We start from the raw sequence: 459,993 nt of genomic DNA, 5'->3' as shown, positions 1-459,993 counted from the left end.
CGCTGTTGCTCGTGATCGGCGGCGCGCTGGCGCTCGCTGGAATCCTTGGCAGCGTCGTCTACCGCCTCGCCGGCGTGCGCGCCCGCCGCCAGTCCGCCGACCGCCACGGACATTGGGGCGATCGGGAGATACAGAACGAAGACGGAAGCCGTGCGCCCTGGCTCGCTTCAACGCCGGCCGACGCCCGGCCGCCGCACCCCATCGACTTCGATGCGGTACGTCCGCAGCCGAAGAAACAAGGGACAAAACTCGCCGCGATCGGTCGCGAGATCGAGCTGATCGACGCGCGCAGGCAACGGGCCGCCGCCCCGGCCGCAGAACCTGTCGAGGTCAAGAGCAACAAGGTCGAGATGAAGGCGGTCGGCAAGACAATCGCGACCGTGGCCGCAGCTCCGCAGCTCGCCGCCAACGAGATCGGCGAGAATCGCGATAGCGCGCCGCAAGGTCATGACACCGACGCGGTCGACATCGACGTCATCACGACGATGCTCGAACAGCTGGCGAAGGAAGGGCCGCGCCTGTCGCGGCCTAACCTTGAAGCTGACCTTGCAAACTTCGCACGAAGCCTACGAGGCCAATCCGCCGCTCGCGCTTGAGGCGTTCGGCCTTCAGGATCGACTGCACCTCGGCGAAGGCCTCGTCGACGTCGTGGTTGATCACGATGTAGTCGTACTCGGCCCAGTGGCTCATCTCGTGGCTGGCGCGGCTCATGCGCTTGCGGATCACCTCGTCGGAATCCTGTGCGCGCGAATGCAGGCGCTTCTCGAGGTCGGCCGCTGACGGCGGCAGGATGAAGACGCTGACGACGTCCTCGCGGGCCTTGTGCTTCAATTGCTGCGTGCCCTGCCAGTCGATGTCGAACAGCACGTCCTGCCCGGCCGACAGCGCCGCCTCGACGGGACCACGCGGCGTGCCGTAGCTGTTGTCGAACACCGTCGCCCATTCCAGCAGCTCGTCGGCCTTCACCATGGCATCGAATGTGGCCTTGTCGACGAACGTATAGTCCTTGCCGTTGACCTCACCCGGGCGCATCGGCCGCGTGGTCGCCGAGACCGACATTTTCAAGCCCGGCATCCGCTCGATCAGCAGACGCGACAGTGTCGTCTTCCCCGCACCCGAGGGCGAGGACAGCACGAACATCAATCCGCGCCGCTCGACACCGTCAGTTCCGTGACCGCCCGTCGTCATCGATCACTCCAGATTCTGGACCTGCTCGCGGAACTGCTCGACCACGTTCTTCATGGCGAGGCCCGTGTTGGTCAGCTCGATGTCGTTCGACTTCGAGCAGCAGGTGTTGACCTCGCGGTGAAACTCCTGCGCCAGGAAGTCGAGCTTGCGCCCGATCGGGCCGCCCTTGCCCATCAGCTCGCGCGCCTGCGCGATGTGGGAGGCGATGCGATCGAGTTCCTCGCGGATATCGGCCCTGGTCGCGATCAGGATCGCCTCCTGCATCAGGCGGTCGGAATCGAACCGGTCGGAGGTGTCGAGCAGGGCTGCAATCTGCTCGGCGAGCTTCGCCTTGATCGCCTCAGGCTTGCGGCCCGGCGCAGCTTCCGCCTTGCTCGCGAGCTGCTCGATCTCGTCGACACGCTGGGTCAGGATCTGCCCGAGCGAAATCCCCTCGCGCCTGCGCATCTCGACGAGGTCGGCGAGCGCCTTGTCGAAGGCTTCGGCCGCAGCGGCACGCGCGGCCTTGTCCTCCTCTTCGTCGCCCTCGGGCTCGGCGATCTCGACCACGCCCTTGATGGCGAGCAGGCCGTCGATGCTCGGCGCCACCGCGTCGACCTTGCCGGAGATCAGCGCGGCGGCCTTGAGGACCGCATTGAGCACGTCCTCGTTGATGCGGACCGTGGCGGCCGCATTGGTGCGCTTGACGTTCAGATTGGCGTAGACCGTTCCGCGCGACAGAAGCTCGCCGGCGCGCTTCTTGGCATGGGCCTCCAGTTCCTCGAAGCCCTGCGGCAGCCGCACCCTGAGGTCAAACCCCTTGGCGTTGACCGACTTCAATTCCCATTCGAACGTGTACGGCCCGCTCGCGCCGTGGCTTCGGGCAAAGCCGGTCATGGACGACAGCGCCATCGGTTCAGATTCTCCAGGAACACGGGATTCGCGAGGCTATCAAGCCACGCGAATCTTAAGACTATTTTGCCGGAAAGTGGAATCCGCAATGTCCGCAGGCAAGCTCCGCAAGCCTAAAGCATGATCTTTTCGGAAAACCGCTGCGCACTTTTCCGGATCATGCTTTAGCGCTGGACCACCGGCGGCGCGGACTGCACCGCGCCCTGCCGGGCCGGCGCGGGATTGGCGGGGCGGGTGGCCGGCGGTTTTTTCTGCTGGCTCGGCCGCGCCGGCGTGGTCGCGGTCGGCGTATCGGCGGCAGCCGGCGCGCTGCCCGCCGGCGGCTGCGCCTCCTCGGCCGGCTCGACCGTGTCGTTCTGGATCTGCTTCTCCATGGCGCGGAGCTTCGCGACGTTCTTCTGATGCGCGTCGTAGGTCTCGGTGAAGGCATGCCCGCCGGTGCCGTCCGCGACGAAATAGAGGTCACGGGTGCGGGCCGGATTGGCGGCGGCCTCGAGCGAGGCCCGGCCCGGATTGGAGATCGGGCCCGGCGGCAGGCCCTCGATCACATAGGTGTTGTAGGGCGAGGGCTGCGTGATCTCGCTGCGCTTGATCGGACGGCCCAGCGTGCCCTTGCCGCCGACGAGGCCATAGATGATCGTCGGATCGGACTGCAGCTTGATCCTCTGCTTCAGTCGGTTGACGAACACCGCGGCGACGCGGCTGCGCTCGTCGGGCTTGCCGGTTTCCTTTTCGACGATGGACGCCAGCGTGACCAGCTGCTCCGGCGTCTTGACCGGAATGTCCGGATTGCGGCGCTCCCAGATCTCGGCCAGCACGCGCTTGTGCGCCTGCTGCATGCGCTGGACCACCTGCTCGCGCGGTGTGCCGCGCGGGAATTTGTAGGTCTCCGGCAACAGCGTGCCTTCGCGCGGCAGCTCGCGCACGCTGCCGGTGAAGATGTCGTTGTCGGACAGCCGCGCCACGATCTGCTCGGAGGTCAGGCCTTCCGGAATCGTGACGGCATGCTGCACCACCTTGCCCTCGACGATGGTGGCGATGACGTCGCGCAGCGACGCGTTCTTCTGGAACGAATACTCACCCGGCTTGAGGTCCGAGCTCGCCTTCAACGCGGCGACGCTGGCGATGAACACCCAGGGGTTGACGTCGGTCACGCCTTCCCTGTTCAGCGTCTCGGCGATGTCACGCTTGCCCGCGCGCTGCGGGATGTTGACGATCTTGTCGTCCTTCAGCGGTCCCGGCGCCTCGAGCATCTGCCGTCCGTAATAGTAGACGCCGCCGGCACCGAGCATGGTAATCAGTAGAAGGGTGATGATGGCGTTGCCGACGATGACGAGCGGGTTGCGCGCGCGGTCCGATCGCTTGGGCGGCGGCGGGAGTTGCTCGGGCTCGAGCGCTGCCCGCGGACTCCGGGGTGAAATGGGCGGCCTTTCACTCATCGAAACAACCTGAATCCTGCCGGTTCAAACGCGGCCGACAATCGCTTGCCCTGCCAAAATGCACGCGCCCACGTCCATGACTATCGCCGAATGCGGCAAAACGGTGGTTTCGTCTCAAACGCAAACTAACTGGCCAAGCGCCGGAAGATCACCGACGCATTGGTACCGCCAAAACCAAAAGAGTTCGATAACGCGACGTTGACCTCACGCTCCTTCGCCTTGTGCGGCACGAGATCAATCGCAGTCTCGACCGACGGATTGTCGAGGTTAATCGTTGGCGGCACGACGTTGTCGCGAATCGCGAGAATCGCGAAGATCGCTTCGATCGCACCCGCCGCGCCGAGGAGATGGCCGGTCGACGACTTGGTCGAGGACATCGCGACCTTGGAGGCGGCATTGCCGAGCAGACGCTCGACCGCGCCGAGCTCGATCTCGTCGCCGAGTGGCGTCGAGGTGCCGTGCGCGTTGATGTAGTCGAGATCGGACGGCGTGAGGCCGGCGCGCTTCAGCGCCGCCAACATGCTGCGGAAGCCGCCATCGCCGTCGGGCGACGGCGATGTGATGTGATAGGCGTCGCCCGAGAGGCCATAGCCGATCACCTCGGCGTAGATCCTGGCGCCGCGGCGCCTGGCGTGATCGAGCTCTTCCAGCACGAGGACGCCGGCGCCCTCGCCCATCACGAAGCCATCGCGGTCCTTGTCGTAGGGACGCGAGGCCTTCTCGGGTGTCTCGTTGAAACCGGTCGAGAGCGCGCGCGCGGCGTTGAAGCCGGCAATGCCGATGCGGCTGATCGGCGACTCGGCGCCGCCCGCGACCATCACATCGGCATCGCCGAGTGCGATCAGGCGGGCAGCATCGCCGACCGCATGTGCGCCGGTCGAGCAGGCCGTGACCACGGCATGGTTCGGCCCTTTCAACCCGTGCGCGATCGAGACGTAGCCGGAGGCGAGATTGATCAGGCGGCCCGGGATGAAGAACGGCGACACCCGGCGCGGTCCGCGCTCCTTCAGGAGGATGGCGGTTTCGGCGATGCCGTTGAGCCCGCCGATACCGGACCCGATCATGGTGCCGGTCGCGCATTTGTCCTCTTCAGTCGCGGGATGCCAGTTGGCGTCGTCGAGCGCCTGGCCGGCCGCGGCCATGCCGAAGATGATGAAGTCGTCGACCTTGCGCTGGTCCTTCGGCTCCATCCACTTGTCGGGATTGAAGCTGCCGTTGGTCCCGTCACCGCGCACGACCGTGCAGGCGATCTTGGTCTGAAGATCGGAGACATCGAAGCTCTCGATCCTGCGCGCACCGCTTTCGCCGTTGAGGATGCGCTTCCAGGTCGGTTCGACGCCACAGCTGAGTGGCGAGACCATGCCGAGGCCCGTGACGACAACCCGCCTCATATCCGAAAACTCCGCATCGAAAGACTCACGGCCAATAACAAGAAACCGGCTGACCGCTGCGAAGCGGCCCGTCCGGTTTCAATGTTGTCCCCGCGAAAATGAAGAGCTTAGCTCTTCGCGTTCTTCTCGAGAAACTTCGTGGCGTCGCCGACGGTGAGAATCGTTTCCGCAGCGTCGTCCGGAATCTCGCAACCGAATTCCTCCTCGAACGCCATCACCAGCTCGACGGTATCCAGACTGTCGGCGCCGAGGTCGTCGATGAAGCTCGCGTTGTCGACAACCTTCTCGGGCTCAACACCAAGGTGTTCGACCACGATCTTCTTAACCCGTTCGCCAATGTCACTCATTGCTTAACCTCGTGTTGTTCCCTGTAGACCCGACCCCCCGGGACGATACGAGCCGTCGTGGTCGTTTGACTGCCTTCGCTTACGAACTTGATTTGGCCCATCCTAACCGATGCAGGCCCCGGCGAACGACGGCCAAAGGCTCCGCATCGCCAATATACAGGGTTTCAAAAACCTGCAATGGCGTTCTTTGCCCATCCGTTGAAGGTCCGGTTATCATACTTCAATTGCCTTGACTACAAGCCTCATTTCGCTCCGGAAACGGCCGTTTGCCGCATCCGGCATCCGGCACCGCCTTGACGGCAGTGCGGCACGAGGCGTCAGATCATGGCCATGCCGCCGTTGACGTGGATGGTCTGCCCGGTGACATAGGACGCTTCGTTCGAACTCAGGTAGACCGCGGCTGCCGCAATGTCTTCGGGCGTCCCCAAGCGGGCGGCCGGAACCTTGCTTAGAATCGTTTCACGCTGCTTGTCGTTGAGCGCATCCGTCATCGGCGTCTTGATGAAACCGGGCGCGATGCAGTTCGCGGTGACGCCACGCTTGGCGTACTCGGCACCCAGCGTCTTGATCATGCCGATCAGGCCTGCCTTCGACGCAGTATAATTGCCCTGCCCCGGATTGCCGGTGACACCGACCACCGAGGTGATGGCGATGATGCGGCCGAAGCGCTTGCGCATCATCAGCTTGGTCGCGGCGCGCGCCAGGCGGAAGGTCGCGGTCAGATTGACGTTGATGACCTCGTCCCAGTCCTCGTCACGAAGTTGCACGAAGAGGTTGTCGCGCGTGATGCCCGCGTTGGCGACGAGAATGTCGACCTGGCCCATCGCAGCTTCCGCAGCCGGCACCAGCGCCTCGACCTCGTCGGCCTTGGAAAGATTGCAGGGCAGCACATGGGCGCGCTCGCCGAGCTTGCCCGCAAGCTCGTCCAGCACTTCCTTCCGCGTCCCCGATATCGCGACGGTGGCGCCCTGCGCGTGCAGCGCCTGCGCGATCGCGCCGCCGATGCCGCCGGTCGCGCCGGTGACGAGCGCCTTTCGGCCAGTCAGATCGAACATCGATAACTCCTCCAAAGCACGACCCGGAAAAATGCGCAGCGATTTTCCGGAAAGATCGTGCGTCAACTCGAGAACTCAAGCGCGACGACCATTCGTCGCGCTTCAAGCCTGCTTCGCGGCGGCCAATGCATCCCTGGCGGCGGCAATATCGTTCGGACCGCCGACCGCAACGCCCACGGCACCGTCCGCGATGCGCTTGACGAGACCTGTCAGCACCTTGCCGGCGCCGATCTCGAAGAAGCGGGTGACGCCCTGCCCGGCCATGTAAGCGACCGACTCGCGCCAGCGCACCGTGCCGGTGACCTGCTCGACCAGGCGGCGGCGGATCTCGTCGGGATCGGTGATGGCGCTCGCCAGCACGTTCGACACCAGCGGCGCGGCCGGCGCCTTGATCGTGACCTTGGCCAGCGCGTCCGCCATGGCGTCCGCAGCCGGCTGCATCAGCTTGCAATGGAACGGCGCGGACACCGGCAGCAGCATCGCGCGCTTGGCGCCCTTGGCCTTGGCGATCTCGACGGCGCGATCGACCGCGGCCTTGTCGCCCGAGACCACCACCTGCCCGCCGCCATTGTCGTTGGCGGCCTGGCAGACCTGGCCCTGCGCCGCCTCGTTGGCGACCTCCATGGCGGCTTCGTAGTCGAGACCGAGCAGCGCGGCCATCGCGCCGGCGCCGACCGGGACCGCCTTTTGCATTGCGAGACCGCGCGTGCGAAGCAGACGGGCGGTATCCGAAACCGTCAGGCTGCCGGCCGCGGCCAGCGCCGAATATTCACCAAGCGAATGACCGGCGACGAACGCCGCATCTCGTCCCACGGAAAAACCAGCCTCGGCCTCCAGGACACGCAGCGTGGCGACGGAGACCGCCATCAGCGCCGGCTGGGCGTTCTCGGTGAGCTGGAGGGTTTCGGCCGGACCTTCCCAGATGGTGGCCGTCAGCTTCTCGCCAAGCGCGGCATCGACCTCGTCGAACACGGCGCGCGCCACCGGAAAGGCGTCGGCCAGGGCCTTGCCCATGCCGACTGCCTGGGAACCCTGCCCAGGAAATGTGAATGCGGCCGTCATCGGCGCTCCCTGCTTGTCGGGCATGGTCCCTGCGAGAACCGGCAGCCGATGTGGCACGGCCTTAGGCCATGGTTCCGGATCATGCTCCAAAGGGGGCCGTAGACACCGTCCGGGGCTGCACTGTCAAGCTGAGATGGGAGCTTCGGCCGGCATTCAACCGGGAATGCGCCCCCTCAAAACCCGCCGGCGGTCTGGTTGGCATCGACTTCCGCCCCGGCCTGCGCGCGGCGCGCACTGTTGACAAGTTGCCCCGGCCGATCCTCGCGGTTCGGCTTGGCCGTCGCCAGCCGCAGCACCGCCGCGTAATTCGGCTGCACTTCCATGCGGCCGGCATACCGGCTCGCACTCAGGAGACAATGCACCTTCGGCAGATTGTAGCAGGGCACGTAGAACAAGAGATGATGCTCGAGGTGATAATTCACGTAGTACGGCGCAATGAACAGGCGCTCGAGAAAATTGGCATGCGTGGTGCGGGTGTTGCGCAGGGGATCGCTGCTATCGGGGACGACGGCGTGCTCTGCGATGTTGCGAATGCGGGTGATGACCATCATCCAGGTCAGGAGCGGCACCAGCCATAGCAGCGGATAGGCCCACCACACGCCAGCCGCAGCGAGCGCCGCAAACATGATCGCGTTGACGACACATTGCGGGCCAAGCTTCTCCCAGAAATGCGCCACGCGCTGCCGCCACGGCCAGTCCTTTGGCCCAAGCGCGTTGAGTAGTTGCGCCTTGCGCTGCTGGTAGCCGGTCTGGCCGGTGATGTCGCGAACGAACTTGCGGCGATAGCTGAGCTTGGTGATCGGAAACGGCGCCGACAGCACGAGATCGGGATCGTCCTCCTGCTGGGTGCGCGCATGATGCTGCAGGTGATAGCGCCGGTAGCTGCGCGTCTCCGCAAACAGCGGATAGGCGCAGAACCACTGGCTCAGCGCCAGATTGGTCTTCTCGTCGGCGGACAGGCAGCCATGAGCACCGTCATGCATCAGGATCGCAAGGCCGAGCTGGCGCGAGCCGATGATGGCGACGGCGAGGACGTAGGTGATCGGATTGGGCCACCACGCGACCAAGGCGATCGCTCCTGATATCAGCGCCCAGGCGTGCGCGATCAGCGCAACACCTTTCCATGTGACGCGCTGGCGCACGTCGGCCAATTGATCGTCGGTCAGGAAATCGCGGGCACGCATGCGAAGCGCGGTCATGGCCTACCCTCTCCATTCGAATCGCTGGACGCGCCGGCCTCCTCGACGAGACGCAGGCGCCCGGTGTCGCCGGTGGATTTCGCCTGCTCGCCCAGCACGCGCAGCATCTCGGCGCAGAGCTCCTCGGGCGAACGGCCCATGGCGTAGCCTTCGAGAATGACGCCGATGGCGACGGCCCAGAACCGCCGAGAGCTTTCGTCGGGCGCGCGCAGGGAGCGCCAGCCGTGCCGCGCCACCTGGCTGGCATAGGCGCGCGCGCCTTCGCCGTGCAGGCGCTCGATGGTCCGCTCGACCAGCGGTGCGAGATCCTGGCGACGGCGCGTCAATGTCAGCGCTTCCGCGAAGAAAGCGACCGAATCGCTCGCCGTGACCGTCTCGGCCAGCGCGTGGGTATATTCCCGCGGCGTGCGCGCCCTCAGCGCCGCCTGCTCGGTCGCACGCGCCAGATACAGCAGATCGCGGCAGGCGCATTCGACGAACAGCGCCTCCTTGGTGCGGAAGTAATAGGTGATCTGGCTCGGGAACGCGTCCGCGGCGGCCGCGATGTCGGTGATTGCCGTGCCGGACAGCCCCCGCTCCCGAAACAGCGGGCTCGCGGCATCCAAGAGTAACGACCGCATTTTTCGGCCGGCCGAGCGCGTCGCGCGCGCGGCGTGCTTGGGATCGCCTGCCGCCTCGAGCGGCCCGCGGGCCGAGGTTTCTGCCATGGAGGTCCTCTCCGTCGATTTATTTGTATGACATACAAACAAACGGGTCAAGCGGATATGGTATGGGAGGGTGGTCCAGTTTCACCGGCGCGGGATCCGGGCCGACAACCTGCCCCCAACCTTGCAAAGCCGGCCAAAATCCGTATAAGGCGCGCATCCGCAGACCCCGGCCGGGAGCTGAACGGACGGTCTCAGCAAATCATTCGTGATTTTGGTGTGGCAGGGCCAGTCGGCCCGTCGTCCCGTGTTTCCGCCTTCTGAGCTTCATCCCAGAGTCCTTTCCGAAGGTCTCTCAAGGGCTTGACGCCGGGCGATGCGCCAACATGAGGAAAGGACGTCCATGGCTCTTTACGAGCATGTTTTTCTCGCGCGTCAGGACGCGAGCCCGCAGCAGGTCGAAGAGCTGACTGCGCAGATGACCGGTATCGTCGAGGGTCTCGGCGGCAAGGTCACCAAGACCGAGAATTGGGGCGTGCGCTCCCTCACCTATCGCATGAACAAGAACCGCAAGGCGCATTTCGTGCTGCTCAACATCGACGCGCCGTCCGCGGCGATCGCCGAGATCGAGCGCCAGGAGCGCATCAGCGAAGACGTGATCCGCTATCTCAGCGTCCGCGTCGAGGAGCTCGAGGAAGGCCCGTCCGCGATGATGCGCAAGGCCGACCGCGATCGCGAGCGTGACGATCGTGGCGGCGGCTTCCGCGGCGAGCGCGAAGGCGGCTTCCGGGGCGACCGCGAGGGCGGTTTCCGCGGCGATCGCGGTCCGCGCCGTCCGCGCGACGAAGCTGAAACCACGGATGGGGAGTAAGAACAATGGCTGAAGCTGGTGCACGTCGCCCGTTTTTCCGTCGTCGCAAGAGCTGCCCGTTCACGGGCGCCAATGCGCCGAAGATCGACTACAAGGACTCCAAGCTGCTGATGCGTTACGTCTCCGAGCGCGGCAAGATCGTGCCGAGCCGCATCACCGCGGTGTCCGCAAAGAAGCAGCGTGAACTCGCCCGCGCCATCAAGCGCGCGCGCTTCCTGGGCCTCCTGCCCTACGTCATTCGCTGATACGACCAATTCGACCGGCGGCCGCTGGGCCGCCGGTCGTGACTTTCTGAACTCATAAGGCTTCCGGGTCGTCCGGTCGCCGATGGTTGGGGCAAACGACGCCTCTAACCGCTCGAAGGGAGCGGGACAGCTGATGATGGCATTTGTACTCATTGCCCTGATCGCCGGCGCAGCGTCGGCCCTGATGTTCGCCTCGATCATCTCGGGCGCGATGATCTCGCTCGTCCTGTTCTATCTCGCACCGCTGCCGCTGATGGTCGCCGCGATCGGCTGGGGACCGCTTTGCGCGAGCCTCGGCGGCATTGCCGCCGCGATCGGCCTCGGCGCCCTGTTCGGCCTGCCCTACTGCATCGCCTTCGCCGTCACCGTCGCGTTGCCGGCCTGGTGGCTTGGTCATCTCGCCCTGCTCGGCCGGCCGGTGGGCAGCCTCGCGCCGGACGCCGGCGGCGAACCACCGGCCAAGCCCGAGATCGAGTGGTATCCGGTCGGCCGCCTCCTGCTCTGGATCGCAGGCTTCGCCACGCTGACCACGATCGCCGCCCTGCTCACGCTCGGCAGCGACGCCGAGACCATCACCGGTACGCTGCGGCGCGGGCTGATGCGCCTCCTCCGCACCACCGACCCGCAGACCTCGGGCGAAGCCGGCCAGTTCGTCGACGCGCTGGTGCGCATGGTACCGGCCGGCGCCACGATCATCGCGATGATGACGCTGACTCTCAACCTCTGGCTCAGCGCCAAGGTGACCGCGACGTCGGGCCGGCTGCGCCGTCCCTGGCCGGATCTGATGGCGGCCGAGCTGCCGCCGATGACCCTGGTGGCGCTCTGCATCGCGCTCGCCTTCTGCTTCACCGGCGGGCTGCTTGCCATCGTCGCGCAGATCGCCACGGCCGCGCTGATGATGGCCTATGCGCTGACCGGTTTCGCCGTGCTGCATACGCTGACACTCGCGCTGAAGAGCCGCACATTCTGGCTCGGCTCGACCTACGCCGTCGTCGTCGTGTTCGGATGGCCAGTGATCGCCATGGTCATCCTCGGTCTAGCGGATGCCGTGTTCGGCTTTCGCGAGCGCTTCCTGCGCAGCCGGCAGCCGCCCCCACTGCCAACCCCTTAAGTCACCCCGAAACTGAAACCTACAGAGCACTTCAAGAGGAGAACGAATATGGAAGTCATTTTGCTGGAACGCGTCAACAAGCTCGGCCAGATGGGCGAAGTCGTGAAGGTTCGCGACGGCTACGCTCGCAATTTCCTGCTCAAGCGCGGCAAGGCGCTGCGCGCCACCGCCGACAACCGGGCCAAGTATGACGGCATGAAGGCCGAGCTCGAGGCCCGCAACCTCGCCTCAAAGGCCGAGGCGTCCAAGGTCGCCGAGAAGATCGAAGGCAAGAACATCATCGTGATCCGCCAGGCGTCGGAAGCCGGCCAGCTGTTCGGCTCGGTCAACGTGCGTGACATCGTCATCGCGTTCGAAGCCGATGGCGTTTCGCTGGCTCGCCCGCAGATTCAGCTCGATGCGCCGATCAAGACCATCGGCAAGCACACGATCACCGTCGCCGTTCATCCCGAGGTCGAGGTCGAGATCACCGTGACGGTCGCGCGCAGCCAGGACGAGGCCGAGCGCATCAACCGCGGCGAGGATATCTCGACCCGCAACGAGGACCGCGATGCGGCGGCCGAGGCGATCGCCGCCGCCGGCGAGTTCTTCGATCCGGACGCCCAGCACGACGAAGTCGAGCCGGCCCCGGCTGCGGAAGAGAAGTAAGCCACAAGCCGTCATTCCGGGATAGTCCGAAGGACCAGACCTCAGGTGCGCAATTGCGCACCAGAGTTCTCGCTTCGCGAGCCCCGGAATGACGGCAGTAGAGATCAGCCCGGTCGCCTCAGGCGGCCGGGCTTTTCGTTCTGCCGGCGACGTCCTCGCTCAGCATCGCGATCGAGGCCAGCGCAGTTGCCGTATGCTTCTCGACTCCGTCGCTGACGCAGAACACATCGGCCGCAACCACAGCGACCTGTCGGCCCGGCTTGATCACCTTTGCCCGGCAGATCAGCTTTTCACCGACCGCTGGCGACAACAAATTGAGCTTGTATTCGGCCGTCAGCGCCGGCTGGCCGCGCGAGGTCGCGGCAGCGATCGTCGTGGCGTTGTCGACCAGGAACGCGGTAACGCCACCATGGAAGAAGCCGTGCTGCTGAAGCAGCTCCGGCCGGCGCTCCACGGCGATGGTGCAGGTGCCGCGCGACAATTCGGAGAGCTCGGCGCCCACCAGGTTCATGAAACCCTGCCGGCCGACATTGGCGTGGATGCGTTCGGCAATTGGCGCGAATTCCGGATCAGCTTCGGCCCGCATGCGGTCTCTCCCTATTGCTTGTTGATGCGATCGAGTGGCCTCAGCGCACGAATGGCGCAAGCGATCAGCGTGTCGGCCTCAATGCGCGGATCGGTGCGATCGCGCCCCGACAGAAAGGCACGGCAGAAGATCTGCGCCGGACCGATGAGCTGGCTGACGAACATCACCGGCGTCATCGGCAAAAGCTCGCCGCCTGCAACCAGCGGCGCCCGCCAGCGCTCGATGCCTTCGGCAAGCCGCGCGTTCTGCGCGCGCTGGGCATCGCGCACGTCCTCGCCCCATTCGCTGCGTGAGATCTCGAAGAGGTAGCGCGCCTCGCGCCGGCTGGTCACGACCCAGTCGAGATGAGCCCGGATCAGGCGATCGATGCCCTGCTCCGCATCGGGCACGGGATCGAGCGCGGCCAGCACCGCGGCGTGATAGTGCCGCAAGACCTCCAGGAACAGCGCACCGGCAAGCTCCTTCTTCGATCCGAAGACATGAAAGAAGCTGCCGTTGGAGGCGCGGGCCCGGGTGCGGATCGCGGCCACCGTCGCGGCTTCGAAGCCGACGCGGTCGAACACCAGCAGCCCGGCTGCCAACAGATCGTCTCGCACGCTCGCCGCCATCGACGTCTCCTAGAGCATCACTCTAGAGCAACACTCTAGCCGTGGTCAATGCGATGCGGAGGCCGCATTGAAAGCGGCCTCCGCATGTCAGGCTGAGAACGTAGCGGATTTAGCGCGAGATCGGCGGTGCCGGCGGGCCGGACGACTGCGCTGGCGGGGCTGCAGCGGTTGCGGGCGGCGTCTGCTCCTGCTGCGGCTTGGCCGCCGGTTCGGCGCTGGCTGCAGGCGCGGCCGGCTTGGAAGCGGCCTCGTCCGCCGGCTTGGACGACGCCGGTTCGGCGGGCTTTGCCGCGGCAGGTGCAGCCGGCGTCACCTGCGGGACCGGGTCGGATCGCAGTGCCGGAGCTTCGCTGCCGCGCGTCTCGACCTTTGAGCTATCCGGCCTGGGCTCAACGGGCTTCTCGGATGCCTTGCCGCTGTCGGGCTCGGCCTTGGCGCTGTCGGGCTTGGCGCTGTCGGGCTTGACGGCCTCAGGCTTTGGCTCGCTCTTCTTGTCCTCGGTCGCCGGGGCGGCAGCATCGACCTTCGGGGCTTCCTCAGTGCCCGGCTTGGCGCGCCGCTTGCCTTTGCGCGGCTCGGGCGCGGCCTGTCCCTCCGGCTTCGCACTTTCCTCGGCGGGTCGCGCCGCGCGCTTCTGACGCGCGCCCTCGGGGGCCGGAGCAGCACCCTCGCCCTCCGGCCTGGCGGCCTCTTGCGAGCGGTGGCGGCGGCCCTGATGCTCAGGCGACTGGCCCGGAGCGGAGTTGGCTTCCTTCTCCTTGGCGCCGTCCTTCTTGCCGTCCTTGGCCTGGTAGCGGGTGTCGGTGGCACCGTTGGAGACCAGGTAGGAGGCGAGGACGCCCGCCATGTCCGAGCTCGTGGTGTAGTGCTGGCGCAGGAATCCCGGCAACGACCCCGGCGTGACGGACTTCAAGAGTCCGCGCGGGCTCTTGTGGCAGGCATTGCAGGTCTGCGCGAAAAGCTGGGACGGGGTCTTGCCGGCCTCGAGGTTCGTCGCCTGCGCAAGAACGGTATCGGCCGCGCCGAAGCCGGTCAGAAGCAATACCGTCGCGAGGCTGAGCGCTCGGCTCGACATTCCCATCGTCTCCATTGAATTCCGCGAATGCAGCCGGCCTCCGGCGCGGCGGCGGTCACCTTTTAACCGATTGAGCCGCGAATGGAAGCAGGCTCCACGCGCAAGGATGTGATTAAGCCATTTTCGAATATCGGCTTTGAATACAGCGCAATAGCGCGGCCGGAACCGCCTCGCTAGATTTGGATGCAAACGCATAGGAACCGCTGCGGCGCCTGGGCGTCAGATGTGAAAGCCGGGTTAGTCGCATCTTTCGGGTTCGCTCGAGAGGAAATGTCGATGGACCGTTTGTTGCGTAAATTCCTGTCTCAATTCATCCGGCGCGGGTCGATGACGGTGACCAGCGCAAGCGGATCGAAGTTCACGGTCGGCGACGGCTCCGGCGAGCCGGTCGCGGTGCGCTTCGTCACCGCGGACGCGGAGCGGAAGAGCCTCATCAATCCCGAGCTCGGGCTCGGCGAGGCCTACATGGACGGCGAGTTCGTGGTCGAGCGCGGCACCATAGCTGATGCCCTCGCGATCCTGCTCGATCAACCCGACCTATTGCCGCACTGGGCCAAACCGTGGTGGCACCTGCGCTACCTGACGCGGCACCTGAAGCAGTTCAATCCCCGCACCCGCTCCCGCCACAACGTCGCCCATCACTACGATCTCGACGGCCGGCTCTATTCGCTCTTTCTCGATGCCGACAAGCAATATAGCTGCGCCTATTTCGAAACGCCCGAGATGCCGCTCGACGACGCACAGCTTGCCAAAAAACGGCACATTGCAGCGAAGCTTCTCATCAAGGACGGCCAGCGCGTGCTCGACATCGGCTCCGGCTGGGGCGGCCTCGGGCTCTATCTCGCCGAGATCGCGGGCGCCGATCTCACCGGCATCACGCTGTCGACCGAGCAGTTGCAGGTCGCCAATGCGCGCGCTGCCGAAAAGGGCCTGACGGACTCGGCCAGATTCCAGCTCCAGGACTATCGCGACATTGACGGTACGTTCGACCGCATCGTCTCGGTCGGCATGTTCGAACATGTCGGGGCAAGGTTCTACGACGCCTACTTTCAGCGCTGCGCCGAATTGCTGAGCGAGGACGGCGTCATGCTGCTGCACGCGATCGGCCGTTCGCAGGGCCCGGACTCGACCAATCCCTGGATCGCCAAGTACATCTTCCCCGGCGGCTACATCCCCGCCCTCTCGGAGGTGCTGCCGGCGATCGAGCGAGCGGGCCTCCTGGTCTGCGACATCGAGATTCTGCGCCTGCACTACGCCGAGACGCTGAAGGCCTGGCGAGAGCGCTTCATGGCGCGGCGCGAGGAGGCGGTGCAGCTCTACGACGAGCGCTTCGCCCTGATGTGGGAGTTCTATCTGGCGGCCTGCGAGATGACGTTCCGCAAGCAGGCCATGATGAACTTCCAGATCCAGCTGACCCGTCGCCAGGGTGTGGTGCCGATAACCCGCGACTACATCCAGCGGGAGGAAGCCCGGCTGCGGGCGCGTGAGGGCTCGGCCATGCCCAGGCTCAAGCTGGCTGGTGAATAGACCCTGGTCCTAAAGCGCGATGCGATTAGGATGAATCGTCATCGCGCTTTAGGTTGTTGTTTAAGCATGATCTTTTCGGAAAACCGCTGCGCACTTTTCCGGATCATGCTTTAGTGACGCAAGGTCGACATCAGGGAGGTCCGGAAAGAGGCCGTTAGCGCCAGTTGCGCGCGCACCTGCAGCAGGATCTCGGGTGCGACCGGCTGGCGACGGACGTCAGGCCGTTCCGCGTGCTCCATGGCCGCGATCAACCCGGACAGCCAAAGCCGGCTGCCAGCCTCGCTTCGCCAGTTCTGGTGCTGCCGTTCTGGCTGCATCGCTCGCCTCATGTCTCTGTTGGCGCGGAAATGGACAATCCCCGGCCGGCCTGGCTGTTCCGCATGATCCCCGAAAGAATCCGGGGAGATGTGATCTGCTTCACATAAGTCTGGTCGGGGCTGTCTTAGACCGTCACCATGAGCAAAGAGACCCGAACCTCATTGGACGTGCCGGACGACCTCCGTACCGATTATGCCCTGATCGTCACCGGCGTCGGGGCCGCCTTGGTTGCGCTGGTCTACCTCCTGCTGGTCTGAACCGAGCCGGCCGCGGCCAGCGTGCGTCATTTCGCGCGCTCTCCATACGTCTGCGCGCCCGTCGATAGGGTTCATGGGTTCCGGTATTTTTCGATGGCGCGGCCGCTTCCGCCACGCGAGGTCCGCGGAAATCCGTCAAGCGCGGCGCATGCTGCGACCGCTAATCATCCACCATTTTAACTGAGCGGTTGATAGCGGTCAGCTTTTGCTTCCGCTTTCGCCTGCGGCGGCGCTTTATCCCGGCCCCGCATCTGCCCAAGAAGATTGCTAAGCACGTCCGACCATGGCCCTGACTGATTCGAACGTTCTCAAACTCGCGCCCGATGCCGGGACTCCCGCCTATCGGAGCGCGCCGCATAATATCGAGGCGGAACAGAGCCTTCTGGGCGCGATCCTGGTCAACAACGACGCCTTCTACCGCGTCTCCGACTTCCTGGAGGCGAAGCATTTCTTCGAGCCGCTACACCAGACGATCTTCGAGACCGCCGGCAGCCTGATCCGGATGGGCAAGATCGCGACGCCCGTCACGCTGAAGACGTTCCTGCCCGCCGATACCGATGTCGGCGGCATGACCATCGGACAATATCTGGCGCGGCTCGCCGCCGAAGCCACCACCATCATCAACGCCCAGGACTATGGCCGCACCGTCTACGACCTGTCGTTGCGGCGCGACCTGATCGGCATCGGCGAGGACATGGTCAACGTCGCCTACGACGCACCGGTCGACTTCCAGCCACGGGCGCAGATCGAGGACGCCGAGCGCAAGCTTTATGAACTCGCCGAATCCGGCCGCTATGACGGCGGCTTCCAGAAATTCTCGCAGGCGCTGACGGTCGCGGTCGATCTCGCGGCAAAGGCGTTCCAGCGCGACGGAAAGCTGTCGGGCATCTCGACGGGCCTGCGCGACCTCGACACCAAGATGGGCGGCCTGCAGCACTCCGACCTCATCATCGTCGCCGGACGTCCCGGCATGGGCAAGACCTCGCTGGCGACCAACATCGCCTACAACGTCGCGCAAGCCTATGTTCCGGAGCTGCAGGCCGACGGCACCATGAAGGCCGCCAATGGCGGCGTGATCGGCTTCTTCTCCTGCGAAATGTCGGCCGACCAGCTCGCCACGCGTATCGTGGCCGAGCGCACCGGCATTCCCTCCTCCCACATCCGGCGCGGCGGCATCTCGGAAGCCGATTTCGAGAAGATCCGACAGGTCTCGATCGAGCTGCAGTCGCTGCCCTTCTACGTCGACGCCACCGGCGGCCTCTCGATCGCGCAGCTGATGGCGCGCGCGCGCCGGCTCAAGCGCCAGAAGGGCCTCGACCTCCTCGTGATCGACTACATCCAGCTTCTGTCCGGCTCCAGCAAGCGCGCCAACGACAGCCGCGTGCAGGAAATCACGGAGATCACGACCAGCCTCAAGGCGCTGGCCAAGGAGCTCAACGTCCCCGTCATCGCGCTGTCGCAGCTCTCGCGTCAGGTCGAATCGCGCGACGACAAGCGGCCACAGCTCTCGGACCTGCGCGAATCCGGTTCGATCGAGCAGGACGCCGACGTCGTGCTGTTCGTGTTCCGCGAGGAATATTACCTCGCCATGAAGGAGCCGCGTCCCGGTACCGAGGAACACGCCAAATGGCAGGCCGACATGGAACGCACGGTGGGCCGGGCCGAAGTCATCATCGGCAAGCAGCGCCACGGCCCGACCGGCACGGTCGAGCTGCACTTCGATTCCTCGGTCACGCGCTTCGGCGACCTCGCGCATGACGGCCAGCTGCCGGATCGCAGCGACTACTAGATTGTTCCCTGGGTTGAACCGGACCTGCCTCTTGCGTAAAACGGCGCCATGACAATGGCGTCCGACCCGAAAACGATCCCGCAATCCGGTCTTCCCTCCGCAGAGGCCAATCAGGCTGCCGCGCTCGCGGCCTATGGCGGCGTGCTGACCGTCGATCTCGATGCCATCATCGCCAATTGGCGCAAGCTCGAGAAGACGGCGGTGCCGGCCGAATGCTCGGCGGTGATCAAGGCCGACGCCTATGGCTGCGGCGCCGAGCAGGTGTCACGGGCGCTGAGCAAAGCGGGCTGCAGGACCTTCTTCGTCGCCACCCTCGAGGAGGCGCGCAAGGTGCGCGCGGCCGTTCCGGAGCCCACGATCTACGTGCTGGGCGGCTATTTCCAGAACACCGGCGAGCACTACGCCAAGATCAATTGCCGTCCGGTGATCGGCGATCTGAACGAGCTCGCCGAATGGGACGTATTCTGCCGCCGCAGCGGCTGGACCGGGGGCGCGGCTGTTCACATCGACACCGGCATGAACCGGCTCGGCCTGACGCTTGCGGACGCGCAGGCCATCATCCCCCGCATCAACGCCGGCGATCACGGCATCACGCTGGTGATGAGCCATCTGGTCTCGGCCGAGCAGCTCAACAGCCCCATGAATGCCAAACAGCTCGCGACCTTCCGCAGCATTGCCAGTGAGTTCTCGGGCGTCCCGGCGGCCCTCGCCAATTCCTCCGGCATCTTCCTCGGCGCGCCATTCCAGCTCGACCTGGTCCGACCGGGGGCTGCGCTCTACGGCGTCAACCCGACGCCGGAGGCCGACAATCCGATGCAGCCGGTGGTCGAGCTCAAGGCGCGCATCGTGCAGATCCGCAATGTCGAGCGCGGCGAGAGCGTCGGCTATGGCGGCACCTGGACTGCGCGGCGGCCGACGAAACTTGCGATCATCGCGGTCGGCTATGCCGACGGCTATTTGCGTGCCGCCAGCTCCAATGACGGCACCCGCGGCGCCGACGTCATCGTGGCCGGCAAGCGCTGCCCGATCGCAGGCCGCATCTCGATGGACCTCATCGCCATCGACATCACCGACCTGCCGCCGAACGCGGCGCGGCGCGGTCACATGGTGACGCTGCTCGGCGACGGCATCACCGTCGACGAGCTCGCGCACCATTTCGGCACGATCGGCTACGAGGTGCTCACCAGCCTCGGCCACCGCTATGCCCGCGTCTACAAAGGCGGCGATGTGGTGGAGCCGCTGGAACGGCCGGCGCTGCCGACGGGAGCCGAGCAGCCGCTCCCACCGCCGCCAATCGAGCAGCCCGCAAGCCCACCGCCCCTGCCGACCTGATCGACGCCGCTTCTCGCTTTCCGGGCCTGGCTCTGCGCCGCATCGCTTTCGCGCCGCGGCTTGTCCGCGACGCGAGATTAGCTGCCCTGCTTACTTCTTCCGACTGTCCAGCGCCGCCTTGCAGGTGTCGCTGAGCTGGTCGCGCTTGCCGTTGAGGCAGGCGACGACCCGGCCGCCACCCGGCGCGATGCCGGCGCAGAATTTGTCGTAGTCCGCCTTGCACGCACCGCGCGGATCGGACGATTGTGCCGATGCGCCTCCGGAGAACGCGACGACGAGTGCGATGGCAACAAAGCTCGATTTGGACATTGTATCTCCGGTGACGGAAGGCAGGAGCCGATAGCTCTACATGAAGATCGCGACATTCAACATCAACAACATCAACCGCCGCCTGCCCAATCTGTTGGCATGGATGCGCGTCGCAAAGCCCGATGTCGTCGCGCTTCAAGAGTTGAAGGCAAGTGATGGCGAATTTCCGGCGGCAGCGATCGAAAAGGCCGGCTACGGTGCGGTCTGGTGTGGACAGAAGACATGGAACGGCGTCGCCATCCTGGCCCGCAATGCCGAGACCATTCTCACCCGCGACCGCTTGCCGGGAAGGCCTGACGATCTCGAAGCCCGCTACATCGAAGCCGCCGTGCGCGGCATCATCGTCACCAGCATCTACCTGCCCAACGGCAATCCGCAGCCGGGGCCGAAATTCGACTACAAGCTCGACTGGTTCGCGCGGCTCAAGCGCCACGCCAAGACGTTCATCAAGCAGGATCTGCCCGTCGTGCTCGCCGGCGACTACAACGTGGCGCCAACCGAGATCGACATCTACCCGACGCGCTCGTGGGACAAGGATGCGCTGATCCAGCCGAAGAGCCGCGCGGCCTTTGCATCGCTGGTCGAACAAGGCTGGTGCGACGCGATCCGCGAGCTACACCCGGGCGAGCGCATCTACACGTTCTGGGACTACAAGCGAAACCGCTGGCCGCGCGACGCAGGGCTGCGGCTCGATCATCTCCTGCTCAGCCCTGCCCTCGCCCCGCGCCTGGCAAAAGCCGGCGTCGACAGGAAGATCCGCGCCGAGGATGGCGCGAGCGATCACGCGCCGGCATGGGTGGTGCTGCGGTGACCCTCACCACAACTTCCTGCCGTCGATGACGTTCACAGGCACCGCATCCAGATCGAAATCGTCGAGCAAGCACGCATTGACGGCGTCGCCGGCAGCGAGAGCTCTTCAGACTGCCCCCTCATCCGGAATGTTGAGAAGAGTTCCACAGGCCTTGCAATGCACCGCATCGGCGTCATGCCTCTGGAGCCCGCAAGCCGGACACGGAAATCGCACCTTGTTGGGACTGAGGAGCGCGCGGGCGAGATTGAAGAACAGCGTTACGCCGAAGATCATGATCACGACGGTTATCAAACGACCGACCGTGCCCGACAGGGTAATGTCGCCAAAGCCGGTCGTCGTCAGTGCCGTGACGGTGAAATACAGGGCATCGGCATAGTTCCGGATCTCGTCGTTGCGAAACTTCTGAGTCTCGTAAACGATCCCGGTCATGACGAATATGAAGACTGCCAGGTTCGTGACGGCGAAGATGACGTCTTCGTTGCGACGAAAGAACGGAGAATCGATGCGCAATCTCACCAGCATCTGGTAGTCACGTAGCAGCCCCAAGGTTCGCAGGATCCGGAGAAAACCGCCCGCCTCGCCGGCAAGCGGCGCCAGGAAGGATACGATCGCAACCATGTCGGCCCACGTTGCGATTTCGGTGAATTTTCGAAACGGATGCCGATCGACGAGGAGCCGAGCCGAGAAGTCGGCAAGCAGCATGACGCCGAACAGGACATCGAGCGTTTCAATGATCTCACTTGGCTGCAGGAATGAGGTTGCGATGATGAACAGCACCGTCACGATGTCGAAGGCGAGCAGCGCATAGCGGAAGCGCACGCCGCTGGACGTTGCGCCCTCGTAAAGGCGGCGGACGCTGCTTCTGAGAGACGTGAGGGTCACGGCATCATGATCACGGTTTGCATGGATGATGGCAACTCGCACGGCGCGCCGCAAGATCAGACCGAAATTCAGCCACTCCGTGGCCAAAGAGAGCGAAATTGATCTCCATGCTCCGTGACGGCGTGTCGCCGCGACGCACGATTGTCGCTGCGAAGCCGCTTGCACCGAACGCCTCAGAGACGGAGCTCAGACCGGCATGCGCACGCGCAGCACAGGTTCCCTCGCCTGGCGCGGATCGCCGGTATCGCTGCCAGGGGCTAAACTCTCCCGATTCGTGGAGACTGTCTTGGCCTTTCTCTTCGTCCTCAGCGTCGGCCTCGTCGCCGGCACCATCTCAGGCATCGTCGGCACCGGCTCGTCGATCATGCTGATGCCGGTGCTGGTCTATGCCTATGGGCCGAAGGAGGCCGTGCCGATCATGGCCGTCGCCTCCGTGATGGCGAACTTCTCGCGGATCCTGGCCTGGTGGCGTGAGGTCGATTGGCGGGCCTGCGCGGCCTATTCGGTCACGGGCATTCCGGCTGCAGCGCTCGGTGCGCGGACCTTGCTGGCGCTGCCCTCGCACGTCGTCGATCTCACCATCGGTATCTTCCTGATCGCGATGGTGCCGGTGCGGCACTGGCTGGCGCGGCATGAGCTCAAGGCCAATCTCTGGCATCTGGCCGTCGGCGGCGCGATCATCGGCTATCTCACCGGCATCGTGGTCTCGACCGGCCCGCTCAGCGTGCCGCTGTTCCTGTTCTACGGCCTCAGCAAGGGCGCCTTCCTCGCCACCGAAGCGGCCTCATCGCTCGGCCTCTACTTCGCGAAATCAGTGACATTCGAGCGTTTCGGCGCGCTGACGGGCGACGTGTTCATGAAGGGCCTGATCGCCGGCTCCTCGCTGATGTCAGGTGCCTTCATCGCAAAGCGCTTCGTGCTGCATCTGAGGCCGGACGTGTTCCGCCTGGTGATGGACGCGATCATGATCGCAGCCGGCCTCTCGATGCTCTGGAGCGCGGCTCAACCGTGACACGGCGGCGCTCAGGCGGCGAATTCCGGCGCGATCGATGGGCTCTCGGTGATGCCGCGTCTCGGCGCCGCCGGCTGCGTGTGGAGCCATTGCAACAGGGCCTCGAGCGGCTGCGGCCGCTGATAGAGGAAGCCCTGCCCGAACCTCACGCCCATGTCACGCATGGCCTCGGCCTGCTCGGCGTGCTCGATGCCTTCTGCGACCAGGGTCAGCCCCAACGTGTCGGCGAGCGATGCGATCACGCCGACGATGGCCTTGTCCTCCGCGCTGTCGGGAATCTCCCGGATGAATGCCTTGTCGATCTTGACCTTGTCGAGCGGGAAGCGCCTGAGATGGGCGAGCGAGCTGTAGCCGGTGCCGAAATCGTCGAGCGCGATCGTGGCGCCGAGGCGCCGAGGCGCCGCAGGCGATGCAGCGTTTCGGAGGCGCTGGCGATGTTGTTGATCAGCGATCCCTCGGTGATCTCGAGCTCGAGAGATGAGGCCGCAACATCGAAGCGCGCGCAGGTCGCGCGCAGCTCGGCGGCGAGCGAGTGGTCGGCAAGTTCGGACGGCGGCAAATTGATCGCGATCCGGATCTGCGGCCTGCCGGCGGCGGCCAATCGTTGCAACGCCCGGCAGGCATCGGTCAGCACATAGCGGGTCAGCCGCGCATTGTTGCCGCTGCGCTCGATCAGCGGCAGAAATTCGCCGGGACCGATCACGCCATGCTCAGGATGCCGCCAGCGGATCAGCGCTTCCAGACCGACAACCTCGTGAGTCTCGAGATCGACCTGGCTCTGGTACCAAACCTCGAACTGCCCCTCGGCGAATCCGGTGGGAATGGCGAGCTCGAGGTCCCTGCGGCGGCGATAGTCGCGCTGAAGCGCCTCGTCCAGCACGGCGACCGTGCCGGGCGCCTTGCTCTTGGCATGATAGAGCGCGATGTCGGCGAGCGTCGGTAGATGCGACAGCTCCGGATCGTCGGCGCGGCGCACGGCAAGACCGATGCTCGCGCGCGGCACCACTAGCTTGTCGTGGAGGCGGATGGGCTCGGAGATGGCGTCCAGCACCTGCTGAGCGAATGCGTGCGCTGCCTGTTCGTGGCTCACCTCGGGACGAATGACGACGAACTCGTCGCCGCCGAGCCGTGCAACCCAGTCCTCCGCTTCGACCGCGCTACGAAGACGCTCCGAAATCTGAACCAGGAACTTGTCGCCAGCGTCGTGACCGAAGGTGTCGTTGATGCCCTTGAAGTCGTCTAGATCGATGAAGCAAAACGCGACCAGCGTATCCGGCGAGCCTCCGTCCCGGCTTGCCACGGCCAGGCGCTCGGTCAGGGAGCGCCGGTTCGGCAGCCCCGTGAGCGGATCGTGCGTCGCCATGTGCCCGAGCCGATCCAGCGCGCCTGACGTCGTGTGCTGCATGGCGTTGAAGGCGCGCGCGAGCTGGCCGAATTCGTTCGAGGACGTGACGTCCGCCGGATAGGCCCGGCCATCCTGCTTGCTGCGCTGTATCGCCGACATCATCGCCGCCAGCGGCCGGCCGATGAAGATGTTGGCGGAGATCCGCATGGCGATCAGGGTCGCAAACGTTGCGAGCAGGCCGACCACCAGCAGCAGCACCAGGCGGCTGCCCGCATCCGCGTACAGCGTCGCACGCGAATAAGCGATGGCGATGCGACCGGCCTGAACGGCCATGTTGCCATTGCTGTAGTGGATCGGGCGCGAGACTTCCGCGACCTGCTGGTCGTCGGGCCGGGCGACCACGCGGGCAATCGCGGCGCCGGTATCGTCATAGACGGCCGCCGCCGCGATGGTCTCGTCGTGCATGATCTCGTTGAGCACGCCCGTGACCTGGTCGTAACGCATCTTCCACAGCGGTTCGGCGATCAGCTCGGCCCGGCTCTCGGCGACCCGGACCATGCGGGCGTCGAGCTGCCTGACCTGCGACCAGAAGCTCGATGCCTCGACGCCGGCAGAGGCCAGCAGTTGCACCAGCAGCAGAACGGGCACGGTAGCCCAGATCATCGCGTGAACGACCGAGCGCAGGCGCGGCGGCGGCGCCTGCTGGTTGCGATCCGGATCGGTCATCGCCTCATCCTTGCGCATCAGTCCGCAACGCCTTCGGGAAGCGACAGTGACGAGATGAGCGCCTCGAGGGAGAAGTCATATTGGCCGCAGCGTCCGGTCTTCGCCCTGAACCGCGCAAAGTCGATCCGGTCGAACGCACGCATCCTGATGAGGTCGCCAACCGAGGCGAGGTTGTCGCGCGTGATCGCCGACGTCTTGACCTCGACGCGGGGGGAAACAGCTGCGAAATCGCAGCCATCGGCATAGTCGCGCAGGAGAACAATCGACCAGCCACCAAGCAGGAAATGCCCGCCGTCGGTCAGGAGCAGACGACCCGCCTTGATCTCGCGCAGCGCGTCCTCCGACCAGTTGAGACCCACCACCTGGATGTTTCGACCGGGCACAAGGCCGGCAGCGATGGCCGCGCGGAGCGCGCCGAGCGCCATCGGATCGTTTCCGGCCCATATGCCGGCGGGCCGGATTCCCTTGCGAGAAGCCCAGCCCAGATAATTCGCAGTGACCCGCTCGGCCTCCGACTGCGTCCAGTTGGCGAACAGCAGCCGGTCCACCACGACGTCGGGCGCGGCATCCACGGCCAGCTTGAGACCGGCGTTACGGGCAATCGAGGCCGGTGTGATCTCGTCGCCGCCGATTCCGAGAATGTGGATCTTGCCGTCGGGGCTCTGCGATTTCTCGGCACGCGCCACCCCGATCAGCGCGTTGGCCATCCGTGCACCCGCGGTCTGGAGATCGGTCGTGATGTCGCCGAGCCAGGTCTTGAGCTTTTCGCGCGGCGGTCCAAGGCGCGCCGCATCCTCGCCGATCAGCGTGTTCGAGAGCAGCAGCGTCTTGACGCCAGCGGCCTCGGCCGCCTCCAGGATCGGGACGGCGGCGGACTCCTCGTTCGACAGGATGAGGAAATCGGGCTTTTCGGGACGTGCCACCACGCCGAAGCCGAGCTCCTGCATGATGCGGTAATTCCGCTCGCTGGTCAGCACCTCGACATGCGCGTCGAGCCTGCGGCCGGCCGCCTGCATGGTCTGCGCGACCATGTCCCAATAGACCTCGCCGGTCTTGCCGGGGTTGACGAAGACGATGTCGAGGGGCTTGGCAAGGCTCCCGCCGGCATACGCGAAAATGCTGCAGGCCATGCCCGCAGCGAGCAATATTCGTCGGAATCCCGGCATTTCCATTCCCACCCCGATCGGTTCCGAGGTTGGACCCGCGTCCGCTAATACTTCGCAAAATCAACCCCGCCACAGCGGCACAGAGCTAATGAACGGTATATCTATCGTGTCGGATTGAGATAATCGAAGCGCCGGCCATCAGGGCCGCCGTTCCGTGCTATCCAGCAGGTTGAAACCTCGACTCATCTGTCCCCCCATGGCCAAGAGCACCCTCTCCTTCGTCTGCCAGAACTGCGGCGCGGCCTATAACCGCTGGCAGGGCAAGTGCGAGTCCTGCGGCGAGTGGAATACACTCGCGGAAGAAGACACGAGCGGCAGCGTGCCGGTGTCGATCCGGTCCAAACGCAAGGGCCGGACGTTTGCGCTGGAGAGCCTTGCCGGGAAAAGCCCGGATGCTCCGCGCCTCTCCTCAGGCATGACCGAGCTCGACCGCGTCACCGGCGGCGGCTTCGTCCGCGGCTCGGTGCTGCTGGTCGGTGGCGATCCCGGGATCGGCAAGTCGACGCTACTGACGCAGGCGACCAGCCTGCTGGCGCGCGCCGGCCACCGCGTGGTCTACATCTCCGGCGAAGAGGCGGTCGCCCAGGTGCGCCTGCGCGCCGAGCGGCTCGGGCTGTCGGACGCGCCGGTCCAGCTCGCCGCCGAGACCTCGGTCGAGGACATCGTCTCGACGCTGTCGGAGGGCGCGGTGCCGCGGCTGATCGTGATCGACTCGATCCAGACCATGTGGACCGACACGGTGGAATCGGCGCCCGGCACGGTGACGCAGGTGCGCGCCTCGGCGCAGGCGCTGATCCGCTTTGCGAAGAAAACGGGGGCGGCCATCATCCTGGTCGGCCATGTCACCAAGGACGGCCAGATCGCAGGTCCCCGCGTGGTCGAGCACATGGTCGACGCGGTGATGTCGTTCGAGGGCGAAGGCTCGCAGCAATTCCGGATCCTGCGCGCCGTGAAGAATCGCTTCGGCCCGACCGACGAGATCGGCGTGTTCGAGATGACGGGCCTCGGGCTGCGCGAGGTTACCAACCCTTCCGAACTGTTCCTGTCCGAGCGCGATCTCGGCACGCCCGGCACCGCAGTTTTTGCGGGCATCGAGGGCACAAGGCCAGTCCTGGTCGAATTGCAGGCGCTGGTGGCCCCGACCTCGCTCGGCACCCCGCGCCGCGCCGTGGTCGGCTGGGACCCGAGCCGGTTGTCGATGGTGCTGGCGGTGCTGGAGGCGCATTGCGGGGTCAAGCTGTCAGGCCATGATGTCTATCTGAACGTCGCCGGCGGCCTGCGCATCCACGAGCCCGCGGCCGACCTCGCCGCCGCTGCGGCGCTGGTGTCGTCGCTGGTTAATGCGCAGTTACCCACCGATGCCGTTTATTTCGGCGAGATCTCGCTCTCAGGCGTGGTCCGCCCGGTGGCCCAGACCCCGGCCCGGCTGAAGGAAGCGGCAAAACTCGGCTTCCAGCGCGCCGTGCTGCCCGAATCGGCACGCGGCGAGACCGGCGGCGATGCCGGATTGTCGCTGAATGCGGTGAACAGCCTGACGACATTGGTGGCCGAGATCGCCGCCCGCGGCTCCCGCCGAGGCGAATCGAACGCCCCGGCAGAGAAAAATGCCACACCGGCAAGATTCCGCCGCGGAGAGGGTTAGGTGGAGGTGACGTCCCCGGCCCCCGCCGCTATACAGCCGTCACAAAAGCAGCATGGGATTGCGTGGTTGCGGCCTTGCCGGGAACGCCGTCTGCCCCTCTTTTAAGGCAGCGGCCAAACACCGATTCGCTGAGCACCTTTGAGAGTACGAGCGGACCAGACCAGCCGATGCCAGTAACACTCCTCGACCTGATCCTGCTCGGTGTGATGCTGATCTCGGGCCTGCTCGCGATGGTCCGCGGCTTCATGCGCGAAATCCTGTCGATTGCGGCCTGGGGCGCGGCGGCGATCGTGACTTTGTACTCGTTCTCGAAACTGCTGCCGACCGCCAAGACCTATTTCAACAACGACACGGTCGCGAGCGTGGTCGTCGTCGCCGGCGTGTTCGTGGGCACCCTCGTCGTGGTCTCCGTGATCACGGTCCGGATCTCCGACATGATCCTGGATTCGCGGATCGGCGCGCTGGACCGCACCCTCGGCTTCCTGTTTGGCCTGGCTCGCGGGCTTTTGATCGTCGTGGTCGCCTTCCTGTTCTTCACCTGGCTGGTTCCGGACAAGCAGCGTCCGGACTGGGTCACGGGGGCCAAGTCCCGCGTGGTGCTCCAGGGAACCGGGGACTGGCTGATGGCCCTCTTGCCTGACGACCCCGAGAACACCATCTTGAAGAGATTCAAGAAAAACAAACCAGATGATGATCAAGCTGAATCCGAGCAGCAGCCTTCGGGCAGTGGCGACGGATACAGTAAACCTGCTCGTGACAGCCTGAAAAAGCTGATCGAGAAACCTGCGGCGCGTTGATTGAGCCCTAGAGAGAGGCGCGGACGAGATGCGACACCCTGACCAGGACGCCCAACTTGATCTCGATCCCAACGCCGGTCCGGGCCCGGCCGCGCTGGAGCTTCAGGACGATCTAGAGGGGGATACGCTGCGCGAGGAGTGCGGCGTGTTCGGCATCTACGGTCACCCTGATGCGGCGGCCATCACCGCGCTCGGCCTTCACGCCCTTCAGCATCGCGGCCAGGAAGCGGCCGGCATCGTCTCCTACGACGGCAGCCGCTTTCACTCGGAACGCCGCCTCGGCCTCGTCGGCGACACCTTCTCCCGCCGCGAGGTGATCGACCGCCTGCCCGGCAATGTCGCGGTCGGCCATGTCCGCTATTCCACCACCGGCGCCACGATCCTGCGCAACGTGCAGCCGCTGTTCGCCGAGCTCAATGCCGGCGGCCTCGCCGTCGCGCATAACGGCAATCTCACCAACGGCCTGACGCTGCGCCGCGAGCTGGTGCGGCACGGCGCGATGATGCAGTCGACCACCGACACCGAGGTGATCCTGCACCTGGTCGCGCGCTCCAAGCGCGCCCGCTTCATCGAGCGCTATATCGACGCGCTGCGCGAGATCGAAGGCGCCTATGCGCTGGTCTCGCTGACCAACAAGAAGCTGGTCGGCGCGCGCGATCCGCGCGGCATCCGCCCGCTGGTGCTCGGCGATCTCGACGGCTGTCCGATCCTGACCTCGGAGACCTGCGCGCTCGACATCATCGGCGCGCGCTTCGTCCGCGACATCGAGCCCGGCGAAGTCATCGTGTTCGACGAGAACGGCCAGGACATCCACAAGCCGTTCCCGCCGATGGCACCGCGTCCCTGCATCTTCGAATACATCTACTTCTCCCGGCCGGACTCCATCGTCCACGGCCGTTCGGTCTACGAAGTGCGCAAGGCCTTCGGTGCGCAGCTCGCGCGCGAGAGCCACGTGCCGATCGATGTCGTCGTTCCGGTGCCGGATTCCGGCGTGCCCGCTGCGGTCGGCTACAGCCAGCATTCCGGCGTTCCGTTCGAGCTCGGCATCATCCGCAACCATTATGTCGGCCGCACCTTCATCCAGCCGACGCAGGCGATCCGCGAATCCGGCGTGCGCATGAAGCATTCGGCCAACCGCGCCGCGATCGAAGGCAAGCGCATCATCCTGATCGACGACTCCCTGGTGCGCGGCACCACCTCGAAGAAGATCGTGCGCATGATGCGCGATGCCGGCGCCAAGGAAGTCCATTTCCGCCTCGCCTCGCCCCCGATCCTCTATCCCGATTATTACGGCATCGACCTGCCCGACCGCGGCGGCCTGCTCGCAGCGACGCATTCGCTGGAGGAGATGCGCGAGATCATCGGCGCCGACTCGCTCGCCTTCCTGTCGATCGACGGCATGTACCGTGCCATGGGCGAGCCCGGCCGCGACCCCGCCAACCCGAAATTCTCGGACCACTGCTTCACCGGCGCCTATCCGACCCATCTCACCGACCAGACCCAGACCGAGCCACAACCACGGCAATTGTCGTTGCTGGCTGAGGCGAGCTGACACCAATGGCGTCATCCCGGGGCGATGCGAAGCATCGAGCCCGGGATCTCGAGATTCCGGGTTCGGTCCTGCGGACCGCGCCGGAATGACGGGATCATGGGGGCTTGTCCCGGCCATCCACGGCTGTAAAACCCCGCCATGACAAAACCCCTCGCTGATCGCATCGCTCTCGTCACCGGCGCCTCGCGCGGCATCGGCTTCGCCACCGCAATTGCGCTGGCGAAGGCCGGCGCGCATATCGTTGCGGTGGCGCGCACGCAGGGCGGGCTGGAAGAGCTCGATGACGAGATCCGAAAAGTCGGCGGCAGCGCCACTTTGGTGCCGCTCAACCTCACCGATTCCGACGGCATCGCGCGGCTGGGCGCTGGCCTGCACGAGCGCTACGGCAAGCTCGACATCCTCGTCGGCAATGCCGGCGTGCTCGGCCCCTCCTCGCCGCTCGGCCATATCGAGCTGAAGGCCTTCAACGACGTGATGGCGGTCAACGTCTCCGCGAACTTCCAGCTGATCCGCTGCATGGAGCCGCTGCTGAGGCAGTCCGACGCCGGCCGCGCCGTGTTCGTCACCTCCGGCGCCGCCAACAAAGCGACCGCCTATGTCGGCCCCTACGCCGCGTCCAAGGCCGCGCTGGAAACGCTGGCCCGCGCCTGGGCGCAGGAGACGGCGAATACGAAGCTGCGCGTCAATCTGTTCAACCCCGGCCCGGTCCGCACGCGCATGCGCGCCACCCTGATGCCGGGCGAGGATCCCGCGACGCTCGACACGCCCGGACAGGTCGCCGAATTCATCGTGCCGATGTGCGCGCCTGACTGGACCGAGACCGGCAAGTTCTACGACTACAAGTCCCGCACCCTGATGAGCTTCCGCGCGCCGGCCTGACTGACACCATGGCGATTGACGCCAAGGGTAACGTCTATACCGCCGAGGCCGATACCGGAAAGCGCATCCGGAAATTCAAGCTGACATCGGCCGCGCTCAAATAGCGCCTCAACGCATCTTGCCCAATAGTTAACCGCCGGATGACGCTAAGACGCAGCGTCATCCGGCTTTAGGTGCATTGCCGCCGGCCGCGGGACAGGTTAGAGCCATCAGCCGGAAACAAGGCTCCGGAAGAGAGCCGTCCGCATATTTGACATTGGAGGAGACCTTTCATGACGACGACGTTCGCACGCCGCTCCGCGGCGCTTCTTGCTTGCGCCGCTTTCGGTTTTGCCACATCCGCCTACGCCCAGGACAAGACCGTCAAGATCGGCGTGCTCAACGACATGTCGAGCCTCTACGCCGACATCGGCGGCCCGAATTCGGTCGCGGCGGTGAAGATGGCGGTCGAAGACTCCGGCCTCAAGGCCAAGGGCTGGACCATCGAGGTCCTCTCCGGCGACCACCAGAACAAGCCCGACATCGGCGTCAACATTGCCCGGCAATGGATCGACGCCGACAAGGTCGACGCCATCGCGGACACGCCGAGCTCCGGCGTTGCGCTCGCGGTGAGCAACCTCGTCAAGGAAAAGAACGCGGTGCTGCTCAATTCGGGCGCGGCCACCGCCGACCTCACCGGCAAGGCCTGCACGCCCAATACCGTCTCGTTCACTTACGATACCTACATGCTCGCCAACGGCACCGGCAAGGCATTGACCAAGGCGGGCGGCGATAGCTGGTTCTTCCTCACCGCGGATTATGCCTTCGGCCATGCGCTGGAGCGTGATACCGGCGCGGTCGTCACCGCCACGGGCGGCAAGGTGCTCGGCGGCGTCAAGCACCCGCTGAACACCGCGGACTTCTCCTCGTTCCTGCTCCAGGCGCAGTCCTCCAAGGCCAAGATCATCGGCCTCGCCAATGCGGGCGGCGACACCACCAACGCGATCAAGCAGGCCGCCGAATTTGGCATTGTCCAGGGCGGTCAGAAGCTCGCCGCCCTGCTGCTGTTCATCAACGACGTACACTCGCTGGGCTTGAAGACCGCGCAGGGCCTGACCTTCACCGAGTCCTTCTATTGGGACCTCAACGACCAGACGCGCGAATGGTCGAAGCGCTTCCAGAAGGTCTCGCCCAAGGGCTCGATGCCCTCGATGACGGTTGCGGGCCTCTATGCCGAGATCCTGCATTACCTGAAGGCGATGGACGCGCTCGGCAGCAATCCGCATGACGGCGCCAAGGTCGTCGCCAAGATGAAGGAGCTGCCGACCGACGATCCGCTGTTCGGCAAGGGACCGCTGCGCGCCGACGGCCGCCGCCTCATCCCGGCCTATCTGTTCGAGGTGAAGAAGCCCGAGGAGTCGAAGGGTCCCTGGGACTATTACAAGCTGGTCGCCACCATCGCGCCTGAAGACGCGGCCAAGCCGCTCAAGGACAGCGACTGCCCGCTGGTGAAGAAGTGACCACGTAGCGGTTACGCGACGTCACACACGTCATGCCCGGGCTCGTCCCGGGCATTGGCGTTTCAGGCAGTCTCCGTCGCCGCGAGCGACCGCACCGCGCCGGACTGGCGCAGCGCCCTGCGCTGTCGCCTCGCCGGAGCCGTCGCTCACGACGGCCGCTTGCGCTTGTGCGCGAAAGGATTGGCCTTCTCGCGAAGAGTTATGCGCACCGGCGTGCCCGGGAGATCGAAGGTCTCGCGCATGGAGTTGGTGAGGTAGCGCAAGTAGGATTGCGGCACCGCGTCCGCACGCGAGCAGAACAGCACGAAGCTCGGCGGGCGCGCCTTGTTCTGCGTGATGTAGTTCAGCTTCAGCCTGCGGCCGGACACCGCCGGCGGCGGATTGGCCTGGATCGCCTGCTCGAACCAGCGATTGAGCGCGGCCGTCGGCACGCGCCTGTTCCAGACCGCGTAGGCGTCCTGGATCGCCTGCATCAGGCGGTCGATGCCCTCGCCCATCAGGCCTGAGACGGCGACGATCGGCACGCCCTTGAGCTGCGGCAGCCAATGGTCGGCATCGCGGCGCAGGCCCGAGATGGCGCCGCCGCCCTTGGTCTCCATCAGGTCCCATTTGTTGACGGCGAGCACGACCGCCCTGCCCTCGCGCTCAATGAGATCGGCGATGCGCAGGTCCTGCTCCTCGAAGCGATTCTGCGTGTCCATCATCAGCACGACGACCTCGGCAAAGCGCACCGCGCGCAACGCGTCCGCGACCGAGAGCTTCTCCAGCTTCTCCTCGATCCGCGAGCGCCGGCGCAGGCCTGCGGTGTCGAAGACGCGAAAATCGCGGCCCTTCCAGTTGATCTCGACCGCGATGGAATCGCGCGTGGTGCCGGCCTCCGGGCTCGTCAGCAGACGCTCCTCGCCGAGGAGATGATTGATCAGCGTCGACTTGCCGGCATTGGGCCGACCGACGATGGCGACCCGGATCGGACGCGTCGCGGCCTCCTCCTCCGAGAGCGGCGTATCGTCCTCGCCCTCGTCGTCCTCGTCGACGGGCTCCGGCATCAGCTTGGCCAGCGCGTCATAGAGCTCGCCCATGCCCTCGCCATGCTCGGCCGAGATCTGGATGGGATCACCGAGGCCGAGTGCAAAGGCCTCCATCGCGCCGGCATCGCCATGCTTGCCCTCGCTCTTGTTGGCGATCAGCAGCACCGGCTTGTTGGCCTTGCGGGCGAAATCGGCGAAGGCGCGATCGGTGGGCGTGAGACCAATGCGGGCATCGATGACGAAGAACAGCGCGTCGGCTTGCACGATCGCGGTTTCGGTCTGCTCCTGCATGCGCGCGGTCAACGAGCCCTTGGCGCCCTCGTCGAGGCCGGCGGTATCGATGATGGTGAACTGGAGATCGCCGAGCCTGGCCTCGCCTTCGCGGCGGTCGCGGGTGACGCCCGGCAGGTCATCGACAAGCGCGAGCTTCTGTCCAACCAGGCGGTTGAACAGCGTCGATTTGCCGACATTGGGCCGGCCGATGATGGCGATTGTGAAGGACATCGGTCATTCGTGCGCTGCCGGGGCTGCGCCTGTCAATGCAATGAGACTATCAAAGCGCGATGCGGCTGGAATGAATCCTCATCACGCTTCAGGTTTGTTGTTTGAGCATGATCTTCTTGGAAAACCGCTTCGCACTTTGCGCTAACGCGGCCCTCCGGGTCCTGATCATGGTCTATCGCGAGAAGCTGCCACTCGGCAGCGGCGCCGGGAAAGCGCTCTGCGATTGCTGCTGGGTGGTCTGGGCAGGTTGCGCCTGCTGGACGGGCTGATCCGGCGGCGGTGCGGTGGTGCGCTTGCGGACGATCTTGTGCTTGGGCGGCGGAGCGGCCGTGGGTGGCGCAGCCTCCGGCTGGGCCTCGCCGTCGATCTCGCCGGCGGGCGCTTCAGCCGGCGTCACTGCGGCTGGCTGCCTCGTCTGCTTCGCCTTGGCCCCCTTCGCTGGCCTGGCGGGTTCAGGCGGGGGCTCCGCGGGCAGAGCCGCGACGGCAGGCGCGTTCGGATCGGGCTGCTGCTGCGTGCCCTTGTACAGCTCCTTCGGCACGCCCTGCTCGAGGCCCGGCACGCCCTCCGGGAAGACCGGCTTGCGGTCGCCCGGCAGCTTCTTCTTGGTGTCGAGGAAGTCGAGCATGTCGCTTGGATCGAAGCTGGAGCAGCCGCCCAGAACGCCCGTGAGGGCGATCAGGACGGCGGCTGCGATCAAGCGTGGCGTGCGGCGCATCTTGTGTCTCGTCTCAAGTCAGAGGGCCGGCATCAGCTCTTGGCGACGGGCGGCAGCAGGGCCTGGAGCGCCTCGGCGCGCGAGCGCAGGCCGGGCGGCGTTTCGCCGTCTCCGTCAATCGCGTCGAGCCATTTGCGGGCTGCGGTCAAGTCGTTGTTACGCCAGGCCGATAGTGCCAGCATCTCACGGGCGCTGTGGCGGAAGGTCGATTTCGGCGCGGCGGAGGGCTCCAGCCGCTGCTGCATGTCGGCGTAGCTGGAGCTGTCGAGCAGCAGGCCGGCGGCGCGGATCTTCGCCAGGTCCTGCCACTCCCCGCCGACGCTGCGATCGGCGGCAATGTCGTCATACATCTTCGCGGCGGCCTTGGGATCGCGGCTGGCGGCCTCGGCGGCAGCACGCAGCCGCGCCAGTGTGCGATAGCCGGATGGAGCCGTGGCGGCGAGCTCGGTGAAGGCCTTCTCGGCGTCGGCGTGCTTGTCCTGCTCGGACAGCTCGACGGCCTTCTCGAAAGCGGCGCCGGCCTCAGCGGCCTTCTTGGCCTCCAGATATTGGTAGCCGCGCCAGCCACCGACGCCGGCCACGACCAGCACCATCAGGGCGATGAAGACAATCGAATACTTGTCCCACAGCTTCTTGAGCTGTTCGCGACGTACTTCCTCGTCGACTTCGTTAAATAATTCAGACACTTATGCTAATCCCATGCCCGTCCGGGTGCGCGCGCCGAAGCGTCCGCGTCAGGAATCCCGTCCCCACTTGGCCGCGAGGTACCCTAACGATATGGCGGTGGCAAGGCAAAGCGAGCCCGATCAAGGCGTTAACCACCCGGGAGAGCCCCGCGTGGCCGCTGCCCGGCTCAAGCCCCCAGGAGCTCCCGCAGCTGCCGCTTCAGCACCTTGCCGTTGGCATTGCGCGGCAACGGGTCTGCCGTGATCGCCATGGTTTCGGGAACCTTGTAGTCCGACAGCCGTTCCGCGCACCAGGCCCGCAACTCGGTGTCCGCGACCGGACTGCGCGTCACCACGACCGCGTGGACGCGCTCGCCCAGCACGGGGCACGCCTTGGCAATGATCGCGCTCTCGACCACGGCGGGATGCCCCGCCAGCACGGATTCGACCTCGGCCGAATAGATCTTCAGGCCGCCACGGTTGATCATGTCCTTTTGCCGGTCGAACACGCGGACAAAACCTTCCGCATCGACGGAGCCGAGATCGCCGGAGTGCCAGAACCCGCTGGTGAAGCTTTCGGCCGTGGCTTTGGGATTGTTCCAATAGCCCTTGATGACGGAGGCGCTCTGGATCCAGAGCTCGCCGATCTCGCCAGGAGGAAGCTCCCGTCCGTCCGATCCCATCGCAATGATGCGCGCGCCGGGACACGGCAGGCCGACGCTGTCGATGTAGCTCGCCGTCAATTCGCCCGGCATGATCGTCGACGGCGACGTCGTCTCGGTCGCGCCGTAGCAGTTCATCAGCTTCAGGCCGGGAATCTTCGTCTTGAGCTTCTCGATGGTCGCGACCGGCATCGGCGCGCCGCCAAAGCCGCCGATGCGCCAGCTCGACAGATCATAGCTGTCGAAATCGGGCTGGAGCAGGCAGAGATTGTACATCGCCGGCACCATCACCGTGTAGGTGACGCGCTCGCGCGCGGCGAGCTTGAGGTAATCGGCCGCCTTGAATTCGGGCATGATGATCAGCGCGCCGCCGCAGCGGATCATCGTCGTGATGTTGGCGACGACGCCGGTGACATGGCCGAGCGGCACCGCCGCGATGGAACGGTCAGCCTCTGTCAATTGCAGACATGAGACGAAGACCATCGAGGAATGAACGATGTTGCAATGGGCCAGCATCGCGCCCTTCGGCTTTCCCGTCGTCCCCGAGGTGTAGAGGATCATCGCGGTGTCCTCCTCGCCCACCTCGACCGGGGCAGACGCCGGCGGGTTGTCGGCGAGCACCGCGAAACGCGACCGACCCGGATCGTCGTCGACGACGATGCGATGGATGACATCGGGCACATCCTGCGCATCCGGCAGCCGCTCGGCGAGCGCCGCTTCGTGGATCAGGATCTTTGCGCCGCAATCGGTCAGCACATAGGCGATTTCCGGCTTCTGTTGGCGCGTGCCGAGCAGCACCGTCACCAGCCCCTCATGCGCGGCGGCGAACAGCAGCAGGGGAAACTCGATGCGGTTGCCGAGCAGGATCGCGACACGATCGCCACGCTGCAATCCGAGCCTGCGAAATCCCGCTGCAATCCGTGCGGCCTGCTCCACGGCCTGCTGCCAGCTCAGGCGGACATTCCCCGCGATCAGCGCTTCACCGTCGGTGTTGCGGGCGCAGGCTTCCGCGATCATCGCCCACAGGCTCGCCGGCCGATCCCGGAAGGCGGGCACGACCCGATCGCCAAAGCGCGCCTCGTACCGCATTGGCGGGATCTGCGAATGCGACCAATCCATCGAAGGGCCCTCGGCTTGTTGCTCTTACTAGCTTCCGCGCATGGACATCGGGGTCTCGTCTTGTGCTGACCGGCTAGACGCCGATGACGGGAACACCGATCACGACCGGATGGAATGCGAACGCCAGCGCCACATAGGCGACGATGCCGACCGCAACTGCGATCAGATCGTTGGTGATGCCGCCGACCGGAATCGGCGGGCCGCCGGCGTCGGTGCGATGCTTGAGCGAAATACGGTCATACACCGCCCAGCCCAGGAACGAGCCGAACAGGATGATCGAGCCGAGATCGCCGTTGGCGAGCAGATGCGCCGCCGCCCACAGCTTGATGCCGGCCAGCATCGGATGCTTCAGCGTCGCATAGATGCGGCCCCGCAGATATGAAGCCACCACCAGGACGACCGCGGGCAGCATCAATGCGAGCGCGATGTGCTTCATGGCCTTCGGCGGATACCAGACGTCGATCCAGCCGGTGGCGCGATAGTGGGCAAAGCCCCAGATGATCAACGCAAGCCCCGCCAGCGAGACCAGCGAATAGAGGATCTTGTAGGACCCCTCGCCCAGCCTCGCGATCGCCTGGGCGCGCATCTCGCGTTTGGTGGTGAACACATGCGCCGCAAAAAACAGCGCAAGCCCCAGGATCATGACCAGCAGACCCACGGCATCCTCCCCTTTTGGCCACAGCCCCCGCCTCTGAGGTATCATCGATTGGCCGCCGCTCGCAACTCGTGTCCCTCATGGTGAGAGCCGCGAAAGTGCCGTGTCGATGAGGGATGGAGGAGTCCTCGCGGTTACTTGCCCAGCTCGCGATTGTCGACATAGCGGATCGCGATCGGCCTGCCCGCCAGCGCGCCGCCAAAGCCGCTGGTGAATTTCAGCGGCAGGCAGGCCTTCAACGATGCGTTGATGGCATTGAGATAGGTCGCGCGGGTGTCGGCGGGGACGCCCGCGGTCGCAAATGTCATGCGCGGCGGGCCGATCAGACCGCCCGATCGGTTGAGGCTGAACCGCACCGACATCTGCATGCCCGCCCGCGCATGGTCAGCGGGGGGAGGTGACCAACACGAACGCAATTCAGCGAAGAGGTCGCCGATCGTATCAAGTTCATGATCGGGCCGCCGGTACTTCGCAATGTCGGCTTGCGATGGAACGCTCTCGACCGTGAGCTGGAGAGTCTCGCCGAATGGAAATGGAATTTCGGTGATGCAAGGTCCCTGAAAAGGCCCGCCGCACGGCTCGTACGAGAACGGCTCCTCTTCGAGAGGGCGGCGCCACGCATCGGCCGATGCCGGCAGGATTGTCACAAGGAGGAGTACAAGGAGAGAGCGCCACATGACCACGAAACCACAGTACCCATCCCGATGGAAAGTGGCACTGGCCGCGCGCGTATCAAGCCTGCGCCCGTTCACATACGCGTTCAAATCCGCTCTTGGATACCCGGGTCAAGCCGGGGCATGACAGCGGAGGGTATGGCTGCACAGCGGAGGGACGTGGCTACCCTACCCCTTCTTCTTGACGTCCTTGACGTTGCTGAACTCGATGCCCTCGGCGCGCTCCCTGGTATAGCCGAGATAGAATTCGTTCCGGGCGAGATACACGGGATCGCCGTCGACGTCGTCGGCGATGCTGGAGGTGTTGGCGGCGATGAAGGTGTCGAGCTTCTTGCGGTCCTCCGAGGAGACCCAGCGCGCCAGCTGAAATTCACTAACCTCGAACTCGACCGGCAGCGAATATTCCGCCTCGAGCCGCGCCTTCAGCACGTCGAGCTGGAGTGCACCGACCACACCGACCAGCGCCGGCGCGCCGTCGCGCGGGCGGAACACCTGCACCACGCCCTCCTCCGACATCTGCTGCAGCGCTTCCTTCAGCTTCTTCGCCTTCATCGCGTCGGTGAGACGGACGCGGCGGACGATTTCAGGAGCGAAGCTCGGTACGCCGACGAAGTTGAAATCCTCCCCTTCCGTCAGCGTGTCGCCGATGCGCAACGTGCCGTGGTTGGGAATGCCGACGACGTCACCCGCGAAGGCCTCATCCGCGACCGAGCGGTCCTGGGCGAAGAAGAATTGCGGGCTCGACAACGGCATGCTCTTGCCGGTGCGCACGAGCTTTGCCTTCATGCCGCGGCTGAGTTTGCCGGAGCACAGCCGCGCGAAGGCGATGCGGTCACGGTGGTTCGGATCCATGTTGGCCTGGATCTTGAACACGAAGGCGCTCATGCGCGGATCGGTGGCCTCGACCTTGCGCTGGTCGCTGTCCTGCGCACGCGGCTCGGGCGCGAACTTGCCGAGGCCTTCCAGGAGGTCGCCGACGCCGAAATTGCGCAGCGCGCTACCGAAATAAACCGGCGTCAGATGACCTTCGCGGAACGCCTCGAGCTCGAACGGCTTTGATGCCGCCGTGACAAGCTCGAGCTCGTCCTTCACGGCAGCGACGTCGAGATTGGCGTTGAGCTTGGCCAGCTCCTCAATCTCGATCTGCTGCGCCGCACCGGTCTTGGCGCCGCCGCCTTCGAGCAGGCGCACGCCGCCATTGACGACGTCATAGGTACCGAGGAAGTCGCGGCCGCGGCCGACCGGCCAGGTCATCGGCGTGGTGTCGAGCGCCAGCGTCTTCTCGATCTCGTCGAGCAGCTCGAAAACGTCGCGGCTCTCGCGGTCCATCTTGTTGATGAAGGTAATGATCGGAATGTCGCGCAGGCGACACACCTCGAACAGCTTCCGGGTGCGCGCCTCGATGCCCTTGGCGGCGTCGATCACCATCACGGCGGAATCGACCGCGGTGAGCGTGCGATAGGTGTCTTCCGAAAAGTCCTCGTGGCCCGGCGTGTCCAGGAGGTTGAACACGAGGCCTTCGAACTCGAAGGTCATCACCGAGGTCACGACCGAGATGCCGCGTTCGCGCTCGATCTTCATCCAGTCGGAACGCGTATTGCGGCGCTCGCCCTTGGCCTTGACCTGGCCAGCGAGATTGATGGCGCCGCCGAACAGCAGCAGCTTCTCGGTCAGAGTGGTCTTGCCGGCGTCAGGGTGGGAGATGATCGCAAAGGTCCGCCGCCGCGCCACTTCAGCGGCAAGCGGGGAACGGGCCGGCGATTCGGCTGTGGTGATGGCGATGTCGGACATGGCGGGAGCGTGTGGCAGGGAAAACGGGCCTGATCAAGCCTCATTTGGTGATTGCGGAGCCATTCGGCCAGCCCCATATCGGCTTTCGGGAAGGACGGCCTTCCGTTTCTCAGCACCTCAGCCGCGGGGACGACCCTGCCTTGAATGGAGGGTCGTCATGGCCTGGAGCATCCTGTTCGTCGCCGGTCTTCTCGAGATCACCTGGGCGATTGGCCTGAAATACACTGAGGGTTTTACCAGGCTTGTGCCGTCGGTGATCACCCTGGCGGCCATGGCCGGCAGCGTCATCCTGCTTGGACTTGCGCTCAAATCGCTCCCGGTCGGAACCGCCTATGCGGTCTGGACCGGCATCGGCGCGGTGGGCACTGCGACGCTCGGCATCGTCCTGTTCGGCGAGCCGGCAACGGCCTTACGCCTTGCCAGCATCGCCCTGATCGTCGCCGGGATTGCCGGACTGAAGCTCGTCACTTGACGAAGATCTCGACCAGCCACCAGGTCAGCGCCGCGACGATGGCCGAGGCCGGGATCGTGATCACCCAGGCATAGACGATCGAGCTTGCGACGTTCCAGCGCACCGCCGAGACGCGGCGGGCAGCGCCGACGCCGACGATGGCACCGGTGATGGTGTGGGTGGTCGAGACGGGAACTCCGAGATAGGTCGCCATGAACAGGGTCGCGGCGCCCCCCGTTTCGGCGCAAAAGCCCTGCATAGGCGTCAATTTCGTGATGCGCAGGCCCATGGTGCGGACGATGCGCCAGCCGCCCATCAGCGTGCCAAGCGCCATCGCCGCCTGGCAGGACAGAACCACCCAGAACGGCACCGAGAACTCGCCGCCGAGATGACCCTGCGAATACAGCAGCACCGCGATGATGCCCATGGTCTTCTGCGCGTCGTTGCCGCCATGGCCGAGCGAGTAGAGCGAGGCGGAGGCGAATTGCAGGATGCGAAAGGCGCGATCGACCGCGAACGGCGTCGAGCGCACCGAGGCCCAGGACACGATCGCCACCAGCATCGTTGCGAGCAGGAAACCGACCAGCGGCGACAGCACGATTGCCAGCACCGTCTTGGACAGGCCGCTCCATACTGCGGCCGAAATCCCCGCCTTGGCCATGCCACCGCCGACGAGGCCGCCGATCAACGCGTGCGACGACGAGGACGGGATGCCGAGCGCCCAGGTCACGAGGTTCCAGACGATCGCGCCGACGAGCGCTGCGAAGATCACCTGGGCGTCGACGACCGCGGGATCGATGATGCCGGTGCCGATGGTCTGCGCGACGTGCAGTCCGAACACCATGAAGGCGATGAAATTGAAGAAGGCGGCCCAGAACACCGCGAATTGCGGCCGCAGCACGCGGGTCGAGACGATGGTCGCGATCGAATTGGCGGCGTCGTGCAGGCCGTTCAGGAAGTCGAACAGCAGCGCGACGGCGATCAAGCCGACCAGGATGGGAAGACCCAACGCGGCATCCACGGCGGCCCTGCCCTACACTTGCTCGATGACGATGCTGTTGATCTCGTTCGCGACGTCGTCGAAGCGATCAGCCACCTTTTCGAGGTGGTCGTAGATCTCGACGCCGACGATGAAGTCCATGGCATTGCCGTCGCGATGCTTCAGGAACAGCTCCTTCATGCCGATGTCGTGGAGATCGTCGACCCGGCCCTCCAGCTTGCCGAGCTCTTCGGTGATGGCGGTCAGCATGGCGACGTTCGGGCCGATCGATTGCATCAGCGGCAGCGCACGCCCGACCAGATTGGCGCATTCGATCAGGAGCCCGCCGATCTCGCGCATGGGAGGCTCGAAAGTGCGGACCTCGAACAGCATGACCGCCTTGGCCGTCTGCTGCATCTGGTCGATGGCATCGTCCAGCGACGTGATGAGGTTCTTGATATCGCCGCGGTCGAACGGGGTGATGAAGGTGCGGCGCACCGCCGTCAGCACCTCACGGGTGATGTTGTCGGCGTCGTTCTCGAACTGGTTGACGCGCTGGCAATAGACCGGCGTCTCCTCGCCCCCATTGAGCATGCCCTGGAGCGCGATCGCGCCCTGGATCACCGTCTGGGCATGCCGGTCGAACAGATCGAAGAACCGTTCTTCCTTGGGCAGGAACGCACGAAACCAACGCATCATGGGAATAGGCTACCGGTTGGAAATGGTCAGGCCCGGAGGGGCTGTCATGAAACTGTCATAGACCATTTTCGATCCGCGCGCGTGTCATCTCACGCCCGCGGAGCCGGATCATCCACCGCTTTCATGCACCAATGAAATTGATGCAAGATCAATCGCTTAGAGTGACCGGCGGAAGTAATGCGCGATTTCACCGATGACGCCGCGGCGGAAGGTGAGCACGCAGATCACGAAGATCGCGCCCTGGATCACCGTCACCCACTGGCCGAAGCCCGCTAGATATTGCTGCATGGCGATGATGACGAAGGCGCCGACCACGGGACCGAAAATGGTCCCGAGACCACCGACCAGCGTCATCAGCACGACCTCGCCCGACATCGACCAGTGCACGTCGGTGAGCGAGGCGTTTTGCGCCACGAACACTTTCAGCGCACCGGCAAAGCCGGCAAGCGTGCCCGACAGGACGAAGGCCAGGAACTTGTACTGGTCGGTGCGGTAGCCGAGCGAGATCGCCCGCGGCTCGTTCTCGCGGATCGCCTTCAGCACCTCGCCGAACGGCGAGTTGATGATGCGGAAGATCAGGAGGAAGCCGGCAAGGAAGCCCACCAGCACGACGTAATAGAGCACCGTCGGCTTGGAGAGATCGAAGATGCCGAACATGTGCCCCTGCGGGATGCCCTGGATACCGTCCTCGCCGTGGGTGAATGGAGCCTGGAGATAGATGAAGTACAGAAGCTGCGACAGCGCCAGCGTGATCATCGAGAAATAGATGCCCTGGCGGCGGATCGAGATGTAGCCGGTGATGATCGAGAGCACGAACGCCGCAGCGATGCCGACGAGGATGCCGAGCTCCGGCGGCAGCGCCCACACCTTCAGCGCATGCGCGCTGCAATAGCCCGCCGTGCCCAGGAACATCGCGTGGCCGAAGGACAGCAGGCCGCCGTAGCCGATCAGCAGATTGAAGGCGCAGGCGAGCAGCGCAAAGCACAGCGCCTGCATCACGAAGAAGGGATAGACGCCGGTGAACGGCACGGCCGCCAGCAGCAGCGCCATCAGCACGAACACGATCATCTCGTCGCGCATCGCGCGAGGGGTCACCGGCAGCGTGTCGTCCGTCAGGGTTGTCATCTCAGGCCGCCCTTCCCGTCAATCCCGTTGGCTTCACCAAGAGCACCAGCACCATCAGCACGAACACGACGGTGTTGGAGGCCTCGGGGTAGAAATACTTGGTCAGGCCCTCGATCACACCGAGCGCGAAGCCGGTGATGATGGAGCCCATGATCGATCCCATGCCGCCGATCACGACCACCGCGAACACCACGATGATGAGGTCGGCGCCCATCAGCGGCCGCACCTGGTTGATCGGCGCCGAGAGCACGCCGGCGAGTGCGGCAAGGCCGACGCCGAGACCGTAGGTCAGCGTGATCATGCGCGGCACGTTGATGCCGAAGGCGCGCACCAGCGTCGGATTTTCGGTGGCGGCGCGCAGGTAGGCGCCGAGCTGCGTCTTCTCGATCAGGAACCAGGTCGCAAGGCACACCACCAGCGAGAACACGACGACCCAGCCGCGATAGACGGGTAAGAACATGAAGCCGAGATTCATGCCGCCCTTGAGCTGATCCGGAATGGCGTAAGGCAGGCCGGAGGAGCCGAAATAGTTCTGGAACACGCCCTGCACGATCAGCGCGATGCCGAAGGTCAGCAGCAGGCCGTAGAGATGATCGAGCCCGGTCAGCCATTGCAGCATGGTCCGTTCCAGGATCATGCCGAAGATGCCGACGATGATGGGCGCGAGCAGCAATGCCCACCAGTAGTTGATCCCGCCGAGGTTCAGCAGGAAATAGGCGACGAAGGCGCCCATCATGTAGAGCGCGCCATGGGCGAAATTGATGATGTTGAGCATGCCGAAGATCACGGCAAGCCCGAGACTGAGCAGCGCGTAGAACGAGCCGTTGATCAGTCCCACCAGTAGCTGAGCGTATAGAGCCTGCATCGATCCCGCACCCGGTCCCTTCGGCGTTCCCTGAAAGTCGCCCGCAGGCCTCGAGGCCTGCGGGCCGTTATCTTACTTCTTCAACAGCGCGCACTTGCTCTCGGACAGCGGCGTGAAAGCCTGGTCGCCCGGCACCGTGCCGACCAGCTTGTAGAAGTCCCATGGCCCCTTGGACTCCGAGGGCTTCTTGACCTCGAACAGATAGGCGTTGTGGATGGTGCGGCCGTTGGGCTGGATCTCGCCCTTACCGAACAGGTCGTCCTCGGTCGGCATCGACTTCATCTTCTCAACGATCTTGACGCCGTCATGAGGATTGCCGCCGAGCGCTTCGAGGGCCTTGAGATAGTGGCGCACGCCGGCATAGACCCCGGCCTGCACCATGGTGGGCGGGGCATTGTTCTTCATCTTCTCGGCGAAGCGCTTGGAGAACGCCCGGGTCTTGTCGTTCATGTCCCAGTAGAACGTCTCGGTGAAATTGAGTCCCTGCGCCGTCTCGAGGCCGATAGCCTTGACGTCGGTGAGGAAGAGCAAGAGCGCCGCGAGCTTCTGGCCGCCCTTGCCGATGCCGAACTCGGCCGCCTGCTTGATCGTGTTGGTGGTGTCGCCGCCGGCATTGGCGAGGCCGATGATCTTGGCCTTGGAGGCCTGCGCCTGGAGCAGGAAGGAGGAGAAGTCCGGCGTGTTGAGCGGGTGCTTGACGCCGCCGAGCACCTTGCCACCGTTGGCCGTGACGACCGCGCTGGTATCTCGCTCGAGCGCCGCACCGAAGGCGTAGTCCGCGGTCAGGAAGAACCAGGTGTCGCCACCGGCCTTCACCAGCGCCTGGCCGGTGGTATGGGCCAGCATGTAGGTGTCGTAGGTCCAATGCACGGTGTTGGGCGAGCACTGCGCGTTGCTGAGGTCGGAGGTCGCCGCACCCGAATTGATGTAGACGCCGTTCTTTTCCTTGATCACGTTGTTGACGGCGAGCGCCACGCCCGAGTTCGGCACGTCGACGATGACGTCGACCTTGTCGACGTCGAACCACTGCCGCGCGATCGCGGTGCCGATATCGGGCTTGTTCTGGTGATCGCCGGAGATCACGTCGATCTTCCAGCCCTTCGCGGCGAGGCCGGAATCCTCGACCGCCATCTGCGCGGCGAGCGTCGAGCCGGGGCCGCCGAGGTCGGCGTAGAGCCCGGACTGATCGGACAGCGCGCCGATCTTGACCGTCTTGTCCTGCGCCAACGCGACGCCTGTTGCGGCGAAGGTGAGCGCGGTGGTCAGCAGCAATGACGCAATCGACCTGGTGTTCATGCAACTTTCCTTTTTGAATTTTCTCGTTGGCAGTTCTTCAACTCGAGCACGGTCTCTTCGGAAAACCGCTACACGCTTTGCGCTGACGCGGCGCTCAGGGTCCCGATCATGCGCTAGACACCCAAATAGGTGTGCAGCTTGTCCATATTAGCGGCAAGCTCCGCGTTGGAGAAACCGTCAATGATCTTGCCGTGCTCGACCACGTAGTAGCGGTCGGCGACGGTGGATGCGAAGCGGAAGTTCTGCTCGACAAGGAGGATCGTGAAGCCCTCCTTCTTGAGCCGCGCAATGGTGTGACCGATCTGCTGGATGATGACGGGCGCGAGGCCCTCGGTCGGCTCGTCCAGCATCAGGAAGCTCGCGCCGGTGCGCAGGATGCGCGCGATCGCGAGCATCTGCTGCTCGCCGCCCGACAGCTTGGTGCCCTGGCTGCCCAGCCGCTCCTTCAGGTTCGGAAACAGATCGAAGATCTGGTCGAGCGGCAGTCCGCCCTCGCGGACGACCGGCGGCAACATCAAGTTCTCCCGCACGTCGAGGCTGGCGAATATGCCCCGCTCTTCCGGGCAGAACGCGATGCCCATCCGCGCGATCCTGTCGGAGGTTGCGCGGATGATCTCCTGGTTGTTGAACTTCACCGAGCCGGAGCGCTTGCCGATGATGCCCATGATCGACTTCAGCGTGGTCGTCTTGCCGGCGCCGTTACGCCCGAGCAAGGTGACGACCTCGCCCGCGTTCACGTCGAAGTTGATCCCGTGCAGGATGTGGGACTCGCCGTACCAGGCTTCGAGGTTGCGGACTTGAAGGATGGGTCCGCCGGTCGCAGCCCTGGCCGGGGCCTCGGCGATCGCAGTGTCAGGCATGACCGGCTCCCAGATAGGCTTCCTTGACGCGCTCGTCCTTGGTGAGCTCGGAGTAATGGCCCTGCGCGAGCACCTGCCCGCGCGTCAGCACGGTGATGATGTCGGAGAGGTTGGCCACGACGCTCAAATTATGCTCGACCATGAGGATGGTGTATTTCGCCGAAATGCGCTTGATCAGCGCCGCGATCTTGTCGATATCCTCGTGGCCCATGCCGGCCATCGGCTCGTCGAGCAGCATCATCTCTGGGTCGAGCGCGAGCGTCGTTGCTATCTCAAGTGCGCGCTTGCGCCCATAGGGCATCTCGACCGCGGGCGTGTTTGCAAACTCGCTGAGGCCGACATCGTTGAGCAACTCGCGCGCGCGATCGTTGAAGCGATTGAGAACGGACTTGGAGCGCCAGAAATCGAACGAAGAGCCGTGCTGGCGCTGAAGCGCGACACGGACATTCTCCAGCGCGGTGAGATGCGGAAATACCGCCGAAATCTGGAACGAACGCACAAGACCCATGCGGGCCACGTCGGCCGGCGCCATCGCCGTGATGTCCTGCCCCTTGTAGAGGATCTTTCCGGCTGACGGTTTGAGGAACTTGGTCAAAAGATTAAAGCAGGTCGTCTTGCCGGCCCCGTTCGGGCCGATCAACGCGTGAATGCTCCCACGGCGAACCTTGAGCGCAACGTCGCGGACGGCGAAGAAGCCCGCAAACTCCTTGGTCAAGCCTTCCGTTTCGAGAATGAACTCATCGGCCAAACAGATTTCCCCCTGCCCGCGCGAGGCGCGTGGCTGTCCTTGTTGCTTCGGCTGTCCGGAGGACTTGGAGCCCACCCGGGGCGCCGCCTCCGGGCGCGGAATATGCCGGAGGTGACGGGGGTTAGGCAAGGCGGAAAGCTGAGCAGATCAGGCCTCCGGCTGGGATACAAATGCTCCCTTAGTCGGAGATGTCTGGATGTCGTGCCTGCCCGGCCTCCCGGTTCGCAAGGCACCGGTCATCAAGCCGTCGTTAACGGTCTTTCGTTCCGCGCGCCAGCCTTCATCGAAAATTTTCCCACAAGCGGGATCATGCGCGCGTCTTCACGTGCGGAGAATATTGCTTTGGATTTTGCCAGCGCCGCTCCCTCCGTCGTCAAATCGATCCGGCAACGCGATCTCCTGAACACGTGGCTGCGACTTTATGCGCGCCAGCAGATCGCGCCGGCGATCTGGGAGTATCAGCCTGCGCGACTCGAGGAGGAGCTCTCGGATCTCATCTACTATACGGTCGAATTTTCGACGCCGACGCCGCGCCTCATCATCCAGAGCGAAGGCACGCGCATCTCGCGTGCCTATGGACATACCGGCAAGGGCGTTCTGCTCGATGATTATGTCGGGCCGCGGCTCGCCCCGTTCGTGATGCCGATATATCATGAATGCGTCGCGCGCGGGCTGCCCGTCTACAGCGTCGCCAATGTCGAGGACATCTACGGGCGCGTCGTCGCCTATGAACGGCTGCTGCTGCCCTTCCAGACCGACGGCAAGGTCTGTCACGTCATCGCATCGATCAAGACGTTCTGCGAGGACGGCGGCTTCGAGATCAAGAACCTGATGCGCGGAAATGACGCGCTGCCGCGTCCAAAGCTACGCGCTGTGATCGATCGGGAGTTGTTTCATCGCGCCCCTGCCCGCATCGCGCCCGCCGAGACGGTCGAGTTCTCCGACCAGCCGGGGCCCGGCATCACCGCCGAGACCATCGAGCTGAACTAGCGGTCAGCGCGCTTTGGCGCCGACCTCCTTGGCATAGATATCCGGCTTGAAGCCGACCAGCAGCTTGCTGCCGATTTCCAGCACCGGTCGCTTGATCATCGATGGTTGCGCTAGCATCAATGCCAACGCCTTTTTCTCGCTCAAGCCTTCCTTGTCGGAGTCCGGGAGCTTCTTGAAGGTCGTCCCGGCGCGATTGAGCAGCGTCTCCCAGCCGACCTTGTCGCTCCACTGCTTGAGCCTGTCCTTCTCCACGCCCGCCGCCTTGTAGTCGTGAAACTCGTAAGGCACGCCGTGAGCATCGAGCCAGGCGCGGGCCTTTTTCATGGTGTCGCAGTTCTTGATGCCGTAGATGATGTTGGGCAAGACGTTTCCTCGCGCATGCGTGATGCTTCGGTTGTGGCGTTGTACGAAACTCCGGTTCGCGCGACAATATTGCGGACCACCCAACTCTCCGAGCGGACATCCCATGCACGTTACCCACGATCCCGCAGCTGCCGCCTCACCGACCATCGACTTCAACAGCTTCCTCGCAGTCGATGTTCGTGTCGGCACCATCGTCGACGCCAAGCCGTTTCCGGAGGCGCGCAAGCCGGCTTGGCGGCTGTGGATCGATTTCGGCCCTGCCATCGGCGTGCGCAAGAGCTCGGCCCAGATCACCGAAAACCACCCGCTCGAGACCCTCGTGGGGCAACAGGTCGCGGCCGTCGTCAATTTCCCGCCGCGCCAGATCGGCCCGGTCGTCTCCGAGGTGCTGACGCTCGGCTTCCCCGATGCAGAGGGCAAGGTCGTGCTGGTGCAGCCGAGCAAGCCTGTGCCGAACGGCGGCCGGCTGTTCTAACGAAGGACTAGGGCCGCTGCGGAATGTTCAGCCCGCGTTGCACCGCCGGACGAGCCAGCCCGCGTTCGAGCCAGCCGCCGACCGCCTTGAACTGGTTGAACGCCACCAGATCGCCGGCGCCGTAGAACCCGATGAGATTCCGCACCCAGCCGAGCATGGAGATGTCGGCGATGGTGTAGTCGTCATCCATGAACCACCGCCGGCCGGAAAGATGCGTCTCCATCACGCCGAGCAGGCGTTTGGACTCATTGACGTAACGCTCCAGCGGCCGCTTGTCCTCGAAATCCTTGCCGGCGAATTTGTGGAAGAAGCCGACCTGGCCGAACATCGGCCCGATGCCGCCCATCTGAAAGTGCACCCACTGGATGGTCTGGTAGCGGCGGGCAGCATCTCGCGGCAGCAGCTTGCCGGTCTTCTCCGCGAGGTATTGCAGGATCGCCCCGGACTCGAACAGCGGCAGCGGCCTGCCCCCGGGACCATTGGGATCAAGGATCGCCGGGATCTTGCCGTTCGGATTGAGCGAGAGAAACTCCGGCGTCTTCTGATCGTCCTTGCCGAAATCGACCAGGTGGACTTCGTAGGGAAGTCCGATCTCCTCCAGCATGATCGAGACCTTGACGCCGTTCGGCGTGGGCAAGGAATAAAGCTGAAGCAGTTCGGGATGTTTTGCCGGCCAACGCTCGGTGATGGGAAAGGCGGACAGATCAGACATCGGGACCCATGATGCATGGATTGAGGCGTGCTCAATCTAGGCGAGGCGCCGTGCGGCGCAAGTCACACTTCGTCCCGACGAACCTGTGCTCATGGCGGCAGCGTTGCCATCGCCACGATCGGGGTCATTGCCTCATGCTGCAGTCGATACTCGATGAACCGATCACCCGTGATCAACAGCAGGGCCGTAAAGGCGATCGCGAGCATCGCGGTCGCCAATTGGCACACGTCGTACATGGCATTTTGTCCCTCAACAGCCTATGGCGTAAAACGTCGGCTCCAGCGCCACGTTCCGAGGCGACATGAAAATGTTGCTATTTTTTCCCGGATCTTGCTGCGAAGACATCGCGCTGTTCCGGCAGCCCGCGGAGGGACCGATGGCTCCCCTCGAACGTTGTCGCTGGATGAACATCGAGAAACGCGCCCTGCTCGATCACGCTGAACGCTGTCGCCGCGTCGCGAACGATCTCGCGCACAGCGAAGCCGCGCAACGGTTGCGAGCGATGGCCGACGAGTACCAAGCGAGAGCAACAAGACTGAACGACGAGGGCGTCTCCTCGAATCCAAGCCGCAATAGTCGCAGTCACTTCGAAAACAATGGCGATCGAGAGGGCTGACTTCAAAAATTGATCTCCATCCGCAATCCGCGCGGATCGATCTCCTCTCCGCCGACACGTTGCGTACTGTCGCGTGCCGCGACCGCGCAGGCGCACGCATCGATGAGATCGTCGCGGCCGATGCCGGTGCCGTGGCGAAGCGTCAGCCATCGTTCGATCCTGGTGAAGCCCCGGTCTCTCAGCAGGGCGATACGCTGCTCGCGACCTCGCAGCGACGTCTTCGGTTCAAGCCGGATCCGGCCTGCGAGATTCCAGAAGATCAATTCCGGATGCGCTTCCCCCACCACCGCCTGCCGCGCCGGCGTCATGACCTCGTCGACCTCTCTGATCTTGTCCCTGATATTCCAGAGCTGCGCCGACACGCCCCTGCCCTTGCCCTCGTGCGTCCAGTAGTGACGATTGGCCGCCGCCATGTCGGGAAAGCCCCAGAGGTCTCTGCGCGCGCCAAGAAACACGGCGGGGCCAATCAGCTCGCGCGCACGCAGATCGCACGCGCGATAGCCGCTCGGCTTCAATCCGATCGGCATGTCGATCATCGCACGCGCATGCGGCAGCGCGAGCAGACGCGTCAGGCCCGGCGAGCAATCGAAGCCATGATCGCCACGCTCATCGATCCAGGCAGCGACCCAGCCGAAGCGAAATCCATCGAGGCCGAGATAATTTGGCACGTCGTTCGCCGACCCCATGCAATTTCACGCGCGCACTTGACATCCGCAGGTTGCGGACGTATGTCCCGCGGCCTCGCGAGCACTTCCATTCGCGACAGACACCATGAACCGAGCAATGCCGTATCGCTACGAAATCCTAGTCTGCACTTCGAATGGCTTCCAGCCAATCGATTGCGCACGCATGGCTCATGGGAGCGATCCTGCCTGACGGCAGATCGACAGTCCGCTTCTCTCACGGACCCTCCCGAGCCTGCCGCTCCGGAGGGTTTTTTGTTGTCCGCGATGCGACCCGTTCGAACATCCCGGCAATGGCCGGAACGGGAGACCCGGATCCGGGACTCGCGCTCGAAAGGCGGCTTCTCCGACGCCGTGGTCGCGTGGATCGCGATCTCGGAAACGGCGTTGAGCCGATGCGCAACGACAACAGCCCCGGACGCAGGGCATCGCGCCCGGGGCCAGCGAAATCTCTGAGATAACCCGCGCGCATCTGCAACGGTGCGCGCGGGAGGTGATGCAGGAACCAAGACCATGCGACGATCCGATCCCTACATGGAACGCGCCCGCGAGCTCTGCCTCGCCGCCGGTGTCGATCCCGACTCGCGCGTCGGCGAAGGACGCGGCCTCCCGGCCTGGTGCCTGTATAAGGACGCCGCGCGCAAGGAGCATCTCACGCGCGAGACCGATGCCGTCGCGGGCGAGATCGCGAACCTGCGCCCGCAGGAGGCCCGCTTCCAGAATGCGCCGCTGAAGGTGTTCGGCCCGCACGAGGACGCGACGATCGCGCAGATGCGCAACTGCATGGCGGTCGGCAACGTCGTGTCAGGCGTGATCTGCGCCGACGGCCATCTCGGCTACGCCCAGCCGGTCGGCGGCGTCATCGCCTATGAGAAGCAGATCAGCATCTCCGGCGTCGGCTTCGACATCGGCTGCGGCAACATGGCGGCAAAGCTCGATACGCGCTTCGACGACATCGCGGGCCTCGTGCCCACGATCATCCGCGACGTCGCCAAGACGATCTCGTTCGGCGTCGGCCGTGCCAACGCCGAACGGGCCGAGCACGATCTGTTCGACGACGGCGATGCCTGGCGCGAGAGCGACATGGAGGCCTACCGTCAGAAGGCGGTGCACCAGCTCGGCACGGTCGGATCGGGCAACCACTATGTCGACCTCATGCGCGACGAGAAAGGCTTCGTCTGGATCGGCGTCCACTTCGGCAGCCGCGGGCTCGGCCACACCTCCGCGACGCGCTACCTCAAGGCCGCCGGCGGCAAGGACGGCATGAACGTCCCGCCCGCCGTGGTCGACGAGGATAGCGAGCTCGGCCGCCGCTACATCGCGGCGATGCAGCTGGCCGGGCGTTACGCCTATGCGGGCCGCGAGTGGGTCGTCGAGCGCGTCCGCCAGATCATCGGCGGCAGCGTGACCGAGACCGTGCACAACCACCACAACTATGCCTGGCGTGAGACCCACGACGGCAAGGATTTGTGGGTGGTGCGCAAGGGCGCGACGCCGGCGTTTCCCGGCCAGAAGGGATTCGTCGGCGGCTCAATGGGCGACGATGCAGTCATCCTCGAGGGCATCGACAGCCCGGAAGCCAGGGCCTCGCTCTACTCGACCGTGCACGGCGCCGGCCGCCTGTTCGGACGAAGGGCGGCGAAGCGGCGCTTCTCGCGCGAGGAGATGGACCGCTGGCTGAACGAGCGCGGCGTCACCTTGATCGGTGCCGACCTCGACGAGAGTCCGATGGCCTATCGCCGCCTGCCGGAGGTGCTTGCCCAGCACGCCGGCACCGTGCGGGTGCTGCACACGCTGCGGCCGTTCGCCGTCGCCATGGCGGGCGAAGTCGAGTTCGACCCGTGGAAGGACTGACGACAGCATCGCTAGCGGGAGGCAACGCCTTCCGCTCGCTTTGCCTTTCGCGGCAGAGCTCGATGACCGGACCGCGTTTCGCGTCAGCCCGCGCCGACCGCCTGATAGGCCAGGCGCTTGAACTCGAAGAAGAACGGATTCCAGAAGCCCATGTAGCGCTGCGTCATCAGCACGCCGGCGGTATTGGCCTCAGGGCAAATCCACCAATGGGTGCCGGCAAGGCCACCCCACTGGAATTCGCCGATCGAGTTCGGAGGATCGAACGGTGTCGGCGCGAAGCTGACGGCGCCGCCGAGACCGAAACCCTTGCCGGGAATCGGGCCGAGATTGGCGAAGCGGATGGTCTGGCCTCCGGGCAGTTGGTTCGTCATCATCTGTCGCAGCGTCTCCGGCTTCAGCAGCTTATCCGAACCGGGCAGCAGCGCGCGGACCAGCGCCAGCATGTCGGGCAAGGTCGAGACCAGGCCGCCGCCGCCCGACAGCCGCGGCAATTGCCGCCGATAGGCTTGCGGATAAGGCAGATGGTCCGCCCGGGTGAGGCCGGGCTTCATGGGATCGAGCACATCAGCGCCATTGTAGAGCGCAACCAGCCTGCCTTGCTGCGCCTCGGGAACGTGGAAGCCCGTATCGGTCATGCCGAGCGGATCGAAGATGCGCAACTTCAGAAAGACATCGAGCGCCTGGCCGGAGACGACCTCCACGACACGGCCGAGCACGTCGGTCGCCACCGAATATTCCCAGGCCGTACCAGGGTGATAGGACAGCGGCAGATCGGCCAGCTGGTCGACCATGTCGGCGAGCGGCGTCAGCGGATTGAGCACGCGCGCCTCGTTGTAGCCTTTGAACAGCACCGTGCCGGGATCGAAGATGCCGTAGCTGAGACCGGAGGTATGGGTCAGGAGCTGGCGGATCGTGATCGGGCTCCTCGCCGGCTCGGCGTCCGACAGACTTGCCGCACCCTGCTTGAGAACCTTGCGATTGCCGAGCTGCGGCAGGAATTTCTCGATCGCATCATCGAGCCCGATGCGGCCTTCCTCCACCAGCAGCATGATCGCGCAGGTGACGAAGATCTTGGTGTTGGAAAACGCGCGGAAGATATGGTCGGGCCGCAGCGTCGTGTTCGCCTCGCGGTCGGCAAAGCCGACGCATTGCTGGTCGACCACCTCTCGCCCGCGCAGAACTACCCAGGATGCGCCCGGAATGATCTCCTGATCGACATAGCGCTGCATCGCCGTCCGCGCGGCGGAAAAATCTGTCGTTCTGGCGTCCATGTGTTTCCCCCAAATTTTGGTTGGGATCGATATAGCGCGAATTCGGCGGATATGAAGCCCCGCCGAGAAACGCTCATCCCTGCTTCATCAGCGCGGTGACATGCAGGCGACGCCGAATCCGCATTCCCTGCCGCTGGTACAACGCAATCGCAGACGTATTGCTCGAAAACACGTGCAGGAACGGAATCTCGCCGCGCGCCTCGATCCGGCGCGCGACCGCCGCGAGCAGCGCCTGTGCATAGCCGCGCCCACGATATTCCGGATGCACGCAGACGGCCGTCATCTCGACGAACTTTCCCGGCTTCATCCGCTCCCCCGTCATCGCAACCAATTCGCCGCCGGAGCGAATGCCGAGGAACGTGCCGAGTTCATGGGTACGCAGCGCGAATGGACCGGGTTTCGTCAGTTCGGTCAGCGCCATCATGGCGGGAACGTCGGCAGCACCCAATGTGACGATCTCGGCATCACGAAGCGAGCTGTCGGCCGGCGAGCCGATCATCTGCTCCCCGGTATCCGCGAGCACCACCTTGAAGCCGGCGGGAACTTCGACCGGCTCCGGCGTGAACAGCGCGGCGACCTGAGTGCCGGATAGCAAATCTCCCAGCGCGGCAAAGCTTGCGGCGGACATGTCGATCATGTCGGCAAAGGGCGTCATGTCCACGGGGTAACGCAGCGCCCGCGGACCACCCTCAGCCAAGTGCTTCTGGCTGGTCGTCAGCGCGCTCCAGATCGGACGATCCAGCAGCGCCTCATCGCTGTCGGACATCGGCCTAGTCCTTGTCGAAGCTGACGATGACGGCGGCATTGGCGATGAGAATGGGGTCGTTGGCCACTTCCGTGGCCGAGGGGATCTCCAGCCCGCCCTTGACCGCAGTCACGGTCACGGTGCCGTAAGGCAGCTCCCTGGCGACGGCTTCCTTGTCCACGCTTTCCGGATTGGGCACGCCGATCGTGACATCGACGAACATGTCGTTAGCGGTCTTGTCGATCATCCGGAAGAAGCCGAGGCTCGAATGCCTGATGGCATCCGACACGGCGCGCTTGGCCGCCTTGGTGGCGTCCCTGCCGTGAACGTCGACGCCCATGCCCATCTCGGTGACACAACGAACGCGGGTCATTTTCTATTCCTGTGGTTGGTTGAGTGACTGGAAGTGTCGGCGATCGGGACGCACGGCACAAGTACGCTTGCTCTCTCGTGTCCCGGCTCTGCAGCGCACCGCCGAAGAGGCGCTGCGCCGCGTCCGGGACACGAGACCGTAGTTTTCACGCCTTCGATTTCTCATGCGCCCGCAGCTCGTCGACGAGCACCCGCACGTTCTCAGAATAGTCGATCGGGATCGAGACGAGGTGCACGCCGCCCTCCTTGAATGCCGCCTCCAGAGTCGGGCCAAAGCCGTCGATGCTCTCGATCCGATGCCCTTTCGCCCCGTAAGCCCTCGCGTAGAGGACGAAGTCGGGATTGCCGAAGGTCATGCCGTAATCGGCGAAATGATCGACGGCCTGCTTCCAGCGGATCATGCCGTAGGCGTTGTCCTCCAGCACCAGCACGACCAGGTTGAGCTTGAGGCGGACCGCGGTCTCCATTTCCTGGCTGTTCATCATGAAGCCGCCGTCGCCGGCGACCGCAAGCACGCGGCGGTCGGGATAGAGCATCGCGGCCATCATCGCCGACGGCAGGCCGGCGCCCATGGTCGCCAGCGCGTTGTCGAGCAGGAGCGTGTTGGCGACGCGGGTGCGGTAGTTGCGCGCGAACCAGATCTTGTACATGCCGTTGTCGAGTGCGACGATGCCGTTCTCCGGGATCACCTGGCGGATGTCGTGCACGATGCGCTGCGGCGTCGGCGGCCAGCGCGCCTCGGTGGCGCGATCGGCGATATGCCCCAGGATCTCTTCGCGCAACGGGAGCAGTGCCGCGGCCTGCGGCAGCTTGCCTTCCAGCCGATCCGCCAGCAGCTCCAGGCTCGGACCAACGTCCCCGACGACCTCGGCATCGGGGAAATAGACTTGCTCGACGCTCGCCGGCGTGTAGCTGACGTGAATGACCTTCGGGCCTGTAGAGCCCATGATGAAAGGCGGCTTCTCGATGGGATCGTGGCCGATGGCGACGATCAGGTCGGCGGCGTCGATCGCGTCGTGAACGTAATCCCGCTCGGACAACGCGGCAGTGCCCATGTAGAGGTTGGTGCCGCCGGGCACGGTCCCCTTGCCCATCTGCGTCGTGAAGAACGGAATGCCGGTGCGCCGCACGAAACTCGCGATGCCATGGGTCGACCGCGGCCGGCTGGTCGCAGCGCCCATCATCACCAGCGGACGCCTTGCGGCGACGATCATCTCGGCGGCGCGGTCGAGCGCTGCGCGATGGGCGACCGGGATCTCGATCGGATGGACGGGGACCACCGGGACATCAGGCACCTCGTCACCCGCGATGTCCTCGGGCAATTCGAGGTGCACCGGTCCAGGACGCTCCTCCATCGCCGCGCGGAAGGCATCGCGCACCACGGTCGGAATGCTGGAGGCACTGACGATCTGCCGCGACAGCTTCGTCAGCGGCTTCATGGTCGCGACCACGTCCACGATCTGGAAACGCGCCTGCCGGCTGCTCATGATCGGTTTCTGGCCGGTGATCAGGATCATCGGCATGGCACCGAGATGCGCATAGGCGGCCCCGGTCGACAGGTTGAGAGCACCGGGGCCGAGCGTCGACAGACAAACGCCGGGCTTGCCGGTCAGCCGCCCATGCGTGGCGGCCATGAAGGCGGCGGCCTGCTCGTGGCGGGTCAGGATCAGCTCGATCCTGGAGGCGCGCAGCGATTCGACCAGATCGAGATTCTCCTCGCCGGGAATGCCGAAGATGCGATCGACACCTTCGTTTTCGAGCGCCGCGACAAACAGGTCCGATCCCTTCACCTTGCGTTCCCGCCCGCTCATGTTGTCTCCGCTTGTTGTAGACCCAAACTCCCCGAGTGGGCGCATGGTAGCGGCTCGCGGCATGGGAACAACTCACAATGAGGCGCGCTACCGCACAACCGCAAGCTCGATCGGCTCTCGCTCGATTGACAGGCCGTGATACCTGACTAAAGTCAGACATTATGCTTGACGCCGTCTCCCGGGTCCGCCGCTTCAACCGCGCCGTCACGTCTGCCGTCGGTGCGCTCGACAATTCGTTCCTCGGGCGCAGCCGGCCGCTTGGGGCGGCGCGGGTGCTCAATGCGGTCGGGCACGGGCGCTCGGACGTGGCGGAAATCCGGGACTATCTCGGTCTCGATTCCGGGTTGATGAGCCGGCTGCTCCGCAGCCTCGAGGACGAAGGGCTGATCGAAACCACCGCGCGCGAAGACGATGCCCGCCGGCGCATGGCAACGCTCACGCGGGCGGGCCGTCGCGAGTTCGCGGCCTATGAGGCGCTGTCGAACGCGCAGGCCGAAGGCTTCCTCGCGCAACATTCGCAGCGCGAGGCGCTGCTGGCGGCGATGGACCTGATCGCCTCCGCACTGACGCGCGAGCGGGTCACGCTGGACGAGATGGATCCGCGATGCGCGGAAGCGCGCTACTGCCTCGGCGAATACTATGCCGAGCTCGGCCGCCGCTTCAGCCAAGGCTTCGACGTCTCGCTGTCGCGCGATCCCGATGCCAGGGACATGCGCCGTCCGCGCGGCACCTTCATCGTCGCGATGTCGGACAGGCTGCCGATCGGCTGCGTCGGCTTGAAGGGAACCGACCACGGCTATGCCGAGATCAAGCGGCTGTGGGTGGCGCCCGCCGCGCGCGGATTGCGGCTCGGCCGCCGCCTGATGGATGTGGCCGAGAGCGCGGCGCGGGAACTCGGCATCACGCTGCTGCGGCTCGACACCAACAGCGCGCTGCCCGAAGCCGGTCAGCTCTATCGCAGCACGGGCTGGCGCGAGATCCCCCGCTTCAACGACGATCCCTATCCGGACCTGTTCTTCGAGAAGCGCCTCTGAGCTGGACCGGTTCGCGATCCTCGTGCGTTGTGATCGAAGCCGCTGGAGCTTCGCCATGACGAGAGACGACCTTGCCGCAATCTACAGAGACTACATCGCCTGCCTGAACCGGCGGGACTGGCCGGCGCTCGGACATTTCGTGCATGAGAAAGTCGTCCACAACGCGCGGCCCCTTGGGCTGGCCGGTTATCGCGCGATGCTGGAGCGGGACGTTCGGGAGATCCCGGATCTGCAGTTCCACGTCGAGATGCTGATCTCCGATCCTCCCCGTATCGCGGCCCGACTGCAGTTTGATTGCACGCCAGCCGGGACATTCCTGGGTCTTGCGGTCAACGGAAAGCGCGTGTCCTTTTGCGAGAACGTGTTCTACGAATTTCGCGACCGAAAGATCCGGCAGGTCTGGTCGGTGATCGACAAGGCCGCGATCGAGGCGCAGCTCTGACGCCGCGCCTCGATCCGGAGCTCACGCGGCCGCCGGTGCCACCTCGCCTTGCGGCTTTGCGAAGGGGCGGAACGTCATCGCCATCAGGAAGGCACCCAGGCCCATTGCCCAGGAGGCGATGTAGAGCCAGGCATAGCTCGAGAAGGCGTCATAGATCAGGCCGCCGGCGAGCGGGCCGGTCGCCATGCCGAGGCTGCCGGCCATCGCGGTGCCGCCGATCACCGTGCCCATCATCTTGAGCGGGAAGTTCTCGCGGATGAGCACGGCGTAGAGCGGCATGGTGCCGGCATAGATGAAGCCGAAGATGGCGCCGACCGCATAGAACGTCGTGAGCTGATGCGCGAAGACATAGGCGAGCGCGCCGAACGCCTGCAGCAGCAGGCCCGAGACCAGCACGCGCTTGGCGCCGAAGCGGTCGCCCATCAGGCCGAAGGCGATGCGTCCGCCGAGGCCGGCAAACCCCTCGATGCTGTAGATCGTCACCGCCGCGACCAGCGGGATGCCGCAGCTCACCGCATAGCTGACGGTGTGGATGATCGGGCCGGAATGGGTCGCGCAGCAGAAGAAGTTGGTGGCAAGCAGAATGAGGAATTGCGGCGAGCGCAACGCTTCGCCCATCGACATCTCGCCTTGCGCAGCGCCCTCGCCCGCAGGTGCGGCCACGGCATGCGCCAGCGCCGGCGGACGGCGCACCAGGAACGAGACCGGGATCATGATGGCGCCGACCACCAGCGCGACGATCTGCATCGAGGTCCGCCAGTCGTGGCCGGAGACGAGCCAGGCTGCCAGCGGCGACATCGTCATCGGCGCAATGCCCATGCCGGCGGAAACCAGCGACACCGCGAGGCTGCGATTTGTGTCGAACCAGCCGGTGACGGTCGCCATCATCGGCGCGAAGATTGCCGCACAGGCAGCGCCGACGAGAAGGCCGAATACGACCTGGAACACGAGAAGCGAGGTCGCGTGGCTCGCCGCGAACAGGCTGAGCGCCAGTACGATCGATCCCGTCAGCACCACCGGCAGCGGCCCGAACCTGTCCGACGCCGTGCCCCAGGCCATGCTGGTGAAAGCCATCGCCAGAAAGCCGATCGTCATTGCGCTGGAGATGCCCGTCACCGACCAGCCGGTGTCCTTTGCGATCGGCTGCAGGAACACCGGCAGCGAAAACATGCCGCCGATCGCGACGCAGCCGAGCAGGCCGCCGGCGGCGACGATCACCCAGCGATAGTTGGAAGAAGTCATTTCGGTCTCCCGTCAGGTCTGTCCGGGTGGAAGACGAAGGAGAACGGCGCGGACCGACAACGCTCACGGCATTTTTGCCGCACGCTCATGTGACCCGCCGACAAAAAGTCGAAAAACAACCCCATGCACAGTAGCCGACCATTGTGGAATCAATGACTTACGGGGTCCGTCATTTGCCATGCTGGATGGCGAGTTGACCTGTCGGGCAAAACACCGGCACAATGTCATCATCCCGCCAATCGACAGCATCGCAGCACAGAGGCCACCGCCGGCCTGCGCTTACCGCATCGCCGCGCTCGGTCAAGCCTCGAACACTGCCTTGACGTCGTCCTCGGTGATCGATCGAGGTCGGCTCGCGCTTGCCCGGCTATCTCACGACATGCTCCGACCCGACATGATCAGCGCGAATTTAGACGGTCGGTTCATGCACAAGCACGATACCCCTGCCCGCGCTCAATCCATCGCCAAGATAACCTTTCCAAATCCTCCGCCGCGCTCCACGCTGCGATGGGCATCGGCGGCGCGTGCCAGCGGAAACACCTGGTCGACCAGCGGTTTCAGCCCACCCGACTCAAACAGCGGCAAAAACCCTTCGGAGAAACGACGGACCATCGCCCGCTTCTCGTCCACGCCTCGCGATTTCATGACGGTGCCCACCAATCGCAAGTGGTTGTGTAGCAGCAGGTTGAGCGGAATCGAGGAGGCGTGCTGGCCGCTCAAAATGCCGACTTGAACCAGGGTCCCGCCAGGCCGAAGGCTGCGAAGGTTGCGCGGCAGGTAATCGCCGCCGACGAAATCGATCACGGCGTCCGCGCCGCGACGATCGGTAAGCCTTGCGACGACGCTTTCGAAATCATCGGCACGATAGTCGATCACAGCGGCGGCGCCGATGCTGCCGACATCCGCCAACCGCGAAGCGCTCGCCGTTGCGTAGACGGTGGCGCCCAGCGCATGGGCGACCTGCACGCAGGCAGAGCCCACTCCGCCAGCGCCACCGTGAACTAGAACGGTTTGACCTTGCCCGACGCCTGCAACATGTGAGACCGCTTCGACGGCTGTCACAAATGATTCCATGATTGCCGCACCCTCGACGAATGAGACATTGCCTGGAATGCTGATCGCCATGCGACGGTCGACCCGGGCGAATTCGGCATACGCCCCCCCGCCGACGATCGCCATCACACGCTGCCCGATCGAGGCTTCGTCGACTTCGCTGCCGACGCCAACGACTTCACCGGCCAGCTCGAGGCCAAGCAGGGCGCTCTCGCCAAAGCTCTGATTGCCGTAGGCGCCGTTTCGCTGGAGAATATCTGCGCGGTTGACGCCTGCCGCCTTCACACGCACCAGCAGATCCTGGGGACGAACCTCCGGTCTCGGCACTTCGGCCAGGCGGAGAACCTCCGCCGGACCGAAGCCATCATAGACGACGCCTTTCATTTTGCCTGCTCCCGTGTATGGGCCTTGGCGCGCCGCGCGATGCTGGCGGCGAACAACGGCGTCTCGCGGCGATTGTGGTCGCTTCCGGCCGCTTGGCGTGCGTTGGCGGCGTCTTCGAAGGAAATGCCGTGCTTGTCCAGGAATGCCATGAAGACGTCGGTCGGGTGTGCCGTGACTCTGTTCGTATAGCGGGTGCGCCCTTCATCGATAGCTTCGGCCTGAAGCTCCCAGATAACATTGACCTGGGTCCGGCCATTTGTCGTAAACACGTCCGAGATCGAATTCATGCGGCAGTAGGTGTTGCTGGCCACTTCCGCCACATAGTGTTGGATGACCAGCCCGGTGCCGATCTGCTCGACGTTGATCATCATGCGGCGCCCGTCGTCTGTGGTGCTGACGCCGGCCGCAATGTGATCAGGCGGGCAGCAGCGCAGATATTCGGCTTCGGAGAGCGTGAACAGCCATTCGGCGATGTCCACTCGGTCGAGCGGTACATCAATTACCGCGGTATAGGCCGATTGCGACAGGATGCGATCGAGAGCCTTCATGATAATCTCCTTTCATTCAAGGGCTTAGGCCGGTAAGGCCCGCCTTCGAGGGAGGAGATACGGCTTTTGAGAGTCAATGATAATGAACCTTAGGCACGAAACCCTTTTGCGAAAGGCGCAAAGATGAAAGACCCGCGGTTTGCGGAACATCTGGCAATCTATGTTGACGTGGTTCGTGGCGGGAGTTTCTCCAGCGCCGCACGTCATCGCGGTGTGACGCCCTCGGCCGTCGTCCGGCAGATCGACGCGCTGGAGCACAGTGTCGGGGTGCCGCTGCTGGTGCGCTCGACCCGCGCGCTCGCGGTGACCGATGCCGGAGAACGACTGTTTGAACGCGCGCAGCGATTGCTCGACGACCTGGCCGACACGCACGCAGAGATCGCCGCTTTCAATGGTGCGGTCGCCGGCGTTCTTCGCCTTGCCTGCTTTCCGACCTTTGGCAAGCGTTACGTGGTCCCTACACTGGAAACGGTCATGCGGAATCATCCCGGCCTCACGGTCGAACTCGATCTCACCGAAAGGCTCGCTGATCCCGTGCTGGAGCGGCTCGATGCCGTGATCCGGATCGGCGAACTTGCCGACAGCACCCTCATCGCGACCAAGCTGGCATCGCAGAACAGAATGCTGGTCGCCACTCCTGCTTATCTCGATCGTCACGGCACACCGACCGAAACGAAAGACCTCACCGGCCATCGGCTGATTGACAAATTGCACGGCGCCGACCTGCTGGGCTGGACGGACGTGCTTGGTCACCCCGCGGGCGTAGCGCCCGGGCCGCAAGCCGTTTTTCGATGCGACGACTTCGAAGCGATGCGGCTCGCGGCACTCGCCGACATCGGCATCGCATTCCTGGCAGACTGGGTCGTCGGGACAGACATACGCGCCGGTTCACTGACACGAATTCCGCTCGACGACGAACGGTGGAATGAGGCGAAGGCCGGCGTCTATCTGTTGCGTGCCCTGGCCCAGCCGTCTGCCAAACTGACGATCCTGACTGCCGCGTTGCGGGATTCCATCGGGTCGCCGCCAGTGTGGGCGTAGTACCGACGCCAATGACATCGTGACCATCCGTGGCCTTGAATTGCAGGAGATCCCTCCATGCCAAAGATCGACATTGCCGTCGTGCCGGCCCGCAAGGGCTCCGGCTACCCCGCGCCCTTCGATGCTCCTTGCACCGATCGAATCCGGCAGCGGCTCGGCGATGCCGGGGGCCTGAAGGATTTCGGGGTCAACCTGATGCGCCTGCCGCCGGGCGGCTGGTCGAGCCAGCGGCACTGGCATTCGCACGAGGACGAGTTCGTCTACATCCTCGAAGGCGAGGTGACGCTGATCGAGGATGGCGGCGAAACCCTGCTGCGCGCAGGCGATTGCGCGGCCTTCCCCAAGGCAAGCGGCAACGGCCATCACATGATCAACAGGTCGAATGCAGCGGCTGTCTATCTCGAGGTCGGCTCGCGCTCGCAAGCCGACCTCATCACCTGCTCCGACATCGACATGATGAGCCCCGCATCCGACGGCCGCTTCCTGCACAAGGACGGCACGCCCTATCCGGACGCGTGAAGCATCTGGAGCAACGCCTCACATGGCCGCGCTGCGGCGCCACGTGCTGACGGTGAGCCAGACCGCCGAGACAAGGAAATAGAGCGCGCCGACCGCGGCATAGCCTGCGACATTCGCGATCGATGGCACCGCAGGCATCGAGGCCTGGAAGATGAAGAAGCCGCCCGCCAGCGCCGACTGGCCACCGCTGAGCACCATGGCCCATTGCGCGCCGAAACGCTTCCAGCGCCGCACGGCCGTGCCGAGCTGAAGCAATCCGGACAGGATTGCCCAGGCCCCGAAGATTCCGAGCACCCAGTTCATGCTCACCTGCAAGGCCAGGATGACCGCGATGGTGGTCGCCAGACTGACCAGCACGTTCAGGCCCTGCGTGCGGTTCTGGTTCAAGCCGCCGCTGGAGAGCGCGTCGAGATAGTTGGCGGCAGCGTCCCAGGCCGGATAGGCGACGAGCAACGCCGCTGCGATCACCGCGGACGTTGGCGCGATCACGAAGGCCGCAATGACCCAGGCGACGGAAAACGCGGCACGCAGGAAGTAGTATTGCTTCAGCCATTGCGCCTGGTCGGCCGCCTCCAAAGCGATCTCACGATCTTTCATTTGCCTTTTCCTTACCTACTAGTTGGTAGTTTACATTCGACGCGGAGACGCCGGGCCGCCCTGAGCGGCACAGGCCTGTGTCGACCTCGTCAGTGCCTGGTGGAAAGCCGGTCCAGCAGCGGCCGGATGATGGTTCCGAACATCTTTGGATCGCCATAAGCGCGCGCCGACAGCATCGCGCCGTGAACGGTCGCCATGAATCCCTCCGCCTCGACCCGTGCCGTGCTGGCGAGATGGAGCCGTCCTTGCCGCTTGCCGCGCTCCATGACCGATGCCAGCCAGGATGCCAGGAAGCGGAAGTGGGCGCGCACTTCGAGCGCCACCTCCTCAGGCAGGATGGGAAGCTCGCTGGCAAGGAGCGCACAGACGCAGAAGGGGGCCGTCGCGTCCTTGATACACGCCTCCCAATACCCCACGTAGTTTCTGAGCTGGTCGGCGGGGTCAGCGACGTTGCGTTCGAGCGCCGACAACCCCGCCTGGGCCTCCTCGCGATAGCGCGACACGAGGGTGCGGACCAGGTCGACCTTGCTGGCGAAATGGTGGTGGATGCTCGGCTTGCGGATGCCCACGACATCGGCGATGTCGGCGTAACTGAAGCCGTTATAGCCGCCGGCGATGATCAGCGTCCGGGCGCAGGCAAGAATGTCGTCGGCGGTCGAGGAAACGGTGCTCATGGCGCTTAGCTACCTTCCAGTAGGTAGGTCGTCAAGCTGGGATGCTTCAATGATCCGTGAGTGGTAGGAGCCTGCATGACCATCCGCCCGATCGTGCGCTATCCCGACCGCCGGCTCGCGCTGCCGGCCCGCCCCGTCATAGCATTCGACGATTCCTTGCGCGACCTCGCGAACGACCTGCTCGAGACCATGCGTGCCGCACCCGGCATCGGCATCACCGCGCCGCATATCGGCGTGCCCTTGCGGGTCGTGGTGCTAGAGCTCGACGCCAAGGACGGCGCGCGGACTTACGTCAATCCGGAGATCACATGGGCCTCGCCCAAGATGATCCTGCACCGAGAGGGCAGTGTCTCGATGCCTGGGGTCAACGACGAGGTCCAGCGCCATGCGCGGGTGCGGATCAGCTATCAGGACCTCGACGGCAACATGCAACACGAGGAGTCGGACGGCTTGCGCGCCGTCTGCCACCAGCACGAGATCGACCAGCTCGACGGCATGTTCTGGATCCAACGTCTGTCGCGGCTGAAGCGCGAGCGACTGGTCAAGAAATTCGAGAAGATATCGCGGGCATAAGCGCCTTCCGCCCGTCGCCACATCCTCAAGCCCTCTTCCCGCTCCGCTTGCTGATCGGAGCGTTGCGACGCTCTCGTTTGCCGCGCGCGATCTCGGTTGCCAGCGCGTCCAGCTTCGGCTCCCAGAAATTCCTGAACTGTCCAATCCACGCATCGACCGCCTGAAGCCCGGCAACGTCGACCGAATAGAGGCGCCTTTGCGCCTCCGCCCGTACGCTTGCAAAGCCGCTCTCTCGCAGCACTTTGAGGTGCTGCGAGACGGCCGCCTGGGTGATGCCGAACTCGGCCCCGATCACTTCGACGACCTCGCCGGACGCCATTTCCTTGAGGCCGAGCAGCTCGAGGATGCGACGGCGCACGGGATCGGCGAGGACTTCGAAGGCGTGCATCAGCTTCCTGTGCCCGGATGCGTGATGTCGGGCGGCATCTCGCCGCGATAGAACGCAATGGTGCGGTCCGAGCGCTCTTTCGCCGCGGCCGGATCGACCCCGCTCGCGACATGCGCAGCACGCCAATATTCGCCGCTCGCCGTCATGAAGTCCTTGCCCTCGGGCGAGACCATCCAGGCCTCTGCCGTTTCATGGTCAACCGAAGCCCCGGTCACAAGATATCGCTCGAGCCCCGCAAGGGCGAGGTCCCAGCCGATGCCCACCGCACCGGGGCCGAACTGATTCCAATGATCCTCAATGATCGCGGTGTGCTCAAGGGTCAGGCGCGCCTGGCTTCGTTCCGCGCTCAGCCTGACGTCGATCCAGCTCAAAGCGCCACCGAATTCCCACGTCGCGGCGAAATGGGTCGGCGGCGTACAGGCCGTGATGGTGCCGCCCGCATTGCCCTTGACCTGGTATCTTCCGCCGAGCTGGAGGTCGCCCTCGACCGGCGCGAACCAGCGCGGGATACGCTCCCTGCTGGTCACGGCGTCCCAGAGATCGTCGACGCCGGTGTCGTAGAGGCGCGTCAGAATCACCGCGCTCGCCGGTTTTCCGTCCTTCTCAAAGCTCCTCACCGAGCGCGTCACAAGCCCCAAGACCCTGGCGACGTCGATCTGCATCGTGCTTCTCCTTGTCGTTTCTTGCACGGAAGAATATCGGCCGACACTAATATAAGTCAATACTTATATGATTCCCGCGCCGCTGCGTCAAACCGCCTCGCGAGGCGATGCGAACAAAACACCTACCCAGGCGTCTATCCGTGCCCACCACCCGCCAGGCCCGCACAAGACGGAATGAATTCATGAAAGTTCGCAAATTCGCCATCTCCGACGCTTCGCTTGAACGCTCGCCGGGACAGGACGGCGATATTTTCGCCGGCAATGTGGTCGACCAGCGCCACGGCGGACCGATCACGATCGGCTTCGGCCGCTACGCGCCCAACCAGAGCCTCGAGGAGAAGCTCGTGGTCGACGATGTCATGGTGGTCCTGGAGGGAAAATTGTCGGTCACGAACGACGGACGCACCGTCACGGCAGGTCCGGGCGAGATCGTCCATATGCCGAAAGGCGAGACCGTCACGATCCGCTCGCACGAGCAAGGCGCCGTCACCGCCTACGTCACCTATCCGCACTGGCAGGAGGCGCATGAGGCGCGAGCTCGTGGCAACCGTTGATGTCGACCTGCCCGCCTGCTGCGACCCGACGGAATGGGCCCGGCCCGGAGACCGCTATTTCAGCGGCAGGAACAGTTCCGCGACCGTCTCATGCTCCGGCACCTCCGGGAAGAAGCTCAGCCGCTGGCAATAGATCGGGAAGTCGCGTGCTTCCTCGCCACTGGCCGGAAGCCAGTCGCGATAGAGGTAGAGCGCGGCGGGCTCCAGATTGTCGGTGTAGCCGACGACACGCAGAACGGCGCAGCGTCCGCCGGGAATCTCGGCGGCTTTGATCGCCTCGCCGTTCGCCGCGATCGGCTGCTCGGTGCCGACGCACAGGTCCACGCTATAATCGGCTGGGCGCGCAGGACGCCGCTCGGAACGCCAGACATTGAAGGTCGGGTTTGTGCTGGGGTGCAGGCCCGCCGCCTTGCGCCAGGAGATGAAGCGCTGGATGGTGGCGGGAAGCGTCGCCGGGTCGCCCCGATGCTCCATGATCGCCACCTTCGTGGTGGGCACATCGCGGATCGTCACGTCGTCAGTCGTGAAAGTTCTCTGCATGAGCTTGCTCCTCGCGATATCGAGAGGCCCGAAGGCCGCAAGCCACGGCTCCCACTCGGGAGAGTTCCGGAACGACGATGGCGATTGCCCGAACCGTTGCCGAAAGGCGCGGGCAAAGGCATCCGGTGCTTCGTAGCCGGCATCCATCGCAATGTCCGTGACGCTTTCGGCGTCGGTGAAGGCGAGTTGATGCGACGCGCGCTTCAGACGGGCCAGCTGGACGTAGCGGTGCACGGATAGCCCGAAGGTCGCCGTGAACTGCCGGTGGAAATGGAATTTCGAGAAGGCCGCAACACCGCTCAAACTTTCCAGGTCCAGATCATCGTCGAGATGCCGGTCGATATGGTCCAGCACCCCCCGCATCCGGGCCTGATAGTTTTGCAGCGCCGCCTTCATCGTCCCTCCTCCGTGGCGGCCTCATATAGGCGCGAACGGCCGTGGCGTGCTCGACGGATCTTGCGGTTTTGGGCGCACTGTCGTTGCCCGGCTCGACCGGGCGACCCAGTACGCCGCGGCCTTTCGATTCAATCACAATGGTCTCTGGAATACTGATCGCCCGGCCAAAAAGCCGGGCGATGACAGCGAGTGCGCGGCGCGAACGGACGACGCGCCCTCACCCGCCCGCCATCAGTGCCTTCGCCAGCGCCATGTAGGCCGGCAGCGTCACGGGGTCGTTGGCGGCGTTGCCCGCCATGGGGTGCGAGGCGTAGCGCGCGATCACCATCTCGGCCCTGGGATCGACGTAGATGCCCTGGCCGTAGACGCCGCGCGCCATGTAGGCGCCGTGGGCGTTGTGCGTGACCCACCATTGGTTGCGATACGACGCGCCGGGCAGCGTGGTGTAGCCGGCCGGCTTGAATTTCTCGGGGTCGCCGCCGCGCGCGATGTCCTCAACGACCTGTGAAGGCACGATCTGGCGGCCGTTGAAGCGGCCGTGATTGCGCATGGTCTCGCCGAAGCGGGCGAGATCGCGCAGCGTGGTGGAGAGACCGCCGCCGCCGCTCTCGGTGCCGATGCGGTCGACGTGATAATATGCGTCCTCCTCCGCACCCATCGGCTGCCAGATGCGCTCGGAGAGCAGATCGGACAGCGTCATACCGCTGGCGCGGCGGCAGATCCAGGCCAGCACGTCGGTGTTGACGGTCTTGTAGGCGACGGCCTTGCCGTGCTCGCCCTGCTTCTTCTGCGCCACGAGAAAATCGAAGATGGTGGTCGGGCCGTCATAGTCAGGCGGAATCGGCGCCATGCCGTTGGCGCGCCGCAGGCCCCACACGTCCGAATTCTTGTCGGTGTAGACCTCGGTGTAGGCAAGCCCCGTGGTCATATCCATGACCTCGTGCACGCGCGCGTCCCCAAACGCGCTCGCCTTCAGCTCCGGCACGTAATCCGTCACCGGCGCCTGCGGATCGATCTTGCCCTCGGCGACCAGAATGCCGGCGAGAACGCCGGTGAACGACTTCGTCACCGACATCCCGATATGCGGCTTGTGCGGCTTCAACGCGCCGAAATAGCGCTCATAGATCAGCCTGCCCCGGTGCAGCACGGCGATGCCGTCGGTGTACGTCTCTTCCAGCATCTTTTCAAACGTCATGGGCCGCCCGTCCATCGTGGTCGAGCCGACCGCGCCGATGTCGTGATCCTCGCGCGGCAGCACCGATGCGGGCCCTGCCCCGCGCCAGACGTTCACCGTCGGCACCAACTGGCGGATGTTGCTCCAGGCCCAGCGCAGTTCGGGGAAGCTGCGGAACGAGCCATCCTGGAAGGTGATGGTGCGGTCGGGTGCCGGCGGGAAGCCGCGCATCCAGCCGAGGGTTTCGGGATCGGTCGAGGTGACGGGCGGCTGAGCGGGGGCGACAGACATGGACACTGGCTCCGGACGGACGATCCAGATGTCGTAGCATCGGATGCGGTGGCAGACATCCAACGTTTGTGCTGGGCACCTGCGCATAAATCAGGACCGCAGTTACAAGTCAGTCTTGCGCAGCTTTGCCTCTCCTTTGACCGAAATTCCGAGGCTCGACGCCGCTGTCATTCCGCGACATCCATAGCCTTGATGCGCCGGTGAAAGCACAGTGTGGAGATCGCCGAGCCCGCCCAGGCCAAGTCGACGGTTCGAGCTCGTGACGATCCTGGCCGAAGAGAGCTCGCTTCGCAGCTCCGTTCGACACGGCGCAAGACGCGTTGGTGAGCTGATTGCCATTCTCCGACGTCATAGCGCGCCAGCAACATCTCTCCTGCCGAAGGTGAAGAAGCTGAGCGCGGCGAGCACCCAGACACCGACGGCGCCATAGAGCATCACGTCTCCGAAACCGCCGGCCAGTGCGGCAGGACCGAGCACCTTCGACACTCCAGTGGCGACCTGATCGAGAGCGGCGCCATTTCCAGCGGCGATCTGTTCGGCGACGTGCCGAAGCTGTGCCGCGTCGAGTGAACCCGGTGCTGCAGTCAGGCGTATCAGAACGCCTTCGACCAAGACGACCCCCATCAGCGCGATGTTGATGGCGAGCGAAATCATCCGGGCACTCATGTCGATGCCGGATGCCATGCCGGCCCTGTCGCTCGATACCGATCCGGTCGTGGTGTTGGTGACCGGTGTGTTGGTCGCGCCGAGGCCGATCCCGGCCAACAACGCGCCGATCAACGTCGTCGGCAAGGCCGCCGAACCGCCGCCTGCTCCGATCTTCATGATGAAAAAGCCGAGACCGATCACGAACAGTCCCGCCGGGATGACTGCGCCTGCGCCAACGCGCAGCGAAAGGCGTTCGGCGAAGGGTGGCACAACGAGCGTCGGCAGGGTGTAGGCGAGAAGTGCCATGCCGGCCATCAGTCCATCGAGCCCTAGCCCCGCCTGAAACCAGATCGGCAGATAGATCATGAACGGCCAGAAGCTGAAATTCATCCCTATCGAGCCGAACAGTGCTCCGGAAAAAGGCGTGATTCGGAACACCGAGAAATCGAACATCGGGTGCGGCGCGATCTGCTCCACGATGATGAAGGCGATGAGGCTGAAGGCGGCCGTGGCGACAATCGCCAGCGCCATCGGGCTGGTGAAACCGAGTCCGCTGCCCTGGGTGATGACGTAGGCAATGCAAAAGACGGCCAGTGACAGAGTCGCGATGCCGGCGAGATCCAGGCGCCCGGCCGCCGGGTCTTTCGATTCCCGGATACCATGCAGAGCCAGAACGACCGTCAGCACGGCGATGAAGGCGTGGATCAGAAACACCCAGGCCCAGCCCATCAGGGCGGCGATACCGCTGCCAATCACCGGACCGAAGCCGAGACCGAGCCCGGAAACGATGCCCCACCAGCCGAAAGCCCGGGCGCGATCGGCCGCCGTGCTGAACTGATGCGAGAGCACGGCGATCTGGCAAATCAGCATGGCGCCGCCGCTCGCGCCTTGGAGCGCACGCCCGACGATGAGGGTCGTCATGTTTGGGGCAAAGCCACACAGAAGGGACGTACCGCCGAAAGCAACAATGGCGACGACGAGGAGACGCTTGCGACCGAAGCGATCCGCCAGTGTGCCGGCGGCCATAAGAACCGTCGCCACGGCTATGGTGTAGGCGTTCATCGTCCACTGGAGCTCTTGAAAATCGGCGTGAAGGACCTTCTCCAGCGTCGGCAGGATCGCAGGTACACTTGATATTTCGAAGCCGAACATGAGAGCCGACAAGCAGATGGCGGCCAAGGCAAGATTGCCTTGTCGCGAGGAAGCAAATGACATGATCAGGCCTTTCAGCGCCGAGATCACTCGGCGTCCCGCGAGCGGCCGTTCACCCACAACGGTTAAGGCTGGGGTGGCGCGGCAGTCTTGCGAACGACTGTTGTTGATGGCCCTGATCGTAGGCGAAACTTGACGATACAAAAATGATATGGCTGATTATTTCAGAGACAGCAAATCTGGATGATCGAAATGGCATCCCTCGATGTCGAGTCGGTCCAGGCTTTCGTGGCCATCGCCGACCTTCAGAGTTTCACGCGGGCAGCCGAGGCTCTTGGCACCACCCAGGGGGCGATCAGCGTCAAGCTGCGGCGCCTCGAAGAGCGGATCGGCCAACGGTTGATCGAGCGCACGCCGCGACACGTCCGTCTGTCCGCAAACGGCGCCGTATTTCTCGACCGGGCTCGCGACTTTCTTGCTGCGCATGAAGCCGCGCTGTCGGCGCTCGCCTCCACGACCCCGCGCCGGTTCGGCCTCGGCATTGCCGCGCATGTTGCCGGGCCGGAGCTTCCGACCCTTCTGGCACAACTCAACGCGCATGATCCCGGTCTGCGTATCGAGGTCCGCCTCGAGAATTCGCGCACGCTGCTCGACGCCTTCGATCGCGGAGAACTGGACGCCTGTATCATTCGTCGCGAAGACGACCGGCGCGATGGCGAGATTCTCGGGCCGGAGCATTTCGGGTGGTTTGCCGCGCCGAATTTCGAGCATCGGCAGGGCGAGCCTCTACGGCTGGCAGCTCTGTCGCCTTCTTGCGGCGTGCGCGATATCGCGACCCGTGCCCTCGACGAGGCTGGCATCGCCTGGACAGAAGTATTCCTCGGTGGCGGCTCGTCGGCGGTGGCGGCAGCCGTCTCCGCCGGGTTGGCCATGGCCATCTTTTCCTGTCGCCTTGCTCCGCCCGGCACCATCGAAGTCGGAGAGCGCTTCAGGCTGCCGCGCCTGCCGTCGTCCGAGATCGTGCTGCACTCGACGCTCACCGATCCCAAATCGCGTGCCGCACTGCGCACGCTCGCCGCCGCCTTTCGGGAGCATCGTGCGATGGCCGGATAGCGGGAGCGATGTCGCACCTAAAGCGCGATGCGATTAGGATGAATCGTCATCGCGCTTTAGGTTGTTGTTTAAGCATGATATTTTCGGAAAACCGCTGCGCACTTTTCCGGATCGTGCTTTAGTCGTGGGCTGACGTATCCGAACCGAGCGACCGTTGCCATTTCTCGCCATCCGCTTCCAATACGACGAGCCCGTAGCGGTTTGGACGGCCGAATCTTTTGGTGCGCTAACGGCGATGCTGAGCAGGGACGGCGAACGCAGGATATGGGTGGCGCCAGCCAACGGGCCACCGCCAAGCATCGCATCACGCTCCGTTCCGGCTGCCTTTCGCAGCAAATCCTCAATCCAGCGTCTCAAACGCGCTGGGCTTCGCTACCCATGCTCACCTCGTATCGACGTGCCGACGCCTTGGCACGCCACCACCGCGACAGCCGCGAGACTCCACAGCGCTGTCGAATAGAGGTTCGTCCCGTCCATCCTGTTAGTCAGTTCGGCAGTCAAATTCGTCATGAAATGAAACAGGATCGCGCCCAGAGTGCTGCGGGACGTATTATTGAAAATCCACGTGAATATGATCGTGACTGGTATCGTCTGCAGGACGAAAAGCCAAAACCACAAGGACCGTATGCCGACGTTGTGCTTCATGCCCTCAAAAAGAACAGCGGAAGATGCCATATCGCCCAGAGCGCACCGAGAACGATGCTCGCGGCCACGGCGCCCAAGCGTGCCTGCAAGTGGTCGAGCGCATATCCGCGCCAGCCCAACTCCTCGGGAATCGGGCCGTTGATCAGTGTGACGAGCAGAAAAGGAGCGATCGTCGACGGGGCGGAGAAGAATGATGTGAGCGTCCTGCTGATTTGCGCCGCTGCATCGCTTCCGCCGGAGGGACGATCGAGCAGCACCGCGATGGTGAAGAGCACCGGCGCAAACAACAGAATAATTGCATACCATCTGGCCGGAATGCGGCCGACGTCGAACACGCGCAGCCAATAGTCGCTCCAATCGCCGGCCGTCCGGGGTACCGTATGTAAATCCAATGCCGCCCAGCATCGGCCCGAGCAAGCCCAGCACGAGAAGCAGCCGCCCCAGACTCGTCTGCACACTGATGCCGGATGCTGCGGCCGGTATCCAGAATGCCCAGGTCCAGCAGAACACAAGCATGAAGAACAGCATGGGACCGGCGAAAGGACGACGGAGTATTTCCTTCATCTGGACAGCTCCGGCGAAATCACGCGAACCCGGATGGCGACGCATTCTCCTGCTGCAGGCTGACCCTAATCCATATTGTGCGGCCCCTGCCGTGGCTGCCCACCCGGCCAATTCCCATGGCGCGCGAATCGCCAAGCTCATCAGGCGGTCTCCCGCCCTCACCCCCCAGCGCGAGGGCCAGCCGGCCCCCGGGAATCGCATTGGCCTCGCTGCGGCGCTGTCGCAGCGAGTGGTGCTCACATCGGCAGACCCAGGAACTTGAATGGCTCAGCCTCCTGGAAATTCGCGGTCGCATCGCCGGCAAAAGTACGCGACTGTTGGGGCCCAAGATCGAGCTTCTTCACTTTTCCCTTTTCAGGCGAGAAATCGATTCCCTTGAGATCCACCCAGAATACATTCGGGGTCAGCACGGATTCGAAGAAGTACAGCTTGCGCTGATGGTCGGCGACGGTGCGCCACCGCGTCGAGGAAATGTTCGGCAGTTCCGACGTTGAAATGCCGAACGGCACGGACACGTTGCGGATCACGCTGAACACGCTGGCCAAGGCGCGGTCGGGATTTTCATCTTTCGGAATCGCATTGACGTAGAAGGACGCACGCGCGAACCGGTCTGCGGCGCGGTTCGTGCCCGGCAACATCACCGTGCCGCCGATCTCCTTCCAATATTCGTTCAGCGCCAGTTGCTGTTCGAAGATCGGGGAATTCGTCATCACCTGGTACTTGCGGTCGTGATGGATGACCGGCCGGCCATTGATGTATTCGACGATCGCGCTGTCACCCGTGGCATCCGAAAGAGACAGGTGAAGCGTGGTGAGCAATTTCTGTCCGGGCACGTTGTCGGTGACGATCGTGAACGGATCCGTCTCGAGTACCGCAACTGCATCCCGAACGGTGGCGAAATTGTCGAGCACGTATTGGGCCCAGGCGGCGATGGACAGGCCGGGCTTGCCGGGATCGAACTTCGGGTATTCGGACTCGGTGAGCCAGAGGACGTTGGCGACCAGTCCCGCCTCGTTCATGCCGTCCGACGTCGAAACGTCGTAAGCGGAGGCAACAACGCTGCCGAATTTGGATTTCCATTTCAGCGAGTTCGGCCCGACCTCCCCGCTGCGCGCCATGCCTCTCGGGAAGATCCAGAGATCGGTCGGCATCTCAAACCGCCAGTCCATCGACCGCGCAGTGACGACCTGATTGTTGGCGCCGAGATAAACCAGCCGCGTACAAGCGAGCGAGAGCGATGGTGCAACGGCGATCACAGCCGCCAGGCTCGCCGAGAAAATGCGCGATAGGGCCCGACTCTTCATTGTCATCGACCTCGCAGCAGCGTTTGAACCGACAGGAGCACGCTACCAGCTTCGAGGATCGTCACAATGACGTAGGTCAAACCGGGAAGGCCTTTCGCAAACAAGCCGTCGCGGAACGGGCAACGAGCAGAACGCCCTCCGACACCAATTCATCCGGCGATACGACCGACTTTCGTCCCCTGCTCCCACTCAATCCAAGTATTGGCAATACATCGATTCAAGAGATAACAGTTCGCTTCTCGGGAATCTCATTCTCAGCGCGCCAGCATCCAGAGGCCAAGCCCGATCAGGACCATGCCGCCAGCCCCGCGGCTCAACGCGGCATAGCGCGTATCAATGACCTTCTGCACGGTGAATGCCGCGAGTCCAAAAATGACGAGATCGTCGAGCATGAAGAACGTTACGTACAATCCGATGTAGGCGTAGTATGCTCCGGTCGAGAGGTCTGCCAGCGCGAGCATATGCGTGTAGATCGCCGGTAGCGCCGCCGAGCACGCGAACTCAATAGCGTTGACGGCAAACGCCAGACCGACGATCAGCAGGAGACTTACCAGGCCGACGGGCGCGGCGACGATGTTGCGGATCCGCTGCATCGTGCGCTGCCGCTGTTCGGCATTACCAACGTCGCAGACGATCACGCCACGTGTTACGGCAAGCTCATAGAGATGATCGATGCCGATCCCGATCGCCACCAGCCCAACGATCTGCGTGAGCGGACGGATATGACCGACGACGAGGAATGTGTTCAGCCACGCCGTCATGAACAGGAAGTAGAGCACGCCTGAAGCGAGCACGAAGGTTCCCACCAGCCACCAGATCTTGCCGTAGTCCTTGATGCCCGCGATCAGCGAGATCAAATAGACGAGGACCCACATGGCGCAGGGATTGAAGCCATCGGCGAGGCCCATCAGAATGCCCAGCGTCGGAAGGGAATAACCGACGGGGTCGATGTCTCCCAGCCACGGCAAGCTTATTGTGCGTGCGGAGCCCTCCGGACGCGCGATCGCGGTCTCATCAGCCACAAGAGCCAGCAGGTCCCTGCCCGTTTTCTCCGCCGACTCGAAGCCGAGCAGGTAGCGCGAGCCGCGCACGAAGAGGGGAACGCCAAGTTCGTTCTCCGGTATGGCGTGCTGACGAGCAATGGCAAGGAACAGGGCTTCGTTGGCCGAATTCGACACATCGTGCAGGACGAAATCGACACGCGGTTGTGTCCTGAGAAACTCGATGGCCCTGTGGCAATGAGGGCAGTCCGGATGAAAGAAGACGTGAAGCCTTCCATCGTGCTGCCAAGCAGATGTGCTTTCAGGCGACGGCGCAACGTTTGCAGCGAGTTGCAGGGCCGCAAAGATCAATCCGAGCACGATGACCAGCGCAATGCGCAGCCGTGTCGAACTCAATGCCGAGAGACGGATCATTCAGGCAGGCTCCGAGAACGCGAACGGCCCGAGCTACCGCGTACCGGTGCCTCTTGAAGTTGATCCTTGTCAAACCACGCCAGTTGGACTCCCGCTACGAGAGAGCACGTGGTGCGGAGCGAAGCCTACTCGATCGGCTTCACGGCCAGTGTGCTTGCGCTGGTCGCGCTCGGTATGGTGATGCACGGGCTTCCCGAGGGGAGTCCTTTCTGCTCGCGTTCCTTGCCGCGGCTTTGACCACGCCAATTGATCGGCAGCTTCTCTACCCCGTCTTCAGTAGCCATCGGATCGGCATCGCGATCGCCAGCAGCGTGATCACACCTGCCGCCCACAGCGCCACGAACCATAACAGCTGCCTCCAGGTTCGCGACACACGCAGCATCAGTGATACCCCTCACCGTGCCGCACCTTGCCGCGAAATATCCAGTAGACGTAGCCCGTATAGACAAGGATCACCGGCACCAGCACCGCCGCGCCGACGAGCAGGAACATCTGGCTGCTGGGATGCGTGGCTGCCTGCCAGATCGTAACGGAGGGCGGCACGATCATCGGCCACATGCTGATGCCAAGCCCGATATAGGACAGCACGAAAAAGCCAAGCGCGCACAGGAACGGCACCACATCTTCGCCCTTGCCGAGCGCGCGGTGAAAGCGCCACGCCAGCAGGGCCAGGAGAACTGGCACAGGCGCTGCATAAAGCATGTTTGGCAGCGTCAGCCATCGCGCGCGGAACGCCGGGCTTTGGATGACCATCATCACGGATATGACCGCGATGAATCCGAGCGTCGCAAAGCCGAGAACGCGTGCATAGTTGCGGCAGCGTGCCTGAAGCGCGCCGTCGGTCTTCCAGATCAGCCAGCACGCGCCAAGCAGGCCATAGCCGACAACCAGGGCAACACCGGTCAGAACGGAGAAAGGCGTCAGCCAGTCCCACCAGCCGCCGGCGTAAGCACGCCCCTCCACGCGAATGCCCTGCACGATGGCGCCAAGGCAGACACCCTGGAGGAATGCGGCGGCAAAGCTGCCCCATGAGAAGGCGCGGTCCCACCATAACTCACCGGCCGATGTCCGCGCTCGAAACCGCATTTCGAAGGCCACCCCGCGAAACACCAATGCGAGCAGCATCAGAATGAGCGGCATGTAAAGCGCGGGAAAAATCGTCGCGTAGGCCAACGGAAACACGGCGAACAATCCGCCGCCACCCAGGACGAGCCAGGTTTCGTTGCCATCCCAGACCGGCGCCACGGAATTGACCATGACATCGCGGTCGGCTCTCGCCACCTCGGCCGGAAACAGGATGCCCACGCCAAGGTCGAAGCCGTCCATCATCACGTAGAGCAACACGGCCGTCGCGATCAGCAGGGCCCAAATCAGTGTGAGGTCGACGCTCATGGCCTGATCCCCGCCGGCCGCGGTTCTGCTCTGTGCGTCTCTGGCGCCAGGTCTATCAAGGCTGGCGCCGGCGTAATGCCGGCCGTGCGCACCGGCTGGCCCTGTGGCGGTCCGTGCTCGCCGGCTTCAGGCGTCTGGCGGAAGAGATGGAACAGATAAGCGATGCCCGCGCCGAACACGACGAAGTACACGACAACGAATGCGGCGAGCGATGCGGCGACGGCTGGCGCGGCGATCGGCGAGACGCTATCGGCGGTCCTCAGGAGTCCATAAACGGTGAAAGGCTGTCGTCCAGCCTCTGTCACCGTCCATCCGGCGGTAACCGCTATCAGCCCGGACGGCCCCATGGCCACGGCAAAGCGGTGGAGCCATGGCGTGTCATAGAGCCTGTTGCGCCGACGCAGCCAAAGCGACGCCACGCCCAGCATGATCATCAAAATCCCCAGACCGACCATGATGCGGAACGCCCAGAAGACGAGTGGGATATTGGTGGGCCATGTATCTTTCGGGAAAGCCTTGAGCCCCTTGACCTCTCCATCAAGGCTATGCGTGAGGTAAAGACTCGCGAAGGCAGGAATGGCAATCTGGCCGCGAGTCACGCCGGCTTCGGCATCCGGCATGCCGAACAGGATGGAAGGCGCGCGGCGCTCGGTTTCGAAGTGACCTTCCATAGCGGCGACCTTGGTGGGCTGGTGGTGGTACGAATTCACGCCATGCAGATCGCCGATCAGGAGCTGCATCGGGGCCACGATCGCGGCCATCCACATCGCCATTGAAAACATGATGCGAGCGCGTTCGTTCATCCTGTCCCGCAGGAGATGCCAAGCGCCCACGGCGCCCACGATCATCGCGGTCGTCAGGTAGGCCGCTGTGACCGTATGGGCGAAACGGTAGGGGAACGACGGATTGAAGATGATCGCGAGCCAGCTGTCGGGAATGAACTGGCCGTCCGGTCCCGTCGCATGTCCCATCGGCGTTTGCATCCAGGAATTCGCTGCCAGGATCCAGAAGGCCGAGAGCAAGGTGCCGCCCGCGACGAAGCACGTCGCGACGAAATGCAGGGGCGGACCAACGCGGCCAAGGCCAAACAGCATGACCCCCAGGAAGCCGGCCTCCAGAAAGAATGCCGTCAGCACTTCGTAGCCAAGGAGCGGTCCGAGCACCGGCGATGTCTTGTCGGCAAACACCGACCAGTTCGTCCCGAACTGGTATGACATGACCAAGCCGGACACGACGCCCATGGCGAAGGCGACTGCGAAAATCTTCAGCCAGTACCGATAGGTATCAAGATAGGCCGTCCGGCCAGTCCACAACCACAAGCCTTCGAGCACGGCAAGATAGCTCGCCAGTCCGATAGTGAAGGCGGGAAACAGGAAATGCCAGACGACCGTAAAGGCAAACTGAAACCGCGCAAGATCCAAGGCACTGGGCAGTAAGTTGGACATAGCTCAGCCCCCGACATCGGTTGCGGCCCGCAGCTAACGCTTTCTACCTGTGCTGGTTCCAGCTGCCTCGGTCACCAGATGTCGAGAGTTTTAAGCATTCTGCGGGCACTGTCCTTGGAGGATATCGTTGGCACACTACGGTCTCAAGACGCCTGAATGTCCTACCCCCCGCGCAAATAACGGCAACCGGAAGGTTTGCCGGCAAGACTGAGCGGATCGACACAGGCGCATTGGTCATGCGCAACCGTCGAACGTCATTGTTGAAGCAGCATGGGCAGCTCCTCCTGCCCGCTTGCTATTGCTTGAAGCAACGCTCGCGGTGCCATTGTAGAAAATGCGGATGAGGCCGATCCGACGATCTTCTTGGCTCGATCGCGCGACCGGACTTGTTGATGACCGATCGAACTCCTTCCAGATCGTTTGTTTGACGCGAGATTAAGATTTCTAAGTCATCGGACAGGCTGATCAAGCCACGATCAAACATCCAATGAGCGGTACCCGACAGAGCGATCCCATTGCTCACGATGTCCGGCCCATTTGCCTCCACAGGCCGAATATGCGCCGCCGCCACTTCTGCGCGCCCCATTCCATTGATGAGCTTCAACCCGGTAATGGCGCAGCGCTCGTCGTAGGCTCGCAAGACGATCCGACGAAAAACGCGGTCACGCAAAACTCTCGATACCGTTAGGCTGACGCGGTCGCGCTGCTGCTCGAGTATGAAAGGCGCCTGTTCTCTTTCGTCGAGTTGAGACAATCGAACATCGGCATCTACTCGGGGTAGTAGCGGCGCACCTTCGGCAAAACCAAGTTCGAGTATTCTATTGAAATCGTCCGCGGAGATCGGCCGGACGGCCGACTGAGCACGTCCCGAAATTCGCCCTTGCTCATTCAGTACACCGCGCTCTACCGGACCAGTTGCCGTGTTGAAAGGGACCGGATTGGCAAAATCGAGATAACTTCCAGGTTCGATCAGAGCGAGGTACATTCCCGAAGTACCGGGATCGGGAATGACCTGCTGAACGCGCGCAATTGCAAAGTAGCCGCGCGTCTCAGCGACCTTGCTTGGCTCGTAGTAAATGATCCAATCGCCGACGCAGGCCTCGACGCGGCGTAGATATTGACTTGGAAATTGGTATTGCTCAGCGGGGCTGTCATCGTAGATCGAGTCCGATCGATGGATGAATACCCCAAATCCCATGATTTATGCCGCGCCGCCTCGCCCAGAAGTAACGATCCAATTCAGTTCCGTTGAACCTTGAGCGGAGTTCGCTACTCCCACTCGATTGTTTCGGACCGCGGTTCGTCTTTGATTTTTAAGCACAAATCTTCGAGACTGACGGAAAAATCCCGACGGCATACCCGCCGCAATTTTTCCGTCTTGAATTCACAGAATAATTTGTGCCGCTCCGAATACTGGAGATTCCGCTACCTATCGGTGTCAATCGACTGAATAGCTCTGCATACGTAGCGCAAATCGCCACAGCCAATCTTGGCGCGACGTAGCTTCATTTACCGTCAGAGATCAGGTAGGCGCTGGTTTGCTCGCCCGATGGTCCCCTAACCGTTGCCTTCCGAAGGCAAGTGTCAAGCCGGCATTCCGCAGCTCAATCAATAGAGCGTCGCCCCCCCCCGAATGCGACAGAACCACGAAAATCTCGCCCCGGGTGTGGCCCATCCATTCAAAAAGATGACACGAGATGCCCCCCGTCCACGGCCAATGTCGCCCCGGTCATCCACGCTGAGGCATCGGAGGCAAGAAGTAGAAACGCGCCGTTGAGGTCGGTCGGACTGCCCAGGCGGCGCATTGGAATCCTGTCAATCATCCTTCGACCGGGCTCACTTGCGAAGAACTCTGCGTTCATGTCCGTCCCGATATAGCCTGGGCAGAGAGCGTTGACGCGGATACCATATCGCGCCCATTCCATGGCGAGCAACTTCGTCATCTGGATTAGACCTGCCTTGGAGATGGAATAAGGAGCCACTCCATTCCCCGGATGAAGGCCCAATACGGACGCGATATTCACAATCGCGCCCGGGCGCTTCGCAGAGAGCCAAGCCCGTGCCGCCGCGTTGGACAGGAGCCACGCACCGCGCAAGTTGGTGTCGATAATGCGATCGAAATCCGACGTAGCCACGGAGATTGCCGGCTGCGAGCTGGCTACGCCCGCATTATTGACAAGTATGTCCAAGGGAGGCGCTCGCCCGCTTTCGACGTGTGAGAGGGCCCGTGACACCGAGTCCTCGTCAGCGACATCAAGGACGACTTCGTAGACGGCAGATGATCCTGCCGCCCGTAGTTCGGCAGCAAGCGCGCCGAGGCGATCTATGCGGCGCGCAGCAATCGAGACAGCCGCTCCATAGCGAGCGAGCAGCCGAGCGAAGTGTTCACCCAACCCACTGGAGGCGCCAGTAACAAGCGCATGTTTTCCAGCGATTGAAGCCCCAAGGTCCATCGTCCGTTCCTATCTAATGCTCTGTGGTAGGACCGCCTCGCCCCATTCATCCTCCGGGCCGAGCGTCAGCGACGCACTCATTGCAGCTGCATTGGGACCGATGCGATATTTCTGGTCCTGCGGCAAATACTCCAATTGACCTATGCGGGTGAGAGTAAGGGTGAGACGAGAGACGGTTGATCGCGGCAAGTCGCAGCGGTCGGCGATTTCGCGATTACCGAGCCGTATTGCAGGGCTCGCGAAACAACGCAGCACGTCGAACGCGCGCGACACGACTTGTATGACATCTGTCCTGTCTGCAAGGAACGGTCCTTGCAATTTTTGAGATCGACGCGCCATCTAACACATCCCTAGTTCAAATACGGACGCGGGCCCAACGCCTATAGCGGCACGATCCCGCCAAGCCCTTTCGATTAACGAAGACTGCACAAAAAGCTCATCGATCCGCGTCCCGGAATTCCTGCTCCAATCCCCCACGAACACCAGACAGAATGCCCGCTTCGTGGCAGTGATCCGGATCGAGTGCAATCGAGCCAGAGTAGTTAAGATTGGATAAGGACCGAAATGACAGGCTCGCTATGCGCCAAAACTTATCCGAGCTCGAGACTGGAGCCCCCCGCCCTTCTGTACGCTGAAGCCCGCTGCAGTACTCCGTCAGGACAATCGTTGTGGATTGAAGACCTCGACCGCGATAAGTCCAAGCACGACTTCGATCAGCGTCCTCGATACGAAGGAATCGACAATCTTCTCCAGACTACGCCAGACCGCGCGATATCCGCCCGCCGCCCTACTCCCACTCAATGATTTAGGAAGACGTTTTCGCGTTGATTTCCAAGCACAAATTCTCAAAGCTGACGGTCTAATGCCGACGGTATACCCGCCCGAATTCTTCGGTCCCTTGAGTTCACAGGAAAATTTCCGAAGCTCTGAGGGTTGGCAGGTTCAGCAAGTATCGGAATCAATCGACGCACTAGACGTACACCAAGTCGGCACGGCCTCCCCTTGGGCTTTCGCCGACTTCCAGCCGATACCGTCAGCGGTCATTCTGCGGGTTCGATTTGCGATGGTCGGAATATCTTGCCGGGATTGAACGAGCCGTCCTCGTCGAGCGCCGCCTTGATCCGGCGCATAAGATCGAGCTCGACTGGATCTCTTTTGCTTTCAAGCAGGCCTACTTTGGCCCGACCGATACCGTGTTCCGCCGAAAACGTCCCACCCAGGGAGAGCACGATATCGTAGATCGCCTGGCTGATCTGCCTGCCCTGCTCCGCGGCTCGTTCGGCGCCGAGCGCCGCGGGCAGGACGACGTTCAGGTGGATGTTGCCGTCTCCGACATGACCGAACGGAACGACCGTCACATCAGGGAAGCCGGCTTCGACGTCGGCGCAGCTTCGGCGCAGAAGCTCGGGCACATTTGCCACCGGCACAGCGACGTCGTGTTTGAAGTCGCGTCCCGCCTTCTTCTGGACCTCGGTCTGGTCTTCACGAAGGCGCCAGATCTGCTTCTGTTGTTCTCCGCTCTGGGCGAGCGCAGCATCGACGATGGTGCCGTCCTCGAGCCTGTCGGCGAGGAACGCTTCCAGTATGTCCTTCAGACCAGCTTCCGGACGGCTCGAAGTCAGTTCGACAAGGACGTAGTGATCCGCCTTCTCGACGGGCGAACGAAGCCCTTCGCGCTTCGCCAGCTCGACGCACGAGCCCGAGAGGTACTCGATGGCACGCACATTCCCGTCCGCGGCCGCGCGCAGCTTCATCCAGAAATCCAGCACCTTGTCCTCGGTCTCGACCGCGCAGAAGGCGACTTCGCGACCAACCGGCAGGGGCGCGAGCTTCATCGCCGCGGCCGTGATGATGCCGAGCGTTCCTTCCGAACCGGCGAAGAGGTGTTTGAGGGCGTAGCCGGTGTTGTCCTTCCGGAGCGTGCGCAGGCCGTTCCAGATCCGTCCGTCGGGAAGTACGACCTCCATTCCGAGCAGAAGATCTCTCGCGCTCCCGTACCGTACGGCAGAAATGCCGCCTGCGTTCGTCGCCAGCGCACCACCGAGCGTGGCGGTGCCTTCCGAGGCGAAGGACAAGGGAAACAGCGCGTTCGCCTCCGCTGCCGCGCTCTGAAGTTCGGCGATCGTCGCGCCCGCTTCCGCGATGACGGACATGTCGACTGTGTCGACGGTCCGGATCTTCTTCATGGCGCCGGTACTGACGACAATCTGGAGGCCGGTTTCGTCCGGCGTCGAGCCTCCCACCAGCCCTGTGTTGCCGCCTTGAGGAACGACGTCGACGCCGGCCTCCTGGCAGATCCGAACGCTGCGCGAGAGCATGCTCGTCGTTCTGGGGCGTAGCACGCACGCTGCGCTACCGCGAAGCAGGCCGCGCCAATCCGAGAGGTATCCGTCCGCCAGCGCCGGGTCGGTGATGCAATCGGAGCCGAGCAGCTCCCGTAACCTAGAGACGACGTCGTTCACAGTTGCTTCCACGTCGAGGTCGCGTGAGCGATCATCTCTCCGGAACCGTCCTGGGCCGCGGACTGCAGGAAGAAGGTCTTGCGTCCCTTCTCCAGAAAGCGAGCACGGCAGGTGACCAGGCCGCTCCGGACCGGGGCGAAATACTGCACCTTCATCTCCAGCGTCGCGCCAGCGCCGAACTGATGCTTGAGGAGGTGCCCCATCGAGATGTCGAGGGCGGTCGCCAGTACGCCGCCGTGGAGCGATCCCTGCGGATTGAACATGTAGGGCTTCACGTCGAGAGAGACGACGCAGGTGTCGGTTTCGTAGGAGACCGCCATCCCGAAAAAGCGCGAGAGGAAAAACGACCCGAATTCGTGGCGGCCGTCGCCCATGGCCGCCACGATCAGCTCCCGAACCTGCGCTTCCTGCATCCGTCCTGCTCCCCTATTCGGCCGACTGCTTCAGCGCGGCATCGCCGAAGGCGCCTTTGGAGGCGAAGTCCAACACTTCCTTCCGCGTCCATCCCAGCCAGTTCTCGAACACCTCGAGGGTGTGCTCGCCCAAGGTCGGCGGCGGCGTGGACGGCGCGGGAGGCTTGTCGTCGAAACGCAGCGGCCGGGCCACGAACTTGACTTCGCCGGCGACTCTGTGCGTCACGGTCTGGACCATGTCGCGCTGAACGAGCTGCGGCGCTTCGCAGACCTCGCCGACCGTCCTGATCGCGCCGCAGGGAATGCCGGCTCCGCCGAAGATCTCGAGCCAACGGTCGCGCGGCTCGGACTTGAAGATCGGGCGCAGAATCCCGGCGAGCGCAGCGCGGTTCGCCGCCCGCTTGGGCGCCGTGTCGAAGCGGGGGTCGGCTTCGAGGTCCTTGCGACCGATGACGGCGCAGAACAGCAACCAGAACTTGTCGTTGGCCACGCCGAGGTTGAACCAGCCGTCGATCGCCTCGAAGGTTTCGTAGGGACTGATGGTGGGGTGAATGTTGCCGCGACGCTTCGGGCTTTCTCCGGATGCGAAGTACATGCCGGCGTTGAACGTCAGCAGCGAGGCCATGGCGTCCAGCATGGAGACGTCGACCCGTCCGCCGACGCCGCTCCTCTCGCGCTTCATGAGCGCTGCGAGCACCGCCTGCGATGCATAGAGCCCGGTGACCAGGTCGGCGATGGAAGTGCCGACCTTCATGGGCGGCCCGTCCGGATCTCCGGTGATGTCCATGACGCCAGACTCGCCCTGCAGGATCAGGTCGTAGCCGGGCCGGCTCGCATCCGGACCGGTCCGACCGAAGCCGGAGATGCTGCACTGGATGAGCTTGGGGTTGTGGGCACTCATCGCAGCGTAGGACAGGCCCCATTTGTCGAGGGTCCCGGGCCGGAAGTTGTCGATCACGACGTCGGCGGCCTTGGCGAGCGCAATCACCGCATTCCGCCCCGCCGGCGACTTCAGGTCGATCGCGCAGCTTCGCTTATTGCGGTTGACCGACAGAAAGTACGAGCTCTCCCCGTTCACGAACGGTGGGCCGTAGCGGCGACTTTCGTCGCCGACACGGGGATCTTCGATCTTCACGACGTCCGCCCCGAGGTCGCCGAGATGCATCGTGGCGAAGGGACCGGAGACGACGCGGCAGAGGTCCAGGACCTTGATGCCGGAGAGAGCTTCCGTACTAGACGATCGCATCCGCCAGATCCTTCATGGTCTCGACCGTGATGTCGGGCTTGTGCGGCGTCTCTTCGAACGGCCGGTTGCGTCGGTTGATCATCGCCGTGCGCATGCCGGCCGACTTGGCGCCGATCACGTCGAAGGCGTGGTTCGCGACGAAGAGGACCTGATCCTTCTTGAGACCGAGGATCTCGGCGGCCTTCGTATAAGTCGCGACGTGTGGCTTGAAGGAGTTCGCCTCGGCGACGGAGATGACGTTGTCGAACGGGACCTTGTGATATTTCTTGGCGGTTTCGAGCATATCGCGGTCGCCGTTCGAGAGCACGACCAGCTTGTACCTGGTTTGCAACTTGGCGAGAGCCGCCGGCACCTCCGGGAAGCATTCGAGCTTCTCGATCTCGCCCACAAGGTACTTCACCTCGTCCTTGGTGTACTTGATGCCGGCCCGGGCCATGACCGCGGAGACTGCACGGTGGCCGATCTCGCGATACGGCGTGTGCTCGCGATGGAGCAGCGCGTCGATCATCGAATTCTCGAAGTGGGTGCGGCGCCACCAGGTGACAAAGGAGTTCGGATTACCGGTCCAGCCCTTCTCCTTGAGGAACGGCGTCGCGATCTTGACGAGGCCGCCCTGCATGTCGACGACCGTGCCGTACTGGTCGAACATGCAGACCTTCACGGTGTCCTTGATCTTCTGGATGTCGGTCATTGCTTCTTCCCTTTGCCCGTTGACTGAGTGGATGATCCGGATTTGACCGCATCCACCGCCATTTTCGAAATGGATTGTTCTTCTGCGCACATTCGCGACGTGAATGTCATGACTATCGTCGCGGCTCTACAGGTTCGGTCACAGCTTCTGCAAACGGCTGGACGGCAAGGAGCCCGAAGCGATTCTTCGGGCCCACTGCTAATTGTGGTCCGTGTCCGCTAGGCTCCGATACCGACGACCTTCTCTCTCGAGGCCGAGGGTTCTGTTCCGGTCGGCGCGCCCGAGACTTCCTCAAGTGCGCGACCTTTGGTCTCGAAGCCGAAGATCATGAAGACCACAGCTTGGAAGAGAAGAATGCCCGCAAGCGTCACCAGCACGCCGACGAGCCCCTTCCATGCGAAGATCGCGATGACGACGAACTGGACCAATGCCGTCGTCACGCGCCCGGCGGTCGCGCAGATTGCCGTGCCACGGAGCCTGTAGCGGGTCGGGAAGAGCTCCGGAACGTGCATGGCGAAGCCGGTAGCCAACATCACATAGATCGCGGTGACGAGAAGGAAGCCGATCACGACGAGCGGAGCGCCGTCCGGCATGAACGGATACGCGAGACCGAAGGCCGCCGCCGCGATCGACGATCCGATGATCGACGGTCTACGACCTATCGCATCGGCCAGCGCCAAGCCGATCAGCGATCCGATCGGGCCGCCCAGAGACATGAAAGTCGTGTAGCCGAGCGACGACACAACGCTGTGGCCACCCTTCACCATGAATGTGGGCAACCAGCCAATGAAGCCGTAGAGGCTGAAGCCGACGACGATGTGCAGGAGACTGCCGAGCAAGGTCCGACCGAGGTAAGGAGGTGCGAACAGGCGCCAGACGGATCCGCCCTCGTCTTCCACACGCTGCGCAGTCGAAACCGGCGGCAGCGGCCCCTTCTTGGCAGCTTCCGCTTCGATGCGAGCGAGGATCGCCTCGGCTTCGTCGCCGCGGCCGTTAGCGGCCAACCACCGAGGCGACTCGGGCATCGACTTCCGGAGGAACCAGACGATCATCGCCAGCACGCCGACGAGGCCGAACATATAGCGCCACCCGAGGCTCGGAATGACCCACAAGCCGACCATCGACGAGACGAAAAGTGAAAAGTTGGTGATAACGGCCAGAATACCGATCCATCGGCCGCGGGACGATGCAGGGACGAATTCGGTCAGCGTTGCGTAACCGACGACAATTTCGGCGCCAAGTCCGATCCCAATGACGAAGCGCGCGGCGATCAGCGCCTGCATGGACGGAGCAAGCGCCGCCGCCAGCGAAGCAAGGCCGAAGATGGCCAGATTGATCTGATAAGAGAAACGGCGACCGTAGCGATCGCCCAGAATGCCCGAGAACCAGGCACCCAGAGTCATGCCGATGAAGGTCGCGGTGACAAACGCCGCGTTGAGTTCGAGTGTCGACCAGCCCTCCTTCAGGACAGCTCCAAGAACGCCGCCGGCGAGGTAGATGTCGAAGGCGTCGAGGAACATCCCGGCGCCGATCAGCGCTAGGATCCGCCAATGAAAGCCGCAAATCGGCAGCCGGTCGAGGCGAGCGCCTGCGTTGACCGATGCCACCTGTACGTCCGAAATCACCTGCATTCATCCCTCCCAAGGGTCGACAGAGATCGACCGAAATTGTTTGGGAGCAGGATGGCGATCGGGATGGCGACGTCTAATCGGAATCCACTATTCCACTATTCGGCAGACTAATAATCCTGCGTTTACCGCAAATTATCGAAAGATGGTCGGTGGAGCGGCTCCGTCTCAGTCGCTGTCGGGGAGAGCTCGCGTGGCATCAACGAAGATCGAACGCAACCAATTCAGGTCCTGACTGCCATCGTGCCTTCGGTGCCAATACATGGACCATTCGAAGGGATCGGACGCGAACGGCAGGTCTCTGATCGCAAGATCTTCCGAGACCATCGCGAAGGCCAAGCGCCGGGGCATGACCGACAACAGATCAGAATTCCGCAGCACATGCGGGACCAGCAGCCAATGGGGAACGTTGACCGCGACCCGGCGGGACAGCCCTTGCCCGGCGAGCACGTCGTCGACGAAACGCAGATCTGTCGGCGACATCGAGACCTTGAGATGCGCCGCCTGCAGAAACGTTTCCATTGTAAGGGGGCGCTGCGCCAGAGGGTGATCTTCGCGCATCACGCACACCATCCGATCCTTCATCAGGACGACCGACTTGATCGAATTCGAATGCGCGAGACCCATCGAGATCGCGAGATCGATTTCGTCCTTCTCCAGGGCCTCTACCGTTTGCGTCGGCGAATAGTGCACGACGTCGAGCTGCGCGAAGGGTGCCGTCGTCTCCAACGTTTTGCCGACGGCGGGAAGAAGAAGACGGCTGAGAAGATCGGACAACCTCACGGAAAAGCTACGTGTCGTGGTGGTCGGATCGAAAGCGGATTCGCTATCCAGAAGGCGCTCCACCTGCCGCAAAAGCCGCTTCACCGGCTCCGCCAGCTCGATCGCACGCGGCGTGGCTTGCATGCCGTTGGCTGTCCGTACAAGAAGCTCGTCCTTGAAGATATGACGCAGCCTGGAGAGCGCATTGCTCATTGCGGGTTGACTGAGGCCAATCCTGTCGGCAGCACGGGTGACGTGAAGGTCCGTGAGAAGAGCGTTCAGAGCGACCAGAAGATTGAGATCGACAGATCTTAGGTTCATGACGCGCCATCATTGATATCACGAATAATGAAGCCTTGAAAATCCACAATACAAATCCCGATCAGTCGGCGTCAATGTCCGCACTCGATGAGATCTAATGCGCACGTTTCAGGACAATCGGCGGCCGTAAGCGCGATGCCAATGGCGGGCGGCCTCAAATGAACGCCTCGGCTCTAGCAGCTCCAGCCCTTCTGCACGCTGTGGTTCGATGAGATACTCCGCCAGCCAAAACGTGCTGGTGCGCCGAGCTCGTTCGAGTTAAGTCGAGACCACCAGCTCTCTTTGCATGTGAGTGAGACCCACAACGCCAAAGCTACGCTAAACCGCGCATAACCAGCCGAATGCCCTACTCCCACTCAATTATCTAGGACGACGTTTCGTCGTTGATCTACAAGCACAAATCTTCAAGTCCGACGGACAAATCCCGACGGTATACCCGCCGGATTTTTTCGGCCCTGAATTCACAGAATAATTTGTGCGGTTCGGAATACTGGCGATTCCGCTACCTATCGGAGTCAATCGACTGAATAGCTCTGCATACGTAGCGAAAATCGCCACTGCTCGTACCGGCATGCCGTAGCTTCATGTACCGTCAGAGACCAGGACGGCGCTAGCTTCGAGCTCCCCCAGCAAACAAGCTCCAACCTCGTCACATCGGCGACCGCGCCCTGCGCACCTCCCGCCTGCGACGCGCGGTTGCGCCCACTCATTGTGAAACTTCTCAGGCCAGGCCGCCGTTCACGTCGATGACCGAACAGGTGATGAATCCGGCGGCGGGTCCTGCCAGGAATACGATCGCTGCAGCCACTCCACCAAATCTGCAAATCGCCTGACATGCGATTCCATCAGGAATGGAGGAAGCCTGTCTCTCGCACCACCGACGACATGTCGGTATCCATGATCCCCGCCTGCAACGACGTTGACGGTGATGTTTCGGCGGCCAAGGTCTGGCGCAGCTCCGTGGCTGTAGCCGACAACTGCCGCCTTGCTCGCCGCATAGTGGGCGGTACCCGGAAAGGCCACTCTCGTTCCGAGCCCGAGCCTACAGTGACGATGCGGGCGCCATCTGGCAGGACCTTGGATGCAGCGCGTCGCGATGACGCCCAAGGTTGTTGATCGACCACTGCCCGGTCCATGGCGGCATTGTCGATTGGCCGTACGCTCATCGTTGTTGAGAACGCACAGAGCTGGCCCCGGTTGTTTGGACAGCGCCCCGCTGGATTTAAGTGGATTCCTGCCGGGTTATGCTGAACGCGGGGCTTTACGATTTTGTCGTTGCGTCGGGAGGGCGTAGCCCGACCAGAGCGACGACAAAATCGTCGGCGACGGTCATGCGGCCATCACCATAGCTTGCGTGCCGAAGTAAGCCTCGTCGGGCGTGCGCCCGTCAAGGCTCGAGTGAGGGCGTCCCTGATTGTAGAAGGCCAGATACTTGGCAATTGACGCTCGCGCCTCGGACACGCTGTCGTAGGCGCGGAGATAAACTTCTTCGTATTTGACCGTGCGCCAGAGCCGCTCGACAAACACGTTGTCGCGCCAGGCGCCCTTGCCATCCATGCTGATGGCGATCTTCGCGTCCAGCAGCACATCGGTGAACTCGAGGCTGGTGAACTGGCTGCCCTGGTCCGTGTTGAAAATCGCGGGCCTGCCGTGCTTCGCCAACGCCTCCTGGACCGCTTCGACGCAGAAGGCCGCCTCCATTGTGATCGAGACGCGATGGGCCAGGACCCGTCGGCTGAACACATCGACGACCGCCGCGAGATAGACGAAGCCACGCCGCATCGGAATGTAGGTGATGTCCATTGCCCACGCATGGTCGGGCCGCTCGATCTTCAATCCGCGCAACAGGTACGGGTAGATCTTGTGACCCGGAGCCGGCTTGCTCGTGTTCGGGCGACGATAGACCGCCTCGATCCCCATGCGCTTCATCAGCGTCGCGATGTGGCGGCGACCGGCGTATACCCCCTCCCGCCGCAGCAACGATCGCAGCATACGCGCTCCCGCGAAGGGATAATCGAGATGCAGCTCATCGAGCCGACGCATCAAGGCAAGGTCCTCGGCCGAAACTGGCCGAGGTTCATAGTAGACCGTGCTGCGAGCCAGCTTCAGGACCTTCGCCTGGCGCACGATAGAAAGATCATGACCGCGGTCGATCATCGCTTTGCGCTCAGCAGGCCCGCCTTGGTGAGCGCGCCGGACAAAAAATCGTTTTCCAACGCCAGCTCGCCGATCTTGGCATGCAACGCCTTCAAATCGACCGGCGTCTCGGCCGATGTCTTGTCATGCCCAAACACGCCGGCGGCGCCTTCCAGGAGCTGGTTTTTCCAGATCGTGATCTGGTTCGGATGAACATCAAACAGTTGCGCCAGCTCCGCCAGTGTCTTGTCTCCTTTGACCGCAGCCAAAGCAACCTTCGCCTTGAATGCCGGAGAATGCGTCCGGCGGCTCTTCTTCGTCATCTTCGCTCCTGATTCGCAGCAAGAATCCTCGCCGCTGTCAGGCAGAAAATCCACTCAAGCTACTGTCCGAATTTGCGGGGCCAGCTCTCACCTCGTATATGGCGGTTGTCGAGGATTGCATGATTTGGCCCATACGCGCGCTGACCGTGGCGATACGGCTCATAGGACAAAACACTTTGCGTGGAGAAAGAAACGGTGTGCGGGAAACGGCAATCTCGTGATCGATAAAACGACCGAGTCCCGGCTCCGCTATCACGTATGTTGGCCGACTGACAGTTCTGAGAGCTCCGAGGAAAGCCGATTGCGCCTTTCACACAAGCTCGACGAAGAGGTTAGTTCGTGCTAAGCATCCTTGCGAGATGAGGTGGGGCGTGTTCATCGAACCTTATGTTCAGTCGTCATTCACTCTGGCTGCGGGGAGTGTCAGAAGTTTTGTGTAAGAGCGTCTCTGTGAGGGGTTTGCGGGGTCAGCGGACTGACCCCATGGGGTCAGTCCGCTGAGCCTGCAAAGCGCTCGCCGAACTGGATGGCAAACTGGCCCATTGCGGCCGTCCATGCAACCGGTCGTCGCCAATGGATGCCGGCATTTCTGATGGCGAGGTAAAGCAGCTTCATCGCCGCCTCGTCGTTGGGGAAGCTGCCGCGTGTTTTGATGATCTTGCGCAGCGAACGGTTCAGCGCCTCGACCGCGTTGGTGGTATAGATCATTTTGCGTATCTCCGGCGCGAAGGCGAAGAACGGAATGACGTGCTCCCACGCCCGGCGCCAGGCCGCCCCGATCGCGGGATAGCGCTTGCCCCACTCGGCTTCGAAGTCCTCGAGCCTGAGCAGAGCGGCGTCGGCATTCTCGGCATGATAGATCGCCTTGATCGAGGGAAGGATCGCCTTGCGATCCTTCCAGGACACGAAGGATAGGCTGTTGCGGATCAAATGCACGATGCAGGTCTGGACCATCGCCTTGGGAAAGACGCTGTTGATCGCCTCGGGAAAGCCCTTCAGACCGTCGACGACGGCGATCAGGATGTCGGCGACGCCGCGGTTCCTCAGATCGTTCATGACCTTGAGCCAGAATTTGGCGCCTTCGGTTTGCTCGATCCAAAGCCCGAGCACGTCTTTCTCGCCCGATGCAGTGATGCCCAGCACGACGTAGACTGCCTTGTTCTTGACCATCCCCTCATCGCGAATCTTGACCCTGAGCGCGTCGAAGAAGACCACCGGATAGATCGCTTCCAGCGGCCGGCTCTGCCATTCGCGGACCTCGTCGAGAATCGCGTCGGTGACCTTGCTGATCAGATCGGAGGACACCTCGGTGCCGTAGAGCTCGGCCAGATGGCCCTGGATCTCCCGTACCGTCATGCCCCGCCCGTAGAGACTGATGATCTTCTCGTCGAAGCCGTCGAAGCGGGTCTGGCCCTTCGCGACGATCACCGGTTCGAACGTGCCGGCGCGGTCGCGCGGCACCTCGATCTCGATCTCGCCGTCGTCCGTCAACAGCGCTTTGCTGCTTGTGCCGTTGCGGCTGTTGCCCGACCCGCGGCCCGCCGGGTCGCCCTTCTCATAGCCAAGGTGGTGGGTCAGCTCCGCACCCAGTGCGCGCTCCAGAAGCGCCTTCTTCAGTCGTCTGAAAAGCCCGTCTTCGCCGGCTAAGTCTTCTGGCTTGAGGCTGCCCCCGGCAAGAAGCTGGTCCAAAATCTCAGGTGAAAAATCCGTAGCCATGTGAGTCTCCTGTCAAAGGTAAACTCACAGAAACCATCTTACACCGAGTTACTGACACCCTCTGGCTGCGCTCTCATTCGAGGGATCCCAACATCAGCTCCCCCACAGATGTTTCGATCGCTGGGTCTACGCCGATCAGTTCGGAGAAGAGCAGCGAATCCCCGCACCCTAGTGGACATGTACCCAACCCCATTGCCGCGGCCGCCATCATCGCAACTTGGAACACAGCACCGACCTCCTTCAAGATGAGGCTATAACTTAAGTCCTCGTAGAGCCGTCGCATCCGTCTGTAGTCGGCGGTGAGCACGAGGAGGATCTGTGGCGGCTCGACAACGTTCGCTGTTCCGGCGGCATCAGCAAGCAACCTCTCGAGCCCAAGTCCAGGCCCACCAACGGCAATGAGCTCGTGAGCGGTCGCATCGTAAGCATAGAGGCCCGGCGCGACACCGCGGCACCGGTTCACCGCCAGGTACGTCTGCAACGGGTAACTAGCGCCGCCACTTGGGTAAGGACGTCGTCCTCCCTGCTCGCAAAGCGTACGGAACAGGAACTCCGAGAGCTGGCCCGAGGTAAGCGCTATAGATCCTTGTCGTCTCACAGATTGACGCCGTGCAGATACAGCCGCGAATGGCGGGTCTGTCGCAAACAAGCTAGACAGGAGAGGCGGCTCAAGGACGAGACGACGGTCGTCGTTTGCTATTGCAGTCGTCCTGAACTGATGATCGGATTTTCCTTCGAGGGTACTCTTGCCAATCAGCGTTCGAGCATAACCTCTGCGGGTGCGGGTGTGAAAGAATAAGTCATGGCCGGACCATGCATCCTGTCCGGATCTTTCGAGAAGCCCGCATTGGCTCATCAAACCAAGTATCGCCAGGATTGTCTGCTCGCAATGCTCCGCTTTAACCTTGGTGATTTCAGCGGCTGGGAGCCCAATCGCCAAATCGTGCAGGAGTGGAAGCAGGCTGCGATCGTGAAGCGACATTTTGACCCAGGAGCCGGGAACCTCGAGGGATATTGCTCCTTGATCGACGCGTGCGAGCGCATTTGGCGAAAGCCGAAGCGTTTCTCCGAGCGAGCATTTCGGCGTAGCCCCGGGCGGCGGCCGCAAGGGAATGCAGGACACAAGCCGCCTGCCCTGACTGCTCAAGCCCCGTATGAGCAGCCCCAGGCGATCCAAGCGAAAGAGCAGCGCTGCACAACGCTTTCGGAGGTTGCCGTCAGGATTGCTTTGGACAGGCTGGTCTCCAAGACGATCATAGATATCTTCCTCGCTGCGGCCCGGTGGCGCAAGAAGTTCGAGCAACTTAAGGTCGGTGGCCTCAACCCTGATCTGAAACGTCGCCGTGTGAACGAAAGCGCCCCCGTCAGTCGGACAGACTTCTACGTCTGGCGCGAGCGCATAACTCCACAATGTTGTACCGGAGGTCATCGGTGGAAGGCCGTGCGAATGGGGAGCGAGCGCTGATGGCGATGACGCCGCCTGGTCCAACGGACCCCGACTCGGGTCGCATCAATTACGAATCCTGGCAAGCCGACATGTTCGCCTTCTTGCGAGGTCTCGCCGAACGCCATGGAGACATTGTCGGATTTCAACTCGGAGGCTCGCCCTGCATCCTGGTCAACGGTGCGCCCGAGGTTCGGAAGCTCTTTTCCGAGCATGAAGCATGCCTCCGCAAGCCCGAATTCGTCAAAGACTCCAATCGCGGCCATTGGGGCGACGGCCTGACGACCCTGGAAGGAGCGGCTTGGCAAGCGCGTCGGCGAGCGCTGCGCCCCTCCTTCCGAGCCGGCCCTTTGACATCTCACATGGCGGCAGTAGCTCGATGCACGACGGACATGTTGAATGCATGGTCTTCCCATTCGGTGGTCCACCTGCTCAGGGAGTTGCGCATCCTCACAGCCCGAATTGCTGCTCGTGTGGTGCTGGACGCAGACATCGAAGGGTACGGCCCAGGAACGGGCCGCTCGGGATTGCTGCCTCTCTCAGAAGCTTATGGAGAGGACTACGCAGGCGCAAGTGGTGGGGATCTGGCCGCCCCTCTCGTCATGATACGTCCCCGTGCATTGCCCCGGATGGACGCAACTGTCCGCATCATCGATCAGCGCATCGCTAGCGGTGAGGACCGAGGCGACGTCCTTTCGAAAATGGTTCTGGCACGGTCCGCGGACGGCGAGAAGCTGACGCGTGAAGAGATCGTGGGTGAAGTCATGCAGATTCTTTACGCCGGACACCTCACAATCCCCTTCACTCTCGTGAATTTCTGGCGTGACGCTGCAGCAGCCAACGAGAGCATCGCGCGAATTGTGACCGAAGCTGACGACCTTTACGTCAATGAAGTCCCAAAGACCGCAAATCTTTTGAACTCCTACTGCATGGCGGCTTTGAAGGAGAGCATGCGGCTGCATCCACCGGCCCCCATTCTCTATCGAGAAGTTGAAAGTCCATTTGAAATCAACGGGTTGGAGTTCTCGCGCAATGTCGCAGTGTGGGTGAGCCCACAATTGCTACACAACGATGCGCGCTATTTTCCGGAGCCGCATCGTTTTGCCCCCGAACGCTTTATGGGCGCAGCAGCCACTCCTGGGTCCATCTATCTTCCGTTCGGCTCCGGTCGCCGCGCCTGCATCGGCAACCAGCTGGCGCTTCATCAAATGACTCTGATTAGCCACCTCGTGGCTCGAGGACTAGGAGCGACCCGCTGGCCCGTTTAATGCTTGGCTTTCAATGGCGCCCGGACAGCGATTTATTGACAGTAGATAATCCAGAGGTTACTTTGGAACCCGGCCTTAATCGTGCGCGGTCCCCTGGCTTATAAGGGGCAGAACTCTGGTGATTGTTCACGGGCGGTCCCGCCCCTGAAGCCAGACGGCAGCCTCCTGAAGGAGTGTCGATCCGTGGCTAACCTAGTGAAGGCGCCTTATCCGACTAATGCGGACTGGGGAGAAATCCATGCGAAGGCGTGGAAAGATCCTAATTTCAGAAAGCTATTAGAGACAGATCCGACCCAGGCCGTGAAGGATTACGGAGCTTCAGTTGGCAAGAGCTTCGATCAGATTGTCATGATCAAACCAGCTCCGAATCCCCAGCAAATACCTGAGCAGTTTTGGCCGTTGCTACACCAAACTCCTCCGGCCTGCTGCTGAGAAGGATGACTTTGTGTGGGGCCGGGCTCAGCCGAACCTCCACGCTTCAAGTCTTGCGTTGAGCCGGTCGTTAGTTCCGACGGCGAGCTTTTCTTACTCTCCGAAGGTGGCAACGCCTGGATTTCCGATCCGATCTACGCGGCCGTCGCCCCCATGCTCGACGGCACACACAACATCGAAAAGATCTTTGCGGTGCTCTGCAAAACCTATTCCGCAGAGCAGGTGTTTGCGGCACTCGACCGCCTCCGAACCAGCGGCTATCTGGCCGAGGACGTCGCCGTTGAAAGTCGCCCCATAACCGCCTTCTGGGAACACGCAGGTGTTCGACCGGGTTTGGCGCGATCGCGGCTTAATACCACGCTCGTGTCCACGATTGCTTTTGGGAACGCTGACGTCGGCCCCCTTACCGATTTGCTGACGCGGCACGGCGTTCAAACTGGCATCAACGGTGACGTCATAGTGGTTGTCACTGACGATTACCTGCGGCCGGAGCTTGCAACATGGAACACCGACGCACTTGGCTCTGGAAGGGCTTGGCTTCTCGTGAAGCCGGTTGGCATCGAACCATGTATTGGCCCAATGATCGTACCGGGACAAACCGCGTGTTGGGACTGTCTCGCGCAACGCCTGCGAGGCCATCGCAGACTTGAAGAATACATCGCGCGGCGCAGCGCTTCAAAAGGGTTGATCGGAGCCGTTCCCGCGTACATTGCGTCGACCCAACATGCCGCTCTCGCGGAAGCAGCTACGGAAGTCATTCGCTTCATCGCGACAGGAGGACAATCGATCCTTCTCAATCGCGTTGTGTCAACGAGTTTACTTACGCTAGAACGAACTCATCACAGTCTTATTCGCCGCCCTCAATGCCGATCATGCGGATCTCAGGGACCGAAGTTCGACTCTCCCCCCGGACCATTAACTCTTCGCTGTCGCCCCAAGATCCCCTCCTTCGACGGAGGGCATCAAGCCCTTGATCAACGGGAAGTGCTCGCGCAACTCGAACGGCATCTAAGTCCGATCACGGGCATTGTAAGCGCGCTCATACCCGGAGACCGAGTGGGTCAAGTAGACGGAGCGTGCCTTGCGACGTTCGCGGCCGATCACAATTTTTCCGACATGTACGACGACCGTTTCTTCCTGAAGGAAGGGATGCGCCGACGATCCGGCGGCAAAGGAAAGAGCATAGATCAGGCGCGCATCAGCGCGCTGGCTGAATCACTCGAGCGTTATTGCGGCGTCTTCGACAGCACCGAGCCGCGCGTAAGAGCTTCGTTTGCAGAGCTTGGACCGACTGCAATTCACCCAAACGCGTGCATGCTGTATAGCGAACGACAATATGCAGAGCGGCAGAAGCACAACTTGAAAGGCCATAAAGCCTGGTGGGTACCCGAGCCCTTTCGACACGATGTCGAGATCGAGTGGTCACCACTCTGGTCGCTGTCCAACCAAACCACGCGCTATTTGCCAACCTCACTTTGCTATTACGGGTATCATAGCTCACCCCCGTTGTTTGCCCGAGCCGATTCCAATGGCTGTGCGGCAGGTTCGGTGTTCGAAGAAGCAGTGCTTCAGGGACTGCTCGAATTGATTGAACGGGATGCTGTCGCTCTTTGGTGGTACAACCGCTTGCGTAGGCGGGCCGTCGACCTTGAAGGCGCCGACGACGCCTATGTCTCGGCAATTATTCGTCGATACGGCGATCTTCAGCGCCATCTTTGGGCGCTCGACGTCACAAGCGACTTTGGAATACCTACTTTCGTTGCGTTATCTAGGCGAGTGGACAAAGCCGAAGAGGACATCATCTACGGCTTCGGCACACATCTCGACCCAAAAGTCGCTCTGATCCGTGCATTGACTGAAATGAATCAATCGTTAGAAGCCGTGCCGGCGGTGACTGGCTCTGGGTCGTCACGGTCCTATCAAGGCAGTGATGATGCCGTGCACTGGTGGCGAACAGTCAGAAGCGCTGACACAACCTACTTGAATCCCGACTCGCAAGCAGAACCACTCCGGCTGGAAGATTTCAGGACTTATGCATCGGATGACCTTTCGCGGGACGTCTCCACATGTGTGAAGCTTGCTGCAAGCAGAGGCATTGAAGTCCTCGTTCTGGATCAGACGCGGCCTGACGTCGGATTTCCGGTCGTGCGTGTCGTTGCACCGGGGCTTCGGCACTTTTGGGCTCGATTCGGACCGGGTCGGCTGTATGATGTGCCCGTTCGGGAAGGCTGGCTTTCCCGATCGCTTGATGAGGGCGAACTAAATCCTTTTGTCATCCAGTTTTGATTTTCATCGCATTGGAGGAAAACAGATGACACCAAATCCTCTTGATAGCATGCCATATGACAACATGGTCGGGATCTGGATTGGGACCTTTGCGATCTTCGACACCGCCGGAGACTGCGTAACAGCCGGCCCCTCTCGTTACATGGTATATTGGAAAGATCGTCCGAATTTGATGCATTTTCGACAGGATGAGGATCTGCGGGCAACGGTCGTCAAATCTCTCATCAAAAGGGTCGAAGACCCCATCTTGAAAAGATTGCTTCAGGTCGACGACGCAGCCGCTCGCATTGGAGACTTAGGCACACCCGACTACGATCTCATAGTTACGGGCAAGTCGGCCACGGGAGTAGGAATGGGACCGGCTGGACGACCTGTTGAGGCGACCGCAGCCGAACTCAGTCCGGACGTGTATCATTTTCAGCTCGCGGAAAAGGGCATCGAAGCTCAATTCCGTTGGTACAACACTCACATCTTCGCGAGCCAAGACGAAAGGCGCACCATTGGCCCCGTCATCGACCTGACCGGTCGCATTGGTTTGATAATGCTCCACACGTACACACGTATTTCTCGATCCGTACCTGAAACCCTGTTTACCACCCTCGGCGAAAAGCTCAGTCCTAGGTTGTGAATTGCGCAAGCATTCGAACGGCCATGTGTTGATCATTGGAGGTGGAGTGGCCGGGTTGCTGGCCGCTCATGCGCTGGCTGATCGTTTCGAACGAGTTACGATTGTTGAGCGTGACCACTACCGTGATCCGAACGATCTCGCGTTAGTTCCGCGTCGCGGCGTCCCTCAAAGCCGCTGCGTTCACCTCTTGATGGCCGCGGGAGCTGCTGCATTCGAGCAATTGATACCCGGCTGGAGTGAGCAGATGGGCGCACACGGCGCCGGTCCGTTCGATGCATCGGCCCACAGCCTCTTGCACTTGTCCACGGGACGGCTGCCACGATCAGAATCAGGCATCACCGCTTATGGCTGCTCTAGAGCCCTGATGGAAAGCGTACTGCGCCGTAGTCTTGCAAAGACGACCACGGTGCAAGTGCGAGAGGGGCAAAAGGTCGTAGGACTTCTCGCTCACGCAGTCGACCGGAGGGTGATCGGTGTTCGCACTACGGGAAGGCAAGCTGTTGGCGAGGTCGAACTCCTAGCCGATCTCGTTGTGGATGCCAGCGGCGCCGGTTCGATATTGCCACGCTGGATCGAGAGCTTACTGAAGAGCAGCGGATCAAGATTGGAGACCACCGTGACCAACTGTCGGATGCAATATGCATCACGCTGGTTCACGATTAACCCGGACAACGCGCCCGACTGGCGCTGCCTTTCTATCGCACCAACAGAGACTTCGAGAGGTCGCGCCGCCATGATGTTGCGCGCCGAGAATGACCGGTGGGGCGTTGTGCTCCTGTCGCCAACCGGCCCTCCGCTTCCCGCTGAAGACGATACATTCCTGAAGTTTACTTCGAATTTGGGAGACGGCGAGCTGCGAGCAGCTTTGGCTGTTGCACGACCCTTGTCTCCGATCCATCGCTACGCACCTACTCCAAATCGAGTGACACATTTCCATTTGCTCCCTGCCTGGCCGGAAGGATTGGTTGCGATCGGGGACGCCGTCTGCACGGTTGATCCATATTTTGGACTGGGCATGACGCTCTCGGCGCGGGGCGCAGCGCTGCTGCGGAACTGCCTGGACCAACAAGGAGATGCCTTTTCTGCCTCCGACTTCCAGAACAAACTGGCCGGATTGAATCTGGCGCCGTGGCGGCTCGCAACCGGCCGAGACTACGATGGACAATCGCTTTCGGGTCGAGCCCCCCTCCCCAGCAGCTTCTACGACAAGGCTCCGGCGCACTCGGAGACCGCACATGCTGTCCTAGCCGTGCAGCATCTGCTCCGCCCGGCCGAAACCCTGAAGGAGGTCGCGCCATGAGAATTGCAGTACTCGGCGGCGGCACCGCAGGCTTTATCGCTGCCGCGCATCTCACACGGTACCTCCCGCAGGCGGAGTTGCTACACATCTTCGATTCGCGCATTCCCATCATCGGAGTTGGGGAAGGCACCACCCCGCGTTTCACGACCTGGTTCGAGGAGATTACGGGACTCGGCTTTTCTCACCTTGCCGAGCATTGCGGCGCGACCCTGAAGAAGGGTAGCCGTTACGAGGGATGGGGCTGCGCCGGAACTGACTTCGTGCACCGCTTCCAGCCGGCGCGGCTGATTGCCTATCATCTCGATGCCGCTGCGGTAGTGCATGTGCTCGCAGAACACGTTCGCGCAACGAGGATCGATGCGCGGGTCGATGAGCTGCGCAATTCCTCTAATGGGATTCACGTGCGGTTGGACAATGGCACGGAGTACCTATGCGACTACATCTTCGATGCACGCGGCTTTCCAAGGGGGGACACAGAAGATGTTATTCGCCTCGATTGGATCCCGACTGGCCGCGCGACCATTCGCCGGCTCAGCCCGCAAGGCTTATCCGGCCTAACCCGCATTGTTGCTCGACCGCATGGGTGGATCTTCCAGATTCCCCTTCGCGATTGGACCTCCTGCGGATACGTCTCTAATCCAAACGTGAGTAGCGACGACGAAGTTGCAGCTGACTTCACTGCGTTTCTGCACGATGATGGGGTTTTTACCTGGGAGCAGCGTGTCGCACCGAGCTTTCCGAATTTCATGCGCCGAAAAGTGTTCGACGGTCGGGCTTTCTGGATCGGAAACGCGGCAAGTTTTATCGAGCCGCTTGAGGCGACGACGATCGGGCATGCAATCGGACAGGTCCGTTCGGCAACGCGTTGGATCTCGGAGCTCGGAAAAGGCAGATGCGCGGACGATGAAGAAATCGGCGCCTTCAACAGCATGACCCTGTCATATATGTGCTGTGATTCGTTATTCGTCGCGTGGCACTATGCCTGCGGCTCTCGATGGGACACAGCGTTCTGGCAGTACGCCCGGCGTGGCATCGAACGCGCCCAACAGAATCCACTCGTTCGGGCGCACTGGCCCCACTTCGAAAAGTACGTGGAAGCCGGTCAAGCATTGCCAGGCCGCGCACTCTCGCGGTGTGAGGACCAAGAAGGCTGGGACCGTGATTTCTTTCCATTGTTGCGTCTTTACCAGCCTTTCGGCAATTTCTCAGAATTCAACTTCGCGCAAATTGGTCACGGGATTGGGTACTATAAGACTGTTCGCGATGTGACGCAGAGCTCCATTGTCGAGGCCGATTCGTAAAGAGAGAGCGCATGTCGTTCATCCAGGGATTTCAGGTCAGAGAACGCCTCTACGAAAGTAAATACTCGATTGTTCTTCGGGCTATCCGAGACCACGACGAACTTCCTGTCGTGATCAAGATTCTCAAAAGCGATTATCCGAGCGCCGCGGAATTGGCGCGTTATCGCTGGGAATTTGAAATCGTCCAGGGCCTGGAGCTCACAGGTGTCATCCGAAGCTACGAACTTCGACGTCACGACAAGACACTATTGATCCTGTTTGAGGACTTCGGCGCTATGTCACTCGCAGATCTTCTGCGCGACAGGCCATTGTCTCTCGATGAATTTATCGAGACTGCCATACAGGTCACGACCGCTCTCGGCCATTTGCACTCCGCTCGTATCATTCACAAAGATATCAATCCCTCTAACCTCGTGATTAACCCCAGCACTGGCGAGGTCAAGATCATCGACTTCGGAATCTCGACGCGATCTTCGAAAGAGCGTCCAGTAACAAAGGCACCGGAAGTCCTTGAAGGAACCTTGCCGTACATGTCGCCCGAGCAGACAGGCCGCATGAACCGGTCATTGGATTACCGGACCGACTTCTACTCGTTAGGCGCCACCTTCTACGAGTTGCTCACCAGAAGCCAGCCCTTTGATGCGGACGACCAGATGCAGCTCGTCCACTATCAAATCGCACGAGAACCAATTCCAGCACATCGACGGAATCCGGACATTCCGCTCGCGTTGTCCAAAATCGTCAGCAAGCTCATGGCAAAGCGGGCCGAGGACCGATATCAAAGCGCGGCTGGCCTGTTAGCAGATCTGGAAACAGTCCGCGCTGGAGGCGGATTGGAGCGGTTTGAAGCGGGCCGCGCCGACTTCTCCGATCGATTCCAAATTCCAGAGCGGCTTTACGGACGCGAGAACGAAGTTGAACGCCTCCTGGAGGCGTTTGAACGTGCCCGGCGCGGCCGCGCCGAAATCATGTTGGTCGCCGGATACTCCGGCGTTGGCAAATCGGCCCTCGTCCAAGAGATTCATAAACCGATTACGCGGAACCGCGGCTATTTCATCTCGGGCAAATTTGATCAGCTCCAGCGCAACGTCCCCTATTTAGGCCTGGTTGCCGCATTCCGCGATCTGGTCCGACAACTTTTGACAGAGAGCGGTGAACGCCTCGCAACGTGGCGTCAGGACTTAAACGAAGCGCTGGCCCCGAACGGCCGAGTGATCCTTGACGCATTGCCCGATCTTGAGCTGATCATTGGCCCGCAGCCACCGGTCACCGAATTGGCAGCAGCTGAGGCCACCAACCGCTTCCACCGTGCCTTCGGCCAACTCTTACGTGCCCTATGTACGAGAGATAGTGTCGTGCTTTTCCTGGATGATCTCCAGTGGGTCGACTCCGCTACGCTCGGCCTTTTGCGCGTCATTTTGACCGATGGTGGATTAAGCCGCCTCTTCCTTATCGGCGCGTATCGAGACAATGAGATCACCGCAGTCCACCCCCTTATGCTTGCGCTGCGCGACATCAAGGAGAGTGGCGGCCAAGCCACGACCCTTACATTGCCGCCTCTAGGCCTAGCCGATGTCGCAAAGCTTCTGGGTGATACCCTGCAAGCCGATGCCGGACAGGTATCTGCCCTGGCTCGTCTTGTCGTTCAGAAAACGCAGGGAAACCCACTGTTTGTTAGACAGTTTCTTTCAGTTCTTCATCATGAAGGCCTGATCAAGCCGTCGCTGCCCTCCTCTCAGGGACGCACACGTTGGAGCTGGGATCTTCAAGCGATCAGATCGGCCGAAATTACAGATAACGTTGTAAATCTGCTCCTGACCAAACTACGACGTCTGCCAGCGGCGACGCAGGAAGTCCTGCGCCTCGCAGCATGCATCGGCAATCGGTTCGACGTCGATACGCTTGCGCTTATCCAGAAGTCGACGCCTGAGCAAACCTTTGAAAGTTTACGTCCCGCAGTAGAAACGGAAATACTGCGGCCACTGTCCGAACTCACCACCAGTGATGCTGAGGATGCTCTCTCACCGCTCCTCGTACAGGAGTTTGGCTTTCAGCACGATCGCATTCAGCAGGCCGCATATGGTTTGATTCAGGAGGATCAAAAGCAATATGTCCATCTGGCAATTGGACGCCGCTTGCAAACCACCCTTCCCCCCGCCTCTCTGAAAGAGAGGCTATTTGAGATCGTAGACCATCTCAACATCGGCCGTGACTTGATTGATCTTGCGGTGGAAAGAACGTCTTTGGCGGAACTAAACCTTGAGGCTGCACGCAAAGCCTCCGACGCGACGGCATATTCCGCAGCGCTGTCTTACGTTGATATTGCGCAAGCTCTCCTGGGCGAGGACGGATGGGACACCAACTACGACCTTACGATCGACGCATTCCGCCAACGCGCTGCACTGGAATATCTGAACCGAAATTTTGATCAATGTACAAAGATAGTCGAAGTCACTCTTCAGCACGCCCGCACTAATCTGGAGAAAGCAGAGGTACATTTTACGCGTATCGCTCAGCACACTTTACTCACGGAATTTGGAGAAGCCTTGACTGCAGGTCGCAATGCATTGGCATTGCTTGGAATTGAACTACCGCTGGACAACCCGCTGGAGCCTGGCCAGCTCGCCATGGGAAAAGTCGCAAGCATGTTGGAGGGACGCGAGGTGGCATCCCTCTTCGAAAATCCGGACTGTGAAGATCAAGAAATGTCGCTGGCACAACGCTGCCTAAGGCATTTGGCCATAGCCGCATTCCTTTCTAACCAGAACCTCTTTCCCCTTATCGTCGGTACTTCCGTCGGCATATCGCTCAAACACGGCAACGCGCCAGAATCAGCCTTATCCTTTGCAAACTATGGTCTGATGCTTGGCGCATTCATGGGACGGTACAAGAAAGGTCTCGAATTTGGCGATCTCGCGTTGCGCCTCTGTGATCGATTTGGCGGCTCAGCACCGACGGCAACCGTCTGTTTGGTCCTCGGCACAGAGCTGATGCCATGGGTTCATCACGTCCGACACGCTGTTCCGATCATCGATCGCGGTTACCGGGAAGGCCTCGATTCCGGCGACATCCTCTGGGCCGGGTATCTCCTGATGTACCGGGTCTTCCTCGATTCCTTTGGTGGGAAAGCTCTGGGTGATTTGCTCGATGGAATGCCCGCACTACTTGAGTTCACGTCGCGAACTCAGAATCCAGGTGCCGCTGCAGGTATTCTCGCTTATCAGATCGTGCTTTCGACATTAGCGGGACGCACAAAGTCGAGTTCGGATTTCTCCGCGGATGGCGTCGATGAAGCGGCTTTTCTCGAATCTTGCGAACGCCACCAGGTAGCCATGGCGATCTGCTTCTACAAGATCTTGAAGGCCCAAGCGCTTTATCTGTTTGGCAGGCCGAAGCTAGCCCTTGAGGCTACCCGTGAAATCGATGGCATGCTCGGTTTCATTGTCAATCATCCCAACCTTGCGGATCATTTGCTCAATCAATCGCTGTCTCTGACTGCGCTATGGAATGATCTTGGAGCCAATGACGGGCCTGCGGCAATGGAGCAGTTGCAGGCAAACCTCTCGCAGCTCAAAATATGGTCGGACAATTGTCCAGACAATTTCATGGCCAAGCGGCTGATGGTCGAAGCTGAAATCGCTCGCATTAGCAACGATGTCGCCGCGGCCGCGGAATTCTACGATCGCGCGATCGACGCCGCGCACAAGGCACAGCTCGCTCAAGACGAGGCTCTCGCGAACGAGTTGGCTGCAAGGTTCTCGATGGAGCGGCGGCCAACGTCCCGAGTGGGCGCAATGTACCTGCGTGATGCTCGCTACGCATATCAATTGTGGGGCGCCTACCGGAAAGTAGAGGAGCTGGAACTCGAATTCCCCCAACTGCTCACTGAATACCGGGACATGCAGGGAGCATCTGGCAAGAGCCCTGCCAACTTGCCTATTGAAACCATACAGTCGTCAACCGCTCGTTCGAGCTCGGCCTTTCTCGATCTGAATACATTGATCAAGGCGGCACAGACGATCTCTGGAGAAGTTGTATTGGGACAACTGCTCGAGAGACTGATCGGCATTCTGATCGAGAACGCCGGCGCGCAACGCGGCCTTCTCTTGCTGTCACGAGACGGGGAACTATTCGTGCAGGCCGAGGGAAGCGTGGCCTCGGACGAAATTGCGGTACTCATGTCGATTCCGATCGACTCACCGGACGGGAGCTCGTTGGTGCCAGCCGGCGTCGTGCATTTCGCCGCCCGGACAAGAGAGGCTGTCGTTGTGGACGACGCTCAGCAAGATGAGCGTTTCATGACAGATCCGTACGTGCAAAAGCGGCAGACGCGGTCGCTGCTTTGCCAACCCATCCTCAATCAAGGCCAGCTAATCGGATTGGTATATCTTGAGAACGATCTCGTAACTGGCGCATTTACGCCGGAACGCAAGCAGCTCCTGGCGCTCCTGTCGGGTCAAATCGCGGTCTCGATCAAGAACGCCGAACTCGTTGAGCATCTCGAGGACAAGGTACGGGAGCGGACAGCCGAGCTGGAGCTCCGCTCGCAGTTTATAGAACAGACGTTTGGCCGCTACATGTCGAATGAAATTGCCGAGAGTCTGCTCAAATCGCCGGAGGCGTTGGATTTCAGCGGCCATAAAAAGACGGTCACGATCCTGATGTCGGACCTCCGCGGCTTCACCGCCTTCTCAGAAACCTTGTCGCCGGAAACCATCGTAAGGATGCTTAACAACTACCTTAGCGAGATGACAACGATCATCCAGAAATATAACGGCACGATCGATTCCTTCATCGGGGACGCGATTCAGGCTTTCTTCGGAGCTCCTCTTCAACGGCCCGACGACGCTGAGCGTGCAGTCGCCTGTGCGCTTGAAATGCAAATGGCGATGCCTCGCGTCAATGCGTGGAATGTCCAACAGAACTTTCCTGAGATCGAAATGGGCATTGGCATCAACACTGGAGAGGTCGTCGTAGGGAATATTGGCTCGCGCAAACGGGCCAAGTATTCAGTCCAGGGAAGCAATGCGAATCTCGCAAGTAGAATAGAGGGGCACACAGTAGGTGGGCAAGTCTTGATAGCGGGAGCCACTCGCGACGCGGTGAAGGCTCCGCTGACAATTGTTAGTGCCATGACAATCGAACCGAAAGGCGTAGCCCGTCCGATCACGATTTACGATGTTGGAGGACTGGGACGTCCCTACGACCTCGCACTGCCGCAGCGCGACATTCGATGGACTGACGTCAGACCCGCATTGCCGTTAACGTTCCGCCTGCTGACCGAAAAGGAAGTTGTTGGCGATGAGCATGATGGCCTGCTCGTTCGCCTATCAGCGCAAAAGGCTGAAATTCAAAGCCGGATGCTGCCGTCAAAATTCTCAGACCTTAAACTGTTGCTCAAACCCTCAGATCTGACTACCGGAATCTACGGGAAGGTTATCGAACTATCGTCGGCAGAGGGTCGTTTTGTGCTCCACTTCACAACTATGCCTCCAGAAGCGAGGAAGTATTTTTCTAGTCTAGGAGCTAGAACTAACACATAGCTTTCGGCCCACCGACAAGCCAGCACCTGATCGAGTTGCGTCTTGGCTCTAACTCTGCTCGTTCCTTCGCTTTGTGCACGTTACCTCACAAACTCTCGACTTGTGAGCGCCCTCACATTCGTCCGAGCCAATTGCAAATAGGCTGCAGGTCTCTTGGCTGATTGCCATCATCATGCGCATTGACGGCCTGCAAGGAACGTCTCATGGCCTATTGCGATCTATCTGGCCGACGACGCCACGCCATTGTCATTGGCGGTGGTCTGGCCGGCTTGCTTGCGGCACGTGTCGTTGCGGATCACTTCGACAAGGTCACCCTGGTAGAGCGTGATGGTGTCGCAACGCAACCGAGGCCTCGTAAAGGGGTGCCGCAGGGCCAGCATGTCCACGGTTTGCTGGCAAAAGGAAAGGAGATTTTGGCCCAGCTCTTTCCTGGTTTGATTGAAGCACTCTTGGCCGGTGGCGCGGTCTCGGGCGACATGGGCCGCGACTTTCGCTGGCATCATTACGGTGTCTGGAAAGCAAGTTTCGACAGTGGTATTGGCTGCATGCTGTTTACGCGCCCCTATCTGGAGAGCCAGATCGCCGAGCGCGTCAGTCGGCTGTCGAACGTGCAGATCGTTCAAGGCGCTGTTGACGGGCTTACTGTCGCGTCGGAACATCATTTGATCACTGGAGTCCGGATGCGAACGCACGCGGGCGAGAGTTCGGTTTTGACAGCAGACTTAATCGTTGATGCCAGTGGGCGCGGCTCGCGCACTCCCCTATGGCTCTCATCTCTCGGATGTGGGACACCTTCCGTGTCGACCGTGATGGTCGATGTGGCGTACGCGTCGAGATTTTATCGTCCAGGACCTGCGATGAGAGATTTGAAGGCCTTGCTAGTTTCGCCTCGCGCTCCCGACAAAAAGACTGCGGCTATCTTTGCGGTGGAGGGTAACCGCTGGCTCGTCACATTAGGTGGTTTGCATGGCGTGCATCCGCCGTCCCACGAGGAAGGATATCTGGAGTTCGCGCGACGCCTCGCTGTGCCAGATGTCTACCAGGCTATCGCAGATGCAGAGCCACTAACGTCGATCACGACGCACCATTTCCATACCAACACCCGCCGTCACTACGATCGTTTGCGGCCATTTCCTGAAGGTCTGCTGGTCATGGGAGACGCTTTTTGCAGCTTCAATCCGATTTACGGACAAGGGATGACGGTGAGCGCACGTGAGGCCCTCGCACTTGACGAAGCATTACGAGAGCGAACCGACCTCTGTCATTTGCCCGCACGCTTTCATAGAAAGATCGCCAGCATCGTCGACAGCGCGTGGGGGCCGACGACAGGAGAAGATTTCCGCTACGAGGAAACCGAGGGCGAGCGTCCGGCCGGGATGGCGCTCATTCATTGGTATACCGGCCGTATTCACGAAAGGTGTGCACACGATACCGGCCTCGCGCTAGCGTTCTATCGCGTCATGCATATGATCGACCCGCCAACCGCATTATTCCGTCCATCGGTGGTGGCACGAGCGCTGCGCAAGTCTGAAAGCCCGGGCAACATCGTCACAACTCATCAGACAATCCCCCTGGTGCACAACCGGCCAAATTCAGCTCGTATTCCGTCTCTTGGAAGGGTTCGTTCATCGAACCCTTAATTTGCTCGGTGCGCTAGTCCCTCCGAACACCGGCACGGGAAGCCAGGCGCCGATTGCGAGCTCGCCAGGCCCTTGTGCACGATAAACAAATTTGGGACCAAACAGAGCCCAAGTCGCACTCTCACTCGTATCGATATCGATGTAAAGCCGAAACAGTCTTTCCAGCGATCCACCATCGACGGGGCTGCTCGCGTACCGCGGCTTTGTTCGCTGCCCTTAGCGAAAAACTGCCTAGACCTTGAGTGACTCGCCAGTATATCCTTGATTGCGCTCCTCTTAATTGCGCCCCTCTTGCCTCGACAGAGCCTCGAGCTAATCTATGGTGTCGCAAAATCGCCATCGCCCCTTCTCTGCCGATCCTGCTCAAATCGCGTTGAAGCCTGCGATTTCGGGGAACGCAATCAACGGCCTTGGAGAAGCAAGACCGCGACAACCAAGCGTGGTCTATTGGGCGCCAGATCCGGATACGATTCCCCATGGAGCCATGCAACGCTGGTTCTACGGCGTTGACCCAGACAATTCGCATCTGAAGCGCGCGCGAGAAGAACGGGCAAAGCAGCTGTCCACCGTCCTGCCCGATGTGATCGGTGAGCCGGTGAGGCGCCGCCCGGAAGAATGGAACGCATCCCTCGCCGAACTTGCCGGGCGCGCGAATTTCGACATGTGGGGTGTAGCCAAGATGAATCCACTCTGGGTGTACAGGGGACAGGAGGTATTTCAGCAAAACATTATCGTGCTTGGGTTCGCACATGACTACGAACAGATCGCCACCGCGCCTGAGGCGACAGCTGGGGCAGAGGTCGTTCGTCAATATGGACGAGCTGCTGCGGCTGCAAAGCTCGTCAGCGGGTGGCTCCGCGAACAGGGCTGGGATGCTGAACCGCTGACTGGCCCAATGACATCAAAGGTCATGATGATTCCGCCCGCAATCGCGGCGGGCTTTGGAGAACTTGGCAAGCACGGATCTTTGATAAACGCCGAACTCGGCTCGTCGTTTCGTCTTTCTGCAGTGTTGACCGACGCGCCGTTTGCACCAACGCCGCAGCGCACCTTTGAGGTCGATTCCTTTTGTTTGAATTGCAGAGTCTGCGAGAATGCGTGTCCGCCCGAAGCTATTTCTGCCGACAAGCAAATGGTCCGCGGTGTCGAGAAATGGTACGTGGACTTTGACAAATGTCTTCCATTTTTCAACCAAACGCACGGTTGTGCAATCTGCATCGCAGTTTGTCCATGGAGCCGACCAGGTGTTGGCTTAGCGTTGGCAGAGAAGCTGTCGCGCCGATCGGTTGGACAACGGCACGATCGATAGAAGCCTCGGCTTCTGTCGCTTGAGTAGAGTCGAGGAGAGGCGCGGTGATGCGCTTGTTGCGCGTTCCGTTTCCTCTCCCCGCTCATCAAACCGGACGTGCGGTTTTCCCGCATCCGGCTTTCCGACAGGTTTCGTCACAAGGCGCACGTCGGCGACACTTTGCGCACGCGGTTCAGCACAAGTACGCCAGGGTTCCCATAGATCTGATCAGAGAACCGTCTGACGCCACGTCCTGGCGTCTTATGTCGTCTGCGCAGAAAGGCGAGCACGCGGTCAAAGACGTGTCGATCAACGGCCTGATGAGCCGTAGCAAGCGAGCCATAGCTGAAGTAAGCGGACCAGCCGCGCAGAAGGCGGTTCAGTCGTGCTTGTACTTCGAGCCAAGCGCCCTTGTTGCCCGGCGTCAGCAGTTCGCTGACCTTCCTCTTGATCCGCAGCACGCTTTTCTTCGACGGAGCCGCGCCAAGATACCACCGCCCCCCATTGCGGAAGTGGCGGGGTCCGAGCGTGTACCCAAGGAAGTCAAAGCTTTCCAATCGGGCATTCTTCACCGAGGTTTTAGTCTCGTTGAGTGTCAGCCCAAGCTTGGTCATCACCGCTTTCGTCCACGTCAATGCGTCTTCCGCGTGGCCGCGGCTGAGAATGACGAAGTCGTCGGCATAGGAGATAATCTGGCCATGGAATGCTTCACACCGACCGCTGAGACGCCAATGCTTCAGGAACCGGTTCATGTAGATGACGGAGAGCAGCGGACTGATGACACCCCCCTGTGGCGTGCCACACTTGTTGCTCTTACCGCCGCTCATGCGCCGTTTCCCGTTGCTATCCCGCTCCTCGACCGGTACTCGCAGCCATAACTTAATCAGCCGCAGCACATTCCGGTCGACGATGCGTCGGGCCACCGATTTGAGGAGGTCCGAGTGCGGTATCGTGTCGAAGTATTTCGACAAATCGGCGTCAACAACATCTGTGTAGCCCCGGCACATAAGCCGGTGCACTTCCTTGACGGCATCGACCGCGTTGCGGCGCGGGCGATATCCATAAGCTCCGTCCTCAAAATCCGCCTCGAAGATCGGTTCCAGCACGATCTTTGCAGCAGCTTGGACGACCCGGTCCCGGATTGTTGGGATACCGAGCGGACGTTCGCCGCCGCCGGGCTTCGGGATCATCACCCGCCGCACCGGATCGGGCCGATAGGTCTTCGTGACGAGTTCATCGCGCAGGCCAGCCAACCATGCTTCGAGTCCCGACGCGTCGATCTGTTCGAAAGTTATTCCGTCCACTCCCGGCGCACCCGCGTTGGCGCGGGCCAGCTTGTAGGCATGGCTCAGAATGTCCTCGCGGCAGATCTTGTCGTACAGCACGTAGAAGCGGAAGGCAGGCTCCGCCTTCGCCTTACAATAAAGCTTTCTCTGAAGGCTCCTGATCTTATCGGGCGTTTCAAGGCTCATCGCCAATCTACCCTTTCCCTCGCCATCTTCAAAAGCGCACCTGAAGTCAGGGTCCTTTCCTCCGCCGGAATTACCCGGTTTCATCGGTACCTTTGACCCTGTCCGACTCCCGTCCGGTCCATCGACTACTCAATGCTGAAGGCGCGACCTTCGACCAAGACGGGTCTCCCCCGATTACCCGTACTACCTTTCCAACGTGCCGTGCCCATTACCCCGGTGAACCAGACAGGTGCGTGCGTCGATTGCTTCCCTGTCCGCACGGCCTTCCCCGCCATACGATCGGGTCGGCATTCACATCGTAACTTTCGAGGCGTGCTCAGGCTTCACTCACGTTACGGCCCGCTGGATTGCTCGGCCGCCTAAAGCGACCTTTGTCACGAGGCTTCGATCCGTCCGATTGCTCGTCCAAACCGCTCGTCAGCTACCAGATCAATCGACAACTCTCTGGGTGGATCCTTCCTCCACTGGTAATACGCGCCGTCGGGGCGCACGTAGAGTCGAGGAGAGGCGCGGTGATGCGCTTGTTGCGCGTTCCGTTTCCTCTCCCCGCTCATCAAACCGGACGTGCGGTTTTCCCGCATCCGGCTTTCCGACAGGTTTCGTCACAAGGCGCACGTCGGCGACACTTTGCGCACGCGGTTCAGCACAAGTACGCCAGGGTTCCCATAGATCTGATCAGAGAACCGTCTGACGCCACGTCCTGGCGTCTTATGTCGTCTGCGCAGAAAGGCGAGCACGCGGTCAAAGACGTGTCGATCAACGGCCTGATGAGCCGTAGCAAGCGAGCCATAGCTGAAGTAAGCGGACCAGCCGCGCAGAAGGCGGTTCAGTCGTGCTTGTACTTCGAGCCAAGCGCCCTTGTTGCCCGGCGTCAGCAGTTCGCTGACCTTCCTCTTGATCCGCAGCACGCTTTTCTTCGACGGAGCCGCGCCAAGATACCACCGCCCCCCATTGCGGAAGTGGCGGGGTCCGAGCGTGTACCCAAGGAAGTCAAAGCTTTCCAATCGGGCATTCTTCACCGAGGTTTTAGTCTCGTTGAGTGTCAGCCCAAGCTTGGTCATCACCGCTTTCGTCCACGTCAATGCGTCTTCCGCGTGGCCGCGGCTGAGAATGACGAAGTCGTCGGCATAGGAGATAATCTGGCCATGGAATGCTTCACACCGACCGCTGAGACGCCAATGCTTCAGGAACCGGTTCATGTAGATGACGGAGAGCAGCGGACTGATGACACCCCCCTGTGGCGTGCCACACTTGTTGCTCTTACCGCCGCTCATGCGCCGTTTCCCGTTGCTATCCCGCTCCTCGACCGGTACTCGCAGCCATAACTTAATCAGCCGCAGCACATTCCGGTCGACGATGCGTCGGGCCACCGATTTGAGGAGGTCCGAGTGCGGTATCGTGTCGAAGTATTTCGACAAATCGGCGTCAACAACATCTGTGTAGCCCCGGCACATAAGCCGGTGCACTTCCTTGACGGCATCGACCGCGTTGCGGCGCGGGCGATATCCATAAGCTCCGTCCTCAAAATCCGCCTCGAAGATCGGTTCCAGCACGATCTTTGCAGCAGCTTGGACGACCCGGTCCCGGATTGTTGGGATACCGAGCGGACGTTCGCCGCCGCCGGGCTTCGGGATCATCACCCGCCGCACCGGATCGGGCCGATAGGTCTTCGTGACGAGTTCATCGCGCAGGCCAGCCAACCATGCTTCGAGTCCCGACGCGTCGATCTGTTCGAAAGTTATTCCGTCCACTCCCGGCGCACCCGCGTTGGCGCGGGCCAGCTTGTAGGCATGGCTCAGAATGTCCTCGCGGCAGATCTTGTCGTACAGCACGTAGAAGCGGAAGGCAGGCTCCGCCTTCGCCTTACAATAAAGCTTTCTCTGAAGGCTCCTGATCTTATCGGGCGTTTCAAGGCTCATCGCCAATCTACCCTTTCCCTCGCCATCTTCAAAAGCGCACCTGAAGTCAGGGTCCTTTCCTCCGCCGGAATTACCCGGTTTCATCGGTACCTTTGACCCTGTCCGACTCCCGTCCGGTCCATCGACTACTCAATGCTGAAGGCGCGACCTTCGACCAAGACGGGTCTCCCCCGATTACCCGTACTACCTTTCCAACGTGCCGTGCCCATTACCCCGGTGAACCAGACAGGTGCGTGCGTCGATTGCTTCCCTGTCCGCACGGCCTTCCCCGCCATACGATCGGGTCGGCATTCACATCGTAACTTTCGAGGCGTGCTCAGGCTTCACTCACGTTACGGCCCGCTGGATTGCTCGGCCGCCTAAAGCGACCTTTGTCACGAGGCTTCGATCCGTCCGATTGCTCGTCCAAACCGCTCGTCAGCTACCAGATCAATCGACAACTCTCTGGGTGGATCCTTCCTCCACTGGTAATACGCGCCGTCGGGGCGCACCGTAAGGCTTCACATAGGCCGGAGGCATCAATCGCACCGCATGTCCTAACGCCTGCAGCTCGCTGCACTAATGGTGCGATGATGCAAAGCCTCGATCCCACCAGGCACGGCGTTAGCTTCTGGAAAAACGCGAGGACGTGGCAGCGCCGATCCTCGATCGTACTCAACGCCTCAGTCGCAACGATCAAAGGGTTTCCGGCCTTTAGCGCCTATGCCTCCAGCCATGTGAGGTACCCAAGGGCAAACCGTAAATCTCTCGCACAGGTCGGCTTTGCGCCAGAACCTGTCGGTGCTCCTAACCAAGTCTTAAGCGCCCGCCCCTTCTGTACGATCGAGCGCGCTGCGGTACTCCATCGGTGAAGACGCATTGGATTTCGGACCTCTGCTGGGGTAAGCCAAGCTCATGCTTTGGACAGAATTCTCAACGCGAAAGAAGCGAGAACAATTCGACCAAACTGCGCTAAACTGCGCGATGCCGACCGGCCGCACTACTCCCCACTCTATCATTTCGAACAACGTTTTGTCGTTGATCTGCCAACACAAATCTTCAAGTCTGACGGACAAATGCCGACGGTATACCCGCCGCGATTTTATGGTCTTGAATTCACAGAATAATTCGAGTCGTTCGCGCTCTCGGCGATTACCCCACCTATCGGAGTCAATCGACTGAACAACGCTGCCTGCGTGGTCAAGACTGCCGTACCACCCTAGTTGGGCATATGTTCAAATACCGTCAGAGATCACGAGCGCGCTGGTCCCGTCGTTCGATGGCCCTCGCGTGCCGTCGCGGTAGCGCGATCGGAACGCGACCAGTTGGTGTGGGCTACCTTCAAGTTTTCGGCTGAGGACCGCAAACCGTGATTTGCAACGTAACTCTAGAATATTCGCTGAGTGTCAGAATTGTCGAGAAACTGAAGATCTTGGCTCTCGTTAGGAGGGCTGTCGGCGGAAGGGGTGTCTTGTCAACCCTGTTGATCTGCAACGGAGCGGACCACTTCTACGGTTAGAACCACGCTGATTGGCGCGCGTCGAGACCGTAGATGGCTCGGTTCATCGCTTTAACGTCTTTGGAGGACACAATGGGGGTCAATAAACCCACCGGCGACCACGCGCGTAAGGGCGCTGTGAAGAAGCGGACGCAACTCAAGAATCCGCTGACGAAGACCTCAACCAAGCGCAACAAGAAGGGCGGGCAGTTCATGGCCGTCAAAAAGAGCGCGAAGAAGTTCAAGGGCGCTCGGAAGGAGAAGTGATGGGCCGGTTTTCATCGGCATCATCCTCCGGGGCATGGCGATAATCCTCGCCATATATTCCACATCCTCACTCTATAGCGCGTCTGGGGTCGGCAAAGGGGAGCCTCTGTCCTCATTGAACATCGCCTGGCCGTCATCATCATGGTGCTCGCTGTAGAGCACGGGCGCGAGCCCGCGCCCGGTTTCAGGCAGCATTATGCTTCACAAGCCATACCGCCTTGATCAGCGATCACCGACTAGTTCATCCGGGCTCCCCGCGCTCACGATATTTGGCTGTTCGACGCGCTTTAGTGCGCCAGAATACTGCCATGTGCGTGGAGGTGGCATGCTGACTTCGCTTGGGTAACGCGAGTCCTTCGCCCTTTCCAGGTGTGAGTTTCTCTGTCGGTGTCGGCCCTGCTGATGTCACTCCTGAGAAAAATCAAGGGATTCACGATTTCGACCCGGTCGACACAGTCGGCAACCAGCTCGAAGCAATGCATGTGGCGCCCGCCACTCGTACAGCTTCGCTGGCTGTCCTCGACAACGACGCCCTGTTGAGCAGGACGGGACCGGGTCGATGTGGATCGCGGGTAGCACCTCGATTGAAGCGTTGAGTTTTTTCACCGCAATGTCTCGACAAAACCGGTTAAGCCTCTGTCCTTCCACTCCTTGTGCCACAGTCGAAAATGAACAACGCTTGCGACAATGGCAGCGGCAAAGAAAATGTAGGCGAGCGCAAAGGCCGTGTAATAGTCCGCGTCAGATAATCCCGGCCACCGATACAGTCGATACAACCAGGCTGCGCTGACTACTGCTCCTATCAAGCAAAGCAGGCTCTTCAATGCTTCTGTTGTGGCCACGCCCAGCGCTCCAAAGAGGATGGTTGCAGGAACCAGAAACATCTGACAGGCCGCGACCAATTTCTCATCCATGGCGGCTTTCTCCCATCTTCATACGAACTCATGAAGCTTACGCCTAAGCATACAACAACGGGACGGGCAGAGGTGCCCCTGGAACAATCACCGTGATGGGCCGCTAGTAGAAAGTCCCTGAGCCCGCGCTTGTGACAAACGTCAGTCTCTTCGACCCTCTGCTCACAAAAAAATCCGGTGAATTCGTTTTCCCGTGAACCGGTTCGGCTTCAGGTCGGTCCCCCCCGGGACTCACCCATTTTGTGAGAAAATTTCCGCTCACAGGTTTGCCCGTTTCAGCCTCCTGTAAAGGAGATGAATCCTCGAACCCGCTTTCGGATGCGGCCCGGTCGCCTTTTGTACTGGGGCGTCTGCCGACATGTCGGCTGCAACCATTGCTCCCGGACTCAAATTGAAGACGACTTAAAATCGGTGTTTCACTGTCTCATGGGCTGACTCGAGTCAGCCAGCGATCCCTCTTGAAAATGCAGCGTCTGCACTGCTCCGAGGTGCGGTGCCTGGCCGGCCAGCGCGCCGCGACAGCTCAGGACCGCGAAAAGTCGGGCTTGGGCGCGGTCGAGCGCGAGGCGGCCATCCGGCTGCGTGCGGATCGTCTTGGCGTCGACGCTCTGGCTGACATTGCCGCCGATAACCCTGAGCGAACCTGGACGGACCTCGGTGACGATGTCGCAATGGGTCGGCCGATTCTGTGGATCGGCAATGTTGTCGTAGGTCGCGCCGCTGTTGGAGCGCGAGGCGCAGACGAGGTCTCCGACCTGCGGGACTACCTCGGTCGCGCGATAAGCCCAAAACGAACTGCTCATCACGCGATTCAGCCGGTTGTGCCGCGCCGCGCGGATGTAGTTCTGGTGCGCCGCCGAGTAGGCAAAGCCGGTGCCGGCGCCGGCCGTGCGCATCACCCAGGAGATGAACACGGCGCTCCACGGATGCGCCTGCTGCCAAGTGGCACTCTGGAGGTCGGCGGCGCTGATGTTCCTGTTTAGCGCTTCGCGATAATATCGCTGGAGGATCGGCACCGCGGCACCGTCGGTTTCGCGCAAATTGCCGCTCGCCGGATGCCAGCGTCGATATTCCTGCTCGGCGATTCGCACAATCGCATTGCACAGCGCCGCGGTCGACGGCGAAGGTGACGGCCGAGCGCTTTGTACTGGCACTGAGGGCACCCCCGCAGGTGGCCGTGGCGCGGACGGCGCTGACACCGAATAGGGAACGTCCGGACGTGGTCTCAGATCCGCAAGTTCGCCCGCACGCGGGTGTTCGCCTGTCACGAACCAGCGCTTGCGTATCCGGACCTTCTGCGCCCAACGCTGGGCAGACGTGGTGCCTAGCACGTCGGCCATCGCGAGCAGGGTCTCGCGTTCCGGGATTTTGCCTTCGCCATACCGAGCGGCGAGTGCTTTCAGGCGCTGTTCTACCAGCCTGTGCCTGTTCTTCTTGTTTGGCCACCACTGGCCGTGGCTTGACACCGCATCGAACAGGAAGGTGAAGGCCTGTTCGCTCCGGAGCTTGTACTCTCGGCAAAAGTGGTCTGCCCGCGACAGGAGCTTGCCGACGTAGCGGAGCTGAATTTTCTGAAACGTCGGATCCTCGGAAAGTCGCTTGAAGTAGCCAAACCAGGGCTCGCGAATTGCCCAAACGGGCTTGCCCTTCCTGATCGAGCAGGAGTTCATCTCCTTGATGGCGAAGCTGTGCTGCTCCTTGACGGCAGCTTTGCCCTGTCGCGAGATGAGCTGACGAAAGCGATCGCTATCCGGCCCAAATACCGCATTCCATCGCTCGGGGTTCTCGGCGGCGAAGTCGCGCAGCAAGGGTTGCAGGCTTCCAGTCCCGATCGTCCAGTTAACCAGCCCGAACGACAGGCCTTGTCCGTCGAAGTTCCCGCTCAGGCCGAAAAAGCCGCCGCGCTTTCCTGTTTCGAAAGTGCTGGTGATCTCGATGGCCTTCCGCTCGGCCGGCGTAAGGCCGCTCGCTGCCAGGCTGATTTCCCCCTCGAGATCAGTCTCGAAGGCGGTCGGTTCGACCAGTGCATCGGCATAGAAGTCCTCACCCTCGGACTCATCGATTTCCCACTCGGTGTCGCGTTCGTCGCCGAATTCGCCGAACCGCTCGTCCTCTTCTTCTTCCTCTTCCTCTCCTTCCTCAAGCCGTTCCGCACTGGTCGCCTGGCCGAAGCCCTCCCCTTCCTCGAAGCCCTCCCCCTCGTCGAACATCTCGATCTCTTCGAACGAGTCCAGCTCTTCGCCGTCAGGCCCCTCGCCCGTCTCGGACTCGAGCTGCTCCGATTCCAGGGCTTCCGGCCCCAAACCTGCGGCCTCGGTCATCGACGGTTCGAATTCTTCCTCCTCCATATACGGCGCCTCTACATCGAGCCAGGCGAGCGCCTCGTTTGCCTCGTAGACCTGCGGCTGGTTGATGCCAATCGCCTCCCCGGCGGCGCTCTCCGAGAAGGCGGATGCCTCCTGCTCTTCGCCAGCTTCGCCCGAAGCACCACCCGTACAGGCGTAGGTCGTTACGCCAGGAAGGTCGGCCGCCGGGTTCGCGAGCAGCAGCCTGCCGAACCGGCGGGGGATCGAGTTGTGGTCCACCAGCGTGCGATCGGCCCGGAAGAATGGGCGCAGCCGCAACGCGACCGCCGCTCCGAGCGGGCGGCACAGGCTGCGCGCGATGGCCTCCGCGTGCGGCTGCGTACCCGGATGCTTCTCCGTGCCTGGCCTGTAGAGGATGCGCATGGCCGGCGGCAAGGCACCCGGCGCGGCTAGCTCGCGGGCAATGCGCTTCTCTGCCCACCGCACGATGTTCGCTCCCGGGCCGTAGGTGCCGTCGAAGATGTGGACCTCGTCAGGGTCGGTGTGAGCAAGAATTGCCGACACCGGAGCGCCTCCGCCGGAATGGCAGGTCAGGATGAGCCGTCCCTGAGTGAGCGTGTATCCGGTCTTCCGACTGAGCCGCGCCAATGAGTCCTGCACCAGCGCCTGGAGCGCCCCCGGTCGTGTCAGAGCTGGAAAATGGTACACATCCCCACGAGTCCCGCCGTGGTAGTGACCGCGCGGCAGGATGCCAAGGGTCGGTCGATCGCGACCCGGTACACCGGGAGTTGCCGGATCTGTGAAGTTGAGGCCGCTGATGGGCTCCTTGTCGATATTGATGCGCATCGCCTCGCCTTGCCCGGCGAAGCCATGGAAGTGGACAACAACATCGACGTTGCCCGACCGCTCGATACGATTCCAGCGCAGGATCAGGTCGGGAGCCGTGCCGCGGTGACTGCGCAGGAGCGGATGACCCGGAACCACGAGCCGGTTGGCGGCGGCCGGGCCGGACCGCGGCGGCGCAGGTTTTGACGCCGTTGGGGTGGGCTGCCTTGACGCCGGCACGGGTATCGGCGCGCGGCTGCGGAGCACGCGCGTGCGATGCCCCTCGACCGCCTCTCTCGCGACTTTGTCGGCGGGGCTACCCTTGGGAAAGTAGGTCCAGAGCACCCACGTTCCGCGGACATCGACATGAATGTAGTCCGCGCCGATACCGAGAGCGAGGTCCGTGCCGGCCGCATCGATCGCGAGCTTGGCGAGTTCGGTGCCGGTCATTCCGGCGACCTTGATGTCGGCGGCCTGCCCCGAGCAGTGGCGGCTGTTCGTGGGTTTCTGCTTGCGTCGAGCGTACACTTGCTTATTACGAGCCCATGAGCGGTAGCCTGAGGTGATTTGTACCGCCTTCCCCACCCGCTCGCGGATCGCCTCCAGCACGCTCACAAGTGCGGACGAGATGCGGGCGACGGGAGAGGCATCGCCGCCGCTGGAGACCAGCGCCCTTACCGTGAAATGCTGCGACAGGCGCTGGCCTTGAACGGAAGGGCCGGTCGCGAGTAGCGGCAGGCCGACGTAGTTCGGATCCCAGTGCTCCTCATCGCGACCGGTCGCGCCTGTCGTTGTCTGCAACACGAGGCCCGAGGAGAAGCCCTCGCTCTCGAACGTGACCAACTCCTCAGCCGAAGTTTCCGACCAGGTGCCCGAGGATTTCAAGGCGGCGTCCGCGAACGGCGTCTCACAGAGCTCGCTCAGCGAAGGTCCTGCGTCGAGGTCTTCCGCGGCCCCAAGACTCTCCGCAAACGGGACCTCCAGTCCGAGTTCGTCGAGCGCACTCCGTGAGGCTTCCATGCCAGGCATCGCGTCACCTTTCGGCTGCCGTTGCGATCCGTCATCTAGCGGTGACAAGCCGAGGTCTGCTCACTTCGATGGGCTTGCCACGCGCCTTGAGATCCTTGCCGGTTGCTGCCGCCCACTCGGTGATAAGGCGTCGGCACTCGACTCCGACCGGCGTGGGCGGTGGCGGTGGCGCAGCCGCCGGCTCCAGGTACAGAACCCAAGCTAGGTTCGGGGCCGATACGACACCTGATTCGATGGTGCGCAGGAAAATTGACAGGTCGGAACACATCGAGAAGAACGCCGCAGACTTGCCATGCGCAGCCAAGCCGACCCGCTCGCCGATGAGCCGCAAGCGATCGGCCGCACTTGTCGCCTGCGCCCGGAGGTCGATGACGACTGGCGTATCCGCACTGAGTGTGAGCTCGACCCAACCGAGAGCCGTCGCCGCGGCCAGCTCTTCGCGGCCCAGCATCTGTAACTGTCGTCGAGATCGAAGCACGAACCGAAGTTCTTCAGCAATGCGGAAGATCCTGTCCTCATCGGAGGCGTTGACGCCCGACCTATTTCGCACGTTTATTATCGCCTGCCAGAGTTCGAACAGTAACTCCTCGAACAAACTTACGAAGCTTGTGTTGGCGGCGCTCGCCTTGTCGTAGGCGAGCGGCCGATTGTCGTCGGTGCCGAATGACAGGGGTAGACCGAAGAGTCGCCAATAGGCGTTTCGACGGACGGCTTCCGAGTCCTGTCGGATGGCGCTCGTAGAGAGCCATGCCGAAATCGGATTCGCCGCACCGAAGAGTAGCGTCTCTGTGGCATCGAGCCATCGCTGAGTGGCGACGGACGGAATCCCGAGACCCTCACCCGAGCGGAATTCACGGACCACTCGACGTAGGATTTGGACCGCTCTAGTCTGCTCGAGTGCCCAGCTGTAGCCGAGGTGATCAAACGCGGGGACGCCAGCGGGCGGGGCAAACGGGCTAAAGGCGCCGATCCCCCAGAGTGACCTGCGAGCAGGCCCGGCTGGTAGGCCATTCGGCGCCCATGGGTCGAAGGCATCCCAGACCTGCTCCATGTGAAGCACCAGATCAAGCGGGTCCGAATCGAGGACAATTGCTGCAGCGGCCTGTTGGGTGGGCGCGGCGCCGGCAAGGAAGATCCGTTGGACGAGTTGCTGAATCATGAGGCATCGCTCCGTGATCGAGTAGGACCAAAGTTCATCACCGACTCAAAAAAGGGCGCAGCCCTGTACCCAGGCCCTTGAATAGCTGGTCGGGGCGAAGGAACGTAATTTCCCCCAATGAATCGAACGGGCTCCTCCCTATTCGACAATGAACCTGCATCGGTCCACCTAGGCCGCTCTAGTGCTTCTCGCAGATTCTCCAATCCTTCAGCCGGCTCACGTTCCACGCGCGTTCGCGGCGTAGTCAAATCCCGCAGTCCCTCGAGTTCTCCCAGCGGACGGAGTTGATCGGAGATCGAAGCCAACCCGTTTGATAAAGTATTGTCGATGTTGCTCACTAGGGCGAGCTGCTCGACAATCGTTGTGAGACTGCCTACCCGCCCCTGAAGCTCCTCGACAATCGCCCCGAGCTTTGCGAGCCCCTCCTGAGGCTCCTCGACAATCATCGTGAGCTTGTCTACCCGCCCCTGAAGCTCCTCGACAATCGCCCCGAGCTTTGCGAGCCCCTCCTGAGGCTCCTCGACAATCATCGTGAGCTTGTCTACCCGTTCCTGAAGCTCCTCGACCATCGTCGTGAGCTTTTCGAGCCCCTCCTGAGGCTTCTCGACAATCGTCGTGAGCCTGTCGATCCGGTCCTGAAGTTCGTCGATTTTCGTGCTCGCCATTGGCCTTCCTTTCCCTTCCGTTATGCAGCTCGTGCTTCGCTCGTTAGCCATGCACGAGCCCGGCTGATCCATACCGATGCCGTCTCGGGACGTTCGGCTTCGCGCAGACCGGCCAGCGCAACTATCCGGATGCCCTCGGTCTGTCGCCAATGCGGAGAGGTCCAGAGTGCCGCGCCCGCGGTGCGTTCGAGTTCCGAGAGCGCGGCCGGGGACACGCGCGCCGGCTCGAGCACGTCAGTCATTGGGCGACCGTTGAAAGCGGGAACTCCCGCCGAGAGACAGGCTTCAGCGATGCGCGGCATCGCGTCCATCGAACGTACTAGCAGTGGCTGCAGGGCGGGATCGGCTGCCGAAATCGGAAAGCGCGTTTCCATGGAGCGCTGAAGCGAGACCCACGGTCCTTCTTCGCCGAAACAGCGCCGCGCGAAGGCGCAGCCCAGTGCCGTGCGCAGCCATCCGACAGGATGGGGATCGCCGATCGGCCAGTGCAGTATCGTCCCGGCATCGCCAACCACGTCGTAGAGTGCGGCGACCGAGGCGTAACCTGAGTGCAGGAAGGCATAGACATCTGCCGCGATCTCACTGGCCCAAGGCATCCACATCGTCCGCAGCTCTCCGTCGTGGCCGAGAGCTCGCGCCAGCGCGGCACCGAGCGAAGTATTCCAGCCGGTCAGGTGGGCGACCTGGTGGCCCGTCTCGTGGAAAAGTGATGTGGGACGATAGAGATTATGTCTGACAATTTTGATTGCGGCACAAGGCATCACCGCACCCGGCGCCCAGAGCCGTACGCCGGCGCGAAGGATCGAAGCGCCAGTGCCCTTGTCTTGGTAGACAAGGACCCGCGGCACGGGTTTGTTCGCCTTCTGCAGAACCGGAACCATGCTGGCGACCGCGAGACGATCGAGCGTCGTCAGAGCGGCACGCAGGACCGGGCTGGTCCGTGTGTTCACGGCGTCGCCAATGAAGTCGAGAGTGACATCGACCTGAAAGTAGCGGCGGCGGAAGCGCTGGACGGCGGCGGCGGCATGGCTCAGTGCCGCAGCATCATATCGCGCCGTAGCGATCAGCTTGGCCGTCGCGTCGCCGAGCGCTATCAATTCCTCGACGACTGCATTCAGCTGCCGACGTAGCGGCGCGCCGACGTCGCGCTCAACCGCCCGCCAAGCCTCGAGCGAAGCGAACTCCTCGGCATCGCGGAAGGTGCGAGCAGCGGCCAGCCAATGGGCAACCTGCCGCTCGAGATCTGCAGCCACGAGGCGTTGGTCCAGGTTCGCCACCTCTGTCATAGCTGGCCCTTACGCTTTTCCCGGCCCCTACCCGGCGTCACGGAGATGCTGATGGAGGGTGTGCCGCGCAGCGTGCTTAGCGCGCCCGCAACGCCGCCCCCCGGGAGGGCTTTCATCCCTTGTCCCAGGAGGTTTAGACCCGGCACGGCTGTGAGCCGCACCCGGACGGTGACGCCGGCATCGGGATGGCCCGCGGCACGAGCGAAAGCCTCTGCGTTGGTCTTCGCCCAATTCGCGAGCGCCGGCAGCACCCAGGCGCGCAGCCGGCGGCGCAGAAACGCAGCGGAAGATGGCGGCAGCAGGCGTCCCGCCAGTTTTCCGAGTGGCAGCACGAGCGCCTCGAGATCCTCACCGTCCTCACCCAGAATCCGGAAGTGCCCGTGAGGACTCGTAGAGCTGTCCATCGCACGATAGGCCGCGATGAGCGCCTGCAGCAACGCTGCGCCGCCAGTGCCCTGCCGAATAGCAGCGGCGATTCTCTGGGCTTCGGCTTCAGATAGGTAGAAGCCAACGGTAATCCGCGACTGCAGCCGATTGACTACCGTCCAAGCCCGGCTCGGCGCCAGCCGCTGAGCGACCTCTCGCGACGCGGCGCTGACGGGGAGCGCGAGCGCGCCGGCCGCGCCGATCGGCTCAAGCACGTAAAAGCGTTGCCCTACCGCTATGCGATGGCGCGAGCGGAGGTAGCCCGGGGGCACCGCCACGCCGAGCTGCGGCTCACGCAGCAGCAATCCAGCCGCCCCAGGCGTCAAGGGATGAACGTTCGAGGCCGTGACATAGCCGCGGCCGCCGCTGGCGGTGGCGCGGTCAACGCGCATCATGCGCGGCAGCGTCGTCCCCGGGGCTGCCTGGTAGATGTGCATGCGTGCCCGGATCGGAAACGTTGCGCCTGCGGCGCGCAGTGCCGCGCCAACATTCGATCCGCCAAAGGTTGGAAGCGCGTCGGCGATCTGCGACGTGACCTCGATCTCCGGGATGCGGCTGTACTTTCGATAGGTCCGCACACTGCGCGGTCGGCGGGCGATAAACGTGCCACCGAGCGAAGGCGCCTGCTGCAGCGCAGGCCGCACGAATTGCGGCGGGAAGTGGGTCGCCACCGCCTGGCTGAATGCCTCCGCGGTCGCGAGCTGCATCAGGTCCTCGTTGTCGTAGATGTAGTCCTCGTTCTCGGCGAGCCTGCGGACCGTATCCTCGACCACGCTGGCAAGAGCAACAGGGCCCGCTTCGTCGGCGCGCCCTCTAGCTGCCTCCCCCAACTCGGCCTCGAGCGAGATCAGGCGCAGGCCCGTGTCGACGATCGCGTTCGAGAGAGGCTCGGAGAGTTGCGGTCCGACCCAGCCGCGGATGAGTTGCCCGACATAGCGGGCCAGAAAGCCCACAACCTTCGGCCGACCCACCAGGTTGATCCCGAGACGCAGCGCGCCCAGCAGGGCCGGGACGAACTGCTCGACGGCCGGAGCGAGATCGTCTTCATCTTGCGCGGTGCGTAGCCGATCGATCAGTTCGCCGCGCGCCAGGGCCAGCCTCTCGAGTTCACGGCCTTCCATGTCATACGCGCCGTCAAGCGTTTCGAAGGACTCCAGCTCACCATCCGCCTCGCTCGTCGCGTCGCCGACTATCGCCTCAGCCAGCGCAGCATCGAACGACTCAGCCAGCGCTTCGACATCGGTGAGATTCGCGGGCGACATCGGCGCCTCGTCGAGGCTCTCCTCCTCTCCCTCGCCGACTTCCGAGGTGAAGCGCGCCGCGAGCGTTCGCGCCGCGGGCTGCAGCGCCGCTGGAAGCCGGCCGATAGCGAAGGACAGCACGCGGCGCAGGAGTGGGTTGATCAGACCGCGCAGCTTCTGAAGGATCGGTCCGAGGGCGGCACCGGCGACCTTGCCAACCACCTTTCCCACGCCCTTGGCGGCGTTGGCCACGAACTTTACGGCGCTCTTGGCCTTGCGCACCAGGCTACCGATGAACTCCTCGCCTGCCGGCGTAAGCTCGCCGAGCTCGGGGTCGAAGCGATCGAGCACCTCGCTGAGCTGCTCCTCGCTCAGCGTTTCGACATCCATGCCGGCGAGGCCGCTTTGCAGGCTTTCCAGGTACTGCAGTGACTCGAAGCGGATCGGCGCGAGCTGTGCGTCAGCATAGCGCTCGCGCTCCTGGGCGGACGAAGGCGCCTCCCCCGTGAAGCGATCCGCAACAGCCTGTTCCGTCTCTTCCGCCAGGAACGCCACCGCCTCGTCGAAGGTTTCGTCACGCAGCTCGGCGAAGGCCTCGGCCAGTATGCGGTCCTGTTCCCGCTCGGCGACAAGTCCGGCCGGCGCTTCGGCGAACGGCGTCGTGGTCTCGCTCCAGGGGGCGAACCCGACGCTCCGCGCCGGCGTGTCCGCGGGCGGCGCCTCGGCAAATGGACTGTTCTGCTCGGACTGGACTGTCCACTCGAGTTCGCGCGAGTCCTCGATGATCGGCATGCCCGACTCCGTGGCTAGGGAACACGCCCAGTCCACCACAGAGGCCGTCCGATCTCGTACCGGCCAGCGCCGCCTCCGCGTGGCCATGATGCCCCCTCATCGTTGCGCAATCGTCGCCCTGGCGTCCCGACAGCGTCCTGATTGAGGGCCACTCCTCAACTCTTCTGTCACACGCAAAGGAGCAAAGCGAAGCACTCCGTCGCGCAACTGGCTTCGGATCTTTCGCTTCGCTCAGGATGACAAAAAGGCTAACGAACCACCAAGCCGATGCCGGCGAGTCGCTTGCTGAGAGAGGGATCCGGCGCGACGCCGAGCTCATCGTGGAGCCGTCGGGTCAACGCCCGGAAGCATTGCGCCGCCTCGTATCGGTTGCGCTGCGCCAGGTGCGCATTGATGAGCGCCTCAGCGGCCGACTCGCGCAATGGCTCCGCTGCGATGGCGGCGGCTCCCGCTTGCGTGGCAAGCGCATGGCTACCGGAGACCGCCATCGTCCGACAGGCCGCCTCCAGGGCTTGCACCCGGAGCAAACGGAATGCCTCTTGCGCCGGCAGGACCCATTCTTCGTGCCACCCGGGCAAGATGTCGTTCGAGAGGAGCGTGATCTCGTCGAGGGTCAACGATTCGCCGTGGAGTGCGCTCGCCGCCACGCGATGCGCGTGCACAAGATCGCTCTCCGCCTCGAGCACAAGCTCGTCCCCGACGGCGCTAACCCAACCGCGCGGCAAGTGCCACAGCGCTCGGCGGAGGTTGGCTCGCCCGATATCGTCCGGCACATCGGGCCAGAGTTCGGCTGACGCTAGTCCCCGCGCCAGAGGCCGCCCCCGGAGCGCCAAGTATGCCAGAATGCGCCGTCCAGGGAGTGACAACCGGACCATCGGGTAAACCCCCAGACGACCGACGATTGCGATTCTGCGCCTCGCATCGACCATGCCTCCACGCCTCCCCTGTTTCGATCACAGCAGAGTGGAGATCGCTCGTAGTCAGAGCAGCTAGTCCGTGGCTGCGATGTACTTCATCGCCACCTTCATTGTTGCAAACATCCTGAACCTAACCATCGGTTTGTGCAAGGCTCAAGCTGCACGTCGCAGTTCCACTATCTTAGTTTGCGAACAATCCCGTGCCTGAGGCGTCAGCTGTTTGCGCTTCTGATCGATGCCGTGCACACGAAGTCTCTTTGCGTTGCTTCAGCGTCACGAAGATCGTTTCCTGTAGGGCGGCAGGCGTCAATTTCGACTACCGTGCCCCGCAGGTCCACCATTCGCTATCAAGAGTCATAGCAGCGACTAGCCTTTGATCACTCAAACTAACTATGGGAGATCGGAGATATGCCACGAGGATTCGATAAATATGATTCCATGACTGCCCTGTATGATGATCGGAACAACGTGGAAGGGATTACATATGGAAAACGATGGCTACGCCATGAGTGGCGTCAAATGATCGAAGAACAAGTCACAGACAACGCGGAAACACAAAAGCTGGTCATGGCCCTCCACGGAGGCGGCATTGAGACCGGCACAAGCGAGATAGCTCTTGCGACAGCCGGCTACCATCCAGCAACGCTGGTTACGACAGTTGATGGTTATGGACTGCATGACCTCTGGCTGTTCGAAGGATTGTTGCCATTCGGCAATGGCGACCTGCATGTGACAGCTTCTCACTACGATGAGCCAATAGCTGCGAAGATCGTTGAAAACGCTCAACGTTGCATCAGCTTGCACGGCTGTACGGATGCCCAAGCGAATGGAAAAATCCAGCTTGGCGGACTGGATGATGAGTTGCGGGATATCGTTTTGGAAGAACTGGACGCTGCGGGAATTCCAGCTGAGATTACCACCAACCCAATGCTTGACGGCAGGCATCCAGACAACATTGCAAACAAGACAAGAACTGGTGGCTGCGCCCAGCTCGAGATGGGGACGAGCTATCGTAGAAGCCTGTTCCAAATCAACACGAGATCACGGCGGAAAAACACAACAAATGCTCAGTTTTGGCTCCTGGTCGAGGCTTTGCGCAAGTCGATGAGCCGCGTATAGGTCGTCCCTTGAGCCATTCATAAGTATCACAAGCGGCGGCGGCGCACGCTCGGTCCCGGGCTTAGCAGACGTCCGGTTCTCGCCTTTTAGCGCGCTCTGGTACGCTGCACTAACCCGCCGGCGAACCATCTGTTGGATATCCGCTTCCACTGAGTTAAGCGGAGTGTGCAAAAGGCCAGATCAACCTACGCCAATCTAGCCAATGGCCGCCGGGTGCCCTATTCCCACTCAATCGTCCCGGGCGGCTTGCTGGTCACGTCGTACACCACCCGGTTCACGCCCTTCACCTCGTTGATGATGCGCGTGGCGGTCTCCCCTAAGAACTTCATGTCGAACTGGTAGAAGTCCGCGGTCATGCCGTCCGTTGACGTTACGGCGCGCAGGCCGACGACGTAGTCGTAGGTGCGGCCGTCGCCCATGACGCCGACGGTCTTGACCGGGAGCAGCACGGCGAAGGCCTGCCAGATCTCGTCGTAGAGGCCGTGCTTCCTGATCTGGTCGATGTAGACGGCATCCGCCTTGCGCAGGATGTCGAGCTTGTCCCTGGTGATCTCGCCGGGGCAGCGGATGGCGAGGCCGGGGCCCGGGAAGGGGTGACGGCCGACGAAGATTTCGGGAAGGCCCAGTTCACGGCCGAGCTTGCGCACCTCGTCCTTGAACAGCTCGCGCAGTGGCTCGACGAGCTTCATGTTCATGCGCTCAGGCAGGCCGCCGACATTGTGGTGCGACTTGATGGTGACGGACGGTCCGCCGGTGAAGGAGACGCTCTCGATCACGTCGGGATAGAGCGTGCCCTGCGCGAGGAAGTCGGCGCCGCCGATCTTCTTGGCTTCAGCCTCGAACACCTCGATGAAGAGGCGGCCGATAGTCTTGCGCTTCTGTTCGGGGTCGGTGACGCCTTCGAGCTCGCCCAAAAATTGCTTGGACGCGTCCACGTGCACGAGCGGGATGTTGTAGTGGTGGCGGAACAGGTCGACGACCTGCTCGGCCTCGTTGAGGCGCATCAATCCGTGATCGACGAAGACGCAGGTGAGCTGGTCGCCGATCGCCTCGTGAATCAGCACGGCCGCGACCGCTGAATCGACGCCGCCGGACAGGCCGCAGATCACCCTGCCCTTGCCGACCTGCGCGCGGATCTTGGCGATCTCCTCCTCGCGGAAAGCGCGCATGGTCCAGTCGCCGGTGAGGCCGGCGATCTTGCGCACGAAGTTACGGATGAGTTTCGCGCCGTCGGGCGTGTGCACCACTTCGGGGTGGAACATCAGTCCGTAATATTTGCGCGTCTCGTCCTGGATGATCGCGAAAGGCGCGTTCGGCGAGGTGCCGGCGACGGAGAAGCCCGGCGGCATCCTGGTGATGCGGTCGCCATGGCTCATCCAGACCTGGTTCTTGCTGCCTGATGACCAGACGTCCTCGAACAGCTTGCTGTCGGCCTTGACCTCGACGTCGGCGCGGCCGAATTCGCGGTGATGGCCGCCCTCGACCTCGCCGCCGAGCTGCGCGGCCATGGTCATCTGGCCGTAGCAGATGCCCATCACGGGCACGCCGGAGGCGAAGATCAATTGCGGCGCGCGGGGCGAGCCGGCCTCGTGCACCGACTCTGGCCCGCCGGAGAGGATCACTGCCTTCGGCTTCATCTCGTTGAAGGCCTCTTCGGCCTTGTTGAACGGGACTATCTCGCAATAGACGCCGTCCTCGCGCACGCGACGCGCGATCAGCTGCGTCACCTGGCTGCCGAAGTCGACGATGAGAATCTTGTCGTGCGCCGAGGCCACCGAGGGCGTCGACGCGGAGCGGTCGTTCTGTGCTGCTGTCATGGCCAGCAGATACGCTGGCGCGGCCCGGGCCGCAACCGCGCACGCTGCGCGCCCACATGCTTCTTTGGGCATGGACAAGCGGATATAGGTCAGTAATATTGACCTATTATTGACCCGCTCTGAAAAGGGTCGATCAGGGAGAATGCCATGTCACAGCACCATCAGCCATCAACGCTCGTCGCGCTCGGCCGGACCTGGGTCGAGGCCTGGAATACTGGCGATCTCGAGCGCGTGCTTGCGCTCTATGACGAGGCGGCCGTGATGACCTCGGACCGCATCCCCGCGATGGGGTTCGACGCCAGCGGGACCGTGCGCGGCAAGGATAGCTTGCGCGCCTATTGGGGCAAGGCGCTGGGGCTGCTGCCGGAGCTGCACTTTTCGCTGATCGATCTGTTCGTCAGCCCGGACAGCGTCGTGGTGTTCTACGAGAACGAGCGGGGGAAGAAGATCTGCGAATACCTGCGGGTGAACGAGGCCGGGCTGATCGTGCAGGGCTCGGCGAATCATCTGCCCCATTGATGCGTCTGCGCCGCGCCATCAGCGCTTGCGCGCGCCGACCTTTCGCACCTTCGTGTCGGACCACGTCAGCGGCCGGCCGGTTCGCGACGGCAGCACCAGCTGCCCAACCGGCTGGCCTGCCTGGTCCACCAGGTCGGAATGCGCCTCGCCGCGCGCATAGAGATGCGCCTCGCCCCATTGGCGCAAACCGACGATGACAGGAAACAAGTCGCGTCCCCGCCTCGTCAGCGCGTATTCCTGATACGCGCTGCCGTCGGCAGCCGGGACCAGTTCGAGCACGTCGAGCTCGACCAGCTTGCGCAGGCGCGTGCTGAGCATGCCCTTGGCAATGCCGAGGTTCTTCTGGAAATCGCCGAACCGGCGCAGCCCGTCGAAAGCATCGCGCACGATCAGGAGCGACCACCAGTCTCCGATTGCGTCGAGCGCGCGCGCCACCGGGCAGTCGGCCTCGGAAAAACCTGTCCGCTTCATGCTCCCGCCTCCAATCTGGTTCTAAAATAAGACTAGACAGCACCGCGCGCAACTGGTCCTATGATGAGACTAAATAGACCGTGCCGGAGATGACGGATGACGAGCCATGACCTCACCAGGGGCAACCCGAAGACTAGTACCGGGCCGGCCGGGCACGGGCTTTCTTCCGCGATGGCGCTGCTGCTCGCGCTGGCTTGCGGCCTCAGCGTCGCCAACATCTACTTCGCCCAGCCACTGCTCGACGCGATGGCCCAGGACCTCGGCATCGCTCCCGCAGCGATCGGCATGGTCGTGACCTTCACGCAGATCGGCTACGCGTTCGGCCTGATCCTGATCGTGCCGCTCGGCGACCTCTGGGATCGCCGACGTCTGATCGCCGGCCAGATTGCCCTCTCAGCGACCGGACTCGTGGTCGTCGGCACCGCATCGCACGCCGCGGTCCTGCTCGCGGGACTGACGCTGGTCGGCGTGCTTGCCGTCGTCGTGCAAATCCTCGTCGCCTTTGCCGCAACGCTCGCGACGCCGGACGGCCGGGGCCGCGCCATCGGGACAGTGACCAGCGGCGTCGTCGGGGGAATCCTGCTCGCGCGTTTCGCCTCGGGCGCGCTGGCCGATATCGGCGGCTGGCGCACGGTCTACCTGGCTTCGGCCGGCCTCATGCTCGCCATGGCCGTCCTGTTGTTGCGCGTCCTGCCCCGCGGTCCGCACGCGGCAATGGCGGGCTCCTCGTATCTGTCGCTGTTGCGCTCGACGGCGGCGCTGTTCGCCGAGGAGCCGATCCTGCGCGAGCGCGCCTTGTTTGCGTTCCTGATCTTTGCCGATCTCAACGTGTTCTGGACCTCGATCGTACTGCCGCTTTCGGCGCCCCCATTCGTGCTGTCGCACACGACGATTGGACTGCTCGGAGTCGCCGGCTTCGCCGGAGCACTCGGCGCGCGCAATGCCGGCCGTCTCGCCGACCTCGGCTGGGCCCAACGCACCACCGGACTGTCGCTGATGCTGATGCTCGCCGCCTGGGGCGCGATCGCCTGCCTGCATGTCTCGCTCTGGTTCGTCGTCGCAGGCGTGATCATGCTGGATCTCGGGCTGCAGGCCGTGCATGTGACCAGCCAGAGCCTGATTGTCGCCGCGCGTCCCGACGCAGCAAGCAGGCTGGTCGGGGGCTACATGGTGTTCTACTCGATCGGCAGCGCGGCTGGCGGAATCGCGGCAACCATGGTGTACGCGATGATGGGCTGGAGCGGCGTTTGCATGCTGGGTTCCGGCATCAGCGCCGCCGCTCTGCTGGTCTGGGTCATCAATGCGAGCAGGATGCAAGAGGCGGCCGGCTGTGCGCTGACGCCCTCGCCGCCCAGGTAACGTGCACGACCCCGGAGATCGGCATAGGCTAATAAGCGATGCACCGCATCAAGGCAGGATCCTTCCCCCATGAAACTCCCCACCTCCCCCTTTACCGTCACCGACTGGAGCCGGATCGAGGCGACCACGCATCCCGGCGAGAGCGGTGAGGCCAAGTGGCGCACGCTCAATATCGGCGATCTCCGGGTGCGGATGGTGGAATATTCGCCGGGCTATCTCGCCGATCATTGGTGCGATCGCGGCCACGTGCTCTACGTGCTGAAGGGCGAGCTCGACTCCGAGCTGCGCGACGGGCGCAAATTCAAGCTGACGGCAGGCATGAGCTACCAGGTCTCGGATTTCGGCGACGCGGCGCACCGGTCCTCGACGGCCACCGGCGCCACGCTCTTCATCGTGGATTGATGCGCCCGGGCGGTTCATTTGCACCGCAAAATAGCAAAGAGGCGCGACATCCCGAGCCACGGGTGGTGCCTTGAAGTAGCCCCAAATTCTCGCTATATTGTGATCATCGATACTTGGCCGAACGACTGGGCCGCTTCGCTTCGTTACAGACGGGCGCGCACGCTTCAGATGACTTCTCCAAAAATCGACTGAATAGGATCATGGGCGCAGCGACGCGTACCGGTCCGCGTGCGTACCATCTCTAACAAAGGAAATTCCCATGGCTATGGGCACCGTGAAGTGGTTCAACACCCAAAAGGGTTATGGTTTCATCCAGCCGGACGACGGCCAGAAGGACGTGTTCGTGCACATCAGCGCGGTCGAGCGCGCCGGCCTTTCGACCCTCAACGAGGGCCAGAAGGTATCGTTCGACATCGTCGCCGACCGCCGCAGCGGCAAGTCCTCGGCTGACAATCTCCGCGTCGGCTAACGCCCGCGCATCGTTCTGACCACGGACGTACCGGCAGAACGCCAGAGTTAGAAAGCCCCGCGACCGGGATCCGGTCCGCGGGGCTTTTGTTTGCCCCGGTCATTCCGGGGCTCGCGAAGCGAGAGCCCGGAATCCATCACACAGCGTTCTCTGCGGCCAAATGGATTCCGGGCTCGCGCTGCGCGCGCCCCGGAATGACGGCCTTGATCAGGCCGTCTTCCGCAGCACCGAGACGAAAAACCCGTCCGTCCCGGTCCGTCGCGGTGTCATCAGCCAGCCTTCCGGCGACCGGAGCGCGGCCTCGCCAAAAGCTTCCGCCCTGTCCCAGAGCACGCTCGCGGTCTGCTCGGGCGGCACCACGCCGAACTCGGGATGGCGCGCGACGAAAGCCCTCACCTGCTCGCCGTTCTCCTCCGCCAGAACCGAGCAGGTGATGTAGGCGATGCGGCCACCTGGCTTCACCAGCGGCACCGCACGCGCGAGCACCTCGGCCTGGTCGCGCAGGCGGATCTCCAGCGCGCCCGGGCGCATGCGCCATTTGGCATCGGGGTTGCGGCGCCAGGTGCCGGTTCCCGTGCAGGGGGCGTCGATCACGACGAGGTCGGCCGAGGCGCGAATGTCTGCCACCGGATCGGCCTCGCCCTTGGGCGTGCGAACGTCGGCATTGTGGACGCCGGCGCGCGACAGCCGCTCATGGATCGGGGCGAGCTGGCGTTTGTCGCTGTCGGTCGCGATCAGCCGTCCCTTGCCCTGCATCATGGCCGCGAGCGCCAGTGTCTTGCCGCCGGCACCGGCGCAGAGATCGATCACCTGCTCGCCGGGTTTTGCCGCGGTAAGCTGGGCCGCCAGCTGCGATCCTTCATCCTGCACTTCAATTGCGCCCTTGATGAAATCCTCTTCCGCCTGGATGCCCGGGTTGCGCGCATCGGCCGAAAGCTCGATGCGCACGCCCGTTGCCGACCACGGCGTCGGTTTCGCATGAAGATGAGCAAGTGCACGCAGCACCTTGTCGCGATTGGACTTTAGCGTGTTGACGCGCAAATCGAGCGGCGCCCGGCTCGCCATCGCGGCGGCTTCCGCCGCGCGGTCCTCACCGAACACTTTTGCCAGATGCGGATCGAGCCATTCGGGATAGTCGCCGGCGACTGCGGCCGGCGCGTCCTTGAGGGAGCGCGAGGCGAGCGCGGCCTGCTCGGCCTCGGTCAGCGGCGCCGGCGCAAACCGGCTGCCGTCGAACAGCGCGGCCATGGTGGCCGTGTCCATATTGCGCTCGAGGCGGAGCATGCCGATCAGCCGGGCCCGCGCGGTATCGGAATCCATCAGGAACGCGCTCGAGGCGTAGCGGCGCAGCACGTCCCAGACGAGACCGGCGATCGCGGCGCGGTCGCCCGAGCCGGCGAAGCGGTGCGCGGTGCCCCACTCCTTCAGTGCCTTGGCCGCGGGCACGCGGTCCCTCTCGATGGTGTCGATCAGTTCGATGGCTGCGGACAGCCGGGCAGCGGGGGTTCATTTAGATCTTTCAGTTTAGCGCATGATCTCATCGGAAAACCGGGATCCACTTTTCCGGATCATGCGCGATCAGATCAGCAGCAAGAGCTTCAGCGCGAAGTACATCCACATCGCCAGCAGCACCAGCACGCCGGCAAGCCAGACGGTGGAGCGCCGGCCCAGATCGTTCGAGGACACGAAGATCCCGGCATGGGCAAAGCGCGCCACGACGAACACCCAGGACATCAGCACGATGAAGAGATCGGCGCGGCGCAAGGGCAATGCCAGTGCGATCAGGACGTAGAACAGCACCGGCAGCTCGAACTGGTTGCGGTAGCAATTGGCGATTTGTGTGGCGCCCTTCGGCCAGTTCGGCTCGCCCAGCGCAATGTCGCGAATCCTGGTTTCGCCGGAGACCAGGGTCTTGCGGCGCGCGACGACCATCCCGATCAAGAGCGCGAAGGTGAGAGCGACCTGCACGAAGACCGGCAGCAAAACCATTTGAACGGACATCGGAACTTTCCCGAGAGGCGAAATGCCGCGTACCGTCATTAGCCGCGACTTTTGCCGCTGACAATGAACGACTTGAACCGGCGTTCCCGGCTTTGCGGCCAACCATCGACAGCTAAAGCGATTTCGGCCCCTGGCATCTCGCCGACCGCATCGCCTCGCCGCTCGCCGGCCCCGTCGCGCCGCGCGGACGGCTACACCATCCGCTACCGCGTGCTTTAAACTTTGTTCGTTGCGATCGATGCCCGCGCCGTCATCGTGCCGACGCGCGACGACGGGTAGGATGATCGCATGCCCGAATTTCGCCTGACCCAGATTTCCGACACCCATCTCGGCCGGCGCTTCCCCGGCCTGATCGCCAACTTCCACCGCATCAGCGAGCACATCGACGCCGACAGGCCCGATCTCGTCGTCAACACCGGCGACGTCTCGTTCGACGGGCCGACCAGCCGCGACGACGCCGAATTCGCGAAAGGCCTGCATGACGCCCTGCCCGTCGCCTGCCGCTACCTGCCCGGCAATCACGACATCGGCGACAATCCGACCGCGATCGGGCCGGCGCCGAAGCCGCCGGTCAGCCCGGCTCACCGCCGGCAATTTTGCGACATCATCGGCGAAGACCATTGGTCGTTCGACACCGCGGGCTGGCGCTTCATCGGCCTCAACTCGCTGGTGATGAATTCAGGGCTTGGCTTCGAGGCCGAGCAGTTCGACTGGCTCGCCTCCGAGCTATCGCACGCGAACGGCAGGCCGGTCGCGCTATTCCTGCACAAGCCGCTGTTTCTCAACCTGCCCGACGACCCAGAGACGCCGGAGACCTCGATCCGCTATGTGCCGCAGCCGGCGCGGGCGCGGCTGATCGAGATGTTCGGGACTGTCGACCTGCGTCTCATCGCCAGCGGTCACGTGCACCAGCGCCGCGACTTCACCTGGCGCCGCACCCGCCACGTCTGGGCGCCGTCGGCCGGTTTCGTCATCAACGATCAGCGCCAGGACCGGATCGCGATCAAGGAAGTCGGGCTCGTCGAATACCGCTTCCAGCCCGACAGTCTCGAGGTTCGTCACGTCCGCGCGGCGGGCCAGGTGGACGTCGACATCGAGGAGTTGCTCCTCCAGATGGGCGGCGAGCATTAGCTCGCGACTGGTTCTCAGGCGACGCTCTTGAGATCCTGCTGGATCGCGGCGAGCAAGGATTGCAGCGCCTCGCTGTTCACTGGCTTGGCCGCCGGACCATTGGCAGGCGGTTGCCCGGTAGTTTGCGCAACCTTGACCGGACGCCTCGGGAATGGCGGTGGCGGCACCGGCATCGCGGCCTGCGCAAAATCCCCCTCTTCGTCGGCGTGGACGAACTTGCCATGGATGACGTCATCGCGGCGGCCCATGACGAACATGGTCGCCCAATAGCCGGCGGCCAGCACAATGACGCACAAAATACCAATCTCTAACATCGCAGCACCTAAAATATCCGCGATGATTCAATGCCTTCGTCGGCCCGTCAATCAACCGGCGCACACACCTGCGGCTTTTGCCAGCAGGTGTGGCCGATCGGTGACTCTTTCTTAACCATTCCCGCCCCCTACGGGGGCCGGAAGCGGCGGCTCAGGCCTTGTCCGGTCCCACCCGCACCAGCTGCTTGCCGAAATTGGCGCCCTTCAGGAGGCCCATGAAGGCGCCGGGCGCACTCTCCAGGCCCTCGGTGACGAATTCCTTGTACTTGACCTTGCCGTCGCGAACCCAGGCGGACATGTCCCGCAGGAAGTCGCCATGGCGTGCGGCGAAGTCGGAAACGATGAAGCCGCGGAAGGTCAGCCGCTTGGTGAGGATGTTGCGCATCATCGCGCCGGCCCATTTCGGCGGCTTGGCCTCGGTGTCGTTGTAATGGGCGATCAGGCCGCAGACGGGCACGCGCGCGAATGGATTGAGCAGCGGGAACACAGCTTCGAACACGGCGCCGCCGACATTCTCGAAATAGACGTCGATCCCCTTCGGGCAGGCCTCCTTGAGCCTGGCGGCGAGATCGGGATCGCGGTGATCGATACAGGCATCGAAGCCGAGCTCCTTGACCACGTAGTCGCACTTGTCCTTGCCGCCGGCGATGCCGACCGCGCGTGCGCCCTTGATCCTGGCGATCTGGCCGACGGCCGAGCCGACCGCGCCAGAGGCACCGGCAACGACGACGGTCTCGCCGGGTTGCGGCTTGCCGATGTCGAGCAGGCCGGTGTAGGCCGTCATGCCCGGCATGCCGAGCACGCCGATCGAGGTCGAGATCGGCCCGAGCTTGGGATCGACCTTGATCAGGCCCTTGCCGTTCGAAATCGCATGCGTCTGCCAACCGGAGCGGATGCGCACGATGTCGCCGACCGCGAAATCGGGATTGTTGGAGGCCGCGACCTCGCTGACCGCCTCGCCTTCCATCACCCCGCCGATCGGCACTGGTGCTGCGTAGGACGGCCCCTCGCTCATGCGCCCGCGCATATAGGGATCGAGCGACAGCCAGATCGTGCGCAGCAGGACTTCACCCGGTCCGGGTGTCGGAACGGCAAATTCCTCCAGGCGAAAATCAGACGGCCTGGGTTCGCCGACCGGACGCGCGGCGAGAACGATGCGTTTGCCTTGGGACATGATGGCTTCCTCCAAATTTGCTTCGGCGCGAACGGAAGCGGAGGGAGCGAAGCGCGTCAATACAAAAGCGATGGCATGGACGGTCGCCGAGCCACGCGACTCTCGTGTCCCGGCTCTGCGGCGCATCACCGAAGAGGTGCTGCGCTGCGTCCGGGGCACGAGACCGAGAACTAACCCCCGCCCGGATAGTTCGGGCTCTCGCGCGTAATCGTCACGTCGTGGACGTGGCTTTCGCGCAGGCCGGCGCCGGTGATGCGGACGAACTGGGCCTTCTCGTGCAGCTCCTTCATGTCGCGTGCCCCGACATAGCCCATCGCAGCGCGCAGGCCGCCGGCAAGCTGGTGCATGACGTGGCCGACCGCACCCTTGTAGGGCACCTGGCCCTCGATGCCTTCGGGCACGAGCTTGAGCGTGTCCTTGATGTCCTGCTGGAAATAGCGGTCGGCCGATCCGCGCGCCATCGCACCGACCGAGCCCATGCCGCGATAGGCCTTGTAGGAACGGCCCTGCCACAAGAACACTTCCCCGGGCGTCTCGTCGGTGCCGGCGAGCAGCGAGCCCACCATGGCGATGTCGGCACCGGCGGCAAGCGCTTTGGCAAGGTCGCCGGAGTATTTGATGCCGCCGTCGGCGATGACCGGGATGTCGGACTTCTTCGCCGCTTCCACCGCATCCATGATCGCGGTGAGCTGGGGCACGCCGACGCCGGCGACGATGCGGGTGGTGCAGATCGAGCCCGGGCCGATGCCGACCTTGATGCAATCCGCGCCTGCGTCGATCAGCGCCTGCGCGCCTTCGGTGGTGGCGACATTGCCGGCGACGACCTGCACCGAGTTGGACAGGCGCTTGATGCGGTTCACTGCGTGCAGCACGTGACGGGAATGGCCATGCGCGGTGTCGACGACGACGAGGTCGACGCCGGCATCGATCAGGCGCTCGGTGCGCTCGAAGCCGGTATCGCCGACGGTGGTAGCCGCAGCGACGCGCAGGCGCCCTTGCGCGTCCTTGCAGGCGAGCGGATGGGCGACCGCCTTCTCCATGTCCTTCACGGTGATGAGACCGACGCAGCGATATTGCTCGTCGACGACGAGCAGCTTCTCGATGCGGTGCTGGTGCAGCATCCGCCGCGCCTCGTCCTGGCTGACATTCTCACGGACCGTGACGAGGTTTTCGTGCGTCATCAGCTCGGAGATTCTTTGCTGGCGATTGGTCGCAAACCGCACGTCACGGTTGGTGAGAATGCCGACCAGCTTGCCGGGCGTGGACTTGCCCGCACCGGTGACGACGGGAATGCCGGAGATGCCGTGATCGCTCATCAGCTTCAGCGCGTCGTCGAGCGTGGCCTCGGGGCTGATGGTGAGCGGGTTCACCACCATGCCGGACTCGTAGCGCTTGACCTGCCGCACCTGGGCAGCCTGCCCTTCGGGATCGAAATTGCGGTGGATGACGCCGAGACCGCCGGCCTGCGCCATGGCGATCGCCATGCGGGCCTCGGTGACCGTGTCCATGGCGGAGGCCATGATCGGAATATTGAGCGGAATGGCGCGGGTGACGCGGGAACGGATGTCGACCTCGCCCGGCATGACGTCGGACAGGCCCGGCTTCAACAGCACGTCGTCGAACGTAAGGGCTTCGCGGATGCCTTGAAGTTGCACCGTGGCCATCTGCCAACTCCTTCCTGCGGCCCTGCCGCAAATGCTTATGGATGAGCGCCGCCCTCGGCGTACCTTGCGGCATCGCCGGAGAATCGGAGCCCATCGGTGGGGTTGACGCGGGTCGATAGCACGGCCGCGTGACGAATCAAAGCAATTCGGGCCGCTGGCCAGCCATGCACAGGGATTTTTAAGTCAATTCGGGGGGATCGCCCGGCGGCGGGCATCCGCCGTCTCGCGCCAGGAGGCGCGCCCGGGAATGACGACGGACGGGAGGCCGCGGGTCACACCGTTGTTACGGCCGATCTGGGTGCCATGCGCCGATCCGAATGGTCCTGAGGGGACGGCGATGATAAGCCGCAACTCCGTCCTTTCTCCCGATTTCATTACCAATCCGTCATGGTCGACAAGCAACGCGTCATTCCGCTGATCGTGGCCACTGCTCTCTTCATGGAGAACATGGACTCGACGGTGATCGCCACCTCGCTGCCGGCGATCGCGGCCGACATCGGCACCAGCCCGCTGACGCTGAAGCTCGCGATCACCTCCTATCTGCTGTCGCTGGCGGTGTTCATTCCGGCGAGCGGCTGGACCGCCGACCGGTTCGGCGCGCGCATGGTGTTCGCGATCGCGGTCGGGGTGTTCATGGTCGGCTCGGTCGGCTGCGCGCTCTCGACCTCGGTCACCGACTTCGTCTTCGCGCGCATCCTGCAAGGCATGGGCGGCGCGATGATGACGCCGGTCGGACGCCTCGTGCTGTTGCGCTCGGTCGACAAGAGTGCGCTGGTCAATGCCATGGCCTGGGTGACGGTCCCTGCCCTCATAGGCCCCGTGATCGGCCCGCCGCTCGGCGGCTTCATCACCACCTACGCGTCCTGGCACTGGATCTTCCTGATCAACATCCCGATCGGGCTGCTCGGCATCTTCATGGCCTTGCGCTTCATCGATCCGATCAAGAGCGAGGAACGCGAGCCGTTCGATCTCTACGGCATGGTGCTCGCTGGGCTGGGACTCGCAGGCATCGCCTTCGGCCTGTCGGTTGCCGGCCTCAATCTGCTGCCGTGGAGCACCGTTGCCGCCTTGATCGCGGGCGGTGCGATCTCGATGACGCTCTACGTCATCCATGCCCGGCGCACGGGATCGCCGGTGCTGGATTTCTCGCTTCTGAAGCTGCCGACGCTGCGCGCGGCCGTGTTCGGCGGCTTCCTGTTCCGCCTCGGCATCGGCGCGCTGCCGTTCCTGCTGCCGCTCCTGATGCAGATCGGCTTCGGGCTGACGCCGTTCCATTCCGGCCTCGTCACCTTCGCCTCCTCGCTCGGCGCGATGGGCATGAAGACGCTGGCCGCGCGCATCATCCGCACCTTCGGCTTCCGCAATCTGATGACGGTGAACGCGATCGTCAGCGCGTTCTTCCTCGGCGTCTGCGCGCTGTTCACGCTGTCGACGCCGCTGCTGATCATCATGGTCATCCTGGTGGTCGGCGGCTTCTTCCGCTCGCTGGAGTTCACCGCGATCAACACGGTCGCCTATGCCGAGGTCGAGACCGCGCAGATGAGCCGTGCCACCACCCTCGTCAGCGTCAACCAGCAGCTCGCGGTCTCGGCCGGCGTCGCCGTCGGCGCGGCCTGTGTCGAGACCACGATGTGGTTCAGCCATGTCAGCGAGCTCAACGCCACCGTATTCGCGCCGGCCTTCGTCGTGGTGGCGCTGACCTCCGCGGCATCGAGCTGGTTCTTCTGGCAGATGCCCGCCGACGCCGGCAACGAGATCTCCGGCCGCAAGGCCGTGGAGATCGCGAGCCGCAAGGGCGCCGGTAAAGGCGCGGCGAAAGCCGCCGTCAAGGCGGCGAGCGAGGATACGCAGGACGTTCGGGACCAGCGGCTGGGGTGATTGGCGACGAATGACCCCACGCATTCAGTGTCGTCCCTGCGAACGCAGGGACCCATAACCACAGGAAGGAGTCGAAGTGCGAGGCTCCCACTCCGAGTTTTCGCCAAACTCCTCCCTGTGGGTATGGGTCCCGGATCGGCGCTCCGCTCCAGGCAACGCTTCGCGTTGCATGGAGTTACGCTTGCCCGGGACGACATCGAGATTGGCTCAGGTCCCGGCCCGAAATCCCGTCGCCAGCACGTAGCGCTCCGAGGAATCCTGCCGGCTCGCAGCCGGTTTCACATGGCGCACCGTCGCAAAGTCGCGCTTGAGCTGGGCCAGCAGCTCGGCGTCGGCGCCGCTCTGGAACGTCTTGGCGAGGAACGTGCCGCCGGGCTTGAGCACGTCGCAGGCAAACGCAGCGGCTGTCTCGACCAGGCCGACGATGCGGAGCTGGTCGGTCTTGCGGTGGCCGGTGGTGTTGGCGGCCATGTCGGACATCACGACGTCCGCCTTGCCGCCGAGCATCGCGGTGAGCTTTTCCGGCGCGTCATTGTCCATGAAGTCGAGCTGCGCGAAATCGACGCCGGGGATCTCGGGCATCTCCAGCAGGTCGATCGCGACGACCCTACCCTTGCCTTCCGCCGAGCCGACGCGCTTGGCGGCGATCTGGCTCCAGCCGCCGGGCGCGGCGCCGAGGTCGACCACGGCCATGCCGGGTTTCAACAGCCGATACTTGTCATCGATCTCCAAAAGCTTGAACGCCGCGCGCGAGCGATAACCTGCCGCCTTGGCCTTCGCGACATAGGGATCGTTGAGCTGCCGCTCCAGCCAGAGCTTGGACGACAATTTGCGCTTGCCGCCGGTCTTGACCTGGACGTGCAAGCGGCCGGTGGTGTCTTTCGCCATCTCACCAGCTCCTGAGCGCGCCGTCCTCGCGCATCATCTCGACCAGCATGCCCTCGCGCAGCCCCCGGTCGGCGACGCGCAGGCGCGGCAGCGGAAAGGCGCGGCGGATGGCATCGAGGATGGCGCAGCCGGCCAGCACGAGGTCGGCGCGCTCGACACTGATGCAGCTGTTGTTCGCGCGCTCCTCGTAGCTCATGCCGAGCAGCCTGCTGATGGTCGCGGTGATGTCCGTATCGTTCATCCAGATGCTGTCGATACGGCGGCGGTCGTAGCGCGGCAGGTTGAGATGGATGCCGGCGAGCGTCGTCACCGTGCCGGACGTGCCGAGCAGGTGCATGTCGGTGAGATCGCGACCGTGCTCCTCCGCGAACGGGGCGACATGGTTTGCGACCTCGCGCTCCATCGCGGCATAGATCGCGGGCGTCACGTCGCGGCCACCGAACTGCTCGGCGAGCGTGACCACACCGTACGGGATCGACATCCAGGCCTTGATGCGCGGCTGCGGATTTGCGGGATCGCGCTCGATGCGCACCAGCTCGGTCGAGCCGCCGCCGATGTCGAACAGGATCGCGCCGCGACCTCTGGGGTCGACCAGCGGCGAGCAGCCGAGCACGGCGAGCGAGGCCTCGGTCTCGCGGTCGATCACCTCGAGCTCGATGCCGGTCTCGGCCGCGACGCGGCTCCGAAAGCCTTCCGCGTTCGAGGCGGCGCGGCAGGCTTCGGTCGCGATCAGCCGCAGCCGCCGCGCCTTCCGCAGATTGATCTTGTCGCGGCAAATGCTGAGCGCCGCGATGGCGCGCTCGATCGCGGCCTCGCTGATGCACCCGGTCGCGGAGACGCCCTCGCCGAGCCGGATGATGCGCGAGAAGGAATCGACCACGCGAAAACCGTCGTGGGTCGGACAGGCGATCAGCAGCCTGCAATTGTTGGTGCCGAGGTCCAGCGCCGCATAGACGCCGGTTCCCGGCGCTCGCGCGCCAACGGCCGGATCAGCGGCCAACGCCACTGCCGCCATCGACCCCTCCAGCTCGCCGTGCGGCCCATGGCCGTCGCGGAGCCGCGTGTGGTCATTCATACAAACTGTCTTTCCGCGGCCGGTCGGGCCGGTCTGGAATTGATTTTTCGCCTGAAACATTAGCAGCGCGGCAGGCCTGCGCAACAACGCATCACATGGGACCATGCCCATTCGTGCGTTGTCGTGAACGGGGTGGTGGGTTATCTGAGGAAAGTCCGGTCCCCCGCTGCCGCGAAAATGCGCAAATGCCGGCTTTTCAGGTCAATTCCATGCAAGAACACACCAAATCGTCCACGCTCGAGAACGCTATTGCACTGCAAAAATATGGCGTCGGGCAACCGGTCCGCCGCAAGGAGGACGACACGCTGGTACGCGGCAAGGGCCGCTACACCGACGATTTCAACCTGCCCGGCCAGGCCTACGCCGTGATCGTCCGCTCCACCCATGCCCATGGCATCATCCGCGGCATCAACAGCGAGGCCGCCAAGGCGATGCCGGGTGTGCTGGGGGTGTGGACCGGCAAGGATCTCGATGCCGCCGGCTATGGCCCCTTCACCTGCGGCCTGCCGCTGAAGAGCCGTGACGGCTCGCCCCTGCTCCAGACCAACCGCCAGCCGCTCGCGACCGACAAGGTCCGCTTCGTCGGCGATCCCGTCGCCTTCGTGGTCGCGGAGACACTGGCGCAGGCGCGCGACGCCGCCGAGGCGGTCGAGCTCGACATCGAGCCGCTGCCCGCGGTGACCGATCCCGAGGAAGCCGCCAAGCCCGGCGCGCCGCAGCTTTACGACCACATCCCTGATAACGTCGCGCTCGACTACCATTATGGCGACATGGACAAGGTCAACGCGGCCTTTGCCAGCGCGGCCCATGTCACAAAGCTCGACATCGAGAACACCCGCGTCGCCGTGGTCTCGATGGAGCCGCGTGTTGGCCTTGCCTCCTACGACAAGAAGACTGAGCGCTACACGCTTCAGGTGCCGACGCAAGGCGTGGCCGGCAACCGCGCCAATCTCGCCAAGAACCTCAACGTGCCGAACGACAAGGTGCGCATCCTCACCGCCAATGTCGGCGGTTCCTTCGGCATGAAGAACATCAACTATCCCGAATACATGTGCATCCTGTATGCGGCCAAGGCGCTGGGACGTCCGGTGAAGTGGCTTGATGAGCGCTCCACCAGCTTCCTCTCCGACAGCCACGGCCGCGCGCAAAGGATCCATGCCGAGCTCGCGCTCGATGCCGAGGGGCATTTCCTCGCGGCGAAGCTTTCCGGTTACGGCAATCTCGGCGCCTACATCACCGGCGTCGCGCCGGGGCCGCTCTCGCTCAACACCGGCAAGAATTTCTCCAGCGTCTATCGCACGCCGCTGATGGCGGTCGACATCAAGACGGTGCTGACCAACACCACGTTGATGGGCGCCTATCGCGGCGCCGGCCGGCCCGAGGCGAACTACTACATGGAGCGGCTGATCGACCGCGCCGCCGACGAGATGGGCATCGACCGGCTGACCTTGCGCAGGCGCAACTTCATCAGGCCGAACCAGATTCCGTTCCCGGCCTCCTCCGGCGTCACCTATGACAGCGGCGACTTCCAGGCCGTGTTCAACAAGGCGCTCGAGATTTCCGACCACGAGAATTTCGCCAAGCGCAAGAAGGAGAGCAAGAAGGCCGGCAAGCTGCGCGGCATCGCGGTCGGCTCCTATCTCGAGGTCACCGCGCCGCCGAGCCCCGAGCTCGGCAAGATCGTGTTCGATCCAGACGGCACCGTGCAGCTCATCACCGGCACGCTCGACTACGGGCAGGGTCATGCGACGCCGTTCGCGCAAGTGCTGTGCCAGCAGCTGGGCGTCCCCTTCGAGAGCGTCAAGCTCGTGCAGGGCGACAGTGACATCGTCCACACCGGCAACGGCACTGGCGGCTCGCGCTCCATCACCGCGAGCGGCATGGCGATCGTGGGCGCCGCCAAGCTCGTGATCGAGAAAGGCAAGCGCGCCGCCGCGCATATGCTGGAGGCCTCCGAAGCCGACATCGAGTTCGCCGATGGCAGCTTCACCATCGCCGGCACCGACCGCAGCATCGACATCATGGAGCTGGCCAAGAAGCTGCACGACGGCAAGGTGCCGGAGGGTGTGCCTGACTCGCTCGACGTCGACCACACCAGCGAGCCGGTGCCGTCAGCCTTCCCGAACGGCTGCCATGTCGCCGAGGTCGAGATCGATCCCGAGACCGGCGTGGTGCAGATCGTGCGCTATAGCGCGGTGAACGATTTCGGCACGGTGATCAACCCGATGCTGGTCGCGGGCCAGCTCCACGGCGGCGTGGTCCAGGGCATCGGCCAGGCGCTGATGGAGCACGTCCGCTACGACGAGAGCGGCCAGCCGATCACGGGCTCGCTGATGGACTACGCCCTGCCCCGCGCCGAGGACGTGCCGAACATGGCGGTCGGCGACCACCCGGTGCCGGCCACGACCAATCCGCTCGGCAGCAAGGGCTGCGGCGAAGCCGGCTGCGCCGGCAGCCTGTCGACCGTGGTGAACGCGGTGATCGATGCTCTCTCCGAGTACGGCATCAAGCACATCGACATGCCGCTGACCCCGGAGCGCGTGTGGCAGGCGATCCAGGAGGCGAAAGCCAAGGCGGCGTAAAGGGCGCAAGAGCCCACACACACTCTCCGCCGTCATGGCCGGGCTTGACCCGGCCATCCATGCCATTGCGTACCAAGAACGTGGATGCCCGGGACAAGCCCGGCCATGACGACGTGGTGACGATGTGCGCCTTTCCTACGCCGCCGCCTGCTCTCGCGGCTGGTAGATCGCTATGTGCTGGCAGTGCGCCAGTGGCGTCGTGCCATTGGCGACGACGAGGGCGTCGAGCTCGACGAAGCGATGGCCTTTCTTCTCGTAGTTGGCGGTGACCTTCGCCCGCGCCGTGATCTCGTCGCCAGCGCGTGCGGCGGACAGCAGCTGCATGCGGCTGCCGACATGAATCCAGGGCCCCAGAATGGTGTTGTCGACGAGGACGCGGTTCATGACACGCTGGATCAGGCCGGGATGGCCAAGCCCCTCACGCGCGAAGATCGGATCGGCCTCCCTGATGTCGGCAAGATAGTCGACCGCATCTTGCCCCACCCATCGGCGCGGCACTGTGCCCAGCCATTTTCCGGTCTCGAAGGTCGCCGGGCTGACCGGCTTTCGCTCGGCAACCGCGGGGACCTCGACATAGTCGCTCAATGACACGACAGGCGCCTTCGCCGGCAGCGAGGCCGTCCCCGTGGCGCAAAGCTCGGTGCGGCTGAACACCTCGATCGTGAGCAGGCCGTTGTGCTCGGTGGCATCGACATCGGCGGTCTCGCCGTCATAGACCGGCTTGATGAAGCGGGCCTCGACCACCCCGCGCGACAGAAAATCGCGACCCCAGCGCGCGATCGGCACGTGCATCATGTAGGCGAACACATCGACGCCGGGGACCAGTCCGCCGGAAAAGCCGAAGCGGCGTGCCACGGTGTCGTCATGCATCTTGTTTTCGGACTGCTTGGCGGTGTTGTAGGCCTCGACGCGGTAGGTCTCGAGACGGTTCGGCATGGGGCATCTTCCCTGTTTTCTTGTTGTTCAGGAGCGATCGTAGGGCCTGAGGAACCGGGGTCAATCCCCTCGCCTTTGGGGCCCGAATGGAGTACCACGCGGCGAATGACTGACACCCCCACCCGCATCTATGTCGACGCCGACGCCTGTCCGGTGAAGGACGAGATCTACCGTGTCGCGCTCCGGCACGGCGTTCCCGTGAGCGTCGTCGCCGGCAATTTCATTCGCGTGCCGCAGGACCCGTTGATCGAGCGCATCGCCGCAGGTGCCGGCATGGACGCTGCGGACGACTGGATCGCGGAGCGCGCCAGGCCCGGCGACGTCGTCGTGACATCGGACATTCCGCTGGCGAGTCGCTGCGTGAAGGCGGGTGCCGACGTGATCGCGCCGAATGGAAAGCCCTTCACGGAAGAATCGATCGGGATGACACTGGCGGTGCGCAATCTGATGACTGACCTGCGATCGGCCGGCGAAGTCACCGGCGGACCGCGATCGTTCGCGCCGCGCGACCGCTCCGCCTTCCTCTCGGCGCTCGACCAGACGCTGCGCCGGATCCAGCGCCGCCGCACGGATGCGGCCGCCACGAGTCAGGGCTGACCATGGCGCCGCCGCTGATCCAGTTGAAAGACATCAGGCTGACCTTCGGCGGCACGCCGCTGCTGTCAGGCGTGGAGCTCAACGTCGCGCCATCCGAGCGCGTCTGCCTGATCGGCCGCAACGGCTCAGGCAAGTCGACGCTGCTCAAGATCGCGGCCGGCCTCGTCGAGCCCGACTCCGGCACGCGCTTCGTGCAGCCGGGCGCCACGGTTCGTTACCTGCCGCAGGAGCCCGACTTTGGCGAGCACAAGACCACGCTCGCCTATGTCGAGTCCGGCCTTGCCCCCGGCGACGATCCTTACCAGGCGCGCTATCTGCTGGAGCAGCTCGGGCTGACCGGCAACGAGAACCCGCACAATCTCTCCGGCGGCGAGGCCCGCCGCGCGGCGCTGGCGTATGTGCTTGCGCCCTCGCCCGACATCCTGCTGCTGGACGAGCCGACCAACCATCTCGATCTCTCCACCATCGAATGGCTGGAAAAGGAGCTCGACAGCCGCCGCAGCGCGCTGGTGATCATCAGCCACGACCGCCGCTTTCTCAGCAATCTCTCGCGCTCCACCGCCTGGCTCGACCGCGGCAGGATCAAGCAGATCGACCGCGGCTTTGCCTCGTTCGAGAGCTGGCGCGACGAAGTGCTGGCGGAAGAAGAGCGCGACCAGCACAAGCTCGACCGCAAGATCGTCGACGAGGAGCACTGGCTGCGCCACGGCGTCTCCGGCCGGCGCAAGCGCAACGTCAAGCGGCTCGCCAATCTGCATGCGCTACGCGACCAGCGCCGCAACTATCGCGGCACCGCCGGCAGCGCCAATCTGGCGGCGGCTGAAGCCGAGCAATCCGGCAAGCTGGTGATCGAGGCGAAATCCATCACCAAGGCCTATGGCGAGCGCAAGATCGTCGAGAACTTTTCCACCCGCATCCAGCGTGGCGACCGGCTCGGCATCATCGGCCCGAACGGCGCCGGCAAGACCACGCTGGTCAACCTGCTCACCGGCGGCATGCAACCTGATTCCGGTACGGTGCGGTTGGGTGCCAATCTGGAGATGGCGACGCTCGACCAGCACCGCGAAAGCCTCGATCCCAAGTCGACGCTGGCGGAAGCGCTGACCGGTGGCCGCGGCGACCAAATCATGGTGGGCGGCAAGCCGAAGCATGTCGTCGGCTACATGAAGGACTTTCTGTTCGCGCAGGAGCAGCGCGGCACGCCGCTCGAAGTGCTCTCGGGCGGCGAACGCGGCCGGCTGATGCTGGCGCGCGCGCTGGCAAAGCCGTCGAACCTCCTGGTGCTGGACGAGCCGACCAACGATCTCGATCTCGAGACGCTCGACGTGCTCGAGGAGATGCTCGGCGACTACGAAGGCACGGTGATCCTGATCAGCCACGACCGCGATTTTCTCGACCGCGTCGTCACCTCCGTGATCGCGCCTGAGGGCAACGGCAAGTGGGTCGAATATGCCGGCGGCTACAGCGACATGCTGGCGCAGCGCGGCGCCGACCTCAAGCGTGAGGCGGCGAAGGCGCAAGCCCCGGCGGAGAAGAAAGAGGAGCGGCCTACTGCTGCCTCATCGGCGCCCAAGCGGAAGCTGAGCTTCAACGAGAAACACGCGCTGGAAACGCTGCCGAAGAAGATGGAGACGTTGCAGGCAGATATTGCAAGATTGCAGCGCGTGCTCGACGATCCCGATCTCTACACCAGGGATCGCAGGAAATTCGACGAAACCTCCGCCGCGATCGCCAAGGCGCATGAAGAATTGTCTGCTGCCGAAGAGCGCTGGCTCGAACTCGAAATGCTCCGCGAAGAGATTGAACAGGCATAGCGCGTATTCCGCAAAAGTGGGTACCGGTTTTGCGATCAGAATACGCGCCAACTGAAGGACCTCCATGACCACGCCCCTCGCCGCCAAGATCGCCCGCGAATACGGCACGCCCTGCGCCGTCATCGACATGGACAGGGTCGAGCGCAACATCGCGCGCATCCAGAAGGCCTGCGATGACGCGGGCATCGCCAACCGTCCGCACATCAAGACGCACAAGAACCCGACGATCGCCAGGATGCAGGTCGCGGCCGGCGCCAAGGGCATCACCTGCCAGAAGCTCGGCGAAGCCGAGATCATGGCCAATGCCGGCATCGACGACATCCTGATCAGCTACAACCTGCTCGGCGAAGAGAAGATGGCGCGGCTCGGCGCGCTGCAGGCGAAGGCAAACATGACGGTGGCCGCCGATAACTCGACCGTCGTCGCCGGGTTGCCCAAGGCAGCCGCAGCATCCGGCCGCCCGCTTTCGGTCGTCGTCGAATGCGACACCGGTCGCAAGCGTGCGGGTGTCGAGACGCCGGCCGAGGCGATTGCGCTGGCGCGTGAGATCGCGGCCTCCAAGGGACTCGAATTCGCGGGATTCATGCTGTATCCGACCGAGACCGGCTGGGCGGAGGCACAGAAGTTTTATGACGAGGCGCTGGCCGGCGTGCGGGCTCACGGGCTCGATGCCAAGATCGTTTCGACCGGCGGCACGCCGAATCTCGTCAATATCGGCAAGCTCAAGGGCGGCACCGAGCATCGCTTCGGCACCTATATCTACAACGATCGCATGCAAGTCGCCGCCGGTGTCGCCAGCTGGGACGATTGCGCCCTGCACATCTATTCGACCGTCGTGAGCCGCGCCGCGCCCGAGCGCGGCATCCTCGATGCCGGCTCTAAGACGCTGACGTCAGATACCGGCGGCCTCGACGGCCACGGCCTGATCCTGGAGCATCCCGAGGCCAAGATCGCGAAATTCGCCGAGGAGCACGGCTTCCTCGACCTCTCCCGCAGCAACACGCGGCCGAATGTCGGCGACGTCGTCCGCATCGTGCCGAACCACGTTTGCGTCGTCGTCAACATGATGGACGAAGTGGTGATGGTGCGCGGCGAGGAGATCATCGGCACGCTGCCGGTGGCCGCGCGGGGGAAGTTGAGGTAGGGAGCGCACTGCCGTAGGGTGGGCAAAGCGAAGCGTGCCCACGACTTTCTCGCCGTGCCTGCGAAAGATGGTGGGCACGGCGCTTCGCGCCTTTGCCCACCCTACGATTTCTGCAGTTGGGCGAGCCAGCCCAGCACGCCCCTGCCCGCCGAAGCCCCGGTCGCGAAGGACGCCTGCAGCAGATAGCCGCCCGTTGGCGCCTCCCAATCCAGCATCTCGCCGGCCGCGAACACGCCGGGCAGCTTGCGCAACATGAAGTGTTCGTCGAGCTCGTCGAAAATGATTCCGCCTGCCGTCGAGATCGCCCGATCGATCGGGGCGACGCCGGTGAGCCGAACCGGAATGGCATTGATCAGGCGCGCGAGCTCGGCCGGTGAGAACGACGCCAGAGGCCGGCCGGATGCGATGGGCGCCTCCTGCATCAGGCCGATACCGACCGGCGACAATTGCGTCGCCTTGCGCAGGAAGTTCGCCAGCGATTGCTTGCCGCGCGTGCCCGACAGGCGCGTTGTCAGGTCGGCGACGGCAAGGTCCGGCCGCAGCGCGATCATCAGCGTCGCCTGCCCGAGACCCAGCACCGCCTCGCGCAGCTCGGCCGACAGCGCGTAGATCGCGCCGCCTTCGATGCCGCCACGCGTAATCATCGCTTCGCCGCGCACCGTGTGTGCGCCGATCGTCAGCGCCACGCCCTTGAGCGGCTGGCCCTCGAAACGGTCGCGGAACACATCGGACCATGCGACCGTGAAGCCGGAATTGGCCGGCCGCAGCTTCGAGACGGCAATGCCCCTTGCGGCGAGAAGACCGGTCCAGCCGCCGTCCGATCCGAGCCGCGGCCAGCTTGCGCCGCCAAGCGCGAGCACCACTGCCCTGGCCTCGATCGACCGTTGGCCGCCGCTGGTGCGAAACAGCAATCGGCCGTGCTCGTCCCAGCCAATCCAGCGATGACGAAACGCAAAGCGCACGCCGGCGGCATCGAGCCGCCGCAGCCACGCGCGCAGCAAGGGCGAGGCCTTGAACGCTTTCGGAAACACCCGCCCGCTGGTGCCGACGAAGGTCGCCTCACCCAGCGCCTCGCTCCAGGCGCGCAGCGCGTCCGGCGGGAACGCCTCGATCGCCGCTTGCAGCTTCGGTGCCGCCTCGCGATAGCGCGTCATGAACTGCGGCAGCGGCTCGCTGTGGGTGAGATTGAGCCCGCCGCGGCCGGCCATCAGGAATTTGCGGCCTGCCGATGGCATGGCGTCGTAGACGGTGACGCGGGCGCCGCCCTGCGCCAGTACCTCCGCCGCCATCAGCCCGGCGGGGCCGGCGCCGACAATGGCGACGTGGGGTTCAGATGAGGTCATGGCGGGAGTTTAGGCCAAGCTGGACACCAAGGAACGGGTCGTCATGGCCGGGCTTGTCCCGGCCATCCACGAAAGCCACGCGCGTGGTGCCAGGAAAGTGGATGGCCGGGACAAGCCCGGCCATGACGGAAGGTACGTTCCGGGGCCAGCCGTTCGCATCGCCCGGGAATGACGGCGTGGCTAGAGCTTGATCCCCGCCCGTGCCGCGGCCTGCGCGACGTATTTCTGCGTCTGCTCGAAGGCGCCTTGCAGCGCTTTCGCCTTCGACATGTCGCTGATCTCTTCGAAATGCGCGGCGACCGCATCGGGCGTCCACTCGCTCTCCGGCAGGTTGATGCCTTCGCTCTCCAGAATCTTGATCACGGCGAAGGAGCCGGCGCCGGCGCCCATGATGGTGCGGGTTGGCGCATCCTCGCTGAGCATATACTCGACCGCCGGCGTGATCGCGTTCGGCTTCATCAGTTGCAGCGCCTGTGGCGGCAGCAGCTCTTCGGTCATGCGGGTCGCCGCCGTCGGCGAGATGATGTTGACGCGGATGTTGTTCTTGCGGCCCTCTTCCGCAAGCACATTCATCAGGCCGACCATGCCGGACTTGGCCGCGCCGTAATTGGCCTGGCCGAAATTACCGTAGAGGCCGGACGACGACGTCGTCAGCACGATGCGGCCGTAATTGCGGTCGCGCATGCCGGCCCAGGCCGCCTTGCAGCAATAGAAGGTGCCGACGAGGTGCACGTCGAGCACCTTCTGGAAATCGGCTACCTCCATCTTGCCGAACGACTTGTCGCGCAAAATGCCGGCATTGGCGCACAGGAGATCGACGCTGCCCCACTCCTTGGTGGCGCGCTCGACCATGGCGGTGACCTGTTCGAAATTCGACACGTCCGCGCCGTCGGCCATCGCGGTGCCGCCGGCTTTGCGGATCTCCTCGACCACAGCTTCGGCCGGTGATAGCGAGCCGCCGCTGCCGTCACGCGCGCCGCCGAAATCGTTGACCACGACCTTGGCGCCGCGGCTGGCCAATCCCAGCGCATGCGCCTTGCCGAGACCATTGCCCGCGCCGGTGACGATGGCGACGCGTCCGTCGAACCTGATTGCCATGTTTGCGTTTCCTGGATGCTAGTTCGTGACGGCCGGGCTTGACCCGGCTATCCATCAAAATCGAAGAGCTTTTGAGCAGCGATGGGTTGCCGGGTCAAGCCCGGCAACGACACGCGGTATCAGGCGAAATAGATCAGGCCGAGCCAATCCGCGACCAGCGCGGGCTTGTCCTCGCCTTCGATCTCGACCGTGACGTTGGTGCGGGACTGCAACTCGTTGGGCTTGCGCAGCTTGGCCTCGGCCAGCACGAAACGGCCGCGGACGCGCTTGCCCGAGCGGACCGGTGAGATGAAGCGCAATTTGTCGAAGCCGTAATTCACCCCCATCGTGGTGCCTGCGATGACGGGCATCACCTCGTACGACATGATCGACAGCAGCGACATCGTCAGGAAGCCGTGCGCGATGGTGCCGCCGAAAGCGGTTTCCTTCCTGGCTCTTTCACGGTCGACGTGGATGAACTGGTGATCCTCGATCACGTCAGCATAGGTGTCGATGCGGGGCTGGTCGATCAGGTGCCACGAGGACACGCCGATCTCCTTGCCGACCATGGCCTGATAGGCCTGAAGCGTAATCGGCGGCTTCTTCCAGACTTCGTTCACTTAGGTCTCGCTCCGTGTCTTTGCCAGCTCCGGAAAATCCTCCTCGCGGAATTCCCGGCCGCGCAGCGGATCGTCGCGATCATTGTCGCGTTCCAGCCGTCGTAGCTGGACGCGACGGATTTTTCCAGAGATCGTCTTCGGCAGCTCGGTGACGATTTCGAGACGACGGATGCGCTTGAATGGCGCGAGGCGCGTGTGGAGATGTTTGAAGATGGAGAACGCTGTCTCGGGTGAACGCTCCGCGCCCGACGTCAGCAGCACGAAGGCCTTGGGAATGGCGAGCCGGATCGGATCCGGGCTCGGCACCACCGCGGCTTCCGCGACCAGCTCATGCTCCAGCAGTACGCTCTCGAGCTCGAACGGACTGATGCGGTAATCCGACGACTTGAACACGTCGTCGGAGCGGCCGACGAAGGTGAGATAGCCCTCGTCGTCTTCGAACACGACATCGCCGCTGCGATAGAGCTCGCCCTCTGCGCCGGACAGTTTGCCGTCATCACTTTGATAGCCCTGCATCAGGCCGGCCGGGCGCTCGGTCCCGAGCACCAGCGCGACCTCGCCTTCCTTCGCCGGGTTCCCATCGGCGTCGCTGATCTGGACGCGATAGCCCGGCAGCGGTCGGCCCATCGAGCCGACCTTGATCTTCTGGCCCGGCGAGTTGCCGGCGAGCGCCGTGGTTTCGGTCTGGCCGTATCCGTCACGGATGGTGAGGCCCCAGGCGGCCCGCACCTGATCGATCACTTCAGGGTTCAGTGGTTCGCCTGCGCCGCAGACCTCGCGCAAGGCCACCTTGAACGATGCAAGGTTCTCCTGAATGAACAGCCGCCAAACGGTCGGCGGCGCACACAGCGTGGTGACGCCGCAGCGGCCGATGGTGGTGAGCAGCGCCTTGGCATCGAAGCGCGGCTGGTTGACCACGAACACGGTCGCGCCCGCGTTCCATGGCGCGAAGAAACAGCTCCAGGCGTGCTTGGCCCAGCCGGGCGACGAGATGTTGAGGTGGATGTCGCCGGGCTTCAGTCCGATCCAGTACATGGTCGAGAGATGGCCGACCGGATAGCTGCGCTGGCTGTGCCGCACCAGCTTTGGTTTTGCCGTCGTGCCCGAGGTGAAATAGAGCAGCATCGGGTCGTCGGCGTTGGTCAGGCCATCCGGCGTGAAGCCCTCCGGCATTTTGGCCGCCTCGTCATAGGCGAGCCAGCCGTTGGAAGCCGCGCCGACCACGATGCGAACGACGTTCTCGGCGCCCAGGCTCGCGAATTTGGCGACCTGATCCTCGGCGGCCACGACCGCCTTCGCCTTGCCGCGATCGAGCCGGTCGCGCAGCTCGTCGGCGGTGAGCAGTGTCGTCGCTGGAATCACGACGACGCCCAGCTTCATCGCCGCCAGCATCGTCTCCCACAACGGAACCACGTTGCCGAGCAGCAGCAAAAGGTGGTCGCCGCGCTTGAGGCCCTGCGCGCGGAGGAAGTTGGCGACCTGGTTGGAGCGCTTCGAGAGCGCCGCGAATGATAATTTTGTCTGCTTGTCCTGTGCGGCATCGACAATCCAGAGCGCGGGACGATCCTTGCTGTCCGCATTCGCCGCCAGCTCGGCGTCGAACCAGTCGAGCGCCCAGTTGAATGCAACCGGATCGGGCCAGCGGAATCCTTTGACCGCCGCCTCGTATTCCGTGCGGTGCTTTAGCAGAAACGCGCGCGCTTCCTGGAATGTCGTCATCAAGCTTTCCCGGCCAGACTCCTAACGTGCTTGATAATTCCGGAAAAATCCACCCCGCCCTGCCCGGCTGCGTCGAAAGACTGATAGATCTCCTGCGCATGCTTGCCGAGCGGCGTGGCGGCGCCCGCAGCCTTCGCCGCGTCCTGCGCCAGCGTCAGATCCTTCACCATCAGGGCCGAGGCGAAGCCCGGCTTGTAGTCGTTGTTCGCCGGCGAGGTCGGCACCGGGCCCGGCACCGGGCAATAGGTCGTCAGCGACCAGCACTGGCCGGACGAGGTCGAAGCAACGTCGAACAGCGCCTGGTGCGAGAGCCCGAGCTTTTCGCCGAGCGCAAACGCTTCGCTCACCGCGATCATGGAAATGCCGAGGATCATGTTATTGCAGATCTTGGCCGCCTGGCCGGCGCCGGCGCCGCCGCAATGCACGATCTTCTTGCCCATGTTTTCGAGGACCGGCTTGGCGGCTGCGAACGCCTTCTCCTCGCCGCCGCACATGAAGGTGAGCGTCGCGCCCTTGGCGCCGCCGGTCCCGCCGGAGACCGGCGCATCGACCGAGAGCACGCCGTGCTTGGCGGCCAGCGCATGCGCCTGCCGTGCGCTTTCGACGTCGATGGTGGAGGAGTCAATGATCAGCGCGCCCCTGGTCATGGCGGGAACGACCTCGTTCCAGACGCCGAGCACGTGCTTGCCTGCGGGGAGCATGGTGACGACGATATCGGCGCCCTTCACCGCGCCCGCGGCGCTGTCGGCGATGCCGGCGCCGTCAGCCTTGGCTTGATTGCGGGAGGCCTCGACGAGGTCGAACGCCACCACCTTGTGGCCGGCCTTGACCAGATTGGCGGCCATCGGGCCGCCCATGTTGCCGAGACCGATGAATGCGATCGTGGCCATTGTCGTTTCCTCCGCTGCAGCGTTGATTAGTTGAACTTCAGTTCGTCGGCGCCGATCTCGGCGAGATACGGCGTAAGCATCTCCGGCGTCACATCCTCGATCCGCGGCGGCGACCAGGCCGGATTGCGGTCCTTGTCGATCACGGCGGCACGCACGCCCTCGCGGAAATCGTCGCTGCGGAAGACCTCCAGCGCGGCGCGGTATTCGCGCACCAGGCACTCTTCCAGGTTCGACGCCTTGCGCGCGAGCCGCAGCAGTTTCAGCGTCACCACCATGCCGCGCGGCGATTTCTCGTTGAGCGTCTTCAGCGTCGCCTGTGCGAATTCGGAGCCGTCACGCTTCAGCGCCGCGACGATGTCCTCCATGCGGTCGAAGCCGAACAGAGCGTCGATGGCCGCCTGCTTTGCGGTCACCGGCCCGGCCGTCTCGCCCGTCGCAAAGCCATTGATGAGCTTGCTGACGTCGGCTGCGGTCGCGCCCTGACGGAGCTTGGTCAGCGCCTCGCGCAGCTCCGGCCATTTGGCTGCCGGCACCACGGCATCCGCGAACTTGGCGTGGATGGCGTCCGGCCCGTTCATCGTCTGCCCGGTCAGGCCGAAATAAGTGCCGATCTCGCCGGGCGAGCGCGACAGCAGCCAGGTGCCGCCGACATCAGGGAAGAAGCCGAGCCCGACTTCGGGCATCGCGAGCTTGGTGCGGTCGGTGACGACGCGGTGGCTGGCATGGCCGGAGAGGCCGACGCCGCCCCCCATGACGAGGCCATCCATGAACGCGACATAGGGCTTCGGAAATTTCGCGATCCGCGCATTCATGACGTATTCCTGGCGCCAGAACCGCGCGCCGAGATCGCCGCCCTCGCGCGAGCTCTCCCAGAGGCCGCGGATGTCGCCGCCGGCGCAGAGGCCGCGCTCGCCGGCGCCTTCCAGGATGATCAACCCGACTTCGGGATCGGTCTCGAACCGGTCCAGCGCCGCATCGATGCCGATGGACATCTCCAACGTCATGGCGTTGATCGCCTTCGGACGGTTGAGCCGGATCACGCCCGCGGCGCCCTCGCGGCGAACGATGAGATCGCCCTCCTCCGCCGAGCTCATCGCGCGCCCTCGATCAGCTTGCGCGCCACGATGAGCCGCATGATTTCGTTGGTGCCTTCGAGGATCTGGTGCACGCGCAGGTCGCGCACGATCTTCTCGATGCCGTACTCGCTGAGGTAGCCGTAGCCGCCGTGAAGCTGGAGCGCGTGGTTGGCGACCTCGAAGCCGACATCGGTGCCGAAGCGCTTGGCCATCGCACACAGCATCGTGGCGTCGGGGTCCTTGCGGTCCAGCGCTGCCGCGGCACGCCACAGGAAGGTGCGCGCGGCCTCAAGCTCGATCGCCATGTCGGCGAGGCGGAATTGCAGCGCCTGGAATTCGTCGAGGCGCTTTCCAAACGCCTTGCGCTCCTTCATGTAGGCGCGCGCCTTGTCGAGCGCGGTCTGCGCGCCACCGAGCGAGCATGCCGTGATGTTGAGGCGGCCGCCGTCGAGACCGGCCATCGCGATCTTGAAACCCACGCCCTCCTCGCCGAGCCGATTGGCAACCGGCACACGGGCGTTCTCGAACATCACCGCGCGGGTCGGCTGCGCGTTCCAGCCCATCTTGCGCTCATTGGCACCGAAGGAGACGCCCGGCGTCTTGCCGTCGATGACGAGGGTTGAGATGCCGCCGGGGCCGTCGCCGCTGGTCCTGACCATCGCGACCAGGAGATCGGTGCCGCCTGCGCCGGAGATGAATTGCTTCTGGCCGTTGAGGACATAGTGGTCGCCGTCGCGTACCGCGCGGGTGCGCAGCGCTGCCGCATCGGAGCCCGCGCCCGGCTCGGTCAGGCAGTAGCTCGCGATCAGCTCCATGGTGCAGAGCTTTGGCAGCCATGTGTGGCGCTGGGTGTCGCTGCCGAAGGCATCGATCATCCAGCTCGCCATGTTGTGGATGGAAATGAAGGCCGAGGTGGTCGGGCAGCCCGTCGCCAACGCTTCAAAAATCAGCGCGGCGTCGAACCGCGTCATGGCGGAACCGCCGACATCGTCGCGGATATAGATGCCGCCCATGCCGAGCGTGGCAGCCTCGCGCATGACGTCGACGGGAAAGTGCTTCTCCTCGTCCCAGCGCAGCGCATGCGGCGCGATCTTTTCCGCCGCAAACGCCAACGCCATGTCGCGAACCGCGATCTGATCCTCGTTCAGAGCGAACTGCATCCCGGCCTCGCTCCTGAGAGGATCACTTCATCAGCGGGATCGAGAACTCCGCACCCTCCTTGACGCCGGACGGCCAGCGCGAGGTCACCGTCTTGGTCTTGGTGTAGAAGCGGATCGAGTCCGGGCCGTGCTGGTTGAGATCGCCGAAGCCGGACTTCTTCCAGCCGCCGAAGGTGTAATAGGCGATCGGCACCGGGATCGGCACGTTGATGCCGACCATGCCGACGTTCACCTTGGCCGCGAAGTCGCGCGCGGCGTCACCGTCGCGGGTGAAGATGGCAACGCCGTTGCCGTAGTCATGGTCCGACGGCAGCGCCAGCGCTTCCTTGTAATCGTGCGCGCGCACCACCGAGAGCACGGGGCCGAAGATCTCTTCCTTGTAGATCCGCATGTCCTTGGTGACGTTGTCGAACAGCGACCCGCCGAGATAGAAGCCGTTCTCGTAGCCCTGCATCTTGAAGCCGCGGCCGTCGACGGCCAGCGTCGCGCCTTCCTTGATGCCGATGTCGATGTAGCCCTTGACCTTCTCGACCGCCTCGCGTGTGACCAGCGGGCCGTAATCGGCCGACGGATCGATCGAGGTGCCGATCTTGAGGCTCTCGACACGCGGGATCAGCTTTTCCATCAGCCGGTCCGCGGTGGACTTGCCGACGGGCACCGCGACGGACACGGCCATGCAGCGTTCGCCGGCCGAGCCGTAGCCTGCGCCGATCAACGCGTCGACGGCCTGGTCCATGTCGGCATCGGGCATGATGATGGCGTGGTTCTTGGCGCCGCCGAAGCACTGGCAGCGCTTGCCGGTCTGCGCGGCGCGCTCGTAGATGTACTGCGCGATCGGAGTCGAGCCGACGAAGCCGATGGCCTTGACGTCGGGATCGTCGAGGATGGCGTCGACCGCCTCCTTGTCGCCGTTGACGACGTTGAGGATGCCGGCCGGCAGGCCCGCTTCCATCATGAGTTCAGCGAGCAGCATCGGCACGCCGGGGTCGCGCTCCGACGGCTTCAGGATGAAGGCGTTGCCGCAGGCGATCGCGGGGGCGAACTTCCACATCGGGATCATTGCCGGGAAGTTGAACGGCGTGATGCCGGCGACGACGCCGAGCGGCTGGCGCATCGAATAGATGTCGATGCCGGGGCCGGCGCCTTCGGTGTACTCGCCCTTCATCAGATGCGGAATGCCGCAGGCGAACTCGGCGACCTCGAGGCCGCGCTGGATGTCGCCCTTGGCGTCGGGCACGGTCTTGCCGTGCTCGCGGGCGAGCAATTCGGCGAGCTTGTCGTAATCGCGCTGCACCAGCTCGACGAACTTCATCATGACGCGGGCGCGGCGCTGCGGGTTGGTCGCGGCCCACTCGGGCTGTGCTGCGCGCGCGTTCTCGACGGCGGCGCGAACCTCGGCCTTGGAGGCCAGCGCCACCTTGGCCTGGACGTCACCGGTCATCGGCTCGAAAACGTCGGCGGTGCGGCCCGAGGTGCCCTTGACCTCCTTGCCACCGATGAAATGTCCGATTGAACGCATGGGATGATCTCCTTAGGCCGAGCGTGGTCGCTTTGACAAATCCTATCGACCTGCATTTTATAGGATTCAAGTCTGAGATATTGCACCATAGATGTGCGAAAATGCTGGATCAAGGCGCTATCGACTGGGACGACTTTCGCTTCGTGCTGGCCATCGTGCGGGGCGGCTCGGTCTCGGCTGCGGCAAAACAGCTCGGCGTCGACCATGCCACGGTAATCCGCCGCGTCGATCGGCTGGAAAAGCACCTTTCGGCCAAGCTGTTTGACCGGCGCAAGACCGGCTATCTCCTCACCGAGGCAGGCCAGCGCGTCGCCGACAGTGCGGAAGCGATGGAATCGACCATCGTCGCCAACCAGGAGCAGGTCGGCGGCTCGGTGGCACGGCTGACCGGCACCGTGCGGATCGGCGCGCCCGACGGGTTCGGCACTGCCTTCCTGGCGCCACGGCTCGCCCCCTTCGCCGACCGCTATCCCGATCTCGATTTGCAACTTGTGGCAACTGCGCGGCTGTTCAGTCTCTCCAAGCGCGAGGCTGATATCGCCATCAGCCTGACCATGCCGAAGGAAGGCCGCATCGTCGGCCGCAAGCTGCTCGACTACCGCCTCGGGCTCTATGCCGCGCCAGCCTATCTCGACCGCTTTCCCAGGATCTCTTCACGGCAAGACCTGCCGCAGCACCGCTTCGTCGGCTACATCGAGGAGCTGCTGTTCACGCCGGAGCTCGACTATCTGCCGCAGGTGTCGCCGCGGATTTCCGCGCGCTTTCGCAGCGCCAATCTGATCGCTCAGCTCAATGCTACGCTCTCGGGCTTCGGCATTGCCGTGCTGCCGCATTTCATGGCGAGCGATCATCCGCAGCTTGTCGCAGTGTTGCCGGACGACATCTCGATCATGCGAACATTCTGGATGCTGATGCACGCCGACAGCAAGGACCTCGCGCGGATCAGGGCGGTGGCGGATTACATCAGCGAGATCGTCGAGCGCGAGCGGGCGCTGTTTGCGGGACGGTGAACGCCACTGCCAAGCTCGGCCTAACTCTGCTTCACCTTCTTCACAGCAGGCACCTTCGGCTCGCGCTTCACACCCCCGAGCGCGCTGTCGCGTCCTGCCTTCAGCACCTCGTCCGACAATTCGTTCGATCCGGCGACGCGCGCCAGCAGCATGGTGCCGACCATCGTCGCGAGTGTCGCGATCGCCTGCTTGCGCGCGGCCTTGCGTGGCATGTTCGGGATATAGTCGGTCATCATCTCGATCATCTGGTCGAGCTTGCCGGCAAAGGCCTTGCGTGTCTTCGGGCTCTCGCGGGCGATCTCGGCGCCCAGAGCGGGGATCGAGCAGCCATGGCCGGGATTGTCGCGATGCAGCGTGGACAGATAGCTTTCCGCGATCAGCGCCAGGCGCTTTTCGGGAGCGGCCTCGCCGGTAAGCTTGCGCCAGTGCTCCATCGAGCGGTCCATGGCATAGCCAAAGGCCTCGATCACCAGCGCCTCGCGGGAATCGAAATGCGCGTAGAAGCCGCCATGGGTCAGGCCCGCCTCCTTCATGAGATCGGCGACGCCGATGCCATGGGCACCCTTCTCGCGCAGCCGCACGGAGGCCTTCTTCACGATGCGGTCGTGGGTTTCCTGCTTGTGTTCCGGGGAATAGCGCATGCGGATCTCATTGGATGTCGAGAGTCATCTCATAACACGCAAATGCCGAAATCGGTGCATTAATTCATGTTAAGTTGCGCCGATCATGGAAAAGGTTGCAGTTGCGTGGACCGCCAGGGCCCCCTTGCCGTCGCGGACAAAGCCCTCGGTGTAGCTGGTCTGGCGTCCCAGCTTGATCACCTTGCCTTCGGCCGAGATCAGCCCGGAGCGAACCGACAGCGGGCGCAAATAGGTCAACTTCAGATCGAGGGTCACCGAGCTTTGCCCGGCCTCGAGCCGGGTCGAGATCGCACATCCCATAGCCGTATCGAGAAGCGCCGCTGCGGTCGCGCCGTGGAGGAGACCGATGGTGTTTTCGAGATCTTCGCGCGGCTCCAGTTCCATGACGATCCGGCCCGACTCGACCAATCCCACCGTGAAACCGATCAGTTTCGCAAAGGGCGGCGGCGGCAGCCGGCCATCGCGAATGCCGAGCATGGCGTCCATGCCCGACAGGCCCATTGCCACTTTCGCGACCGGCGCCGGCACCTGCCAGTCCACCACGCGCTCACGCCGCCGTTCGGGCGAAAACAGATCGAGCTGATCGAGTTGGGTCATGACACGTCCTTTTGTATGATTATAATCATACTATGCCACGGACTTCGCGCTGGCAACTCGGTCGCGTGGGGCCCGCTTGACAAGCCGGCCGTTTCGGCCCGGAAGTGAGCCCGACCAGTGCGCCTCGCACGCGTCCACGAAACCTTCGAGATGCCACGATGGAAATGCTCAACAACCACTGCGGCGTGACGCGCGATGCGCGCGGCGTCGTTCATGTCGCGATCTGCAACGCCGGCCCGCTCAACATTCTCGGCTCACCGGTCACCGAGGCCGTGCGCGAAGGTCTCCAGCAGCTCGCATCCGACCGCAGCATTCGGGTCGTGGTGCTGCGCGGCCAGAGCGAGAAGAGCATGATCGGCGGCGCAGACATCAAGGAGATGGCCAAGCTCGACCAGAAATCCGCCGAAGCCTTCATCAGCCGCCTGCGCGATCTCTGCGAGGCGGTGCGTGCCTTCCCTGCCCCGGTGATCGCACGGATGCCCGGCTGGTGTCTCGGCGGCGGGCTCGAAGTGGCGGCGGCCTGCGACTTCCGCATTGCCGCGCATGATGCGCATTTCGGCATGCCGGAGGTGCGCGTCGGCATCCCCTCGGTGATCCATGCCGCCCTCTTGCCGCGCCTGATCGGCTGGGCCCGCGCGCGCTGGCTGGTGATGACGGCGGAGAACATCGACGCTCCGACCGCGCTGGCCTGGGGACTGATCGACAAGGTCGCGCCGGAAGGCGAGCTCGATGCCGTGATCGAGCATACCGTGAAGGCGCTGCTCGAATGCGGCCCCGAGGCGCTGCGATCGCAGAAGGCACTGCTGCGGCAATGGGAGGAATTGCCGCTGACGGAGTCGGTGAACCTCAGTGTGAAAGTGTTCGGCGAGTCGTTCCTGACCGACGAGCCGACGCGGCTGATGCAGGCATTTGTGAACCGGAAGCGGTAGGCTCCGCTAACCGTGTCATTGCCCCGCGAAGGCGGGGCAATGACAGCCAGGTGTCGGGTGGCCGCTACACAACAAGTTGCCCCATACTCCTCCAATCGAACGACCAAATCTCATCTGAACCACGACATTTTCTCATCCCTGGCGTGGTTGCATTTTTTGCGCCGCATCATATGATGACCATAATCTTACCCGTCATCGCAGGGAGTTCCGCCATGGCCGAAGCCGCCGATCCCGTTGTCATCGTCTCCGCCGCCCGCACCCCACTCGGCCGCTTCATGGGCGAATTGTCGCCGCTCGCCGCCCACAAGCTCGGATCGCACGTGATCGGCGCGGCGCTGGAGCGCGCCAAGCTCGCACCCGAAAAGGTCGACGAGGTCTTCATGGGCTGCGTGCTGCCGGCCGGACAAGGCCAGGCGCCGGCGCGCCAGGCGGCGCGTGGCGCCGGTCTGCCCGATGCCACCGGCGCCACCACGGTGAACAAGGTCTGCGGCTCCGGCATGAAGGCGACCATGTTGGCGCACGACATCATCCGCGCCGGCTCGGCCGAGATCGTCGTCTCCGGCGGCATGGAGAGCATGAGCAACGCGCCTTATCTGCTCGCCAAGGCGCGCGGCGGCTATCGCGTCGGCCATGACCGCATCATCGACCACATGATGATGGACGGGCTCGAGGACGCCTACGAGACCGGCCGCTCCATGGGCGATTTCGGCGAGGCCACGGCTGAAGCCTATCAGTTCACCCGCAAGGACCAGGACGCCTATGCCATGGAGACGCTCAGCCGCGCCCGCAAGGCGGTCGAGGGCGGCGCGTTCAAGGCCGAGATCGCACCGATCACGCTGACCGAGAAAGGCGGCCCGCGCGTCATCGCCAATGACGAGCATCCGCTGAAGGTTGACCCGGCCAAGATTCCCGGATTGAAGCCGGCGTTCCGCGCCAACGGCACCATCACGCCGGCGGCCTCCTCCGCCAATGCCGACGGCGCCGCTGCGCTGGTGCTGACGACGCGCTCGCTCGCCGATCGGGGCGGCCTGCCTGTTCTCGCCGAGATCAAGGGCCACGCCACTCACAGCCAGGAGCCGCAATGGTTCACCACGGCGCCGATTCCGGCGATCCGCAAGCTGCTCGACAAGGTCGGCTGGGCTGCCTCCGATGTCGACCTGTTCGAGATCAACGAGGCGTTCGCCGTGGTCGCGATGGCTGCGCAGCGCGATCTCGGCATTCCCCGCGAAAAGCTCAACATCAACGGCGGCGCCTGCGCACTCGGACACCCGATCGGTGCCACCGGCGCGCGGCTGATCGTGACGCTGCTGCATGCGCTCGAGGCGCAGAACCTCAGACGCGGGATTGCCGCGCTCTGCATCGGCGGCGGCGAAGCCACGGCCATCGCGGTGGAGCGGCCGGCGCACTAGCCGTCCGCAATGGCCGAAACTGAGGGAAGCCTGTCATTTCAGCCTTCCCTCGCCTGTGCCAGAGTGTAACGATGACGCGAGTCTCCCGGGGCTCGCAAACCAAGATTGAGGCCCAATGATCTCGAACTGGCTCGCGGCAGCGCTTTCCCGCCGCAACATTCACTACGGCTGGGTGATGGTCGGCGTGACCTTTCTCGCCGCGCTGATCAGCGCCGGCACGGTCGGCGCGCCCGGTGTGTTCATCGTGCCGCTTCAGAAGGAGTTCGGCTGGAGCACGGCGGAGATCTCCTCCGCGCTGTCGATCCGCTTCATCCTGTTCGGGCTGATGGCGCCGTTTGCGGCCGCCCTGCTCAACCGCTACGGCCTGCGCAACGTGACGCTGGTCGCGCAGCTGATCGTGGTCTCGGCGCTCGTGCTCTCGCTGGGCATGACCGAGGTCTGGCAGCTCATCGCGCTGTGGGGCGTGGTGATCGGGATCGGCACGGGCATGACCGCCCTGGTGCTCGGCGCAACCATTGCCACGCGCTGGTTCGCAGCACGACGTGGCCTCGTCGTCGGCATCATGACCGCGAGCGTCGCCACCGGCCAGCTCGTGTTCCTGCCGCTGCTCGCAAGCCTCACCGAGCGCTACGGCTGGCGCTTGGCGCTTGGCTTCGTCTGCATCATGCTCGGCGTCTCCGCAGTGGCGGTCCTGCTCGCGATGCGTGACCGCCCCAGCGATGTCGGCTTGCGGCCGTTCGGCGACGAGGGCACCGAGCCCCTGCCCGCCCCGCCGGCGAGCCACGGCTCGATCACGGGCGTTGCGCTCGGCACGTTGCGCGATGCCTCGAAATCGACGGCGTTCTGGATCCTGTTCGCGACCTTCTTCGTCTGCGGCGCTTCGACCAACGGCCTCGTCCAGGTGCACCTGATCCCGATGTGCCTCGATTTCGGCATCCCGCAGGTGCAGGCGGCGAGCCTGCTGGCTGCGATGGGCATCTTCGACTTCTTCGGCACCATCATGTCGGGCTGGCTGTCGGACCGCTACGACAATCGCTGGCTCCTGTTCTGGTATTACGGCCTGCGCGGGCTCTCTCTGATCTTCCTGCCCTTCAGCGATTTCTCGTTCTACGGCCTCTCCGTCTTCGCAATGTTCTACGGGCTCGACTGGATCGCCACAGTGCCGCCGACCGTGCGGATCACCGCGCAGAAATTCGGACCGGAGCGCGCCAATCTGGTGTTCGGCTGGATCTTTGCCGGCCATCAGCTCGGTGCCGGCGCCGCCGCCTTCGGCGCCGGCCTGTCTCGCACGGTGTATGAGAGCTACCTGCCTGCGTTCTTCATTGCCGGCGCGCTGTGCGTGTTCGCCGCGCTGATCGTGCTGGCGCTGTCGCGGCAGCCCAAGCCGCAGCCTGCGATGGCGTAGTATCCGATCGTGCTGGTGACGCCGAACACGGCGGCGTCACCAATCCGCTCGAGCCGGTGAAACCTTCGAGCACCCGGCGCACCGAAGCGGAGAGCGATTGCCGTGTATGGAAGATTGTGACGGCACGAGGATCGGCGTCACTTCAAATCCTTGTTCAATTCGATCGCGACCTCCGACATCCAGGACCCCGGCGCCTCCATCAGGAAGGATTGATGATTGCTCTTGGTCTGGATCGTCACCAGCGCGGCCACCGTGTTTCCCTCGATTCGCGCCTCGATCAGGCCGTCCTTGTTCGTGCCGTAGACCTTGCCGCCCTGTCGATATTCGCTCTCGAACCAGTTGCCGGAAAGCTCCGTCCCGCTCTGCTCGATGTTCGCGGACAGGACCATCTTGTACGCATCGCTTGCGCAGCGCAGATCGAGTGTCAACGACCGTCCCGGCCTGGTGACGTTGTATGCCACTTTGCAGCGGACCCTCTCACGCGGACCATCCGAGGGCTTCATCGTACCGATGCCCGACCATGCGCCGGCCAGGCCGTCGAACACCGGCTCTGCGCATAACGGGCTGATGCCGACAAGCACGAGGCAGGCCGCGCCGATGCCCATGCGCGCCGCCGGAAACTTCAATAACATTCTGCCGATCCTGATCCGTAAAGTCTGGGCGCGTCCTACGCCCGAACAGCCGCGGGATGTTGACGAAGTTGTTTAGAAATGTTGCAAAGATTGCCTGAACGTTGCCGGGATCGGCACATCGAGTACACGCCAAGATGTACCCCAGGGGAAACAAAATGCCGGCTCCGTCGTCCGCACCCATCATCCCGACCACGCCTGTGACCGCCGAGATGCGCGATGCGTTGCGCGCGATCGTCGGCGAGAAGGGATTTATCGAGGACGAGCACGGCAAGCAGCCGTTCGTGACGGATTGGCGAGGCTTGCTGGTCGGCGGTGCCGGCGCCGTCGTTCGTCCCGGCAACACCGAGGAAGTGTCAAAAGTGGTCAGGCTTTGCCACGCGCACGGCGTCGCGATCGTGCCGCAGGGCGGCAACACCGGCCTGATGGGTGGGGCCACGCCCTGGCCGGCGCACACCGGCATTGTGCTGTCGCTCGGCCGCATGAATCGCGTGCTGGATGTCGATCCCGTCGGCTATTCGATGACGGTCGAGGCGGGCTGCGTGCTGCAGACGCTGCAGGAGACCGCCAGCAAGCACGACAGGTTCCTGCCGCTCAGCCTCGGCGCCCAGGGCTCGTGCATGATCGGCGGCAACCTCTCGACCAACGCCGGCGGCGTGCAGGTGCTGCGCTACGGCAATGCCCGCAATCTCGTGTTGGGGCTCGAGGTCGTCCTGCCCAATGGCGATGTCTGGGACGGATTGCGAGCGCTCAAGAAGGACAATACGGGCTACGACCTCAAGCACCTGTTCATGGGCGCCGAAGGCACGCTGGGCATCATCACCAAGGCCGTGCTCAAGCTGTGGCCGGCGCCGAAGGACGTCAGCACCGCGTGGCTGGCGATCCGGGATCCACGCGCGGCCCTGGAGATCCTGTCCGAAGCCCATAGCGCCTCCGAGGACAATGTCGGCTCCTGCGAGCTGATGAGCCGCGCCGCCATCGACATGGTGCTGCGCCACATTCCCGGCACCCAGGATCCGCTCAAGGCGGACACGCCATGGTATCTCCTGCTCGAGTGGTCGTCTGCGCGCCCACGCCGGGATGGGACCGAGGGCATGTCCGAGAAGCTGGAGCAGTTCCTTGCCGACCAGCTCGAGGCCGGCCGCGTGCTCGATGCCGCGATCGCTCACACCGTCGGCCAGTCGCGCAACATGTGGCGGATCCGGGAGGGTGTGGCCGAGGCCTCCCGGGCCGAGGGTCCGGGACTGAGCTACGACGTGTCGGTGGCGATCTCCCGGATCCCGGAGTTCATCGACAAGGGGCTCAAGGCCGTGATCGACATCCTCCCGACCATCCGCCCCTACCCCCTGGGACACATCGGCGACGGCAATCTGCACTTCTCGTTCATGGGGCCTGTCGGCATGGATCAGCAGACACTGACCCAATACAAGGGCGCCATGACGCGGGCCGTGAACGACCTCGTCACTTCCATGGGCGGATCGATCTCGGCGGAGCACGGCATCGGCATCGACAAGCTCGACGAGCTCAGCCACTACCGGTCGAAGACCGAGCTCGACATCATGCGCACCATCAAGCGCGCGCTCGATCCGCAAAACATCATGAACCCCGGCAAGGTGCTGCGGCTGTGACTGTCGATCAACAGGTCTTCTTCTGCAAATGCTCGACGCAGGTGCAGGTCTTCGTCGCCGGATATTTCACGTCGTAATAGGGAAAGCTCGAGGTGGCCGGGCTGTTGGTCGAGCAGCGGGGGAACAGATAGTAGCTGTCGGACAGCTTCACGGTTCCGGCGATGGTGAAGCCGAGGTTGGGCGCATAGTCATAGGTCACCTCGCTCAGGACGAGCGAGATGTTGGCGTTGGTGGTACCGCCCGGCCCCGTGAACTTCGACAAGGTCATCGGGTCACCCTTGTTTCTCGCGCCCGTCGAGCTGGTCGACGTGCTCCATTGCACCGTCGCATTGCCGTTGCTGTCGGTCGACACGCCCGAGACCGTGATCGTCATCAAGGAGGTGTTGCCGCTCTTGGTCGGATAGGGTGCCATGATGGCGCTCGCAGCCGCGAGAATGCCGTCCATCTGAGACGAGGTGACGGCCGTGTTCTGCGTGACCATGTCGGCGACACTGTGCGCGGTCGCGCTGACCTTGACGTTCATGGCAAGGCCGTTGCCGAGCTCGACGCCGCCGACATAGAGCACCAGCATGAACGGCAACACCACGGCGAACTCCGTCGCTGCAACGGCGCGGTCGTCGGCCAACAGGTGCCGGGCGCGAGATGACAGGGCGGAGATCATCAGGTAGCTCCTGGCTCGTTCTGGAACGCGGCGGACGACATGATCAGTCGGTTGCCGTTGCTGAGGTTCGAGAGATTGAAACCGAGCGGCCCGAGGACGACCGGCCACTCATACATGACGCGGAGCACGACGATGTCGCCGGCATCGCCGGGGTCGTACTGCCAGGTATTGGTGACCTTGCCCGAGCTGTCGAAGGTCAGGGTCGGCATCCCCGTGTTCGCCGACGTCCACGAGGTCGCCACCTGCATGTCGACCATGAGGCCGCTGCAATTGAACAGGATCACGATCTGCTCGCAGACCTTCTGCTTGAAAACCGCCTGCGTCATCTGCGCGGATTGAACCTGTCCGGTCATGACGAGGCGCGCCGACTGGCGCACGACGGATTCGAGCATCTGCTGGGCAAAGAAAACGAGGAACGTCTGGATCAGCGCGATGATGAGGGCGAGGAACGGCGCAGCGACCAGCGCGAATTCGACGGCCGTGGCACCCCTCTTGTCCTGCGCGAAAGCCGTGCAGCGATTGCGGCGTCTCATGGTTGTTGCATCTCCCGGCCCCGTCATGGCGCTTTCTCTACTGCACGAGGCTGGCTGTGCTGGACGCGACCTTGATGAACAGGTCGGTCAGCGCATCGGAAATGTTCTTGCCGCTCTGAACACTTTTATAGAAACCAGGCGAGGCGCACGCCTGGAGGTTTTGCGCGATCTTGCCGGTTGAGGAAGCCGGCTGGTTATACTTGTGGATCCAGTCCATATACCATTTATCGGTTTTCTGGATGCCGGTATCGGGATCGGCGATGAGCTGTAGATACTCCGTATAGAGGACTGCGATCTTGATGCCGCGGTTCTTGATGGTCGTGCACATCGTCGTGTCGAGCGGCTGCTGGCATCGATTGTTGGAGGCGAAGCTCGCGTTGGGGCAAGTCGTGGAAATCTTGTCTTCGACGCCGTCGGTGACGAGGAACACCACTTGCTGCGGCGTATCTCCCGCCGCGTTGCTCCCAAGCCCGGGCGTGGGCATGATGTCGTTGAGGCTCTTGAGCGCGCCTGCGATGTCCGTGCCATTGTCGGTCTTACAGTTGGTCTTCACAACAACGCAGTTCTGGTACGCGACCGGCATCAGCGAGATGCTGGAAACCTTGGTTCCGGCGAGGGTCGGGGTGGTCAGCGCGGCCAGTGTGTTCAAACTCAAGTCGAACGTGTAGAGCGCGGCCTTGTAGGTGGTGTTGTTCAGCGCGGCCATGCACTGCATGACGCCCCCCGAGATGCCGGACTGCGGGCAGTTCGACCATGAATTGAGCAGCTGATTGACGGCATTTGTCACCAGATCAATCCGCAAAGTGATATTTCTGTTTCGCGCGATCGCGAGGTTATCGTATTTCCCGCCGTCGTGCGCGATATCGGTCTGATGACAAGCGAAGCCGCAATTCTGCGAGGCCGTTGCCGACTGGTACGCGGGGGCGGTGTACTTGATGAGATTGCTGATGTCGCTCGCGGTCGCGCCGATCCCCATCGACGGCGAGTCATCCATCAGCAGATAGAAATTCATGTTGGGCGCGCTGGACGCCCGCGCCGTGGCGGATCCGTTGACCTGCCAGGTCTGCTTGCCGAGAACACCGGGGAAATTGTTGATGGACTGCGCGGTGTAGGACACCGTGATCGTGCGAGCGAGACCGGTATCAGTGACGGTGACCGTCGGCGTCGGGACCGACGACAGGCCAGGAAGATTCGCCTTCGCCGCGAAAACGGCTTCCGCGGTCGCCTTGACCACGGCCGTGTCACTCTGCACCAGCATCGCCGGCCGCACGGCTGCGATCGCGGCGGCGTCGGCGGCGGCGTTCAACTGCTCGCGCTTGCGCAAGGCGAGCGTGTAGTCGAGCGTCATGCCCAAAAGAAAGATGGTCGGAACCATCATGAGCGCGAAGATGATGGCGACGTTGGCCTTCCGATCTCTCGCGAAACAGAGCACTACTCGGCGGAGCATGACATTCATCCTGAATGCCGCCGTTGCGGCAAGAACACTTTCCTGAAATCTCGTGATGGGGAGGCCGCAACATTCTTGCTGCCGATCGCCCGCGCGTCGCAGGCTGGAATATGGATATGGCCTTCTTAATCAACACTTACGGGCAATCCACAAACTTGGACTGCAGCAAAGTGAGATGTGTCGCATCGAGAAAGAATCATTAACGCCGCTTAAACGCGATCGCAGAGATCGACGGTTAACGGATCATGCGCAAGGTCCAGGCGGGTGCACGACGTGCACCGGCAGGCGAAGAGCGCGTCAGACGCGCCTGATGCGGGCGGCGGCTCAAACAAGACCGCCGAAAACGACCCCATGAACGGCTGTCGACGCAAAAAACGCCCTGCTCGCCGGGCTTTCCGGGCCAAGTACCATATTGCCGTTAGACGCGACGGCGCAAACGTCGACAATACCCTAAGCAAATGCCGGCTGCCGGTCCGTCCGAACCCATCATTCCAACCGCTCCGCTGACCGCCCAAATGCGCGATTCACTGCGCGCGATCATCGGCGAGAAGGGCCTGATCGAGGACGAGGGTCGCAAAGATGTTGCGACCCGTCCGAGGGCTTGTCGAGCGTGGTGTTAGCTGTCCTCAAGCCACCGAACCGCCACGGGGATTGACGATCGTATACCCTCGCAATGAACGTGCGTGGATTCGTGTCGCGCGCCCGCCCGAGTTGGCGTCATAGGCCATCCAGACGTCGCCCCCAACGTGCTGCTCCAGGACGAAGACGTGTCCTCGTCGCGCAGCAACCATTCCTGGTGCGGGTGATGTCCGCGGAAAGCGCAGCCAGTTGGCCGCAAGCTTCAATTCCGGCACGATGCGGCCGAACACGCGCAGAGCCGCGCCGCAGCCGCAGAAGGACGAAGGGCAACCGGCCGGACGGCCCCCGACAATGCGAGCGCCGGAGACACCGGAGACGGTCGCCGACGTGGCTGTGCCCCCCGCATCAGTTACCGTCAGTTGCGTCGAGCGGTATGGCCTGCAGCGAGGATCTGGAAACCGGTGAAGATCTGGAAGCTGATAAGGATCGCGAAGTTCGCTCGCGTCGCGTCTGCGAATACGAGAAGTCGCAGGGCATGGTGACATTGCATTCAGGAGCTTGGTGGATGCGATAAGGACGGGCTTCCGAAGCGACAGAACCGAGGACAATGAAGAGGCACGCAGAAAATACTCGCTTGAACATTGCAAGGACTCCAAATGAGAGACCCTGCCCCGGATCATGAGAAACAAATACAGTTTGGCTGAAATGGGACTAAAGGCCGGCTGAAAACCGACTGCATTGCGCGACACGGCCGGCAATCGTCATAGCCTACACGTAGCGACCGAGATGATTAACTCGCGGCGCACGAATGCCCGCTCAGCGGGTCAATCTTGCGGCATGCAATCACGTCAGATTCGCATTTGGCGCGTTGCGAAGGCAAAACCCGCTGCCGCTCACTGCATCATCGCAGCCGCGATCTTCTCCGCCGACATCAGCACCGGAAAATTGGTGTTGGCGCATGGCACCACCGGGAAGATCGAGGCGTCGACGACGCGCAAGCCCTGGATGCCCTTGACCCGCCCCTGATTATCCACCACCGCCATCGGATCGTCGGGGCGACCCATGTGGCATGAGCAGGAGGCGTGCCACACGCCGATGGTTGCCTTGCGCACGAAGGCTTCCAATGCCTCGTCGTCGTTGATCACCTGATCGAAGGTGAAGCCCTCCACCACGAAATTGTCGATCATGTAGTGACGTAGCGCTGCCGGCCCGTCCATCAGCGTCGCGGCGATCTTGGTCAAAATCCTGTTCCTGGTGTTGACCACGCCGATCTTGCGGACCTTGTCGGTGTAGGCAGCCGGGAACGGCTTGTCCGTCACCTCCTTCACGATGTCGCTCATTTGAATGGCCGCCATCTTGCGGAAGCCGCTCATCAGGCGATCGAGATCGCGCCGGTCGGACAGCAGGTTGAACTCGACGATCGGCTCTGCGGCAGGATCGCGCGAGGCCAGCTTGACCTGTCCGGTTTCGGAATAGGTCTTGTTGACGAAGGTCAGGAGCGAGCCGATCTGTTCGCCGACCGCGTGCCAGGCCGACTTGGAGAGCAGGACCACGAACATGTCGCCCTTCGGCACGCCGGCAAGACCCGAGGAGTAGCGCAGGCCGAGCTGCATGTGGCGCCGGGTGTGCTCGTTCATGCGGGCGCCGCGGCGGACGAAGGACGACAGCGAGATCGAGGGATGATCCATCAGGCGCTGGCCGACGCCCGGCAGCCCCATCAGCACGGGAATCCCCAAATCCTTGAGGTGACCGACCGGACCGATGCCGGCGCGAAGCAGATGGGCCGGCGAATGAATGGCTCCGCTGGAGAGGATGATCTCGCGGCCCCGGAATTCCTGCTCGCGTCCGTCGACGATAGCTTTCACGCCGACGCATTGCGTGCCTTCGAACAAAAGCTCGCGCACCTGCGTGTTGGTGGAGATCGTGAGGTTGGCGCGCTTGCGGGTGTCGCGATCCAGATAACCCATGGCGGCCGAGACGCGCTGCTCGGACTGGTTGGAATGTGTCACCGGAAAATAGCCGTCGACGAACTCGCCATTCTGGTCGGGCACGAATTGATGCCCGGCCTGCTGGAAGGCCTCGGCGAAGGCCTGCGAATGCCGCGTCCAGTGCTCCCGCGGGATACGGCGCACCGGGATCCGGCCGTCCCTGCCGTGATACGGTCCATCGAAGTCGAGGTCGCGCTCGACCTTCTTGAAGAAGGGCAGCACGTCGTTCCAGCGCCACCCCTCGGCGCCCCGCGCCTCCCATTCGTCGTAATCGGTCGGCGCGCCGCGATTGGCCATCTGGCCGTTGATCGACGAGCCGCCGCCCAGCACGCGCGCCTGCTCGTATTTGCGCAATGGCGGACGCGCTTCGCTCGGGTTGTTGTGGCTGACGACCTGCGTCGTCACCTTCAGCTCGGTCCAGTGGAAGCGTGGATCGAAATAGGCCGTGCCGGGATAGCTGTCCCTGATCTCGGCCGGCTCGTTGCCGGGCGGCGTGTCCTGTCCGGCCTCGCACAGCAGGACCTTGTTGGCGCTTCTTGCCGAGAGTCGGTGGGCCAGCACGGATCCGGCCGAGCCGCCGCCCACGATGATGAAGTCGTACACGTCTCGCGTTTCCTCTTGTTCTCTTCCTGTGAGTGTCGCGCGTTATTGAGATTCTGGATTGATTCGCGACACTCGCAATGACGGCGGCTGCTACGGCCGGATCGAGAAATTCTCCGGCGGCCCCGGCTTGCGCAAGGGCTCCGCCAGCCGGGCGAACTCGCACAGCAGCGACCGCGTCTTCCTGGGATCGATGATCTCCTCGACCCAGAATTTTTCGGCCGAGCGGAACGGCGAGCGCAGCCTGTTGAGCCGCTCTTCGATCTCCTTCTGCTTCGCGGCCTTGTCTTCCGCCGCGTCGATGTCGGCGCGGTAGGCGGCTTCGATGCCGCCCTCGAGCGGCAACGAGCCCCAATAGGCCGACGGCCAGGCATAGCGGATCGAGAATCGGTCGGCGGGCTGATGCACAACGCCGGCGACGCCGAAGGCGTTGCGCAGGATCACGGTACACCAGGGCACCGTGGTCTGGTTGACCGCGGCCATGACGCGGACGCCGTGCCGGATGGTGGCCGCCTTCTCGGCGTCGAGGCCGATCATGAAGCCGGGGCAGTCCATGAGATAGACGATCGGCAGGTGGAAGGTTTCCGCAAAGTCGACCCAGCGCACCACCTTCTGGCAGGCATCGGCCGTCCAGGAGCCGCCATAGTGAAAGCTGTCGCTGGCCAGCAGCAGCACCGCCCTGCCCTCGAGCCGGGCGAGGCCGACAATGACCGGCTTGCCGAAATTCTTGGCGACTTCGAAGAACGAGCCCTTGTCGACGACGGACTCGATGATCGGCCGCATCTTGTAGACCTGCTTGCGGTTGCGCGGCACCGCATTCATCAGCGCTTCGTCGCCGCGCTCTGGATCGTCGGTGCAGGGCAGTGTCGGCGGCAGCTCGTAGACCGATGACGGCAGATAAGAGAGGAAACGCCGCGTGCAGGCAAAGGCCTCCTCCTCGGTGTCGACGGCGTGATCGACCGCGCCGGCGCGGGTCTGAATGTCGGCGCCGCCGAGCTCCTCCTTCGTGAGGTCCTGCCCCAGCGCCCTCACCACCGGCGGCCCAGCGACGAACATCGCGGATTTCCGGGTCATGATGGAATAGTGGCTGGCGGCAAGACGCGCCGCACCCAGGCCCGCCACCGAGCCGAGGCCGAGCGCGACCACCGGCACGCGCGACAGATTTTCCGTCGTGAAGCGATACCAGCGCGTGCCGCCGATGCCGCCGGGCAGGTTCGCCGCCCCCTTGGTCTCGATGGTCTTGACCGAGCCACCGCCGCCGGAGCCCTCGATGATGCGGACGATGGGCAGACGAAAATCGTGCGCCATCTCTTCCGCCATCAGCGGCTTTGCGGAGATCGACGCATCGGCCGAGCCGCCGCGCACCGTGAAATCGTCGCCGACCACGACGACGGTGCGGCCGTCGACGCGCGCGCGGCCGAACACGCAGTTGGCCGGCGTCAGTTTCTGCAGCTCGCCGCTGGAATCGTACTCACCGATGCCGGAGACGGCACCGATCTCGTGAAAGCTGCCTTTGTCGATCAGCTTGTCGATACGCTCCCGAACAGTCAGCCGGCCCTGGTCATGCTGTCGCTTGACCTTGTCAACGCCGCCCATCTCCCGCGCGAAGGCTTCGCGCCGGGCGAGCTCGTCGAGTTCCGGCTTCCAGTTCATTCACTCCCTCCGAATGGATCGGCTTGTTATTGTTGTGCACGGCCATGGCGACCGGCTTGCGCGAGATACGGTTGTTGAAAGCGTCGCCTTCCGCGCCTTCCATCAGGCTGCCGAGCGAGCGGCCAAGCTGGAGCATCAGCGGCGCGACTTCGTCGTGCAGACGCTGCTCGTCATACATCGCCGACAGGAGACCGATCGTGATGACCACGAAGGTCTGGTACTGCGGCGACCAGATCGGCACCGCGAGGCCGTTGATGTGCGGGCTCCACAGGCCGCAGGCGACGACATAGCCGCGCTCGCGCAGCATCTGCCGGTTGGCCTCGATGCGGGGCTTGAGAACCTTCGCAGCCTCGGGAGCTTCGCGCGCCATGTCGGCGACGAAGGCATCTCCGACTTCCGGCGCGAGCGCCGCGGTGTAGGCCGCGCCCGCGGCGGTCGACGCCATCGAGATGCGGCTGCCGGTGCCCTCGTGCAGGCCGAGTGCGCTCGCCGACCGCGCGAACAGAAGATAGACGAGATGGAAGCGATCGGGGACGACGAAGCCGACGGTGCCCGGCAGTTGCTCGGCCACTTCCTGCAGCCGCTGCCGGATCATGCTGCGCAGCTGTGCGCCCTTCATCATCGAGGCGCTCATCGCCACCGCGCTCGGGCCGATGCGATATTTCTGATCGCGCGGCAGATAGACGAGCTGGCCCATACGGGTCAGCGTGTGCGTGAGCCGCGACACCGTCGAGCGCGGCAGACCGCAGCGGTTTGAAATCTCGAGATTGCCGAGCCTGCTATCGTGGCCCTCGAAGCATCGCAACACGTCGAACGCGCGCGAGACCACCTGGATGACATCTCCCTCACCGGCATCGCCAGCGAGCGCGCCTTGCCTACTCAACCGCTCCGATCGTCGTCCCATGTTCCCTACCACTTGTTCCGCTGTGCGGAATTAAATTCCACTTGCAGACGACGCTACCTCAGGCATTTTGCGACGACAACAAAAAGGCGATGGCATGCCAGAAATTAAGATCGTCACGGAGATCGCGGGACGCGTCTGCGCAACTCCCGTGCAAGTTGGAGGAACCGTCGCGGATGGCGATGACGTTGTAGTTGTCGAAGCAATGAAGATGGAAATTCCGGTGCCCTCGCCCGCGAGCGGCACAATCACATCGCTTCTGGTGAAGCTCGACGACGTCGTTGCCGAGGGACAGGCGATCGCGATCGTCGCGAACTGACTGTATTCTCCGCGGTTTCCGCGACAATCTGTCAGGCTCATTCCCGAATGCACGGTACGGCGTTGCCATCGCTTGATTGCGGTGACATGATCTGTTGCAAACAAAACGTTGTTTCAAACAAAGAAAGAAAATCCTCGCAAGCAAGCGAGGATCATTGGAGGGAAACATGCTTCGTGGGCTGCTCGTGCTCGCGCCTGCCTTGGTGGCGGGCATTTCTTTTGCGTCTACACGCTACTCGTTCGCCGAAGACATCAAGCTGCCGGCGACATTGACCTTCACGGCCTATGACACCGGAACCGCCGGCTTCAACATCGCGGTCGGCGTCGGCAAGATGATGAAGGACAAGTACGGCACCGACGTGCGCGTGCTCCCCGCAGGCAACGACGTCGCCCGCCTCGCACCGTTGCGCGCCAAGCGCGCGGCCTCGGCGGCGATGGGATCGGGCACCTACTTCGCGCAGGAAGGTGTGTTCGAGTTCGGCTCGAAGGAATGGGGACCGCAGGCGCTCCAGATCCTGCTCTCGACGGTCGACTGCAATTGCGGCTCGCTCGGCGTCGCCGCCGACACCGGTGTGAAGGAGTTGAAAGATCTGAAGGGCAAGCGTGTCGGCTTCGTCGTCGGCTCGCCCGCGCTGAATCAGAATTCGCTCGCGGTGCTCGCCTTCGCCGGGCTGACGCAGAAGGACGTCAAGGTCGTCGAGTTCGCCAGCTACGGCGCAATGTGGAAAGGGCTGATCAACAACGATGTCGATGCCGCCTTTGGCACCACCATCACCGGTCCCGCCAAGGAGGCCGAGACCTCGCCGCGCGGACTGATCTGGCCGCCGCTGCCCGCCAAGGACAAGGAAGGCTGGGCGCGGATGCAGAAGGTCGGCTCCTTCTTCTTCCCGCAGCTTGCGACCTGTGGCGCCGGCATCTCGCCGGAGAAACCGGTCGAGCTCGGCAACTATCCCTATCCGATCTTCGTCGCCTACGCTTCGCAACCGGCCGATCAGGTCTATGCGATGACCAAGGCGATGATCGTGAACTACGACGTTTATAAGGACTCCGCACCCGGCGCCGGCGGACTCGCGGCCAACCGCCAGACCAAGAACTGGGTGGTGCCGGTGCATCCCGGTGCGGTGAAGGCGCTGAAGGAAGCCGGGCAATGGAGCGATGCGCAGGAAGCGCACAACAACAAGCTGATCAAGCGCCAGGAGGTGCTGGCAGCCGCGTGGGCCGATTACGGCAAGTCCAATCCAGCGTCGGACGATAAGGCCTTCCTGGATGGCTGGATGAAGGCCCGCGCCGCAGCGCTCGCCAAGGCCGGCATGGCGAACGGGTTCGAGGAGTAGCGTGCTGAGACCGAGCTTGATGCCGAGAAGAAGGTGCGCTCCCTCTCCCGCTTGCGGGAGAGGGTTGGGGAGAGGGTGTCTCCACGGTGGGATTCCCCCAGAGGAAAGAGCCCTCACCCGGCGCTGCGCGCCGACCTCTCCCGCAAGCGGGAGAGGTTGAGCCCGCGGCGCAAGCGATTCAAACAACTGTCATTCGCATAATCTGCGTTCAACTGCCCACGCGCGGGATCGATGATGTCTTCTTCCACCTCCACCGCCCCGCAAGACGGATCCAAGCGGATCGTGTTCGACGATCCGCATGGCGCCGCCGGCAACATGCAGGAGGCGGAGGTGACGCGCGTGCGCGCACTTCGCGGCGCCTGGCGCTGGGCGCTGGTCGCAGCGACCGCGGCGACGATCCTGCTCTGCATCAATCAGCAATTCTCGCTGCGCTTCTTCATCGGCTACACCCAGCTCAACACGGAGTATTTCTACCTCCTGATCGCGTTGATGCTGCCCTTCACCTTCCTGATCTTTCCGGGCACAACGCGCGCGCCGCTCGACCGCATTCCCTGGTACGACCTCGTCTTGTTCGTCGCGACCTTCGCGGCGGCGCTCATGCTGATGTCGAACGTGCGCAAGGCGGCGGAGGCCGGCTGGGAATTCGGCGGCGCGCCGACGGGCGTCATCGCCGCCGGCCTCGTGATGTGGGCGATGCTGATGGAGGCGCTGCGCCGCACCGGCGGCTGGAGCCTGCTGCTGAGCGTCTTGCCCTTCACGGTCTATCCGCTGTTTGCCGAAGCCGGCTGGCTCGGTCCGTTCCGCGGCACTCAATCGACCCTGGAGCAGGCGACCGCCTATCACGTGCTGTCGGGCGAAAGCCTGCTCGGCATTCCCATCCAGGCCTTTGCCGACACCGTCATCGGCTTCCTCGTATTCGGCACCGCGCTGATGATGACCGGGGCCGGAAAATTCTTCATCAACCTCGCCTTCGCGCTGTGCGGCACCTTCCGTGGCGGCGCGGCGAAAGTCTGCATCTTTGCCAGCGGCCTGCTCGGCATGATGTCGGGCTCGATCATCTCCAACGTGCTGACCGCCGGCACCATGACCATCCCCGTGATGAAGAAGAGCGGCTTTCGCGCCTCCTATGCTGCCGCGATCGAGGCCTGCGCCTCCACCGGCGCGGTGCTGGCCCCGCCGGTGATGGGCGCCACCGCCTTCGTGATCGCGCAGTTCCTCAATGTCAGTTACGCCGACGTCGCCATCGCCGCCATCATCCCCGCCGTGCTCTACTATGCCGGCCTGTTCATGCAGGTCGACGCCTATGCGGCCCGCCACAAGCTGCAGGGCATCCCGCGCGCCGAGCTCCCGCGGATCATGGATACGATCAAGGACGGCTGGTACTACGTCTTCGTCATCGCGCTCCTGATCGTGATGCTGCTCTACTTCAAGCGCGAGAGCCATGCGCCGTTCTATGCGACCGCACTGCTCCTGGTTCTCAACCAGCTCTTCTCCAAGGACACGCGCTGGACGTTGGCGACGATTGGCAAATTCCTTGAGGTGAACGGACGCACCTTCGTGGAGCTCGTCGGCATCCTCGCCGGCTGCGGCCTGCTGATCGGCGCCTTCTCGATGACCGGCGTCGTCTCGAGCCTCGCCAACGACCTCTTGCATATCGCCGGCGACAATCCCTTCCTGCTGCTCGGCATGTGCGCCCTCACCAGCCTCATTCTCGGCCTCGGGCTGACGACGACAGCCTGCTACATCTTCCTCGCCATCCTGGTCGCGCCGGCGCTGGAGAAGCTCGGGCTCAACCGCATGGCGGTGCACATGTTCATCTTCTACTGGGGCATGTTGTCGTCGATCACGCCGCCGGTTGCGATCGCCTCCTTCGCGGCCGCGGGCATCGCAGGTTCGCCGGCGATGAAGACGGGCTGGGAATCGATGTGGGTCGGCAGCATCATCTATTTCCTGCCGTTCTTCTTCGTGCTCAATCCGGCGCTGGTGCTGCAAGGGCCGAGCCCCTATCTCGCCGGCCTCGGCCTGATGGGGCTCGCCGCTTTCGGCACGCTGTTCATCTGCGGCGGCATCCAAGGCTACCAGCCCTTCGTCGGCGATCTCCGCGGTGCCGGCGCGCTGGAATGGCCCATTCGCGTGCTGCTCGTGATCGGCGGCTTCGTGGTGGCGACCCCCGGCGGCGGAATCATGCCGCTTTCGCAGATGCAGGTCACGATGCTGGGGCTGGCGATTCTGCTGCCGACGCTTCTGCTTGCCCTGCTGCTGCGGCGGCAGACCATCGTTCCGGACGGGTTGCGCGTGCCCTGATTGCGTTGCACAAGAGAGGCGATGACGCCACATTCGCCTCTCGAAACCGCCTGGACCCGCTCGAAACCGCCTTTGCTGCGGTTTCTAAACAATTGCCTGAGCGAGTTCGCCGCCGAGACCTCAGGCAAGGTCGCCGACTACATTCCCGAGCTCGGCAAGGCCGACCCTGCCTATTTTGGCATCAGCCTGGCGACCCTGGACGGCCATGTCTATGAGGTCGGCGACAGCCGGGTGCCCTTCACCATCCAGTCGATGTCGAAGCCCTTCGTGTTCGCACTGGCGCTGGACCTGCTCGGGGCCGGCACGGTCGAGAGCGCGATCGGGGTCGAGCCCTCAGGCGATCCCTTCAACTCGATCCGGCTCAATTCGGACAACCATCCGTTCAACCCGATGGTCAATGCCGGCGCGATCGCCTGCACCGGGCTGATCTACGACAGCAAGGGCGTGGAGGCCTTCGAGCAGATTCGCACTGCGCTCAGCCGCTTTGCCGGACGCGACCTCGCGCTCGACGAGGCCGTCTATGCCTCCGAAAGCCAGACCGGCGACCGCAACCGCGCCATCGGCTATCTGCTGAAAACCAATGCGGTCATCTCGGACAATGTCGCCGGCGTCCTCGACGTCTATTTCCGGCAATGCGCCGTGCTGGTCACCGCGCGGGACATCGCGGTAATGGCAGCGACGCTCGCCAATCGCGGCGTTAATCCCGTGACGGGCGAGCAGGTGCTGACGCCCTACGCGATCTCGCGCACGCTCTCGGTGATGACGTCGTCGGGCATGTACGACTATGCCGGCGAATGGATCTACCGGATCGGCATTCCCGCCAAGAGCGGGGTCGGCGGCGGCATCTTGGCGGCCCTCCCCGCCCGCCTCGGACTCGGCAGCTATTCGCCGCGCCTCGACAGGCACGGCAACAGCGTGCGCGGCATCAAGGTCTGCGAGGCGCTGTCCTCGCACTACGACCTGCACATGCTCAACCGCAGCGACGATGCGCGCAACGCCGTCATCGCGGACTACGACATCGGCAAGAGCCCGTCGCGCCGCGTGCGCCGCCCGCAGGAGCGCGAGATTTTGGCAGCACACGAACAGGAGGTGCGGATCATCGAGCTGGTCGGCACGCTGTCACTGTCCGCTGTCGATTACGTCTCGCGGCGCCTTGCCGGGCGACCGCGGCCGCAATTCGTGATCTTCGATCTGCACCGCGTGACCTCGACCACGCGCGCCGGCGCGCGGCTGGTCGCCGAAGCGTTCGAGGAGCTTGCGGCGCTGAACGTGACCGTCGTGCTGTCAGGCGTCCGGCGTGCCTCCAAGGAATGGAATACGTTGCGCGAATGGACCGCCGAGCTGAAGAACGTCCGCGATTTCTACCTGCTCGACACCGCGATCGAATGGGCCGAAGACCAGATCGTGTATCGCTACGGCGGCTCAATCGATTTTCACGAGACCACAGAGCTCGCCGAGCAGCCACTGCTGGCAGGGCTGAGCGAGGAAGAGCTCACCGATCTGGCCTCGCTCTGCGCCATCAGGACCTATCAGTCCGGCGCGAAGATTCTCACGACCGGCGATCCTGCGGATGCCCTGTATTTCCTGCGCAGCGGCGCGGTGCACGTCACCTTGCCAGACGGCATACGGCTGGCGACGCTCACCGCCGGCATGGCGTTCGGCGAGATGGCACTGCTGGAGGCAACGCGTTCTGCCGACGTGTTCGCCGACATGGCGGCAACCGCATGCGAGGTGTCGCTGAAGGATTTCGAACGCTTCCGCAGGCAGCATCCACGCGCCAGCGAATGCATCATGCGCAACCTCGCCCAGCTGCTGGCCGACCGCCTGATTGTCGCCAACGCGAAGGTGGATATTCTGACGTCGACGTGAGCGACGGCCCGCTTCACCTCTCGCGTACGGAGAGGTAAACAGCGCTCGCGGCGCATACCCCGCTCAGCGGCTCGCCGCTTCGCTGATACGTCGCTTGATCTTGGCAGCACTGGCATCGAGCAGCGCGGATGGCTGCTGGCCGGTGGCGGCGCACAGGCAGGCCCAGTAGTAGACGACATCGCCGAGCTCTTCGACGAGACCCGCCTTGTCGAGCCAATCGTCGCGCAAGAGCTTCTTGATGTGCTCGGCGACTTCGCCCGCCTCACCGGCAAGGCCAAGACCGAGGTAGGACAACCGCTCGTTGGACGGATGCTCGTCGACTTTGGCAACGCCAGCGGCCCAAGCCGCATATTCATCGATCGTCATCGGCTTCCCTCGCCGCTTCTGTCTGATCAGCCCACCACTTCAGTGACCGGCTGGAGATCGATCTCGAAGGTCTCCAGGAATTTCGAGGTCATGATGTAGAAGCCGACCGAGAGCTGCAATTCGACCAGAGCGGCCGGCGTCAGCTTCGACGCGATCGCCTTGAACGTCGCGTCCGTCGGCTTCTTCAGCTTCACGACCTCGTCGGTAAAGGCGAGCGCGGCGCGCTGCACCTCATTGAAGCAGGACGCCGCCTGCCAGTTCTCGAGCGCCTCGTTCTGCTCGTCGGTGACGCCGACATTCTTGCCGATCCGCTTGTGCGCGACGATCTCATACGGGGCCTCGCACAAGATTCCGGTGCGGGTGATCGCGAGCTCGCGTACGATCGGATCGAGCTCGCCCTTGTGCCTGATAGCGCCCCCCAAGCGGCAGTACTGCTCGAAGTAGCTCGGCGAGTGCGCCATCATGCGGAAGATGTTGGCATGACGGTTCTTGTCGAGGATTTCGCGGGTGCGATCGGATGCCTTGGACGGGTCGCTGTACTGAATACGGGCCATGATTTTCCTGAAGTTTTCCCTGAGCTTTTGATGCTTTTTATCGTTGTGGGGATAAGTTCCCACAGACTCTATTCGCGGGCGGACGCAGGAGCAACATCATCGAGTCAAATTGCCGCCGCATTGCTGATCGACCCTGAGACAGTCGATATTCGCCGCGTGGGGACAGATCGCGGTGAATACTCGAGAAGTGGGGTGTTCCGAGTAAAACAATTGGCCGTCGGGTGCGCTAGCCGCGCAACGATGAGTCACGCCCAAGTCTAGGGAGAGAACGGCATGAAGGAAGCCACCAAGGGGGCGGCCTCGGGAGCGCTTGCGCATATGCTGGCGGTGACGGCGATGCTCGTCATCGCCAGCATCTTGTTCTACGGGCGCTAAAGCGCGACAGCGCTTTAGTTTTTGTTTGCACGATCTCTTCGGAAAACCGCTTCACGCTTTTCCGGATCATGCGTTCAGAGTTTCGTCATTCCGGGGTGGCCCTCGCACAGGCCAGGCCCAGAATACCCGTTCCAGGCTCGGTCCCAGGACCGCCCCCGAATGACGAATCCCACTAAAGCGCGATGAGATGAGGACGAATCGTCATCGCGCTTTAGGTTATTGTTTGAGCATGATCTTTTCGGAAAACCGCTGCGCACTTTTCCGGATCATGCTTTAAGCCCCCTTCGTGAAGAACGGCACGAGCTTTCCCGCAAAAGGCGCGAAGCTCGCGACGACCGAATCGCCGATGGCGAGATCGTTCGCGCCGTGCGCCATCATACGAAAACCCTCGGCGCAGTCGACCAGCAGGATGTTGTAGGGCACGTGGGCGCGCGTTTCGGGTGTGGCAGCGCGGCAGACCAGCGAGGCCGCGTAGACCCTGCCCTTGCCGCTGGCGCGCTGCTCGCGCGGATCGGGTGCGCCGCAGGCCGCGCAGAAGGCGCGGTGGAAATACTGCACATGGCCGCACGCGTCACAGGTCTGAAACGTGATCGCCTCTTCGCCCTTGGTCCAGTCCGCTAGACGCTCGCTCATCGCACCCGCTCCAGGAACATGCTCACGTGGGACGACAGCACGCCGCCGTCGCCGTGCAGCAGCGCAATGGACGCATCCCGCACCTGGCGGCCAGCCGCCCGACCCGTCATCTGCAAATGCGCCTCGACCAGATGCGCCATGGCGCCGCCGACGCCGCAATGGCCGTAGCTGAGCAGACCGCCATGGGTGTTGAGCGGCATGGCACCGTCGCGGCCGAAATGGCCGGCGCGGATGCGCGCGGCCGCCTCGCCTCGGCCGGCAAGGCCGAGATCTTCCAGCAGCATCGCGAGCGTGATGGTGAAGCTATCGTAAATCGCGGCGTAACGCACGTCGGAGATCGCAAGGCCTGTCGCCTGCCTGGCGCGCGCGATGGAGATCTCGGCACCGAGCTCGCTGAGGCCAGGCGCGGCCGTGACATGCTGATGGGTATGCGCCTGGGCGCAGCCGCGGATGCGCACCCCCGCTTTCCCTGTCCGCTCGCGGCTGATGACGAACGCCGCGCCGCCGTCGGAGACCGGGCAGCAGTCGAGCAGCTTGAGCGGCATCGCCACCGGCTTGGAGGCCATGACGTCGGCGACCGTGATGGGATCGTGAAATTGCGCGCCGGGATGGGAGCAGGCGTGGGCACGCATCAACACCGCGAACTCGGCGAGGTCCTCTTCGGTCACGCCATATTCGTGCATGTAGCGGTTCGCGACGAGGCCGTAATAGGCGGGAATGGTCGGGCCGAGCGGGACCTCGTAGTCGGGATGGCCGACCTGCGCCAGCGCCTGGATTGAGGCATCGCGGCTCTGTCCGGTGAGGCGGTTCTCGCCGGCGACGACGAGCACGTGGCGCACGACGCCTGCGTCGACGAGCTGATGCGCGAGCATTGTCATCGCGAGTCCCGTGGCGCCGCCGACCTGCACGGCGTGGGCGTAAGACGGGCGGATGCCGAAATGCTCGGCGAAGACGGTGGCGAGCATGATGTGCGGGGAGACGGTGGAGTAGCCGCAGAGGATGCCGTCGATGTCCGAGCGCTTCAGCCCGGCATCGTCGAGCGCGGCTTGGGCAGCCTTGCTCATCAGGTCTAGCGAGGACAAGCCTTCGTGCTTGCCGAACGGCGTGAGGCCGACGCCGGTGATGAAGCTCATGGTGTCTCCTCCTCGTCATTCCGGGGCGCGCCCACTTGGGGCGCGAGCCCGGAATCCATACTCACGATGGTGGTTATGGATTCCGGGCTCGCGACTTCGTCGCGCCCCGGAATGACGGATGAGAGAGTCGTGGCCATTTTCTCTCTTTACTCCGGCGCTGACCGCGTGACGCCATCACGGACCATGGCGGCGATCTCGTCGGTGGAATAGCCGATCTCGCGCAAAATCTCCGCGCCGTGCTCGTTGAGCTCTGGCGCAAGCCGCACGGGCTCAGCTTCCGTCTCCGACCAGGTCGCCGTCACCTTCATGCTGCGGATCGGCCCTTCGGTCGGATGGTTCACCACGGGAAAGAAATTCGTCGCCTCCAGATGCTCGTCGTGCAGGATCGACGCAAGGTCGTGCATCGGCATGACCGGCACGTCGGCCTTGGTGAGCAGGTCGATCCACTCGGCCGTGGTGCGCGTCTCGAAGATGCGCGCAAGCTCGGCGTAGACAACATCGATGTTGGCCGCGCGGCCGGCGAAAGTCGCGAATTTGGGATCGGCGCGCAGATCGTCGCGCCCCGTGGCCTTGAAGAAATTCTCCCACTGCTTGTCGTTGTAGACGATGACGCTGAGATAGCCGTCCGAGGTCTTGTAGGGCCTGCGGTCGCGCGAGAGGTGGCGGGCATAGCCGCCCTTGTCGAGCGGCGGCTCGAAGGTGAGCCCGCCCATGTGGTCGCCCATGACGAAGCCGGCCATGGTCTCGAACATCGGGATGTCGACGCGCTGGCCGCGGCCGGTACGGTCGCGGTGCACGAGGCTGGCGCAGATCGCCCCGACGGCGGTGAGGCCGACGATGCGATCGACCAGCGCATTCGGCACGTAGCGCGGCACGCCGTCGCCGGTCTGTGCCATCAGCGCCGGCAGCGCGGTGGCGCCCTGGATCAGATCGTCATAGGCAGGTTTCGCGGCATAGGGCCCGTCCTGGCCGAAACCGAACACGCCGGCATAGACCAGGCGCGGGTTGATGGCGGAAACGACATCGTAACCGAGCTGAAGCCGCGCCATGGCCTGCGGGCGGACGTTGTAGACGAGGACATCGGCGTCCTTCAGCAGCCGCAGCACGGCCTCGCGGCCAGCGGGCTTTTTCAGGTCGAGGCAGATCGAGCGCTTGCTGCGGTTGGTGTTGAGAAACACCGGGCCCATGCCGGCGTGTCGCATCGGGCCGATCAGCCGGGTGACGTCGCCGTCCAGCGACTCCACCTTGATGACATCGGCGCCGTAGTCGCCGAGCATCTGGGTCGCATAAGGACCCATCAGCACGGTGGTCATGTCGATGACCTTGATGCCCTTCAGCGGCCCCATCGTTCGCTCCCGATTGCGCGAGGCTCAAGGCGCGGCCCGCGATTTCAGCCCAGCTAACGGCAGTGCCGCCGCTCGCGCAAGGGCGGGCGGCGTATGGCGGCATGCGCAGCGCGGCGGCGATATCGGCCGCTATTTCTTCTGACGGGATTCCCGGATCTTCAGGAGCCGGTCGAGCTCTTCGTTCTGCTGGCTGATCCGGTCGGCGATGCGCGACTCGTTCTGCTCGCCCGAGGCAGCAGCTGCCTGCTCGATGAGTTGGCGGATATTGTCCTCGAGGATCGCGATGCGGTCGTTCAGCGCGTCCATCGACAGCGAGTCTTCGTAGTCATTGCTCATGATGCATTCCCTGCCAATCAATCAGGAGCATTAAAGTGTCCAGATCAGGCCACCATGATCTAGCGCAAAGGCCGTGGTGGTGGGTTACGCCGGCAGACTGCGCTTCGCGCATCCGCCGGCTACCCATCCTACAAGACCTATTTCAGCGGCTCCAACACGGAAACGTAGTTGGCGACGGCCGCACCGCCCATGTTGAAGATGCCGCCGAGCTTGGCATTCTTGAGCTGCATGCCCTCGGGGGCCTGCCCTGCGAGCTGCATCGCGGTCATCACATGCATCGAGACGCCGGTGGCGCCGATCGGATGGCCCTTGGCTTTGAGGCCGCCGGAGGGATTGACCGGCAGCTTGCCGTCCTTGAGCGTCCAGCCTTCCTTGATGGCGCGGGCGCCCTGCCCCTTCGGCGTCAGGCCCATCGCTTCGTACTCGATCAGCTCGGCGACCGTGAAGCAGTCATGGGTCTCGACGAAGGAGAGATCGGACAGCGTCACACCGGCCTTTTCCAGGGCACGCTGCCAGGCGACCGTGCAGCCCTCGAACTGGAGGATGTCGCGCTTGCTCATTGGCAGGAAGTCCTGGGCGTGCGCGGTGGCGCGGAAGCCGATCGACTTGCTCATGCCCTTCGCGGTCTCGGCATCGGCCAGCACCAGCGCCGCAGCGCCATCGGAGACCAGCGAGCAATCGGTGCGCTTCAAGGGGCCCGCGACGTAAGGGTTCTTCTCGCTCTCGGCGCGGCAGAAGTCGAAGCCAAAGTCCTTGCGCATCTGGGCGAAGGGATTGGCGACGCCGTTCTTGTGGTTCTTGGCCGCGATCAGCGCCAGCGCGTCGGACTGGTCGCCGTATTTCTGGAAATAGGAACTGGCGATCTTGCCGAACACGCCGGCAAAGCCGCCGACGGTGTCGCCGTCCTCGGGCAGGTAGGACGCCTTGAGCAGGTTCTTGCCGATCTCGGCGCCAGGGGTACGCGTCATCTGCTCGACGCCGACGACCAGGACGATCTTGGCGGCCCCTGCGGCAATCGCGCGCAGGCCCTGGTGCACGGCGGCGGAGCCGGTGGCGCAGGCGTTCTCGACCCGGGTCGCCGGCTTGAAGCGCAGCTTCGGGTCGGCCTGGAGCACCAGCGAGGCGGTAAAGTCCTGCGGCGAGAAGCCGGCGTTGAAATGGCCAAGCACGATCTCGTCGACGTCGCCAGCCGAAATGCCGGCATCCGCCAGCGCCTCGTTGGCGACCCGCACGACGAGGCTTTCCACGGTTTCGGTGTCGAACTTGCCGAATGGCGTATGCGCCCATCCGACGATGCTGCCGGTCATGATGTTCTCTCCCTGGGGATCTGTTCCTGAGCTAAATCTTAGCCCAGAGATGGCAAGACTTCACGCGGCTTTCAGGGCCTGGACGGTGCGCTGGCAGATGGCAGTTATGCCCGCCCAGTTCCCAGCCCGGATCTCCGCCGTCGGGCACAGCCAGGAGCCGCCGACCGCAACCACGTTGGGCTCCGCCAGCCAGCTCGCCGCATTGGCCTCGCCGACGCCACCGGTGGGGCAGAACCGCACGTTCGGGAACGGCCCGCCGAGAGCGCGCAGGCCCTTGATGCCGCCGGCCTGCTCGGCCGGGAAGAATTTTGCGACGTCGAAGCCGTAGGACAGCGCCATCATGAGCTCGGAGGCCGTGGCAATGCCCGGCGCGAACGGCAAGGAGCTGTCGGTTGCGGCCTTGAGCAGATCGGGTGTCAGGCCCGGGCTGATGCCGAACGCGACGCCGAGCTTCTCGACACGAGTGAAGTCGGCCGGATTGAGAATCGTGCCGATGCCGACGATCGCCTCGGGCACCTCGGCCATCATCGCCCTCGCGGCTTCGATCGCGACGGGGGTGCGCAGGGTCACCTCCAGCGTGCGGACGCCGCCGGCACCCAGCGCACGGGCCAGCGGCACCGCATCCTGGATGCGCTCAATGGTGAGGACGGGAATGACGGTCGCCGCCTTGAACAGCGCGACGAGGTGATTTTGTTGGGCGGTCGTGGTCATAGGTCTCGATTCATTTGGTCGCCTGGCGAGAGGCCGCTGGCCGGTGCCGCTTCTTCGGCGGCATGGCATAGCCCGGAATGATGGCGCCGGGATAGCAGATCACGAGGCTGGCGAGGCGATGTCCGGCCTGGGCGGCCTCGACCGGACCGGAACCGGCGAGCCGCGCCGCGATATAGGCCGCGGCGAAGCTGTCGCCGGCGGCGGTGGTATCGACGACCGGTTTCGTCATCGGTTCGGCGCGAACCTCGCTGGTCCCGCCGGGAAAGCGCAGCAGACTGACGGGCTCGGCGAGCCGGAACACCAGCTCCGGGCTCGGGATACGCGCCATCAGCTGGTCGTGGCCTTCGCTGGGATAGAGCGCGAGCAGGTCCTCGGTCGAGGTCAGCACGATGTCGGCGGCCGCGAAGGCTGCGGCAAAGACCTCGCGGGCGACGTCGCGATCCGGCCAGCCCCGCGCGCGAAAATTGGTATCGAACACGAAGCGGGTACCGAGCAGGCGCGCGCGCTTGATCGCCGCGAACAGGCGCTCGCGTCCGGGAGCATCGTAGATCGAGAGCGTGATCGCGGAGAGATAGACGATGTCGTAGCTCATCAGCGAGTTGAGGATCTCGTCCGTCTCCGGCAGGCTCATCAACTGCCGCGCCGCCGCACTGTCACGCCAGTGGAAGAACTGCCGCTCACCCCTCGCATCCAGCTGGATCATGTAGAGGCCGGGCAGCTTGCCCGCCAGCCGCACGACACGCCGCGTGCCGACGCCCTCCGCATTCCAGGCCGCGATCATCTCATCGCTGAGACCGTCATCGCCGAGCGCGGTGAGATAGTCGACCTTGACGTCGAGCCGCGCCAGATAGACGGCGGTATTGAGGGTATCACCGCCGAAGCCGCGTGAGTACAGGCCGCCTCCCTGCCCGGCGGACGCGCCTCCTTGCGCCTGCCTGAGCTCGACCATGCATTCGCCGATGCAAGCAACGCTCGCCATCACTTGACCCGCTCAGTCAGAGATCAGGCGACGAATTTGCCGCCGAGCTCGTCTTCGATGTGAATACGGATAATGTCGTCGAAAGTCTTCTCGGCCGTGGTGAAGCCGAGCTCGCGCGCACGCTTCGGGTCGAAATTGCGCGGCCAGCCGCCGACGATGCCGACGATGAAAGGATCCGGCTCGCGCTTGATGCGGGCGGCAACCTTCTCGCCGGCGACGCGCTTCAAGGCCGCGATCTGCTCGCCGACCGTCGCCGACAGGCCCGGCATGGTCAGGTTGCGGCGCGGGCCGACGGTGGCAAGATCCATGGTGCCGGCGTGAAGCAGGAAGCCGACGGCCGAGCGCGGCGTGGCGTGCCAGTGGCGGACGTCCTCGGACACCGGCAGGATCGCTTCCTTGCCGGCGAGCGGCTCGCGCAGGATGTTGGAGAAGAAGCCCGATGCCGCCTTGTTGGGCAGGCCCGGCCGGATGCAGATGGTCGGCAGGCGGATGCCGATGCCGTCGAGAAAACCGCGGCGCGAATAGTCGGCGAGCAGGAGTTCGCCGATCGCCTTCTGGGTGCCGTAGCTGAGCAGCGGCGTGTGGAAGAACTCGTCGCCGATCGCATCCGGAAACGGGGCACCGAACACCGCGATCGAGGACGTAAAGACCACGCGCGGCTTGTAGCCACTGCCGACGAGCCTGATCGCATCGAGCAGCATCCGCGTGCCGTCGAGATTGATCCGGTAGCCCTTGTCGAAATCCAGCTCGGCCTCGCCCGAGACGATCGCGGCGAGATGGAAGATCACGTCGGGGCGGCCGGCGATCAGCTTCTCGGCCGCGCCCGGCACGGCGAAATCGCCCGACACGGTCTCGACCGGGAAACCGGCCTTTTCCGGCTTCTTCGGCTCGACCACGTCATGCATGGTCAATCTCGTGATGTCGCTCTTGCCGAGCCGGCCGTCGCGCAACAGCCGTTCACAGAGTTTGCGGCCGACCATGCCGGCGGCGCCCAGAACCACAATGTGCAAGAGCCTACTCCTTCTTATTGGCAGGAGCGCACCGCTCCTGATGCGCCCTCGGCAAGCCCCGCGATCATTCCTTCACGGCGCCGGTCATCGCCGACACATAATGCTCCACGAAGAAGGCGTAAAGGATCACGAGCGGCAGCGAGCCGGCCAGGGCTCCGGCCATCAGCGACCCCCAGCGGTAGATGTCACCGTCCACGAACTCGTTGACGATCGCGACCGGCACCGTCTTGTTGCTGGTCGACTGCAGGAAGGTCAACGCATAGATGAACTCGTTCCAGCATAGCGTGAAGCAGAAGATGAAGGCCGAGATCAGGCCGGGAATCGCGAGCGGCACCACGATCTTGACCAGAATCTGCCAGCGGCTCGCCCCGTCGATCAGCGCGCACTCCTCGAGCTCGAACGGGATGGTCTTGAAATAGCCCATCAAGAGCCAAGTCGAGAACGGGATCAGGATCGTCGGATAGGTCAGGATCAGCGCAAGCGGCGAGTCGAAGAGACCGTACTGATACACGACGGTGGCGAGCGGAATGAACAGGATCGACGGCGGCACGAGATAGGCGAGGAAGATCAGCCCCCCGACGAGATTGGCGCCCTTGTAGCGCAACCGCACGATGGCGTAGGCCGCGAACACTGATGCGACGATCGAGAGCACCGTGGCGCAGATCGCCACGTACATCGTGTTCCAGAGCCAATGCGGATAGTAACTCTCGAACAGCAGCTTGTGGAAGTGCTTGAACGTCGGATTCCAGGTCCAGAACGGATTGTACTTGTCGAGATCGAGCAGCTGCTCGTCGGGCTTCACCGATGTCAGCGCCATCCAGTAGAACGGGAACAGCAGGACGACGACGATGATCGTGAGCGGCAGATAGAGCGTCACGAGCCTGCGTGGCACCGACTGCAGGTAGCTCATGCCCTCGCTGTTGTCGACGCGCGACGGCGCCGATATGACGGCCTTGAGATCGACTTTCGAGGCAGGAAGATCAGTCATTGCTCTCTCCCTGCTGCCACTTGCGGCGCTGCAGGCCGAACCAGGACACCATGATCGCAGCGAGCAGGAACGGAATCATGGCGCTGGAGATCGCCGCGCCCTCGCCGAGCTGCCCGGCGATGATCGCGCGCTGATAGGACAGGGTTGCCATCAAATGGGTGGCGTTGACCGGGCCGCCACGGGTCATCGCCCAGATCAGCTGGAAGTCGGTGAAGGTGAAGAGCACAGAGAAGGTCATCACGACGGCGATGATCGGCGTCAGCAGCGGATAGGTGATGTAGCGGAAATTCTGCCACCGCGTGGCGCCGTCGAGCGTTGCCGCCTCATAGAGCGAGGGCGAGACGGTTTGCAGGCCCGCGAGCAGCGTGATCGCCACGAACGGAACGCCGCGCCAGACATTGGCGAAGATCACGCAGATCCGCGCCCAGGTGGTGTCGCCGAGGAAATTGATGTTCTGGCTGATCAGGCCGAGGTGTTTCAGCGACCAGGAGATGATCGAGAATTGCGAGTCGAAGATCCACCAGAAGGCGAGTGCCGAGAGCACGGTCGGAACGATGAAGGGGATGAGCACCATCGCGCGCAGCATCGCCTTGAAGGGCATGTGCTCGTTGAGCAGCAGCGCGAGATAGAGTCCGATCGCGAATTTGAAGACACTGGCGACGAAGGTGTAGAGCAGCGTGTTGAATACGGACAGCCAGAAGATGGAGTCGTCCCAGAGCCACTCGTAGTTCTCGGTGGCGATGAACTGCCCGACCCTGCCGATGCGCGTGTCCGTGAACGACAGCCAGATGCCGAGCCCGAGCGGATAGGCCAGGAAGAAGATCAGGAACGCCATGGCCGGCACCATGAACCAGAAGCCGAGCCAGTTGCGATTGTATTTGAGCTGGGTCCAGGCGCTCGCCTCGCTCATCTGAGGCTTGGCCCGGGGAATTGCGACATCAGCCATGCCCGATATCCCTGATCGAAATGTTGACGAGCGGGCGGCCGGAAGGCCGCCCGCTCCGTGACCGTCAGCGATAGATGCGCTTCAGCTGGCGCTCGGCATCCGCCATCGCGCCCTTCGTATCCTTGGCGCCGGTGCAGTAGTTGGCGAACATGTCGACGACGATGAAATCGGCGATTGCGGTCGCCGCCTTCTCGCCGACCGTACCGATACCGGACGCCGGCAGCGTGCGCTTGGAGGCCTGCGAGAACACGGCGTTCTTGGGATCCGCCGTCCAGATCGGCGCCGTCTCATAGGCGTTCAAGGTCTGAGTCAGGTATCCCTGCGCGCCATCCAGCCACTTCTCGTAATTCTCCTTCTCCAGCATGAAGGCAATGAAGGCCTTCGCCGCGTTCGGATATTTGGTGAAGTTGAAGGCGAGGATCGGCAGCGCGAGCTGCAGTTCGGTCGGCTTGCCGATCGGACCGACCGGCCAGAGCGCGTGATAGGTGTCCGCGGCAAGCTCTTTCTTGCTCGCGTCGGTTTTGGCGGCGACGTAGATCGATATGCCGTTCGCCGTGCAATAGAGCTCTCCGGCGAGGAATGCCTTGTTGTTGGAGGAGTCGTTCCAGGACGCCGTGCCCGGGATGAAGCTCTCGTACAGCGCCTTGCAGTACTCCAGCGCCTTCGCCGTCTCCGGCGAATTGATGATGATCTTGTCGTTCTGGTCCACCGTGTAGGCGCCGTGCCCCCACAGCACCCAGTGCAGCCAGGAATTGCCGTCGCCCGATGCGTGCCCGAGCGCGAAGCCGGCCGGCGTGTTGTTGGCCTTCAGGGCCTTGCACATTTCGAGGAAGCCGGGGAAATCCTTCGGGAATTCCTTGAAGCCAGCCTTCTCGAGCGCCGACTTGCGGTAGTTCATGTAGCCGCCGTTGGTCGCGACGGGAATGCCGAGCCAGTCGTTGCCCTGCTTGCAGGTCTTGGCGGCCGCATCGGTCCAGCCGCCGTATTTCTGGCCGAGATAATCGGCGACGTCGTTCATCTTCAGCACTTTGGTGGGGAACAGCTGCGGCAGCGTGTGCAGGCCCCAGGCGAGATCGAGCCCGGAGCCGGTATTGGCCGCGACCGAGGCCTTCGGCTGCACGTCCTCGAAGGATTCGCTGAACACGTTCATCTCGGTGCCGGTGGCAGTCTTGAACGCCGCCACCATCGCGTTGAACGCCTCGTCCTCCTGCGGCACGAAGCGCTTCCAGCGCATCACGGTCAGCTTGGCGCCGGGCTCGGCCTTCCAGGGCGCGCTCTGCGCCCAGGCCTTGGCGAAGTCGAACAGTGCCGGCCCGGTCAGCATGCCGGTCGCAGCCAGTGCCGTTCCGCCTTGAAGCAGAGTCCGGCGGGTAAAGTCTTGCATGTTGTCCTCCCTGTGATGCTTTTTTTGTCGTCTTATACTTTGTCGTCTGATGCGCTACGCGTTCATGCGCTTGCCTGTCGCATCGTCGAACAGATGAACCAGTGACGGGTCGGGCTTCAGCCGCACCTTGTCGCCCGGGTTGAACTGGTGACGCTCGCGGAAGACCGCGACGACCTGCTCGCCGCCGACCTTGGCGAACACCTGCGTCTCCGAGCCGGTCGGCTCGACCACGATGATCTCTGCCTCGGCGCCGTCATCGGCGATGGTGAAATGCTCCGGCCGCACGCCGTAGACTGCGGGCCGGCCGTCCGAGCCCGCCGGTGCGGTCTTGAGCGGCAGCTTGACTCCGTTCGGTCCCTCGAAGCTGGCAACGCCGTTGACGCGAACATGACCCTTGAGGAAGTTCATCGCGGGCGAGCCGATGAAACCCGCGACGAACTGGTTGTCGGGCTTGTCGTAGAGCTCGAGCGGCGTGCCCATCTGCTCGACGATGCCGTCATGCATGACGACGATCTTGTCGGCCATGGTCATGGCCTCAATCTGGTCGTGGGTGACGTAGACGGTCGTGGTCTTCAGCCGCTGGTGCAGCTCCTTGATCTCGGTGCGCATGGCGACGCGCAGCTTGGCATCGAGGTTCGACAGCGGCTCGTCGAACAGGAAGACCTGCGGATCGCGCACAATGGCGCGGCCCATGGCGACGCGCTGGCGCTGGCCGCCGGAAAGCTGGCGCGGATAGCGGTCGAGCAGCGGCGACAGCGCGAGGATCTCGGCGGCGCGCTTGACGCGCTTGTTGATCTCGTCCGAGCTGGCATTGCGCAGCTTCAGCGAGAATCCCATGTTCTCGGCCACCGTCATGTGCGGATAGAGCGCGTAGTTCTGGAACACCATCGCAATGTCCCGCTCCTTGGGCTGGACATTGTTCACGACGCGGTCGCCGATCGAGATCGTGCCGGAGGTGATGTTCTCGAGCCCGGCGAGCATGCGCAGAAGCGTAGACTTGCCGCAGCCGGAGGGGCCAACCAGGACGACGAACTGGCCATCCTCGATCGGAATCGTCACGCCGTGCAGGACTTCAAAATTGCCGAACGATTTCCGCACGTCGCGGATTTGCACAGACGACATCTAGCTCCCTCCTCGAAAGTCCACGACGCCTCTCGCGCCGCGACCGTCTTGTTTTTTCAGACTTCACCGAACGAAGCCCGATCTTAGCGGGCGACATTGTCGGTAGTTTGTGCGGTTTTGGCAATTTGTCTTTGGTTAGTCGTTGCTGGTAGCGCTGTCAACGTTCCTTTGTTTGCAGGACTGACTGTGTTAAGAGCAGCAAATGGGTCGAAAACGCACCAAGTCAGGCAAAATCCGGCTGGCCGAAGTCGCCGAGCTCGCCGGCGTCAGCCCGATTACCGCGTCCCGCTTCTTTCGCAATCCGGAGGCCCTGTCGGTCGCCAAGCGGACGCGGGTCGAGAGCGCCGCCAAGGAGCTCGGCTATGTGCCCAACCTTGCCGCACGCGCACTGGCCTCGCAACGCACCGAAGTCATCGGTGTATTGATCCCCTCCCTCACCAATAACGTGTTCTCGGACGTGCTGCGCGGCATCTATGACGCGTCAGAGGGCAGCCGTTACTCGATCCAGTTGTCCAACACGCGCTACAGCATTCTCCAGGAAGAGAAGTTGCTGCGCCTGTTTCTGGCGCAGAAGCCGGCCGGGCTGATCGTCACCGGCATCGACCAGACCGCCGAGTCCCGCGCGATGCTGGAGGCCGCGGACTGCCCGATCGTGCAGATCATGGAGATCGGGCCGGATCCGGTCGACATGATGATCGGCTTTTCGCACTATGATGCAGCCCGCGCGGCGGTTGCGCACCTGTTCGAGCAAGGTCACCGCAAGATCGGCTTCGTCGGTGCGCGCATGGACCCGCGGGTGCAGCGGCGGCTGGACGGATATGTCTCGGCCATGAAGGACGCCGGACTGTTCGAGCAGCGTCTCGTCGTCACGACGGCCACGCCGACTTCGGTGACGCTCGGCGGAGCCCTGTTCACCGATCTCCTGGCGCGGGAGCCCGACATCGATGCGGTGTTCTGCGCCAATGACGACCTCGCGCTCGGCGTGCTGTTCGAATGCCGGCGCCGGGAGATCGCAGTCCCCGGGCAGATCGCGATCGTCGGCTTCAACGACCTCGAATTCATGGCCTCCGCCGTCCCGACCCTCACCAGCATCCGCACCAACCGCTACGAGATGGGAAAGACGGCCGCCACCATGCTGATCAACGCGATCGAAGGGCGGCGCCCGGAGCAGCCGGTGCTCGATCTCGGCTTCAAGGTGATCGAGCGTCAAAGCTCGTTGGCACGACGTTCGGACAGCAGGCCAGCCGTTTCCGGCGCGGGTGCGGTGAACAAAATGATAGCGTTACCAAGTAGCCACGACTAGTATTCGGACTCGTGAGGAAACGACCCGCCAGCCGGGAAGGCAGATCATCGCTCGCGCCGTTGGGCATCGCACATGCCGACACCATGAGACGGACGCCAGTGCGTTTGCATTGCAGGAGAAACCAATGACAAAGAAACCAACCAATGGGCATGCCGCCGGCAGCAACGGTTCTCGCCGCCACCTTCGCTCGCAGGAATGGTTTAACAACCCGCACAATCCGGGCATGACCGCGCTCTACATGGAGCGGTACCTGAATTACGGCCTCACCCGTGCCGAGTTGCAGTCGGGCAAGCCGATCATCGGCATCGCCCAGACCGGCAACGATCTCTCTCCCTGCAACCGCCACCACATCGAGCTCGCCCATCGCGTCCGCGAGGGCATCCGCGAAGCCGGCGGCATCGCGATGGAATTCCCGACCCACCCGATCCAGGAGACCGGCAAGCGCCCGACCGCGGCGCTCGACCGCAACCTCGCCTATCTCGGCCTGGTCGAGGTCCTCTACGGCTATCCGCTCGACGGCGTCGTGCTCACCACCGGCTGCGACAAGACCACGCCGGCCTGCATGATGGCGGCGGCCACCGTGAACCTGCCCGCGATCGTGCTGTCGGGCGGACCGATGCTGAACGGCTGGCACAATGGCGAGCGCACCGGTTCCGGCACCATTGTATGGAAATCGCGCGAGCGGCTCGCGGCCGGCGAGATCGACTATGAAGAGTTCATGGAGATCGTGGCCTCCTCGGCGCCCTCGGTCGGCCATTGCAACACGATGGGCACCGCCTCGACCATGAACGGGCTTGCCGAAGCGCTCGGCTTCTCGCTGCCGGGCTGCGCAGCGATCCCCGCCCCCTATCGCGAGCGCGGCCAGATCGCCTACGAGACCGGAAAACGCATCGTCGAGATGGTCTGGGAGGACCTGAAGCCCTCGGACATCCTGACCCGCAAGGCGTTCGAGAACTGCATCGTGATCAACTCGGCGATCGGCGGCTCGACCAATGCTCCGATCCATATCAACGCGCTGGCCCGCCATATCGGCGTCGAGCTCTCGATCGAGGACTGGCAGAAGGTCGGCCACGACGTGCCGCTGCTCGTCAACATGCAGCCGGCCGGCTTCTATCTCGGCGAGGAATTCCACCGCGCCGGCGGCGTGCCGGCGGTGGTGCGCGAGCTGATGAAGCACAAGCGCATCCATGAGGATGCGGTCACGGTCAACGGCCGCGGCATCGGCGAGAACTGCAGGAATGCGCCGGAGCCCGACAACGACGTGATCTGGGCTTACGACAAGCCGCTGGTGAAGGATGCCGGCTTCCTGGTGCTGAAGGGCAACCTGTTCGATTCCGCGATCATGAAGACCAGCGTGATCTCCAAGGAATTCCGCGACCGCTACCTCAGCAACCCGAAGGACCTCAACGCCTTCGAGGGGCGCGCCATCGTGTTCGAAGGACCTGAGGACTATCACGAGCGGATCGACGATTCCTCGCTCGACATCGACGAGCACTGCGTGCTGTTCATCCGCGGCACCGGTCCGATCGGCTACCCCGGCGGCGCCGAGGTCGTCAACATGCAGCCGCCGGCAGCACTGATCAAACGCGGCATCCTGTCCCTGCCCTGCATCGGCGACGGCCGCCAGTCTGGCACCTCTGGCTCGCCCTCGATCCTCAATGCTTCGCCGGAAGCCGCCGCCAATGGCGGTCTTGCGATCCTGAAGACCGGCGACAAGGTGCGTATCGACCTCAACAAGGGCAGCGCCAACATCATGATCTCGGACGAGGAGCTGAAGAAGCGCCATGCCGAGCTCAAGGCCAATGGCGGCTTCAAGCATCCGCCGAACCAGACGCCGTGGCAGGAGATCTACCGCAACACCGTCGGCCAGCAGTCGACGGGCGCCTGCATGGAGCTTGCCACGCGCTATCAGAACGTCGCCGGCACGTTTGGCGTGGCGCGGGACAATCACTGAGAGCCGCACCGTCATTGCGAGCGAAGCGAAGCAATCCAGAGCTATCTCCGCGGAGACAGTCTGGATTGCTTCGTCGCAAGAGCTCCTCGCAATGACGCTGGGTTCGGATCGGAACGCATAAGGGAGAACAACAAAATGGCAGACCGCCTCAAGGGCAAGCGCGCCGTCGTCACGGCTGCTGCGGCAGGCATCGGGCGCGCATGCGCCATCGCATTCGCGCGCGAAGGCGCAACCGTGATCGCCACCGACATCAACGAGGCCGGAATCGCGAGCCTGACCAAGGAAGGCATCGCCGAGGTCGCCAAGCTCGACGTCCGCAACACCGCCGACGTCAACGCCTTTGCCAAGCGCGTCGGCAGGATCGACATCCTGCTCAACGCGGCGGGCTTCGTGCACCACGGCACCATCCTGGAGTGCTCGGAAGAGGATTTCGACTTTTCGTTCGACCTCAACGTCAAATCGATGCACCGGACCATCAAGGCCTTCCTGCCGGACATGCTGGCGGGCGGCGGCGGCAGCATCGTCAACATCTCGTCCTGCGCGGCGCTGCGTCCGCCGGCCAACCGCTACGTCTACAGCGCGTCGAAAGCGGCGGTGTCGCTGCTGACGCGTGCGGTCGCACTCGACTTCATCACCAAGGGCATCCGCTGCAACTCGATCTGCCCCGGCACCGTCGAGACGCCCTCGATGCTCGACCGCGCCGCCGCGCAAGGACCGCAGGGCAAGGAGATGTTCATCTCCCGCCAGAAGATGGGCCGGCTCGGCACCGCCGAGGAGATCGCGTCCATGGCGGTCTATCTCGGCAGCGACGAGAGCGCCTTCACCACCGGCGTCGACCTCGTGGTCGACGGCGGCTACATGCTCTGACGCTCGAGGACCAAATCTCATGAACAAGATCGATCTCAACGGCCGCGTCGCCATCGTCACGGGCGGCGCGCAGGGCTTTGGCCGTGCGATCACCGAGCGCTTCGTCGCCTCCGGCGCCAAGGTCGCGATCTGGGATTTCGACGCGGCACTGGCCGAGAAGACGGCAAAAGAGATTGGCGGCGAAGCCAAAGTCTTCAAGGTCGACGTCACCGACACCGCGGCCGTCGAGCAGGCGCGCGATGCGACGCTGGCCGGCTTCGGCAGGATCGACATTCTCGTCAACAATGCCGGCATCGCCGGCGTCAACAAGCCGGTCTGGGAGACTGATCTCGAGGAATGGCGCAAGGTGCTGCGCATCAACCTCGACGGTCCCTTCATCTGCTGCAAGGCGATCGTGCCCGCGATGCTCGAGCGGAAATACGGGCGCATCGTGAACATCGCCTCGATCGCCGGCAAGGAAGGCAATCCGAACGCGGCGCACTATTCGGCGTCCAAGGCCGGCCTGATCGCGCTGACGAAGTCGCTCGGCAAGGAGCTCGCCGCGCACGACATTCTCGTCAACGCGGTGACGCCGGCAGCGGCGAAGACCGCGATCTTCGACCAGATGACGCAGCAGCACATCGACTTCATGCTGTCGAAGATCCCGAAGGGGCGCTTCGTGCTGGTGGAGGAGCTCGCCGCGATGGTGGCCTGGCTCGCATCCGAGGATTGCGCGTTCTCGACCGGCGCGGTGTTCGACATCTCCGGTGGACGCGCAACCTATTGAGGAGCGCCATGATCCGGGAAGGTGGCTGCCGGTGCGGCGCGTGCGATTCAAGGCGCAGGACGAGCCGATCAACGTCCGCATCTGCCACTGCGATGAGGAGAGCTTGATGGAGTTCTATTGGGAAGCCAAAGACGACAAGTGGTTCCTGCGGCCCGCCGTCGAGGCGCCAGAGCAGGCTCCTATCACCGTCGAGCAGGAGGACTGGTATTGGCTGGTGAAGATCGGTGGTCGTCCTCTCAATTTCCGCTTCACGGGTCTGATAGGAGCGAGGCAAAGCGCTTGGGAGTACGTCAAGCGCTACAGTCACATGCACTATGGCATCAAGTCGGTCACGCTGCGGTCAATCGAGGAGCCTCAGCGATCAGCTTCATGATGACCATCGAGCTTGTTCATCGCCTGCCTTTGCCCGCGGTCGTCGCGATCCAGATCCCGGCAAACACCGCGACGATGCCCGCCGCCAGATTCCAGCGCAGCGGCTCGTTCAGCAGCCAGGCCCCGACCAGCGATGCCGTGATCGGATTGACCGTCACCGAGATCGCGACGCGCGTCGGCGTCGTCCGCTCCAGCGCGAAGGCCCAGAGATAGAAGGTCAGCGCTGCGCCGAAGGCACCCAAATAGAGGGTTCCCAGCCACTGGGGCATCCCGAAGCCCGCGACGGGCGCAAAACTGCCGCGGATAGACGAGAGCAGGATGAGGCAGGCCGCGCCGGCCGCCATGCTCATGGTCGTAAAGGCGATCGGACTGGAACGCCGGATCAGCGGCTTCGACCAGATGCCGTACAGCGCCATGCATAGCGCAGCCGCCATCATCAGGAGATCGCCGCGCCAGGCGCCGAACGGAGCTAAGGTCAGGTCGGACAGAAGCGCCACCGCAACCCCAAGGGTCGCGATCACGACACCGACCGATTTGCGCCAGGTCAGGGCTTCGGCGCCTAGCGCAGCCCCGATCACGAGCGACAACAAAGGAAGCGTCGACAGAGCCAGCGCGCCGCGCGCGGCGGTCGTGAAGATCAGCGACGCATTGAACAGGATCGGAAACAGCGCGAAGAACAGGATGCCGAGCGCGACGGCGGCAGCCCAGTCCCCTCGCTTCGGCCAGCGATCGCCGCGCAGCAGCGCCAGCGGCAGCAACAGGAGAAAGCCGATACTGAACCGGAACGAGCCGATCGCGAGCGGATCGATGCTCCCCACGAGATAGCGCGTGGCACCGATCGAGGTCCCGCCCAGCGCACTCGACAACACGGCGGCAAAAACGCCAAGAACCTCGCCCACGATTCCTCCCATGGCTTTCTGGCAGCATAGGAGACGCGCCGAAACGGGGAATGGAATTTCCGTCATGCCAGGATTAGGTTTCGTCATGACCGCGCCCGATCTTGACCCCGACCTTCTTGAGGGCCTTCCTCGCCGTTGCCGATCATCGGTCGTTCACGCGCGCGGCCGCGATCCTCAACCGCACCCAATCGGCGGTAAGCGTCCAGATCAGGCGCCTCGAAGAGCGGCTGAGCGTCAGGCTGTTTCACCGCACGAGGTCGGGCGTGGCACTGAGCGCGGCCGGTCACGAGCTGCTCGTCTATGCAAGGCGGCTTCTCGACCTCAATGCAGAAGCGGTCGATGCACTCCGCCCGCGCAAGCGCGATGCCGTGGTCCGCCTCGGCGTGATGGACGACTACGGCACGATCGTCATTCCGCCATTGCTGGCGCACTTTGCCAAAAGCCGTCCGGAGATCCGCGTCGAGATCGAGACGGGGTTGACGGCGACGATGCCGGCCCGGCTCGGCGAAGACTATGACCTCGTCATCGCCATGCATCCGGAAGGAAACGGCAATGGCGAGCTGCTGCGACGCGAGCAGGCCGTCTGGGCCGCAGCCGCGTCATATTCAGCCGGGGCGCAGCGCCCCACGCTGCCCGTCGCACTCTATCCGCCGGGCTGCCTGTTCCGGCAGTGGGCCGCCGACGCCCTCGATGCCGCAGGCAGACCCTGGCGGCTCGCCTTCGTCAGCCGGACACTTGCAGCGGTGGAGGCGATCGCGGCGCAGGGCCTCGCGATCACGGTCGTGAAGGCGGGCATTCTGCCCCCTCGCCTGCGCGTTTTGTCCGAGCGCGACGGCCTGCCGCCGCTGCCAGCGGCGGACATCCGCCTCCACCGCGCGCGCAACCTGTCGCGTCCGGCGGCACTGCTGGCAGATCATTTGCAGCGGGCAATTTCGGAATTGGGCGCCATATAGCGGTAGATCGTAAAGGGTTGTGGCCCTATACGGCTTGCTTTGCAAAGCGCGCGTGCGAACCGGGACGGACGAGCCGTGAACATCTCCTTCTATGATCTTTCCGTCTGGGTGCTGCCGCTGGTGCTCGCAATCACCTTTCATGAGGCCGCGCACGCCTTCGTCGCGGACCGGCTCGGGGACAATACGGCCTCGCAGCTCGGCCGCGTCAGCTTCAACCCGCTTCGGCATATCGACCCGTTCGGCACCCTGATTCTGCCCGCGATGCTGCTATTCGCGCATTCGCCATTCCTGTTCGGCTATGCCAAGCCGGTGCCGGTGAACTTCCGCAAGCTGAACAACCCCAGGCTCGACATGGTCTGGGTGGCGCTGGCCGGGCCCGTCACCAACATCCTGCTGGCGCTGGCCGCGGCCCTCGCCTTCCATGCCCTACCCCTGGTACCCGCGAGCTCGGCGAAATGGGTTGCGGACAACCTCAAGAACGCCCTCGTGATCAACGCGATCCTGGCCGTATTCAACATGATGCCGATCCCGCCGCTCGATGGCGGGCGCGTTGCGGTCGGGCTGTTGCCCCGCCCCCTCGCCACGCCGCTGGCGCGGCTCGAGCCGTTCGGTATGCTGATCCTGATCGGCCTGTTGATCCTGCTGCCGCTTGCGGGTTCGCAGTTCGGTCTAAATCTTGATGTTATTTCAGCAATACTGCGAACGTTGACCGGTTATGTGATTCAGGCTGTTCTGTTCCTGACCGGCAACGTTTAGTTGAACAGAACACTCCCACGCCGAAGGGCCAGAGGCCGACTTGGTCAAAGCTGCCGATATGCTGATCGCGCGACGCGCCGACACCCGTGCCCGCGCCGATTTTGCCACCTGGAACATGATGGCCAAGCTCAACGGGTCGTCCGCACTGCCACCGGAGGCCCAGGAGTTCCTCGCCAGCTACAAGAACCTGCTGACGCAGATGAGCGAGGACGAGGCCAGCGAAGCCACCATCGGCGCGATCTACAAGGCCTATTATGTCGAGATGGGCGGTGCTGGAACGCCGCCCGACGTCCGCGTCCGTCCGCCTGAAGCAGCGGCGGACAATGTTACCGCCTTCCGCCGGCCGGCGCCGAAACCGAAGAAGGCCGCCTCCTTCGGAGCGGCGGCATTCGCTGGAAGCCAGAAACGGCCGCTCCCGGTAGCGCTGATCTTTGCGTGCCTGGTCGTGGTCTATGTCGGGATCCGGCTCTACTGGCGCTGAGCCGTCTTTTTCTTCTTCGCGTCCGGCGGAGTGAAGATGATGTCGACCGTACGTTCGAACCGGTCTTCGGTCAGTCCGGCGGGCGGCTGCGGGATGGGATCGGACTTGCGGACGATCGACACCGCCGCCGCATCGTAGGCCGCATCCCCCGACGACTCCACGACATCCACCGACAGCACGTTGCCCTTCCGGTTGATGGCGAAGCTCACCTTGACCTTCTGGTTATTGGGCACTTTACCGTCCGGATTGACCTTGTGCAGCGCCAGATGCGCGCTGATCTTGCGGTTCCAATCAGCCGTCAGCTTCAGGATGTCCTTGCCGATACCGATGACGGGCGCCAGCGCCTTCTCGGCCTCGCGGGCATCCTCCTCGAGCGTCTGCCGCGCGGTCGCAACCGATTTCGGCGAGGCTTCGGCGGCCGGAGTCTCGACCGCCTGAATCTTCGGATCGTCCTCCGTCGGTTTCTTCGCGTTGTTCTCGGTCACGACGCGGTCGGGATCCTCGACCTCCTGCGACTGATCCTTTGGAAGCTCCGTCTCCTTGGTCTCGGCCTTCTGCTCGGGGAGCGCCTGCTGCTCCTGCATCGCTTCGCTGTCAGGCCCGGGCGGCAGATCGGTTTCGGGCGCCTTGGGCGATGCCATCTCCACGGCGAACTCTGCACCATTGGCACCAAGGCCGTCGCCGTCGTCGTCGGTGCGCAAATGGGCCAGCGCGAGCGCAGCACCACCCAGATGGAGCGCGAGCGCCGCCACTGCCGCCAAGATCCAGAGCCTCCGGGATGGTCTGAGTTCGTCCGACATGACGGGCCTCTAAGGCTGAGCGGCGCCTGGCGCAGGCACCCCCGGCGCGCCTTCCAGCGCGACCAGTTTCACCCGCGTATAGCCGCCTGAGCGCAAGAGCTCCATAACTCCCATCAATTCGCCATACGGCACCGAACGATCGGCGCGCAGGAACACATACTTATCCTTGCTCATGTCGGACAGGCCGTCGAGGGTCCCGATCAACTCGGCCCGGTGAACCGGGTTCTCTCCGATCGCGAGCGTCAGATCAGGCTTGATGCTCAGATAGGTCGGCTTGTCCGGCTTCTTCTGCGGCGTCGCGCTCGACGTCGGCAGATCGATCGGCAGGTCGACCGTGGAGAGCGGCGCTGCGACCATGAAGATGATCAGCAGCACCAGGATGACGTCGATGAACGGCGTGACGTTGATGTCATGCGTTTCCGAGAAATCGTCGTCTTCGCCGTCGTTGTCTGCGAGCGAAACGCCCATGGTTCACTCCGCTGCGCGTGAATGCACGCTGCCGTGGCTGCGGTCGAGATCGCGCGAGAGCAGCCGTCCCGCCGCGCCTGAGGCGCGGCTGACGAGCTCGAGATAGCCCTTCGTCACGCGCGAAAAATGATTGTAGATGATGACGGCGGGAATGGCGGCGACGAGGCCGATCGCGGTGGCGAGCAGCGCTTCGGCGATGCCGGGCGCGACCACGGCGAGGTTCGTGGTCTGCGACTTCGAGATTCCGATGAAGCTGTTCATGATGCCCCAGACCGTGCCGAACAGGCCGACGAAGGGCGAGGTCGAGCCGATGGTCGCAAGCACGCCCATGCCGATCCGGATGCGCCGCTGTTCCGCGCGCACGATCTCCGAAAAGCTGGAGGCCGCACGCTCCTTGATGCCGGCATCGCTGGACAAGCCGGCCGACATCCGCGCCTCACGCAGCGCCGCCGCCAGGAAGGACGGCAGGATGCCCTGCTTGGTGCCGAGGGCCATCTGCGCTTCGGCGAGCGAGCGCGCCTCCGCAATCTTCTTCAGTGCCGAACGAAGTTTCGTGGATGCGACCGACAGTTCGATCGATTTGGCAATGAAGACGGTCCAGGTCACCAGTGAGGCGAAGGCGAGCCCGATCATCACCGCCTTCACGATGACGTCCGCCGACATGAACATCACCCAGGGCGACAATTCCTTCATGGCCGGCGCGACGGCGGCCGCATCGGACTTTGCGGTCACCGAAGCGGCGGCCGCGGGAGGCGCCGCCGGAGCAGCGGGAGCGGTTGCCGTCGAAGCCGAAGGCGCCGGATCTGCAGGCGCGGTGGCTCCTGGTGCCACCGAGGTCGGGCCGGCCGGGGCCGGCTGAGCCACCGATTGCGCCGGTACCGGGGAGCTTTGTGTCTGGGCAGAAACGGGGGATGCGAGCCAGGCGGCCGCCAGCATCAAAGCTGCGGCAAGGCTTGCTTGGAAGGACATGGTCTTCATACTTCAGCCCAGTAGCGAATGAGGTTGTGATAGATACCCGTCAATTTGACCGTTTCGGGATCGTCACGCCCGAGCCGTTCCACCAGCGCCTGTATCGCGGTGTCGAGGTCAAAGATCATGCTCCGAGCTTGATCGTCCCGTATCATGCTCTGAAGCCAGAAGAAAGACGCAACCCGCGTTCCCCTGGTCACGGGGGTGACCAGATGGAGGCTGGTCGAGGGATAGAGCACGCAGTCCCCGGCTGGCAACTTGACCTCGTGTGAACCATAGGTGTCCTCGATCACAAGTTCGCCACCATCGTATTCCTCCGGTTCGGCGAGGAACAGCGTGACCGACAGGTCGGTGCGGATGCGAAGGCCGGTCAGGCGATCGCCGCGGATCGCATTGTCGACGTGCAGGCCGAAATGATGGCCGCTGCTCGCCGCATAGCGGTTGAACAGCGGCGGAAAGATCTGCAGCGGGATCGCCGCCGCGATGAAGCGCGGGTTCGAGGTCAGCGCCGAGATGATGCGGTTGCCGAGCTTGCGCGCGACCTCGCTGTCCGGCGGCAATTGCTCGTTGCGCTTGACCATCGCCGACTGCGCGCCGGCGGTGGAGCGACCGTCCTCCCAGTGGCTGACGTCCATGATGCGGCGGAAATCCGCCACATCATCCTTGCTGAGAACGCCAGGCAGGCACGTCAACATGATCAGAACTTCGCTGTCGTCACGACGTAGAACGCCCGTCCCGGCGCAACCGCCACGAAAGGCACTGCGCTGCGATAGAGCGTATCGTAGTACAGCTTGTTGGTGAGGTTCTGGGCGTAGAGCTTCATGGTCCAGTTCTGGTCGATCTTCTTCTCGACGAACGCGTCGAAGCGCCAGTAGCTCGGCAGCTCGTTGCCGGTGTTGGCCGCGAACGTGCCGCCATAGACCTTCGAGCGGTACACCGCCTGGCCGCCAAGCTCCCAGCCGCCATCGAACTTGTACTTGGTCAGCATGCTGAACGACTGGTGGGCAATATTGGCGAGCTGCAGCCCGAGATTCGAGGCAACGCCACTCTGCGTGACCTTCGACTGCATCAGCACCAGGCCGCCAAAAATGCTCCAACGGTCGGTGATCTTGCCTTCGGCCTCAATGTCGATGCCCTGGATCCTGTAGGCAGCGCCCGAGGTCAGCAGGCCGTTGACGGTCTCGCGCGCGTTGTCCTTTGTCGTCTGGAACAGCGCGGCGCTGACGAGCAGGTGCCGATCCGCCAGCTCCCATTTGGTGCCGAGTTCCGCCGCCTTGTTGCGCTCAGGCCCGAGCAGAATGGTCGAGTTGGCGGGAACGCCGCCGTAGTCAGTGCCGGTGGCGTCGAGCTCCGAACCGAATGGATTGGCCGAGGTGGCATAAGCCGCATAAACGCTGCCGATCGACACCGGCTTGTAGACCACGCCGACGTTGTAGTTGACGAGATCGGCGCTTTGCTTGAGGTAGGCCGTATTGGTGGACGAGCTCTGGCTATAGCCGTCGTAGCGGACGCCGCCATTGACGATCACCGTGTCCTGCCAGTTCGCGGTATCCATCACGTACACGCTGCTGGTGTTGACGCCGTAACGCGTCGGGTTTCCAACCAGCGAGGGCGTGTTGCTGAAGGGAATGTTGGTGTACTGCGGAGAGTACAGATTGACTCCCGTGACGGCCCCGTTGCTCGTCGAACCGCCGCCGAACAGTTCCGACGAGAGGCCGGTGTAGCGGTCGATCGAGATGTTCTCGTTCGAATATTCGACGCCGAACACCGCGGTGTGCTTGACCCCGCCGGTGTCGAGCTTGAACGTGGCCTCGTTCTGGTTGGCCCACACGTCCACGTTCTGGTAGCGGCTCTGCGCGCTCGCCGTCGTGGTCCAGAGCAGCGGATTGGAACTGGTCGTGTTCGGGTTCTGCGGCAGCGTGCCGATGTAGTTGAGCAGCGAGTGCTCACCGCGGACCTTGCTGGTCAGAGTGATGGCCTCGTTGACCTTGTACTCGATCGTGCCGGTGCCGAAATCCTGCCGCGCGGTCTGGAAGTCGCGGTTGAGGAAGCCGTACCAGTTTTCACGCGGAATGCCCGCCGAGGTCACCGGCACGTTGCCCTGCTTGTAATAGGGCACGCCGAAATCGGGATAGCCGCTGAGATCGGTATGGGCGTAGTTCGTCGTGATCTTGATGTCGTTGGTCGGGGTGTACTTGGTCGAGATGAAGCTGCCCCAGCGATTGTCGGTGACGTAGTTGCGCCCGGCGACGTTGGCGTCCTGGAACAGGCCACCCGTGCGCACCGAGAAGGTCGGATCGATGACCTGGTTCACGTCGAGCGTGACGCGCTTGGTCATGTCGGTACCGAACTCGGTGCCCATGCGCTTGAAGTTGACGTCGCCCGCCTGCTTGGTGACGATGTTGATGGCACCGCCGGCGGTGCCTCGGCCGGCATAGGAGGACGCCGGGCCGCGCAGAATCTCGATCTGCTCGGTGAAGAAGTTCTCGCGGATGGAAACGGCGGGATCGCGGATGCCGTCGATGAAGACGTCGTTGCGCGCGTCGAAGCCGCGGATGAAGAAGCGGTCGCCGAACGCGTTGCCGCCCTCGCCCGAGCCGAGCGTCACGCCCGCGGTCGAGCGTCCGATCTCCTTCAGCGTCGTGGCGTTCTTGTCCTCGAGAACTTCCTTGCTGAGCACCGTGATGGTCTTGGGCGTATTCAGCATCTTCTCGGGAAACTTGCCCGAGGCCTGCACGTGATCGACTTTGTAGGGCGCCTCCGGATCGGCATAGGGATTGGCGTCGGCGGGGCCTGACGGTGTAACGGGGGCCGTCTGCTGCGCCTGCTGCCGCTGCGCGGCGCGGCGAAGCGCGTTGCGGGCACGGACCTGCTCAGGCGAGGGCTTCGAGGCAGTCGGACGCGGACGCTCGACCGGAGCATCGACCGTCACCGGCGGCAGATTCGACTGCTGCGCTTGCGCGCCGCCCGACACCGACGCCACCGCGATCAAGCTTGCAACCGCCGAAACCTTCTTGCCAGAAACGCCCGCGAACCTCTCATCCACCGGATCGAATGCTGCGACCGAACGCAACGACTTCGGTGCGACCACCTGCCCCATTACCAAACGCCCCATCTTCCTGTTCGCTCATTCACTTCGACGAACGATGGCTGTTGGTATCGGCCACAAAATAGCGGGTCAATGCGAGGCGCTCGCGAGAACCCTTGAATCAATCCAGATCAAAACGATTCTAAACTGCGGTTTGAAATCGTTCCAAGACGAGATTGGACTCGTTCTAAAGACAGCGCAGATGGACGTTCGTTCTCAGTCGCTGCTCGGCGGCTTCATCAGCGAGAACAATTCGTCGACCGTCTTCTGCGCGACGGCGCGCACGCGATCGGTGTTGTCCATGCCGGCGATGTTGACGCCGTTCACGACAGCTTTGATCTCGTCGCGAAAGTCGGTGAGGAAGCGCAAGGGATCGCGCTGCTCGTTGGCGACACGCGCGATCAATCCCGTGATCAGAATCTGACACGCGATCAGCTTGCCGTTCAACTCGTCCATCCTGCGCTCCATTCATGGCGGCGCCGATATGAACGATGCCGAAATCCCTGACAACCGAAACGGCCTCCCCGCGATTTAGAACCGTTCTCGTGACTGATCCGAACCAGGACTCAGCGCGGCGCCATCCGGCCTGAGCACACCGCTATCGGAGCTGCGCAAGAGGGGGCACGCCGATCGGTCGCGCCCGGAAAAATGCAGCCCTGCACAGCGCGGCGCCAGAGCACTGCCCAGGGGGTGCAAAGCTTTCCAATTGTTTAGGTTTCCGAACCGATAGTGCTGTTTACACTGGAACTTGGCGTGTATTATACAAACCCGCTGGAACCGTATGATTGCCCCATAATTCGTAAGCGTAGGGCACAAGAGCCGACACGAGACGATATGAAAAAGTCCCGGCCGATCCTCTGGATTTTGATCGTCGCGGCCGTGGCCTCCGCAGGTTACTATGGATGGCAGAGGTTCGGCTCGGCCGGACAGACCCAGACAGCCCAGAAAGCGTCGCCCCGCCCGTCCGCTATTCCCGTCAGCGTCGCGCCGGTCCAGAAGACCGATTTCCCGGTCTACCTGACCGGTCTCGGCACGGTTCAGGGCTTCAACACCGTCCAGGTCCGCAGCCGGGTGGATGGTCAGATAAACAAGCTCGCCTTCCGCGAAGGCCAGATCGTCCAGCAGGGCGACCTTCTGGTCTCGATCGATCCCCGGCCCTATCAAGCCGCGCTTGACCAAGCCAAGGCCAAGAAGGCGCAGGACGAGGCAAACCTCGCCAACGCTAATCTAGAGCTCCAGCGCGCCGTGAAGCTCGGCGAATTCGCAACAACACAGCGGGTGGATACCCAGCGCTCCACGGTCGCCCAGCTCACCGCGCAGATCGCCGCCGACGAAGCCGCGATCGCCAACGCCCAGACCCAGCTCGACTACACGCAGATCAAGGCGCCGATCACCGGGGTCGCGGGGCTCCGTCAGGTCGACGTCGGCAATATCGTCAACGCCTCGACCCAGACGGGCATCGTCACGATCTCGCAGGTCGAACCGATCGCCGTGATCTTCACCGCACCGGAAGACCAGCTCCCCTATATCAGCGAAGGCCAGAAGGACGGCGCGCTGAAGGTGATCGCCTTCACGACCGACGGCAAGAAGACGCTGGCCGAGGGCAAGCTCGCGGTCATCAACAACCAGGTCGACACGACCAGCGGAACGATCCGTCTCAAGGCGGTGTTCGACAACAAGGACCACGCGCTGTGGCCGGGCCAGTCGGTTTCGACGCGGCTCCTGGTGCGGACGCTGAAGGATGCGACCGTTGTTCCTGATGATGCGGTCCAGCACTCCACCAACGGCCTCTACGCCTATACGGTCAATCAGGACAACAAGGCCGAGGTTCACAAGGTCAAGGTCAGCTATGGCATCGACGGACGTTCGGTCATCGAGGAAGGCTTGAGCCCGGGCCAGCAGGTGATCGTCGGCGGTCAGTTCAAGGTCCAGCCCGGAAGCCTCGTGTCGACGGCGGTGGCAAGCTCCGATCCGGCCCAGAGCAAGGTACGACAGGAATGACCGAAGGCGGGATTTCGGCACCTTTCATCCGTTATCCCATCGGCACCTCGCTGCTGATGGCCGGCATTCTCTTCGTCGGTCTCGTCGCCTATCCGCTGCTTCCGGTTGCGCCCCTGCCGCAGGTGGACTTTCCGACCATCCAGATCACCGCCAACCTGCCTGGCGGCAGCCCCGAGACGATGGCCTCCTCGGTGGCGCAGCCGCTGGAGAGGCAGTTCGCCCAGATCCCCGGCATCGCTCAGATGACCTCGACGAGCTATCTGGGCACGGCGTCGATCACCATCCAGTTCGACCTCAACCGCAACATCGACGGCGCCGCGAATGACGTGCAGGGCGCCATTAACGCTGCCAGCGGCCAGTTGCCCAAAAACCTGCCTTCGCCACCGACCTACCGCAAGGTCAACCCGGCCGACGCGCCGATCCTGTTATTGTCGGCGACATCAGAGACGCTGCCGCTGACCAGCGTCAGCGACGCAGTCGACGCCCAGCTTGCTCAGCAGATCAGCCAGCTGTCGGGCGTCGCCCAGGTCTTCATCGGCGGCCAGCAGAAACCCTCGATCCGCATCCAGGTCGACCCGGCTAAGCTCGTCGCCAAGGGCCTGTCGCTGGAGGACGTGCGCAGCCAGATTGCGATCACCACGGTCGACAGCCCCAAGGGCAACATCGACGGCGAAAAACGCGCCTACACGATCTACGCCAACGACCAGCTCACCCAGTCGAAGGACTGGAACGACGTCATCATCGCCTATCGCAACGGCGGTCCGTTGCGAATTCGCGACATCGGCCGAGCGGTCAGCGCCGCTGAAGACGCCAAGCAGGCGGCCTGGGCCAATGGCAAGCGTGGCGTCTTCCTGGTGATCTTCAAGCAGCCGGGCGCCAACGTCATCGAGACCGTGGACCGGATCAAGGCGACCCTGCCGCGCCTCGTTGCAGCGATCCCGCCCGCGATCAAGATCGAGCTCATCAGCGACAGAACCACCACCATCCGCGCCGCGGTCGAGGACGTCCAATTCACGCTGCTGCTGACCATCGCGCTCGTGGTCATGGTGATCTTCATTTTTCTGCGCAGCTTCTGGGCGACGGTCATTCCTACCGTCACGGTTCCGCTGGCGCTGCTGGGCGCGTGCGCCCTGATGTGGCCGGCCGGCTATTCGCTCGACAATCTGTCACTGATGGCACTCACCATTGCGGTCGGTTTCGTGGTCGACGACGCCATCGTGATGCTCGAGAACATCACCCGCTACATCGAGGAAGGCGACTCGCCGATGGAGGCCGCCTTCAAGGGCTCCAAGGAAATCGGCTTCACCATCGTCTCGATCAGCATCTCGCTGGTCGCGGTGCTGATCCCGCTGCTCCTGATGGGCGGCATCATCGGGCGCCTGTTCCGCGAATTCGCCGTGGTGCTGGCGATGACCATCTTCGTTTCGATGTTCGTGTCGCTGACCCTGACGCCGATGATGGCCTCGCGCTTCCTGCGCGCCCATGGCGAGGTGCAGCACGGCCGCTTCTATCAATGGAGCGAGCGCGCCTTCGACGCGATGCTGCGCGGCTACGAATATGTGCTCGATCACGCCCTCGCCTGGCGGCGCACCACGCTTGCGATTTTCTTCGTCACGCTCGGACTGTCGATCTACCTGTTCGTCCTGATCCCGAAGGGCTTCTTCCCGCAGCAGGACGTCGGCCTGATCACCGCCACTTCGGAAGCCTCGCAGGACATTTCGTTCAAGGAGATGACCCGGCGCCAGGAGGAGCTCGGCAAGATCATCATGGCCGATCCCGACGTTGCCAGCGTTGCCATGTCGATCGGCGGCAGCGGCCGCGCCGGCAACAACGGCAACCTGTTCATCACGCTGAAACCTCGCGATCAGCGCGAGGCCTCAGCTCAGCAGATCATCGCGCGGCTGCGTCCGCAGTTCGACAAGGTCGAGGGCGCCCGGCTTTACATGCAGGCGGCCCAGGACGTGCGGCTCGGCGGCCGGCCGACGCGCACGCAGTTCGAATTCACGCTGCAGGACGCCAATCTTGACGAGCTCAACGAATGGGCGCCCAAGATCCTCGCCAAAATGCAGACCCTGCCGGAGCTGCGCGACGTCGCGACCGACCAGCAGACGCAGGGCACAACGGTGCAGCTCAAGATCAACCGCGACACCGCCGCCCGCTACGGCATCCAGCCGCAGCTGATCGACGACACGCTCTATGACGCCTTCGGACAGCGGCAAGTCACGCAGTATTTCACCCAGCTCAACACCTACAAGGTCATTCTCGAAATCCTCCCGGAGATGCAGGGCAATCTCGACAGCTTGAACAAGCTCTATCTGAAATCGCCGTTGACCGGCGACCAGGTGCCGCTGTCGACCTTTGCAACCTGGACCACCGACCCGGTCCGCCCGCTCTCGATCAGCCATCAAGGCCAGTTCCCATCGATCACGATCAGCTTCAACCTGGCGCAAGGCGTGGCGCTCGGCCAGGCCACGGAGGCGGTGCAGCGGGCAATGGCCGATCTCGGCGCACCGCCGACGCTGAACTCCAGCTTCCAGGGCACCGCGCAGGCGTTCCAGCAGTCGCTCGGCACCGTGCCGCTCTTGATCCTCGCCGCCCTCGTCGTGGTCTACCTGATCCTCGGCATTCTCTACGAGAGCTACATCCACCCGATCACGATCCTGTCGACGCTGCCCTCGGCCGGCGTCGGCGCGCTCGCAATCCTGATGGCGGCGGGTTTCGACTTCAGCCTGATCGCGCTGATCGGCATCATCCTGCTGATCGGCATCGTGAAGAAGAACGGCATCATGATGGTCGATTTCGCGATCGCCGCCGAGCGCGACGAGCACAAGACGCCGGAGGAATCGATCCGCCAGGCCGCGTTGTTGCGTTTCCGCCCGATCATGATGACGACGATGGCCGCGCTTCTGGGCGGCGTGCCCTTGATGCTCGGTCACGGCACCGGCGCCGAGATCCGTCAGCCGCTCGGTTACGCCATGGTCGGCGGCCTGATCGTCAGCCAGGCGCTGACGCTGTTCACTACGCCGGTGGTTTATCTCTATCTCGACAAGCTCAACAACTGGTTCGCCACCTGGGGCCGTTCGGGCGACGGCGAAGGCGAAGGCGACGAGGCCCCCGAGCACGGCAGCGTCAAGGAAGCCGCCGAGTAAGCTTGCGCTGCGGCTTCCGCGACGCTACAGCGAGGCCCCGTTTCACGCCAACGCGGTTTCGCCATGCTCTTGCAATCCAGACTTGTCGCCCTTGCCGCAGCTGTCTTGTCGTCAATTGGCGCCGCGCATGCCCAGCAGGGCGCCAAGAGGAACACCGCGCCCCCTGCCCCGGCCACACAGCCCGCGCCCGCCCCGACGCAATCACAGGCGGACGGCACTCCTGGGCAGTCCGGCTGGATCGTCCGCTGCAGCAGCGCCGGCCGCGATGCGCCGCTCGAATGCGCGATGGAGCAGAACGCGGTGCTGACCAAGACCGGCCAGACCGTGCTCCTGATCAACATCCGCATCGCGCCCGACACCCGCACGCCGGTGGCGCTGCTGCAATTGCCGCTTGGCCTCAACCTTCCCATCGGCGCCAAGCTCCAGGTCGACGAGGGCAAGACGGTCGATCTCCAGATCCAGACCTGCGAGAACCGCGGCTGCTACGCCTCGACCCCGGTCGCGCCGGACCTGCTCGCCACTTTGCGGTCGGGCAAGCAACTGAAGGTCTCCTTCCAGAACATGGCCAAGGAGACGATCGCGATCCCGATGCCGCTTGGCGATTTTGCGGCGGCCTACGACAAGATCAAGTAACGGGCTTTTTCCGTTATTGCCGCGCCATCTGCGCGTTGCCGACAGCATCGCCATCGAGCTTCTGGTCGTCGTGCATGGTGACCGCGACGCGCAGCAGACGTCCCTCGTACTCGAACGGCGCCTCGTAATCCGACACGGGGCTGCCACGGTCGCGCCCGATGTCGAGCCCGGACCACGAGATCAAGGTGTGGAAGCCGAGCTGGGTCTGGACCGAACCTGCCGGCCCGCCGTCGATCAGCAGCGTGTATTCCGAGACACCCGTGCGCGCGCCCTTCGCGGGCGGCTCCTTGCGCACGAGCCGTTCGACGTGAACGCCGAGACGCCGCGCGCCCGGCGGCACCTTGCGGTCCGAACGCACGATCTGGTGGCTGCCGCCGATGTTGAGATCGTGCACGAGATGCCCGCCCTTGACGTAGAGGCTGTAGCCCGACGTCGCATCGCCGTGTGAGATCAGCACGCCGTCTGCGCCTGTCTCGCCGATCTCGACATGCGCCTCGATCGTGTAGCTGCGGCTGCGCACATCGGGCGCCACGTCCGTCGGCACATGCCCCATCCCGGCGTGGAAGACGAAGTGGCGGCGCGCGCCGTGGAAGCGCGCGGCATTCTCCGCAAAGCGCGGTCCGAAGCGGTCGTCGAGCGGCAGGACCTTGTGCTTCTCGGCTTCCTCCCACCATGCGGCGACCATCCTGGCGAGGCGCTCCGGCTCCCTGGCCGCGAGGTCGTTGGTCTCGGAGAAATCCGCGTCGAGATGGAACAGCTCCCATTTGTCGTTCTCGAACGACGTGCCCGAGGGATGAAAGGCGACGGCCTTCCATCCGCCGTGCCAGAGCCCGCGATGGCCGAACATCTCGAAATATTGCGGCGAGCTCTTCGAGGGTGCCAACGCCTCCGTGATCGAGCGCGCAAAGCTCTCGCCTTCCAGCGGCATTTGTTGGCAGCCCGCGATGGTCGCGGGCGCCTCGATGCCGACCAGTTCCAGCAGCGTCGGCGTGAGATCGCAGGCGTGGACGAACTGATGCCGCAACTCGCCTCGGCCTGCGATCTTCTTCGGCCAGTTGATCACGAAGGGATCGCGGATGCCGCCGCCATGGGTGTTCTGCTTGTAGCGGCGCAGCGGCGTGTTCGAGGCCATCGCCCAGCCATGCGGGAAATTGCTGTGCGTGTCGGGCCCGCCGATGTCGTCGATGCGGCTGAGCTTCTCAGCGACCGGCTCCGGCTTGAAGTTGAACGGTCCCATTGCGTTGACGAAGCCGAGCGGCCCACCCTCCTGGCTCGCGCCATTGTCGGACATCACGATGATCACGGTGTTGTCGCGGATACCGGCCGTCTCCAGGAACGAGACGAGACGGGCAAGATGCCGATCGGAATGGTCGAGCATGCCGGCGAAGGCCGCCTGCAGCCGCGTGAAGACGCGGCGCTCGTCAGCCGAATGCTCCTCCCAGGCCTTGACGCCGTCATTGCGCGCCGGCATCCGCGTTGCCTCCGGCACCAGCCCCATGGCTTTCTGGCGCGCCAGCCGCTGCTCGCGCTCGACGTCCCAGCCGTGCGCGAAGGCCGCGTCGTAGCTCATGATGATCTCGGCCGGCGCCTGATGCGGCGCGTGGCAGGCGCCGAGCGCGACCCACGTGAGCCAGGGGACATCCGGACGGTCGGCATGGTGATCGCCGATGAAGCGGATGGTCTGGTCGATCAGATCCTCGGTCAGATGATAACCATCGGCATAGCTGCCGGGAGGATCGATATGGGTGTTGTCGGAGACGAGTTCCGGCGCATACTGGTCGGTCTCGGCATCGAGGAAGCCGTAGAATCGGTCGAAGCCGCGGCCGAGCGGCCAGCCGTCGAACGGACCGGTGGCGCCGCTCTCGGTCAGCGGCGTGACATGCCATTTGCCGACCATGTAGTTGCGGTAGCCGTGCACGCGCAGCATCTCGGCGAGCGTCCCCGCCTCGCGCGCGATCTTGCCGCGATAACCGGGATAACCGGAATCGAAATTGGCAAGACAGCCGACGCCGACCGAATGATGGTTGCGCCCGGTGAGCAGCGCCGCGCGCGTGGTCGAGCACATGGCCGTGGTGTGGAAGCCGCTGTAACGCAGGCCTTCCGCGGCGAGCTTGTCGATGATCGGCGTCCTGATCGCCGAGCCGTAGCAGCCGAAATCGGAGAAGCCGACATCGTCGAACAACACCACCAGGATGTTCGGCGCGCCCTCGGGCGGCTTCACGGCCTCCGGCCACCAGGGCCGTGAATCCGCTATGGTCTTGCCGACGGTGCCGCGGAACGGCGCGGTGCTGCCTGCGCTCATCTGCTCCTCCCTGTGCGATGCCTGGCGGTCGCGGTTGACCCGCAGCCTGCCCGGGCTTAAAATTATAATCGGAATTATGATTACGAAATGGGGCGGGATGCAGGCACGGATGAGGCCACGTTCGGAGCCCGAGCTTCGCGACTTCGACCTGCCCGGAGTCGCCCCGTCGCGGCAGAAGCGCAGCCGCGAGACGACGCTGGCGCTGCTGCGCGCCGGCGCCGACATGCTGCGGACGCGCAGCCTTGCCGAGCTCTCGATCGAGGCGCTCTGCGCCGAGGTCGGCGCCACCGTCGGCGCCTTCTACAGCCGTTTCGAGAGCAAGGAGGCCTATTTCAACGCCCTGATGGCGCTGGCCGCGCGCGACGGCGAGCAGCGGCTGGGCGAGATCAGGCGCCCGTCACCGGATACGAGCCTCGACCAGCTCTGCCAGATCATCGTCAGCGGCATCGTGGCCTGGATGCGCAGCCACGAGGGCGTGCTGCGCGCCACGCTCCAACATGACGATACCCGCCCGGACAAATGGACGCCGTTCAAGGCGCTCGCCCAGGCGAGCACGACGCGCGCCACCCCTCTCCTGCTGCCGGCCATGGGCAAGGGCCGCAAAGCGGCGAAAACCCGCGCCATCGCCTTCGGCTTCCAGGTCGTGCTGGGCACGCTGGTGAACGCGATCCTCAACGATCCCGGCCCGCTGTCGCTTGCATCGAAAGAGATGGAGACGCGGCTTGCCGGCTGCCTGTCGCTGTTGCTCCAAGCGGAGGTCGGTCAACCTGCCGCGAGATAGGCTTTCCGCCCCTGCTGTCAGCCAACGATGTCGTTCGCCCGGAGCAGCGTCGTGAAGCCGCCATAGATCATGCGCTTGCCGTCGAACGGCATGCCCTCGAACTTCATCCGCGGGTCCTCCATCACCTTCTTGTTGATGGCATCGCGGGTCTCCCGGTCGCGGTAGACGATCCAGGCGAACACCACGACCTCGTCCTCTTTCGCCATCACCGCACGCGGAAACGAGGTGAGCTCTCCGTAGGGAACGTCGTCGCCGATGCATTCGACATAATCGAGCGCGCCGTGCTCCATCCAGAGCGCGCAGGCGGTCTTCGCCAGCACCTTGTAGGCCTCGATCTTGTCCTTCGGCACGGCAAGAATGAAACCATCGACATAGGGCATCAGGGATCTCCTTGGGTTGTACGGCCCAAGGACGATACTGCGCGCGGCGATCCGACCCGGAAACGCGAATGCGAGATGAGGCAAAGCGTCGCGAGCAGCGACCCGGCCGATCAACCTGCGATCCTGCTCGGGGATTGGAACCACACCTTGGGAAGTACTGCGAGCTGGCTGGGGAACCTGGATTCGAACCAAGACAAACAGAGTCAGAGTCTGTTGTGCTACCGTTACACCATTCCCCACCGAAGCGCTTGAAATCGCTAAGCTTTCTTCGGAAGTTTTGCAAGGCTGGCTGAAGTTCTGCAAATCAGCGCTCGCAGGCCGCTCATATAGCCGCGCTGACCTTCGGGGTCCAGTCCTTCTGTGGACATCGTCGCGTGTTCTCGCTGCGTTCACGCCAGAGCGAAACGCGTCTTGCTGCTCCTTTTCGGCCGGTCTCATGACCTCGCGGTCGGCCGATCAGACGACGATACGATCGAAGTCCGCGGCGATCCGGGTACTCGGGAAGATCCTTGCGGCTTCGGCGAGAATCTCCTCGTCTTCGTAGCGTCCCGACAGATGCGTCAGCACGAGCTGCCCGACGTTGTTCGTGGCTGCAAAGGAAGCCGCTTCTGCCGCGGTGAGGTGGCCATAATTCCGCGCGGTCGGCGCGTCGCGATCGAGAAACGTCGCCTCGATCACCAGCATGTCGGCGTCGGCAACGTATTGCGACAGCCCCTCGGTGGTCTCGGTGTCGCCGATCACGACGAGCTTCCTGCCGCCGCTCGGCGGGCCAAGGATATCTTCCGGGTCGACGGTTCGGTCGGCAAGCACGACCGGGCGGCCCGCGGCCAATTCGCCGCGCAAGGGACCGTCGGGGACACCAAGCGCTATGAGCCGATCGGGCCGAAGACGACGGCGCGCGGGGCTCTGGAATACGAAACCAAAACTGTCGGTGTCGCGGTGGCGAACCGGAAAACAGTCGATGGTGAATTCACCGGCATCGATGACCTGTCCTTCGGCCAGCGGCGCGAACGCGACCGGGATCGGCGCCCTGCCCGCGCCCCACAGGCCTGCGAGCATCCGGATGACGATGTCGAGCGTTCCTTCCCCGCCGTGAATTGTCATGACATCGGAGGTCTGCCGCAGGCCCAGCGTCGAGAACAGGCCGGGAATGCCGAGCACGTGATCGAGATGAGCGTGCGTCAGCAGGATGCGGTCGAGCCGGCGAAAGCCGGCGCCGCTGCGCAGCAGCTGGCGCTGTGTGCCCTCGCCGCAATCAATCAGGATGCGCGTGCCCGACGCCTCCACCAAGAGCGCGGGATGGTTGCGCTCCGCTGAGGGAACGCTGGCGGAGGTCCCGAGAAATGTCAGGGCGAACATGGTCGTCACGAGCCCAGAAGGTGGTTGAGGCCGCCCGTCCGGCCGGCCTCACCGTCCCCAATGCCACGCGAGCAGCAGCGCGTACAGGGCCATCGACGCGACGTAGAGCGCGGCAAGCAGTGCGTAGCCCGCGAACTGGCGGCCGAGCGTCGCCGTCGGCCTCACCCACCAGTCGAGCGCCCTGAAGGCGGCGGGCACCAGCCACCAGCCGAGCAGCTGCGTGCTGACGAGATTGCCGACGAAAAGCGACAGCCAGACCGGCACGCCGTTTCTGTCGATCAAGGGCGTGCTGATGAAATAGCCCCAGAGATAGACCACGGGATAGAGCACCAGGAGGACGATCAGGTTGCTCTTCAAGATTAATCCCGGCCCTTGCTCGGGAGCCGGCGTCTTGCCGGTCGGGAACCAGAAATTGAAGCCGTAGCTCGCCCGCTTCACGTTCATGCCGGCATTGAAGCGCTCGCCCTCCTTGAGAAGGGTCTGCCGCAAGGGCGAGTCGAGCCACGCATTGAGATTGGCATCAGAGTCGAACGACAGGATGATGATCCATTCGTCGTGCAGGCCCGGAATCGGCCGCTCGATCTTGTGCCGCAGGAACCCCTTGAACTCGGCCTCCGCCGCCTGGATGCGCTGCTGCCATTTCAGGAACGCATCCTCGAGCCCATCAGGGACATTGAACGAGATGACGGCCGAGACCGCGCTGTCGCGCTGAACGCCGGTGTCGGGCAGGATATGGACGTCCTCCGAACCGACGAAGAAGCGCTGCACTTCCGCGATGAGTCGTGCCCGCACATCGCTCTGGAGCCAGGCGCGTGCAGCGGAGGGGCTGGCGAAACGCAGGATCGTCACCCAGTCCACATGCGCCGGCGGTTGCGGCGGCACCACCTCCTGGCCGAGAAAGCCGGGCCATGCCTTGAGCACCTCGCCGACCTCGCCGTTCCATCGCGCGAACGCGGCAAAGCCGTCGTCGGCGATGCGGCGTTGGATCACGAGGGCGACCGGCTGGTGGGCTGTGTCAGGGGATGCGCTCATGAGCTGCCGTCTCAGCTCTTCTTGTAGAGACGCTTGCCCATCACCCAGGTCTCGTCGACGCAGCGATCGTCGCCGACCATCATGACGGCGAACAGCATGCTCGCGGCCTCATCCATCGTACGCGGGCCGGCGCCGTCGGCGATCAGCGACTGATGCCACGCTTGCGCGGCCTGCCCGCCGTTGGGATCGAGCGCCACGAAATCGGCTTCCTTGCCGGGCTCGAAATTGCCGAGCTTGTCGTCGATGTAGAGACCTTCTGCGCCACCGAGCGTGATCGACCAGAAGCCGCGATAGGGCGAGAGCTTGTTGCGCTCGGCCTCGGCGAGATCCTTCCGCGTGGGATCGATGCTGCCGTCGAGCAGCGTGTTGTTGCACATGCCGACCTTGTAGGCGTCGTCGAGCACGGAGATCATCGAGAAGCGGTTGCCGCCGCCAACGTCGGTGCCGAACGACATCTTGACGCGATGCTCGGGATCGGTGGCGCGACCGAGGCGGAACAGGCCGCTGCCGAGGAACAGGTTCGAGCACGGACAGAACACCACCGCGGCGCCCTTCTTCGACATGCGGCGGAACTCGTTGTTCGAGAGATAGACGCCGTGGCCGCCCGAGAACTTTGGACCGACCAGGTCGAACTTCTCGTAGACGCCGAGATAGTCCTGACAGTCCGGATGCTCGACCAGCACGCCGCTGCATTCGGCCGGGTTCTCGGAGATGTGGGTGTTGACCCAGCAGTCCGGGTGCTCGTGCTTGAGGCGCTGACACGCTCTCAGCAATTCCGGCGAGGCACCGAAGGCGAAGCGCGGCGTGATGGCGTAGAGGTTGCGGCCCTTGTTGTGGTACTGCGCGATCAGCCGTTTGCTGTCGCGATAGAAATTGTCGGGGGTATCGATGAAATCGGCCGGCGCGTTGCGATCGATCCCGGTGAGGCCCGCGATGACGCGCATGTTGCGTCTGCTCGCTTCCTCGAACAGCTCTTCGGTCGAGACCGGCGAGGAGCTGGTGAAGGCTTGGCATGTGGTGGTGCCGGCGGCGAGCAATGCGTCAAGAAAGCGCTTCACGCCCTCGCGCGCGTAGTTGCGATCCCGGTATTTGAGCTCTTCCGGATAGACCCACTTCTGGAGCCACGGCAGCAGCTGCTCGCCATAAGCCCCTAACACGCGGGTCTGCGGCAGATGAATGTGGCCGTCGATGAAGCCCGGGACGATGATGCGGTCCTTGATATGAGTGATCTCGACGCCCGGATGCGCGGCGGCGATCTTGTCATAAGGGCCGAACGCCTTGATCACGCCGTCGGTGACGACCATGAGGCCATCCTGGTGAAAGCGCGCCGCGGCCTGCTCGTCGCCGACGTGCTTCCAGGGATCGTCGACGAAGTCGAAGAACGTGCCGCGAATAGCAGCGGTGGTCATGATTGGTTCCTCCCTTAAGTCTGTGTCGAGTGGCGCGCTGATGGCAGCGAGATCGCGAGCAACGTTCCGGCGACGGCGCAGAGGCCGAGATAGAGCCATCCGATCGGCGCCTGCGTCGCCTCGGGCAACACTGCCGCGACCGCCATGGCACCGCTCACCGCGAGATAGCAGAGCGCGCTGATCAGGCCGCCGATCAGGCCGTGGTCGCGTTCGAACAGGCCGAGCGCCATGCCGTACATCATCGGGCACAGCACGCCGCAGCCGCCGAGCACCAGCGCGCCGCCGATCGTGATTGACATGAAATCCAGACCGAGGGTCATGCCTGTTACGGCCAGGACCGCAGCGCCGGCGAGAAACAGCGCTAAGGCGCCGAAGCCCATCGCGCGGGCCGGCATGAAGCGTGCGAAATGCGCGCAGCCCAGTTCGCCTGCGAGATTGACGCCGCCCAGGCCGAGCGCGACGAGGCCGTAGATGGCCGCCGAATAGCCGAGGCCGGTCTGGTAGAAGAACGGCGCGACGATGCCGAACGCCAGTTGCGCGCTGGCGGCAGCGGCGAAGACCAGCACGAAGGCCAGGAAGCCCCGACGAACGAGCGCCTCGCGCAAGATACGAGCGGTGCGGCGCGGATCGAACGGCGCACGCCGTTCCGCTGGCAACGTCTCAGGCAGAAGAAATACGACGATCGTGGCAACGATCGCCGCGGCGATGGCAATGACCACGAAGACACCGCGCCAGGACGTCAGCTCGACGATGAAGCCGCCGGCTGCCGGCGCAAGCACGGGCGCCAATCCCCACGCGGCTCCTAGCAGTCCCGAAATCGCAGTGAGCTCACGTCCACGAAAACAGTCTGCAGCGACCGCATAGGCGACGACGAGACAAGTGCAGCCGCCGATGCCTTGCAGGAAGCGCAGCGCGAGCAGCAGCGAGGCGCTGGTCGCCAGCGCACAGGCGATGCTCATCGCGATCAGCACCGACAGCCCTGCGAGCAGGACGTTGCGGCGGCCGAGCATATCGGAGGCGATGCCGACCGGCACGAGCGCGAGACTCATGCCAAGCATGTAGGCGGTGACGGTGTTCTGCATCGACGCCGCGTCAGCGGCAAGATCCACCACCATCTGCGGCAGGCCTGGCGTATAGGCATCGAGTGGAATCTGGCTGAACGGCACGACGCACAGCAGGATCGGCACGATCCCGCCCTTCGCGCGACCTGCGTCCGAAGCAAGTGCAGTCATGGCTTACGCCCCCTCGATGCCCGCGGCCCCGTCCTTTCGTGCGCGCAATGAGATGCGCCGATGCGGGGTGCAGGTGTTGACGCGCGCAAAGTGCCAGAACTGTATGTAGAAACCCTTAGGACGTTCCGTATCGATACGGATTCCGGCGGACGACGTTCAGGTCTTCGCTGCAAGCGGGGCGATCAAAACAAAAAACGCGAAAACAACCCCATGCACAGTACAAATCGTTGAGGAATTTCGCGCCGCCTGGTGCGAGCCCTGTCAGCAGGAACGCTTGACACGTCAGGCAAAACAGGCGCGGAATTGCGCGATCCCCGATTTTGGCTTTGCCCTCGCTCCGACGCCAATAACCGCTCGGAAGGCATCTTCAAACGCATGCCCAAACGGCGATCAAAGCAAGAAGCCCTTGAGAGCGCCAAGAAACTGTTGCGGCGATTGCAGCTGTGGCACGTGCGCGCATCCTGGAATGATCTTGAGTTCGGCGCGCGGCAATCCCGCAGCCAGCTCATGCGACATCGGCGGCGGCGTCGCCTCGTCCTGTTCGCCGCACATGACGAGCACCGGCACGTTCACGCCGGCGAGCTCGGCACGAAGATCAAGGCTTGCCAGAGCATCGCACGCGGCGCGGAACACATCGGGGTCTGTCCGCAGAAAGGCTTCACGACGTCCGCGCATCAGGTCGGGGTGCTGCGCCTGAAAGTCGGGTGCGAACAGGCGCCGCATCGCGACGTCACTGATTGCCTCGAGCCCCTTCTCTCGCGATATCTTCGCCATGTTGCGGAACGCTTCGCGGCCCGGCTCGGAGAAAGCTGCGCCGCAATCAGCTAGAATGAGCCGGCTGGCAATTCCCGGATGGCTGATCGCCATCTGCAAGGCGACGAAGCCGCCATAACCATTGCCGAGCACGATCGACGGCGTGCCGCCCGCGGCATCCCGCACAGCCTCTGCCATCCGGTCCGCGACAGCAGCAAGTCCGCCCTCGACCGTGCGCGAACGGCCGAACCCGGGCAACTCCGGCACGATGGTCTGAAACGATCCCGCAAGCTCCGGCACGATCGCATCGAAGCTGGCCCGATCCGATAGCAGCGAATGGAAAAGAAGGAGCGGCGGCCCCTCGCCCGCCTGCGCGGCGTTGACGGTCTCATTGGCAAGAAGCCTGTCCATGTCCGGCCTATCCCAAACTGCATCGATCGGATCACGCGCTCCCGCGTGCCCTGGAAGCTTCGATTGATAAATCAATTGACAGGGAATTCAAGCATTCGGCACTTGACGTGAAATATCACGAGTAGGATATTTGCCGACAGGAGACACCAATTTCCATGCTTTTACGCGAAAATATCTACGATCTTCTCAGAGCTGATATTTTAGCTTGTCGCTTTGCGCCGGGCGATGAAATGCGAGAGCAGGATCTGGCCGAACGCTATTCGGTGAGCCGGCAACCGGTCCGGGACGCGCTTTTGCGGCTCCAGCGCGAGCACCTCGTCACGGTCCAACCCCGTCAGGGTTATCGGGTCACGCCGATCTCGCTCTCGGACGCCCGCGATCTCCTGCGCTTCCGCCTCGCGCTGGAGCCGGCCTGCGTCACCGAGGCGATCGAGAGCGCTCCGGACAGCGTTTTGAAATCGCTCGACGAATTTCGCCGGTTCTCGGGCAGCCACGAGGACTTCATCGCCTACAATCGCGGCTTCCACACTGCGCTGGCCCATGCCTCCGGCAATCGCCGCATGGCGACGGCGCTGTGCGACCTGATCGGCCAGGCCGACCGGCTGGTCCGCGTCAGTATTTCCAACCTGAAGGGCCACGACCCCGCGAAGCTCGTCGCAGAGCACGTCGCACTGATTGACGCCATGCAGCAGCGCGAAACGCGCACCGCGGCGCGCATCATCAAGGCCCACATCGGGGACACCGAAAAACGCGTTCTGCCGGCGCTCAAGCGCAACGCCGTCATCGTCGAAGAGAGGTCATCATGAACGTTCCCTCGAAACCCGCGTCGATCGACGTCGAAACCCACGGCAATTTCATCGATGGACGGGAAGTCGAAGCCGGAGACGGCGCGATGCTGGACGTCCGCAATCCCGCGACCGGCGATGTCATTGCCCGCATTCCCAATTCAACCGCTGAGGATATCGGCCGCGCCATGAAAAGCGCGCGCGCCGCGTTCGACGGCAAGGCCTGGGGCGGCATGGACACGCGGGCCAGGGCCAGGCTGGTCAACAAGTTCGCCGATGCGTTCGAGGCCAATCTCGACAGCCTGTATCGGCTCGAGACTCTCAACAACGGCCGCCCAGTCAACGAGACCCGCGCCCAGCTCTCCCGCCTGCCCGATTTCTTCCGCTACTTCGCAGGCCTCGCTTTGTCGCGCCGTGACTCCGTGATCCCCGTCGAAGGCGCTTATCTGAACTACACGCTCCGCACGCCGATCGGCATCGTCGCCAATTGCACCCCGTTCAATCACCCCTTGATGATCCTGTGCAAGTCGCTCGCCGTGGTGCTGGCGACCGGATGCGTCACCGTGGTGAAGCCGTCCGAATACACGCCGCTCACGACCCTGAAGCTGGCGCAGATCTTCACCGACGCGGGCCTGCCGCCCGGCGTCTTCAATATCGTGCTGGGCCTCGGCCCCAGCGCCGGCAAGATGCTGGCCGAGCATGGCGACATCAACAAGCTGGTCCTGACCGGCGGCACCGAGGCCGGCCGCATCGCCGGCAGCGCGGCCGCAAAGGTGTTCGCGCATCAGACCATGGAACTCGGCGGCAAGACGCCGGTGATGGTGTTCGATGATTTCGACGTGGACCGCGCCGTCAATTATGCCGCGTTCGGCACATTCATCGGCGCCGGACAGACCTGCGTCTGCGCCTCGCGCCACATCGTCCAGGCCTCGATCTACGACGAGTTCGTGGAGAAGCTGCAGGCCAAGACCCGCACGATCCGCGTCGGCGATCCCTTCGATCCCAGCACCCAGATGGGCCCCGTGATCTCGGCCAAGCAGCGCGACCGCGTTCTCACCTATGCAGGCTATGGTCACGCCGACGGCGCGCGTCTCGTCACCGGCGGCGTTGCCGCCAAGGTGCCCGGCCACGACAACGGATATTTCGTCGAGCCGACGGTGTTCGCCGACGTCAAATCCGACATGCGCATCTTCCAGGAGGAAGTGTTCGGTCCCTTCACCTCGGTGACATCGTTCAAGGACGAGGCCGATGCGCTCCGGCTCGCCAACGACTCGCCGTTTGGCCTCGCCGCAGCGATCCGTACCCGCGACGTCGCCCGCGCTCACCGTGTCGCCGCCGCGGTCAAGGCCGGCATCGTCTGGATCAACGATCATCACCGGCTCGATCCGGCCTCGCCCTGGGGCGGCGTCGACGATTCCGGCATCGGCCGCGAATGCGGCGCCGAAAGCTTCAACGACCATTTCAACACCAAGAGCGTGATGGTCGCGACCCACGAGCAGCCGTTCGACTGGTACCGCGACACGGCCAATCAGAAGCGGCTGAACTAGCAGAACTGCACCCGGCCGACCGCCCATAGAAGGCGGGCCGCATCAACCAGAATGGCAGTCAAGGGAGAGCGTCAATGTCGACATCGGTGAACGCAGGCAGCCGTCTCGATCGGCTGCCGATCGGGCCATTCCACCGCCGCATCATGCTGCTGATCGGCATCGGAATGTTCTTCGACGGTTTCGACATCTACATTGCCGGGACCGTGCTCAGCGTCACGCTGAAATCAGGCTTTTCGACGCTCGCTCAGAACGCGGCCTTCATCTCCGCGACGTTCGTCGGCATGATGCTGGGGTCGTTCGGCACCGGCTTCCTCGGCGACCGCCATGGGCGCCGCTTCACCTATCAGTTCAATCTGCTCCTTTTCGGCATCGCTTCCCTTGCCGCGGCATTCGCGCCGAACATGGCCTTCCTGATCGCCTGCCGCTTCGTGATGGGCGTCGGCCTCGGAGCCGAGAACGTCGTCGGCTATTCGACGATGACGGAGTTCGTGCCCGCCCGCACCCGCGGCAAATGGCTCGGCCTCACCGCCGTATGCGTCGTGACGGGCCTGCCAGCGGCACTTTTGATCGCATCCGTGCTCGTTCCGCAGTTCGGCTGGCGCTCGATGTTCGTGCTCGGCGGCATCGGCGCGCTCGTCGTCTGGTACATGCGCAAGTCGCTGCCGGAATCCCCGCGCTGGCTCGAAGCCGTGGGACGCACCGCCGAGGCGGAAGCGTTGATGCAGGCGATCGAGAAGGAAGCGGCGCAAGGACAACCCTTGCCTGCTCCAGCGCCCACGACACCCGCTCCGGTCGCTCCCGATCTCGGCACGTTGTTCACTGCGCCCTTGCTGTCGCGGATGATCGTCGGCGCCATCTGCCTGATCACGATCAACACCCTGCTCTATGGCTTCGTGACCTGGCTGCCCGTGTTCTTCGTCAAGCAGGGCCTGTCGGTCGCGACATCGTTCGGCTATTCGCTGCTGATGGCGCTCGGCGCGCCGATCGGCGCGGCCATCGGTGCATTGACCGCCGACCGCTGGGGACGCAAGCCAACGATCATCGGCGCGTCGCTGATCTCGGTGGCGCTGGGCATGCTCTATCCCATGATCTCGGATCCGGTCCTGCTGCCGGCCGTGGGCTTCGCGCTGACGGTGCCGATTTACGTCCTGGTCGCACTCCTGTTCGGCATCTACATTCCAGAGCTGTTTCCGACCGAGGTCCGGCTGCGTGCGTCGGGCATCGTCAATACGCTGGGGCGCGGCGCCACGATCGTCACGCCGTTCCTGGTCGTGTCGCTGTTCGAGTCGCGCGGCATGGCGGGCGTCATGGCCCTGATGATCGGCTTGCTCGTGGTACAGATCATCACGGTCTGGGTACTCGGCATCGAGCCCCGACATCGCAGCCTCGAGGAACTCAAGGCCGAAGAGACTGCCGCGCCGGTCCTCAAGGAGGCGTCCTGAGGGGCAGCCGGAGGAGCAGGACCTGCAATATTCGAGACGCCCGCTTCGGCGGGCTCCTCACCACGAGGGCCGATCGTGCCGCAAAACGCCACCTCATCCTCAGGACCCTCCGTAGGCGTGCGTCGAGGGATAGGGCCGCAGGCAAGCTTGCGACCCCGACCGATGGGCAGATCTGGTTCCCGTTGCGCCGCCTCCTCATCTCGCGCTCAAAATTGCATTTTCGACGCCTCGAGCGGTTTCGCCGAGACGAAGATGCAATGGAGATCGTGATGACCCCGGCTTCCGCTGACCTGGACTACGGCTCGATCGGCGCACTCCTCGGCGACCTGCACGCGCGCAAGGTGTCTGCTTCGGAGCTGCTCGAACACACGATTGCGCGGATCGAGGCGCTGGACGGCCCGATCAACGCGATCGTCGTTCGCGATTTCGATCGCGCCAGAAACGCCGCCCGCGCCGCCGATGCCGCGCTTGGCCGCGGCGAGCGGCGGCCGCTCCTCGGGATCCCCGTGACCTTGAAAGAACCGTTCAACGTCGCCGGCCTGCCGACCACATGGGGCTTTCCGCATTTCAGGGATTTTCAACCGGCGGAGGATGCCCTTATCGTCTCGCGATTGAAGGCGGCGGGCGCCGTCATCATCGGCAAGACCAACATCCCGATCGGCCTCAGGGACTTCCAGAGCTACAACGAGATCTACGGGACGACGAACAACCCCTGGGACCTCGGCCGGTCGCCCGGCGGCTCCTCCGGCGGATCGGGCGCGGCGCTGGCCGCAGGCTTCGGTCCACTCTCGATCGGCTCCGATATCGGCGGGTCCATCCGGGTGCCTGCGCATTTCTGTGGTGTGTTCGGTCATAAGCCAAGCCTCGGCCTGGTCCCGCTGCGCGGATACAGTCTGCCGCCGGCACCGCCGGTACCCAGCCAAGGCGATCTAGCTGTCGTTGGGCCGATGGCGCGTACCGCCTCCGACCTCGCATTGGCGCTCGACGTGATCGCGGGTCCCGACGAGACGCGCGACGGGGTCGGCTATCGCCTTGCGCTGCCGGCACCGCGACATGAGCAGCTCAGGGACTTCAGGATTCTGGTGATCGACACGCACCCGCTGATGCCGACGGGCGACGCCGTGCGTTCTGCCATCGAACGACTGGCGGAACGGCTCGAACGGTCAGGCGCGCAAGTCGCGCGCTCAAACACGTCGCTGCCCGATCTCGCCGAGTCGGCACGGCTCTACATGAAGCTGTTGAACGCCGCGCGAAGCCCGCGCCTGACACCGGACGCGCTTGCGGAGGCACAAGGCGTTGCCGCGACGCTCTCACCCAGCGATCGCAGCCTGCAGGCCGAGCGCGCCCGCGGCTGGGGCATGATCCATCGCGATTGGCTGGCGGCCGATGCCGCCCGCCTGCAGCTGCAACAGAAATGGCATCAGTTCTTCCGCGAGTTCGACGCGGTGATCTATCCCGCCGCCGCCGTGCCGGCCTTTCCGCATGACCAATCGGAGCCGTTCGACGCACGGCAACTGGACATTGATGGCAAGCTCTACGATTACTCCGATGCGTGCTTCATCTGGGCCGATCCTGCCTCGACCTGCGGATTGCCGGCGACCGCGGCTCCGATCGAGCGCACGCCGTCAGGCTTGCCAATCGGCGTTCAGATCATCGGGCCGTATCTGGAGGACCGCACCACGATTGCGTTGGCCGAACTGATCGAACGCGAGTTCGGCGGCTTCGTCCCGCCGCCATCGCTATCTGCAATGCGATCCGAGAGATAGCTACGTCTTGTCAGTCGATTGCGCTTCCACCGCCTGCACGGCGACGCTCGCGACCTGCCGCAAGGCTTCGCGGTCCGCGCCCGAGGACGCCATCACGCCCATGCCGACCGACACCGCGGAGACATAACGCGCGAGCGCGGCGGGATCGGACGTTGGCTTGAGATCACCTTCGGCCTTGGCGCGAATGAAACGGTCGCGGAGCTGGTCCTCGTTCTGGGCGCGGCGCGTGGCCAATTCGAAGGGGACGTTCTCGGAGCCGGTGCCGCAGGCGATGCCGCCTTGCACCAGCAGGCAGCCGGGCGGATTGGCAGGATCGGTCTGCTTGTCGGCGATGCCCATCAACATCCGCTCGGCGACGGCGCGGGCGGTGGGCGCTGCCACCACCTCCTCCATCCAGATGTTCCGCAGCTTGGTGTAGCGGTCGAGCGCGGCCTTCAGCAGGCCTTCCTTGTTGCCGAAGCAGGCATAGAGACTGGGCGGGTTGATGCCCATGGCCTCGGTGAGCTGGGCAATGGTCGCGCCCTCATAGCCATGGCGCCAAAACACTTCCATCGCCTGGTCCAACGCCATTTCGGCGTCGAATTCGCGGGGGCGTCCCATGCCCATGTGCCTGTCTCCTCGGAATTCGCGTTCTGCAGAAGGCTTAACGTCGAATGCTAACTATTTGTTCTAATTCTACTTTCCTAGGGTCTTCCAATTCTTGCGGTATGCCGCTACAATTTTCTTAGTGAATGGTACATAAGTATCTTGCACTGCGGTATCCAGCTCCACATCTGTAGTGAACACTACATATCTGGAGCGCGCAAATGCCCCCCTCCCAAAACACCTCTCGCACCGGCCGTTTCCGCCGCCTTCTGGGCGGCGTCGCCATCGTGGGCGCCCTCGCCGTGGCCGGCTCGATGGCGACCGGCCGCTACTTTCACGCGGCGCAAGCGACGGCACCGGCCGCCGCGGCCGAACAAGCCGTTTCCGTCACCGTCGCGATGATCGAGCCACGGCAGACCGTGCTGTGGGACGACTTCTCGGGCCGGCTGGAGGCCATCCACCGCGTCGAGCTCCGTCCGCGCGTTGCGGGTGCGATCCTGTCGGCGAACTTCACCGAAGGGGCGCTGGTGAAGGGCCGGCGACGTGCTGTTCAAGATTGACCCCGCCCCTTATGCGGCCGAGGTCGACAAGGCTGCAGCGCAGCTCGAAGCTGCAAAAGCGCGCGTCGTCTTCACCCAGAGCGAGCTCGAGCGCGGTGCGCAGCTCGTCGGCAACGCCGTGGTGACGCGCCGCGACTACGACCAGCGCGACAACGCCAACCGCGAAGCCATTGCCAATGTGAAGGCGGCCGAGGCGACGCTCCAGACCGCAAAGCTCAATCTCGACTACACCGAGGTGCGCGCTCCCGTGGACGGCCGCGTCGGCAAGATCGAGATCACCGTCGGCAATCTCGTCGCCGCCGGCACCGCGTCCCCGGTCTTGACTTCGCTGGTCTCGATCAATCCGATCTACGCCTCGTTCGATGCGGACGAAGAGGTCGTGCTGCGCGCGCTGAACTCGATCGCGGATGCCTCCGGCAGGCGCGGCGAGCTCGACCAGATCCCGGTCGAGATGACCACGTCGGGCGGCCTGTCCGCAAAGGGCCACATCCAGCTCATCGATAACCAGGTCAACGGCCAGAGCGGCACCATCCGTGTCCGCGCCGTATTCCGCAACGAGGACGGGCGCCTCATCCCCGGCCAGTTCGCCCGCGTGCGCATGGGCCAGCCGAAGCAGCAGGCACTGGTGATGATCGACGAGCGCGCGATCGGCACCGACCAGGACAAGAAGTTCGTGATGGCGGTCGGCGACGACAACCGCGCCGTCTACCGGCCAGTCACGCTCGGCGGCACCGTCGATGGGCTTCGTATCGTCACCTCGGGTCTGAAGTCCGGCGACCGCATCGTCGTGAACGGACTACAGCGTGTGCGTCCCGGTGCCCTGCTCAAGACGGAGATCGCGGCAATGGGCGCGCGTCCGCAGCAAGCCGCCTCCAACCACAGCAACCAGGACGTGGTGCAACGCTAAGTCATTCCGGGGCGCGACGCAGTCGTGAACCCGGAATCTCGAGATTACGAAGCTCCGATCATCTCACCTCTGGATTCCGGGTTCGCGCGCGATGCGCGCGCCCCGGAATGACGGTGAAGTGGTCGGAGGTAGGGAAGATATTGCGCAGGGGCAAAGCCAATGAATCTCTCGAAGTTTTTCATCGACCGTCCGATTTTCGCCGGCGTGCTGTCGGTGCTGATCTTCCTGGCGGGCCTGATCTCGCTGTTCGCGATGCCGATCTCGGAATATCCGGACGTGGTGCCGCCCTCAGTCGTGGTGCGAGCGACCTATCCCGGCGCCAATCCCAAGGTGATCGCGGAGACGGTGGCAACCCCGATCGAGGAGCAGATCAACGGCGTCGAGAACATGCTCTACATGTCGAGCCAGGCGACCACCGACGGCGCGATGACGCTGACGGTGACGTTCCGGCTCGGCACCGACCCCGACAAGGCGACGCAGCTGGTGCAGAACCGCGTGCAGCAGGCCGAGCCGCGCCTGCCGGCCGTGGTGCGCCAGCTCGGCATCATCACCAAGAAGTCGTCGCCCGACCTCACCATGGTCGTGCACTTGCTGTCGCCGAACGGCCGCTACGATATGACGTATCTGCGCAACTATGCGGTGCTCAACGTCAAGGACCGGCTGGCGCGGATCGACGGCGTCGGCGACGTCCAGCTTTATGGCGCCGGCGACTATTCGATGCGGGTCTGGGTCGATCCACAGAAGGCGGCCGAGCACGGCCTGACCGCGAGCGACATCGTACGGGCAATTCAGGCGCAGAACGTCGAGGCCGCCGCCGGCGTGGTCGGCTCCTCCCCGAACGTCAGGGGTATCGACCTGCAATTGTCGGTCAATGCGGAAGGCCGGCTCGCGAACGAGGAGCAATTCGGCGACATCGTGGTCAAGACCGGCACGCGCGGCGAGGTCGTACGCTTGCGCGACGTCGCGCGCGTCGAGCTTGGCGCCTCCGAATACGGCCTGCGCTCGCTGCTCGACAACAAGCAGGCGGTGGCGATCCCGATCTTCCAGGCGCCCGGCTCCAACGCGCTGCAGATCTCCGACAACGTTCGCGCCACCATGGCCGAGATCAAGAAGAACATGCCCGAGGGCGTGTCCTACCAGATCGTCTACGACCCCACCCAGTTCGTGCGCTCCTCGATCGAAGCCGTCATCCACACGCTGCTGGAGGCCATCGCCCTTGTCGTGCTGGTGGTGATCCTGTTCCTCCAGACCTGGCGCGCCTCGATCATCCCGCTCCTGGCCGTGCCGGTGTCGATCGTCGGCACGTTCGCGGTGATGCACGTGTTCGGCTTCTCCATCAACGCGCTGAGCCTGTTCGGCCTGGTGCTCGCGATCGGCATCGTGGTCGACGATGCCATCGTCGTCGTCGAGAATGTCGAGCGCAACATCGAGGCGGGCCTGTCGCCGCGCGATGCAACGTACCAGGCGATGCGCGAGGTGTCGGGTCCGATCATCGCAATCGCCATGGTGCTGATCGCGGTGTTCGTCCCGCTCGCCTTCATCTCCGGCCTCACCGGGCAGTTCTACAAGCAGTTCGCGCTGACGATCGCGATCTCGACCGTGATCTCGGCTGTCAACTCGCTGACGCTGTCGCCGGCGCTGTCGGCGCTGCTGCTCAAGGGCCACAACGAGCCGAAGGACAAGCTGACGCTGGTCATGGAAAAGAGCCTCGGCTGGTTCTTCCGCGGCTTCAACAAGGCCTTCACGCGCTCCTCCGAGAACTACAGCGGCAGCGTCGGCAAGGTGATATCGGGAAAGGCCGCCGTGATGGGCCTCTACGTGGTCCTCGTCGGTATCACGGCCCTCTTGTTCCAGCAGGTGCCGAGCGGCTTCGTGCCGGGGCAGGACAAGCAGTACCTCGTCGGCTTCGCCCGCCTGCCCGATGGCGCGACGCTCGACCGGACGGAGGAAGTCATCCGCAAGATGAGCGACATCGCGCTGACCCAGCCTGGTGTCGAGAGCTCGGTGGCATTCCCGGGCCTGTCGATCTCCGGCTTCACCAACTCGTCCAACGCCGGCATCGTGTTCTCGACGCTGAAGCCGTTCGACGAACGCAAGGATCCCTCGCTCAGCGGTCCCGCCATCGCGGCCGAACTGAACAAGAAGTACGCGGGCATCCAGGAAGCCTTCATTGCCATGTTCCCGCCGCCGCCGGTCAACGGCCTCGGTACCATCGGCGGCTTCAAGCTGCAGATCGAGGACCGCGCCGGTCTCGGCTATGACGCCTTGAACGAAGCGACGAACGCATTCATGGCAGCGATGCAGAAGGCGCCGGAGATCGCCGGCGTGTTCTCGAGCTTTCAGGTCAACGTGCCCCAGCTGTTCGCCGACATCGACCGCACCAAGGCGCTTCAGCTTGGCGTACCCGTGACGGAAGTCTTCAACACGCTCCAGATCTACCTGGGCTCCTATTACGTCAACGACTTCAACAAGTTCGGCCGCACCTATTCCGTCCGGGTTCAAGCCGACGCGCCGTTCCGCGCGCGCGCCGACGACATCCGGCAGTTGAAGGTGCGCTCGTCCTCGGGCGACATGGTGCCGTTGTCCGCGCTGCTCACGATCCGCCAGAGCGCGGGTCCGGAGCGCGCGATCCGCTACAACGGCTTCCTGTCCTCGGACATCAACGCAGCAGCCGCGCCGGGTTTCTCATCGGGCCAGGCGCAGGAGGCGGCGACGCGGATTGCCGCGGAGGTGCTGCCGCCGGGCTTTGCCTTCGAATGGACCGACCTGACCTACCAGGAGTTCATCGCCGGCAATTCCGGCATCTGGGTGTTCCCGCTGGCGATCCTGTTGGTGTTCCTGGTGCTGGCCGCTCTCTATGAGAGCCTGACCCTGCCGCTCTCGATCATCATGATCGTGCCGATGGGCCTCCTGGCAGCGATGTTCGGCGTCTGGATCTCCAAGGGCGACAACAACGTCTTCACCCAGATCGGCTTGATTGTGCTGGTCGGCCTCTCCGCCAAGAACGCGATCCTGATCGTCGAATTCGCGCGGGAGCTCGAGTTCGCCGGCCGCACGCCGATCCGGGCCGCGATCGAGGCGAGCCGGCTGCGGCTGCGTCCGATTCTGATGACGTCGATGGCGTTCATCATGGGCGTCTTGCCGCTGGTGCTCTCGACCGGCGCCGGCTCGGAAATGCGGCGAGCCATGGGCGTTGCCGTGTTCTCCGGCATGATCGGCGTCACGGTGTTCGGCCTGTTCCTGACGCCGGTGTTCTACGTGCTGCTGCGGACCGTCACCGGCATGAAGCCGCTGATCCATCACGGCAGCGACATCAGCGCGGCGCCGGTCCAGGGGCCTGCCGAGTGAACCGCGTCCCGCCGCGGCGCGCCCCCGGCGGGACCAACAAGATCGGATCGATTATTTCCGGTTCTCTTCGCAGAATTTCAGCGCCGCCAGCGCCTCGCCGGCACGCGGGATCTGCATCTCGATGCTGTCGTCATCGTCGTCCTCGAAATCGAGCGCGAGGCGCTTGGCCTTGGCGAGCCGATCCATGATCGATTGATCGTAGGCGAAGATGCCGCGCACGGTGGTCTTGTCCATGACCTCCCACTTGGCCTTCTTCATGATGTCGGAGTCATCGGTGCCGAGGTCGGCCCGGAGGACCTCGCCGGCCCTATCCCATTCCCAACCATCGTAGATCATCACGATCACGATCGCCTGCTCGGAATAGGTGATCACGATGACGTAGTCGCGGTTCTCGTCATCCTTGTCCTTGTAGCCGCGGCTCGCATTGCAATGCGTGTCCTGCGCGCGCCTCTCGATGGTCCAGTCGCCGACTTTGGATTGTTGCGCAAGGGAGGGGCCGGCGCTCAAGATGCCTGCAAGCAATGCAGCGCCGCGACTGAATCGACTCATATCGGCCTCCAGCGTCGCTCCCCGTGCTGAGATGACCACCTCTGCCGGCGGCCCGCAAGGATTTCAGTCGCCCGCACGGAACACGCCAGTGCCTAACCCCGGCGCGGCACGATTGCGATCGGAGTAAAGGTGTAAACCTCCTCGCCGTTCTGGTTGAACATGGTCCATTTCACCAGCGCTATACCCTGCGGCTTCGATTTGGACGGCGTCAGGCTCATGACCTCACCGACCAGATGCAGACGGTCGTCGGGGCGCACCGGCATCGTCCAGCGCAGGCCGTCGACACCAGCGCCAATCAGCGGATGCGGGCCGAACGGGCGGGTCTGGATTGCGAGGTTCATGGCGATCGCGGCGGTGTGCCATCCTGAGGCAGCGAGCCCCTTGAACAGGGTCGTCTTGGCGGCCTCGTGATCGAGATGCATCGGCTGCGGATCGAACTCTGCGGCAAAGCGCTTGATGTCGGCCTCGGTGACCACAACTTCGGGGGACTTGAACCGCATTCCGACGGTGAGATCGTCGAACCACTCGACCTGCGCCATGATTTTGCCTCGCAATATGGTGCGCCGCCCCGAAGAGGCGGCCCAAAGGGCTTGGGTAATAGCCGGATATAGCGGCCCGCAGCGCGTAAACCAGCGCAGGGTTCCGCGCGAAACCCCTTTCCCGATGCGACGAAACACGCGTGAAACAGATGGCGGGTTAAGTGGTTGTCAAAATAAGTACAGGGACGGCCACCATGCAATTCATCCTCGACCTGATCTACGAATATTCCTGCTGCCAAAACCTCGTCGCCCAGCCGCTACGGGAGGACGAACTATGATCGAGCTGATCTCAGCCCTGCTCGCCCTTTGCAGCATCGGCGTCTTCGCGGCGCACGCGCTGGACGCCTACCGCTCCACGCATTACTGACGGCCGCGGCCTTCCCGGCGCTAGAAGGGCCGCCGGTAGAAATGCTCGGAATGCGTGGCCGGCGGAAACCGGTTGGCGAGCGCCAGCGCTCCCTTCTCGTCCGTCTCGAGCGCGATCTTCTGCGCCAGCATCACGTCGCCCGGCACCAGGAAGCCTGACGGGACGAAGCACCAGCCCATCGTCGCGCGCCCATCGCCGTCGATCTCGTGCACATTGGCGGCCGTGCCATAGTGGATGCGATAGGTTCTGCCGGTGTCGCAGCCGACAACGTCGAAATACCGGTGCTGCTCGAACTGCGCACGCTGCGCCGGCGACAGCCATTCGGCCAGAAGCCGGCGGCCGCGGGCATCCGGCGTGTTCTCGCCGAAGAAGCGGCGATAGAGTTCGCGCAGCGCATGCAGACGCGCACGCGCCGGCGCGCGGAGCCAAACTGCCGCGATCATGGGCAGCTCAGATCAACCGCCGACCAGGCGGGGATAGAACAGCGTTTCCTGCGCGGTCGGATCGAACGATCGGATCCGGGTAACTTCGCCGGGCCCGGTCCGAAGAGCGGCGGTGAAGCCGGCTCCGGTCAGCTCCCGAAAGCGCCGTTCGGCTCGCGCCAGCGCTTCGGCATTGCCAGGATCAAACTCGTGGCGCGTGTCGCCAGTTTGGTCCATCACGATCTGGGTAGCCATGTTGAGTCTCCTCATGCCCAGCCCTGAACTCGATCAAAGCAAACGTCATGCCGTCAGTTCCAGTTGGCAACAACTTTCTCGCGCCGGCGCATCACTCCTTGCTGAGCAGCCCAAAACGAGACGAGATTGTCATCGCGTTCTAGGCTGTTGTTTAAGCATGATCTTTTCGGAAAACCGCTGCACACTCCTCCGGATCATGCTTTAGCGCGAGGCCGCGGCGCCTCCGCCCTCGTCGATCTGCCGGCCCATCAGCGCGATTGCCTTCTGATAGACGCCTGCAGCATTCCATGCCTCGATCGCGGCAAAATTCGGCTCGCCGGGCTGGTACCCGGCTCCCGCGCGCCAGCCATGGGCCTTGAGGAAATTCGCGGTCGAGCTCAGCGCATTGGCGGCAACTTCGAGGTTGCCGGTGCCGTAGGCCAGAATGCTCTTGGGCATGAACTGGGTCTGACCGACCTCACCATGCATGGAGCCGCGGGTTGATCCCGACAGCGTACCGCGGTCGATCAGCTTCAAGGCAGCATAGAGCTGGTCGGTGAAGAATTCGGGCCGGCGGCAGTCATAGGCAAGCGTCGCGATCGACGACAGCATGTTCTGATTGCCGCGCTGGCTGCCAAAGCCGGTCTCCATGCCCCAGATCGCGATCAAGGGTCCGGGCGGGACGCCATAGCGCTGCTGGATCGAGGCGAACAAGGCGGCTTGCGTCTGCTTGAGCTGCCGTCCCTTGGCAACGATGGTGGTGGCGCCGCGCTTGGCGAGGAACTGGTCGAGCGTCAGCGAAAAGCTGCGCTGGCTGCGGTCGGCCGCGATGGTGGCGCTGGCATAGTTCGTCTGCATCAGGGCCGAGAGTGCGGTGGGGCCGACGCCCTTGCCCTGCGCCTCCGCGCTGAATTCGCGTTTCCAGGCCTCGAAACCCGCCGGCGAGCTGCCGCATTGCGCAGCCTCGGCCGAGGAGGCCAGGCAACCGAGCAGCGTCATTGCGCCAAAAACCGCTCCCGCAACAGCCCTGCCCCTGATCATACCAATCTCCGTCCTGTACCGCTCGGCAGCGCCATCTTAACCGGTGGAACGCGCCGACTCCATGGCCGGATCATAGGACAATTCGAGGCCTTCCAGACCGCCCTCCTTGCGCCATTTGTCGAGCAGCCGCAGGAATGCCATCGGCCCGCGCCAATATTGGCTGTTTCTTGCCGCGATCGGATCGAACACGCCTTCGTTGTTGTAGTAGCCCGGCGTGCATTCGGCGAGATAGGTCTGCCGGCCGAGTGCGGCCCTGACGACCTCGTCGACCCAGGCGTTCTCGGCGGCAAGCGTCGGCTCCAGGGAGCGCGCCTTGCGCTTACGGGCCTCCTTGATGACATGGGCGATGTGCTGCGATTGTTCGTCGATAATGTGCGGAAAATTGGCGCTCTGTCCGGCCTGCACCGTGACGATCAGGAAGCAGTTCGGGAAACCGCGGCTGTAGAAGCCGTGCAGCGTCTTGACGCCGTCGCGCCACCGCTCGGACAGGCTCATGCCGTCGCGGCCATAGACCTCGAAGCCCATGCGGCGCGCGTAATCGGTGCCGACCTCAAAGCCGCTGGCATAGATCAGGCAGTCGAGCTCGTAGGCCTTGCCGTCGACGACGACGGCATTCTCCGTGATGCGCTCGACGCCCTGCCCTTTGGTGTCGACGAGATGCACGTTGGGGCGATTGAAGGTATCGAGATATTCGTCGTGGAAGCACGGCCGCTTGCAGAATGCCTTGTACCAGGGCTTGAGCGCAGCCGCGGTCGTCTCGTCCTCGACCACCGCGTCGACGCGGGCGCGGATCTCCTGCATCTTGCGGTAATCGGCCTGCTCGATCACCTTCAGCGCCTCGTCCATCGAGGTTACCGGCTGGGGCTGACGACGCGGCGCCAGCAGGATCTCGCCGAGCAGGCCGGTCCAGCCGTCCTGCACCAGATCCTGTTCGAACGGCTCGCCTGAAATCACGGCCGTAAAATTGTCCATGCGCTCGCGCTGCCAGCCTGGCTTGAGGCTCTGCGCCCAGGCCTGATCCGTCGGACGGTCGTCGCGAATGCCGATCGCAGACGGCGTGCGCTGGAACACATAGAGCTCCTTCGCCGAACGGCCGAGATGCGGCACACATTGCACCGCGGTGGCGCCAGTGCCGATGATGCCGACGCGCTTGTCGGCGAGACCGGTCAGGCCACCGTCCGCATTGCCACCGGTGTAGCCGTAGTCCCAGCGGCTGGTATGAAAGCTGTGGCCTTTGAACGTCTCGATGCCGGGAATGCCCGGCAGCTTTGGGCGGCTCAGCGGCCCCCCGGCCAAAATGACGAAGCGCGCGCGGATGCGATCGCCCCGATCGGTCTCGACCAGCCAGCGCGCCTCCTGCTCCTGCCATGTCATCCGCGAGATGACGGTCTGAAACAGCGCGCGCTCGTAGAGCCCGAAATGACGGCCGATGCGGCGCGAATGCTCGTAGATCTCGGGCGCCCGCGCGTATTTGCGCACCGGCATGTAGCCGGTCTGTTCCAGGAGCGGCAGATAGATGTAGCTCTCGGTATCGCAGGCGGCGCCGGGATAACGATTCCAGTACCAGGTGCCGCCGAAGTCGGCGGCCTTTTCCACGATACGAAAATCCTCGATGCCGGCGTCGCGCAACCGCGCACCACACAACAGACCGCCGAAGCCGCCACCGACGATGAGCACTTCGGTCGCTTCGCTGACGGCGGCGCGCGCAAATCCGGGATCGGCCCAGGGGTCGTCGAGATAGCGGCCGAATTCGCCCGTGACCTCGACATACTGCGCCTTGCCCTCGGCGCGCAGACGACGGTCACGCTCGTCGCGGTAGCGGACACGGAGCGCGGAAACATCGACCGTAGATGCGCCGGTTGTGCCGGTCTTGTGTCTTTCCGCTGACATTCATCTCCTCCACCGCGAACGCTGCTTCGCCGGCAGCTCACTTCACGTTAGCTCTGAAAAAGTGCCGCATGCAATCATGCTCGCTGTTTTTTGCGTGAACGCCGCGCGGCGTTCCGCTAACCTCGCGCGCAAAATCACAAGCCTGCGCCATGCAACGACGCGGCGATCTGGAGGAGACCATGCAGGGATTGATGATGGACATGCCGCTTCTGATCAGCGGCCTGATCCAATACGCAGCCGACTATCACGGCGAAGCGGAGATCGTCGCGCGCGAGATCGAGGGCGACATCCATCGCTACACCTATGCGGACGCCCATCCCCGCATCAAGCGCATGGCGCTGGCGCTCAAGAGGCTCGGCATGACTCCCGGCGACCGCGTCGGCACGCTGGCCTGGAATACCCATCGCCATTTCGAGATGTTCTACGCGGCGCCGGGCATGGGCTACGTCCTGCACACCGTCAACCCGCGGCTGTTTCCCGAACAGCTCGTCTACATCATCAATCATGCCGAAGACCGTCTGTTGTTCATCGACCGTGCCACGCTGCCGCTCGTCGAGGCGATCGCGCCGCAGCTCAAGACGATCGAGGCCTATGTCGTGATGTCCTCGCGCGAGCGCATGCCCGAGACGAAGCTCGCGAACGTCCATTGTTACGAAGAGCTTCTGGAGAAGGAGAACGAGGCCGGCTTCGCCTGGCCGGAGTTCGACGAGAAGTCCGCCTCGACCATCTGCTACACGTCGGGCACGACGGGTAATCCCAAGGGCGTGATCTACTCGCACCGCGCCGCGATCCTGCAGACGATGACCTGCTGCAATTTCGACTTCCTGCCGGGCCATGTCGAGGGCGTGCGCGAGGTGATGATGCCGATGGCGCCCCTCTTCCACGGCAATGGCTGGAACATGCCGTTCACGGCTCCCTATACCGGCTCGAAGCTGGTGCTGCCCGGCCGCAACTACGAGCCCGACAAGCTCTATGAATTGCTCGAGGGCGAGAAGGTCACGCTCTCGGCGGGCGTGCCCAGCTTCTGGCTGATCCTGCTCGACTGGCTCGGCCGCACCGGCAACAAATTCTCCACGCTGCGCGCAACGTTGTCGTCCGGCTCGGCGCCGCCGCGGGCGATGGTCGAGAAGCTGAAGCGCGAATATGGCATCGACTATATCCAGGCCTGGGGCATGACCGAGGCTTTGGGCTGCTCGATGCCGGGCTTGCGGCCCGGCTCGGAGCACCTCAGCGAGACGGAGAAATTCGACCGACGCCAGGTCTCGGGCCGGGCCTGTTTCGGCACCGCCTTGCGCATCGTCGACGATGCCGGCAACGAGCTGCCGCGCGACGGCAAGACCGTCGGTCATCTGCGCGCCCGTGGCCCCTGGGTCGCTTCCGGCTACATGAAGCTGGAGGAAGGCCTCGATCGCGACGGCTGGCTGATCACCGGCGACATGGCGGTGATCGACCCGCAGGGTCACGTCACGTTGACCGACCGCTCCAAGGATGTGATCAAGTCCGGCGGCGAATGGATCTCGTCGATCCAGCTGGAGGACATTGCCTTGTCTCACCCCGACGTGCTGCAGGCCGCCGTCGTCGCGATTTCGCACGAGAAATGGCAGGAGCGCCCCCTGCTCCTCGTCGTCCGCAAGAAGGGCGCGACCGTCGACGGCAAGACGCTGCTCGACCACATGCGCCCAAAGATCGCGAGCTGGTGGATGCCGGACGCGGTGGAATTCCTGGACGAATTCCCGATGACCGGCACCGGCAAGGTGCTGAAGTCGGCTCTGCGCGAGAAGTTCAGGGAATACCACGTCGCGTGACGCGACGCATCATCGCGCGGAAGTCCGCGCCGCCCTCGATCCAGGAGACGAAAGATGCTCTACCCGATGTCACCCAAAGTCGTCGAGCTCAAGCGCAAGCTCGAAAGCTTCATGGACCGGCACATCTATCCGAACGAGGAGCGCTTCTATCGCGAGGCCGAGGAGCTCGGGCCGTGGAAGGTCTATCCCGTCGTCGAGGAATTGAAGCCGCTGGCGCGCGCCGAGGGGCTCTGGAATCTGTTCCTGCCGGAGTCCGGCCACGGCGCGGGTCTTTCCAATCTCGAATATGCCCCGCTCTGCGAGGTGATGGGGCGCTCGCACCTCGCGCCCGAGGTGTTCAACTGCTCGGCGCCCGACACCGGCAACATGGAGGTGCTGGAGCGCTACGGCACCGAGAAGGACAAGGAGCGTTGGCTGAAGCCGCTGCTTGCAGGCGAGATCCGCTCCTGCTTCGCCATGACCGAGCCCGCGGTCGCCTCGTCGGATGCGACCAACATCGAGAGCTCGATCGTGCGCGACGACGACCATTACGTCATCAACGGCCGCAAATGGTACACGACGAATGCGACCGACCCGCGCTGCAAGATCTGCATCTTCATGGGCAAGACCGATCCCGACAATCCTGACCGCCACAAGCAGCAATCCATGATCCTGGTGCCGATGGACACGCCCGGCATCGAGGTGAAACGTCCCCTGCCCGTGTTCGGCTTCTACGGCGTGCCCGACCGCGCCTCCGAAGTGGTGTTCACCAATGTGCGCGTGCCCAGGGAAAACATGCTGCTCGGCGAGGGCCGCGGTTTCGAGATCGCACAGGGCCGCCTCGGGCCCGGCCGCATCCATCACTGCATGCGCCTGATCGGCCTGGCCGAACGCACGCTGGAGAAGATGTGCCGCCGCGTGCGCAGCCGGGTCGCCTTCGGCAAGCCGGTCTCGGAGCAGACGGTGACGCAGGAGCGCATCGCGGAAGCCCGCATCATGATCGAGCAGGCCCGGCTGCTGACGCTCAATGCCGCCTACGCGATGGACACGGTCGGCAACAAGGTCGCGAAAGCCGAAATCGCCATGATCAAGGTCGCCGTGCCCAACATGGCCTGCCAGATCATCGACTGGGCCATTCAGGCCCATGGCGGCGGCGGGACCTCGAACGATTTCGGACTGACCCAGGCCTACGCCACAGCGCGCTTGCTGCGGCTTGCCGACGGGCCGGACGAGGTTCACCGGAACCAGATCGCACGGTTCGAGCTGAAGAAATATTCGAACGCGTAGCTGGGCATTGTCTGTTTCGCTAACCGGTGGCGGCGACTTTCTTCCTTCTCCCCTTGTGGGAGAAGGTGGCGCGAAGCGCCGGATGAGGGGTATCCATCCGCACGCACGAATTTAGAGTTTCGCGCGCGGAGACATACCCCTCACCCGAGTTAGCTTTTGTCTACGAGCGCAGTTGCCCTCTCCCACAAGGGGAGAGGGCGCAATAATGCGCAGCGTCTCAGCCTCAATTCACCACATACACATCAGGGTCGGCACTCGAGCTCGGCTTCTTGAAGGCGTTGCGCAAGGCCGGAGACATCGGGACGTTGTAATTGAGGCCGTTCGGCGGGGTCGGCGATTGCAGCCACTTCTTGTAGAGCACCTCGATCTCCGGGCTTGCATAGAGCTCCGCTGTTGCGCGGTCGGCAAGCGCCTTGAATGGCGCGTCCTCCCGCCGCAGCATGATGCCATACGGCTCCGGCTTCGAGAACGCCTCCTCGCTGATCATGTAAGCTTGCGGCTCCTTCGACCGCGCGATGGCGACGGCGAGCTGCACGTCGTCGAGCGCGTAGGCCTGGGCGCGGTCGGTCTCCAGCAACAGGAAGGCCTCGGCCTGGTCCTTGGCCGGCATCAGATTGATACCGAGATTGCGCTCGGTGTTGACCTTGGCAAGCTGCGCCAGGTTGACCGATCCCGCCACCGCCGTGACCGCCTTGCCCTTAAGATCGTCGATGGTGTTGATCTTAGCGGCCTTCTTGGCCGCGAACCGCGTCGCGCTCAGGAAATGCGTGTTGGTGAAGGCGACCTGCTTCTGGCGGTCGGCATTGTTGGTGGTCGCCGAGCAATGCAGATCGAGCGTGCCGTTGACCATCAAGGGGATCCGGTTCGACGAGGTCACGGCGAGAGTGTCGACGGCGATGTCGGGCATGCCGAGCTGCTTCTTCACGGCCTCGACGATCTTGAAACAGATGTCCATGGCAAAGCCGACCGGCTTCTGGTTGCCGTCCAGATAACTGAACGGGACCGAGGCCTCCTGGTAGCCCAGCGTGATCTTCTTGCTCTCCTTGACCTTCTGGAGCGTGCCCGTGAGGTCTTCGGCTGACGCTGCGCCCGCAAGACATGTCAGGGCCAGGATAAGGGTGGGTAGACGCATCGGCTGCTCCTGGATGGGTCGTCGACCGGGGTCGAGACGAGATCGCGGAGGTCATAACCGACACATGCAGCGTCCACCAGACGGGACAGCGACTACCAGCTATCGCGCTTTTCGATATGGCCCGAACGGGAGGCGCTTCACTGACATGTCAGCTGCTGTTCGAACCAGCCGCTCAAGCGGTCCGACAGCGGTGGCCAGATCCGCTGGAAGTTCACGAGCTTGCCCACGCCGGTCCGATACAGCGCCCGCAACTCCCGCTCGATGGCCGGCAGGTCAACGCCGGAACAGACTCCGTCCCTCACGATCGTCTTGCCGGCGACGACGACCTCCTTCACCAGGGACGCATTGCCGCGCGCGAACAGCAGCGCCATGGGGTCGACCGGCATGATCCGGTCGCGGTCGAGCCGGTCGAGATCGATCACGACGTAGTCGGCCGGGCTTCCGGTATCGAGCTCGCCGCTCCCGGGCGCGCCGGTGGCGCGACGCCCATTGCGGATGGCCAGCGAAAACATCTCGGCCGGCGTCCACGTCTGCTTGAAGCCGAGGCCGCCATGGGCCATCTGCACTAGCCTCATTTCTCGCAGGATGTCGTCGTCCTCGTCCAGCGCCAGCCCGTCGACGCCGACAGCGATGGCGCAGCCGCATTTGTGCGCGGCGGCAATCGGAGCGAGCCCCGAGCGCAGATGCATGTTCGAGCTGAAATTGGTGACGATGCGCGTACCGGAGGCCGCGATCACCTCCAGCTCATCCGCGCGGGCGTGGATACAGTGCGCCAGCGTCAGCCGCTCTGAGAGGAAGCCAATGTCGCGTAGCCAGCGCACCATGTCCGGAAAATTCTGATCGGCCCAGGCGCGCTGGTACACGGTCTCCAGCAGATGCATGTGGATCCGGCGACCGGTCCGCGCCGAATTCTCCGCCACCGCTTCCAGCAGCGGCTTCGAGCACCATTGGACGCCGGCAGGCCCGAGCTGCACGTCCACCATCGGACCGGCGATGGCCGCGGCAATGGCGTCCGTAAGTTCAATGTACGCCTTTGGCGACATCGGCGCACGGACGAACAGCTCCTCGACGGTCTTGCGATCATGGCCGGAGAGACCCGAGAGCGCCGGCTCGGCATCACCGTAGACGATCGGATTCTGGTCACGCACGGCCATCGCAAACGCGATGCGGATGCCGACGTCGGACGCAGCCTTCGCGATGGCTTTCGCCTCGTCGACCAGGGGCATCGTCCCGCTCGGACGCGTGTAGTGGACCATCATCGCCGCGCAGCCGGCCCTGGCGGAACGCGCCAATGCGGAGGCCGCGGTCAGATAGGGATCAACAGGCGTGCCCAGCGCGGTGCGCAGGATCCAGCTTTCCAGGGGCATGCCGACCGCGCCGAAGGACGATGCGGTGGCACGGGCGTGGTCATGGGCGTTGACGAAGGCCGGGATGACGAAGGAGCGAGGTCCCGGACCCGCTCCTTCCGCGATTTCGGTGATGACGCCGCCATCGTGCCGCAGCACGACGTTGTCGCTGACACCGAGTTCAAGGCCACGAAACAGGCAGCTTGCCGAAATCTCCGTGGCCATGGCCGTCGCTCCAGGATCAGTTGGCCGTATACATCAGCTCCCGCTCCGCGCGGGGCGGCAGGAATTCGCGCGAGAACACCTCCGCCGGCGTCGGCGCACGGGCGAGCTGATAGCCCTCGACCACGATGCCGATGGCGCGTGCCATGCGGTCATCCTTGATGTCGCCGATGCCGATCTCCTTCATCTCCGGCGAGACGATCAGCTTCTCGAAGGAATATTGCAGCCGGCGCTTCTCGACATCGGCGTTGATGAGGTTGTCATAGTTCATCGCCGCCTTCATGCCGGCATTCTGGTCCTTGGCAACCGCGATCGCACCCTTGTTGATGGCGCGAACCAGGCCCGCGACGGCCTTCGGGTTCGAGGCGATCAGCTTGCGGGAGACCATCACACCATTCGAATAGAGATCGAGGCCGTACTCACCGAACGAGAACCATTTGAAATCCTTGTCCGGATCCTGACGATTGAGCACCAGGTTGAAATAGCTGGTGATGTTGAAGACGAGCGCAGCATCGATGTCGCCCTTGATCAGCATCGGCTCCTGCAGGTTCGGCGCCATGTTGGAGATCTTGATCTTCTCGCCGTCGAGACCGTTCTTGCGGGTGAACACCGGCAGGAGGCGCGTCGTCGGCGTGCCCTGCGCGCCGCCCAGCGTGTGGCCTTCGAAATCCTTGATGGTGTTGATGCCGCTGGTCTTCTTGGCGACGATCGCGAACGGCGGCTGGTTCCACATCATGTAGACCATGACGGGCGCCTCCTGCGGCTTGGTCGAGGCGTTCTGGATGATGGCATTGACGTCGCCGAAGCCGGCGTCATAGGCGCCGGACATCACACGCGTGACGGTGGCGCCGGAGCCCTCGCCCTGGTCGATGATGACGTTGAGGCCTTCCTCCTTGAAGAAGCCGTTGTCCTTGGCATAGAAGAACGCGGCGTCGCTGCCCTGGGTCTTCCAGCCCAGCGTGAACTTGATCGTGGTTTCTTCCGCCGTGGCGGCTCCTGCGGACAGCGCCAATCCCACCAGCGCCGCACTTAACTTCCTCAACATCGAGACCTCCTCAGCTTCATTGCATGACGGTTCAGGAATTTCAGGTTGCGATCACGTCGTTCTTGCGCGTGGCCCAGCCGGTGACCCGCCCCTCGATCAGCGAGAACACGACGTAGAGTGCGACGCCGAGCCCGGCGAGCACGAACAGGCCGGCGAAGACCAGCGGCACGTTGAAATTGGAGGACGCGGTCATCATGACGTTGCCGATGCCGCGGTTGGAGGCGACGGTCTCCGACAGCACCGCGCCGACGAAAGCGTAGGAGATCGCGACCTTCAGCGAGGCAAAGAAGAAGGGCATGGTCCTGGGCAGGCCGACGTTCCAGAGGATGTCGAGCTTGCTGGCGCCGAGCGCCTTCAAGACGTCCTCGAGTTCGGGCTCGGTGGTCGCAAGGCCCGTGGCGATATTCACGACGATCGGGAAGAAGCAGATCGACAGCGCGGTCAGCACCGCCGGCACCGTGCCGGAGCCGAACCACAGCACGAAGATCGGCACCACCGCGACCTTGGGGATCGAGGAGAAGCCGATCAAGAGCGGATAGCAGGTGTCATAGGCCGTCTTCGACACGCCGATGATGGCGCCGAGGGCGACGCCGAGCGCGACACCGAGGACGAAGCCGAACATCGTGGTCGCCAGCGTCTGCACGATGTGCGGCCAAAGCACCGGAAAGCGCTGGTACAACGTCAAGAACACCTGCGAAGGCCGCGGCAGCACGAGATCCGACATGCCGGTCATCAGGCAGAACAGCTCCCAGGCGACGAAGAACAACACGATCAGCCCCGCCGACCACGCCTTCTGCCTGACATCGATCCCGAACATCAGCCTGTCCCCTGCTCAGCCGCGCTGCGCGCATCCTCGATGAAGGTCCGCAGCTTCTGGTTCAGCGCGACGAATTCCGGCTCGAAGGTCATGGCGACCGTGCGCGGCCGGGCAAATTCGACGCGGCTGTCGTCGAGGATGCGGCCGGGACGCGCGCTCATCACGCAGATGCGACTGGCGAGAAAGCCGGCCTCGCGCAGATCGTGGGTGACCAGCAGCACAGTCGGCTTGTGCGTCATCCAGAGGTTCTGCAGGATCGCCCACAGCTCTTCGCGGGTGAACTGGTCGAGCGCGCCGAACGGCTCATCCAGCAGCAGCATGCGCGGCTCGTGGATCAGGGCGCGGCAGAGATTGGCGCGCTGGAGCATGCCGCCGGAGAGCTGCCAGGGGTAACGGCTGCCAAAGCCCTTGAGGCCGACCTGCTCCAGCAGCGCGTTGGCCTTGTCGCGGAATTCCGTCCTGCGCAGCTTCCGGAAATTCGAGCGGAACGGCTCGACGATCTTCAGCGGCAGCATGATGTTCCGCTCGATCGTCATCCACGGCAGCATGGTCGGATTCTGGAAGGCCATGCCGACCCGCATCGCGCGCGCCGCGACTTCGCGGCCGCCCACGATGACGACGCCGCTGGTCGGCTGCACGAGGCCGCTGACGAGACGCAGAATGGTCGATTTGCCGCATCCTGATGGGCCCACCAGTGCGACAAACTCGCCGTCGGCGATCTTCAGCGTGGTCTTGGACAGGGCGGGCACGGCGCGGTCGCCGCGCCCAAAGGTCACGGAAGCCTCGGACAGCTCGATGGCCGTGGCGCCTTCGGGAACGGGCTGGCCGTCGAACTGGGCGTTGGGTTGCATGCGCATCACAGCAAAAGTGCATGCAAGCTGGGTGCCAGTCTGCGGTCCCCGCAAATTCAATGATTTGCCAAATGTCCGCGGTGCCCGGCCGGATTCCATTTAAGCAATCTCGGCATCAAACTGCATGCAATTGGAGCGCCGGATCGCTGCAGGACTGTGCTAAAGAGAGGCTTCGACCCACCCCAAGGATTCGCCGATGGCGGCGCGCCACAGCAGCAAGACTTCTGAATCGTCGGACAAGGTCAGCGTGATCTGCCGCGCGCTCAGGCGCGCGATCATCGAGCAGGCGCTGGAGCCCGGCGCAAAGCTGCCGGAGGATGCACTCGGCGAGCGTTTCGGCGTCAGCCGCACCATTGCCCGCCATGCGCTGGGCCAGCTCGCAGCGGAAGGCCTCGTCGAGCTGCGCCGCAACCGGATCGCGGTGGTGGCAACGCCGAGCTGGCAGGAGGCGCGCGATGCCTTCGACATCCGCATCGAGCTCGAACGGCTCGTCGTGCGCCAGCTCGCGGGCAAGCTGACCAAGGCGCAGATCGCCGAGTTGAACGCCCATGTCGACGCCGAGGATCGCGCGCGCGGCGGCACGGATGCGGTCTCGATCCGGCTCGCCACCGAATTCCACATCCTGCTCGCGCACATGACGAACAGTCCGATCCTGGTGCGCTATGTCAGCGAGGTCGCCTATCGCTGCTGCCTGACGCTGTCGCTCTACAGCCGGCCGCATTCCAGCGAATGTGCTATCAACGAGCACCGCGCCATCATCGCCGCGCTCGCCAAGGGCGACGAGGCCAAGGTGATGGAGCTGATGCATCATCACCTGGATTCCGTGGCCAATCGCGCGCTGGTGGCCCCTACCCCCCAGCGCGGCCGGGATCTGCTCGATATCCTCGCCCCCTATGCCGACGAGGTGACCAGCGATCGCGTCGTCAAGCTGCCGAAAATCGCGCGGAGGGGCTAAGCCTCGATGCCGCGCTGAACGAGGATGCGCTCGGCGCTGTCGTTCCACACGTCCATCTTCACGATCTGACCACCCCGGACGACGAAGCGATCGACGTAGCGATTGCCCTCGAATGGCGTGCCATCCATCCACTCGCCGTAGAGCGTGCCGACGCTGTAGACGACGGTCTCGTCCGTACCGGGGCAGACATCGAAGCGGTCCATCTTCTTCTTCACCCAGCGATAGCGCCTGGCGTTGAAGCCGGTCGGCCCGCGCGGATGATCGAACTCGCGCCCGCCGGTAAACGTGATCACCGTGCCCGGCTTCATATAGGCCGCCGCGGCATCGGGATCGGGAATCATCGACGCCGTAAGATAGGCTTCGACGATCTCGGCGTCGGTCATCGGACGTTCGGCTTGTGCGGGGGCGGACATGGCGGGTTCTCCAAGCGGGAGATATCTTACGATCCATGGGCCAAAGTGCATGCATATTTTTTGAACATTCGAGCGGCATAAGTGCACACAATCTGGAGCTGCCTGCTCCTCCAGCTTCGGCTAGCTTGCCAAAGCTGAATTTGACGCCATGACCGCCGAGCCCGCCTTCGACCTGATCTTCCGCAACGCGCTGTTGCGCTCATCCGCCGCACCCGTCGATATCGGCGTGAACGGCGGCCGCATCGCCGCGATCGAGCCGAAGCTGACCTGCGAAGGGCTTGGCTGCGAGGCCGTCGAGGTCGAGGTCGGCGGCCACCTCGCCCTGCCCGGCTTTGTCGATACCCACATCCATCTCGACAAGGCCTGCCTGCTCGGCCGCTGCGGGCACAATCACGGCAGCGTCTCGGATGCGATCCGCGCCGTCGCCGGGATGAAGAAGGATTTCACCGTCGCGGACGTCTACGCGCGCGGCGCAAGAGTGCTCGAACGCGCCATCGTGCACGGCACCACGCGCATGCGCACGCATGTCGAGATTGACCCGCGCATCGGCTTGCGCGGTTTCGAGGCGGTGAAGGCGCTCAAGCGCGACTACGCCTGGGCGATCGATCTCGAACTCTGTGTGTTCCCGCAGGAAGGGCTGACCAACGATCCCGGAGCCGAGGAACTGCTGATCCAGGCGCTGCGCAACGGCGGCGAGGCCATCGGCGGCTGTCCCTACATGGACACCGACCCGAATGCGCATCTCGCGCGCATCTTCGATCTCGCCGAGGAATTCGACGTCGACGTCGATCTCCATCTCGATTTCGACCTCGACCCCTCCTGGTGGCATCTCGACGAGGTCTGCCGCCAGACCGAGCGGCGCAACTACGGGGGACGCGTGGCGATCGGCCACGCTACGAAGCTGGCGGCTTTGCCGCCGGAGCCGCTCAAAGCCGCCACCGCGCAGTTGGCAAAAGCCGGCGTTGCCGTCACCGTGCTACCCGCGACCGATCTCTATCTGATGGGGCGCGAGGCCACCCACAACGCGCCGCGCGGACTGACACTCGCCCACAAGCTTGCGGGCGAGGGCATCGTGTGCTCGGTCGCGACCAACAACGTGCTCAATCCTTTCACCCCGTTCGGCGACGCCTCGCTGCTGCGGATGGCAAATTTCTACGCCAACGTCGCGCACGCCTCGGTGAGCGATTTCGACACCTGCCTCGATCTGGTGACCGAGCTGCCGGCCCGGCTGATGAACCTTGACGATTACGGCATCAAGGTCGGCAATCCCGCCGACCTCATCGTGCTCGATACGCAAGACAGCCGCTTCGCTGTCGCCGAGCTGCCCGATGTCCTGATGGGATTCAAAGGCGGCCGACAGACATTTGCACGGCAACGGCCCACCCTGTTCACTCCCAGGAGCTGAGAGCGGTTCCGCTCATATCCCGAACATCGCGCGATGCCTGCACGCGGGCGTTCCGAGTCGGTCATCACGACGTCGGGACCCCTGCCTGGCCACGGAGTTTTATTTTACCGCCGGATCGAGCCCGCCCGAGACCGGTAGAATCCCGGACCGTAGCCGAACGCGTTGCGAGGCCGGCGACGCCGACCATAACTACGATCCGCCCTGACCATCTGCGTTCAGTGGAGAAGTATCGGTATGTTCAGCTCATTCGGCAGCATCGATGATGAAACGCCCACCGATACGGCGGTGAAGCGGCTCGACGGCATCGGCCACGTTCTTTCGGGTCTCGATATCTCGGCGATCCAGACGCAGGACGACATGAACCGCACGCTCTGGACGCTCGACGCGGCCAGCAAATGCGTTCGCGCCGTGCTGGCGGAGTTCCGCACGCAGCCGGCCACGGAACAGCTGGTCCGCAAATCCAGACATCTGATCGACCTGATCGAACGCGCCCGCGATCAGGTCGTGAGCTTTCAGGAAAGCCGCGCGGTCCTGAGCTGATTACTTGGTGCGGTTGATCTTCGCGAGGATTCGGTCGGCCTCGGTCCGCCAATCCGCGCCGCTGGCGAACTCTTTCGTGCCTCTGGCGCCAAACAACCCTTCATCGGCGAGATCAGCCACCCAGGCCTGACGTTCGGCAGTGCCTTGCGCTGACCATGGCGTCAAACCCGCCTCGCGCACGGTTTCGGCGACCTCACGCACTTCCTCGGCGCGGCGACGGCCGTGCTCGATCACGCGCTGGAAGCAATAGGCGCCCTGTTTCTCCCAGTCGATGCCGGGAAACGTTTCTGCGAGCGAGGCCAGCACCGCGTCCTCGACACCATAGGCGCGCGCGGTGGTGAAGCTTTCGATCACCATCGCTTCCAGGCCCTTGATCATGATGCTGCGGCACATCTTCACCGCAGAGGAAACGCCGAGCTTGTCGCTCGCAACCTTCGCGGCAAAGCCGATCGCGTTCAACAGCGGCTCCAGCTCCCTCGCACCGGGCCCGCCGAGCAGCAGCGGCACCTTGATGCGATAGGGCGGCACCGAGGTCATCACCGCGCCCTCGACATAGCGCCCGGCAGCGCCGTCGATCAGGGCGGCGGCGCGCTGCTTGGCACCCGGAGAAGCCGAGTTGAAATCGAGGAACCAGGTGCCCTGATTGATCGCCGCGGCACAGGCCTTTGCGACCGGAACGGCCTGGCTTGCGGTGACGGCGGAAACAATGAAATCGGATTTCGCGGTCAGCTCGGCGTGCGAATCCGCGAGCGCCACACCGAATTCTGCCGCATGCTCCTTCAGCAACGCGCCCTGCTCGTTTCCGAGCTTCATATCGTAGGCTGACACCTTGATATCTTGCTGGCGCAAGTCCTCGGCCAGAATCCGCCCGACCTCGCCATAGCCGACCAGTCCGATCTGCCAGCGCCTGGGATCACTTGCCATCAGTTCAATCCTCGTGTCGTCTCATCGAAGAGTTCCTCGACCGCATAGCGCTGCGGAATCAGCGCCTGCTGGAATGCGTAGTCGATGATCAGCTCGAGCGGCTTTCTGTTCGCTTCGATCCCGAACGGGATGAGGTCGGGCGTCGCCGCGGGCCCTGCCCGCTCCTTGCTCCGCTTGAGCAGATCATAGACGCCCGCGACCACGTCGGGCCGCGATTTGGCAAGCTGCTCGGTCACGACCACGAGATGGTTGACCGGCACGACGCCGCGACGGGCGTACCATTTGGCGGCCTCGGCGGCGGGATCAGGGAATAGCGGCTTCAGCTTGGGATTGTCAGAAGTCTCGCCGAGCACGGCATCGAGCTCGCCGTCGATCAGCATCTGGAGAATGTTCTTGTCCTTCGGCGCGCGCTCGGTGGTGTCGACATATTCGGCCACGTGCGGATCCTCGAAGGTCACCCAGCGGATCTTGTCGAGATTGACGCCGTAGTCGTTGGCGAGGATACCCCTGATCCAGGCGCCCGTCGTGGTCGTGAAGGAGCGGATACCGACACGCTTGCCTTCGAGATCGGTCGGCCCGAGCGTCCCCCTTTCAGGATTGTAGAGCGCGTAGGCATGCTGGAAGCGCCCGAGCATCGTCGCCGGCAGCAATACCAGCGGCTTGCCGTGCGCTTTCGCCATCAGGTAGGTGACGATCGCCATCTCGCAGACGTCGAAGGCCTGCTCGCGCACCATCGGTTTGAATGCCGTGTTGGTCGGCGTATACGTGATGAAGTCCAAATCGAACAGATCAGAGCGGAGCTCGCCGCTCTTCACCGCCTGGACATGAGGGTGGCTGCCGAGAACGGCTTTCAGCTTGAGACGATCCATCCGCCCGCTCCGCTTTCCGTCGCTTCAGACGTCCTCGGGATTGTCGACATACACCAGTCCGGCCTTCGTCAGCGCCTCGCGCATGCCGTACATGTCGAGACCGAGCTCGCCGGAGGCAAGCCGCTTGCGCTTGCCGCCCTCCTCCGCGTTGCGCTTCCTCGCCCTCTCGGCCACCTCGGCCGCGTAGCGCTTCGGCACCACCACCACGCCGTCGTCATCGGCCACGACGATGTCGCCGGGATCGACATTGACGCCGGCGCAGACCACGGGAACGTTGACCGAGCCGAGCGTGGCCTTCACCGTGCCCTTGGCGGAGACCGCGCGCGACCACACTGGAAAGCGCATCTCGTGCAGCGCTTTGACGTCGCGACAGCCGGCGTCGATGATCAATCCCTGGACGCCCCGCGCCTGCAGCGACGTCGCAAGCAGCTCGCCGAACATGCCGTCGGTGTTGTCGGTGGTGCAGCCGACGACGAGGACGTCGCCCTTCCTGCATTGCTCGACCGCGACATGGATCATCCAGTTGTCGCCGGGCTGCGCCAGCACCGTCACCGCCGGTCCGGCGATCGACGCACCCGCCCAGACCGGACGCAAGTAAGGCTTCATCAGCCCGATGCGGCCATAGGCCTCGTGCACGGTTGAGACACCGTATTCTGCCATCCCGGCGGGATCGGCGCGCTTGATGTTGCAAACGACGACCGGCTTCATGCCAATTCCTCGGCGACGGTCGGAAACAAGCGCTGATAGGCCTCGCCATAGGTCATGGGCACCCCGGTGTTGCGGCTGCCCTGGATGCCGCGGTTGAGCGCGACGCGCTCGTAATAGCCCCATAGATGCTTCTGCGCGGCGAGGATCTGGAACGCCTCGTACTTCTCCTTCCAGACCTCGTCGATCTTGAGGAGGAGGTCCGGCTTGTAGTTGCACTGCTCCGGCTGATGCGGCTCGAAAAGGAACACCGGCGGCGCGGAATATTTGTACTGCGCCCCGGGCTTGTGGCCCATCGCCTGCGCGACCACGCGCGTCTCCTGCGCGAAATGCGCCGCATTCGGATGGTCGAAATTATAGGGATCTTCCAGCGCGTGCGTCAGCACGAAGCTCGGATTGAGCTCGCGGTAGATGTCGACCATGCGGTCGAAATGCGCCTCGGTGAGCTTGAGCGGATAATCACCGCAGTCGAAGAACTCGATCTCGGCACCCAACAGCTTTGCGGCCCGCTCCGCCTCGTCCTTGCGGCCGGCCTTGACCGATTCAAGCGTCGCGCCTTTCTCCTTCCAGGCGAACTGGCTCTCGCCGCGCTCGCCGAACGACAGGCAGACGATCTTCATGCGATAGCCCTTCTTCGCATGCAGCGCGATGGCGCCGCCGGCGCGCCAGACGAAGTCGCCGGGATGCGCGGTGACGACGAGACCTGTCTTCATGGAACGAACTCCCTTCTTTCGTTTGTAGGCATCATATTGATCGGAGCCCTTTCATTGGTCGAAGCCAAACAGGCGCGCGGGATTGTCGACCAGAATCTTCTGCTGAAACTTCGGCTCCGGCGCGAACAGCGGGATCAGATCTACGAGGTCGCCGTCATTCGGCATCACCTTGACGTTGGGATGCGGCCAGTCCGTGCCCCAGATGACGCGATCCGGCGCGGTCTCGACGATCTTTCGCGCGAACGGCACCGCATCCGTGAACGGCGGACCGGCCGAGGACACCCGCTCCGAGCCGCAGATCTTGACCCAGCACTTCTCATCGCGCTGCATCAGCTCGATCAGGATCCTGAACGGCAGCTGATCGAGCCCGTCGGCAGCCTTCACCCGCCCCATATGGTCGATGGTGTAGCTCAGCGGCAACTTTGTCAGCATGTCGGCATATTCCGGCAGGTCGATCGCATCGAAGTGCAGATCGATGTGCCAGCCGAGCGGCGTGACCATCGCGACGATGCGGTCGAACACACGTCTGTCGGGCACGCCGCCGAGATGGCGAACGAAATTGAAGCGGCAGCCGCGGAAGCCGCCGTCATGCAGCACGCGGAGCCCGCGTTCGGTCATGGTGTCGTCGATATTGGCGACGGCACGGTAGGCGCCGCTGCTCTGCGCGATGGCATCCAGCGCGACCGTGTTGTCGGTGCCGTGTACGCTGGCATTGACGATGACGGCGCGCTCGACGCCGAGCTTGGCGTGCAGCGCGCGAAAATCCTCCAGCGGCGCGTCAGGCGGCGTGTAGGAGCGATCCGGCGCGTAAGGATATTTCGCGCCGGGCCCGAAGATGTGGCAATGCGCATCGCAGGACAGCTTCGGCAGCTTGAACTTCGGCGTGCGCGTGTTTGGATCGGGCGGCGGAATGGTCGGCGTGTACATCATCGTCGTCAGGTGAGCCCGCCGAAGCGAGACCGCTTGTTTCAAGACTTGCTGCTGATGACCGGCCGCCGCCGCGCCGGCGCAGCTTGATCGAGCGCGGGTGCCTGCAATGCGGCGACCGTGGCCTGCACCAATTGCTCGATGGCGCCCGCAGCATCGCTGCCGTCGGCCTCGCCGCGCGACAAGCGCGAAACGCGCTCCGGCGTCACCAGCGAATAATAGAGCGCACCGAGCAGAAAGTGGCTGCGCCAGACGATGTCCGTACGCGGAATGTGCGGCAGGCTCTCGTGGATCGCGTCGATGAAGGCGTGGCTGGTGTCGTCGAAGGTCTGCGCGATGATTTTTCGCGCGACCTCGTTGCCCTCCGCCGACATCACCGCGCGAAGCCGCGTGAAGCGCGCCCCGCCGCCAGCGAGATCGCTGCCCGAGGTGAAGGCCGGCACCACATAGGCGCGCACGATCGCCTCCAGTCGGTCCTGGAGATCGCGCACACGCCTAGCAGCGGCAAGCAACTCGGAACGGCGCAGGTTCATCGGCCCGCAATGGCGCCGGTAGATCTCCAGCAGCAACCCGTCCTTGGTCTTGAAATGATAGGTCACGCTACCCGGATTGGCCCCGGCGGCATGCGCGATATCTCGCACCGAGACGGCATTGAAGCCGTTGGTGGCGAACAGCTCCTCGGCCGCGGCGAGGATCGCCTCGCGCATGTTCGGCTTGCGGGCTGTTTCCCTGCTGGTGGGCTTGCGTATCATGTGATTTGTACTATCGTACAAAAGATCAGGTCTCGTCAACAAAAACGATGGCAGGGTTCAGTCGGCCTGGAAAGAGCGCCGCTGGAACGCGAACACCGCCTATGGAGTGCTGGGAATATGTTGGATTTGAACAAGAAGATCGGCCGCCTGCTGCTGGGCGCCACATTGCTGCTGGCAGCGGGCGCAGCTCAAGCCGACAACTATCCGAGCAAGCCGGTCCACATCCTAGTGCCCTATGCAGCGGGCGGAGCAGTCGACGTGCTCGCGCGCACGCTGGGCCAGGCGCTGGCGAAGACCTGGGGGCAGCAGCCCGTGATCGACAATCGTCCCGGCGCGGGCGGCATCGTCGCCTCGCAAACGCTGACCAAGTCCGCGCCTGACGGTTACACGCTGATCCTGGTCGCGAGCGGCCATCCGCTCAACCAGTTCATCTATCCAAGCGTACCTTACGACACCTTCAAGGATTTCACCGCGATCACCGAAGTCGCCTCGTCCCCGCTCGCGATCGTGGTGGCCAAGGACAGCCCTTACAAGACGTTCGGCGATCTCCTTGCCGCCGCCAGGAAGGAGCCGGACAAGCTCTCCTACGGCATGTCGGGCAACGGCACCTCGGCGCATCTTGCGGGCGAGCTGCTGAAATACATGTCCGGCACCAAGATCGTCGCGATCCCCTACAAGGGCGGCGCACCGGCGCTGACAGCCGTGATCGCCGGCGAGATCCCGCTCAGCATCAATCCCCTTGCCGAAGCGATCGGCCAGCTCGAGGGCGGCCCGGTGCGCGCGCTGGCGGTGACCTCCGCCGAACGCTCGAAGGCGCTGCCGGATGTTCCGACCATCGCCGAGGCCGGCGTGCCCGGCTACGACGTCTCGGTCTGGTGGGGCGTTCTTGGACCGGCAAAAATGCCGCCGGAGATCGTGTCCAAGCTCGAAGCCGATCTGAAGGCCGCGCTGCAGGATCCCGGCGTGCTATCGACGCTCAGCAAGATCGGCGCGGCGCCGGTCGGCTCCTCCGCCAAGGAGTTCGACGCCTACATGCACGCCGAGGCGACCAAATGGGAGCCGGTGCTGAAGGCCGCCAACATCCGCGCGCAGTGAGGCTCTGCACGCTTCCAGGTGCATCGCGCGCACCGCCCTGCTTGCATCTTAAGTCATTGCTTCGCTTGCTGCGCCCGCCCGCGCTGACGGCGAAGCAAGGCTCCTGGCGGCGGACAGCAGGCCGGCTTGACCAAGGCAGAACGCGAATAGGTCGCATTCGCTAGATGCTCCACCAGTAGCTGGAAATGTCAGATGACATCCGGCCAGCTTGCCCGCGGTTGCTGTAAATCAACGCAACAACATGGACAAAGCGTCATTTGTCTTCGCCATGCTGCACGAGCACGATCGCAGGATGAAGGAGATGACGAATGAGCAAGCCCGCAATGCTGACTCTGCATCGCTGGATCACCCTGGTTTTCGCGCTGCCCCTGCTTGTCATCATCGTCACCGGCTTGATCCTGTCGTTCGAGCCCATGGTGCAAGTCAGTCGCACCGGCGGTCCGGCGATCGAGTCTTCTCGCGTCATCGGACTGATGAGGCGGTACGATCCCGACAACAAGGCGCGCGGCCTCTCGTTCGATGCATCCCTCCAGCGGATGACGCTGCAAGGCGCAGGCGTGCCGGCGATCGACCTCGCGACCGGCGAAGCTGCTATCAGCGGCTCCGCCCTCTCCGATCTCTTCCTTTGGGCACGCGTCACGCACGAGCGGTTGCTTGGCCAGGGCTGGCTGGTGACGACGTCGACCGTTGCCCTGGTCGTCATCATGCTGCTGGGCATTCTCATGGGACTGCCGCGGCTGCGCAACACGCTCTCCGGATGGCACAAGGGCACCGCATGGTTCGCGCTGCCGCTGATCCTGCTGAGTCCTTTGACGGGCCTGTGCATGGCCTTTGGGCTGACACTGCAGGGCGGAGCCGCTCCGGCGGACGGCAGACGTCCCGTTGGCCTGCCGGAGGCGGTTCGCATGGTCGCAGACCAGCACGACCTCTCGCATGTGATCTCGATCGGTACGCGCGGCGGTCGCGTGATGGCGCGACTCAACGAGGACGGAGAACTGCGCGCTTACGCCGTCAATTCGAGCGGGGTCGCGCCGTTGCCGCGCAACTGGCCACGGCTGATCCATGAGGGAAACTGGTCGGCCCTGATCGCTTCGCCTCTCAACGTCATCACCTCGATCGCCCTTCTGACGCTGCTGTCGACGGGGCTCCTGATCTGGGCCCGGCGGAAGCTGCGCAAGCCGAGCCGGCGCGCGGATCGGCGGGCCGACGCAGCCGTGGTCGGCGCCGGCTGATGGCGGAGTCAATTGCGCCCGCTTGCCCGCATCATCTCCGGCGGCGTGACGCGCCGCACGAAATCAGCATCATCGTCGCCAGACGGGATCAGGATCGCGCGTTCGCGCGGCAGCGCCTCCGGCATCTCGTCCCGGATGAAGGCCACCAGCTTCTCCCTGATCTCGCAGCGGAGGTCCCAGGACTGCGGTGCATTCCTGGCGCTGACCAGCGCCCGAAGCTCGATGGTGCGCGCGTCGGCATCGATCACCTGGAGATTGACCACCTCGCCGTCCCACAGCTTTGACTGCTTTACCGCCTGCTCCAGCCACTTCCTGATGCGTTGGACGTCGGCACGATAGTCGACATGAAGCGCGATCACGCCGATGAGGGATGCGGTGTCGCGCGTCCAGTTCTGGAACGGTTTTTCGATGAAATAGGACAGCGGCACCACCATGCGGCGCCAGTCCCACAGCCGGATCACGACGTAAGTCGAGGCGATGTCCTCGACCCAGCCCCATTCGTTCTCGATGATCACGGCGTCCTCGATGCGGATCGGCTGGGTGATCGCGATCTGCAGGCCCGCGATCAGATTGCTCAGCAGCGGCCGGGCGGCGAGACCGACGATGATACCGGCCGCGCCCGCGGAGGCGAACAGGCTGACGCCGTATTGCCGGACCGAATCGAACGTCATCAGCGCGGCAGAGATCGTGATGACGACGATGATGGTATCGGTGACGCGCTTGAACACGCGCACTTGCGTGACGTGCTTGCGTGCGACGAAATTCTCGGTGACGTCGCGAAAGTTCTGGAGATAGCGTGCAGCACTCATGTCGACGATCCGGATCGAGATCCAGCCGATCAGCGCGATGAAGGCCACGACGAACAGCCGCATCAGCGGCGTGCGGATCGCGTCGTCCAGCGGCGCGAGCGGCAGCACCAGTGCGACGGCGGCGAGACAGAGAGCGAGTTGGGCGGGGCCCGCGGTCCGATCGATGAACACGCTCAGAAGGGGAAAGCGGGTGCCGAATGCGCGGCCAAGCAGCCATATGGCGACCCGATAGACCAGCAAGGCGAGCAGGATCGCGCCGGCAACGAGGCTGAGGCCAATGAACCATTGGGGTATCCAGCCGAACATCCTCTCGATGTCGGCCATGAGGGCCTGCCAATTCATTGCTGTCCCCGTCATTGCATGCGCACCAGCGCGCTCAACGCCTTCCCGGCCGGCTTGGCTCCCCCGTTCAGTGCAACGCAGCATCCCGCTGATGCAACCGTCGCCGAATTGCGCTAGATTGAACCGCATGACTCGACGAACCGGCAGCGCCGATCTCCCTCTTCACACCGGACGGGTTCCGCCGTGGCTGGCAAGTCGCATGTCGTCGCTGGGAGCGATCGTCACCCAGGCGATCGTGCATCATTACGGCCGCGATGCGTTCCTCCAACGGCTGTCGCATCCGTTCTGGTTCCAGTCGTTCGGCGCCGTGATGGGCATGGACTGGCACTCTTCCGGCATCACCACCTCCGTGATCGGCGCGCTGAAGCGCGGGCTCGGACCGCTTCAGGACGAGCTCGGAATTTATGTCTGTGGCGGCCGAGGTCAGCATTCGCGCAAGACGCCGGACGAGTTGTTGCAACTCGGCGACCGCGTCGGATTCGACGGCGCAAAGCTGACGCGCGCCAGCCGCCTGGTGGCCAAGGTCGACAGCGCCGCGGTCCAGGACGGTTTCGACCTCTACCTGCACGGCTTCTTCGTGACGGCCGACGGCAAATGGACGGTGGTGCAGCAGGGCATGAACGGCGACAAGCGGCAGGCGCGACGCTATCACTGGCATTCCGAGGCGCTGAAGAGCTTTGTCGATGCGCCGCACAGCGCAATCGACGGGCCGCAGCAGGGGGAGATCGTCAATCTCACCGATCATCGCGCCGACATTTCTCGGACGGCGCAGCTCGAACTACTCTGCGATCTCGGCCCCGATCGCATCGTCTCCGAATTCGAACGGCTCATCGGGACCGAGTCCACGCCGGCGCAAGGCACGCTGCCGCATCTGATCATGCCCTCCCATCACGACGTCCGTCCCAAGGACGTATTCGCGCGCCGCCTGCACGGTACGCTGGCCGCCGCAGCCGAGCGGGGCCCGGTCGATTTCCCGGAGCTGCTGCTGACGCCGGGCGTCGGCGCGCGCACCGTGCGTTCGCTCGCGATGGTCGCCGAGGTCGTGCACGGCGCACCCTATCGCTTCAGGGATCCCGCGCGTTTCTCGCTCGCCCATGGCGGCAAGGACCGACATCCCTACCCCGTTCCGATCAAGGTTTATGACGAGACCATCCGGGTGCTGAAGGGCGCGATCCAGAACGCGAAGCTCGGACGCGAGGAAGAGATGCATGCGATCAAGCGTCTGGACGACCAGGCGCGGCGGCTGGAGCGGACCGCGCGCGGCCCTTCGGTTGAGGCTTTCATTGCCACCGAGCGCGCGGCCTCCCCGGATCTCGATGGCCGTTCGGTGTTCGGCTGGGAGCGCGATCTTGCGCCCACGAGAAAGCGGACCGGCTGAACACCGGTCCGCAAGTTGGCGGGAGGAACAATCTCAGGTCTCGTCAGCCTCCGGCGTCCCGTCGAGCCGGTTCGCGGCGTGGTCCTGATATTGTTCAGTCTGAATGGACTTTCCGTCCATGCCACGAATGTCCGAATGCTGCTTCTTGTCACGGTTGGACAGCACCATGTTGTCGCCGATCATATCCTTGGGTACGTCGGTCAGTCCGCCGGTGCCGTCGCCCTTGCCATGCATGCCCGATCTGAAATGCGTCTTGCTGCCATGTCCACCTGGCATTTGTCTCTCCTCTTGCAGTGACCTTCCAAAGACTTAGTGCTTCTGTTGCGCCGGCATCGGTTTCGGTTTGTGCCCGCTCTGACCGGGATCGTTGTGCTTGTCGTGATCGCTTTCCCGGCGGCTTCTTAATCCTCCAATGGCGCCTTGGCATTCTCATGCGATGCGCCTGGTCCGCCCTGGCGGATGCTGTTCGGGGTCTCGGCGGATGTCGAATGGAATGTCGCTCTCCTCAACGACCCTGCTGGTAGCCTTGATTGGTCGTGTTCTGCTTGATGTTGCCCTGCTGTCCCTGCTGGTCCGGATTCTCAGCACGTTGCTGGCCGTGTGGCGCCTGATCGGCGGACGGTTGCTTGCTGTCGCCAGTTCCCTTGCGGCTCTGATTGTCCGGCGGAACAGGTGGCATCTTGCTGGTCATGATCTTGTCTCCCGTTAAGACGTCGATCTGCGACAGGCACGGCCAAGAATTCGTAGCCGCGCGTCCAGGAGACAACAGGTCCAGCGGCACACCGTTCCTGACTGATCGCGCGCGGCAAAGATTTTCCGAAGGGACGCGGATCTCAACTCGCCGCGGTGAGGGAACGCCCAAGGCGCGCTCCCGCGCGCTCCGATGTTCCACGGCTCTCAGCCGTGACAGGAAGGTTCGCGATCGCGCGCAAGCCCGGCCGCCTGCGCCAATGGACCTCGGCGGGATCGACGGCAAGACCGAGTTTCGGCCATCGCACGAACAGCGCTTCCAGCGCGCAGGCCGCCTCGATGCGCGCAAGCTGATGGCCGAGGCAAAAATGGATTCCTGTTCCAAAGGAGACGTGTCGATTGGGCTTCCGCTCGAGATCGAGATTCTCGGGACGATCGTGCACCGAGGGATCCATGTTCGCGGCGGCGAGCATCACCATGACGCGATCGCCCTTCTTCAAGCGCACGCCTCCGACCTCGACGTCGCGGCGCACATAGCGAGGCTTGGAGAATTGCACCGGCGACACGAAGCGCAGGAACTCCTCAACCGCAAGCCCGACGCGGCTCCAGTCCTGTTCCAGCCAGTCACGCAAGCCGGGATTCCTGAAAAGCTCATACACCGAACCGCTAATGAGATGAGTGGTCGTCTCGGATCCCGCCGCGAGCAGCAGAAACACCATCGAAACCATCTCGTCCGGCGTGATCTGACCGCCTTCGCGCTCGACCTGGATCAGCTCGGCAATCAGGCCCTCGCCGCCCTTGACGCGCGCGATCTGCAACTGTTGCCTGAGGTAGACTCGCATCTTGCGGAACGCGAACAGCAAGCGGAAGAAGCTGACGACATTCGTCAGCGAGGACATTTCGTTGGCCCAGGCGATGAACTTCGGGCGATCGGCCGGCGGCAGGCCCAGGAGTTCCGAGATCACCGCGAGCGGCAGGATGCGCGCATAGCGCTGGACGAGATCGGCCGGGCTTCCCGCTGCGAACAGCTCGTCCGCAAGCGTGTCGGCGATGGCACGGATGCGCGGCTCCATCGCAACGATCGCGCGGCGGCGAAACGCTTCGTCCACGATGCTGCGCAGCCGCGTGTGATCCGGCTCGTCCATCGTCAGCATGTTGTTGGCGATGGTCCTGACGTATCTCGGCATCCACCAGCGCAGACCCGCGACGTCGCCGTCCTCCTTGCGCAGCGTGAAGGTCGTGCCGTCCTTCAGCACCTGTGCTGTCGCATCATGGGTCGTGGTGATCCAGACATCGCCGACGATTGGGAATCGCGTCGCAACCACCGGGCCGGACATGCGCAACGTCGCGATGGCCTTGGGCGGATCGCGAAAGAAGGCCTCGTTGGTGAAATCGAGGCGTGCTGTCATGGGATCACCGGAGCGATTGGTAGCGTATCACCGAGATGGTGCACGGCGCGGCCGGCGCAAGGGGCGCCTTGTCATCGACCGCACACGTGGGGGAGATGCCCCTATCCGCGCCCGGGCGAACGCTGGCCGGTCTTGCGCTGCTGGGTGTAGGCGTCCCAATGGCTCCAGCTGCCATTGCTGAGGCTCTGCAGGTCGGTTGCGAGCGGACGGCGCGTGCGCTTGTCGTGATCGGCGATCGCGCGCTCCGACTGTGCGATCTTACGCTTGAGTTCCGCGATCGACTTTGGGGTCTGGCCGTCCCGCTTCGATGAGGCGATCTCGCCCATCGTGAAGCGCGCGGTCTCCAGCGCCTTCAACTCAGCGCGGTTCTTCTTCAACTGAACCCGGTGCCAGGCGATGTTGCTGTCGCTGTCCGCAACCATGTGGGAACTCCGCTGATTCGCTCCCACAGTGTATCAAGCGCCGAATCGGCGCCGCAACGGGCCCCACACGGCGAAAATACGGTCTTATTGCGCAGGAATTCCGGGATTACCGCTCAGCGAAGGCCTTTTCGACCACGAACTGCGCCGGCTCGCCGTGATTGCCCTCGGCGAAGCCGCGTTCGCCCAGGAGGACGCGGGTATCCGCGACCAGCGCCGGGCTGCCGCAGATCATGACGCGGTCATGCGCGGCTTCGAGCACCGGCAGGCCGATATCGGTGAACAGCTTGCCTGACGTGATGAGGTCGGTGATGCGGCCACGGTTGCGGAAGGGATCGCGGGTCACGGTCGGGTAGTAGATCAGCTGATTGCGAATGTACTCGCCGAGCAGCTCGTCCTTGGGCAGATGCTCGGTGATCATCTCGCCATAGGCGAGCTCCTTCACGTGCCGGCAACCGTGCAGCAGCACGACCTTCTCGAACCGCTCATAGGTCTCGGGGTCCTTGATCACGCTCAGGAAAGGCGCGAGGCCCGTGCCGGTGCCGATGAGGTAGAGGTTGCGTCCCGCTTCCAGATTGTCGATCACCAGCGTGCCGGTGGCCTTGCGGCTGACGATGATCTCGTCGCCTTCCTTCAAATGCTGGAGGCGCGAGGTCAGCGGGCCGTCCGGGACCTTGATCGAGAAGAACTCCAGCGTGTCCTCGTAATTGGCACTGGCGACGCTGTAGGCCCGCAGCAGCGGCTTCTCGCCGACCTTGAGCCCGATCATGGTGAATTCGCCGTTGCGGAAGCGGAAGGTCGGGCTGCGGGTGGTCTTGAACGAGAACAGCGTGTCGGTCCAGTGGTGGACGCTCAAAACGCTTTCCTGATTGAAATTGCTCATCTCACCCTTCCGTGTCGCTGGCTCGCGGTCCCGAGGCGGTCAGCAATGCGTCGTTTGTACACGATCATTCGTATACTAATGAATAATCCTGCTTGATCCCGCGGTCAAGGCTGCCCAAGATCGAAAGCGTTGCAGTTAGGAATAAGGAGCCCCTTCCATGGCGCATGACGCACCCCAGGCCACCGGACCATCCAAGCTCGTGATCCGGAACATCGGCCTGATCCTGTCCGGCGCTTTGGAAAAGCCGATCCTGGACGGCGACACCATCGTCGCCGAGAACGGCAAGATCACCGCAATCGGCCGCTTCAAGGACTGCAACGTCGAAGGCGCGACCACCATCGTCGATGCCCAGGGCACCACGGTGGCGCCGGGCCTGATCGACAGTCACGTCCACCCCGTCGCCGGCGACTGGACGCCGCGCCAGAACCAGATCAACTGGATCGACAGCTACCTCCATGGCGGCGTCACCACCATGATCTCCGCCGGCGAGGTTCACATGCCCGGCCGGCCCCGCGACGTCGTCGGCCTGAAGGCCATGGCCGTGTTCGCCCAGCGCGCATTCTGGACCTTGCGTCCCGGCGGCGTGAAGGTTCACGCCGGCGCGCCGGTGATCGAATGCGAGATGGTCGAGGAAGATTTCAAGGAGATGGCTGCCAACGGCGTCAAGCTGCTCGGCGAGGTCGGCCTCGGCGGCGTCAAGGACGGCCCGACAGCGCGGAAGATGGTCGGCTGGGCGCGCAAATACGGCATCCAGAGCACGATCCACACCGGTGGTCCCTCGATCCCCGGCTCCGGCCTGATCGACAAGGACGTGGTGCTGGAAGCCGACACCGACGTTGTCGGCCATATCAATGGCGGCCACACCGCCCTGCCCGATGACCAGATCCGTTGCATCTGCGAGGGCTGCAAGCGCGGGCTCGAGCTCGTGCACAACGGCAATGAGCGCTCGGCCTTGTTCACGCTGCGCACCGCGCGCGAGATGGGCGATCTGCATCGCGTCATCCTCGGCACCGATGCGCCCGCCGGCTCCGGTGTACAGCCACTCGGCATTCTGCGCATGGTCTCGATGCTGTCCTCGCTCGGCGATCTGCCGGCCGAACTCGCCTTCTGCCTTGCCACCGGCAACACTGCGCGGATGCGGCAGCTCGATTGCGGCCTGATCGAGGTCGGCCGTTCCGCCGACTTCGTCATCATGGACAAGGCCCAGCACTCGCCCGGCAAGAACATCCTGGAGAGCGTCCAGCTCGGCGACCTCCCCGGCATCGGCATGACCATCATCGACGGCATCGTGCGGACGCAACGCAGCCGCAACACGCCGCCGGCGGGAAAGGTGCCGGAGGTGGTGGCGAAGTAGGATTGGACGAAAGCCAGACCCGTCATTCTGAGGTGCGAGCACGCGGCGCGATGGCGCCGTGTGCGAGCCTCGAAGGATGAACGGCCAAGATGCAGCCGGGCCGTCGCCCTTTGAGGGCCGCTGAAGAAGCGGCCACCTCAGGGTGACGGTGAGAGAGCAGAATTCACCGCTCCTGTAGGGTGGGCAAAGCGAAGCGTGCCCACCATTCTTTCTCCAGCCGCAGAAATGGTGGGCACGGCGCTCGCGCGCCTTTGCCCACCCTACGAGACCGACATCACCGCAGCTTGTTCAATAGCGCCATCAGCGTCTCACGCTCTTTCGCGTCGAGCGGTGCCAGCGTCTCGCGCGTGATCGCCAGCGCATTGGGCGCCAGCTTCTCCGCAAGCTGCTGACCCGCGCGCGTCAGGCTGACCAGGAGCCGCCGCCCGTCATCGGGATCCTGGCTGGTCTCGGTCAGGCCGCGCGCGGTGAGACGATCGATCACGCCCTTGATCGTGGCGACGTCCATCGCCGTCAGCCGCCCGAGCTGGTTCTGCGAGCGCGGCCCGGTCTCGGCCAGTTTCGACAATGCCGCCCATTGTGTCGGCGTCAAATTGGTACCTATGTCGCGAGCGAAGATCGAGCTGTGGCGCTGCCAGACCTGGCGCAGGATGAAACCGACCTGCTCGTCGAGCACGTAAGGCGGCCTGTTAAACGCTTTGGCCGGTTTGACGTTCTTCTTCGCCGTCACGCTTCTCGCCATCCGTTCCCCGCTCTCACAACGACAGATGCGCGTCGCGGATATCAGGACGCGCGTCGAGCTCGGCCATGGTGCCACCGAAGCAGATCCGGCCGCGCTCGATGATGTAGGCGCGGTCGGAGATCAATCGCGCGAAATGCAGGTTCTGCTCGGAAACGACGATGCTGACGCCCTCCTTCTTCATGGTCAGGATGGCATCGACCATCTGCTCCACGATCTTCGGCGACAGGCCCTCCGAAGGCTCGTCGAGCAGCACCAGCGAGGGATTGCCCATCAGCGTGCGCGCGATGGTGAGCATCTGCTGCTCGCCGCCGCTCATGCGGCCGCCGGGACGGTTCTTCATCTCGCCCAGATTTGGAAACAGCGCGAACAGTTTCTCGCGCGTCCAGTGCGGCGCGTTCGGGCGCTTCGGCTGGCGGCCGACTTCGAGGTTTTCCTCGACTGTCAGGTCAGTGAAGATGCGCCGCTCCTCCGGAACGTAGCCGAGCCCCTCGCGCACGATCTCATGTGTCGGCTTCGCCGAGACGTCCTTGCCCTCGAATGTGATGCGGCCGGAGCGCTGCGCGACGAGGCCGACGATCGAGCGGAACGTCGTCGACTTGCCCGCGCCGTTGCGCCCAAGCAATGCCACCACCTCGCCCTCACCGACCTCGAAGCCGATGTCGAACAGGATATGGGCCGGACCGTAATGGCTGTTGAGGTCTTGCACCGTGAGCTTCATGCCGAGGTTCCCTCGCGGTGGCGGGCATCGTAGACGAGGCCCTCGCCGAGATAGACCGCCTGCACCTGCGGATTGCCGCGCACCTCCGCCGGCGAGCCCTCGGCGATCAACGTCCCGCGGTTGAGCACGATGATGCGGTCGGCATGCTCGAACACCACGTCCATGTCGTGCTCGGTGAAGAGCACGCCGATCGACTTCTCCCGCGCGATGCTCGCGGTCAGCCGCATCAGATCGACGCGCTCGCGCGGCGCCATGCCGGCAGTCGGCTCGTCCATCAACAGCAGCTTCGGCTGGTTGGCGAGCGCGACCGCAAGCTCGAGCCGCTTGAGATCCCCATAGGCGAGCTCGCCGCAGGGACGGTCCGCGTAGCCGCCCATGCCGACCAGCTCGAGCAGACGGCCGGCCTCGCCGCGGTCGAACTTCGGCGCCGAGCCCCAGAGGTTGTAGAGCTGCTTCCCATGCGAAATCAGCGCGACTTGGACGTTCTCACGCACGGTCATGGTGGCGAAGGTCGCGGTGATCTGGAACGTGCGCCCGACGCCGAGCCGCCAGACCTCACGCGGCTTCCTGCCCGTGATCTCTTCGCCGAGCAGGCGGACATGGCCGCTATCAGGCTTGTTCTGGCCGTTGAGCATGTCGAAGCAGGTGCTCTTGCCGGCGCCATTCGGGCCGATCAGCGCCAGGATCTCGCCCGCGTGCAGCGAGAACGAGACGCCGCGCACCGCATGGATGCCACCATAGGACTTGGTCAGGCCTTCAACCGCGAGAAGTGGGGGTATGGCGCTCATTCGGCAGACTCGATCGGCTTGGCAAGCAAGGGAGAGCCCGGCGGCGAAGACTTTCGCCGGCGCTGCGCCAGCATCTCGAGCATGCCGACGATGCCCTTCGGGAAGACGACGACGATCAGCATGATGAAGCCGCCGAGCACGAGCTTCGACAGATCGGTCTGGCTCACCAGCCAGATGTTCAAGGCCTTGTAGACGATGGCGCCGATCACCGCGCCGGACACCGTCTCGACACCGCCGAGCAGCACCATGACCAGCGCGTCGACCGACAGCGAGATGCCGAGATTGTCGGGGAACACGCTGCCCTTGAGGTAGGCGAACAGCGCGCCGCCGATGCCGGCGGTCGTGCCGGCGATCACGAAAGCGGTCCACTGGATCCGCTTGGCATCGATGCCGATCGCTTCGCTGCGAAGAAGCGAGTCGCGCGTTGCACGGAGCGCGTAACCGAACGGCGAGAACACCATGGCCCGCAACGCGATGGTCACCAGCGCCGCGACGCCGAGCGCAAGCCAGTAGAAATGCGACGGGCTCGCCGCCCAGCTCGACGGCCAGAGACCGAGAATGCCGTTGTCGCCGCCGGTCACGCTCACCCATTGGAACGCGATCGACCACACGATCTGCGCGAAGGCGAGCGTCAGCATCGCGAAATAGACGCCGGAGAGCTGCACCGCGAAGAAGCCGAACACGGCGGCGCCCATGCAGCCGAGCAGCGGGCCGAGCAACAGACACACGATCATCGGCAGCCCCGCCATCTTGGCGAGGAAGGCGATGCCATAGGCGCCGAGCCCGAAATAGGCGGCATGGCCGAAGGACGCGAGGCCGCCGACCGACATCAGGAAGTGCAGGCTGACAGCGAAGATCACGAAGATCGCGATCTCCGAGCCCACGGTGAGCAGATAATTGCCCGCGAACAGCGGCAGCATCGCTGCGACGACGAGCGCAGCAACCGCCGCCAGCCGTTCGTTCGACGTCAACGGCCGCCAGGGATTGACGGTGAGGCCAGGCGTCTTGCGCGCGGCCGCCTCCGGCTTGCCGAACAGGCCCCAGGGCCGCACGATCAGCACCACCGCCATCACCAGGAAGACCAGAATGATGGAGATCTTCGGGAAGATCAGGATGCCGAAGGCATTCAGCTCCGAGACCAGCACGGCAGCGACGAAGGCACCGACGATGCTGCCGAGGCCGCCAATCACGACCACGACAAACACCTCGACGATGATGCGCAGATCCATGGCGTGATGCACGGCATCGCGCGGGATCTGAAGCGCGCCGCCGAGGGCTGCGAGGAAGACGCCGACCGCGAACACCGATGTGAACAGCCATTTCTGGTTGACGCCGAGCGCCGCGACCATGTCGCGGTCCTGCGTCGCGGCGCGCACCAAGACGCCCCATCGCGTGCGCTGGAACAGCAGCCAGAGAATGCCGAGCACGACGGGTCCCAGCACGATCAGAAACAGATCATAGCTCGGAATGTTCTGGCCGAAGAAATCGATGGCGCCCCTGAAGCCCGGCGCGCGGCGGCCGACGAGATCGTCGGGCCCCCAGATCAGGACCACGAGGTCCTCGACCATCAAGGTCAGGCCGAAGGTCGCGAGCAACTGGAACAATTCGGGCGCGTGATAGATGCGACGGAGCAGCACCATCTCGACGATGACGCCGATCAACGCCACCGCCAGTGCGGCCAGCACGATGCTGCCCCAGAAGCCGAAGGCGCCCGAAAGCCGCTCGGTGAGCGTGAAGGCGATGTACGCGCCGATCATGTAGAAGGCGCCATGCGCGAAATTCACGATCCGCGTCACGCCGAAGATGATCGACAGGCCCGAGGCCACCAGGAACAGCGACGCTGCGCTGGCGAGACCGGTCAGAAACTGTACGACGTAAAAGGCCATCGGCGGTCCGGGTTGGTTGGATCTCAGTGCTGGGCTTCATCCTTCGAGACGGCGCTCCGCGCCTCCTCAGGATGAGGTCCGGGACCCTCATGTTGAGGAGCGCGGCGACGCCGCGCGTCTCGAACCATGGAGGCCCCGGTCTCTCTTGCATCAATCTTTCGGGCGCAGCTTCGCGACTTCGGCGTCGCTCGGCAGATAGTCCGCGCCCTTCTTGTAAGACGAGTCCACCATCACGCCCTTGCCATCCTTCAGCGCGGTCTTGCCGACAAAGGCGCCGAGCGTCGACTGGTGGTCGATCTTGCGGAACGTGATCTCGCCGAACGGCGACGGCATGGACAGCCCTTCCGCCGCGGCAATCAGCTTCTCCGGATCGGTCGAGCCGGCCTTCGCGAGAATGGCGGCGGCCGACTTGATGGTCTGGTAGCCGACGATCGAGCCGAGACGCGGATAGTCGTTGTACTTGGCCTGATAGGCCTTGAGGAACGCGTCGTGCTCGGGCGTCTTGATCGAGTACCAGGGATAGCCGGTGACGATCCAGCCCTCCGGCGTCTCGTCCTTGAGCGGATCGAGATATTCGGGCTCGCCCGTGAGGAACGAGACGACCTCGCGCCCCTTGAACAGGCCGCGGGTGTTGCCTTCGCGCACGAGCTTCACGAGGTCGGCGCCGAAGGTGACGTTGAGGATCGCTTCGGGATTGGCGGCGGCCACCGCCTGCACCACGGGACCTGCGTCGATCTTGCCCTGCGGCGGCCACTGTTCGTCGACCCACTGGATGTCGGGACGCTTCTCCGACATCAGCTTCTTGAACACGGCGACCGCCGACTGGCCGTATTCGTAGTTCGGCGCGATCGTGGCCCAGCGCTTGGCCGGCAGCTTCGCAGCCGCCTCGACCAGCATCGCCGCCTGCATGTAGTTGGAGGGACGCAGGCGGAAGGTGTACTTGTTGCCCTTGGACCAGGTGATGGCGTCCGTCAGCGGCTCGGCCGCGAGGAAGAACACCTTCTTCTGGTTGGCGAAGTCGCTGACCGCGAGGCCGATGTTGGACAGGAAGGTGCCTGCGAGCATCGCAACGCCTTCGCTCGAGACGAGCTCGTTGGCCGCGGTCTGCGCGTCGGCCGGCTTGCCGCCATCATCCTTGGAAATGACGACAAGCTTCTTGCCGTTGATGCCGCCTGCCGCATTGATCTCCTCGACCGCAAGCTGCCAGCCCTTGCGATAGGGCTCGGTGAACGCCGGCAGCAGCGAGTAGCTGTTGATCTCGCCGATCTTGATGTCCTGCGCCAGGGCCGAATGAGCCATGCCGCTCGCCAGAAGCGCGAAGGCCGCGCCGACGATAGTATTTCTTGCTCGCATCCCAACCTCCAGTTTGAAATCTACTTCTTGAGCATGATCTCATCGGAAAACCGGTTTCCACTTTTCCGGATCATGCTCTATCTCAGACCGTCTTCGCCCTTGATCTCCGCGACCGTCAGCCCGCCGACGCGCGGCAGCGGACGGCCGCTGTCGGTGACGGCGACCGCGACCATGATCTCGTTGGCGCGCGGCGCGTCGTTGATCTGCACTTCCATGCCGTCGAAGTGACTGCGCACGAAGGCAGCATCCTTGTGCCCGAGCGGAATGTCCAGCGTCGTGCCCGGGCCGCTACGCTTCTTCGAAGAAGGGATCAGAGCGGCGCCCTTGCCCAGCACTTTACGCACCGGCGCGCCCATCTTGGGGTGGAGGATGGCGGCGGCATGCTCCAACTCGCCGTTCTCGCCGACGGCGGCGGCCTTGCCATAGCTCTGCGCCTTGGCGCCATCGATGCCGAGCGCGGCCACCGCACGCTTCGACAAGAGCTCGCCCAGTTCCTCGCCGATCGCGATCAGCGGCGACAAATCCTCGACGTATTTTCCGGCAAACGGATTCTCGATGACGGCAATCGCAGCCGCGCGCCGGGTCGGCGGCGAGACCTGCCGGCCCATCTCCATTTGCGTCTCTTCGACGACTGTGACGATCTTGCGGATGATCGCGCTCATGATTGCGTCCTCAAGCTCTTCCCTGTTCAGGCATGAACCGCGTTCTCCAGCGTGAGCGGGCGCGCTTCTTGCCGTTCAATATCTTTCGGTCCGATGACAAGCATATCACCACAAAGCTGCAACACGGCACCCTCGATCAGTCGACGATCGAATAAATGCCGTGCACATTCCGCGCCAGATTCGAGCGCGGCGGCGATCTCATCGTGAGACAGTTCGCCGACATCGCGGGTGACGAGGCGCGCGCCCAGATCGCTGTCGGGTTGAAGCTCGTTCGCGGGTCTGCGGATGATGGCGGGATGCCCAGGCAGATCGACGGCATTGGCGATGATCGTCGCTGCCGCGTCGGCTCGCGATGCGGTCGCCGCCAGCACCGTCACCGCGTCGGCGATGCCGAGCGAAAAGCTGCGGCCGTGGCGTCCGCTGGTCGCGACGCCGCGCACCGGGTCATCTGCATCGATCCTCATCGTCCGCATCACGCCGTTGCGGTCGGGCCGATCCATCAGGCCGACCGAAAAATGCGTGCCTTCAGCGAGATGAAGCGCGATGTCGCCACCATTGTTGACGTAAGCCCGGTCAAGCGCCGCAGCGCGCAGCATCGCGTCCAGAATCTCCTCGGCCACGCTGCCGGCAACAGCCGCCATCGGCGTGATGAAGCAATCGGCAGCATAGGGCGCGACAGCGGCATGCATACGACGCGCGACGGCGCCGGTCAGCGAAGTTCTCGTCGCAGCATCCGCACGCAGTTCAGTCAATTCCGCGCATAGCTCGTCGAGAAGCCCGGTGAACCGGCGCGCCGCAGCCTCATAGGCCGCGCGCACCTCGTCCGCACGCCCCCTCGCCTCCACGATCAGATCAATCGGTCCATCCTGCAAATGCAGCCGCCGGCCATCAGACAGCAATGCGATTTGCGGGCGCCTCGTCATGTCCGGCGCCCCGGAATCGGGTGATGCCAGGGCAACTGGCGGACATCGTCGCCGTTCTGCACCTCGGAGAGCGGCTTCACATAATCCATGTGGCCGCCGAGCGCGGCGTAGTCGGACAGCTTCATCGTGAACTCGATCGGCGCGACCAGCGCCGGCGTCGGCACATAACCGAACGCGCCTGACGGCATCTGCGTCACGTCGACCATGTAGGTGATGCCGCCACCGGGCCAGACATAGACCGGCGCGCCGCCGCTGGTGACGCGCGTCAGCGCATCCTTCACCGAACGCGTCAGTCGCACCGGATTGTCGGTGACACCGGCACGCAGCGAGCCGCCGGCGCCGGCCATGAACAGCACGGTGCACAGCGCGGGCTCGCAGTTTTCCTGGATCCGCTCGACCGAGAATCTCAACTCGGCCGGCATCTCGGTCTCGATCGGCTTCAAGGCTTCGTCGAGCACGTAGTACGACGAATGCTCGCCCGTGGTGGAGACCATCAGCATGGTCAGGCCGGGCTTCGCTTCCTTGGCATCGAACGGCCCGAGGATCGACAAGGGATCGGAAATGTTGGTGCCGCCCCAGCCCGTGCCGGGATCGGCGACCTGGAAATAGCGGCCGGGCGTCGAGCGCCGGCCCTTCATCTTGATGCCGGTGTCGGCGATGTCGAGAAGCTTGCCGGCCTGATGCTCCGAGAGCACACCGGTGATGTGGTCGTCGACCACGACGACCTCATCGACCTTGCCGTGCCATTGCTTGGCGAACATGCCGATCGTCGCCGAGCCGCAGCCGACGCGCATGCGCTCTTCCTTCATGCCGTTGACGATCGGCGGCTGGCCGGCCTGCACCACCACGGTGGCGCCACCGTCAATGGTCAGCTCGACCGCCTTGCAATTGGCGAGATCCATCAGCGTGTCGCAGGTGACGCGGCCTTCCTTCTTGGAACCACCGGTGAGATGATGCACGCCGCCGAGCGACAGCATCTGCGAGCCATATTCGCTGGTCGTGACATGGCCAACCGCCTCGCCCTGCGCGCGGACGGTCGCGGCTTCAGGGCCGAGATAGCGATCGGTGTCGATCTTCACCTTGACGCCGCAATAGGAGAAGATGCCCTCGGTGACGACAGTCACCATGTCGACGCCGTCGACTTCCGCGGAAACGATGAACGGCGCCGGCTTGTAGTCGGGATAGGTCGTGCCCGCGCCGATCGCGGTCACGAAGGTCGAGGGTTCGTGGACGATCTTGCCGTCCCAGTCTTCGGTGCGGCTGAATGGGACCAGCTTGCCGCCATGCGAGACCGTGCGCTCCAGGATCACATGCGGATCGACACGGACGAGCTTGCCGTCGTGATTGGCGTAGCGGTCACAGGCACCCGCGGCGCCCGGCTTGATGTAGCACATCACCGGACAAGCATCGCAGCGGATCTTGTCAATGACGGCGCTCGTCGTTTCAATCACCATGTCGGAGCCGGCGGCCACTGCGGTTATCATTCGTACACGAACAATGTTGCGCGCGGTCCCCTGGCGCTGTCAAGCCGCGGTGCAACGCAAAAGATGCGGCTGCCGCATAAAACCTCATTTGCCTATCGGCTCTGTCCACAAAGAAGGCAACCACGCTGCAGTGCGGGATGCACCGCTTGCACGTTTGTGTACAAACGGTATCGTTCGCCACGGTAGAATTACGCGCGCTTGGGAACGAGGATGACGAAGACACCGATCCGCCTCACCGTGAACGGCAGGATCCACGAAGTCACGGCGGAGCGCCAGACGCCGCTGCTCTATGTGTTGCGCAACGAGCTCGCGCTCAATGGCCCAAAATATGGTTGCGGCCTCGGCGAATGCGGCACCTGTACTGTCCTGATCGACGGCGCGGCGGCACGCTCCTGTGTGATTCCGGTGAGCGGCTGCGCCGGCCGCGACATCGTGACGCTCGAAGGACTTGGCACCCGCGACAAGCCTGATGTGGTGCAACAGGCCTTCATCGACGAGCAGGCCGCACAATGCGGCTATTGCCTCAACGGCATGATCATGACCACCAAGGCGCTGCTCGCGATCAATCCGCGGCCGACCGAACAGGAGGCGCTGGCGGCGCTGCGCTACAATCTCTGCCGCTGCGGCACCCATGTCGAGATCCTGCGCGCGGTGATGCGCGCATCCGGCCAGCTCGCCGAGGCCGCGGACTGATGGCCTCCCCTGTTTCGAACGGAGCTGAGCGGCCATCGGGCTCGCTCGTCGTCGCCCGCACCGTGGACGAGGTCACATCCGAGACCTTCGTCCGCATCACCGCGGACGGGGCGGTCACGGCCTATAACGGCCATGTCGATCTCGGCACCGGCATCCGCACCGCCCTCGGCCAGATCGTCGCCGAAGAGCTCGACGTCTCCTTTGCGCGCGTCGTGGTCGTGCTCGGCGACACGTCGGTGGTGCCGAACCAGGGCGCGACGATCGCCAGCGAAACCATCCAGATCACCGCCGTGCCCCTGCGCAAGGCCGCGGCGCAGGCGAGGCACTTCCTGATTGCGCGCGCGGCCGAGCAACTGGAGCTGCCGGCCTCCGAGTTGCGGATCGAGGACGGCCTCGTGCGCGGGCACGACAATCGCAGCGTCAGCTATGGCGAGCTGATCGGCGGCGAAGAGATCCGGCTCGAGCTTGCCGGCGATGTCGCGGTCAAACCTGTCGGCGACTACGCGATCGTCGGCCAGTCGATGCCGCGCGTGGACCTGCTCGCCAAGGCCACGGGCGAGCTGACTTTCGTGCACGACATCCGCGTGCCCGGCATGCTGCACGGCCGCGTGGTGCGGCCGCCCTATGCCGGCGTCGATGCCGGACCGTTCGTCGGCACCAGCCTGCTCGATGTCGATGAATCTTCGGTGGGCGACATTCCCGGCCTCATAGCCGTGGTTCGCATCGGCGATTTTGTCGGCATTGTCGCCGAGCGCGAGGAGAATGCGATCCGCGCGGCAGAGCGGCTCGAGGTGAGCTGGAAGCCGACGCCAACCCTCACCGACCTTGCCGACGTCGAAACCGCGCTGCGCGCCAATCCATCGACGCCGCGCACGCTGATCGACAAGGGCGACGTCGACAAGGCGATATCGGGCGCTGCCAGGCCGATGCAGCGCACTTATGTCTGGCCATATCAGATGCACGCCTCGATCGGCCCGTCCTGTGCCGTCGCCGACTACAGGGACGGCAATATCCGCGTCTGGTCGGGCACGCAGAACCCGCACGTGCTGCGCGGCGATCTTGCGTTCCTGATCGAACGTCCCGAGAGCGAGATCGAGGTGATCCGGCTGGAAGCCGCCGGCTGCTACGGCCGCAACTGTGCCGACGACGTCACCGCCGACGCGCTGCTGCTGTCACGCGCGGTCGGCCGGCCCGTGCGCGTGCAATTGACACGCGAGCAGGAGCACGCCTGGGAACCCAAAGGCACCGCGCAGCTCATCGACGTCAACGGCGGGCTCGATGCCGACGGCGGCATTGCCGGTTACGATCTCGCAACGCGCTATCCCTCGAACGCCGCGCCGACTCTGGCGCTGCTGCTGACCGGCCGCATCTCGCCCGATCCGGCCGTGCTTCAGATGGGCGACCGCACAGCGATCCCGCCCTACGATTACGACCACATGCGTGTCGTCGCCCACGACATGCCGCCGATCGTACGCGCCTCCTGGTTCCGCGGCGTCTCGGCACTGCCGAACACCTTTGCGCATGAATCCTATATCGACGAGGCCGCGACCGAGGCCGGCGTCGATCCGATCGAATATCGGCTGCGCTATCTCAAGGACCAGCGCGCGATCGACCTGGTCAATGCAGTAGCCGAGCGTGCGGGGTGGACGCCGCGGCCGGTCCGTGAGGAGAAAGACGGCGAGGTCGTGCACGGGCGCGGCTTTGCCTACGCGCTTTATGTCCACAGCAAGTTTCCCGGCTATGGCGCGGCGTGGTCGGCCTGGGTCGCCGACGTCGCGGTGAACAAGACGACCGGCGATGTCAGCGTCACGCGCGTCGTCGCGGGCCAGGACTCCGGCCTGATGATCAATCCGGACGGCGTGCGCCACCAGATCCATGGCAACGTCATCCAGTCCACCAGCCGCGCGCTGATGGAGGAGGTTTCGTTCGAGCGCGGCGCGGTGGCGGCGCGGGAATGGGGCGCCTATCCCATCATCCCCTTCCCCGACGTGCCCAGGATCGACGTCCTGATGCTGCCGCGTCAGGATCAGCCGCCGCTCGGCGTCGGCGAATCCGCCTCGGTGCCGAGCGCGGCGGCGATCGCCAACGCGATCTTCGATGCCACCGGCGTGCGCTTTCGCGAGCCGCCGTTCACGCCTGAGCGCATCCTGAAAGGGCTGCACGGCGATGCACCGGCGACACCACAGGCCCTGCCCGCTCCCGCGGCGCCGCAGCCGGCCCGCATCTGGCAAAACCCGTTCGCAAAACGCGCCGGCGTCTTCGCGACCATTGCGGCTCTCTGCACAGCTGCAATCGGCGTCGGCGCGGCGCTGCTGCCCGGACGTGCGATTGCACCCATCGCGCGCCCCGACGCGTCAGTCTATTCCGCGGCGACGATCGCGCGCGGAGAGCTGCTCGCAGCGCTCGGCAATTGCGCGGAGTGCCACACCTCGGCCGGCGGCGCGCTCAACGCGGGCGGCCGCGCGCTTGAAACGCCGTTCGGCACGATCTACGCGACCAACATCACGTCCGACGTCGAGACCGGCATCGGCGCCTGGTCCTATCCCGCCTTCGAGCGCGCCATGCGTGACGGGCTGCACCGTGATGGGCGGCAGCTCTATCCCGCCTTTCCTTACACGCATTTCGCCAAGACCAGCGACGCCGACATGCAGGCCCTGTACGCTTACCTCATGGCCCAGCCTGCGGTGCGCGCGACGGCGCCGGACAACAAACTCGCCTTCCCGTTCAATCTTCGCCCGCTGCTCGCGGGCTGGAACGCGCTGTTCCACCAGACGCGCGAGTTCAAACCCGATCCTGCCAAGTCCGAGCTTTGGAATCGCGGCGCCTATCTGGTCGAGAGCCTCGGCCATTGCAGCGCCTGTCATTCGCCGCGCAACGCGCTCGGCGCCGAGCAGCGCGGAGCCTATCTCGCCGGCGGCTTTGCCGAGGGTTGGGAGGCACCGGCCCTGACCTCGCTCTCCCGCGCACCGATCCCGTGGAGCGAGGACGAGCTTTTCGCTTATCTGCGCACCGGCCATTCGCGCTATCACGGCGTCGCGGCCGGCCCGATGGCACCGATCGTCCGGGACCTCAAGGCCCTGCCCGACCAGGACATCCGTGCGATGGCGGTCTACCTCAACTCGTTCAACCACGCCGCGACCGACCGGCAGGCACAGGAAGCACTCGCCACCAGGCTTGAGAACGCGACACGGGTCACCGTCGCGTCCTCCACCGGCGCGCGCCTCTACCAGGGCGCCTGCGCCGTCTGCCACGAGGTCGGCGGCCTGCCGCTGTTCGGCACTCGCCCCTCGCTCGCGCTGAACAGCAACCTGCACAGCGCGACGGCGGACAATCTGGTCCAGGTGATCCTGCATGGGATCGCCGAACCGGTCACAAGCGATCTCGGCTTCATGCCCGCCTTCAAGAACAGCATGAGCGACACGCAGGTCGAGGAGCTCGTCACGTTCCTCCGTAGGCAGTTTGCACCTGACAAGCCGGCATGGACCAACCTGCGCGAGACGATCGCGCGCGTGCGGGCGCCAGCGCATTGACGATATGGCCGTCATTCCGGGGCCCGAGCGTAGCGAGGGAGCCCGGAATCCATAATCACGAAACGGAGTTATAGATTCCGGGCTCGCCGCTTCGCGTCGCCCCGGAATGACACCGCGTGAGTGGAACGTCAGAAGTGTAACACTAGAGAAGTGTAACACTAGCCGTGCTTCTTCACCTCCACCGGCGGCGTGCCATGGGTGTGGAACGACTCGATCGTCTTCAATCCCCAGGCCTGGCCCTTCTTGCGCTCCTCCTCGGTCCACACGATCGGCTTCCAATCCGGCGCGAGGATGAGGCGCGCGCCGGCATTGGCGACTTCGACGCGATTGCCGCCGGGCTCGTAAACATAGAGAAAGAAAGTCTGCTGGATCGCGTGCTTGTGGGGGCCGGTCTCGATGTGCACGCCGTTCTCCAGGAAGATGTCGGCAGCGCGCAGAATCTCCTCGCGGCTGTCGAGCGCATAGGTGACGTGGTGGAAGCGGCCCGGCACGCCGGAATGGTCGAGCGAATAGGCGAAGTCGTAGCTCTTGTTCGACATCGTCAGCCACATCGCAGCCTCGCGGCCGTCATTGAGCACGATCTGCTCGGTGAGACGGCAACCGAGATAAGTCTCGAAGAACTCGCGATTCGCCTTGATGTCGACGGCGAGGCAGTTGAGATGGTCGAGACGGCGGACATTGACGCCGCGGGCCGGAAAGCGCTGCGCCTGGTTCTTCAGCGCGGGCTTGAGTTCCGGCGGCGCCTGATACCATTCGGTCTCGTAATAGAGCTCGACGATGTGGCCGTCGGGATCGCGGCAGCGGAAGGTCGGCCCCTGCCCCATGTCGCCGTCGATCCAGCCGATGTCGAAGCCGGATCCTTTCAGCGCGGCAACGCGGCGCTCCAGCGCCTGCTGGCTGCGCGCGCGCAGCGCCATGTGACCCATGCCCGAGGTCTTCGACGCCGTGAGCTTGAGCGAATAGCGCTCGTAGTCGTCCCAGCCGCGCAGGTAGACCGACTCGCCTTGTCGTCCGCTGACGGTCATGCCCATGACATCGACGAAGAATTTCAGGCTCTCGTCGGGCTTCGGGGTCAACAGCTCCATGTGGCCAAGATGGGCGAGATCGAGGATTGGTTCGGGCTGCATGATTTCCTCCAGGGACGTCGCTACGATCCGCCTCACCGGACGGCGCGATTGAACGCGGGGCGCAACGACGCCCCGCAAGGCGCCGGTGGCAGCGAATTTATTTGTACTAATGTACAAATGATTAGGTCTCGTCAACAAATCAAGCTACCGCGCCCCCTGCAAATGACGGCCCGGCCGGGACCGGCGGGTCTTCCAAACGGGCGGTCGCCCGCCTGAATGGTAAAGTCTTCCTTAAGGCCGGCCCGACGCATCGGCCCGGAAAAGCAGCAGTTTCCCGGCGATTCCGCCCATAAGTATGCATCAGGACCAAACCCATTGGCCGAATTGCCGCGGATTTAACGGAGCGGGCGCGCCCAGCGTTTAACCCTTTGTCCAGCGACGGCCGCGCATAGTCCGGTGCAAATCCCTTGCTCTTGCCGGGTTCATTCATCGTGACATCCTTTGGACGCGTGATTTCGGTTCGCGGATCGCTCGCCCGGGTCGGGCTATTGGCGGCAAGCCAGATGCCGATCTCGGAGGTTCGGGCCACCGTCGGCCGTTTCGTCAGCATTCGCTGCGCCAGCTCGGTCATCGTTGCGATGATCACCGAGGTCTCCTGCGAGAATCTGTCGAGCTCCGACGGCTACATCGCCATCGCCTCGGTCGACCTGCTCGGCGAGATCCTCAACGCCGCGGACAAAGCCAAATTCCAGCGCGGCGTCACCAATTATCCGACCATCGGCGATGCCGTCGACCTGATCACCAGCCAGGAGCTGCGCACGATCTATGCGCCGACCGGGTCGGATCAGATCAATGTGGGTTTCCTCCAGCAGGACCGCTCCGTCGTCGCCTACGTCGATGTCGAGGAGATGCTGTCCAAGCATTTTGCCGTGCTGGGCTCGACCGGCGTCGGCAAATCGACGGGCGTCTCGCTCCTGCTCAACGAGATCCTGAAAGCGCGGCCGAACCTGCGCATCTTCCTGCTCGACGTGCACAATGAATATGGCCGCTGCTTCGGCGACCGCGCGCTGGTGCTCAACCCCCGAAACCTGAAGCTGCCGTTCTGGCTGTTCAACTTCGAGGAAATCGTCGACGTGCTGTTCGGCGGTCGCGCCGGCGTGCCCGAGGAGCTCGACATCCTCGCCGAGGTGATCCCGCTCGCCAAGGGCGTCTACACCCAGTACCAGAACGCCGACCGCATCGGCCTCAAGCGCATCGATCCCAAGCAGATCGGCTACACGGTCGACACCCCTGTGCCCTATCGCCTGGTCGACCTGTTGTCGCTGATCGACGAGCGCATGGGCAAGCTCGAAAACCGCTCCTCGCGCATCATCTATCACAAGCTGATCTCGCGCATCGAGGCCGTGCGCAACGACCCGCGCTACGCCTTCATGTTCGACAACGCCAATGTCGGCGGCGACACCATGGCCGAGGTGATCAGCCATCTGTTCCGCCTGCCGGCCAACGGCAAGCCGATGACGGTGATGCAACTCGCCGGCTTCCCGGCCGAAGTCATCGATTCCGTCGTCTCGGTGCTGTGCCGCATGGCGTTCGATTTCGGCCTGTGGAGCGACGGCGTCTCGCCGCTGCTGTTCGTCTGCGAGGAAGCGCATCGCTATGCCTCCGCCGACCGCAACGTCGGTTTCGGGCCGACCCGCAAGGCGGTGTCGCGCATCGCCAAGGAAGGTCGCAAATACGGCGTCTATCTCGGCCTCATCACCCAGCGTCCGGCCGAGCTCGACGCCACCATCATCTCCCAGTGCAACACGCTTTTCACGATGCGTCTCGCCAACGACCGCGACCAGGCGCTGCTGCGCGCCGCAGTGTCGGACGCCGCCGCGAACCTGCTCTCCTTCGTGCCGTCGCTCGGCACGCGTGAAGTGCTGGCCTTCGGCGAAGGCGTTGCGCTGCCGACGCGCCTGCGCTTCAAGGAGGTGCCTCCGCACCAATTGCCGCGCGGCGAGGCCACCATCAGCAGCGTGCCGTCCGTCACCTCCGGCCACGACATGCACTTCGTCAGCGCCGTGCTCGAGCGCTGGCGCGGCGCCACCTCGCAGCGCGACGTGCCGAACGACCCGGTGTTCTCGGCGCCGCCGGCAAAGATGATGTCCAGCGTCGATGCCCCGATGCTGCAACCATCGATGGGGCTCGATCCGGACCGCTTCTCGCTGTTGAAGAAGCCGCTGCGGTAAGCTTCGCTCCATCCACATCGCCATTGCGACGGAAGATCTGGCGTCGTTCATGGCTGGCGCTTCCGTCGCGGCCAACTCGGCCCGCCAGATTGAGCCCGCCACCCGCATCGACTATGGTTGCCGGCCCCAAGCCGGAACCATGCCCATGACAAAAGCCGCGCAACGCTTCCCCGCACCCGCCCTCGATACGCTGCCCGACGACATCCGCACGAGGCTTCTCGCCGTGCAGGAGAAGAGCGGCTTCGTGCCGAACGTGTTCCTGACGCTGGCCTATCGTCCCGACGAGTTCCGCGCCTTCTTCGCCTATCACGACGCGCTGATGGAGAGGGACGGCGGCCTCACCAAGGCCGAGCGCGAGATGATCGTGGTGGCGACTTCGGCGGCGAACCAGTGCCAATATTGCGTGATCGCCCACGGTGCGATCCTGCGCATCCGCGCCAAGAACCCGCTGATTGCCGATCAGGTCGCGGTGAACTACCGTAAGGCCGACATCAGCCCGCGGCAGAAGGCGATGCTCGACTTCGCGATGAAGGTCTCGACTGACGCGCAGCGGATTTCCGAGGACGATTTCGCCGTGCTCCAACCGCACGGCTTCAGCGACGACGACGTCTGGGACATCGCCGCGATCGCCGCCTTCTTCGCACTGTCGAACCGGCTGGCGAATTTCACCGGCATGCGCCCGAATGAGGAGTTCTACCTGATGGGACGACTGCCGAAGAGGTGACGGGCAAGACATGACCGAGCTGGACTGGCCCGAAATCCTGCTTCGCCTCGGCGCAGCGACGCTCGCCGGCGGCGCGATCGGCCTCAACCGCGACCTGCACAGCAAGCCGATCGGGCTGAAGACGCTCGGCATCGTCGGGCTCTCCACCGCAACCGTCGTGCTGCTCACAGTCCAGTTCGCCGAGCCCGGCAAGATGACCGACGCGGCGAGCCGTGTGATCCAGGGCATCCTGACCGGCATCGGCTTTCTCGGTGCCGGAGTCATCGTCCACGAGAGCGACCGCTTTCGCGTGCGAGGCCTGACCAGCGCGGCCTGCACCTTTCTCGCCGCCTGTCTCGGCATTGCCTGCGGCGCCGGGCAATGGAAGATCGTCCTGGTCGCGCTGGCTGTCGCCTTCGTGCTGCTCACGATCGGCCGCCGCATCGAGCGCTGGCTGCATCGCGCCCTCGGCGGCAAGGAGGATCCGCACCGGCCGCAGAGCCCGCCGTCTGCGGGTCCCCGCAATAGCGGCTAGCGATCATCAGATCGTCCAGGTGGCCTCGCTCACGTCTTCCGCCGCAGGCTCCAGAGACTTCCAGCGCCCAGAATGGCGGTCACGAGCAGAATCGCAACGAAGGTCTGGATGATCGTGAAGTTCAGGGCATCGCGCGCAACGAACAGCGCGGTGACCGCGCCCGCGATGACGAAGAGGATGCGAAAGATGATGCTCATGGCCATGTCTCCGGTCAGCATGACCTGGAGCCCACCTCGCCCACGACATCGGGACGCAACGCTGCTTCGGCAATCATGCAGGCGGACCATAGCCGCCGGCCGCCGCCGCAATTTTGCGGAAGATCAAGCCTGCCTGGACCGCCAGGCCGCTAGCGCTTTGTCATCAACTCGAGCGCCGGGGCAAAACGCTCGGCAAATGTCAATGTCTTGGCGTGGTGAACTGCGGCAAACGATGCCGAAATCCCTGCTGAGGCGACGGCGAGCAAGGCAATGGCAAGAACCAGACGGCGCATTCCGGTCTCCTGTGTAAGCTCGATACCCCAAAGAGATGGGGTGCCCCTGTTTCAGGACCGCTTCATGGAGACGGGAAAGTGATTTCGCTCAAGCGACCGTGATTGTGGTGCGATTGGTGGTGCCGAAGGGCGCCACGGCCCTAGTCATCGTCCTCCGGACCGCACCAGCCGGGCAGATAGATGGCATTCTTGCTTCTGGCAGCGGCCATCGCCTTCTCGATCGCCCTGTCGAAATCGGACTCCACCACCTTGCGCGAGACCTGTCGGCGCAGGAAATCGGCCCACAGAAATTCTGAGAACGGCGTGGTGTCTTTGGCGAAGCCGCCCATGCGGCGCAATTCGCCGGCAAGGCTGCGAAACGGATCGTCCTTGAGGTCGGCGACCGATTTCGGCAAGTCGCGGAACGATCGCCGCTCGCCCTTGGCGTCGTAGGGGTAGACCCAGCGCTTGTTGTCCATGACGCCCCAGAAGGCCTCGCGCTCGACCATCCTGAGATCGCCGACGATGGTCACCAACACCTCCTTGACGCCTTCATCGTGCAGCGCGCGGCCGAGATGATGATGATCAATCACGTAGTAGCGCGAGTCGGGGCCGCAGACGACGGGGATCATGTGCTTGCCGAGCAGATCAGCCTGCTTCTCCTCGTCGCGCTCGCGCCAGCGCTTGCGCTTCTCCCTGACCTCCCGCATGCCGACCGTCATCTGCGTCGGCCGGAGCGACAGGATCGGGACAGGATGCACTCGCGGCTCGCGCGTATTGGTCATGATCGATAAGTCCTCAGATGGCCCCGGCTTTCCCGCGACTATGCCATGGGCCCCGCAGCGACAAAATGCGTTCGGAAAGGGCGCTGAGATCACAAGTCGGTACTGGCGGGACGAAGGGCCGAGTTCCGTGGCCATTGTGATCCCTGACGTTGCGGCGCAGCCCGCGCACGGCCGCGACGGCCGGCTCCACACCGGCCCATGCAGAAATAGTGCAAATGCACAAATGCACGCGAGCATTGAGAAGATTTTCTGCAACGCGCTCGTCACGTATGCTATCTGAATCGCTGCTCCGGAGTGATCCCCGCCCCATGAACAACCAGCGGCCCATAAGCTCGGATGACGAGCACCGGGTGCTCCAGTTCAGGCCGCGCACCTCGCCGTCCACGGCGGCCCAGCGCGGCAGCGGCACCGTACAACCGTTGCGCGTCGCTCCCGAGCGGCTGGACCTGTCGCGCTACGAGCGGCCCCGGGCCGAACCCGACAATTTCCGCCAGCGCATGCTTGCCAACATCGCGGCGCTGGCCTTCACCATCGCGCTGACCGCGATCGGGATCTGGCTCGCGGTCAGCATCGCCGACCTGCGCCGGACCCAGGATTGCGTGCTGATGGGACGCCGCGACTGCGTCAAGATCACAACGCCGCATATTTAGGGACCGGCCCGCCGCTGGCCGCCCGGCGGAAGGGTCCCGGTGGGCATCCCCAGCCTGTCCCTTTGCGATCCCCTTGGCCTGCCCGGCTCCATTGAACTCAGGGCGGCGCTCCGATATACGGGCTTTCGACCCGGCCAGAGGGGGGTTTGAGGGCGTCATTCGGGGCGCGATGCCCACCCACCGTGCCACTCTGGACAATCTGACAAATACCCGCAATATATCAAAGGCTTAGTGATGTCTTCCACATTCGATCAGGTCGCCACGATCATCGCTGAAACCTGCGACATCCCCCGCGACACGATCACGCCGGATAGCCATGCCATCGATGACCTCGGCATCGACAGCCTCGATTTTCTGGACATCGCGTTCGCGATCGACAAGCAGTTCGGCATCAAGCTGCCGCTGGAGAAGTGGACTCAGGAGGTCAACGACGGCAAGGCGACCACCGAGCAGTATTTCGTGCTGAAGAACCTGTGCGCCCGCATCGACGAACTGGTTGCGGCCAAGGGCGCGAGCGCCTAAGGGCGCAGTCATGCAACTCGAATACTTCCACATGATCGATCGCATCGTCGACCTCAAGGTCGACGAGAAGACGATCGTCGTCGAAGCGCAGGTCCCGAAGGAAAGCACCATCTTCGAGGGGCACTTCCCGGGCTATCCGTTGATGCCCGGCGTGCTTCTGATCGAATCGATGGCGCAGGCCTCGGGCTGGCTTCAACTCGGCGTGTTCAAGTTCGAGCGTATGCCGATCCTGGCCGCCGTGAAGGAGGCCAAGGTCCGCGGCTCGGTCTTCCCCGGCGATCTCATGAGCATCGAGGCGCGCCTGACCCATGAAGGCTCCGGCTATGCGATGACCGAAGCCAAGATCAGAGTCGGCGGCAAGCTGCGCGCCAATTCGGCGCTCACCTTCACGCTGATCCCCTTCCCCAATGCGGATATGCGCTCGCACATGGACGCGATCGCCAAGCGCGTCGGATTTCCGCTACAGGCCGTATCGACATGATTGACACTCCCGCTTCGAAGCCTGGCCAGACCGAGGTCTGGATCACCGGCATTGGGTTGGCCACCTCGCTCGGCGAGGGTCTGGACGCCAACTGGGCCGCGCTTCAGGAGAAGCGAATCAACGTCGACGAGAAGGGCTTTGCGCCCTACATCGTGCATCCGCTGATGCCCGTTGCCTTCGACAGCCAGATCCCGAAGAAGGGCGACCAGCGCCAGATGGAAGCCTGGCAGCGCATCGGCACCTATGCCGCAGGTCTTGCGCTCGATTCCGCCGGCATCAAGGGCAACAAGGACATCCTGTCGAAGATCGACATGGTCGTCGCCGCCGGCGGCGGAGAGCGCGATCTCAACGTCGACAGCGGCGTGCTGACGGCCGAGGCCAAGGGCGCCAACGCGCCCGGCTTCCTCAACGAGCGCTTGATGAGCGATCTCAGGCCGACGCTGTTTTTGGCCCAGCTCTCCAACCTGCTCGCCGGCAACATCGCCATCGTGCACGGCCTGGGGGGCACTTCGCGCACTTTCATGGGCGAAGAGGTCGCCGGCGCCGATGCCGTCCGCATTGCGCTTGCGCGCATCGCCTCGGGCGAGAGCGACATCGCGCTGGTCGGCGGCTCGCACAATGGCGAGCGCAAGGACCTGTTGGTCCTCTACGAATTCGGCGACTTCAACCTCAAGAACAAGTTCGCTCCCGTGTGGGCACGCAAGGACCACGCCGGCTTCGCGCTCGGCTCCGCCGGCGCCTTCCTGGTGCTGGAATCGAAGGCGCATGCGGAAGCACGCGGCGCAAAGCCGTTCGCAAAATTGTCGAGCGTCGTCGCGGACCTCGCCAAACGTAAGCGGCCCGGCGACATGGCCGCGACGCTGGAGAAGCTGTGGGCCAAGCTGCCGAAGCGCGAGGGCAAGGGCGCCATCATCACCGGAGCGACCGGCGCCGAGCCCGCGACCTCGGAAGAGCGCGGCTTCCTGAAGAGCCATGCCGACTTTCCGGTGCGCTCGACCGGCACGGTGTTCGGCCACGCCATGGAGACGCAATTCCCGCTCGGAATTGCGCTCGCCGCGCTGTCGATCTCGCGCAGTGCGCTGTTCCCGCCGAACGATTCGACCGGCACCGAGATTGAAATGCAGGGGGCACCAACCCAGATTGTGGTGGTGGGAGCTGGACACTGGCGCGGCGAAGGCATGGCGCTGGTCGAGGCGGTTTAGTTAGCTCAAGCGGGGATCGACATGAGTGCAGCACGCGACAAATTCGGGCGCCCCGTCGTCGTCGTCACCGGCATGGGCATCTTGACGTCGCTCGGCGCCGGAAAGACCGACAATTGGGCGAAGCTCGTCGCCGGCGAATCCGGCATCCGCACCATCACGCGTTTTCCGATCGACGGCCTGAAGACCACGATGGCGGGCACGGTCGATTTCGTCAGCGTCGATCCGTTCTCCTCCACCGCCCTGTCCGAGCGGATGGCCGAGATCGCGACGCAGGAAGCGCTGGAGCAGGCTGGCATCGGCGCCAAGGCCGATTTCCCGGGCCCCCTTTTTCTTGCCGTTGCGCCGGTCGAGGTCGAATGGCCGCAGCGTCGGGAACTGGGTCGCGCCGTCGGCCAGCTCGACATCAACTATGACGATTTGCTGCGCATTTCCGGCGGCGGCAAGTACAGCGCCTACCATCATCGCTTCATGTTCGGCTCGGTCGCCGCATCTCTCGCCGAGACGTTCGGCACCAAGGGTTCGCCGATCTCGCTGTCCACGGCCTGCGCCTCGGGTGCGACCTCGATCCAGCTCGGCGTCGAGGCGATCCGCCGCGGAGAGACCGATGCCGCGCTGTGCGTCGCCACCGACGGCACCGTGAACCCGGAAGCGCTGGTGCGCTTCTCGCTGCTTTCGGCGCTGTCGACCCAGAACAATCCGCCGCAGGCGGCCTCCCGCCCCTTCTCCAAGAACCGCGATGGTTTTGTGATGGCCGAAGGCGCCGGCGCACTGGTGCTCGAAAGCTACGAGGCGGCGACTGCGCGCGGCGCGAAGATCCTCGGCGTGATTGCCGGATGCGGCGAGCTCACCGATTCCTTCCATCGCACCCGCTCCTCGCCCGACGGCAAGCCGATCATCGGCTGCATGAACAAGACGCTGGCCGATGCCGGCATGACGCCCGACCAGATCGACCACATCAACGCGCACGGCACCTCGACACCCGAAAACGACAAGATGGAGTTCAACACGACATCGGCCGTGTTCGGTGAGCTCGCGCAGAAGATTCCGGTCACCTCCAACAAGTCCATGGTCGGCCACACCATCTCGGCCGCCGGCGGGGTGGAGGCGATCTTCTCGCTGCTGACGCTCGAGCATCAGCGCATTCCGCCAACGATCAACTACGACATTCCTGATCCCGCGATCCTGTTCAACGTCGTCGGCAACAAGGCGCGCGACGCCCGCGTGACCGCGGTGATGTCGAATTCGTTCGGCTTCGGCGGTCAGAACGCCTCGCTGATCCTGACCCGCGAACCGGCCTGACCGGACGCATGTCGCTGCTTCCTGCGAGCATGAAGACCCGCGCGCGGGAGGCTGCCAAATCGCTCGGCGGAAGCCTGATCGGCGCGGCGACGGTCGCGATGCTGCGCACCACGCGCTATTTCGATCCGGTCAAAACCTCGGACTTTTTCGCGCGCGCCGTCAAGCTGATCGGCCCGCGCCTGCGCGAGCACCGCATCGGCCGCGCCAATCTCACCGCCGCCTTTCCGGAGAAATCGCCGGAGGAGATCGAACGGATCCTGATGGGCGTCTGGGAGAATCTCGGCCGCGTCGGCGCCGAATTCGCCCATATGGACCGCGTCTGGGACTACGATCGCGACCATCCGGAGAAGAGCCGGATCGAATTGTCCGAGCGCAGCATCGAGCTGTTCGACCAGATCCGCGATGACGGCAGGCCGGCGCTGATCTTCGCTGCGCATCTGGCCAATTGGGAATTGCCGGCGCTCGCCGCCGTCGCGCATGGACTGGATACCGCGATCCTCTATCGCCGGCCGAACATCGCCTCGGCCGATCGCATCATCCAGGAGATGCGCCAGGTCAACATGGGCACACTGATCCCGGCCGGCCGCGACGCGCCGCTGCGGCTCGCGCAGGCGCTCAAGGACGGCAAGCACGTCGCCATGCTGATCGACCAGTACCTCACCGCCGGCGTCGAGGTCACGTTCTTCGGTCGCAAGACCCGCGCCAATCCGATGCTGGCGCGCCTGCTCCGCCAGGTCGAATGCCCGATCCATGGCGTGCGCATCATCCGCCTGCCCGGCGGCCGCTTCCGCGGCGAGCTGACCGAAGAGATCAAGCCGGTGCGCGATGCGGACGGCAAAATCGACATCCAGGGCACGACGCAGGCGATCACCAGCGTGGTGGAGAGCTGGGTGCGCGAGCATCCGGAGCAGTGGCTGTGGCTGCACCGAAGGTGGCGGTAGCCGGCGCAACTCCTGCCGTCTTGGCCGGGCCCGTCCCGGCCATCCACGCATCGCCACGCGGCAGGAAAGACGTGGATGCCCGGGACAAGCCCGGGCATGACAGCTGAGCAAGGGAGCGTCTGCTCCGTCTCAGCCGCTCAGCGCCCCGTCTTCACCTTGGTCCAGAGCCGGTTGATGATCCGCTGCGTCGCCGGCTCGCGCGCCGTGATGACGAACAGCTTCGAGAGCGTCGCCTCGTCCGGGTAGATGTTCTTGTCGCCAAGGATCTTCGGATCGACCAGCTTCTGGCTGGCGAGGTTGCCATTGGCGTAGGACAGGAAGTCCGAGTTCTTGGCGGCGACATCAGGGCGGTAGAGATAATTGATCAGCGCGTAGGCTTCAGCGACGTTCTTGGCGTCGGCGGGGATCGCGAGATTGTCAAAGAACATCTGCGCGCCCTCTTTGGGAATCGCATAGCCGATCTCGATGCCACTCTTGGCTTCGGCCGCGCGGGCACGGGCCTGCATGATGTCGCCGGACCAGCCGACCACGAAGCAGATCTCGCCGGTGGCGAGCGCGCTCAGGTATTCGGAGGAGTGGAACTTGCGCACGAAGGGACGGACTTTCGCCACGGCATCGGCGGCCTTCTCCAGGTCCGCCTGCTTGGTCGAGTTCGGATCGAGCCCGAGATAGTTCAGCGCCGCCGGAAAGATGTCGTCGGCGGAGTCGAGCATGTGCACGCCGCAGTCTTTGAACTTGGCGAGGTTCTCCGGCTTGAAGACGATGTCCCAGCTGTCGATCTTCGCGTCCGGTCCGAGGATCTGCTTCACCTTGGCGACGTTGTAGCCGATGCCCGTCGTGCCCCACATGTAGTTGGCGGCGTAGACGTTGCCGGGATCGTAGATGCCGAGACGCTGCGTCACCACCGGCCAGGCATTGCTGAGGTTCGGCAGCTTCGACTTGTCGAGCTTCTGGAAGATGTTGGCCTTGATCTGGCGCTGGAGGAAGTACGCCGTGGGCACCACGACGTCGTAGCCGGACTTGCCGGCCATCAGGCGCGTCTCCAGGGTCTCGTTGGCATCGAAGGTGTCGTAGACCACCTTGATGCCGGTCTCCCTGGTGAAAGCCTCAAGGACATCCGGCGCCATGTAGTTGGACCAGTTGTAGAAGTTGACGACGCGCTCCTCGGCCCCTGCCGGGGGCGAAAGCAACGTCAGCGCCGCGGCGATTGCAACACCGAGGCGAAACCCGGAGCGGCTGACGCTCGTCATCTCTCGTCTACCTCTTGCGCCCGCGCACCGCGTCGGACAGCCGCTCCAGCGCGGTGTCGAGCGTCTCGTCCTTCTTGGCGAAGCAGAACCGCACCACCGAGGTTACGGGGTCCTGCTCGTAGAAGGCCGAGACCGGGATCGCCGCAACCTTGTAGTCTTTCACGATGCGCCAGCAGAATTCCGTGTCGCTCTCGTTCAGCCCGAGCGGTGACAGGTCCACGGTGAGGAAGTAGGTGCCTTGCGACTTCAGTACGGGGAACCCGAGGCTCTCCAGCCCCCTGGTCAGGCGGTCCCTGCTCCGCGTCAGATCCTTGCGCATCGACAGGAAGTAGTCGTCGGACTTGCCGAGGCCGTAGGCGACGGCGGCCTGCAGGTTCGGCGCGGTGGTGAAGGTCAGGAACTGGTGCACCTTGGCGGCGACGCGCAGCAAGGGCGGTGCCGCGCAGACGAAGCCGATCTTCCACCCGGTCAGCGAGAAGATCTTGCCGGCCGAGCCGACCTTGATGGTGCGCTCGCGCATGCCGGGAATGGTGATGAGCGGGACGTGCTTGTGCTCGTCGAAGGTGACGTGCTCCCAGACCTCGTCGCAGATCGCGATGACGTCGAACTCCTGGCAGTAGCGCGCCAGCAGCTCGAGGTCCTCGCGCGGATAGACCACCGCGGACGGATTCAAAGGATTGTTGAACAGCACCGCCTTGGTCTTTGAATTGAAGACGCTTTTCAGCATGTCCTCATTCAGCCGCCAGTGCGGCGGCTCGAGACGGACCAGGCGCGGAATGCCGCCCGCCTGGCGGATGATGGGCAGATAGGAATCATAGACCGGCTGGAAGCAGACCACCTCGTCGCCGGGCTGGACCACCGCGAGGATCGCCGAGGTCAGCGCCTCTGTGCCGCCCGAGGTGACCATCACTTCGCTCATCGGATCGAGCGTGAGGCCGTGCCAGTGGCCATAATGGGTCGCGATTGCCTGGCGCAGCTCCGGCAAGCCCATCATCGACGGGTACTGGTTGTAGCCGTTCAGCGAGACCTCGGCCGCGGCGCGGCGGATGTCCTCAGGACCGGGATCGTCGGGAAAGCCCTGGCCGAGATTGATGGCATTGTTGTCGCGGGCGGCCTGCGACATCGCCTCAAAGATGGTGACGGGAAGGTCGGCAAAGACCTTGTTCAAGGAAGAATTGGACATCGAGCCGATCAGCCACCGACCTTGCTGGGGAGCCCCGCCGCCTTCCAGCCCAGCATGCCGCCGGCCAGATGCTTGTTGTAGGGAAGGCCCGCCGCCTGCGCCGCCAGCGAGGCGGTCACGGAGCGTTTTCCCGAGCGGCAGGCGAACACGACCTCCTTGCCGGCGGGATCGGGAATCGCCTTGGGATCGAAGGTCGAGAGCGGCACCACGACGCCGTAGGGATAGGCCTCGGCCTGAACCTCGTTCGGTTCGCGAACGTCGACGAGCAGATAGCGCCCTTCCGCGACACCCTTGGAAACCTCGTCCGGGGTCAGATCCTGTACTTGATTCGCCACATCATCCTCCAACGTCGCAGGCGCATGCCGGGGCGAACCCCGGCGGGCGGCAACCTCGCCTCTCGGGAGGCAAAAATCAAGCGCTGCAAAGGCTTGAGCCGCCCGGCGCAAGTTAAAGCTAAATCGCAGCGACTTGAAGTCCGCTGCGAATCCCCGCCCTAGATGGTCACCTGCGTGCCGACCTCGACCACGCGGCCGGAGGGGATCTGGAAATAGTCGGTGGCGTCGTTGGCGGAGCGGCTGAGCGAGATGAACAGCCGGTCCTGCCACCGCGGCATGCCGGAATGGACGGCGGGCTTCAGCGCCCGGCGCGACAGGAAGAACGAGGTCGACATGATGTCGAACTGCCAGCCCAGCTTGCGGGCGATCGCCAGCGCCTTCGGCACGTTTGGCGATTCCATGAAGCCGAACTTCAGCGTCACCTTGGAGAAGGTCGGTGAGATCTGCTCCAGCCTGACGCGCTCGGACGGATCGATGCGCGGGGTCTGCGCGGTCTCGATGGTGAGAATGACGTTCTTCTCGTGCAGCACCTTGTAGTGCTTCAGGCTATGCATCAGCGCGGTCGGCGCGCTGATTGGGTCCGAGGTGAGGAATACCGCGGTTCCCGGCACCCGCTGCGGCGGCCGCTTCTCCAGCATGGCGACGAGGTCGGCGAGCGGGAACTCGAGCTTGCGCGACTTCTCGAACAAGAGCCGGCTGCCGCGCCGCCACGTGTACATCAGGATAATCATGAGCGCGCCGAGCGCCAGCGGCACCCAGCCGCCCTCGAACACCTTGAGCAGGTTGGCGGAGAGGAAGGTCAGGTCGAGGAACAGGAATGGCGCAATGAGAGCGGCGGCGGCGAATGGCGACCACCGCCAGACCTTCCAGATCACGACAAAGCCCATCATGGCCGTGACCACCATGGTGCCGGTGACCGAGATGCCGTAGGCCGAGGCCAGGGCACTGGAGGAGCGGAACATGAGCACCAGCAGCACCACCGCGACCAGCAGCAACTGGTTGATGCGCGGGATGAAGATCTGGCCGGAATGGGCTTCCGACGTATGGCGAATTTCAAAGCGCGGCAGCAGGCCGAGCTGGATCGCCTGCCGCGTCAGCGAATAGGCGCCGGTGATGACCGCCTGGCTTGCGATGACGGTGGCGGCAGTGGCCAGCACGACCATGCTGCCGCGGATAAGACCTTGCGGGAAGAGCTGGAAGAACGGGCTCACGATCGCGCCGGGATCGCTGAGGACGAGCGCTCCCTGCCCCAGATAGTTCAGCGCCAGCGAGGGCAGCACGATAGAGAGCCAGGCGAACTGGATCGGCCGCTTGCCGAAATGGCCGAGGTCGGCGTACAGCGCCTCGGCGCCGGTGACCGCCAGGAACACCGCGCCCAGCGTCACGAAGCCGATCAGGCCGTGGTTAAGCATGAAGGATACGGCATAGAGCGGGTTCAGCGCGAGCAGCACCTGCGGCTGCATGATGATCGGATGGATCGCGGCGATCGCCAACACGGCGAACCAGACGCACATGATCGGACCGAAGAAGGCAGCAACGCGCGCCGTGCCGCGTGACTGCACCGCGAACAGGCAGACCAGGATCACGACGGTCAGCGGGACGATGTATGGCTCGAACTTGAGGGTGACGTCCTTCATGCCTTCGATCGCCGACAGCACCGAGAGCGCCGGCGTGATCACGGCATCGCCGTAGAACAGGGCACCGGAGATGATGCCGAGCAGGACGATGGCGGACCCGCCGGTGCCCACCGCGCGCTGGGCCAGCGCCATCAGCGCCAGCGTGCCGCCCTCGCCGTTGTTGTCGGCGCGGAGCAGGATCACGACATATTTGAGCGTCACCACGATGATGAGCGCCCACAGGATCAGGGAGAGCACGCCGAGCACGGCCGCAGCCGTCGGCAGGCCCTCGTGCCCGGAAGCCGCCGTCACCGCCTCGCGGAACGCATAGAGCGGGCTGGTGCCGATATCGCCATAGACGACGCCGATGCTGCCGAGCGTCAGCGCACCGAAACCAGCGGTGGTGTGGGCCTCACCATGCCCATTGACCGCCGCCGTTTCCGGGGCGGGAACTACTACGTCACTGGTCATGGAAGAGCCCAATGGCCTCTACAATGCTTCACGGCACAACGGCGGAAGAGCGCGCGGCTTATAGGCCTGCGCTGCCGGCATAGCCTAGGCCGATTCCGGACCATAGCCATGCCAATTTTGCATGGGTTTGCCAGTTGCGTTCAAATAGTGACTTGGGTTCCGACTTCAACCACCCGCCCGGTGGGAATCTGGAAATAGTCGGTGGCGTCATTGGCTGACCGGCTGAGTGCGATGAACAAGTGGTCCTGCCACAGCGGCATGCCCGACTGCGCCGAGGCCTTCAGCGATCTCCGCGACACGAAGAACGACGTCGACATGATGTCGAACTGCCAGCCCTGTTTGCGCGCGATGGCGAGCGCCTTCGGCACGTTCGGCTGCTCCATATAGCCGAAGCGCAGACGCACCTTGGAGAACTTGTCGCTGATCTTCTCCATCCTGAACCGCTCCGACAGATCGACCCGCGGCGTATGCGCGGTCTCGATGGTCAGGATCACGTTGTGCTCATGCAGCACCTTGTTGTGCTTGAGATTGTGCAGCAGCGCGGTCGGCACGAAGGCCGGATCGCTGGTGAGGAACACCGCCGTGCCATTGACGATGTGCGGCGGCCGCTTCTCCAGGCTCCGGATCAGATCGTCCAGCGGCACCTCGATCCGTCGCGTCTTCTGGATCAGGATTGCGGAGCCCTTGCGCCAGGTCCAGATCGTCCCCGCCATGAGGACGCCGAACAGCAGCGGCACCCAGGCGCCTTCGAGCAGCTTGAGCAGGTTGGCGCTGAAGAAGCTCAAATCGACGATGACGAAGGGGACGATCACGGCCGCAGCCGTCGCCGCGCGCCAGTTCCACAATTTCCAGATCACGACGAAGCCCATGATGCCATCGGCGACCATGGTGGTGGAGACCGCAATGCCGTAGGCCGAGGCCAGATTGCTGGGGGTGTGGAACAGCAGCACCAGCAGCATCACACCGATCAGCAATAGGCGGTTCACGCGGGGCAGATAGATCTGGCCCGCGTGGGATTCGGAGGTGTAGCGCACCTCGAAACGCGGCAGAAGCCCGAGTTGTACGGCCTGGTAGACCAGCGAATAGGCGCCGGTGATCACCGCCTGGCTCGCGATCACGGTTGCGGCAGTCGCAAGTCCGACCAGCGGCAGCACCAGGCTCTCGGGCACCATGCGATAGAAGGAGTGCTCGATCGCGCTGGGATCGGACAGCACCAGCGCACCCTGCCCGAAATAGTTGATCAGGAGCGCGGGCAGCACGAAGAACATCCAGGCCGACTGGATCGGCTTGCGGCCGAAATGGCCGAGATCGGCATAAAGCGCCTCGCCGCCCGTGACCGCCAGGAACACGGCGCCGAGCGTCACGAGGCCGATCACGCCGTGCGACAGCACGAACTGCACCGCGTAATAGGGATTGATTGCCGCCAGAACGGTGGGGTCGTCGACGATGTGGACGGCCCCCATCACGGCGATGACGGCGAACCAGACCACCATCACCGGCCCGAAGGCCGAGGCGACCAATGCGGTTCCCTTGCTCTGGACGGCAAACAGCAGCACCAGAATGAGGACGGTGAGCGGCACGACATAGTGCTCGAGCGCGGGCGTCGCGAGCTTGAGGCCCTGGACCGCCGAGAGGACCGAGATCGCCGGCGTGATCATGGAATCGCCGATGAACATGGAGGCGCCGACCACACCGAGCGCGAGCAGGACCCAGCTTCGCCGCCCGAGCGCGCGCTGGCCGAGGGCCATCAGCGAGAGCGTGCCGCCCTCCCCGTTGTTGTCGGCGCGCAGCAGCAGCAGGACGTATTTGGCGGTGACGACGATCAGCAGCGCCCACAGGATCAGCGAGAGCACGCCCAGCACGATGACCCGCGAGACCGGCTCGCCGTGGGCCGCGCCCTTGACGGCCTCGTGAAATGCGTAAAGCGGCGAGGTGCCGATATCCCCGAAGACGACGCCGATGCTCCCGAGCGTAAGGGCCCAAAAGCCTGATGTGACCGGCTGCCCGTCCTGGGTCTCGGTCGATGTGATGCTCGCCGTCATGGGGGTGAGAAACGCTTCGTCCCTGAATTTGATCCGGCGCCTATTGACGCTTCCGTCGCGCCTGTCAATCGGCCCGGCACCATAGCAGGCGCCGGAACAGAAGCTGTGACGCCGCAGCAACGTTCATCGTCAGCGCGACGACATGCCTCAGGTAAAACGGTAGCGCAAGGGGGGCGTTACGGCTTCAGATTCGGCGGCAGCGGCGGATCTTCACGCATCAGGGTGATGGTCACCCGACGGTTGGCCGCGAGCGAGGGATCGTCCGGAAACAGCGGCTGGGTATCCGCCTTGCCCGAGACGGCGAAAATATGCGACGGCGGCAGACCTTCGCGTTCGAGGATCTGGCGCACGGCGTTGGCGCGGTCGGCCGACAGATCGAAGGCGCCGTAGTCGCTGCGGGTCGGTACAAATCCTGCCGCGGTGTGGCCGGCGATAGATACGCGCAGCGGCGTGGCCTTGAGCGGAATCGCAAGCTTCTCGACCAGGCGCCGGGTACGGTCATAGGGCACCTTGGAGCCGTCGGCGAACATCGAGCGGCCGTCCTGGTCGACGATCTCCAGGTTGAGGCCCTGCTTGGTCTCCTCGAACATGATGTGCTTGGACATCTCGGTCAGTTCCGGCATGTCCTGCAACGCTTGGCGCAGCGAGGCCGCGGCCAGCGCGAAATTACGGTCGACCTTGATCTTCGCGCCGGACGTCTTGTCGCGGTCTTCCTGGTCCGGCGTCGGCGTGTTGGAGGCATCCTCGGGCTGGATGTGGTCGACGTTCTTCAGCCGCGGACGGGTCGGCAGGCCGTCGGATTCGACGATTCCGGAGTAGCGCGCTTCGCTCTGAACGCCGAACGCCTCGCGCATCGAGCCCGCGACGATCTTCAGCTTGTTGGCGTCCTGCGTGGAGAACGCAACCAGCATCACGAAAAACGCCAGCAGCAGCGCCATCAGGTCGGCGAAGGTCACGAACCAGCCGTGGCCGCCGCCGTGAGCATTGCCGCGCTTCTTCTTGGCCATCTCTCAAATCCCGGCGGGCGGCCTCACGCCGGCACCGGCTCTCCCTCGGTGTGACGATGCTTCTCCGGCAGATAGGCCAGCAGCATTTCGCGCACGAGCGTCGGGCTCTTGGAATCGCGGATCATCAGGATGCCGTCGATGATCAAGGTGCGGTTCGTTTCTTCGTCGAGCAGCTTGCCATGCAGCTTGTCGGCAATCGGCAAACAGATCAGGTTGGCGACAACCGCGCCATACAGCGTCGCGAGCAGCGCGGTGGCCATGAACGGGCCGAGCTTGGAAGGGTCCGACATGTTGGAGAACATCTGCACCATGCCGAGCAGCGTGCCGATCATGCCGAAGGCCGGGGCGCAGTCGCCGACGGCGCGATAGATCTTGCTGCCTTCGTCGAGATGCATCAGGAAGTTGTCGCGGTCGCGCTCCAGATTGTCGCGAATGAAGTCGAGGTCGTAGCCGTCGGCAACGTAGCGGATGCCCTTGGCAAGGAACGGCTCGTCAGTCTCGACCTTCTCCAGCCCGACCGGACCCTGCTTGCGAGCGATTTCGGCGATGCGGGCGAGTTCGTCGACGAGGTCGTGGGCCGAAAGGCGGCTTAGGGTGAAGGCAAACTTTGCGCCCAGCGGCAAGCCGTGCACCATGGCCGACAATGGAAAGCGGATCATCGTTGCGGCGAACGAGCCGCCGAAGATGACGATCACGGCGTGGATGTCGTAGAACATCCCGAAGCTGCCGCCCATCAAGATCAGCGTCGACACAACAGTGGCGCCCGCGGCAAGGCCGACGAGTGTTGCTATATCCATTATCGACTCCAACGCGTACGCGACAACGGCCGTCCTGGCCGCTGGTGCGGCCCGACCCCGAACCGCGTTGGAAACCCTAGAGGCCCGCCCTTAAAGCCGCGTAAAGGTTAAGTCCGGACAGTACGCCGGGCCGCTGCTGCGAGCCGCGATCCCCTCCAGCGGAACGAATTTCAATCATTCGCTAACCATGACCGGCGCCGCCGGAATGACACTCCAACTGCGGCCCTGCGCCACATCCGCGACAGGGCATCATGCGGTATTCTATGGCCGTGCGGCATGCTCGATCGCGGGAGCCATCGCGATGTTGACGCTGTTCAGTCTTCTCACCGCGCTGCCCGCGGTGCTGGCGCTCCACCTGCTGGAGCCGGAGCTCGTCCTGCCGGCTTTCAGCCTCGTGCTCTTCGCCGAGGCCGCCTTCGCGGTGATGGCAGCGCGCTTGATTCACCTCCCGGACAATGCGGAGGACATCACGCTATGGGACCTTGCCGGCGGCTTCACCCTGATCGGATGCGCCGCCGCAGTGTTCGGCGAGCCGGATCAGGCGGTCCTGTTTCTGACGGAACAAGGCGACCCACGGCCGGCGTCGCGGCCGTAGGTCGTTCGATCGCCGCAGCGGATTTCCGAACAACCTAAAGCGCGATGACGATTCATCCTGATCGCATCGCGCTTTAGTGAATCTCCGCCGAGCGCTTCAGCGCGGCCTTCAGCTTCTCCAGCGAGAAGTCGGGGCTGCGGGCGATCTCCAGGATCGGCGTCTCGCGGCGGCCGCACAGTTCGGCGGCTTCCGGCAGCTTTGCGGCGACGTCGAGCGGGATGACGATGGCACCGTGCCGGTCGGCGTGGATCAGATCATCGGACTTCACGGTCATGCCGGCGACGCGCACTTCGCCGCCAAAGCTTTCCGCATGCACCCAGGCGTGCGACGGGCCGATGGAGCCGGCCAGCGCCTGGAAGCCCGGGGCCCATTGCGGGATGTCGCGGATCGAGCCGTCGGTGATGACGCCGAGGCAGCCGAGCGCCTTGTGCACGTTGCTCTGCACCTCGCCCCAGAATGCGCCGTAGCCGACATCGGGGCCGTCGATGTCCTGGATCACCGAGATGCGCGGGCCATGGCCGGTGCCGACATATTCGTAATAGTCGATGCGACGCCTGGACTGTTCCTCGGCCGGGAGCGATGATTTCAGCACCGAGCGGATCGCAACCGTGCGGGCGTAGCCGACGATCGGCGGCAGGTCGGGAAACGGACAGACCAGCGGCTTGGTGGTGTAGCCGATCAGACGCCGCTCGGGCGCCACGATCTCCATGGCATTGCAGATCGTCGGCGTGTCATAACGGCCCAGCGCCTCGATGACGGAAGCGGGCAGCGGCCCGGTCGCGGAATTGGTCACGGCGTTCTCTCCCAGATGGGCGGCTGTTGATTGCGCGATGCCGCCGGTACATGGGCGATATAGCCGAGATCGGGCCTCGACCCAACTCAGGCAGGCCTCATGGCAGATATCCGCGAGGAGCGCTCAGTGCAGACGTCCGGGCCGGTCGTCATCGTGCGGCGGCTCCGACGGATTCGACAGCGTCGGCGCCGAAGTCGGTGACGAGACCTCGCCTCCCGCCGGCGCGGCGGCTTGCATCGCGCGCGCCTGGTCGCGATAGGATTTGTAGCCGAGCGGCAGGAAGAGCAGATAGAGCACCGTGCCGATCGACAGCACGTGCCAGGGATAGGCGATCAAGAGCGCGATGAAGACGATCACGGCGACGAACGCCGGCAGCACCAGCTCCGGCGGCACGCGCATGCGTTTGGTCTTGCCAGAGAATACCGGCAGGCGCGACACCATCAGAAACGCGATCAGAAGCGTATAGGCCGCCGTCACCGCCGCAGGGGTGCGGCCGAGCTCGAGGAACGCGATGTAGATCGGCAGCAGCACCGTGATGGCGCCGGCGGGCGCCGGCACGCCGGTGAAGAAATTGGCCGCGAAGGCCGGCTTGTTCGGATCATCCATGGTGGCGTTGAAGCGCGCGAGCCGCAGGCCGCCGGAGATCGCGAACACCATCGCGGCGATCCAGCCGGCATTGCCAAGCTCGTGCAGCTGCCAGAAATACAGCATCAGGCCCGGTGCCACCCCGAAATTGACGAAATCGGCGAGGCTGTCGAGCTCGGCACCGAACTTGGACTGGCCCTTGATCATGCGCGCGATGCGGCCGTCGATGCCGTCGAGCGCGGCCGCGAATACGATGGCGTAGACGGCGAGCGTCATCCGCCCCTCGATCGACAGCCGGATCGAGGTCAGGCCGGCGCAGATCGCCAGCAGCGTGATGACGTTGGGCACCAGCATCCGCACCGGGATCGGTCGAAACCGCCGGCGGCGCACATCGGGATCTTTGAAGTCATAGGGCGTCATTGCTCACCTCGAGGCGAGATATAGCAAGCCGCGCCCCCCTCCGCCATTGCGGCGGAAGGCCCACAAGCACGACTATTGGTCAATTGGCGCGGTAGGCGCGGCTCGGGTCCTCGCCGGCAAGGTCGGCCAGGATCGTCTCTCCGGCGATCGCGGTCTGCCCTTCCGAGACCAGCGCCTTGGTGCCCACGGGCAAATAGACGTCGAGGCGGGAGCCGAAGCGGATCAGGCCGAAGCGCTCGCCGGCACCGATCGCCTGCCCTTCCTTGACGAAGCAGACGATGCGCTTGGCGACGAGGCCGGCGATCTGGACCACGCCGATCCGCGCCGTCGGCGTCGTGATGACCAGCGAATTGCGCTCATTGTCCTCGCTCGCCTTGTCGAGCTCGGCGTTGATGAAGAGGCCGGGCCGATAGGCGATGCGATCCACCCTGCCCGCCACGGGCGCGCGGTTCACGTGGCAGTTGAATACGCTCATGAACACCGAGATGCGCGGCAGCGGCCGGTCGCCGAGCCCGAGCTCGGCCGGGGGCAGCGCCATGGTGATCATCGAGACGCGGCCGTCGGCGGGCGACACAACCAGCCCCTCACGCACGGGCGTCACGCGGACGGGGTCACGGAAGAACAGCGCGCACCAGACGGTCAGGATCGTGCCGATCCACCCCAACGGCGACCACAGCCAGAACAGGATCAGGCTTGCCAGCGCAAAACCGCCGATGAAGGGATAGCCCTCCTTGTGGATCGGCGGGATCTGGCGCTGGATCGAATCGAGAATGGACATCGCTATCTGCCGCTGGAGGGGTTGACGGCGCGGGTTGCCCCCGCGCGGTGGAGTTGTTTAGGCCAGAGTTGGGACCGGAGACAAGGTCAGTCGACCGCCGCAGGCGTCGTCAGGACGTCATCGACCGGCGGCGGCTCCCGGTTGGGCGCCGCGCTGGTGTCGGCCATCTTGGCCAGTTTCTCGCGTGCCGCCTCGGCCTCGCGCTGCCTGTTCCACATGCTGGCATAGAGGCCGCCGTGCGCGAGCAGTGTCGCGTGGGTACCGCGCTCGGCGACGCGGCCCTGGTCCAGCACGATGATCTCGTCGGCGCCGACGATGGTCGAAAGCCGGTGCGCGATCACCAGCGAGGTGCGGTTCTTCGCCACGCGGTCGAGCGCACCCTGGATCTCGTGCTCGGTGTGGGTGTCGAGCGCCGAGGTCGCCTCGTCCAGCACCAGGATCGGCGGCGCCTTGAGAACCGTACGCGCGATCGCGACGCGCTGCTTCTCGCCGCCCGACAGCTTCAGGCCGCGCTCGCCGACCTGGGTGTCGTAGCCCTTCGGCGCCATGCGGATGAAGTGGTCGATCTGCGCCAGCCGCGCCGCCTCCTCGACCTCGGTATCAGTCGCGTCCCAGCGGCCATAGCGGATGTTGTAGCGGATGGTGTCGTTGAACAGCACGGTGTCCTGCGGCACCATGCCGATCGATGCACGCAAGCTCGCCTGCGTGACGTCGCGGATGTCCTGGCCGTCGATCAGGATCTTGCCGCCGGAGACGTCATACAGGCGGAACAGCAGCCGCGAGATGGTCGACTTGCCTGCGCCCGACGGGCCGACGATGGCAACGGTCTTGCCGGCCGGCACCTCGAAGCTGATGCCCTTCAGGATCGGGCGCGTCGGCTCATAGGCAAAGCGCACGTCCTCGAAACGCACGATGCCGGCGGAGATGACCAGCGGCTTCGCGCCAGGCGCATCCTTGATCTCGGCCTCGCGGCCCAGCACATTGAACATCTTCTCGATGTCGATGATCGCCTGCTTGATCTCGCGATAGACCATGCCCATGAAGTTCAGGGGCTGGTAGAGCTGGATCATCATGGCGTTGACCAGCACGAAATCGCCGACGGTGTTGGTGCCATTGCGTACGCCGATCGCGCACATCAGCATGGTCGCGGTCAGGCCCAGTGTGAAGATCACGGCCTGCCCGGTGTTGAGCACCGCGAGCGACGTGTAGCTGCGGACGCTCGCCTCCTCGTAGCGCTCCACCGATCTGTCGTAGCGCTGCGCCTCGCGCGCCTCGGCACTGAAATATTTGACGGTCTCGTAATTGAGCAGCGAGTCGATCGCCTTGGTGTTCGCCTCGGTGTCGGAATCGTTCATCTTGCGGCGGATGCCGATCCGCCACTCGGTCGCGATGTAGGTGTAGTACATGTAGAGCGTGACCGTGATCAAGGTAACGACCACGTAACGCCAGTCGAACTGCCAGAGCAGCACCGCCATCAAAAGCGAGACCTCGACGATTGTCGGGATCAGCTGCAGGATCACCATGCGCACGATGACCTCGATGCCCTCGCGGCCGCGCTCGAGCACGCGCGTCAGGCCGCCGGTCTTGCGCTCGAGGTGAAAGCGCAGCGACAGCTCGTGCATGTGAATGAAGGTGATGGTGGCGAGCTTGCGCACCGCATGCATGGCGACGCGGGCGAAGATGCCGTCGCGCCATTGCGTCAGCACCGCCATCAGAATGCGCATCGCGCCGTAGCTCGCGGTGAGCAGCAGCGGCGAGGCGATCACCCAGAGGTGCCAGTTGTCGGCCGCGACCGGCGCGGTGTTGGCGCCGGTCAGTGCATCCGTCGCCCATTTGAAGCTGAACGGCACGGCCAGCGTGATCAGCTTGGCGGCGAGCAGCAGCACCAGGGACCAGACCACCCGCATCTTCAGATCGACGCGATCGCCCGGCCAGATATAGGGCCACAGATGCGCCAGCGTGCCCATCAGCGTGGCCCGCTCCAGCGGTCCTCCGGCGGAAGGATCAGGAACGTCGGCGCCGTCGAGCGATTGAGGTTGGTCCATCAAGAAACCTGAAAGCCCGCCGGATGCGGGCGCAACTGCGATTGACGATTTTCGTCCGTCATATAGAGCCTTCCCGATGTCCGCGCACCCCGCCAGATGGCGAATCTTTGATTGTTTATCGTCATTTACCGGTAGATTTCCGGGAGTATCGAATCACCGATTGGGCTTGACGCCTCTTCGCTGCAATGCATCATGGCACCAATGAGCACGATCAAAACCGTCTGTGTCTATTGCGGCTCCGGCCCTGGAACCAATCCCCGCTTCACCGAAGGCGCCAAGGCGTTTGGCAAGGCGCTCGCCGAGAACAACGTCCGCCTGGTCTATGGCGGCGGATCGCTCGGCCTGATGGGCGCGGTCGCGACCTCCGTGCTCGATCACGGCGGCACCGTCACGGGCATCATCCCCGAATTCCTGCGCAAGCGCGAGAATGCGCTGACGCGCGTGCAGGAGATGATCGTCACCCCCGACATGCACGAGCGCAAGCGCTTGATGTTCGAACGCTCCGACGCCTTCGTGGCGCTGCCGGGCGGCGTCGGCACGCTGGAGGAACTGGTCGAGCAGTTGACCTGGAAACAGCTCGGCCGTCACGCCAAGCCGGTGCTGCTCGCCAATATCGACAATTTCTGGGAGCCGCTGTTCTCGCTGCTGTCGCACATGCGCCAAACGGAGTTCATCCGCGCCGGCCTGTCGGTCGACATCCTCAAGGCCGATCGCGTCGACGAGATCTTGCCGAAGCTGAAGGCCGCGGTGGCCCAGCTCGCCGAGGCTGAAAAGCAGCTCGCCCCGGAAGTCGCGCGCAAGCTCTGACGGTTGGTTCGCTCGATTTGGCCACGGGCTCCGTCACCTCTCCCGCTTGCGCGAGAGGTCGCCGCACAGCGGCGGATGAGGGTTCTCGCCTCGTTGGGAATCTCTCTGCGGAGACACCCTCTCCCCAACCCTCTCCCGCAAGCGGTAGAGGGAGCGTACCTCCTTCGCGGTGACAGTTAGCCAATTCACCGTCACGCTCTATTCCGCCGGAAACGTCACCGCCTCGATCCGGTTGCCGTCGGGATCGGTGACGAAGGCCGCGTAGTAGCGCACGCGGTCGTGCGGGCGGATGCCCGGCGCGCCGTCGGAGGCACCGCCGGCGGACAGCGCGGCGACGTGAAACGCATCGACCTCGCTTGCGGTCTTCGCGCGCAGGCAGATGTGCACGCCGCTCTCCGGGGCCACACGCCGCATGCCTTCGCGCAGATTGATCCAGAATTCCGGATAGGCCTTGCCGAAGCCGACCGTGCGCGGCCGCGCGACGAGACGCGTGAGGCCGAGCGCGGCGAGCGTCGCCTCGTAGAACTTTGCGGCGCGTTCGAGATCGCTGACCCCGACGGAGATGTGGTCGATCATACTTCTGCCCCTCCCCCATTGTCGGTAGCCCGGATGAGCGAAGCGACATCCGGGAAAGTCTATCGGTGCGTCGTATACCGCCCCCGGATATCGCTTCGCTCATCCGGGCTACATCTTGCTTACGCCGGCGCCCCCGATTTCACGAGCTTGTAGATCACCGAATCCATCAATGCCTGGAAGGAGGCGTCGATGATATTCGGGGAGACGCCGACCGTGGTCCAGCGGTCGCCGCTCTCGTCCTCGCTCTCGATCAGAACGCGCGTGACCGCGCCGGTGCCGCCGTTGAGGATACGGACGCGATAGTCGATCAGCGTCAGGCCCTCGATGTATTTCTGGTATTTGCCGAGGTCCTTGCGCAGGGCGACGTCGAGCGCATTGACGGGGCCGTTGCCTTCGGCCGCCGAGATCAGATGCTCGCCGGCGACGTCGACCTTGACCACCGCGAGCGCCACGGTGACCCGCTCGCCCAGCGCGTTGTAGCGCTGCTCGACATTGACGTCGAACTGCTCGACCTCGAAATAATGCGGCACCTTGCCGAGCGTGCGGCGCGCCAGGAGCTCGAACGAAGCATTGGCGGACTCGTAGGCGTAGCCCGCCGCCTCGCGCGCCTTCAACTCCTCGACGAGGCGCGTCAGCTTCGGATCGCTCTTCTCGTAAGGGATGCCGGCGCGATCGAGCTCGGCGATGACATTGGAGCGGCCGGCCTGATCGGACACCAGCACCTTGCGGTGGTTGCCGACCAGCTCCGGCGACACATGCTCGTAAGTCTGCGGATCCTTCAGCACGGCGGAGGCATGGATACCGGTCTTGGTGACGAAGGCGCTCTCGCCGACATAGGCGGCATGCCGGTTCGGCACGCGGTTGAGCATGTCGTCGAGCGTGCGCGAGACCTTGACGAGCGTTGCGAGCTTCTCCGCGGTGACGCCGATCTCGAAGGCGTCGGAAAACTCCTTCTTCAATTTCAGCGTCGGGATCAGCGAGCAGAGATTGGCATTGCCGCAGCGCTCGCCGAGACCGTTCAGCGTGCCCTGGATCTGCCGCGCGCCGGCGCGCACCGCGGCCAGCGAATTGGCCACCGCCTGCTCCGTGTCGTTATGAGCGTGGATGCCGACGTGATCGCCGGGAATGTGCTTCGTCACCTCGGTGACAATAGTCTCGATCTCGTTCGGCATAGTGCCGCCGTTGGTGTCGCACAGCACCACCCAGCGCGCGCCCGCCTCATAGGCCGCCTTGGCGCAGGCCAGCGCGAAGCTCGGGTCTTCCTTGTAGCCGTCAAAGAAGTGTTCGCAGTCGAGCATCACCTCGCGACCGGCGGCCTTCGCGGCGGCGACGCTGTCGCGGATGGAGGCGAGGTTCTCCTCCTTCGTCGTCTCCAGCGCGACGCGCACCTGATAGGCCGAGGATTTTGCCACGAAGCAGATCGCGTCCGCCTTCGCCTCCAGCAGCCCGGCGACGCCAGGATCGTTGGAAACAGAGCGCCCTGCCCGCCGCGTCATGCCGAACGCAGTGAAGCGCGCATGACTGAGCTTCGGCCTGGTCGCGAAGAATTCGCTGTCGAGCGGATTGGCGCCGGGATAGCCGCCCTCGACATAGTCGATGCCGAGATCATCGAGCATCGCCGCGATGACCCTCTTGTCGGTCAAGGTGAAATCGACACCGTTGGTCTGCGCGCCGTCGCGCAGCGTGGTGTCGAACAGATAGAGACGCTGCTTGCTCATTGCGGCGCTCCCAGCGTCTTCTTCATGGTGGTGTTGGCGAGCCATTCGTCGTTGATGGTGACGCTGTTGCGCTGCTGGGCTGTGTAGCCGCGCTTGGCGAAGAAGCCCTGCGCGGTGTCGCTGGCATCGACCGAGAGGCTCTCGGCGCCGCGGCTGCCTGCGAGCTTCTCCAGCGCATCGACCAGCATGGTCGCGATGCCCTGCCCGGCCACGGCCGGATGGACATAGAGCATGCGGATGTGATCGTTGCCGCGCAGCGAGGCGAAGCCGACCGGCGAGCCCTCCAGCGTCGCGATCAGAGTGAGGTCGGAGGCAAGCCGCTTGCCGAACGCTTCGTCTTCGGCCGCCTGAATCCAGGCTTCCTGCTGCGCCTCGCTATAGTCGTCGCCGGTCAGCTCCTCGATGCTGGCAGCGAAGATCGCGGCGAGCACCGGCACGTCTTCAGGCAGGAAGGGCCGCAGGGCGGGCTTTGGCAAACTCTGTCCCATCGTCTTCACCACATCCCATAGAGCTTGAGCACCAGCGCCACAGCGCCGGCGAGCAGCGCGATCTTCAGCGCGATGTAATAGAGCCAGTGCCGCGGGAAAGGCGTATCGGGCCGCTTCATCGCGCGATCTCCCAGGTCGTGCCTTCCTTGGAGTCCTTGATCGCAACGCCCATCGTGGCGAGCAGATCGCGAATGCGGTCGGATTCCCTGAAGTCCTTGCGGCCACGGGCGGCCGTCCGCTCCGCAATCAGGCGCTCGATTTCCGTGGCATCGACGCCGCTCGCCTGCTGCTTGCGCCCTTCCCACTGCGCCGCGCTCTCGGACAGGAATCCGAGCAGCCGCAACGAGCCCGACAATGCAGGGGCATCGCCACGCAGGCCGTGCAGCGCCGCGATCGCCTGCGGCGTGTTGAGGTCATCGAGCAGCGGCTCGATCACGGACGCGGCCGGCTTGCCGGGCGCGACATCGGCGGCGACGCGATACCAGTCATCGAGCGTCTTGGCGCTCTCCTCCAGCGACTTCATGGTCCAGTCGATCGGCGAACGATACTGCGTCTTCAGCATGTTCAGCCGAAGCACCTCGCCGGGCCAGTCCGCCAGCAGCTCATGGATGGTGATGAAGTTGCCGAGGCTCTTCGACATCTTCTCACCCTCGACCTGGAGGAAGCCGTTGTGCATCCAGGTGTTCGCCATGCGCTCGCGGTGGAAGGCGCAGCAGGTCTGCGCCACCTCGTTCTCGTGATGCGGAAACACGAGATCGATGCCGCCGCCATGAATGTCGAAATGCTCGCCGAGATGCTTCCAGGCCATGGCCGAGCACTCGATATGCCAGCCGGGGCGGCCCTGCGCGGCGATGCCGGCCGGCGACGGCCATGAGGGCTCGCCGGGCTTGGACGGCTTCCACAACACGAAGTCGGTGTTGTCCTTCTTGTAGGGCGCGACATCGACGCGGGCGCCGGCGATCATCTCGTCCAGCGAGCGGTTGGACAGCGCGCCGTAGCGCGGCAGCACCGAGTTGGCGGCGTTCATCGCCTGCGGCGAGAACAGCACATGGTCCTCGGCGACGTAGGCAAAGCCACCGGCGACCAGCCTCTCGATGATCTCGCGCATCTCACCGATATGCTCGGTCGCACGCGGCTCGACGGTCGGCCGCAAGCAGCCAAGCGCATCGACGTCGGCATGAAACTGCTTGCCGGTCTGTTCGGTGACCTTGCGAATGGCCTCGTTCAGCGGCAAGCCGGGGAAATCCCGCGCGGCGCGGTCGTTGATCTTGTCGTCGACGTCGGTGATGTTGCGGACATATTTGACATGCGCTTCGCCGTAGAGGTGGCGCAGTAGCCGAAACAGCACGTCGAACACGATCACCGGCCGCGCATTGCCGATATGGGCGAAATCATAGACGGTCGGTCCGCAGACATACATGCGGACGTTGTTCGCATCGAGCGGCACAAAGGTCCGCTTTTCCCGGCTCAGCGTATCGTAAAGACGCAATTCCATGGCAACCCATCCCTGTCGGCCGGGCGTCCAAGGCTCTCAATGCATTTGAGAAAAGACGGCTCCAGCCAGCGAATCGCTAGCTCGTAATCTCGCGGCAAATGGCGCAGATGGCGAGGAGACCGTTCATGAGGCGACATATGGGCTATGAGGCGGCCCCACGTCAAGAGAGCCGCGAAAACGCCGTCTTATCTCCGCAAAGCGCGCGGCTCGCCCTGATGGTTCATGATCCCCTAACCATTTGAGGCCATTCTGGAACCGGCGGTTCCTTCCTTTTTTGCCCTGGTATTTTCATGCGATCTGCACTCGCGCTCATTTTCAGCGCCTCGATCCTCGCGTCATCCAGCGCGCTCGCCGAGACCCGCGTCTTCATTATCGCCAATCAGGCGGATGGCCAGTGCCTGGCCAAGGGCGAGACATGCGGTGCCTCCGTCGCGCGCACCTATTGCCAGTCACGAGATTTTGCCCAGGCATCAAGCTATCGCCGGGTCGATCCCGACGAAATTACCGGCTCTGTCCCCAAAACCGGCGCAAACTGCTCTCATGGCCGTTGCGACGAATATGTCGCAATCACCTGCCAGCGCTGAATTCGCTCGGAGCTGGCGGACCTTAGGCCCAGTCTATGGCCCCTGAAACGACGTGACGATGCCGCAGGAAGCGGCTATTGGAGGGCGCGCTTCGGCCCCCAACGTCACATTGGGCCGTGACCTCGCTAGAATGGCGGATATGCCTGAATTGTTGTCCCTGCCCCGTGCCCGCTTCCCCCTTGCCTGCACCGTGCTCCTGAGCGCGGTCGTGCTTGCCTCCGGCGCTTTCGCGCAGGCCGGACCACCCGGCCCGCCGCCTCAGCCCGGCCAGAACGGGCTGGGACCGAACCCAATGTGCGTGCGGCTGGAAGGCCAGCTCGCCGCGCTCGATCGTGGCGGCGGCGGTGACCCCGCGCGCGAAGAGCAGATCCGCCGCTACCAGGATTCCCAGGCCAAGCAGCAGGCCGAGCTCGACCGCGTCACCATGCAGGCCAAGCGCATGGGCTGCGATTCCTCCGGCTTCTTCTCGCTGTTCAACGGCCAGTCGGCGCAGTGCGGCCCGGTCAACACCCAGATCCAGCAGATGCGCGCCAATCTGGACCAGATCACCGTCAATCTCGAGCGGCTGCGCGGCGGCGGTCCCGGCGGCTCCAGCCCGGAGCGCGACAACCAGCGCCGCTCGGTGCTGATGGCGCTGGCGCAGAACAATTGCGGCCCGCAATATGCCAATGTCGCGCAGTCACAAGGCGGCGGCAACTTCCTGACCAATCTGTTCGGCGGCGGCAACAACCCGAATAATCCGCAAGCCGTGCCGCCCTCCGATCTCGGGCCGCAATCCGGCACCTACCGCACCGTGTGCGTTCGCACTTGCGACGGCGCCTATTTCCCGATCTCGTTTGCGACGGTGCCGGCGCGCTTCCCCGACGACGAGAAGACCTGCAAGGCGCTGTGCCCGGCTGCCGAAGCCGTGCTGTACACTCATCGCAATCCCGGTGAAGACATGAATTCGGCGGTCTCCATCGGCGGCCAGCCCTACACCGCGCTACCGACCGCCTTCAAATTCCGCAGCGAGTTCAACCCGTCCTGCTCCTGCAAGGCGGCGGGCCAGACCTGGGCGGATGCGCTGAAATCGGCCGACGACAAGGCTGCGGCCGAGCAGCAGGGCGACATCATCGTCACCGAAGAGAGCGCCAGGAAGATGCAGCAGCAGCGGCTCAACAGGGGCACGCCTGCGAATGCGAAGAAGGGCGCAGCTCCCGCGCCGACGACGGCGAATGCGCCGGCTGCAACCCCGCCCGCGGATGCGGGCACCGCTGCGAGCTCCGAGAACAAGCCGATCCGCTCGGTCGGCCCGACCTTCCTGCCGCAGCAGCAGAAGTAGCGTAAGGCGCCTGCTCCAATCTCAACTGTCATGCCCCGCGCAGGCGGGGCATCCAGCGGAATGAGTAGCGAGATCGCCTGCCTCGCCCCCGCAAGCATCTTTGAAAGCTCACCCCTCGAACGCGTCGATCGACGCCCGGCTGCCGCGCGAAACCAACGTCTCGTCAGGCGCGGACACCCCCTCGCCCTTGTCGCGAAACCGGTTCGTGATGGGATAGCGGCGGTCGCGGCCGAAGTTCCTCGCCGTCACCTTCACGCCGGGCGCCGCCTGGCGGCGCTTGTATTCGGCGACGTTGAGCAGATGGTCGATGCGGGTGACGATCTCGCGGTCGAAGCCGGCGGCAATGATCTGGTCCAGCGGCTGCTCGCGTTCGACCAGGCGCTCCAGGATGGCGTCGAGCACGTCATAGGGCGGCAGCGTGTCCTGGTCGGTCTGGTTCTCGCGCAGCTCCGCTGTCGGCGGGCGCGTGATGATGTCGGGCGGAATGACCTCGCCCGCAGGGCCGAGCGCGCCTTCCGGCTTCCAGCCGTTGCGCAACGCCGCCAGGCGAAACACCTGCGTCTTGTAGATGTCCTTGATCGGGTTGAAGCCGCCATTCATGTCGCCATAGAGCGTGGCGTAGCCGACCGACATCTCCGACTTGTTGCCTGTGGTCACCACCATCAGGCCGGTCTTGTTGGAGATCGCCATCAGCAGCGTGCCGCGCGTGCGGGCCTGGAGGTTTTCCTCGGTGATGTCGGGCGGCAGGTTCTTGAAGATGCCGGACAGGATGGTCTCGAAGCCGTTCACAGCCTCGGCGATCGGCAAAACCTCGTAGCGGATGCCGAGATGGCCCGCGAGCTCGCCGGCATCGGCGATCGAGTGTGCGGCCGTGTAGCGATAAGGCAGCATCACACCATGCACCTGGTCGGCGCCGAGCGCGTCGACCGCGATCGCCGCGCACAGAGCGGAATCGATGCCGCCGGAAATCCCGAGCAGCACGCCGGGAAAGCCGTTCTTGGTAACATAGTCGCGCAAGCCCAGCACGCAGGCGGCGTAGTCGGCCTTGTCGCCCTCGGGCAATTCGGCGATCGGGCCCGTGCAGCGCCAGTCGTCGCCGTTACGAGTGAAGCGCAGCGTGACGACGCTCTCCTCGAAGGCCGGCAATTGCGCCGCAAGCGAGAGATCGCCGTTGAGCGCGAAGGAGGCGCCGTCGAACACCAGCTCGTCCTGGCCGCAAACCTGATTCAGATAGACCAGCGGCAGTCCGCTCTCGGTCACGCGCGCCACCGCGACCGACAGGCGCACGTCGTTCTTGTCCCGGGCATAAGGCGAGCCGTTCGGCACGAGGATGATCTCGGCGCCGGTCTCCGCCAGCGTCTCGACCACGTTCTCGTAATCCTCGGACTCCTCCAGCCAGATGTCCTCGCAGATCGGAACGCCGATGCGAACGCCACGCACGGTCACCGGCCCTGCGGCAGGGCCGCGCGCAAACAGTCGCTTCTCGTCGAACACGCCGTAGTTCGGCAGGTTGCACTTGTAGCGCAAGCTCGCGATGCGGCCGCCGTCGAGCAGCGCGCAGGCATTGTAGAGCCTGCCCTCCTCGACCCAGGGCGTGCCGACCAGCATGGCCGGACCACCGTCCGCGGTCTCGCGTGCGAGGCTTTCGATCGCGGCGCGGCAGGCGGCCTGGAAGGCCGGCTTCTGCACCAGGTCCTCCGGCGGATAGCCGGCGATGAACAATTCCGGAAACAGCACGAGATCGGCGCCATCGGACTTGGCCTGCGCACGCGCGGCACGCGCCTTGGCGGCATTGCCCTCGATGTCGCCCATGGTCGGGTTGAGCTGGGCGAGCGTGACCGCGAATTCATTGAGACGTTCGGTCATGGCGCTCCCATTCCCAGGCTAGAGGAACCCCAGCCGCTCGATGATGGCGATGATCCAGAACGCGCCGGCCATCAGCAAGGCAACGCCGACCGCGGCCGAGCCCATGTCCTTGACCCGGCCGATCTGCTTGTCGTGATCCATCGTCAGCCGATCGGCGAGCTTCTCGATCGCGGTGTTGAGCAGCTCGACGACCAGAACGAAGGCGACTGAACAGACCAGCTCGACCGCGCGCATCGCGGTCGCGCCGATGAACCAGGCGAGCGGCACCGACAGCAGGAGCGCAAAGATCTCTTCGCGGACGGCCTGCTCCGATCGGAACGCAAAGGCCAGACCGTTCCGGGAATTGATCGTGGCCTTCCAGATCCGCAGCAAGGTCTTAGAGCCCCGCTGCGACCGGAATCGGCTGGGCCTTGCCGGCGCGCTCCTGCTTGAGGAGCTCCGCGATCAGGAAAGCCATGTCGATGGATTGCTCGGCATTGAGACGGGGATCGCAGACCGTGTGGTAGCGGTCGTTGAGGTCCTCGTCCGTGATCGCGCGGGCGCCGCCGAGACACTCGGTGACGTTCTGGCCGGTCATCTCCAGATGCACGCCGCCGGCGTGCGTGCCTTCGGCCGCGTGGATCGCGAAGAACGACTTCACCTCGGACAGGATGCGGTCGAACGGCCGCGTCTTGTAGCCGGACGTGGAGGTGATGGTGTTGCCGTGCATGGGATCGCACGACCAGACCACGACCCGGCCCTCGCGCTTCACGGCGCGGATGATGTTCGGCAGGTGCTCGCCGATCTTGTCCGAGCCGAAGCGTCCGATCAGCGTCAGCCGGCCCGGCTCGTTGTCGGGATTGAGCACGTCGATCAGCTTCAAGAGCTCGTCGGGCTTCAGCGAGGGGCCGCATTTGAGCCCGATCGGGTTCTTGATGCCGCGGAAATATTCGACATGGCCGTGATCGAGCTGACGGGTGCGGTCGCCGATCCAGATCATGTGGCCCGAGGTCGCGTACCAGTCGCCGGTCGTGGAATCGACGCGGGTCATGGCCTGCTCGTAGCCGAGCAGCAGCGCCTCGTGACTGGTGTAGAAATCGGTGGCACGCAGTTCGGGATGGCTTTCGAGATCGAGGCCACAGGCGCGCATGAAGTTGAGCGCGTCCGAGATGCGGTCGGCCAATTCCTTGTAGCGGCGGGACTGCGGCGAGTCCTTGAGGAAGCCGAGCATCCATTGATGCACGCTGCCGAGATTGGCAAAGCCGCCGGTGGCGAAGGCGCGGAGCAGGTTCAGCGTCGCCGCCGACTGGCGATAGGCCATCAGCTGGCGCTGCGGATCCGGCACGCGCGCTTCCCTGGTGAAGGCGATGTCGTTGACGATGTCGCCGCGATAGCTCGGCAGCTCGACGCCGTTCACCTTCTCGGTCGGCGATGACCGCGGTTTTGCGAATTGGCCGGCAATGCGGCCGACCTTCACCACGGGAACGGCGCCGGCATAGGTCAGCACCACCGCCATCTGCAGCAGCACGCGGAAGAAGTCGCGGATGTTGTTGGCGCCGTGCTCGGCGAAGCTCTCGGCACAGTCGCCGCCCTGGAGCAGGAAGGCGTCGCCGGCCGCAACGCGCCCCAGGGCCTTCTTCAGATTGCGCGCCTCGCCGGCGAACACCAGCGGCGGAAAGGTCGCAAGCTGCGCCTCGACGTCGGCCAAGGCCTTGGCGTCGGGATATTCGGGCACCTGTAGCACCGGCTTGCTGCGCCAGGACTCGGGCGTCCACCGCTCAGACATCGCAATCTCTCCGTGAAGCAAAAAGCACAACCTGATCTGTGGGTTGCGAGGGCCGCCTTATACACAGGCTGGCTTCCGGCCGCCAGTTGTAAATCCAGTTCGCATCGCAAACCCTTGCGGCCAAAGCTGAATTCGCATTTGCTTGGGCAGGCACGGAAACTGGCAGGACGCTGACCGCCCATGGACGCGGCACTGGACGACGTTTTCATCGACGAGATCAGCTTCCCCGCGACCGACGGCTATGCGCTGGCCGGCACCCTGTTCCTGCCGCGCGGCGCCAAGCACCATGCCGTCCTGATCAATTCGGCGACCGCCGTGCCGCGCAAGATCTATCGGGCCTTTGCCTCCTACCTCGCCCATCGCGGCTGCGCGGTGCTGACCTACGACTATCGCGGCATCGGCGACTCCCGGCTGCCGGCGATGGTCGGCTACAACCGGCCGAAATCGCTGGTCGGCTTCAAGGCCTCGATGTCCGACTGGGCCGAACTCGACGTCACCGCCGCGGTCAGCTGGATGCGCGAGCGCTACAGCACCCTGCCGCTTGCCTATGTCGGCCATTCCTTCGGCGGCCAGGCGCTCGGACTGATCGCGAACAACGGCGAAATCTCGCGCGCCGCGTTCGTGGCCTCGCAGGCTGCGACGTGGCGATTGATGACCTCCCCGGAGAAATACCGCGTGGTGGCCTTCATGAACCTGATTGGGGTACCGCTGGCCCACGCCCTGGGCTACGCGCCGGGTTGGGCCGGCGTCGGCGAGGATTTGCCCAAGGGGGTCTTCCTGCAATGGGCCGAATGGGTCTCGAGCCCCCGCTACCTCTTCGATTCCAAACTGCCGGCGCTGGAGAATTTCGCCAGGTTCAAGGGCGAGCTGCGCGCGCTGTGCTTCTCCGACGATCCCTGGGCCACGCGGCCTGCGGTCGAGTTGCTCGCGAGCGGATTCACGGCGATCCAGCCGGAGGTGCTCGACGTCAAGCCGTCCGACGTCGGCGCCAAGGCGATCGGCCATTTCGGCTTCTTCCGCCCCGATCACCGCGACACGCTATGGCGCGGCGTCGCCGAATGGATTCAGGGAGAATGAGGCGACGTCAACGGATGATCGTCGTCAGAGACGAGTAGCGCCTGTTCGGCTTGGCTTCGCCCGGCGCGAACTGCGCAAAAGCGTCGCTGACGCGCACCGCCGGCGGCGTGTCACCGGCGAAGCGGAATTCCATCGGCCGCGGCGCGTAGAAGCTGGCGCGGAAATATGCGTCGTCGAAACGAGTCTCGCCGACGCCGAACAATGCGTCGCAGACGAACAGGAGCGCGTAGACTCCCGCGACCGCTGCGATGATCTCCCTGAGAATTGACATGCCGATGCCCTGCCCTTTTGCGGGCAGGATGCAGATCGGTTCCAAAATCGAAGTTTAAGGCTGCGCGGTTCTTGTCCGCTGGGTTTGCCGCCGCTGAACGGATTGCAGACAATTTTATCGATCCGGAGGCCGAACGCCGCTGCAGTCGTCGGCTTTACTGCCGCGCGCTCAGAAGGCAGGCCGCAAGTTCGGTCCGGTTGTGCACGCCGAACCGGCGGCACAGATTGGCGACGTGCTCCTTCACGGTCTGGTCGGATATTCCCATTTCGCGGGCAATCTCCTTGTTGGTCTGGCCGCGGCAAACCCTGATGGCGACATCAGCCGAGCGCGGCGGCAGCGATGCCGACAGCGTCCCGGCCCGACGGCTCGGGCTACGGTGGGTTTCAATCTCGCCCGCATTCATCATGTTGGTCAGCGCCAGCGAGCCGGCGCGGCATAGCATCTCCATGCGCAGTCGTGCGCGCGGCGTATAGGGTGCGCCCGTCTCCGTCGTCGCAGTGAAGAGCACGCCGATGATCTTCTGGCCACACCACAATGGCCCGCCCATATTGTAGGCGAAGCCCCATTCATGCAGCATCTCGAAGGTCGGGCTATGTCGCCATTGCTGCGGGCCGATCACGGTTTCGCCGTCGACCGCGCAGCCGCGGGTCATGATGCAGTCGAGCACCGGGTCGTGCTTCCAGAAGCCGGCCTTGTAATTGTCGAGCAGGCCGTCGGCGACGTAGCGGCTGTAGACCAGGGCAGGCTCGAGCCCGTCGAGCAGGTAGAGGCCGACAGTCGGCGATCCCGTGAGTTCGGTGATTGCTGAGCAACAGGCCACGCCAAGCGCACGCACCGAACGGCTCTCGGCGATCGACATCAAACGATCCGCCAGCCGGCCTTCGGGCAGACCGTCCAACTGCTCCTGCTTGGCCCTCACCGCCACTCCTCGCGCGACGTGCGCCCATTGGGATTTGTTATAGGCTTAAAATTTCTTCTTCGCCTGTTCTCCGGTCAAGCGAAAAGAAGCGGCAGAACCGTGCTTCTCCGGCTCAGCTTTACGGCACAGCAGCAACGGCGATCCCCCCATGATGGGGGATTGCCGGTCTGCCCACTTCATCCCTAGCATTCGGCCATCGTGATCGCGTGACGACATCACGCGGTTCCGACGGGGTCACGTCACCATCGCGAATTGCCTGCTCACCCGCGCGCCAACAGCCTTGGCACGCGACGGCGGAGCCTTGCCCACGGACGCCGTCCCCGCCGGTCCCGATCCTCCCGCCGATCGCACGGCGGAGCAACAGCTTGACGTGGAGATACCGACCATGAGCCTTTCCATGCAACGCGCCGCCAGGCCCTCCACGACGCCATCAGTGGCCGAGTTCCACGCGCGCCTTGACGCCGTGCTGCCACTGGTCGAGTCCCGCGCGGCCGAGGCCGAGGCGCAGGGCTATCTCACCGACGACGTCGTCGCCGCGCTTCGCAAGGCCGGCATCTACACGATGCTGTTTCCCCGCGAGGTCGGTGGCGCCGAACTTCTGCCCTACGACGCCATGACCGTGATCGAGCGCCTTGCCTACACGCATGCGTCCGCCGGATGGTGTGCGATCGGCAACAACATGGAAGGCACAACGCTCGCGATCTACGTCGAGGACGAGGGCATCAAGAAGGTCTTCGCAAAAGGCGCCGACATCACCATCGCCGGCAACGGCGTCCCGCGGGGCTTCGCCCGTCCGGTCGATGGCGGCTACATGATCCGCGGCAACTGGGCCTATGGCAGCGGCATCCAGCATGCCGAATGGGTCCATTCCGGCTGCTTCGTCACCGACGCCTCCGGCAAGGACATGATGTTCGGTCCCAACGGACAGCCCAAGATCGTCGTCACCCACCATCCGCGGGCGACCATCAAGCTGATGGGCAATTGGGACGTGCTCGGCCTGCGCGCCACCGGAAGCTTCGACTACACGCTCAGCGAGGGCGACGAGCTGTTCGTGCCGACACACATGACCTACGATTTCGACATAGGCGCGCCACGTCGCGGCGGCGTGCAGGGCGCGCTGGGGCTCGCGGGCTATAGCGCCTGGGCGCACTCGAGCTGGGCGGTCGGAGTCGGCCGCCGCATGCTCGACGAACTCGTGAAGGTCATCGTCCCGCGCCAGGATCCCTTCGGCAAGTCGTGCGAGAGCGCCAGCTTCAAGTTCCAGTTCGCGCAGGCCGAGGCTCGTTTTCGCGCGGCACGTGCGCTGGTGCACGAAACCTGGAAGGAGGTCTCCGAGACCTGCGCCGGCGGCGAAAGTCCCTCGCTGGCGCAAATGACAATGATCAAGCTGTCGCTGCGGCACATCCACGACGTCCTGTCCGACGTCTCGACCTTCGCGCACCGCGCAGCCCGAGGTGCCTCGTTGCACAACACGCCGATGCAGCGCTTCTATCGCGACATCCACTCAGGCACCCAGCACATCCTGATGGCCGACCAGATCGTCGAGGAATGCGGCCGTGCGCTGCTCGGCCTTCCCGGGCCCGGCGCGCAATGGACGGTGTTCGGGGTGACTGGCTGAGCGCGCAGGAGGTCGGCGTGAACAGATCCCGCATCGTTGGCTTCTGCGGCAACAGCTGGCGCCCGGCAAAGTCGCGCGTGCTTGTTGAAGCCGTTGCGGCCGATCTCCTGGCACAACACGCGCTCAAGACCGACATCCTCGACCTCGTCGATGCCGGCCAGGGCATCGCTGCGTTTACTCGCAACGGGCTCGACGAGCGCGCGCGCGACCTCGTCGAGGCGATCGAGCATGCCGATGGCCTGGTGATCGGTTGCCCGGTGTTCCAGGGCTCGTATCCCGGCCTGTTCAAGCATGTCTTTGACCTGATCAAGCCCGGCGTGCTGCGCAATCGCCCGGTGCTGCTGACAGCGGTCGGCGGCGGGCTGCGCCACTCGCTGGTGGTCGAGCATCAGCTCCGTCCGTTGTTCGGGTTCTTCGAGGCCTGCACGGTGTCGACCGCGATCTATGCGAGCAGCGACGAACTGGCGCCGGGCGCCCCCTTGGCGCCGATGATTGCCGCTCGCCTCGCCAACGCCGTGGAACAATTCGCAGCGCTTGTCGGCGTCCGCCGGGCCAAAGCCGCATGACCCCTCTTCCGCTGCGGTGCCCCGACAGGCTGCCTTCAACCGGAGACATCCATCATGCTTGAGACCGTCAAACCCTCGCCCGACCTCACCGGCTTTGCTCGTGCGGAATACGACATCAACGGCGTGCGCACCGTCGTTCACACCATCGGAAGCGGCCCCCCGCTGGTGTTCCTGCACGGTACCGGAACGTTTACCGGCTTTGAGATGGCGCGCGACTGGGCGAAGCGGCACACCGTCATCATTCCCTATCAGGCCGGTTTCGGCGACTCCGGCGATGCGGTCTGGATCGATACGATCGAGGATCATGTCCTCCAGACCACGGACTTGCTCGACAAGCTGGGACTGGCGACGTTCGATCTTGCCGGATTTTCGCTCGGCGGATGGCTCGCCGCCGAGTTCGCCATCCGCCAGCCGCATCGCGTCCGCAAGCTGGTGCTGGTCGCGCCCGCCGGCCTCGTGGTTGCGAGCGCGCCGGCCCCCGGCCTGTTCGAGATCGCGCCACAGGATTTGCCGGCCTATCTCGCGCACGATCCGTCAAACGCGCTGCGTTACTTTCCCACGGCGCCAGATCCTGCGTTCGACGCCCGCCTCGGGCGCGAGGTGACGGGCTTCGCCAAGCTGATCCGCAGCGATCCGCAGGGCAATCCAAAGCTCGCCCGCTGGCTGCACCGGATCACAATGCCGACGCTGGTCTTGTGGGGCGCCGCGGATCGCCTGCGCCCAACGGCGCAGGCCGAGGCCTGGAAGGCCGGGCTGCCCCACGCGCGCGTGACGCTGGTGCCGGACACGGGACATCTGGTGTTCGAGGAAACGCCCTCCGCCGCGCATCATGTCGCCGATTTTCTAGCCGAGTAGCTCAGACAGAAGGACACTACCATGATCGAGATGCCTCCGGGCGTTACCGCCGCCAAAGAAGGCTTTGACAACATCGTCTGGAGCATTCTGGGCCAGACGTACACGCTGAAGCAGCACTCCGAGGCGTCGATGGCTTGGCATGCCGTGTTTCCCGACGGCACCTTCGTGCCGCCGCACGTTCATCCGACCCAGGACGAATTCGTCTACGTACTGAGCGGCCGTTACGATCTCTGGCTTGACGGGAAGGACCTGGTGGCGACCGCCGGGGACCTCGTGCGCATGCCCAAGGGCATTCCCCACGGCATCTTCAACAAGTCCGGCGAAACCGCGACCAGCTTGTTCTGGGTTGCGCCGACGCGATCGCTCAAGGAGCTGTTCGAGCGCATCCACAACCTGCCCGATCCGCAGGAAGTCGTTCGGCGTGCCGCCGAGCACGAGGTCAATTTCCTACCGCCCCCGGCCTGATGCTCGTCTCCCGCCGAAAGCTCAAACCGCGAGGATCGATCATGACGATCAACTGGACCACCATTTCCGAGAGCGACCGCCGACGGATTGCCGTCTGGCAAAAGTGCATGCTGGCACTCGCCATCTTCTGCGAGATATTCCTCGCGGCCGACTGGTACGCCTTCGCGGCCGTGCTGCCTTTCGTCTCCGAGAGCCTGAAACTCAATCCCGCCGAGGCCGGTCTGGCGCAGGGCATCTTCGCTTTGACCTATGGCATCGGGATGATGGTGTGGTCACCGGTGAGCCGCTCGATGACGGCGCGCAACATGCTGCTGATCGGACTTGCCGGCACCGGTCTCGGGATGATGCTTCAGGTGTTCGTCCAGAACTACACCCAGCTTGTGCTGCTGCGGCTCCTCATCGGCTTCTTCGATGCCGGCATTTTCATCGGCAACATGAAGCTGATCTTCGGCTGGTTTCCGCAGAGCCGGCGCGGGTCGGTGGTCGGAATCATCCTTGCGGCCTACAGCCTCGCCATCACCCTGGATTTCGCACTCGGCATTCCCCTGACCATTGCGACCGGATGGCGGACCTTCTTCGCAGTACTGGCGGTCGGCACCCTGATCGTCGCTGCGATTAACGCGCTCGTCGTTCGCAATAGCCCGAGCGAGATCGGCATCGTCGACTTCACCTGGGGGAACGAGACGCCTCAGAAGCACCTGCCGCTTGGCGAAATCTTCCGCTCGAAATGGATCGCAGTCGGTGGCTTCGGCATCGTGGCCTGTACCTTCGCAATCGCCGGCACGGCAACTTGGGTGGTGCCCGCCTTTATCGCCGTGCAGCACATGCCGCCGGAAGCCGGCGCCGTGATCGGCACCGTGATGGGGCTCTCGCAGGTCCTGTTCCTGGTGATCGGCGGCTACATGTCCGACCGGCTCGGCAAGCCGTTCATGATCAAGCTCACCGCGGGGCTCGCCTTCCTGACCGCACTGATGTTCCTCTGGAGCGTCGTTACGCCGATGCCGTTCGGTGTGCTGGTGCTGTTCGCAGCCCTCAGCGGCGTCGCGCTGCTCGGCGGCGGCGCGATCTTCGCGCTGCTCAGCGAAAAATACTCCGACGCGCTCGCACCGGCGGCGATCGGCTATGCGGAGGTGTTCGGCATCTTGTCGGCTTTCGTGGCGCCCTGGATGATGGGAGCCATCGTCAACGCCTCTTCCGGCGCGTTCACCGGGGCTTTCGTCGCCTTCGCGGTGGTCGAGTTGATCATCGTCGGCCTTCTGCTGATCCTCGCCCGCGAAGACGTCAGGCAGGGTGCGGTCGTCGGCAGTCCAGCGGAATGAATACGCTCTCCACAGAGCGGAGGCGACGGCATCCCGCGAGCTCTGCGGACAGAAACCATGAACGGCCGCCGGCCACCTCCCGTCAGAGGGCTGGATGGTCGTTCAAAGCAGACATCACCCGCTCATCGGCGTCTTGTGATCCCTCGCGAGGAGCTACAAGACGACGTTCGCGAGGCTCCGCCGATACGGTGGCGGGGCCGCCGCCTCAAGGCGCGGCCCCATTCGCAAGGCTCAGCCGTGGCCGGCCTCCTTGCGATGGCCGCTCTCGCTGAGACGGTCGACCCAGGCGATGCCGATCGCCGAGATGATGAAGGTCATGTGGATCAGGACCTGCCACATCACGCCGCTCTCGGTGAAATTGCTGCGGTTGGTGCCGAGATTACCGGCCTCGATGAAGGTCCTGAGCAGCGAGATCGAGGAGATGCCGATGATCGCCATCGCGAGCTTGATCTTGAGCACGCTGGCATTGACGTGACCGAGCCATTCCGGCTCGTCGGGATGGCCGCTGAGGTTCAGCCGGGAAACGAAAGTCTCGTATCCGCCCACGATCACCATGATCAGAAGGTTCGAGATCATGACGACGTCGATCAGCCCGAGCACGACCAGCATGATCTGCTGCTCGCTGGCGTCGAACGAGTGCAGGACCAGGTGCCAGAGCTCCTTCAGGAACAACAGCACATAGACCGCCTGCGCGACGATGAGGCCGACATAGAGCGGCAATTGCAGCCAGCGCGAGCCGAAGATCAGCTTCGGTAGCAGGCCGACCGGCGGCCTTGGCGCGGCCGGCGCCGAAGGTGCCTTGGGTTCAGACGTCATGGATCGCTCCGGATTGCAGACAGGAATGCGCCTCAGAGACTCGCGATGACAGGCGCGAGCTCGAGCGAGCCCCGATAGATCATCTCGAAGGCGACGTAAATGATGATGGCGAGGCCGACATAGGCGATCCAGCGCTGCTTCTGGAGCACGCGGCCGAGCAGATCGGCGGCGACACCCATCATCGCGACGGACAGCAACAGGCCGAAGGCGAGGATGTAGGGATGCTCGCGCGCGGCACCCGCCACCGCGAGCACATTGTCGAGCGACATCGAGACGTCGGCAGCGACGATCTGCACCGCCGCCTGGCCGAAGGTCTTTCGCTGTGCCGGCGCAGCATCCGCGCCGCCGCCATTGCTGAACGCGAGCTGCTCCGAATGCGTGGCCTGCTCGCGCAGCTCGCGCCACATCTTCCAGCAGACCCAGAGCAGCAGCACGCCGCCGGCGAGCAGCAGTCCGATGACCTGCAGGAGCTGGGTCGCAACGCCGGCGAAGGCGATGCGCAGCACGGTGGCGGCGGCGATGCCGACGATGATGGCGCGGCGGCGCTGCTGAGCCGGCAGGCCCGCCGCGGCGAGGCCGATGACGACGGCGTTGTCGCCGGCGAGCACGAGATCGATCAGGACGACTTGAAACAGCGCGGTCAGCGCCTCGGCGGTGATGAATTCAGTCATGTTTGATCATTTTTCGATGTCGACGGATCGAGCCAATGCGGCTTGCGGCGCTCGATCCAGTCGAAGACCTTCGAACGGGAGGAGCGCAGCGCCGCAACGTCCTCGGCGAGCAGCGCGAGGCCGAGCGGCAGCATCCAGACGCCGAGCAGCGGCAGGAAGGAGAGCACGCCGCCGGCGACCAGCAGCGTGCCCGAGGGGATCCTGACCCAGCGGCTGGACGGCTTGAGCAGATAGGTGAAGGTGTCGCCCATGCGCCCCGGCAGGCGGTCGACGAGCTTGGCCAGGCGCGGATCTCCACCGGCGATCTCGCCGGTGGTGCCCACGGCTTCGGTGGTGCGCTCGTCCGAAACTGTGCTCATGCTTACTCCTTCAGGGCGGCCTGGAGCGTGGCGTCCGCTGCACTGGGCACGACCGGTTTCGCGCGCGGCAGCACCAGCGTCAGCAAGCGCAACAACTTGATCGCCTGGACTTCGTGGGGATGGACGTCCTCATCTGCGGCAGCAACGCGCTCCGACAGCTCCATCAAATGGGACGAGAGCGGCAGATTCGAAACCGGCCGCAGCGTGTCGATCACGACGTTGGCAAAATCCGGCTCCTCGAGCCGTTCGGCGAGGTCATCGAACATCGCATAGAGCCGTTCGTCTGAAATGTGCGGCGCCAGCTTGCGGTCCCTGATGAAACGGATCACCTCGTCGCGCTCGACGGGCGAGACGCGCCGGTCGGCAACCGCAACCAGCGCGCCCACGATCACCAACGCGACCGCCGCCTGCTCGTTCAGGCTCGACGGCTCCGTGATCTCGATTTCCATCGGATTTGAAGTTCTGGCGTCAGACATCGTAGCTCCCTTAACTTGCGAAATGGCCGCACGGAGCTGCGATGGGGACGGATAGTCGGAGAGAACGAACAAAGGCCCGACGATCGGCCGATCCATCGCATTCGCGCGGGACAGGTCATCCGACATCACGAGGTTTGCCGACATGGTCGGCGTCCTCGCCAGAGGGGCCCGGATTCTTGTTCTGCTCAGACATAAAGGCGGCTCTGTCGGAATCAAGGCAACATGACTGCGACCAGCCGCCGCATCGGTTCCATAGCGATGAAACCGCGTCCGGGGCGCGCTGCAACGCCCTTCGCGTTGTGGCGCAGAGCCGGGATTCGGAAGGCGATACGCTCCGCCTATCGCGCAAGCGGCGACGACATCGCAACCGTGTCACGATTGATCGCTACATCTACATCTCGGGAACGAGCGTCTGCGCCGCCATAGCGCTCGCGCAAGCTTCGGCAGCGAATATGTCGCCCTTGAATCCGATGAGCGCGGAGAACCGCATGAATCGCACCACATCCTGCACCGGCTGCGGCCATGCGCTCGTCCCGATGCTGACGGCCAAAGGCCGCGTGGAACCGAGCTGCCTCTGGTGTGAAGGCCTCGACGCCCGCGCGCTGGACATGGCGAAGTGGGCGGATAGCCCGTTCGGCAAGCCCGAGCGAAGCGTCCGTCAGTCGTTCGAATGAACGGCTTGAGACACTGAGCCGCCGGGCATTTGCCTGTCGCCGCGAGCTTGCACGGCTGCATGCCCCTGCAGGAGACCTGCCGACAAATTAGACAACATAGGTCGCTCCACCGAACTTACGGACCTGCGCGGAAAGGTCAGGCAGGTTGGCGAACCCGTTGTCTAACCTTCGGTGCAAGCTCGCATTTCTTACGCGCCGCCTGCGGACGGCGAGCCTGCGCGCGCACTGCGCGCCGACTGGCCCAAAATTCGCAAGACAGCATCTGGCCCAATTCCCTGCCCGCCCACGATAGAGAGCGGAAAGTTGCGTGCGCCCCAGCTCCGGGATGGACGGCCCCAGATCGGAGAATGCCATGAACGTGCATGCTGCCGGAGATCTCAAATTCACCGGTCTCACCCATCCGAACGGCGCGCGGCTGCGTCTCAACGACCAGGACTTCGTGGCGATCGATCGCGACCGGGATGCGAAGTTCGAGGCGACGTACCGGCCGCAGGCCCTCTACAACCGCGCCAACGAAGGCTTTCACGCCAACAACGAGACCTTCCTGCTGCATGAGGTCGCGACCAATCTGCCGATCTACCGGCCCGACACCGGCCCCACCGATTTCCATCTTCATCTTCCGCCGGGCGGCTTTCAGCTCGTGCTGGTCACCTCGGGCGCGTTCACCTTCGACTATGACGGGCGCTTCTACAATGTCGGCCCCGGCGCGGTGATGCTGCAAAGCGCGATCGTCCACCGCCAGCTGTTCTACACCTGGTCGGGACTGTCGACCGATGAGAACCTCAAGACGCCGCAGACCGTGGTGCCCGATCCGATCTCGATGGGGTATTCGGGCAAATTCCTCGAAGCCTTCATCACCGATCCGACGACGTTTCCCAACCCGACCATCGTCGGTCCGGACCAGATCAACGAGGCCGAGACGCCGCGCGTGGCGTGGAGCCATCCTCTGCACAACCGGCCGGCCGATGCCGGCTTCTGGCTTCAGGATCCCCTGGCTCTGGATGCGCTGTTCAAGCCGCTCACCGATGGTTCGGTCAAATCGGCCATGCCGGTCCACGTGCGCGATATCGGCATCGAGATTCCGAGCGGCCATCTCGTCACTGGCCACATCATCGCAACCGACCCGCGCGGTCAGTCGCTGCTGCCGAAGAGCACGTCGATCGCCGCCGACGCGAGCTGTTTCGCCAAGGGCGAGGTCGTGATCTATCGTGTCATTCGCGGCACCGCCGAGTTCAAGAGAAAGACCGGCGAGAGCTTCGAACTGTCCGCAGGCGACGTGGTGACGGCGGGCGGGGATTCCATCAGGCTCACGGGTGTCGGCGAAAACACCCAGGTCCTGCGGCTCGGCCTGCTCAAGGGCATGAACGAGCTGCGCAGCTGGACGCCGACGCAGCGTGACGAGATCGACGGCCTCGCCGGTCAGATCATCACGCACAAGGACGTCCGTCCCCTGCGCACCGAAGGCAAGCCGGTCGGGTATCTCTACGGCTGAGCGCCGAGCTTACTCCGCCGCCTGACGCACGTGGCGCGCGGTCGGCGTGCGCATCGTGACGAGCTCTTCGGCCGCGGTCGGATGCAGCGCGATGGTCGCGTCGAAATCCGCCTTGGTCGCCTTCATCTTCACCGCGATTGCGACGGCTTGCGTGATCTCGGCGGCGGCATCGCCGACGATGTGGCAGCCGAGCACGCGATCAGTCGCGCCATCGACGACGAGCTTCATCAGCACGCGGGTATCGCGGCCCGACATCGTCGCCTTGATGGGGCGGAACGTCGTCTTGTAAATGTCGACGTGGCTGAATTGCGCGCGCGCCTCGGTTTCCGTCAGGCCAACCGTGCCGACCTCCGGCTGCGAGAACACGGCCGTCGGGATGTTGGCGTGATCGACCCTGACCTCGCGCTTGCCGAACACGGTGTCGGCAAAGGCATGGCCCTCGCGGATCGCGACCGGCGTCAGGTTGAAGCGGTGGGTGACATCGCCGATCGCATAGATGCTGTCGACCGAGCTCCTGGAGAAATGGTCGACGGCGATGCCGCCATTGTTCGGGTTGATGGCGACGCCGGCCTTCTCCAGCCCGAGATTGGCGATGTTGGGATGGCGGCCGATGGCGAACATCACCTGGTCGGAGCCGATGCTCGATCCGTTCGACAGATGGGTGGTGAAGCTCTCGCCGTGGCGGTCGACCTTGGTCACCGTGCAGCCCGTGAGAATGGTGATGCCCTGCTTCTCCATCTCGCTGCGGACATGGGTCCGGACATCCTCGTCAAAGCCGCGAAGGATGTTGTCGCCGCGATAGATCACGGTGACGTCGGAGCCGAAGCCGGCGAAGATGCCGGCGAATTCCAGCGCGATGTAGCCGCCGCCCTGGATCACGATCCGCTTCGGCAGCTCCTTCAGGTGAAACGCCTCGTTGGAGGAGATCACGTGCTCGATGCCGGGAATCGCGGCGCCATGGTTGGGCGCGCCGCCGGTAGCGATCAGGATGTATTTTGTGGTGATCTTCCTGTCGTTCTCGAGCAGGCGGACGGTGTGCTTGTCCTCGATCACCGCGCGGCTCTTGACGATCTGCGCGCCCGACTTCTCGACGTTCGTCGTGTAGGCCGCCTCCAGCCGCGCGATCTCCTTGTCCTTGTTGGCGATCAGCGTCGGCCAGTCGAAGCTGGCCGGCGGAACGGTCCAGCCGAAACCCGCGGCGTCCTCGATGTCCTGACGAAAATGCGAGCCGATCACGAACAGCTTCTTCGGCACGCAGCCGCGGATCACGCAGGTGCCGCCCATGCGGTACTCTTCCGCGATCATCACGCGGGCGCCGTGCCCGGCCGCGATCCGGGCGGCACGCACGCCGCCCGAACCACCACCGATGACGAAGAGGTCGACGTCGAATTCAGCCATGGTCCACTCCGACCTCTTTCAACAATCTCTGATCAAATAGGATCGATCAGATCTCCTTGCCACGCTTGCGCATCTCGGCACGGAAGGCGCCCATCACGGTCTCGGAGAAGTTCTGGGCCCAGGAGTTCATGAAGGCCATGCTCAGCCCGATGGCGCGCGGCTCGGCCTCGATCAGCTTCTTGCCGAGCGGCGACTTGTAGAAGGTGACGAGATCCTTCAGTTCCTGCTCGGTGAACTCGCTGGCATAGATCTGGGCCATGCCTTCGCCGATCTCGTTCTGGCGGCCGTTGAGCTGCTGGGCCACGATCGGGGCGACCTCGTTGAGCTCCTTCTGGTAGTTGAGGTTCTGCTGGATCAGCGCGATCTTGGTCTTCTCGACGACGCCGGGCACGGCACCGGCATACATCGCGGTGGCGTTCTTGATCTGCAGAATCTCCCTGGCCGCCGCGATCGCGGCCGGCGATGCCTTCGGCTGGGCCGGCGCGGCGGCAGCCTTGGGCTGGGCCGGCTGCTGCGCCACCGCCGGGGCGGCCGAAAGCGCCAATCCCACGGCGAGGGTTGCGGCCGGCAAGAATTTCAACACGTTCTTCATTCCTGGTCTCCTTTCGGCTTGCGCCGTTCAATCACGCGAATTCCTTCGCCGCCCGCCAGAACGGCCGAGCTGGCCAAGCCGATGAACAAACCATGCTCGACCACCCCGGGGATGGCGCTCAACGCCTTGGCGAGACCGGGGGGATTCACAATACGTCCGAGCTGGGCATCGACGATCCAGTGGCCGCCATCGGTGACGAAAACGTGGCCGCCCTTGTCCTTGCGGACCGCCATTTGCCCGGAAACGCCGCATTCGGCAAATGCCTTTTCGATCGCACGGCGCGTCGCTCCGAGCCCGAACGGGATAACCTCGACCGGCAGCGGAAACTTGCCGAGCGTCGGCACCCATTTGGTGTCGTCCGCAATCACGATCATGCGATCCGAGGCGGCGGCCACGATCTTCTCGCGCAGCAGCGCACCGCCGCCGCCCTTCATCAGATTGAGCTCGGGATCGATCTCGTCGGCGCCGTCGACGGTGATGTCGAGATGGTCGATCTCATCCAACGTCGTCAGCGGCACGCCGCAACGTTCCGCATCAGCGCGCGTGGCTTCGGAGGTCGGCACGCCGACCACCTTGAGACCGGCGGCGACGCGCTCGCCGAGCAGCTCGACGAAATGTTTGGCCGTCGAGCCTGTGCCGAGCCCGAGCTGCATGCCATCGCGCACCTCGTCGAGGGCGCGGGCAGCAGCCTGCCGCTTCAACTGGTCCATGTTCACGTGTGCGCCCGCCCTGGATTCGGAGGATGAGCCGCCGATCGCGGCCGCTTTCGGCGGCCTATGTAGCCTCGTTTTCCTCGCGGGAACAGGCCTATAAGGTGATCTTATGGGCCCGCCCCTTGCGCGGATGCGACCGGGCCGGTAGCGCTGGGACCATGACCTCCTTCAAAGGGACTTGCCCTCACACCATCGTCTTCGATCTCGACGGCACGCTTGTGGATACGGCGCCCGACCTGATCACCGCGCTGAACTACGTGCTCGACCGCGAAGGCCTGCCGCCCGTGCCGATGGCCTCCGCCCGCAACATGATCGGCGCCGGTGCCCGCAAGCTGATCGAGCGGGGGCTGGAGGCCGAGGGCCGCACCGTCACCCCCAAAGACATGGACCGGATGACCGCGGATTTCATTGCCTATTACGCCGACCATATCGCGGTCGAATCCCGCCCCTTTGAGGGGCTCGAGGCCGCACTCGACCAGTTCGCGGCGCGAGGCCATCGCCTCGCGGTCTGCACCAACAAGCTGGAATGGCTGTCGAAGCGGCTGCTCGACCAGCTCGACCTCAGCCGCCGTTTCGCGGCGATCTGCGGGGCGGACACTTTTGGTGTCCAGAAGCCCGATCCGACCATTTTCCGCGAGACCGTGGCCCGGGCCGGCGGAGACGTGAAGGCAAGCATCATGGTCGGCGATGCCGGCACCGACGTCGGGGTCGCCCGGCGGGCTGGAGTGCCCGTGATCGGGGTCAGCTTCGGCTACACCGACGTGCCGATCGCCGAGTTGAAGCCGGACCGGCTGATCCATCACATGCGCGACCTGCCGGCGGCCGCCATCAGCCTGATGACGGCTTCACCCGTCGCAACCGACTGATACAACTAGGTTATTCTCGCGACGCCCTGCGTTAACCATCTATTATCTATGCGCCGCGCGCCAATTGCCTGCCCCAAACGACACTCCTAAGGTCGCGCCGGGGATGTGGCGGTTCGTCGCAATAGAAGTGGATGGTTCATGCGTCGTGTCATCGCGATTGCGCTAGCGGGAGCGAGCCTGGGTGGCTGCTCCTCGATGTCCTGGGACATGTTCAAATCAGCACCGCCGACCGTCCAGGTCAGGCTCGAATCCAATCCGCCCGGTGCTGACGCCACCACCTCACTCGGTCAGGTCTGCAAGACCCCCTGCTCGGTCTCGGTTCCCGCGCCCGATGCACCCTTCACGGTCGCTTTCGCCCTGCCCAAGTACCAGCCGGCGAGCGTGCCGGTGAATGTGGTCAAGAATCCCGGCGATTTCACCACACCCGCCTCCGTCACCACCGATCCGAATCCGGTGTTTGCGGAACTCCAGCCGGCGGTGCCGCCGAAACCGGTCCGCAAGCCGCACCGGCCGAAGAAGCCCAAACCAGCCGCGCCCGCCGCAGCACCGGCCGATGCGGCACCCGCAGCGGCCTCGCCGTTCCCCGATCCGAATGCGGGCAAGCGCTGATCTGCCCCATACCACCCGATTGTCCTAGCCGCGTCCGATGCTTAGATTGCTTTCTCAGCACCGCTGAAGCAAAGGTGCGCCCGTCGCCGTAAGTGACAAGGCATTTGGTATGAACGGACTTTCTGCGAGCCCCCGTGCCGCGCTGTCGGGCGCGATGACCGATCCGTTCGGGCGGACCATCAGCTATCTGCGTGTCTCGGTCACCGACCGCTGCGATCTGCGCTGCTTCTACTGCATGTCGGAAGACATGACGTTCCTGCCCAAGGCCGACCTCCTGACGCTGGAGGAACTTGACCGGCTCTGCACGGCCTTCATCGCCAAGGGTGTGAGGAAGCTGCGGCTCACCGGCGGCGAGCCGCTGGTCCGCCGCAACGTGATGACGCTGGTGCGCTCGCTGTCGCGGCATCTTTCGAGCGGCGCATTGAACGAACTGACGCTGACCACCAACGGCACCCAGCTTGCAAAACACGCGCGCGAGCTCGCCGATTGCGGCGTCCGCCGCATCAACGTCTCCCTCGACACGCTCGATCCCAGGAAGTTTCGCGAGATCACCCGCTGGGGCGAGATCGACAAGGTGCTCGAGGGTATCGAGGCCGCGCGCGACGCAGGCCTTGCGGTGAAGATCAACGCCGTCGCCCTGAAGAACCTCAACGAGGACGAGCTGCCCGAACTGATGCGCTGGGCCCACGGCAAGGGCATGGGGCTGACGCTGATCGAGGTCATGCCGATGGGCGAGATCGGATCGGGACGGATCGACCAGTATCTGCCCCTGTCGCTGGTGCGCGCCCGCCTCGCCCAGCAATTCACGCTGACGGATCTGCCCGAGAGCACCGGCGGTCCGGCCCGTTATGTCGGCATCGCCGAGACCGGCGGCAAGCTCGGCTTCATCACGCCGATGACCCATAATTTCTGCGAATCCTGCAACCGGGTGCGCATCACCTGCACGGGAACGCTGCACACCTGCCTCGGCCACGAGGACGCCTCCGATCTGCGCAAACCTCTGCGTGCATCGAGCGATGACCTGCTGCTTGCGGATGCGATTGATTGCGCCATCGGGCTGAAGCCCAAGGGGCACGATTTCATCATCGACCGCCGCCACGACCGCCCCAGCGTGTCCAGGCACATGAGCGTCACTGGCGGCTGACACCGTCGAACTACGGCCTTTTCCCCTTAACTACCAACAAACTTCCAATTGACTGCCGGCACGCCCGCTGGTTTGGTGCCTGCTGCCTCAAGCCGTTGCGGCGAGACAAGCCGCGCGCCGCGTCGGCGTAATCAAGACGGCTGGGGTGAAATCGGGGGAGGACCTATCGTTGCAAGCGCTCCTTAAGCTGAGCCAAGGGATCGACGCGTTCACACGCTGGACGGGCAAACGCCTCGCGTGGTTGATCGTGCTCGCCGTCATCATCTCGGCGGTCAATGCAATCATCCGCAAGACTTTCGATACGTCCTCGAATTCATGGCTCGAGCTGCAATGGGTGCTGTTCAGCGTCGTCTTCCTGCTCTGCTCGCCCTGGACGCTGCTCGACAACGAGCACATCCGCATCGATATCGTGAACAACGCGCTGCCCAAGACCGTCCGCAACTGGATTGACGTGGTCGGTCACCTGTTCTTCCTCATTCCGCTGTGCATCGTGATGATCATCACCGGAGTGCCGTTCTTCCAGCGCTCCTTCCACATCAACGAGCAATCCGGCAATGCCGGCGGTCTGCCGCAATGGCCCGCCAAAGCCCTGATCATGATCGGGTTCGCTTTCCTGCTCGTCCAAGCCATCTCCGAGCTGATCAAGCGAATTGCGGTCATGCGCGGGCTGATCCCCGATCCGCATGAATCCCAGGTGTCGGCGCTCGAGGCGGAAGTCGAGCATCTCGTCGAAGCGATCGAGAAGAAGTAGCCGTTGGCGACGGTGTAGGGGGAATCATGACCGCGTTTATCATCGCCAATATGGCGCCCATCATGTTCGCGTCGCTGGTCGTCGTGCTGCTGCTCGGCTATCCCGCGGCATTCTCGCTCGGCGCCGTCGGGCTGTTCTTTGCCGTGATCGGCGTCGAGCTCGGCCAATTCCACCCCGACTTCCTCCAGGCGCTTCCGGAGCGGGTCTATGGCGTGATGAACAACGACACGCTGCTGGCCATTCCCTTCTTCACCTTCATGGGACTGGTGCTGGAGCGGTCGGGGATGGCCGAGGACCTGCTCGACACCATCGGCCAATTGTTCGGTACCATCCGCGGCGGCCTTGCCTATGCGGTGATCTTCGTCGGCGCGCTGCTCGCGGCGACGACGGGCGTGGTCGCGGCGTCCGTGATCTCGATGGGTCTGATCTCGCTGCCGATCATGCTGCGCTACGGCTACGACCGCCGCGTGGCGAGCGGCGTCATCGCCGCATCCGGCACGCTCGCGCAGATCATTCCGCCCTCGCTCGTCCTGATCGTGATGGCCGACCAGCTCGGCAAGTCGGTCGGCGACATGTACGAAGGCGCCTTCATTCCGGGCCTCGTACTTGCAGGCCTCTACGCCCTCTACGCCTTCCTGGTCAGCATGATCTTCCCGAAGGCCGCGCCGGGCCTGCCGAAGGAGGCCATCGGCTTCCGCGAGGAAGACGGCGGCCGCGGCCTGGTCTCGCTCGGCATGCTGTTCCTCGCGAGCTGCGTGTTCGGATGGTTCATGATGCGCAATTCCGAGACGCATGGCGCCGATTACGTCGTGCTCAGCATGTTCTACGGTATCGTCTTCGCGTTCGCCGTCGCCGTGGTGAACTGGGTCATCGACAAGCTGACCGGTTTCCGTTTCCTGTCCAAGATGGCGCAGCAGACGACCTTCGTCATGGTGCCGCCGCTGTTCCTGATCTTCCTGGTGCTGGGCACGATCTTCATCGGTATCGCGACTCCGACCGAGGGCGGCGCGATGGGTGCCGCCGGCGCCCTCCTCCTCGGCGCCGCGAAGCGGCGGCTGAGCTGGGACCTGATCCGGCAAGCCACGGAATCGACCGCCAAGCTGTCGGCTTTCGTCGTGTTCATCCTGGTCGGCGCCCGCGTGTTCTCGCTCACCTTCTACGGCGTCAACGGGCACGTCTGGGTGGAGCACCTGCTCACCTCCCTGCCCGGCGGCCAGGTCGGCTTCCTGATCTTCGTCAACGCGCTTGTTTTCGTGCTGGCCTTCTTCCTCGACTTCTTCGAGCTGGCCTTCATCGTGATCCCGCTGCTCGGACCTGCCGCCGAGCACCTCGGCATCGACCTGATCTGGTTCGGCGTCATCCTCGGCGTCAACATGCAGACCTCGTTCATGCATCCGCCGTTCGGTTTCGCGCTGTTCTATCTCCGGTCGGTCGCGCCGAAGGAGCGATACACCGATCGCCTCACCGGCAAGCGGATGGATCCCGTCACCACGGGCCAGATCTACTGGGGCGCGGTCCCCTTCGTCGTCATCCAGATCATAATGGTCGGTCTGGTGATCGCATTCCCCGCGATGGTGATGCACTACAAGGGCGTCCAGTCGAACATCGACCCCAGCACGATCAAGATCGAGGTGCCGCAGATCGACCTGCCGCCGCTGGATTTGGGACCGCCGCAGAAGTAGCAAAGGAAGGCGGGCCGCCTCTTCCCCTCCCCCGGAGGGTGATCACGCCACCTTCTCCGCCGGCCGAAATCGCAGCGTGAACTCCGCGCCGCCACCGGGGAGGTTTGCCACCGCAACCGTGGCCGCGTGATCGTCCGCCACCGCGCGCACGATCGAGAGCCCCAGGCCTGCGCCGTCGCTGCGCCGGCGGTCGGCGCGCCAGAAGCGCTGGAAGATCAGTTCGCGCTCGGCCTCCGCGATGCCCGGGCCGCAATCGCGCACGCGCACCGAACCGTCGTCGCGCACGTCGACCTCGACGCAGGTGCCCTTTGCGGTGAACTTGATGGCGTTTTCAGCGAGGTTGAAGATCGCGCGCTGAAGCATCTCCGAATTGCCGTGGACACTGACCGGCGCGTCGGTCCCCTTCAGGGCGATGTCCTTGTGCTGCGCGATCGCGAACGGGGCGATCGAACCGACCACCTCGGCGCAGACCGCGCGCAAATCCGCGGTCTCCCCGGGATCGAGCACCAATGTGTCGAGCTCGGCGATCTCCAGCAACTGGGCGACGAGGCGGCTCATGGCCTCGATGTCGGCAAGCAGCGCCTGCCGTGCGACGCGGTCGTCGAGCGTCTCGATCCGGGTGCGCAGGATCGTGAGCGGTGTGCGCAGCTGATGCGCGGCGTCCGCCGTGAACTGCCGCTGCACGCGAAAGCCGCCCTCGAGGCGATCGAGCGCCTGGTTCACGGCCGTGACCAGCGGCATGATCTCGCGCGGGATCTGCGCCGTCGGCAGGCGGATATCGGTGCGCGCCGGACCGATATTGCTGGCCTCCTCCGAGGCCCTCCACAGCGGCGCAATCGCGCGGCGGAAGATGATGATGTCGGTGGCAAGCAGGACCAGGAGGATCGGGATGGTGATCCACCCCACCCGCCGGAAGAAGTTCGAGACGATGTCGTCGATGATGACGTCGCGATGCGCGAGGTCCTCGGCAACCTGGACACGGACCGTCTTGCCGGCAATGTCGCGGGTGACGCCTGCGCCGGAGATCGTCTGGGAGAAGCGCGATGCGGTCGCAGCGGCCGAGCGCCGGTGCGAGGAGAACAGCAGCCGGCCGTCAGCATCGCGAATGTCGAACTGGTAGCGGCCGTAAGCGTCCGAATAGAGGCCCTTCAGGCTGTCGGGCAGGTTGAAGCTCAACGTGCCGTCCGGCTGCGCGACGATACGCTCCGCCAGCACCTCGGCCTGCGCGCGCATGGCATCTCGATGCAGCTGGTCGATCTCGGAATTGAGCAGCCAGAACAGCACCAGCGGCAGGAAGATCGCGACCACCGCGACCGCGACGATGTGCAGGAACACGATGCGCGAGATCAGCGATTTGAACGTGAGCGATCTGGCATGGCCCCCGGCGGGCACGCTATTTCTCCGCGGTCATGAGATAGCCGACGCCCCGGATGGTGTGGATCACCACCCTGGCGCCGTGTTCGGCCAGCTGCTTGCGCAGCCGCGAGACGTAGACTTCTACCGCGTTGGAGGCGACTTCGCCTTCGAGCCCGAAGATGTGGTCCTCGACGTTCTTCTTCGGCACCACCCGCCCCTGCCGGCGCAGCAGGATCTCGAGCACCGAGCTCTCGCGCGCGGAGATGATCCGCGGCTGGTCGTCGATGAAGATCTGGCGGCTCTCGGTGTCGTAGACGAGGTTGGCGAGGCTGAGCGAGCGGCCGAGCAGCTGGCCGGGCCGGCGCAGGATGGCCTCCAGCCGCGCCACCAGCTCCTCCATCGCAAACGGCTTTGCGAGATAGTCGTCGGCGCCGCTGCGCAGGCCGGTCACGCGGTCCTGCAGGCCGCCGCGGGCTGTCAGCACCAGGACCGGCAGCGGCTCCATCTGCCGGCGAAGCTCGCGCAGCACCGACAGGCCGTCGTCGTCGGGCAGGCCGAGGTCGAGGATCATCGCGGCATAGTTGACGCTGCTCACCGCCTCGCGCGCCTCGGCCGCGCTGCCCACGATGTCGCTCTCATAGCCGGCCGCGGCCAGCCCGCCAGCAACGAGCCGCGACAGCTCGGCATTGTCCTCGACGATCAGAAGGCGCATCGATGTTCCGGTGTCACCGCACGGCTCGCGCCGAAATCTTCGCCGCTCTTTTCCAGCATTCCGGACGGCTGGGCCAGCGAAAAAATGCGCGGTGAGCCGATCGCCCCGATGTCAGGCTCGTGTAAGCCGATCGGCCTCGCACTCACGAGGCCTGGAACGGCGGGCCGGCATCCTGCGCCGGTTCGATCTAAGCACCGACTTCGATGCGCGCAAACGGATTGCCGTACACGGAATAGGCCAGCCAGGTCAGTTCCTTCCGGCTTTTGGCTGCCTCGCGAGCCGTTCGGACGGCTTCCACCAGCACGTTTCCGTCCTTGAGCGAGCGATAGAACGCCTCGGCAAAACTGTAGGCGAGCTTGTCGTCCACCGACCAGAGCGCTCCGACCAGCGCGCCCGCACCGAGTTCGGAATACGGCCGCAGGAATGCATCGACAAAACCGGCGACACCTCCGCCGATACCGCGTCCCGGGCGCCCGGTCTGGCAGGCATTGATGAAAATGGTTGGTCTCGGTCCGCTTTCGGCGAAGCGGGCAAAAGCCTTGACCTGATCCGCCGATAGCGAATCCTGCGCAAAGCTGCCGTCCACCGTGGACCCCGTCATCAACAGGTCGGCCGTCATGACCGCCCGCTGCGCCGCTTCGCCGTGGCAGGCAAAGTGCAGAACGTCGCACTCCCTTGCATTGTGCTGGAGGAAGCCCGTCACCGAGATGCTGTCGGCCGGGACCTCGCGGGGATTGCCGAACAGCTTGGCCAGCATCTCGCGTTCGGCACCGGCGCCTTCGAGCTGCAAGGCGGGATCGAGATAGGCCGGGATCACGTAGTTGACGCGATCGCTGCGCATCGCAAGGTTCGGACCGGGCCATGGCGTGCTGTGCAGCCAGCGGACCAGCCCCCATTCGGCGAGGAATCCCTTGCCGGCCTGTCCGGACTTCCGATCATTGATGTAAAGCAGCTCCCAGGGAATGAACGGCTCCTCCGAGATGACCTGGATCGCGCGGATCGCCTCGCGATGGGTCCACAACGCCTCGCGGACCTTGTCTGGCAACAACTCGTTCGCCATGACAATTCCGTTTGCCTGGAGGCGCGCCAGGAACTGGTCATACAACCGGTTGGTCGCGAGCCAGGAAGTCTCGATGCCCTTGAAGATCTCCGCAACGTAGACGTCGCGAGAGAACCCCCCAGGAAGGGTGCGCGATTCCGAAACTGCGATGTTGGGATCGACGCAGGCAAGGTCGAAGCGCAGCGTCACCTTGCCGCTCTCCACGATCTCATAGATCCTCAGCACCGCCGGCTCGTTCGGGCGTGCCGCCATGGCCAGCCCGACCTGGCTCCGGCGCAAGGTCTTGCTGTCTGCATCGACGAATACGGGAGCCAGGGTGAAGGACGCCAGAATGCGCGGACCCTGCCGCGCTTCGACGAGGATGTCCGCTGCGCCCTCTGCGGTACCTTCCACGACGAACCGCAGCGCCTCCGCCCGTCGTTCCCGCGGCGTGTCGATCTCTGCGCTGGATTCGCCGAGGACCCGGCAGTTTCTGCGCGCGATGACTTCAACGACGATGGCGCGGGACGCATCGATGTTGACCGGGGTATCCGAGGCGCTGGACGTTTGTGTTTCCGCAGCCTGGATCCTCTCGCGCGAAACCGTGACAAACAGCGGGACCGGCTTCCTGGGCGGCGGATGAGACTCGATCTCTGCCGCAAAATAGCAGGCGGCGGTTCTTGGATCAGGTGAAGGTGCCAAGGGCGCCATCTCGGCTGCGACAGACGCCTGGCTCGGCACGGGCGATGCAGCCGCAGGAGCCGCACGCGTTGGCATTCGTCGCAGCGTCGTTGTGTCCGACATCGAGTCGGCTTCGAGGCTCTCCAGATGGGGAGAAGGCAGAACGGCTCCCAGCGAGTGTTCACCGCGGGACGCCGCTCTCCGCGTCGCTCGGCGCGATCCTGCCCGCGCCAGGTCAAATTGCTCGCCGAGGCGAGCTGCGCCAACCCCCAGCCATTCACTCAACTTCAGCGGAACGACGTCCGTCGCAAAGTAAGTGGTGTGAAAGACGTCGTCCGTATTGCCGAAGGCAAAGGTCGCGTCGCTGGCGAGGCGCGAGCCGCGGGTCCCGAACGAGGTCATCGACGAGGTATCCACCACCAGATCGTTGTCGAGCCGGAACAGGCGATTTGTCACGCGATCGGCAATGAACTCGGCGAACTCCCTCGTCACACCCTTGCTGGGTTCGACCTGCGCGACGAAATTCGAAGTGATCGCATAATAGGTCGCGAGCTTGTCGAGAGGACCGGCCGCCCCGTTCAACTCCCTGACGAGGTCGCTCGTGGGCCTCATCGCGGCAAGTCCGGGCACCCTTTGCTCGTCGATGGCGACTTCCGAAAACGCCTGGACGAAGCGACCGACAGTCTTGATCCCCTGCGATACGATGGGGCTCAACGCAGCCCCGCCCGCCAAGTATGAAACCGCACGGACGCCGGCCATGATCCCGTTGGTGTAGAGATCGATCATCGCCGCCCAGTTCTCGGGCTCGGCAAGATGCGTCCCGGCGTTCGTGCAGCCGACAAAGATGGCCTTGCCGAGCCGGATGTCCGGTCGTTGCTCCGCAAGCCGATTTTCCACCACGCGATAGACAAGTCCGCCGCGGCTGTGGACGACCGCGTCGATCGACGACCTCTCCGGGATTCCCAGCGCCTGCAACGCCGCAACAAGAGCGGCTGCATTCTGGCCGGGCGTTGCGGTCAGGGTCTTGTGGTCGAAGCCGAGCACGGCATCGTAGTGCTGATTGGCCCTCGAAAGAAATGCCTGCCCGCTCTCGGAACCGGCAAGCTGCGCGAAGCCACCCGCGGTCGATGAGAACGTGCCGTGCACCATGAGCAGGATCTTGAGCGGGCGACCTTGCGGCAAGCGCGGCCGCTCGGATCGCGACGGGGTCCATGCCGCCGGATCGAGCCCGGTCATCATCACGATCCCCTCCTCCCGGTCTCCCTCGATATAGTCGGTCGCCGCATCGACGGCCGTTCTGGCGACGAACTTCAGCACATAGGCGCGGACCGGATCGATCAGCTTGTCGGAGACCCAGTCGAGAACCGGGCCACGCTTGCCGCGTGCCGTGGAGATTCCACGGGTGCCGCCCGTTTCGGCCGTCAGCGGGAACACCAGAACTTGTCTACCGCCGCGTTGCCACGATGGACGGGCAACCTGCTGCGGGTAGCTCCAGGCATAGACGCCGCCTGCCCCTTCGATCAGCACCATCGCCCGTTCGGACGGGCCGACCTCGACCTCGATCTGCGTCGGCGTCTGCGCGTCCCGTCGCAGGGCGCGCGTACCGGGGCGCGTCGGCGCCATTTCAACTTCGGCCGCGATCGTGAAGTCGGACGCCGACAGCGCCCTCTTGAGTTGATCGGTGCCCCTCATCTGGCTCGTGGAGGCGCGGCGCAATCCCCGGCGGGCAGCGCCATCCTGAACCACCCTGACCTCGACATCGTCGGGACTTTGAACCACGATCCCGTTTGCTATCTCAATTGTAGCCATGTCCTTCCCCCTGTGCAGATGCGTTCTTCGTTACGTCCTTCAAATGCCGCGGGGCGCACGTCGCGCGCCCCTCCGACAGCGCGAGGTCAAGGCTTGACAGTCGACTGCGACGCAGGCGCGGCCCAACCGAGCAGATTGCCATCGAGCGCCGACGACTTCCGGATCAGCTTGTTGGATTCGATGTAGGCTTCCGCCGTCGAGGGCACGAGGTATCCGACCACGAAGCCGAGAACTCCGAAGGACGCGACGATGCCGGCGTACCACGACAACGGGATGGTCGGCATTTCCAGACCAAAGGCCCTGGTCACCAATACGAAGCTGACGAGAAGGCTGAACATCAGCGACGCCATGACCACCGCATGGGCCGCGCCGTCCTTCAGTCTCGCCTCGTGATAATCCAGCCGGTCCGCCCTCAGCCGCACGTCGAGAAGAATGCTCAGGACCAGCGTGTTGACCAAGAAGATCAGGGAGAACAGCGAGCTCGCCGCAAACGGATGATTCTTCGCCAGCCAGCCTTCAGCGATCGGAATCGTGCTGTAAGTCAACCATAGTATGAAGTTGCCCGCCAGATACGAGCACGCCCCGAAGACCACGTAAGAGCTCCAGGGCAACGCGTACAGCGAGGGGCGCGCGAAATTCGTCGAGGCCTTCGGATAGATTGCAAAGAAGATCGAGATCGTCAGCGCGACCGCGTGTGCGAGGGACGAGAGGCCTCCGGCCAGCGAACCAACCGCAAACTTCTTCGGCAGATCGAGGAAGAACAGCGGCGCCACAGAGACCGCGAAGTCGAGGACGAAGATCGTCACCAGGGGTGCAAACGGCAATGGCTGGGGCAGAACGGTCTGATACCCGAAGCTGGATATCAGCTCCGTCCGGGAATCGCGTCTGTCGACGACCGACAAGGTCGCCTCGGCCAGACGACGCTGGTATGCGACCCGCAAATCCTCACACTCTTCCGCGATGAAATCGGAGATCTCGAGCACCAGCTCCCGCTCGTCGACATCCGACACCATGATGTCTTCCGTCAGCAGGAGGGCCCGCGCCGACCGTCGCAGCATTCGCCGATACTGCCTCTCCAGCTCGTCAAACGCGGCTTTCCGCGCGCGGAAGAACCTCTCGAAGCGCGGGTTGCCGCGCAGTTCGACGAAACTGGTGTGAAGCGAAGCAACCTGCATGATCATGGCCGTCGCGCCGACGGCAAGCACTTCGTCATCCTGATTGAGCGCCTTCTCGATCAGCCTCGCGGGAACGCCATATCCTTCGAGCTCGCGCTGCAACTCCGGCTTTGCCCGCTCCGTCACCCGGATGGGCGAACGCGCGATGGCCACGATGACGGTCTCCACGGCCTGCGGGTAGCGCGCCAGCGTCTGCATCATGGTTCTCAGAAGTCCGATCACCCGAGATAGAATCGGCAGGTGCGGCGCCAGCACCATGAATGCGATCGTCGCCGGCACGGCAACGAGCAGGCCGGCGTCCCGTCCGGGATAGAGCTGATTGGTCAGCCAGCGGATTTGGCTGACCATGAACACATAGAAGATCACGGCGATCGTGACGTAGGCGAGGACCGCGAAATAGTAGCGATCGCGCATTACGGCAAAGCGGATCTCCACGGTTTCGAAAGGAGCGTGAAAGTCGATCGCACTGACGATGCAGATCGCGATCGCACCGAGGGCGAGAGCAACGACGGACGGGTCAAGGCCGTACATTGATGAACATCCGCTAAGGTCCAGCTCGGTCCACGAAAATTTCACCGTCGAGGCCGCGCATGTAGAGAACCGGAGAAATCCATTCGGCGAAGTGGCGCGCCTTCAATTCGGCCCTCGTATGCGCCAGAGCGGCCTGAATCGATACGTTGTCGGCGAGATAAGTGTAGAACGTATCGGCGAACGCGAGCCCCATGTTGTCGCTGATCTCGAACTGCATGGCGATCACCGCAGGGACACCGCCCTGAATGAGCTCGGCAGCGGTGCTCGAGAACAGGGGACCGTCGGATTGCGCCCCGCTGCAGGAGTTCAGAACGACGAGGCTCGGCGTTTGGCCGGGCTGGGTAAGGAACACTTTCAACGTGTCGGCATACAGCCGAATCCCGCTCGATCCGCCCTCTTCCTGCACCACGATGAAGCCCATCTGCCGATCCGGATCGTGTCCGCCGTGACCGATGAAGTGAAACAGATCCCACCGTTTGCCATCATCTCCCCTCAGGAAACGACGGTTGAGATCGCGCGCCTTTGCCGAAGGAATCCAGGACAGCTTCAGTCTCTTGCCGTCGTTCAGTTCGTTCAGTGCCCTCTTGATCGCGACCTGCTCGGCGTCGACCTCGATCTCATCCAGCGGGAATCCGTTCAGAACCTTGACCCTCGCCGCCATGCCAAGCACCCGTATCGGCCTTGCCGCGCTCATCCGACGTTCTTCGCCATAGTTGTCGACAGCACGCGTGAACGGTGTGCTCTGGGAGGTCGTCACATAGATGCGGTTCTTCTTGTCGTACATCGTTTCCCAGGGCACGTAGGCGAGCGCGGGATCGCTGACTCGCAAGCGGATCAGGAACGGCTCGTCGTCTCTTCGCGCCGCCTGGAAACATTCCTGATAGAGTTCGAGGATCTTTCGCTGAAAGATGAAGTCGAAGAGTTGCGAACCGATTTCCTGGACAATTCGCTCGTCCGATCCCGATATCAGAGCTCCGGCAGCATCACGGATGGCGGGTCTTGTTTCATTGCCGCCATTTGCCGCGGCCGCATCCGGGTTTCGCGGGCGTAGCGCGGCCTCGGCGCTGCGCGCGGCAGGACTCTGGAGAATCGCTTCCTGCAGCGGTCTCAGGTTCTGGCGAAAACTCGGCTTGAGCTTCTCGACCTCGATCTCGCGGCTCGACGAATTGTATTCCGCAACGATGCGGCAATGGTCTTCGCCACAATCTTCGATGGTCAGATTGAAAACGACCTTCGCCACGACGCAATCCTCAGCCGCGCACTGTCAGCGCAAAAAGGCGCCTTGCAAGAAAGTCCCTGGCGGCCAGCAAGGCCCACGCGGAATATGGAGGGCGTCGTGCCGCGGCATTCCCGCGCTCCGCACCTGAGAAGCGGTGCAGGCCGCAACCTGAAATTTTTGGCAGCTGGCGTTCTGCCCGCCCAGGACGCACACCCGGAGTTCGGGCGGACTTGCTTCTTGGCCTGCGCGGCCCTGCTCGCAGCGGCGCACCGCACGGCATCGGTCGGCGCAATCAAGGAAAGCTCGCTAGCTTCCCGGAATTTCTAGCGAATTTCTCTCGACGTGACTGTGAACCGCTTCACACCTCTCGCATTGGTGATCACTGTGTAGCGGCGCCGGCGCTGCGGTCGCTGCCCGTTTCGGCGCTAACCTGACTTCGTATGATGCTTCTGGAATGCGACTCTCAATTCAGCCAGTTGGTCGCTTGTTGCTCCCAGCTCTGCATCGGTCCGACTTGCAGGTAAATCCATGTAAGCGATCGGCTGATCGAACTGGCTCGCCGTGAAGTCATATCTCCGGCCTTCGATCCGGTTGTAGAAGTGGTCGCCGGCCGACAGAGGCGTCCTCAGCAGGTCGCCGCCGAAAAGTTCGTGAATGAGCAGCGCAGTGACGTTGCACTGCCCGGCCGCGGGATTGTTCGCCGTCCATTGACCGGCCGTCGCCAACGACCATGCCTTGTGCAGCGTTCTTTGAACATCGTCGGGATCGAAGCTCATCGTCGTCTCCAGGCCGGCACCGACGAACTCGATTTCGGATTATTCGATGATTGCTTTCTACTCCTGTTTTGCCCGACAGGTCAAACTGCTCCTGGTCGAGGAGCTGCCGGCCGAAACGATCCATCGATCGACTGGTTCCGGAGTCGACTTCTCCCGCACACCGCAGCATTGGCGCCGCCTTCGCAAAGGCCGCTTGGACCGCCGATTTTTTTCGCGACCTATCAGGCCGTTGGCTACTGTGCATGGGGTTGTTTTCCATGTTTTTGATTCTAGCCCCTCCAAACAGCAACGCCCCGGAGCCTTCGCTCCGGGGCGCTGCCTGCGACGGATAGCGCGATCAGCTCTGCGAGCGCCGCGCCATGAAGATGTCGTAGCCGACCTCGGCGACCTGGAACCAGGCGTAGCCGTCGCTCGTGAACTTGGAGAGCGAGTCGTGCACCTTCTTGAAGTTGGGGTTGGTCGCAGCGACTTCGGCGTGCAGCTCCTTGGCGGCCTTGTAGCAGGCATCCATGATCGAGGGCGAGAAGGCATGCAGCTTGGTGCCGCCCGCGAGCAGCTTCTTCAGCGCCAGCGGATTGGCGTTGTCATAGCGTGCCATCATGTAGTTGTTGGCGTAGTGGCCGGCCTGCTCCAGCACGCTCTGGTAATATTTCGGCAGCGCGTTCCATTTGTCGAGGTTGACGAAGGCCATCAGCATCGGTCCGCCTTCCCACCAGCCGGGATAATAGTAGTGCGGCGCGATCTTGTAGAAGCCGAGCTTCTCGTCGTCATAGGGGCCGACCCATTCGGCGGCATCGATGGTGCCCTTCTCCAGCGCTGGATAGATATCGCCGCCGGCGAGCTGCTGCGGCACCACGCCGAGCTTCTGGAGCACGCGGCCGGTGAAGCCGCCGATGCGGAACTTCATGCCCTTGAGATCCTCGGGCGTGTTGACCTCTTTCCTGAACCAGCCACCCATCTGGCAACCGGTGTTGCCCGCGAGCAGCGAGACGACGTTGTAGCCCTTGTAGAACTCGTTGAGCACGTCGCGGCCGCCGCCGAGCATGTACCAGGCCTGGTTGATGCGCATGTTGGGACCGAACGGCACGGCCGAGCCGAAGGTGAAAGTCGGGTCCTTGCCGAAATAATAGTAGGACGCCGTGTGGCCGATTTCGCAGGTGCCGTTCTGCACGGCGTCGAGCACCTGGAGGCCCGGCACGATCTCGCCGGCCGCGAAGATCTGGATCTGGAATTTGTTGTCGGTCGCCTCCGCGACCATCTTGCACATCATCTCGGCGCCGCCAAACAGCGTGTCGAGCGATTTCGGCCAGCTCGTCGGCATGCGCCATTTGATTTCCGGCATCGACTGCGCGATCGCGGGAGCCGCGAGCGTGGCGGCGCCGGCCGCACCAAGTCCTGTGACCTTGATGAAGTCTCTTCTCTTCATGATTTCCTGCCCTGATGGATCGTGATTGTGGGCCTTCTTGTCGAGGCTTGCCGCCAGCATGGCGCAAGCCGCGGCCGAATTCCATCCCGATCGCACTGCGGCAAAGAAAAAGCCCGGCCTCGCGAGCGAGGCCGGGCGATTTGGTCCTGCGACTTAAGCCGCAGATCAGCCGCGTGTGCGCGAGCGGATCATGAAGCTGTCGTAGGTATATTCGGCGACCTGCCACCACAGATATTCGTCGGAGCGGTAGGCCTGCATGGCATCGATCGACTTCTTGAAGTCGGCGTTCTTGGCCGAGATCTCAGCCCACAGCTCGTTGGTGGACTTGAGGCAGGCTTCCAGCACTTCGTTGGTGAACGGGCGAAGCTGGGTGCCGCCGGCGACCAGGCGCTTCAGCGCGGCCGGGTTCTGCATGTCGTAACGCGCAGCCATCCAGGTGTTGGCGTTGGCCGTCGCGTTGGTGAGGATCGCCTGGTAGTTCTTCGGCAGCGCATTGAACTTTTCCAGGTTGGCGAAGGCATGGACGGTCGGACCGCCCTCCCAGAAGCCCGGATAATAGTAGTACTTGGCGACCTTGGCGAAGCCGAGCTTCTCGTCATCGTAGGGGCCGACCCACTCGGCCGCGTCGATGGTGCCCTTCTCCAGCGCCGGATAAATGTCGCCGCCGGCGAGCTGCTGCGGCACCACGCCGACCTTCTGAAGCACCTGGCCGGCGATGCCGCCGATGCGCATCTTGAGGCCGGACAGGTCGGCAACGGTTTTGATCTCCTTGCGGAACCAGCCGCCCATCTGGGTACCGGTGTTGCCGCAGGGGAAGCCGATCACGTTCGACTTCTTGAAGAACTCGTTGGCGAGTTCGTTGCCGCCGCCCTGATAGAGCCACGAATTCTGCTGGCGCGCATTGAGGCCGAACGGCACCGAGGCGAAGATCGCAAAGGTCGGGTCCTTGCCGACGTAGTAGTAGGAGACGGTGTGGCACATGTCGACCGTGCCGTTCGAGGTCGCGTCGAGCGCCTGGAGGCCGGGGACGATTTCGCCGGCGGCGAACACCTGGATCTGGAACTTGTTGTCAGTCATCTCGGCGACGTACTTCGCCACCTGCTCGGCGCCGCCATAGATGGTGTCGAGCGACTTCGGGAAGCTCGAAGTCAGGCGCCACTTCACCTCGGGCGAGGACTGCGCGATCGCCGGCGAGGCCACTGCGGTCGCCGCCGCGCCTGCTGCCGACACTTTCAGAAAATCACGACGCTTCATATTCAGGTCTCTCCTTGCTGGGGCGTTTCCCCTTGACTTCTCTTATGCCGCCGCTCATTCCGGCGACGCGTCGATGTCGCGTCGAACCGAAGGGGCTTGACTGCCGTGCGCCTTTAACACGGACCGCGCGGTTACGGAACGCGACAATGGCATGACGGGGCTCTACAAAAGTCGCATGTCCCAGGGGGTCCGCGGCCGGCCGGTTCAGGCTGCGGCGATGACGCCCTTCAGCTGGTCCCGAACCTGCCCTGCGATGGCGCGGTAGATCGCCGCATGAGGACCGTCCGGCTCGCTGTCGACGACGGGATTACCGGCGTCCGAAGTGGCACGAATCGCCATGTGCAGGGGGATCTCGCCCAGGAATGGCACCTTGAGCTTTTCGGCCTCGTGCCGTGCCCCGCCGTGGCCGAAAATGTCCGACTTGGTCCCGCAATGCGGGCACTGGAAGTAGCTCATATTCTCGACGATGCCGAGCACGGGCACGTTGACCTTCTTGAACATGGCAAGCCCCCGCCGCGCGTCGATCAGGGACAGGTCCTGCGGGGTCGAGACGATCACGGCGCCCTTGAGCGGCACGTTTTGGGCCAGCGTGAGCTGGGCATCGCCGGTGCCCGGTGGCATGTCGACGACCAGCACGTCGAGCTTGCCCCATTCGACGTCGCGCAGCATCTGCGTCACCGCCGACATCACCATGGGACCGCGCCAGATCATCGCGGTCTCCTCCTCGACCAGGAAGCCGATCGACATGATGGCGAGACCGAAACGCCGAAGCGGAATCATCTTGCGCTCGTCGTTCAGCTCCGGCTTGTCGCGTAGGCCCGTCAGGCGCGGCACCGAGGGGCCGTAGATGTCGGCATCGAGCAGCCCGACCTTGAGGCCGAGGTCGCGCAGGCCCAGCGCCAGATTGAGCGCCGTGGTCGACTTGCCGACGCCCCCCTTGCCTGAGGCGACCGCAATCACGGCGGCAACGCCCGGGATTTCCGATTGCCGCGCCATCGGCGACTGCCCCCCCTGCGGCGGCTTGTGGGCATGGGCCGGCTGCACGCCGGGGGTACCACGGCTCGGCTGCGGCGGTGGCGGCGCGGACCCCGGCTTGCGCTCGGCGGTCAGCGCCACCATGACGGTGGTGGCGCCTGGAATAGCGCGCACCGCGGCCTCCGCTTCGGCCCGGACGGATTCCCAGGCCCTTGCCTCGGCGGCATCGACATTGATCGAGAAGAACACCTTGCCGTCGGACGCGCTGATCGCGCTCAGCACATTGGCATTGGTGAGCGCGACCCCGCGGGGCGACTTGATCCTGGCGAGACTGTCGAGAACCTGTTGCTGCGTCACGCTCAAAGCGCATCTCCTGAATGGAGCATGATCCGGAACAGTGTGGAGCGGTCTTCCGATAGGATCATGCTCAAGGCTTTAGGATGCCCAATTAGAGCGGAAACGCCCAAAAGGCTACTGCCTGCCGATATCGTCAGCCTTTTCCACGGGCGCCGCCCCCTGCTCGCTGGCGGCCTCGTAATTCAGCTCGATCATGACCCCATTGGGGTCGTGGACGAAGATCTGCCAGAGATCGCCGCCGGGCACCTGGCGGGCCTCGAACTTCATCCCCTTGGACGCCAGCCGCTGCTTCATGCCGTCGAAGCCGCGACTGACGAAGGCGACGTGGTGGACGACGCCGGAATCCGGCTTTTGTGGCTCGGCGGTCGCAGAAATGTCGACGAGGTGCACCACCGGTTTGCCCTCGCTGTACATCCAGGCGCCCGGGAAGGCGAAATTCGGCCGTGCGCCTTTTTCCAGGCCCAGCACGTCCGCGTAGAAGCGGACGGTCTCGGCCAGATTCCGGGTCCGGATGTTGAAATGATCGAGGACGCCAACGCTCACGCCGCCCATGCTCTCGCTCCCTTTTTTGAAGTCCTTGGGTCCGCCATCCTAGCACAGGGGGCCGCCAAACGAAGCCGTTGCCCTCTGGCCTCAAGGGTTTATGGTGCGCCTCCAATCCGCCCTCACCGCGGAACCCAGGCGCCCCTCGCCTGGCAAGAACCGTAAAACCCAAACTACGGACAAGGTACCACAGATGGCTAAAGTCGCTTTCCTCGGTCTCGGCGTGATGGGCTTCCCCATGGCCGGACACCTCGTGAAAAAAGGGGGCCATGAGGTCACCGTCTACAACCGCACCGCGGCCAAGGCGAAGGAATGGGCGGACAAATTCGGCGGCAAGACCGCACCGACCCCGAAGGCCGCCGCCGAAGGCCAGGATTTCGTGATGTGCTGCGTCGGCAATGACAACGATCTGCGCGCGGTCACGATCGGCCCCGACGGCGCGTTCGCCGGCATGAAGAAAGGGGCGACCTTCGTCGACCACACCACCGCGTCCGCCGAGGTCGCGCGTGAGCTGGACGCAGCCGCCACCAAGGCTGGCTTCAAATTCGTCGACGCCCCGGTCTCCGGCGGCCAGGCCGGCGCCGAGAACGGCGTGCTGACGGTGATGTGCGGCGGCACGCAGGACGCATATTCGGGCGTCGAGCCGATCATCACAGGCGCCTATGCGCGGATGTGCAAACTGCTCGGGCCCGCCGGCTCCGGCCAGCTGACGAAGATGGTCAACCAGATCTGCATCGCCGGTCTGGTGCAGGGTCTCTCCGAGGGTATCCACTTCGCCAAGAAGAGTGGCCTCGACGTCGCCGCAGTGATCGAGACCATCTCGAAAGGGGCCGCGCAATCCTGGCAGATGGAGAACCGCTACAAGACCATGAACGAGGGCAAGTACGATTTCGGCTTCGCGGTCGAATGGATGCGCAAGGACCTGTCGATCTCGCTGGCTGAGGCCCGCCGAAACGGCGCCAGCCTGCCTGTCACCGCGCTGGTCGACCAGTTCTACGCCGAAGTCGAGAAGATGGGCGGCAAGCGCTGGGATACGTCGAGCCTGCTCGCACGCCTGCAACGCTGAGGCTCTGTGGCGGCCTCTTCTAGGGCCGCGCAGCATCGTACGTCGTCGCGACTCCGGCCGCGACGACGTTCAAAACGTGCTAACCGAAATAAGCATAAACTTCTGGGGGAGCCTTGCTTAGCGTGATCGTCGCCATCCTCGTCGTTGCCTGCGCCGGCGTCGCGTCGGAGCTTCGACCCGGAATCGCCGGGATCGCCGCGGGTAGTGCCTGCCGGCGGGGATCGCGCCTCATTGTTCGCCTGCTCCCGGTCGCGCTCCTGATCCTGGTTGCATTACCTTCGCAGGCACTCGCCGCATCGCTCGACGGGGCGAGCATTCGCCCGCAATGGGCGCTCCCCTTCGCCGGCATGCTGCTGTCGATCGCGATATTTCCACTCGCAGCGCCTCACTTCTGGGAGCACCACCAGGGCAAGATTGCTGCGATTTGGGCCGCCCTGATCGTCCTGCCGCTTGCCATCTGGTACGGCCCGCTTCCAACCATCCAGGCACTCATCCATACCGCGCTGCTCGAATATATCCCCTTCATTCTGCTGCTCCTCGCTCTGTTCACCGTGGCCGGCGGAATCGTGGTGCGCGGCAATCTTCACGGCTCCCCGGTTCTGAATACGCTGCTGCTCGCTCTGGGCACCCTGATTGCGAGCATCATCGGCACGACCGGCGCCTCGATGGTCATGATCCGGCCGGTCATCCGCGCCAATGACGACCGGCGGCACAACGCGCACGTCGTCATCTTCTTCATCTTTCTGGTGTCCAATATCGGCGGCTCGCTCTCGCCCCTGGGAGATCCGCCGTTGTTCTTGGGGTTCTTGCGCGGCGTGGACTTCTTCTGGACGACGACGCACCTGTTCCCCCAGACCACGTTCGTGGCCTGGATTCTGCTCGCCCTGTTCTTTTGCATCGACACTTATCTTTATCGCAAGGAAGGCCGCGTCAAACCGGACCCGACTCCGGACAATCCCTTGCGGATCAGCGGCGGCCTCAACTTCGCTCTGATGGGAGTCATCATTGCTGCGATCCTCTTGAGCGCCAAGCTCGACCTCGGCGGATTTGAGGTTCTCGGCACGCACCTCCAGCTGCAGAATCTTCTGCGCGATGCCGTAATGATCGGCGTCGTGTTTGCATCTCTTGCCGTCACGCCGAAGGAGGACCACGACGCGAACGGCTTCTCTTGGGGCCCCATGATCGAAGTGGCAAAACTGTTCGCCGCCATCTTCGTCACCATCATTCCCGTACTTGCGATCCTCAACGCCGGCAAATCCGGCGCGTTTGCCTCCGTCGTGAACATGGTCACCAACGCCGACGGCACGCCGAACAATGCCGCCTATTTCTGGTTGACCGGCTTGCTCTCATCCTTTCTCGACAATGCGCCGACCTATCTGGTCTTCTTTGAGCTTGCTGGAGGCGACGCCAAGCATCTGATGACGAATGGCGCCATGACCCTGGCCGCGATCTCCGCAGGTGCGGTGTTCATGGGCGCAAACTCTTACATCGGTAACGCGCCCAACTTCATGGTTTACGCGATCGCGCGAGCGAGCGGCGTCGCAATGCCGGGCTTCTTCGGATACATGGCCTGGACCTCCATCCTCCTGCTGCCGGCGTTCGCGTTGGTCACACTCGTTTTCTTCAGGTGAAGGGGCTGCGGGTTCCGCGAGCGAGGTCGGAACCGGGCATTGGATTAACGCCGGGTTAACGTAATTCTTTAGCTCCTTAAGTCAGCTCTTAAGGATTTCTTGCCAGAGATAGACAACGCAGAAGTCCCGCGCCCGGCGTGGGCAGGAATTGTGTTGTTTGATGAGTAACCCCGCTGAAAAGCCCGAGGTTGTGCAGCTGCCGGCCGAGCCGGTGAGCGCGCCATCGGCGAGCAGCCGAAGGGCTGCGGCGCAGCGGGTGCGCGAGGCGCGGGACAGGTTAACGTCGACCAGTGGAACCCGGCCGGCTTTCGACGCCGAGATGCTGCGGCAATACGCCCAGACGCGTCTGTCCGCCTCCTATGTGGTGATGCTGCTGGTGGTGGCCACCGGCGTGCTGTTCGGGCTGTGGATGCAGCCGGTCCCGGCCGCGGCCTGGACCGTCGGCATGCTCTGCATCCACAGCGCCATGATCCGCAGTTGCCGGCGCTTCCTGACCGAACCCGCCTCGCCCGCGGCGACGCGCGCGTGGCGGACGCGCTTCGTCGTGCTCGACCTGCTCTACGGCCTGTGCTGGATGGCGATCCTGATCCATCCCGTGCTCGACATGGTCACGGAAACGCTGATGATGTTCTTGATGCTGCTGGTGATCGCAGTATCGAGCATGCTCGCTGCCAACCTGCCGATCGCAGCCCTTGCCGCCACGGCGCCGGTCGCGGTCGCGATGGCGCTGAGCTTCGCAGTGACCGGTTCGCTGGACAACTACATCCTGGCCGCGCTGGCGCTTGCCGCCGAAGGCTATTTCGTCCTGCTGGCGCACCGCCTCCACTCCTCGACCTTCGCCACGCTGGAAGCGCGCGCAGAGAAGGACGCGCTGATCGGCGAGCTGGAACAGGCCAAGGCGATCTCGGACGAGGCGCGCCACCGTGCCGAAGCCGCCAACGTCGCCAAGTCGCGCTTTCTCGCGCAGATGAGCCACGAGCTGCGCACGCCGCTGAATGCCATCCTCGGCTTCTCCGAGGTGATGAAGAGCGAGATTTTCGGCGCGCACGCGGTGCCGGTCTACAAGGAATATTCCGCCGACATCCATAATTCCGGCGTGCACCTGCTCAACCTCATCAACGAGATCCTCGATCTGTCGCGGATCGAAGCCGGCCGCTACGAACTCAACGAGGAAGCGGTGTCGCTGGTCGGGATCGTCGCCGACTGCCATCATTTGATGAAACTGCGTGCCTCGAGCCGCGGCATCACCATCCACGAAGTGTTCGAGCAGGCCATGCCGCGGCTCTGGGCCGACGAGCGTGCGATCCGGCAGGTCGTGCTCAATCTACTCTCCAACTCGATCAAGTTCACCCCACAGGGCGGCGAGATCTGGCTCAAGGCGGGATGGACCGCCTCGGGCGGACAATATCTCTCGGTGAAGGATACCGGCTCCGGCATCCCCGAGGACGAGATTCCGGTCGTGCTCGCCTCGTTCGGCCAGGGCTCCAATTCGATCAAGTCGGCCGAACAGGGCGCCGGCCTCGGCCTGCCGATCGCCAAGAACCTGATCGACCTGCATGGCGGCACGTTCACGCTGAAATCGAAGCTGCGCATCGGCACCGAGGTGATCGTCACCTTCCCGCCGGAGCGGGTGATGAGCGCGCTCGCCCCGCTGTCGGATGATTCTCCGCCGCTCCAGCCGGAGAGTTCCGGCCTGCCCGACGAGAAACGCCGGCCGCGCCACAAGCCGATCATGAGCGCGGGCACAGGCTCTTAACGAGATGCTTGCAGAGATGTCCGACGATCCCTCACTATGTCCGAATGAGCAAAGAAACACCGTGCGTCGCCGTCTGCATGATCGATCCCAAGACCAAGCTGTGCTTCGGGTGCGGCCGGACCTTGCCCGAGATCGCGCGCTGGCATGCCATGGAAAGCGCGGACCGGCTCGCGATCATGGCTCTCTTGCCGGCGCGCATGACGGCAGCTGGACTTGCGCCGATCGCGGGATCGCCGAAACGCATCTGAGCCGCCCGTGGGCCATCGGAGGCGCGCGATGATCCGCTTCCTGCTCGTTCTGGTCATGCTCGCCGGCACGGCAGGTGCCGTGGTCGCCTATGGCGACGCCGACCAAATCGCGCGGGCCAGCCACAAGGTCTCGCACATTTTCCGCGGACAGACCGCCTCCCCTGCACCGGCCGTACAGGTTCCGCGCGGCCAGGGCGGCGAATTCACGCTGCGCGCGAAGATCAATGGCGTCACCGCGCCGATGGTGATCGATACCGGCGCGACATCGGTGGTGCTGACCTGGGAAACCGCGAAAGCAATCGGACTGCCGCTCGAGATGCTCGAATATGACGTCGACCTGGAAACCGCGGGCGGCCACACCAAGGCGGCGCGGCTCACGCTCGACCGTCTCGCCGTCGGCCATCTCGTCGAGAAGTCGGTGCCGGCCCTCGTCGTGCAGCGCGGCCAGATGAAGACCAATCTGCTCGGCATGAGTTTCCTCGACCGCCTTGAAAGCTGGGGCGTGCGCGCTGACAAGCTGATGCTCACCGGTTATCCGGAACTCCAGCGCAGTCATCGCCGCTCGCGCACGGCCGTCGACTAACTGACTTACGCCGCCTCCGCCGGCGCGCGCGCAGCGACGCGCGCGATCGCATCGCGCAACACCTCGAGACCTGCGCCCGGCTTCACCCCTTGCTCGGCCAGATGACGGCGGAAGGCCCGCGCGCCCGGCACGGCATGGAATGCGCCCACGAAATGCCGCGTGATCGCGTGCAGTCGCGTTCCGCGCGCGAGCTGCTGCTCGATGCAGGGCATCATCACCTCGAGCGCATCCTGCATGGTCGCATGCGGCGCCGCTTCGCCGAAGATCTCCCGATCCACGGACAGGAGCCGCCACGGTTCCTGATAGGCGGCGCGGCCGAGCATCACGCCGTCGACATGTTCGAGATGTGCTTTCGCGTCTTCGATACCGCGAATTCCGCCGTTGATGATGACAGTCACACCAGGCATTGCGCGCTTGAGGCGATAGACGCGGTCATAGTCGAGCGGGGGAACGTCGCGATTCTCCTTCGGGGACAACCCGTTGAGCCAAGCCTTGCGGGCATGCACGATCAGCGCGTCACAGCCGGAGGCGACCACCGCATGTGCAAGCGCATCGAGCGCGACCTCCGGATCCTGCTCATCGATGCCGATGCGGCACTTCACGGTGACGGGAATCGCGACGGTGCGTTTCATCGCGTCGACGCACCTCGCCACCAGATCCGGCTCTGCCATGAGCCAGGCGCCGAAGCGGCCATCCTTTACGCGATCGGACGGACAGCCGACATTGAGATTGATCTCGTCATAACCGAACGCCTCGCCGATCCGCGCAGCCTCGGCCAGTTCGCGCGGATCCGAGCCGCCGAGTTGAAGCGCCACCGGATGCTCGCACCGATCGAACCCGAGCAGCCGCTGCCGATCGCCATGAATGACGGCGCCGGTGGTGAGCATCTCCGTATACAGCAGCGCCCGCCGCGTCAGATGACGGTGGAACACCCGGCAATGCCGGTCCGTCCAATCCATCATGGGCGCCACGGAAAAGCGATAGCTTTGATATTCCAACTACTTATCCTATCATTTCAACGGACTAGAACAGGAACACGTGCACACGTGTGCACTCCAAACTAGCCAAAATTGCACACGTTTGTACCGCATTTGATCTCCCGGTGCACATGTAGCGCACACGAAATCGGGTGGAGTTCACACGCAATGCCGACGTTTACAAAAGTCAGATCGGGAAGCTGGCGCGTTCAGGTTAGGAAGAAAAACGAATACATTGCAAACACGTTCATGCCAGAGCAAGAAGGCCGGGCACACCGATATTAGGCATCGCAGCATCTACCAGCGCGACGTTCGGAACAAGAAGCCGTATTGCCTCGCTGCAGCTTGCTGCATCTCCGCAAGAGGCCAGGATCGTAAGATCACTCTGCGCGGAAAGGACGCTGCGCATCCCTTGCAAGACGATCGGGTGCCGATCCGCGATGACAATTCTGATGCGGCGCATGTTTCCTCAGCCCGAGAATCAAAACCTGCACGGCGCCGCTTTATTCCGGCGATGTCCCTACTGAAACGCGTGACGCACCTTAACCATAAAACCAATACACAACTTCAAAGCGTGGCACCTGCTGCGGCCTTATCAGCCGCGGCAGTGTAACTTGTTTTGGAAATGCATGCAGCACCTCATGAATGCGGGCTTCGCTGGAGAGCGGGACCACGAATTCTTCCGACATTGACAATTTTAAATGGTTGTGTCAAAAAATTTTGGCAGAGATGTATTAGGATCGAAATTCATCTTATCATCACCTCGATTATTGCCGAGGATATATAGCCACAATCGCAATTTAAATCTAACATTCAGCGAAGTTTCGCTGAAGCTCGCTGAGGAGCGTGACGCTTCTCAAGCGTGGGATTTCAATGGAGGTGGCCAACAGAAAGCATCACAATCGACAAAGGCTTCTGTTTCAATTTATGGAACCGTTGAACGCTGATCGGCAAAGCAGATCGGCACCTTCACCGTCCGACGTAGTTTTTTGCCAAGCGGTCAAAAGTGATCTTGTAACGATTAGGTGGTCACATGTATTCTGCGGCTGTTTTGCGTCAAAATCATCAAGCGCTCATCATTCAATTCACTGAATTGCAGAACTTGCGTAGTCGCGTGTTTAGGGCCGAGCAGCGGTTGCTTGCACCCAGACGACGAGCCCGCAGACGGAGGGCGCCTGGGGGGCGCCCCCTCGCTCGAAAGCAAGGGCCCAGCCGGTAAGTCCCACCACCACCACGTTCCGGCGCAGGCGCGCGAGTGGATCGAGCTTGCCGGACCCTGGTTTGACCTGATAATCCCCATTCCGGTTTCGATTCGGAGCTAGTTGGGCGGCTTTCATGGAGAACGAGGACTGGGCATCCGTGTCCACAGCTGAGCTGTGGCAACTCTACGATGAGGTCACGACCGTTCTTGGTCGCAGAATGACCGCGGAAAAGGCCAAGCTCGAAGAGCGACTTCGCAGGATTGAGGGGACGGCCGCTCCGACCGAGAACGAGGCACGTCCTCGCCGCCCCTACCCCCCAGTGCTGCCGAAATACCAGAACCCGAGGGATCCATCCGAAACTTGGTCCGGTCGCGGCAAGCAGCCCCGATGGCTGAAAGCCCAGCTTCGAGCAGGCAAGAAGCTGAATGATCTCCTAATCGACCGCCCATCTCGACAAAAGCGCCGCTGAACGGGCTGAACATCCGACCATATCGTTAGGGCGGCGGCGGTGTTCAGGGCTCGCAGGCGGCACGGCCGTTACGCGCGCGCCGTGACGATGCTTTTTGCAGCGCCGGACTTTCTCAGCGCGGTTCGGGCCGCACGCCCCTAGCGCCGCCTTCGCCCCTGCGGGTCTCGCCGGCCGGCTGTTGCGCTTGGCGCGATCGCCCAGTGCGTGAGCGCACCAAATCCAATGCCAGCCTCCCGACCGCGATCCGGCAAGTCCATCAAGTCAGCAGCGGACGCTACGGCAGTCTCTCGCTCCACGCCGTCTTGCGCAGCCAGGGACGTTGCGCAAACCGTGGTCGGATCGCGGCTGATGCAACGGCATGGCATTCGGGCGATCATGGCGCCGCCTCGTCGGGTCCGCACCACCTACAACCGCCACAATCTGCCGATCGCACCGAACCTGATCGCGCGCGACTTCACGGCTCCCGCCCCGAACCGGGTCTGGCTCGCCGACATCACCGACATTCCGACCGCGGAGGGGCTGGCTGTATCGTAAGTGTCGTTCTCAGGCCACGGCTTTGAGGGCTTGAGCTCGGTAGGCCCAGGGCAGTAGCTGATCGATGTCGCGGTTTGGATGCCCGTTGACGATCCTGGTCAGGACGTCGGCAAGATAGGCGAGCGGATCGACGTCGTTGATCTTGCAAGTCTCGACCAAGGTAGCGACGACGGCCCAATGTTCGGCGCCACCGTCGGATCCGGCAAACAGCGCATTCTTGCGGCTGAGCTTGATGCCACGGATTGATCGTTCGACGGTATTGTTGTCGAGTTCGATGCGCCCGTCGTCGATGAAGCGCGTCAGCCCTTGCCAGCGCGAGAGGGCGTAGCGAATGGCCTCGGCGAGCTTGCCCTTTTGGCTGATGAGAGCGAGCTTGGCGCGCAACCAGGTCTCAAAGGCCTGGGTCAGTGGTCGGCTCTTCTGCTGCCGCACGAGGCGACGTTCCTCGGCGCTGCGGCCGCGGATTTCCTTCTCGATCGCATAGAATGCGGCGATGTGCTTTAGCGCCTCGCTTGCGATCGGTGCGGGGCCGGGTGTCGCGAGTTCATAGAAGTTGCGCCGCATGTGCACCCAGCAAAAGGCGAGCTCGACCTCGCCCCGTTCGGCAAGTTTTGGATAGGCGTTGTAGCCATCGACCTGCAGGACGCCCTTGAAGCCGGCAAGATGGCTGAACAGCCGCTCGGCCTTGCGGTCGGGTGCATAAACATAGGCGATGCCGGGCGGATCGAGGCCACCCCAAGGCCTGTCGTCGGCGGCATAGGCCCAGAGCTGGCCAGTCTTGGTGTGCCCTCGACCGGGATCGAGCACCGGCACTGTCGTCTCGTCGGCGAACAGTTTGCACCTCGCTCGAAGCACCATGAGGAGGCGCTCATGCAGCGGACGCAAATGGAAGGCGGCATGCCCAACCCAGTCCGCCAGTGTCGAGCGGTCGAGTTGGATGCCCTGGCGGGCATAGATCTGGGCCTGCCGGTAGAGCGGCAGATGATCGGCGTATTTGGACACCACAACCTGAGCGACGGTTGCCTCCGTCGGCAGTCCGCCCTCGATCAGCCGGGCCGGAGCCTCGGCCTGCAGGACGCCATCTTCGCAGGCGCGGCAGGCGTATTTGGGACGTCGGGTGACGACAACGTGGAACTGCGCCGGCACCATGTCCAGCCGCTCGCTCTTGTCTTCACCGATCCGGTGCAGCTCGCCCTGGTAGCAGGGGCAGGTCTTGTCGTCGATATCGACGACGACCTCGATCCGCGGCAGATGCCGGCAGTGCGCCGCGATTGTTGCGGCGCTTGCGTGCGCGCTCCGCCCGGCCTTCCGGGGCGGTCTCGTCCTGACAGGCCTCGGTAGAGGCCGCGACCTGCTCGACGTCCTCGAGGCCCAGCAGCATCTGTTCCTCAGGAAGCGACTCTGCCTTCCGGCCAAAGCGATGACGCTGCAATTCCTTGATGATCTGGCGCAGCCGCTCGCTCTCGTGCCGCTCGGCCAGCAGCATCGCCTTCAGCGTCTGAAGATCATCAGGAAGGTTATCGCTCACAGGCAAATCAGAGCATATTCGCGCCCGCCTGACGACGTGCTCGATACCTCTGATTCACTTCGCCGCAGCGCGGCCCACAATTATCCGGCTTGCGTCGGGACGACCGTCTCCCGTGCAGCGTGGACACGCCGCCAATCCAGCCCTTCGAGCAGCGCCGACAATTCCGCCGCCGACAAACGCATCACGCCATCCTCGATCTTCGGCCAGTGGAAGAGGCCTTCCTCGAGCCGCTTGGCGAACAGGCACAAACCCGTACCATCCCAGAAGATCAGCTTGATCCGGTCCGCCCGCTTGGCACGGAACACATAAACAGCTCCCGAGAACGGATCGGCTTTCATGTGCTCGCGTACCAGCATCGCAGGCCCCTCCATTCCTTTGCGGAAGTCGACCGGTATAGCGCGACGATCTGGGTCGGAAGAGCGCGGCGATCAGGATGGCGAGTCAGTGTCGCGGCGCGATGATGATCGCCGCGATGATTGTCGCGCGCAAGAGTTTTGTTTGCTTTGATTGTCGCGGAGCGTCAATCAAGCGAGCGTTTTTTGTGTCGCGTGCTCCGGTGGCCGCCCTGGACCACGCTTTCGCTCGAGGGCAGTCCGCCTGCGATAGCTCTCGACGTTCATCTCGACGATGGTGGCGTGGTGAACAAGGCGATCGATCGCCGCGAGGGTCATAGCTGGGTCCGGAAAGACCTTGTTCCATTCTCCAAAGGGCTGATTGGCGGTGATCAGCAAAGAGCGTCGCTCGTAGCGTGCGCTGATGAGCTCGAACAGCACACTGGTCTCGGCCTGGTCCTTGGTGACATAGGCAAGATCGTCCAAGATGACGAGATCGAAGCGATCGAGGCGGTTGATGGCGCCCTCGAGGTTGAGCTCGCGGCGAGCCACCTGGAGCTTCTGCACGAGATCGGTGGTGCGGGTGAACAGGACGCGCCATCCGTTCTCGATGAGGGCCAAGCCGATTGCTGCCGCCAAGTGGCTCTTGCCTCCACCGGGCGGACCAAACAGCAGCAGATTGGCGCCCTTGCCGAGCCAGCCGTCGCCGGCGGCGAGTGCGGTCATTTGCGCCTTGGAGATCATCGGCACGGCCTCGAAGTCGAAGCTGTCAAAGGTCTTTCCGGTAGGCAGCCGCGCCTCGACGAGATGGCGCTCGATGCGGCGGCGGCCGCGCTCAGCGATCTCGTGCTCGGCAATGGTGGCGAGGAAGCGCGCCGCCGGCCAGCCTTCTATATCGGATTGCTCGGCAAATTGCGGCCACAGCGCCTTGATGGCGGGCAGCCGCAGCTCGTTGAGCAACAGATTGAGGCGCGCGGTGTCGACTACGTTGGTTGTGCTCATGCGGCGCCTCCGATCTCGGCGGTACCGATGAGGCATTCATAGGTGGCGAGCGGTGCGAGGCGTACCACGACGTTCGGCACCTGGGCGGGATCCGGGGCGAAGTGAGTACGTAGCCGGTTGAGGTCGGGCAGCCGGCCGTCGTTCAGGTCAGCCGTGAGCTGATTGGCGAGTTCGGCCTCGCAACCGCGCTCATGGGCGAGTGCGAGGAGATCGACCATGATCCGGCAGGCCTTCTTGTCCGGTAAGCGTTTGCGCAAGACGTCGAAGGCTCGGCGGTAAGCTTCCCGGGGGAACAGCTGGTCGCGGTAGACCAGGTTGAGGAGCGCCATCGGCTTGCGCCGCAAGGAATGGATCACGTGTCGATAATCGACGACCTGATCGTGCTTGCCATTGGGATGCGGCCGCCCGCGCGGCAAGGTGAGGAGATGCGTGCCGCCGACAAACACGTCGAGGTGATCGTCATACAGGCGCACCCGCAGCCGATGGCCGATCAAGCGCGACGGCACCGTGTAGAACACCTTGCGCAAGGTGAAGCCGCCGGACGACGTCACGTGGACGATCACCTCTTCATAGTCCGACGTGCGGCGGTCCGGCAGATCCTGAAGTGCGCTACGTTCACTGTCGATCCGCTTGGCGTTGCGGGCATTGCGGCGGCTGGCGATCTCATCGATGAAGCCACGATAGGCAGCTAGATCGTCGAAGTCGGCGGTGCCACGCAGCAACAGCGCGTCGCCGATCGCTCGCTTGAGATGACCATGCGAACTCTCGATCGCCCCGTTCTCGTGGGCGATGCCACGATTGTTGCGGGAAGGCCGCATGCCGTAATGGGCACAGAGGTCTTCGTATCGCCGCGTCAGATCGTCTTTGGCGTCGCGGTCGAGATTGCAAAAGGCGGCCGACAGGCTGTCGGTGCGATGCTCCCGTGGCGCCCCACCGAGTGACCACAAGGCATTCTGCAGGCCTTCGGCCAGAGCGACGAAGCTCTCACCGCCGAGCACGACATGGGCGTGCTCAAACCCGGAATAGGCCAGCCGGAAGTGATAGAGACGATGGTCGAGCGGTACGCCCGCGATCGTGACACCCAATTCGCCCATGTCGGTGAAGTCGGACAGGCCGCGCTGACCGGGTTCGTGGGTCTGGCGGAAGATGACCTCCTGCTCCTCGCCGTGGATCGCCCGCCAGGCCCGGATCCGGCGCTCCAGCGTGCGACGGATGCCGGCGCCGAGCTCGGGATGGCGTCGGAGCAACTCCTCGAAGATCGTGACCGGCCGCACACCGGGGGCGGCCTTCAGCATCGGCGCGATATCTGTCTCAAATACGCGGGCCAAGGGATCTGGCCGGCGACGGCCGCGGGGAGCCTTCTTCTGCGACGGAAGGCGTCGATCCTTCTCGATCCGGTAAGCGGTCGAGGTGCTGAACGAAGCCTTGGCGGCGGCCACGGGTGGGCTATCGGTCTGACGGTACTTCATGTAGAGCCTCATTTGGTGATCGGTAATGTGTCGGCCTGGCACGCGAGTGATTCCTCTTGGCGGAAGAACCACTTGCATAACCAGCCGGCCGCGATCACCAGTCGGCGCGGTCCGCTGTGGATCGCGCCGACGCCGGGCTCGTAACTCCGGTCGGGCTACGCCCTCCCTGCGTCACGAGCCCGGCGTAGCCCTCTCATCATGGTCGACGCTCCACTTCCATCCTGTTCGCCGCGCGGCAGACCGGCTTGGTTGCCACCACCACCCGGACAGTTCCGGACGGGCCGATCACCGACCTGCCTTCAGCGCATGGACGATGGCCGCAATCATCACCACGTCCGCGCCTCGGCCGACCCGGATCGTAACGCCTTCGGCTTCGATCTCGATGTCCCCAGCGTCGCAACGGCGAGCCCGGACATTCGGCTTGGCTTTGCGTCGCGCTGTCTTGCGCTCATGGCCAACAGCCACCGCCGGCACTGTGGCGTCTACCACCGCCGGTACAAACGGCGGATCGTCAGCCATCGGCGCCGGCGACCGGCGCGCCTGCCGGCGCCAGGTGAAGACTTGCTGCGGGCTCAGCCCGTGTCGACGGGCAATCTCGGAAACGACCGCCCCTGGTGCCAGCGTCTCCTCGACGATCCGGGTCTTGTCGTCCTTGGAGAACCAACGACGGCGTCCCGTCTCCGTGATCACCTCCAGCCGGCGCGCCGTCACGTCCGACTTAAGCGTATGGTCAAGCATAGACACAAGCCGATCCCTTCAAAGAGATCGTGAAGCTCGCCTATCCCATCTTCCGCGAGAAGGTGGGAGCGGAACGACGCTTACGCTGTATCTGGCGGCCGTCATGGATCTATTCAGCCGAAAGATTGCCGGCTGGGCCATGCAAGACCATATGCAGGTCGAACTCGCATCGGCGGCGCTGGCGATAGCCATCAACCAGCAACGTCCGCAGACCAGATTGATCCATCATTCCGACCGCTGTGTGCAGCTCACACGCTTATCGCAGTTCTCACCTGCCGGCATCGTCGCATCGATAAGCCGCAAGGCCGATTACAACGACAACCTCGCTGCCTCGAACTTGAACTCGCGACTGAACTTTCGTCTCTGCATAACCAGTCTGCAGCGTGATGATTCTAAGTGCTAATTTGATTATTTCGAACAAACTGTTGCACGATGGCTTGCAACCAATCTGTACCGGCATTAACCGCATCGTCAGACAGGGTCCGCAGCCATTCCACATGGCTCATGGAGCTTGGCTCTATTGCCAACGGACATGCAATTGAGGGGAGCTGCATAGCAGGCAGAGTGCTGACTCCAAGAAATTGAGCAAGCCTGAACCACCGCTCCGACATACTGCTATCGATGAGATGGATCGCTGCATCCATCGCCATCCCCAAATGAGACTGTCTCTGCTCGCCAGTTAAGCGTGCTTTCCGTACCGCAACATACCAAGCGCGAAGGGCCGCTAGTTGGCCGACGTATTCTAGGTTTCGTTCGACTCTTGGGCCAGAGAGTCCTCTTGCTTCGAAGGTCCAAGGAGCGTCGATTCCGCGCAGCGTTTCGGCATGGATTCGTCTGGCTCCAACATCCGAACGTATGACCTGTCCGGCAACAGTGAAGGTGCCGTAGCCTATGCGGTTAGGGCCGACCATTCCACTGATGCCACCTATAAAAATTCGCTCCTGCCTGAGAAAGACTCCTTGAGGAACGTCCCCAATCAGCGAGGGAGTTGCTTTGTCGCCGGCTTCTCCCCACGGGGTGAAATTGAAATGAATGAACCCGCTACCGATTTCCGTGTGATTGGACCTTGAGCGCCCCCCTGAAATGAAGCAGTCGCAACAATTAATGAGCGAACCCAGCGTTACGAAGCTCGTCAGGATCGTGTGCTTAAGGCCGACCGCATGAGCAGTCGAAGCCTCCTCTTCAAGGAGAGTACCCCCGCGAACGTGCCCGCTCGAGCCTATTCTAGCTTTCGAAAGAAGCACCGAGTCGGTGACAAATCCGCCGGCGATTTCCGCATCTTCTCCAACGATCGAGTTTACAACGGTTGCCGGTCCCTCGGTCCCCAGCTTTGCGCCAGGAGCAACAACGGTTCCATACCCTAGCAAGCGGGTCCCCGGAAACAGTACAGATCCCGGAAAAATGCGATCCAGTTGGACTTCATCGTCGATGAATGTTTGGCGGGGATCAACGAGATTTACGCCCTTCTCAGCAAGGCGCTCAAGTCTGTCGACAAGCGAAAGCTTCTTCATTTGTAGCGCATCTGACTTGTTAAAAGTAGACCTCGGATCCCTTAGGATTGCGAACGATGGATCCTGCCGCGACTTTGTCGGATGAAGCCACAATCGAGCCCGGGCAGATTATAGCCCCAAGACCCAATCTAGCTCCATCGCCGACGAATGCCACCAGATCTGGCGCTTCAGCTGCTGCATCTCCCACGAGACACCCCGCTCTGACCAATACGTCAGACCCGAGAACGCAGTTCTGCACAACGGAGTTCTCGCAAAGAGTACAGCGGTTCATGACTATGCTATCAGAAACGAATGACCCGGCTCGAAGCTGTGATCCTGTCCCAATGAATGACCTGCCAAGAATTCTCGCCCCACATTCAATGACGCAGTCCGGGCCAACTATCAGAGGGCCGCTTAGAACGGCCCCCGATTTGACGTGACTATTCGGACCCAAGTAGACGAGCCCTGACACGATGGCCTGGTCTTCGATGGTCCCTTCGATCTGCTGACGACCGAGCTTGGCGTAAAGCTGATCCCGAGAGGAAAATAGATCTTCGAGCGTCGCAAACTTCGATAGCCATTTCTCGAATTCTTCGTCCATGGGAGAGTGAAACAAGTCACTAGGTCGCATTGGTGTCTCTCAGTTCTCGCGCCAAGGCTCGCACGGCCGGCCCTAAGCGTCTCTACCATGATTTGCGAGGCAATAGATAACCAGAAGGGCTTCGGAGGACTGATCTGGAGCGCCTGATGTCGCGACAGGGCCTCCACAATCCGCCACAGAGCCGCAGATCGCTCCGGAACTGAATGGAAAGCCCTCGAGGGGGGGGCCTGAACCGCCCTCCTGTGCTACTACTGGCAAGGAAAGGATGATTCGCATTTTGCTCGCGCGGTCAGGATTATGTACCTTTGCCGTCGATCGTCGCCCATAGCTGGTGACTGCTCGGCATTTGCACGCGAAACCAGCGATAGGGGACTTCCGACCAGGGCTTGATCTCCAGGGCGAGATTGTCGAGCACGAGATCGCCGCTCAGGGTGCGGACGAGCAGGACCAGATGATGCCGTCCGGAACCAACGATGACCTCGCTCAGTAGCAGGGCCCGCGCCGGCCAGCCACGCCGAAGGAGTTCGTGACGTTTGCTTACGGCGTAGTCATTGCAGTCCCCGCGATCGGGATTGATGCTCCACGCCTCGTCGGCCAGGCCCTGGTCGTTGGGCACCGGCACAATGGCCAGATTGACCATGCGATTGACATCCAAGAGTTCCAACCACCGCTCGCCCGTCAGCCGGACCGGACCGCCCCGGAAGCCTCGCCGCGACCGGCATTCGGCCTCATAGCGCTGGCAGAACATCGTGTACGTCAGAGGCGGAAGCGTGGGCCGTCCGAGTTTGATGCGGACTGGTGCTGCTTGAGGAGTCGTGGCCATCGCCAGGCGCCCTGCGCCCGCCCACGGGGCACCTCCGACCATCACGGCGACCGCTGCAATCAAGACGGAGCCGGAGACTCGATACATCTGCCGATCCCCTTGCAAGCACCATTGAGGATGGGATCCGGCCGCAGCAAAGCCATGGCCAGAACCGTGCGATTAACCATCTTCTCTTATTTAATGATATTAATTTTGATAAAATTATCAACAAAAATAACGGAGCGATTAATTAATCCAGCGCGGACCAAAGGACCCGGCCTGCCAGTGGGCAAGCAAGGTCAACTACACGGCGGCTGCCTCATTCCGGGAGCGCTGCCACTCTCGCGCGGCCCTGGCGTCCGTCGTCGGCAGGAGCGTTCGTGTCGCGAGCATCGCGCTGCGATCGGCCGGGCTCCGACTTCGTCCCCACGGTCCAGCCCACAATCGTAACGGTGACGTTGCACGCCAGGCGAATGGATGCACCGAGTGGACGCATCTCCTGCACAGGGGATCGCCGCACTGGTCCGCGGTCATTCGCCCAATTCTGTGCGCAGGGCAAACGCCTGACCGACGCCTGCGATGGAGCCTACGAGCGGGATTCAATCCGAACGCTCGGATTGGACATTCAGGGCTATTGTGCCGCGGCTCGGTCGCGTTGAGGCCGCCGATCGAACTCGGCCATCGATTCCGGCTGAGCCATCACGACGGCTGCGGCTTTTCCATCGCCTCCGGCATGTTACCGGGGGCCTCTTGATCGGTGGGTAATGCGCTCGCGACGGCCGCAGGGCGTGCGCGGCGGATCTCCCAGGGCCACAAATCCACCGGCTCGCCTGCTCCCGAAGTGGAGATCTTTGCCCGTAGCGCCGGGGCGAGCCGCTCCAAAATCAGGTGCCGCTCCAAACGGATCTCGCGTTCGAGGGCGTCCGAATAGACCGGGAGCGCGTGGATCGTCTCGCGAGGGATTCTGCAGGACACGTGCCCAAACGGGGTCGCTGCCCCGACCACGATCGCCTTGCCATCCCATTCGATTTCGCCGACGAACTCGACGTCTCCGAAGGAATTCAGCGTCATGTTTAAATTCCAATCAGATAATTTCACACCATCAATTCGCAATATTAAATACCACGGTTAAATAAAATACAAGCGCAATTCAATTTCGGAGATTCTGCGAACCGCACTTCGGGGTCGTCAAAATCGACCGCCTCAGGTTCTCGCAATGATCACGCACTCTATTTTTGGCGGGATGACGTCGCGTCACCGGCCAGCAGAGCCGGATTGTCACCGTCCAACACGAAGGCGACTTTGCAGCGAATTCCCCCCGGCAGCGCCAAACGCGGGTTCGGCAAGGCAAGACGCACCCCGAACGTTCCGCTGGCAGCGTCGAGTACACGGTCGACAACGGCGACAGAGGCGATATAGACGCCTCCGATGGGCAGCTCCGGTCGCACCTCGGCTCTGCTGCCGGTACGGATCTGACCAAAATATGCGGTGGGCACGAACACTTCGACCCTCAACGGATCAATCTGTGCGAGGGTGAGGACCGGGCTCTGGTCATTTCGATATTCACCCGGAACGAGAAGCCGCTCGACCACCACGCCGTCGACCGGGCTACGCAGCTCGCGTTGATTCAAAACCTCTTCGGCGTGCGCGACCTCCAAACGAGCGAGTTCCTGGTTAAGTCGCGCCTCCTTGAGCTGCTGCTCGGCAACCTGGACCTCCGCTTCGGCTTCCTGGAGTGAGGCGAGAGGACTGACGGACCGCGCATAAAGCTCTTTCAGACGCTCATGCTTCTGACGCAGGAACAGCACGCGGGCGTCGGCCGATTTCACGGGGGCATCATTGGTTGCGCGCGCCCGCGCGAGCGCCAGCGTTGCGGCCTCGACTCCATCTTCGATCTTGCCAATGATCTGGCCCTGCCGAACGATATCGCCGCGATCAACATCAAGGCGCGCGATCGTACCGACCGCAGAGCTCGCCAACTTGACGGTTTGTTGCGGCTCGATCACGCAGTTGAATTCCCGCTTCCCCGCCGAGATTTCCGTGGTCTCTGCCCTTGCACCGGATCCGGCAAGCAAGCTCGCCGCCGGCAGGTGCAAGCACAACACGATGTAGCTCAGGCACTGAGCTCCGCGGACAATTCTCTCCATCGAACCCACCATGCGAGTTCCCCAATTCCGCTTCCAGGCTCATTGCACATAATATTAATGTACATTTAATGAAATTAAAATAACGCGACATGAAAATAATATGATAAAAGGGTTTGGCTCAAAACGGCCGCCGCCCTCCGACGGGCACCATCAAGTCATTGATCGGCACTTGTCCTGGACAGCACATGCCTGAACCCGACTTGACGGCAAGCGGGGGCCCCGCCCCACAATTGCGGAGGGTGCCCGCAGATAGGACGTCGTCGCCGCACTGGCAAGGATTGCTGAATGCGGAGAACGAAGCGGCATTTGTTGCGGCCTGGCTGGCGCTGCAATGCAGCCGTATTGCCGGCGTGTCAGCGGGCCTGTTGCTCATGCGCCGGGTTAATTCAGCTGCGCCGTTACTATCGGTAACGTGGCCGCCTCGGGATGTCGACGCCAGCGATCTCATGCGCCTGGCCGAGACCGCCTACGCGGAGCGCCGCCTGGTCGTTGCTCCCGGTCGCGTCGGTCCTGATTCACGGCCCGCGCAACCTGTGGTCCTAATAGTTGCTCTGCCGCTGGGCACTGCGAACGAGCCGATTGCGGCTGTGGCCATCGCATTGACGACGACGGCCGCCAGGCCGCTGGTCACCCCGGCCATCGTCGCCGAGCAACTGCGCTGGGGCGCGGGCTGGCTCGAGTCATTGCCCTGGGCTAGGCGCACCAAGGATCTCTCGTCTGACGTATCGCGAGCCGCATCGTGCCTCGACCTCCTCGCCACGGTGAACGCGCAGCCGCGGCTGAGCAGCATGGCAATCGCGGTCGTCAATGAGCTGGCAACCCGCCTGCAGTGCGAGCGCGCGTCGCTGGGTATCGTCGGCCGAAACGGCACAATCAGCCTGCGCGCAGTTTCGTTCTCCGCCAGCTTCAAACGCGAGAGCCGCCTCGTCAATGCGATCGAGAGCGCAATGGAAGAAGCGATCGAGCAGCGTGCATGCGTCGCTTATCCACCATTGCCGAGGATGGGGCGCGTCGTGGCCATCGCCCATCGGGCGCTGGCGGCGGAAGCAAAGGCGCCGGGCTCGTCGGCGATGTCAGCTATACTGGTCGGCCCCGATGGAGAACCGACCGGCGCTCTCACCTTGGAACGTCACCGCGCCGATCCCTTTACGGACGACGCGCTGAAGCTGATAGAGGGGATCGCGGCGCTGCTGGGACCTCAGATCGGATTGCAGCTGCGGGCGAACCGGCTCCTGGGCGGGCGGGCGGTTGACGGTATCGGCGACGGATGCGCGGCACTGTTCGGCCCACGGCGGCCGACCCTCAAGCTCTGCATCGGCAGTGTCATGGTGCTTGCGCTGACCTTGGTCTTTGCGAAAGGCGAGCACCGAGTCACCGCGAAATCGGTGCTTGAGGCCGAAGTGCAGCGCGCAGCTGTGGCTCCGTTCGACGGATTTGTTCGAGCGGCCCCGGCTCGGGCTGGCGACACGGTGCGGCAGGGCGATCTTCTCGCCCTGCTCGACGACCGGGATCTTGTTCTCGATCGGTTGAAGTGGCGAGCCGAACTCGACAAGCTACTTCAGCGCGATCGCGAGGCGCTCGCCAAGCACGATCGCAACGGCCTCGCGGTACTGGAACCGCAGATCCGGCAGGCGGAGGCCCAGTTGGCTCTTGCGGAAGACAAGCTCGCGCGCACCCGGATCCTCGCTCCGTTCGACGGTGTCGTCGTCTCCGGCGACCTGAGCCAGATGCTCGGCTCTCCCGTCGAGAAGGGAAAGACGCTGTTCGAGGTGGCGCCACTCAATTCCTATCGCCTGATCATTCAAGTCGACGAACGTGATGTTCGCTTCGTGGCGGTCGGACAAAGCGGAACCGTCGCGCTCGCAGGCAGGCCCGGCGAACCGGTGCCGATGACCCTTAGCAAGATCACGCCGGTTACGCTCGCCGAGGAAGGACGCAATGCTTTTCGAATTGAGGCTCGCCTCTCGGAACCGGGCCTTGCATTGCGCCCCGGAATGGAAGGCGTTGCAAAGATCAACTCCGGACGACGCTCGATTGCGTGGATCTGGATGCATCCCGTCATCGATTGGCTGCGCCTTGCCGCGTGGAAGTACCTGCCGTGAGAGGGGCAACATGACCGCAGCCCCGTTTCTAAGCTCATCCTGGTATCGCGTCGCGCAACGCAGGCCGAGGCTTCGCGATCATACCTCGGTCTACCGACATCGGTATCGGGGCTGCACTTGGTATGTCGTGCAGGATCACGCGACCGGCCGCATGCACCGCTTGTCGCCCGCCGGCTACATGATCGTGGCCGCGATGGACGGCGCGCGAACGGTCGACCAGATCTGGCACGAGGTCGGATCCACTCTCGCGGAGGAGACGCCGGGCCAGAGCGACGTCATCCAGTTGTTGGCCGAACTCAGCGCTTACGACCTGTTGCAAACCGAAGTCACTCCGGATGCAAGCGCGCTGGTCGCACGTGCTTCGAAAGCCAAACGATCCAGGTGGCTCGGCAACGTGCTCTACCCGCTGGCCCTACGGATTCCGCTCTGGCATCCGGTCAGTTTTTTCGAGCGTACCCGGCCACTTGCAGAATGGCTGTTCGGCTTGCCGGGGGCCGTGCTGTGGCTGCTGGTGGTGTTGCCCGCCCCTCTATTTGCGGCCCAACACTGGCAGGAACTCACATCCGACGCCTCCGACCGAATCCTGGCCACCGATAACCTTCTATTGCTCGCGCTGGTGTATCTCCTGCTCAAGACCCTGCATGAATTTGGGCACGGATTTGCGGTCACGGCGTTCGGGGGAACAGTACCCGAACTCGGAGTAATGATCCTGGTGTTCGCCCCGCTGCCCTATGTTGACGCCTCTGCGGCATCGGCATTCCGCAGCAAGTGGAGGCGCGCTCTTGTCGGCGCGGCCGGAATGATCGTCGAAGTGTTCTTCGCTGCGCTCGCGCTCTACGTATGGCTCACGGTGGAGGCTGGGCTTGTCCGCGCGCTCGCATTCGACGCACTGGCCGTTGCCGGCGTCTCGACCCTGGTCTACAACGGTAATCCACTCCTGCGTTATGATGGCTACTACATTCTCGCGGACCTGCTGGAAATCCCGAACCTGGCGCAGCGTGCTACCCGGTATTCGGCCTCCCTGGTCAATCGTTACGCGTTTGGCGCCGATGAACCGGGGGATTTCGTGGCCACGACCGGCGAACGAACCTGGCTCCTTCTTTACGCACCGGCTGCTTTCCTCTACCGACAGGCCGTGATGCTCGCGATCGCCGTGTTCGTCGCCTCGCAGTATCTCGCCCTCGGCGTCTCGATCGCGGTCTGGAGTCTGCTGACAGGTGTTGTGCTGCCGATCGGCAAGGCACTCTGGTTCGTGCTCGCGAGCCCGAGGCTTCATCGCAATCGCGCCCGCGCAGTAACAGCGAGCTTCGGCATGATCCTGGCCGCCGGGCTGATGGCTTTCCTGGTTCCGGCCCCTTCTTACAGCACGACGGAAGGCGTCGTCTGGTTGCCGGAGAACGCAATCGTGCGCGCGAGAACCGATGGCTTCGCGCGCGCGCTTCTGGTCCGTCCGGGTGCGCACGTCACAGCCGGGGAAGCGCTCGTCGAAAGCGAAGAATCGACACTCAAGGCCCAGCTTGCAATTCTCCGCGCACGGGTCGCCGAGCTCGAGACGAGGCTTGCCATCGAGCGCTTTACCGACCGGGCGAGCGCGGAGATCACCACGACGGAATTGGAGCAAGCGCGCGCCGAGCTCGCGACCGCAACCGATCGCGACGCACGCCTCATCGTGCAGAGCCGCAGCGAGGGCACCTTTTCGGTTATGAAACCACAAGATCTGCCAGGACGCTTCCTGCGCGAAGGGCAACAGATCGGCTACGTACTTACTCCCGGTTCACGAGTCGTGCGCGCAACAATCCGTCAGGACGACATCGACCTCGTTCGTCATCGGCTGCAGAGCGCCGAAGTCAAACTCGCAGAGCGCCCAGATGAGACGCTGCCAATAGAATCCATTCGCGAAATACCGTCAGGCCGTGATGTTCTCCCCAGCAGGGCTCTGGGGGGCTCCGGCGGGGGCGCCTTCACTGTCGACCCCAGCGATCCCGAAGGGCTAAAGACGCTGCAGCGCGTCTTTCAAATTGATCTCGTACTGCCCGAGAATGCACCGGCAGCCACCGCGTTCGGCGGTCGCGCCTACGTCCGCTTCAACTTCAGTTGGGAGCCGCCGGGCCAGCAGATCTGGCGCCGTCTCCGACAATTGCTGCTGTCCCAGCTGCAGGTCTAAGGGCTCGGTATGCTCAAGCGCAAACGCCACCTTGTCGGTTCGGCCCCGGTGGCGGTGGACGCACCCTACGCGGAGCAGGCCGCTCGCCGAGACATTGCACTCGACGCCGCCCTGCTCGACGCTTGGGGCCGGGTGTTGCCCTTCCTGCAGCCGGCCCTCGCGCGTGACCGCCTCGGCCGCTTTGTCCGGCTTGTCGGTGATCTGGAACCGGAGTTCGCTGTCCTGACGAACCGGCGTTTGCGTGAAACCGCGGAGGAGCTGCGCGCATCACTGCTGTCAGCCCCCCTCTACTCGCACCAGATGGCGCGTTCGTTTGCGCTTACGCGCGAGGCGGCGCGACGTCACGTCGGGAAGCGTCTCTTCCCGGTACAATTGCTCGGCGGCACCGCCATGATGGGAGGCGCGGTCGCCGAAATGGAAACCGGTGAAGGCAAGACCTTGACGGCGTTGCTGCCGGCGATCACCGCCGCACTCATGGGACGTCCGGTTCATATCATCACGGTCAACGACTATCTCGCGCGCCGCGACGCCGAACAGCTCGCACCTATCTACAACGCGCTTGATCTCACCGTCGGGCTCGTCGAGCCTGGGCAGTCGCCGCAGGAGCGGCAAAGAGCCTACGCAAGCGACGTCACGTATTGCACCAACAAGGAGCTTGTGTTCGACTATCTCCGCGATCGGCTCGCGCTCGGCCCCCGCCGCGCCCGTTCCCGACTTTCTCTCGACGCGATATTCAACGGCCGACCTGCCGGTCACCATCAATCCCTGCTTCTGCGCGGGCTGCATTTTGCGATCGTGGATGAGGCTGACAGCGTCCTGATCGATGAGGCCCGTGTGCCACTGATCCTCTCCGGAACGCAAGAAGGGCCCGAGAACACCGACGGCCTCTACGAGACCGCACTGGATCTCGCTCGACGCCTGGTGGCCGGCGACGACTTTCATGTGCGTGCAAACGAGAAGTCGGTGCGGCTAACAACCCGCGGCGAGAGCCAGATCGCTCAGTTCGCTGCAGGACAACCGGGCCTATGGGCGATCCGGCGCGCACGTGAAGAACTCGCTCAACACGCGCTTGCCGCCCTTCATCTCTACCGACGCGACGTTCAGTATATCGTCGCTGATGGCAAGGTGCAGATCGTCGACGAATATACCGGGCGCGTCATGCCGGACCGTTCGTGGGAAGGCGGCATTCACCAGCTCATCGAAGCCAAGGAACATTGCACCATCACGGAGCGACGCACGACCCTTGCGCAAATTACATATCAGCGATTCTTTCGGCGCTACATGCATCTTTGCGGCATGTCCGGCACGGCGATCGAGCCGACGGGGGAACTGTACGGCATCTATGGCCTCCGAGTTGCGCGTATCCCGACGAACCGACCATTGCGACGAACGAATGCCGGCACACGCCTGTTTCCGACGGCCAACCTCAAATGGGACGCCGTGGTCGATTCTGTTCACGACATCGTTCGCGAAGGTCGCGCCGTGCTCGTCGGGACCCGCTCGGTTGAAGCCTCTGAGCAAATTGCGCGGCTGCTTAGCAAATCCGGACTCGAATCTGAGGTTCTTAACGCGCGACAGGACCAGGCAGAGGCCGAGATCATTGCGGGCGCGGGTCAACCGGGCCGAATTACCGTCGCCACCAACATGGCCGCGCCGCGGCACCGACATACAGCTGCATCCTGCGGTCCGGAGCCGAGGCGGCCTGCATGTCATCCTAACCGAATATCACGAGTCTCGCCGCATCGACCGCCAACTCTTCGGGCGCGCCGGCCGCCAGGGTGATCCCGGTAGCTACGAAACGATCGTCGCGCTCGATGATGAGCTCTTCAAACGCTTCATGAACCCGAAGCTTCTTCGGTTGCTAGGCAAGCGATCGAAACGGGCGCAGCCGATTTCAGGACCAACAGGACGCGCACTCCGCAGTTATGGCCAACACGCGGCGGAGCGTTTGCACGCGCGCGCCAGACGGGCTGCCCTCAGCGAAGATCTTCGCTTCAACAGAATTCTCAGTTTCGCCGGGACTGAATGACGGCTCGCTTCGCGGAACTCGATTATTATATTCTCCCTAAAAATATTATAAACCAGTGGCGATTGCCATATATTGTGGTATTAATAAAACGACAATTAAATATATTATTATGCAGTAGCGATTTCGCTTCTGGCATTTGGAGACAAGATGTCACGTTCCAGAGGCCTGTTCAGCCATCTGTCGCGACGGATCCTTCACGGCAGCGCGAGGAACGATCGCAAGCGCGATGCCAGCCATTCGCCGCTGATCCTCGAGGTACTCGAGCCACGCATGCTGCTCGCTGCGGATCCCCTCGGCATCACCGCAGGCTACGCCTTCAACGAGGTCTCGGGCACCACGACGGCAGATGCGTCAGGTCACGGCATCATCGGCACGCTCACGAACGGTCCGACCTTCACAGCCGGAAGATACGGTAATGCGGTGGCGCTCGACGGCGTGAACGACTACGTCGATCTCGGGAATCCGAGTGCGCTGCAATTGACTGGCAGCATGACTCTCAGTGCATGGGTTTACGTCCGTTCCTTCCCCGCCGACGATGCGCCCGTTGTGTCCAAGCGCAATTGGGGTGAATCTGGATACCAGCTTGACATCACTGCGGATACCGGACCCCGCACCATCGGATTCAAGCTCACCAACAGTTCGGGCGGACAGATGTTCCGCTACGGCGCGACAGCGCTGCAGTCCGACACCTGGTATCACGTCGCCGGTGTCTATGACGCTGCGAGCCAGACCTTGAACGTCTACCTCAATGGTGTCCTCGACAACGGACAGTTGACCGGCACAGTCACGAGTTCGCAGCAGAATTCAACGGCCAACGTGAATATCGGTAATCGACCGGGCCGTACGGGCTTCGCGTTTCCTGGTCTTATCGATGACGTGCGCATCGCCGATCATGCGCTCACGCCCGATCAGATCCAGACCGATATGGCAACCCCTCTTGCCGGAACGGCAGACACCATTGCCCCAACCGTGTCTCTCACGCCTCCGGGCGCGATCGTGTCCGGCACCGTGAATCTTGCAGCGAGCGCTTCGGACAACATCGGCGTTGCCGGCGTCAAGTTCCTGCTGGACGGCAACACTCTGATCGGCACCGAGGATACCACTTCGCCGTACGGTGTCTCATGGACCACGAGCACGGCATCGAACGGCTCGCATGCGCTGACCGCGCAGGCACGAGATGCTGCCAATAACATAACCACTTCGACGCCGGTCAACATCACCGTCGACAATCAAGCGCCGACCGGTACGGTGACGATCAATGGCGGCGCAGCGGCGACCAACAGCCCATCGGTCACGCTGACGCTCACAGCGACCGATGCGGTGACGTCCGTCACGCAGATGCGCTTCTCCAACAGCGGGAGTTCGTATTCGACGGCGGAAGCCTTCGCCCCGACCAAGTCCTGGACGTTGTCGAGTGCAACGGGAACCAAGACGGTCTATGTCCAGTTCATGGACGCCGCAGGCAACTGGTCTGCGGCGGTGACTGATACCATCGTACTCGACACGACCGCACCGACGATTTCCGGGCAGACAACAACGAGCATTACCGGCAGCACCGCACAAGTCACGTGGACGACCAATGAAGCCGCGACCTCGCGGGTCGAGTATGGGCTGACGACCAGTTACGGGTCCTCGACGATACTTGATGCGACCCTGGTGACGGCACACAGCGCTGCGCTAACCGGCCTTGCTCCCAGCACTACTTACAACTACCGCGTTCGTTCGATCGACGCTGCCGGGAACGAAAGGATCGGCTCAAACGCCACATTCACGACGACCGCCACCCAGGACACCACGCCACCATCGACTCCTACAGGCCTGGTGGCGACCGCGGCTTCGACAACGCAGATCAATCTGTCGTGGAACGCCTCGACCGACAACGTTGCGGTCACCGGCTATCAGGTCTTCCGCAATGGTGCGCAGGTAGGCACCCCGACGACGACCACGTTCAGCGATACCGGCCTATCGCCAGGCACATCCTACACTTATACCGTGCGGGCGAGGGACGCGGCGTCGAACCTCTCCGGACAGTCCACACCGGCCAGTGCCACCACGCTGACGCCCGACACGACACTGCCTACGGCCACGATCACAGTGCCGATGGGATCGGCGACCGTTTCAGGTACGATCACGATCAGTGCCAATGCATCCGACAATGCCGGGGTGGCGGGCGTGACCTTCCTGGTGGACAACATCGCAGTCGGCGGGGGCGAAGACCTGACATCACCCTACAGCGTCAGTTGGGACACGACGACGGTCGCGAATGGCGTCCACACGATCACGGCGCGCGCACGGGACACCTCCGGAAACACCGGCGATTCGCTGCCCGTCAGCATCACTGTGTCAAACACTCAAACACCGGGTCTAGTCGCTGCCTATTCCTTCGATCAAGGATCAGGAACGACCGCGGGCGACTCCTCAGGGCAGTCGAACCTGGCGACACTCAACAACGGCGTTGCTTGGGTAGCCGGCAAGAATGGCCGCGCAGCGAGCTTTGACGGAGTCAACGACTTCATTTCCATTCCAGACTCTGCCTCGACCAACATTTCCGGTAATGCCCTCACACTGTCGATGTGGATCAATCCCCAGCCGCTCGCGAGTGGCGATTCTGTCGTCATCGGCAAGTTCTGGAATACGACAATGTCGTCGCCCTACTACCAGTATGGACTCGAACTGCGCGGCGGCAATCAGACCGATCTCTATATTGGGACATCCAGTGGCACGCGCGTCGCCGCCGGAGGAGCCACTTTGTCATTCAACCAGTGGTCTCACCTCGCCATCACCTTTGATGGTGCGCAGGTCATGACCTATGTCAACGGAACCCTCGTCAACACGCAAGCGCTGTTAGCGACGATCACCGCGCGCGGCAACCCCATGCGCATCGGAGCGGATGCGTCGACCGCCCAATTCTACAAGGGAGCGCTCGACGATCTGCGCATCTACAACCGCGTACTGACCTCTGCGCAAGTGCAATCGGACATGACGACGCCCGTCGGCAACTCGACCGCCGGATCACCGCAGGTCTTGATAGATTCCCCAATCAATGGGGCGCAGGTTAGCGGCATCGTAAATGTGACCGCAGATGCGACCGACGATACCGGCATCGCCAACGTGCAGTTCTATATCGACAACGTGGCAACCGGCTCTCCCGATACGACCGATCCTTACGCGCTTGCGTGGGACACACGTACAGCAAGCAACGGCGCGCACACTATCACCGCGAAGGCGACTGACATAGACGGCCACGCGACATTATCAGCACCGATAGCCGTCAACGTCGCGAATAGCAGCTTCTTCCAGAACGAGATCCTGGCGACGGGCTTCAATCTGCCGACCGCGATCAAATTCCTGCCCGATGGCCGCATGCTGGTGGTGGAGCTCGCCGGCACGATCAAGACGATGTCGCCGCCCTATACCACGCCCGATCCCACCCCTTTCCTGCAACTCACCAACATCGGCTCGGCGGGCGTACAGCAAGGCATCTATGACATAGCGCTCGACCCCAACTTCAGCACAAATCATTACTACTACATCTTCTATACGCTGGGGACGCCGAACGTAGATCGCTTCTCGCGCTTCACGGCGAACGCAACGCTGACGGGTACCGTTCCGGGCAGCGAGTTCGTCATTTATCAGGACACGGAAATTGCCAATGCCGAACACCACGGCGGAGCAATCAACTTCAGCAACGACGGCAAGATCCTTCTCACGACCGGGGAGCATTTCCAGGCCGGCGAAGCGCAGGATCTCACGAAGCCGCGCGGCAAGATCCTGCGATACAACATGGACGGCACCGTTCCCACCGACAATCCGTTCTATGACGGCAACGGACCGAACTACGATGCGGTATGGGCGCTTGGTCTGCGGAATCCCTTCCGCGCCTACTACGACGCGCCCACAGGGCGGCTGATCATTGGCGATGTCGGCGGGAACGTCTATTCGACCGCAATCGAAGAGATCGACATCGGAGCGAAGGGTGCCAATTACGGCTGGCCGAACGTAGAAACTCCGAACGGGAATCCCGCCTACACTGCACCGGCCTATTACTACCCGCACAACGGACGCGACGCCGCAGTCGTCGCCGGGTTTGTCTATCACGGCCCGCAATTCCCAAGCAGCTATCAAGGCAGCTTCTTCTTCGCGGACTACACTCAGAACTGGATCAAGCGCATGACGTTCGACGCCAACGGAAACGTCACCGGCGTCTTCAACTTCGAGCCAGCCGACGGCTCGGTGGATGGCCCTTACGGGGACATTGTCTACTTGACCGAAGGCCGCGATGGCGCGCTTTACTATGTCGACCTCGGCTATTCCGATATCAGCGGTACATTCGGCGTAAGCAAGATCCGCCGCATCGAATTCATTCAATCGGATCTGCCTCCGGTCGCGACGGCTTCGGCATCACCGACGACAGGACCCAGCCCGCTCACCGTCGACTTCTCCAGCAACGGTTCATCTGATCCGGAAGGAAAGCCACTCACCTATTCGTGGAACTTCGGTGACGGCGCGACTTCGACCGCGGCCAATCCATCGCACACATATACGATCTCCGGTCCGTATCAGGCCCGGCTGACGGTCTCCGACGGAGTCAATTCCACGCTATCGACCCCGATCGCGATCAGCGTCGGCAATAGTCCCGTTGTCAGTCTCCTTGCGCCAACCGATGGCGCGACCTTCAGGGCGGGCGACGTGATCACATTCAGCGGCACCGCGACCGACGCCGAAGATGGCACACTCCCCGCAAGTGCATATACCTGGAATATCGACTTCCTCCACGAAGGCCATATTCATCCCGGTACTCCCATCACCGGCGTGACCAGCGGCACGCTCACGATCCCGACCTCCGGGCACGACTTCAGCGGGTTCACGCGGTACCGAATAATGCTGACCGTAACCGATTCCAGCGGGCTGCAATCGAGCCAATCCGTCACGATCTTCCCCGACAAGGTCAATCTCAATTTCAACACGGCGCCTGCCGGATTAACGCTGTATCTGGATGGCATCGCACGCACCACACCGTTCACCTACGACACCTTGATCGGCTTCAATCATGAGATCGAAGCGCGCAACGCGACCGTCGGAAGCACGACCTATAACTTCGTCTCGTGGTCGGATAGCGGCGCTCAAGATCACATCATCACGGTCCCCGTCGGCGGTGCGACCTATACTGCGACTTATGATGCCGTCACGACGCCGGCACCGTTAGCATTCGTCCAAGGCAACTACGCCACCCCGCAAACCAACCAGACTCAGGTATCGGTCGCCTACACGAATGCCCAGACGACAGGGAATACGAACATCCTCGTAGTCGGATGGAACAATACGACATCGAACATCACGTCGGTCACGGACTCGGCCGGCAACGTCTATCAGCTCGCCGTCCCGACGGCTCGAGGCAGCGGTATCAGCCAGGCCATCTACTACGCCCCGAATATCAAGCAAGCCGCCGCCAGCGCGAACACTGTGACGGTGACCTTCAACACTGCGACTCAATACGTGGACATTCGCGCCCTGGAGTACAGTGGTCTCGCTCTCCTCAATCCGTTTGACGTAGGCACCTCGGCGTCAGGCACCACCAGTTCGGCAAACAGTGGAGCCGTTACGACCTCCACCGCGCACGAACTCATTTTTGGTGCCGGAACGACCGTCGGTGGGTTTACGGAGGCAGGCAGTGATTTTACCACGCGTCTCATTACGAGACCCGACCTTGATATTGCTCAGGACCGTTTCGTAACCGCCACGGGTACCTACAATGCGACCGCGCTTCTCCAAGGTTCCGCGGCATGGGTGATGCAAGTCGCGACCTTCAAGGCAGTGGGTTAGTCCGCATGCCGGGATCCCGAGACTCATGCGATGCCGTCGTACGCCACCTCGTGTGTAGCAATGCCCTGAACGGCCAACTTACCCACGCGATCCCAGCCGTTTGGCGGCTGGTCGGTCGAACTGACGCACCGAGGTCTCGGACCGAGCAGGACGACCGCTTGCAAGGAGCCCTTGCATGTACTCGACCGCCGCGGAGGCTCCAGGGATGGAGAGACCTCGGAGAGTTCGAAATGGCGCTCCGGTTGTCGCCTGGGCCTCTCACGATTAGGTTGAAGTGGCACGAGGCATTTACATTATGACTGCTTCGGATGAACCGTTTGTCGGAAGTTACGCATCACCCCTGGTGAAGGATCTAACTCGTGGCGGATACTTCGGAGGATTATTTGCTCTGGGGTGCGCCAGTGGCCTTGCATCCCGTGTCATTCAATCGGTCCACGGTCGTGGATGGCTAGACGCGTTTCTCGACACCTTTGAGATCAGTATAATCGTTTGGATATCGTGTGTCGCCGGAGTTTCCCTCGTTCTTCAAGACCGAACGGTTGGGATTCGTTCTTCAGAATTCGTCTTGGGAGCGGCCTTTGTGCTGCTCGCTATTCTACCGGTAGGTCCCGCCAGCTGGCTGGCGGTAACCGCGCTCAGTCTCTATATCATCAGCACGTCGGATGCCTCTTCGACGCGGCGTGGCACTCTTATTCTTCTTGCCGTTACTGTGCCCATGCTTTGGAGCCGGTTGTTATTTCATTTCTTTGCTGAGCTGATTTTGCGGATCGACGCCGCACTCGTCGGTTGGATATTGCGCACCCCCCGAACCGGGGACGTCGTCGAATTTGCCGACGCTTCCGGCGTTCTCGTCATTCTGCCGGGCTGTTCCTCGCTCGCGAACGTGTCGCTTGCATTTCTCTGCTGGGTGACTGTGAGCCAGTTAGCCGGCCACAAGCGATCTGCTTACGATCTATTCTGGTGTCTGATGGCTTGCTTCTCGGTCGTAGCTGTGAATGTCACTCGTATAAGCTTCATGGGCTTGAGCCAATGGCACTACGCCATGTTTCATAGTTGGTGGGGAGGCGCGGTCGCGAACACAGCCATTTTGGGCCTGACGGTCGGCTTCTGCGTGCTGGGGGTGAGGCGTGAGCTGCTCCGTCCGCTTTAACTGGGTTATCGCCGCCGTGCTGTTGCTAGCCACTGCATGGAAGATTGCGATACCATTCGAGAATCCAGGCCAGCTAAGAGAGGATCTCGTTAGATTTCTCGAACAAAATCACTTCAGCGTCGTAGCGACCAATGAAGTTACGACCGGCACTCTGATCATCCGCGCCACCAGAGCGTCATGTCAATTGCAGGTCGCAAGGCTTACTCCCGACGGCTCCAACAGAAATCTCGTTCGACATCTGGCAACAGGAACCGATCGCTCGTTCGTCGTGTTTCGGGGCGAAGTGTACGCGCAACAGCCGATAGCCTGGACGGTGCTTCATTATCTGTCGTCGAGATTTCTTCGCGAGCTTGGATTCGTTCGACACATCACCCCGGTCATCGACGTGGCGGAGAGCTTGGGCTGCAATGCGGAACGGCTCCCATGGGCTACGATTCAGGATCGCACCGCGTGATTCAGTTTCGACCTTCTCGTGCGACCATCGGGTCTTGATGTCCTGGCGTCAAATCGTCGCGCGCGTATTCTCCATCAAGCTCTATCCGAGATTTATATTGACATCGATTTAATTTTTGATGATTATAATATCGTAAACATTTATTTTATAAACTGCAGGAGAAAAGGCCATGACGTTGCCCGGGTGGGTCCTCGCAATTTTCCTCACGATGGCCGCAGCGGTGCCGGCCGGCGTCTATTTCACGGCTACGCTGTTCTTTCCTCCTGACCAAAGCTACACCTACGTCGGCCAGGGAACAGCACAGGGCGCGCCTGGACCGGTCGCGGGCGCGGGGCTATCCTTCGCCGCGGTTGCCTATGCGGCCTATTGGATAATCAGGCGCCGTCAACGCAAACCGGACTAGGCGCGACTTGATCGAGCTCTGTACCGCGCGAAGTCGAACAATCCTGCTCGGGGCGTATGGCGTGCGAGCAGGGAGGGAACGGCGGCCAGCTTCATGCCCCCTCGCTGTTTGCAAGCCGGGTCCCACCGCCGTCTCGACCGGCAGGCCACAGTTGCGTAAGCGGACGAATGCCGGTTCGGCGCGACGCGGCCCCAGCTACGACTCATGCCGGCGCGCTGTCGTGTTGTGACGGCTGTCGAGACTATCCAGCCAATCGTCGATTGAACCAGCTGTTCACCGAGGCAAGATCTTCAAACAGGCCTTCCTCGGGGAGGACAGATTTAAAATGCCAGGTGAGCTGCTCGTCATTCTGGGGGCCGAAACTATAATACTTGCCTGTGTGGCGGTGATGACCCTGTACGCCAAACGAATGGACGTGCTGAGCGGACGGTCGCTCGAGCGATCGGTAGTTCCACCCAGGAGCAACAGGCATCCGCCACGCTCGATCCGTCGAAAGCCGCGTGCTCTACTGCGGTTGATCGGGAGGTGGGGCAACCTCACCATGTTCGCCCCGCCAGACCTCTTGCGGCGAGCTGACATCACCAGAACGGCGCGGTTGGGTCTTCAAGCCAGGCTGCAGATTCTGTCTCGGCTCGTGACGCTCTTTCGTCGGTCGGGTACGCCCGGTGCTGACGCCGTGCTTTCAGAGGCTGCCCCAACGCCGACGCCCACGTATAGGCGTTGGCCCCGATCGCCCTGAAGTCGAGCGCCGCTAGCTTCCCCGAGGAATCAGCGCTCCTTGAATGCACGCTCGGCCTGATCGTGCAGCGGCTTGAGCAGGTAGGACAGCGCGGTCCGACCTGCCGTCTTGATGAAGACCTCCACCGGCATGCCGGGCAGCAGCTTGGCCGACCCGAGTTTCGCCAGCTCTTCGGGCTTCAGCAGGACGCGCCCGGTATAGTAGCTCGTGCCGGCACGCTGATCCTGCGTAATGTCTGCCGAGACCATGCTGACCTCGCCGTCGATTTCGGGCGTGGTCTTCTGGTTGAATGCCGCGAAGCGCATTGTCGCGGTCTGCCCCACATAGACCTGGTCGATGTCCTTCGGTGCGATCTTGACCTCGACGGCGAGCGAATCCGCGTCAGGCACGATCAGCATGATTTGCTCGCCGGGTGCGATTACACCTCCGACCGTGTGGACGCTGAGTTCGTGGACGCGGCCGGATTGCGGTGCCCTGATGTCGACCCGATTCAATTGATCGACCGCCGCAGTTCTGCGCTCGCTCAGTTCGGAGAGTTTCGAGCGCGTCTCGATCAGGTCTTTACCGACCTCCGTCCGAAGATCCTGGTCGACCTGAATGATCTGGAGTCCGATTTCGGAGATCTTGCCCTTCGACTGAGCAATCATTCCTGCGAGCTGGCTGCGCTCGCCTTCGATGCGGGCCGAGTCGCGCTCGAGGGAATTGAGCCGCGTGATCGGCACCAGATTCTTCTGCCAGAGGCTGCGCACGCCCTCCAGCTCCTGCCGGATGAATTCGACTTCCTTCTGCTTGGCCTCGGTCTGCCCCACATAGCCCTTGATCTCGTTCTCCAGCTGCGTGCTTTTCTCCTGCAGCTGCGCCTTCTGGCCGCTCCTCGCCTGGCGACGCAGGTCAAACAGCTTCCGCTCCGCGGCGATCGCACGGCTCGCTTCCGAGTTGTTCTCCTTGGCTCGGTCGAGCAGCACTTTGGGAAACGTCACCCGCTCGGAACCATCGCGCTCGGCCTCGAGACGCGCCTGCCGCGCGAGCAGCTCATCGATGCTGTTGGTGACGATTGTCGCATTCGCGAGCGTCTGAGTCTCGTCGAGGCGTATCAGAATGTCGCCCGCCTTGACCCGGTCGCCCTGCCGCACGCGCAACTCTCCCACGATCCCGCCGGTGGCGTGCTGAACCTTCTTGACGCTCGAATCCACCACGACCACGCCCTGGGCGATCACCGCGCCCGACAATTGGGTCGTCGTCGCCCAGCCGCCGACCCCAAAGGTCACCAGAGCGAGCATGATCATTCCGACGATCATGTAACGCTGGATGGATTGCAGCGCCGGCGCTACCTGAGCGTTCATCGCCCTCCTCCGTGAGCTTCAGCGACGACCTTGAGCGGCACCGGATTCCGCAACACTTTCTTGAGAACCTCCTCTCGCTTGCCGAAGGACTGAACCCTGCCTTCGCCAAGGCACAGGACATGGTCTACGCCTTCAAGCGCCTTGGGACGATGCGCGACGACGGCGACAATCCCACCGCGGCGGCGCACGTTCAGGATCGCCTCGGTCAGCGCCTCCTCGCCCTCTGCATCGAGATTGGAGGAGGGCTCATCGAGCACGACCAGGAAGGGTTTACCGTAGAAGGCACGCGCGAGACCGATGCGCTGCCGCTGCCCGGCGGACAGCGCCAGTCCTCCCTCGCCGATTTTCGTGCCGTAGCCGTCCGGAAGCGAAAGGACGAGATCGTGCGCACCGGCGGCATGTGCGGCCTCCAGAACAGCGGCAGCCGTCGCCTGCGGATCGAACCGTGCGATGTTCATGGCAATGCTACCGTCGAACAATTCGACGTCCTGGGGCAGATAGCCGATGTGCTTGCCGAGGGCGTCCGAAGACCAGTGATCGAGTGCGGCATTGTCCAGCCGTATCCGGCCGCGAATGCACGGCCATACCCCCACCAGCGCTCGCGCCAGCGTCGATTTGCCGGATCCGCTCGGCCCGATGATTCCGACGGCCTGCCCGCTCCGCAGTTGGAACGACACTTCGCCGAGCGTGGGCTTCTCCGAGTTTGGCGCGCCGATATAGAGATGCTCGACCGTGAGCGTTTCGGCAGGGGGAGGCAATGCCAGCCGCTCCTCCTCGTGAGGCAGCAGCTTCAGCAGATGATCGAGCCGTTGCCCCGACTGCCGCGCGGCGACGAATCCCTTCCAGTTCGCAATAGCCATTTCGACGGGCGCCAGCGCCCGCGCGGTGAGGATCGATCCGGCAATGATGATGCCGGCCGTCGATTCCTGGTTGATGACGAGAACCGCGCCGACGGCAAGAACCAGCGATTGCAGGATCGCTCGAAAGATCTTGGAGGCCCCCCCGAGCCCGTTTGCGACGTCGCTGGCCCGCTCATGGGCCGCGAGGTACTTCGCGTTGACTTCCTGCCAGCGCAACGCCGCCTGCTGCCGCATGCCCATGGCCTGCAGAACCTCGGCATTTCGCCGCCCCTCGAGCGCCAATGCCGTTCGCGAGACCGCAAGACGCGAGGACGCCTTTGCCGGCCCTCGTGTCCGGGTCTCCGTGAGCACCGTAATGCCGACCAGCACCAGCGCGCCCGCCAGCGCAGTGACGCCAATCCAGAAGTGAAAGAGGAAGCAGACGCCAAGATAGATCGGCATCCAGGGCAGATCGAACAGCGCCGTCGGCCCTCCGCTCGACAGGAAGCTGCGGACCTGATCAAGGTCGCGCACCGGCTGCAAGCCGTCGCCATCGGCTCTGGTCTTCAGTGGCAGGCGAACGAGCGCGTCGAATATGCGAACGCCGAGCCTTTCATCGAAATACCGGCCGACCCGGGCGCTGATCCTGCTCCTGACGAGGTCGAGCCCGCCCTGAAACAGGTAAAGCACCGTGGCCAGAACCATCAAGGCGATCAGCGTCGGTATGCTGCGCCCGGGCAGCACCCGATCGTAGACTTGCAGCATGAAGAACGAGCCGGTGAGCATAAGGAGATTGCTCATCCCGCTGAAGGCCGCAAGTGCCCAGAATATCCGGCGGCAAGACCGCAGGAAGCCCGACAACTCCGACCGCGACTCATCATAGTCGTTAGCCGGCCGCGGATGACCGGAGAACAGTCGTTGCCGCAGGACTTCGACGAGGTGCTTTGCCGAGCCGATCGGGCCTCGCGTCCGCAGTTCGGCGTCTTCCACCCACTGTCGTGCGACAGCCCCAAATCTCGCCAGATGCGAAAGTTGGATCCGAAAAAAGCTTGCTGGCAGGGGGATCACCCCCCACCGCTCAAAGTTTGTCATGGCTCCCACCCTTGAACCGTGCCTTATGTGACGATCCCCAAGAAGATCCCGAAGGCAGATTTGAGTTTGATGTCCCTGTCGTCGAGCTAGTTACGCGAAGTAGAAGTCAGGCCAATCTGCGCACCGAGCCTTGTCAACCTGAGCGTGTTGCCTGTCGGCGCTACCGTGAGATGATGGCCATCCTGCCATTTGATCTGCGCTCCCAGTTTCTTCGATCCGTACTCCACGACCAAGCCGTTCGCAGAGCGCGTATCGTGGCGATCCGCATCACCACCTCATGGTTAATCAGCCTGGCCTCACGTGCCGGTCGCCATGGGCTTTTTTGGGACCAGATGGGGGCCGGGCCGAGGTTTTTTTAACCATCACGCCAACTCGCGGCGCCGAAATAATCGCGCATTTTCCCTGATTAAATCGTCGCGCATCTCCTTGATCTCACGCCGGACAGCCAGACTCAACACGCTTTCCGTTGCGGCATGGCCTTAGCCCACAGAAATCGTTTGCTTCAACGCCCCGACGAGACCGTGCGGGGCACGTGACCGGCACTGCATTTAATTCTATTTATTCCCACGTACCCGCAATCGCCCTGACGCGATGAGAGCCGGACAAGACCGTCAAATCGGAGCGACAAAGTGTAGCGGCGCGCGCCTGGTTGCTGGCGGTCCGAGAATGACCGTCGCCAAAGCGCCGGCCGGCCAAGGTTGCGCATAGCGATCCTGTCCGCGCCTTGTATCCCGCCAACACGGCGAAGCTGCTCATGCGTGGAGCACGAGAGGCAGCCGGAATAGAAGAAGGCGGGGGACCATCCCCCGCCTTCCATGATCTGCACCGCAGTCGGGCGGCTACTTCCTGTCGCTGAACTCGTGACTACGCGAAATGGAAGTCATGGCTGTTCAGCTTGTCGAGCTTCGTGTCCTTCAGCGTGAGGGTGTCGCTCCCCGTCGCGATCACGACGTCGTGGCCTGACTGGGCCGCATGGGAGAGAACGCTCGCAAAACTGTCGAACACGCTCTTGCTGAACTCGATCGTGTCGTGAGCCGGTCCGCGGGCAGCGAAGTCCTTGATGACGTCATGGCCGAAGTTCGACGCGAACTGGAACGTATCCGCACCCCATTTGCCAACCATGATGTCGTTGCCCTTGGTACTGGTCAGCGTGTCGCTGCGGCCCGAACCGACGATCGCCTCGCCCGAGCTGGTCCCGACCACGTGGCCTGTGGTGTCGACCTGCTCTGCGGAAAAGGCGTGGCTCTTGCCCGACAGGTCCGAGGTCTTGAAGCTCCACTTGCCGTCGGCTCCCGTGGTGACCGAACCAACCGAGGTCGTGCCGTCAAACAGCTTGATGGCGCTGTTGGGATCGGCCGTGCCCTTGATCGTTGCCGTGTGACCCCAATGGTGCTGCACATTGGTGACTTCCACGGTTGAGGTGCCGCCGCCGCTGTGCGGGCCAATCGGCGGATCAATCGGCTGCGACAAGGCGCTGGTGTTGCCGGCAGCGTCGATGGCCGTCGCGGTGAAGGTGTGGGACCCCTGCTTGAGATTCGGGGTCGTCACGCTCCAGCCGCCGTCACTTGCAACGGTCGCGGTACCGAGCAGGTTCGTGCCCTCATAGAGCTTGATCAAGCTTCCCGCTTCCGCGGTGCCGGATACCGTTGCCCGGTTGTGCGTGGTCGAATCGCTCAACAGAACCGGAGCATCGGGGGCAGCGGTATCCACCGTGACATCCAGCGCAGTCGATGCCTTGCTGGTGACGCCGGAAACCGTGTCGGTCGCGATGAAGCTGTGCTTGCCGTCGGGCAGCGCTGCAGTCGAGTAGTGCCACGCTCCCTTCGCATCCGCCGTGACCGTGCCGAGCTGGGTCTTGCCGTCGAACACCTTGACCGTGCTGTTGGCTGCCGCGGTCCCCGTCAGGGTCAGCGTGTTGTCGCTCGTGATGTGATCACCGGCGACACCGGTGTCTTTCGAAAAAGTGGCGATCTTCGGTGCGGCCGGTGCAGAGGTGCCCGTGCCCGATGTGCCGGTGCCAGAGGTACCCGATCCGGAAGTACCCGAGCCGGAGGTGCCTGTACCCGAGGTACCTGAGCCAGACGTGCCCGAGCCGGAAGTACCTGTACCCGAGGTACCCGAACCGGACGTGCCCGAGCCGGTGGAGCCCGTCGTTCCGGAACCAATGACCGGATCCACAGCCGTCGACGCAGCGCTGACGTTGCCGGCAACGTCCGTCGCCTTGGCCGTCAGCAGGTGCGAACCGGACGACAGCGCAGACGTCGTGACACTCCACGCACCGCTCGAGTTGGTTGTCGCCGTCCCGACCTGCGTCGTTCCGTCATACACCTTGATCGCGCTGTTCGCTTCGGCAGTTCCCGTCACTACCACCTGATTGGCAGAGTTCACGGTGTCGCTCGCGATCGTCGGAGCAGCCGGTGCCTTGCTGTCGATGGTGACAACCGTCGCAGCCGACGCCGCGCTGGTCTGGCCCGACGAGTTGGTCGCAGTCGCGGTGAGCGTATGCTTGGCGTCGGTCAGGACCTTGGTGATGTAGTCCCAGCTACCGGTCGAGCTCGCAGTGGTCGTACCGATTTGCGTCGAACCGTCGTAGATCTTGACCGTGCTGCCGGCAGCGGCAGCGCCTTTGAGCTCGATGGTGGTATCGTTCGTGATACCGTCGCCGGCAACGCCGCTGTCGCCCGAGAAGGAGGCGATCGTCGGGGCGCTCGGCGGTGCCGGGACGCTCGGAGCAGGCGAAGTCGGCTCCGTGTAGGTGGGCCCGGTGTAAGCAGGCGCATTGGCATCCTGCTCGACCTCGCCGGTCACCATGTTCACATTGTGCACGAAGGAGGTCTGGGAATAGGAGTCGTCCGGCCCGGCGGCCGGATAGTTAAAGCCGAAGGCTTTGGTCACATCGAAGTAGTTGTCGTGCGTCGAAAATGCTCCGCTGAGATTGGCGGCATCGGTCCCCGGACCGGAGACGGACATCCAATAGCTGACGCTGCCGATCAGCGTGTTGCCGGCGAACTCACCCGACTTCGTGTTGTCGGCAATGAAGCCCTGGGTCGTACCGCCATCCTGAACCGCCGTGTTGTAAAGGATGTGGGTCGAATCAATGGTCGGACCATAGACTTGGAGATAGTCGCCGTGGGTGCCTGAGCCGCCCATGCCGGCCTGCTGCAGCAGGTTATATTGGATCGTGATGTCGCCGCCGTCTTGACCATGGCGGCCGATCAAGTCGGAGTTGGAATTCTTCAGCCACGAATATTCGATTGTAAGGCCAGGCCCCTCCATTTCGACGAGAAATTCGGCATGCCCGCCGCCGCTCAGACCGTCGATGGTGCAGTTGGAGATATGCAGATTGGAGGACGACGACGTCCCTGTAATAACGGCGTCCTGCGGCCCGGACGGATTGAGACCATTGAAGTTCGAGTTGGTCAGGGTGGTGTTCGCTGCCGAGGTGACGACAGCCCAGCCGCCAAAATCATAACCGTCGAGCGTGACGTTGCTGCCCGTCACCGTGATGCTCTTGTGGGCCGTGTCAACGGACACGCCTGCCATCGAGATCGTTGCCGGATCCTTGAGCGCCAGTCCCGTGGGCACGCCGACGTGATAGTCCACCCCTGCGACTTTCCATGCCGGCCGGTTCGCACCATACGTATCCAGCAGGCTCGAAAGCTGCGCTGATCCAATTGGCGCGTTCGCAGAACCGTCGTTAACTGCCATTACCTGTTCTCCTGATTTGATGTCATCCGCATGTGCTCGACCCCGAAGGGCCTTCCCCGAGCAACATGCCGTTCACTTTGATTATTGGACAAACCACCACGTGATGATCGCCGAGCCGACTATTGGCCGGGCACCGCGGGCTTTTTTGGGACCACAACTAGGCTACGCCGGGGTGATGTTTGGCTCCCACCTGCCACACTCACTCGGATACGAATCAAATTGTGGACGACTGCATTGTGAATCGCCTGCGATTCAAAAACAAAGAGTATTATCGCCGGCTGCGCTCGTTTTCTTTGGAATAGTTGCCGTTGCGCACTGCGGCGCATGACACTTACGGCACTACGCAGAATCCGCAATTTAATATTTTCATTTGGGCACCTTAATTTAATCAGCGGCATGATAAATATTGTGGCAAGGCCCATCTGAATCTTCATCACGTGGCGCGTGGCTCGCCCCGCCGCTGATGCGAGAGGACAGCGAACCGACCAAACTCGATCAACCGCGTCTTGTCCTCATGGAGCGTCGGGCCGAGGCTGGCCAACCGCGCGTTGAGGGCCAAGAGCATTTCCTGCGCATCTGCCTCGCTCTCCAAGCTCATGACGAGGTCGTGCGTACAGCGCACGGTCACAACGCGACCGCGTGCATGGCGACAACGCCATTGGTGGACCCAGAGATCGAGGATGCAATGCAGGAAGATGTTGGCAAGGAGCGGGCTGATGCCTGTGCTCCTTGCAGCGTGCCTTGTCCGTCTCCTGCTTCTCGCCGCTCTCGATGACGCCAGCTCGTAGCCACAGCCCGATGAGCCCCAGGATACGAGGATCGGCGATCCTGTGCGCCACCATCCGCAACAGCCACTCGTGATCGACCGAGTCGAAGAAGCTGCGCATGTCGGCATCGAGCCCAGTTCACATGCTCACCAGGCGACTCCGGCCAGGCGACGAATCATCGGCGACCACCGCAAAGCCAGCACTGGGGGCACGACCAAGCTACGCCCCCCGCGGGACAAACAGAATGCTGGTTGAAGGAGTCATAGTTGGACGAGGTCCGGCGAACCGGCCTTGCCCCATGGCCGATCGTCCGCCGCTTGAGTCCAGAGCTGACCTGTCTTGGGGCGACGCGCGGCCAGCGTCGAGCAACGAATTAATCTTAAGTATAGTATTTCGCAATTTATTTATCGAACGGATTAATGTAACCTAGAAATTAATGGAGTTGCACGCATGGACCGGAATCTCGCAAAGAACCATGCGAGGTCATCTTTGCTTTCGGTCATCCCTGCAGCGGGCACGGGCGCCGTCTGGGATGGACTGTCAAAAAGCACATTTTCCGCGCTAATAATTGCGCTCGCCGCTGCAATCTTCGGATTGCAATTTTCCGCGGCAAGATTCAGCGAGACCGCAAGCGGCATCTGGGATCGGGACCTTCTTCTCAGGCTCAACTCGCTGGCCGCAACTGACTCGCTGCACATCTGGGAGCTCGACAACAATTCCCTGTTCAGGGGATCTCCGATATTCTTCTCCCTGCTCGCATTGTGGTTCGCCGGCGATGACCGAAAGCGGCGCAGCCGGACGCTCGTAGGACTAATTGCGGTTTGCCTTGCGACCGTTATCTCCGTCTGGATACAGTTTCATGTCACCACTCATATGCGCCCGCTTCTCGACCCCGCGCTTCCTTTGAATGTAGCCGATCCACGATGGAGTTTCGGTTGGGATCGCAGAGACTCATTCCCCAGCGACACCTCGACACTATTCTTCGCACTGGCCACACTGATCCTCATAGAGCATCGGTTGGTCGGAATACTTTGCTTTCTCTGGGTCGCCGTCATTGTAGCAGTGCCGCGGGTCATCTTTGGATGGCACTATCCGAGCGATTTGGGCGGCTCCCTGGCCTTAGGGCCGGCATGCGTCTTACTCTTCAACGCAGTTCCATACCCGCAAGCGCTGTGTGAGCGGATGTTGATCCGATTTCAGAACCACATGTATCTTGTCCATGCATTTCTATTCATTTTCTTGAGTGACGCGTCCATGTTGTTCATCAGCCTACAAAAACTCGGAAAAGATCTTGTGCGATTGTTCGGTTAGCCACACTGCGCGCGCGCCGCGCCCCCGCCAACTGACGCCTTGCCGTCATCAAAAGATATGCGATCGCGCGCTTCGCGCAAAAGAAATGATCTCGCCTACGGATCGATCCTCTGAACATCGTCTACATCTTGCCCGACGTTCCAGAAGACATCGGTCCACACGAGCGCCTAGCCAAGCATGTGCAATTGCAGGGATGCGTCCGGCTTTCCAGTCTTTCCCAACACTCCGTCTATCAGTCCCCTGACCGTGATCTTCGCGGCGGTTGGAGCCCCGATGGCGACGTATCTGATCGCGTACAACAAGCCGAAAGCAAAATGGAGGCCCCACCGCCATCCTGCCTCCCGGCGAGCGTAGACAATGCTATTGCGTGCAGACAGATACACAGACAAGTAGGAGCGTTTCCTCGGATCGACGGCAGAGCCGATAGCCGTGCCTCCAACGTGCCGTACGATCGCTCTTTCTGCAAATCCTATCCGATGCTCGCCACGACGACGCCCCCAGTCCAGGTCCTCCATGTAGAGAAAATAGTCCTCAGTCATCAGACCGACCTCTTCAACGAAGTCGCGCGTGACCAGAACGCAAGCACCGCTGATGGCGTCAATCTCGGACATCTCCTCGCGCGATGGAGCCCTCCCCGCCGGAGCGTTTCGGCCAACTGCTACGACACGGCCCGTCGTCGACGACCAATGAAGACCGTAATTGATAATCTTGTCCGGCACGTGATCGAACACCAAGGTCGCACCGACCATGCCAAATCCTGCGGCAGCCTTTGCCACTAGTTCAGACAAGCAATGACTGTCTACTTCGGTGTCAGGATTGAGAACGAGCACCGAATCCCAGCCCGGGCTCTCAAGGACTTGCTCGAGCCAGGCGTTGACACCACCGCCATAGCCGAGATTGTCCACCGCAAGTCCAAGCCGAACGATATTTGCCCGGCTCCGAAATCGACATTTTTCGACGACGGCTAGTCTTCCTCTCGCGTGGTCCAGAATATCCGAGCCGCCGTGCAGTTGCTGGAGCGTTCGGTCTGGACCGGCAACCACCGCAAACAACCGCTCGAACGCCTCCTTCCCTCCGTTCTCACAGACGAAGACCTCGAAATCCTTCCAATCGGAATGCGCCAACGACTTCAAACAGCGATCGACGTCATCCGGATTGCAATAGGAGACGATGAGCACCGCAAGTTTGGCGCGATCAGTTGCCATAGCCTAGACGCCCTATCATTTGCTCGCGGCGCCTGCCAGCGACCGTGGTCCACGTAAAACGCTGCGCATGCTCAAGCGCAGCAGCCGACATTCGTCGTCGAAGTTCAGTATCCTCCGCCAGCCGCCGAATGGCAGCGATCCAACCAGCTGCGTCATACGGATCCAGCACAAGGCCCTCACATTCATTTCGGACGATCCGTCCCGCACCCATGCTGGTCGTTATAACCGGTAGGCCGCAACCGCACGCCTCGTAGGTGACTTGGGGCCCTCCCTCCTCCAAGGATGGGAAGACGAAGATGTCCGCCGATCGATAAAGCGATCCAACATCCTCGACATAGTCGAGCACCGTCACGTCATCCCGCGCGAGCAAGTCGCTGTATTTTTCCTTGATGACTGGCTCCATTCTTCCAGCCAACACAAGCCGGCCCTTCACCCCGCTTTTCGCCCAATAATCAAGGATCAAATGGGCTCCCTTTCGTACCCCGATGATCCCGACGAAGACCGCAGTAAATTCATGATTCGATGGAAGAAGCCGATTCTTTCCCGATAAGCGAACCGGGTCCCAGCCATATGCTGTTTCCAGACATTTGCTCTTCGAAACGCCATTCTCGAGCAACGAACTTTCGACCGGTTGATTCGGGCAGAATATGTAGTCCATCGCCTCCAGACTTTCGGTTTCGCGATCAACTGTCGCGTCGGTGATCCCATGCATAGGCGCTACACCAATCTTGCCGTATGCATCGTCGAGAATGGCCTTGGCGGTCCTGGTATGACAATTGAACTGCTCTCGAAATACCGGGATGTCACGCCGTCTCAACTCCTGGAGCAATTCCATGCTAGCGCTGGGCCAGAGATACGCAGCCACCCTGCGCGATCGAGAGCGATCCAGGTGCGAGAGGAATGCAGCCTCCATGCTTCGGCCAGCGCCGCTCTTCACCCAGCCATAAGGGAAATACCGCTTCCAAGCGGGCAAGGTCTCGATCACTTCAACCAGGGGCAAAGGCCATCGGCTGCGCGGAGTGACGATCGTCACGCCAAAATCCCGATCGGCCATAGCCTCTGCGAGGGAGCCGCAGGTGTAGCCCACTCCTTTGCCTGTAAGCGGCAGTGGCATCAAAACGCCCGTCGAGAAACTCAATGCAGCCTCTGTAGTCTGACAGTCTAGATCGGGTACCATCCCCGGCGCATGGTTCTCCAAAACGCCGACATCCCGCGCCCAGCTCGATTGGATGCTTTCACGTGCGCCTCTGTGAGATACCAAGTGAAGGTTACGGACAGCGGTGCAGTTCCCGGCCTAAAGCATCCCCGATCGTAGACGTGGGGGCGATAGCCGAGATCATCCAGGAATTCGGTAACCGCCGGCGAGGCAAACGCACACATCAATGCGGGTCTCTGCCGCTGCAATGTTCCTTGCGCACCCTTGAGGATATCCAGCTCGGCTCCCTGGGCATGAAGCTTGATCAGAGCCGGAGCTAGATCGAGAGAATCGAGAGCTTTGCACGTAACCCGATGCTCCCGGACAGACAGCTTCCTTTCGTCAAAACGGTACATCCGTCCCGGATTCCTCAACCATTCCGTTGCCCCCTCGTAGGACGTCGCGGCCATTCCGTCGCACTCCCATCGACCGTATCTTGGAAGAAAAAAGTCGATAACCTCGGACCTGCAGCCAAGCGCGCAGTCGAGAATGGTCACGGCGTCGTCTCGGCGATGGCGAAATGCAAGTCGCTTCGCTGACCGCGGTTCGGGCTCGAAGGCCATGATACGGGACTTTGGCGCAAGTTTCTTGAACGCCGCCGTGCTCTGGCCTCGGTTCGCGCCCACGTCCACTATCAAACCGCTTCCGATGCAGAGCAATCCAACTCCACGAAACTCCGGCTTGAAAAGGTACGGTGCAACACCGTCTTTGACAGCAAACCTCACCGCCGCAACGCCAGGAACGTTGGCGTAGAAATAGCGGGCTACTGCCTTCAAATTCATATTGCTCTCGCAATTCTCATTTGGCGATCTTCCAGACAAGCGACTTCTGGCGTTCCTCGCCATCAATGGCTTCTCCGAGCATGATGTACTGCTTCGCCAGATGGTGCTTCAACAGGCCGAACGAAAGACGATGAAGCGTCTTTGCCTTGTAGCCTTGCATTCCGGAAATCAGCCCCTTGGAGACCTTCAGGCCCGCGGAATTCATGAGCCCGATCGCGGTATCCTCGACAAAGAACCTCAGATGGGTGCGGTCCAGAATACCTGCGTCCTGGTAGTCAAACCGGCGCTTGAACAGAAGCGGAACCGCAACACTGAGATGCGCGACATTTGGTACGGACACCACGACATGACCACCAGGCTCGAGCAATCCTCGCACGTTCTGCAGAACGGTTTTCGCATCGACAAGATGCTCGAGGACGTCGAGCAACAGTATGAGATCGTACTTCTTGAGCCGAGGTAGGCATTCATCAATGCTGCCCAAGACCGCCACATCCGCATTGCGGCTCAGTTCCTCTGCGACCGCGTCATTTATCTCGACGCCGGTCGTCACTGCGTCGGGGTAGATCGTTCTGATCCAGCGCAACGTCTGCCCGGAGGCGGCCCCGATCTCGAGGATGCTGGTCGCGGCCTTCGGCAGCAACGGTCGTATCTCGGCGCGCACATGATGAAAGTACCGGCTCATGTCTGCTTCGGGCGCAGGGGCGCGTTGCCTCTTCATATCGCTCAGCGGAGGAGCACGGGGGCTTTCGACCGCTTGTTCGAGGCTCCGCATTTTCCAAACCCTCCAGTTGCTGTATCTATCAAAGCGACCAAATTCTCGCCCGCAGAACTCCAGCCGTTGGCCCAGTGCGCAATGCGTGGCCAGCTTGACCGGTCAATGCAGTTGCGTCGCCCCATCCGCCTGATTCAGCTCGCCCCTCGATAGCGGCTTCGGCAATGCCGCGTCCGCTATCATTCTCGCGAAGTCGCTCGGGTCTACGGAATCCGGGTCAATCACAATACGATCGGCGCGGTATTTTCGCCGGATCTGAGACGATTTGAAGTGATACGAGAGACTTCGAAAAGCGAAAGGACCTATGAACTCATGAAGCACGCGCTTCCACCTTGGAATATTCCGTCTATCCCAGGCGACCCAGCTTCCGGTCGCGAAGCTCGTCCACGTCGCATCGTAGTCTGACTGTTGCACGCTCAAGTCGGAAGCGTTGCGGACCTTTCTCGAAAACACCACCAGCACCGTCTGCTCCTCAAAGGGGATCTGGTTCCTGCGGTTGAGGGCCACTGGCGGCTTGATCAGATGCCACCTCTTCGGGCGGGATGGCCTGACCAGAAAGACACCGGTATCTTCGAAACCATTTCGTTTACTGAAAAGGCTGTAGAAAAACTCCGGCGAGTACTGGTAAAGGCCGTGCGCGGGAAAGCCGTTTGCATTCGTCGCTATGAGGACGTGTCCGCCCGGCCTGACCAGGTTCACTATGTTGTCGACGACCTGCGCAACATCAAAGACGTGCTCGATCGACCCGAAGTCGAGGAACGTATCGAACTTCCCGTGCATATCGCTCGGTATCGGAAGATTGAAATCATGTACAAGCGACGCCCCCTCGAAAGCTGAGGCGTCAACCGAGACGATATTCTCCGCACCAAGCTTGCGGAGGAGGGACTCGCAGTAGAGCCCCACCGCAATCGACTGATCATACGCGAGGCTCGAATTCCTCTGAACCGCTTGAAATTCCTGTTTCCAGAAATGGATCTCATGTCTTCCGAGAGTGACCGTACTCCGAAAATCGAATCCATAGACTCGGTTTGCGAAGCTGAGCGCACGGAGGCCCGTCAGATCGATGCCCACAACTCTCTCCCTCTGGACGCTGGACCGTGACGTGACCCTTCCTGCGAGGTCACGTAATTCCCGTGGCCCGCTGACAATTCTCACACTCCAACTCTGCGCACTGGGTCGACGTCATCGTGCCGGACTCCAGGCTTTGATGAAACCCGACCGGGCATAGTAGACGCGTCTACGCGCACCTCGAACCATTCGCAGACCTTCACGCGCAAGCGAGGACGGAATCGAAGACGGCACGGTGACCGGCCCCTGAGGTTCGAGCCATTCACGGATTTGCGGATGCCCTGGTATGAGCGTCTCGAGAAGCCTGTTCCAGAGCTTCGGCTCCATGGAATCGTGAAAGTGAAGTACACTCACTCCCGTCATCTTTGCCCCGTCATAGTTTCTCGGCAGATAGCTACACAGGGGAAAGTTGCTGGCATCCGGCAGTGCTTGCCAAGCCAGCCCAAGCCGGATCACCGTCAAGCCCAGAACGACTTGATCCATGAAGTGCACTTGCGAGTGTGTGCGGGCCACTTGCCGATCAAGAAATCTCTTGAAATCGGCGAGAAATTCTCTGCCGAACCGCGTGCTGCGCCGGTACACGTAGAGGCCAGCGTTCCAGTAGAACCTGATCCGGTGTCCATCGCCCGTCTGAAGCCACGGAAGGTCGTCAGCAACTCTTCCGATGAGTGCAGCAGACCGCTCCCAGAACGGATCATTTGGATCGGTTACCCCCCTCGACCCGATTACCCCTGCATCCGGAGCACTCGCGAGGAAATCTACCCCAGGCGGCAGTTCAAGACCGTTGGGCTCACGCAGGAATAGGATATCACTATCGATCCAGGCAATCGCCTCTGTCGTGACCATGTTCTCGACAGCAGCAATCGCCTCTGCCTTATTCATATAGTGGTGCCAGACATAAGGATTGTCGGGAAAGACACGCAGATGCTTGATCCCAAGCTCCTTCATTCGGCGATGCGTCTCTCGCGCGAGAGCCGGAGTAGACCGAGGCGTGATGGCAATGACTTCCAGGTTTGCAAAGCGGCCACCGAAGCGCCGAAGGCTCTCCACCATGCGCAGCGTAAGTGGCTCCAGCATCCCTGACTCGATGCAGACCACAATCGTCATCGAAGGCTGCTTGCCGGCAGCATTGTCCTGCACGGCACCGCTCAGGCAATCGGTCAAATTGCATCCTCGCTTGCTTGTGCAAATCCGAGCTCCCTCGCCTTCGCTTCAGGGCACTCGAACTTGGGCTTTAACGTAGGCGCGCTCAGCATGGCCCGGTACCTCAGCCGGAAGCGACGAAGCAGCAACGGCAGGGGATTCCGGCTCAACTGAACGATCACCGTCGGCCAGGGGAGTTGCGCCCTCCACTTCCGGATCATGAAGCGGTAGGCAGCCAGGTAGGAAGGATCGAGACGAAGAGTTGCCTTGCTATTGTGGATAATCGGCAGGTCGATCACATAGGATTTCATGCCGGCCCTCTTTGCCTCGAGCACGATATCCGTTCCGTAGAGGTGGAAGGACGGCAGGCTTGGATCGAACAGGGTGCCCGCGGCCCGGCGCACGATCAAAACGACTTCGTCGAGGCTCGCAGCAAGACGGGGGCGGTCAAATCGCCCGCCGCATACGGTGCTCAGACCGGAATCCCACAAATGGCCGACGAATTCTCCGTCAGGCGTCATGCCGCAAATGCCGGCGACAGCCCAGGACGGATCAATCGAATTCAATCTCTCGCAAGCTGCTCGCAGTGCCATGAACCAGCCTTCGGGAAAATAGACGTCCTGATGAGCGAACACGACGACATCCGACCTGGCCGCGGCGATTGCTTGGGAGTATGCCGCTGATGCAGCCGCGGCCCCCCAGATAACGGAAACCCCAATACGGCCGTCCGCAAGGTCCGGAGATCGCTTCAGATTTCGAGCAAGTGTCGCTTGCTCGTTCGCAACACAACATACCTCTATCGAGCAGGTCATTTCCCACCTTCGGCCGCGCCGCCAACTAAATTAAATATAATCCGTCGCTATTTATTATCAACATATTATTTGGCAGCCGACATTAAATAATATATCTTTATTCCAGTCCAGTTAATGTTTTCGGATCGAGAAGGCACATGTCATCCTACGGCCTCAGTGGGTCCGGCCTAACGGAGAGTGGACCGCCACTCCAGGCCGTCGCGCTCGACGGGAGAACCGCGACAGCTTCAAACGGATGGGCGGCATGGCTGATATTGCTCGGGTGCGCCATGCCCTCCTACATGACGATTTACGTGGGGGGCGCCAAGTTCATTCCGGCGCGGATCGTAATTGTCCTGCTGCTCGTTCCAGCCCTGACCGAATTGTTTCAAAGAAGCCGATGGCTACGCGCGTCGGATTTTTTCGTATGCGCGGCGTCGGCTTGGATGCTGGCAGCGGTACTGGAAACGGATCAGGGGTGGTCTTCCGCGGCCGCTCTCATACTCGAATTTTCCGGCGGCTACTTCGTGGCTCGCTCCTACTTTTTTGGGCGCCGGGGATTGGAGGCTTTTGTCCGAGTGCTCAAGCCCGTTACCGCAGGGATCGTTGCTGTTGCGGTCCTGGAGCATCTTACCCAGCACAACGTCGTCGCAGCCCTTATGGGCTTGCCGAGCACGGGGTATGAATATCGCTATGGCTTGCTGCGGGCAACCTCGACATTTCCTCACGCGATCCTATACGGCTCGTTCTGCGCCGTTGCCGGCGCTGTTTTTCTGTACTCCGAACGCAGCTTTTTTGGTCGAAGCTTGTATTGCGGGCTGTGCCTTTTTGGATGTGTACTGGCGATGTCTTCGGCCCCGCTGATGGCATTCGGGATTGTGCTATCCGTCTATTGTTATGATCAGCTGCTGCTAGGGTGCCGCTGGAGGTGGCACGCCTTGGTGGCCAGCCTCTTCACGCTCCTTGGCGTCGTATTTCTGGTCGCCAACAAACCAATCTCTTGGATCGTCGCAAATCTCACGCTCGACCCAGCTACCGGATATTTCCGTGTTGCGACCTGGGAAAGCGCCGGCTACTACATCGATCTCTCTCCCTATGTGGGGTACGGATTTGGCTCGTACGCCTCCCCTGACGATTTCTTTGGCAACGCCTCAGTCGACAGCGTTTGGCTGACCTTGGCGCTCCGCTTTGGCATCCCATTAGTCGTATTTATTCTTCTGGCGAATATTACGGCATTCCTTCCGTCAAGGCGGACCGCCAGCATTCCGTACTACCAAGATGCTTACATGAGCAACATGCGTACGGCATTCACATTAGGCCTCGCAATGTTCATGTTCGTGGGATTGACAGTTCATTATTGGAACAGCAGCTGGATACTCTGGGGAATATGGATCGGCATCCGCGCATCGCTGAAGGAGGAATCCGTCGCGGCGGTCGAAACCCCCGTACTCTATCGCCAAGGGATGGCTAGCATCGATCGTGACCCCACTGTTGGGCAGGCAACTCGGGGATTCCATGCGTCCAGGTAACGAACCACGCCGGGCAAGGCTCCCGCTTCCGACATGACAGCCCGCTATATTGAACCTCTCTTCGCGCTCATGCTGCCCTGGTCGATAGCCGCCAGTCAGGCGCAAAGCGTCCCATCCGGAGACATGCGGCCGCCAGAGCGCGCCGCAACCGACAAATCAGCCCTCGATGACGGCTCATCCTCCGCGCCCAGTTGTACAATTCAGTATCCGTCCCTCCTGACCAAATACAGAGTCCGTCCGGAGTGGAGGGTCGCGGGTGTGGACTATTGCGTCGGTTATTCGACGAATACTCCCATCAGAGATCCGGCAACGATCTCGATGGAAGGTGTTTCGCTCGACGTGGCTCGGAAGAGCATCACGGTGACAGGCGACGATGTTACGCTCGACGGCTATGATTTCGGCGGCTGGTCCATCGCGACTACGGCAGCGAACACCAATCTGATCAACTCGGAATTCGATGGTCTGAATCCAAGCGGCCCGCAGAATAGTGTCATCAGCGGTGCACCGTCCTCCTCCGATCTACGCATCGCCAATTGCGTCATTGACGGGCTGAGCGGAGGCGGACGTGCCGAATTCCTGATCGAAATGGAAGGACCCGGCCTCACGATCGAATATTCCTGGCTGAAGAATTCCAATTCCGACCTGATCGGCCGCCATGGCCGAGACGGCGGCAACATCGTCATTCGATATAGTGTACTGGAACAGGCCGGAATGCGCGGCCCAGGGACCCACGGCGACTATCTGCAGGTTTACGGCCCGACCGTGGAAGCGATCCGCATTCTCTACAACACGGCGATCCAGAATGGCGGCAGTACTCAGGGGTTCATTGCGGATAACACGAAGTTGGGCGAGTTTGGCGGCAATACCCTGATCGGCAGCGTCACCTACTGGATGTCCGTATCCGGTCCGGGGACCGACGCCGCCAATCTGTCCGGGACATTCTCCACGCACGACAACTATTTTGATGTGACAAGAGCGTTCGGCTTCAACTATCCGGCCGCCGGGCCGAACGACCGCTACGCGAAGACCGTTTTCACAAACAATGTAAACATGGTAACGGGGCGGGTCGTCCAGGATTCTACCAGCCCGAAGCCGAAGCCGTCACGTCCGTGACTTCGCGTATCATCCGATCTCGCCGCTACGCTTTCGACGTGAGCTTCCTCTTGAGGCGGCGGAGCCCGCCGATAATTGGAGCAGGAATAAGCAGCCAGCAGGCCAGGCGCATGACGGTGAACGTGTCCTGAGCCTGCAAGGCCACTAGGTCGCGCCCCCATTGCCTCAACACTGGAAGTAGTTCGCGAAGACGAGTGCCTCTTTTGCGATACGAGGTGATGATCCCGATGACCTCACGGGCCAGGAAATGTCTGGCTCGCGATTGCAGCTGATGGCGCCTTCGTTCATTCCCGATTCTGTGCTCGGCGGTGACCGTTATGAGATCAACCAGCTTCTTGATATCCTCCAGGTGGCTCTCGAGCGCCAGACGAGATGTCTGCGTGGCGTCGTGAAGGGAATAGGAGCCACAGCATTCATTGACAAAGCCCGCCTTGCCCTCCAGCAGCAATGGGAGATGCCGTGCAAGATCACTCGCGAACGGCCATCCTGCCGGGAATCCTCCCCAGGCCCGGAGTCGCTCGGTACGAAGTATCGTGGTGCAGCCCTGCACCAGGATGCGCCGTTTCAGATATTCATCGAGGACATCGACGCCGTCCCAGATTCCAGTTGTCAGAATTTGACTGGCCTGTGGTGGCAGGTTGCGTCCCGACGCGACGACCCGGGCTTCACCCAACGCCATCACGATCGGTACTTCGGGCTCACTTCGGATCAGCGAAATGCATCGCTCCAACAGCCAAGGCGCAATTCTGTCATCATCTGGAACAAATACGATATAGTCACCCCTTGCCTGTGCCACGCAAGCATTCCAGTTCGCGGTCGCCCCTATGTTCTTAGGCTGGCGCACGACGCGTAGTCTTTCGTCCTTGAATTGGCTCAGGACCAGCGCGGTTTCATCGGTCGATGCGTTGTCCGACACCAGCACTTCGAAATGTGGATACGATTGACTCAGCGCCAGGCGAACACAGTCCAGCAACCACTTAGCTCGATTGAACGTAGGAATGGCAATGGTCACTAGAGGGTCGGTCCAGCGCGAGGCTGGATCCGGTCCCGCCATGACGTCTTCCGGCCGCTGCAGACTGACGGGACCGGTCGACTTCTCGATCTGACCTGAAGCTCGCATGGCAAACTCGAAAGCCTGTGCCGTCCCACTGGCCGTCAGTGTCGACGCATCAATGTTCCATCGCCCCTATTTTTTCGGCATCAGAGGCGGCATAGGACCGATCAACTACCTCCAATCGCGATCTCTCCCTTAAACGACCATCAGCCGCGAGTCCGCGCTCTTGCGCTGTGTCAGTAACCCTTTCGAGCCACACTTCGCGCCACCAGGAATAGATGCTCCTCGGGCAGAACATTTTGCAATTGCTGTATCGAGATCTGCACCAAACGTCCTCCAGGATCACAGCGGGCGTCTTGAGTGATCTCATCTTTCCGGTCTTCTCATCGATGAATCTCGATATCTGTGTCTTGACCCTGTAGAGGCCGCCGCAATACGGGACCAGCTCTGCATCAAAAGCCATGCCTCGATTTATGTTTTCAGTATCAACGGTCGCGAGAATGTCCTTGTAACTTTTCACCCTCACCAATTCACCAGGCTGCAGGTTCAGGGTGACGCTGGGAGTCTCATGCCGATGTGGTATTTTTCCCTTCCACCTCGGAAACGGAATGCCGCCCCGCAACTCCTGGAAAAGATCGTAAGCCAGGCGGGACACGTGACCCAGTCGTGCTCTCTTGGCGAGTGCGAGATGCCAGTAGGCCAGGTATACGAATCCGCGTGCGATCCGCCCCAAACCAGCGTTCCCCGAGGTGTAATCCTCCACGTATTGCCTGACATCCCACCATCGAGCCAACGTCGTAAAGCGGGGCAGTTCGGTTGCCTGGCAAGAGTATCGGATCTCTGCATCCACGGCGCTATCGCCGACGCGCGTCCCCCGAAGGACGTCTTCCTCTGTACATCGGCCTCTATCCGCGAACTCTCTGACGCGCTCGCCCCGATGCTCTGGTGGAATCACCACAGCGCCCGCGCTTTCATTGACGGGCCTGAGCCACGCCTCCTTCCAGAAAATGAGGCATGCAGCTTGGCAACCACCATACGCCTCCCCGTCGCATCGCAGATCAAGATGGACACCATTCGGAAGCCATCTTCCACCCGTGTTCGTGACGGTGTCACAAGTCTTGTGGGAGCGCTTGTAGACCTTGAATCGCTTACCACAATACTTGAACATTTGCGGCATGAACGGGAGCCCCTCGAAGCTGCCACTGCTGTCGAGCGTGCTAAGGATCTCCTCCTTGGTCCGCACTTCTACCCAGTCGCCCGCTCGCAGCTTAGTCATCGTGCCCTCCAAATGCGGTGGCCGTCGTCCAATCCCGAACCCAGCCCGCTCGCTTTTCAATGAGTCTTCATGGAAAGTGCGCCTTGCAGTTCTTTGAACAGGCCGAAGTAGACTGTCTTCTGTCCCATGAGAAACAGCAGCATCCAGAGATAGATTGCGGCGATAACGCAGCCTCCAAGAAGGAGCCTCAAAAGATGCGACTCTGAACCACCAAGAAAGGGTTGAAGTCCGAGAGCTACCGCCGCCGCCGCCGCACTTGCGATCAATGGCCGGCCTGCTACGAAAAGTAGATCTCGCAGAGAAATCACCGTTCCATGTAAACACCAGAGAACGTGGGGGATGACCCACAATACCATCGCGGCAGAATACGCGAACGCGACGCCGGTCGGACCATAGGGCAATCCGATGAGGTAGGCCACAATGACCAGCGGAGCGATCACCAGGGCAATCTTCAGACTTCGTACCTGTAGGCCTGCCGAATACAGCAGCCACGCAAGGGGATTGATAATGCCGAATACCAAGATCGTCGGCGTCAACAAGCGGAAAATGACCACTGTATCTCTCCACTTCGGCCCGAGTACCACCTCGACGATGTCATCCACGAATACCGCACAGAAGACCGTAATGGGCAGCGTCATCGACAGGACGATGGTATAGCCCTTCAGGAAGTAACTTTTCAGTCGAGGCAAATCGTTCTGAATCCGCGATAATCCCGAAAACGCGACGCCTCCAATCGCTGCGTTGAGCTCTGCCGTCGGCAGGTTGACAAGCCGATATCCTCGTTCGTAGATTCCAAGAGCATCGGCTCCCCAGTACCGGCCAAGAAGCAACTTCTCAAAGTTGTAGGCAACGTACACCACGAGAGAATTCAGGGTAACTATCCCACCAAAGCTCAACATGCCGCGGACTCCGGCGGTCCGGCGTGGTGGGCCAGGACTCCACCCCGTGGCTACCCATACGCACACGGTGTAAACTACGGTCGAAGTCAGCGTCATTCCCAGGATGGCCCAATATGCCAAGCCGCCGAAGGCCATGACGACTCCGGCAGCAAGGCTCACCATCTGTGAGAGCACTTCAATGACCGTCAACGTCGTATACCGCAGCTGACGCTGAAGCAGCGCTGAATGCTGCACCGCTAACGCGCTCAGGAAAAATCCCAAGCCTGCTACGACGGTCAGCCAGAACAGTCGAGGCTCATGGTACAACGCCACGAGAGCAGGCGCGGTTGCCGCGCAAAGGAGCGCAAGCGTCATTCCGATCGCTACATTGACCCAGAACAATGTCGACATCTGCTCGTTGGTGACGGTCTCTTGCTGAACTGTGGCCGACGACAGTCCTGCCGCTGTGAAGAGTTGAAAAACTCCGCTGACGGCGGTTGTCATCGCAACCAATCCGAAATCCTCCGGGTCCAGTAGACGCGCGAGTGCGGCCATGACACTAAGCCGAAGAGCGAAATTCGCCGCCTGGCCGCCAAGCCGCACCACGCCGCCGCGAATTATCATCCCCTTGAGATTGTCCATTCCAATCCCCGTAGAAGAGAATTCGGCATCGGCTTGCTTCCGGGTACGCATCCTCCAATGGCCTGTCATGACAGTGCGAGTTTATTCGCCAGAAACGCTTCAGCGTATTTTTCCGGCGCCCGACATTCCATGCCCCGCAGCCGCGCCAAACCGCGGAAGACTTCCGGATCGAACCATTGCTTGGAGCGCTGACTTCCAAAATGCGACATCAGCAGGTCGATCTTTCGCTGCAATGCCTGAGCTGAAACGGCCGAATACAGATTTGGTCGACCGACGTCTCCGTCCCACTTGGGAATCTCGTATTCCAGAATCAGATTATCTCTGAATGTATTCCACGTTAGACGTGACACCTGACGATGATCCTGATGGGCATCATCTCCTCGATGCGTCAAGATCAGATCCGGCTCGACGCGCCGCTTCAACGACTCGAACCACTTCTTGATCTCGTCACCCTGTTCTGGAAAGAAGCCGTCTCGAAAGGACATCGCTTCAATTTGAGAACGAGCCGCGTCGGACACGAATTCGGCCGCCGACGCCCTCGCCTCGCTCTCGCGTTCACCCGACGCGCTGAGTACACACCAATGCACGTCGAGCCGGACGCCACGCGCAATCAAATTCAGAATCGTCGCACCAACACCTATTTCGATGTCATCCGAGTGCGCACCGAGACAAAGGATCGAGAGCCGCTCTCCGGACGCGGCGAGTTGAAACGCCTTCATGAAGCCGCCTGCGTGCGCGCTTCGGGAACAACCTTCCAGGGCATTTCGCCCCGCTCGATCATCTCCTCGAGAACCTGCCGGTCCCGCAGCGTATCCATCGCGCGCCAGAAACCTTCGTACTTGTAAGCCATGAGCTTTCCAGCTTCGATCAGGCGATTGAACGGCTCCAGTACGAGTTCCTCGCCCTCACGTATGTAGTCGAAGATCTCCTTCCGGAAGATGAAGTAGCCCCCGTTGATCCAGATCTCGGACTGCTGACTGGAGCGCAGGCGCTTGACGGCGTCTCCGCCGTTGAATTCAGCAAGGTGAAAATTGAACGGCGGATGCACGGCGACGAAGCATCCGACCATCTTGCTCCTCTTGAACCGCTCGATTATTTCGGGCAACGGCGCGTCGGTCAGACCATCACTGTAATTCGCGAGAAAGATGTCCTCGTTCTCGACGAGCGGGCGCACTGCCATCAAGCGCTGACCGATGTTTCGCCAAATGCCGGTGTCGACCAGCGCCACCTGCCAGTCCGGCGGCTGCTCGCCGATGACCTCGACCTTCCTGCCGAAGTTGGAAACGACGCAATCGCTGTGAGCCCAGCGATCCGAGTTCAGGAAATACTCCTTGATCGCATTGGCCTTGTACCCGAGACACAGTACGAAATCGCGGTGACCATACTGACTGTAATATTGCATGACATGCCACAACATCGGGTGTTGGCCGACGGGCACCATGGGCTTCGGAATGCTTTCAGAATATTCCCGGATGCGGGTTCCGAGTCCCCCACAGAACAAGACAACCTTCATGGCCAGCGCTTCCCATCTTTCCGGCCGACCGTTTCGGTCGCCACAGATCGCCTAAAGCGGCTACTACAAGTCTCGCGGTTTAAATACATAAATCAAAATATTCAATAGCGCGCATTTTATATTGCGGGTATTATTAATCAATGATTTTTTTGAAAACCGTTTTGAATTTATTCTCCTGCACGCTATCATTGCTGATATTGCAGCATATTCGAACGCCGGCGGCACGATTATGGAGGAACCCGGGTGATTATAACCGAAACCAGGCTTAAAGGAGCCTACATTATCGATATTGAACGCCGGGAGGATTCGCGCGGCTTTTTTGCGCGAGCTTTTTGCCAGCGAGAGTTCAGGGCCCTCGGCCTCAATCCAGTCATTGCGCAGGCGAATATCGCGTCAAATGTCCGGCGCGGAACCCTGCGCGGCATGCACTTTCAGTTTCCGCCGGCCGCGGAGACGAAGCTGGTTCGTTGCACGCGGGGCGCGATCGTCGACATCATCGTCGACCTGCGACCGGAAAGCCCGACCTACCTGCAACATGTCGCCGTCGAACTGAACGAGACCAATCAGCGGGCACTCTACGTGCCGGAACGTTTTGCTCACGGTTATCAGACTCTCGTCGACAACACCGATACCAGCTACCAGGTGGGTGAGTTCTATGCTCCCGAGGCGGAGAGCGGGCTGATGTACAATGATCCCAAGCTTGGCTTGACCTGGCCGCTTCCGGTTTCCGTGATTTCGGAGAAGGATCAGCACTTCCGCTTGCTCAACGAGGTCGAACCCGAACTGAAAGGGCGGATGGAGCTCGCCGGCATCGAAGGTTGACGCCGACAGCGCGCTGCTCGCAGCCGTTTACCGATCCCCTCCAGTTGAAAGACGCCACGATGATACTTGTCGATCACGCACTGCAAGCCCGTCATGCAGCCGGAAAGCCGATCCGTGTCGGCCTGCTCGGCTCGGGCTTCATGGCTCAAGGGCTCACCAATCAGATCAACAACAGTGTTCCCGGAATGCGGGTGGTGGCTATCTACAGCCGAAAGCCTCGGCGCGGACATGACGTGTTCGGCTATTCCGGCCAGACCGGCGTGGTTGACGCGGACAGCCAGGGGCGGCTCGACAGAGCCATTGCCGCCGGCGTTCCGGCGGTCACCGAGGACGCGTTTCTGATCGCCAGATCGGATCTGATCGACGTGATCGTCGACGTGACCGGATCGGTTGAGCTCGGGGCCCAGGTCGCGCTGGAGGCCTTCAAGCACCAGAAAACTGTCGTACTCATGAACGCGGAGATCGACGCTACGATCGGACCGATCCTGCAAGTCTATGCAAAGAAGTACGGCGGCTCCCTGTCCGCATGCGATGGCGACGAGCCCGGCGTGCAGATGAACCTGGTTCGATGGGTCAAGGGGCTCGGCCTGATCCCGCGCGTTGTCGGCAACATCAAGGGACTGCAGGATCCGTATCGCAACCCCAGCACGCAGAAGGGATTTGCCGAGCAATGGGGACAGAACCCGGCCATGGTGACCAGTTTCGCTGACGGATCCAAGATCAGCTTCGAGCAGACGATCGTGGCCAATGCCACTGGCTTCAAGGTGAGATCACGCGGCATGTCGCGCGGGCTGGAGTATCGCGGCGACGTCATGAAGATCGGCACACTCTACGACATAGACGAGGTCCGCGCCCTGGGCGGAATCATCGACTATCTCGTCGGCACACCGCTGACCAAGGTCTACGTGCTGGCCGAGCACACCGATCCAAAGCAACAGAAGTATTTGAACCTGTACAAAATGGGCGAAGGCCCCCTATATTCGTTCTTCACACCATATCACCTCGTTCATTTCGAAGTGCCGAACTCGATTGCCCGTGCGTTTCTGTTCAAGGATTTGGTCGCCCCTCCGATCGCCGGTCCGGTTGTCGAGGTCTGTGCAGTCGCCAAACGTGATTTGGAGGCGGGCGAGGTGCTCGATGACTATGGAATGTACATGACCTATGGCGAAGCCGTGAACTCCGAGGAAATGAGCCAAATGAAATACCTGCCTGAAGGTCTCGTGGAGGGTTGCAGGTTGCGGCACGCCATCAAGAAGGATGCAGTCCTCACCTACGCGGATGTGGATCTGCCGCCAGGCCGCGTGGCCGACAAGCTGCGTGCAGAACAATACAAGCACTTCAACGGACACACCTGGCTTGAGCAACGGATCACCCGGGACGCCTCGCTCGCTCTCACGGCGTGAACAGCTGGATGACGACCACGTTCGCCGAGCCGTGCCACGCGGGACTGCGTACGCACCGCGAGGAGATCCGCTCGCCCGCCCTACGCGTTGATCCCGAGCGACCGGGTCTCTCCACGAATGTTCATTGCGCCCCCCTCGCCTGACGCGATCGGCGGCTGCATCCAAGCCATTGCGCGTCTTCCCAGCTTGATCCCAGGCAGTTCAATGTGCCGAGCAGGTATGCTCAGGCATGAAAGCGGCAACATCTCTGGAGCAGCTCCGAAGATCGAGCAGGCGCGCGACCCCGAAATATTGGCACCAGGGGATTTGTGAGCGCGCGTCGGTCAGTCGGCCCACAATTCCTGCCATGAAGTAGCCCGTTGCGAGCCGCAGAACTCCGGGGCCCGCCGCGCTTGCCGAAGCTCGGCCCGAATCCGGCCAGCCAGCGCGGCGCCTGCCTCAGCGAAACGCAGAGCTCAACCGCAGCATGAGCGCGCCGATTTCCCGCTCACCGGCTTTTCGCCGCCAGGGAGCCGGCCGCTCACGACACCGCTGCAAGCTGCAGTCTCGATTGGCGCAGGTCGCCACCGAGAATTCTCTCCGCCAGCAGCTTCCGAATATGGCCGATCCGTTGATATCGCGGCCCTTCGAACTCCTCCAATGTCAGCTTTGACGAACGATAGACCCTGTAGAGCTGCTCGGCGCCCATTCGCGCGTCCCAGCGCGGCTGGAATCCCGGCAGCTTGCGCCGGATCTTTTCGAAGCTCACTCGGTAGGATCGCTCATCTGGACTCGCATCCTTCGCAAACTCCACCGTGGAATTCGGCACCACACTCGCGACGATCTCGGCAAGATCCCGAATTCGATAATTGTGAGCAGTCTGGCCGACATTGAATGCCTCATTGAAAACGGATTCGGCTGGCGCCTCCAGTGCGGCAATGAAAGCTCGAGAAATGTCCTCGATGTGGACGATCGGCCGCCAGGGCGAGCCATCCGATTTGAGGTGAATTCGTCCTGTCGTGAACGCCCATGCGACCAGGTTGTTCAGGACAATGTCGAAGCGCAGCCGCGGCGAGACTCCGTATGCCGTCGCCGGCCTCAGATACACCGGGCAAAACCCGCCGCCGGCCAACGCCGAAATATCGCGTTCGGAGGCAACCTTGGATTCTCCGTAGGCCGTCACCGGATTGAGCGGGGCTGTCTCATCGATCATTTCCTCGCCGGCTTTTCCATAGTTGCTGCAGGACGAGGCAAACACGAAGCGACCCACGCCGGCGTGTTTCGCAATCGAGGCCATCCGAACGCTTGCGCGATGATTGATCTCATCCGTCAGTTCCGGCCTCAGATTGCCGAGCGGATCGTTGGAGAGCGCGGCGAGATGCAGCACTGCGTCGAAGCCAACGAGATCCGCCACCTCCGCGTCTCTGACGTCCTTCCGGATGGTCGGGACCTCGAGAATGCTACCGCCGGCGGCGTATGTGCACCGCGAGTAGATATCGCTGTCCATTCCAGTCACCTCGTGACCGGCATTCACCAGCATCGGCGTCAAGACCGTGCCGATGTAGCCAAGATGACCTGTTACAAGAACTCGCATTGCCATTCTCCATCGCACTCAGTTTCATGGACGAAACATTGCCCGGCTTCCGTGTGTCGGCAGCGTCCTCTCGATTCCGGCGCCTCGCCCTATCGAAGGACCGCCTTGAGCACGCAACTCACGGTGCCGGGATGGCTGCTCGTACAGCTTCGGCTTCTTCGCGAGAGCTTGCGGCCCAGAAAGGGACGTCATGAAGCCAGAGCCTGTCGTTGCCGCGTGCTCGCAAGTCCTCGTTCGGAGCGCCACCATTTCACGAACTCCGTCAGTCCGAGCTCGAGCGGCACTGTGGCTTGGAAACCCAGCAGACGTTCCGCTTTGCCTGTCGACGCCACTCGGCGCGGGACAGGGTTGATCGAGTGCTCGGGCGCGATGTGCGGGAGCACGCCGTTGTGACCCATCACTGAAGCCAGGGCCGAAGCGAGCTGCACAAGGCTTGTTTCGATGCCGCTCCCCACGTTGAACACCTCGTCGCTGACCTTTGCCCTCGCGGCAAGGATGGTTGCGCGTGCCGCGTCGCGGACATGAACCAGGTCCAAGGTCTGCTGGTCATGCGCAACTATCACCGGCGGCGTTCCAGCCTCTACTTCCTCCATCCAGCGGATCAACATCTCGGCATATCGATCGTGTACGTCCATTCGGCTGCCATACACGTCAAAGTATCTCAAAGCGATATAATCGAGCCCGTGCATATCGTTATAGGCGCGGAGCAAGCCTTCATTGCAGAGCTTCGCCGTTCCACAGACCGTACGGTTTCCATAGGGGCTCTGATGCTCCGTTGTCGGAAACTCCTCCGCCGCGCCGTAAACCGAAGCCGAAGACGCGGCGACGAACTTCTCGACGTCATACTTCACGCAAAGTTCGAGCAGTTCGAAGGTGCCGTTCACCATGACTTCCATGGCAAGACGCGGTTCGGCCAAACAATGGTCACTGCACGGTGCGGCGTGGTGAAAGATGATGTTGGCTCCCTTTACCAGAGCTTCCACCAACTTGGTGTCGCGCAAGTCGCCGCGAACCAATCGTACCGGTCCTCGGTTGAGCGACTTCCTGAGATTCTCCGGTCGGCCGGTCATCATATTGTCGAGCGCGACGATCTCGATGCAGCCTTCGTCGCACAACAAGTCGACGATATGCGACCCGATGAATCCGGCACCTCCGGTAACGAGAACGCGCTTGCCCTTGAGATCCATCATGACCGCTCTCCCGGTTCTAGGCTAATCGGCCATGTCGAGGCATCACATCCTGAAATACCGCGATCGCAAAGCGTTGCTCGAAAGCGCCTGCTTCGGGCCCCGATGCAGGCTGCTCGTGCCGGATGGCACGCGCGGTCGCAACGTCGATTTGCGATCCCACCGTCTGGGCTTTCGCCTTCAAGTCCAGGAAAGGTATCAAATCGGCAACCTCGCTTCTGGAGGGTCGGCAGCTTCACGTCCGCGCAGGCATATCTTGCCATATACCCCGAGTGTCGATGACGTCGAGATGACGGCGTTCGGCCAGCGGAACCATCTTGAATTCGTCGTGATCGACCAGGAGAAGGGCGATCTCGCACGTGCGCAGCGCCTCGTCTATGTTCAAGAAGCCGGGCCGGTAGTCGGCAAGTTCCGGCGGCAACCGCCGCAGATTCGGCTCGACGAACTTGATACGCTCCCCGTACTTCTTCGCGAGGTGCAGTGCGATCTCCATCGCAGGGCTTTCGCGCAGATCGTCGACATTCGCCTTGAATGTCAGCCCGCAGCAAGCCACGCTGGCGTAAGGATGATCGTCGATCAGGGCCTCGGCGCGTTCAATAATGCTTTCCGTCTTTGCAATGTTGACCTCGCGGCTCGCCCGCATGAGGCGCGCCAGGTCCGGCGCCGAGTCGATAATGAACCACGGATCGACGGCGATGCAATGACCGCCCACACCTGGTCCCGGCCGCAACACGGTCACGCGCGGATGACGGTTGGCGATATCGATGACCTCCCAGACATTGATGTCGAACCTGTCGCAGATCAATGAGAGCTCATTGGCAAATGCAATGTTGGTGTCCCGGAACGCGTTCTCCGTGAGCTTGACCAACTCGGCCGTGCGCGCGGTGGTTGCGACGCAAGCGCCCCGAACGAACATCTTGTAGAAGCGCTGAGCCCGCCGGGTGCAGGCAGGAGTCACTCCCCCGATGCATCGGTCATTGTTGATGAGTTCACTCAAGATCCGCCCGGGCAACACGCGCTCCGGACAATAAGCGACGTAGACGGCACCATCCTCATGACCGTTGACGCCAATTCTCAGATTGGGCCTGTGTTCGCTGATCCGCCTGGCGATTCCTTCAGTGGTTCCGATGGGCGAGGTCGATTCGAGAATGACGAGGTTACCCGGTTGAAGCAGATTCAGTATGGTCTCGACCGCGGCATTCACGTTCGACAGATCCGGACGGTTGCTTTCGTCAATCGGTGTGGGCACCGCGATGATGAAGACGTCGGCGGGTTGCGGTTCACTTGATGTCGTCAACGCCCCGCTCGACACCACTTTGGAAACGAGACCATCGAGGTCTGGCTCTGAGATGTGAATGGCTCCCGAGCCGACCGTCCTGACCACATAGTCCTTTGTGTCTACCCCGACCACCTGGAGGCCGCGGCTGGCTATCAGCGCGGCCGTCGGCAGACCGATGTAGCCAAGTCCGACGACGGTAACTTTCTGGAATTCAGGCATCAAGAAGCACCTTCACGATCCGCTCGCTCGCCCGCCCGTCACCGAAGGGATTGTGGGAGCGAGCCATAGCCGAATAAGTCTCATCGTCGTCAAGAAGACGAAATGTTTCGTGGACGATCCTGTCGTAGTTCGCTCCGACCAGTCGTGCGGTCCCGGCTTCGACGCCCTCTGGACGCTCCGTCGTCTCGCGCATCACGAGGACAGGCTTTCCGAACGTCGGCGCCTCCTCTTGCACGCCTCCCGAGTCAGTCAGCACCAGATATGATAGCGACAGAAGGCTGACGAAATCGGTGTACTCCTGGGGAGAAATGAGTACGACGCGCGGATGATCGGCGAGCCGGCTCGCAAACACGTCGCGAACGTTCGGGTTCGGATGAACCGGAAGTACGACGGCAACGTCCTCCCTGCTCAGGATCGTCTCCAGTGCATTGACGACGTTGAAAACTCCCCCGCCGAAATTCTCGCGGCGATGGCAAGTGACCAGGATGATGCGGCGGTTGCCGTGGCGCTTCTTGATTCCGTCCCATCGGGACGAGAGCTGCGGATCGGCTTCGACCATGGCCTTCGCGAGGATCAGCGCGTCGACGACAGTATTTCCAGTAACATGAATGCGATCCTTGGAGACGTTCTCCGCCCGCAGCGCTCTCGCCGCCCGCTCGGTCGGCGCGAAATGCTGATCGGCGATCGAGCCGACAATCTTGCGGTTCACCTCCTCCGGCCAGGGCGCGAAGATATCTCCACTTCGCAGTCCCGCCTCGACGTGCGAGACCGGGATGCGGTGATAGTACGACGCCAGCGCACCTGCCATGGCCGTCGCAGTGTCACCCTGGACAATCACTCTGGTGGGCTTCACCCTCTCCAGAACTTCTCCGATCTGCGCCAATAGCCGGCCGGTCAGACTATCGAGCGTCTGATTCACCGTCATGACGTCGAGATCGAAATCCGGGACCACCTTGGCCACCTTGAGAACCTGGTCGAGCAGCTCCCTGTGCTGCGCTGTCGCGCAGACCGTGAGGGCGATGTCCTTGTTCGCTTCCGCCTTGAGCCGATTGATCACCGGAAACAGCTTGATCGCTTCAGGCCTGGTTCCCAACAGGATGAGAAAATGCTTTCGCACGTCTCACCCTCCGATCCGGCCTGCCCCGGGGGGCAGCACACTGTACATGCCGGGCGCCCGTCGAAACGCCTGCCGCGCGAAGGCTTGCGTCAAGATTCCCGCAAATAGCGTGTTCGTCCTGGCATACCGCCACCACATCCGTCTGGGCTCCTGATAGATGCGATACAGCCATTCGAGGCCGAATTGCTGCATGTGAATGGGAGCTCGCAGAACCGAGCCCGCGAGAACGTCAAACCCGCCACCCACGCCCATGATGAACGGGACGCCGAGCTCGTCGCGGTGAGCCGCAAGAAAGCGTTCCTTCCGCGGCGTGGGCATGCCGATGAACAGGCAATCGGCGCCACTGGACCGAATATCGCGGACGACCTCGTTCTCCTGCTCGCTGGAAAAATACCCGTCCTTGATCCCGGCAAAGACAAGCGAGGGATGCTCGTCCCGGACACGCTGCGCCGCCTGTTGCACGACGGCGGGTGTGGCTCCAAGAAAATACGGTCGGAGGCCCTCTTGCGCGCACACTTTGAGCAGCTCGCCGAGTAGATCCACGCCGGTCACTCGCGACGTTGCCGGGAGACCGAGCGCTCGCGCTCCCCAAAGGATACCCATGCCGTCGATTCCGACGATGTCGCTGCTGGCGACATCGGCGGCAAGCACCGGATCGGAGCGCATGTTGACGAGCTTCGCGACGTTGAGAGCCACATGCTGCAGACGTTGACGGTTTCGCATGGCCTTGCGCGCGAGGTCGACGGTTTCTGCCATGGTCAAGATATCGATGGGGCACCCTAGAAAGTAGGCACGCATGGGTTCCTCCCCCGGCCGAAATTCGCCTTCAGCGAAATATCGCCTTCCAATTGAACTTAAATAATATCTAGATAATAATGCCCGCGATTTTATTTGCAAGTTATATTGATATTATATTGTGGCTTAAATACCGGGCAAACGGCGCGCGTCGACCGCCGAAGCGCAGCCACCGACGACGGAGAGAATTAAATGACGATTAAACGCAAACGGATCTCGGTCGTTGTTCCACATTTAAATCAACCCGGCGCACTGAAGACTTGCCTGGCGAGTCTCGATGCGCAGAGCATTCCCCGGGATTGGTTCGAGATCGTTGTCGTTGACAACGGCTCCGTAACCTTGCCGACCGACGTCGTCGCTCAATATCCGGGCGTACGACTGTTGTGCGAGGCGCGGCCCGGGCCGGGCCCGGCGCGCAACACCGGAGTTGCTGCCGGGAGCGGCGAGGTGCTCGCCTTCATCGACGCCGATTGCAGGGCACATCCGGATTGGCTGAGCAGCGTATGGCGCTCACTGCATTCGCTCCCGCCGGGGACAGTGCTCGGTGGAGACGTCCGCATCTGGCGGGACGCAAAGCCACACCTGGACGCCATCGCGGCCTACGAGAGCGTCTTCGCCTATCGCTTCAAGCTCTATATCGAGCGCGACGGCTATTGCGGCACCGGCAACATGGCGATGTTTCGTCGGGATTTCCATTCCGTCGGCCCGTTCGCAGGGATCGACGTGGCGGAGGACATGGAGTGGGGACAACGCGCGCAGCGTGCCGGGCTTCGATTTCGGTACATCCCGGAAATGATCGTCTTCCACCCGGCAAGGAACTCTCTCCGGGAGCTATATGTCAAGTGGGACCGGCAGCTCCTGCACTACCGCAACATGGCCGACGGCAAGCCGGCATGGAGATTGCGCTGGATTGCGCAGACCCTGCTTGTCCTGGCTTCGCCCGCTCCGGGCATCATCACGATCTTGGCCAGCGACCGGCTCTCCGGTATCGGAACCCGGACCAAGGCGATTGCGGTCATGTGCGCCGTAAGAATGCATCGGGCTATCACGATGCTGTCGTTGCTGCGCAATCGGCGAGCCGTCGCCTGGAATCGCTAGCACAACATTCGTGCCCGCAGCGTCAGGCCGGTACGGGTATCTTGCCAAAGGCCGCGTTGTGGGTCAGTTCGAGCAGGTCAGCTCGCTGGCCAAACGACCACAATATCCAACCCAGTTCGTAGCTACGGCATTCCAGCCGAAGTCCAACGCCGGAACTTTCGATTAGCACGGCGTCGCGTCCGGAGTAGGCATTCTTGATTGCACGCAACATCCTCGGCACTCTGGTCGTCAGCTCCTGCTTTCGAATCTGAGAGCGGATCGACAGCCCGAGATCGGGCACCAGCATCGAGCGACGAAGCTGGTTCTTGCCCAGGACCCAATTAAATCCCTTGATCAAGGCATTCCGCGCCCCTGGAACTCGATAGCGCTCCGCCCACTCCAGCAGCGCCGGAGCCATGCCGTACTGGTGCACCGAGTAGACTTCATAGAAATCAAGCACGCGGCCCGCGGCCGCATCGAAAAACCAGGGCCACTCGCCGTCGGGCCCTTGAAGCGCAATCAACTTGCGTACGCAGGCGTCCGCGTTGGCGAGCGCCGATGCCTCGCCTGCGAATTCGCCATAGTGATAGCACGCAATTGAGAGATAGATTTGCGTGGCGAACGAAGCGAAGCGCCGCCGAAATCCCGATGCTGCGTCGAAGAACAGCCCTGATCCGCTGTGGAATCGCTCCTCGAGAAAGCGATACAGCGGAGCGGCAAAACGCACCCACTCCTTGTCGCCGGCCCTGGCCCGAGCCACCACGCCCGTCAACAGCATACCCAAATCCTGGGCCCGAAACGACTCCCATCCGGACTGATCGCTCAAGAGCCCCTTCACTTCGCGCCTCACCTGCTCGGGTAGCTCGAACCCGAGTTCTGCGGAAGCCCAAAGTGCCATTCCCAGTGCATATTTTGGTACCGAAAGGGCCGTGAGCTCGACCGCATTCCGATGGAATGTTTCCGATAGATTGATGCCCCCGGGAACGTCCCTGATCCTCGACATTCCGAGCAGAACGTTAAGCGTGTAGAACACATCGCTGCGCCGCAAGGACTCGTTTGGCGAAGCCCGTCCGTCCAGATGGTAGATATGTGACCAGCAGCCGTGTTCAGGTAGCCAGCACCGCTCCAATCCCCTGAGCGCATAGCGCACCAGCGGGGAATTCTGCGAAAAATCGGGCATCAAAGTCCCGCTCTTGATAGGGCTGATGTTCATCGAAGAACCATGAGTTAACTCGTTTCGACGTCTGCGGACGATTCAGCCCGGTCCTCAAGTCACGAGAGACCCGATCTCGCGCAAATACTGACCGTAGCCACTCTTCTCCAACGGCCGCGCCAACTCTTCGATCTGGTCGCGGTCGATGAAGCCCTGCCTCAACGCAATTTCCTCGAGACACGCAACCTTCATCCCCTGACGCTTCTCGAGCGTCTGCACGAACATCGCCGCATCGATGAGCGACTCCACTGTCCCGGTATCCAGCCAGGCGAAACCCCGCCCCATCCGCTCGACATGAAGCGCCTTGGCGGACAGATACCGCATCTGCAGATCGGTGATCTCGAGTTCGCCGCGCGGCGACGGCTCGATGCGCCGCGCATAACGTACGACGTTGTTGTCGAAGAAATAGAGGCCTGTGATCGCCCAGTTCGAGCTCGGCTGCCTCGGCTTTTCCTCGATTCGCAGTGGGCTATCGCGCTCGTCGAACGTGACGACTCCGTACCTCTCCGGGTCTCGTACATGGTAGGCGAAGACGGTTGCACCTTCCTCACGCTCGGCGGCCCTTGCGAGCAGTTCGCTCAGGCCGTCGCCAAAGAAGATGTTGTCTCCGAGCACCATCGCAACGCGATCGTTCCCGATGAAGTCGGCGCCAACAATGAACGCATCCGCAAGACCAGCGGGTCGGGGCTGCTCCGCATAGCTGAGCCTGACCCCCCATTGACAGCCGTCCCCCAGCAAGCGCTCGAACTGACACCGATCGGACGGCGTGGTTATGATCAGAATCTCGCGCACGCCTGCCAACATCAGCGTTGACAGCGGATAGTAGATCATCGGCTTGTCATAGATGGGCAGTAGCTGCTTGCTGACCGCTCTCGTGATTGGATACAGTCGAGTTCCGCTGCCGCCAGCCAGCACTATTCCTTTCAGCATCGATTCCACCTTCCGCGAGTTGGTCGAGACAGGTTTCGAGAGAGCAACGCCATGACGGCAATCGAATGCCCAGGACGCGTTCGGCCCTGGACGAATCGAGGCGCGAATTCCGCGGCCGTCGCGCGGCCGTCTGGTACTGTTCGCTCGTGATTGCCTCGAGCTGCGGCACTCGGAATCCTCGATGAGCGAGCAAGTCGAAAATCGCTTCGGCGAAGCCATGCCAGGTCGTCTCACCTTGTCCAGCAAGATGAAAAATGCCGGCCATGGCTCTACGATCATGGGTCAGCAGCCGTCCCGAGAGCTGAAGGATCGCCGACGCAAGGTCGAGCGCGGATGTTGGATTTCCGTATTGATCCTGGACGACTCTGACGATTGGTTGCGCTTCACGGAGCCGCAGCATCGTCCGAAGGAAGTTGTTGCCATAGGGACTATATACCCAGGACGTGCGAATTACAGTTGCGAGCGGGTGAGCGGCCAGAACGGCAGCCTCGCCGGCCAATTTCGACGCGCCGTACACATTCAATGGCGCAGGAACGTCGCTCTCCTCGTAGGCCTCCGACTTTGTGCCGTCGAAGACATAGTCGGTTGAGATGTGGATGAACGGGATATTCATTTGCCATGCCACATCGGCCAACGCAGCCGCTGCGTCGCGATTGATGTTGAACGCTCTTGCTACTTCCGATTCTGCCAGGTCCACCGCCGTGTAGGCGGCCGCGTTGATGATCACGGACGGTGCGAGCGGATCGATCGTTTGGCGGAGCTCCCCATGAGCCTCCAGATTGAATTCGGCGCGTCCAAGCGCGACCACGGGCATGCTGTGCAGCACCGCGAGGTCATGAAGACACCTTGCCAACTGACCATTGCGACCAGCAATCAAAACGGGCCTTTCGGTCATTTGCAGCCTCAATGTTGTGTAGCAAGGAGCCCCAGACGCGAGCCGTCATAGATCCCGCTGCGGGCATGCTCCCACCACGAGCGGCTCTTGAGATACCATGCGACGGTTTCGGCCAGCCCCTGCTCGAACGTCCTCGTGGGCTGCCAGCCAAGCTCACGACGAGCCTTCGATGCGTCAATCGCGTAGCGGATGTCGTGTCCCGGACGATCTGGCACGAAAGTAATCATCGATCGTCTCGTTGCCGGACCGGGATACAGCCTGTCGACGACGTCGCAGATCTGGGTGACGACGTCGAGGTTGGAGCGTTCGCTATCGCCGCCGAAATTGTACTTTTCGCCGGGCTTGCCTTCCAACAGAAGCGTGATCAGACCTGCCGCATGATCTTCAACATGCAGCCAGTCGCGTACGTTTCGACCGTCGCCGTACACCGGCAGCGGCCTGCGCTCGATCGCATTGAGGATCGTCAAAGGGATGAGTTTTTCCGGAAACTGAAACGGCCCGTAGTTGTTCGAGCAATTCGATACCATTACTGGCAGACCATAGGTCTTGAACCACGCAAGCGCGAGGTGATCTGAGGCTGCCTTGCTTGCCGAGTAGGGCGAGCTCGGCCGGTAGGGCGTTTCCTCCCGGAAGTAGTCGGCGGGCCCGAGTGAACCGTAGACCTCGTCCGTCGAGACGTGAATGAAGCGAAACCGCTTTCGTCGCGGCGGCGAGAGGCCCTCATAGTATTTCCTGGCTGCTTCCAACAGCGTGTAGGTGCCCACGATGTTCGTCGCAATGAAAGCCGCCGGACCGGTGATCGAGCGGTCGACGTGACTCTCGGCTGCGAGGTGAACGACCGCGTCAGGCTGGCAGCTGCTGAACACGAAATCCATGGCTTCGCGATCGCAGATATCCTGCTGCTCGAACAAATAGGACTTTAGCCCCTCGATGGGCGCCAACGAGGCTGGGTTGGCCGCATAGGTCAGCTTATCGACATTGATCACTGTAGCGCCCTTCTGCAGCACCAGGCTGCGGCACACTGCAGAGCCGATAAATCCCGCTCCCCCGGTCACCAGAACGCGCATCCGACCGCTCTCCGTCACTCAAAAACGGCTGCAAGCTGATCCAACCCGGGCAGCGACCTGTCCTTTGGCGACACCTGGGCTTCAACTGTCGTTACCGGCCACTCGATCTCGAGCGCCGGATCGGCCCAATAGAGCCCCGCGTCGTGGCTTGGAGCGTAGACCTGGTCGACCTTGTAGAACACGACGGTCTCGGGTTGCAGCGTGCAGAAACCGTGCGCAAAGCCTTTCGGGACAAGCAGTTGCTCGCCCGTTTGGCTGTCCAGCTTGACGGCTACATGCTTTCCGAAGGTCGCCGACGAACGCCGAAGATCGACTACGACATCGAGAATCGCGCCGCTCAGCACGCGTATGAGCTTGGCCTGGGCGAACGGCGGTCGCTGGAAGTGCAAGCCCCGGACTGTCCCGGCCTTGTCCGAGCTGGATTGATTGTCCTGAACGAAATCGACGAGAATCCCTTTTTCTGCGAACGCGGATCGCCGAAACGTCTCACAGAAATATCCCCTGGCGTCGGAATGTCGATCCGTATGAATCATTTTAATATCCGGGATCTCTAAACACCGTACTTCCAGCATGAAAATGTCCTCCGGTACCACCCAAGCGTTCATCCGTCGTTGAATGATCGGATAGCCCCGGAGCGATTTTCACATTCACCATGAGCTTCGACGGACCACGCATTAATCAAGCAATTCAGACCCACTTTAACTACATCCGGCGGATGCCTTCCGGCGCAGGAACCGCGCCGGCAAGGCTGGCAAAATCACCTTCCCGCATCGATCGTCAAATTAATACTCGAATAACATTTAATTTGGCAATCAGATTTTTCTCATATATATTCAATTAATAAATCGTGAACCAAACGCTCGCGCACGCGGGCGACCAATTCGGCGCGCCCCCCGACCAGACAGGTACCCGATGCTTCAGAGCAATCTACAGACCGACAGAACACGTTTGACTCTGGGCGGCCAGGCCCAGTCGAACCAAATCAACGGCGGGGGAATCGGCGATCTCGTCAAGTTCGTGATCGTCTTCTTGAGGCGCCGATATCTCATGATCATCGTCACCGCGGCTCTCGTATTCGCTGCTGCACTGCTCTACCTGCGGTTCGCGCCCTCCACCTACACCGCTCAGGTACAAATCCTGCTGTCGAATCCCCGGGCTCAATTCGTTCAGCAACAGTCACTTCTTCCGGAGCCCGTCGTCGACGCGGCCCAGATCGAAACGCAGCTGCAAATGATAAGGTCGCGGGGAATTGCAGCGTCAGTCATAACGCAGCTGGATCTCGCCAACGATCCAGATCTCACCGGTTCGCGGTGGTCGTTCAGCTCGCTGCTGCAGCGCATTCGAAACCGTGGCCAGCAGCCAGAGCACGATTCGAAGGCTGACACGCCCAACGAAGGCGCGATTGCCGCGCTGGTGAATCGGCTCACCGCGTACCGGGTCGGATATAGCAAGATCATCGAGGTCAGCTACAGTTCGAGCAATGCGGGTCGCGCGGCGGAGGTCGCCAATGCCGTTGCCAATGCGTACATCAACGACCAGATGAATGCCAAATTCGAGGCGACGCGAACGGCAGCCAGTTGGTTGCAGGAACGTCTCCAGAACCTCAATGAGCAAGCACTGACGGCCGAACGCGCCGTGAGCGCGTATAAGTCCCAGAACAACATCGTATCGACCGGCGGAAAATCGATTGACGAACAGCCCGTCAACGATCTCAACGCCCGATTGGTAGCCGCCCGAACCCAGACCTCCGATGCGCAGGTCAAGTTCAACCGCTACGACGCGATTCTGCGCGCCAACGCAGCCGGCTCATCCACCATCAGCGCTCCTGACGCGGCGAGCGCCGATGTGCTCCAGAGCTCGATCATCACTACGCTGCGCCAGCAGTATCTCGAATTGTCACGTCGCGAGGCCGATTGGTCGACCCGGTTCGGCCGGGATCATTTGGCGGTTGTCAACCTGCGGGCTCGGATCCGTGACATTCGCACATCCATCCTCGAAGAGGTCAGGAGGCTCGCCGAAGCCAGCAAGAACGAATTGGAAGCTGCTCGACAGCGGCAGCAGGAACTCGAGAAGCAGCTTGCCCGGGCCGTCTCACAATCACGTCTGACGAACTCCGCAGAACTGACCATCCGGGACCTGGAAAGCCGAGCGAAGAGTCTGCGCGCCATGCATGAGGCGTTTCTGCAGCACTCGATGGGAGCGACTCAGCAGGAGACATTTCCGATTGCGGAAGCACGGGTGATCTTTCCCGCCTCCCCGCCAGAGCGCAAGAGCAAGCCCAAGGCAAACCTGGTGCTGGGCTTCGGCCTGGCCGCGGGACTTGCACTCGGGATTGGCCTGGCCCTTCTGAGAGACGTTATGGACAGAGTTTTTCGCACCTCTTCACAGGTGGAAACCGCACTGGAGCTGCCGTGCCTGTCGCTCGTCCCCTTGCTGTCGCCGCCCAAGGCGCAGAAGTCGACGGTCCGGTCCCAGCAATCGGAGGAAGATCTGCGATCACGCACGATTTCAAACGTGCCGACTCTTCATAGAGCTGTCGTCGGGATGCCGCTCTCCCGCTTCACGGAAGCGATCCGTTCGATCAAGCTTGCTATTGACCACACCCCCGCGAAGGCCTCCAACCAGGTGATCGGAATCACGTCGGCACTGCCAAATGAGGGCAAGACGACGGTTGCAGCCTCTCTCGCTCACCTCATCGGACATAGCGGAAAACGGGCTATTGTAGTCGATTGCGACCTTAGAAACCCTTCACTCTCCGCGGCCATGGCTCCGAAAGCTGCATTCGGATTGCTCGAGGTGGCGAACGGAAAGCGTTCCCTCGAAGAGGCGCTGTGGCACGATCCCAGAACCAATCTCGCATTCTTGCCGGCCGTCCGGCGTGGACCCCTGCTTCACACGAGCGAGATTCTTTCCGCCCAGAACATAAGCAAGCTGTTCGACAGTTTGCGTCAGACCTATGACTACGTCATCGTGGATTTCCCCCCACTCTCGCCTCTGGTGGATGTGCGGGTCACTGCGCCGCTGATCGACTGCTACGTTCTTGTCGTCGAATGGGGACACACGAAAATCGATGTGGTCCAACATGCCTTGCATACCGCGCCGACCATCTCCGATTCCCTGATCGGCGTCGTCCTCAACAAGACTGATATGAGGTCGATGGCACGGTACGACGCTCACCGAAGTGACTACTACGATGACAGCCACTACATCAGATATGGCTTGTCGGACTCTTAGGATGACTCTCTCTGGCATACGTCGGGCCTAACGATGGAGTCAGCGCCTTCTGCAACATGCTCTCCGTTCTTGGGCGGGTCAGAGTCAGAGATGGTGTAAAATGGTTATCCGGTCCACGATGCTCGCTGTTCCTGCGGCCATTGCTGCGGCTTTCGCCGTGATCGAGGACCTACCGGGTCCAGCGGTGCTATCGGGCGTCCTTGCGGCCGCTATGCTGGCCGTCGGCCTCTTTTCCACATCGTCAACCCTCGCCAGATTCGCCAAGCTTCTACGGCCCCTCTTCATTCTGGCTCTCGCCGCACCGGTGCTTTGGATCGCCTTGCAAGTTGTTCCGGTCCCGCTCCGCGGTTTAGGAAATCAGATCTGGGCGACAGCCTCGGCGGCCCTGGGGCAACCTCTTGCAGAGAGGTTCTCGGTTGACGTACGCGAGACGATACTGGCGCTTTCACATTACAACGTTGTCCTCGCTGCCGCCCTGGTCACCGCAGTCGTTGCTCTGGACAAGCAGCGCGCCGCGCAGGTCCTCTACATCCTCGTATCGATCACCACCACGATCGGCATCTTTTCGATATGGAGAAATGGCGACCAGAGCGGTTCCCCGCCAGCCGAGTACATCTGGACAGGCTCGACCGTGGCGGCACTTGGTGTCCTTCTCTCCACTGCAATGGCTATCCGTGGGATCGACCAGTTATGGCAGCCCAAACGCCCCCCTCGCCTGCCAACGGGGCCGCTCGCCATTCTTACCTGCGCAATTCTATCGTTGATAGTCTCCCTTGCGGCAGTCGCGCTTTGTAGCGGCTCGACCGCGCTGATTGCCGTTCTGCTCGGAGCGACGGCCATCCTCACGGTGGTCGCTATTCGCAGATGGTTCTTTGGCCTATGGGGCAGAGCCGGCGTTTTCGCGACCGCCGCCATGTTGTACGTCGCCAGCTTCGCGTTCATTCCGATCAATCGGAATACCGACCTGACGATCGCCTTGTCGACGCAAGCTGGGGCAGCAACAGAGCGGATGCTGCAGGACACTCACCCGATCGGGACCGGTGCAGGTACGTTTGTTGCGCTGCTGCCGATTTATGGGGACGTTGGCATGCACGCAATGCGCGAACGGCCGACCGCCGCCGCGGAGATCGCGGTCGAAATGGGACGCACGTTCCTCTGCGGCCTGTTGATAGTCGCCATGATCAGCGCCTGCATCCTGTTCGGGCGCGCCTTATCTCGCAAACACGCTTACCTATACCCAGCCCTTGGCGCAGGCGCTTCCGTTTCGTTGACAATACTCGCCTTTGCCGAAAACAGCCTTTTCGATCTGTACGCTTCGCTGCTGATCGCGGCGGTTTACGGCCTTGCTTTTGCTCAAAGCCTGCCCGGTAAAGCGCGCGATGCGGAGTCCACGGAGTTGCGGCAGCTTACGCAAGCAGCCGGCGACCGAGCCACGGCAGCGCAACGAATTCCTTCGACTAGGATCGCTTCGCCATGGCCTCTGCCCCGCGTCGCTCTGACAATGATTGGATTGCTGTTAGCCGCGCAAGCGGCTTGGATGGTCTCGCAAAGCTGGCCTTTTGGTGATCGCCTCTCAATTACGCCGGTTGCCGGTTCGAACGAAGCCTGGACCTCAGCGCTCCGATCCAAGCGCGAGACTGTCAAGACGACCTCCGGACACACTGCAACTAAGTCTGACAAGGTCACAGACCTGCAGACCATGGGCGGGTCCGCGGACTTGGGTGCTCTTGCTGCAGTGCTGAAATACTCCCCCCTTCGAGGCGACGTTTGGCTCGTACTTGCAGCACTGTCGAAGCAGCACAGGGCGACCTATGACACGACAAGCTTACTCAAGATGTCCTACTATACTGCACCAAACGCGCTGAATCTCATTCCGATGCGACTTTCGGTCGCTCTCGGCACAGATACTGCGATCAAGGAACCTGAGCTTCAAGATCTTATCCGGCACGACCTTAAAGTTGCTATTAACAGCCGGATCGCACTCCGGCCAGCCATTGCCGCCGCATACCAGGCGGCATCGGCAGACGGCAGGGCGTTTGCAGAGAGCTCAATTTCGGAGCTAGACCCCGGGTACGTACAGAAACTGCGCTCACGAGTCCCATAGCAGTTTTCGGCAGTACGCCTCCGGCGGCGGTCGCATCCTGATCGACCCGAACTGATGTCGCGGCCACTTTAATATTTTCTCATTAAATACTGATCTCAACGAATTTATTTGACTAGCATGCCTTGGTTTATAGTATATTAATTTAAAGGAGTTCTTCGTAGATTAGCCATGAATTTTATCAATCGGCATATCGGCGACCATGGCAGTGATCTGGCTGCCGTCAACTCACCCTCATCCACTGCGGATGAAGGCATATGGCCCGTCCGGTACGAATCGATCGAATTTGTAGCGATCTGCGCCGATATCGCGACCATTCTATTCGCCGGCTTCCTTTCCACACTTCTTTTTTCACCCGCCGGCCGGGCACCAGCCGGCCTGGCCCAGGCATGCGCCTACGCGGCAGTAGCATCAGTACCCTTCGTCTACATTCTGAAAGGCAGGGGACTATATCGACCAACCGAACTCCTCGTACTCCGAAGCCAGGTTCGCGCCATTTGCCTCACATGGGTTCTTTTGCACGTCCTGGCCGTCGCTGTGGAGATGCTCGACGACAATTCACACTTCTTCCAAGGTGCCGGCCTCCTGTTTGCCGCACTCGGCTTGGCATCCTTGATTGCGCAACGGTGCGTCACCAGAATTCTGCTGATAAGATGCTTCAGTGGCAGGAGGTTCGCTCGGACGAATCTCGTCCTGATCACCGATCAGCCGCCTTCCACTCATGCTGGTCTGTCGGAGACTCTCTCGGTGCTCGGCTATTGCGTTAAGAGCCGCTTTGGCTTGCCTGCGATAGGCTCGGACCCCGACTCCAGAAAACGGCTCAGCTCCCGTGTCATCGAGCACATTCGTAATTCCGAAGTCGACAAAATCGTGCTGGAGGCCAAGCCGGAACGATGGGCCGAGCTTCGTGCCTTTATCTCCGACCTGAGAGTGTTACCATTCCCGATCGTGTTTGTCCCAGTTGGCGCTGCATCCGAACTGCTTCGACATCCGACACGGAGCTTGGGAAGTGCAGCTTGCGTTGAGATCCAGCCCGGCTCCCTCACCGCAATCGAGCGCGCGAGCAAGCGAACACTCGACATAGTCGGTGCAGGACTTACCCTGACGATCTGTGCACCATTGCTCGCGATAGCTGCAGTCGCAATCAGATTGGATTCTGCCGGCCCAATCCTTTTCAAGCAACAGCGATGCGGCTTCAATGGCCGCATATTTTCAATCCGAAAGTTTCGGACGATGCATGTGCTCGAGAATGGACCTGTCGTCGTTCAGGTAACGCCTCTCGACCCCCGCATCACCAGGGTCGGCAGATGGTTGCGCCGAACGAGCCTCGACGAGCTACCGCAGTTGTTGAATGTCCTAGACGGCAGCATGTCGCTGGTAGGCCCACGCCCCCATGCCGTGGCTCACGACGGACAGTTCGACAAGCTCGTCCGGAAGTACGCCTTCCGACGCCGAGTGAAGCCGGGATTGACCGGATGGGCCCAAATTCATGGCTGCCGCGGACCGACGCCTACACCGACCATGGTTGAGAGGCGCGTGGAGTACGATCTCTGGTACATCGACAATTGGAGTCTTCGGCTCGATCTTGAGATCCTGCTCCGGACTCCTCTTGAGGTTTTGCGGGGCCGCAATGCCTGTTGAGTTGCATTCCTACTGGCGGCTCTCCCGCCAATCACTTTTCAGCCGCGCGGAACTGAATCGTGCGATCGGATCAAATCACGCTCGCTGCCGTATCCTCGAATTTGCTTCGCCCAAACGGAACTCCTCGATTTTGCGGCCCGACTTTATAGCTACAACAAGCCAACGTGGCCGTTTTCCACGACCCGACCAGGTTTCGGACGTCTGTGGATTGCGGTATTTCGGGAGCACTCGTGGATATTTGCGTCTGGGCTTTCCGGTAGACGAAATTGCCGGTCCCATCGACGTATTGGCAAAGGCCCCCATACCGACCCCGAGCACCGCCAGCCGTTTCTCAAGTTCTTGCTTTTCAGCCTTGATCCGGGCTGATAAAATCCCGTTAATTTCCTCATGAAGCGACCAAAGATCGTCGAGGGACATCGCTTCTAGTTCAAGCTTCTTAGTCGTCATGCTGGATCCCGTAGTTGCGCCCATATGATACTTCCCCGGTTGATTAATCAAGAACCGAGTGTCAATTTTCCAAAAGAATGTATGGAACCAAAGCGGAATTTCGCGTTCCACTTAACTAAATAATGCGCGCTAATCAAGGCGGAACATAAGCTATCCGCAGAATCTAATTGCGGGAAAGCGAACATTGCACCCATACGCGTCGCCGCTACCGCAAATATACAATTCTAACTCGATTCTAAATAATGCAGGAATGAATTAAGCGGGCCGCAAGACCAATCTGCCACGCCCCGCTCTCATTGAGTGTGCGCGGCGGGCCAGTCGGCCTCCCCGCCTTCTGGGGAAGCTTCTTGTGATGCGCCCCTCCGTTCGTCGCAACTGGAGGCGAATAGCCTCAATGTCGCTGAGCGCACGCCGCCGAAGCTCAATTTGCTCTTTCAGAGCCTGGACGTCCGTTAATGCAGCCGAGGGAACGATAAACCGCCTGATCGAACTCTCGAGACGACTGAGAGGGTAATCGACAATATCCATTTTGCCCTTGTGCCTACCGTCACTTTTGCTCAATTGCCGAGCCAATTAATAAAATAATCCTCGCAATAATTATTAAATAATATACTATTTATTTAGTATCGCGTCAATTGAAAGCGCTGGCTTTGGTCCATCGTTTCATTCATCGCTCGAACAAAGATACTCAAAAAGGTGAGGATGATGCGTCAGGGGTCAGGCAAACGGTGACGAGAATGCTGCATCGGCAAGATCTCGAAGCCATGGACTTTGAAGAACTCTGGCTCCTCCACGAGGAGCTAACAAAGATACTTGCCGAGAAGATCACGGCCGAGAAGCGGGAACTCGAAAAACGCCTTGCGCAGCTCAACCAGCCGGAGCAGTTCGCCGAATCTGAAAGCGGCGCCGCCGCGACGGGATTGGGCCAGCCGCCGCGCCGCAAGTACCCGAAGGTCGTACCGAAATACTTCAACCCACTCAAGCCCACGGAGACTTGGTCTGGACGCGGTAAACAGCCTCGCTGGCTGGTTGCGGCGCTCCAATCGGGGCACACGCTCGAAGAGTTCAGGATTCGCGAGAACGGCGGATCGTCCGATCGGAATGCTGGTGGTCAAGGGCATTCCTAGCTCTGCTCGCCTGCACAGATTTAGGCCGTCCGAAACGTTTTAGCCCTACGGATTCCAGAGCGATATGCCGACTTGGCTGGGTTCCGGACCGCAAACGTGCATGAGATCTGTCGCCAACTCCTCCAAACCTCTCGTCTGACCGTCACTGGATTTAGACCTTTCCTGCACGAACTGCGGTGGCTGCCCTCAACAAGAACTGTAAGGTGTCCGCTCTTGGCATGGATCACAATCCGGGCCGCGCACCCTGGTTTGCGTGTAGCTGGTGATCGCCTCTCCCCGTAATTTCTGAGGTCCAGAACATTCATCGCCAAGAGTGGCACGCGCGTAGCCGGAAAGCGAGATTGCATCAACTGTCGCATGAACTGCAGGCGGGGAATCAGCCGGCAACGTAACGCATGCGGAATCTCGACGCCGAGCAATTCAGCGAGAGCGACCAGCTGGCTTTCAACAGCGTTCTTCATCAATTCGCCCGAGACAAAAGAGGTAAGCTCCCTCCAATCGAGGCCCTCGGCAGAATCGTTTAGATCGCGTAGCTCTACAAGATGTCTCAGGTCGAGATCACCGAGCCAATACCCATAGTCTTGAAACTGATCATGGGTGATCAATACGAGCGCACGGTAGGTAGGGGTGGGGATATATACGCGTGCCCGTGCCAACGACGCAGGGACACAATGGTTCAGCGCATGCCCGAAGTTCTGGTAGAGGTGCGCAGGACCTGGAGCTGCGTGCTGCAGGTCGATGGACCCGACATCCTGCGAGCGATTTAGGTCGACATGCCATCTTCGGCTTGCGGAGGTGGTCCGGTCATGAATATCGCAACCAATTCCACATAGCGCGGCGACTGCCACTCTGGCCTCATCTGGCATGACCGTAATATCCAGATCAGACATTCGCCGGCGGCGTGCTGGTCCGAAGTAAAAAATGGCGAAAGTAACCGCCCCAAAAGGTCCCGATTTGCCGCCCGGACATTTATTCTTTGCCGACCTAGATTCGAGAAGGCGCAATCGATCGTCATTCGCCAATCGACTTCGAGCAACGCTCGATCGATCCAGACGTTGACGAGCTGCCGCGTGAACTGGCGCGCCGTGTGCTCCTCAATCCCTAGCTCCGCAAGCCCCTGATCGATGTATTCCAGAGAGGCGCCTTGCGCCAACTTGCACCAAATAAATCCCTCTACTCGGTCGAGTTCAAAGATCTTCTGCCCTGCTTCGCTAAACAGTAACGATCGACCGTGCAGCAGCGCGAACCCGCATCTGGCGCCGGCTTCAACACCATCTCTGCCGATGTTCTTTCCAGCACGCCTTCAAACCAATATTGAACAAATCCGCCTCGCCCTTTGCCTGAGGCGGCGACAGCGGCTGCGATGCAATTGTCGCGCTTGCATTATCGCCCTAGCCGACAAACGAACAGCCGCCGCCTACGCCATTCAGTCCAGCCAGGCCCTGGGCGCCGCGTTCCCGTTCAGCCGCCCCCTGGTCCGACTGCTTTCGAAATGACAATCTGGCAGGTCATGCCGCGAGCTGACCGTCCTTGCTCCTTCCTTGCGGAGAAATGTCCAAGACCTGCTCTCCGAGCAAGCTCGCTCTCGTCATCAATCGATAAGCATCCAATAGGTACCGATAAGCTTCGCGAGCCGCACTCCGTTCTCTCAAAATGCGCTCCTTCTCGCCTATGCTTACCAATTCCGCGCGCATTTGAGCCAACTGCGGTGTCTCGGGAGCGGGCTTGTACTCGCTAAGATTTAATTCCCACATCATCTCCTCCAATCGGGAAGCTTAGACGAATTTAGCTTACGTGATTGGCATAAATTAACAACGACATTTATATATATAGCTTACAATCAAAATTTGTCTCACATTTGAAGTTCGCGGACCGAACCGATATCAGTAATGGGATTACCGCAGCGCGTGCGAAGAGGACTGAACTTTCGCGGCAAGGCATCGCAATATATCGCCCGAGAGTCGGAAACCAGACCGACATCCGAGATTTTCGTTTGCACATTAAATGGAAACAAAGAATATTAATGAACTGCAGGCTGGGAGTGAAACAAGTGGTCCAGTTTGGCCGATCTGTCCTTCCAAGATGACATTAATGGTTTATCGCAAGCGGAAGATTTCGCACCAAGTCGCAGCAGTTTCGATATGACCGTCGTTAGAGGCCTCCCAGAAGCTTTGGGTTGAGGTCGGAGCCTCGTTCAGGTTTCCGCGCGAAGCCGGATTCCGAAGAATTCGCCAAGAAGGAATCCGGTCGGATGGAAAAGCGTCCTCGCGAGCAAACTGCCCTTTGCTCGAACAACGACCCAGGCGCGATGCCCCCCAAGTCACCCGGACTGATGAGAGCGCACTACAGCCGGCCGGCGCCCTTTTAGTTGACCAATACGCTTTTCAGGGAGGCGCCTATGGGTATGATCAAGTGTCCACAAACCGGTCACGCGATTCCTACCGGGATCAAATCCGATCCTGAGAACTTCCTGCGGAGCATCGTATTTTTCGGCAATACTCGTTGTCCGCTCTGTCGGGCTAATCACAACTGGTTCGCCCGCGAGGCCTGGGTCGAAGAGCCAGTTGTCCGGACGAAGGTCGATCTCGGCGAGGCCATTGTCGTCGGCCAGCCGACCCCGACCGTATTCCCACATCCTGCATCGGAGCCACCTTCGTTCAAGGCATATCGCGGCTCGGACGAGCCGCGATATGAGGGTTAAGGCCGAAACGGCAGCGTGAAAAGCTGGGCCAGCCTCCCTTCCGATATCGACAGTGTTGATGGGACCTATCGGGCCCGCGGCTCTCCCTAAGGCGCGGCGCGCTTCGTACCTCACGGTGACCGCAGCCCGGGCAACCAGGCCGCCTAAGCGGCGGCCCAGTGGAGAACATCTTGATGACGCAAGCGGCCAAGACCTATCAAGTCGGCGAAGCATCCATCTCGTGGATCGACGAGTTGCGGCTTGCCACATTCAAGTTCGACGCGCTCTATCCGCATGGTGAGGTGCAGGCGCTGGAGCGCTATCGCGACCGCCTGGAGGCGGGCTCATTCGAACCTGGGACCGGCACCTTCATTCAAAGCAATCACAGCTGGCTGGTCAGGACGCCGCACCACACGATCTTGATCGACACGGCCACCGGCAATGACAAGAGCCGGCCGGAGATCCCACCGCTTCACCGGCTCAACGAGCCGTTCCTGACGCGGCTGGCGGCAATGGCTGTCACGCCGGAGCAGGTCGACTACGTGCTGTCACCCACGTGCATGTCGATCATTTCGGCTGAAAAACCCGCCTCGTCGACGAGCGCTGGACCCAAGCCTCCCGAATGCAACCTATGTCTTCTCCGCGATCGAGCAGGCCTATGGCGAGAGTGTCGCGACAGGCACAGAGCCGATCGGACCGGCCCGCCCTGCCTCGGCGCCGCGCCGCGCAAGCCGGCCGACCGTGTCTCTAACGACAGCGTCCGGCCGGCGATCGAAGCCGGACTTGCCGGGCTCATCGTGGTGGACGGGGGCGAGGTCCTCGAGGGCATCTCGTTCGTTCCGACACCCGGCCACGGCGTCATCACGCCTCCATCCGGCTCGTCTCGGGTGGCGAGGAGGCGCTTTTCGCCGGAGACGTGATGCACCATCCGCTCCAGGTGTGTGAGCCCTCGCTCAACTCTTGCTTCTGCGAATTCCCGGAAGCCCCTTTGCGCTGGCGTGCCGTCGTGCTGGAGGACGCAGCCGAGCGGGACGCAACGATCTTCACACCCATTTCGCACAGTCTTCGGTCGGCCGCGTCAGCCGGACCGGAGGACGCTTTACCTGGCAATTCGTCTGAAACGAGAGCGATCATGAACCAGCACACCAGCGCGCGCAGACAGGCCCGAGATCGCGGTCGAGGACCTCATGATTCAGAGCGACATGGCCAGAATTTCGCTCGCTTGCACAACAAGTGATCCGCGGCGCTCAAGACCTTCTCCACCGAGCGAACCGTCCTGATGATGCACGGCGCGACCTATTGATCGGAAAGCCTTTCGACTTTGCGCTCGACGTGCGCGGCTACGGCCAATCGACCGTCCGCCCGAGATGGACGTGCCGCCGGAGCAGTCTGACCGCTTGTGCGCACCGAGGTTGCCGTGCGTTGCCTCGCCAGGGCCGTCGAGCACATCCTAGAGCAACGCAACAGCAGGCGGCTCAGTCTGGTTGGTACGTCCTGGGGCGGCTCGGTGGCCGATGCTTACACGGCGGACAACAACGACAAGGTTGTCAAGCTCGCGCTGGTCGCGCCACTCTGGTTGCTGCAGGGTCCGGCTCCGATCGATGCAGGCGGGTGCCTCGGCGGCTATCGTAAGGTTCCGGTGCTGGACTTCCGGAAGCGCTGGCTTTCGGCTGCGCCGGAAGCGGCACGATCGAGCCTGATCCCCTCGGGCGGCTTCGAGCTCTGGGCAAACATCTCGCTCGCGACCGACCCGCAGGGCAGATCGCAAACGCCTCCAATCATGCGTGCGGTCAACGGCCCGGTCTTCGACATTCGCGAACACTGGGCCGACGGCAAGAAGCTGTATGATGCCGGCGACATTCGCGTCCCTGTGCTCCTGGTCCATGCGGAATGGGATCAGGATTCCCATCACCTGGCGCAGGACTTCTTCCTCTCGCTGAGACATGCGCCATACCGGCGATGGGTCGGGATCGGCGAAGGCATGCACATGGTTCTGCTGGAAAAGAACCGTCTGCAGGCGCTCGACGCGATCAACCAGTTTCTCGCCGAAGACTATAGCTAGCGCGCTCCTCGCCGATCTGATCCAGGAAGAGCACGAGGCAGACTTCCACTTGGGACATTTTTTCGCGGCACGAGCGCCTGCTGCACCGCGAAAACCATCTGCGCCGCAACATTCAAAAATGAGACTGCCAGTCAAACCGAACGGGGCACCGATACGTGCACCGCATTCGACTTCGGCTAGCTTCCCTCTAAAGCCGCGGCCTTCGAGAGCCACGGGCGTCGCGCAGGTCGGCGCGGCAACAAAACGACGACACAGGGGAGGAGCACATGTCGAAATGCAGCATGGGACTGCTCGCGTTGAGCAGCCTGTTTCTTTCGGGCGCGGCGATCGCCCAGGAAAAGATCAAGGTGGGCGTCACCGCAACCCTCGAAGGCACTTACACGGTGCTTGGCGAAGATGGGATGCGCGGCCACCAGACGGCACTCAATGTGCTGGGCAAGAAGATCGGCGACAAGGAACTCGAATTCATCGTCGCCTCGACCGACGCAACGCCGGACTCGGCCGTGCGCGCTGTGCGCAAGCTGATCGAGCAGGACAAGGTCCAGATTCTGCTGTCGCCGCTCTCTGGCGACGAGGGGATCGCGGTGAAGAACTTTGCAAAGACCCATCCCGAGCTGACCTTCATCAATGCGGCCTCCGGCGCGCAGGAAACGACCTATGTCGACCCTGCCCCGAACTTCTTCCGCTACAATATGGACGGCGCCCAGTGGCAGGTCGGCCTCGGCAAATACGCCTATGAGGACAAGAAGTACCGCAAGATCGCAACCGTCGGCGAAGACTATTCCTTCATCTACACCCAGGTGTTCGGACTGGTGCTCGAGTTCTGCGGAATGGGCGGGCAAGTCACCAATCGGCAATGGGTGCCGCTGGGAACGAAGGACTTCGCCTCCGTCATCGCCGCCCTGCCCGACGACGTCGACGCCATCTATCTCGGGCTCGGCGGCGCGGATGCCGTCAACTTCCTCAACCAGTATCAGCAGGCCGGCGGCAAGGCGCATCTGATGGGCGGTTCCATCATGATCGACCAGACCATCCTGTCGTCCAAGGGCAACGCCAAGAACGCCCTCATCGGCACCATTGCGGCGAGCGGCCAGGCCGACACCTGGGAGGATCCGGGCTGGCAGAAGTTCGTGAAGGCCTATCAGGATGCCTTCCCGCCCAACAAGCGTTTCCCAAGCCCTTCGCTGCTGGCCACCAACTACTATGATTCAACCATGGCGCTGATCCTCGCGCTGCGCCAAGTCAATGGCGACCTCTCCAACAACCAGGCGAAATTCAAGGAAGCGCTGGCGAAGATCGAGCTCGATGCGCCGAACGGCAAAATCAAGCTCGACTCCAACCGCCAGGCGATTGGCACCAACTTCGTTACCGAGGTCGTCGACGACGGCAAGGGCGCGCTGTTCAGCAAGGTCGTGAAGGTGATTCCGAACGTGAACCAGACGCTCGGCTACGATCCGGCCGTCTTCTCCAAGATCGGACTGCCGAGCCGCACCGTTCCGGAATGTAAGAAGTACTGACGCATCACCTCGGCGGTCCGCAGACGGGGAGCGACTTGCTGACGCGGTCGCTCTCCGCTCTTGCAATCTCGTCGGCGTTGTTGAACGCTGACCGAAAAGAGAACATTCGGGAGGGGAAGGCATGAGCCGTGCGCTCGCCGTCTTCCATGGCCGGTTCGGCCGGGCGACGGTTTACCAGTTGAACCGCCCTTTCAATATCCACGCCCATCGTGAAGGTCATCTGATCTTTCATGTCGGCGGCATGCCCGCATGCATTGATGTCTCCAACGGGCATTTTGATCTCACCGAATCGTCCGTCGTCGCCGTCAATCCGTGGGAGCCGCACAACTTCCTGCCGGCCGATCTCGATGGCGGCGCCATCTTTTTCGTACTCTACGTCAACGCCGAATGGTTTGCGCCCGATGCTTCGGGCAGCGACCGGCTGCGCTTCGGCCGCACCCAGTTCAGGCGTACTCCTGCACTCGACAAGCATATCAGGCGGACCGCCGCGCTCGTGTGCGGCGCACCATCGCTCTCCAGTCTCGATTCCGAGCTGAGGAGGCTGATCGACATCTGCTATGACGAGAGCTGGCAGCAGGCCGAGATCGCGCGCGATCCGCGCGCAAGCGGCTCCGTCACCGACTTTCGCGTGCGCAAATGCATCAAGATGATGTCGGAAAGCCCCGGTGCCGAGATCGAGCTTGACACCATCGCGCGCGAATCCGGCCTGTCGCGGCCCCACTTCTACCGATTGTTCCGCGTGCAGACCGGCCTCACGCCGAACCTCTATCTCAATACGCTGATCATGGAACAGGCGCTCGAAGCGCTGGTGGCGAGCGAAACGCCGATCGCCGATATCGGCTTCGATCTCGGCTTCTCCTCGCAGAGCGGTTTCACCCGCTTCTTCGCCGCCAATGTGGGGATGGCCCCGACCGATTATCGTCGTGCAGCCAAGGTTTTGCGCGCCTGAGCGCGAGCCACGAAAAGATACTCACGATCAAACGCCGCCCTCGCCGCCCGGGTAGGATGTAGGCAACGCGATCCCGAGATGATCGCGACCGACGGGAGCGCACGTCCATGGCAAGGCCTGCAGCCGCTGCAAGGCTGTTCGACCTGCATTCAGTGAACCTTCGGCCTGTGGCCCGGACAACCGGACGGCGCATATGAGCCGCTTTGTCGAACGCCATCCCGCTTGGGCGCTGATCGTGATCATTGCCATAGCCGTCGCGCTCTGGCTGATCTTCGCGATCTGGCCGCCGGGTCTCGAACAGGCCGTCGGCCGCAAGCGCGTCTTCCTCAACGCCGTCTTCAACGGCATCACGCTCGGGGGCCTCTACTTCCTCGTCGCCAGCGGCTTCACGCTGATCTTCGGCCTGATGCGCAATGTCAATCTCGCCCACGGCTCGCTCTATCTGTTCGGCGGCTATGTCGGCTACGCCGTCAGCGCCTCGACCGGGTCCTGGGTCCTCAGCTTCATCGCCGCCTTCATCCTGACCGCCCTCGTCGGTGTCCTGCTTCAGGTCATCGTATTCCGCCGAATGGAGGGACAGGATCTCAGGCAGACCATGGTGACGATCGGGCTTTCGATCGTGTTCGCCGACCTCATGCTGTGGGCCTGCGGCGGCGACTTCTACCAGATCCAGACCCCGAACTGGCTGATCGGGCCGGTGGAGCTGCCACTGATCACCGCGATCAAATCCTCCGGCGAGCCGGTCTATCTCAGATATCCCTCGGTGCGGCTCGTGATCTTCGTGGCGTCCGTGGTCATCGGCGTGGCGATGTGGCTCGCGCTCAACCGCACCCGGATCGGCATGATCATCCGCGCCGGCGTCGACGATCGCGATATTCTGGCTGCGACCGGCGTGCGCATCCAGCTCGTCTTCGTGCTGGTATTCGCCTTCGGTGCGGGACTTGCCGGCATGGCCGGCGTCGTCGGCGGCACCTTCCAGTCATTGTCGCCGGGAGAAGACATCCGCTTCCTGCTCGCCTCGCTCGTGGTCGTGATCGTCGGCGGCATGGGCTCGATCCCCGGCGCCGCGCTCGGCGCGCTCATCATCGGCCTCGCCGAGCAGCTCGGCTCGGTCTACATCCCGACCTATGCCATCGTCGTGACCTTCCTGATCATGGTGCTGGTGCTGGCCATCCGGCCCCAAGGCCTATTGGCGGGGCGCTGAGATGTCGCTCGCTCACGATGCTCACGTTGCCGTTCGCCCCGCCGCCGTGGCGCAACGCCCGGCGCGGACATGGCCGGAAGTCAACAATCCCGCCGCCTGGATCGTCGCCGTCATTCTCCTGATCATGCCGCTGATCGCCAGCGGCTTCTTCCTGATCGAGATCTTCGCCTCCACCTTGATCCTCGGAACGATCGCGCTGAGCCTGATGTTCCTCGCCGGGTACGGCGGCATGGTCAGCCTGATGCAGCTCACCATCGCCGGCTTCTCGGCCTATATGGTCGCGGTGTTCGGCGTCAGCGGCAACGCCAATATCAGCCTGGGCTGGCCCTGGTGGCTCGCGGTGCCGATGGCGCTGGCGCTGGCGACTGCCTTCGGCACTCTCGGCGGCGCGCTCGCGGTGCGCACCGAAGGCATCTACACCATCATGATCACGCTCGCGATCGGCGCGGCCTTCTACTATTTCACCAACCAGAACTGGGCGATCTTCAACGGCCATACCGGCATCAACACCGTCGCGACGCCGCACTTCTGGGGCGTGAACTGGCGCGCAGACATTCCCTTCTACTATATCGTGCTCGCGGTCGCGGCGCTCTGCTATTTCGCGGTCGAGTATCTCTCGCGCGCGCCCTTCGGCCTTGCCCTTCAGGGCGTACGCGACAATCCGCGGCGCATGGCCGCGCTCGGCTTCAACGTCAATGCCCACCGCGTTGCGGCCTATGCTTTCGCCTCCTTCGTGGCCGCGCTCGCCGGCGTCCTCCAGGTCTGGAACTATCGCCAGATCTCGCCGGGCTCGGTCAGCGTCGGCGCCTGCATCGACGTGCTGATCATCGCGGTCGTCGGAGGCATCACGCGCCCGATCGGCCCCTTCATCGGCGCGCTGATCTTCGTGCTGCTCCGCACCTTCGCGCTCGACTTCCTGGTCCGGCTTGGGCTCGACGGCAACCGCTTCCGCCTGCTGATCGGGCTCGGCTTCCTCGCCATCGTGTTCTGGTCGTCGGATGGCGTCATCGGCCTTTGGCAGCGTTGGCGTCAGAGCCAGCGTCCACGAACGGACCGCCCAGGCGGAGGACGCGACCATGGATAGCGTCGCTCAACGCCTTTCCGCCGTTGGCGCCGGTGCCGCTCTCGAGCTGCGCGGGGTGACACGGCTTTTCGGCGCCCTGGCGGCGCTGACCGACGTCACCATCACCGTGCGTCCGGGCGAGCGGCGCGCCGTGCTCGGCTCGAACGGCGCCGGCAAGACCACGTTGTTCAACTGCATCACCGGCGACTTCCCGCCCTCCTCCGGCACCATCCGCTTCTTCGGCGAGGACGTCACGCACTTCCCGCCCTATGAACGCATCCGCCGCGGGCTGCGCCGGACCTATCAGATCTCGGCGCTGTTCCCCGGCCTCACCGTCCAGGACAACGTCTATCTCGCCTGCCGAGGCGTCTCGCGCGGGCGCTTCTCGTTCCTGCGTCCGGGACAGAACGATGCCCTGATGCATGCGGCCGACAATCTCGTGCAGGCCGTGCATCTCTCCGCGGTGAAGGACCAGCGCGTGGCCGAGCTCGCGCACGGCCAGCAGCGTCAGCTCGAGATCGCGCTCGCGCTCGCCGGCGCCCCGCGCTTCGTTCTGTTCGATGAGCCTGCCGCTGGCCTATCGCCGACCGAGCGGGCCGAGTTGATCGAGATCCTGACCTCGCTGCCGGCGCACATCGGCTACATCATCATCGAGCACGACATGGACGTCGCCTTGCGCGTCGTCGAGAGCGTCACGATGATGCACAACGGCCGCGTCTTCAAGGAGGGCCTGCCGGAGGAGATCCAGTCGGATCCCCAGGTGCAGGAGCTCTATCTCGGAGGCGGCCATGAATGAGGCCCGCCGCAGCAGTGCCGCACTCGAGGTCCGCGGCCTCGACGTCTACTACGGCCACTCGCACGCGCTGCAAGGGGTCGACCTCACGCTGGAAAGCGGCGTGTTCTCCGTCGTCGGCCGCAACGGCATGGGCAAGACCACCCTGTGCAAGGCGATCATGGGCTTGGTGGAGGTAAGCGGCGGCTCGATTCGCGTCCATGGCGAGGACGTCACGCGGAGGCCGCCGGCGCAGATCGCCCGGCTCGGCGTGGGCTATGTGCCGCAGGGCCGCCGGCTGTGGCGCTCGCTTAGCGTCGACGAGCATCTGCGGCTCGCCGGAGGCATGCGCTCCGGCGCCTGGACCGTCGAGCGCATCTACGACACCTTCCCGCGTCTCGCCGAGCGCAAGGATCACGGCGGCGGTCAGCTCTCCGGCGGCGAGCAGCAGATGCTGGCGATCTCGCGTGCGCTGCTCACCAATCCGCATTTGCTGATCATGGACGAGCCGACCGAGGGCCTCGCGCCTGTCATCGTGACTCAAGTCGAGGAGATGCTGCTGCGGCTCGGTGAGGACGGCGACATGTCCGTGCTCGTGATCGAGCAGAACATCGGCGTCGCCACCGCAATCTCGCGCAACGTCGCGATCATGGTCAACGGCCGCATCAACCGCATCATCGACTCCGCGCGCCTTGCCGCGGACCGCGAGCTTCAGCAGCGCCTGCTCGGCGTCGGGCTTCACGCCGAGCTCGAGCCCGATGTCGACATCGCACCGTCCGGCCGTGAAGTAAAACCGGCGCCTGCGCCACGCCGCGACGGGCCGCTCCGCATCTACATCTCCAACCCGACGCTTCCGACGCGATGGTCCCAGCCCGTGCCGATCGCCCGCATCGAGGCCGCCGCCCGCACGGTCTCGACGCAAGTCGCGCGGCTCGACGAGACGGTGCGGCGCAACCGCGAGCCGGTGGCGGCCCAGGCCTCGGGCCCGCCTGTCGTGCTGGTCGTCGGCACGCTCGACACCAAGGGCCCCGAGCTGCGCTACATTCGCGACATCATCTCGGAAAGCGGACTGCGCACGCGGCTAGTCGATGTGTCGACCAGCGGCAAGCATTCGTCGTGCGACGTCTCCGCGCAAGAGATCGCGCTGAATCACGGCCGCGGCGGCTCCGCCGTGTTCGGCCCGGATCGCGGCGCCGCCGTGACGGCGATGGCCGATGCATTCGCCAGCTGGCTGCGGCGCCAGGGCAATGTCGCCGGTGTGATCTCGGCCGGCGGCTCGGGCGCGGCGTCGCTGGTAGCGCCGGCCATGCGCACCCTTCCCGTCGGCGTGCCTAAGCTGATCGTCTCCTCCGTCGCCTCCGGCGATGTCGGGCCCTATGTCGGACCAGCCGACATCACCATGATGTACTCGGTCACCGACGTGCAGGGGCTGAACTCGATCTCGCGGGCGGTGCTGGCCAACGGTGCCAATGCGCTTGCCGGCATGGTGAAGGCGCGGCTCGAGGCGCGCGCCGCAACGGCGCGCGAGCCCCGCGGCCTGCCCTCGGTCGGCATCACCATGTTCGGCGTCACCACACCGGCCGTTCAGAAGATCGCGGCGGAGCTGCGCGATGATTTCGAATATCTCGTGTTCCACGCCACCGGCGTCGGTGGCCGTTCCATGGAGAAGCTCGTCGAGTCCGGTCAACTCGCCGGCGTGATCGACCTCACCACGACCGAGATCTGCGACCTGCTGATGGGCGGCGTGTTTCCGGCGACGGAAGATCGTTTTGGCGCGATTATCCGCAGCCGCCTGCCCTATGTCGGCTCGGTTGGCGCGCTCGACATGGTCAATTTCGGTGCGCCGGACACCATTCCCGAACGATACCGCAGCCGCAAGTTCCACGTTCACAATCCGCAAGTGACGTTGATGCGGACGACCGCCGACGAGAACGAGCGCATGGGCCGCTGGATCGCCGATCGGCTCAACCAGATGGACGGCCCCGTGCGCTTCTTCCTGCCGGAGGGCGGCGTCTCCGCGCTCGATGCGCGAGGCCAGCCGTTCTGGGACCCGGAGGCCGACGCTGCCCTGTTCCGTGCGCTGGAGCGCAACGTGCGGCAGACCGGCAACCGGCAGATCATTCGCGTCCCCAAGAACATCAACGATCCCGACTTCGCCGCCGCCATCGTCGGCGCGTTCCGAACCCTGTTCGGCCGCGCTGGCGCGCGACGGAGACTAGCGAGGTGACCGATGGCCAGATTTGAACGCGCAGCCCTCCTGAAGAAGTTCCGCGACATGGCGAGGCGCGGCGTGCCGATCGTTGGTGGAGGTGCTGGCACCGGGCTGTCGGCCAAATGCGAGGAAGCTGGCGGTGTCGATCTCATCGTCATCTACAATTCCGGCCGCTATCGTATGGCTGGCCGTGGCTCGCTCGCGGGCCTGATGGCCTACGGCGACGCCAATGCCATCGTGCTGGAGATGGCCTGCGAGGTGCTCCCCGTGGTGGGCCAGACCCCGGTGCTCGCGGGCGTCAACGGCACCGATCCATTCCGCGATATGGATGTCTTCCTCGACCAGCTGAAGGCGCTTGGTTTTGCAGGCGTGCAGAACTTCCCGACTGTCGGCCTGATCGACGGCACCTTCCGGGCCAATCTCGAAGAAACCGGCATGTCCTATGCGCTCGAAATCGACATGATCGCGAAGGCACACGACAAGGACATGCTGACCACGCCCTACGTGTTCAGCGAGAAAGAGGCGACCGCCATGGCGATCGCCGGCGCCGACATCATCGTCTGTCACATGGGTCTGACGACCGGCGGCACGATCGGTGCGCAGACGGCACTGAAGCTAAAGGACTGCCCGGCGCAGATCGACACCTGGGCCTCCGCAGCGCTGAGCGTCAATCCGGACATCCTGGTGCTGGCCCATGGCGGTCCGATCGCGGATCCCGCCGACGCCGATTTCATCATGAAGAACACCCGCCATTGCCATGGCTTCTACGGCGCCTCCTCGATGGAGCGACTGCCGGTCGAGCGGGCGCTGACGGAGCAGGTCCGTCAGTTCAAGGCGATCGGCGCGCGGTAACGCCGGAAGGTTCGAGGGAGGGAAAGATGTCAGGGATGTTGGTCGGTGAATTGATCCTCTGGCTGATCGTCGCGATCGTCGTGATCGTGGTTGGCGTCTACATCGTGAACTGGCTCTACCATCGTTCCTCCAAGGAGACGTCGTTCGTCCGGACGGGTTTCCTCGGCGAACGCGTGGTGATCAATGGCGGCGCCTTCGTGCTGCCATTCATCCACGACTACACGCCGGTCAACATGAACGTGCTGCCGATGGGTGTCGTCCGCTCCAGACAGGATGCCGTGATTACCCGCGACCGCATGCGGGTCGACATCGAGGCCGACTTCTACGTCCGGGTGCAGCCAACCCGCGAAGCGGTCTCGATCGCCGCGGCGACGCTCGGCCGCCGCACCATGGCGCCGGAGCAACTTCATGCGCTGCTCGCCGGAAAATTCATCTCCGCGATCCGCTCGGTCGCCTCCGAGATGACCATGGAAGAGATGCACGAGCGGCGCGGCGACTATGTCGCGCGCGTCAAGACCGAAGCGGCGGAAGCCCTCGCCCAGAACGGCCTCGAACTGGAATCGGTCGCCATCACCGATCTCGACCAGACCGATCTCGAATTCTTCAACCCCTCGAACCGGTTCGACGCCGAAGGTCTGACCCAGCTGATGCAGGACATCGAGGCCAAGCGGAAGCTGCGCAACGACATCGAGCAGGACTCGATGATCAAGATCCGCGCCCGCAATCTGGAGGCCGAGCGGCAGGCGCTCGAGATCGAGCGCGAGAGCGAGACCGCGCGCCTGGAGCAGGAGCGCGACATCGAGATGCGCCGCGCGCTCCAACGGACGGAAGTCGCCCGCGAACGGGCACTCCGCGAGACCGAGGCCGAACAGGCGCAGATCTCTGCCCGCGAGACCATCGAGCGCGCCCGCATCGCCAATGACCAGGCGATCGCCGAGGCCCGCATCGCCTCGGAGCGCGAGACCCGCCAGAAGGAGATCGAACGGACCCGCACCATCGAGGAGAAGGAACTGCTGGCGCGCGAGGAGATCGAGAAGACCCGGATCGCCAACCAGCGCGCGATCGACACCACCCGCATTGCCTCCGAACGCGAGGTGCGCCAGCGCGAGATCGAGCGGATGCGCACGGTCGAGGAAGCCGAGATTGCGGCCCGCGAAGCCATCGAGAAGGCGCGGATTCAGCAGGACCGCGTCGTCACCGATGCGCGGATCGCCAACGAGGAAGAGACGAGGCGCCGCGAGATCGAGCGCACCCGCGCCGTCGACGAAGCCGAAATCGCCGCGCGCGAGGCGACCGAAAAGGCCCGCATTGCCCAGACGATGACCGTCAATGTCGAGCGCATCTCCTCCGACGAGCGTACCCGCGCGCTGGAGATCCAGCAGGTGCGCATCATCCAGGAGGCCGAAATCGAGGCGCAGCGCGCGGTCGAAGCCGCCCGCATCGCCCGAGAGCGAACGCTCGCCGCCGAGCGTATCGCCGCCGAGCAGAACACACGGCAATTGGAAATCGAGCGAAACCAGGCGCTCGACGTCGCCGGCATCGCCGCACGCGAGGCCACCGAGGCGACGCGTATCGCCCAGGAAGAACGTGTCCGTTCGCTGGAGATCGCCCGCAACCGCGCCGTCGAGGAGGCCGATATCGCCTCGCGCGAGGCGATCGAGGCGGCCCGCATTGCCCAGGAGAAGGCGGTTGCGGCCGAACGCATCCAGGCCGAGCGCGCAACCCGCGCACTGGAGATCGAACGGACCGGCGTATTGGAGGCGGCCGAGTTGAAGCGTCGCGACGCGATCGAGCGCCAGCGTATCACGGTCGACCTGGCGCTCGAGGCCGAGCGTATCAATTCCTCGAGGCAACGCGAGGTGCTCAACATCGAGCAGAAGAAGGCGATCGAGATTGCCGACGAGGACCGCGTCATCGCCCTCTCGACCAAGCGCTCGGAACGGATCGATGCCGACCGCCAGGTAAAGCAGGCCGAGATCGTCGCCCGCAAGGAGGTCGAGACCACCGATGTCTCCCGCGAGCAGGCGCTGGAGGCGGCGCGCATCGAGCGGCGACGCGCCATCGAACAGCTCGAGGTCGCCCGCGTCCAGTCGCTGCAGGAAGCCGAAATCGGCGCGCGCGAGGAGGTCGAGCGTGCCCGCATCGCCTCCGACCGCGGTCTCGACGAAGCCCGCATCGGCCGCGAGCGCGAGCTGCGCAAGCTCGAGGTCAATCGCGAGAAGGAGGTCGAGACCGTCCTGATGGAGAAGGCGATTGCGATCCATCTGAAGTCCCTGGAGGAATCTGCGGCCAAGGCGTCGGCCGAGGAAGCGCGCATGCGCGCGACGGAAGCTACCGAGCGCGTCGTCACGGCGCGGGAGAGCGAGATCGCCAAGCGGCGCAAGACCGTCGAAATCCTGCTCGCCGAGAAGCAGGCCGAGGAGACGCGCATCGCGGCCGAAGCCGAGCGCGTGCGCTCGGCGGTCGAGGCCGAGGCGCAGCGGATGCTCAACGAGGCCGAGAACGTGCTCACCGACCAGGCGCGATACTCGCTGTTCCGGCGCAAGCTGCTCGACCGCATCGAGGGCATCGTGCGCGAGAGCGTCAAGCCGATGGAGAAGATCGAGGGCATCCGCATTCTCCAGGTCGATGGCCTCAACGGCCACGGAAATGGCAATGGCGGCCGCAGCGCCACCGACGAGGTGATCGACTCCGCCCTGCGCTACCGGGTTCAGGCGCCGCTGATCGATTCCATCCTGTCGGACATCGGCGTCGAGGGCGGCAGCCTCTCGAAAATGCCGGGCCTGATCCGAGAGGCCCGCGACATGCAGGGCATCAAGGAGTCCGCACGCAAGAGCGGCGGTGCCGGCGACAAGCCGGTGGCCTCGCCGCCTGCGGTCGAAGGTGGCGAACCGCCGGCCGAGCGCGGGCCAAGGAAGAAGAGCTGAGGTCGCGCCATGGCCCGCGTCTACGTCTCCACCGTCGTCAACGCCCGCAACGACCGCGTCTGGGCACGGGTGCGCGATTTCAACGGCTTGCCGAACTGGCACCCGGCCATCGCCGAAAGCCGGATCGAGGGTGGCGAGCCTTCCGACAAGATCGGCTGCGTCAGGGATTTCCGCCTGCGCAACGGCGACCGCATCCGCGAGAAGCTCTTGGGGCTCTCCGACTACGACATGTTCTGCACCTATTCGATCCTGGAATCCCCGATGGGCGTCGAGAACTACGTTGCGACGCTGCGGCTGACGCCCGTCACCGACGGCGACCAGACCTTCATGGAATGGACCGCGGAATTCGACTGCGCGCCGGAACGGGAGACCGAGCTCGTCAGCAACATCGGCGGCGGTGTGTTCCAGGGCGGCTTCGACGCGCTGAAGCGTGTGTTCGGAGGTTAGCCGTGCCGCATATCGTCAAGAGCACGATCCTGAACGCACCGACCGACGCGGTGTGGGACGTGCTGCGCGATTTCAACGGGCACGACCGCTGGCACCCGGCGGTTGCGACCTCCTCGATCGAACGCGCGCAATCCGCCGACAAGATCGGCTGCGTCAGACGGTTCAAGCTCAAGGACGGCTCGGAGCTGCGTGAGCAGCTGCTGGCGCTGTCCGACCTCGAGCAGACCTTCAGCTATTGTCTGCTCGATACGCCGATCCCGATGTTCAACTATGTCGCCCATGTCCGCCTGCTGCCAGTCACCGATGGTGACCGCACCTTCTGGCATTGGGAATCCCGCTTCACCACCAAGCCCGATGACAGGGACCGCATCACCCACATGGTCGCGGAAGACATCTACCAGGCGGGGTTCGAGGCGATCCGCCGCCATTTGAAGGAGGCCGCCTAGCCATGGCTGTAACCGTAAAGACCTTTGCCAGCGCCAGCGAAGCGGCCGGGGCGATATCCTCAGATCGCAGCGCCCGCTATCTCGGCGGCGGTACGCTGGTGATGCGGGCGCTGAACGAGGGCGACGTCTCGATCTCGACGGTCGTTCGCGCCACCGATCAGGGGCTTGCCCGTATCGATGCGTCCGGCCCGCGCATCATGCTGGGGGCCGGCGTCACCTTCGCGCGCATTCTCGCCGAACGCGACCTCGCCTTCCTACACGCGCCCGCCCGTTCGATCGGAGGCCCTGCCGTGCGTAACATGGGCACGGTCGGCGGCAATCTCTTCGCGCCGAACCCCTACGGCGATTTCACCGTCGCGCTGCTGGCGCTCGACGCCACCGTCGCGGTGCAAGGCGGATTCGGCACCCGCGACATCCCGATTGAAGAGTTTTTGGAGGCGCGCGACCGGCAGGTCGGGACACTGGTGCTGTCGGTCTCCTGTACCCGGCCGGGGAGCACGCACGCCTTTCGTTATCGCAAGATCGCTCGCATCAAGCCCAAGGGCGGCTCGGTCATCACCCTTGCCGCGCATCTGCCGATCAGCGGCGGCCGGATCGCCGGCGCCCGGATCGCGCTGGGATCGATGGCCCCGACGCAGATCCGCGCTCGCGCCGCCGAACGCGCGCTCGAGGGCCGTTCGCTGGATGCCGCGACCATCGCGGCTGCCGTATCCGCAGCGAACGAAGGAACATCGCCATCCGACGACGCGCTCGGCAGCGCCTGGTATCGCCGCGAGATCGTCGGCGTGCATCTTCGCCGTTTGCTGTCGGGACAGGAATAGATCGCCATGTCCAAGATACCCCTGCAATTTCGTCACAACGGCCGCGACGTCGCAATCTTCGTCGATGGCGGCACCAATCTCCTGGTGGCGTTGCGCGAATTGATAGGCGACATGACCCCGAAATTCGGCTGCGGCCAGGGCGGCTGCGGCACCTGCAGCGTGCTGATCGACGGCGAACTTCATCTCTCCTGCCTGACGCTCGCCGAGACGGTCTCGGGTCGCTCGATCGAGACTCTCGACGGCATGAAACAGGGCCCGAACCTGCATCCGCTCCAGCGCGCCTTCGCCGACAATTTTGCCGCCCAGTGCGGCTATTGCACACCGGGCATGCTGATGGCCGCAAAGGCGCTGCTTGACCGCAATCCCTCCCCGAGCCGGGCCGACGTGATCGAGGCGATCTCCGGCAACATCTGCCGCTGCACGGGCTACGAGCCGATCATCAACGCCATCCTCGCCGCCGCCGGCGGCCGGGTCAGCGCCTAGAGGGACGCGACCATGCTGGAACTGCGCAAAGACATCTTCGCCGACGAGCGCGACGACAACCTGAATGAAATCGGCAAGGGCACCCAGCGCCAGGACATGCTCGGCCATGTCACGGGCACGTCCAGCTATTTTGGCGACCACAAGCTGCAAGGCATGCTGCATCTGAAGGTCGTTCGTTCGGCCCATGCGCATGCGAGACTGCGTCGCATCGACACCACGGAAGCGGAGCGCTCGGGGGGCGTACGGCGCATCATCCGCGGCGCCGACGTGCCATGCAATCTCAACACGCTGCTCAGCCTCATCAACTTCGGGAGGGACGACGAGCCGTCGCTTGCGGTCGACAAGGTGCGTTACAAGGGCGAGCCGATCCTTGCCGTCGTCGCCGACAGCGAGCGCGAGGCCTTCGAAGCCATCGCCAAGGTCCGGATCGACTACGAGCCGCTGCCGACCGTTTTCGACGTCGAGGACGCGCTCAAGCCGGGCGCGCCGGTGGTCAACGAAACCTATCCGAAGAACGCATTCATCTATCATGACGTCTACGACCACCAGCGCCTGCGCTTTGGCGATGCGGATGCCGCGCTCGCAACCGCCGACCACGTGCTCGAGCAGCGCTACCAGATGTCGCCGATCGAGCATGCGCCGACCGAGACCAACGGCGCTATCGCCGCGCCCGACACCAACGGCCGCTACGTCGTCTACACCTCGACGCAGGCGCTGTTCTTCTCCGTCGACACCTGCGCCAAAATCCTGGACGTGCCCTCCAACACCTTCCACTTCATCGGCGGCACGGTCGGCGGCGGCTTTGGCGGCAAGGTGGATACGCTGACCGAGCCGCTTGCGATCCTCGGCGCGATGCTGACCGGACGTCCCGTCCGCTACGTATTCGGGCGCGAGGAGGAGATGCAATACGGCCCGCCGCGTGGCGCCGAGCGCATCTACATCAAGGACGGCGTCATGCGCGACGGCCGCATCGTCGCACGCAAGATCCGCGCCTATTTCGACAGCGGCGCCTATACGCGGCTCTCCAGCTATGCCGCCGTGAAATGCGCCGCGCACCTGCCGGGCCCCTACACCATCCCGAACGTCTATGGCGACGTCTATTGCGTCTTCACCAACCGGACGCCGGCGACCGCCATGCGCGGCTTCGGCGTCACCGCGATGGACTTCGCCATCGAATGCCAGATGGACAAGCTGGCAAACCTCGTCGGCATGGACCCGATGGAGTTCCGGATTCTCAACGCCTATCGCGACGGCGACATGAAGGCGCACCGGCGCGAGGCCAAGAACACGGCGCTGATCGAGTGCGTGCAGGTTGCGGCCGAGAAGGCCAAATGGCCGATCCGCGACGAGTTCAGGCGCGCATCCTCGCGCAAGGACGGCGGCGGCAGCCGCGCCGTCATCCCGCCGACACCGACGGAGTCCCGGGCGCGGCCGGCCGCGCCTGCGCAGCAGCGCACGAGCTATGATCGCGCGCCGATGACCGCAACGCGGGAGCCGCCGCGCGAGCCACCGCCGCCGGCGCCGCCACCTCCCCCGCCGCGCCCGGCCGCGCCATCGCATGGCGCGACCCGTTTCTCATCCGTGTTCGGCACCAGGAGGCGCTAGATGACCCGGCATCGCGGACGCGGCATGGCGTCGATCAATTATCCCATCGGCATGAATCTCGGCGGCGATCCGAGCCAGGCGCTGGTGCATTCCAACCCCAGCGGCAAGTTCACCGTGGCGCTGTCGTCGATCGACCTCGGCCAGGGCATGAAGTCGGTGACGCGGCAGATCTGCGCGGAGACGCTGGGCGTGCCGGTCGAGGACGTCTATGTCGACACGGCAGACTCCGACACCGGCCCGCACTGCATGGGCTCGTTCGCCTCGCGCGGCACCCATCGCGTCGGCAACGCCGTGATGGCCGCCGCCCGCGAGGCGCGCGGCGTGATGATGGAGGCGGCGGCCGAGGAGCTCGAAGTCAACGCCGCCGATCTCGAGACCGACGGGCGCGGCAACATCCACGTCAAGGGCGCGCCGCATCGTTCGATCTCGACCAAGGACGTCGCCATCGCCGCGCAGTTCAAGCAGGGCAAGACCATCTCCGGCCGCGGCATCTTCCTCGTGCCGCTGTCGGACGTCGATCCTGAGACCGGCGAGATGTCGCCAGCGACCTGCTATGCCCATGCCTGCCTCGTCGCCGAGGTCGAGGTCGATGATGAGACCGGCGAGGTCGCAATGGTCCGGATGGACTCCGCCTACGAGCTCGGCCGCGCACTCAATCCGCGGCTGGTCGAGCAGCAGCTCGTCGGCGGCGCCTGGATGGGCGTCAGCCACGCACTCTACGAGACGCCGGAGCCATACTATCCCGATCCCGTCCACGGGCCCCGCGACTTCGTCGAATATTTGATGCCCGGTCCCGGCGACATCTGCCCCCACGATATCGCCGTGCTCGAGCGTCCCGCCCCTGACGGTCCGTTCGGAGGAAAAGGCCCCGGCGAGATGTGCGCCAACCCGGTGCTGCCGGCGGTAGCGAACGCGATCTTCAACGCCGTCGGCGTGCGCATCGACGACCTGCCGATCACGCCGGAAAAGGTGCTGCGCGCGATCAAGGCGCAAGGCGGCGCGCAGCCGCAGGCCCGGCGCTAGAGGATCGGGCGTGGCGGTTCGCAGCAACATCGTCGGCATCGACAGCCCGGAGGCGCTGGAGAAGGCGCTTCGGGCAGCCTATTACCTCGCCGACGAGGGCCTTGCGACCGCCGCCTATCTCGGCCTCGCCCTCGGCAAGCCGCTGCTGCTGGAAGGCGCGCCCGGCGTCGGCAAGACGGAGGCGGCAAAGGCAATAGCTGCCGTGCTCGGCCGTCGCCTGATCCGCCTGCAATGCTATGAGGGCATCGACGCGTCTGCCGCGCTCTACGAGTGGAACTATCCGCGCCAGATGCTGGCGATCCGTCAGGCCGGCGATGAGAGCATCGACATCTATGGCGAGACGTTCCTGATCGAGCGGCCGATGCTGGCGGCGCTGCGCGCACCCGATTCCACCGTGCTGCTGATCGACGAAATCGACCGCGCCGACCAGGAGTTCGAGGCCTTCCTGCTCGAATTCCTCTCCGATTTCCAGATCTCCATTCCCGAGCGCGGCACGGTCCGCGCCGCCGAGCGGCCGGTCGTCGTGCTCACCTCGAACCGGACCCGCGATCTGCACGAAGCCTTGCGTCGTCGCTGCGTCTATCACTGGATCGACTATCCCAGCGCCGAGCGGGAGGCGCGCATTATCATGATGCGTGCATCCAGCGTCGCCGAAGCCACGGCCCACGCCGTCGTCGCGGCCGTCGAGAAATTGCGGCGCGAACCGCTGAGCAAGGCGCCCGGCATCGCCGAAGCCGTCGACTGGGCGGAGGCCGCGACCCTCCTCAACAAGGGCGGCGCCCGCTGGCCTGATGCCTTCAAACGTTCGATCGGCGTGGCGCTGAAGGACGAAGAGGATCTGCACTTCATCGCGCCCCGGCTCGATGCCATGCTGGCGGAGGCCACCTCATGAGCACCGAGCTGCAGCTCCCGCGCGCTGTTCGCATCTTCGTTTCCTTCGTCGCGCTGCTGCGCGCCAACGGCTTCGCCGTGGCGCCGGAGCAGACGACCGCATTCCTTACCGCGATCGCCTTGCTGGGGCCACGCATGCTCGAGGACATCAAGCAATCTGCGCTCGCCACCCTCGCCCCGCCGCCCGAGCGCCGCGCCACCTTCGATCGGCTGTTCGACCTTCATTTCCGCGGCAGCGAGGCGATCGCGCACGCCGAAGACGGCGAGGACGACGAGACCGTCCGGCTCCAGGAGGAAGGCCGCGGCGAGGAGGAGCCCCTGCTCTCCGACGAGGCCAACGAGTCCGGCCTCACCGCGGCGCGCACCGAGGCGCTGGTCGAGCGCCGGTTCGCGCAGCTCTCCACGACGGACGCGCTCCGGCGCCTGGCTCGCGAGGCGCCGCGTCGCCTGCCGCGACGGCGTGGCCACCGGCGCATGCGGGCGCGCCGCGGCCCGTTCGCCGATCTCCGCCGCACCTTGCGCGACAGCGTCCGCAGCGACGGCGAGATCCTGCGGCTCGGCCACATGAAGCGGCGACAGCGCCCGCGCAAAGTCTTGCTGCTGATCGACGTCTCCGGCTCGATGAAAAGCCGCACCGAAGAGAATATGAAGCTTGCGCATGCGCTGGTGCAGGCCGCGCCCAATGTCGAGGTCTTCACCTTCGGCACGCGGCTGACCCGGGTCACCCGCGCGCTGCGCCTGAAGCGCCGCGAGCAGGCGCTGAACGCCGCGGCACATCTGGTCAGCGACTGGGACGGCGGCACCCGGATCGGCGACGCGTTGCAGGCGTTCCTGGCGGTCCCCCGGTTCGGCGGCTACGCCCGCGGCGCCGCCGTCGTCATCGTATCTGACGGACTCGAGCGCGGCGAGCCCGACGCCCTTCGCGACGCCGTCGCGAAACTGTCGCGGCGGGGCCTGGCGCCTCAGCTGGCTCACGCCCCTCGCGACAGGCCCCGGCTTCCGCCCGCAGACCGAAGCGCTGGTCTCCATCGAACGCTTCGTCGACGATCTCGTGGACGGCGGATCGAGCGCCTCGATCGTCGCCCATGTACTGGCCCTGGGAAGGAGAGCGGCGTGAACGATATTGTCGACGGCCATCATCACATCTGGCGGCAGGTCGATCTGCCCTGGCTGACCGGCCCCATGCAGCCCCGCATCTTCGGCCCCTACGAGCCGATCCGGCGCGATTATCCGATCCGGGAATATCTCGACGACCTCAAGGGCACCGGCGTCACCCGCTCCGTCTACGTCCAGACCAACTGGGCCAATGACCGTTTCGAGGACGAGGCTGCCTGGGTGCAGCAGACGGCTGATGAGCACGGCTGGCCGCACGCCATCGTCGCCTACGCCAACTTCGCAGCCGACGACGTGCGCCCGCAGCTCGACCGCCTCAGACGCTATCCACTGCTGCGCGGGGTGCGCATGCAGCTGCATTGGCACGAGAACCCGCTCTACCGCTTTGCGGCTCGCTCGGATCTTTGCGCCGACCCCATGATCCGCCGCAACGTCGCGCGTCTCGCCGACTACGGCTGGAGCTTCGATCTGCAGGTGTTCACGCCACAGATGCCGGAGGCCGCGGAGCTGGCCGACGCTTGTCCAGAGGTGACCTTCATCCTCCAGCATGCCGGCATGCTGGAGGACCTCTCACCGTCTGGCCGCGGCGCCTGGCGCGCCGGCATGGCGCGACTTGCGGCCTGTCCGAACGTGGTCTCGAAGCTCTCAGGTCTCGGCACCTTCATCCATCGCAACGATCCCGCGCACATCGCCGCCGTGCTCGCCGACACCGTCGCGATCTTCGGCGCGGAGCGCTGCCTGTTCGGCTCCAATTTCCCGATCGAGAAATTGTGGACCAGCTATCGCGAGCTGGTTGGCGCGTTTCGCGCGGCTGCCGCGCCGCTGAGTCCCGCGCAACACGACGCGATCTTCAGCGCGACCGCGACGCGCGTGTATCGGCTTTGAAAGAAAAGAAGCAAGGCAGGAGGGAACCGAATGGCGCTGGAGATCAAGATCCTGGACTACGGCGATATCGAGCTGGAATCGAGCTTCCTGGTGCTCGGCCGCGACTGCGGCCGCACCCGCCGTGTCCTCACCCTCGGCTTCCTGATCCTCGGCGGCAAATATCCGGTCGTGGTCGACACCGGCTATCGCTCCAACCAGATCATGGAGACGCTGGGCATGCGGGGGCTTCAGTACCACGAGAACATGATCGAAAACCAGCTGGCGCGGCACGGCGTGCGCATGGGCGACGTCCGCTTCGTCTGCCACACACATCTGCACATCGACCATGCCGGCAAGGACGACCTGTTCCCGATGAACACGACCGTCGTGCTCAACCGCAAGGAGCTCGAATATTCCGTGTCCGGCCTGATGCATCCGCAATATCCGGCCCCTGACATCAAGCACCTGATCGACCGCCTGCACACCAAGAGCGCGCTGCGCTTCCTGGACCTCGAGATCACCGGCCCGATCGAGCTGATGCCCGGGGTCTATTGCGACGCCGCCAACGCGCACACCGAGGGCTCGATGAACATCATCGTCGAGACCGCCGACGGCATCGCCACCATCTGCGGCGACGTGATCTACGATTTCAACGACCAGATCGTCACCCCTTTCCATGAAATCCACGATTGGGAGCCGCGCACCACCGGCAACCACGGCACCAGCAAGCGCGCGGAAAAGGCGGCGATCAAGAAGCTGCTGAGCAGCTCGCGCTACCTGCTCCCGGTCCACGACCGCCCCGCCAAGATCGAAGGCGGCAATGTCGTGGGACGTCTGCACGATCAGGTCCCGGGCCCGATCGTGCAGTCACTGCCCGAGCGCAACTGGTTCCCGGCTTGAGGTGTCGAGGATCGATCCATGACGCATGTGACGTTGCGAAGCGAGTTCGAGACCCTGATCGACCCCTATGCGCCGGTCGCACAGATCGGCACCGGATTCGACTTTACGGAGGGACCGATCTGGCATCCGGTCGATCACTATCTGCTGTTCTCGGACATGCCGGGCGACGTGCGTCGGCGCTGGGATCCTCGACGGGGCGTCGTCGAGGTCAAGCGCCCCTCGAACAAATGCAACGGCATGACCTACGACGCCGAGCTCAACCTGATCGTCTGCGAGCACGCGACGTCGTCGCTGGTCCGCGAACGCCCGGACGGACGGCGCGAGGTGCTGGCTTCGCATTTCGGCGGCCAGGAGCTCAACAGCCCGAACGACGTCTGCGTCCATTCGTCCGGCGCGATCTATTTCTCCGATCCCTGGTATGGCCGCATGCCCGTCTATGGCGTCGAGCGGCCGCGCCAGCTCGGCTTCCAGGGCGTCTATCGGGTCGTGCCCGGCGGCGAGCCGAAGCTGGTCGTCGATCGCAACCTGTTCGATCAGCCGAATGGATTGTGCTTCTCGCCGGACGAGAAGCTGCTCTATGTCAACGACACCGTGCAAGCCCTGATCCGAGTATTCGATGTCAACAGCGACGGTTCGCTGTCGAATGCACGGGTGTTTGCGAGCGGCATCAAGTCCGAGCTCGAACCCGGTCTGCCCGACGGCATGAAGTGCGATCAGCACGGCAATGTCTGGGTCACCGCACCCGGCGGCGTCTGGGTCTATTCGCCGCGCGGCGAGCTGCTGGGCAAGGTTCGCGCGCCGGAGCCGGTCGCCAACCTCGCCTGGGGCGGGCCGGATTTCCGCACGCTCTATCTGACCGCGACGCATTCGGTCTATGCGATCCCGACAAAGGCTGGTCCGCGGCACGAGCCGTATATGAGCGGCCGGCGCGCCGGTGGCGGAGCAAGCCCGAGCTCATCGCCAGCCGCGCCCATTCTGACCGAGGGCGAAATGCGGCTCGATCCACAGCGCTGCGCCATGATCATCCAGGATCTGCAGAACGACGTGATCATGGATGGCGGCGCTTTCGCCGAGTCCGGCGCACCCGGTCATGCCAAGCAGCAGCGTGTCGTAGAGAATGTGCGCCGTCTTGCGGAGGCCGCACGCGCGCGCGGCGTCGCCATCATCCACGTCTGGTTCGTGGTCGAGCCCGGCGCGCCCGGGGTCACGCTGAATGCCCCGCTTTTTGAAGGCCTCGTCGACAGCAAGGCGATGGTGCGTGGAAGCTGGGGGGCGGCGCCCGTGTCCGGCCTCGAACCGCGGCCCGGCGACTTCGTCGTCGAGAAAATGCGGATGAGCGCCTGGGAAGGCACGCGGCTGGAAACGATCCTGAAAGCCACCGGCCGCGACATGATCATCAACACCGGAGCCTGGACCAACATGTCGGTCGAGCACACCGCGCGGACCGGCGCCGACAAGGGCTATTTCATGATCGTGCCGGAAGATTGCTGCTCGACCATGAACGCAGACTGGCACAATGCCTCGATCAACTTTGCGATGCAGAACGTTGCGGTGGTGACCAGGGCCGACACCGTCATCAGAGCGCTGGGATGAGCTGTGGCAAAGCTCCTGCACCTAGCCTGCTCGCCGCGCGCCGAGTCTGAGTCGACTGCCGGCGCGCGGGTCTTTCTCGACGGCTTCCGCCAGGCCCGGCCGGACTGGGACGTCGATGTCGTGGACATCTGGCGCGAGCGGATGCCGGAATTTGCAGGTCCCATCGTCGAAGCCAAATACGCACGCATGAAGGCGCAAGCCTTCACCGAGGCGCAGCGTCAGGGCTTCGCCGAGGCCGAGCGAATGGCGCTGCGCTTCTCGCTCGCCGACCGGGTGCTGATCTCGACCCCGATGTGGAACTTCGGCCTTCCCTACAAGCTCAAGCAATGGTTCGACATCATCGTCCAACCCGGGCTCACCTTTCGGTTCGACCCGTCGCACGGATATTTCCCGCTGCTGCAGGATCGACCGACACTGGTGATTATCGCCAGCGGCAGCGATTTTGCCACAGGCATGAACCGCGGCCGCACCGATATGGCAACGCCTTACCTGCGGGAAATCCTGCGCTTCATCGGCATCAGCAATGTCCGCTTCGTTCTGATCGGTCCAACCACCGGACCTCAGCAGCCGATCGATGCTGCCCGTGAAAGAGCCCACCAACGCCTCGCTGCAATGGCCGTGACCTTCTAGAGCGTGATGAGATGAGGCTTGATCGCTGCAACGACGGAGGTGCACTCCCTCTCCCGCTCGCGGGAGAGGGCCGGGGAGAGGGTATTTCCGCAATGGGACAATCCCCAAGAGGAGAAAGCCCTCACCCGGCGCTTCGCGCCGACCTCTCCCGCGAGCGGGAGAGGTGAAGGAGCCGCGGCAATCGATTCAACCTAAAGCCATTCCGCTTTAGAGGCCCGCTTTGACGGCGTGTCGAGGCGGATCAGATCAGGCTCGACTTGCCCCGGCTCAGCACATTGCCTGCCCCCTTGGCGCCGACGATCCGACCCTGGTGATAGACCACTTGGCCGCGGGCGATTGTCGTCACCGGCCATCCCGTGACCTCGAAGCCTTCCCATGGCGTGTAGTCCGAGCCGTGGTGCAGATCGGCCTGCCGGATGGGCTTCTTCAATTTGGGATCCCAGAGAACGATGTCGGCATCAAAGCCGACGCCGATCGAGCCCTTGCGCGGATAGAGGCCGTAGATCCGGGCGTGGTTGGTCGCGGTCAGCTCGACGAACTTTTGCAGGGTGATGCGTCCCTTCGAGACGCCCTCGGAGAACAGGATCGGCAGCCGGGTCTCGACGCCGGGGATGCCGTTCGGTACCCAGCGGAACGAGGTGCGCGCATTCGGGGTCAGCTTGCCTTTGGGATCGTCGTAGCGGAACGGGCAGTGATCGGACGAGAAGGTCTGGAACACGCCAGTCGTGATGCCCTCCCAGATCGCGTGCTGGCTCTCGACATCGCGCGGCGGCGGCGAGCAGACATATTTCGCACCTGATATGTCCATGTTCAGGCCCTTCATGTCGTCGGCCGTCAACGTGATGTATTGCGGGCAGGTCTCGGCATGCACCGGCAATCCTCGCTGCTGGGCCCAGCGCACCTGCTCCATCGCCTCTTGGCCCGAGACGTGCACGATCATGATGGGAACGCCGATCACCTCGGCATGGCTGATGGCACGATGCGTCGCCTCGCGCTCGACGGCCTGGGGCCGCGAGGTGCCGTGATAATAGGGCGCGATATGGCCTTCGCGCTCCAGCTTGCTGGTGAGGAAGCGGATGGCGTCGTAGCCCTCGCAATGGACCATGACCAGCGCCTCCTCGCGGCGCGCCACTTCGAACACTTCGAGCAGCTGCTTGTCGCTGAGCACGAGGTCGTCATAGGTCATGAACACCTTGAACGAGGTGTAGCCGTCCTTGACGAGAGCCGGCAGCTCCTGGCCGAGCACGACCGCAGTCGGATCGGAAATGATGAGATGGACGCCGTGTCGATATAGCACTCGCCTTCGGCAAGCTTGCGGTAGTTCTCGACGCAGGTCCGCAGGGAGGTGCCCTTCTCCTGGAGCGCGAAGGGCAGCACCATGGTGTTGCCGCCGGCAGCAGCCGCGCGCGTCGCCGAGGCAAAGTCGTCGGCCATCACCACATCGGGGCCCGAGGGCTGGGAGATGTGGACGTGGCTGTCGATCCCGCCCGGCAGCGCGAGCAATCCCGTCGCATCGATCTCGCGTGCCGCGCCCTCGATGCTGTCTGCAATGCTGACGATACGGCCGTCACGAATGCCGATATCGGCGCGAAACTCGTCGCTGGCCGTCACGATGGTGCCGCCGCGAATGGCGAGATCGAGCTGCGTCACTGAGGCCTCCGTCACTTGATGGCTGGCATTGTCTGGAAGATCCGGCCCCATTGCGCAAGGGCGCCGATGTCGCCGCCGGCGAGGCCGAGGGATCGCCAAAGCGTCACCGCGACCGAGTCGAGCACGGCGATGTCCAGCTCCCGCTCCAGCGTGGCCGCCAGCGCGGCGCCGTCGAGATTGGTGCAGAGGATGACGATCGCGTCGGCCCCCTCCGCCGCCACGGCCCGGATCATCTTGGCGATCGTCGCAGGTGTGACCTCGCCAAAGGAAAAATTGTCGCGCAAACCGAGATGCCGCTCGGCATGCGGCGCGACTCCCTCCCCGGCCCAGACGTCCACGATGCGTTGCTGCACGTCATCGATGTAGGGCGAGACCAGTCCGACACGTCTGGCGCCGAGCGCGCGAGCGGCGTCAATGCAGGCAAGCGTGGACGTTGTCGCCGGGATACCCGTGCGCGCCGCGATCGCTTCGCACAGGCTTCTGTCGCGGCCGATCCCGAGCCAGCTCGCGGAGGTGCCGTTCCAGGCGATGGCGTCAACCTTGGCATCCGCCAGCAAATCCGCTGCCGGAAGCATCACGGATGCGTCGAACTGGTTCAGCGCGTCGGCGTCGAGCGCAATCTCCGTGACGCGGAAGCGCGAGAAATGCGCAGTGACGCCGGGAGCGCCGGCCAGCATGGCGCTGGTGACGGGCTCGAGCACCGAGTTGGAGGACGGCGTGATCATGCCGAGACGCTTGCGCATGTCGAACCTTACGACGCCTGCGCAAGGCGCGTCGACTCCTCGCGGATCAGGGACAAGATGTGGCGCTTTGCGTCGTTGAACTCGGGGCTGGTGATATCGCGCGGGCGCGGCAGGTCGAAATTGACGGCCTCCCGGATCCGGCCCGGCCGCCTGGTCATCACCACGATCTTGTTGCCGAGCACCAGCGCCTCGTCGACACTGTGGGTGACGAATACGATGGTGCAGCGGCGCTTCTGCCAGATCGCGACCAGTTCCTCCTGCATTTCGAGCTTGGTCTGGGCATCCAGCGCCGCAAACGGCTCGTCCATCAGGATGACGCTCGGATTCATCAACAGTGCGCGGGCGATGCCCACGCGCTGATTCATGCCGCCCGACATTTCGGAGGGATGGTGGTGCTCGAAACCGCGAAGGCCGACGAGATCGATGAACTCCATGGCGCGCTGGTGCCGCTCGGCCTTGGCGACGCCCTTGAGCTTGAGATGAAAGGCGATGTTGTCGATGGCCGTCAGCCACGGCATCAGGGTCGGCTGCTGGAACACCACGCCGCGGTCCGAGCCGGGTCGCTCCACTTGCTTGCCATCCACCAGCGTGCGGCCGGAGGTCGCCTGCTCGAAGCCGGCGATGATGTTCAGGAGGGTCGACTTGCCGCAGCCCGACGGGCCGAGCAGGCAGACGAAATCATTGGCCTCGATGTCGAGATTGATGTTGTCCAGCGTCAGCAGGTCGCGGCCGCGCCGCTTGTCGGAGAACACCTTGACGATGTTGCGAAGCTCGATTGCCGCCATCAGCCCGCCCTGCCCTGCACGGTGGTTGTCTGCTGCCAGCGCAGCGTGCGCGCCATGATGGCCTTGAGGCCGAGGTCGGAGAGATAGCCGAGCAGCCCGATCGATATCATTGCCGCGAGCACGATGTCGTAGCGCAGGAAGTAGTAGGAATCCCAGAGCACGTAGCCGAGGCCGCTCTTCACCGCGACCATCTCGGCCGTGACCGTCAGCATCCAGGCCGAGCCGACCGCGATGCGCAGCCCAGCGAAGATCGAGGGCAGCGCCGCCGGCAGCACGATGTCTGTCAGCATCTGTCGGCCGTTGGCACCCATCATCGCGCCCGCCCGCACGAGATTGTGGTCCACGGTCTTGACGCCATGGATGCTGTTCATCAGCACCGGAAAGAATGCGCCGAGGAACACCAGGAAGATCGCCGGCTTGTCGGCAATCCCGAACCAGATGATCGCGAGCGGAATCCAGGACACCGGCGGAATCGGGCGCAACATCTGCAGTGTCGGCTCCAGCGTCTTCTCGAACAGCCGGGACCAGCCGATCGCAACCCCGGCAAGGATGCCGAGCAGGCTTGCCAATGCAAAGCCGCCAAAGACGCGAAGAGCGCTGGCGAGCGCATCACGCAGCCAGTGCCCGGAATAGGTCTGCGTGGTCTCGTCGAAGCCGAACACCCAGTCGCCGAGCGCATGCAGCACCGCACTCGGCGCCGGCAGCAGCGCGGGCGGAAGCATGCCACTGCGGGCAAAGGCCTCCCAGCCCGCAATCAGCAGCGCGGGTACGATGAGGCGTTCGAGCCCCTGGAACGCCCGCGTCAGCCGGAACGTCGGCCTCGCGGGCGAGACGTCAGTAACCGAGGTCATTCTTGGCCTTTCCCGTGGCCTTTTCCAAGAACGAATAGTCCATGTTCTTCTCCGCTTCCGCGGAGACGTCCTTGGAGATGTACTTGAGGTCGCGCATCATCGCCGCGATCGCCAGAGTCTGCGAACGATGGATCGCAGGATCGGGCGAGGCATTTTTCAGCGCCTCCGTCGCGACCGTCTTGTCGAGACCGGTGAGCTTGTTGATGACGTCGACCCACGGCGCCTTGTCGGCGATCAGCTTGTTGTCGAGTTCGACCACGGCGCTGACAACGCTCTGGACGCCGGCGCGCTGGCCCGCGATCACGTCGGAGCGGGTGACGATCAAATTGGTCAAATTGCCTGCGGCCTGTTCATACGGCAACACGAAGTGCTTGCCGGCACCGGCGAGCCGGATCTGCGATGCGAACGGCTCGACCGAACAGATCATGTCGACCTCGCCGCGCTGGAGTGCTGCGAGATGGTCGGACGGATTGGGAATGTTGATGAACTGGATGTCCTTGTTGGGATCAACGCCCTGCTTGAGGAACGCGCCGCGCATGTGAATGTCCTGCGCGTTGCCGCGGGAGGCCGCAACCTTCAGCGGCTGGCCGTCGCTCTTCGCCTTCGCAACGGTCGCCTTGAACGTGGCCCAGTCCTCGGGCGGCAGGCTCAGCTTCACGGAGGACAGGCATTCCGAGCCGCCATTGATCTGTCCGGACACGGCGACGACATCAAAGCCTTTGTCGAGCGCGGTGATGTAATGGAGATATGTGACCTGCGCGACGTCGATACTCTTCGATATCAAGGCGGTGAGAACGTCATTCCCCGAGTTGAAGCCGGTGGCCTCGACCTCGACGCCCTTGGCCATGCCTGGGATCAGCGACATCGGCAGGCAGTGCGCGCATTTGGCGTAGCCGAGCTTGATCTTCGCCGTCTGCGCCGAGGCGAGATCGCTTCCGCCCAGCATTGCCGCCATTGCCACCAGACCCAGTCGCAAACTCGTCCGCATCGCTTACTCCGCTTCGAAGGCGCGATATTCGCGCGTTCGCACGATCATCCGCCGCCCTTCGCCGCAACGCAATCCACTTTCTGCATGCTGCATACAATTTGCGCGCTATGCCATTGTTTTCAGCTAGATACGTCGATAATTTGGGCAAGCAAAGGAGCCGGAAACGGCTAAGATCAACGTGATAAGCGAGGCACGCGTGCAGCCAAAACCGGAAGCGCCGAAGGGACGAAAGTCGCCCAAACTCAAGCGGATGGGCCTGCACGAGCGTGCCGCGGCGCGGATGCGGACGATGATCATTCGCGGCGAACTGCCGCCGGGTTCGCAGACCCAGGAGACTTGGCTGTCGAAGGAGCTCGGCGTGTCGCGCACCCCCTTGCGTGAGGCCATGAAAGTGCTTGCCGCGGAGGGCTTGATCGAGCTTCGCCCCAACCGCAGCCCGCGCATTGCCGATATCGCGGCGGAGGACA

General features: G+C 63.2%; 404 protein-coding genes, 1 tRNA gene and 8 pseudogenes (2 of these 413 cut by a window edge). 164 read left to right on the top strand and 249 right to left on the bottom strand.

The genetic code is table 11. The features are described 5' to 3' along the window. Nucleotides 1-596, top strand: the 3' end of a protein-coding gene (locus ABIA42_RS11370; protein WP_370113612.1) for a hypothetical protein. The gene continues 625 nt to the left of window position 1, outside the view; the window shows 596 of its 1,221 coding nt (coding positions 626-1,221); the start codon falls outside the window, past its left edge; it ends in the stop codon at nt 594-596. On the opposite strand, the gene gmk is transcribed toward ABIA42_RS11370, so the two are convergent. The 9 genes from gmk to ABIA42_RS11325 form a co-directional block, all read right to left on the bottom strand. After that, nucleotides 529-1,188: a guanylate kinase gene (gmk, locus tag ABIA42_RS11365; protein ID WP_271530385.1), complete on the bottom strand. Its 660-nt coding sequence runs from the start codon at nt 1,186-1,188 to the stop codon at nt 529-531. The two genes, ABIA42_RS11370 and gmk, sit on opposite strands and share 68 nt — an antisense overlap. A gap of 3 nt (nt 1,189-1,191) precedes the next feature. Then, on the bottom strand, nt 1,192-2,079 hold the full coding sequence (locus tag ABIA42_RS11360) for a YicC/YloC family endoribonuclease (RefSeq protein ID WP_271530384.1): 888 nt from the start codon (nt 2,077-2,079) through the stop codon (nt 1,192-1,194). 164 nt (nt 2,080-2,243) lie between these two features. Continuing rightward, complete coding sequence (gene mltG / locus ABIA42_RS11355) at nt 2,244-3,518, bottom strand: endolytic transglycosylase MltG (RefSeq protein ID WP_271530383.1); 1,275 nt, start codon at nt 3,516-3,518, stop codon at nt 2,244-2,246. Nucleotides 3,519-3,643: 125 nt separating this feature from the next. Next, nucleotides 3,644-4,909, bottom strand: a complete 1,266-nt coding sequence (gene fabF, locus ABIA42_RS11350) for a beta-ketoacyl-ACP synthase II (RefSeq protein WP_271530382.1) — start codon at nt 4,907-4,909, stop codon at nt 3,644-3,646. Between the two features lie 107 nt (nt 4,910-5,016). Beyond that, a complete protein-coding gene (locus tag ABIA42_RS11345) occupies nt 5,017-5,256 on the bottom strand; it encodes an acyl carrier protein (protein WP_008551805.1) in 240 nt (79 codons plus the stop codon). Nucleotides 5,257-5,573: 317 nt separating this feature from the next. Next, complete coding sequence (fabG, locus tag ABIA42_RS11340) at nt 5,574-6,311, bottom strand: 3-oxoacyl-[acyl-carrier-protein] reductase (RefSeq protein ID WP_271530381.1); 738 nt, start codon at nt 6,309-6,311, stop codon at nt 5,574-5,576. A gap of 102 nt (nt 6,312-6,413) precedes the next feature. Further along, nucleotides 6,414-7,373, bottom strand: coding sequence for an ACP S-malonyltransferase (gene fabD, locus ABIA42_RS11335; protein ID WP_370113615.1), 960 nt, complete (start codon nt 7,371-7,373; stop codon nt 6,414-6,416). A gap of 173 nt (nt 7,374-7,546) precedes the next feature. Further along, nucleotides 7,547-8,572 carry a fatty acid desaturase family protein gene (locus ABIA42_RS11330; RefSeq protein ID WP_370113617.1) on the bottom strand — a complete coding sequence of 342 codons (1,026 nt, stop codon included), beginning with the start codon at nt 8,570-8,572 and terminating at the stop codon, nt 7,547-7,549. Further along, nucleotides 8,569-9,279, bottom strand: coding sequence for a TetR/AcrR family transcriptional regulator C-terminal domain-containing protein (locus ABIA42_RS11325; protein ID WP_271530378.1), 711 nt, complete (start codon nt 9,277-9,279; stop codon nt 8,569-8,571). Before ABIA42_RS11325 ends, ABIA42_RS11330 begins: the two co-directional genes overlap by 4 nt. A 340-nt stretch (nt 9,280-9,619) precedes the next feature. Between ABIA42_RS11325 and rpsF the strand changes: the two genes are divergently transcribed. The 4 genes from rpsF (at nt 9,620) to rplI (ending at nt 12,091) form a co-directional block, all read left to right on the top strand. Then, on the top strand, nt 9,620-10,087 hold the full coding sequence (gene rpsF, locus ABIA42_RS11320) for a 30S ribosomal protein S6 (protein WP_028180244.1): 468 nt from the start codon (nt 9,620-9,622) through the stop codon (nt 10,085-10,087). A 5-nt stretch (nt 10,088-10,092) separates the two neighbouring features. Continuing rightward, complete coding sequence (gene rpsR / locus ABIA42_RS11315; RefSeq protein WP_007592020.1) at nt 10,093-10,332, top strand: 30S ribosomal protein S18; 240 nt, start codon at nt 10,093-10,095, stop codon at nt 10,330-10,332. 133 nt (nt 10,333-10,465) lie between these two features. After that, complete coding sequence (locus ABIA42_RS11310) at nt 10,466-11,443, top strand: DUF2232 domain-containing protein (RefSeq protein ID WP_271530377.1); 978 nt, start codon at nt 10,466-10,468, stop codon at nt 11,441-11,443. Between the two features lie 48 nt (nt 11,444-11,491). Beyond that, entirely contained in the window at nt 11,492-12,091 is a 600-nt protein-coding gene (gene rplI, locus ABIA42_RS11305; RefSeq protein ID WP_194387725.1) for a 50S ribosomal protein L9, read from the top strand. A 118-nt stretch (nt 12,092-12,209) separates the two neighbouring features. Here the strand turns inward: rplI and ABIA42_RS11300 are convergent, their stop codons facing one another. From ABIA42_RS11300 to ABIA42_RS11290, 3 genes are all read right to left on the bottom strand, one after another. Further along, entirely contained in the window at nt 12,210-12,677 is a 468-nt protein-coding gene (locus tag ABIA42_RS11300) for a PaaI family thioesterase (RefSeq protein ID WP_271530376.1), read from the bottom strand. A gap of 11 nt (nt 12,678-12,688) precedes the next feature. Further along, a complete protein-coding gene (locus ABIA42_RS11295) occupies nt 12,689-13,285 on the bottom strand; it encodes a TetR/AcrR family transcriptional regulator (RefSeq protein ID WP_271530374.1) in 597 nt (198 codons plus the stop codon). Nucleotides 13,286-13,394: 109 nt separating this feature from the next. Continuing rightward, a complete protein-coding gene (locus tag ABIA42_RS11290; protein WP_370143773.1) occupies nt 13,395-14,360 on the bottom strand; it encodes a hypothetical protein in 966 nt (321 codons plus the stop codon). Nucleotides 14,361-14,636: 276 nt separating this feature from the next. On the opposite strand from ABIA42_RS11290, the gene ABIA42_RS11285 reads away from it, so the two are divergent. Next, on the top strand, nt 14,637-15,887 hold the full coding sequence (locus tag ABIA42_RS11285) for a cyclopropane-fatty-acyl-phospholipid synthase family protein (protein ID WP_271530372.1): 1,251 nt from the start codon (nt 14,637-14,639) through the stop codon (nt 15,885-15,887). A 110-nt stretch (nt 15,888-15,997) separates the two neighbouring features. Here the strand turns inward: ABIA42_RS11285 and ABIA42_RS11280 are convergent, their stop codons facing one another. Beyond that, complete coding sequence (locus ABIA42_RS11280; protein WP_370113621.1) at nt 15,998-16,204, bottom strand: transcriptional regulator; 207 nt, start codon at nt 16,202-16,204, stop codon at nt 15,998-16,000. Nucleotides 16,205-16,745: 541 nt separating this feature from the next. Here ABIA42_RS11280 and ABIA42_RS11275 point away from each other — a divergent pair. Then, a complete protein-coding gene (locus ABIA42_RS11275; RefSeq protein WP_028178051.1) occupies nt 16,746-18,251 on the top strand; it encodes a replicative DNA helicase in 1,506 nt (501 codons plus the stop codon). Nucleotides 18,252-18,305: 54 nt separating this feature from the next. Beyond that, on the top strand, nt 18,306-19,583 hold the full coding sequence (gene alr / locus ABIA42_RS11270) for an alanine racemase (RefSeq protein WP_370123524.1): 1,278 nt from the start codon (nt 18,306-18,308) through the stop codon (nt 19,581-19,583). 90 nt (nt 19,584-19,673) lie between these two features. On the opposite strand, the gene ABIA42_RS11265 is transcribed toward alr, so the two are convergent. Further along, entirely contained in the window at nt 19,674-19,892 is a 219-nt protein-coding gene (locus tag ABIA42_RS11265; RefSeq protein ID WP_028178049.1) for a cysteine rich repeat-containing protein, read from the bottom strand. A gap of 40 nt (nt 19,893-19,932) precedes the next feature. Here ABIA42_RS11265 and ABIA42_RS11260 point away from each other — a divergent pair, with 40 nt between their 5' ends. Further along, nucleotides 19,933-20,703, top strand: a complete 771-nt coding sequence (locus tag ABIA42_RS11260) for an exodeoxyribonuclease III (protein ID WP_370113623.1) — start codon at nt 19,933-19,935, stop codon at nt 20,701-20,703. A gap of 105 nt (nt 20,704-20,808) precedes the next feature. Here ABIA42_RS11260 and ABIA42_RS11255 read toward each other — a convergent pair whose 3' ends face one another. Then, the gene (locus ABIA42_RS11255) at nt 20,809-21,585 is read right to left on the bottom strand and encodes a potassium channel family protein (RefSeq protein ID WP_370123527.1); all 777 of its coding nucleotides are present in this window, start codon (nt 21,583-21,585) and stop codon (nt 20,809-20,811) included. A gap of 286 nt (nt 21,586-21,871) precedes the next feature. Between ABIA42_RS11255 and ABIA42_RS11250 the strand changes: the two genes are divergently transcribed. Further along, the gene (locus ABIA42_RS11250) at nt 21,872-22,597 is read left to right on the top strand and encodes a sulfite exporter TauE/SafE family protein (RefSeq protein WP_271530369.1); all 726 of its coding nucleotides are present in this window, start codon (nt 21,872-21,874) and stop codon (nt 22,595-22,597) included. 11 nt (nt 22,598-22,608) lie between these two features. Here the strand turns inward: ABIA42_RS11250 and ABIA42_RS11245 are convergent. Then, nucleotides 22,609-24,686, bottom strand: a pseudogene (locus ABIA42_RS11245) (putative bifunctional diguanylate cyclase/phosphodiesterase). Further along, on the bottom strand, nt 24,686-25,834 hold the full coding sequence (locus tag ABIA42_RS11240; RefSeq protein WP_370113626.1) for an ABC transporter substrate-binding protein: 1,149 nt from the start codon (nt 25,832-25,834) through the stop codon (nt 24,686-24,688). Before ABIA42_RS11240 ends, ABIA42_RS11245 begins: the two are co-directional and overlap by 1 nt. A 196-nt stretch (nt 25,835-26,030) precedes the next feature. On the opposite strand from ABIA42_RS11240, the gene radA reads away from it, so the two are divergent. The 5 genes from radA to ABIA42_RS11215 all read left to right on the top strand — a co-directional run bounded on the left by radA (nt 26,031) and on the right by ABIA42_RS11215 (nt 32,203). Next, nucleotides 26,031-27,476, top strand: a complete 1,446-nt coding sequence (gene radA / locus ABIA42_RS11235; protein WP_028178043.1) for a DNA repair protein RadA — start codon at nt 26,031-26,033, stop codon at nt 27,474-27,476. A gap of 167 nt (nt 27,477-27,643) precedes the next feature. Then, on the top strand, nt 27,644-28,273 hold the full coding sequence (locus tag ABIA42_RS11230; protein ID WP_018317599.1) for a CvpA family protein: 630 nt from the start codon (nt 27,644-27,646) through the stop codon (nt 28,271-28,273). A gap of 28 nt (nt 28,274-28,301) precedes the next feature. Next, the gene (purF, locus tag ABIA42_RS11225) at nt 28,302-29,825 is read left to right on the top strand and encodes an amidophosphoribosyltransferase (RefSeq protein WP_370113628.1); all 1,524 of its coding nucleotides are present in this window, start codon (nt 28,302-28,304) and stop codon (nt 29,823-29,825) included. 138 nt (nt 29,826-29,963) lie between these two features. Continuing rightward, on the top strand, nt 29,964-30,704 hold the full coding sequence (locus ABIA42_RS11220) for an SDR family NAD(P)-dependent oxidoreductase (protein WP_271530366.1): 741 nt from the start codon (nt 29,964-29,966) through the stop codon (nt 30,702-30,704). Nucleotides 30,705-30,976: 272 nt separating this feature from the next. Beyond that, on the top strand, nt 30,977-32,203 hold the full coding sequence (locus ABIA42_RS11215; protein WP_239623216.1) for an ABC transporter substrate-binding protein: 1,227 nt from the start codon (nt 30,977-30,979) through the stop codon (nt 32,201-32,203). Between the two features lie 146 nt (nt 32,204-32,349). Here ABIA42_RS11215 and der read toward each other — a convergent pair whose 3' ends face one another. From der to ABIA42_RS11180, 7 genes are all read right to left on the bottom strand, one after another. Beyond that, complete coding sequence (gene der, locus ABIA42_RS11210; protein WP_370113631.1) at nt 32,350-33,735, bottom strand: ribosome biogenesis GTPase Der; 1,386 nt, start codon at nt 33,733-33,735, stop codon at nt 32,350-32,352. A 172-nt stretch (nt 33,736-33,907) separates the two neighbouring features. Next, nucleotides 33,908-34,453 carry a hypothetical protein gene (locus ABIA42_RS11205; RefSeq protein ID WP_370113633.1) on the bottom strand — a complete coding sequence of 182 codons (546 nt, stop codon included), beginning with the start codon at nt 34,451-34,453 and terminating at the stop codon, nt 33,908-33,910. A gap of 32 nt (nt 34,454-34,485) precedes the next feature. Further along, nucleotides 34,486-35,139, bottom strand: a complete 654-nt coding sequence (locus ABIA42_RS11200) for a tetratricopeptide repeat protein (RefSeq protein ID WP_370113635.1) — start codon at nt 35,137-35,139, stop codon at nt 34,486-34,488. 167 nt (nt 35,140-35,306) lie between these two features. Further along, the gene (locus ABIA42_RS11195) at nt 35,307-36,899 is read right to left on the bottom strand and encodes a class I adenylate-forming enzyme family protein (protein WP_271530362.1); all 1,593 of its coding nucleotides are present in this window, start codon (nt 36,897-36,899) and stop codon (nt 35,307-35,309) included. Between the two features lie 73 nt (nt 36,900-36,972). Next, nucleotides 36,973-37,557 carry an NnrU family protein gene (locus ABIA42_RS11190; protein WP_271530361.1) on the bottom strand — a complete coding sequence of 195 codons (585 nt, stop codon included), beginning with the start codon at nt 37,555-37,557 and terminating at the stop codon, nt 36,973-36,975. 131 nt (nt 37,558-37,688) lie between these two features. Next, the gene (locus ABIA42_RS11185; protein ID WP_271530720.1) at nt 37,689-38,231 is read right to left on the bottom strand and encodes a hypothetical protein; all 543 of its coding nucleotides are present in this window, start codon (nt 38,229-38,231) and stop codon (nt 37,689-37,691) included. A gap of 165 nt (nt 38,232-38,396) precedes the next feature. Next, nucleotides 38,397-40,019 carry a peptide chain release factor 3 gene (locus ABIA42_RS11180; RefSeq protein ID WP_271530359.1) on the bottom strand — a complete coding sequence of 541 codons (1,623 nt, stop codon included), beginning with the start codon at nt 40,017-40,019 and terminating at the stop codon, nt 38,397-38,399. 157 nt (nt 40,020-40,176) lie between these two features. Between ABIA42_RS11180 and sugE the strand changes: the two genes are divergently transcribed. Next, nucleotides 40,177-40,491, top strand: a complete 315-nt coding sequence (sugE, locus tag ABIA42_RS11175) for a quaternary ammonium compound efflux SMR transporter SugE (RefSeq protein ID WP_271530358.1) — start codon at nt 40,177-40,179, stop codon at nt 40,489-40,491. On the opposite strand, the gene ABIA42_RS11170 is transcribed toward sugE, so the two are convergent. The 7 genes from ABIA42_RS11170 to ABIA42_RS11140 all read right to left on the bottom strand — a co-directional run bounded on the left by ABIA42_RS11170 (nt 40,484) and on the right by ABIA42_RS11140 (nt 47,042). Further along, nucleotides 40,484-41,491: an inorganic phosphate transporter gene (locus ABIA42_RS11170; protein ID WP_271530357.1), complete on the bottom strand. Its 1,008-nt coding sequence runs from the start codon at nt 41,489-41,491 to the stop codon at nt 40,484-40,486. The two genes, sugE and ABIA42_RS11170, sit on opposite strands and share 8 nt — an antisense overlap. 12 nt (nt 41,492-41,503) lie before the next feature. Beyond that, nucleotides 41,504-42,148, bottom strand: coding sequence for a DUF47 domain-containing protein (locus ABIA42_RS11165; protein WP_028178030.1), 645 nt, complete (start codon nt 42,146-42,148; stop codon nt 41,504-41,506). Nucleotides 42,149-42,304: 156 nt separating this feature from the next. Then, nucleotides 42,305-43,273 carry a branched-chain amino acid ABC transporter permease gene (locus ABIA42_RS11160; protein WP_370113639.1) on the bottom strand — a complete coding sequence of 323 codons (969 nt, stop codon included), beginning with the start codon at nt 43,271-43,273 and terminating at the stop codon, nt 42,305-42,307. Between the two features lies 1 nt (nt 43,274). Then, nucleotides 43,275-44,138 (bottom strand): branched-chain amino acid ABC transporter permease, encoded by an 864-nt coding sequence (locus ABIA42_RS11155; RefSeq protein WP_028178028.1) that lies wholly within the window; start codon nt 44,136-44,138, stop codon nt 43,275-43,277. Nucleotides 44,139-44,210: 72 nt separating this feature from the next. Continuing rightward, nucleotides 44,211-45,434, bottom strand: coding sequence for an ABC transporter substrate-binding protein (locus ABIA42_RS11150; protein ID WP_370113641.1), 1,224 nt, complete (start codon nt 45,432-45,434; stop codon nt 44,211-44,213). Nucleotides 45,435-45,547: 113 nt separating this feature from the next. Next, nucleotides 45,548-46,294 (bottom strand): ABC transporter ATP-binding protein, encoded by a 747-nt coding sequence (locus ABIA42_RS11145; protein ID WP_370113643.1) that lies wholly within the window; start codon nt 46,292-46,294, stop codon nt 45,548-45,550. Further along, a complete protein-coding gene (locus ABIA42_RS11140) occupies nt 46,287-47,042 on the bottom strand; it encodes an ABC transporter ATP-binding protein (RefSeq protein ID WP_008551999.1) in 756 nt (251 codons plus the stop codon). Before ABIA42_RS11140 ends, ABIA42_RS11145 begins: the two co-directional genes overlap by 8 nt. Nucleotides 47,043-47,351: 309 nt before the next feature. On the opposite strand from ABIA42_RS11140, the gene ABIA42_RS11135 reads away from it, so the two are divergent. Continuing rightward, entirely contained in the window at nt 47,352-48,032 is a 681-nt protein-coding gene (locus tag ABIA42_RS11135; RefSeq protein ID WP_370113645.1) for a hypothetical protein, read from the top strand. 3 nt (nt 48,033-48,035) lie between these two features. Here the strand turns inward: ABIA42_RS11135 and ABIA42_RS11130 are convergent, their stop codons facing one another. Beyond that, nucleotides 48,036-48,395 carry an ArsC family reductase gene (locus tag ABIA42_RS11130; RefSeq protein WP_370113647.1) on the bottom strand — a complete coding sequence of 120 codons (360 nt, stop codon included), beginning with the start codon at nt 48,393-48,395 and terminating at the stop codon, nt 48,036-48,038. Between the two features lie 103 nt (nt 48,396-48,498). On the opposite strand from ABIA42_RS11130, the gene ABIA42_RS11125 reads away from it, so the two are divergent. Then, nucleotides 48,499-48,870 (top strand): tRNA-binding protein, encoded by a 372-nt coding sequence (locus ABIA42_RS11125; protein WP_271530352.1) that lies wholly within the window; start codon nt 48,499-48,501, stop codon nt 48,868-48,870. A gap of 7 nt (nt 48,871-48,877) precedes the next feature. Here the strand turns inward: ABIA42_RS11125 and ABIA42_RS11120 are convergent, their stop codons facing one another. Then, nucleotides 48,878-49,582 carry a glutathione S-transferase family protein gene (locus ABIA42_RS11120; protein WP_370113649.1) on the bottom strand — a complete coding sequence of 235 codons (705 nt, stop codon included), beginning with the start codon at nt 49,580-49,582 and terminating at the stop codon, nt 48,878-48,880. A gap of 89 nt (nt 49,583-49,671) precedes the next feature. After that, nucleotides 49,672-49,818 carry a hypothetical protein gene (locus ABIA42_RS11115; protein WP_370143772.1) on the bottom strand — a complete coding sequence of 49 codons (147 nt, stop codon included), beginning with the start codon at nt 49,816-49,818 and terminating at the stop codon, nt 49,672-49,674. A gap of 65 nt (nt 49,819-49,883) precedes the next feature. On the opposite strand from ABIA42_RS11115, the gene ABIA42_RS11110 reads away from it, so the two are divergent. Next, nucleotides 49,884-50,198 carry a hypothetical protein gene (locus tag ABIA42_RS11110; protein ID WP_370113651.1) on the top strand — a complete coding sequence of 105 codons (315 nt, stop codon included), beginning with the start codon at nt 49,884-49,886 and terminating at the stop codon, nt 50,196-50,198. Nucleotides 50,199-50,200: 2 nt separating this feature from the next. On the opposite strand, the gene ABIA42_RS11105 is transcribed toward ABIA42_RS11110, so the two are convergent. Further along, nucleotides 50,201-50,866, bottom strand: a complete 666-nt coding sequence (locus tag ABIA42_RS11105; RefSeq protein WP_370123532.1) for a DUF429 domain-containing protein — start codon at nt 50,864-50,866, stop codon at nt 50,201-50,203. Nucleotides 50,867-51,394: 528 nt separating this feature from the next. Here ABIA42_RS11105 and ABIA42_RS11100 point away from each other — a divergent pair. Continuing rightward, nucleotides 51,395-52,735: an RtcB family protein gene (locus ABIA42_RS11100; RefSeq protein WP_370113653.1), complete on the top strand. Its 1,341-nt coding sequence runs from the start codon at nt 51,395-51,397 to the stop codon at nt 52,733-52,735. A gap of 83 nt (nt 52,736-52,818) precedes the next feature. Here the strand turns inward: ABIA42_RS11100 and ABIA42_RS11095 are convergent, their stop codons facing one another. The 4 genes from ABIA42_RS11095 to ABIA42_RS11080 form a co-directional block, all read right to left on the bottom strand. Next, nucleotides 52,819-54,006: a serine hydrolase domain-containing protein gene (locus ABIA42_RS11095; protein WP_370113655.1), complete on the bottom strand. Its 1,188-nt coding sequence runs from the start codon at nt 54,004-54,006 to the stop codon at nt 52,819-52,821. Between the two features lie 73 nt (nt 54,007-54,079). Next, nucleotides 54,080-54,772, bottom strand: a complete 693-nt coding sequence (locus ABIA42_RS11090; protein ID WP_370113657.1) for a GNAT family N-acetyltransferase — start codon at nt 54,770-54,772, stop codon at nt 54,080-54,082. 4 nt (nt 54,773-54,776) lie between these two features. Then, nucleotides 54,777-55,124, bottom strand: a complete 348-nt coding sequence (locus ABIA42_RS11085) for a Lin0512 family protein (protein ID WP_271530346.1) — start codon at nt 55,122-55,124, stop codon at nt 54,777-54,779. A 145-nt stretch (nt 55,125-55,269) separates the two neighbouring features. After that, on the bottom strand, nt 55,270-56,934 hold the full coding sequence (locus ABIA42_RS11080) for an acetolactate synthase large subunit (protein ID WP_370113659.1): 1,665 nt from the start codon (nt 56,932-56,934) through the stop codon (nt 55,270-55,272). A gap of 161 nt (nt 56,935-57,095) precedes the next feature. Here ABIA42_RS11080 and ABIA42_RS11075 point away from each other — a divergent pair, with 161 nt between their 5' ends. Together ABIA42_RS11075 and ABIA42_RS11070 are read left to right on the top strand one after the other, a co-directional pair. Further along, on the top strand, nt 57,096-57,968 hold the full coding sequence (locus tag ABIA42_RS11075; protein ID WP_370113661.1) for a GNAT family N-acetyltransferase: 873 nt from the start codon (nt 57,096-57,098) through the stop codon (nt 57,966-57,968). 55 nt (nt 57,969-58,023) lie between these two features. Next, entirely contained in the window at nt 58,024-58,410 is a 387-nt protein-coding gene (locus ABIA42_RS11070; RefSeq protein WP_370113663.1) for an ester cyclase, read from the top strand. 21 nt (nt 58,411-58,431) lie between these two features. Here the strand turns inward: ABIA42_RS11070 and ABIA42_RS11065 are convergent, their stop codons facing one another. From ABIA42_RS11065 to ABIA42_RS11055, 3 genes are all read right to left on the bottom strand, one after another. After that, on the bottom strand, nt 58,432-59,652 hold the full coding sequence (locus tag ABIA42_RS11065; RefSeq protein WP_370113665.1) for an MFS transporter: 1,221 nt from the start codon (nt 59,650-59,652) through the stop codon (nt 58,432-58,434). A 453-nt stretch (nt 59,653-60,105) separates the two neighbouring features. Beyond that, nucleotides 60,106-61,089: an NAD(P)H-quinone oxidoreductase gene (locus ABIA42_RS11060; protein ID WP_370143771.1), complete on the bottom strand. Its 984-nt coding sequence runs from the start codon at nt 61,087-61,089 to the stop codon at nt 60,106-60,108. After that, nucleotides 61,086-61,637: a hypothetical protein gene (locus tag ABIA42_RS11055; protein ID WP_271530340.1), complete on the bottom strand. Its 552-nt coding sequence runs from the start codon at nt 61,635-61,637 to the stop codon at nt 61,086-61,088. Before ABIA42_RS11055 ends, ABIA42_RS11060 begins: the two co-directional genes overlap by 4 nt. Before the next feature lie 123 nt (nt 61,638-61,760). Between ABIA42_RS11055 and ABIA42_RS11050 the strand changes: the two genes are divergently transcribed. Both ABIA42_RS11050 and ABIA42_RS11045 read left to right on the top strand, forming a co-directional pair. Further along, on the top strand, nt 61,761-62,678 hold the full coding sequence (locus tag ABIA42_RS11050; protein ID WP_271530339.1) for a LysR family transcriptional regulator: 918 nt from the start codon (nt 61,761-61,763) through the stop codon (nt 62,676-62,678). 57 nt (nt 62,679-62,735) lie between these two features. Continuing rightward, entirely contained in the window at nt 62,736-63,197 is a 462-nt protein-coding gene (locus ABIA42_RS11045; RefSeq protein ID WP_271530338.1) for a cupin domain-containing protein, read from the top strand. Between the two features lie 18 nt (nt 63,198-63,215). Here the strand turns inward: ABIA42_RS11045 and ABIA42_RS11040 are convergent, their stop codons facing one another. Further along, a complete protein-coding gene (locus ABIA42_RS11040; protein ID WP_028182085.1) occupies nt 63,216-63,794 on the bottom strand; it encodes a DUF308 domain-containing protein in 579 nt (192 codons plus the stop codon). 89 nt (nt 63,795-63,883) lie between these two features. Next, a complete protein-coding gene (locus tag ABIA42_RS11035) occupies nt 63,884-64,468 on the bottom strand; it encodes a TetR/AcrR family transcriptional regulator (protein ID WP_247802506.1) in 585 nt (194 codons plus the stop codon). Nucleotides 64,469-64,543: 75 nt separating this feature from the next. Here ABIA42_RS11035 and ABIA42_RS11030 point away from each other — a divergent pair, with 75 nt between their 5' ends. Beyond that, complete coding sequence (locus ABIA42_RS11030) at nt 64,544-65,041, top strand: peptide deformylase (protein WP_271530337.1); 498 nt, start codon at nt 64,544-64,546, stop codon at nt 65,039-65,041. A gap of 25 nt (nt 65,042-65,066) precedes the next feature. Here the strand turns inward: ABIA42_RS11030 and ABIA42_RS11025 are convergent, their stop codons facing one another. Both ABIA42_RS11025 and ABIA42_RS11020 read right to left on the bottom strand, forming a co-directional pair. Beyond that, on the bottom strand, nt 65,067-65,429 hold the full coding sequence (locus ABIA42_RS11025) for a helix-turn-helix transcriptional regulator (protein WP_271530336.1): 363 nt from the start codon (nt 65,427-65,429) through the stop codon (nt 65,067-65,069). Further along, a complete protein-coding gene (locus ABIA42_RS11020) occupies nt 65,429-66,091 on the bottom strand; it encodes an SRPBCC family protein (RefSeq protein ID WP_370113670.1) in 663 nt (220 codons plus the stop codon). The genes ABIA42_RS11025 and ABIA42_RS11020 overlap by 1 nt, the downstream gene beginning before the upstream one ends. A gap of 182 nt (nt 66,092-66,273) precedes the next feature. Here ABIA42_RS11020 and ABIA42_RS11015 point away from each other — a divergent pair, with 182 nt between their 5' ends. Next, entirely contained in the window at nt 66,274-66,645 is a 372-nt protein-coding gene (locus ABIA42_RS11015) for a cupin domain-containing protein (protein WP_271530334.1), read from the top strand. Nucleotides 66,646-66,699: 54 nt separating this feature from the next. Here the strand turns inward: ABIA42_RS11015 and ABIA42_RS11010 are convergent, their stop codons facing one another. From ABIA42_RS11010 to ABIA42_RS11000, 3 genes are all read right to left on the bottom strand, one after another. Beyond that, a complete protein-coding gene (locus tag ABIA42_RS11010; RefSeq protein WP_370113673.1) occupies nt 66,700-67,581 on the bottom strand; it encodes a GyrI-like domain-containing protein in 882 nt (293 codons plus the stop codon). Between the two features lie 217 nt (nt 67,582-67,798). Then, on the bottom strand, nt 67,799-69,046 hold the full coding sequence (locus tag ABIA42_RS11005) for a serine hydrolase domain-containing protein (RefSeq protein ID WP_370143769.1): 1,248 nt from the start codon (nt 69,044-69,046) through the stop codon (nt 67,799-67,801). A 348-nt stretch (nt 69,047-69,394) separates the two neighbouring features. Next, the gene (locus tag ABIA42_RS11000) at nt 69,395-70,909 is read right to left on the bottom strand and encodes an MFS transporter (RefSeq protein WP_370123535.1); all 1,515 of its coding nucleotides are present in this window, start codon (nt 70,907-70,909) and stop codon (nt 69,395-69,397) included. A gap of 189 nt (nt 70,910-71,098) precedes the next feature. Here ABIA42_RS11000 and ABIA42_RS10995 point away from each other — a divergent pair, with 189 nt between their 5' ends. Next, nucleotides 71,099-71,959: a LysR family transcriptional regulator gene (locus ABIA42_RS10995; RefSeq protein WP_271530717.1), complete on the top strand. Its 861-nt coding sequence runs from the start codon at nt 71,099-71,101 to the stop codon at nt 71,957-71,959. Nucleotides 71,960-72,600: 641 nt separating this feature from the next. Here the strand turns inward: ABIA42_RS10995 and ABIA42_RS10990 are convergent. From ABIA42_RS10990 to ABIA42_RS10905, 18 genes and pseudogenes are all read right to left on the bottom strand, one after another. Beyond that, a complete protein-coding gene (locus ABIA42_RS10990; RefSeq protein ID WP_370113679.1) occupies nt 72,601-72,939 on the bottom strand; it encodes a CPBP family intramembrane glutamic endopeptidase in 339 nt (112 codons plus the stop codon). A gap of 465 nt (nt 72,940-73,404) precedes the next feature. Then, entirely contained in the window at nt 73,405-74,472 is a 1,068-nt protein-coding gene (locus ABIA42_RS10985) for a linear amide C-N hydrolase (RefSeq protein WP_370123538.1), read from the bottom strand. Nucleotides 74,473-74,726: 254 nt separating this feature from the next. After that, complete coding sequence (locus ABIA42_RS10980) at nt 74,727-75,887, bottom strand: glutaredoxin family protein (RefSeq protein ID WP_370113680.1); 1,161 nt, start codon at nt 75,885-75,887, stop codon at nt 74,727-74,729. A 381-nt stretch (nt 75,888-76,268) separates the two neighbouring features. Then, nucleotides 76,269-77,279: a cytochrome d ubiquinol oxidase subunit II gene (gene cydB / locus ABIA42_RS10975; RefSeq protein WP_370113681.1), complete on the bottom strand. Its 1,011-nt coding sequence runs from the start codon at nt 77,277-77,279 to the stop codon at nt 76,269-76,271. Further along, on the bottom strand, nt 77,276-78,724 hold the full coding sequence (locus tag ABIA42_RS10970; protein ID WP_370113682.1) for a cytochrome ubiquinol oxidase subunit I: 1,449 nt from the start codon (nt 78,722-78,724) through the stop codon (nt 77,276-77,278). The genes cydB and ABIA42_RS10970 overlap by 4 nt, the downstream gene beginning before the upstream one ends. A 295-nt stretch (nt 78,725-79,019) precedes the next feature. Then, complete coding sequence (locus ABIA42_RS10965) at nt 79,020-79,922, bottom strand: HNH endonuclease (RefSeq protein WP_370113684.1); 903 nt, start codon at nt 79,920-79,922, stop codon at nt 79,020-79,022. A gap of 481 nt (nt 79,923-80,403) precedes the next feature. Continuing rightward, the gene (locus ABIA42_RS10960) at nt 80,404-81,177 is read right to left on the bottom strand and encodes an SDR family NAD(P)-dependent oxidoreductase (RefSeq protein ID WP_271527507.1); all 774 of its coding nucleotides are present in this window, start codon (nt 81,175-81,177) and stop codon (nt 80,404-80,406) included. A gap of 57 nt (nt 81,178-81,234) precedes the next feature. Further along, nucleotides 81,235-81,516: pseudogene (locus ABIA42_RS10955) on the bottom strand (helix-turn-helix domain-containing protein); the annotation flags it as partial. A gap of 701 nt (nt 81,517-82,217) precedes the next feature. Next, complete coding sequence (locus tag ABIA42_RS10950) at nt 82,218-83,639, bottom strand: FAD-binding oxidoreductase (protein ID WP_271528985.1); 1,422 nt, start codon at nt 83,637-83,639, stop codon at nt 82,218-82,220. After that, nucleotides 83,636-84,052, bottom strand: a complete 417-nt coding sequence (locus ABIA42_RS10945) for a PaaI family thioesterase (protein ID WP_271528986.1) — start codon at nt 84,050-84,052, stop codon at nt 83,636-83,638. The genes ABIA42_RS10950 and ABIA42_RS10945 overlap by 4 nt, the downstream gene beginning before the upstream one ends. Nucleotides 84,053-84,065: 13 nt before the next feature. Then, nucleotides 84,066-85,298: a CaiB/BaiF CoA-transferase family protein gene (locus tag ABIA42_RS10940; protein WP_271528987.1), complete on the bottom strand. Its 1,233-nt coding sequence runs from the start codon at nt 85,296-85,298 to the stop codon at nt 84,066-84,068. Next, the gene (locus ABIA42_RS10935; RefSeq protein WP_271528988.1) at nt 85,285-85,989 is read right to left on the bottom strand and encodes a haloacid dehalogenase type II; all 705 of its coding nucleotides are present in this window, start codon (nt 85,987-85,989) and stop codon (nt 85,285-85,287) included. The genes ABIA42_RS10940 and ABIA42_RS10935 overlap by 14 nt, the downstream gene beginning before the upstream one ends. A gap of 218 nt (nt 85,990-86,207) precedes the next feature. After that, on the bottom strand, nt 86,208-87,620 hold the full coding sequence (locus tag ABIA42_RS10930; RefSeq protein WP_370157136.1) for an MFS transporter: 1,413 nt from the start codon (nt 87,618-87,620) through the stop codon (nt 86,208-86,210). A 165-nt stretch (nt 87,621-87,785) separates the two neighbouring features. Next, complete coding sequence (locus ABIA42_RS10925; RefSeq protein WP_271528990.1) at nt 87,786-88,700, bottom strand: LysR family transcriptional regulator; 915 nt, start codon at nt 88,698-88,700, stop codon at nt 87,786-87,788. A gap of 738 nt (nt 88,701-89,438) precedes the next feature. After that, nucleotides 89,439-89,723 carry an SDR family NAD(P)-dependent oxidoreductase gene (locus ABIA42_RS10920; RefSeq protein WP_370113690.1) on the bottom strand — a complete coding sequence of 95 codons (285 nt, stop codon included), beginning with the start codon at nt 89,721-89,723 and terminating at the stop codon, nt 89,439-89,441. A gap of 306 nt (nt 89,724-90,029) precedes the next feature. Further along, nucleotides 90,030-91,159, bottom strand: a protein-coding gene (locus tag ABIA42_RS10915; protein ID WP_109866565.1) for an IS3-like element ISRj2 family transposase whose coding sequence is annotated in 2 segments (ribosomal slippage) — nt 90,030-90,907 and nt 90,907-91,159 — 1,131 coding nt in all. Because the reading frame shifts where the segments join, the coding sequence is not laid out codon by codon here. A 489-nt stretch (nt 91,160-91,648) separates the two neighbouring features. Beyond that, nucleotides 91,649-92,875 (bottom strand): IS256 family transposase, encoded by a 1,227-nt coding sequence (locus tag ABIA42_RS10910; protein ID WP_370112649.1) that lies wholly within the window; start codon nt 92,873-92,875, stop codon nt 91,649-91,651. A gap of 73 nt (nt 92,876-92,948) precedes the next feature. Further along, nucleotides 92,949-93,731, bottom strand: a complete 783-nt coding sequence (locus ABIA42_RS10905) for a SagB family peptide dehydrogenase (protein WP_370113692.1) — start codon at nt 93,729-93,731, stop codon at nt 92,949-92,951. Between ABIA42_RS10905 and ABIA42_RS10900 the strand changes: the two genes are divergently transcribed. The 10 genes from ABIA42_RS10900 to ABIA42_RS10855 all read left to right on the top strand — a co-directional run bounded on the left by ABIA42_RS10900 (nt 93,678) and on the right by ABIA42_RS10855 (nt 110,026). Further along, complete coding sequence (locus ABIA42_RS10900; RefSeq protein WP_162406437.1) at nt 93,678-94,340, top strand: hypothetical protein; 663 nt, start codon at nt 93,678-93,680, stop codon at nt 94,338-94,340. The two genes, ABIA42_RS10905 and ABIA42_RS10900, sit on opposite strands and share 54 nt — an antisense overlap. After that, entirely contained in the window at nt 94,340-95,587 is a 1,248-nt protein-coding gene (locus ABIA42_RS10895) for a cytochrome P450 (protein WP_370113694.1), read from the top strand. The genes ABIA42_RS10900 and ABIA42_RS10895 overlap by 1 nt, the downstream gene beginning before the upstream one ends. 183 nt (nt 95,588-95,770) lie before the next feature. Continuing rightward, on the top strand, nt 95,771-96,019 hold the full coding sequence (locus ABIA42_RS10890; protein ID WP_370113696.1) for a hypothetical protein: 249 nt from the start codon (nt 95,771-95,773) through the stop codon (nt 96,017-96,019). A 15-nt stretch (nt 96,020-96,034) separates the two neighbouring features. Beyond that, a complete protein-coding gene (locus tag ABIA42_RS10885) occupies nt 96,035-98,305 on the top strand; it encodes a TOMM precursor leader peptide-binding protein (RefSeq protein ID WP_370113698.1) in 2,271 nt (756 codons plus the stop codon). A 25-nt stretch (nt 98,306-98,330) separates the two neighbouring features. Continuing rightward, nucleotides 98,331-98,933: a hypothetical protein gene (locus tag ABIA42_RS10880; RefSeq protein ID WP_370113700.1), complete on the top strand. Its 603-nt coding sequence runs from the start codon at nt 98,331-98,333 to the stop codon at nt 98,931-98,933. Nucleotides 98,934-98,958: 25 nt separating this feature from the next. Further along, nucleotides 98,959-100,233, top strand: a complete 1,275-nt coding sequence (locus ABIA42_RS10875) for an NAD(P)/FAD-dependent oxidoreductase (protein ID WP_370123541.1) — start codon at nt 98,959-98,961, stop codon at nt 100,231-100,233. Then, complete coding sequence (locus ABIA42_RS10870; protein ID WP_370113702.1) at nt 100,230-101,534, top strand: tryptophan 7-halogenase; 1,305 nt, start codon at nt 100,230-100,232, stop codon at nt 101,532-101,534. The genes ABIA42_RS10875 and ABIA42_RS10870 overlap by 4 nt, the downstream gene beginning before the upstream one ends. 11 nt (nt 101,535-101,545) lie before the next feature. Then, a complete protein-coding gene (locus ABIA42_RS10865) occupies nt 101,546-107,077 on the top strand; it encodes an AAA family ATPase (RefSeq protein ID WP_370113703.1) in 5,532 nt (1,843 codons plus the stop codon). 203 nt (nt 107,078-107,280) lie between these two features. Then, nucleotides 107,281-108,717 (top strand): FAD-dependent oxidoreductase, encoded by a 1,437-nt coding sequence (locus ABIA42_RS10860; protein WP_370113705.1) that lies wholly within the window; start codon nt 107,281-107,283, stop codon nt 108,715-108,717. A 319-nt stretch (nt 108,718-109,036) separates the two neighbouring features. Then, nucleotides 109,037-110,026: a 4Fe-4S dicluster domain-containing protein gene (locus tag ABIA42_RS10855; protein ID WP_140479006.1), complete on the top strand. Its 990-nt coding sequence runs from the start codon at nt 109,037-109,039 to the stop codon at nt 110,024-110,026. A 134-nt stretch (nt 110,027-110,160) separates the two neighbouring features. Here ABIA42_RS10855 and ltrA (ABIA42_RS10850) read toward each other — a convergent pair whose 3' ends face one another. The 3 genes and pseudogenes from ltrA (ABIA42_RS10850) to ABIA42_RS10840 all read right to left on the bottom strand — a co-directional run. Then, nucleotides 110,161-111,477: a group II intron reverse transcriptase/maturase gene (ltrA, locus tag ABIA42_RS10850; RefSeq protein WP_370123544.1), complete on the bottom strand. Its 1,317-nt coding sequence runs from the start codon at nt 111,475-111,477 to the stop codon at nt 110,161-110,163. A gap of 602 nt (nt 111,478-112,079) precedes the next feature. Next, nucleotides 112,080-113,396, bottom strand: a complete 1,317-nt coding sequence (gene ltrA / locus ABIA42_RS10845; RefSeq protein WP_370123544.1) for a group II intron reverse transcriptase/maturase — start codon at nt 113,394-113,396, stop codon at nt 112,080-112,082. Between the two features lie 492 nt (nt 113,397-113,888). After that, nucleotides 113,889-114,075: pseudogene (locus ABIA42_RS10840) on the bottom strand (IS110 family transposase); the annotation flags it as partial. 852 nt (nt 114,076-114,927) lie between these two features. On the opposite strand from ABIA42_RS10840, the gene ABIA42_RS10835 reads away from it, so the two are divergent. Beyond that, entirely contained in the window at nt 114,928-115,140 is a 213-nt protein-coding gene (locus ABIA42_RS10835) for a hypothetical protein (protein ID WP_370113707.1), read from the top strand. 602 nt (nt 115,141-115,742) lie between these two features. Here the strand turns inward: ABIA42_RS10835 and ABIA42_RS10830 are convergent. From ABIA42_RS10830 to ABIA42_RS10800, 7 genes are all read right to left on the bottom strand, one after another. Further along, entirely contained in the window at nt 115,743-116,054 is a 312-nt protein-coding gene (locus tag ABIA42_RS10830) for a hypothetical protein (RefSeq protein WP_370124089.1), read from the bottom strand. Nucleotides 116,055-116,470: 416 nt separating this feature from the next. Beyond that, nucleotides 116,471-120,205 carry a DUF2272 domain-containing protein gene (locus ABIA42_RS10825; protein ID WP_370113709.1) on the bottom strand — a complete coding sequence of 1,245 codons (3,735 nt, stop codon included), beginning with the start codon at nt 120,203-120,205 and terminating at the stop codon, nt 116,471-116,473. Between the two features lie 40 nt (nt 120,206-120,245). Next, nucleotides 120,246-121,373, bottom strand: a complete 1,128-nt coding sequence (locus ABIA42_RS10820) for a hypothetical protein (RefSeq protein WP_370113711.1) — start codon at nt 121,371-121,373, stop codon at nt 120,246-120,248. Then, nucleotides 121,370-122,038, bottom strand: a complete 669-nt coding sequence (locus ABIA42_RS10815) for a hypothetical protein (RefSeq protein WP_370143768.1) — start codon at nt 122,036-122,038, stop codon at nt 121,370-121,372. The genes ABIA42_RS10820 and ABIA42_RS10815 overlap by 4 nt, the downstream gene beginning before the upstream one ends. 20 nt (nt 122,039-122,058) lie before the next feature. Beyond that, the gene (locus tag ABIA42_RS10810) at nt 122,059-123,324 is read right to left on the bottom strand and encodes a hypothetical protein (protein WP_370143767.1); all 1,266 of its coding nucleotides are present in this window, start codon (nt 123,322-123,324) and stop codon (nt 122,059-122,061) included. Beyond that, entirely contained in the window at nt 123,321-125,783 is a 2,463-nt protein-coding gene (locus tag ABIA42_RS10805) for a hypothetical protein (protein ID WP_370113715.1), read from the bottom strand. The genes ABIA42_RS10810 and ABIA42_RS10805 overlap by 4 nt, the downstream gene beginning before the upstream one ends. A 248-nt stretch (nt 125,784-126,031) precedes the next feature. After that, nucleotides 126,032-126,469: a BTAD domain-containing putative transcriptional regulator gene (locus ABIA42_RS10800; RefSeq protein ID WP_370113717.1), complete on the bottom strand. Its 438-nt coding sequence runs from the start codon at nt 126,467-126,469 to the stop codon at nt 126,032-126,034. 750 nt (nt 126,470-127,219) lie between these two features. On the opposite strand from ABIA42_RS10800, the gene ABIA42_RS10795 reads away from it, so the two are divergent. Further along, nucleotides 127,220-127,819: a poly-gamma-glutamate hydrolase family protein gene (locus ABIA42_RS10795; protein ID WP_370113719.1), complete on the top strand. Its 600-nt coding sequence runs from the start codon at nt 127,220-127,222 to the stop codon at nt 127,817-127,819. Nucleotides 127,820-128,037: 218 nt separating this feature from the next. Here ABIA42_RS10795 and guaA read toward each other — a convergent pair whose 3' ends face one another. Beyond that, entirely contained in the window at nt 128,038-129,636 is a 1,599-nt protein-coding gene (guaA, locus tag ABIA42_RS10790) for a glutamine-hydrolyzing GMP synthase (protein ID WP_370113721.1), read from the bottom strand. A gap of 147 nt (nt 129,637-129,783) precedes the next feature. Between guaA and ABIA42_RS10785 the strand changes: the two genes are divergently transcribed. Then, the gene (locus ABIA42_RS10785) at nt 129,784-130,155 is read left to right on the top strand and encodes a nuclear transport factor 2 family protein (RefSeq protein WP_271528992.1); all 372 of its coding nucleotides are present in this window, start codon (nt 129,784-129,786) and stop codon (nt 130,153-130,155) included. Between the two features lie 18 nt (nt 130,156-130,173). Here the strand turns inward: ABIA42_RS10785 and ABIA42_RS10780 are convergent, their stop codons facing one another. Further along, the gene (locus tag ABIA42_RS10780) at nt 130,174-130,626 is read right to left on the bottom strand and encodes a helix-turn-helix domain-containing protein (protein WP_271528993.1); all 453 of its coding nucleotides are present in this window, start codon (nt 130,624-130,626) and stop codon (nt 130,174-130,176) included. 96 nt (nt 130,627-130,722) lie between these two features. Between ABIA42_RS10780 and ABIA42_RS10775 the strand changes: the two genes are divergently transcribed. The 3 genes from ABIA42_RS10775 to ABIA42_RS10765 all read left to right on the top strand — a co-directional run bounded on the left by ABIA42_RS10775 (nt 130,723) and on the right by ABIA42_RS10765 (nt 132,856). Further along, complete coding sequence (locus ABIA42_RS10775; RefSeq protein WP_370113723.1) at nt 130,723-131,985, top strand: MFS transporter; 1,263 nt, start codon at nt 130,723-130,725, stop codon at nt 131,983-131,985. Between the two features lie 69 nt (nt 131,986-132,054). Next, nucleotides 132,055-132,387 carry a DHCW motif cupin fold protein gene (locus ABIA42_RS10770; protein ID WP_194387789.1) on the top strand — a complete coding sequence of 111 codons (333 nt, stop codon included), beginning with the start codon at nt 132,055-132,057 and terminating at the stop codon, nt 132,385-132,387. A gap of 259 nt (nt 132,388-132,646) precedes the next feature. After that, the gene (locus tag ABIA42_RS10765; protein WP_015686739.1) at nt 132,647-132,856 is read left to right on the top strand and encodes a cold-shock protein; all 210 of its coding nucleotides are present in this window, start codon (nt 132,647-132,649) and stop codon (nt 132,854-132,856) included. A 207-nt stretch (nt 132,857-133,063) separates the two neighbouring features. Here the strand turns inward: ABIA42_RS10765 and ABIA42_RS10760 are convergent, their stop codons facing one another. Together ABIA42_RS10760 and ABIA42_RS10755 are read right to left on the bottom strand one after the other, a co-directional pair. Next, on the bottom strand, nt 133,064-134,302 hold the full coding sequence (locus tag ABIA42_RS10760; RefSeq protein ID WP_370157135.1) for an RsmB/NOP family class I SAM-dependent RNA methyltransferase: 1,239 nt from the start codon (nt 134,300-134,302) through the stop codon (nt 133,064-133,066). 132 nt (nt 134,303-134,434) lie between these two features. Continuing rightward, the gene (locus tag ABIA42_RS10755; RefSeq protein ID WP_271528995.1) at nt 134,435-134,857 is read right to left on the bottom strand and encodes an MAPEG family protein; all 423 of its coding nucleotides are present in this window, start codon (nt 134,855-134,857) and stop codon (nt 134,435-134,437) included. Nucleotides 134,858-134,979: 122 nt separating this feature from the next. Between ABIA42_RS10755 and ABIA42_RS10750 the strand changes: the two are divergent. Next, nucleotides 134,980-135,076, top strand: a pseudogene (locus ABIA42_RS10750) (acriflavin resistance protein); the annotation flags it as partial. A 69-nt stretch (nt 135,077-135,145) separates the two neighbouring features. Further along, a complete protein-coding gene (locus ABIA42_RS10745) occupies nt 135,146-135,988 on the top strand; it encodes a metallophosphoesterase (protein WP_370113728.1) in 843 nt (280 codons plus the stop codon). 14 nt (nt 135,989-136,002) lie between these two features. On the opposite strand, the gene ABIA42_RS10740 is transcribed toward ABIA42_RS10745, so the two are convergent. From ABIA42_RS10740 to guaB, 3 genes are all read right to left on the bottom strand, one after another. Next, nucleotides 136,003-136,302, bottom strand: a complete 300-nt coding sequence (locus ABIA42_RS10740; protein ID WP_370113730.1) for a hypothetical protein — start codon at nt 136,300-136,302, stop codon at nt 136,003-136,005. A gap of 151 nt (nt 136,303-136,453) precedes the next feature. After that, on the bottom strand, nt 136,454-137,476 hold the full coding sequence (locus ABIA42_RS10735) for an NADP-dependent oxidoreductase (protein WP_370113732.1): 1,023 nt from the start codon (nt 137,474-137,476) through the stop codon (nt 136,454-136,456). A gap of 170 nt (nt 137,477-137,646) precedes the next feature. Then, on the bottom strand, nt 137,647-139,140 hold the full coding sequence (gene guaB, locus ABIA42_RS10730; protein WP_370113734.1) for an IMP dehydrogenase: 1,494 nt from the start codon (nt 139,138-139,140) through the stop codon (nt 137,647-137,649). Between the two features lie 387 nt (nt 139,141-139,527). On the opposite strand from guaB, the gene ABIA42_RS10725 reads away from it, so the two are divergent. Next, a complete protein-coding gene (locus tag ABIA42_RS10725) occupies nt 139,528-141,018 on the top strand; it encodes an MFS transporter (protein ID WP_370113736.1) in 1,491 nt (496 codons plus the stop codon). A 207-nt stretch (nt 141,019-141,225) separates the two neighbouring features. Here the strand turns inward: ABIA42_RS10725 and ABIA42_RS10720 are convergent, their stop codons facing one another. Continuing rightward, nucleotides 141,226-141,906 (bottom strand): RlmE family RNA methyltransferase, encoded by a 681-nt coding sequence (locus ABIA42_RS10720; RefSeq protein ID WP_271528999.1) that lies wholly within the window; start codon nt 141,904-141,906, stop codon nt 141,226-141,228. 1 nt (nt 141,907) lies between these two features. Beyond that, nucleotides 141,908-142,981, bottom strand: coding sequence for a Ppx/GppA phosphatase family protein (locus tag ABIA42_RS10715; protein WP_370113738.1), 1,074 nt, complete (start codon nt 142,979-142,981; stop codon nt 141,908-141,910). A gap of 209 nt (nt 142,982-143,190) precedes the next feature. Here ABIA42_RS10715 and ABIA42_RS10710 point away from each other — a divergent pair, with 209 nt between their 5' ends. Then, nucleotides 143,191-145,563 (top strand): xanthine dehydrogenase family protein molybdopterin-binding subunit, encoded by a 2,373-nt coding sequence (locus ABIA42_RS10710; protein ID WP_370113740.1) that lies wholly within the window; start codon nt 143,191-143,193, stop codon nt 145,561-145,563. 135 nt (nt 145,564-145,698) lie between these two features. On the opposite strand, the gene ABIA42_RS10705 is transcribed toward ABIA42_RS10710, so the two are convergent. Continuing rightward, entirely contained in the window at nt 145,699-146,499 is an 801-nt protein-coding gene (locus ABIA42_RS10705) for a hypothetical protein (protein WP_370113742.1), read from the bottom strand. Nucleotides 146,500-146,604: 105 nt separating this feature from the next. Here ABIA42_RS10705 and ABIA42_RS10700 point away from each other — a divergent pair, with 105 nt between their 5' ends. The 3 genes from ABIA42_RS10700 to ABIA42_RS10690 all read left to right on the top strand — a co-directional run bounded on the left by ABIA42_RS10700 (nt 146,605) and on the right by ABIA42_RS10690 (nt 150,054). Next, entirely contained in the window at nt 146,605-147,096 is a 492-nt protein-coding gene (locus ABIA42_RS10700; RefSeq protein ID WP_271529002.1) for a YaiI/YqxD family protein, read from the top strand. A 2-nt stretch (nt 147,097-147,098) separates the two neighbouring features. Further along, nucleotides 147,099-148,910, top strand: a complete 1,812-nt coding sequence (locus tag ABIA42_RS10695; protein ID WP_370113744.1) for an ABC-F family ATP-binding cassette domain-containing protein — start codon at nt 147,099-147,101, stop codon at nt 148,908-148,910. Nucleotides 148,911-148,974: 64 nt separating this feature from the next. Then, nucleotides 148,975-150,054: a D-TA family PLP-dependent enzyme gene (locus ABIA42_RS10690; RefSeq protein WP_370113746.1), complete on the top strand. Its 1,080-nt coding sequence runs from the start codon at nt 148,975-148,977 to the stop codon at nt 150,052-150,054. Nucleotides 150,055-150,155: 101 nt separating this feature from the next. Here ABIA42_RS10690 and ABIA42_RS10685 read toward each other — a convergent pair whose 3' ends face one another. The 8 genes from ABIA42_RS10685 to ABIA42_RS10650 all read right to left on the bottom strand — a co-directional run bounded on the left by ABIA42_RS10685 (nt 150,156) and on the right by ABIA42_RS10650 (nt 159,458). Continuing rightward, entirely contained in the window at nt 150,156-151,397 is a 1,242-nt protein-coding gene (locus tag ABIA42_RS10685; protein ID WP_370113747.1) for an NAD(P)/FAD-dependent oxidoreductase, read from the bottom strand. 180 nt (nt 151,398-151,577) lie between these two features. After that, entirely contained in the window at nt 151,578-152,495 is a 918-nt protein-coding gene (locus ABIA42_RS10680) for an SDR family NAD(P)-dependent oxidoreductase (protein ID WP_271529006.1), read from the bottom strand. 119 nt (nt 152,496-152,614) lie between these two features. Beyond that, on the bottom strand, nt 152,615-153,094 hold the full coding sequence (locus tag ABIA42_RS10675) for a MaoC family dehydratase (RefSeq protein WP_370113749.1): 480 nt from the start codon (nt 153,092-153,094) through the stop codon (nt 152,615-152,617). Next, nucleotides 153,095-154,813, bottom strand: a complete 1,719-nt coding sequence (locus ABIA42_RS10670; protein ID WP_370113751.1) for an AMP-binding protein — start codon at nt 154,811-154,813, stop codon at nt 153,095-153,097. Continuing rightward, nucleotides 154,813-155,730, bottom strand: a complete 918-nt coding sequence (gene mmsB / locus ABIA42_RS10665; protein ID WP_370123547.1) for a 3-hydroxyisobutyrate dehydrogenase — start codon at nt 155,728-155,730, stop codon at nt 154,813-154,815. Before mmsB ends, ABIA42_RS10670 begins: the two co-directional genes overlap by 1 nt. Further along, nucleotides 155,730-156,797 carry an enoyl-CoA hydratase/isomerase family protein gene (locus ABIA42_RS10660; protein ID WP_370113753.1) on the bottom strand — a complete coding sequence of 356 codons (1,068 nt, stop codon included), beginning with the start codon at nt 156,795-156,797 and terminating at the stop codon, nt 155,730-155,732. The genes mmsB and ABIA42_RS10660 overlap by 1 nt, the downstream gene beginning before the upstream one ends. Next, nucleotides 156,794-157,939: an isobutyryl-CoA dehydrogenase gene (locus ABIA42_RS10655; protein WP_370113755.1), complete on the bottom strand. Its 1,146-nt coding sequence runs from the start codon at nt 157,937-157,939 to the stop codon at nt 156,794-156,796. Before ABIA42_RS10655 ends, ABIA42_RS10660 begins: the two co-directional genes overlap by 4 nt. A 22-nt stretch (nt 157,940-157,961) precedes the next feature. Beyond that, nucleotides 157,962-159,458 (bottom strand): CoA-acylating methylmalonate-semialdehyde dehydrogenase, encoded by a 1,497-nt coding sequence (locus ABIA42_RS10650; RefSeq protein ID WP_271529011.1) that lies wholly within the window; start codon nt 159,456-159,458, stop codon nt 157,962-157,964. A gap of 101 nt (nt 159,459-159,559) precedes the next feature. Here ABIA42_RS10650 and ABIA42_RS10645 point away from each other — a divergent pair, with 101 nt between their 5' ends. After that, nucleotides 159,560-160,468: a LysR family transcriptional regulator gene (locus tag ABIA42_RS10645; protein ID WP_028178430.1), complete on the top strand. Its 909-nt coding sequence runs from the start codon at nt 159,560-159,562 to the stop codon at nt 160,466-160,468. Between the two features lie 20 nt (nt 160,469-160,488). Here the strand turns inward: ABIA42_RS10645 and ABIA42_RS10640 are convergent, their stop codons facing one another. After that, on the bottom strand, nt 160,489-161,109 hold the full coding sequence (locus ABIA42_RS10640; protein ID WP_370113757.1) for a TetR/AcrR family transcriptional regulator: 621 nt from the start codon (nt 161,107-161,109) through the stop codon (nt 160,489-160,491). 69 nt (nt 161,110-161,178) lie between these two features. Next, nucleotides 161,179-161,706 carry a PaaI family thioesterase gene (locus ABIA42_RS10635; protein WP_370113759.1) on the bottom strand — a complete coding sequence of 176 codons (528 nt, stop codon included), beginning with the start codon at nt 161,704-161,706 and terminating at the stop codon, nt 161,179-161,181. Between the two features lie 158 nt (nt 161,707-161,864). On the opposite strand from ABIA42_RS10635, the gene ABIA42_RS10630 reads away from it, so the two are divergent. From ABIA42_RS10630 to ABIA42_RS10620, 3 genes are all read left to right on the top strand, one after another. After that, nucleotides 161,865-162,635: an enoyl-CoA hydratase gene (locus ABIA42_RS10630; RefSeq protein ID WP_370113761.1), complete on the top strand. Its 771-nt coding sequence runs from the start codon at nt 161,865-161,867 to the stop codon at nt 162,633-162,635. Nucleotides 162,636-162,847: 212 nt separating this feature from the next. Beyond that, nucleotides 162,848-164,044, top strand: coding sequence for an acetyl-CoA C-acyltransferase (locus ABIA42_RS10625; protein WP_370113763.1), 1,197 nt, complete (start codon nt 162,848-162,850; stop codon nt 164,042-164,044). A gap of 115 nt (nt 164,045-164,159) precedes the next feature. After that, complete coding sequence (locus ABIA42_RS10620; RefSeq protein ID WP_370143766.1) at nt 164,160-165,449, top strand: MFS transporter; 1,290 nt, start codon at nt 164,160-164,162, stop codon at nt 165,447-165,449. Between the two features lie 137 nt (nt 165,450-165,586). Here ABIA42_RS10620 and ABIA42_RS10615 read toward each other — a convergent pair whose 3' ends face one another. After that, nucleotides 165,587-166,081: a hypothetical protein gene (locus ABIA42_RS10615; RefSeq protein WP_370113765.1), complete on the bottom strand. Its 495-nt coding sequence runs from the start codon at nt 166,079-166,081 to the stop codon at nt 165,587-165,589. 155 nt (nt 166,082-166,236) lie between these two features. Here ABIA42_RS10615 and ABIA42_RS10610 point away from each other — a divergent pair, with 155 nt between their 5' ends. Then, nucleotides 166,237-167,706 carry an FAD-binding oxidoreductase gene (locus ABIA42_RS10610; RefSeq protein WP_370113766.1) on the top strand — a complete coding sequence of 490 codons (1,470 nt, stop codon included), beginning with the start codon at nt 166,237-166,239 and terminating at the stop codon, nt 167,704-167,706. Between the two features lie 7 nt (nt 167,707-167,713). On the opposite strand, the gene ABIA42_RS10605 is transcribed toward ABIA42_RS10610, so the two are convergent. From ABIA42_RS10605 to ABIA42_RS10580, 6 genes are all read right to left on the bottom strand, one after another. Continuing rightward, entirely contained in the window at nt 167,714-168,367 is a 654-nt protein-coding gene (locus ABIA42_RS10605; RefSeq protein ID WP_271529019.1) for a TadE/TadG family type IV pilus assembly protein, read from the bottom strand. Continuing rightward, a complete protein-coding gene (locus tag ABIA42_RS10600; RefSeq protein ID WP_370113768.1) occupies nt 168,367-168,927 on the bottom strand; it encodes a TadE/TadG family type IV pilus assembly protein in 561 nt (186 codons plus the stop codon). Before ABIA42_RS10600 ends, ABIA42_RS10605 begins: the two co-directional genes overlap by 1 nt. Nucleotides 168,928-168,937: 10 nt before the next feature. After that, nucleotides 168,938-170,347, bottom strand: coding sequence for a TadE/TadG family type IV pilus assembly protein (locus tag ABIA42_RS10595; RefSeq protein WP_271529021.1), 1,410 nt, complete (start codon nt 170,345-170,347; stop codon nt 168,938-168,940). A 1,472-nt stretch (nt 170,348-171,819) separates the two neighbouring features. After that, on the bottom strand, nt 171,820-173,517 hold the full coding sequence (locus ABIA42_RS10590) for a GMC family oxidoreductase (RefSeq protein ID WP_370113776.1): 1,698 nt from the start codon (nt 173,515-173,517) through the stop codon (nt 171,820-171,822). 90 nt (nt 173,518-173,607) lie between these two features. After that, nucleotides 173,608-175,167 (bottom strand): acyl-CoA carboxylase subunit beta, encoded by a 1,560-nt coding sequence (locus ABIA42_RS10585; protein WP_370113778.1) that lies wholly within the window; start codon nt 175,165-175,167, stop codon nt 173,608-173,610. Beyond that, nucleotides 175,097-176,071, bottom strand: coding sequence for an IclR family transcriptional regulator (locus tag ABIA42_RS10580; RefSeq protein ID WP_271529025.1), 975 nt, complete (start codon nt 176,069-176,071; stop codon nt 175,097-175,099). Before ABIA42_RS10580 ends, ABIA42_RS10585 begins: the two co-directional genes overlap by 71 nt. Before the next feature lie 94 nt (nt 176,072-176,165). On the opposite strand from ABIA42_RS10580, the gene ABIA42_RS10575 reads away from it, so the two are divergent. From ABIA42_RS10575 to glsA, 4 genes are all read left to right on the top strand, one after another. Next, nucleotides 176,166-176,387, top strand: coding sequence for an acetyl-CoA carboxylase biotin carboxyl carrier protein subunit (locus ABIA42_RS10575; RefSeq protein WP_028181345.1), 222 nt, complete (start codon nt 176,166-176,168; stop codon nt 176,385-176,387). A 166-nt stretch (nt 176,388-176,553) separates the two neighbouring features. Further along, nucleotides 176,554-177,720 (top strand): TAXI family TRAP transporter solute-binding subunit, encoded by a 1,167-nt coding sequence (locus tag ABIA42_RS10570; protein ID WP_370113780.1) that lies wholly within the window; start codon nt 176,554-176,556, stop codon nt 177,718-177,720. A gap of 231 nt (nt 177,721-177,951) precedes the next feature. After that, complete coding sequence (locus ABIA42_RS10565) at nt 177,952-180,024, top strand: TRAP transporter permease (protein ID WP_370113782.1); 2,073 nt, start codon at nt 177,952-177,954, stop codon at nt 180,022-180,024. A gap of 21 nt (nt 180,025-180,045) precedes the next feature. Next, the gene (gene glsA / locus ABIA42_RS10560) at nt 180,046-181,893 is read left to right on the top strand and encodes a glutaminase A (RefSeq protein WP_370113784.1); all 1,848 of its coding nucleotides are present in this window, start codon (nt 180,046-180,048) and stop codon (nt 181,891-181,893) included. A 63-nt stretch (nt 181,894-181,956) separates the two neighbouring features. On the opposite strand, the gene ABIA42_RS10555 is transcribed toward glsA, so the two are convergent. From ABIA42_RS10555 to ABIA42_RS10490, 14 genes are all read right to left on the bottom strand, one after another. Further along, nucleotides 181,957-182,259: a nucleoside triphosphate pyrophosphohydrolase family protein gene (locus tag ABIA42_RS10555; protein WP_271529029.1), complete on the bottom strand. Its 303-nt coding sequence runs from the start codon at nt 182,257-182,259 to the stop codon at nt 181,957-181,959. Nucleotides 182,260-182,285: 26 nt separating this feature from the next. Further along, nucleotides 182,286-182,813, bottom strand: coding sequence for a carboxymuconolactone decarboxylase family protein (locus ABIA42_RS10550; protein WP_131871432.1), 528 nt, complete (start codon nt 182,811-182,813; stop codon nt 182,286-182,288). Between the two features lie 648 nt (nt 182,814-183,461). Beyond that, nucleotides 183,462-183,821 (bottom strand): Zn-ribbon domain-containing OB-fold protein, encoded by a 360-nt coding sequence (locus ABIA42_RS10545; RefSeq protein WP_271529030.1) that lies wholly within the window; start codon nt 183,819-183,821, stop codon nt 183,462-183,464. Further along, a complete protein-coding gene (locus tag ABIA42_RS10540) occupies nt 183,818-184,954 on the bottom strand; it encodes a thiolase family protein (protein WP_370113787.1) in 1,137 nt (378 codons plus the stop codon). The genes ABIA42_RS10545 and ABIA42_RS10540 overlap by 4 nt, the downstream gene beginning before the upstream one ends. Before the next feature lie 146 nt (nt 184,955-185,100). Then, entirely contained in the window at nt 185,101-186,300 is a 1,200-nt protein-coding gene (locus tag ABIA42_RS10535) for a CaiB/BaiF CoA transferase family protein (RefSeq protein ID WP_370113789.1), read from the bottom strand. Between the two features lie 129 nt (nt 186,301-186,429). Continuing rightward, nucleotides 186,430-186,636 carry a hypothetical protein gene (locus ABIA42_RS10530; protein WP_124158772.1) on the bottom strand — a complete coding sequence of 69 codons (207 nt, stop codon included), beginning with the start codon at nt 186,634-186,636 and terminating at the stop codon, nt 186,430-186,432. Between the two features lie 137 nt (nt 186,637-186,773). Next, nucleotides 186,774-187,943 (bottom strand): acetyl-CoA acetyltransferase, encoded by a 1,170-nt coding sequence (locus tag ABIA42_RS10525; RefSeq protein WP_271529033.1) that lies wholly within the window; start codon nt 187,941-187,943, stop codon nt 186,774-186,776. A 60-nt stretch (nt 187,944-188,003) separates the two neighbouring features. Then, on the bottom strand, nt 188,004-188,654 hold the full coding sequence (eda, locus tag ABIA42_RS10520) for a bifunctional 4-hydroxy-2-oxoglutarate aldolase/2-dehydro-3-deoxy-phosphogluconate aldolase (protein ID WP_370143765.1): 651 nt from the start codon (nt 188,652-188,654) through the stop codon (nt 188,004-188,006). Between the two features lie 10 nt (nt 188,655-188,664). Beyond that, nucleotides 188,665-189,633: a sugar kinase gene (locus ABIA42_RS10515; RefSeq protein ID WP_271529035.1), complete on the bottom strand. Its 969-nt coding sequence runs from the start codon at nt 189,631-189,633 to the stop codon at nt 188,665-188,667. Between the two features lie 23 nt (nt 189,634-189,656). Continuing rightward, nucleotides 189,657-190,643 (bottom strand): D-erythronate dehydrogenase, encoded by a 987-nt coding sequence (gene denD / locus ABIA42_RS10510; protein WP_370113792.1) that lies wholly within the window; start codon nt 190,641-190,643, stop codon nt 189,657-189,659. Between the two features lie 64 nt (nt 190,644-190,707). Next, the gene (locus tag ABIA42_RS10505; RefSeq protein WP_028179112.1) at nt 190,708-191,631 is read right to left on the bottom strand and encodes a carbohydrate ABC transporter permease; all 924 of its coding nucleotides are present in this window, start codon (nt 191,629-191,631) and stop codon (nt 190,708-190,710) included. After that, the gene (locus ABIA42_RS10500) at nt 191,624-192,541 is read right to left on the bottom strand and encodes a carbohydrate ABC transporter permease (protein WP_370123550.1); all 918 of its coding nucleotides are present in this window, start codon (nt 192,539-192,541) and stop codon (nt 191,624-191,626) included. Before ABIA42_RS10500 ends, ABIA42_RS10505 begins: the two co-directional genes overlap by 8 nt. Before the next feature lie 100 nt (nt 192,542-192,641). Then, nucleotides 192,642-193,961 (bottom strand): ABC transporter substrate-binding protein, encoded by a 1,320-nt coding sequence (locus ABIA42_RS10495; protein WP_028179110.1) that lies wholly within the window; start codon nt 193,959-193,961, stop codon nt 192,642-192,644. Nucleotides 193,962-194,015: 54 nt separating this feature from the next. Next, on the bottom strand, nt 194,016-195,083 hold the full coding sequence (locus tag ABIA42_RS10490) for an ABC transporter ATP-binding protein (protein WP_370113794.1): 1,068 nt from the start codon (nt 195,081-195,083) through the stop codon (nt 194,016-194,018). A gap of 202 nt (nt 195,084-195,285) precedes the next feature. Between ABIA42_RS10490 and ABIA42_RS10485 the strand changes: the two genes are divergently transcribed. From ABIA42_RS10485 to ABIA42_RS10465, 5 genes are all read left to right on the top strand, one after another. After that, complete coding sequence (locus tag ABIA42_RS10485; RefSeq protein WP_239623118.1) at nt 195,286-196,386, top strand: LacI family DNA-binding transcriptional regulator; 1,101 nt, start codon at nt 195,286-195,288, stop codon at nt 196,384-196,386. A gap of 124 nt (nt 196,387-196,510) precedes the next feature. After that, nucleotides 196,511-198,340: an IlvD/Edd family dehydratase gene (locus ABIA42_RS10480; protein ID WP_370113796.1), complete on the top strand. Its 1,830-nt coding sequence runs from the start codon at nt 196,511-196,513 to the stop codon at nt 198,338-198,340. A 135-nt stretch (nt 198,341-198,475) separates the two neighbouring features. Next, on the top strand, nt 198,476-199,207 hold the full coding sequence (locus ABIA42_RS10475) for an SDR family oxidoreductase (protein WP_271529040.1): 732 nt from the start codon (nt 198,476-198,478) through the stop codon (nt 199,205-199,207). Between the two features lie 19 nt (nt 199,208-199,226). Continuing rightward, complete coding sequence (locus ABIA42_RS10470) at nt 199,227-199,973, top strand: SDR family NAD(P)-dependent oxidoreductase (protein ID WP_370113798.1); 747 nt, start codon at nt 199,227-199,229, stop codon at nt 199,971-199,973. Beyond that, complete coding sequence (locus ABIA42_RS10465) at nt 199,954-200,346, top strand: hypothetical protein (RefSeq protein ID WP_370113800.1); 393 nt, start codon at nt 199,954-199,956, stop codon at nt 200,344-200,346. The genes ABIA42_RS10470 and ABIA42_RS10465 overlap by 20 nt, the downstream gene beginning before the upstream one ends. 16 nt (nt 200,347-200,362) lie before the next feature. On the opposite strand, the gene ABIA42_RS10460 is transcribed toward ABIA42_RS10465, so the two are convergent. After that, the gene (locus ABIA42_RS10460; RefSeq protein ID WP_370113802.1) at nt 200,363-201,244 is read right to left on the bottom strand and encodes a DMT family transporter; all 882 of its coding nucleotides are present in this window, start codon (nt 201,242-201,244) and stop codon (nt 200,363-200,365) included. Between the two features lie 101 nt (nt 201,245-201,345). Between ABIA42_RS10460 and ABIA42_RS10455 the strand changes: the two genes are divergently transcribed. The 3 genes from ABIA42_RS10455 to ABIA42_RS10445 all read left to right on the top strand — a co-directional run bounded on the left by ABIA42_RS10455 (nt 201,346) and on the right by ABIA42_RS10445 (nt 203,434). After that, nucleotides 201,346-202,197 (top strand): LysR substrate-binding domain-containing protein, encoded by an 852-nt coding sequence (locus ABIA42_RS10455; protein WP_370157134.1) that lies wholly within the window; start codon nt 201,346-201,348, stop codon nt 202,195-202,197. Nucleotides 202,198-202,272: 75 nt separating this feature from the next. Beyond that, nucleotides 202,273-202,953, top strand: a complete 681-nt coding sequence (locus ABIA42_RS10450) for a site-2 protease family protein (protein WP_271529045.1) — start codon at nt 202,273-202,275, stop codon at nt 202,951-202,953. Between the two features lie 58 nt (nt 202,954-203,011). Next, entirely contained in the window at nt 203,012-203,434 is a 423-nt protein-coding gene (locus tag ABIA42_RS10445; RefSeq protein ID WP_370123556.1) for a hypothetical protein, read from the top strand. Here ABIA42_RS10445 and ABIA42_RS10440 read toward each other — a convergent pair. The 6 genes from ABIA42_RS10440 to ABIA42_RS10415 form a co-directional block, all read right to left on the bottom strand. Continuing rightward, nucleotides 203,422-204,234 (bottom strand): energy transducer TonB, encoded by an 813-nt coding sequence (locus ABIA42_RS10440; protein WP_370113804.1) that lies wholly within the window; start codon nt 204,232-204,234, stop codon nt 203,422-203,424. The genes ABIA42_RS10445 and ABIA42_RS10440 overlap by 13 nt on opposite strands. Before the next feature lie 9 nt (nt 204,235-204,243). Next, nucleotides 204,244-204,702 (bottom strand): TonB system transport protein ExbD, encoded by a 459-nt coding sequence (gene exbD / locus ABIA42_RS10435; protein WP_271529047.1) that lies wholly within the window; start codon nt 204,700-204,702, stop codon nt 204,244-204,246. 3 nt (nt 204,703-204,705) lie between these two features. After that, complete coding sequence (gene exbB / locus ABIA42_RS10430) at nt 204,706-205,680, bottom strand: tonB-system energizer ExbB (RefSeq protein WP_271529048.1); 975 nt, start codon at nt 205,678-205,680, stop codon at nt 204,706-204,708. Continuing rightward, nucleotides 205,677-206,366: a Fe2+-dependent dioxygenase gene (locus ABIA42_RS10425; protein WP_271529049.1), complete on the bottom strand. Its 690-nt coding sequence runs from the start codon at nt 206,364-206,366 to the stop codon at nt 205,677-205,679. The genes exbB and ABIA42_RS10425 overlap by 4 nt, the downstream gene beginning before the upstream one ends. 2 nt (nt 206,367-206,368) lie before the next feature. Continuing rightward, a complete protein-coding gene (locus ABIA42_RS10420) occupies nt 206,369-208,771 on the bottom strand; it encodes a TonB-dependent receptor (protein ID WP_370123559.1) in 2,403 nt (800 codons plus the stop codon). A 204-nt stretch (nt 208,772-208,975) separates the two neighbouring features. After that, the gene (locus ABIA42_RS10415) at nt 208,976-209,215 is read right to left on the bottom strand and encodes a hypothetical protein (RefSeq protein WP_025035676.1); all 240 of its coding nucleotides are present in this window, start codon (nt 209,213-209,215) and stop codon (nt 208,976-208,978) included. A 378-nt stretch (nt 209,216-209,593) separates the two neighbouring features. On the opposite strand from ABIA42_RS10415, the gene ABIA42_RS10410 reads away from it, so the two are divergent. The 3 genes from ABIA42_RS10410 to ABIA42_RS10400 all read left to right on the top strand — a co-directional run bounded on the left by ABIA42_RS10410 (nt 209,594) and on the right by ABIA42_RS10400 (nt 214,542). Then, entirely contained in the window at nt 209,594-210,760 is a 1,167-nt protein-coding gene (locus ABIA42_RS10410) for an efflux RND transporter periplasmic adaptor subunit (RefSeq protein WP_271529050.1), read from the top strand. Continuing rightward, a complete protein-coding gene (locus ABIA42_RS10405) occupies nt 210,757-213,909 on the top strand; it encodes a multidrug efflux RND transporter permease subunit (protein WP_271529051.1) in 3,153 nt (1,050 codons plus the stop codon). The genes ABIA42_RS10410 and ABIA42_RS10405 overlap by 4 nt, the downstream gene beginning before the upstream one ends. 63 nt (nt 213,910-213,972) lie before the next feature. Beyond that, nucleotides 213,973-214,542 carry an invasion associated locus B family protein gene (locus tag ABIA42_RS10400; RefSeq protein ID WP_271529052.1) on the top strand — a complete coding sequence of 190 codons (570 nt, stop codon included), beginning with the start codon at nt 213,973-213,975 and terminating at the stop codon, nt 214,540-214,542. A gap of 13 nt (nt 214,543-214,555) precedes the next feature. On the opposite strand, the gene ABIA42_RS10395 is transcribed toward ABIA42_RS10400, so the two are convergent. Continuing rightward, nucleotides 214,556-216,844, bottom strand: coding sequence for an arylsulfatase (locus ABIA42_RS10395; protein WP_370113808.1), 2,289 nt, complete (start codon nt 216,842-216,844; stop codon nt 214,556-214,558). Between the two features lie 109 nt (nt 216,845-216,953). On the opposite strand from ABIA42_RS10395, the gene ABIA42_RS10390 reads away from it, so the two are divergent. Then, nucleotides 216,954-217,625, top strand: coding sequence for a TetR/AcrR family transcriptional regulator (locus ABIA42_RS10390; protein WP_370113810.1), 672 nt, complete (start codon nt 216,954-216,956; stop codon nt 217,623-217,625). 17 nt (nt 217,626-217,642) lie between these two features. Here the strand turns inward: ABIA42_RS10390 and ABIA42_RS10385 are convergent, their stop codons facing one another. From ABIA42_RS10385 to ABIA42_RS10355, 7 genes are all read right to left on the bottom strand, one after another. Next, entirely contained in the window at nt 217,643-218,005 is a 363-nt protein-coding gene (locus ABIA42_RS10385; RefSeq protein WP_271529055.1) for a DUF1428 domain-containing protein, read from the bottom strand. A gap of 165 nt (nt 218,006-218,170) precedes the next feature. Next, nucleotides 218,171-218,244 (bottom strand) — tRNA-Gln (locus ABIA42_RS10380). A gap of 217 nt (nt 218,245-218,461) precedes the next feature. Then, nucleotides 218,462-219,364 carry a ribonuclease Z gene (gene rnz, locus ABIA42_RS10375; RefSeq protein WP_271529072.1) on the bottom strand — a complete coding sequence of 301 codons (903 nt, stop codon included), beginning with the start codon at nt 219,362-219,364 and terminating at the stop codon, nt 218,462-218,464. 48 nt (nt 219,365-219,412) lie between these two features. Beyond that, nucleotides 219,413-220,396 carry an antibiotic biosynthesis monooxygenase gene (locus ABIA42_RS10370; RefSeq protein ID WP_271529073.1) on the bottom strand — a complete coding sequence of 328 codons (984 nt, stop codon included), beginning with the start codon at nt 220,394-220,396 and terminating at the stop codon, nt 219,413-219,415. Nucleotides 220,397-220,407: 11 nt separating this feature from the next. Then, nucleotides 220,408-221,805 carry a guanine deaminase gene (gene guaD, locus ABIA42_RS10365; RefSeq protein ID WP_370113813.1) on the bottom strand — a complete coding sequence of 466 codons (1,398 nt, stop codon included), beginning with the start codon at nt 221,803-221,805 and terminating at the stop codon, nt 220,408-220,410. A gap of 14 nt (nt 221,806-221,819) precedes the next feature. Next, a complete protein-coding gene (locus tag ABIA42_RS10360; protein WP_370113814.1) occupies nt 221,820-223,037 on the bottom strand; it encodes a multidrug effflux MFS transporter in 1,218 nt (405 codons plus the stop codon). A 390-nt stretch (nt 223,038-223,427) separates the two neighbouring features. Further along, the gene (locus tag ABIA42_RS10355) at nt 223,428-224,201 is read right to left on the bottom strand and encodes an alpha/beta fold hydrolase (protein WP_370113816.1); all 774 of its coding nucleotides are present in this window, start codon (nt 224,199-224,201) and stop codon (nt 223,428-223,430) included. Between the two features lie 155 nt (nt 224,202-224,356). Between ABIA42_RS10355 and ABIA42_RS10350 the strand changes: the two genes are divergently transcribed. From ABIA42_RS10350 to ABIA42_RS10335, 4 genes are all read left to right on the top strand, one after another. Further along, the gene (locus ABIA42_RS10350) at nt 224,357-225,007 is read left to right on the top strand and encodes a GntR family transcriptional regulator (protein ID WP_061877643.1); all 651 of its coding nucleotides are present in this window, start codon (nt 224,357-224,359) and stop codon (nt 225,005-225,007) included. After that, nucleotides 225,004-226,533 (top strand): aldehyde dehydrogenase, encoded by a 1,530-nt coding sequence (locus tag ABIA42_RS10345; RefSeq protein WP_370113819.1) that lies wholly within the window; start codon nt 225,004-225,006, stop codon nt 226,531-226,533. The genes ABIA42_RS10350 and ABIA42_RS10345 overlap by 4 nt, the downstream gene beginning before the upstream one ends. A gap of 74 nt (nt 226,534-226,607) precedes the next feature. Next, a complete protein-coding gene (locus ABIA42_RS10340; protein ID WP_370113821.1) occupies nt 226,608-227,975 on the top strand; it encodes an MFS transporter in 1,368 nt (455 codons plus the stop codon). 257 nt (nt 227,976-228,232) lie between these two features. Further along, complete coding sequence (locus tag ABIA42_RS10335; RefSeq protein WP_370113823.1) at nt 228,233-229,741, top strand: amidase; 1,509 nt, start codon at nt 228,233-228,235, stop codon at nt 229,739-229,741. Here ABIA42_RS10335 and ABIA42_RS10330 read toward each other — a convergent pair whose 3' ends face one another. Then, the gene (locus ABIA42_RS10330) at nt 229,742-230,347 is read right to left on the bottom strand and encodes a TetR/AcrR family transcriptional regulator (RefSeq protein ID WP_271529082.1); all 606 of its coding nucleotides are present in this window, start codon (nt 230,345-230,347) and stop codon (nt 229,742-229,744) included. It abuts the gene before it with no gap. A gap of 200 nt (nt 230,348-230,547) precedes the next feature. On the opposite strand from ABIA42_RS10330, the pseudogene ABIA42_RS10325 reads away from it, so the two are divergent. After that, nucleotides 230,548-231,793, top strand: a pseudogene (locus ABIA42_RS10325) (efflux RND transporter periplasmic adaptor subunit). A 159-nt stretch (nt 231,794-231,952) separates the two neighbouring features. Further along, nucleotides 231,953-235,141 carry an efflux RND transporter permease subunit gene (locus ABIA42_RS10320; protein WP_271529084.1) on the top strand — a complete coding sequence of 1,063 codons (3,189 nt, stop codon included), beginning with the start codon at nt 231,953-231,955 and terminating at the stop codon, nt 235,139-235,141. A gap of 51 nt (nt 235,142-235,192) precedes the next feature. Here the strand turns inward: ABIA42_RS10320 and ABIA42_RS10315 are convergent, their stop codons facing one another. The 6 genes from ABIA42_RS10315 to ABIA42_RS10290 all read right to left on the bottom strand — a co-directional run bounded on the left by ABIA42_RS10315 (nt 235,193) and on the right by ABIA42_RS10290 (nt 240,183). Then, entirely contained in the window at nt 235,193-235,690 is a 498-nt protein-coding gene (locus ABIA42_RS10315; protein ID WP_271529085.1) for a hypothetical protein, read from the bottom strand. A 92-nt stretch (nt 235,691-235,782) separates the two neighbouring features. Next, nucleotides 235,783-236,229, bottom strand: coding sequence for a MaoC family dehydratase (locus tag ABIA42_RS10310; RefSeq protein WP_239623091.1), 447 nt, complete (start codon nt 236,227-236,229; stop codon nt 235,783-235,785). 387 nt (nt 236,230-236,616) lie between these two features. After that, nucleotides 236,617-237,039: a hypothetical protein gene (locus ABIA42_RS10305; protein WP_370113828.1), complete on the bottom strand. Its 423-nt coding sequence runs from the start codon at nt 237,037-237,039 to the stop codon at nt 236,617-236,619. 12 nt (nt 237,040-237,051) lie between these two features. After that, nucleotides 237,052-237,273 (bottom strand): hypothetical protein, encoded by a 222-nt coding sequence (locus ABIA42_RS10300; RefSeq protein ID WP_007592399.1) that lies wholly within the window; start codon nt 237,271-237,273, stop codon nt 237,052-237,054. Nucleotides 237,274-237,474: 201 nt separating this feature from the next. Then, nucleotides 237,475-238,293, bottom strand: coding sequence for a lytic transglycosylase domain-containing protein (locus tag ABIA42_RS10295; protein WP_370113830.1), 819 nt, complete (start codon nt 238,291-238,293; stop codon nt 237,475-237,477). Between the two features lie 36 nt (nt 238,294-238,329). Then, the gene (locus ABIA42_RS10290; RefSeq protein ID WP_370113831.1) at nt 238,330-240,183 is read right to left on the bottom strand and encodes a flavin-containing monooxygenase; all 1,854 of its coding nucleotides are present in this window, start codon (nt 240,181-240,183) and stop codon (nt 238,330-238,332) included. 179 nt (nt 240,184-240,362) lie between these two features. On the opposite strand from ABIA42_RS10290, the gene ABIA42_RS10285 reads away from it, so the two are divergent. Both ABIA42_RS10285 and ABIA42_RS10280 read left to right on the top strand, forming a co-directional pair. Beyond that, the gene (locus ABIA42_RS10285; RefSeq protein ID WP_370113833.1) at nt 240,363-241,988 is read left to right on the top strand and encodes a long-chain fatty acid--CoA ligase; all 1,626 of its coding nucleotides are present in this window, start codon (nt 240,363-240,365) and stop codon (nt 241,986-241,988) included. A 54-nt stretch (nt 241,989-242,042) separates the two neighbouring features. Then, a complete protein-coding gene (locus ABIA42_RS10280) occupies nt 242,043-243,254 on the top strand; it encodes an acyl-CoA dehydrogenase family protein (protein ID WP_370113834.1) in 1,212 nt (403 codons plus the stop codon). A gap of 223 nt (nt 243,255-243,477) precedes the next feature. Here ABIA42_RS10280 and ABIA42_RS10275 read toward each other — a convergent pair whose 3' ends face one another. The 5 genes from ABIA42_RS10275 to ABIA42_RS10255 form a co-directional block, all read right to left on the bottom strand. Further along, nucleotides 243,478-244,386 (bottom strand): amino acid ABC transporter substrate-binding protein, encoded by a 909-nt coding sequence (locus tag ABIA42_RS10275; protein ID WP_271529091.1) that lies wholly within the window; start codon nt 244,384-244,386, stop codon nt 243,478-243,480. Nucleotides 244,387-244,523: 137 nt separating this feature from the next. After that, complete coding sequence (locus ABIA42_RS10270) at nt 244,524-245,957, bottom strand: amidohydrolase family protein (protein WP_370113835.1); 1,434 nt, start codon at nt 245,955-245,957, stop codon at nt 244,524-244,526. Between the two features lie 16 nt (nt 245,958-245,973). Then, a complete protein-coding gene (locus tag ABIA42_RS10265; protein WP_271529093.1) occupies nt 245,974-246,999 on the bottom strand; it encodes an ABC transporter substrate-binding protein in 1,026 nt (341 codons plus the stop codon). 40 nt (nt 247,000-247,039) lie between these two features. Beyond that, a complete protein-coding gene (locus tag ABIA42_RS10260; RefSeq protein ID WP_271529094.1) occupies nt 247,040-247,816 on the bottom strand; it encodes an ABC transporter permease in 777 nt (258 codons plus the stop codon). Beyond that, entirely contained in the window at nt 247,816-248,673 is an 858-nt protein-coding gene (locus ABIA42_RS10255) for an ABC transporter ATP-binding protein (protein WP_271529095.1), read from the bottom strand. The genes ABIA42_RS10260 and ABIA42_RS10255 overlap by 1 nt, the downstream gene beginning before the upstream one ends. Before the next feature lie 190 nt (nt 248,674-248,863). On the opposite strand from ABIA42_RS10255, the gene ABIA42_RS10250 reads away from it, so the two are divergent. Further along, on the top strand, nt 248,864-249,622 hold the full coding sequence (locus tag ABIA42_RS10250) for a GntR family transcriptional regulator (RefSeq protein WP_271529096.1): 759 nt from the start codon (nt 248,864-248,866) through the stop codon (nt 249,620-249,622). Here ABIA42_RS10250 and ABIA42_RS10245 read toward each other — a convergent pair. Then, complete coding sequence (locus ABIA42_RS10245; protein ID WP_370113838.1) at nt 249,619-250,035, bottom strand: nuclear transport factor 2 family protein; 417 nt, start codon at nt 250,033-250,035, stop codon at nt 249,619-249,621. The genes ABIA42_RS10250 and ABIA42_RS10245 overlap by 4 nt on opposite strands. Before the next feature lie 148 nt (nt 250,036-250,183). Between ABIA42_RS10245 and ABIA42_RS10240 the strand changes: the two genes are divergently transcribed. After that, nucleotides 250,184-251,440, top strand: coding sequence for an amidohydrolase family protein (locus ABIA42_RS10240; RefSeq protein ID WP_370113840.1), 1,257 nt, complete (start codon nt 250,184-250,186; stop codon nt 251,438-251,440). 285 nt (nt 251,441-251,725) lie between these two features. Further along, nucleotides 251,726-251,980: a hypothetical protein gene (locus tag ABIA42_RS10235; protein WP_348522394.1), complete on the top strand. Its 255-nt coding sequence runs from the start codon at nt 251,726-251,728 to the stop codon at nt 251,978-251,980. Here the strand turns inward: ABIA42_RS10235 and ABIA42_RS10230 are convergent, their stop codons facing one another. From ABIA42_RS10230 to ABIA42_RS10205, 6 genes are read right to left on the bottom strand one after another with little or no spacing between them, the layout of a single operon-like run. After that, the gene (locus ABIA42_RS10230; RefSeq protein WP_370113842.1) at nt 251,981-252,904 is read right to left on the bottom strand and encodes a DUF1932 domain-containing protein; all 924 of its coding nucleotides are present in this window, start codon (nt 252,902-252,904) and stop codon (nt 251,981-251,983) included. Beyond that, the gene (locus ABIA42_RS10225) at nt 252,904-253,773 is read right to left on the bottom strand and encodes a hypothetical protein (RefSeq protein WP_370113844.1); all 870 of its coding nucleotides are present in this window, start codon (nt 253,771-253,773) and stop codon (nt 252,904-252,906) included. Before ABIA42_RS10225 ends, ABIA42_RS10230 begins: the two co-directional genes overlap by 1 nt. Before the next feature lie 24 nt (nt 253,774-253,797). Further along, nucleotides 253,798-254,481, bottom strand: coding sequence for a 4-carboxy-4-hydroxy-2-oxoadipate aldolase/oxaloacetate decarboxylase (locus ABIA42_RS10220; protein WP_370113846.1), 684 nt, complete (start codon nt 254,479-254,481; stop codon nt 253,798-253,800). Then, nucleotides 254,478-255,191 (bottom strand): PIG-L deacetylase family protein, encoded by a 714-nt coding sequence (locus tag ABIA42_RS10215; RefSeq protein ID WP_080138122.1) that lies wholly within the window; start codon nt 255,189-255,191, stop codon nt 254,478-254,480. Before ABIA42_RS10215 ends, ABIA42_RS10220 begins: the two co-directional genes overlap by 4 nt. 51 nt (nt 255,192-255,242) lie before the next feature. Next, complete coding sequence (locus ABIA42_RS10210) at nt 255,243-256,121, bottom strand: amidohydrolase (protein WP_370123561.1); 879 nt, start codon at nt 256,119-256,121, stop codon at nt 255,243-255,245. Between the two features lie 38 nt (nt 256,122-256,159). Then, nucleotides 256,160-256,870, bottom strand: a complete 711-nt coding sequence (locus ABIA42_RS10205) for a TetR/AcrR family transcriptional regulator (protein ID WP_370113848.1) — start codon at nt 256,868-256,870, stop codon at nt 256,160-256,162. Between the two features lie 117 nt (nt 256,871-256,987). Here ABIA42_RS10205 and ABIA42_RS10200 point away from each other — a divergent pair, with 117 nt between their 5' ends. Beyond that, nucleotides 256,988-257,965, top strand: coding sequence for a tripartite tricarboxylate transporter substrate binding protein (locus ABIA42_RS10200; RefSeq protein WP_370113850.1), 978 nt, complete (start codon nt 256,988-256,990; stop codon nt 257,963-257,965). A gap of 308 nt (nt 257,966-258,273) precedes the next feature. After that, nucleotides 258,274-259,197: a PepSY domain-containing protein gene (locus ABIA42_RS10195; protein ID WP_370113852.1), complete on the top strand. Its 924-nt coding sequence runs from the start codon at nt 258,274-258,276 to the stop codon at nt 259,195-259,197. A gap of 8 nt (nt 259,198-259,205) precedes the next feature. On the opposite strand, the gene ABIA42_RS10190 is transcribed toward ABIA42_RS10195, so the two are convergent. Further along, nucleotides 259,206-260,348 carry a mechanosensitive ion channel family protein gene (locus ABIA42_RS10190; RefSeq protein ID WP_370113854.1) on the bottom strand — a complete coding sequence of 381 codons (1,143 nt, stop codon included), beginning with the start codon at nt 260,346-260,348 and terminating at the stop codon, nt 259,206-259,208. A gap of 127 nt (nt 260,349-260,475) precedes the next feature. Here ABIA42_RS10190 and ABIA42_RS10185 point away from each other — a divergent pair, with 127 nt between their 5' ends. Then, nucleotides 260,476-261,726: a DUF763 domain-containing protein gene (locus tag ABIA42_RS10185; protein WP_370113856.1), complete on the top strand. Its 1,251-nt coding sequence runs from the start codon at nt 260,476-260,478 to the stop codon at nt 261,724-261,726. A 33-nt stretch (nt 261,727-261,759) separates the two neighbouring features. Here the strand turns inward: ABIA42_RS10185 and ABIA42_RS10180 are convergent, their stop codons facing one another. The 5 genes from ABIA42_RS10180 to ABIA42_RS10160 all read right to left on the bottom strand — a co-directional run bounded on the left by ABIA42_RS10180 (nt 261,760) and on the right by ABIA42_RS10160 (nt 265,127). Further along, nucleotides 261,760-262,002, bottom strand: a complete 243-nt coding sequence (locus ABIA42_RS10180) for a hypothetical protein (RefSeq protein ID WP_271529108.1) — start codon at nt 262,000-262,002, stop codon at nt 261,760-261,762. A 229-nt stretch (nt 262,003-262,231) separates the two neighbouring features. Next, the gene (locus tag ABIA42_RS10175; protein ID WP_271529109.1) at nt 262,232-262,417 is read right to left on the bottom strand and encodes a hypothetical protein; all 186 of its coding nucleotides are present in this window, start codon (nt 262,415-262,417) and stop codon (nt 262,232-262,234) included. Nucleotides 262,418-262,559: 142 nt separating this feature from the next. Continuing rightward, nucleotides 262,560-263,825 (bottom strand): cytochrome P450, encoded by a 1,266-nt coding sequence (locus ABIA42_RS10170; protein ID WP_370113859.1) that lies wholly within the window; start codon nt 263,823-263,825, stop codon nt 262,560-262,562. A 101-nt stretch (nt 263,826-263,926) separates the two neighbouring features. Continuing rightward, nucleotides 263,927-264,247, bottom strand: coding sequence for a hypothetical protein (locus ABIA42_RS10165; RefSeq protein ID WP_028178542.1), 321 nt, complete (start codon nt 264,245-264,247; stop codon nt 263,927-263,929). Between the two features lie 106 nt (nt 264,248-264,353). Beyond that, complete coding sequence (locus tag ABIA42_RS10160) at nt 264,354-265,127, bottom strand: ferredoxin--NADP reductase (RefSeq protein ID WP_271529111.1); 774 nt, start codon at nt 265,125-265,127, stop codon at nt 264,354-264,356. Nucleotides 265,128-265,284: 157 nt separating this feature from the next. On the opposite strand from ABIA42_RS10160, the gene ABIA42_RS10155 reads away from it, so the two are divergent. Beyond that, complete coding sequence (locus ABIA42_RS10155; protein ID WP_271529112.1) at nt 265,285-266,481, top strand: amidohydrolase family protein; 1,197 nt, start codon at nt 265,285-265,287, stop codon at nt 266,479-266,481. A gap of 274 nt (nt 266,482-266,755) precedes the next feature. On the opposite strand, the gene ABIA42_RS10150 is transcribed toward ABIA42_RS10155, so the two are convergent. From ABIA42_RS10150 to ABIA42_RS10115, 8 genes are all read right to left on the bottom strand, one after another. Beyond that, entirely contained in the window at nt 266,756-267,223 is a 468-nt protein-coding gene (locus ABIA42_RS10150; protein WP_370113862.1) for a MarR family winged helix-turn-helix transcriptional regulator, read from the bottom strand. A gap of 13 nt (nt 267,224-267,236) precedes the next feature. After that, nucleotides 267,237-267,941, bottom strand: coding sequence for an ABC transporter ATP-binding protein (locus ABIA42_RS10145; RefSeq protein WP_028178546.1), 705 nt, complete (start codon nt 267,939-267,941; stop codon nt 267,237-267,239). Continuing rightward, nucleotides 267,938-268,729, bottom strand: coding sequence for an ABC transporter ATP-binding protein (locus tag ABIA42_RS10140; RefSeq protein WP_370113864.1), 792 nt, complete (start codon nt 268,727-268,729; stop codon nt 267,938-267,940). Before ABIA42_RS10140 ends, ABIA42_RS10145 begins: the two co-directional genes overlap by 4 nt. After that, entirely contained in the window at nt 268,726-270,615 is a 1,890-nt protein-coding gene (locus ABIA42_RS10135) for an ABC transporter permease (RefSeq protein WP_370113866.1), read from the bottom strand. The genes ABIA42_RS10140 and ABIA42_RS10135 overlap by 4 nt, the downstream gene beginning before the upstream one ends. 150 nt (nt 270,616-270,765) lie before the next feature. Next, the gene (locus tag ABIA42_RS10130; protein WP_271529116.1) at nt 270,766-271,968 is read right to left on the bottom strand and encodes an ABC transporter substrate-binding protein; all 1,203 of its coding nucleotides are present in this window, start codon (nt 271,966-271,968) and stop codon (nt 270,766-270,768) included. Nucleotides 271,969-272,045: 77 nt separating this feature from the next. Next, nucleotides 272,046-272,630, bottom strand: a complete 585-nt coding sequence (locus ABIA42_RS10125) for an amino acid synthesis family protein (RefSeq protein ID WP_024338309.1) — start codon at nt 272,628-272,630, stop codon at nt 272,046-272,048. A 26-nt stretch (nt 272,631-272,656) separates the two neighbouring features. Then, complete coding sequence (locus ABIA42_RS10120; RefSeq protein WP_271529117.1) at nt 272,657-273,553, bottom strand: UPF0280 family protein; 897 nt, start codon at nt 273,551-273,553, stop codon at nt 272,657-272,659. After that, nucleotides 273,550-275,007: a 6-hydroxynicotinate reductase gene (locus tag ABIA42_RS10115; RefSeq protein WP_370123564.1), complete on the bottom strand. Its 1,458-nt coding sequence runs from the start codon at nt 275,005-275,007 to the stop codon at nt 273,550-273,552. The genes ABIA42_RS10120 and ABIA42_RS10115 overlap by 4 nt, the downstream gene beginning before the upstream one ends. 240 nt (nt 275,008-275,247) lie before the next feature. Here ABIA42_RS10115 and ABIA42_RS10110 point away from each other — a divergent pair, with 240 nt between their 5' ends. Both ABIA42_RS10110 and ABIA42_RS10105 read left to right on the top strand, forming a co-directional pair. Further along, nucleotides 275,248-275,730 carry a (2Fe-2S)-binding protein gene (locus tag ABIA42_RS10110; protein WP_370113869.1) on the top strand — a complete coding sequence of 161 codons (483 nt, stop codon included), beginning with the start codon at nt 275,248-275,250 and terminating at the stop codon, nt 275,728-275,730. Then, nucleotides 275,730-279,260 (top strand): molybdopterin cofactor-binding domain-containing protein, encoded by a 3,531-nt coding sequence (locus ABIA42_RS10105; protein ID WP_370143764.1) that lies wholly within the window; start codon nt 275,730-275,732, stop codon nt 279,258-279,260. The genes ABIA42_RS10110 and ABIA42_RS10105 overlap by 1 nt, the downstream gene beginning before the upstream one ends. A 158-nt stretch (nt 279,261-279,418) precedes the next feature. Here the strand turns inward: ABIA42_RS10105 and ABIA42_RS10100 are convergent, their stop codons facing one another. Further along, a complete protein-coding gene (locus ABIA42_RS10100) occupies nt 279,419-280,387 on the bottom strand; it encodes a catechol 2,3-dioxygenase (protein ID WP_271529120.1) in 969 nt (322 codons plus the stop codon). 431 nt (nt 280,388-280,818) lie between these two features. Here ABIA42_RS10100 and ABIA42_RS10095 point away from each other — a divergent pair, with 431 nt between their 5' ends. From ABIA42_RS10095 to ABIA42_RS10085, 3 genes are all read left to right on the top strand, one after another. Next, nucleotides 280,819-282,558 (top strand): ATP-binding protein, encoded by a 1,740-nt coding sequence (locus tag ABIA42_RS10095; protein WP_370113871.1) that lies wholly within the window; start codon nt 280,819-280,821, stop codon nt 282,556-282,558. Between the two features lie 145 nt (nt 282,559-282,703). Next, complete coding sequence (locus tag ABIA42_RS10090) at nt 282,704-283,282, top strand: peroxidase-related enzyme (RefSeq protein WP_370113873.1); 579 nt, start codon at nt 282,704-282,706, stop codon at nt 283,280-283,282. 10 nt (nt 283,283-283,292) lie between these two features. After that, nucleotides 283,293-283,796: an MgtC/SapB family protein gene (locus ABIA42_RS10085; RefSeq protein ID WP_271529123.1), complete on the top strand. Its 504-nt coding sequence runs from the start codon at nt 283,293-283,295 to the stop codon at nt 283,794-283,796. 29 nt (nt 283,797-283,825) lie between these two features. Here ABIA42_RS10085 and ABIA42_RS10080 read toward each other — a convergent pair whose 3' ends face one another. The 3 genes from ABIA42_RS10080 to ABIA42_RS10070 form a co-directional block, all read right to left on the bottom strand. Next, complete coding sequence (locus ABIA42_RS10080) at nt 283,826-283,993, bottom strand: hypothetical protein (protein WP_165936397.1); 168 nt, start codon at nt 283,991-283,993, stop codon at nt 283,826-283,828. 149 nt (nt 283,994-284,142) lie between these two features. Then, complete coding sequence (locus tag ABIA42_RS10075) at nt 284,143-284,286, bottom strand: hypothetical protein (protein ID WP_162832029.1); 144 nt, start codon at nt 284,284-284,286, stop codon at nt 284,143-284,145. Between the two features lie 140 nt (nt 284,287-284,426). Further along, a complete protein-coding gene (locus ABIA42_RS10070) occupies nt 284,427-285,050 on the bottom strand; it encodes a ParB-like protein (RefSeq protein ID WP_271529124.1) in 624 nt (207 codons plus the stop codon). 308 nt (nt 285,051-285,358) lie between these two features. Here ABIA42_RS10070 and ABIA42_RS10065 point away from each other — a divergent pair, with 308 nt between their 5' ends. The 6 genes from ABIA42_RS10065 to ABIA42_RS10040 all read left to right on the top strand — a co-directional run bounded on the left by ABIA42_RS10065 (nt 285,359) and on the right by ABIA42_RS10040 (nt 290,145). Beyond that, nucleotides 285,359-285,700 (top strand): hypothetical protein, encoded by a 342-nt coding sequence (locus tag ABIA42_RS10065; protein WP_271529125.1) that lies wholly within the window; start codon nt 285,359-285,361, stop codon nt 285,698-285,700. A gap of 234 nt (nt 285,701-285,934) precedes the next feature. Continuing rightward, complete coding sequence (locus tag ABIA42_RS10060; protein ID WP_007592476.1) at nt 285,935-286,222, top strand: acyl carrier protein; 288 nt, start codon at nt 285,935-285,937, stop codon at nt 286,220-286,222. 10 nt (nt 286,223-286,232) lie between these two features. After that, nucleotides 286,233-286,703, top strand: coding sequence for a 3-hydroxyacyl-ACP dehydratase FabZ family protein (locus ABIA42_RS10055; RefSeq protein ID WP_370113876.1), 471 nt, complete (start codon nt 286,233-286,235; stop codon nt 286,701-286,703). Continuing rightward, entirely contained in the window at nt 286,700-287,905 is a 1,206-nt protein-coding gene (locus tag ABIA42_RS10050; protein WP_271529127.1) for a beta-ketoacyl-ACP synthase, read from the top strand. Before ABIA42_RS10055 ends, ABIA42_RS10050 begins: the two co-directional genes overlap by 4 nt. A 21-nt stretch (nt 287,906-287,926) precedes the next feature. Next, nucleotides 287,927-289,204, top strand: coding sequence for a beta-ketoacyl-ACP synthase (locus tag ABIA42_RS10045; RefSeq protein WP_271529128.1), 1,278 nt, complete (start codon nt 287,927-287,929; stop codon nt 289,202-289,204). A gap of 8 nt (nt 289,205-289,212) precedes the next feature. Further along, entirely contained in the window at nt 289,213-290,145 is a 933-nt protein-coding gene (locus ABIA42_RS10040; protein WP_370113879.1) for a lipid A biosynthesis lauroyl acyltransferase, read from the top strand. 137 nt (nt 290,146-290,282) lie between these two features. On the opposite strand, the gene ABIA42_RS10035 is transcribed toward ABIA42_RS10040, so the two are convergent. The 7 genes from ABIA42_RS10035 to ABIA42_RS10005 form a co-directional block, all read right to left on the bottom strand. After that, on the bottom strand, nt 290,283-291,395 hold the full coding sequence (locus tag ABIA42_RS10035; RefSeq protein ID WP_271529130.1) for a polyamine ABC transporter substrate-binding protein: 1,113 nt from the start codon (nt 291,393-291,395) through the stop codon (nt 290,283-290,285). Between the two features lie 7 nt (nt 291,396-291,402). Continuing rightward, nucleotides 291,403-292,578: an aminotransferase gene (locus tag ABIA42_RS10030; RefSeq protein ID WP_028178565.1), complete on the bottom strand. Its 1,176-nt coding sequence runs from the start codon at nt 292,576-292,578 to the stop codon at nt 291,403-291,405. An 8-nt stretch (nt 292,579-292,586) separates the two neighbouring features. Next, nucleotides 292,587-292,913 carry a rhodanese-like domain-containing protein gene (locus ABIA42_RS10025; RefSeq protein WP_028178566.1) on the bottom strand — a complete coding sequence of 109 codons (327 nt, stop codon included), beginning with the start codon at nt 292,911-292,913 and terminating at the stop codon, nt 292,587-292,589. A 158-nt stretch (nt 292,914-293,071) separates the two neighbouring features. Next, complete coding sequence (locus ABIA42_RS10020) at nt 293,072-295,000, bottom strand: potassium transporter Kup (RefSeq protein ID WP_271529132.1); 1,929 nt, start codon at nt 294,998-295,000, stop codon at nt 293,072-293,074. A gap of 140 nt (nt 295,001-295,140) precedes the next feature. Further along, nucleotides 295,141-297,042, bottom strand: coding sequence for a potassium transporter Kup (locus tag ABIA42_RS10015; protein WP_370113882.1), 1,902 nt, complete (start codon nt 297,040-297,042; stop codon nt 295,141-295,143). Between the two features lie 176 nt (nt 297,043-297,218). Next, entirely contained in the window at nt 297,219-298,049 is an 831-nt protein-coding gene (locus tag ABIA42_RS10010) for a flagellar motor protein MotB (RefSeq protein ID WP_061877699.1), read from the bottom strand. A 23-nt stretch (nt 298,050-298,072) separates the two neighbouring features. Beyond that, nucleotides 298,073-298,846, bottom strand: a complete 774-nt coding sequence (locus ABIA42_RS10005) for a motility protein A (protein WP_271529134.1) — start codon at nt 298,844-298,846, stop codon at nt 298,073-298,075. 301 nt (nt 298,847-299,147) lie between these two features. On the opposite strand from ABIA42_RS10005, the gene ABIA42_RS10000 reads away from it, so the two are divergent. After that, nucleotides 299,148-299,441, top strand: coding sequence for a hypothetical protein (locus tag ABIA42_RS10000; protein WP_271529135.1), 294 nt, complete (start codon nt 299,148-299,150; stop codon nt 299,439-299,441). Between the two features lie 73 nt (nt 299,442-299,514). On the opposite strand, the gene ABIA42_RS09995 is transcribed toward ABIA42_RS10000, so the two are convergent. The 4 genes from ABIA42_RS09995 to ABIA42_RS09980 form a co-directional block, all read right to left on the bottom strand. Next, nucleotides 299,515-300,234: an RraA family protein gene (locus tag ABIA42_RS09995; protein WP_370113885.1), complete on the bottom strand. Its 720-nt coding sequence runs from the start codon at nt 300,232-300,234 to the stop codon at nt 299,515-299,517. A gap of 123 nt (nt 300,235-300,357) precedes the next feature. Next, nucleotides 300,358-301,239, bottom strand: a complete 882-nt coding sequence (locus ABIA42_RS09990; protein ID WP_271529137.1) for a phosphatidylcholine/phosphatidylserine synthase — start codon at nt 301,237-301,239, stop codon at nt 300,358-300,360. A gap of 79 nt (nt 301,240-301,318) precedes the next feature. After that, nucleotides 301,319-302,023 (bottom strand): phosphatidylserine decarboxylase, encoded by a 705-nt coding sequence (locus ABIA42_RS09985; RefSeq protein ID WP_271529275.1) that lies wholly within the window; start codon nt 302,021-302,023, stop codon nt 301,319-301,321. Between the two features lie 80 nt (nt 302,024-302,103). Next, nucleotides 302,104-304,062: an ABC transporter ATP-binding protein/permease gene (locus tag ABIA42_RS09980; RefSeq protein ID WP_370113887.1), complete on the bottom strand. Its 1,959-nt coding sequence runs from the start codon at nt 304,060-304,062 to the stop codon at nt 302,104-302,106. A 201-nt stretch (nt 304,063-304,263) separates the two neighbouring features. Between ABIA42_RS09980 and ABIA42_RS09975 the strand changes: the two genes are divergently transcribed. After that, on the top strand, nt 304,264-304,869 hold the full coding sequence (locus tag ABIA42_RS09975; RefSeq protein ID WP_271529139.1) for a TIGR00730 family Rossman fold protein: 606 nt from the start codon (nt 304,264-304,266) through the stop codon (nt 304,867-304,869). Nucleotides 304,870-305,067: 198 nt separating this feature from the next. Here ABIA42_RS09975 and ABIA42_RS09970 read toward each other — a convergent pair whose 3' ends face one another. From ABIA42_RS09970 to cysS, 4 genes are all read right to left on the bottom strand, one after another. Next, a complete protein-coding gene (locus ABIA42_RS09970) occupies nt 305,068-305,445 on the bottom strand; it encodes a VOC family protein (protein WP_271529140.1) in 378 nt (125 codons plus the stop codon). A gap of 119 nt (nt 305,446-305,564) precedes the next feature. Continuing rightward, on the bottom strand, nt 305,565-307,163 hold the full coding sequence (gene cimA, locus ABIA42_RS09965; protein WP_370113890.1) for a citramalate synthase: 1,599 nt from the start codon (nt 307,161-307,163) through the stop codon (nt 305,565-305,567). Then, nucleotides 307,160-307,651, bottom strand: coding sequence for a GNAT family N-acetyltransferase (locus tag ABIA42_RS09960; protein ID WP_370113892.1), 492 nt, complete (start codon nt 307,649-307,651; stop codon nt 307,160-307,162). Before ABIA42_RS09960 ends, cimA begins: the two co-directional genes overlap by 4 nt. Before the next feature lie 115 nt (nt 307,652-307,766). Continuing rightward, complete coding sequence (gene cysS, locus ABIA42_RS09955; protein ID WP_370113894.1) at nt 307,767-309,146, bottom strand: cysteine--tRNA ligase; 1,380 nt, start codon at nt 309,144-309,146, stop codon at nt 307,767-307,769. Between the two features lie 290 nt (nt 309,147-309,436). Here cysS and ABIA42_RS09950 point away from each other — a divergent pair, with 290 nt between their 5' ends. Both ABIA42_RS09950 and ABIA42_RS09945 read left to right on the top strand, forming a co-directional pair. Next, complete coding sequence (locus tag ABIA42_RS09950; RefSeq protein ID WP_271529144.1) at nt 309,437-309,730, top strand: hypothetical protein; 294 nt, start codon at nt 309,437-309,439, stop codon at nt 309,728-309,730. A gap of 130 nt (nt 309,731-309,860) precedes the next feature. Then, nucleotides 309,861-311,051 (top strand): DUF2865 domain-containing protein, encoded by a 1,191-nt coding sequence (locus tag ABIA42_RS09945; protein WP_370113896.1) that lies wholly within the window; start codon nt 309,861-309,863, stop codon nt 311,049-311,051. Between the two features lie 108 nt (nt 311,052-311,159). On the opposite strand, the gene ABIA42_RS09940 is transcribed toward ABIA42_RS09945, so the two are convergent. From ABIA42_RS09940 to ABIA42_RS09930, 3 genes are read right to left on the bottom strand one after another with little or no spacing between them, the layout of a single operon-like run. After that, on the bottom strand, nt 311,160-312,917 hold the full coding sequence (locus tag ABIA42_RS09940; RefSeq protein WP_370113898.1) for an NAD+ synthase: 1,758 nt from the start codon (nt 312,915-312,917) through the stop codon (nt 311,160-311,162). 18 nt (nt 312,918-312,935) lie between these two features. Next, nucleotides 312,936-313,289: a diacylglycerol kinase gene (locus tag ABIA42_RS09935; RefSeq protein ID WP_028179961.1), complete on the bottom strand. Its 354-nt coding sequence runs from the start codon at nt 313,287-313,289 to the stop codon at nt 312,936-312,938. A gap of 4 nt (nt 313,290-313,293) precedes the next feature. Further along, the gene (locus tag ABIA42_RS09930) at nt 313,294-314,682 is read right to left on the bottom strand and encodes a class II 3-deoxy-7-phosphoheptulonate synthase (protein ID WP_370113900.1); all 1,389 of its coding nucleotides are present in this window, start codon (nt 314,680-314,682) and stop codon (nt 313,294-313,296) included. A 180-nt stretch (nt 314,683-314,862) separates the two neighbouring features. Here ABIA42_RS09930 and ABIA42_RS09925 point away from each other — a divergent pair, with 180 nt between their 5' ends. After that, nucleotides 314,863-315,759, top strand: a complete 897-nt coding sequence (locus tag ABIA42_RS09925; RefSeq protein WP_370113902.1) for an alpha/beta fold hydrolase — start codon at nt 314,863-314,865, stop codon at nt 315,757-315,759. A gap of 7 nt (nt 315,760-315,766) precedes the next feature. On the opposite strand, the gene ABIA42_RS09920 is transcribed toward ABIA42_RS09925, so the two are convergent. Further along, a complete protein-coding gene (locus ABIA42_RS09920; RefSeq protein WP_370113904.1) occupies nt 315,767-316,030 on the bottom strand; it encodes a hypothetical protein in 264 nt (87 codons plus the stop codon). Between the two features lie 154 nt (nt 316,031-316,184). Next, nucleotides 316,185-316,949 carry a response regulator transcription factor gene (locus ABIA42_RS09915; RefSeq protein ID WP_370113906.1) on the bottom strand — a complete coding sequence of 255 codons (765 nt, stop codon included), beginning with the start codon at nt 316,947-316,949 and terminating at the stop codon, nt 316,185-316,187. A gap of 385 nt (nt 316,950-317,334) precedes the next feature. Here ABIA42_RS09915 and ABIA42_RS09910 point away from each other — a divergent pair, with 385 nt between their 5' ends. Genes ABIA42_RS09910 through ABIA42_RS09890 form a run of 5 tightly spaced genes read left to right on the top strand, consistent with a single transcriptional unit; the run spans nt 317,335 to nt 321,772 of the window. After that, on the top strand, nt 317,335-318,567 hold the full coding sequence (locus ABIA42_RS09910; protein ID WP_370113908.1) for an acyl-CoA dehydrogenase family protein: 1,233 nt from the start codon (nt 317,335-317,337) through the stop codon (nt 318,565-318,567). A 17-nt stretch (nt 318,568-318,584) separates the two neighbouring features. Continuing rightward, on the top strand, nt 318,585-319,133 hold the full coding sequence (locus ABIA42_RS09905; protein ID WP_370113910.1) for an NAD(P)H-dependent oxidoreductase: 549 nt from the start codon (nt 318,585-318,587) through the stop codon (nt 319,131-319,133). Nucleotides 319,134-319,187: 54 nt separating this feature from the next. Continuing rightward, nucleotides 319,188-319,988 (top strand): alpha/beta fold hydrolase, encoded by an 801-nt coding sequence (locus ABIA42_RS09900; protein WP_370113912.1) that lies wholly within the window; start codon nt 319,188-319,190, stop codon nt 319,986-319,988. A 21-nt stretch (nt 319,989-320,009) separates the two neighbouring features. Then, the gene (locus tag ABIA42_RS09895) at nt 320,010-320,453 is read left to right on the top strand and encodes a cupin domain-containing protein (RefSeq protein WP_370113914.1); all 444 of its coding nucleotides are present in this window, start codon (nt 320,010-320,012) and stop codon (nt 320,451-320,453) included. Between the two features lie 41 nt (nt 320,454-320,494). After that, nucleotides 320,495-321,772, top strand: a complete 1,278-nt coding sequence (locus tag ABIA42_RS09890; protein ID WP_370113916.1) for a nitrate/nitrite transporter — start codon at nt 320,495-320,497, stop codon at nt 321,770-321,772. 231 nt (nt 321,773-322,003) lie between these two features. On the opposite strand, the gene ABIA42_RS09885 is transcribed toward ABIA42_RS09890, so the two are convergent. The 4 genes from ABIA42_RS09885 to ABIA42_RS09870 are packed head-to-tail and all read right to left on the bottom strand — an operon-like array spanning nt 322,004 to nt 324,094. Beyond that, nucleotides 322,004-322,588, bottom strand: coding sequence for a TIGR00645 family protein (locus ABIA42_RS09885; RefSeq protein WP_028181518.1), 585 nt, complete (start codon nt 322,586-322,588; stop codon nt 322,004-322,006). A gap of 32 nt (nt 322,589-322,620) precedes the next feature. Continuing rightward, a complete protein-coding gene (locus ABIA42_RS09880) occupies nt 322,621-323,259 on the bottom strand; it encodes a TerC family protein (protein WP_028181517.1) in 639 nt (212 codons plus the stop codon). Beyond that, entirely contained in the window at nt 323,256-323,618 is a 363-nt protein-coding gene (locus ABIA42_RS09875; protein ID WP_370113918.1) for a hypothetical protein, read from the bottom strand. The genes ABIA42_RS09880 and ABIA42_RS09875 overlap by 4 nt, the downstream gene beginning before the upstream one ends. Before the next feature lie 2 nt (nt 323,619-323,620). Beyond that, entirely contained in the window at nt 323,621-324,094 is a 474-nt protein-coding gene (locus ABIA42_RS09870; RefSeq protein WP_271529155.1) for a TerB family tellurite resistance protein, read from the bottom strand. A gap of 488 nt (nt 324,095-324,582) precedes the next feature. Between ABIA42_RS09870 and ABIA42_RS09865 the strand changes: the two genes are divergently transcribed. Continuing rightward, complete coding sequence (locus ABIA42_RS09865; RefSeq protein ID WP_028181514.1) at nt 324,583-324,768, top strand: hypothetical protein; 186 nt, start codon at nt 324,583-324,585, stop codon at nt 324,766-324,768. Nucleotides 324,769-325,120: 352 nt separating this feature from the next. Next, nucleotides 325,121-326,260, top strand: a complete 1,140-nt coding sequence (locus tag ABIA42_RS09860; RefSeq protein WP_370113921.1) for a hypothetical protein — start codon at nt 325,121-325,123, stop codon at nt 326,258-326,260. Nucleotides 326,261-326,269: 9 nt separating this feature from the next. On the opposite strand, the gene gor is transcribed toward ABIA42_RS09860, so the two are convergent. From gor to rpiA, 3 genes are read right to left on the bottom strand one after another with little or no spacing between them, the layout of a single operon-like run. After that, nucleotides 326,270-327,658 carry a glutathione-disulfide reductase gene (gene gor, locus ABIA42_RS09855; RefSeq protein ID WP_370113923.1) on the bottom strand — a complete coding sequence of 463 codons (1,389 nt, stop codon included), beginning with the start codon at nt 327,656-327,658 and terminating at the stop codon, nt 326,270-326,272. Between the two features lie 46 nt (nt 327,659-327,704). Next, nucleotides 327,705-328,250: a DUF2059 domain-containing protein gene (locus ABIA42_RS09850; protein WP_370113925.1), complete on the bottom strand. Its 546-nt coding sequence runs from the start codon at nt 328,248-328,250 to the stop codon at nt 327,705-327,707. Beyond that, on the bottom strand, nt 328,247-328,966 hold the full coding sequence (gene rpiA, locus ABIA42_RS09845) for a ribose-5-phosphate isomerase RpiA (RefSeq protein WP_370113927.1): 720 nt from the start codon (nt 328,964-328,966) through the stop codon (nt 328,247-328,249). Before rpiA ends, ABIA42_RS09850 begins: the two co-directional genes overlap by 4 nt. Before the next feature lie 155 nt (nt 328,967-329,121). Between rpiA and ABIA42_RS09840 the strand changes: the two genes are divergently transcribed. From ABIA42_RS09840 to ABIA42_RS09820, 5 genes are all read left to right on the top strand, one after another. Continuing rightward, nucleotides 329,122-329,829 (top strand): HAD family hydrolase, encoded by a 708-nt coding sequence (locus ABIA42_RS09840; RefSeq protein ID WP_370113929.1) that lies wholly within the window; start codon nt 329,122-329,124, stop codon nt 329,827-329,829. A 138-nt stretch (nt 329,830-329,967) separates the two neighbouring features. Further along, nucleotides 329,968-330,438, top strand: a complete 471-nt coding sequence (locus tag ABIA42_RS09835) for a hypothetical protein (RefSeq protein ID WP_370113931.1) — start codon at nt 329,968-329,970, stop codon at nt 330,436-330,438. Nucleotides 330,439-330,547: 109 nt separating this feature from the next. Beyond that, the gene (gene moaA / locus ABIA42_RS09830; RefSeq protein ID WP_370113933.1) at nt 330,548-331,582 is read left to right on the top strand and encodes a GTP 3',8-cyclase MoaA; all 1,035 of its coding nucleotides are present in this window, start codon (nt 330,548-330,550) and stop codon (nt 331,580-331,582) included. 169 nt (nt 331,583-331,751) lie between these two features. Beyond that, nucleotides 331,752-332,333: a TRAP transporter small permease subunit gene (locus ABIA42_RS09825; protein ID WP_271529163.1), complete on the top strand. Its 582-nt coding sequence runs from the start codon at nt 331,752-331,754 to the stop codon at nt 332,331-332,333. Between the two features lie 26 nt (nt 332,334-332,359). Continuing rightward, nucleotides 332,360-334,015, top strand: a complete 1,656-nt coding sequence (locus ABIA42_RS09820; protein WP_370113935.1) for a TRAP transporter large permease subunit — start codon at nt 332,360-332,362, stop codon at nt 334,013-334,015. A 42-nt stretch (nt 334,016-334,057) separates the two neighbouring features. Here ABIA42_RS09820 and ABIA42_RS09815 read toward each other — a convergent pair whose 3' ends face one another. The 10 genes from ABIA42_RS09815 to ABIA42_RS09770 form a co-directional block, all read right to left on the bottom strand. Next, entirely contained in the window at nt 334,058-335,407 is a 1,350-nt protein-coding gene (locus tag ABIA42_RS09815; RefSeq protein WP_370113937.1) for an ATP-binding protein, read from the bottom strand. 1 nt (nt 335,408) lies between these two features. Next, nucleotides 335,409-336,083: a response regulator transcription factor gene (locus ABIA42_RS09810; RefSeq protein WP_271529166.1), complete on the bottom strand. Its 675-nt coding sequence runs from the start codon at nt 336,081-336,083 to the stop codon at nt 335,409-335,411. A 187-nt stretch (nt 336,084-336,270) separates the two neighbouring features. Then, on the bottom strand, nt 336,271-339,612 hold the full coding sequence (locus tag ABIA42_RS09805; protein WP_370113939.1) for a CHAT domain-containing protein: 3,342 nt from the start codon (nt 339,610-339,612) through the stop codon (nt 336,271-336,273). Between the two features lie 86 nt (nt 339,613-339,698). Further along, the gene (locus tag ABIA42_RS09800; RefSeq protein WP_370113941.1) at nt 339,699-341,318 is read right to left on the bottom strand and encodes a hypothetical protein; all 1,620 of its coding nucleotides are present in this window, start codon (nt 341,316-341,318) and stop codon (nt 339,699-339,701) included. A 13-nt stretch (nt 341,319-341,331) separates the two neighbouring features. Continuing rightward, nucleotides 341,332-342,558 (bottom strand): CHAT domain-containing protein, encoded by a 1,227-nt coding sequence (locus ABIA42_RS09795; protein WP_370113943.1) that lies wholly within the window; start codon nt 342,556-342,558, stop codon nt 341,332-341,334. A 404-nt stretch (nt 342,559-342,962) separates the two neighbouring features. Beyond that, on the bottom strand, nt 342,963-343,313 hold the full coding sequence (locus ABIA42_RS09790) for a hypothetical protein (RefSeq protein WP_370113945.1): 351 nt from the start codon (nt 343,311-343,313) through the stop codon (nt 342,963-342,965). Between the two features lie 337 nt (nt 343,314-343,650). After that, a complete protein-coding gene (locus tag ABIA42_RS09785; RefSeq protein WP_370123567.1) occupies nt 343,651-344,739 on the bottom strand; it encodes a TRAP transporter substrate-binding protein in 1,089 nt (362 codons plus the stop codon). Nucleotides 344,740-344,904: 165 nt separating this feature from the next. After that, a complete protein-coding gene (locus ABIA42_RS09780; RefSeq protein ID WP_271529171.1) occupies nt 344,905-345,993 on the bottom strand; it encodes a TRAP transporter substrate-binding protein in 1,089 nt (362 codons plus the stop codon). A 204-nt stretch (nt 345,994-346,197) separates the two neighbouring features. Then, nucleotides 346,198-347,331, bottom strand: coding sequence for an Mrp/NBP35 family ATP-binding protein (locus ABIA42_RS09775; RefSeq protein ID WP_370113947.1), 1,134 nt, complete (start codon nt 347,329-347,331; stop codon nt 346,198-346,200). 108 nt (nt 347,332-347,439) lie between these two features. Then, nucleotides 347,440-347,877 carry a VOC family protein gene (locus tag ABIA42_RS09770; RefSeq protein ID WP_028179674.1) on the bottom strand — a complete coding sequence of 146 codons (438 nt, stop codon included), beginning with the start codon at nt 347,875-347,877 and terminating at the stop codon, nt 347,440-347,442. Nucleotides 347,878-348,061: 184 nt separating this feature from the next. Here ABIA42_RS09770 and ABIA42_RS09765 point away from each other — a divergent pair, with 184 nt between their 5' ends. The 5 genes from ABIA42_RS09765 to ABIA42_RS09745 all read left to right on the top strand — a co-directional run bounded on the left by ABIA42_RS09765 (nt 348,062) and on the right by ABIA42_RS09745 (nt 353,152). Then, nucleotides 348,062-348,934, top strand: coding sequence for an NAD(P)-dependent oxidoreductase (locus tag ABIA42_RS09765; RefSeq protein WP_271529173.1), 873 nt, complete (start codon nt 348,062-348,064; stop codon nt 348,932-348,934). A gap of 239 nt (nt 348,935-349,173) precedes the next feature. Further along, nucleotides 349,174-350,565, top strand: coding sequence for a sodium:proton antiporter (locus ABIA42_RS09760; RefSeq protein ID WP_370123570.1), 1,392 nt, complete (start codon nt 349,174-349,176; stop codon nt 350,563-350,565). A 160-nt stretch (nt 350,566-350,725) separates the two neighbouring features. Beyond that, a complete protein-coding gene (locus tag ABIA42_RS09755) occupies nt 350,726-352,321 on the top strand; it encodes a sensor histidine kinase (protein ID WP_370113949.1) in 1,596 nt (531 codons plus the stop codon). A 44-nt stretch (nt 352,322-352,365) separates the two neighbouring features. Continuing rightward, a complete protein-coding gene (locus tag ABIA42_RS09750) occupies nt 352,366-352,569 on the top strand; it encodes a DUF1289 domain-containing protein (RefSeq protein WP_370113951.1) in 204 nt (67 codons plus the stop codon). A gap of 28 nt (nt 352,570-352,597) precedes the next feature. After that, nucleotides 352,598-353,152, top strand: coding sequence for a TIGR02281 family clan AA aspartic protease (locus ABIA42_RS09745; RefSeq protein WP_271529175.1), 555 nt, complete (start codon nt 352,598-352,600; stop codon nt 353,150-353,152). Nucleotides 353,153-353,157: 5 nt separating this feature from the next. Here ABIA42_RS09745 and dusA read toward each other — a convergent pair whose 3' ends face one another. Beyond that, nucleotides 353,158-354,150 carry a tRNA dihydrouridine(20/20a) synthase DusA gene (gene dusA / locus ABIA42_RS09740; protein ID WP_370113953.1) on the bottom strand — a complete coding sequence of 331 codons (993 nt, stop codon included), beginning with the start codon at nt 354,148-354,150 and terminating at the stop codon, nt 353,158-353,160. A gap of 1,314 nt (nt 354,151-355,464) precedes the next feature. On the opposite strand from dusA, the gene ABIA42_RS09735 reads away from it, so the two are divergent. Both ABIA42_RS09735 and ABIA42_RS09730 read left to right on the top strand, forming a co-directional pair. Next, on the top strand, nt 355,465-355,800 hold the full coding sequence (locus ABIA42_RS09735; RefSeq protein ID WP_370113955.1) for an H-NS family nucleoid-associated regulatory protein: 336 nt from the start codon (nt 355,465-355,467) through the stop codon (nt 355,798-355,800). Nucleotides 355,801-356,148: 348 nt separating this feature from the next. Next, the gene (locus tag ABIA42_RS09730; protein WP_370113957.1) at nt 356,149-356,334 is read left to right on the top strand and encodes a hypothetical protein; all 186 of its coding nucleotides are present in this window, start codon (nt 356,149-356,151) and stop codon (nt 356,332-356,334) included. Between the two features lie 9 nt (nt 356,335-356,343). Here ABIA42_RS09730 and ABIA42_RS09725 read toward each other — a convergent pair. The 5 genes and pseudogenes from ABIA42_RS09725 to ABIA42_RS09705 form a co-directional block, all read right to left on the bottom strand. After that, a pseudogene (locus ABIA42_RS09725) lies at nt 356,344-357,820 on the bottom strand (IS66 family transposase). 122 nt (nt 357,821-357,942) lie between these two features. After that, complete coding sequence (gene tnpB / locus ABIA42_RS09720) at nt 357,943-358,257, bottom strand: IS66 family insertion sequence element accessory protein TnpB (RefSeq protein ID WP_370123573.1); 315 nt, start codon at nt 358,255-358,257, stop codon at nt 357,943-357,945. A 129-nt stretch (nt 358,258-358,386) separates the two neighbouring features. Beyond that, complete coding sequence (gene istB, locus ABIA42_RS09715; protein WP_014497900.1) at nt 358,387-359,196, bottom strand: IS21-like element ISBj11 family helper ATPase IstB; 810 nt, start codon at nt 359,194-359,196, stop codon at nt 358,387-358,389. Continuing rightward, nucleotides 359,193-360,743 carry an IS21-like element ISBj11 family transposase gene (istA, locus tag ABIA42_RS09710; RefSeq protein ID WP_080769320.1) on the bottom strand — a complete coding sequence of 517 codons (1,551 nt, stop codon included), beginning with the start codon at nt 360,741-360,743 and terminating at the stop codon, nt 359,193-359,195. The genes istB and istA overlap by 4 nt, the downstream gene beginning before the upstream one ends. A 207-nt stretch (nt 360,744-360,950) precedes the next feature. Then, entirely contained in the window at nt 360,951-361,403 is a 453-nt protein-coding gene (locus ABIA42_RS09705) for a transposase (protein ID WP_109146010.1), read from the bottom strand. Between ABIA42_RS09705 and ABIA42_RS09700 the strand changes: the two genes are divergently transcribed. Further along, on the top strand, nt 361,348-361,806 hold the full coding sequence (locus ABIA42_RS09700) for a DDE-type integrase/transposase/recombinase (RefSeq protein WP_370113960.1): 459 nt from the start codon (nt 361,348-361,350) through the stop codon (nt 361,804-361,806). The two genes, ABIA42_RS09705 and ABIA42_RS09700, sit on opposite strands and share 56 nt — an antisense overlap. Here ABIA42_RS09700 and ABIA42_RS09695 read toward each other — a convergent pair. The 4 genes from ABIA42_RS09695 to ABIA42_RS09680 form a co-directional block, all read right to left on the bottom strand. Next, entirely contained in the window at nt 361,796-362,914 is a 1,119-nt protein-coding gene (locus ABIA42_RS09695) for a UDP-N-acetylglucosamine pyrophosphorylase (RefSeq protein WP_370113962.1), read from the bottom strand. The two genes, ABIA42_RS09700 and ABIA42_RS09695, sit on opposite strands and share 11 nt — an antisense overlap. An 875-nt stretch (nt 362,915-363,789) precedes the next feature. Beyond that, nucleotides 363,790-364,404 carry a transglutaminase-like cysteine peptidase gene (locus tag ABIA42_RS09690; RefSeq protein ID WP_370113964.1) on the bottom strand — a complete coding sequence of 205 codons (615 nt, stop codon included), beginning with the start codon at nt 364,402-364,404 and terminating at the stop codon, nt 363,790-363,792. A 591-nt stretch (nt 364,405-364,995) separates the two neighbouring features. Beyond that, complete coding sequence (locus tag ABIA42_RS09685) at nt 364,996-365,367, bottom strand: hypothetical protein (protein ID WP_370113966.1); 372 nt, start codon at nt 365,365-365,367, stop codon at nt 364,996-364,998. A 158-nt stretch (nt 365,368-365,525) separates the two neighbouring features. After that, nucleotides 365,526-366,455 carry an efflux RND transporter periplasmic adaptor subunit gene (locus tag ABIA42_RS09680; protein ID WP_370113968.1) on the bottom strand — a complete coding sequence of 310 codons (930 nt, stop codon included), beginning with the start codon at nt 366,453-366,455 and terminating at the stop codon, nt 365,526-365,528. Nucleotides 366,456-366,721: 266 nt separating this feature from the next. Here ABIA42_RS09680 and ABIA42_RS09675 point away from each other — a divergent pair, with 266 nt between their 5' ends. The 8 genes from ABIA42_RS09675 (at nt 366,722) to ABIA42_RS09640 (ending at nt 380,568) form a co-directional block, all read left to right on the top strand. Then, on the top strand, nt 366,722-368,545 hold the full coding sequence (locus tag ABIA42_RS09675) for an HlyD family efflux transporter periplasmic adaptor subunit (RefSeq protein ID WP_370113970.1): 1,824 nt from the start codon (nt 366,722-366,724) through the stop codon (nt 368,543-368,545). Between the two features lie 10 nt (nt 368,546-368,555). Next, the gene (locus ABIA42_RS09670) at nt 368,556-370,709 is read left to right on the top strand and encodes a PqqD family peptide modification chaperone (RefSeq protein ID WP_370113972.1); all 2,154 of its coding nucleotides are present in this window, start codon (nt 368,556-368,558) and stop codon (nt 370,707-370,709) included. Nucleotides 370,710-370,718: 9 nt separating this feature from the next. Further along, a complete protein-coding gene (locus ABIA42_RS09665; protein ID WP_370157133.1) occupies nt 370,719-372,491 on the top strand; it encodes a DEAD/DEAH box helicase in 1,773 nt (590 codons plus the stop codon). Then, nucleotides 372,376-372,738 (top strand): hypothetical protein, encoded by a 363-nt coding sequence (locus tag ABIA42_RS09660; RefSeq protein WP_370157195.1) that lies wholly within the window; start codon nt 372,376-372,378, stop codon nt 372,736-372,738. The genes ABIA42_RS09665 and ABIA42_RS09660 overlap by 116 nt, the downstream gene beginning before the upstream one ends. A 147-nt stretch (nt 372,739-372,885) precedes the next feature. Continuing rightward, nucleotides 372,886-378,561, top strand: a complete 5,676-nt coding sequence (locus tag ABIA42_RS09655; protein ID WP_370113974.1) for a LamG-like jellyroll fold domain-containing protein — start codon at nt 372,886-372,888, stop codon at nt 378,559-378,561. A 580-nt stretch (nt 378,562-379,141) separates the two neighbouring features. Further along, on the top strand, nt 379,142-379,711 hold the full coding sequence (locus ABIA42_RS09650; protein WP_370113976.1) for a hypothetical protein: 570 nt from the start codon (nt 379,142-379,144) through the stop codon (nt 379,709-379,711). Continuing rightward, nucleotides 379,689-380,165: a hypothetical protein gene (locus tag ABIA42_RS09645; protein ID WP_370113978.1), complete on the top strand. Its 477-nt coding sequence runs from the start codon at nt 379,689-379,691 to the stop codon at nt 380,163-380,165. The genes ABIA42_RS09650 and ABIA42_RS09645 overlap by 23 nt, the downstream gene beginning before the upstream one ends. A 169-nt stretch (nt 380,166-380,334) precedes the next feature. Beyond that, a complete protein-coding gene (locus ABIA42_RS09640; RefSeq protein ID WP_035715582.1) occupies nt 380,335-380,568 on the top strand; it encodes a hypothetical protein in 234 nt (77 codons plus the stop codon). Nucleotides 380,569-381,336: 768 nt separating this feature from the next. Here ABIA42_RS09640 and ABIA42_RS09635 read toward each other — a convergent pair. The 3 genes from ABIA42_RS09635 to ABIA42_RS09625 form a co-directional block, all read right to left on the bottom strand. Then, entirely contained in the window at nt 381,337-382,650 is a 1,314-nt protein-coding gene (locus tag ABIA42_RS09635) for an HlyD family type I secretion periplasmic adaptor subunit (RefSeq protein WP_271586105.1), read from the bottom strand. Further along, entirely contained in the window at nt 382,647-384,581 is a 1,935-nt protein-coding gene (locus ABIA42_RS09630) for a type I secretion system permease/ATPase (protein WP_271586104.1), read from the bottom strand. Before ABIA42_RS09630 ends, ABIA42_RS09635 begins: the two co-directional genes overlap by 4 nt. Before the next feature lie 864 nt (nt 384,582-385,445). Next, on the bottom strand, nt 385,446-388,289 hold the full coding sequence (locus tag ABIA42_RS09625; RefSeq protein ID WP_370113980.1) for an Ig-like domain-containing protein: 2,844 nt from the start codon (nt 388,287-388,289) through the stop codon (nt 385,446-385,448). A 1,217-nt stretch (nt 388,290-389,506) separates the two neighbouring features. Here ABIA42_RS09625 and ABIA42_RS09620 point away from each other — a divergent pair. Continuing rightward, a complete protein-coding gene (locus ABIA42_RS09620; protein ID WP_370113982.1) occupies nt 389,507-390,367 on the top strand; it encodes a phosphatase PAP2 family protein in 861 nt (286 codons plus the stop codon). Between the two features lie 167 nt (nt 390,368-390,534). Here the strand turns inward: ABIA42_RS09620 and ABIA42_RS09615 are convergent, their stop codons facing one another. The 7 genes from ABIA42_RS09615 to ABIA42_RS09585 form a co-directional block, all read right to left on the bottom strand. Continuing rightward, nucleotides 390,535-391,572, bottom strand: coding sequence for a glycosyltransferase (locus tag ABIA42_RS09615; RefSeq protein ID WP_370113984.1), 1,038 nt, complete (start codon nt 391,570-391,572; stop codon nt 390,535-390,537). Then, a complete protein-coding gene (locus ABIA42_RS09610; RefSeq protein WP_370113986.1) occupies nt 391,562-392,710 on the bottom strand; it encodes a glycosyltransferase family 4 protein in 1,149 nt (382 codons plus the stop codon). The genes ABIA42_RS09615 and ABIA42_RS09610 overlap by 11 nt, the downstream gene beginning before the upstream one ends. Before the next feature lie 23 nt (nt 392,711-392,733). Next, entirely contained in the window at nt 392,734-393,549 is an 816-nt protein-coding gene (locus tag ABIA42_RS09605; protein ID WP_370113988.1) for an FkbM family methyltransferase, read from the bottom strand. A gap of 16 nt (nt 393,550-393,565) precedes the next feature. Further along, entirely contained in the window at nt 393,566-394,321 is a 756-nt protein-coding gene (locus ABIA42_RS09600) for a class I SAM-dependent methyltransferase (protein WP_370113990.1), read from the bottom strand. A gap of 102 nt (nt 394,322-394,423) precedes the next feature. Then, on the bottom strand, nt 394,424-395,392 hold the full coding sequence (locus ABIA42_RS09595) for a class I SAM-dependent methyltransferase (protein ID WP_370113992.1): 969 nt from the start codon (nt 395,390-395,392) through the stop codon (nt 394,424-394,426). Between the two features lie 111 nt (nt 395,393-395,503). Then, complete coding sequence (locus ABIA42_RS09590; RefSeq protein ID WP_370113994.1) at nt 395,504-396,553, bottom strand: hypothetical protein; 1,050 nt, start codon at nt 396,551-396,553, stop codon at nt 395,504-395,506. Next, entirely contained in the window at nt 396,550-397,167 is a 618-nt protein-coding gene (locus ABIA42_RS09585; protein WP_370113996.1) for a hypothetical protein, read from the bottom strand. The genes ABIA42_RS09590 and ABIA42_RS09585 overlap by 4 nt, the downstream gene beginning before the upstream one ends. 446 nt (nt 397,168-397,613) lie before the next feature. Between ABIA42_RS09585 and ABIA42_RS09580 the strand changes: the two genes are divergently transcribed. Beyond that, the gene (locus ABIA42_RS09580; RefSeq protein ID WP_370113998.1) at nt 397,614-398,852 is read left to right on the top strand and encodes an O-antigen ligase family protein; all 1,239 of its coding nucleotides are present in this window, start codon (nt 397,614-397,616) and stop codon (nt 398,850-398,852) included. A gap of 33 nt (nt 398,853-398,885) precedes the next feature. Then, entirely contained in the window at nt 398,886-399,965 is a 1,080-nt protein-coding gene (locus ABIA42_RS09575; protein WP_370114000.1) for a hypothetical protein, read from the top strand. Nucleotides 399,966-399,990: 25 nt separating this feature from the next. Here ABIA42_RS09575 and ABIA42_RS09570 read toward each other — a convergent pair whose 3' ends face one another. The 5 genes from ABIA42_RS09570 to ABIA42_RS09550 form a co-directional block, all read right to left on the bottom strand. Continuing rightward, nucleotides 399,991-401,085 (bottom strand): glycosyltransferase family 2 protein, encoded by a 1,095-nt coding sequence (locus ABIA42_RS09570; protein ID WP_370114002.1) that lies wholly within the window; start codon nt 401,083-401,085, stop codon nt 399,991-399,993. Between the two features lie 49 nt (nt 401,086-401,134). Beyond that, nucleotides 401,135-402,295: a hypothetical protein gene (locus ABIA42_RS09565; protein ID WP_370114004.1), complete on the bottom strand. Its 1,161-nt coding sequence runs from the start codon at nt 402,293-402,295 to the stop codon at nt 401,135-401,137. Between the two features lie 56 nt (nt 402,296-402,351). After that, nucleotides 402,352-403,815, bottom strand: a complete 1,464-nt coding sequence (locus ABIA42_RS09560; protein WP_370114006.1) for a lipopolysaccharide biosynthesis protein — start codon at nt 403,813-403,815, stop codon at nt 402,352-402,354. A 65-nt stretch (nt 403,816-403,880) separates the two neighbouring features. After that, on the bottom strand, nt 403,881-404,534 hold the full coding sequence (locus ABIA42_RS09555) for a PIG-L deacetylase family protein (RefSeq protein ID WP_124158584.1): 654 nt from the start codon (nt 404,532-404,534) through the stop codon (nt 403,881-403,883). Next, on the bottom strand, nt 404,531-405,328 hold the full coding sequence (locus ABIA42_RS09550; protein WP_158671895.1) for a sugar phosphate nucleotidyltransferase: 798 nt from the start codon (nt 405,326-405,328) through the stop codon (nt 404,531-404,533). Before ABIA42_RS09550 ends, ABIA42_RS09555 begins: the two co-directional genes overlap by 4 nt. 243 nt (nt 405,329-405,571) lie before the next feature. Between ABIA42_RS09550 and rfbC (ABIA42_RS09545) the strand changes: the two genes are divergently transcribed. Together rfbC (ABIA42_RS09545) and ABIA42_RS09540 are read left to right on the top strand one after the other, a co-directional pair. Beyond that, entirely contained in the window at nt 405,572-406,150 is a 579-nt protein-coding gene (gene rfbC, locus ABIA42_RS09545; RefSeq protein WP_271586087.1) for a dTDP-4-dehydrorhamnose 3,5-epimerase, read from the top strand. Between the two features lie 59 nt (nt 406,151-406,209). After that, the gene (locus tag ABIA42_RS09540) at nt 406,210-407,553 is read left to right on the top strand and encodes an NAD(P)H-dependent oxidoreductase (RefSeq protein WP_370114009.1); all 1,344 of its coding nucleotides are present in this window, start codon (nt 406,210-406,212) and stop codon (nt 407,551-407,553) included. 520 nt (nt 407,554-408,073) lie between these two features. Here ABIA42_RS09540 and ABIA42_RS09535 read toward each other — a convergent pair. From ABIA42_RS09535 to ABIA42_RS09515, 5 genes are all read right to left on the bottom strand, one after another. Next, complete coding sequence (locus tag ABIA42_RS09535; protein ID WP_158670081.1) at nt 408,074-409,126, bottom strand: NAD(P)-dependent oxidoreductase; 1,053 nt, start codon at nt 409,124-409,126, stop codon at nt 408,074-408,076. A gap of 188 nt (nt 409,127-409,314) precedes the next feature. Continuing rightward, a complete protein-coding gene (locus tag ABIA42_RS09530; protein WP_370114011.1) occupies nt 409,315-410,316 on the bottom strand; it encodes an NAD-dependent epimerase/dehydratase family protein in 1,002 nt (333 codons plus the stop codon). Nucleotides 410,317-410,548: 232 nt separating this feature from the next. Next, nucleotides 410,549-411,811, bottom strand: coding sequence for a UDP-N-acetyl-D-mannosamine dehydrogenase (gene wecC, locus ABIA42_RS09525; RefSeq protein ID WP_370114013.1), 1,263 nt, complete (start codon nt 411,809-411,811; stop codon nt 410,549-410,551). Beyond that, complete coding sequence (gene wecB, locus ABIA42_RS09520) at nt 411,804-412,928, bottom strand: non-hydrolyzing UDP-N-acetylglucosamine 2-epimerase (RefSeq protein ID WP_370114015.1); 1,125 nt, start codon at nt 412,926-412,928, stop codon at nt 411,804-411,806. Before wecB ends, wecC begins: the two co-directional genes overlap by 8 nt. A gap of 3 nt (nt 412,929-412,931) precedes the next feature. Continuing rightward, entirely contained in the window at nt 412,932-413,726 is a 795-nt protein-coding gene (locus tag ABIA42_RS09515; protein ID WP_370114017.1) for a WecB/TagA/CpsF family glycosyltransferase, read from the bottom strand. A 189-nt stretch (nt 413,727-413,915) separates the two neighbouring features. On the opposite strand from ABIA42_RS09515, the gene ABIA42_RS09510 reads away from it, so the two are divergent. Then, complete coding sequence (locus ABIA42_RS09510; protein ID WP_370114019.1) at nt 413,916-414,821, top strand: glycosyltransferase family 2 protein; 906 nt, start codon at nt 413,916-413,918, stop codon at nt 414,819-414,821. 22 nt (nt 414,822-414,843) lie between these two features. On the opposite strand, the gene ABIA42_RS09505 is transcribed toward ABIA42_RS09510, so the two are convergent. The 5 genes from ABIA42_RS09505 to rfbC (ABIA42_RS09485) are packed head-to-tail and all read right to left on the bottom strand — an operon-like array spanning nt 414,844 to nt 419,477. Beyond that, the gene (locus tag ABIA42_RS09505) at nt 414,844-416,013 is read right to left on the bottom strand and encodes a hypothetical protein (protein ID WP_370114021.1); all 1,170 of its coding nucleotides are present in this window, start codon (nt 416,011-416,013) and stop codon (nt 414,844-414,846) included. Nucleotides 416,014-416,067: 54 nt separating this feature from the next. Further along, the gene (gene rfbA, locus ABIA42_RS09500; RefSeq protein ID WP_370114023.1) at nt 416,068-416,943 is read right to left on the bottom strand and encodes a glucose-1-phosphate thymidylyltransferase RfbA; all 876 of its coding nucleotides are present in this window, start codon (nt 416,941-416,943) and stop codon (nt 416,068-416,070) included. Further along, nucleotides 416,852-417,838: a dTDP-4-dehydrorhamnose reductase gene (rfbD, locus tag ABIA42_RS09495; protein ID WP_370114025.1), complete on the bottom strand. Its 987-nt coding sequence runs from the start codon at nt 417,836-417,838 to the stop codon at nt 416,852-416,854. The genes rfbA and rfbD overlap by 92 nt, the downstream gene beginning before the upstream one ends. Before the next feature lie 8 nt (nt 417,839-417,846). Beyond that, complete coding sequence (rfbB, locus tag ABIA42_RS09490) at nt 417,847-418,905, bottom strand: dTDP-glucose 4,6-dehydratase (protein WP_370114027.1); 1,059 nt, start codon at nt 418,903-418,905, stop codon at nt 417,847-417,849. 14 nt (nt 418,906-418,919) lie between these two features. Next, entirely contained in the window at nt 418,920-419,477 is a 558-nt protein-coding gene (gene rfbC, locus ABIA42_RS09485; protein ID WP_124158572.1) for a dTDP-4-dehydrorhamnose 3,5-epimerase, read from the bottom strand. A 340-nt stretch (nt 419,478-419,817) separates the two neighbouring features. Here rfbC (ABIA42_RS09485) and ABIA42_RS09480 point away from each other — a divergent pair, with 340 nt between their 5' ends. The 3 genes from ABIA42_RS09480 (at nt 419,818) to ABIA42_RS09470 (ending at nt 425,881) form a co-directional block, all read left to right on the top strand. After that, nucleotides 419,818-422,139, top strand: a complete 2,322-nt coding sequence (locus ABIA42_RS09480) for an AAA family ATPase (RefSeq protein ID WP_370114029.1) — start codon at nt 419,818-419,820, stop codon at nt 422,137-422,139. Between the two features lie 100 nt (nt 422,140-422,239). Continuing rightward, nucleotides 422,240-424,243 carry a hypothetical protein gene (locus tag ABIA42_RS09475; RefSeq protein WP_370114031.1) on the top strand — a complete coding sequence of 668 codons (2,004 nt, stop codon included), beginning with the start codon at nt 422,240-422,242 and terminating at the stop codon, nt 424,241-424,243. A 168-nt stretch (nt 424,244-424,411) separates the two neighbouring features. Continuing rightward, entirely contained in the window at nt 424,412-425,881 is a 1,470-nt protein-coding gene (locus tag ABIA42_RS09470) for an exopolysaccharide biosynthesis polyprenyl glycosylphosphotransferase (RefSeq protein ID WP_370114033.1), read from the top strand. Nucleotides 425,882-425,956: 75 nt separating this feature from the next. On the opposite strand, the gene ABIA42_RS09465 is transcribed toward ABIA42_RS09470, so the two are convergent. Continuing rightward, nucleotides 425,957-426,328 carry an H-NS family nucleoid-associated regulatory protein gene (locus ABIA42_RS09465; RefSeq protein WP_124158568.1) on the bottom strand — a complete coding sequence of 124 codons (372 nt, stop codon included), beginning with the start codon at nt 426,326-426,328 and terminating at the stop codon, nt 425,957-425,959. Between the two features lie 737 nt (nt 426,329-427,065). On the opposite strand from ABIA42_RS09465, the gene ABIA42_RS09460 reads away from it, so the two are divergent. After that, entirely contained in the window at nt 427,066-427,455 is a 390-nt protein-coding gene (locus tag ABIA42_RS09460; protein ID WP_370157132.1) for an H-NS family nucleoid-associated regulatory protein, read from the top strand. A 20-nt stretch (nt 427,456-427,475) separates the two neighbouring features. Here ABIA42_RS09460 and ABIA42_RS09455 read toward each other — a convergent pair whose 3' ends face one another. Then, complete coding sequence (locus ABIA42_RS09455; protein ID WP_370114035.1) at nt 427,476-428,345, bottom strand: nucleotidyltransferase family protein; 870 nt, start codon at nt 428,343-428,345, stop codon at nt 427,476-427,478. Nucleotides 428,346-429,853: 1,508 nt separating this feature from the next. Between ABIA42_RS09455 and ABIA42_RS09450 the strand changes: the two genes are divergently transcribed. The 23 genes and pseudogenes from ABIA42_RS09450 to ABIA42_RS09340 all read left to right on the top strand — a co-directional run bounded on the left by ABIA42_RS09450 (nt 429,854) and on the right by ABIA42_RS09340 (nt 454,509). Then, the gene (locus tag ABIA42_RS09450; protein ID WP_370114037.1) at nt 429,854-430,156 is read left to right on the top strand and encodes a hypothetical protein; all 303 of its coding nucleotides are present in this window, start codon (nt 429,854-429,856) and stop codon (nt 430,154-430,156) included. Nucleotides 430,157-430,326: 170 nt separating this feature from the next. Then, entirely contained in the window at nt 430,327-431,055 is a 729-nt protein-coding gene (locus tag ABIA42_RS09445) for an MBL fold metallo-hydrolase (RefSeq protein ID WP_370114039.1), read from the top strand. Nucleotides 431,056-431,552: 497 nt separating this feature from the next. Then, nucleotides 431,553-432,197, top strand: coding sequence for an alpha/beta fold hydrolase (locus ABIA42_RS09440; protein ID WP_370157131.1), 645 nt, complete (start codon nt 431,553-431,555; stop codon nt 432,195-432,197). Nucleotides 432,198-432,463: 266 nt separating this feature from the next. Next, the gene (locus ABIA42_RS09435) at nt 432,464-433,714 is read left to right on the top strand and encodes an ABC transporter substrate-binding protein (protein WP_061882139.1); all 1,251 of its coding nucleotides are present in this window, start codon (nt 432,464-432,466) and stop codon (nt 433,712-433,714) included. 121 nt (nt 433,715-433,835) lie between these two features. Next, entirely contained in the window at nt 433,836-434,663 is an 828-nt protein-coding gene (locus ABIA42_RS09430) for a helix-turn-helix transcriptional regulator (RefSeq protein WP_271526120.1), read from the top strand. A gap of 193 nt (nt 434,664-434,856) precedes the next feature. Next, nucleotides 434,857-435,867, top strand: a complete 1,011-nt coding sequence (locus ABIA42_RS09425; protein ID WP_370114043.1) for a branched-chain amino acid ABC transporter permease — start codon at nt 434,857-434,859, stop codon at nt 435,865-435,867. A 1-nt stretch (nt 435,868) separates the two neighbouring features. Beyond that, entirely contained in the window at nt 435,869-436,951 is a 1,083-nt protein-coding gene (locus tag ABIA42_RS09420; RefSeq protein WP_370143761.1) for a branched-chain amino acid ABC transporter permease, read from the top strand. Further along, nucleotides 436,944-437,726, top strand: a complete 783-nt coding sequence (locus ABIA42_RS09415) for an ABC transporter ATP-binding protein (protein ID WP_194388096.1) — start codon at nt 436,944-436,946, stop codon at nt 437,724-437,726. The genes ABIA42_RS09420 and ABIA42_RS09415 overlap by 8 nt, the downstream gene beginning before the upstream one ends. Next, nucleotides 437,719-439,929, top strand: coding sequence for an ABC transporter permease (locus ABIA42_RS09410; protein ID WP_370114046.1), 2,211 nt, complete (start codon nt 437,719-437,721; stop codon nt 439,927-439,929). Before ABIA42_RS09415 ends, ABIA42_RS09410 begins: the two co-directional genes overlap by 8 nt. 3 nt (nt 439,930-439,932) lie before the next feature. Beyond that, nucleotides 439,933-440,766, top strand: coding sequence for a phosphoenolpyruvate hydrolase family protein (locus tag ABIA42_RS09405; protein WP_271526124.1), 834 nt, complete (start codon nt 439,933-439,935; stop codon nt 440,764-440,766). A gap of 26 nt (nt 440,767-440,792) precedes the next feature. Further along, nucleotides 440,793-443,693 (top strand): flotillin domain-containing protein, encoded by a 2,901-nt coding sequence (locus ABIA42_RS09400; RefSeq protein ID WP_370157130.1) that lies wholly within the window; start codon nt 440,793-440,795, stop codon nt 443,691-443,693. Nucleotides 443,694-443,702: 9 nt separating this feature from the next. Further along, entirely contained in the window at nt 443,703-444,140 is a 438-nt protein-coding gene (locus ABIA42_RS09395; RefSeq protein ID WP_018643039.1) for an SRPBCC family protein, read from the top strand. Between the two features lie 2 nt (nt 444,141-444,142). Further along, nucleotides 444,143-444,586 carry an SRPBCC family protein gene (locus ABIA42_RS09390; protein ID WP_370114048.1) on the top strand — a complete coding sequence of 148 codons (444 nt, stop codon included), beginning with the start codon at nt 444,143-444,145 and terminating at the stop codon, nt 444,584-444,586. Between the two features lie 2 nt (nt 444,587-444,588). Further along, complete coding sequence (locus ABIA42_RS09385; RefSeq protein ID WP_370114050.1) at nt 444,589-445,407, top strand: xanthine dehydrogenase family protein subunit M; 819 nt, start codon at nt 444,589-444,591, stop codon at nt 445,405-445,407. Nucleotides 445,408-445,413: 6 nt separating this feature from the next. Further along, nucleotides 445,414-445,890, top strand: a complete 477-nt coding sequence (locus ABIA42_RS09380) for a (2Fe-2S)-binding protein (protein ID WP_370114052.1) — start codon at nt 445,414-445,416, stop codon at nt 445,888-445,890. Between the two features lie 12 nt (nt 445,891-445,902). After that, complete coding sequence (locus tag ABIA42_RS09375) at nt 445,903-447,495, top strand: xanthine dehydrogenase family protein molybdopterin-binding subunit (RefSeq protein WP_370114054.1); 1,593 nt, start codon at nt 445,903-445,905, stop codon at nt 447,493-447,495. Further along, nucleotides 447,496-448,518, top strand: coding sequence for a xanthine dehydrogenase family protein molybdopterin-binding subunit (locus ABIA42_RS09370; protein WP_370114056.1), 1,023 nt, complete (start codon nt 447,496-447,498; stop codon nt 448,516-448,518). A gap of 10 nt (nt 448,519-448,528) precedes the next feature. Then, the gene (locus ABIA42_RS09365) at nt 448,529-449,410 is read left to right on the top strand and encodes an AAA family ATPase (RefSeq protein WP_370114058.1); all 882 of its coding nucleotides are present in this window, start codon (nt 448,529-448,531) and stop codon (nt 449,408-449,410) included. After that, nucleotides 449,407-450,372 (top strand): annotated as a pseudogene (locus ABIA42_RS09360) (VWA domain-containing protein); the annotation flags it as partial. The gene ABIA42_RS09365 and the pseudogene ABIA42_RS09360, both read left to right, overlap by 4 nt. Before the next feature lie 150 nt (nt 450,373-450,522). Then, nucleotides 450,523-451,407: an amidohydrolase gene (locus ABIA42_RS09355; protein WP_271526132.1), complete on the top strand. Its 885-nt coding sequence runs from the start codon at nt 450,523-450,525 to the stop codon at nt 451,405-451,407. 30 nt (nt 451,408-451,437) lie between these two features. Then, on the top strand, nt 451,438-452,286 hold the full coding sequence (locus ABIA42_RS09350) for an MBL fold metallo-hydrolase (protein ID WP_061882122.1): 849 nt from the start codon (nt 451,438-451,440) through the stop codon (nt 452,284-452,286). A gap of 18 nt (nt 452,287-452,304) precedes the next feature. Next, nucleotides 452,305-453,879, top strand: coding sequence for an isochorismatase family protein (locus tag ABIA42_RS09345; RefSeq protein ID WP_370114062.1), 1,575 nt, complete (start codon nt 452,305-452,307; stop codon nt 453,877-453,879). Between the two features lie 3 nt (nt 453,880-453,882). Further along, nucleotides 453,883-454,509, top strand: coding sequence for an FMN-dependent NADH-azoreductase (locus ABIA42_RS09340; RefSeq protein ID WP_370114064.1), 627 nt, complete (start codon nt 453,883-453,885; stop codon nt 454,507-454,509). Nucleotides 454,510-454,750: 241 nt separating this feature from the next. Here the strand turns inward: ABIA42_RS09340 and hydA are convergent. The 5 genes and pseudogenes from hydA to ABIA42_RS09315 all read right to left on the bottom strand — a co-directional run bounded on the left by hydA (nt 454,751) and on the right by ABIA42_RS09315 (nt 459,526). Next, a pseudogene (gene hydA, locus ABIA42_RS09335) lies at nt 454,751-456,210 on the bottom strand (dihydropyrimidinase). Beyond that, complete coding sequence (locus ABIA42_RS09330; protein WP_370114069.1) at nt 456,171-456,902, bottom strand: aspartate/glutamate racemase family protein; 732 nt, start codon at nt 456,900-456,902, stop codon at nt 456,171-456,173. The pseudogene hydA and the gene ABIA42_RS09330 overlap by 40 nt, the downstream one beginning before the upstream one ends. Nucleotides 456,903-456,910: 8 nt before the next feature. Then, nucleotides 456,911-457,687, bottom strand: a complete 777-nt coding sequence (locus tag ABIA42_RS09325; RefSeq protein ID WP_271526137.1) for an ABC transporter ATP-binding protein — start codon at nt 457,685-457,687, stop codon at nt 456,911-456,913. After that, nucleotides 457,687-458,538, bottom strand: coding sequence for an ABC transporter permease (locus ABIA42_RS09320; RefSeq protein WP_271526138.1), 852 nt, complete (start codon nt 458,536-458,538; stop codon nt 457,687-457,689). Before ABIA42_RS09320 ends, ABIA42_RS09325 begins: the two co-directional genes overlap by 1 nt. Continuing rightward, nucleotides 458,522-459,526, bottom strand: coding sequence for an ABC transporter substrate-binding protein (locus tag ABIA42_RS09315; RefSeq protein ID WP_370114072.1), 1,005 nt, complete (start codon nt 459,524-459,526; stop codon nt 458,522-458,524). Before ABIA42_RS09315 ends, ABIA42_RS09320 begins: the two co-directional genes overlap by 17 nt. A gap of 196 nt (nt 459,527-459,722) precedes the next feature. Between ABIA42_RS09315 and ABIA42_RS09310 the strand changes: the two genes are divergently transcribed. Next, nucleotides 459,723-459,993: the 5' end (the start) of a GntR family transcriptional regulator gene (locus tag ABIA42_RS09310; protein ID WP_370114074.1), read on the top strand. The gene runs 440 nt beyond the window's last position; 271 of the gene's 711 nt are visible here — the first part of the coding sequence; the start codon lies at nt 459,723-459,725; its stop codon lies beyond the right edge, outside the window.

It is taken from the genome of Bradyrhizobium sp. USDA 327 (genome assembly GCF_041262065.1).
Lineage (GTDB): Bacteria > Pseudomonadota > Alphaproteobacteria > Rhizobiales > Xanthobacteraceae > Bradyrhizobium > Bradyrhizobium liaoningense.
This window is presented reverse-complemented; position numbering and strand designations above follow the sequence as displayed.

What these genes read in the sequence shown, in the direction of transcription:
- gmk (WP_271530385.1), bottom strand. Translation starts at nt 1,188, where the DNA reads ATGACGACGGGCGGTCACGGAACTGACGGTGTCGAGCGGCGCGGATTG.
- ABIA42_RS11360 (WP_271530384.1), bottom strand. Translation starts at nt 2,079, where the DNA reads ATGGCGCTGTCGTCCATGACCGGCTTTGCCCGAAGCCACGGCGCGAGC.
- mltG (WP_271530383.1), bottom strand. Translation starts at nt 3,518, where the DNA reads ATGAGTGAAAGGCCGCCCATTTCACCCCGGAGTCCGCGGGCAGCGCTC.
- fabF (WP_271530382.1), bottom strand. Translation starts at nt 4,909, where the DNA reads ATGAGGCGGGTTGTCGTCACGGGCCTCGGCATGGTCTCGCCACTCAGC.
- ABIA42_RS11345 (WP_008551805.1), bottom strand. Translation starts at nt 5,256, where the DNA reads ATGAGTGACATTGGCGAACGGGTTAAGAAGATCGTGGTCGAACACCTT.
- fabG (WP_271530381.1), bottom strand. Translation starts at nt 6,311, where the DNA reads ATGTTCGATCTGACTGGCCGAAAGGCGCTCGTCACCGGCGCGACCGGC.
- fabD (WP_370113615.1), bottom strand. Translation starts at nt 7,373, where the DNA reads ATGACGGCCGCATTCACATTTCCTGGGCAGGGTTCCCAGGCAGTCGGC.
- ABIA42_RS11330 (WP_370113617.1), bottom strand. Translation starts at nt 8,572, where the DNA reads ATGACCGCGCTTCGCATGCGTGCCCGCGATTTCCTGACCGACGATCAA.
- ABIA42_RS11325 (WP_271530378.1), bottom strand. Translation starts at nt 9,279, where the DNA reads ATGGCAGAAACCTCGGCCCGCGGGCCGCTCGAGGCGGCAGGCGATCCC.
- rpsF (WP_028180244.1), top strand. Translation starts at nt 9,620, where the DNA reads ATGGCTCTTTACGAGCATGTTTTTCTCGCGCGTCAGGACGCGAGCCCG.
- rpsR (WP_007592020.1), top strand. Translation starts at nt 10,093, where the DNA reads ATGGCTGAAGCTGGTGCACGTCGCCCGTTTTTCCGTCGTCGCAAGAGC.
- ABIA42_RS11310 (WP_271530377.1), top strand. Translation starts at nt 10,466, where the DNA reads ATGATGGCATTTGTACTCATTGCCCTGATCGCCGGCGCAGCGTCGGCC.
- rplI (WP_194387725.1), top strand. Translation starts at nt 11,492, where the DNA reads ATGGAAGTCATTTTGCTGGAACGCGTCAACAAGCTCGGCCAGATGGGC.
- ABIA42_RS11300 (WP_271530376.1), bottom strand. Translation starts at nt 12,677, where the DNA reads ATGCGGGCCGAAGCTGATCCGGAATTCGCGCCAATTGCCGAACGCATC.
- ABIA42_RS11295 (WP_271530374.1), bottom strand. Translation starts at nt 13,285, where the DNA reads ATGGCGGCGAGCGTGCGAGACGATCTGTTGGCAGCCGGGCTGCTGGTG.
- ABIA42_RS11290 (WP_370143773.1), bottom strand. Translation starts at nt 14,360, where the DNA reads ATGTCGAGCCGAGCGCTCAGCCTCGCGACGGTATTGCTTCTGACCGGC.
- ABIA42_RS11285 (WP_271530372.1), top strand. Translation starts at nt 14,637, where the DNA reads ATGGACCGTTTGTTGCGTAAATTCCTGTCTCAATTCATCCGGCGCGGG.
- ABIA42_RS11280 (WP_370113621.1), bottom strand. Translation starts at nt 16,204, where the DNA reads ATGCAGCCAGAACGGCAGCACCAGAACTGGCGAAGCGAGGCTGGCAGC.
- ABIA42_RS11275 (WP_028178051.1), top strand. Translation starts at nt 16,746, where the DNA reads ATGGCCCTGACTGATTCGAACGTTCTCAAACTCGCGCCCGATGCCGGG.
- alr (WP_370123524.1), top strand. Translation starts at nt 18,306, where the DNA reads ATGGCGTCCGACCCGAAAACGATCCCGCAATCCGGTCTTCCCTCCGCA.
- ABIA42_RS11265 (WP_028178049.1), bottom strand. Translation starts at nt 19,892, where the DNA reads ATGTCCAAATCGAGCTTTGTTGCCATCGCACTCGTCGTCGCGTTCTCC.
- ABIA42_RS11260 (WP_370113623.1), top strand. Translation starts at nt 19,933, where the DNA reads ATGAAGATCGCGACATTCAACATCAACAACATCAACCGCCGCCTGCCC.
- ABIA42_RS11240 (WP_370113626.1), bottom strand. Translation starts at nt 25,834, where the DNA reads ATGCCGGGATTCCGACGAATATTGCTCGCTGCGGGCATGGCCTGCAGC.
- radA (WP_028178043.1), top strand. Translation starts at nt 26,031, where the DNA reads ATGGCCAAGAGCACCCTCTCCTTCGTCTGCCAGAACTGCGGCGCGGCC.
- ABIA42_RS11230 (WP_018317599.1), top strand. Translation starts at nt 27,644, where the DNA reads ATGCCAGTAACACTCCTCGACCTGATCCTGCTCGGTGTGATGCTGATC.
- purF (WP_370113628.1), top strand. Translation starts at nt 28,302, where the DNA reads ATGCGACACCCTGACCAGGACGCCCAACTTGATCTCGATCCCAACGCC.
- ABIA42_RS11220 (WP_271530366.1), top strand. Translation starts at nt 29,964, where the DNA reads ATGACAAAACCCCTCGCTGATCGCATCGCTCTCGTCACCGGCGCCTCG.
- ABIA42_RS11215 (WP_239623216.1), top strand. Translation starts at nt 30,977, where the DNA reads ATGACGACGACGTTCGCACGCCGCTCCGCGGCGCTTCTTGCTTGCGCC.
- der (WP_370113631.1), bottom strand. Translation starts at nt 33,735, where the DNA reads ATGTCCTTCACAATCGCCATCATCGGCCGGCCCAATGTCGGCAAATCG.
- ABIA42_RS11205 (WP_370113633.1), bottom strand. Translation starts at nt 34,453, where the DNA reads ATGCGCCGCACGCCACGCTTGATCGCAGCCGCCGTCCTGATCGCCCTC.
- ABIA42_RS11195 (WP_271530362.1), bottom strand. Translation starts at nt 36,899, where the DNA reads ATGGATTGGTCGCATTCGCAGATCCCGCCAATGCGGTACGAGGCGCGC.
- ABIA42_RS11185 (WP_271530720.1), bottom strand. Translation starts at nt 38,231, where the DNA reads ATGTGGCGCTCTCTCCTTGTACTCCTCCTTGTGACAATCCTGCCGGCA.
- ABIA42_RS11180 (WP_271530359.1), bottom strand. Translation starts at nt 40,019, where the DNA reads ATGTCCGACATCGCCATCACCACAGCCGAATCGCCGGCCCGTTCCCCG.
- sugE (WP_271530358.1), top strand. Translation starts at nt 40,177, where the DNA reads ATGGCCTGGAGCATCCTGTTCGTCGCCGGTCTTCTCGAGATCACCTGG.
- ABIA42_RS11165 (WP_028178030.1), bottom strand. Translation starts at nt 42,148, where the DNA reads ATGATGCGTTGGTTTCGTGCGTTCCTGCCCAAGGAAGAACGGTTCTTC.
- ABIA42_RS11160 (WP_370113639.1), bottom strand. Translation starts at nt 43,273, where the DNA reads ATGACAACCCTGACGGACGACACGCTGCCGGTGACCCCTCGCGCGATG.
- ABIA42_RS11155 (WP_028178028.1), bottom strand. Translation starts at nt 44,138, where the DNA reads ATGCAGGCTCTATACGCTCAGCTACTGGTGGGACTGATCAACGGCTCG.
- ABIA42_RS11150 (WP_370113641.1), bottom strand. Translation starts at nt 45,434, where the DNA reads ATGAACACCAGGTCGATTGCGTCATTGCTGCTGACCACCGCGCTCACC.
- ABIA42_RS11145 (WP_370113643.1), bottom strand. Translation starts at nt 46,294, where the DNA reads ATGCCTGACACTGCGATCGCCGAGGCCCCGGCCAGGGCTGCGACCGGC.
- ABIA42_RS11135 (WP_370113645.1), top strand. Translation starts at nt 47,352, where the DNA reads ATGCGCGCGTCTTCACGTGCGGAGAATATTGCTTTGGATTTTGCCAGC.
- ABIA42_RS11125 (WP_271530352.1), top strand. Translation starts at nt 48,499, where the DNA reads ATGCACGTTACCCACGATCCCGCAGCTGCCGCCTCACCGACCATCGAC.
- ABIA42_RS11120 (WP_370113649.1), bottom strand. Translation starts at nt 49,582, where the DNA reads ATGTCTGATCTGTCCGCCTTTCCCATCACCGAGCGTTGGCCGGCAAAA.
- ABIA42_RS11115 (WP_370143772.1), bottom strand. Translation starts at nt 49,818, where the DNA reads ATGTACGACGTGTGCCAATTGGCGACCGCGATGCTCGCGATCGCCTTT.
- ABIA42_RS11110 (WP_370113651.1), top strand. Translation starts at nt 49,884, where the DNA reads ATGAAAATGTTGCTATTTTTTCCCGGATCTTGCTGCGAAGACATCGCG.
- ABIA42_RS11100 (WP_370113653.1), top strand. Translation starts at nt 51,395, where the DNA reads ATGCGACGATCCGATCCCTACATGGAACGCGCCCGCGAGCTCTGCCTC.
- ABIA42_RS11095 (WP_370113655.1), bottom strand. Translation starts at nt 54,006, where the DNA reads ATGGACGCCAGAACGACAGATTTTTCCGCCGCGCGGACGGCGATGCAG.
- ABIA42_RS11090 (WP_370113657.1), bottom strand. Translation starts at nt 54,772, where the DNA reads ATGTCCGACAGCGATGAGGCGCTGCTGGATCGTCCGATCTGGAGCGCG.
- ABIA42_RS11085 (WP_271530346.1), bottom strand. Translation starts at nt 55,124, where the DNA reads ATGACCCGCGTTCGTTGTGTCACCGAGATGGGCATGGGCGTCGACGTT.
- ABIA42_RS11080 (WP_370113659.1), bottom strand. Translation starts at nt 56,934, where the DNA reads ATGAGCGGGCGGGAACGCAAGGTGAAGGGATCGGACCTGTTTGTCGCG.
- ABIA42_RS11075 (WP_370113661.1), top strand. Translation starts at nt 57,096, where the DNA reads ATGCTTGACGCCGTCTCCCGGGTCCGCCGCTTCAACCGCGCCGTCACG.
- ABIA42_RS11070 (WP_370113663.1), top strand. Translation starts at nt 58,024, where the DNA reads ATGACGAGAGACGACCTTGCCGCAATCTACAGAGACTACATCGCCTGC.
- ABIA42_RS11065 (WP_370113665.1), bottom strand. Translation starts at nt 59,652, where the DNA reads ATGACTTCTTCCAACTATCGCTGGGTGATCGTCGCCGCCGGCGGCCTG.
- ABIA42_RS11060 (WP_370143771.1), bottom strand. Translation starts at nt 61,089, where the DNA reads ATGAAAGGCGTCGTCTATGATGGCTTCGGTCCGGCGGAGGTTCTCCGC.
- ABIA42_RS11055 (WP_271530340.1), bottom strand. Translation starts at nt 61,637, where the DNA reads ATGAAGGCTCTCGATCGCATCCTGTCGCAATCGGCCTATACCGCGGTA.
- ABIA42_RS11050 (WP_271530339.1), top strand. Translation starts at nt 61,761, where the DNA reads ATGAAAGACCCGCGGTTTGCGGAACATCTGGCAATCTATGTTGACGTG.
- ABIA42_RS11045 (WP_271530338.1), top strand. Translation starts at nt 62,736, where the DNA reads ATGCCAAAGATCGACATTGCCGTCGTGCCGGCCCGCAAGGGCTCCGGC.
- ABIA42_RS11040 (WP_028182085.1), bottom strand. Translation starts at nt 63,794, where the DNA reads ATGAAAGATCGTGAGATCGCTTTGGAGGCGGCCGACCAGGCGCAATGG.
- ABIA42_RS11035 (WP_247802506.1), bottom strand. Translation starts at nt 64,468, where the DNA reads ATGAGCACCGTTTCCTCGACCGCCGACGACATTCTTGCCTGCGCCCGG.
- ABIA42_RS11030 (WP_271530337.1), top strand. Translation starts at nt 64,544, where the DNA reads ATGACCATCCGCCCGATCGTGCGCTATCCCGACCGCCGGCTCGCGCTG.
- ABIA42_RS11025 (WP_271530336.1), bottom strand. Translation starts at nt 65,429, where the DNA reads ATGCACGCCTTCGAAGTCCTCGCCGATCCCGTGCGCCGTCGCATCCTC.
- ABIA42_RS11020 (WP_370113670.1), bottom strand. Translation starts at nt 66,091, where the DNA reads ATGCAGATCGACGTCGCCAGGGTCTTGGGGCTTGTGACGCGCTCGGTG.
- ABIA42_RS11015 (WP_271530334.1), top strand. Translation starts at nt 66,274, where the DNA reads ATGAAAGTTCGCAAATTCGCCATCTCCGACGCTTCGCTTGAACGCTCG.
- ABIA42_RS11010 (WP_370113673.1), bottom strand. Translation starts at nt 67,581, where the DNA reads ATGAAGGCGGCGCTGCAAAACTATCAGGCCCGGATGCGGGGGGTGCTG.
- ABIA42_RS11005 (WP_370143769.1), bottom strand. Translation starts at nt 69,046, where the DNA reads ATGTCTGTCGCCCCCGCTCAGCCGCCCGTCACCTCGACCGATCCCGAA.
- ABIA42_RS11000 (WP_370123535.1), bottom strand. Translation starts at nt 70,909, where the DNA reads ATGTCATTTGCTTCCTCGCGACAAGGCAATCTTGCCTTGGCCGCCATC.
- ABIA42_RS10995 (WP_271530717.1), top strand. Translation starts at nt 71,099, where the DNA reads ATGGCATCCCTCGATGTCGAGTCGGTCCAGGCTTTCGTGGCCATCGCC.
- ABIA42_RS10985 (WP_370123538.1), bottom strand. Translation starts at nt 74,472, where the DNA reads ATGAAGAGTCGGGCCCTATCGCGCATTTTCTCGGCGAGCCTGGCGGCT.
- ABIA42_RS10980 (WP_370113680.1), bottom strand. Translation starts at nt 75,887, where the DNA reads ATGATCCGTCTCTCGGCATTGAGTTCGACACGGCTGCGCATTGCGCTG.
- cydB (WP_370113681.1), bottom strand. Translation starts at nt 77,279, where the DNA reads ATGAGCGTCGACCTCACACTGATTTGGGCCCTGCTGATCGCGACGGCC.
- ABIA42_RS10970 (WP_370113682.1), bottom strand. Translation starts at nt 78,724, where the DNA reads ATGTCCAACTTACTGCCCAGTGCCTTGGATCTTGCGCGGTTTCAGTTT.
- ABIA42_RS10965 (WP_370113684.1), bottom strand. Translation starts at nt 79,922, where the DNA reads ATGGGATTTGGGGTATTCATCCATCGATCGGACTCGATCTACGATGAC.
- ABIA42_RS10960 (WP_271527507.1), bottom strand. Translation starts at nt 81,177, where the DNA reads ATGGACCTTGGGGCTTCAATCGCTGGAAAACATGCGCTTGTTACTGGC.
- ABIA42_RS10945 (WP_271528986.1), bottom strand. Translation starts at nt 84,052, where the DNA reads ATGCAGGAAGCGCAGGTTCGGGAGCTGATCGTGGCGGCCATGGGCGAC.
- ABIA42_RS10940 (WP_271528987.1), bottom strand. Translation starts at nt 85,298, where the DNA reads ATGCGATCGTCTAGTACGGAAGCTCTCTCCGGCATCAAGGTCCTGGAC.
- ABIA42_RS10935 (WP_271528988.1), bottom strand. Translation starts at nt 85,989, where the DNA reads ATGACCGACATCCAGAAGATCAAGGACACCGTGAAGGTCTGCATGTTC.
- ABIA42_RS10930 (WP_370157136.1), bottom strand. Translation starts at nt 87,620, where the DNA reads ATGCAGGTGATTTCGGACGTACAGGTGGCATCGGTCAACGCAGGCGCT.
- ABIA42_RS10925 (WP_271528990.1), bottom strand. Translation starts at nt 88,700, where the DNA reads ATGAACCTAAGATCTGTCGATCTCAATCTTCTGGTCGCTCTGAACGCT.
- ABIA42_RS10910 (WP_370112649.1), bottom strand. Translation starts at nt 92,875, where the DNA reads ATGGCTACGGATTTTTCACCTGAGATTTTGGACCAGCTTCTTGCCGGG.
- ABIA42_RS10900 (WP_162406437.1), top strand. Translation starts at nt 93,678, where the DNA reads ATGGCCGGACCATGCATCCTGTCCGGATCTTTCGAGAAGCCCGCATTG.
- ABIA42_RS10905 (WP_370113692.1), bottom strand. Translation starts at nt 93,731, where the DNA reads ATGAGCCAATGCGGGCTTCTCGAAAGATCCGGACAGGATGCATGGTCC.
- ABIA42_RS10895 (WP_370113694.1), top strand. Translation starts at nt 94,340, where the DNA reads ATGGCGATGACGCCGCCTGGTCCAACGGACCCCGACTCGGGTCGCATC.
- ABIA42_RS10880 (WP_370113700.1), top strand. Translation starts at nt 98,331, where the DNA reads ATGACACCAAATCCTCTTGATAGCATGCCATATGACAACATGGTCGGG.
- ABIA42_RS10870 (WP_370113702.1), top strand. Translation starts at nt 100,230, where the DNA reads ATGAGAATTGCAGTACTCGGCGGCGGCACCGCAGGCTTTATCGCTGCC.
- ABIA42_RS10865 (WP_370113703.1), top strand. Translation starts at nt 101,546, where the DNA reads ATGTCGTTCATCCAGGGATTTCAGGTCAGAGAACGCCTCTACGAAAGT.
- ABIA42_RS10860 (WP_370113705.1), top strand. Translation starts at nt 107,281, where the DNA reads ATGGCCTATTGCGATCTATCTGGCCGACGACGCCACGCCATTGTCATT.
- ABIA42_RS10855 (WP_140479006.1), top strand. Translation starts at nt 109,037, where the DNA reads ATGGTGTCGCAAAATCGCCATCGCCCCTTCTCTGCCGATCCTGCTCAA.
- ltrA (WP_370123544.1), bottom strand. Translation starts at nt 111,477, where the DNA reads ATGAGCCTTGAAACGCCCGATAAGATCAGGAGCCTTCAGAGAAAGCTT.
- ltrA (WP_370123544.1), bottom strand. Translation starts at nt 113,396, where the DNA reads ATGAGCCTTGAAACGCCCGATAAGATCAGGAGCCTTCAGAGAAAGCTT.
- ABIA42_RS10835 (WP_370113707.1), top strand. Translation starts at nt 114,928, where the DNA reads ATGGCTCGGTTCATCGCTTTAACGTCTTTGGAGGACACAATGGGGGTC.
- ABIA42_RS10830 (WP_370124089.1), bottom strand. Translation starts at nt 116,054, where the DNA reads ATGGATGAGAAATTGGTCGCGGCCTGTCAGATGTTTCTGGTTCCTGCA.
- ABIA42_RS10825 (WP_370113709.1), bottom strand. Translation starts at nt 120,205, where the DNA reads ATGGAAGCCTCACGGAGTGCGCTCGACGAACTCGGACTGGAGGTCCCG.
- ABIA42_RS10820 (WP_370113711.1), bottom strand. Translation starts at nt 121,373, where the DNA reads ATGATTCAGCAACTCGTCCAACGGATCTTCCTTGCCGGCGCCGCGCCC.
- ABIA42_RS10815 (WP_370143768.1), bottom strand. Translation starts at nt 122,038, where the DNA reads ATGGCGAGCACGAAAATCGACGAACTTCAGGACCGGATCGACAGGCTC.
- ABIA42_RS10810 (WP_370143767.1), bottom strand. Translation starts at nt 123,324, where the DNA reads ATGACAGAGGTGGCGAACCTGGACCAACGCCTCGTGGCTGCAGATCTC.
- ABIA42_RS10805 (WP_370113715.1), bottom strand. Translation starts at nt 125,783, where the DNA reads ATGCCGATCATCGAGGACTCGCGCGAACTCGAGTGGACAGTCCAGTCC.
- ABIA42_RS10795 (WP_370113719.1), top strand. Translation starts at nt 127,220, where the DNA reads ATGATCGAAGAACAAGTCACAGACAACGCGGAAACACAAAAGCTGGTC.
- guaA (WP_370113721.1), bottom strand. Translation starts at nt 129,636, where the DNA reads ATGACAGCAGCACAGAACGACCGCTCCGCGTCGACGCCCTCGGTGGCC.
- ABIA42_RS10785 (WP_271528992.1), top strand. Translation starts at nt 129,784, where the DNA reads ATGTCACAGCACCATCAGCCATCAACGCTCGTCGCGCTCGGCCGGACC.
- ABIA42_RS10780 (WP_271528993.1), bottom strand. Translation starts at nt 130,626, where the DNA reads ATGAAGCGGACAGGTTTTTCCGAGGCCGACTGCCCGGTGGCGCGCGCG.
- ABIA42_RS10775 (WP_370113723.1), top strand. Translation starts at nt 130,723, where the DNA reads ATGACGAGCCATGACCTCACCAGGGGCAACCCGAAGACTAGTACCGGG.
- ABIA42_RS10770 (WP_194387789.1), top strand. Translation starts at nt 132,055, where the DNA reads ATGAAACTCCCCACCTCCCCCTTTACCGTCACCGACTGGAGCCGGATC.
- ABIA42_RS10765 (WP_015686739.1), top strand. Translation starts at nt 132,647, where the DNA reads ATGGCTATGGGCACCGTGAAGTGGTTCAACACCCAAAAGGGTTATGGT.
- ABIA42_RS10755 (WP_271528995.1), bottom strand. Translation starts at nt 134,857, where the DNA reads ATGTCCGTTCAAATGGTTTTGCTGCCGGTCTTCGTGCAGGTCGCTCTC.
- ABIA42_RS10745 (WP_370113728.1), top strand. Translation starts at nt 135,146, where the DNA reads ATGCCCGAATTTCGCCTGACCCAGATTTCCGACACCCATCTCGGCCGG.
- ABIA42_RS10740 (WP_370113730.1), bottom strand. Translation starts at nt 136,302, where the DNA reads ATGTTAGAGATTGGTATTTTGTGCGTCATTGTGCTGGCCGCCGGCTAT.
- ABIA42_RS10735 (WP_370113732.1), bottom strand. Translation starts at nt 137,476, where the DNA reads ATGTCCCAAGGCAAACGCATCGTTCTCGCCGCGCGTCCGGTCGGCGAA.
- guaB (WP_370113734.1), bottom strand. Translation starts at nt 139,140, where the DNA reads ATGGCCACGGTGCAACTTCAAGGCATCCGCGAAGCCCTTACGTTCGAC.
- ABIA42_RS10725 (WP_370113736.1), top strand. Translation starts at nt 139,528, where the DNA reads ATGGTCGACAAGCAACGCGTCATTCCGCTGATCGTGGCCACTGCTCTC.
- ABIA42_RS10720 (WP_271528999.1), bottom strand. Translation starts at nt 141,906, where the DNA reads ATGGCGAAAGACACCACCGGCCGCTTGCACGTCCAGGTCAAGACCGGC.
- ABIA42_RS10715 (WP_370113738.1), bottom strand. Translation starts at nt 142,981, where the DNA reads ATGAATGACCACACGCGGCTCCGCGACGGCCATGGGCCGCACGGCGAG.
- ABIA42_RS10710 (WP_370113740.1), top strand. Translation starts at nt 143,191, where the DNA reads ATGCAAGAACACACCAAATCGTCCACGCTCGAGAACGCTATTGCACTG.
- ABIA42_RS10705 (WP_370113742.1), bottom strand. Translation starts at nt 146,499, where the DNA reads ATGCCGAACCGTCTCGAGACCTACCGCGTCGAGGCCTACAACACCGCC.
- ABIA42_RS10700 (WP_271529002.1), top strand. Translation starts at nt 146,605, where the DNA reads ATGACTGACACCCCCACCCGCATCTATGTCGACGCCGACGCCTGTCCG.
- ABIA42_RS10695 (WP_370113744.1), top strand. Translation starts at nt 147,099, where the DNA reads ATGGCGCCGCCGCTGATCCAGTTGAAAGACATCAGGCTGACCTTCGGC.
- ABIA42_RS10690 (WP_370113746.1), top strand. Translation starts at nt 148,975, where the DNA reads ATGACCACGCCCCTCGCCGCCAAGATCGCCCGCGAATACGGCACGCCC.
- ABIA42_RS10685 (WP_370113747.1), bottom strand. Translation starts at nt 151,397, where the DNA reads ATGACCTCATCTGAACCCCACGTCGCCATTGTCGGCGCCGGCCCCGCC.
- ABIA42_RS10680 (WP_271529006.1), bottom strand. Translation starts at nt 152,495, where the DNA reads ATGGCAATCAGGTTCGACGGACGCGTCGCCATCGTCACCGGCGCGGGC.
- ABIA42_RS10670 (WP_370113751.1), bottom strand. Translation starts at nt 154,813, where the DNA reads ATGACGACATTCCAGGAAGCGCGCGCGTTTCTGCTAAAGCACCGCACG.
- ABIA42_RS10660 (WP_370113753.1), bottom strand. Translation starts at nt 156,797, where the DNA reads ATGAGCTCGGCGGAGGAGGGCGATCTCATCGTTCGCCGCGAGGGCGCC.
- ABIA42_RS10655 (WP_370113755.1), bottom strand. Translation starts at nt 157,939, where the DNA reads ATGCAGTTCGCTCTGAACGAGGATCAGATCGCGGTTCGCGACATGGCG.
- ABIA42_RS10650 (WP_271529011.1), bottom strand. Translation starts at nt 159,458, where the DNA reads ATGCGTTCAATCGGACATTTCATCGGTGGCAAGGAGGTCAAGGGCACC.
- ABIA42_RS10645 (WP_028178430.1), top strand. Translation starts at nt 159,560, where the DNA reads ATGCTGGATCAAGGCGCTATCGACTGGGACGACTTTCGCTTCGTGCTG.
- ABIA42_RS10640 (WP_370113757.1), bottom strand. Translation starts at nt 161,109, where the DNA reads ATGCGCTATTCCCCGGAACACAAGCAGGAAACCCACGACCGCATCGTG.
- ABIA42_RS10635 (WP_370113759.1), bottom strand. Translation starts at nt 161,706, where the DNA reads ATGACCCAACTCGATCAGCTCGATCTGTTTTCGCCCGAACGGCGGCGT.
- ABIA42_RS10630 (WP_370113761.1), top strand. Translation starts at nt 161,865, where the DNA reads ATGGAAATGCTCAACAACCACTGCGGCGTGACGCGCGATGCGCGCGGC.
- ABIA42_RS10625 (WP_370113763.1), top strand. Translation starts at nt 162,848, where the DNA reads ATGGCCGAAGCCGCCGATCCCGTTGTCATCGTCTCCGCCGCCCGCACC.
- ABIA42_RS10620 (WP_370143766.1), top strand. Translation starts at nt 164,160, where the DNA reads ATGATCTCGAACTGGCTCGCGGCAGCGCTTTCCCGCCGCAACATTCAC.
- ABIA42_RS10615 (WP_370113765.1), bottom strand. Translation starts at nt 166,081, where the DNA reads ATGTTATTGAAGTTTCCGGCGGCGCGCATGGGCATCGGCGCGGCCTGC.
- ABIA42_RS10610 (WP_370113766.1), top strand. Translation starts at nt 166,237, where the DNA reads ATGCCGGCTCCGTCGTCCGCACCCATCATCCCGACCACGCCTGTGACC.
- ABIA42_RS10605 (WP_271529019.1), bottom strand. Translation starts at nt 168,367, where the DNA reads ATGATCTCCGCCCTGTCATCTCGCGCCCGGCACCTGTTGGCCGACGAC.
- ABIA42_RS10600 (WP_370113768.1), bottom strand. Translation starts at nt 168,927, where the DNA reads ATGACGGGGCCGGGAGATGCAACAACCATGAGACGCCGCAATCGCTGC.
- ABIA42_RS10595 (WP_271529021.1), bottom strand. Translation starts at nt 170,347, where the DNA reads ATGCTCCGCCGAGTAGTGCTCTGTTTCGCGAGAGATCGGAAGGCCAAC.
- ABIA42_RS10585 (WP_370113778.1), bottom strand. Translation starts at nt 175,167, where the DNA reads ATGAACTGGAAGCCGGAACTCGACGAGCTCGCCCGGCGCGAAGCCTTC.
- ABIA42_RS10580 (WP_271529025.1), bottom strand. Translation starts at nt 176,071, where the DNA reads ATGGGACGACGATCGGAGCGGTTGAGTAGGCAAGGCGCGCTCGCTGGC.
- ABIA42_RS10575 (WP_028181345.1), top strand. Translation starts at nt 176,166, where the DNA reads ATGCCAGAAATTAAGATCGTCACGGAGATCGCGGGACGCGTCTGCGCA.
- ABIA42_RS10570 (WP_370113780.1), top strand. Translation starts at nt 176,554, where the DNA reads ATGCTTCGTGGGCTGCTCGTGCTCGCGCCTGCCTTGGTGGCGGGCATT.
- ABIA42_RS10565 (WP_370113782.1), top strand. Translation starts at nt 177,952, where the DNA reads ATGATGTCTTCTTCCACCTCCACCGCCCCGCAAGACGGATCCAAGCGG.
- glsA (WP_370113784.1), top strand. Translation starts at nt 180,046, where the DNA reads ATGACGCCACATTCGCCTCTCGAAACCGCCTGGACCCGCTCGAAACCG.
- ABIA42_RS10555 (WP_271529029.1), bottom strand. Translation starts at nt 182,259, where the DNA reads ATGACGATCGATGAATATGCGGCTTGGGCCGCTGGCGTTGCCAAAGTC.
- ABIA42_RS10550 (WP_131871432.1), bottom strand. Translation starts at nt 182,813, where the DNA reads ATGGCCCGTATTCAGTACAGCGACCCGTCCAAGGCATCCGATCGCACC.
- ABIA42_RS10545 (WP_271529030.1), bottom strand. Translation starts at nt 183,821, where the DNA reads ATGAGCGAGCGTCTAGCGGACTGGACCAAGGGCGAAGAGGCGATCACG.
- ABIA42_RS10540 (WP_370113787.1), bottom strand. Translation starts at nt 184,954, where the DNA reads ATGAGCTTCATCACCGGCGTCGGCCTCACGCCGTTCGGCAAGCACGAA.
- ABIA42_RS10535 (WP_370113789.1), bottom strand. Translation starts at nt 186,300, where the DNA reads ATGGGGCCGCTGAAGGGCATCAAGGTCATCGACATGACCACCGTGCTG.
- ABIA42_RS10530 (WP_124158772.1), bottom strand. Translation starts at nt 186,636, where the DNA reads ATGAGCAATGACTACGAAGACTCGCTGTCGATGGACGCGCTGAACGAC.
- ABIA42_RS10525 (WP_271529033.1), bottom strand. Translation starts at nt 187,943, where the DNA reads ATGACCGGCAGCATCGTCGGATGGGCGCATACGCCATTCGGCAAGTTC.
- eda (WP_370143765.1), bottom strand. Translation starts at nt 188,654, where the DNA reads ATGACCACGACCGCCCAACAAAATCACCTCGTCGCGCTGTTCAAGGCG.
- ABIA42_RS10515 (WP_271529035.1), bottom strand. Translation starts at nt 189,633, where the DNA reads ATGGCGAGCGTTGCTTGCATCGGCGAATGCATGGTCGAGCTCAGGCAG.
- ABIA42_RS10505 (WP_028179112.1), bottom strand. Translation starts at nt 191,631, where the DNA reads ATGACTGATCTTCCTGCCTCGAAAGTCGATCTCAAGGCCGTCATATCG.
- ABIA42_RS10500 (WP_370123550.1), bottom strand. Translation starts at nt 192,541, where the DNA reads ATGAGCGAGGCGAGCGCCTGGACCCAGCTCAAATACAATCGCAACTGG.
- ABIA42_RS10495 (WP_028179110.1), bottom strand. Translation starts at nt 193,961, where the DNA reads ATGCAAGACTTTACCCGCCGGACTCTGCTTCAAGGCGGAACGGCACTG.
- ABIA42_RS10490 (WP_370113794.1), bottom strand. Translation starts at nt 195,083, where the DNA reads ATGTCGTCTGTGCAAATCCGCGACGTGCGGAAATCGTTCGGCAATTTT.
- ABIA42_RS10485 (WP_239623118.1), top strand. Translation starts at nt 195,286, where the DNA reads ATGGGTCGAAAACGCACCAAGTCAGGCAAAATCCGGCTGGCCGAAGTC.
- ABIA42_RS10480 (WP_370113796.1), top strand. Translation starts at nt 196,511, where the DNA reads ATGACAAAGAAACCAACCAATGGGCATGCCGCCGGCAGCAACGGTTCT.
- ABIA42_RS10475 (WP_271529040.1), top strand. Translation starts at nt 198,476, where the DNA reads ATGGCAGACCGCCTCAAGGGCAAGCGCGCCGTCGTCACGGCTGCTGCG.
- ABIA42_RS10470 (WP_370113798.1), top strand. Translation starts at nt 199,227, where the DNA reads ATGAACAAGATCGATCTCAACGGCCGCGTCGCCATCGTCACGGGCGGC.
- ABIA42_RS10445 (WP_370123556.1), top strand. Translation starts at nt 203,012, where the DNA reads ATGCTGATCGCGCGACGCGCCGACACCCGTGCCCGCGCCGATTTTGCC.
- ABIA42_RS10440 (WP_370113804.1), bottom strand. Translation starts at nt 204,234, where the DNA reads ATGTCGGACGAACTCAGACCATCCCGGAGGCTCTGGATCTTGGCGGCA.
- exbD (WP_271529047.1), bottom strand. Translation starts at nt 204,702, where the DNA reads ATGGGCGTTTCGCTCGCAGACAACGACGGCGAAGACGACGATTTCTCG.
- exbB (WP_271529048.1), bottom strand. Translation starts at nt 205,680, where the DNA reads ATGAAGACCATGTCCTTCCAAGCAAGCCTTGCCGCAGCTTTGATGCTG.
- ABIA42_RS10425 (WP_271529049.1), bottom strand. Translation starts at nt 206,366, where the DNA reads ATGTTGACGTGCCTGCCTGGCGTTCTCAGCAAGGATGATGTGGCGGAT.
- ABIA42_RS10420 (WP_370123559.1), bottom strand. Translation starts at nt 208,771, where the DNA reads ATGGGGCAGGTGGTCGCACCGAAGTCGTTGCGTTCGGTCGCAGCATTC.
- ABIA42_RS10415 (WP_025035676.1), bottom strand. Translation starts at nt 209,215, where the DNA reads ATGGACGAGTTGAACGGCAAGCTGATCGCGTGTCAGATTCTGATCACG.
- ABIA42_RS10410 (WP_271529050.1), top strand. Translation starts at nt 209,594, where the DNA reads ATGAAAAAGTCCCGGCCGATCCTCTGGATTTTGATCGTCGCGGCCGTG.
- ABIA42_RS10405 (WP_271529051.1), top strand. Translation starts at nt 210,757, where the DNA reads ATGACCGAAGGCGGGATTTCGGCACCTTTCATCCGTTATCCCATCGGC.
- ABIA42_RS10400 (WP_271529052.1), top strand. Translation starts at nt 213,973, where the DNA reads ATGCTCTTGCAATCCAGACTTGTCGCCCTTGCCGCAGCTGTCTTGTCG.
- ABIA42_RS10395 (WP_370113808.1), bottom strand. Translation starts at nt 216,844, where the DNA reads ATGAGCGCAGGCAGCACCGCGCCGTTCCGCGGCACCGTCGGCAAGACC.
- ABIA42_RS10390 (WP_370113810.1), top strand. Translation starts at nt 216,954, where the DNA reads ATGAGGCCACGTTCGGAGCCCGAGCTTCGCGACTTCGACCTGCCCGGA.
- ABIA42_RS10385 (WP_271529055.1), bottom strand. Translation starts at nt 218,005, where the DNA reads ATGCCCTATGTCGATGGTTTCATTCTTGCCGTGCCGAAGGACAAGATC.
- rnz (WP_271529072.1), bottom strand. Translation starts at nt 219,364, where the DNA reads ATGTTCGCCCTGACATTTCTCGGGACCTCCGCCAGCGTTCCCTCAGCG.
- ABIA42_RS10370 (WP_271529073.1), bottom strand. Translation starts at nt 220,396, where the DNA reads ATGAGCGCATCCCCTGACACAGCCCACCAGCCGGTCGCCCTCGTGATC.
- guaD (WP_370113813.1), bottom strand. Translation starts at nt 221,805, where the DNA reads ATGACCACCGCTGCTATTCGCGGCACGTTCTTCGACTTCGTCGACGAT.
- ABIA42_RS10360 (WP_370113814.1), bottom strand. Translation starts at nt 223,037, where the DNA reads ATGACTGCACTTGCTTCGGACGCAGGTCGCGCGAAGGGCGGGATCGTG.
- ABIA42_RS10355 (WP_370113816.1), bottom strand. Translation starts at nt 224,201, where the DNA reads ATGGACAGGCTTCTTGCCAATGAGACCGTCAACGCCGCGCAGGCGGGC.
- ABIA42_RS10350 (WP_061877643.1), top strand. Translation starts at nt 224,357, where the DNA reads ATGCTTTTACGCGAAAATATCTACGATCTTCTCAGAGCTGATATTTTA.
- ABIA42_RS10345 (WP_370113819.1), top strand. Translation starts at nt 225,004, where the DNA reads ATGAACGTTCCCTCGAAACCCGCGTCGATCGACGTCGAAACCCACGGC.
- ABIA42_RS10340 (WP_370113821.1), top strand. Translation starts at nt 226,608, where the DNA reads ATGTCGACATCGGTGAACGCAGGCAGCCGTCTCGATCGGCTGCCGATC.
- ABIA42_RS10335 (WP_370113823.1), top strand. Translation starts at nt 228,233, where the DNA reads ATGGAGATCGTGATGACCCCGGCTTCCGCTGACCTGGACTACGGCTCG.
- ABIA42_RS10330 (WP_271529082.1), bottom strand. Translation starts at nt 230,347, where the DNA reads ATGGGCATGGGACGCCCCCGCGAATTCGACGCCGAAATGGCGTTGGAC.
- ABIA42_RS10320 (WP_271529084.1), top strand. Translation starts at nt 231,953, where the DNA reads ATGAATCTCTCGAAGTTTTTCATCGACCGTCCGATTTTCGCCGGCGTG.
- ABIA42_RS10315 (WP_271529085.1), bottom strand. Translation starts at nt 235,690, where the DNA reads ATGAGTCGATTCAGTCGCGGCGCTGCATTGCTTGCAGGCATCTTGAGC.
- ABIA42_RS10310 (WP_239623091.1), bottom strand. Translation starts at nt 236,229, where the DNA reads ATGGCGCAGGTCGAGTGGTTCGACGATCTCACCGTCGGAATGCGGTTC.
- ABIA42_RS10305 (WP_370113828.1), bottom strand. Translation starts at nt 237,039, where the DNA reads ATGATCGCGGCAGTTTGGCTCCGCGCGCCGGCGCGTGCGCGTCTGCAT.
- ABIA42_RS10300 (WP_007592399.1), bottom strand. Translation starts at nt 237,273, where the DNA reads ATGGCTACCCAGATCGTGATGGACCAAACTGGCGACACGCGCCACGAG.
- ABIA42_RS10295 (WP_370113830.1), bottom strand. Translation starts at nt 238,293, where the DNA reads ATGATCAGGGGCAGGGCTGTTGCGGGAGCGGTTTTTGGCGCAATGACG.
- ABIA42_RS10290 (WP_370113831.1), bottom strand. Translation starts at nt 240,183, where the DNA reads ATGTCAGCGGAAAGACACAAGACCGGCACAACCGGCGCATCTACGGTC.
- ABIA42_RS10285 (WP_370113833.1), top strand. Translation starts at nt 240,363, where the DNA reads ATGCAGGGATTGATGATGGACATGCCGCTTCTGATCAGCGGCCTGATC.
- ABIA42_RS10280 (WP_370113834.1), top strand. Translation starts at nt 242,043, where the DNA reads ATGCTCTACCCGATGTCACCCAAAGTCGTCGAGCTCAAGCGCAAGCTC.
- ABIA42_RS10275 (WP_271529091.1), bottom strand. Translation starts at nt 244,386, where the DNA reads ATGCGTCTACCCACCCTTATCCTGGCCCTGACATGTCTTGCGGGCGCA.
- ABIA42_RS10270 (WP_370113835.1), bottom strand. Translation starts at nt 245,957, where the DNA reads ATGGCCACGGAGATTTCGGCAAGCTGCCTGTTTCGTGGCCTTGAACTC.
- ABIA42_RS10265 (WP_271529093.1), bottom strand. Translation starts at nt 246,999, where the DNA reads ATGTTGAGGAAGTTAAGTGCGGCGCTGGTGGGATTGGCGCTGTCCGCA.
- ABIA42_RS10260 (WP_271529094.1), bottom strand. Translation starts at nt 247,816, where the DNA reads ATGTTCGGGATCGATGTCAGGCAGAAGGCGTGGTCGGCGGGGCTGATC.
- ABIA42_RS10255 (WP_271529095.1), bottom strand. Translation starts at nt 248,673, where the DNA reads ATGCGCATGCAACCCAACGCCCAGTTCGACGGCCAGCCCGTTCCCGAA.
- ABIA42_RS10250 (WP_271529096.1), top strand. Translation starts at nt 248,864, where the DNA reads ATGGCGGCGCGCCACAGCAGCAAGACTTCTGAATCGTCGGACAAGGTC.
- ABIA42_RS10245 (WP_370113838.1), bottom strand. Translation starts at nt 250,035, where the DNA reads ATGTCCGCCCCCGCACAAGCCGAACGTCCGATGACCGACGCCGAGATC.
- ABIA42_RS10240 (WP_370113840.1), top strand. Translation starts at nt 250,184, where the DNA reads ATGACCGCCGAGCCCGCCTTCGACCTGATCTTCCGCAACGCGCTGTTG.
- ABIA42_RS10230 (WP_370113842.1), bottom strand. Translation starts at nt 252,904, where the DNA reads ATGGCAAGTGATCCCAGGCGCTGGCAGATCGGACTGGTCGGCTATGGC.
- ABIA42_RS10225 (WP_370113844.1), bottom strand. Translation starts at nt 253,773, where the DNA reads ATGGATCGTCTCAAGCTGAAAGCCGTTCTCGGCAGCCACCCTCATGTC.
- ABIA42_RS10220 (WP_370113846.1), bottom strand. Translation starts at nt 254,481, where the DNA reads ATGAAGCCGGTCGTCGTTTGCAACATCAAGCGCGCCGATCCCGCCGGG.
- ABIA42_RS10215 (WP_080138122.1), bottom strand. Translation starts at nt 255,191, where the DNA reads ATGAAGACAGGTCTCGTCGTCACCGCGCATCCCGGCGACTTCGTCTGG.
- ABIA42_RS10210 (WP_370123561.1), bottom strand. Translation starts at nt 256,121, where the DNA reads ATGATGTACACGCCGACCATTCCGCCGCCCGATCCAAACACGCGCACG.
- ABIA42_RS10205 (WP_370113848.1), bottom strand. Translation starts at nt 256,870, where the DNA reads ATGATACGCAAGCCCACCAGCAGGGAAACAGCCCGCAAGCCGAACATG.
- ABIA42_RS10200 (WP_370113850.1), top strand. Translation starts at nt 256,988, where the DNA reads ATGTTGGATTTGAACAAGAAGATCGGCCGCCTGCTGCTGGGCGCCACA.
- ABIA42_RS10195 (WP_370113852.1), top strand. Translation starts at nt 258,274, where the DNA reads ATGAGCAAGCCCGCAATGCTGACTCTGCATCGCTGGATCACCCTGGTT.
- ABIA42_RS10190 (WP_370113854.1), bottom strand. Translation starts at nt 260,348, where the DNA reads ATGAATTGGCAGGCCCTCATGGCCGACATCGAGAGGATGTTCGGCTGG.
- ABIA42_RS10185 (WP_370113856.1), top strand. Translation starts at nt 260,476, where the DNA reads ATGACTCGACGAACCGGCAGCGCCGATCTCCCTCTTCACACCGGACGG.
- ABIA42_RS10180 (WP_271529108.1), bottom strand. Translation starts at nt 262,002, where the DNA reads ATGCCAGGTGGACATGGCAGCAAGACGCATTTCAGATCGGGCATGCAT.
- ABIA42_RS10175 (WP_271529109.1), bottom strand. Translation starts at nt 262,417, where the DNA reads ATGACCAGCAAGATGCCACCTGTTCCGCCGGACAATCAGAGCCGCAAG.
- ABIA42_RS10170 (WP_370113859.1), bottom strand. Translation starts at nt 263,825, where the DNA reads ATGACAGCACGCCTCGATTTCACCAACGAGGCCTTCTTTCGCGATCCG.
- ABIA42_RS10165 (WP_028178542.1), bottom strand. Translation starts at nt 264,247, where the DNA reads ATGGTTGCGGACAGCGACAGCAACATCGCCTGGCACCGGGTTCAGTTG.
- ABIA42_RS10160 (WP_271529111.1), bottom strand. Translation starts at nt 265,127, where the DNA reads ATGAGCAATTTCAATCAGGAAAGCGTTTTGAGCGTCCACCACTGGACC.
- ABIA42_RS10155 (WP_271529112.1), top strand. Translation starts at nt 265,285, where the DNA reads ATGGCGCATGACGCACCCCAGGCCACCGGACCATCCAAGCTCGTGATC.
- ABIA42_RS10150 (WP_370113862.1), bottom strand. Translation starts at nt 267,223, where the DNA reads ATGGCGAGAAGCGTGACGGCGAAGAAGAACGTCAAACCGGCCAAAGCG.
- ABIA42_RS10145 (WP_028178546.1), bottom strand. Translation starts at nt 267,941, where the DNA reads ATGAAGCTCACGGTGCAAGACCTCAACAGCCATTACGGTCCGGCCCAT.
- ABIA42_RS10140 (WP_370113864.1), bottom strand. Translation starts at nt 268,729, where the DNA reads ATGAGCGCCATACCCCCACTTCTCGCGGTTGAAGGCCTGACCAAGTCC.
- ABIA42_RS10135 (WP_370113866.1), bottom strand. Translation starts at nt 270,615, where the DNA reads ATGGCCTTTTACGTCGTACAGTTTCTGACCGGTCTCGCCAGCGCAGCG.
- ABIA42_RS10130 (WP_271529116.1), bottom strand. Translation starts at nt 271,968, where the DNA reads ATGCGAGCAAGAAATACTATCGTCGGCGCGGCCTTCGCGCTTCTGGCG.
- ABIA42_RS10125 (WP_024338309.1), bottom strand. Translation starts at nt 272,630, where the DNA reads ATGAGCGCGATCATCCGCAAGATCGTCACAGTCGTCGAAGAGACGCAA.
- ABIA42_RS10120 (WP_271529117.1), bottom strand. Translation starts at nt 273,553, where the DNA reads ATGACGAGGCGCCCGCAAATCGCATTGCTGTCTGATGGCCGGCGGCTG.
- ABIA42_RS10115 (WP_370123564.1), bottom strand. Translation starts at nt 275,007, where the DNA reads ATGGTGATTGAAACGACGAGCGCCGTCATTGACAAGATCCGCTGCGAT.
- ABIA42_RS10110 (WP_370113869.1), top strand. Translation starts at nt 275,248, where the DNA reads ATGACGAAGACACCGATCCGCCTCACCGTGAACGGCAGGATCCACGAA.
- ABIA42_RS10105 (WP_370143764.1), top strand. Translation starts at nt 275,730, where the DNA reads ATGGCCTCCCCTGTTTCGAACGGAGCTGAGCGGCCATCGGGCTCGCTC.
- ABIA42_RS10100 (WP_271529120.1), bottom strand. Translation starts at nt 280,387, where the DNA reads ATGCAGCCCGAACCAATCCTCGATCTCGCCCATCTTGGCCACATGGAG.
- ABIA42_RS10090 (WP_370113873.1), top strand. Translation starts at nt 282,704, where the DNA reads ATGACAAAAGCCGCGCAACGCTTCCCCGCACCCGCCCTCGATACGCTG.
- ABIA42_RS10085 (WP_271529123.1), top strand. Translation starts at nt 283,293, where the DNA reads ATGACCGAGCTGGACTGGCCCGAAATCCTGCTTCGCCTCGGCGCAGCG.
- ABIA42_RS10080 (WP_165936397.1), bottom strand. Translation starts at nt 283,993, where the DNA reads ATGAGCATCATCTTTCGCATCCTCTTCGTCATCGCGGGCGCGGTCACC.
- ABIA42_RS10075 (WP_162832029.1), bottom strand. Translation starts at nt 284,286, where the DNA reads ATGCGCCGTCTGGTTCTTGCCATTGCCTTGCTCGCCGTCGCCTCAGCA.
- ABIA42_RS10070 (WP_271529124.1), bottom strand. Translation starts at nt 285,050, where the DNA reads ATGACCAATACGCGCGAGCCGCGAGTGCATCCTGTCCCGATCCTGTCG.
- ABIA42_RS10065 (WP_271529125.1), top strand. Translation starts at nt 285,359, where the DNA reads ATGAACAACCAGCGGCCCATAAGCTCGGATGACGAGCACCGGGTGCTC.
- ABIA42_RS10060 (WP_007592476.1), top strand. Translation starts at nt 285,935, where the DNA reads ATGTCTTCCACATTCGATCAGGTCGCCACGATCATCGCTGAAACCTGC.
- ABIA42_RS10055 (WP_370113876.1), top strand. Translation starts at nt 286,233, where the DNA reads ATGCAACTCGAATACTTCCACATGATCGATCGCATCGTCGACCTCAAG.
- ABIA42_RS10050 (WP_271529127.1), top strand. Translation starts at nt 286,700, where the DNA reads ATGATTGACACTCCCGCTTCGAAGCCTGGCCAGACCGAGGTCTGGATC.
- ABIA42_RS10045 (WP_271529128.1), top strand. Translation starts at nt 287,927, where the DNA reads ATGAGTGCAGCACGCGACAAATTCGGGCGCCCCGTCGTCGTCGTCACC.
- ABIA42_RS10040 (WP_370113879.1), top strand. Translation starts at nt 289,213, where the DNA reads ATGTCGCTGCTTCCTGCGAGCATGAAGACCCGCGCGCGGGAGGCTGCC.
- ABIA42_RS10035 (WP_271529130.1), bottom strand. Translation starts at nt 291,395, where the DNA reads ATGACGAGCGTCAGCCGCTCCGGGTTTCGCCTCGGTGTTGCAATCGCC.
- ABIA42_RS10030 (WP_028178565.1), bottom strand. Translation starts at nt 292,578, where the DNA reads ATGTCCAATTCTTCCTTGAACAAGGTCTTTGCCGACCTTCCCGTCACC.
- ABIA42_RS10020 (WP_271529132.1), bottom strand. Translation starts at nt 295,000, where the DNA reads ATGACCAGTGACGTAGTAGTTCCCGCCCCGGAAACGGCGGCGGTCAAT.
- ABIA42_RS10015 (WP_370113882.1), bottom strand. Translation starts at nt 297,042, where the DNA reads ATGACGGCGAGCATCACATCGACCGAGACCCAGGACGGGCAGCCGGTC.
- ABIA42_RS10010 (WP_061877699.1), bottom strand. Translation starts at nt 298,049, where the DNA reads ATGGCCAAGAAGAAGCGCGGCAATGCTCACGGCGGCGGCCACGGCTGG.
- ABIA42_RS10005 (WP_271529134.1), bottom strand. Translation starts at nt 298,846, where the DNA reads ATGGATATAGCAACACTCGTCGGCCTTGCCGCGGGCGCCACTGTTGTG.
- ABIA42_RS10000 (WP_271529135.1), top strand. Translation starts at nt 299,148, where the DNA reads ATGTTGACGCTGTTCAGTCTTCTCACCGCGCTGCCCGCGGTGCTGGCG.
- ABIA42_RS09990 (WP_271529137.1), bottom strand. Translation starts at nt 301,239, where the DNA reads ATGACGCCCTATGACTTCAAAGATCCCGATGTGCGCCGCCGGCGGTTT.
- ABIA42_RS09980 (WP_370113887.1), bottom strand. Translation starts at nt 304,062, where the DNA reads ATGGACCAACCTCAATCGCTCGACGGCGCCGACGTTCCTGATCCTTCC.
- ABIA42_RS09975 (WP_271529139.1), top strand. Translation starts at nt 304,264, where the DNA reads ATGAGCACGATCAAAACCGTCTGTGTCTATTGCGGCTCCGGCCCTGGA.
- ABIA42_RS09970 (WP_271529140.1), bottom strand. Translation starts at nt 305,445, where the DNA reads ATGATCGACCACATCTCCGTCGGGGTCAGCGATCTCGAACGCGCCGCA.
- cimA (WP_370113890.1), bottom strand. Translation starts at nt 307,163, where the DNA reads ATGAGCAAGCAGCGTCTCTATCTGTTCGACACCACGCTGCGCGACGGC.
- ABIA42_RS09960 (WP_370113892.1), bottom strand. Translation starts at nt 307,651, where the DNA reads ATGGGACAGAGTTTGCCAAAGCCCGCCCTGCGGCCCTTCCTGCCTGAA.
- cysS (WP_370113894.1), bottom strand. Translation starts at nt 309,146, where the DNA reads ATGGAATTGCGTCTTTACGATACGCTGAGCCGGGAAAAGCGGACCTTT.
- ABIA42_RS09950 (WP_271529144.1), top strand. Translation starts at nt 309,437, where the DNA reads ATGCGATCTGCACTCGCGCTCATTTTCAGCGCCTCGATCCTCGCGTCA.
- ABIA42_RS09945 (WP_370113896.1), top strand. Translation starts at nt 309,861, where the DNA reads ATGGCGGATATGCCTGAATTGTTGTCCCTGCCCCGTGCCCGCTTCCCC.
- ABIA42_RS09940 (WP_370113898.1), bottom strand. Translation starts at nt 312,917, where the DNA reads ATGACCGAACGTCTCAATGAATTCGCGGTCACGCTCGCCCAGCTCAAC.
- ABIA42_RS09930 (WP_370113900.1), bottom strand. Translation starts at nt 314,682, where the DNA reads ATGTCTGAGCGGTGGACGCCCGAGTCCTGGCGCAGCAAGCCGGTGCTA.
- ABIA42_RS09925 (WP_370113902.1), top strand. Translation starts at nt 314,863, where the DNA reads ATGGACGCGGCACTGGACGACGTTTTCATCGACGAGATCAGCTTCCCC.
- ABIA42_RS09920 (WP_370113904.1), bottom strand. Translation starts at nt 316,030, where the DNA reads ATGTCAATTCTCAGGGAGATCATCGCAGCGGTCGCGGGAGTCTACGCG.
- ABIA42_RS09910 (WP_370113908.1), top strand. Translation starts at nt 317,335, where the DNA reads ATGAGCCTTTCCATGCAACGCGCCGCCAGGCCCTCCACGACGCCATCA.
- ABIA42_RS09900 (WP_370113912.1), top strand. Translation starts at nt 319,188, where the DNA reads ATGCTTGAGACCGTCAAACCCTCGCCCGACCTCACCGGCTTTGCTCGT.
- ABIA42_RS09895 (WP_370113914.1), top strand. Translation starts at nt 320,010, where the DNA reads ATGATCGAGATGCCTCCGGGCGTTACCGCCGCCAAAGAAGGCTTTGAC.
- ABIA42_RS09890 (WP_370113916.1), top strand. Translation starts at nt 320,495, where the DNA reads ATGACGATCAACTGGACCACCATTTCCGAGAGCGACCGCCGACGGATT.
- ABIA42_RS09885 (WP_028181518.1), bottom strand. Translation starts at nt 322,588, where the DNA reads ATGACGTCTGAACCCAAGGCACCTTCGGCGCCGGCCGCGCCAAGGCCG.
- ABIA42_RS09880 (WP_028181517.1), bottom strand. Translation starts at nt 323,259, where the DNA reads ATGACTGAATTCATCACCGCCGAGGCGCTGACCGCGCTGTTTCAAGTC.
- ABIA42_RS09875 (WP_370113918.1), bottom strand. Translation starts at nt 323,618, where the DNA reads ATGAGCACAGTTTCGGACGAGCGCACCACCGAAGCCGTGGGCACCACC.
- ABIA42_RS09870 (WP_271529155.1), bottom strand. Translation starts at nt 324,094, where the DNA reads ATGTCTGACGCCAGAACTTCAAATCCGATGGAAATCGAGATCACGGAG.
- ABIA42_RS09865 (WP_028181514.1), top strand. Translation starts at nt 324,583, where the DNA reads ATGAATCGCACCACATCCTGCACCGGCTGCGGCCATGCGCTCGTCCCG.
- ABIA42_RS09860 (WP_370113921.1), top strand. Translation starts at nt 325,121, where the DNA reads ATGAACGTGCATGCTGCCGGAGATCTCAAATTCACCGGTCTCACCCAT.
- gor (WP_370113923.1), bottom strand. Translation starts at nt 327,658, where the DNA reads ATGGCTGAATTCGACGTCGACCTCTTCGTCATCGGTGGTGGTTCGGGC.
- ABIA42_RS09850 (WP_370113925.1), bottom strand. Translation starts at nt 328,250, where the DNA reads ATGAAGAACGTGTTGAAATTCTTGCCGGCCGCAACCCTCGCCGTGGGA.
- ABIA42_RS09840 (WP_370113929.1), top strand. Translation starts at nt 329,122, where the DNA reads ATGACCTCCTTCAAAGGGACTTGCCCTCACACCATCGTCTTCGATCTC.
- ABIA42_RS09835 (WP_370113931.1), top strand. Translation starts at nt 329,968, where the DNA reads ATGCGTCGTGTCATCGCGATTGCGCTAGCGGGAGCGAGCCTGGGTGGC.
- moaA (WP_370113933.1), top strand. Translation starts at nt 330,548, where the DNA reads ATGAACGGACTTTCTGCGAGCCCCCGTGCCGCGCTGTCGGGCGCGATG.
- ABIA42_RS09820 (WP_370113935.1), top strand. Translation starts at nt 332,360, where the DNA reads ATGACCGCGTTTATCATCGCCAATATGGCGCCCATCATGTTCGCGTCG.
- ABIA42_RS09810 (WP_271529166.1), bottom strand. Translation starts at nt 336,083, where the DNA reads ATGCGCCTTCTGATCGTCGAGGACAATGCCGAGCTGTCGCGGCTCGTT.
- ABIA42_RS09805 (WP_370113939.1), bottom strand. Translation starts at nt 339,612, where the DNA reads ATGGCTACAATTGAGATAGCAAACGGGATCGTGGTTCAAAGTCCCGAC.
- ABIA42_RS09800 (WP_370113941.1), bottom strand. Translation starts at nt 341,318, where the DNA reads ATGTACGGCCTTGACCCGTCCGTCGTTGCTCTCGCCCTCGGTGCGATC.
- ABIA42_RS09790 (WP_370113945.1), bottom strand. Translation starts at nt 343,313, where the DNA reads ATGAGCTTCGATCCCGACGATGTTCAAAGAACGCTGCACAAGGCATGG.
- ABIA42_RS09785 (WP_370123567.1), bottom strand. Translation starts at nt 344,739, where the DNA reads ATGAAGAGAAGAGACTTCATCAAGGTCACAGGACTTGGTGCGGCCGGC.
- ABIA42_RS09780 (WP_271529171.1), bottom strand. Translation starts at nt 345,993, where the DNA reads ATGAAGCGTCGTGATTTTCTGAAAGTGTCGGCAGCAGGCGCGGCGGCG.
- ABIA42_RS09770 (WP_028179674.1), bottom strand. Translation starts at nt 347,877, where the DNA reads ATGGGCGGCGTGAGCGTTGGCGTCCTCGATCATTTCAACATCCGGACC.
- ABIA42_RS09765 (WP_271529173.1), top strand. Translation starts at nt 348,062, where the DNA reads ATGGCTAAAGTCGCTTTCCTCGGTCTCGGCGTGATGGGCTTCCCCATG.
- ABIA42_RS09755 (WP_370113949.1), top strand. Translation starts at nt 350,726, where the DNA reads ATGAGTAACCCCGCTGAAAAGCCCGAGGTTGTGCAGCTGCCGGCCGAG.
- ABIA42_RS09750 (WP_370113951.1), top strand. Translation starts at nt 352,366, where the DNA reads ATGAGCAAAGAAACACCGTGCGTCGCCGTCTGCATGATCGATCCCAAG.
- ABIA42_RS09745 (WP_271529175.1), top strand. Translation starts at nt 352,598, where the DNA reads ATGATCCGCTTCCTGCTCGTTCTGGTCATGCTCGCCGGCACGGCAGGT.
- ABIA42_RS09735 (WP_370113955.1), top strand. Translation starts at nt 355,465, where the DNA reads ATGGAGAACGAGGACTGGGCATCCGTGTCCACAGCTGAGCTGTGGCAA.
- ABIA42_RS09730 (WP_370113957.1), top strand. Translation starts at nt 356,149, where the DNA reads ATGCAACGGCATGGCATTCGGGCGATCATGGCGCCGCCTCGTCGGGTC.
- istB (WP_014497900.1), bottom strand. Translation starts at nt 359,196, where the DNA reads ATGAGCACAACCAACGTAGTCGACACCGCGCGCCTCAATCTGTTGCTC.
- istA (WP_080769320.1), bottom strand. Translation starts at nt 360,743, where the DNA reads ATGCAAGTGGTTCTTCCGCCAAGAGGAATCACTCGCGTGCCAGGCCGA.
- ABIA42_RS09705 (WP_109146010.1), bottom strand. Translation starts at nt 361,403, where the DNA reads ATGCTTGACCATACGCTTAAGTCGGACGTGACGGCGCGCCGGCTGGAG.
- ABIA42_RS09695 (WP_370113962.1), bottom strand. Translation starts at nt 362,914, where the DNA reads ATGAAGAAGCTTTCGCTTGTCGACAGACTTGAGCGCCTTGCTGAGAAG.
- ABIA42_RS09690 (WP_370113964.1), bottom strand. Translation starts at nt 364,404, where the DNA reads ATGTATCGAGTCTCCGGCTCCGTCTTGATTGCAGCGGTCGCCGTGATG.
- ABIA42_RS09685 (WP_370113966.1), bottom strand. Translation starts at nt 365,367, where the DNA reads ATGACGCTGAATTCCTTCGGAGACGTCGAGTTCGTCGGCGAAATCGAA.
- ABIA42_RS09680 (WP_370113968.1), bottom strand. Translation starts at nt 366,455, where the DNA reads ATGGTGGGTTCGATGGAGAGAATTGTCCGCGGAGCTCAGTGCCTGAGC.
- ABIA42_RS09670 (WP_370113972.1), top strand. Translation starts at nt 368,556, where the DNA reads ATGACCGCAGCCCCGTTTCTAAGCTCATCCTGGTATCGCGTCGCGCAA.
- ABIA42_RS09665 (WP_370157133.1), top strand. Translation starts at nt 370,719, where the DNA reads ATGCTCAAGCGCAAACGCCACCTTGTCGGTTCGGCCCCGGTGGCGGTG.
- ABIA42_RS09655 (WP_370113974.1), top strand. Translation starts at nt 372,886, where the DNA reads ATGTCACGTTCCAGAGGCCTGTTCAGCCATCTGTCGCGACGGATCCTT.
- ABIA42_RS09640 (WP_035715582.1), top strand. Translation starts at nt 380,335, where the DNA reads ATGACGTTGCCCGGGTGGGTCCTCGCAATTTTCCTCACGATGGCCGCA.
- ABIA42_RS09635 (WP_271586105.1), bottom strand. Translation starts at nt 382,650, where the DNA reads ATGAACGCTCAGGTAGCGCCGGCGCTGCAATCCATCCAGCGTTACATG.
- ABIA42_RS09630 (WP_271586104.1), bottom strand. Translation starts at nt 384,581, where the DNA reads ATGACAAACTTTGAGCGGTGGGGGGTGATCCCCCTGCCAGCAAGCTTT.
- ABIA42_RS09625 (WP_370113980.1), bottom strand. Translation starts at nt 388,289, where the DNA reads ATGGCAGTTAACGACGGTTCTGCGAACGCGCCAATTGGATCAGCGCAG.
- ABIA42_RS09620 (WP_370113982.1), top strand. Translation starts at nt 389,507, where the DNA reads ATGGACCGGAATCTCGCAAAGAACCATGCGAGGTCATCTTTGCTTTCG.
- ABIA42_RS09615 (WP_370113984.1), bottom strand. Translation starts at nt 391,572, where the DNA reads ATGGCAACTGATCGCGCCAAACTTGCGGTGCTCATCGTCTCCTATTGC.
- ABIA42_RS09605 (WP_370113988.1), bottom strand. Translation starts at nt 393,549, where the DNA reads ATGAATTTGAAGGCAGTAGCCCGCTATTTCTACGCCAACGTTCCTGGC.
- ABIA42_RS09600 (WP_370113990.1), bottom strand. Translation starts at nt 394,321, where the DNA reads ATGCGGAGCCTCGAACAAGCGGTCGAAAGCCCCCGTGCTCCTCCGCTG.
- ABIA42_RS09580 (WP_370113998.1), top strand. Translation starts at nt 397,614, where the DNA reads ATGCCCTCCTACATGACGATTTACGTGGGGGGCGCCAAGTTCATTCCG.
- ABIA42_RS09575 (WP_370114000.1), top strand. Translation starts at nt 398,886, where the DNA reads ATGACAGCCCGCTATATTGAACCTCTCTTCGCGCTCATGCTGCCCTGG.
- ABIA42_RS09570 (WP_370114002.1), bottom strand. Translation starts at nt 401,085, where the DNA reads ATGCGAGCTTCAGGTCAGATCGAGAAGTCGACCGGTCCCGTCAGTCTG.
- ABIA42_RS09565 (WP_370114004.1), bottom strand. Translation starts at nt 402,295, where the DNA reads ATGACTAAGCTGCGAGCGGGCGACTGGGTAGAAGTGCGGACCAAGGAG.
- ABIA42_RS09560 (WP_370114006.1), bottom strand. Translation starts at nt 403,815, where the DNA reads ATGGACAATCTCAAGGGGATGATAATTCGCGGCGGCGTGGTGCGGCTT.
- ABIA42_RS09555 (WP_124158584.1), bottom strand. Translation starts at nt 404,534, where the DNA reads ATGAAGGCGTTTCAACTCGCCGCGTCCGGAGAGCGGCTCTCGATCCTT.
- ABIA42_RS09550 (WP_158671895.1), bottom strand. Translation starts at nt 405,328, where the DNA reads ATGAAGGTTGTCTTGTTCTGTGGGGGACTCGGAACCCGCATCCGGGAA.
- ABIA42_RS09540 (WP_370114009.1), top strand. Translation starts at nt 406,210, where the DNA reads ATGATACTTGTCGATCACGCACTGCAAGCCCGTCATGCAGCCGGAAAG.
- ABIA42_RS09535 (WP_158670081.1), bottom strand. Translation starts at nt 409,126, where the DNA reads ATGCGAGTTCTTGTAACAGGTCATCTTGGCTACATCGGCACGGTCTTG.
- ABIA42_RS09530 (WP_370114011.1), bottom strand. Translation starts at nt 410,316, where the DNA reads ATGATGGATCTCAAGGGCAAGCGCGTTCTCGTTACCGGAGGTGCCGGA.
- wecC (WP_370114013.1), bottom strand. Translation starts at nt 411,811, where the DNA reads ATGCCTGAATTCCAGAAAGTTACCGTCGTCGGACTTGGCTACATCGGT.
- ABIA42_RS09515 (WP_370114017.1), bottom strand. Translation starts at nt 413,726, where the DNA reads ATGCGTGCCTACTTTCTAGGGTGCCCCATCGATATCTTGACCATGGCA.
- ABIA42_RS09510 (WP_370114019.1), top strand. Translation starts at nt 413,916, where the DNA reads ATGACGATTAAACGCAAACGGATCTCGGTCGTTGTTCCACATTTAAAT.
- ABIA42_RS09505 (WP_370114021.1), bottom strand. Translation starts at nt 416,013, where the DNA reads ATGAACATCAGCCCTATCAAGAGCGGGACTTTGATGCCCGATTTTTCG.
- rfbA (WP_370114023.1), bottom strand. Translation starts at nt 416,943, where the DNA reads ATGCTGAAAGGAATAGTGCTGGCTGGCGGCAGCGGAACTCGACTGTAT.
- rfbD (WP_370114025.1), bottom strand. Translation starts at nt 417,838, where the DNA reads ATGACCGAAAGGCCCGTTTTGATTGCTGGTCGCAATGGTCAGTTGGCA.
- rfbB (WP_370114027.1), bottom strand. Translation starts at nt 418,905, where the DNA reads ATGCGCGTTCTGGTGACCGGGGGAGCGGGATTTATCGGCTCTGCAGTG.
- rfbC (WP_124158572.1), bottom strand. Translation starts at nt 419,477, where the DNA reads ATGCTGGAAGTACGGTGTTTAGAGATCCCGGATATTAAAATGATTCAT.
- ABIA42_RS09480 (WP_370114029.1), top strand. Translation starts at nt 419,818, where the DNA reads ATGCTTCAGAGCAATCTACAGACCGACAGAACACGTTTGACTCTGGGC.
- ABIA42_RS09475 (WP_370114031.1), top strand. Translation starts at nt 422,240, where the DNA reads ATGGTTATCCGGTCCACGATGCTCGCTGTTCCTGCGGCCATTGCTGCG.
- ABIA42_RS09470 (WP_370114033.1), top strand. Translation starts at nt 424,412, where the DNA reads ATGAATTTTATCAATCGGCATATCGGCGACCATGGCAGTGATCTGGCT.
- ABIA42_RS09465 (WP_124158568.1), bottom strand. Translation starts at nt 426,328, where the DNA reads ATGACGACTAAGAAGCTTGAACTAGAAGCGATGTCCCTCGACGATCTT.
- ABIA42_RS09460 (WP_370157132.1), top strand. Translation starts at nt 427,066, where the DNA reads ATGCTGCATCGGCAAGATCTCGAAGCCATGGACTTTGAAGAACTCTGG.
- ABIA42_RS09455 (WP_370114035.1), bottom strand. Translation starts at nt 428,345, where the DNA reads ATGTCTGATCTGGATATTACGGTCATGCCAGATGAGGCCAGAGTGGCA.
- ABIA42_RS09450 (WP_370114037.1), top strand. Translation starts at nt 429,854, where the DNA reads ATGGGTATGATCAAGTGTCCACAAACCGGTCACGCGATTCCTACCGGG.
- ABIA42_RS09435 (WP_061882139.1), top strand. Translation starts at nt 432,464, where the DNA reads ATGTCGAAATGCAGCATGGGACTGCTCGCGTTGAGCAGCCTGTTTCTT.
- ABIA42_RS09430 (WP_271526120.1), top strand. Translation starts at nt 433,836, where the DNA reads ATGAGCCGTGCGCTCGCCGTCTTCCATGGCCGGTTCGGCCGGGCGACG.
- ABIA42_RS09425 (WP_370114043.1), top strand. Translation starts at nt 434,857, where the DNA reads ATGAGCCGCTTTGTCGAACGCCATCCCGCTTGGGCGCTGATCGTGATC.
- ABIA42_RS09420 (WP_370143761.1), top strand. Translation starts at nt 435,869, where the DNA reads ATGTCGCTCGCTCACGATGCTCACGTTGCCGTTCGCCCCGCCGCCGTG.
- ABIA42_RS09415 (WP_194388096.1), top strand. Translation starts at nt 436,944, where the DNA reads ATGGATAGCGTCGCTCAACGCCTTTCCGCCGTTGGCGCCGGTGCCGCT.
- ABIA42_RS09410 (WP_370114046.1), top strand. Translation starts at nt 437,719, where the DNA reads ATGAATGAGGCCCGCCGCAGCAGTGCCGCACTCGAGGTCCGCGGCCTC.
- ABIA42_RS09405 (WP_271526124.1), top strand. Translation starts at nt 439,933, where the DNA reads ATGGCCAGATTTGAACGCGCAGCCCTCCTGAAGAAGTTCCGCGACATG.
- ABIA42_RS09400 (WP_370157130.1), top strand. Translation starts at nt 440,793, where the DNA reads ATGTCAGGGATGTTGGTCGGTGAATTGATCCTCTGGCTGATCGTCGCG.
- ABIA42_RS09395 (WP_018643039.1), top strand. Translation starts at nt 443,703, where the DNA reads ATGGCCCGCGTCTACGTCTCCACCGTCGTCAACGCCCGCAACGACCGC.
- ABIA42_RS09385 (WP_370114050.1), top strand. Translation starts at nt 444,589, where the DNA reads ATGGCTGTAACCGTAAAGACCTTTGCCAGCGCCAGCGAAGCGGCCGGG.
- ABIA42_RS09380 (WP_370114052.1), top strand. Translation starts at nt 445,414, where the DNA reads ATGTCCAAGATACCCCTGCAATTTCGTCACAACGGCCGCGACGTCGCA.
- ABIA42_RS09375 (WP_370114054.1), top strand. Translation starts at nt 445,903, where the DNA reads ATGCTGGAACTGCGCAAAGACATCTTCGCCGACGAGCGCGACGACAAC.
- ABIA42_RS09370 (WP_370114056.1), top strand. Translation starts at nt 447,496, where the DNA reads ATGACCCGGCATCGCGGACGCGGCATGGCGTCGATCAATTATCCCATC.
- ABIA42_RS09350 (WP_061882122.1), top strand. Translation starts at nt 451,438, where the DNA reads ATGGCGCTGGAGATCAAGATCCTGGACTACGGCGATATCGAGCTGGAA.
- ABIA42_RS09345 (WP_370114062.1), top strand. Translation starts at nt 452,305, where the DNA reads ATGACGCATGTGACGTTGCGAAGCGAGTTCGAGACCCTGATCGACCCC.
- ABIA42_RS09330 (WP_370114069.1), bottom strand. Translation starts at nt 456,902, where the DNA reads ATGCGCAAGCGTCTCGGCATGATCACGCCGTCCTCCAACTCGGTGCTC.
- ABIA42_RS09325 (WP_271526137.1), bottom strand. Translation starts at nt 457,687, where the DNA reads ATGGCGGCAATCGAGCTTCGCAACATCGTCAAGGTGTTCTCCGACAAG.
- ABIA42_RS09320 (WP_271526138.1), bottom strand. Translation starts at nt 458,538, where the DNA reads ATGACCTCGGTTACTGACGTCTCGCCCGCGAGGCCGACGTTCCGGCTG.
- ABIA42_RS09315 (WP_370114072.1), bottom strand. Translation starts at nt 459,526, where the DNA reads ATGCGGACGAGTTTGCGACTGGGTCTGGTGGCAATGGCGGCAATGCTG.